This window comes from Fluviicola chungangensis, assembly GCF_007558725.1.
GTDB classification, from domain to species: domain Bacteria; phylum Bacteroidota; class Bacteroidia; order Flavobacteriales_D; family Crocinitomicaceae; genus Fluviicola; species Fluviicola chungangensis.
The window spans coordinates 230,686-651,605 of sequence record NZ_VLPL01000002.1; the positions used below are offsets into that span (position 1 = coordinate 230,686).

Annotated in this window: 346 protein-coding genes and 3 tRNA genes (1 of these 349 running past the window's edge); 175 read left to right on the plus strand and 174 right to left on the minus strand. The window is 42.3% G+C overall.

Features of this window, described 5'->3' with window-relative positions:
• The 8 genes in view from FO442_RS04635 to FO442_RS04670 are tightly spaced (at most 5 nt apart) and all read right to left on the minus strand, a layout consistent with a single transcriptional unit that may run on beyond the window.
• Nucleotides 1-406, minus strand: partial view of a beta-ketoacyl-[acyl-carrier-protein] synthase family protein gene (locus FO442_RS04635; protein ID WP_144331987.1) — the start only. Its footprint begins 794 nt before the window's first position; only the first 406 of its 1,200 coding nucleotides appear in the window; it begins with the start codon at nt 404-406; the stop codon falls past the left edge of the window.
• 5 nt (nt 407-411) lie between these two features.
• Entirely contained in the window at nt 412-681 is a 270-nt protein-coding gene (locus FO442_RS04640; RefSeq protein ID WP_144331988.1) for a phosphopantetheine-binding protein, read from the minus strand.
• Between the two features lie 3 nt (nt 682-684).
• On the minus strand, nt 685-1,962 hold the full coding sequence (locus FO442_RS04645; RefSeq protein WP_144331989.1) for an ABC transporter permease: 1,278 nt from the start codon (nt 1,960-1,962) through the stop codon (nt 685-687).
• Nucleotides 1,962-2,705, minus strand: coding sequence for an ABC transporter ATP-binding protein (locus tag FO442_RS04650; RefSeq protein WP_144331990.1), 744 nt, complete (start codon nt 2,703-2,705; stop codon nt 1,962-1,964). Before FO442_RS04650 ends, FO442_RS04645 begins: the two co-directional genes overlap by 1 nt.
• 5 nt (nt 2,706-2,710) lie before the next feature.
• Nucleotides 2,711-3,718 carry a BtrH-related acyltransferase DarH gene (darH, locus tag FO442_RS04655; RefSeq protein WP_144331991.1) on the minus strand — a complete coding sequence of 336 codons (1,008 nt, stop codon included), beginning with the start codon at nt 3,716-3,718 and terminating at the stop codon, nt 2,711-2,713.
• Complete coding sequence (DarG, locus tag FO442_RS04660) at nt 3,718-4,116, minus strand: flexirubin biosynthesis protein DarG (RefSeq protein ID WP_144331992.1); 399 nt, start codon at nt 4,114-4,116, stop codon at nt 3,718-3,720. Before DarG ends, darH begins: the two co-directional genes overlap by 1 nt.
• Nucleotides 4,117-5,265 (minus strand): dialkylresorcinol biosynthesis protein DarB, encoded by a 1,149-nt coding sequence (darB, locus tag FO442_RS04665; RefSeq protein ID WP_186279902.1) that lies wholly within the window; start codon nt 5,263-5,265, stop codon nt 4,117-4,119.
• Nucleotides 5,266-5,268: 3 nt separating this feature from the next.
• The gene (locus FO442_RS04670; protein WP_144331993.1) at nt 5,269-6,180 is read right to left on the minus strand and encodes a hypothetical protein; all 912 of its coding nucleotides are present in this window, start codon (nt 6,178-6,180) and stop codon (nt 5,269-5,271) included.
• 154 nt (nt 6,181-6,334) lie between these two features.
• On the opposite strand from FO442_RS04670, the gene FO442_RS04675 reads away from it, so the two are divergent.
• On the plus strand, nt 6,335-7,504 hold the full coding sequence (locus FO442_RS04675; protein ID WP_144331994.1) for a DUF2062 domain-containing protein: 1,170 nt from the start codon (nt 6,335-6,337) through the stop codon (nt 7,502-7,504).
• Between the two features lie 44 nt (nt 7,505-7,548).
• On the opposite strand, the gene FO442_RS04680 is transcribed toward FO442_RS04675, so the two are convergent.
• From FO442_RS04680 to FO442_RS04755, 16 genes are read right to left on the minus strand one after another with little or no spacing between them, the layout of a single operon-like run.
• On the minus strand, nt 7,549-7,914 hold the full coding sequence (locus tag FO442_RS04680; RefSeq protein ID WP_144331995.1) for an ApeI family dehydratase: 366 nt from the start codon (nt 7,912-7,914) through the stop codon (nt 7,549-7,551).
• Nucleotides 7,914-8,540: a flexirubin biosynthesis/transport protein LolA2 gene (lolA2, locus tag FO442_RS04685; RefSeq protein ID WP_144331996.1), complete on the minus strand. Its 627-nt coding sequence runs from the start codon at nt 8,538-8,540 to the stop codon at nt 7,914-7,916. The genes FO442_RS04680 and lolA2 overlap by 1 nt, the downstream gene beginning before the upstream one ends.
• Nucleotides 8,524-9,294, minus strand: a complete 771-nt coding sequence (locus FO442_RS04690; RefSeq protein WP_144331997.1) for a polysaccharide deacetylase family protein — start codon at nt 9,292-9,294, stop codon at nt 8,524-8,526. The genes lolA2 and FO442_RS04690 overlap by 17 nt, the downstream gene beginning before the upstream one ends.
• On the minus strand, nt 9,278-10,204 hold the full coding sequence (locus FO442_RS04695; protein WP_144331998.1) for a beta-ketoacyl synthase chain length factor: 927 nt from the start codon (nt 10,202-10,204) through the stop codon (nt 9,278-9,280). The genes FO442_RS04690 and FO442_RS04695 overlap by 17 nt, the downstream gene beginning before the upstream one ends.
• A gap of 1 nt (nt 10,205) precedes the next feature.
• On the minus strand, nt 10,206-11,381 hold the full coding sequence (locus FO442_RS04700; protein ID WP_144331999.1) for a beta-ketoacyl-[acyl-carrier-protein] synthase family protein: 1,176 nt from the start codon (nt 11,379-11,381) through the stop codon (nt 10,206-10,208).
• Entirely contained in the window at nt 11,382-11,636 is a 255-nt protein-coding gene (locus tag FO442_RS04705) for a phosphopantetheine-binding protein (RefSeq protein ID WP_144332000.1), read from the minus strand.
• On the minus strand, nt 11,629-12,237 hold the full coding sequence (locus FO442_RS04710; RefSeq protein WP_144332001.1) for a hypothetical protein: 609 nt from the start codon (nt 12,235-12,237) through the stop codon (nt 11,629-11,631). Before FO442_RS04710 ends, FO442_RS04705 begins: the two co-directional genes overlap by 8 nt.
• On the minus strand, nt 12,234-13,304 hold the full coding sequence (locus FO442_RS04715; RefSeq protein WP_144332002.1) for a beta-ketoacyl synthase N-terminal-like domain-containing protein: 1,071 nt from the start codon (nt 13,302-13,304) through the stop codon (nt 12,234-12,236). The genes FO442_RS04710 and FO442_RS04715 overlap by 4 nt, the downstream gene beginning before the upstream one ends.
• Nucleotides 13,297-13,725: an acyl-CoA thioesterase gene (locus FO442_RS04720; RefSeq protein ID WP_144332003.1), complete on the minus strand. Its 429-nt coding sequence runs from the start codon at nt 13,723-13,725 to the stop codon at nt 13,297-13,299. Before FO442_RS04720 ends, FO442_RS04715 begins: the two co-directional genes overlap by 8 nt.
• Nucleotides 13,722-14,141 (minus strand): hotdog family protein, encoded by a 420-nt coding sequence (locus FO442_RS04725; RefSeq protein WP_144332004.1) that lies wholly within the window; start codon nt 14,139-14,141, stop codon nt 13,722-13,724. Before FO442_RS04725 ends, FO442_RS04720 begins: the two co-directional genes overlap by 4 nt.
• Nucleotides 14,131-15,003 carry a lysophospholipid acyltransferase family protein gene (locus FO442_RS04730; RefSeq protein ID WP_144332005.1) on the minus strand — a complete coding sequence of 291 codons (873 nt, stop codon included), beginning with the start codon at nt 15,001-15,003 and terminating at the stop codon, nt 14,131-14,133. Before FO442_RS04730 ends, FO442_RS04725 begins: the two co-directional genes overlap by 11 nt.
• Before the next feature lie 6 nt (nt 15,004-15,009).
• The gene (locus FO442_RS04735) at nt 15,010-15,255 is read right to left on the minus strand and encodes a phosphopantetheine-binding protein (RefSeq protein ID WP_144332006.1); all 246 of its coding nucleotides are present in this window, start codon (nt 15,253-15,255) and stop codon (nt 15,010-15,012) included.
• A 16-nt stretch (nt 15,256-15,271) separates the two neighbouring features.
• On the minus strand, nt 15,272-16,495 hold the full coding sequence (locus FO442_RS04740; protein ID WP_144332007.1) for a beta-ketoacyl-[acyl-carrier-protein] synthase family protein: 1,224 nt from the start codon (nt 16,493-16,495) through the stop codon (nt 15,272-15,274).
• Nucleotides 16,496-16,497: 2 nt separating this feature from the next.
• Nucleotides 16,498-17,229, minus strand: a complete 732-nt coding sequence (gene flxB / locus FO442_RS04745; protein ID WP_144332008.1) for a flexirubin biosynthesis SDR family reductase FlxB — start codon at nt 17,227-17,229, stop codon at nt 16,498-16,500.
• The gene (gene flxA, locus FO442_RS04750) at nt 17,226-18,755 is read right to left on the minus strand and encodes a flexirubin biosynthesis tyrosine ammonia-lyase FlxA (RefSeq protein ID WP_144332009.1); all 1,530 of its coding nucleotides are present in this window, start codon (nt 18,753-18,755) and stop codon (nt 17,226-17,228) included. Before flxA ends, flxB begins: the two co-directional genes overlap by 4 nt.
• A 21-nt stretch (nt 18,756-18,776) precedes the next feature.
• Nucleotides 18,777-19,826 carry a methyltransferase gene (locus tag FO442_RS04755; RefSeq protein WP_144332010.1) on the minus strand — a complete coding sequence of 350 codons (1,050 nt, stop codon included), beginning with the start codon at nt 19,824-19,826 and terminating at the stop codon, nt 18,777-18,779.
• Nucleotides 19,827-20,013: 187 nt separating this feature from the next.
• Between FO442_RS04755 and FO442_RS04760 the strand changes: the two genes are divergently transcribed.
• The 4 genes from FO442_RS04760 (at nt 20,014) to FO442_RS04775 (ending at nt 28,206) form a co-directional block, all read left to right on the plus strand.
• On the plus strand, nt 20,014-21,609 hold the full coding sequence (locus tag FO442_RS04760) for a phytoene desaturase family protein (RefSeq protein WP_144332011.1): 1,596 nt from the start codon (nt 20,014-20,016) through the stop codon (nt 21,607-21,609).
• Nucleotides 21,610-21,742: 133 nt separating this feature from the next.
• Nucleotides 21,743-25,468, plus strand: a complete 3,726-nt coding sequence (locus FO442_RS04765) for a trifunctional MMPL family transporter/lysophospholipid acyltransferase/class I SAM-dependent methyltransferase (RefSeq protein WP_186279905.1) — start codon at nt 21,743-21,745, stop codon at nt 25,466-25,468.
• A gap of 1 nt (nt 25,469) precedes the next feature.
• On the plus strand, nt 25,470-26,993 hold the full coding sequence (locus FO442_RS04770) for a phytoene desaturase family protein (RefSeq protein ID WP_144332013.1): 1,524 nt from the start codon (nt 25,470-25,472) through the stop codon (nt 26,991-26,993).
• The gene (locus FO442_RS04775) at nt 26,986-28,206 is read left to right on the plus strand and encodes an NAD(P)/FAD-dependent oxidoreductase (RefSeq protein WP_144332014.1); all 1,221 of its coding nucleotides are present in this window, start codon (nt 26,986-26,988) and stop codon (nt 28,204-28,206) included. The genes FO442_RS04770 and FO442_RS04775 overlap by 8 nt, the downstream gene beginning before the upstream one ends.
• Nucleotides 28,207-28,269: 63 nt before the next feature.
• On the opposite strand, the gene flxY is transcribed toward FO442_RS04775, so the two are convergent.
• Complete coding sequence (gene flxY / locus FO442_RS04780) at nt 28,270-29,511, minus strand: flexirubin biosynthesis putative acyl-CoA ligase FlxY (protein ID WP_144332015.1); 1,242 nt, start codon at nt 29,509-29,511, stop codon at nt 28,270-28,272.
• The gene (locus FO442_RS04785) at nt 29,501-31,192 is read right to left on the minus strand and encodes a C45 family autoproteolytic acyltransferase/hydrolase (protein ID WP_246073814.1); all 1,692 of its coding nucleotides are present in this window, start codon (nt 31,190-31,192) and stop codon (nt 29,501-29,503) included. The genes flxY and FO442_RS04785 overlap by 11 nt, the downstream gene beginning before the upstream one ends.
• 67 nt (nt 31,193-31,259) lie before the next feature.
• Here FO442_RS04785 and FO442_RS04790 point away from each other — a divergent pair, with 67 nt between their 5' ends.
• From FO442_RS04790 to FO442_RS04800, 3 genes are all read left to right on the plus strand, one after another.
• Nucleotides 31,260-31,805, plus strand: a complete 546-nt coding sequence (locus FO442_RS04790) for a 4'-phosphopantetheinyl transferase family protein (RefSeq protein ID WP_144332016.1) — start codon at nt 31,260-31,262, stop codon at nt 31,803-31,805.
• Nucleotides 31,806-31,884: 79 nt separating this feature from the next.
• A complete protein-coding gene (locus tag FO442_RS04795) occupies nt 31,885-32,118 on the plus strand; it encodes a hypothetical protein (RefSeq protein ID WP_144332017.1) in 234 nt (77 codons plus the stop codon).
• A 60-nt stretch (nt 32,119-32,178) separates the two neighbouring features.
• Nucleotides 32,179-32,841 (plus strand): hypothetical protein, encoded by a 663-nt coding sequence (locus FO442_RS04800; RefSeq protein ID WP_144332018.1) that lies wholly within the window; start codon nt 32,179-32,181, stop codon nt 32,839-32,841.
• Between the two features lie 9 nt (nt 32,842-32,850).
• Here the strand turns inward: FO442_RS04800 and FO442_RS04805 are convergent, their stop codons facing one another.
• The 5 genes from FO442_RS04805 to FO442_RS04825 all read right to left on the minus strand — a co-directional run bounded on the left by FO442_RS04805 (nt 32,851) and on the right by FO442_RS04825 (nt 35,303).
• On the minus strand, nt 32,851-33,795 hold the full coding sequence (locus FO442_RS04805; protein ID WP_144332019.1) for an NAD(P)-dependent oxidoreductase: 945 nt from the start codon (nt 33,793-33,795) through the stop codon (nt 32,851-32,853).
• Nucleotides 33,796-33,825: 30 nt separating this feature from the next.
• Nucleotides 33,826-34,071 (minus strand): DUF6327 family protein, encoded by a 246-nt coding sequence (locus FO442_RS04810; RefSeq protein ID WP_144332020.1) that lies wholly within the window; start codon nt 34,069-34,071, stop codon nt 33,826-33,828.
• Entirely contained in the window at nt 34,071-34,421 is a 351-nt protein-coding gene (locus FO442_RS04815; RefSeq protein ID WP_144332021.1) for a competence protein, read from the minus strand. Before FO442_RS04815 ends, FO442_RS04810 begins: the two co-directional genes overlap by 1 nt.
• 1 nt (nt 34,422) lies before the next feature.
• Nucleotides 34,423-34,743, minus strand: a complete 321-nt coding sequence (locus FO442_RS04820) for a YtxH domain-containing protein (RefSeq protein ID WP_144332022.1) — start codon at nt 34,741-34,743, stop codon at nt 34,423-34,425.
• A gap of 122 nt (nt 34,744-34,865) precedes the next feature.
• A complete protein-coding gene (locus tag FO442_RS04825; protein WP_246073815.1) occupies nt 34,866-35,303 on the minus strand; it encodes an Lrp/AsnC family transcriptional regulator in 438 nt (145 codons plus the stop codon).
• A gap of 166 nt (nt 35,304-35,469) precedes the next feature.
• Here FO442_RS04825 and FO442_RS04830 point away from each other — a divergent pair, with 166 nt between their 5' ends.
• Entirely contained in the window at nt 35,470-36,714 is a 1,245-nt protein-coding gene (locus FO442_RS04830) for a cystathionine gamma-synthase family protein (RefSeq protein ID WP_144332024.1), read from the plus strand.
• A 198-nt stretch (nt 36,715-36,912) separates the two neighbouring features.
• Here the strand turns inward: FO442_RS04830 and FO442_RS04835 are convergent, their stop codons facing one another.
• The gene (locus FO442_RS04835) at nt 36,913-38,103 is read right to left on the minus strand and encodes an acyltransferase family protein (RefSeq protein ID WP_144332025.1); all 1,191 of its coding nucleotides are present in this window, start codon (nt 38,101-38,103) and stop codon (nt 36,913-36,915) included.
• Between the two features lie 94 nt (nt 38,104-38,197).
• On the opposite strand from FO442_RS04835, the gene cysS reads away from it, so the two are divergent.
• From cysS to FO442_RS04865, 6 genes are all read left to right on the plus strand, one after another.
• Nucleotides 38,198-39,667 carry a cysteine--tRNA ligase gene (cysS, locus tag FO442_RS04840; RefSeq protein WP_144332026.1) on the plus strand — a complete coding sequence of 490 codons (1,470 nt, stop codon included), beginning with the start codon at nt 38,198-38,200 and terminating at the stop codon, nt 39,665-39,667.
• Between the two features lie 46 nt (nt 39,668-39,713).
• Complete coding sequence (gene rnpA, locus FO442_RS04845) at nt 39,714-40,100, plus strand: ribonuclease P protein component (protein WP_144332027.1); 387 nt, start codon at nt 39,714-39,716, stop codon at nt 40,098-40,100.
• A gap of 237 nt (nt 40,101-40,337) precedes the next feature.
• Nucleotides 40,338-41,978, plus strand: coding sequence for a S41 family peptidase (locus FO442_RS04850; RefSeq protein WP_144332028.1), 1,641 nt, complete (start codon nt 40,338-40,340; stop codon nt 41,976-41,978).
• Nucleotides 41,979-42,007: 29 nt separating this feature from the next.
• Nucleotides 42,008-43,633 carry an O-antigen ligase family protein gene (locus tag FO442_RS04855; protein ID WP_144332029.1) on the plus strand — a complete coding sequence of 542 codons (1,626 nt, stop codon included), beginning with the start codon at nt 42,008-42,010 and terminating at the stop codon, nt 43,631-43,633.
• Nucleotides 43,634-43,703: 70 nt separating this feature from the next.
• Entirely contained in the window at nt 43,704-45,053 is a 1,350-nt protein-coding gene (mgtE, locus tag FO442_RS04860) for a magnesium transporter (RefSeq protein ID WP_144332030.1), read from the plus strand.
• Nucleotides 45,054-45,179: 126 nt separating this feature from the next.
• Nucleotides 45,180-45,734 (plus strand): fasciclin domain-containing protein, encoded by a 555-nt coding sequence (locus tag FO442_RS04865; RefSeq protein ID WP_144332031.1) that lies wholly within the window; start codon nt 45,180-45,182, stop codon nt 45,732-45,734.
• A gap of 138 nt (nt 45,735-45,872) precedes the next feature.
• Here FO442_RS04865 and FO442_RS04870 read toward each other — a convergent pair whose 3' ends face one another.
• Nucleotides 45,873-48,110, minus strand: coding sequence for a T9SS type A sorting domain-containing protein (locus FO442_RS04870; RefSeq protein WP_144332032.1), 2,238 nt, complete (start codon nt 48,108-48,110; stop codon nt 45,873-45,875).
• A 212-nt stretch (nt 48,111-48,322) separates the two neighbouring features.
• Between FO442_RS04870 and FO442_RS04875 the strand changes: the two genes are divergently transcribed.
• From FO442_RS04875 to FO442_RS04895, 5 genes are all read left to right on the plus strand, one after another.
• Nucleotides 48,323-49,654: a DEAD/DEAH box helicase gene (locus FO442_RS04875; protein ID WP_144332033.1), complete on the plus strand. Its 1,332-nt coding sequence runs from the start codon at nt 48,323-48,325 to the stop codon at nt 49,652-49,654.
• Between the two features lie 211 nt (nt 49,655-49,865).
• Nucleotides 49,866-51,482 (plus strand): sensor histidine kinase, encoded by a 1,617-nt coding sequence (locus FO442_RS04880; protein WP_144332034.1) that lies wholly within the window; start codon nt 49,866-49,868, stop codon nt 51,480-51,482.
• A 2-nt stretch (nt 51,483-51,484) separates the two neighbouring features.
• Complete coding sequence (locus tag FO442_RS04885; protein ID WP_144332035.1) at nt 51,485-52,177, plus strand: response regulator transcription factor; 693 nt, start codon at nt 51,485-51,487, stop codon at nt 52,175-52,177.
• Nucleotides 52,178-52,228: 51 nt separating this feature from the next.
• Nucleotides 52,229-53,866 (plus strand): OmpA family protein, encoded by a 1,638-nt coding sequence (locus FO442_RS04890; RefSeq protein WP_144332036.1) that lies wholly within the window; start codon nt 52,229-52,231, stop codon nt 53,864-53,866.
• Nucleotides 53,867-53,952: 86 nt separating this feature from the next.
• Nucleotides 53,953-55,395 carry an aldehyde dehydrogenase gene (locus FO442_RS04895; protein ID WP_144332037.1) on the plus strand — a complete coding sequence of 481 codons (1,443 nt, stop codon included), beginning with the start codon at nt 53,953-53,955 and terminating at the stop codon, nt 55,393-55,395.
• 48 nt (nt 55,396-55,443) lie between these two features.
• Here FO442_RS04895 and FO442_RS04900 read toward each other — a convergent pair whose 3' ends face one another.
• From FO442_RS04900 to FO442_RS04925, 6 genes are all read right to left on the minus strand, one after another.
• Nucleotides 55,444-56,790, minus strand: a complete 1,347-nt coding sequence (locus tag FO442_RS04900; RefSeq protein ID WP_144332038.1) for a hypothetical protein — start codon at nt 56,788-56,790, stop codon at nt 55,444-55,446.
• Between the two features lies 1 nt (nt 56,791).
• The gene (locus FO442_RS04905; RefSeq protein ID WP_144332039.1) at nt 56,792-58,687 is read right to left on the minus strand and encodes a hypothetical protein; all 1,896 of its coding nucleotides are present in this window, start codon (nt 58,685-58,687) and stop codon (nt 56,792-56,794) included.
• A 133-nt stretch (nt 58,688-58,820) separates the two neighbouring features.
• Complete coding sequence (locus tag FO442_RS04910) at nt 58,821-59,480, minus strand: hypothetical protein (RefSeq protein ID WP_144332040.1); 660 nt, start codon at nt 59,478-59,480, stop codon at nt 58,821-58,823.
• A 69-nt stretch (nt 59,481-59,549) separates the two neighbouring features.
• Nucleotides 59,550-60,443, minus strand: a complete 894-nt coding sequence (locus tag FO442_RS04915; RefSeq protein WP_144332041.1) for a S66 peptidase family protein — start codon at nt 60,441-60,443, stop codon at nt 59,550-59,552.
• 99 nt (nt 60,444-60,542) lie between these two features.
• Entirely contained in the window at nt 60,543-61,406 is an 864-nt protein-coding gene (locus FO442_RS04920; RefSeq protein WP_144332042.1) for an anti-sigma factor, read from the minus strand.
• Complete coding sequence (locus tag FO442_RS04925) at nt 61,376-61,930, minus strand: RNA polymerase sigma factor (protein WP_222101972.1); 555 nt, start codon at nt 61,928-61,930, stop codon at nt 61,376-61,378. Before FO442_RS04925 ends, FO442_RS04920 begins: the two co-directional genes overlap by 31 nt.
• A 174-nt stretch (nt 61,931-62,104) precedes the next feature.
• On the opposite strand from FO442_RS04925, the gene ileS reads away from it, so the two are divergent.
• From ileS to FO442_RS04945, 4 genes are all read left to right on the plus strand, one after another.
• On the plus strand, nt 62,105-65,632 hold the full coding sequence (gene ileS, locus FO442_RS04930; RefSeq protein WP_144332044.1) for an isoleucine--tRNA ligase: 3,528 nt from the start codon (nt 62,105-62,107) through the stop codon (nt 65,630-65,632).
• A gap of 156 nt (nt 65,633-65,788) precedes the next feature.
• Nucleotides 65,789-67,819, plus strand: coding sequence for a site-specific recombinase (locus FO442_RS04935; protein WP_144332045.1), 2,031 nt, complete (start codon nt 65,789-65,791; stop codon nt 67,817-67,819).
• Nucleotides 67,820-67,943: 124 nt separating this feature from the next.
• Nucleotides 67,944-70,619 carry a T9SS type A sorting domain-containing protein gene (locus tag FO442_RS04940; RefSeq protein WP_144332046.1) on the plus strand — a complete coding sequence of 892 codons (2,676 nt, stop codon included), beginning with the start codon at nt 67,944-67,946 and terminating at the stop codon, nt 70,617-70,619.
• Nucleotides 70,620-70,721: 102 nt separating this feature from the next.
• Nucleotides 70,722-71,600 (plus strand): Ppx/GppA phosphatase family protein, encoded by an 879-nt coding sequence (locus FO442_RS04945; RefSeq protein ID WP_144332047.1) that lies wholly within the window; start codon nt 70,722-70,724, stop codon nt 71,598-71,600.
• A gap of 48 nt (nt 71,601-71,648) precedes the next feature.
• Here FO442_RS04945 and FO442_RS04950 read toward each other — a convergent pair whose 3' ends face one another.
• The gene (locus FO442_RS04950) at nt 71,649-72,239 is read right to left on the minus strand and encodes a hypothetical protein (protein WP_144332048.1); all 591 of its coding nucleotides are present in this window, start codon (nt 72,237-72,239) and stop codon (nt 71,649-71,651) included.
• A gap of 152 nt (nt 72,240-72,391) precedes the next feature.
• On the minus strand, nt 72,392-74,179 hold the full coding sequence (locus FO442_RS04955; RefSeq protein ID WP_246073824.1) for a YfiR/HmsC family protein: 1,788 nt from the start codon (nt 74,177-74,179) through the stop codon (nt 72,392-72,394).
• 386 nt (nt 74,180-74,565) lie between these two features.
• Here FO442_RS04955 and FO442_RS04960 point away from each other — a divergent pair, with 386 nt between their 5' ends.
• The 13 genes from FO442_RS04960 (at nt 74,566) to FO442_RS05020 (ending at nt 90,034) form a co-directional block, all read left to right on the plus strand.
• Entirely contained in the window at nt 74,566-75,927 is a 1,362-nt protein-coding gene (locus FO442_RS04960) for a serine hydrolase domain-containing protein (protein WP_144332050.1), read from the plus strand.
• A 338-nt stretch (nt 75,928-76,265) separates the two neighbouring features.
• Nucleotides 76,266-76,814, plus strand: a complete 549-nt coding sequence (locus tag FO442_RS04965; RefSeq protein ID WP_144332051.1) for a hypothetical protein — start codon at nt 76,266-76,268, stop codon at nt 76,812-76,814.
• A 341-nt stretch (nt 76,815-77,155) separates the two neighbouring features.
• A complete protein-coding gene (locus FO442_RS04970; protein ID WP_144332052.1) occupies nt 77,156-78,448 on the plus strand; it encodes a short-chain dehydrogenase in 1,293 nt (430 codons plus the stop codon).
• A gap of 10 nt (nt 78,449-78,458) precedes the next feature.
• Nucleotides 78,459-78,818: a VOC family protein gene (locus FO442_RS04975; RefSeq protein ID WP_246073816.1), complete on the plus strand. Its 360-nt coding sequence runs from the start codon at nt 78,459-78,461 to the stop codon at nt 78,816-78,818.
• Nucleotides 78,819-79,192: 374 nt separating this feature from the next.
• Nucleotides 79,193-80,239, plus strand: coding sequence for a squalene synthase (locus tag FO442_RS04980; protein WP_186279907.1), 1,047 nt, complete (start codon nt 79,193-79,195; stop codon nt 80,237-80,239).
• A complete protein-coding gene (locus FO442_RS04985; RefSeq protein WP_144332055.1) occupies nt 80,236-81,552 on the plus strand; it encodes an FAD-dependent monooxygenase in 1,317 nt (438 codons plus the stop codon). The genes FO442_RS04980 and FO442_RS04985 overlap by 4 nt, the downstream gene beginning before the upstream one ends.
• The gene (locus tag FO442_RS04990) at nt 81,552-82,571 is read left to right on the plus strand and encodes a beta/alpha barrel domain-containing protein (protein ID WP_144332056.1); all 1,020 of its coding nucleotides are present in this window, start codon (nt 81,552-81,554) and stop codon (nt 82,569-82,571) included. The genes FO442_RS04985 and FO442_RS04990 overlap by 1 nt, the downstream gene beginning before the upstream one ends.
• Nucleotides 82,571-83,881 (plus strand): hydroxymethylglutaryl-CoA reductase, degradative, encoded by a 1,311-nt coding sequence (locus FO442_RS04995; RefSeq protein ID WP_246073817.1) that lies wholly within the window; start codon nt 82,571-82,573, stop codon nt 83,879-83,881. The genes FO442_RS04990 and FO442_RS04995 overlap by 1 nt, the downstream gene beginning before the upstream one ends.
• Complete coding sequence (locus tag FO442_RS05000; protein ID WP_144332058.1) at nt 83,882-84,781, plus strand: GYDIA family GHMP kinase; 900 nt, start codon at nt 83,882-83,884, stop codon at nt 84,779-84,781.
• Entirely contained in the window at nt 84,782-85,837 is a 1,056-nt protein-coding gene (mvaD, locus tag FO442_RS05005) for a diphosphomevalonate decarboxylase (protein ID WP_144332059.1), read from the plus strand.
• A 3-nt stretch (nt 85,838-85,840) separates the two neighbouring features.
• A complete protein-coding gene (locus FO442_RS05010; RefSeq protein ID WP_144332060.1) occupies nt 85,841-86,782 on the plus strand; it encodes a GHMP family kinase ATP-binding protein in 942 nt (313 codons plus the stop codon).
• 3 nt (nt 86,783-86,785) lie between these two features.
• On the plus strand, nt 86,786-87,772 hold the full coding sequence (locus FO442_RS05015; RefSeq protein ID WP_144332061.1) for a polyprenyl synthetase family protein: 987 nt from the start codon (nt 86,786-86,788) through the stop codon (nt 87,770-87,772).
• Between the two features lie 6 nt (nt 87,773-87,778).
• Nucleotides 87,779-90,034, plus strand: a complete 2,256-nt coding sequence (locus FO442_RS05020; protein WP_144332062.1) for a terpene cyclase/mutase family protein — start codon at nt 87,779-87,781, stop codon at nt 90,032-90,034.
• 197 nt (nt 90,035-90,231) lie between these two features.
• Here FO442_RS05020 and FO442_RS05025 read toward each other — a convergent pair whose 3' ends face one another.
• The 3 genes from FO442_RS05025 to FO442_RS05040 form a co-directional block, all read right to left on the minus strand.
• Entirely contained in the window at nt 90,232-90,729 is a 498-nt protein-coding gene (locus FO442_RS05025) for a hypothetical protein (protein ID WP_144332063.1), read from the minus strand.
• Between the two features lie 184 nt (nt 90,730-90,913).
• Complete coding sequence (locus tag FO442_RS05035) at nt 90,914-91,768, minus strand: hypothetical protein (protein ID WP_144332064.1); 855 nt, start codon at nt 91,766-91,768, stop codon at nt 90,914-90,916.
• A 579-nt stretch (nt 91,769-92,347) separates the two neighbouring features.
• Nucleotides 92,348-92,421: transfer RNA gene (locus tag FO442_RS05040), tRNA-Arg, on the minus strand.
• Between the two features lie 112 nt (nt 92,422-92,533).
• Here FO442_RS05040 and porZ point away from each other — a divergent pair.
• Both porZ and recO read left to right on the plus strand, forming a co-directional pair.
• Nucleotides 92,534-94,849, plus strand: coding sequence for a type IX secretion system anionic LPS delivery protein PorZ (porZ, locus tag FO442_RS05045; protein ID WP_186279909.1), 2,316 nt, complete (start codon nt 92,534-92,536; stop codon nt 94,847-94,849).
• Nucleotides 94,846-95,553 (plus strand): DNA repair protein RecO, encoded by a 708-nt coding sequence (gene recO / locus FO442_RS05050; protein ID WP_144332066.1) that lies wholly within the window; start codon nt 94,846-94,848, stop codon nt 95,551-95,553. The genes porZ and recO overlap by 4 nt, the downstream gene beginning before the upstream one ends.
• 74 nt (nt 95,554-95,627) lie before the next feature.
• Here recO and FO442_RS05055 read toward each other — a convergent pair whose 3' ends face one another.
• Complete coding sequence (locus FO442_RS05055; protein ID WP_144332067.1) at nt 95,628-97,268, minus strand: ABC-F family ATP-binding cassette domain-containing protein; 1,641 nt, start codon at nt 97,266-97,268, stop codon at nt 95,628-95,630.
• Nucleotides 97,269-97,383: 115 nt separating this feature from the next.
• Nucleotides 97,384-97,665 (minus strand): hypothetical protein, encoded by a 282-nt coding sequence (locus tag FO442_RS05060; protein WP_144332068.1) that lies wholly within the window; start codon nt 97,663-97,665, stop codon nt 97,384-97,386.
• A gap of 141 nt (nt 97,666-97,806) precedes the next feature.
• On the opposite strand from FO442_RS05060, the gene FO442_RS05065 reads away from it, so the two are divergent.
• Nucleotides 97,807-98,439 carry a hypothetical protein gene (locus FO442_RS05065; protein ID WP_144332069.1) on the plus strand — a complete coding sequence of 211 codons (633 nt, stop codon included), beginning with the start codon at nt 97,807-97,809 and terminating at the stop codon, nt 98,437-98,439.
• Between the two features lie 88 nt (nt 98,440-98,527).
• Here FO442_RS05065 and FO442_RS05070 read toward each other — a convergent pair whose 3' ends face one another.
• The 8 genes from FO442_RS05070 to FO442_RS05105 form a co-directional block, all read right to left on the minus strand.
• Complete coding sequence (locus tag FO442_RS05070) at nt 98,528-100,546, minus strand: FG-GAP-like repeat-containing protein (RefSeq protein WP_144332070.1); 2,019 nt, start codon at nt 100,544-100,546, stop codon at nt 98,528-98,530.
• A 30-nt stretch (nt 100,547-100,576) separates the two neighbouring features.
• Nucleotides 100,577-101,701 (minus strand): hypothetical protein, encoded by a 1,125-nt coding sequence (locus FO442_RS05075; RefSeq protein WP_144332071.1) that lies wholly within the window; start codon nt 101,699-101,701, stop codon nt 100,577-100,579.
• Nucleotides 101,702-101,996: 295 nt separating this feature from the next.
• Complete coding sequence (lysS, locus tag FO442_RS05080) at nt 101,997-103,700, minus strand: lysine--tRNA ligase (RefSeq protein WP_144332072.1); 1,704 nt, start codon at nt 103,698-103,700, stop codon at nt 101,997-101,999.
• A 197-nt stretch (nt 103,701-103,897) separates the two neighbouring features.
• Nucleotides 103,898-104,773: a hypothetical protein gene (locus FO442_RS05085; RefSeq protein WP_144332073.1), complete on the minus strand. Its 876-nt coding sequence runs from the start codon at nt 104,771-104,773 to the stop codon at nt 103,898-103,900.
• A gap of 6 nt (nt 104,774-104,779) precedes the next feature.
• Nucleotides 104,780-105,745, minus strand: a complete 966-nt coding sequence (locus tag FO442_RS05090; RefSeq protein WP_144332074.1) for a pseudouridine synthase — start codon at nt 105,743-105,745, stop codon at nt 104,780-104,782.
• A 207-nt stretch (nt 105,746-105,952) separates the two neighbouring features.
• A complete protein-coding gene (locus FO442_RS05095) occupies nt 105,953-106,342 on the minus strand; it encodes a YraN family protein (RefSeq protein ID WP_246073818.1) in 390 nt (129 codons plus the stop codon).
• Between the two features lie 105 nt (nt 106,343-106,447).
• Nucleotides 106,448-108,154, minus strand: a complete 1,707-nt coding sequence (locus tag FO442_RS05100; protein ID WP_144332075.1) for a toxin-antitoxin system YwqK family antitoxin — start codon at nt 108,152-108,154, stop codon at nt 106,448-106,450.
• 58 nt (nt 108,155-108,212) lie between these two features.
• Entirely contained in the window at nt 108,213-108,860 is a 648-nt protein-coding gene (locus tag FO442_RS05105; RefSeq protein ID WP_186279911.1) for a LysE family translocator, read from the minus strand.
• A 207-nt stretch (nt 108,861-109,067) separates the two neighbouring features.
• On the opposite strand from FO442_RS05105, the gene FO442_RS05110 reads away from it, so the two are divergent.
• Together FO442_RS05110 and FO442_RS05115 are read left to right on the plus strand one after the other, a co-directional pair.
• Nucleotides 109,068-109,427 (plus strand): hypothetical protein, encoded by a 360-nt coding sequence (locus FO442_RS05110; RefSeq protein WP_144332077.1) that lies wholly within the window; start codon nt 109,068-109,070, stop codon nt 109,425-109,427.
• A 95-nt stretch (nt 109,428-109,522) separates the two neighbouring features.
• Entirely contained in the window at nt 109,523-110,488 is a 966-nt protein-coding gene (locus tag FO442_RS05115) for an acyltransferase family protein (protein ID WP_186279913.1), read from the plus strand.
• A gap of 54 nt (nt 110,489-110,542) precedes the next feature.
• Here the strand turns inward: FO442_RS05115 and FO442_RS05120 are convergent, their stop codons facing one another.
• The 8 genes from FO442_RS05120 to FO442_RS05155 all read right to left on the minus strand — a co-directional run bounded on the left by FO442_RS05120 (nt 110,543) and on the right by FO442_RS05155 (nt 120,499).
• Entirely contained in the window at nt 110,543-111,259 is a 717-nt protein-coding gene (locus tag FO442_RS05120) for a glycosyltransferase family 2 protein (protein ID WP_144332079.1), read from the minus strand.
• A gap of 29 nt (nt 111,260-111,288) precedes the next feature.
• A complete protein-coding gene (locus FO442_RS05125; RefSeq protein ID WP_144332080.1) occupies nt 111,289-111,945 on the minus strand; it encodes a CoA transferase subunit B in 657 nt (218 codons plus the stop codon).
• 5 nt (nt 111,946-111,950) lie between these two features.
• A complete protein-coding gene (locus tag FO442_RS05130) occupies nt 111,951-113,744 on the minus strand; it encodes a hypothetical protein (protein WP_144332081.1) in 1,794 nt (597 codons plus the stop codon).
• A 34-nt stretch (nt 113,745-113,778) separates the two neighbouring features.
• On the minus strand, nt 113,779-115,554 hold the full coding sequence (locus tag FO442_RS05135) for a hypothetical protein (RefSeq protein WP_144332082.1): 1,776 nt from the start codon (nt 115,552-115,554) through the stop codon (nt 113,779-113,781).
• Complete coding sequence (locus tag FO442_RS05140) at nt 115,555-116,250, minus strand: CoA transferase subunit A (protein ID WP_144332083.1); 696 nt, start codon at nt 116,248-116,250, stop codon at nt 115,555-115,557. It lies immediately after the preceding gene.
• 10 nt (nt 116,251-116,260) lie between these two features.
• Entirely contained in the window at nt 116,261-118,783 is a 2,523-nt protein-coding gene (locus FO442_RS05145; RefSeq protein WP_186279915.1) for a transglycosylase domain-containing protein, read from the minus strand.
• Between the two features lie 215 nt (nt 118,784-118,998).
• On the minus strand, nt 118,999-119,748 hold the full coding sequence (locus FO442_RS05150) for a uroporphyrinogen-III synthase (RefSeq protein WP_144332085.1): 750 nt from the start codon (nt 119,746-119,748) through the stop codon (nt 118,999-119,001).
• 31 nt (nt 119,749-119,779) lie between these two features.
• Nucleotides 119,780-120,499: a DUF4271 domain-containing protein gene (locus FO442_RS05155; RefSeq protein WP_246073825.1), complete on the minus strand. Its 720-nt coding sequence runs from the start codon at nt 120,497-120,499 to the stop codon at nt 119,780-119,782.
• A gap of 257 nt (nt 120,500-120,756) precedes the next feature.
• On the opposite strand from FO442_RS05155, the gene FO442_RS05160 reads away from it, so the two are divergent.
• Together FO442_RS05160 and FO442_RS05165 are read left to right on the plus strand one after the other, a co-directional pair.
• Nucleotides 120,757-121,947 carry an acyl-CoA dehydrogenase family protein gene (locus tag FO442_RS05160; protein ID WP_144332087.1) on the plus strand — a complete coding sequence of 397 codons (1,191 nt, stop codon included), beginning with the start codon at nt 120,757-120,759 and terminating at the stop codon, nt 121,945-121,947.
• Nucleotides 121,948-122,110: 163 nt separating this feature from the next.
• Nucleotides 122,111-122,419: a hypothetical protein gene (locus FO442_RS05165; protein ID WP_144332088.1), complete on the plus strand. Its 309-nt coding sequence runs from the start codon at nt 122,111-122,113 to the stop codon at nt 122,417-122,419.
• 127 nt (nt 122,420-122,546) lie between these two features.
• Here FO442_RS05165 and FO442_RS05170 read toward each other — a convergent pair whose 3' ends face one another.
• Nucleotides 122,547-122,897: a hypothetical protein gene (locus FO442_RS05170; RefSeq protein WP_144332089.1), complete on the minus strand. Its 351-nt coding sequence runs from the start codon at nt 122,895-122,897 to the stop codon at nt 122,547-122,549.
• A gap of 118 nt (nt 122,898-123,015) precedes the next feature.
• Here FO442_RS05170 and hemW point away from each other — a divergent pair, with 118 nt between their 5' ends.
• Nucleotides 123,016-124,143, plus strand: a complete 1,128-nt coding sequence (hemW, locus tag FO442_RS05175) for a radical SAM family heme chaperone HemW (RefSeq protein WP_144332090.1) — start codon at nt 123,016-123,018, stop codon at nt 124,141-124,143.
• 80 nt (nt 124,144-124,223) lie between these two features.
• On the opposite strand, the gene FO442_RS05180 is transcribed toward hemW, so the two are convergent.
• Nucleotides 124,224-125,003 (minus strand): glycosyltransferase, encoded by a 780-nt coding sequence (locus FO442_RS05180; RefSeq protein WP_186279917.1) that lies wholly within the window; start codon nt 125,001-125,003, stop codon nt 124,224-124,226.
• A gap of 88 nt (nt 125,004-125,091) precedes the next feature.
• On the opposite strand from FO442_RS05180, the gene FO442_RS05185 reads away from it, so the two are divergent.
• The 3 genes from FO442_RS05185 to FO442_RS05195 all read left to right on the plus strand — a co-directional run bounded on the left by FO442_RS05185 (nt 125,092) and on the right by FO442_RS05195 (nt 126,758).
• Nucleotides 125,092-126,003, plus strand: a complete 912-nt coding sequence (locus FO442_RS05185) for an N-acetylmuramoyl-L-alanine amidase (RefSeq protein WP_144332092.1) — start codon at nt 125,092-125,094, stop codon at nt 126,001-126,003.
• 68 nt (nt 126,004-126,071) lie between these two features.
• Complete coding sequence (locus FO442_RS05190; protein ID WP_144332093.1) at nt 126,072-126,524, plus strand: single-stranded DNA-binding protein; 453 nt, start codon at nt 126,072-126,074, stop codon at nt 126,522-126,524.
• A 160-nt stretch (nt 126,525-126,684) separates the two neighbouring features.
• Nucleotides 126,685-126,758: transfer RNA gene (locus tag FO442_RS05195), tRNA-Asn, on the plus strand.
• 165 nt (nt 126,759-126,923) lie between these two features.
• On the opposite strand, the gene FO442_RS05200 is transcribed toward FO442_RS05195, so the two are convergent.
• Nucleotides 126,924-127,385, minus strand: a complete 462-nt coding sequence (locus tag FO442_RS05200) for a hypothetical protein (protein WP_144332094.1) — start codon at nt 127,383-127,385, stop codon at nt 126,924-126,926.
• Between the two features lie 423 nt (nt 127,386-127,808).
• Between FO442_RS05200 and FO442_RS05205 the strand changes: the two genes are divergently transcribed.
• The 13 genes from FO442_RS05205 to FO442_RS05270 all read left to right on the plus strand — a co-directional run bounded on the left by FO442_RS05205 (nt 127,809) and on the right by FO442_RS05270 (nt 157,229).
• Nucleotides 127,809-129,797, plus strand: coding sequence for a hypothetical protein (locus FO442_RS05205; protein ID WP_144332095.1), 1,989 nt, complete (start codon nt 127,809-127,811; stop codon nt 129,795-129,797).
• Nucleotides 129,794-130,540, plus strand: coding sequence for a hypothetical protein (locus FO442_RS05210; protein ID WP_144332096.1), 747 nt, complete (start codon nt 129,794-129,796; stop codon nt 130,538-130,540). The genes FO442_RS05205 and FO442_RS05210 overlap by 4 nt, the downstream gene beginning before the upstream one ends.
• Nucleotides 130,541-130,722: 182 nt before the next feature.
• A complete protein-coding gene (locus tag FO442_RS05215) occupies nt 130,723-131,166 on the plus strand; it encodes a hypothetical protein (RefSeq protein WP_186279919.1) in 444 nt (147 codons plus the stop codon).
• Nucleotides 131,159-136,873, plus strand: a complete 5,715-nt coding sequence (locus FO442_RS05220; RefSeq protein ID WP_144332098.1) for a hypothetical protein — start codon at nt 131,159-131,161, stop codon at nt 136,871-136,873. The genes FO442_RS05215 and FO442_RS05220 overlap by 8 nt, the downstream gene beginning before the upstream one ends.
• A gap of 10 nt (nt 136,874-136,883) precedes the next feature.
• The gene (locus tag FO442_RS05225) at nt 136,884-137,909 is read left to right on the plus strand and encodes a hypothetical protein (protein ID WP_144332099.1); all 1,026 of its coding nucleotides are present in this window, start codon (nt 136,884-136,886) and stop codon (nt 137,907-137,909) included.
• A gap of 1 nt (nt 137,910) precedes the next feature.
• On the plus strand, nt 137,911-138,669 hold the full coding sequence (locus tag FO442_RS05230; RefSeq protein ID WP_144332100.1) for a hypothetical protein: 759 nt from the start codon (nt 137,911-137,913) through the stop codon (nt 138,667-138,669).
• Between the two features lie 5 nt (nt 138,670-138,674).
• Nucleotides 138,675-151,622, plus strand: coding sequence for a LamG-like jellyroll fold domain-containing protein (locus FO442_RS05235; protein WP_144332101.1), 12,948 nt, complete (start codon nt 138,675-138,677; stop codon nt 151,620-151,622).
• A gap of 4 nt (nt 151,623-151,626) precedes the next feature.
• Nucleotides 151,627-152,052, plus strand: a complete 426-nt coding sequence (locus tag FO442_RS05240) for a DUF5958 family protein (protein ID WP_144332102.1) — start codon at nt 151,627-151,629, stop codon at nt 152,050-152,052.
• Nucleotides 152,053-152,289: 237 nt separating this feature from the next.
• Nucleotides 152,290-153,006 carry an IS1 family transposase gene (locus FO442_RS05245; protein ID WP_144332103.1) on the plus strand — a complete coding sequence of 239 codons (717 nt, stop codon included), beginning with the start codon at nt 152,290-152,292 and terminating at the stop codon, nt 153,004-153,006.
• A gap of 12 nt (nt 153,007-153,018) precedes the next feature.
• Nucleotides 153,019-154,212: an RHS repeat-associated core domain-containing protein gene (locus FO442_RS05250; protein ID WP_186279922.1), complete on the plus strand. Its 1,194-nt coding sequence runs from the start codon at nt 153,019-153,021 to the stop codon at nt 154,210-154,212.
• Complete coding sequence (locus tag FO442_RS05255; RefSeq protein ID WP_144332105.1) at nt 154,212-154,871, plus strand: hypothetical protein; 660 nt, start codon at nt 154,212-154,214, stop codon at nt 154,869-154,871. Before FO442_RS05250 ends, FO442_RS05255 begins: the two co-directional genes overlap by 1 nt.
• A 719-nt stretch (nt 154,872-155,590) precedes the next feature.
• Nucleotides 155,591-156,184, plus strand: coding sequence for a hypothetical protein (locus FO442_RS05265; RefSeq protein ID WP_144332106.1), 594 nt, complete (start codon nt 155,591-155,593; stop codon nt 156,182-156,184).
• 127 nt (nt 156,185-156,311) lie between these two features.
• The gene (locus FO442_RS05270; protein ID WP_144332107.1) at nt 156,312-157,229 is read left to right on the plus strand and encodes a YihY/virulence factor BrkB family protein; all 918 of its coding nucleotides are present in this window, start codon (nt 156,312-156,314) and stop codon (nt 157,227-157,229) included.
• A gap of 50 nt (nt 157,230-157,279) precedes the next feature.
• On the opposite strand, the gene FO442_RS05275 is transcribed toward FO442_RS05270, so the two are convergent.
• The 7 genes from FO442_RS05275 to FO442_RS05305 form a co-directional block, all read right to left on the minus strand.
• Complete coding sequence (locus tag FO442_RS05275; RefSeq protein WP_144332108.1) at nt 157,280-158,797, minus strand: M61 family metallopeptidase; 1,518 nt, start codon at nt 158,795-158,797, stop codon at nt 157,280-157,282.
• A gap of 1,027 nt (nt 158,798-159,824) precedes the next feature.
• Nucleotides 159,825-161,183, minus strand: coding sequence for a sigma-54-dependent transcriptional regulator (locus tag FO442_RS05280; protein ID WP_144332109.1), 1,359 nt, complete (start codon nt 161,181-161,183; stop codon nt 159,825-159,827).
• A gap of 9 nt (nt 161,184-161,192) precedes the next feature.
• Nucleotides 161,193-163,676, minus strand: coding sequence for an ATP-binding protein (locus tag FO442_RS05285; protein WP_144332110.1), 2,484 nt, complete (start codon nt 163,674-163,676; stop codon nt 161,193-161,195).
• Nucleotides 163,677-164,102: 426 nt separating this feature from the next.
• Nucleotides 164,103-165,068, minus strand: a complete 966-nt coding sequence (locus FO442_RS05290) for a hypothetical protein (protein ID WP_144332111.1) — start codon at nt 165,066-165,068, stop codon at nt 164,103-164,105.
• 22 nt (nt 165,069-165,090) lie between these two features.
• Nucleotides 165,091-165,420, minus strand: coding sequence for a hypothetical protein (locus tag FO442_RS05295; RefSeq protein ID WP_144332112.1), 330 nt, complete (start codon nt 165,418-165,420; stop codon nt 165,091-165,093).
• A 172-nt stretch (nt 165,421-165,592) separates the two neighbouring features.
• Nucleotides 165,593-165,677: transfer RNA gene (locus FO442_RS05300), tRNA-Leu, on the minus strand.
• Nucleotides 165,678-165,778: 101 nt separating this feature from the next.
• Entirely contained in the window at nt 165,779-167,848 is a 2,070-nt protein-coding gene (locus FO442_RS05305; protein ID WP_144332113.1) for a CotH kinase family protein, read from the minus strand.
• A gap of 166 nt (nt 167,849-168,014) precedes the next feature.
• On the opposite strand from FO442_RS05305, the gene hutI reads away from it, so the two are divergent.
• The 6 genes from hutI (at nt 168,015) to FO442_RS05335 (ending at nt 179,001) form a co-directional block, all read left to right on the plus strand.
• Nucleotides 168,015-169,247, plus strand: coding sequence for an imidazolonepropionase (hutI, locus tag FO442_RS05310; protein WP_144332114.1), 1,233 nt, complete (start codon nt 168,015-168,017; stop codon nt 169,245-169,247).
• Nucleotides 169,248-169,329: 82 nt separating this feature from the next.
• Nucleotides 169,330-170,526 (plus strand): TraB/GumN family protein, encoded by a 1,197-nt coding sequence (locus tag FO442_RS05315; protein WP_186279924.1) that lies wholly within the window; start codon nt 169,330-169,332, stop codon nt 170,524-170,526.
• An 85-nt stretch (nt 170,527-170,611) separates the two neighbouring features.
• Nucleotides 170,612-171,733 (plus strand): ATP-binding protein, encoded by a 1,122-nt coding sequence (locus tag FO442_RS05320; RefSeq protein WP_144332116.1) that lies wholly within the window; start codon nt 170,612-170,614, stop codon nt 171,731-171,733.
• Nucleotides 171,734-171,984: 251 nt separating this feature from the next.
• On the plus strand, nt 171,985-172,755 hold the full coding sequence (locus tag FO442_RS05325; protein ID WP_144332117.1) for an AMP nucleosidase: 771 nt from the start codon (nt 171,985-171,987) through the stop codon (nt 172,753-172,755).
• Between the two features lie 143 nt (nt 172,756-172,898).
• Nucleotides 172,899-175,193 (plus strand): GH92 family glycosyl hydrolase, encoded by a 2,295-nt coding sequence (locus tag FO442_RS05330; RefSeq protein ID WP_144332118.1) that lies wholly within the window; start codon nt 172,899-172,901, stop codon nt 175,191-175,193.
• Nucleotides 175,194-175,269: 76 nt separating this feature from the next.
• A complete protein-coding gene (locus FO442_RS05335) occupies nt 175,270-179,001 on the plus strand; it encodes a reprolysin-like metallopeptidase (protein WP_144332119.1) in 3,732 nt (1,243 codons plus the stop codon).
• 113 nt (nt 179,002-179,114) lie between these two features.
• Here FO442_RS05335 and FO442_RS05340 read toward each other — a convergent pair whose 3' ends face one another.
• From FO442_RS05340 to FO442_RS05350, 3 genes are read right to left on the minus strand one after another with little or no spacing between them, the layout of a single operon-like run.
• Nucleotides 179,115-179,813, minus strand: a complete 699-nt coding sequence (locus FO442_RS05340) for a copper homeostasis protein CutC (protein WP_144332120.1) — start codon at nt 179,811-179,813, stop codon at nt 179,115-179,117.
• Nucleotides 179,810-182,017, minus strand: coding sequence for a glycoside hydrolase family 20 protein (locus FO442_RS05345; protein WP_144332121.1), 2,208 nt, complete (start codon nt 182,015-182,017; stop codon nt 179,810-179,812). Before FO442_RS05345 ends, FO442_RS05340 begins: the two co-directional genes overlap by 4 nt.
• A 4-nt stretch (nt 182,018-182,021) precedes the next feature.
• A complete protein-coding gene (locus FO442_RS05350; RefSeq protein ID WP_144332122.1) occupies nt 182,022-184,109 on the minus strand; it encodes a SpoIIE family protein phosphatase in 2,088 nt (695 codons plus the stop codon).
• A 70-nt stretch (nt 184,110-184,179) separates the two neighbouring features.
• Here FO442_RS05350 and FO442_RS05355 point away from each other — a divergent pair, with 70 nt between their 5' ends.
• On the plus strand, nt 184,180-186,987 hold the full coding sequence (locus FO442_RS05355; RefSeq protein ID WP_144332123.1) for an alpha/beta hydrolase family protein: 2,808 nt from the start codon (nt 184,180-184,182) through the stop codon (nt 186,985-186,987).
• 76 nt (nt 186,988-187,063) lie between these two features.
• Here FO442_RS05355 and FO442_RS05360 read toward each other — a convergent pair whose 3' ends face one another.
• The 3 genes from FO442_RS05360 to FO442_RS05370 form a co-directional block, all read right to left on the minus strand.
• Complete coding sequence (locus FO442_RS05360; protein WP_144332124.1) at nt 187,064-187,420, minus strand: Ig-like domain-containing protein; 357 nt, start codon at nt 187,418-187,420, stop codon at nt 187,064-187,066.
• Nucleotides 187,421-187,584: 164 nt separating this feature from the next.
• Nucleotides 187,585-187,968 carry a hypothetical protein gene (locus tag FO442_RS05365; RefSeq protein WP_144332125.1) on the minus strand — a complete coding sequence of 128 codons (384 nt, stop codon included), beginning with the start codon at nt 187,966-187,968 and terminating at the stop codon, nt 187,585-187,587.
• A gap of 21 nt (nt 187,969-187,989) precedes the next feature.
• A complete protein-coding gene (locus tag FO442_RS05370; protein ID WP_144332126.1) occupies nt 187,990-188,367 on the minus strand; it encodes a hypothetical protein in 378 nt (125 codons plus the stop codon).
• A 183-nt stretch (nt 188,368-188,550) separates the two neighbouring features.
• On the opposite strand from FO442_RS05370, the gene pheS reads away from it, so the two are divergent.
• The 9 genes from pheS (at nt 188,551) to FO442_RS05415 (ending at nt 199,704) form a co-directional block, all read left to right on the plus strand.
• On the plus strand, nt 188,551-189,576 hold the full coding sequence (gene pheS, locus FO442_RS05375; protein ID WP_144332127.1) for a phenylalanine--tRNA ligase subunit alpha: 1,026 nt from the start codon (nt 188,551-188,553) through the stop codon (nt 189,574-189,576).
• A 1-nt stretch (nt 189,577) separates the two neighbouring features.
• Complete coding sequence (gene ytxJ / locus FO442_RS05380; protein ID WP_144332128.1) at nt 189,578-189,937, plus strand: bacillithiol system redox-active protein YtxJ; 360 nt, start codon at nt 189,578-189,580, stop codon at nt 189,935-189,937.
• Nucleotides 189,938-189,939: 2 nt separating this feature from the next.
• A complete protein-coding gene (locus FO442_RS05385; RefSeq protein WP_144332129.1) occupies nt 189,940-191,016 on the plus strand; it encodes a glutaminyl-peptide cyclotransferase in 1,077 nt (358 codons plus the stop codon).
• 3 nt (nt 191,017-191,019) lie between these two features.
• Nucleotides 191,020-191,466, plus strand: coding sequence for a nucleoside deaminase (locus tag FO442_RS05390; protein WP_144332130.1), 447 nt, complete (start codon nt 191,020-191,022; stop codon nt 191,464-191,466).
• 127 nt (nt 191,467-191,593) lie between these two features.
• Nucleotides 191,594-192,484: an ABC transporter ATP-binding protein gene (locus FO442_RS05395; RefSeq protein WP_144332131.1), complete on the plus strand. Its 891-nt coding sequence runs from the start codon at nt 191,594-191,596 to the stop codon at nt 192,482-192,484.
• Complete coding sequence (locus FO442_RS05400; RefSeq protein WP_144332132.1) at nt 192,481-193,278, plus strand: ABC transporter permease; 798 nt, start codon at nt 192,481-192,483, stop codon at nt 193,276-193,278. The genes FO442_RS05395 and FO442_RS05400 overlap by 4 nt, the downstream gene beginning before the upstream one ends.
• A gap of 76 nt (nt 193,279-193,354) precedes the next feature.
• Nucleotides 193,355-194,848, plus strand: coding sequence for a T9SS type A sorting domain-containing protein (locus FO442_RS05405; RefSeq protein ID WP_144332133.1), 1,494 nt, complete (start codon nt 193,355-193,357; stop codon nt 194,846-194,848).
• A 327-nt stretch (nt 194,849-195,175) separates the two neighbouring features.
• Entirely contained in the window at nt 195,176-196,582 is a 1,407-nt protein-coding gene (mnmE, locus tag FO442_RS05410) for a tRNA uridine-5-carboxymethylaminomethyl(34) synthesis GTPase MnmE (RefSeq protein WP_144332134.1), read from the plus strand.
• 215 nt (nt 196,583-196,797) lie between these two features.
• Complete coding sequence (locus tag FO442_RS05415) at nt 196,798-199,704, plus strand: PKD domain-containing protein (RefSeq protein ID WP_144332135.1); 2,907 nt, start codon at nt 196,798-196,800, stop codon at nt 199,702-199,704.
• A 2-nt stretch (nt 199,705-199,706) separates the two neighbouring features.
• Here the strand turns inward: FO442_RS05415 and FO442_RS05420 are convergent, their stop codons facing one another.
• Nucleotides 199,707-200,042, minus strand: coding sequence for a hypothetical protein (locus tag FO442_RS05420; protein ID WP_144332136.1), 336 nt, complete (start codon nt 200,040-200,042; stop codon nt 199,707-199,709).
• Nucleotides 200,043-200,201: 159 nt separating this feature from the next.
• Between FO442_RS05420 and FO442_RS05425 the strand changes: the two genes are divergently transcribed.
• The 6 genes from FO442_RS05425 (at nt 200,202) to FO442_RS05450 (ending at nt 207,136) form a co-directional block, all read left to right on the plus strand.
• Complete coding sequence (locus FO442_RS05425; protein WP_144332137.1) at nt 200,202-201,425, plus strand: OmpP1/FadL family transporter; 1,224 nt, start codon at nt 200,202-200,204, stop codon at nt 201,423-201,425.
• A gap of 4 nt (nt 201,426-201,429) precedes the next feature.
• Nucleotides 201,430-202,749, plus strand: a complete 1,320-nt coding sequence (locus FO442_RS05430) for a hypothetical protein (RefSeq protein WP_144332138.1) — start codon at nt 201,430-201,432, stop codon at nt 202,747-202,749.
• 16 nt (nt 202,750-202,765) lie between these two features.
• On the plus strand, nt 202,766-204,079 hold the full coding sequence (locus tag FO442_RS05435; RefSeq protein WP_144332139.1) for a T9SS type A sorting domain-containing protein: 1,314 nt from the start codon (nt 202,766-202,768) through the stop codon (nt 204,077-204,079).
• A 120-nt stretch (nt 204,080-204,199) separates the two neighbouring features.
• Nucleotides 204,200-205,261 carry an META domain-containing protein gene (locus FO442_RS05440; protein ID WP_144332140.1) on the plus strand — a complete coding sequence of 354 codons (1,062 nt, stop codon included), beginning with the start codon at nt 204,200-204,202 and terminating at the stop codon, nt 205,259-205,261.
• A gap of 58 nt (nt 205,262-205,319) precedes the next feature.
• Nucleotides 205,320-205,649, plus strand: a complete 330-nt coding sequence (locus FO442_RS05445; RefSeq protein WP_144332141.1) for a hypothetical protein — start codon at nt 205,320-205,322, stop codon at nt 205,647-205,649.
• 149 nt (nt 205,650-205,798) lie between these two features.
• Nucleotides 205,799-207,136, plus strand: a complete 1,338-nt coding sequence (locus FO442_RS05450; RefSeq protein ID WP_144332142.1) for a saccharopine dehydrogenase family protein — start codon at nt 205,799-205,801, stop codon at nt 207,134-207,136.
• Between the two features lie 21 nt (nt 207,137-207,157).
• On the opposite strand, the gene FO442_RS05455 is transcribed toward FO442_RS05450, so the two are convergent.
• Both FO442_RS05455 and FO442_RS05460 read right to left on the minus strand, forming a co-directional pair.
• Nucleotides 207,158-207,766 (minus strand): hypothetical protein, encoded by a 609-nt coding sequence (locus FO442_RS05455; protein WP_144332143.1) that lies wholly within the window; start codon nt 207,764-207,766, stop codon nt 207,158-207,160.
• Nucleotides 207,763-208,758, minus strand: a complete 996-nt coding sequence (locus FO442_RS05460) for a tetratricopeptide repeat protein (protein ID WP_144332144.1) — start codon at nt 208,756-208,758, stop codon at nt 207,763-207,765. The genes FO442_RS05455 and FO442_RS05460 overlap by 4 nt, the downstream gene beginning before the upstream one ends.
• Nucleotides 208,759-208,995: 237 nt before the next feature.
• Here FO442_RS05460 and FO442_RS05465 point away from each other — a divergent pair, with 237 nt between their 5' ends.
• A complete protein-coding gene (locus FO442_RS05465) occupies nt 208,996-209,337 on the plus strand; it encodes a hypothetical protein (RefSeq protein ID WP_144332145.1) in 342 nt (113 codons plus the stop codon).
• Nucleotides 209,334-210,260, plus strand: a complete 927-nt coding sequence (locus tag FO442_RS05470; protein ID WP_144332146.1) for a hypothetical protein — start codon at nt 209,334-209,336, stop codon at nt 210,258-210,260. The genes FO442_RS05465 and FO442_RS05470 overlap by 4 nt, the downstream gene beginning before the upstream one ends.
• A gap of 75 nt (nt 210,261-210,335) precedes the next feature.
• Here the strand turns inward: FO442_RS05470 and odhB are convergent, their stop codons facing one another.
• The 3 genes from odhB to FO442_RS05485 form a co-directional block, all read right to left on the minus strand.
• Nucleotides 210,336-211,625: a 2-oxoglutarate dehydrogenase complex dihydrolipoyllysine-residue succinyltransferase gene (gene odhB, locus FO442_RS05475; RefSeq protein WP_144332147.1), complete on the minus strand. Its 1,290-nt coding sequence runs from the start codon at nt 211,623-211,625 to the stop codon at nt 210,336-210,338.
• Nucleotides 211,626-211,654: 29 nt separating this feature from the next.
• Nucleotides 211,655-214,378: a 2-oxoglutarate dehydrogenase E1 component gene (locus tag FO442_RS05480; RefSeq protein WP_144332148.1), complete on the minus strand. Its 2,724-nt coding sequence runs from the start codon at nt 214,376-214,378 to the stop codon at nt 211,655-211,657.
• A 219-nt stretch (nt 214,379-214,597) separates the two neighbouring features.
• Nucleotides 214,598-214,945, minus strand: coding sequence for a hypothetical protein (locus FO442_RS05485; RefSeq protein WP_144332149.1), 348 nt, complete (start codon nt 214,943-214,945; stop codon nt 214,598-214,600).
• Nucleotides 214,946-214,979: 34 nt separating this feature from the next.
• Between FO442_RS05485 and FO442_RS05490 the strand changes: the two genes are divergently transcribed.
• The gene (locus tag FO442_RS05490) at nt 214,980-215,609 is read left to right on the plus strand and encodes an HAD family hydrolase (protein WP_144332150.1); all 630 of its coding nucleotides are present in this window, start codon (nt 214,980-214,982) and stop codon (nt 215,607-215,609) included.
• Here the strand turns inward: FO442_RS05490 and mce are convergent.
• Nucleotides 215,589-215,990, minus strand: a complete 402-nt coding sequence (gene mce, locus FO442_RS05495) for a methylmalonyl-CoA epimerase (RefSeq protein ID WP_144332151.1) — start codon at nt 215,988-215,990, stop codon at nt 215,589-215,591. The genes FO442_RS05490 and mce overlap by 21 nt on opposite strands.
• Nucleotides 215,991-216,111: 121 nt before the next feature.
• Entirely contained in the window at nt 216,112-216,918 is an 807-nt protein-coding gene (locus tag FO442_RS05500) for a hypothetical protein (RefSeq protein ID WP_144332152.1), read from the minus strand.
• 253 nt (nt 216,919-217,171) lie between these two features.
• Here FO442_RS05500 and FO442_RS05505 point away from each other — a divergent pair, with 253 nt between their 5' ends.
• The 3 genes from FO442_RS05505 to FO442_RS05515 all read left to right on the plus strand — a co-directional run bounded on the left by FO442_RS05505 (nt 217,172) and on the right by FO442_RS05515 (nt 222,199).
• The gene (locus FO442_RS05505; protein WP_186279926.1) at nt 217,172-218,890 is read left to right on the plus strand and encodes an ABC transporter substrate-binding protein; all 1,719 of its coding nucleotides are present in this window, start codon (nt 217,172-217,174) and stop codon (nt 218,888-218,890) included.
• 31 nt (nt 218,891-218,921) lie between these two features.
• Entirely contained in the window at nt 218,922-221,366 is a 2,445-nt protein-coding gene (locus FO442_RS05510; protein ID WP_144332154.1) for a TonB-dependent receptor, read from the plus strand.
• Between the two features lie 92 nt (nt 221,367-221,458).
• Nucleotides 221,459-222,199 carry a hypothetical protein gene (locus tag FO442_RS05515; RefSeq protein ID WP_144332155.1) on the plus strand — a complete coding sequence of 247 codons (741 nt, stop codon included), beginning with the start codon at nt 221,459-221,461 and terminating at the stop codon, nt 222,197-222,199.
• Nucleotides 222,200-222,334: 135 nt separating this feature from the next.
• Here the strand turns inward: FO442_RS05515 and FO442_RS05520 are convergent, their stop codons facing one another.
• Genes FO442_RS05520 through FO442_RS05535 form a run of 4 tightly spaced genes read right to left on the minus strand, consistent with a single transcriptional unit; the run spans nt 222,335 to nt 225,644 of the window.
• The gene (locus FO442_RS05520; RefSeq protein WP_144332156.1) at nt 222,335-222,931 is read right to left on the minus strand and encodes a CHAP domain-containing protein; all 597 of its coding nucleotides are present in this window, start codon (nt 222,929-222,931) and stop codon (nt 222,335-222,337) included.
• Nucleotides 222,928-223,509, minus strand: a complete 582-nt coding sequence (locus tag FO442_RS05525) for a DUF1990 family protein (protein ID WP_222101973.1) — start codon at nt 223,507-223,509, stop codon at nt 222,928-222,930. Before FO442_RS05525 ends, FO442_RS05520 begins: the two co-directional genes overlap by 4 nt.
• Nucleotides 223,510-223,535: 26 nt before the next feature.
• A complete protein-coding gene (locus FO442_RS05530; protein ID WP_144332157.1) occupies nt 223,536-224,885 on the minus strand; it encodes a PP2C family protein-serine/threonine phosphatase in 1,350 nt (449 codons plus the stop codon).
• Between the two features lie 18 nt (nt 224,886-224,903).
• Entirely contained in the window at nt 224,904-225,644 is a 741-nt protein-coding gene (locus FO442_RS05535; protein ID WP_144332158.1) for a YqjF family protein, read from the minus strand.
• An 80-nt stretch (nt 225,645-225,724) separates the two neighbouring features.
• On the opposite strand from FO442_RS05535, the gene FO442_RS05540 reads away from it, so the two are divergent.
• Nucleotides 225,725-225,928 (plus strand): YwbE family protein, encoded by a 204-nt coding sequence (locus tag FO442_RS05540; RefSeq protein WP_144332159.1) that lies wholly within the window; start codon nt 225,725-225,727, stop codon nt 225,926-225,928.
• Between the two features lie 196 nt (nt 225,929-226,124).
• Here FO442_RS05540 and amaB read toward each other — a convergent pair whose 3' ends face one another.
• The 9 genes from amaB to FO442_RS05585 form a co-directional block, all read right to left on the minus strand.
• Nucleotides 226,125-227,681, minus strand: a complete 1,557-nt coding sequence (gene amaB, locus FO442_RS05545; RefSeq protein ID WP_144332160.1) for an L-piperidine-6-carboxylate dehydrogenase — start codon at nt 227,679-227,681, stop codon at nt 226,125-226,127.
• Between the two features lie 82 nt (nt 227,682-227,763).
• Nucleotides 227,764-232,131 (minus strand): T9SS type A sorting domain-containing protein, encoded by a 4,368-nt coding sequence (locus tag FO442_RS05550; protein WP_144332161.1) that lies wholly within the window; start codon nt 232,129-232,131, stop codon nt 227,764-227,766.
• Between the two features lie 79 nt (nt 232,132-232,210).
• Entirely contained in the window at nt 232,211-233,137 is a 927-nt protein-coding gene (locus tag FO442_RS05555; RefSeq protein WP_144332162.1) for a helix-turn-helix domain-containing protein, read from the minus strand.
• 11 nt (nt 233,138-233,148) lie between these two features.
• On the minus strand, nt 233,149-234,081 hold the full coding sequence (locus FO442_RS05560) for an SDR family oxidoreductase (RefSeq protein ID WP_144332163.1): 933 nt from the start codon (nt 234,079-234,081) through the stop codon (nt 233,149-233,151).
• An 87-nt stretch (nt 234,082-234,168) separates the two neighbouring features.
• Nucleotides 234,169-235,644, minus strand: coding sequence for a hypothetical protein (locus FO442_RS05565; protein WP_144332164.1), 1,476 nt, complete (start codon nt 235,642-235,644; stop codon nt 234,169-234,171).
• 185 nt (nt 235,645-235,829) lie between these two features.
• A complete protein-coding gene (locus FO442_RS05570; protein ID WP_144332165.1) occupies nt 235,830-236,567 on the minus strand; it encodes a hypothetical protein in 738 nt (245 codons plus the stop codon).
• Nucleotides 236,568-236,644: 77 nt separating this feature from the next.
• A complete protein-coding gene (locus tag FO442_RS05575; protein ID WP_144332166.1) occupies nt 236,645-237,601 on the minus strand; it encodes an NAD(P)-dependent alcohol dehydrogenase in 957 nt (318 codons plus the stop codon).
• A 217-nt stretch (nt 237,602-237,818) separates the two neighbouring features.
• Nucleotides 237,819-238,070 carry a HepT-like ribonuclease domain-containing protein gene (locus tag FO442_RS19030; RefSeq protein WP_222101974.1) on the minus strand — a complete coding sequence of 84 codons (252 nt, stop codon included), beginning with the start codon at nt 238,068-238,070 and terminating at the stop codon, nt 237,819-237,821.
• Nucleotides 238,060-238,368: a nucleotidyltransferase family protein gene (locus FO442_RS05585; RefSeq protein ID WP_144332167.1), complete on the minus strand. Its 309-nt coding sequence runs from the start codon at nt 238,366-238,368 to the stop codon at nt 238,060-238,062. The genes FO442_RS19030 and FO442_RS05585 overlap by 11 nt, the downstream gene beginning before the upstream one ends.
• A gap of 234 nt (nt 238,369-238,602) precedes the next feature.
• Between FO442_RS05585 and FO442_RS05590 the strand changes: the two genes are divergently transcribed.
• Nucleotides 238,603-238,890 (plus strand): hypothetical protein, encoded by a 288-nt coding sequence (locus FO442_RS05590; RefSeq protein WP_144332168.1) that lies wholly within the window; start codon nt 238,603-238,605, stop codon nt 238,888-238,890.
• Nucleotides 238,891-239,075: 185 nt separating this feature from the next.
• Here the strand turns inward: FO442_RS05590 and FO442_RS05595 are convergent, their stop codons facing one another.
• The 6 genes from FO442_RS05595 to FO442_RS05620 all read right to left on the minus strand — a co-directional run bounded on the left by FO442_RS05595 (nt 239,076) and on the right by FO442_RS05620 (nt 244,600).
• Nucleotides 239,076-239,606, minus strand: coding sequence for a hypothetical protein (locus FO442_RS05595; protein WP_144332169.1), 531 nt, complete (start codon nt 239,604-239,606; stop codon nt 239,076-239,078).
• An 8-nt stretch (nt 239,607-239,614) separates the two neighbouring features.
• Nucleotides 239,615-240,337, minus strand: coding sequence for a phytanoyl-CoA dioxygenase family protein (locus tag FO442_RS05600; protein WP_144332170.1), 723 nt, complete (start codon nt 240,335-240,337; stop codon nt 239,615-239,617).
• Between the two features lie 48 nt (nt 240,338-240,385).
• A complete protein-coding gene (locus tag FO442_RS05605) occupies nt 240,386-240,808 on the minus strand; it encodes a hypothetical protein (RefSeq protein WP_144332171.1) in 423 nt (140 codons plus the stop codon).
• A 4-nt stretch (nt 240,809-240,812) separates the two neighbouring features.
• Nucleotides 240,813-241,349 (minus strand): hypothetical protein, encoded by a 537-nt coding sequence (locus FO442_RS05610; RefSeq protein ID WP_144332172.1) that lies wholly within the window; start codon nt 241,347-241,349, stop codon nt 240,813-240,815.
• Between the two features lie 44 nt (nt 241,350-241,393).
• A complete protein-coding gene (locus tag FO442_RS05615; RefSeq protein ID WP_144332173.1) occupies nt 241,394-242,614 on the minus strand; it encodes a hypothetical protein in 1,221 nt (406 codons plus the stop codon).
• A 369-nt stretch (nt 242,615-242,983) separates the two neighbouring features.
• Nucleotides 242,984-244,600, minus strand: coding sequence for a T9SS type A sorting domain-containing protein (locus FO442_RS05620; RefSeq protein ID WP_144332174.1), 1,617 nt, complete (start codon nt 244,598-244,600; stop codon nt 242,984-242,986).
• A gap of 54 nt (nt 244,601-244,654) precedes the next feature.
• Between FO442_RS05620 and FO442_RS05625 the strand changes: the two genes are divergently transcribed.
• The 4 genes from FO442_RS05625 (at nt 244,655) to FO442_RS05635 (ending at nt 247,087) form a co-directional block, all read left to right on the plus strand.
• Entirely contained in the window at nt 244,655-244,903 is a 249-nt protein-coding gene (locus FO442_RS05625; protein ID WP_144332175.1) for a hypothetical protein, read from the plus strand.
• A gap of 42 nt (nt 244,904-244,945) precedes the next feature.
• The gene (locus FO442_RS05630; RefSeq protein ID WP_144332176.1) at nt 244,946-245,146 is read left to right on the plus strand and encodes a hypothetical protein; all 201 of its coding nucleotides are present in this window, start codon (nt 244,946-244,948) and stop codon (nt 245,144-245,146) included.
• 816 nt (nt 245,147-245,962) lie between these two features.
• Nucleotides 245,963-246,121 (plus strand): hypothetical protein, encoded by a 159-nt coding sequence (locus FO442_RS18685; protein WP_186279928.1) that lies wholly within the window; start codon nt 245,963-245,965, stop codon nt 246,119-246,121.
• A gap of 549 nt (nt 246,122-246,670) precedes the next feature.
• Nucleotides 246,671-247,087, plus strand: coding sequence for a hypothetical protein (locus FO442_RS05635; RefSeq protein WP_144332177.1), 417 nt, complete (start codon nt 246,671-246,673; stop codon nt 247,085-247,087).
• Between the two features lie 512 nt (nt 247,088-247,599).
• Here FO442_RS05635 and FO442_RS05640 read toward each other — a convergent pair.
• The 4 genes from FO442_RS05640 to FO442_RS05655 form a co-directional block, all read right to left on the minus strand.
• Complete coding sequence (locus FO442_RS05640) at nt 247,600-248,028, minus strand: immunity 22 family protein (RefSeq protein ID WP_144332178.1); 429 nt, start codon at nt 248,026-248,028, stop codon at nt 247,600-247,602.
• A gap of 218 nt (nt 248,029-248,246) precedes the next feature.
• The gene (locus tag FO442_RS05645) at nt 248,247-249,128 is read right to left on the minus strand and encodes a hypothetical protein (RefSeq protein ID WP_144332179.1); all 882 of its coding nucleotides are present in this window, start codon (nt 249,126-249,128) and stop codon (nt 248,247-248,249) included.
• A 94-nt stretch (nt 249,129-249,222) separates the two neighbouring features.
• Nucleotides 249,223-249,675, minus strand: a complete 453-nt coding sequence (locus FO442_RS05650) for a PDDEXK-like family protein (RefSeq protein WP_144332180.1) — start codon at nt 249,673-249,675, stop codon at nt 249,223-249,225.
• A gap of 76 nt (nt 249,676-249,751) precedes the next feature.
• Nucleotides 249,752-249,964, minus strand: coding sequence for a helix-turn-helix domain-containing protein (locus FO442_RS05655; protein ID WP_144332181.1), 213 nt, complete (start codon nt 249,962-249,964; stop codon nt 249,752-249,754).
• An 80-nt stretch (nt 249,965-250,044) separates the two neighbouring features.
• Between FO442_RS05655 and FO442_RS05660 the strand changes: the two genes are divergently transcribed.
• Entirely contained in the window at nt 250,045-250,314 is a 270-nt protein-coding gene (locus FO442_RS05660; RefSeq protein WP_144332182.1) for a hypothetical protein, read from the plus strand.
• A 3-nt stretch (nt 250,315-250,317) separates the two neighbouring features.
• On the opposite strand, the gene FO442_RS05665 is transcribed toward FO442_RS05660, so the two are convergent.
• The 9 genes from FO442_RS05665 to FO442_RS05705 all read right to left on the minus strand — a co-directional run bounded on the left by FO442_RS05665 (nt 250,318) and on the right by FO442_RS05705 (nt 260,649).
• Nucleotides 250,318-250,905 carry a hypothetical protein gene (locus FO442_RS05665; protein ID WP_144332183.1) on the minus strand — a complete coding sequence of 196 codons (588 nt, stop codon included), beginning with the start codon at nt 250,903-250,905 and terminating at the stop codon, nt 250,318-250,320.
• 149 nt (nt 250,906-251,054) lie between these two features.
• The gene (locus FO442_RS05670) at nt 251,055-251,915 is read right to left on the minus strand and encodes a hypothetical protein (protein WP_144332184.1); all 861 of its coding nucleotides are present in this window, start codon (nt 251,913-251,915) and stop codon (nt 251,055-251,057) included.
• Between the two features lie 78 nt (nt 251,916-251,993).
• The gene (locus FO442_RS05675; protein ID WP_144332185.1) at nt 251,994-253,325 is read right to left on the minus strand and encodes a DUF58 domain-containing protein; all 1,332 of its coding nucleotides are present in this window, start codon (nt 253,323-253,325) and stop codon (nt 251,994-251,996) included.
• Nucleotides 253,325-254,434 carry an AAA family ATPase gene (locus FO442_RS05680; protein WP_144332186.1) on the minus strand — a complete coding sequence of 370 codons (1,110 nt, stop codon included), beginning with the start codon at nt 254,432-254,434 and terminating at the stop codon, nt 253,325-253,327. Before FO442_RS05680 ends, FO442_RS05675 begins: the two co-directional genes overlap by 1 nt.
• Nucleotides 254,431-256,119 (minus strand): hypothetical protein, encoded by a 1,689-nt coding sequence (locus tag FO442_RS05685; protein WP_144332187.1) that lies wholly within the window; start codon nt 256,117-256,119, stop codon nt 254,431-254,433. The genes FO442_RS05680 and FO442_RS05685 overlap by 4 nt, the downstream gene beginning before the upstream one ends.
• Entirely contained in the window at nt 256,119-257,009 is an 891-nt protein-coding gene (locus FO442_RS05690; protein WP_144332188.1) for a hypothetical protein, read from the minus strand. The genes FO442_RS05685 and FO442_RS05690 overlap by 1 nt, the downstream gene beginning before the upstream one ends.
• Nucleotides 257,002-258,924 (minus strand): stage II sporulation protein M, encoded by a 1,923-nt coding sequence (locus tag FO442_RS05695; protein WP_144332189.1) that lies wholly within the window; start codon nt 258,922-258,924, stop codon nt 257,002-257,004. The genes FO442_RS05690 and FO442_RS05695 overlap by 8 nt, the downstream gene beginning before the upstream one ends.
• Nucleotides 258,925-259,105: 181 nt before the next feature.
• Nucleotides 259,106-260,167, minus strand: coding sequence for a hypothetical protein (locus FO442_RS05700; RefSeq protein ID WP_144332190.1), 1,062 nt, complete (start codon nt 260,165-260,167; stop codon nt 259,106-259,108).
• Complete coding sequence (locus tag FO442_RS05705) at nt 260,164-260,649, minus strand: RNA polymerase sigma factor (RefSeq protein WP_144332191.1); 486 nt, start codon at nt 260,647-260,649, stop codon at nt 260,164-260,166. Before FO442_RS05705 ends, FO442_RS05700 begins: the two co-directional genes overlap by 4 nt.
• A gap of 139 nt (nt 260,650-260,788) precedes the next feature.
• Between FO442_RS05705 and FO442_RS05710 the strand changes: the two genes are divergently transcribed.
• The 3 genes from FO442_RS05710 to FO442_RS05720 all read left to right on the plus strand — a co-directional run bounded on the left by FO442_RS05710 (nt 260,789) and on the right by FO442_RS05720 (nt 262,261).
• Nucleotides 260,789-261,235 carry a hypothetical protein gene (locus tag FO442_RS05710; RefSeq protein WP_144332192.1) on the plus strand — a complete coding sequence of 149 codons (447 nt, stop codon included), beginning with the start codon at nt 260,789-260,791 and terminating at the stop codon, nt 261,233-261,235.
• Nucleotides 261,236-261,360: 125 nt separating this feature from the next.
• Nucleotides 261,361-261,789, plus strand: coding sequence for an energy transducer TonB (locus FO442_RS05715; RefSeq protein WP_144332193.1), 429 nt, complete (start codon nt 261,361-261,363; stop codon nt 261,787-261,789).
• A 16-nt stretch (nt 261,790-261,805) separates the two neighbouring features.
• A complete protein-coding gene (locus FO442_RS05720) occupies nt 261,806-262,261 on the plus strand; it encodes an energy transducer TonB (protein WP_144332194.1) in 456 nt (151 codons plus the stop codon).
• Here FO442_RS05720 and FO442_RS05725 read toward each other — a convergent pair.
• Complete coding sequence (locus tag FO442_RS05725) at nt 262,253-264,199, minus strand: PP2C family protein-serine/threonine phosphatase (RefSeq protein WP_144332195.1); 1,947 nt, start codon at nt 264,197-264,199, stop codon at nt 262,253-262,255. The genes FO442_RS05720 and FO442_RS05725 overlap by 9 nt on opposite strands.
• 232 nt (nt 264,200-264,431) lie before the next feature.
• On the opposite strand from FO442_RS05725, the gene FO442_RS05730 reads away from it, so the two are divergent.
• On the plus strand, nt 264,432-265,208 hold the full coding sequence (locus FO442_RS05730) for a hypothetical protein (RefSeq protein WP_144332196.1): 777 nt from the start codon (nt 264,432-264,434) through the stop codon (nt 265,206-265,208).
• A 55-nt stretch (nt 265,209-265,263) separates the two neighbouring features.
• On the opposite strand, the gene accC is transcribed toward FO442_RS05730, so the two are convergent.
• The 12 genes from accC to FO442_RS05790 all read right to left on the minus strand — a co-directional run bounded on the left by accC (nt 265,264) and on the right by FO442_RS05790 (nt 279,273).
• Entirely contained in the window at nt 265,264-266,598 is a 1,335-nt protein-coding gene (gene accC, locus FO442_RS05735) for an acetyl-CoA carboxylase biotin carboxylase subunit (protein WP_144332197.1), read from the minus strand.
• A gap of 53 nt (nt 266,599-266,651) precedes the next feature.
• Entirely contained in the window at nt 266,652-267,143 is a 492-nt protein-coding gene (accB, locus tag FO442_RS05740) for an acetyl-CoA carboxylase biotin carboxyl carrier protein (RefSeq protein ID WP_144332198.1), read from the minus strand.
• Nucleotides 267,144-267,178: 35 nt separating this feature from the next.
• A complete protein-coding gene (locus FO442_RS05745) occupies nt 267,179-268,168 on the minus strand; it encodes a beta-ketoacyl-ACP synthase III (protein ID WP_144332199.1) in 990 nt (329 codons plus the stop codon).
• Nucleotide 268,169: 1 nt separating this feature from the next.
• On the minus strand, nt 268,170-269,111 hold the full coding sequence (gene plsX / locus FO442_RS05750; protein ID WP_144332200.1) for a phosphate acyltransferase PlsX: 942 nt from the start codon (nt 269,109-269,111) through the stop codon (nt 268,170-268,172).
• Between the two features lie 32 nt (nt 269,112-269,143).
• Nucleotides 269,144-269,335, minus strand: coding sequence for a 50S ribosomal protein L32 (rpmF, locus tag FO442_RS05755; RefSeq protein WP_144332201.1), 192 nt, complete (start codon nt 269,333-269,335; stop codon nt 269,144-269,146).
• Nucleotides 269,336-269,356: 21 nt separating this feature from the next.
• Nucleotides 269,357-269,998, minus strand: coding sequence for a YceD family protein (locus FO442_RS05760; RefSeq protein ID WP_144332202.1), 642 nt, complete (start codon nt 269,996-269,998; stop codon nt 269,357-269,359).
• A gap of 190 nt (nt 269,999-270,188) precedes the next feature.
• Entirely contained in the window at nt 270,189-271,307 is a 1,119-nt protein-coding gene (gene pdxA / locus FO442_RS05765) for a 4-hydroxythreonine-4-phosphate dehydrogenase PdxA (RefSeq protein ID WP_144332203.1), read from the minus strand.
• 1 nt (nt 271,308) lies between these two features.
• On the minus strand, nt 271,309-272,706 hold the full coding sequence (locus FO442_RS05770) for a leucyl aminopeptidase family protein (protein ID WP_144332204.1): 1,398 nt from the start codon (nt 272,704-272,706) through the stop codon (nt 271,309-271,311).
• A 110-nt stretch (nt 272,707-272,816) separates the two neighbouring features.
• On the minus strand, nt 272,817-273,689 hold the full coding sequence (locus tag FO442_RS05775) for a DUF4349 domain-containing protein (RefSeq protein WP_144332205.1): 873 nt from the start codon (nt 273,687-273,689) through the stop codon (nt 272,817-272,819).
• Nucleotides 273,690-273,757: 68 nt separating this feature from the next.
• Complete coding sequence (locus FO442_RS05780) at nt 273,758-274,216, minus strand: MarR family winged helix-turn-helix transcriptional regulator (protein ID WP_144332206.1); 459 nt, start codon at nt 274,214-274,216, stop codon at nt 273,758-273,760.
• Nucleotides 274,217-274,372: 156 nt separating this feature from the next.
• A complete protein-coding gene (locus FO442_RS05785) occupies nt 274,373-278,275 on the minus strand; it encodes a toxin-antitoxin system YwqK family antitoxin (RefSeq protein WP_144332207.1) in 3,903 nt (1,300 codons plus the stop codon).
• Nucleotides 278,276-278,319: 44 nt separating this feature from the next.
• Nucleotides 278,320-279,273, minus strand: a complete 954-nt coding sequence (locus FO442_RS05790; protein WP_144332208.1) for a hypothetical protein — start codon at nt 279,271-279,273, stop codon at nt 278,320-278,322.
• 219 nt (nt 279,274-279,492) lie between these two features.
• On the opposite strand from FO442_RS05790, the gene FO442_RS05795 reads away from it, so the two are divergent.
• Nucleotides 279,493-281,430, plus strand: coding sequence for a YgiQ family radical SAM protein (locus tag FO442_RS05795; RefSeq protein ID WP_144332209.1), 1,938 nt, complete (start codon nt 279,493-279,495; stop codon nt 281,428-281,430).
• Nucleotides 281,431-281,510: 80 nt separating this feature from the next.
• Here the strand turns inward: FO442_RS05795 and FO442_RS05800 are convergent, their stop codons facing one another.
• Nucleotides 281,511-281,717: a DUF3606 domain-containing protein gene (locus FO442_RS05800; RefSeq protein WP_144332210.1), complete on the minus strand. Its 207-nt coding sequence runs from the start codon at nt 281,715-281,717 to the stop codon at nt 281,511-281,513.
• 230 nt (nt 281,718-281,947) lie between these two features.
• Here FO442_RS05800 and FO442_RS05805 point away from each other — a divergent pair, with 230 nt between their 5' ends.
• The 4 genes from FO442_RS05805 to FO442_RS05820 are packed head-to-tail and all read left to right on the plus strand — an operon-like array spanning nt 281,948 to nt 284,348.
• A complete protein-coding gene (locus tag FO442_RS05805; RefSeq protein WP_144332211.1) occupies nt 281,948-282,274 on the plus strand; it encodes a hypothetical protein in 327 nt (108 codons plus the stop codon).
• Nucleotides 282,275-282,277: 3 nt separating this feature from the next.
• Entirely contained in the window at nt 282,278-282,925 is a 648-nt protein-coding gene (locus FO442_RS05810; RefSeq protein ID WP_144332212.1) for a hypothetical protein, read from the plus strand.
• Nucleotides 282,898-283,692: a sensor histidine kinase gene (locus FO442_RS05815; protein WP_144332213.1), complete on the plus strand. Its 795-nt coding sequence runs from the start codon at nt 282,898-282,900 to the stop codon at nt 283,690-283,692. The genes FO442_RS05810 and FO442_RS05815 overlap by 28 nt, the downstream gene beginning before the upstream one ends.
• Complete coding sequence (locus FO442_RS05820; protein WP_144332214.1) at nt 283,668-284,348, plus strand: response regulator transcription factor; 681 nt, start codon at nt 283,668-283,670, stop codon at nt 284,346-284,348. Before FO442_RS05815 ends, FO442_RS05820 begins: the two co-directional genes overlap by 25 nt.
• Nucleotides 284,349-284,395: 47 nt before the next feature.
• Here FO442_RS05820 and FO442_RS05825 read toward each other — a convergent pair whose 3' ends face one another.
• Genes FO442_RS05825 through FO442_RS05835 form a run of 3 tightly spaced genes read right to left on the minus strand, consistent with a single transcriptional unit; the run spans nt 284,396 to nt 286,286 of the window.
• Complete coding sequence (locus tag FO442_RS05825; RefSeq protein WP_144332215.1) at nt 284,396-285,250, minus strand: class I SAM-dependent methyltransferase; 855 nt, start codon at nt 285,248-285,250, stop codon at nt 284,396-284,398.
• Nucleotides 285,251-285,258: 8 nt separating this feature from the next.
• Complete coding sequence (locus FO442_RS05830) at nt 285,259-285,843, minus strand: tetratricopeptide repeat protein (RefSeq protein WP_144332216.1); 585 nt, start codon at nt 285,841-285,843, stop codon at nt 285,259-285,261.
• 8 nt (nt 285,844-285,851) lie between these two features.
• Nucleotides 285,852-286,286: a RidA family protein gene (locus FO442_RS05835; protein ID WP_144332217.1), complete on the minus strand. Its 435-nt coding sequence runs from the start codon at nt 286,284-286,286 to the stop codon at nt 285,852-285,854.
• A 115-nt stretch (nt 286,287-286,401) separates the two neighbouring features.
• On the opposite strand from FO442_RS05835, the gene FO442_RS05840 reads away from it, so the two are divergent.
• A complete protein-coding gene (locus tag FO442_RS05840) occupies nt 286,402-287,403 on the plus strand; it encodes an NAD(P)H-dependent glycerol-3-phosphate dehydrogenase (protein WP_246073819.1) in 1,002 nt (333 codons plus the stop codon).
• A gap of 124 nt (nt 287,404-287,527) precedes the next feature.
• Here FO442_RS05840 and FO442_RS05845 read toward each other — a convergent pair whose 3' ends face one another.
• Entirely contained in the window at nt 287,528-288,400 is an 873-nt protein-coding gene (locus FO442_RS05845) for an AraC family transcriptional regulator (RefSeq protein ID WP_144332218.1), read from the minus strand.
• Between the two features lie 96 nt (nt 288,401-288,496).
• Between FO442_RS05845 and FO442_RS05850 the strand changes: the two genes are divergently transcribed.
• The 3 genes from FO442_RS05850 to FO442_RS05855 all read left to right on the plus strand — a co-directional run bounded on the left by FO442_RS05850 (nt 288,497) and on the right by FO442_RS05855 (nt 292,610).
• Nucleotides 288,497-288,838: a DUF983 domain-containing protein gene (locus FO442_RS05850; protein ID WP_144332219.1), complete on the plus strand. Its 342-nt coding sequence runs from the start codon at nt 288,497-288,499 to the stop codon at nt 288,836-288,838.
• 39 nt (nt 288,839-288,877) lie between these two features.
• Nucleotides 288,878-289,006, plus strand: coding sequence for a hypothetical protein (locus FO442_RS18945; RefSeq protein ID WP_281281557.1), 129 nt, complete (start codon nt 288,878-288,880; stop codon nt 289,004-289,006).
• Between the two features lie 109 nt (nt 289,007-289,115).
• Nucleotides 289,116-292,610 (plus strand): N-acetylmuramoyl-L-alanine amidase, encoded by a 3,495-nt coding sequence (locus FO442_RS05855; RefSeq protein WP_144332220.1) that lies wholly within the window; start codon nt 289,116-289,118, stop codon nt 292,608-292,610.
• Nucleotides 292,611-292,885: 275 nt separating this feature from the next.
• Here FO442_RS05855 and FO442_RS05860 read toward each other — a convergent pair whose 3' ends face one another.
• The 5 genes from FO442_RS05860 to FO442_RS05880 form a co-directional block, all read right to left on the minus strand.
• Nucleotides 292,886-293,470 carry a 50S ribosomal protein L25/general stress protein Ctc gene (locus FO442_RS05860; RefSeq protein WP_144332221.1) on the minus strand — a complete coding sequence of 195 codons (585 nt, stop codon included), beginning with the start codon at nt 293,468-293,470 and terminating at the stop codon, nt 292,886-292,888.
• 66 nt (nt 293,471-293,536) lie between these two features.
• Complete coding sequence (locus FO442_RS05865) at nt 293,537-294,472, minus strand: ribose-phosphate pyrophosphokinase (protein ID WP_144332222.1); 936 nt, start codon at nt 294,470-294,472, stop codon at nt 293,537-293,539.
• A 79-nt stretch (nt 294,473-294,551) separates the two neighbouring features.
• The gene (locus FO442_RS05870) at nt 294,552-295,721 is read right to left on the minus strand and encodes a lysylphosphatidylglycerol synthase transmembrane domain-containing protein (protein ID WP_186279930.1); all 1,170 of its coding nucleotides are present in this window, start codon (nt 295,719-295,721) and stop codon (nt 294,552-294,554) included.
• Entirely contained in the window at nt 295,714-297,249 is a 1,536-nt protein-coding gene (locus FO442_RS05875) for an Ig-like domain-containing domain (protein ID WP_144332224.1), read from the minus strand. Before FO442_RS05875 ends, FO442_RS05870 begins: the two co-directional genes overlap by 8 nt.
• Nucleotides 297,225-297,707, minus strand: coding sequence for a GAF domain-containing protein (locus FO442_RS05880; RefSeq protein WP_144332225.1), 483 nt, complete (start codon nt 297,705-297,707; stop codon nt 297,225-297,227). The genes FO442_RS05875 and FO442_RS05880 overlap by 25 nt, the downstream gene beginning before the upstream one ends.
• A 126-nt stretch (nt 297,708-297,833) precedes the next feature.
• Between FO442_RS05880 and FO442_RS05885 the strand changes: the two genes are divergently transcribed.
• Nucleotides 297,834-298,553 carry a 3'-5' exonuclease gene (locus tag FO442_RS05885; RefSeq protein WP_144332226.1) on the plus strand — a complete coding sequence of 240 codons (720 nt, stop codon included), beginning with the start codon at nt 297,834-297,836 and terminating at the stop codon, nt 298,551-298,553.
• 73 nt (nt 298,554-298,626) lie between these two features.
• Nucleotides 298,627-299,100: a hypothetical protein gene (locus tag FO442_RS05890; protein ID WP_144332227.1), complete on the plus strand. Its 474-nt coding sequence runs from the start codon at nt 298,627-298,629 to the stop codon at nt 299,098-299,100.
• Nucleotides 299,101-299,174: 74 nt separating this feature from the next.
• On the opposite strand, the gene FO442_RS05895 is transcribed toward FO442_RS05890, so the two are convergent.
• The 4 genes from FO442_RS05895 to FO442_RS05910 all read right to left on the minus strand — a co-directional run bounded on the left by FO442_RS05895 (nt 299,175) and on the right by FO442_RS05910 (nt 305,849).
• Nucleotides 299,175-301,358 (minus strand): M43 family zinc metalloprotease, encoded by a 2,184-nt coding sequence (locus tag FO442_RS05895; protein WP_144332228.1) that lies wholly within the window; start codon nt 301,356-301,358, stop codon nt 299,175-299,177.
• A 195-nt stretch (nt 301,359-301,553) separates the two neighbouring features.
• A complete protein-coding gene (locus FO442_RS05900; RefSeq protein ID WP_144332229.1) occupies nt 301,554-303,719 on the minus strand; it encodes a M43 family zinc metalloprotease in 2,166 nt (721 codons plus the stop codon).
• Nucleotides 303,720-303,849: 130 nt separating this feature from the next.
• A complete protein-coding gene (locus FO442_RS05905) occupies nt 303,850-304,557 on the minus strand; it encodes an SDR family NAD(P)-dependent oxidoreductase (protein ID WP_186279932.1) in 708 nt (235 codons plus the stop codon).
• A 137-nt stretch (nt 304,558-304,694) separates the two neighbouring features.
• Nucleotides 304,695-305,849 carry a cystathionine gamma-synthase gene (locus FO442_RS05910; protein WP_246073820.1) on the minus strand — a complete coding sequence of 385 codons (1,155 nt, stop codon included), beginning with the start codon at nt 305,847-305,849 and terminating at the stop codon, nt 304,695-304,697.
• A gap of 166 nt (nt 305,850-306,015) precedes the next feature.
• On the opposite strand from FO442_RS05910, the gene FO442_RS05915 reads away from it, so the two are divergent.
• The 3 genes from FO442_RS05915 (at nt 306,016) to FO442_RS05925 (ending at nt 312,807) form a co-directional block, all read left to right on the plus strand.
• The gene (locus FO442_RS05915; RefSeq protein ID WP_144332231.1) at nt 306,016-309,390 is read left to right on the plus strand and encodes a DEAD/DEAH box helicase; all 3,375 of its coding nucleotides are present in this window, start codon (nt 306,016-306,018) and stop codon (nt 309,388-309,390) included.
• Nucleotides 309,391-309,484: 94 nt separating this feature from the next.
• A complete protein-coding gene (locus FO442_RS05920) occupies nt 309,485-312,028 on the plus strand; it encodes a T9SS-dependent M36 family metallopeptidase (RefSeq protein ID WP_144332232.1) in 2,544 nt (847 codons plus the stop codon).
• A gap of 44 nt (nt 312,029-312,072) precedes the next feature.
• A complete protein-coding gene (locus FO442_RS05925) occupies nt 312,073-312,807 on the plus strand; it encodes a hypothetical protein (protein WP_144332233.1) in 735 nt (244 codons plus the stop codon).
• A 56-nt stretch (nt 312,808-312,863) separates the two neighbouring features.
• On the opposite strand, the gene FO442_RS05930 is transcribed toward FO442_RS05925, so the two are convergent.
• Both FO442_RS05930 and polA read right to left on the minus strand, forming a co-directional pair.
• The gene (locus FO442_RS05930; RefSeq protein ID WP_144332234.1) at nt 312,864-313,067 is read right to left on the minus strand and encodes a hypothetical protein; all 204 of its coding nucleotides are present in this window, start codon (nt 313,065-313,067) and stop codon (nt 312,864-312,866) included.
• A complete protein-coding gene (gene polA / locus FO442_RS05935; protein ID WP_144332235.1) occupies nt 313,057-315,861 on the minus strand; it encodes a DNA polymerase I in 2,805 nt (934 codons plus the stop codon). The genes FO442_RS05930 and polA overlap by 11 nt, the downstream gene beginning before the upstream one ends.
• Nucleotides 315,862-316,074: 213 nt before the next feature.
• Here polA and FO442_RS05940 point away from each other — a divergent pair, with 213 nt between their 5' ends.
• From FO442_RS05940 to FO442_RS05960, 5 genes are all read left to right on the plus strand, one after another.
• Nucleotides 316,075-317,691, plus strand: a complete 1,617-nt coding sequence (locus tag FO442_RS05940) for a PQQ-binding-like beta-propeller repeat protein (RefSeq protein ID WP_144332236.1) — start codon at nt 316,075-316,077, stop codon at nt 317,689-317,691.
• A 159-nt stretch (nt 317,692-317,850) separates the two neighbouring features.
• Entirely contained in the window at nt 317,851-318,624 is a 774-nt protein-coding gene (gene surE / locus FO442_RS05945) for a 5'/3'-nucleotidase SurE (protein WP_144332237.1), read from the plus strand.
• The gene (locus tag FO442_RS05950; protein ID WP_144332238.1) at nt 318,621-318,932 is read left to right on the plus strand and encodes a hypothetical protein; all 312 of its coding nucleotides are present in this window, start codon (nt 318,621-318,623) and stop codon (nt 318,930-318,932) included. Before surE ends, FO442_RS05950 begins: the two co-directional genes overlap by 4 nt.
• Nucleotides 318,933-320,042 carry a lipid-A-disaccharide synthase gene (gene lpxB / locus FO442_RS05955; protein ID WP_144332239.1) on the plus strand — a complete coding sequence of 370 codons (1,110 nt, stop codon included), beginning with the start codon at nt 318,933-318,935 and terminating at the stop codon, nt 320,040-320,042. It begins immediately after the preceding gene.
• A gap of 42 nt (nt 320,043-320,084) precedes the next feature.
• Entirely contained in the window at nt 320,085-321,266 is a 1,182-nt protein-coding gene (locus FO442_RS05960) for a SpoIID/LytB domain-containing protein (protein ID WP_144332240.1), read from the plus strand.
• A gap of 89 nt (nt 321,267-321,355) precedes the next feature.
• Here FO442_RS05960 and FO442_RS05965 read toward each other — a convergent pair whose 3' ends face one another.
• The 5 genes from FO442_RS05965 to FO442_RS05985 all read right to left on the minus strand — a co-directional run bounded on the left by FO442_RS05965 (nt 321,356) and on the right by FO442_RS05985 (nt 326,896).
• Nucleotides 321,356-321,640, minus strand: coding sequence for an FtsB family cell division protein (locus FO442_RS05965; protein WP_144332241.1), 285 nt, complete (start codon nt 321,638-321,640; stop codon nt 321,356-321,358).
• A gap of 146 nt (nt 321,641-321,786) precedes the next feature.
• Nucleotides 321,787-322,509 carry a hypothetical protein gene (locus FO442_RS05970; RefSeq protein WP_144332242.1) on the minus strand — a complete coding sequence of 241 codons (723 nt, stop codon included), beginning with the start codon at nt 322,507-322,509 and terminating at the stop codon, nt 321,787-321,789.
• 153 nt (nt 322,510-322,662) lie between these two features.
• Nucleotides 322,663-324,795, minus strand: a complete 2,133-nt coding sequence (scpA, locus tag FO442_RS05975) for a methylmalonyl-CoA mutase (RefSeq protein WP_144332243.1) — start codon at nt 324,793-324,795, stop codon at nt 322,663-322,665.
• Nucleotides 324,792-326,120 (minus strand): methylmalonyl-CoA mutase family protein, encoded by a 1,329-nt coding sequence (locus FO442_RS05980; RefSeq protein WP_144332244.1) that lies wholly within the window; start codon nt 326,118-326,120, stop codon nt 324,792-324,794. The genes scpA and FO442_RS05980 overlap by 4 nt, the downstream gene beginning before the upstream one ends.
• Before the next feature lie 11 nt (nt 326,121-326,131).
• Complete coding sequence (locus FO442_RS05985) at nt 326,132-326,896, minus strand: hypothetical protein (protein ID WP_144332245.1); 765 nt, start codon at nt 326,894-326,896, stop codon at nt 326,132-326,134.
• A gap of 158 nt (nt 326,897-327,054) precedes the next feature.
• On the opposite strand from FO442_RS05985, the gene FO442_RS18690 reads away from it, so the two are divergent.
• Entirely contained in the window at nt 327,055-327,228 is a 174-nt protein-coding gene (locus FO442_RS18690) for a hypothetical protein (protein WP_186279934.1), read from the plus strand.
• Nucleotides 327,229-327,266: 38 nt separating this feature from the next.
• Here the strand turns inward: FO442_RS18690 and FO442_RS05990 are convergent, their stop codons facing one another.
• From FO442_RS05990 to FO442_RS06000, 3 genes are read right to left on the minus strand one after another with little or no spacing between them, the layout of a single operon-like run.
• Complete coding sequence (locus FO442_RS05990; RefSeq protein ID WP_144332246.1) at nt 327,267-327,716, minus strand: DUF1569 domain-containing protein; 450 nt, start codon at nt 327,714-327,716, stop codon at nt 327,267-327,269.
• Nucleotides 327,706-328,632: a diacylglycerol/lipid kinase family protein gene (locus FO442_RS05995; protein ID WP_144332247.1), complete on the minus strand. Its 927-nt coding sequence runs from the start codon at nt 328,630-328,632 to the stop codon at nt 327,706-327,708. The genes FO442_RS05990 and FO442_RS05995 overlap by 11 nt, the downstream gene beginning before the upstream one ends.
• The gene (locus tag FO442_RS06000; protein ID WP_144332248.1) at nt 328,629-330,527 is read right to left on the minus strand and encodes an LTA synthase family protein; all 1,899 of its coding nucleotides are present in this window, start codon (nt 330,525-330,527) and stop codon (nt 328,629-328,631) included. The genes FO442_RS05995 and FO442_RS06000 overlap by 4 nt, the downstream gene beginning before the upstream one ends.
• 350 nt (nt 330,528-330,877) lie before the next feature.
• Here FO442_RS06000 and FO442_RS06005 point away from each other — a divergent pair, with 350 nt between their 5' ends.
• Nucleotides 330,878-331,735 (plus strand): ChaN family lipoprotein, encoded by an 858-nt coding sequence (locus tag FO442_RS06005; RefSeq protein WP_144332249.1) that lies wholly within the window; start codon nt 330,878-330,880, stop codon nt 331,733-331,735.
• A 52-nt stretch (nt 331,736-331,787) separates the two neighbouring features.
• Here FO442_RS06005 and FO442_RS06010 read toward each other — a convergent pair whose 3' ends face one another.
• The 3 genes from FO442_RS06010 to FO442_RS06020 all read right to left on the minus strand — a co-directional run bounded on the left by FO442_RS06010 (nt 331,788) and on the right by FO442_RS06020 (nt 333,161).
• On the minus strand, nt 331,788-332,114 hold the full coding sequence (locus FO442_RS06010) for a CRISPR-associated protein Cas4 (protein WP_144332250.1): 327 nt from the start codon (nt 332,112-332,114) through the stop codon (nt 331,788-331,790).
• A gap of 167 nt (nt 332,115-332,281) precedes the next feature.
• Nucleotides 332,282-332,611: a hypothetical protein gene (locus FO442_RS06015; protein ID WP_144332251.1), complete on the minus strand. Its 330-nt coding sequence runs from the start codon at nt 332,609-332,611 to the stop codon at nt 332,282-332,284.
• A 286-nt stretch (nt 332,612-332,897) separates the two neighbouring features.
• Nucleotides 332,898-333,161: a helix-turn-helix domain-containing protein gene (locus FO442_RS06020; RefSeq protein WP_144332252.1), complete on the minus strand. Its 264-nt coding sequence runs from the start codon at nt 333,159-333,161 to the stop codon at nt 332,898-332,900.
• Nucleotides 333,162-333,522: 361 nt separating this feature from the next.
• On the opposite strand from FO442_RS06020, the gene FO442_RS06025 reads away from it, so the two are divergent.
• From FO442_RS06025 to FO442_RS06075, 11 genes are all read left to right on the plus strand, one after another.
• Entirely contained in the window at nt 333,523-333,732 is a 210-nt protein-coding gene (locus FO442_RS06025) for a hypothetical protein (protein WP_144332253.1), read from the plus strand.
• A gap of 67 nt (nt 333,733-333,799) precedes the next feature.
• Nucleotides 333,800-334,699, plus strand: coding sequence for a hypothetical protein (locus FO442_RS06030; RefSeq protein WP_144332254.1), 900 nt, complete (start codon nt 333,800-333,802; stop codon nt 334,697-334,699).
• The gene (locus FO442_RS06035) at nt 334,696-335,679 is read left to right on the plus strand and encodes an ATP-grasp domain-containing protein (RefSeq protein WP_144332255.1); all 984 of its coding nucleotides are present in this window, start codon (nt 334,696-334,698) and stop codon (nt 335,677-335,679) included. The genes FO442_RS06030 and FO442_RS06035 overlap by 4 nt, the downstream gene beginning before the upstream one ends.
• A 3-nt stretch (nt 335,680-335,682) precedes the next feature.
• The gene (locus FO442_RS06040; RefSeq protein ID WP_144332256.1) at nt 335,683-335,874 is read left to right on the plus strand and encodes a hypothetical protein; all 192 of its coding nucleotides are present in this window, start codon (nt 335,683-335,685) and stop codon (nt 335,872-335,874) included.
• Nucleotides 335,871-336,956, plus strand: coding sequence for a grasp-with-spasm system SPASM domain peptide maturase (gene gwsS, locus FO442_RS06045; protein WP_144332257.1), 1,086 nt, complete (start codon nt 335,871-335,873; stop codon nt 336,954-336,956). The genes FO442_RS06040 and gwsS overlap by 4 nt, the downstream gene beginning before the upstream one ends.
• A complete protein-coding gene (locus FO442_RS06050; RefSeq protein ID WP_144332258.1) occupies nt 336,947-337,705 on the plus strand; it encodes an OmpA family protein in 759 nt (252 codons plus the stop codon). The genes gwsS and FO442_RS06050 overlap by 10 nt, the downstream gene beginning before the upstream one ends.
• Nucleotides 337,702-339,918, plus strand: a complete 2,217-nt coding sequence (locus FO442_RS06055) for a peptidase domain-containing ABC transporter (protein WP_144332259.1) — start codon at nt 337,702-337,704, stop codon at nt 339,916-339,918. Before FO442_RS06050 ends, FO442_RS06055 begins: the two co-directional genes overlap by 4 nt.
• Before the next feature lie 2 nt (nt 339,919-339,920).
• Nucleotides 339,921-341,210: a putative HlyD family type I secretion protein gene (locus FO442_RS06060; protein ID WP_144332260.1), complete on the plus strand. Its 1,290-nt coding sequence runs from the start codon at nt 339,921-339,923 to the stop codon at nt 341,208-341,210.
• A complete protein-coding gene (locus FO442_RS06065) occupies nt 341,207-342,484 on the plus strand; it encodes a TolC family protein (protein ID WP_144332261.1) in 1,278 nt (425 codons plus the stop codon). The genes FO442_RS06060 and FO442_RS06065 overlap by 4 nt, the downstream gene beginning before the upstream one ends.
• Complete coding sequence (locus tag FO442_RS06070; protein ID WP_144332262.1) at nt 342,474-342,824, plus strand: hypothetical protein; 351 nt, start codon at nt 342,474-342,476, stop codon at nt 342,822-342,824. The genes FO442_RS06065 and FO442_RS06070 overlap by 11 nt, the downstream gene beginning before the upstream one ends.
• Before the next feature lie 376 nt (nt 342,825-343,200).
• The gene (locus FO442_RS06075) at nt 343,201-344,268 is read left to right on the plus strand and encodes a T9SS type B sorting domain-containing protein (RefSeq protein WP_144332263.1); all 1,068 of its coding nucleotides are present in this window, start codon (nt 343,201-343,203) and stop codon (nt 344,266-344,268) included.
• A gap of 30 nt (nt 344,269-344,298) precedes the next feature.
• On the opposite strand, the gene FO442_RS06080 is transcribed toward FO442_RS06075, so the two are convergent.
• Nucleotides 344,299-344,547: a helix-turn-helix domain-containing protein gene (locus FO442_RS06080; RefSeq protein ID WP_186279936.1), complete on the minus strand. Its 249-nt coding sequence runs from the start codon at nt 344,545-344,547 to the stop codon at nt 344,299-344,301.
• Nucleotides 344,548-344,933: 386 nt separating this feature from the next.
• On the opposite strand from FO442_RS06080, the gene FO442_RS06085 reads away from it, so the two are divergent.
• Both FO442_RS06085 and FO442_RS06090 read left to right on the plus strand, forming a co-directional pair.
• A complete protein-coding gene (locus tag FO442_RS06085) occupies nt 344,934-345,902 on the plus strand; it encodes a T9SS type B sorting domain-containing protein (RefSeq protein ID WP_144332265.1) in 969 nt (322 codons plus the stop codon).
• A 12-nt stretch (nt 345,903-345,914) separates the two neighbouring features.
• Nucleotides 345,915-349,676, plus strand: a complete 3,762-nt coding sequence (locus FO442_RS06090) for a tail fiber domain-containing protein (protein WP_144332266.1) — start codon at nt 345,915-345,917, stop codon at nt 349,674-349,676.
• 154 nt (nt 349,677-349,830) lie between these two features.
• On the opposite strand, the gene FO442_RS06095 is transcribed toward FO442_RS06090, so the two are convergent.
• Nucleotides 349,831-350,676, minus strand: a complete 846-nt coding sequence (locus FO442_RS06095; protein ID WP_144332267.1) for an outer membrane beta-barrel protein — start codon at nt 350,674-350,676, stop codon at nt 349,831-349,833.
• 77 nt (nt 350,677-350,753) lie between these two features.
• Between FO442_RS06095 and FO442_RS06100 the strand changes: the two genes are divergently transcribed.
• A complete protein-coding gene (locus FO442_RS06100) occupies nt 350,754-353,663 on the plus strand; it encodes an AsmA-like C-terminal region-containing protein (RefSeq protein ID WP_144332268.1) in 2,910 nt (969 codons plus the stop codon).
• Nucleotides 353,664-353,895: 232 nt separating this feature from the next.
• Here the strand turns inward: FO442_RS06100 and FO442_RS06105 are convergent, their stop codons facing one another.
• Nucleotides 353,896-354,561, minus strand: coding sequence for a DUF4956 domain-containing protein (locus FO442_RS06105; protein ID WP_144332269.1), 666 nt, complete (start codon nt 354,559-354,561; stop codon nt 353,896-353,898).
• On the minus strand, nt 354,533-355,333 hold the full coding sequence (locus FO442_RS06110; RefSeq protein ID WP_144332270.1) for a polyphosphate polymerase domain-containing protein: 801 nt from the start codon (nt 355,331-355,333) through the stop codon (nt 354,533-354,535). The genes FO442_RS06105 and FO442_RS06110 overlap by 29 nt, the downstream gene beginning before the upstream one ends.
• Before the next feature lie 158 nt (nt 355,334-355,491).
• On the opposite strand from FO442_RS06110, the gene purT reads away from it, so the two are divergent.
• Both purT and FO442_RS06120 read left to right on the plus strand, forming a co-directional pair.
• Nucleotides 355,492-356,658 (plus strand): formate-dependent phosphoribosylglycinamide formyltransferase, encoded by a 1,167-nt coding sequence (gene purT, locus FO442_RS06115; RefSeq protein WP_144332271.1) that lies wholly within the window; start codon nt 355,492-355,494, stop codon nt 356,656-356,658.
• 1 nt (nt 356,659) lies between these two features.
• The gene (locus FO442_RS06120) at nt 356,660-357,826 is read left to right on the plus strand and encodes a BaiN/RdsA family NAD(P)/FAD-dependent oxidoreductase (protein ID WP_144332272.1); all 1,167 of its coding nucleotides are present in this window, start codon (nt 356,660-356,662) and stop codon (nt 357,824-357,826) included.
• Nucleotides 357,827-357,877: 51 nt separating this feature from the next.
• Here FO442_RS06120 and FO442_RS06125 read toward each other — a convergent pair whose 3' ends face one another.
• The gene (locus tag FO442_RS06125) at nt 357,878-358,258 is read right to left on the minus strand and encodes an SPOR domain-containing protein (RefSeq protein WP_144332273.1); all 381 of its coding nucleotides are present in this window, start codon (nt 358,256-358,258) and stop codon (nt 357,878-357,880) included.
• A 322-nt stretch (nt 358,259-358,580) separates the two neighbouring features.
• On the opposite strand from FO442_RS06125, the gene FO442_RS06130 reads away from it, so the two are divergent.
• Genes FO442_RS06130 through FO442_RS06165 form a run of 8 tightly spaced genes read left to right on the plus strand, consistent with a single transcriptional unit; the run spans nt 358,581 to nt 370,465 of the window.
• Entirely contained in the window at nt 358,581-359,921 is a 1,341-nt protein-coding gene (locus tag FO442_RS06130) for a cytochrome c3 family protein (RefSeq protein WP_144332274.1), read from the plus strand.
• A 33-nt stretch (nt 359,922-359,954) separates the two neighbouring features.
• Entirely contained in the window at nt 359,955-363,260 is a 3,306-nt protein-coding gene (locus FO442_RS06135; RefSeq protein ID WP_222101975.1) for a TAT-variant-translocated molybdopterin oxidoreductase, read from the plus strand.
• 20 nt (nt 363,261-363,280) lie between these two features.
• Nucleotides 363,281-364,726, plus strand: coding sequence for an NrfD/PsrC family molybdoenzyme membrane anchor subunit (nrfD, locus tag FO442_RS06140; RefSeq protein WP_144332276.1), 1,446 nt, complete (start codon nt 363,281-363,283; stop codon nt 364,724-364,726).
• A 9-nt stretch (nt 364,727-364,735) separates the two neighbouring features.
• Nucleotides 364,736-365,272: a DUF3341 domain-containing protein gene (locus tag FO442_RS06145; protein ID WP_144332277.1), complete on the plus strand. Its 537-nt coding sequence runs from the start codon at nt 364,736-364,738 to the stop codon at nt 365,270-365,272.
• A 45-nt stretch (nt 365,273-365,317) separates the two neighbouring features.
• Entirely contained in the window at nt 365,318-366,064 is a 747-nt protein-coding gene (locus FO442_RS06150; RefSeq protein ID WP_144332278.1) for a c-type cytochrome, read from the plus strand.
• A gap of 34 nt (nt 366,065-366,098) precedes the next feature.
• Nucleotides 366,099-367,301 carry a quinol:cytochrome C oxidoreductase gene (locus tag FO442_RS06155; RefSeq protein WP_246073821.1) on the plus strand — a complete coding sequence of 401 codons (1,203 nt, stop codon included), beginning with the start codon at nt 366,099-366,101 and terminating at the stop codon, nt 367,299-367,301.
• 33 nt (nt 367,302-367,334) lie between these two features.
• Nucleotides 367,335-368,609, plus strand: a complete 1,275-nt coding sequence (locus tag FO442_RS06160) for a cytochrome c oxidase subunit II transmembrane domain-containing protein (RefSeq protein ID WP_144332279.1) — start codon at nt 367,335-367,337, stop codon at nt 368,607-368,609.
• Between the two features lie 47 nt (nt 368,610-368,656).
• Complete coding sequence (locus FO442_RS06165; protein WP_144332280.1) at nt 368,657-370,465, plus strand: cytochrome c oxidase subunit I; 1,809 nt, start codon at nt 368,657-368,659, stop codon at nt 370,463-370,465.
• A 61-nt stretch (nt 370,466-370,526) separates the two neighbouring features.
• Here FO442_RS06165 and FO442_RS06170 read toward each other — a convergent pair whose 3' ends face one another.
• From FO442_RS06170 to FO442_RS06180, 3 genes are all read right to left on the minus strand, one after another.
• Nucleotides 370,527-370,790, minus strand: coding sequence for a hypothetical protein (locus tag FO442_RS06170; RefSeq protein WP_144332281.1), 264 nt, complete (start codon nt 370,788-370,790; stop codon nt 370,527-370,529).
• A 143-nt stretch (nt 370,791-370,933) separates the two neighbouring features.
• On the minus strand, nt 370,934-371,500 hold the full coding sequence (locus FO442_RS06175; protein ID WP_144332282.1) for a hypothetical protein: 567 nt from the start codon (nt 371,498-371,500) through the stop codon (nt 370,934-370,936).
• 31 nt (nt 371,501-371,531) lie between these two features.
• Complete coding sequence (locus tag FO442_RS06180) at nt 371,532-373,880, minus strand: TonB-dependent receptor (RefSeq protein WP_144332283.1); 2,349 nt, start codon at nt 373,878-373,880, stop codon at nt 371,532-371,534.
• 207 nt (nt 373,881-374,087) lie between these two features.
• Between FO442_RS06180 and FO442_RS06185 the strand changes: the two genes are divergently transcribed.
• From FO442_RS06185 to FO442_RS06210, 6 genes are all read left to right on the plus strand, one after another.
• On the plus strand, nt 374,088-374,444 hold the full coding sequence (locus FO442_RS06185; RefSeq protein WP_144332284.1) for a hypothetical protein: 357 nt from the start codon (nt 374,088-374,090) through the stop codon (nt 374,442-374,444).
• Nucleotides 374,445-374,758: 314 nt separating this feature from the next.
• Nucleotides 374,759-375,778, plus strand: a complete 1,020-nt coding sequence (ruvB, locus tag FO442_RS06190; RefSeq protein WP_144332285.1) for a Holliday junction branch migration DNA helicase RuvB — start codon at nt 374,759-374,761, stop codon at nt 375,776-375,778.
• Between the two features lie 9 nt (nt 375,779-375,787).
• Entirely contained in the window at nt 375,788-376,729 is a 942-nt protein-coding gene (gene queG, locus FO442_RS06195) for a tRNA epoxyqueuosine(34) reductase QueG (protein ID WP_144332286.1), read from the plus strand.
• A gap of 65 nt (nt 376,730-376,794) precedes the next feature.
• Complete coding sequence (locus FO442_RS06200) at nt 376,795-379,065, plus strand: CotH kinase family protein (protein ID WP_144332287.1); 2,271 nt, start codon at nt 376,795-376,797, stop codon at nt 379,063-379,065.
• A gap of 135 nt (nt 379,066-379,200) precedes the next feature.
• Nucleotides 379,201-380,811 (plus strand): DUF1800 domain-containing protein, encoded by a 1,611-nt coding sequence (locus FO442_RS06205; protein ID WP_144332288.1) that lies wholly within the window; start codon nt 379,201-379,203, stop codon nt 380,809-380,811.
• 21 nt (nt 380,812-380,832) lie between these two features.
• Nucleotides 380,833-382,386, plus strand: a complete 1,554-nt coding sequence (locus FO442_RS06210; protein WP_144332289.1) for a DUF1501 domain-containing protein — start codon at nt 380,833-380,835, stop codon at nt 382,384-382,386.
• A 54-nt stretch (nt 382,387-382,440) separates the two neighbouring features.
• Here FO442_RS06210 and FO442_RS06215 read toward each other — a convergent pair whose 3' ends face one another.
• The 4 genes from FO442_RS06215 to FO442_RS06230 all read right to left on the minus strand — a co-directional run bounded on the left by FO442_RS06215 (nt 382,441) and on the right by FO442_RS06230 (nt 386,762).
• Entirely contained in the window at nt 382,441-383,100 is a 660-nt protein-coding gene (locus tag FO442_RS06215; RefSeq protein WP_144332290.1) for a hypothetical protein, read from the minus strand.
• Nucleotides 383,101-383,258: 158 nt separating this feature from the next.
• The gene (gene rseP / locus FO442_RS06220; protein WP_144332291.1) at nt 383,259-384,596 is read right to left on the minus strand and encodes an RIP metalloprotease RseP; all 1,338 of its coding nucleotides are present in this window, start codon (nt 384,594-384,596) and stop codon (nt 383,259-383,261) included.
• Between the two features lie 278 nt (nt 384,597-384,874).
• Complete coding sequence (locus tag FO442_RS06225; protein WP_144332292.1) at nt 384,875-385,234, minus strand: hypothetical protein; 360 nt, start codon at nt 385,232-385,234, stop codon at nt 384,875-384,877.
• Nucleotides 385,235-385,346: 112 nt separating this feature from the next.
• Nucleotides 385,347-386,762, minus strand: a complete 1,416-nt coding sequence (locus FO442_RS06230; protein WP_144332293.1) for a hypothetical protein — start codon at nt 386,760-386,762, stop codon at nt 385,347-385,349.
• Nucleotides 386,763-386,915: 153 nt separating this feature from the next.
• On the opposite strand from FO442_RS06230, the gene FO442_RS06235 reads away from it, so the two are divergent.
• The 13 genes from FO442_RS06235 to FO442_RS06295 all read left to right on the plus strand — a co-directional run bounded on the left by FO442_RS06235 (nt 386,916) and on the right by FO442_RS06295 (nt 401,147).
• On the plus strand, nt 386,916-387,626 hold the full coding sequence (locus FO442_RS06235) for a YebC/PmpR family DNA-binding transcriptional regulator (RefSeq protein ID WP_144332294.1): 711 nt from the start codon (nt 386,916-386,918) through the stop codon (nt 387,624-387,626).
• A 636-nt stretch (nt 387,627-388,262) separates the two neighbouring features.
• Nucleotides 388,263-388,916 (plus strand): CvpA family protein, encoded by a 654-nt coding sequence (locus FO442_RS06240; protein WP_144332295.1) that lies wholly within the window; start codon nt 388,263-388,265, stop codon nt 388,914-388,916.
• A gap of 96 nt (nt 388,917-389,012) precedes the next feature.
• Nucleotides 389,013-391,679, plus strand: coding sequence for a type IX secretion system periplasmic lipoprotein PorW/SprE (gene porW, locus FO442_RS06245; protein WP_144332296.1), 2,667 nt, complete (start codon nt 389,013-389,015; stop codon nt 391,677-391,679).
• Nucleotides 391,680-391,695: 16 nt separating this feature from the next.
• The gene (locus FO442_RS06250; protein WP_186279938.1) at nt 391,696-391,947 is read left to right on the plus strand and encodes an AtpZ/AtpI family protein; all 252 of its coding nucleotides are present in this window, start codon (nt 391,696-391,698) and stop codon (nt 391,945-391,947) included.
• On the plus strand, nt 391,940-392,308 hold the full coding sequence (locus FO442_RS06255) for a hypothetical protein (protein WP_144332298.1): 369 nt from the start codon (nt 391,940-391,942) through the stop codon (nt 392,306-392,308). The genes FO442_RS06250 and FO442_RS06255 overlap by 8 nt, the downstream gene beginning before the upstream one ends.
• A 276-nt stretch (nt 392,309-392,584) precedes the next feature.
• Nucleotides 392,585-393,736: a F0F1 ATP synthase subunit A gene (gene atpB / locus FO442_RS06260; RefSeq protein ID WP_144332330.1), complete on the plus strand. Its 1,152-nt coding sequence runs from the start codon at nt 392,585-392,587 to the stop codon at nt 393,734-393,736.
• 26 nt (nt 393,737-393,762) lie between these two features.
• Entirely contained in the window at nt 393,763-393,975 is a 213-nt protein-coding gene (gene atpE, locus FO442_RS06265) for an ATP synthase F0 subunit C (RefSeq protein WP_144332299.1), read from the plus strand.
• Nucleotides 393,976-394,048: 73 nt separating this feature from the next.
• Nucleotides 394,049-394,543: a F0F1 ATP synthase subunit B gene (locus tag FO442_RS06270; protein WP_144332300.1), complete on the plus strand. Its 495-nt coding sequence runs from the start codon at nt 394,049-394,051 to the stop codon at nt 394,541-394,543.
• 9 nt (nt 394,544-394,552) lie between these two features.
• Nucleotides 394,553-395,086: an ATP synthase F1 subunit delta gene (gene atpH, locus FO442_RS06275; protein ID WP_144332301.1), complete on the plus strand. Its 534-nt coding sequence runs from the start codon at nt 394,553-394,555 to the stop codon at nt 395,084-395,086.
• A 31-nt stretch (nt 395,087-395,117) separates the two neighbouring features.
• Nucleotides 395,118-396,692, plus strand: coding sequence for a F0F1 ATP synthase subunit alpha (gene atpA / locus FO442_RS06280; protein WP_144332302.1), 1,575 nt, complete (start codon nt 395,118-395,120; stop codon nt 396,690-396,692).
• Between the two features lie 103 nt (nt 396,693-396,795).
• The gene (atpG, locus tag FO442_RS06285) at nt 396,796-397,671 is read left to right on the plus strand and encodes an ATP synthase F1 subunit gamma (RefSeq protein WP_144332303.1); all 876 of its coding nucleotides are present in this window, start codon (nt 396,796-396,798) and stop codon (nt 397,669-397,671) included.
• 319 nt (nt 397,672-397,990) lie between these two features.
• Nucleotides 397,991-398,749: a T9SS type A sorting domain-containing protein gene (locus FO442_RS06290; protein WP_144332304.1), complete on the plus strand. Its 759-nt coding sequence runs from the start codon at nt 397,991-397,993 to the stop codon at nt 398,747-398,749.
• Between the two features lie 424 nt (nt 398,750-399,173).
• On the plus strand, nt 399,174-401,147 hold the full coding sequence (locus FO442_RS06295; RefSeq protein ID WP_246073822.1) for an SPFH domain-containing protein: 1,974 nt from the start codon (nt 399,174-399,176) through the stop codon (nt 401,145-401,147).
• Nucleotides 401,148-401,194: 47 nt separating this feature from the next.
• Here the strand turns inward: FO442_RS06295 and FO442_RS06300 are convergent, their stop codons facing one another.
• Nucleotides 401,195-402,154, minus strand: a complete 960-nt coding sequence (locus tag FO442_RS06300; protein ID WP_144332305.1) for a T9SS type A sorting domain-containing protein — start codon at nt 402,152-402,154, stop codon at nt 401,195-401,197.
• Between the two features lie 184 nt (nt 402,155-402,338).
• Here FO442_RS06300 and FO442_RS06305 point away from each other — a divergent pair, with 184 nt between their 5' ends.
• From FO442_RS06305 to FO442_RS06340, 8 genes are all read left to right on the plus strand, one after another.
• On the plus strand, nt 402,339-403,907 hold the full coding sequence (locus FO442_RS06305) for a cytochrome-c peroxidase (protein ID WP_144332306.1): 1,569 nt from the start codon (nt 402,339-402,341) through the stop codon (nt 403,905-403,907).
• A 17-nt stretch (nt 403,908-403,924) separates the two neighbouring features.
• Nucleotides 403,925-404,239, plus strand: coding sequence for a hypothetical protein (locus FO442_RS06310; protein WP_144332307.1), 315 nt, complete (start codon nt 403,925-403,927; stop codon nt 404,237-404,239).
• A gap of 128 nt (nt 404,240-404,367) precedes the next feature.
• Nucleotides 404,368-406,692, plus strand: a complete 2,325-nt coding sequence (locus tag FO442_RS06315; protein ID WP_144332308.1) for a purple acid phosphatase family protein — start codon at nt 404,368-404,370, stop codon at nt 406,690-406,692.
• 12 nt (nt 406,693-406,704) lie between these two features.
• On the plus strand, nt 406,705-408,276 hold the full coding sequence (locus FO442_RS06320; protein ID WP_144332309.1) for a T9SS type A sorting domain-containing protein: 1,572 nt from the start codon (nt 406,705-406,707) through the stop codon (nt 408,274-408,276).
• On the plus strand, nt 408,276-410,135 hold the full coding sequence (locus FO442_RS06325) for a T9SS type A sorting domain-containing protein (protein ID WP_144332310.1): 1,860 nt from the start codon (nt 408,276-408,278) through the stop codon (nt 410,133-410,135). Before FO442_RS06320 ends, FO442_RS06325 begins: the two co-directional genes overlap by 1 nt.
• A 25-nt stretch (nt 410,136-410,160) precedes the next feature.
• Nucleotides 410,161-411,039 carry a methylated-DNA--[protein]-cysteine S-methyltransferase gene (locus FO442_RS06330; protein ID WP_144332311.1) on the plus strand — a complete coding sequence of 293 codons (879 nt, stop codon included), beginning with the start codon at nt 410,161-410,163 and terminating at the stop codon, nt 411,037-411,039.
• A 4-nt stretch (nt 411,040-411,043) separates the two neighbouring features.
• A complete protein-coding gene (locus FO442_RS06335) occupies nt 411,044-411,451 on the plus strand; it encodes a DUF7793 family protein (RefSeq protein WP_144332312.1) in 408 nt (135 codons plus the stop codon).
• Nucleotides 411,452-411,480: 29 nt separating this feature from the next.
• Nucleotides 411,481-412,239: an OmpA family protein gene (locus FO442_RS06340; RefSeq protein ID WP_144332313.1), complete on the plus strand. Its 759-nt coding sequence runs from the start codon at nt 411,481-411,483 to the stop codon at nt 412,237-412,239.
• A gap of 15 nt (nt 412,240-412,254) precedes the next feature.
• Here FO442_RS06340 and FO442_RS06345 read toward each other — a convergent pair whose 3' ends face one another.
• The 3 genes from FO442_RS06345 to FO442_RS06355 are packed head-to-tail and all read right to left on the minus strand — an operon-like array spanning nt 412,255 to nt 415,488.
• Entirely contained in the window at nt 412,255-412,605 is a 351-nt protein-coding gene (locus FO442_RS06345; RefSeq protein WP_144332314.1) for a hypothetical protein, read from the minus strand.
• 28 nt (nt 412,606-412,633) lie between these two features.
• A complete protein-coding gene (gene alr, locus FO442_RS06350) occupies nt 412,634-414,916 on the minus strand; it encodes an alanine racemase (RefSeq protein ID WP_144332315.1) in 2,283 nt (760 codons plus the stop codon).
• Complete coding sequence (locus FO442_RS06355; RefSeq protein ID WP_144332331.1) at nt 414,913-415,488, minus strand: thymidine kinase; 576 nt, start codon at nt 415,486-415,488, stop codon at nt 414,913-414,915. The genes alr and FO442_RS06355 overlap by 4 nt, the downstream gene beginning before the upstream one ends.
• Nucleotides 415,489-415,659: 171 nt before the next feature.
• Here FO442_RS06355 and FO442_RS06360 point away from each other — a divergent pair, with 171 nt between their 5' ends.
• The 3 genes from FO442_RS06360 to FO442_RS06370 all read left to right on the plus strand — a co-directional run.
• Nucleotides 415,660-416,439, plus strand: a complete 780-nt coding sequence (locus FO442_RS06360) for a hypothetical protein (RefSeq protein WP_144332316.1) — start codon at nt 415,660-415,662, stop codon at nt 416,437-416,439.
• Nucleotides 416,432-417,715, plus strand: coding sequence for a M28 family metallopeptidase (locus FO442_RS06365; protein WP_144332317.1), 1,284 nt, complete (start codon nt 416,432-416,434; stop codon nt 417,713-417,715). The genes FO442_RS06360 and FO442_RS06365 overlap by 8 nt, the downstream gene beginning before the upstream one ends.
• A 463-nt stretch (nt 417,716-418,178) precedes the next feature.
• A partial coding sequence (locus FO442_RS06370; RefSeq protein ID WP_186279940.1) for a T9SS C-terminal target domain-containing protein occupies nt 418,179-420,920 on the plus strand: 2,742 nt, incomplete at its 3' end.

Genomic DNA, 420,920 nt, shown 5'->3' on the forward strand with positions numbered 1-420,920 from the left:
CGTAATTCTTTACGTACTCGGATGGTGAACCCTGCATGTTTGCGTCGTGATACAGATCATCCGTATAGCACATGCCACCAACGGTGCTTGAGCTGATAAATGCAGTTCTGGTTGAAGCAATATCCTCCGGACTTAATTGCGCGTGAGATACTGCTTCACGAAATGCCTTCATCGCGATCAGTGTCGTTCGGGTAAAACCATGTCCTTTCTTGAGGGCCAATTCTTCCAGAAGAGACTCGTCACTTTGATCAATCTCACCGAATACAAGTGAACCGGCATAGTGAGATTTGAAATGTTTGGCTTTTTTGATCCCCGAAATTTCATGCTTCAGAGAATAAAGATTTTCAGCAATTGTCAATCCAATTGAACTGATTGCACCCATTCCTGTTACAACAATTTCAGTCATAGATCTTATTTTGTTCTATTCGCAATAATATAATCTACGATTGTATTGACGTCAACCAAAATTTGTCTACCCTCAGTTGGATTTTTGATCTTAATCCCGTACTCACGGTCCAATAAAACGATCAATTCCACAGAATCAATAGAATCTAAACCTAGTTCTTCCCCGAATAACGGAACATCATTCTGAATATCTGCCGGAGCTAAATCCAACAGGTTCAAATACTTGATTAAATGCTCTTTGAACTCAACGATTAATTCTTCTCTGTTTGTAGTCATATTTTAAATATAATTTTGAATTCTCAACTTGATGAATATCAATAGCTGACAAATTACCGTGAACAAAAATAAGAAAGTTATAGTACCAATTAATTCACTCCACGCACCATTTTTCAAGAAAAGCGTATAATAACCTTCCAGACACCACTTCAGGGGTGAAATATTTCCGATGGCTTGCATGTAATCGGGCATCACAAAATTAGGGACCCAAATTCCTCCGATTGCCGCAAAAATGATGATTGAAATGGCCCCGAAACCATTCGCCTGTTCTTGTGTTTTGGCGTAGGTCCCAACTAAAACGGCATAAGAAATGGCGGAAACTGCCGAAAGCAACGTAACCACCAAAAAGGGCAGGAATGCATTCGGCATGGCCAGCTGCGGTAAACCGATGTGTGGGAAAATGTAAATTCCCATCAGGAAAAGCAATAGCAATTGGGATAAAGCAACGAAAAGATACACCAGGAATTTGGAGATCAATGTCAATGCAAAACCCCGTGGAATGGTTTGAAGTCTTAGAAAACTTCCCGATAAGCGTTCCTTTACAATATTTCCTCCCAGGGAAATAACCATGAAGAACATCGCGAAGATTGACCAGGCAGGCACATTGTGCTGGCTGGAATTCGGGATCAATTCTGCGACTTCGTTTAGGCTTGCATTCGCAATTTTCAGTTTGGTTTCGCGGTTAATGATTGCCTGGCGGATATTTTGTGGAATGGAATCATACCCCATTTCCTGGAATAGTTTTCCCACCATTTCTTCGTTCTCAATTCCGTTTGTAATGGCCTGAATTCCATTAATAACAGAGATGCGAAAATTTTCCTGCACAATCGGGTCAAAATAAATCGCAATTTCCTGTTTCTCCGGGGTCACTTTGGGGGCTTTTTCGATCACACCCATTTGTTCCAGCATGAGTTTGGAAATATTGTCTGCATTGCTGGCAAGCCGCTCACTAAAGTTAGACGGAATATAAATCCCGAGCATTGCATCTTCGTCAATAGTTATCCGTTTTACGGCACTTTCGGAAAGATGGTCGTTTTTCCTGATCTCAAAACTTCCGGAATGAACCAATGCTTTTACAAGGGAATCACCCAAAGATCCTCTATCCTGATTGGAGATGAGAACGGTGAGTTTGTTTTCGTTTACGATTTGAAAGGCGCTGTTTTGTACGATGGTAATGATAAAAACCAGCAAGAGCGGCATCAGGTACATCAACAGCAAACCCACTTTATCGTGAAGTACCAGCAACAGTTCTTTCCATATGGAGGCCTTTAATTTTCTCATCAATCGCGTAATAAGGTTCCGGTCAGTTTCAGAATCAGTTCTTCCAGGTTATTTACAGCATGTTTTTTTAACAAATTTGTCAGCGTTTCACTTGCAATGATCTTTCCATGATCGATCAACACGATCTGATTACAAAATTCTTCCGCTTCTTTTAAATGATGGGAAGTATAAATAATCGTCGTTCCCTGGTGATTCAACTCCTGAAGCAGGTTCATGATCGCGATCTTACTCTGAACATCCACTCCGACAGTCGGTTCATCCAGGAATAGAATGGAAGGATTGTGGAGCAAGGAAATGATGAGGTTCAACCGACGTTTCATTCCACCCGAAAAAGTGGATACTTTTTGGTTTTTTACGTGAAAAAGTCCGACTTTTTGCAGCAAATCATCTATTTTTTGTTCTAATTCTGCTTTCTGGAGATTATACAGGCTTCCGAAATAAGACAAATTTTGCTTGGCTGTCAATTCCGGGAAAAAGGAAAAATCCTGGGGAACAAACCCCAGTTTGCTTCTAATTTCGCGTGGGGTTTTCTCTCCGTCCAAATAATACTTTACCGAACCGAGCGTGGGGTTCAAAATACTGCAAAGAATGGAGATCAAAGTTGTTTTTCCGGCACCGTTCGGACCGAAAATCCCTACAATTTCTCCTTTTTCAACGGTAAAATCAATTCCGTCCAAACTTGGAACAGCACTTTTACCGTAGGTTTTATAAACGTTTGAAACATGCAAAAGAGTCTCCTGCATCTCGTTTAGAATTTGATTTTCGCCAATTCTTTAAATGCTTCTTTTTCTACTGCACTGATCTCTACCAATAAGTCAGCACAAGCATCAAAATCTTTTTGTTCGGTTAAACGCCCTTTGTAAATCCCGGACATTTGGAGTGCGCTGTCTCTCCACAAGTCACCTGCTTTGGTCATCGTTTCTGAGATACTGGCCAATTGGTCATTCTGCATAATGACAGCTGCTTCTTCCAGGAATGCGGCGTATAGGAAACGGAATCCACCTCCTCCGGTACCGATTTCTTCCTGCATACGGACAATCTGTCCTAAGTGAAGACCTGCTTGGCGAGGGCCTAATTTTTCTCTCCAGCCGCGAATTTTCTTCGAAGTATAAACGATTCCTTTTACTCCTGCAATGGAACCCGGAATCTTCAGCATATCTCTGCAATTGCGTTTAATTCCCTTTGCAATTCCTCTCCTGATTTGTTCTTGGGTGATCTCACCGACCTGGACAGGATAATAAATATGTCCTTTGGGTGCCAGTGCACCTTTTGCAAAGCGCACGCGCTCCAGTTCTTCTGTGCTTAAAGAAGTGGTTACTTCCATCACCGGATCACTTACCAGGTAACGATCACCTTCCTTTCCATAAACGATCAGGTTGTGTGCATTGAAATGGAAACGGTATTCTTTCGGGAAGTAAGGTAAGTGAAAAACACCCACCTGGCAGCCAACCTGGATTCCTTGAGAGATCTTCTCATCCAGAAAACGGGTTGCTTCCTTCGGGTCTTTGAATTTTTTTCGTTCCACTTTTACATCCAGTGCTTTACACGTGCGTTTAAAGATGGCTCCCGGCATTGTTCTGAATGAAATAGCTGGACCATTGTTTACGGTCATAAACGGAATATGGATGTAAAATAAACCTGAACCCATTCCAAAAGCAAGCGGCTCAGTAATGAAGTCCACCCCGTGATGCTGCAGTAAACTCACAGTAACCCCATTTTCGCAATGGGCAGTTTGGTGATGCGTAAATTCTGACACTAAGCTTTAAAATTTTTGAGTTCGTTAATGGAGATTTCAAATGCATCCGCGTAGCGTTTCAGCACGTTATCGCTCAGTTTTTTGAATGCATTCGGTTTCAAATGTCTTTTGATACGGAACTTCCAAATGCCGGTGTATCCGGATAGTACGGTAAAATCCATCAGTTTTTCCTCCATGAAGTAAAGAATCGGACTAGCCTCTCCTTTTTTGATTTGTTCCCGTGCCTCGGCAGTTCTTCGTTCGATTTCTTTCCAGGCTTCGTCCAAAGCTACTTTTTTTGCTTCCCAGCCCGTACTTAATTCCGTATCGTATTGTCCGTCTTCGTTCTTCACATAACAAACCTCTCTTGTAAAATTTTCAAGAGCACTTTTATCTTGCGGAACTTCGGATTTTTTCATTTAGCACACAGTTAAGTAAGCAAACACGTATGAGAATCTGGAGCTTTCGGGAACTGCAAGTAAAATGGTGTCACCTGCTTTTAATTTCCCGCTGTTGAACAATTCATCAACCATCAAGTAAATGGAGCCCGCCCCCACGTTGCCGTGTGTAGCAAGGTTCGAGAACCAGCGTTCCTTGGGAATTTCCATCCCGTTTTCAGCCAGTTGCTTATAAATCTTGTCTTCAAAGAAATAACTGGACATGTGTGGCAGGAACCAAGTCACATCTTCGTTGGTCAGATTACTCTCTTCAAATTTGGTTTTCAGTTTATGGAATCCCAATTTCACAATGTATTCGTCCAAAAGCTTCACGTCCTGTTTGATACTGAGGATGGATTTTTCAATCATGTCCTGCGGATCGTAATCCATGTAGCTTTTCAACGTGCCATCTTCCATTTTATCGGCGGCCATATACATACATGCTTCGATCTCGTTGGCAAAAGAAACCCCCTCTACCCAATCAATCCGCAACGAAAGGCCATTGGTGCTTTTTTTGTCTTCCAACATGAAAACAGCAGCGCCATCAGATAACATCCAGCGAAGGAAATCTTTATCGAAAGACAAGTACGGGTTTTCTTCCAATTCCGTCAGCTTTTGAATTTCCAATTCAAATTTATCGGAGCTCAATACGCGGGATAAGCGCTCTGAACCGGAAGAAATCGCTTTTTTACTCATTCCCGATTTGATAGCCATGTAGGCATATTTCATTGCATGCATTCCGGAACAGCAAACTCCGGAAGGAGAAACTACTTCAATATTTCCGGATTCCGGTAACCATCCATGAACCATCACACCGTGCGATGGCATCATTTGGTCCGGCGAGGATGTTCCGCAGCTGAGCAAATCGATTTCCTTGATTTCCTCTGGATTATCCTGAAACAAATTGCGAATAGCCAATGAAACCATTTCTGAATTGGTATGAGTGGCCGTCCCATCTTTACGAATTGCATAATACCGGTTTTTGATTCCGTTGTTACGCAAAACAATTCTTCTCGATTTAGAAGCACGGTCGTTAATTAATCCTAAATATTCTTCCATTTCATCATTTGAAATGGGAGTATTAGGTAAAAAAGATGCCGTACGTGTTATATATACTTCCTTCAAGCTCATTCCTTATCTCAATTGAGTGCCTCTGTAATATGCTAATTCGCGTTTTATATGTTGTCCTTTAAACGGGCGTACAAAGATATGATATATCATTAAAACAATTGGCGAAACGATAAATAAAGCGAAAATCAAATAATATTTAAAGAAGTTAATCCAGAATTTTCGATTTCCTCCTTTCGCCGTTTTCTTTGTAATCAAATTTGCCCAAATCCTGAAAAGCATTTTTGCACGGGATTCTATAAATAGAATAGAAACCGGAATAATTACCCCGCCTTTCGCAACAAGTGCATCCTGGAATTCATCCGTTTGATTGGCACTTAATTTCTCCTTTAATAAGGCTCCAAACTGGCTGACATCCCGAATGTCTTCGTCCGAAACACCCGGTATTGGAAAAACACCCCATTTCTTCGTCTTTTGTCCGGTCAACATCCAATGCAAGATGGTGACTACGCTGATCAAGTTACTGGTTTTGTCGATTAAGGGAACATTCCCAATTAATTTCCCTCCGGCAGAAGCAATTTGTTGTTTAACTGCTTCCTGGGCATTGATCCACATATTTCTGCATCCGAGCACACTTACAATGTTTGTACCATTCATGATTTTGCGGAATTCCTCATCCTGCAAAATAGCTGATGCTGGAAGGGAAGGGGATAGGAACCAGGGCTGATATCCGAAAATAATCAGATCGTATTGCGAGCGTTCAAAATGAAGCGGTTTGATCGGAACGGGTTTTTCAAGAACTGTTTCAGGCATGGCGTCAAAAAATGAAGCACTTGTCCAGGGAAATGGAAATGGTGTTGACGGTTCAACTTTTATCCATTCTATCGTGCTGTCAGCAAATGGTTTACAAAAATTTTGCAGAATTTCCGTGAGTTGTCCGGATTGAGAATAATGAATAACTAAGATGTTCTGTGCCATACTTAACTGGGTTCTGAATAAAAGTGTTTAAGCTTTTACCTGTACAAATTTAACAAGGTTTTGTTTCTAAACTACTTTTTTGCGCTCTTTTGAAAAGCTCATCCGTTGATTTTAGGAATGAATTCTTGAAAAGTTATGATTAATTTTGTGCGACATGGAATCAAGTCTGGCATCAATTACAAGTATAAACGGTTGCGTAATTATTCCCACCTACAATAACGAACGTACTTTGGAGCGTGTTATTCGCGAGGTGCTGATTTATGTTCCGTCTCATTGCATAATCATTGTCAATGACGGGGCAACGGATTCCACTCCCGAGATTTTGAAATCTTTTGAAGAAGAAGTTACTATTCTGACCAATGAAGTGAACAAAGGGAAAGGTTATTCTTTGCGAAGGGCTTTTAAGTTTGCCCGGGAAAAAGGGTATTCGAATGCGTTGACGATCGATTCGGACGGCCAGCATTATCCCAACGATATTCCGGTATTGATCGAACATGCTCTGGAACATCCCGGGGCGGTCATTATGGGTTCCAGGAATATGAGCCAGGAAGGAGTTCCGCAAAAAAGTTCTTTCGGGAATAAATTCTCCAATTTCTGGTTCAAAGTGGAAACCTGGATTACCTTACCGGACACACAGACCGGTTTTCGGATTTATCCATTGAACCCGCTGAAGAAGATCTGGTTGTTCACCAATAAATTTGAATTGGAGATCGAGGTTATTGTAAAGTTAGCCTGGCGTTTTGTTCCTTTTGTGGCAGTTCCCATCCAAGTGAAATACGATCCTTCCGAACGCGTTTCTCATTTTCGGCCGGCGAGGGATTTTACGCGAATCAGTATTTTGAATACGGTTTTGGTACTTACTGCCCTGATTTGGTATTATCCGAGAAAACTGTTTTCCATTCAAACCTGGAATGTGATCAAACACGAGGCAATCAAACCGGAAGAGCCGAATTTCCGGAAGGCACTTTCTATCGGATTTGGATTTTTTATGGGGATTGTTCCGCTTTGGGGATTTCAATTATTAATCGGGATACCACTGGCAGTTCTGTTCCGGATGAATAAGGTGCTGTTCATTGCTGCTGCAAACATTTCCATTCCACCGATGATCCCGTTTATTATTTATGGCAGTTTTCTTTGCGGACAATTGTTCTTAACGGGTGAAACGAATTCAGCACAATTGACTGACATGAGCCTGGAAGCGATTCAAAACAATGTATATCAATACGCAATCGGAGCCTTCATCTTTGCAACGATTGCTTTCGTGTTGTCTTTTTTGGTGAGCTTTACCCTGTTGAAGCTATTCCGCAAGGAACCAAAATTATAAATCTGTAGGCACACAATTATTCGCGTACCTAAAGGATATTGATTTTAATAATAAATTCCGCTGAATTTCAAACAAACTCCTTCCGATGTGCTCAATTGCCCTGAAACTTTCAGATTTTGACCTTCCTGTTCTGTCACGGTCATTTTGAAAGTCGCTTCAGGAGTGTTCACCGGATTTAAAACAGCCAAAAATTTGCTGGTAGCCAGGGTTTTTAATTGGATAACTCTGTTGAACTGTGTCCCGAGGATTTCCTTTACCAATTCCAACTGCACCACTCCGGGTGTTACCGGATTGCCCGGGAAGTGTCCTTTGTAAATGGGATGTTTTGCATCAATGGTAAACGTTGCTTCCAGAATATTATCTTTAAATGTCAACGCATTGATCGTATAAAAAGTATCTTTTAAAATCATCAGAAAGAGGTGAATTTAGAATCGTTAATAGTACCGTTCACTTCCATATTGGAAAAGCTGTAAACCAATTTGTTGTCACTGTCGGTTAGCATGGTCAGTTCTTTAATGGTTCCTTCTTTTTTGCTGAAAACCAGGTTAATTTCGGAAACATAGCGTTTCATCTTGTCGCTTTTGGGAGTAAGAATCAGTTTGTAATTGGATTTGTTTTCAAAATAGCTGATCTTGAATTCCTTTTCATTCAGAAACTCTCCGGTCATCATTTGCACCATTAAACCCTGGATCTTTTTCACCACCATTTTGGAAGAAGCACTGCTTACTTCCTTCCCTTTTTCCTGAAGCCTCACTGCTTTTCCATTGATCAGGATAATCTGGCTTTCCGGTTTTGATTTTTCCCAGCGAATTTTGTTTTCCCGCTTATACCACATTTTCCCAGCTCCCTTTTGAGCGGCAGTTAACAACGAAGAAGTAACGGTTTCGGTAAAATCTGCCTGGATGGATTTCGTCTCTTTGTGCTGTTTTTCCAGAGTTGCTTTACATCCTTTCGGATCTGCAATCTTGGTATACTCCTGTGCTGACAGGTTGCTTGCAAACAGCAGAAAGAGCAGGATACTACTTATTAATTTCATGAATGAATTTTTTCAGATTTTCTTGGTTTGCAAAGATAATACCATTTGTTTTGGCCTGGTGAATGTATTCCTCCAGGATATCTGCTGTTTGTTCCAGATTATCATGCAGTAAAACGATACTTCCCGGTCTTGTTTTCATCAAGCGGTTCAACAAGGCTTCCCTGTTTTTAAAAGAATCATAGGAACGTACACTCCACGCAATGATTTTCATTTTTCTTCTGCGTAATGCACGGGCAATCTTCGGGTTGGTATAACCGATGGGTGGCCTGAAAATAGTAATCTTCTCCGATACCAGCGGTTCAATGTTTTGCGTAAACTGATCAATTTCCGTTGCTATTTTCTCGCTGTGGAGCATGGCAAAGAAAAGCGAGTGGTTTTGTGTATGGTTTCCAACGGAATGTCCTTCTGAAATGATCCGGTGTAAAATTTCCGGATGTTCCTGGGCTTTATGACCGATTACAAAAAAGATTGCCTTGATACCGTGTTTTTGAAGTGTATCCAAAATGCGCGGTGTCTGGATGGGGTCCGGACCGTCATCAAAAGTGAGAATGACTTCAGGACCGGTGTTTCGAAAGATGGAAGGGTAGAAATATTGAAAACGCAGAAATACGATTCCAAAAACAAGAAAAACGCAGAAATTGGAAACCACAAAGAAGATCCAGAGCCACAAATAAGGGCTGTTACGGAAAATCAGAATGACAATTAACAATGTACTTAGTGCAACTGCGATGTTGAGTCTATGCTTCCACCTCATTTCTGGATATGAGCGTTAAGCCCAATTTATTTAGTTCTAAATTATTTACGATCAAAATTCGTGAATCATTTACATGATTGATCAGCCAATCATTTGCCATGTGAACAGCAAAAGCAGAAGCACTCTGATAAAAACCGGTATATTCCGGGAAGGAAATGTGATTTTTTGCTTTCGATTTAAAATCAAAACCAGCCTCCAAAATCAAATCTACATCCTGTAAACTGCAATGATTTGCTTCCAGGAACTGTTCTACTTGGGTTTCGGTATGCTTATCAGAGAAAGAAACATTACACGCCCGGATCGAAGCAATCGAATTGCCTTTTTCACCGGATAATACCATAAATGTAGCACCGGAAGTAAAGGGATAAGTGGTCTCAATCAGGCTGCCGCGTAATCGTTCCAAAAATGGGATTGCTTCATCTGCAGCGCCTACCAAAACCGAATGTTTTCCTTCATCAATGCACAAAAGACCATCTTTCAGCGCCACTTCAAACGAAAGGGCGTTTTGCGTATGGGTCATGTTGTATGCATGGTTTTTCAGATCCAGCGAAATCTGACCGGCAATGGTATTGTGTGTGCTTTGAATAAAGGCGGTCGGTGACAGCACATCACCGCTTACGGTATTGATCGTCACCAGGAATTTTTCAGTATCCGTTAAACAACCAAGTGCTGTTCCGACAGAGATCGCATCGAATTCAGCAGGAACTTTTTCCTGGCACGCTTTCGCAGCTGTAATTCCCATGCGTAAGATCGTACTCAATCTTCTGAGTGCTGCAACGGGAATGTAATTTTTGTAATCCGGAGAAATCAATTCATTTTCACCAGCCAAAGGTTTCAGCTCATTCCAGATATTTTCTTTCTGGAAGGAGTCCTGATGTGTAATTGATTCGATATGTTGAATGAAATACATATTAAACCTTGCTTAAAATGATGGTTGAATTATTTCCCCCGAACCCAAATGAGTTGGATAAAATATGTTTGATATCGTTTCCTTCCGAATAACTTTTCACGGGAACCAGGCCAGTTTCTTCAATCGCTTGTTTGAAATTCAGGTTTGGAAGCAACAACCCTTTGTTCAGTGCCAGGATTGCAAACACCGCTTCAATTCCTCCTGAAGCTGCCAGTGTATGGCCCGTATAGGATTTGGTAGAACTGAAAGGAGGTATGGATGAGCCGAAGACCGTTTTGATCCCGTGTGATTCGGAAAGATCGTTGTTTGGAGTTGCTGTCCCGTGCGCATTGATGTAATCAATATCGTCCGGTTTCAGTCCGGCAACGCTCAATGCACTTTTCATTGCAAGTGTGGCTCCGTATCCTTCAGGTGAAGAAGCTGTTTGGTGGTAAGCATCGGAAGCATTTCCCCAGCCGGCAAGAATTGCCAAAGGTTTTTTCCCGGTTTTTTTGATTGTTTCTTCTGTTTCCAATACCAAAAATCCGGCACCTTCTCCCAGGTTTATTCCTTTTCGTGTTTCATCGAAAGGCCTGCACCATTCTTCGTCGAAGATCATCAATGAACGAAATCCTGCGATGGTAAATTGAGAGAGCCCGTCTGTTCCACCAACCACTGCGCGATCCAGTTGACCGCTTAGCAACATGCGTGCACCGAGCATAATGGAATTTGCTGCGGAGGAACATGCTGTTGAAATGGTATTGACATACCCGTCGATTCCAAGTTCTTTTGCAATTTGTTCACTGGTGGTTCCGCTGGGGTGATTTTTATATACGTTCAGATCGTCGCTTTCCCCGGATAGAAAATCCTTGTAAGCAATTTCACTCACGTCCATTCCACCAACGGAAGTTCCCGAAATCAAACCTGTTTTGATTTCCGGATCCAATAGATGTCCGTTGAATGCTTCTTTTGCAGCAATCATACCAAGGATGGCTGTTCTGGAAGCATGTTGCGTTAAGTTGAAGCGTTGAACCAATTCGTCGTTCGACCAATGAATCTCGCCAACTTTGAAACGTTCTGTATAGGTCTTTTTGCCTTGCTTGATTCCTGTTTTTTCGGAACGCAGTGCAAGCAAATTTTCTTCCGAATTTTCACCTACAGAAGAAATAACGCCGTATCCAGTAACGTAGATGCGCATTTATTGATGTTTAGAAATGTAATCCGCCAGGGTATTTACCGAATGAAAGATTTCTTTTCCTTCGCTCGGATCCGCGATTTTGATCCCGTAGTTAGAATCCAGTAAAACAATGAATTCCAGGGCATCAATCGAGTCCAATCCAAGTCCCTGATCTCCGAATAGAGGAGCGTCGTCTTGTATATCTGCGGGTGTTAAATCTTCCAGGTTCAGTTGCTCAATAATTTGAGCCTTTAGGTTTTCTTTTAAGTCACTCATTTCTGTATTGTTTAATTAGCGTTGAAAGTTCACGTTCGATTGAATTCCCCCCATCTTCAGAATTAGTTAGCAAAAATAGGAAACATTCTTGTTCGCCATTCGTTTTTGCCTCTACCCAGGCGCATAAACAGCTGTTATTTCCTTTATTTAACGCTATTTGTGACCATTCTGAGAAATGAAGCGGATTGAAAGTCTCTTCTACGAAAAAGCAGTTTTCGCCGTACCATTTGTGCCGGATGCACAATTCACCGGTAACGATGTTGGGCAAGGTATAGACAAACAGCGAAGGACTGGGAGTCTTTAACTGTTCGTAGCTTTCTACAAAGAGGTTATCTGTATTCAGACTGGCTGAACTATTTGCAAAGATTAATTGAAGGTCGTTTTCCAGGTCGGCATCTTTTGGGAAGAATGGCAGCAGAATTTCCGTCCCGATAAAGGCCATTTTCGAGAGTACATCCATTTTATAGAATTTCGGGTATTCCACTCCAAGTTGCTGGTATGCCGATTTAAGCGGATTCTCTTCTTCCGCAGTGTCGTATACCAACTTTCCGTTCAGGAATGTCCCTTTCGGACAAACATAACTATGTGCTAAGATCTTCACGGCTGTTTTTGTAAGATTAGACTGGCATTCCCTCCTCCGAATCCGGAAGCGGTTTTTAACAAGGTATGCAATTCTTTGGATTCCAAACGTTGGATGATATTTAAGGGAATTGAAGTTCCGGTCTCTTTAAATCCGAGGTTTGGGAAAAGGATGCTTTTTTCCATTGAAACAATGCTCATAATGGTCTCGAGAATACCGGCTGCACCTAAAGTATGACCGAAATAACCTTTCATGCTGTTCAGAGGAACCCGGTCTAAATTGGTCCGGCCGAAAGCAATGCTTTCCATTTCGTCGTTGAATATGGTTGCAGTTCCATGAGCAGAAATGAAATCAATATCGCGAACGCTTACCTGGCTTCGCTTGAATGTTTTCTCAATGGACCGGACCAATCCTTCACCTGTTCGGGACGGACCGGAAATGTGGTTGGCGTCATTGGAGGAGGAGCCACCTTTGTACAAAACCGCAAAACCATCCGGTTTTTGGGTTGAAACCAAAACAATTCCACAACCTTCACCCAATACAGTTCCGTTCCTGGATTTGTCAAATGGTTTGCATGTCTCGTTACTCAAGGCGAACAAACTTTGGAAACCGTAAGAAACAAACTCGGATACCGCATCGATTCCAATGACGATTACCTGGTCGTAATTTCCCGCAAGCAAATAATCTGCAGCGGTGTTAATAGCTATTACCCCAGAAATACAGGCGTTTGAAATGATAAATATTTCCGTTTTCGGGAAGAATTCATGTATGATAGGCTGCGTGCCCGCAAAAGTATCGCCCGGGAGCAAATCGATGTTTCCCTTCGTGGAACTGACAATGACTGCCGTTCTGCCCGACGTGGAAAGATTTGCTTGTGCCTTTTTGAGGGCTTCTCTTAAAAGGGTGTTGTAGCGATCAGAAGTGAGTTCACTTTTAATGGCCAATGGAATGGTTGTATCCTGAAAACCGGCCTTTTCCACCAATTTGATTCCTGAAACACCGTTCTTAAAGGCATCCAAATGTTGGTCCACCGAATTTCCAAGCGGAGTTACCAAAGAAAGTGTTTGTATGTAAATGGGTTTATCCATCGATCCAATTTTGGTTTTCTTCCCAAATGCGGTAGAACTCGGGTTTGATTAATTCCAGTGTCCGATCGGAAGTAAACATGAAGACCTGCATGGTCATGCCGGTTGCCGCAACTTGTTTTGTCTTATTATTGATCACTTCATACCGGAACACGATTTTTGCGGAGTCGTGTTGTTCCAGGATAATATTGATCAGCGCACCTTCGCCGTAAAAGATGGAAGCTTTGTGAGAAATTTCGGATTTTACGATCGGGATGAAGTAACCGTGTGCATGTACATCCAGGTATTCAATTCCATAATCTCTTCCGAATTGCTCGCGGGCATCTTCAAAAAATTTCAGGTAGTTTCCATGCCATACAACGCCCATAGCATCGGTTTCACTGAAACGAACAGGTACAAGGATCGATGATTTCAATATTTTCATGCCAAAACAATTTTCATTTGGCAGGTTAAAAGTACTTTTCCATTAGACCTTGCTGTTCCTTCTACCAAATGAATGGTATCAAAGGTGCTCAAAACCTGAACGGATGTTTCGATCAGGTCGTTTTCTTTTGCCGCTTGTTCAACCTGAACCTGGGTAACAGCTCCGATGAATCCCAATTTGGGTTCGCCGCCTTCTTCCAGGCTGTTCAAATAACCGAAACCGGCAGCACAGGTTTGTGCAATGTTTTCGATCAATGCTGATTCGGATAAAACGGTATTCTCCAAGAATAAGTTATCCGATGCGATCTTAAATTCGGTTCTGAAACCCGTTTCGTCTGCTGCCAACAGATGATCTATCATCACAAACGGAGCTCTTTGCGGAATGATGGATGTGATATTTTCTTTGTTAATCAACATAATATTCAAAAAAGTTAAACCATTGGGTCGGGCTTGCCTTCACCTGTTCTTCCAGGCGTTTTACATAAATTTCTGCAATTTTTTCAGGAGATTCAAACATTGTGAGCGGATCTGTAGCGCTCAATTCGTAATGGGTACTTCCTGATTTAACGGCATATACAAAGGTAAGCGGAACTTTGAATTTATGGGCCATGATAAAAGGTCCGGCGGGAAATTCTGCAAAACCGTTCAAAAAGGGTAATCTGAAGTTCTTTTGACCCGGTGTTGTGCGATCTGCGTGCAGTGCTATCAATTCATTGCGTTTGAGTGCCTGGTGGATCAAAATGAGGTGAGACAGGTCGTCTTTGATCGGGATGAGCTGGTATTGTGATTTTCCGGTTGAGTCTTCAAGATACGCTTTGATTTTCTGAACTTCAGCATCCAGCATCAAAATGCTGATTTTTAACGTAATCCGTTCACCTAGCAGATTTCCTGCATTTTCCCAATTTCCTACATGAGCTGAAAAAAGAAATCCACCTTTACCGGCCTCATTCATTTGGATTAGAGCTTCTTCGTTATTGAAACGAAACGAAAAGATTTTTTTTCGCGGGGTTTTTAAGGCAATTCTGTCGATAAGGGTCTGACCGAACAAATACAGGTTCCTGGCAGTTGCTTTGGTTGCCTGCCATTTTGTATATCCCAGTCCTTTTTGATAAAAAGAAATTAAGGCTCTGCGCGGTTTACGGGAAAAAAGCAGAAAGTAACCGGAAACTCCGATACAAAAAAAGTAGGCAAACCGAACCCCTAAAAATCGAATAGCGTAAATAAAGAATTTATACCCCCAAAGTGAGCCTTTGGTCTTACCATCCCATTTTTGTTCCATTCACTCTCAGGCGTTCAAACGTTGTTCAACTAGATCGTAGAAATCGTTAAAAGTCTCAATTGTTTTGAAATCTTCAGCCGTTGGTTTAATTCCCAGGTTTTCTTCAATAACAACAACCAGGTCCACGTAATCCAAGCTATCCAGATCCAAGGTTTGTTGCAAATTATTACCGGGCTGGATCAATGTTGCGTCAACTTCAAATTCGTCAGATAAAAATTGTTTTGTAGTAAGAATGATGTCTTCTCTTTTCATGATGTTTAGGTAAACTCTATTTTTTAAACTTTTTGATAATCAGTGAGGAATTGGTTCCTCCGAATCCAAATGAATTGGACAGGAAACAATCAATATTCTGCTCCCTGTAGCTCGGAATGATATTGATTTTTTCCGATTGTTCATCCGGATTTTCAAAATTAATATTCGGAGCAATAAAATCATTGTTCATCATTAATAATGAATAAACAACCTCGCTTGCTCCTGCCATCCAACATTCGTGCCCGGTCATACTTTTGGTAGAACTTACAGGAACTTTGGAGCCCAGTACGCTGAAAATGGCTTCTGCTTCGGTTGAATCCCCGATCGGAGTTGAAGTAGCATGCGCATTGACGTAGTCAATATCTTTTGGTGTCAGGTTTGCTTGTTTCAAAGCCATGTTCAAGGATCTGAACTGACCGTCGAAATTAGGATTCGAAATGTGATCTCCATTGGAAGAAAACCCGAATCCAACAATTTCCCCGTAAATCGGTGCATTCCGCTTCAAAGCAGATTCCAATGATTCGATGATCACGGTGGCTGCACCTCCAGAGGGAACAAGGCCGTCACGGTCTCTGTCAAACGGGCGGCTTGCCATTGACGGAGCGGCATCTCTTACGGAAAATGCTCCCAGTCCGTCAAAACTTGCCATGGCATATACGTTGATTTCTTGCGCGCCTCCGCAAACTACGCGTTCCTGCAATCCTTGTTTGATCAGTAGATAACCCATTCCAATAGAATGTGATCCTGAAGCACAGGCAGCTGAGATCGTGAAGTTCATTCCTTTCAATTTGTAGATTGTCGAAAGGTTCATGTTCACAGTCGAGTTCATATTCTGGAAGATATCTCCGCTTCCAATCAGTGTGGTGTTCTTTTTTGCACGTACTTTGTCTACGGTTTCAACCACCGCACCGGCAGTTGAATCGTTTCCGAAGATGATCCCGGTTTCTGTCTTGTCTAAAAAGTCGGCATCCAAACCAGAGCCTTCCATGGCTTCTTTGGTTGACATAAAAGCATAACGCGCCGGTTGATGCATCCCAATGCGCTGCCGGCGTGACAGGAACGGGTTCAAATCCGGTTCGGCAACCATTCCGGTAAAGCAGGAACGATAACCAAAGTCTTTACGCTGTTCATCATAAATAACACCACTTCGGCCAAGGCGTAAGGATTCCAGAACTGTGTCCAGGTTTTCTCCTAAACACGAGTAGGCACCAATTCCGGTAATTACTACACGATGTTCCATAGTTAAGCGTAAATTCCTCCGTTAATATTAATTACTTCCCCGGTAATGTATGCAGCTTTATCTGATGCCAAAAAACTCGCAAGATACGCTACTTCTTCCACTTTTCCAAAGCGGTTTGCAGGGACCATTCGTTTTAATTCATTCATATCCAGCTCACTGGTCATATCCGATTCAATGAAACCCGGTGCGATCGCATTTACGGTAATGTTTCGTTTTGCGATTTCCTGGGAAAGTGCTTTTGTAGCAGCAATCATGCCACCTTTTGCGGCAGAGTAATTTGTTTGTCCCGGAACACCCTTTAATCCGCTCAGAGAAGCAATGTTGATGATGCGTCCGCTTCGTTGTCTTAACATACGCTGTATAATTGCTTGTGTGCAGTTATACATTCCTTTCAGCGAAGTGTTCAATACAGCATCCCAATCTTCTTCGGTAACCCATGGAAATAAGTTGTCTTTTGTAATACCGGCGTTGTTTACCAACACATGAATAATGCCTTCCGGATTATTGGTATACCAGTTTTCAACGGCAGCTTTTACGGCAGCACCATCTTTTACATCAAAATGCATTAACTCACCGGTTCCTCCTGCTTGCTGAATTAAACTTAAAGTTTCTTCTGCGGCAGCTTTATTGGAAGCGTAGTTGATTAAGATATGCAGGTTTAAGTCCTGGGATAGTTGTTGCGCGATCGCACGTCCAATTCCTCGGGATGCACCTGTGACTAGAGCACATTTCATAGGGCAAGTGTTGTTTTCTTAAGGGTGTTTGTTACGTTTCGGATAGCTTCAAATTGTGGAATATCTTCGTTGATTGTCGGAGATACCGCACGAATTTGATTATAAATTTCTTTCGTTTTGGAAGAAAGCTTGTTTTTCTTGGTTTCATCGAGTAAATCGATGGCCTGACATACAGACATCATGTGGATCGCCATTACCTGGAAAGCATTTTCAATGACTTTTTTCGTAATGACTGCACTGTTGGTTCCCATACTTACAATGTCCTGATTGTCATTATTATTGGAAATACTGTGAACATACATGGAGTTGGAAAGCATTTGGTTTTCGGCTGTGGTTGAAGTTGCTGTAAACTGCATTCCCTGGATCCCGAAGTTTAGTCCCAAAGTCTGGGTGTTCAAAAACGGAGGAAAAATGCCGTTGATCTTGCTGTTTAGAAGGAAATTCAATTGTCTTTCCGCGAGCATGGTCAGTTTGGTAATAACCAATTTGATCTTATCCATTTCCAATGAGATATAATCTCCGTGGAAGTTTCCTCCGTGGAATACATTTTCACGGTCCAGGCTCACCACCGGATTATCGTTTGTGGAGTTGATCTCGTTTTCAATGATCATTTTCGCAAAATCCAGTGTGTCTTTCACCGGTCCGAGGATTTGTGGAATGCAACGGATGGAATAATATTCCTGGATTTTTTTCTTGAATTCGGTCGTTTCTGCTACTTTATCGTCTGTGAAAAGCTCTTCACGTTTTTTGATCAATGTGCTGTCTTTCAGGAAATCACGCATGGATTTTGCAATTGCCTGTTGTCCTGAATGTAATTTCACTTCATTTAAACCGACAGAGAAGGAATCATCATACGCTTCCACAATCTCGTTGATCATGGTTGAAGCTGCGATCGCCCAGTCCAATAAACGGTAGGAATAGATCAGGTTCACAGAACCGATCCCTGACATGCAGGATGTTCCGTTCATCAATCCCAGTCCGTCGCGCAATTTGACTTTTAGCGGGGTGATGTTCTTTTCAGCCAGTACTTCCGAAGTTTTTCTGCGCGTACCGTCGATGTACACATATCCTTCGCCGATCAGGTTTAAAGCCAAATGAGCCAGTTGAACCAAATCACCGCTGGCGCCAACTCCTCCGTGTTCGTAAATTTCCGGAATAATGTCGTGGTTCAGGAACTGAACTAATTTTTCAATAACCCCGTAACTTACTCCCGAATTTCCCTGCATGAAGTTGGTTAAACGGGAAAGCACAACCGCTCTTGCGGATTCTGCATCCAATACGTTTCCTGTTCCGGATGAATGACTTCTGATCAGGTTGTATTGAAGTTGATTTAGTTTATCCTCATCAATTTTGAACTGAGCCATCGGTCCAAAACCGGTATTGATTCCATAAATGATCTTATCACTTGAAAATTCCTGAAGAAATGAAAACGATCTTTCCAATTCCTTGCGAACATCGTCGGAAATGATGTATTCCTTTTTTTCAAGACTAAAGGATTCTATTTGTTTTAAATCAAGTTTGTTCATGTAGCTTTAAGTGGGAGTAACTTATTTCGGTAATTTAACTTCAAGAATAGTATGGAAGCGGTCCATATGGAGACGATGCTCCTGAACGGTTTCGAAACCTGCTTTTTCAACAATGTATTTCATGGCAGTGGAAGAATACATTTTACTGTTTCCGTTTGCCAATGCGGTAAAGTAGAGGGAGGTAGCAATTAAACTAAATTCCGCAGCAGGAAAACGCTGATCATCAATAAATGTTTCCATGATGAATATCGTTGCATCCGGTTTCATGTTCTTCTTGATCTTCAACAGAATGGCTTCGATTTCTTTTTCACTGAAACAATCCAAAAACTGGCTCATCCAGTAAACATCTGCTCCCGCAGGAATTTCCGAATTCGGATCCAGCATGTCACGCTCATTGTAATCTACGCGGTCCCTGATTTCAGGAATTGCTTCAATATTTGCCTTGGCCACTTTTAATTGAACACCTAAATCAAAAATACTCACACGAACATCCGGGTCGTGTTGCGTACTTGCAATTGCCCATTTCCCGGTATTCCCGCCAATATCGTAAATGTGTTTCGGATGATGACTGAAGATGATCTTCAATGCTTCTCCGAATGAATTATCCGAATAATGATGATCGAATTCAAACCAGGATTTTTTCAATTGTTCCGGCAGGATGGATAATCCTTCATAAATCGTCTTCCAGGGACCAATTTCTTTCAATCCTTCCGGTTTTCCATTCAAAATAGACTCTTTTAAGTGAAAAAGCCCTTTGTAGCAGATGTCCTGGGTAAACATCATGTTCACCTTGGTCATTTCGTCCCGTGTCAGAAAATACCCGATTTTCGAAAGCGTATATTTATCATCGATCAGTTCCAGGACGTCTGCTGCCTTCGCCATTTCAACCAAGACCCGGACCCCATATTCGCTGATGTTTTTGCGTTTTGCAATTTCTTCGATTGTTAAACCATCTCTTTCTTCATACAATTCGTCCATAATTCCAAGACTGGACATAGTGTAGACAGTTTGGAATACAAACGGGCTGAAGGCAATTTTTTGTGCCTCGTATAAAGAGTTTAATGCTTTCATGGGTTCAATCTATATCGAATTTGAGTTTAGTTACTTGCCGTTCGATCAGGGTTAATTTAAACGTGGCGCCAAAGTTAGGAAAAAAAAATAGTTTCTAACCTGTATGCGAATTCTTAGTAGCAGGCAAATTACTAAAATCGGAAAGTTGGAAGCACTGAAAGCGGTATTTCATTAATTTTGAAGCCGAATGAACGAAGAATTTGACGTCACCATCATCGGTTCGGGAGTAAGTGGTTTACTTTCCGCAGCATTGCTGTCCAGATCGGGAATGAAAGTCCTTGTATTGGAAAAACACTACCTGATAGGCGGATACCTGCAAGGATTCGAGCGGAAGGATTTTGTGTTTGACACAGCGATACACTGGCTGAATCAATACAATGAAAAAGGAACGGTAACGCGTGTTTTTAAAATGCTGGGGGAGGATTACCCGAAACCGCAGCTGATGGAGCGTATTCAGCGGCATATTTCTTCCAATCACGACTACCTGCTCACCAACAACCCCGATGAACTGAGAGACCGGTTGATTTTGGACTTTCCACATGAAAAAGCGGGAATTGAACGTTTTTTTAAAGTTGCCAGACGTATTGCGAAGGTTTCACTCCGGTTTCCGGAATTCTTCCAATCCATAGAAACCAAATCTCCGCTGGAAATCCCTTTTTTTCGTATGAAACAACTTGGGATCATTTATCCCTTGATTCCTTATGCTATCGGTGGTGATGATGTGAAAAAAGGATTGAGTAAATTTTTTAAGGATCCGGAACTGCAAGAGTTGTTTTGTACGGAACGCGACCTGTTGTCTTGTATCTTTCCCATTGCCTGGGCGTATAATTCCGATTACCAAAATCCACCGATCGGTGGAAGTCAGGTGATTCCGGCATGGTTGGAAAAACAGGTTCATCCGGATAACTGCGAGATTCGCTTAAGCTCGGAAGTGGTTGGTTTCGATTTTGAGAAGGAAGAAATCACGGCTGTTCGCTATAAAAACAGGGCGAAAGACTATACTGTAAAGACAAAATATGTGATTGCAGCATGTGATGTAGATTTTCTGTACCGGAAATTGGTCCCGCCGAATCTGGTCCCACCTAAATTTTTTGAAACACTCAATGATTCTGAAATGTACAGTTCTTCGGTGACGATATCCGTTGCCTTGGATTGCACGGCAGAAAGTTTGGGTTTCGGGCATGAACTGACATTGGTTTGTGAAGGATCCAGTACGCGTGATGAGCACAGTTCGGGGGATCCTCATAAATCGGCTATTTCGGTTTTGGCCCCGACGGTTCGGGATAAAACCCTCGCACCGGAAGGAATGGGAACGGTTACCTTGTATGTTCCTGCCTGGATGGATTACATGAACAATTGGCAGACTGAAACGAACGCAAAGGGAGATTTTGTTCGCACGGAAGCTTATAAGAAGCTGAAGGATGATTTTGCTCAAGTCATTTTTGAACGGGTAGAGGCCAAAATGTGTCCGGACTTGAGAAAACATATTTTGTTTTATGAAGTTGCCACACCGGTAACCTATCAGCGTTATACCGGAAATAAGAACGGCTCGATGATGGGAACAAGACCAGGAAGAAAGAATATGCAAAGCAAAATTGCACATTATCGGACTCCGGTGGAGAACCTGATTATCGGCGGTCAGTGGGCGGAATTGGGCGGCGGTGTACCCATTGCTGTAAAAACGGCATTCAATGCGTCCCTGATTATTTTGAAGAAATGGGACAAACCAAGATTCAAAAAATTACTTCATGCATACAAAACCGGTGCAAAACTCACTGCATGAGATATTTTTGTAGTTTTGCCACCTGATATTACTCCTCTTCCTGAAACCAACACGAATGATCGGTCAAATTTGCGCGCGAATAGTTGAATTTTTTCTTAAAAAAAGACTTGTTTTTTGGGGAAGCTTCACGCTTGTGCTGGGTTTTTTACTATACGGAGTCTCCAAGTTAAAGATAAACGAGGATTTATACGCCATTTTCCCACAGGGCAAAGAATTTAAAAAATTTAATGACATTGTTCAGAAGAACAAACTGAATAAGCAGGTCGTCTTCTCTATAAAAGCCCAGGAGGATGAAGAACTAACGCTGGAGAAATTAGAACAACTGAAAGCGGATCTTGAGAAACGATTTCCAAAAGAGTTAAAGGATATTGAAGTTGTCAAGCCCGTCGATGAAGGTGCTTTGATTGCTTTTCTGCAAAAAAGTTCAGTTCGGAACCTGACCGACCAGGATTATGAGCTGCTTCAGGAGAAACTGCAACCGGATTCCATTGCAACCGGATTGAAAAGAACAGCAAGCCTGTTAACCGGATCCAATGCCTTTTTTATCAGCAAATTAGCAGCAAACGATCCGTTGGGGTTGTTGTATGGTCAATTGAAGCAATTGAATCCGAATACCGATTCCGGTAATTATGTGGTGAAGGTAGGAGTGGTTTATTCTCGGGATGAACAGTATGCCTTTTTCTTCGGGACAATTGACCTGAATCAGAAAGACACCAAGAAACTGGGAGCATTTGCCGATCGGTTGGAACATTTCAAAAAAGCAAAGGCAAAGGAAAAGGGATTGAATTTTGATTATTTCGGAACCTTCCAAATTGCTGTTGAAAACGCGAAACAAGTAAAGTACGATACGTTTTTAACTTCTGTGATCAGCATTTCAGCCATTTTGCTCTTACTCGTGTTTTATTACAGGAGCATCCTGGCCCCGTTTTATTTCCTGCTTCCCGGGTTTTTCGGAATTTTAAGCGGTGCCGGACTGGTCGGTTACCTGCATCCGGAAATTTCCGCTATTTCATTGGCTACTTCATCTGTTTTGCTTGGAATTGTATTAGACTATTCCTTCCATTTCTTTACACATCTGAAACATTTGGGAAGTGTGGTAAAGACGGTAAAGGAGATCAGTTCGCCGATGATGTTGGGAAGTTTCACAACCATTGCGGCGCTTTCTGCATTGCTTTTTACCAATTCGGTGGTACTTCAGAATTTTGGATTAATTGCACTGTGTACCTTATCCGGATCGGTACTTTTTACCTTATTATTTCTTCCTGTACTGATCGAAAGTCTGCACATTCAAATCAAGGACAACAGAAACTATAAAAATAATTATAAACTAAATAAAACGTTTATTCGAGTTTCTTTTTTGTTGATATCCCTGGTTTCCCTGGTGTTTTTATACAAGTCAACCGATGTAAATTTTGACTCGGATATGAACAATCTTTCTTTTCATACTCCGGAATTAAAACAAAAAGAGAAATTTTATACGGGGATCAACCCGAACACGGACAAGAAATTGTTTGTTTTTTCCTCCGCTCCGACGATGGAAAAAGCACGTTCTCAAAACGATGCGGTTTACAAGACTTTTATCGCGACCAAAGAGCAAAACGGGATCTCTGAATTTGTTTCCTTGGCTCCTTACCTTCCTTCCGGTCAGACATTGAAGGAATCTGAAAAGCGTTGGTCTGATTTCTGGAATGAAAATCGGGAGGCGATACAAGAAATCAAAGAACTTTCTCCTTCATACGGATTGAATCCGGCAGGTTTTCAACCCTTCTTTAATTCCACGGAATCCCTTTCTTTCAATCAGCAGGAAGGGGAACAACTGGTAAAGGAAATCGGTCTCAGTAAGTTCGTTTCGGAAGATCATGGACTGCATACGTATGTCACTTCAATTACGGTTAAGAAAGACAAGCAAGAGCTGGTAAAAGAGCAGTTGAAAAAGATCGACGGAATTTTTGTACTGGATATTTCAGAAATGGCAAAATCGATGCTGAATGTGGTCAAACAGGATTTTGATTACCTGTTCCTGTTTTCATCCTTATTAGTTTTCTTTTCTTTGCTTGTTATTTACGGAAGGATCGAACTGACGCTGTTTGCCTTTTTCCCGATGGTTTTGGGCTGGATTTGGATCCTGGGAATTGCAAGTATCTTTGATATTCCGTTCAATTTTATCAACATCATTGTTGCAACCTTCATTTTCGGATTGGGAGACGACTTCAGTATTTTCACTACCGACGGATTAATCCAGCAAGCCAGAACAGGTATCAATTCATTGAAATCTACCCAATCGGGGATTATTCTTTCCGGTATTGCTACGATAATCGGAACGGGCGTGCTTATTTTTGCAAAGCACCCGGCCATTCATTCCATCGGAGCAATCAGTGTGATCGGAATCGGGTCCATTATGCTCATTACGTTATATGTGCAACCGCGCGTTTACAACTTTTTTGTCCTGAACAGAAAGAAAAAAGGCCGAGGACCGATTACTTTTTTCTACTTCATTTATAGTTTATTGCTGTTCTTCTACTTCTTTGTTGGAAGTTTGATCCTGAATATCTTGCTGATTTTCATTTTGATTCCAACGCCGATGAAACGGATTCACAAACGGAACATTTTAAATTTTTGCATTTCAAAACTGGCTAAATCAACCCTGTATGCAGGCGTTCATGTAAAGAAAAAAGTAGTTGACCAGCACAAGCTGGACTATAAAAATCCGAGTGTTATTATTCCAAATCACACCTCTTTTTTGGATATCCTGGTGGTATTGATGCTTCATCCGAAGACGATCATCATGGTGAAGAAATGGGTATACAACTCTCCGATTTTCGCACCGTTTATCCGCTATGGCGGTTATTTGTTTGCGGAAGAAGGAGCGGAAGGGAACCTGGATGAGGTGAAGAACCGCATTGATCAGGGTTATTCGATTGTCATTTTCCCGGAAGGAACGAGAAGCAGCGACGGAGAAATCAAACGTTTTCATAAAGGAGCGTTTTACATTTCCAAAGAACTCAATATCCCGATCCAACCCTTGCTTATATTGGGTAATCACGAGGTCAACCCGAAGAACGATTTAATGATTAATCAGGGCCAGATCCTGGTAAAACCATTGGACAGGCTGAATGCATTGGAAGGGGAATCGTACAGTGAATTTTCGAAACGCGCCGTGAAGATTATGCGCGCTGAAATGCTGCAATTCAGAAGGGAATACGCAACGACTTCGTTTTATACACGAAAAGTAATCGAAAATTACCTGCTAAAAGGTCCGGTTTTGGAGTGGTATGTCCGGGTAAAATGGGCAATGGAACGAAAAAACTTTGATTTTTATAATGGGTTGATCGATTCCAGGAAACACATTGTTGATGTGGGCTGTGGTTATGGTTACCTTTCTGTTTTCCTTCATTATTTCGACCCTTCCAGGACCATTGTTGGAATGGATTACGATGAAGACAAAATTGCAGTTGCGGATAACTGTATCAAGAAATCGGACCGTTTAAGTTTCCAGACAGCAGACATTCGCTCATGGGACCTGCCGGAAGCGGATGTTTATTTCTTTAATGACGTGATTCATTACCTGCGCCCGGGAGAACAGCTGGATTTATTGAAAAGAGTGCAGGCGCAATTGGGACCGGATGGAATTATTGTGATCCGTGATGGAATTGTTGAGTTCCAGGACAGGCTGAAAAACACCAAATTAACGGAAATCCTTTCCACCAAATGGTTTAAATTTAATAAAACGACCAATGACTTGTCGTTCCTGTCTGCTAAAGAAATTGAGCGCTTTGCAAAGGAAAACGGATTTGGTTTCGAATTGATTGAACATTCATCAAAGACATCGAATGTATTGATGATTCTTAAAAGACTTTAAGTTGAACTCAGGACAGAAAATAATAGTAATCGGTAGTGGTATCGGCGGTTTGGTAAGCGGTCTGATACTGGCTAAACACGGTTATCATGTCCGGGTCCTGGAGAAAAATCACCAGATAGGCGGATCCTTACAAGTTTTCAGCCGGGACAAAAAGGTTTTTGATACGGGCGTTCATTATGTTGGCGGACTGGATAAAGGAGAGAATCTCTACCGTATTTTCAAGTATCTGGAGATCTACGATGACCTGGAAATGAAGCGACTGGATGAAAAAGCATTCGATATTGTCCGTTTGGCAAATGGGGTTACTGCGAGTCATGGAATCGGATACGGGAACTTTGCAAACCAGCTTAAAGCTGCTTTTCCTGATAACTCCGTGGACATTGATAAGATTGTAGAGCAGCTTCAACTGTATTGTACCTATTTTCCACTCTACAACATCGAACTGGAATCGGAAATAAATTACGTGGAGCACACAGAATTGCTGGAAGTTGGAGCCTGGGAGCATTTGGCGAGTTTGACGGATAATGAAGACTTGATCAAGGTCATTTTAGGTTCCGGGCCACTATACGCCGGATTGAAAGGAGTAACGCCGTTTTATGTCGTTGCGCTGATCCTGAATAGTTTTATAAAAGGGAGTTACCGGTTTGTAAACGGAGGTTCTCAGATCGCCAAGTTGCTAATGAAAAAAATTGCCGAGAACGGTGGTGAAGTCTTGAGGAGAAAAGAAGTTGTCGGTGCAAGTTTCGATGAATCGGGTAAAATCCGATCGCTTAGTTGTTCGGACGGATCAGTGTTTGAGTGTGATTTCGTGATTTCCAACCTGCATCCCAAAGAAACAATCAAGCTGTTGGGAAGACACCATTTTAAGGCAGCCTACGCGAACCGTGTTAACGCACTTCCCAATACGATTGCATCGTTCATGATCTATTTATCCCTTCACGAAAACACCGTTCCTTATTTCAATTCGAATTACTACGATTATTATACGGATAATATTTGGGAAGAAGAATTCCGTTTTTCGGATGCATGGCCGCAGATGACGTTTACTTCGGCGCAGGTTTCTAAAAACACGAAGGAATATGCCGAATCCATTTCAGTGATGTGTTACCTGGATTTTAACGAATTCAGAGCATGGGAGACATCCGTACGCACTGTTGTGAAAGAAGGAACACGTGAAGAAGCCTATGAAGCATTTAAGAAAATGTGTGAGGAGCGAATTCTGAACCGGATCGAAGAACGTTTTCCCGGGATCAGGTCTAAAATCAGAAGCAGCTATTCTTCCACTCCCATTACTTACAGAGATTATGTATCTACACCGGATGGCTCTATGTATGGGATACAAAAGGATTTCAAACATACCCACAAGACACAAATCAATACCAAAACACACATTCCGAATTTGTTTTTGACCGGTCAGAATATCATTTTTCACGGAATTTTAGGTGCTACCATTGGTGCTCTTGTAACATCTTTTAATTTTGTAAACAATAAGCAAATAATAGAAAAAATCAAAATGTATGACTAAAGAAGTTGATGTTGTTGTAATTGGTGCAGGTCCGGCGGGGTCTGTAGCTTCCTCTAAATTAATCAAGGAGGGTTTAAAGGTTTTGGTTTTGGAAAAGATGCAATTCCCCCGGTTTGTTATTGGTGAAAGCTTATTGCCACACAGCATGGATTATCTGGATGAATTGAACCTTCTTCCGGCGGTGGAAGCTTTGAAGTTCCAGGTCAAAACAGGAGCGTGTTTTTTCCACGACGGAGAACGCTGTGACTTCCTGTTTGAAAACCAGTTTTCAGATGGGTGGTCTTACACATTCCAGGTGAAACGTGCGGATTTTGATCATGCATTGATTAAAGAAGTTGAAAAACAAGGTGCGGAAGTGGAATTCCAGGCGGAGGTAACGGATGTAAAAACCTCTGCTGCCACACAAGTGGTAACTTACCGTGATGCAAACGGAGATATTCATGAAGTTCATTGCCGTTTTGTAATGGATGCAAGCGGATACGGACGGGTACTTCCGCAAATGTTTAATCTGGAAGTCCCGGTTGCAACGCCTCCGCGTGGAGCTGTATTCGCACATTTGGATGATACCAGGAGAACTCCTGAAGACGGAAGAAATATTTTCGTGCATGCCTTCAATGACAATACCGCGTGGATCTGGTCTATTCCTTTTTCGGATGGAACGGCGTCTGTTGGAATTGTAGGAGACAAGGATTTTGTAGAGGAATGTTATGCAGACGGAGGAAAGCTCTTCAAACAAAAAGTGGCTGAATTCCCCGGGTTGAACGGACGTTACGACGGGGTTGAATTTATGTTCGAACCGCGTTTGATCGTTAATTATGCCGTGTCAGTGAAGCAGGTTTACGGAGAAGGATATGTTTTATGCGGAAACAGTACCGAATTCCTGGATCCAATCTTCAGTTCGGGAGTAACATTGGCGATTTCTTCCGGGTATAAAGCCGCAGCGCTGGTTGCAAAGCAATTGAATGGCGAACAGGTTGATTGGGAGAAGGATTACAGTGTAGTTTTGAAAAAGGGAATTGATGTATTCAGAACATACGTACTTGCATGGTATGAAGGAACATTGGGAGATATTTTCTTCAGTGAAAAGATCGATGAAACGATCAGACAGCAAATTTGTTCTGTATTGGCAGGGTATGTTTGGGATGAAACGAACCCGTTCGTAAAAAAACACAGCACATTGGTAAATGCGGTGGCACACATTGTGAAGATGTAATTGAAACGAAATCGTTTTGAAAGATACAGGTAGGGGTCGGAAAATTTTCCGGCCCTACTCATTTTATTTGAAAACGATCTTTTCCGGTTTCCGCATGTGGTTCTTAAATACCTGACTTCTCAGGTAATCTGTTTCCAGGAAAACAAAATGTGGTACCACGCGCAATTTGGCTTTGCAGTCTTCAATAATCTGATTCATCACCGGGGAATGTTCGATCCGGTTTTCCAATAAGATCGTAATGGTATCGTGGCCCAAATAATCCTTCGCCACTTCGATTTTATAACAACTGATTTCGGACCTGCTGTCAAAGATTTCGTAGATCGAAGGAGGGAAAATGGTCGTTCCTTTAAACTTGATCATTTGATTTTTGCGACCTAAAATTGGTCCGATACGCGGAGATGTTCTGCCGCAACTGCATGGTTCACTATAAATCCGTGCCACATCGCCGGTTTTATAACGGATAAGTGGAGTTCCTTCCGTTTCCAAAGTGGTGATCACAATTTCACCTTTTTCGCCGTGAGATACAGCATTTCCGTCATCGTCCAGCACTTCCAGGTAAATAAGGTCTTCGTTCAGATGACCGCCCTGATGAGCGGTACATTCCGTAAAAGCGGCTCCCATTTCCGTTGAAGCGTAAGTAGAGAACAATTCTATGTTCCAATCGGCATGAATGCGTCTGGCAAGTACATTTTCGGAAAGATCCTCCTCCCGGATAGGTTCGCCGATGCAAATCGCAGCGCGGACAGAAGTCTGGTTGACGTCAATGCCGTTTTGTTTTGCATAGTCAATGAGGTTCACTAAAAAGCTCGGCACTGCTATCAAAATAGTCGGTTTGTTCTCCAGGATCGAATTCCATTGTAAGGCCGGTACTCCGGGACCAATGCGGATCATTCCTGCATTTAATTCCTGAACGCCCAGGTAATAAGCCAAACCAGCCATGAATTGCTTGTCGATGGTAGTCATCAGCTGGAATAAATCTCCCGCTTTTGCTCCTGTCAGTTCAAATGATTCCTTTTCGTTTTTTGCCAAACGGCGCAAATCGTTCTTGGTAAGATAAATGGTCACCGGTTTGCCCGAAGTGCCCGAAGTGGTTACATATTCTGCAATTTGATCGGAAGGGACACATAAAAAATCGCGGTTGTTTTGCGACAAATCTTCTTTAGTGGTAAAGGGAAGCGCTCGAAAACTTTTTGTGGTTAACTCCTCAAACGGACGTGTTGAGAAATGCTTTTGATAAAATGGAGCATGTTTTGCTGCGTAATGAATCGCATTCACAACTTGCTCTGGTATCGGGCTATTTTCCATTTTTTCGACATGCTTTAATCAGATTTCGCAATTCTTCTTCGATTTGAGGCGAAGCGACCCGTTTGGTGAGTGCCACCTGATAAAAATGGACGGCTCTGTTGAATTGTTTTTTCTTTTGGAAGTATTTTCCTAATTGTTCATAAGTGACATAAGACTCCGAATTGTTTGCAACAAATTCAGCGACCTCTTTTGGAGAGAGAGCCAGGTTCTGATCGAACATCAAATAAGCTGAGATTTGCTGTTTCACCGTTTTGAATGCTTTGAATTTTCGGTATGCGTCAGAGGTGAGGAAAGCGTCTTGCGGAATGGTGTCAACCAGTTGGATGTGTTTCGTTTGGAATGTTTTCGTCAGATCATACCCCAGGAAGGTTCCCAGTTGGTAATCCGAACTGGAAACAAAGTACATCCTGCTTTCAGGTTGCATGACAACACTGTGATGGGCTTGTAATTGATTGATTGCTCTCGGATTTCCCATTCCAAGCGTATCTGCGAACTTCCCGTCTAATGAGCCATACTGATCTCTCAGGATAGAAGCAGCATCGTATTTATTCAATGTCCGTGATCCTCCCAATAAATGGTTCATACGGTCGAAACGGTATTTGGAATCACTTTGAGCAATATTCTTTTCGTTTACTTTGTCTTTTTTGAAAACAGCTGACTGATAATGATTTGCGCAAACCAGCACATCTGTTTTGCTCTCATACACGCCCATTTTCTTAGGCGATTTTTCAATCAACACGGCTTTTCCGTCGGCTGCTGAAGAGACCATCAAGGTTTCGGAGACAAAGGTGTGCCGTTTTTTGGCAATGGTTATTGCTTCATCGATGTTCTTTGCATATTGAAGAATTTCACGTGCAAGCAGGGAAATAGGCATTTTGGAACTCGTCGGTAAATCCGATTTGGATGCATTGATGGTCACTGTAAGACCTTTTTCATTCATTCCCGATGCCACACCGGTGAATCCTGCCCAGGAATACGACGTGAATTTGTATCCTTTGCTCGGATTGACAAAAATGATCAGTTTATTCTTCGCAAAATCGTCGCCTACATAGAAATCAAAGTTTCTTCCGACTAATAATTCCTCGTTTTCACTTTTTTGCCCTTTTACGACAAAAGAGGTACAACCCACCACGCTGTAGTCATTCAAAGCATGACCGATATCGTGTGCAGCGTGATAATTTAGAATGCGGGTGTATTTTGAAGCGATGTAATCGTAACGATCAGAGAATGCCAATGAGATCCCGTAAATCTCCTGCTGGTTTTCAAGTGGAATATTTTCCGGCAGATCGCTGTTGAAGAATCCGACCATCAGTTTAATGACATGTCTCCACAATTTATTCGGCAGAAAATGATTGATTTGCCCGACAAATATATCCTCTTGTTCCTGGACCAGTTCTTTGGCGAGTTTTCCATAGATAACACCTCTTTCATAAGGTTCGCCCTCCAGGTACATTTCCCATACACCGTATTGGTTCTTTTTTAGGTACGAGTTCCCCAATACATAATGGTCTTTCCCAACCTGTTTTCGTTCTCCTATGTGAATATCAGGAACCTCCGGAGTATCGATTTGGGCATTGAACAAAACGATTGTGAACAACACAAAAACAAAGGCGAAAAGAATTTCCGTCGGGATCCAAATAAGACGGAATAGGTATTTTAAAACGGTTTTGATCACGCGCATTGAATAATTGAGTACAAATATACGCTATTTTTGAGGGGAAATCTCTGTGATTTCAACCCGACAGACGATGATAAGCATTATTAACAATCCGAATTCTACGGTTGCTTATTTCAAGCAGGAAGATTACGATCAGCGTATAGCAGACGGAATAAATAAGCGTGCTGTTGAAAAAGGTGGTGTCCAGACCTTGCTGCAGGAATTGGGTTACGATGACTTTGAAATCGGTTATAAAGCGACTGGTCAGCCATATTTTTTACAAAAACCGGAATTGTTCTTATCCGTATCACATGCCAAAGGATGGTTTGCCCTAAGTGTCGGCTTCGAACCTGTTGGAATCGATATTCAGACCTTTTCATCCAGGTTGAAACAGGGCCAGGATTATTTTCGGAATGAACGTGAACTTCCGTTTTCCGAAGATGAGCATGCACTTCATTTGATTTGGGGAGCGAAAGAAGCGTTTTATAAATTGAAAGAAGGTCAGATCCCGGATTTGAAAGAAGAAGTCACGCTTATCAGTATTTCAGCAGATGAATTGGTGATTGATTTTGAATCGGAAAAGGTTCAATTGAGTTACCGGCTTCTTGAAAATGCATTTCTTGTTTTCACCTGTTGAAAAAATCCGGTACACCGGATTCCCCTTTTTCTGTTAATTGATTAATAATGATAAATTTGCTGCATTAATAATACTACCTATGAAAAAATTATCTGTTGGAATCCTGTTTGTTGTGATCCTGGCTTCTTGCAAGAAAGATCACGAATGTTATTGCGAGTACTATACAAATGGTTCAATGCAAACAACGAATACCTTTACTTTCAATGAAACGAAAGCCAAAGCCAAGAAGAAGTGTGATGACTTGAATTCCGAAGGAAGTTTCGCGTATGGGGGAATGTCGGTTTATAATGAAACAAAATGTAGTTTGAAATAGTTTTTTGAATACTTTTGAGTAAGCTGTTCGCTACGGCGAATGGCTTTTTTTGTTTTGATTATGAAGAATTTGATTCTATCTCTTGGCCTTGTTTCGTCTCTTGGTTCCTGGGCACAGGTGTTCCATGTGTCCGATACTTCGGCTTTGTTGGTGAAAACAACGACTCAATCTCCTGCCCATTGGTATATTGAGGTGTTTTCGGATTGCCCCGTAGACACAACTCTCCGATGGAAAGCAACTCATTTTGACAATATTCCCGCGGAATGGGAAATTTTAATGGATGATCAAACGGTTTTCCATCCCAATGTGCAGGTAGGTGATAGTGCTGATTTTGCATTGTTGGCGAATCAGTCGTTTGCAACGAAGCTTATTATCGGAGCGATGCTGAATGGAACGCCCGGACATGGAATTTGTTACTTTGATGTTTATGATCCATACAATCCGGCTATTGTTCAGACGATCAGCTACGAATTTATTGTTACCCCTTCAACAAATGGACTTACGGATCTGAAAGACGATTCTTTTCTGGAATGGAAAGAAGGAGTTTTGAAAGTAAGGGATGGGAGGGAAGCAGATTTTGAGGTTTTGGATCTGTCCGGAAAGTGGCTGATAAAAAACGAACGAATAAATCAGTTGAAGGTGTCTGATCTGCCAAAAAATCAACAGTTAATTATTAAAGTAACACTTGAAAATAAACAAGCAATCATTAAGATTTACAATTGATTGAGTTGGTTAATCTTCAATATCCAATATTTTGTCGGCTAAAACAGAACTAAGTTTATAGTAGCTTTCTGTTGTCCAGCCTCCAACATGCGGGGTCAGCAAAATTCTGTCGGATTCCAGTAAGAATTTCAAGGATTCATGTTGCTCCTCATCAAAGAACTGTTCAAACGAATTTTTTTCAAATTCATTCACATCAAGACCGGCTGCTATTGTTGTTCCCTTGAGAATAGATTCAATTAATGATTTAGTTTCAACTATTTTTCCACGTGAAAGATTCAACAGGTAAATAGGTTTCCCCAAAGCGTCAAAGAACTCCTGGTTGGCGAAAAAGAGCGTTTCCTCATTTTGAGGAATGTGAAAAGAGATGACATCCGATTTTCTGAGCAATGCTTCCAGTGTTGCTTCGATCACAAAGTCATCTCCAAAACCTGTTTTGTATTTGTCATAAGCAAGTAAGGTGATGTCGAAACCCCGTAATTTTTTTGCAAAAGCTTTTCCGTTGTTCCCAAATCCAATAATTCCGACGGTTTTTCCATCCAATTCGACTCCTCTGTTTCCTTCGCGGTCCCAAATTCCGTTTTTCACATCTCTGTTCGCCGTATGGATTTTGTTCATCATAGATAAAAGCATCCCTAAGGCATGTTCTGCAACAGCGTTTCGATTCCCTTCCGGCGCGTTGTAAAGCTGAATTCCACGTTCGGCACAGTAGTTTTCGTCAATGTTTTCCATTCCTGCACCCGAACGGGCTATGAATTGAAGGTTGGGAATATGCTGTAAGAAAGATTCGTCCATGGTGAATCGCGAACGGATCACTAAACCATGAGCATTTGTCAGTAAGCTTTCACACTGTTCTCTTGTCCAGTCATGAGCTTCTATACATTCATATTCACCGCTTTGAATAAGTCGTTCGGAAAGAACCGGATGCACGGTATCAAGAAAGAATACTTTTTTCATGGAATGAATTTAGTACTCCGAAAGTACCGTTTATTCTTTAAACGGTTTGATCACAAACTGTAAAATCAGCTTGATTACCTGTTCGATCAGCGAGAAAGTGTTGCGATTGGATTCCCCGATATAGTCCTGAAGCAGATTGATAGGTTGGAGGTTCTCACCCGTTTTTTCGAGGTTCAGTTTGATTTTCTGTGCATGGATTTCACGTTGTACCTTCAGGATTTGAAGGTCCAGCTCGATTTCTTCAAAAGAAGAGTATATTTTCTGCTTTCTTTCCATCAATCGTTAAAAAATAGTTTAGAAAATGTCCTTAGAATAGGGCGTTCAATGAATTTAAGCCGCAGGAAGAGAATTAAAATAACTATGACAAAATAAGCACCTGCAATGATCAAAAAGCCCAGGGCCATGCTGTTCAAAGCGTCTCCAATGGCCATAGCAGCAGCAATGGAGCCGAAAAGAAAAGCAATCATCAGGAAGAAACCAATCACAAACAGCTTGACAATCGTTCGGGTTGATTTCATAACAAACTGAAATCCCCAAAGTTTATAGTATTGAACCGTGCTTTCTACGTAAGCTTTGGTTTCTTCCTGAATCTTTTGAGTGCTTTCTTTTAGTTCTTCGAATGCCATCTTATTTAGCTGTTGCTTTTTTTGCCGATCCTTTCAAAAGTTCTAATTTTTCTTCTAAAAGTGAAATTAATTCATCTTTTTCATGGAGTCCGCTTGAAATGGCCTGATCCAGAAACTCTCCCACATCTTCTCCTTTACGATGAAGCAAGTGAGCTAATTCATGGTATTTGTCCAATAGGTTATCCGTTCCCTTGCCTAAATTATCTTTCAATTTTTGGCGTGTTACAGATCCTTTATCAGGTGCAAGTAAAATTCCGATACCTGCACCAACCACAGCACCTGCAAGAAGCGCGACGATAATATTTCCTGTGTTACTTGACATGATACATTGTTTTTATGTGTTCCTAATAAATGTAACCAAAAAATCCTGCTATTTGAAAAGAAGCGCGATCTTTTAACGTTAATTTTCATAATCATGCAAATAACATCCAACCGGCTTTGCATTTATTTCAGTTCCGACATCACGAAGCTGCTGTTTACCTGTCCGATATGTGGAATACGTGCCAATTGGTTCTTCAGGAAATCCTGGTAAACTTCCATATTCGCTACTTCAATTGTGAGCATATAATCTGTTGCACCGGCTACGTGATAGGCATGGCTGACTTCCGGAAGTTCCCGAATGGCGCTTTCAAAAACATCGATCCCCTCTTTTTCATGACTTTTCAGGCTTACCTGGCAAATCACTTTCAGGTCTCTGCCTATAGCCTTCCGGTTGATTAATGCCGTGTAACCCTGGATAACGCCTATGCGCTCCAAACGCTTAATTCGTTCAAAAGTTGGCGTAACTGAAAGCCCGATTTTTCCTGCGACCTCTTTGTTGTTCATCTTGCCATTTTCCCGGAGCAAGTTGATAATTTGCTTGTCTATAGCGTCTAATACCATGATACCGTGTTCGATTGAGAAAATATTTCTGTCTTTTGTCCTTAATTTGTTAAATAAAGGAATAGAATAAATAGTTTTTTTAAAAATACAGAATAATATTCTTCGAATAGGAAATGAGGCAAAAATTTGATTTACTTAGAGGAGATATTAACGTATAAAATTCTTAATGAAACCGGAAAGTTTAATGATGAGCTACGGGTACAAACCCGCTCTTTCGGAGGGGGCTATCAAGTGTCCGATTTTCCAGACTTCAACCTTTGTATTCAATACAGCTGAAGAAGGAAAGGCATTTTTCGAAGTAGCTTATGGGATTCGTGAAAAAGGAGAGAATGAGGAGTTGGGATTGATTTATTCACGCCTGAATAACCCGGATTTGGAGATTCTCGAAAATCGCTTGTGTTTATGGGATGAAGCAGAAGACTGTGCCGTTTTTGAAAGCGGAATGTCTGCAATTTCAACCGCATTAATGGAGTTTTTGTCTCCGGGCGATTTGTTGCTTTATTCGCGCCCGGTGTATGGTGGTACAGACCATTTTATCAATCACTTCCTGAAGAAAATGAATATTGACTCAGTCGGGTTTCGCGCCGATGAGGATTTTGATACGATTATTGCCCGGATTGAAGCTACCGGGAAGGCAGATCGCTTGCGGATGATTCATATTGAAACACCGGCCAATCCAACCAATGCACTCATCGACATCCAAATGTGCGTGGCGATTAAAAATCGGTATACTACTTCGGAAACATCCGTTGTATTATCTGTGGATAATACCTACATGGGGCCATTGTGGCAACACCCGTTAAAACACGGGGCCGATTTGGTCTTGTATTCTGCCACCAAATACATTGGCGGACATTCGGATGTAATTGCCGGAGCTTGTTTGGGATCTAAGGAACTGATGGCACGGATTAAAGGGTTGCGCACATTCCTTGGTAACATGGCAGGACCGTGGACCGGTTGGCTATTAATGCGCAGCCTGGAAACCTTGAAAGTTCGGATGGAAGAACAGGCCAGAAATGCAGTGGAAGTCGCTAATTTCCTGCGATCTCATCCAAAAGTAAGCCGGGTATACTACCTTGGATTTATTCCCGAGCAAGGAAATGAAAATGAAAAGCGTATTTATGCCGAACAGTACACATCCAGCGGGGCTATGATCGCCTTTGATGTTGTTGGTGGAGAAAAAGAAGCATTTAATTTCCTGAATAATCTGAAACTGATTAAATTAGCGGTGAGTTTGGGAAGTACGGAAAGTTTGGCAGAGCATCCTGCTACGATGACACATGCTGATGTACCGCAAGATGTGAAGGAAGCAATGAAAATATCTGCATCTCTTGTCCGTTTATCGGTCGGTGTAGAACATTATGAAGATATTATTTCAGATATTTCACAAGCGTTAAACAACGCTTCATGATTTTTCTCCGTCATAGATAGAGAAAGTGGGAGTTTAAAATTGATTTAATTGCAAGAACAAGAACCCCAACGCTTACGCTGACCTTGTTCCACCAAAGCGGTTACGCAAAGGGGAAGAGCTACAGCGAAGGCAATAGACACCACACAGTCTAAATTACTACTGCGTAAACCCGGTTGATGAAAATTCGACCGGGATTTTTTATTCTGATCGATCTCCTTTCGTGATCCATTTTCCTATTTTTTCTGAGAAGCGAATGCTGCTTTTATCAATCCATTGGTAATAGAAATGCGAAATCAGGAATGACACCGCCATGCAACTGCCAAATGCAACCAGGAATGGAATAAAATAACTTCCGGGTTTCCATAACTCGAGGAAAATGTAGCATCCTAATGAACACAGGATGGTTAAATGAACCAAATAAAAAGAGAAGGAGATTTTCCCCAGATAGAGAAACGGTCTCAATGAAAAGAAACGAATGAAATTTTTGTCAAAGCAAATAACGAACAAGATGCAGAAAGCTCCCAGTACATGGAAAAGATCATAGCTGCTCGTCCAGCTCCAGTCTATGTACTTCCACATGCTTTGCTGGGTGAAGAAACCTTGTGGGAAAGAACTGAAATAGATACCTGCCAGCAAAAGCAACCATTTGATACAACTGCCTTTTATTCCTTTCGGGAAAGAGAATGCATAGACAAAAAGGCGACTGATCAATGATCCGAGTATAAAGGCAGCATAAAACTTTTTGTCTGTGAAGAGAATGAGAGTTGCAACAAGAATGTGAAGCAGGATCGTTTTTTTATGATCACCGGTTAATGCCAAAAAGGAAAACAGCAGCAAGGATCCCAGGAATTCAATAGTCATGGTCCACAGAACCGCATTGTACCGGTTGTCATTATTGAGAAATACATCGATGAATACATTCCTGATCATATCACCGGGACCTTTCATTCCGGCAAAAAGGTTCGTGAGCCAATCCTCTGATTTTGTAATACCTCCTGTGTGCTGGGAAGGAAAAAGTCCGCATAAGTTCATCACGTAACTGATGATAATTATTACAGCGACAGGGAGAAATAACCGGAAGTAACGCTTGGCTGCGTAAGTCCTTAAAAGCTTCTGACTTCCCGAAAAGTGAAACTTATAGCTGAGCACAAACCCACTCAAAACAAAGAAAATGGAAACGGCAAACCCACCATTAAAGAATATATTCAAGGGAGTTTTTGCGATGAGTAATTCAGTTGTCCCGTTCCCCAAATGGATTTTCTCCGGGTTCAAATAGTTAATAGCAGGAAAGAAGGCCAGCCCGAAATGATGCAGAACCACAATCAGCATAGCCACTCCGCGCACGCCGTCCAGGAAACCCAGTTTACTTTTTTGAGATTCAGTATTCATGCCCGGCTAAAGTATAAATAAAATGTTTGGGAAGCTGAAGTCAACGATTCTCATTATCTTCGCACAACGAATTTTTTTTAAACAGATAACAGCAATGAGCTCACATTCCAAACTTCAGATTTACAACAGCCTTTCGGGTGAAAAAGAAGTCTTTAAACCCATTATCGATGGAAAAGTTGGATTGTACGTTTGTGGGCCGACACTCTATAGCGAACCGCACATGGGTAACATGCGCACATTCATCAATTTCGATTTGATCTACCGCTATTTGATGTTTGTGGGTTACCAGGTAAAGTATGTCCGAAATATTACAGATGCCGGACACATCACAAATTCAGCCGGTGAAGCTGTTGATTCTATTGGGAAAGCTGCACGTATGGAACAGGTTCAGTCCCTGGAAATTGTATACAAATACAATGTGAAATTCCAGGATTTGCAGCGCATATACAACCTGCTTCCTCCATCCATTGAGCCGACAGCTACAGCACATATCCAGGAACAAATCGAGGTGATCGAGAAAATCATTGAGAACGGATTCGCATACGTGGTGAACGGGTCAGTGTATTTTGATGTGCGCGCTTACGGAGAAAAGTTTGAATACGGAATCTTGAGTGGTCGCAAAGTGGATGAATTGGCAGAAGAAACACGGGAGTTGAACGCACAGGAAGAAAAACGGTTTTTTGCGGATTTTGCTTTGTGGAAAAAGGCAAATCCGGATGATATGCAGATCTGGCGTTCTCCCTGGGGCGACGGAAATCCGGGATGGCACATTGAATGTACTGCTATGAGCACCAAGTATTTGGGTGATCGGTTTGATATTCACGGTGGTGGAATGGATTTAAAATTTCCGCATCACGAAGATGAAATTGCCCAGAGCTGTGGTTCAGTGGGAATAAGTCCAGCGAATTACTGGATGCACGCCAATATGTTGAATGTGAACGGGCAGAAAATGTCCAAGTCACTGGGAAATTATTTCCTGCCGAAGGAAATAGTGGATGGAACAACTGATGTTTTCGACAAACCGTATTCTCCGCAGGTGATCCGTTTTTGCATGATGCAGGCGCACTACCGCAGTACCCTGGACTTCACTCCGGATTCGTTGAATGCCGCTGAAAAAGGGTTCGTTCGATTGTCTGAAGCCTATGAAAAATTGGGGTCGCTGGAAGCAAAAGAAAGTTCCTCTCAGGATGTGCAAGGGTTGGTGGATTCATTGTATAGGGCAATGAACGATGATTTCAATGCACCCATGCTCGTGGCAGGTTTATTTGAAGCCGTGAAATACATCAATACGATTTCAGAAGGAAAAGCAACGATAACGAAAAGTGATTTGGAATTGTTGACGAAGGAATTTACCGGATTTGTGTTTGACGTACTTGGTTTGACAATCGAAAAGGCTTCTTCGGATAGTGCATTAACAACCGTTATGGACCTGGTTTTGGATATGCGTAAAGATGCCCGTGAAAACAAGGATTGGAGTACATCAGATAAAATTAGAGATCGTTTGGCTGAAGCCGGAATTGTTGTGAAGGATGGCAAAGATGGTGTGACGTGGACGGTAAAATAGACTTTAAAGACGGAATTTAAGTCTTGTGTCTTTAAGTCTTTAAAAAGTGGAAAACTTCGGAAAAGCATACAAGCTCTGCAGTCGAAAAACAATCGACCGTCTCTTCAAGGAGGGAAAGCAATTGCGTGCATTTCCGCTGACTGTTTATTACCTCGAAACAGAATTCGTTGAGAAAGTTCCTTTCCAGGTGGTACTTTCTGCGCCCAAACGCCTGTATAAACATGCTCATGATCGCAATTATGTAAAACGGTTGATGAAAGAAGTTTTGCGCAGGGAAAAACAACCTTTGGAAGATCTGCTGAATGAATCCGGGAAGCAATTGGCGCTTTTTATTATCTATGCAAATAAAGAGATCCTGACTTACCCCGAACTGGAGAAATGTGTCCGCAAATTAGTGGTAAAGCTCCTGACGGAATTAAAAAACGAAGGGTAAAATAAAAATGGTCTTGAAGCAATCAATTCTCCGTTCGTCAAAAAACCTAAAAAATCAAGTCCGATTCCCAATCTTTCGGTATTTTTACCTTCTCAGATTCCATTTTGCGGAATGGTTTTTGAAAGTCGTCAAATAAGAGCCGGTTGTTGCTGGTGATACAACAAACAAGCGTTGCGCCTTCGCTGAAGCTACTGCGTAAGCGATAGCGCAGATAAAAAGAATATATAGTTAAGCAATATGAAACAATTCCTTCATGTTTTCGCCTTGATAACCGTCCTCATTGGTTTCAGTACTACGGTAAAGGCTCAATCCAACGGATTCGAAGAAATAAAGTCCATGGAGTTAATGGACCTCATTTTTCAGCAGCTGGAAACCAATTACGTCGATGAGATCAAGCCGGGAGAAATGAGCAAAACAGCTATCGATGCCATGCTGAAACAATTGGATCCGTACACCGTTTATTACCACGAGTCCAATATGGAAGATTACCGCATGATGACTACCGGACAATATGGTGGAATCGGCGCATTGATCCGCAAAATGGGAGATTACACGTACATTGCTGAACCGTACGAAGGAAAACCTGCTCAACTTTCGGGAGCAATGGCTGGAGATAAAATCCTGTCCATTGACGGAAAAGACATGAAAGGAAAACCGAGCGATGAGGTTTCCGACGGATTGCGTGGCCCGAAAGGATCCACCATTCAATTGCGTATTGAGCGCGCCGGTCAGGAAAAAACAATTTCCATCACACGCGACGAGATCAAATTGGCAGATGTTCCGTATTTCGGAATGCTGAACAACAGTACAACGGGTTACATTAAATTAAATAGCTTCACACAAACCGCTTCCGCAGAAGTCATTGCGGCATACGGGAAATTGAAACAGCAGGGAATGACGAACCTAATCCTGGATTTACGTGGAAATGGTGGTGGTTTATTGATTGAGGCGGTGAAGATCGTAAACATTTTTGTAAAAAAAGGTCAAACGGTTGTTACGACAAAAGGTCGCATTCCGGAAGAAAACAGGACCTACGCAACCTCAGCAGATCCACTCGATTTAACCATTCCGTTAGTTGTCCTGGTAGATGGTGGCTCTGCGTCTGCTTCTGAAATTGTTTCAGGAAGTTTACAGGATTTGGACCGGGCTGTAATTATCGGAGAGAACTCTTACGGAAAAGGATTGGTGCAACGGACCTTTGACTTAAAGTACGGGTCCAAGATCAAATTGACGATCTCAAAGTATTATACACCTTCCGGTCGCTGCGTACAACGCCTGGAATATTACGACAAAGAATTGGGGGATAAGCCAAAGGCAATTGCGGATTCCCTGTTGAAAACCTTTACAACGGCAAATGGCAGAAAAGTCATCGACGGACGTGGAATCGAACCAGACATTGTCGTTGAAAAGGACGATTATTCCCGCTTGCTTTTGATGCTGGTAAGTAACAATGTCATTTTTAATTTTGCAACCGATTACAAGCGATCTCATGAAACGATTGCACCGGCAAAAACATTCCAATTGACTCCGGAAGACTATGAAGCCTTCAAAGCATACGCGCTGAAACAGGATTTCACGTATTCGACGGCTTCTGAAGAACAACTGGAACGCATGAAGAAGACCGCTGAAGATGAAGGTTATTTCGAAGATATCAAGACGGATTACGAACAGTTATTATCCAAAGTAACACCTTCAAAGGAACGAGACCTGGATAAATTCAAAGATGAAATAACAGAGATTTTATCCAGTGAGATCGTATCACGCTACTATTATCAAAATGGTCGTGCGGAATTGGCCTTCCAATACGATAAGGATGTCCAAAAAGCAGTGGAGGTTCTTTCAGATTCTAAAAGAGTAAATACTATTCTCGGAAAATAAGCGTTATCGATTTTATATAGCGATTACTTATGCTGGATAAACTGACCGGGAAACCCGTTCATTATTATATTCAATTGGTTGCAATGATGGGAATTGCGGCGGGATTACCGTTTAGCAAAATTCCGCTTTCCATTGGAACAGTACTTTTAGGATTGAATGTCATTTTGCTTTGGGATTGGCGCATGGTTTGGAAAAGTTGGAGTTCCAATCGCTGGTTATGGCTTCTTTTCGCATATTTTGCAATGGAACTTCTTTCCGTTTTCTGGACATCAGATAAACATGAAGCATGGAATATGATCCGAAGGGAATTAACCCTTTATGCAATTCCGCTCACGCTGATCGCAATTCCATTAACCGCATTTAAACATTACAAATGGGTAGTGTTGAGTTTTTTATCTGCCGTTTTTATTACCAGTTTTATTAACGTAGGAACTTATTTTCACTGGTGGGGTTCCAAAGTCTACGACGATATCCGAAGTCTTTCCCTGTTTGTGTCACATTTGCGTTATGCCATGATGATCGTTTTGGCCTTGGTTTTTTGTGCCGCGTGGTGGATCCGCAGATTTCCGTACCGTTGGATCGCTGTGGCACTTGCAGCCTGGTTTATCTATTATACCATTCTTTCTCAGATCTGGATGGGCGTATTTACGCTTTCGGGAATCGTTTTAATGATGTTCTGGTTTAAAGTGAAGTCGATTCGCAGGCTTTGGATCAAACGGTCATTTATTTTGGCATTCAGCGCCTGTATTTTGTTTGTAGGTATTTTCCTGTACATCAAGCTGCAGCCCGTACCGCACAAAGTAGAGTTGAGCAGCTCCGATTATGTCAGAAAAACAATCAATGGAAATCCGTACACTTTTGATGTACTTTCGAAGATGAATTGGGAAAATGGATACCCGGTACAGGCTTTTATTGCGGACGAGGAACTGGAAAAGGAATGGTCCAAATCTTCCCGGGTGAATTATCGGACGGGTGTGGATTTAAAAGGAAACCCCATCCGGAATATTTTATGGAGGTACATGACCTCCAAGGGGCTGAGAAAAGATTCGCTTGATTTTCAGAAAATGAGCAAACAGGATATCCGGAATGTGGAAATGGGGTTTGCTTCCATTGAAATGGCAAAAGGCGGAATCTCAGCGCAACTCTATCGCATGCGCAGCCAACTGAAAGATGCTGAAGACCCCAATGGAAAATCACTCCTGGAGAAAATAGAATCCTTAAAAGCCGGGATCACAATTATCAAAGCTCATCCGATTTGTGGTGTCGGTGTCGGTGACATGCGAAAGTCTTTTGCACATGCGTATAGAACCAATGGATCGAAATTAAAAATGGATGAACATATTTTGTTGACACACAATCAATTTCTTACCACCTGGATTGCTGGCGGAATAATCTGCTTCCTTGCTTTCATTGGCTTCTGGTTTATCCAGCTAGCCACCGCTTTGAGGATCAATGCATTTGAATGGACGGGTTTTTTGGTGATTACCATGCTTTCTTTCCTCATCGAAGATACCTTACAGACCCAAACCGGAGTTTCGTTTGTAGCGTTCTTTTTTGCATTTTTCATTACCGGGAGAACCATTTTATATCCGGGAAGAGCTGTTGAACGAACAGAACGATCGATGAAAGCAAAATCAACTTCCCGGCAGATTTAATGTTCGGGTAATCCGAAAGGGTTGCTTCTTCGCATTGAAAGGCTTACTTTTGCACCTAAATTGAGGATCCATGCGTTTCGAACTAACGAAAGAATTTCTAGAGCGCATCCGGCAAGCTATCGCGTCGGAGGATGATCAATGGATCAAACAACACATCACCGACCTTCACTTTGCCGATATTGCGGAAATCATGGATGAATTGTCCATGGAACAATCCCGGTACTTGTATTACCAATTGGACGAAGAGCTGCAGGCCGACGTTTTGATGGAATTGGAAGAAGAAGTACGGGACCGGTTCCTTGCTTCTTTGTCCAGCAAAGAGATGGCAGAGCAATTGGAAAACCTGGATTCCGATGATGCTGCCGACATCCTGGGAGAACTCCCGGACGAAAAAATCCAGGAGGTCATCTCTCAAATGGAAGATGATGATGCCGCGGATGATATTGTCGACCTGTTAAATTACGATGAGGATACAGCCGGAGGGCTTATGCAGAAAGAATTCATCCAGGCACGATTGGACTGGCCGGTAAACCGGGCCCTGGTAGAACTTCGCAGACAGGCTGAAGACGTGGAACAAGTGTACACGATCTATGTCATTGATGACCTGAACAAATTGGTCGGCGTGCTCTCTTTGAAAAGGTTGCTTTTCGCCAGTCCTAAGACCCCGATTCGTGATTTGTACGAAGGGAAGAACCTGATCTTTGTTACCACCAGCGATTCTTCGGAAAAGGTGGCAAAGGTCATGGAAAAATACGACTTGGTTTCAGTTCCGGTGGTAGACTTGCAAGGCAAATTGGTGGGGCGCATTACAATCGATGACGTGGTGGATGTGATCAAGGAAGAAGCGGATAAAGACTTCCAGCTGGCATCGGGGATCTCTGAAAAAGTAGAATCCAATTCAAGTGTTTTCCGCATCTCAAGAGCACGGTTACCCTGGCTTTTGATTGGAATGTTGGGAGGAATTTTAAGTGCACAGGTCATTTCACGATTTGAAACAAACATTACACATCTTCCGGCACTGGCTTTTTTCATTCCGCTGATTACAGCAATGGGAGGAAATGTGGGGGTACAATCTTCAGCAATTGTTGTACAGTCATTGGCTCGTGGAAACGATCCTTTTGACAGTATTTTTTCGAAAGTTGGAAAGGAGGCTATTGTAGGTTTGGTAAACGGCTTGCTTTGTTCTTCCCTGATTTTTGGAATATCCTATTTCTTCAATGATTACCTGCTGGCATTGGTGGTCAGTATTTCTTTATTGACCGTAACGATTTTCGCTGCTATTTTCGGAACAATGATCCCGTTGATCCTGAACCGGTACAAAATAGATCCTGCATTGGCAACAGGACCCTTTGTGACTACTACCAATGACGTATTGGGTCTGTTTATTTATTTCACGATAGGTCTTTTATTGTTGAATTAATGCGCTGTTTTTCAGTTGTTTGTGATTTTATTTTAAAATAATTTCATTTTTTTCTACTCTTTTAAAATCCAAAACTTTTTACCGGTCGTAACTGAGTCAAATTAGTTAAATTCAAAACTTACGATTATGAAAAAGGGATTATTATCAATTGCATTCATTGCTTCAACAGCTTTATTTTCAAATTCATTTGCTCAAACTGTAATGGTTGGCGGCGAATCTATGTACCCGGCTAAGAACATTGTGGAGAATGCAGTAAACTCCAAAGACCACACAACATTAGTTGCGGCTGTTAAAGCGGCAGGTTTAGTTGAGACATTGCAGGGAAAAGGTCCCTTCACAGTATTTGCGCCGGTAAACGACGCATTCGAGAATCTTCCGTCAGGAACAGTAGAGACCCTGCTGAAACCGGAAAACAAAGCGACGTTGACGAAAGTCTTAACTTATCACGTAGTTGCTGGAAAAATGGACTTCAATACGATTGCGGCAGCCATCAAAAAAGGAGGCGGCAAAGCTGAAATGATGACCGTTTCAGGAGGAAAATTGTGGGCGATGATGAATGGCGACCACAACATTTCCATCAAAGATGAAGCAGGAAATGTTGCCAATATTTCTACTTACGATGTATACCAGTCAAACGGTGTTATTCACGTGGTAGACAAGGTATTGATGCCTAAAATGTGATTTCCACGGTAAAGGTCTTGAATTAATTACTGACAGAGTTACAGCAACAAACAAATTCAAGACAAAGTACTGCTAACAACTCGTAGCGGAGTGACCCCGGTTTTCGACATTGAATGTCAGGAACCGGGGTTTTTAATTTTATTCCACGACCAATTTCTCTTCCAGGGAGAAATTTCCCTTCTGAACCCGTACGATGTAAGTCCCTTTCTGAAGGGCTAACTTATTAAATGGAACTGAATGATTGCCTTTTTCCAAAGAATGCACCTGCATAGATTCCATTTTTCCTTCAACGGATAAGAGTGAGAGCACATAATCTCCGCTTTCCGGAACAGTGAAACGAAGTGTAAAGCTCCCTTTCGATGGATTCGGTGAAATAGCGATTACTTTGGAAGAGGTCTTTTTCTCAATAGACCGGATATCCGATAACTTCATTTGTGCATTGATATCCACTGTCGCCAATTGGTAATAGTTAATTCCTTCCAGTGGTTCTCTGTCAAAAAACGAATAAGCTTGTGCATGTTCAGAATCTCCCTGGCTTGAAACCTGGCCGATCTCCTCAAATTTCAGATCGTTTCCTGCTCGCAGGATTACAAAATGATCGTTCTCTTTCTCAAAGCTTGTTGACCAGTTAATGGCTACATCATCCCCCGAATTGGCTACTTCGAATGAACTTAAATTGATTGCCAAAGGGCAGGTTATCGTAAACGTTGCAGTTCTCACGGTTCCGCATGCATCAGTTACCTGACACGTATAAGTAGTGGGGCCGTTCGGAACAGTCAGCGTGCTTGATGTTGCACCGGTACTCCAGGAATAGGTATATCCCGGAACTCCGTATTGTGCCGCCGGATTTAAAAGCGTAGTTCCGGATGCGCAAGTCGGAGCCGCATACGTTGCGGAACCATTTCCGGTTGCGGTATTTGCCAGTGTTTCTGCGTTTCTTCCCTGAACGGTGATACTCCATTGACGCAAAGAATTGCAATAGGAATTTGCGTAAAGACACAAGTCGTATCCATAAAAGTTGGTACAGTATGTCCGTCTGCTGTTAATGGTGAATGACAGGTTTTGATTGCTGCATGAAGGAGTGTAGCATTGAGCGAGGGTTTGTGTCCCGGAGGAAGCAAAAGGAAGCGTCGGATTCCAGGTTCCGTAACTGTTACATCCTGCACAGGTCCAGATCGTGGAAGGTGCACCTGCGGGTGAAATTCCTCCGCAGGAAGAAGTGATCCAGACTTCTGCTTCTGACCGGTAGCAATCAATGTAGAAGCCGTAATCCAGCAAATCATCTGCGCAGAAATCCGTATAAATGTTCCAGAATGCGGAAACGTCCCAGGGGGTTGTTCCTCCCGGAAAAGTCACATTGAGCGTATTGGCGCAGGAAAGAGGTGTAAGACGTGATCCATGTACATTCAAAGCAGAAGCAATTGGTCCGACAGCTGTTACCAGCGGGTCAACCGTAATCGGATAGATTTTTGCCGGATCGTTTAATTGAGCGGAATCGCATAAAATTTCCAAATTGTTTCCGTTTAACGTATACGGATTGATCCAGGAATGTTTGTTTTCAGAAGCATCGTGACAGCGTGCGCGGTCGAATTTGATTTCAGCTTCTCCGGTATAAATATTTTCAAAAATGACCGGTCCGTTCTGAACGGTTTCATTCGTGTATATAAAACCGTTTAAGTGAGCCGGAATTGTTAATTGATCTACAAAAATTAACTTTTTTACATGTAAATTCTCCCGGATGATGAAATCCGATTCGATGCTTCCCTGGGCAAATTGGATTTTAAAATCGATTCCGGGAAAAATATCCGTGATGTAAGCACCTTCATTTCCAATTGCGACCTGTGACCAATTCGCCTGATGAACCGTCATGGAATTATCCTGGTGAACGACTTTCAGGGAATAATGATTGAATTGGAATTCAGTTCCTCCCAGTTGAATTGCCGTCCGTTTGTTCCCCACATCCAATTTTGTTGGACAGGGTTGAACACCTGATTGGTAAACCTGGGAAGAAACAGGATGAAGTGTGGGATCTATTGCACGCCAAATCCCGTTTTGAAAGAGATTAATTGCATTGCTTGATTTTTGTATGTAGAAAAATGTCGGATCATTCAGATCCACATAATACCTGGAATCATAGGTCCTTTTACTGATGTCCTCCACTACCTGTTTTCCAAAGGGAGCATCGAAAGTCAACTGGCCGAAATCCGGATGGGAATAGACGGATTCCGGGTTGTATTTCTTCCCGATTTCCTGGGAATAAGCACGTGGATTGATAAAATCAATATCCGGAGACATGGGATCAAAAACATGAATTTGTGCGTGGGATGACAGAAATAAAATCCCACTAAAAATTACGCAAAGAGTATTTTTAGCCATTGTAGTAGTGTTTCTTGTAATCTAGTTCAAAGATTTACAAGGAGTTAGCCAGACAAATTTATTTATTTTTTTTAATTGAATTTGTTAAATTGTTGAGTTAAATACAATTGATATGTCATTGAATTTCAATTGAAATGACATACTTTTTAGAAAGTGTCAGGCTTTTCCGGTGCACAAAATTGGATTGATTACCTTTGTAAAAAATTTCCCGCATGACATTCCATGACCTGAATATCAAGAAACCGATTTTAACGGCTCTGGATGAGCTTGAATATACTACTCCGACTACGATTCAGTCGTCCGGATTTTCAGTGATGATGTCCGGTAAGGATGTGATCGGGCTGGCGCAAACCGGAACAGGAAAAACATTGGCTTATTTGCTTCCTTTGCTCTCTTTATGGAAATTTTCAAAAGAACCGCATCCACAAATTTTGATCATTGTTCCTACCAGGGAACTGGTTGTTCAGGTAGTCCGTGAAATTGAAAAACTGACTCCGTATATGAACGTGGTTACCGGAGGGGTTTACGGAGGTGCGAATATCAATACCCAGGCAGCAATGGTTTTGCAGGGACTGGATGTATTGGTTGGAACTCCGGGCCGGATCTTTGACCTGACAGCAAACGGCTCATTGCAATTAAAACATGCCAAAAAGGTAGTGATTGATGAAGTAGACGAAACATTGAATTTGGGGTTCAGACCGCAATTGATGCGTATTTTCGACCTTCTTCCTGAAAAAAGACAGAATTTATTGTTTTCCGCTACTCTTTCAGAGGAAGTGGAGACTTTCCTGGAGACCTATTTTGATAACCCGGTTAAGATAGAAGCTGCACGGGCGGGCACTCCGCTTGAGAAGATCAAACAAGAGGCTATTGCTGTTCCGAATTTTACTTCAAAAGTGAATCTGTTGAAACACCTGCTTCAGGAAAATGCGGATATGACGAAAGTACTTGTTTTTGTATCGTCACGGGTCTTGGCTGAAAAGCTGTTTGATGAACTGGAACCGATTTTCAATGTAGAATTGGGAATTATTCATTCACAGAAGGCCCAGAATTTCCGGTTCAATGCGGTAAACCATTTTCAGAACGGAATTTATAAAGTGCTGATTGCAACAGATTTGATCGCGCGTGGTATTGACGTAACAGATGTAACGCATGTTTTCAACTTTGATATTCCGGATAACCAGGAGAATTATATTCACCGGATCGGTAGAACGGGCCGTCAGGACAAAGAGGGTCATGCCATTAGTTTTGTGACGGAAAGAGATAGGGATTTCTTTGCTCAGATCGAAGAATTTATGAATAAGAAAGTACCTGTTCAAGACTTTCCGGACCAGGTGGAACTTTCAGAATTGGTCCTGGATTTTGAGAAACCCCAGGTGGCGATGAAAAACACTCTGGTCAAATTGCCTCCAAAAGATCAGGCAGGCCCTGCATTTCACGAAAAGAAAGCTAAGAACAAAAAGGTAAACGTTCGCTACAATCATAAGAAAGCCATGCAGGAAAAGTATGGAAAACCTAAAAAGAAGGGAAATAAGAAAAAGTGAAAGGTTTGATAATCAATCAAACCGTTGAGGAGCTCGGCAAAGGGAATATAATTTTTCAAATACAAGTGTTAGTTAGCGCGGTTCAGCAAAGAGAAATCAGACTGCTGACTCTAGCGAACCGTTGCTTTTCAACCTTCATACCCGATTTTAATCTGCCAAAAAACGTTAAGCGAATCGTTAATTTTAACATTTCACCTACATTCGTTATTCTATGATTAAGATTCGGATCAATCTCGTTATTACAGCCGTGTGGATTGCCATGCTGGCACTTCTATTGATTCAAATCTTCCAGACACTCCAGTTGTATGATCGAAAATCGGATGATTTTAAAAGCAAGATCAACACCGCGCTTGAACGGATTGCGATCCGTTACGAAAAAGCTGAGGATGTGCGCAGGTATTCAAACCTGATGAACAAAGACGTTTCGGGACAGTACAAAGATGTGCTGAAGGAGGAGTTTCAGAATTTATTTGAAGTAAAAGAATCCATTTCGATCCGTGATACGGTCCTTTCCGTGAAGGGGAAACTGGAGAATTACCTGATTGTAACCGGAAATAGTTACGATTCAATCTCGGGATTGTACTCAAAGCAGGAAGTACTTGCCAGGGATGTCAGACAGATCCACGAATTATTTGATGGCGGTGCGATGAGCTTATTGCATAAAGATTCGGTGCGAGCTGCCTATCACCTGGATCAGAGAGTCATGCACAAGATTGTCAAAAAAGCGAAGTATATCAATGAATTGATGGTGGAAACGTTCCGCGACAATATGTACCTCGATCCGGAAAGAAGAATCAATTTGAAAATCCTTGATTCCATTATTCGGAAAGAGTTGGTTGCGGATAAATTGCCGGATGATTTCAAATTTGTGATTGTAGAAGAAAACAATGAACCGGTAAAGTTCAAACAAAGTGTAATCAGCTACGACACCAAACTGGATACGGTAAAAACGCAGGTTACAACCTTATTCCCGAATAAAATTTTGGAGGATAAGCTTCTGTTGTATCTGAATTTTCCGAACAGTAAGTTCTTCGTATTGCAATCGATGGGAAGTTTGCTGATTGTGAGCTTGGTGCTTGCAGTTTTGATTATTATTACGATTTCGTATATGTTCCGTACCATCTTGACCCAGAAGAAGTTGTTTGAAATAAAGAATGACTTCATATCCAATATGACGCACGAGTTTAAAACGCCCATTTCTACCATTTCATTGGCTTGTGAAGCCATGCACGATCCTGCAATGATGGGCGGGCAAACGGAAAATGCAGCGCCATTCGTTAAAATGATCCAGGAGGAAAACAAACGGTTGGGAGTTCTGGTGGAATCCATTTTGCAAAGCGCGGTAATTGACCGGGGAGAATTGAAGGTTAAAATGGAGCAGGTGCCCGTTGTTGAAGTGATTCAATCTGTTGCCAAAACCGCGTCTTTCCGAATTGCAGGTCTGGACGGGGAATTAATCCTTCAAATGCCTAAAGAAGAGGTCTTCATTGAAGCTGACAGGATGCATTTCACCAACATGGTAAATAACTTAGTTGATAATGCAATTAAATACAGTAAGGACAAGATCCACGTCACGGTAAAACTGGAAGTTTTCGCGGATCGCCTGGAATTGTCAGTGATTGATAAAGGAATTGGAATAAAACGTGAACATATCTCGAAAATATTTGATAAATTGTACCGTGTTCCGACCGGAAACGTTCATAATGTAAAAGGTTTTGGTTTGGGGTTAAGTTACGTGAAGGCTCTTTCCGACATGTTCGGGTGGAGTGTAAACGTGACGAGTCAGGTTGGAGAAGGTTCAGAATTTCGTGTAACAATAAAAAGGTAATTATGGCTAAGCAAAAATCAATTTTATTAGCAGAGGATGACGACAATTTAGGTCAATTGTTGCAGACGTTTCTAAAAGCGAAGGGTTATCAGGTAGAACTTGCCCGAAATGGAAAGCATGCATATGAAAAATACACAGACGGACATTTCGATTTCTGTATTTTTGATGTGATGATGCCTGAAATGGATGGTTTTACGCTTGCGAAAGAAGTGCGCCTGATCGATCCTAAAATTCCCATTCTTTTTCTCACTGCGAAGGCAATGAAAGAAGATAAGCTGGAAGGTTTTGAAAGTGGCGCGGATGATTATATGACAAAACCCTTCACTATGGAGGAGTTATTGGCTCGGATTGAGGCGATTTTGAGACGAACAGGCGGTTCCGACAACGAAGAAAGTGAAATGCAGCAAATAGGAACAATCCAGTATGAACCTGTTTCACGAATCCTTCATTTAAAAGAGGAAGATAAAAAACTTACCACCAAAGAAGGGCAATTGCTTCATTTATTATGCAAAAACCGAAACGAAGTTCTGGACAGACAGGCAGCTTTGCGGGCAATTTGGGGAGATGATAATTATTTCAACGGTCGTTCTATGGACGTATACATTGCAAAATTGCGAAAACTGCTGAAAGAAGATGAACGCATTGAGATTTTGAACATCCATGGAAAAGGATTTAAATTAATCGTACACGAATAATCCGGGAATTAAGCGATTGCTTAATTCGGGATAAAAACTATATTCGCTCCTGTGATACGGAAAAGAAATCAGAAGACTCGTCTGCCATGGTGGATGGGTCTCTTTTCATTTAGCTTAAAAACCAGCCTGTTATGCATAATTTTTGTATGTAGTAAACAGTTCGTATCGGCTCAGGAAATCTTTTCCATTTATTATCCGAGCGGCGATTCCAAATTACTGGATGACAATAAACAGGAGATCAATAAATATATTTTCTCGCATGATCTCAGGAAAATTGACAGTTTGCAGGTTATAGGATATGCAGATTCTACCGGGAAGAAAAAATTGAATTTAAAACTTTCCAGGAAACGTGCCGAAAAGGTGAAGAACTACCTGATTGGGATTCTTCCTGCGAAAACGCCCGTAACCAGTTTGGCGCGGGGGGAAGAAAATGCCTTGCGAAACCCTAACGAAAATCACCGGAGGGTGGAGATCCATCTGTTTTATGGTGGAAAAAGACTCGCAGAAGACACCACGGAGCTTTATGAGTATTTCGGAAACACCAAAACCTGTTTTGTTCTTTCGGATTCCGTAATGAAGAATTGTAACATTATCCGTTTCAATGACGGAAGGACCAATCAGGTAATCCTGGAAATGGAACCCCATTTGTTTTCCAATAAACAGGTTTATTATACGCTTACCAAAGGCTCGCAATACGCCAAGATCATCAAATGGAAGCTGGAAATGAGTGGAGAAGGTTGGTGGCGTCATGAACGATACCGGGCACGCATAAAAGCAGCCGATTTTGAATCGTATGGGGTTTTGACCAAAAAAGAGGTCCGGGCAGATAACAATGAGTGCATGGTGTGTGATAAAGATATGAGCACCCCACTGAAACTGAAGTCGGAACTCTTGCCGGAAGTATACATTATGCAGCATGTGCAGTTGAGAAAGAAAATACCGGAAGGCGAATACCTGCTTATTGTACCGCAGGATTATGTTTCTCCGGCAAGATCTTATTATTTCGATAAAAATTACGATCAACCGGTCGAGTGGCATACGAAGATCGGTATGAGGAACAGGCCTTATTATTTTGCCGTTGTTCCGTCTGCCTATTTGAAGAATAAAGAATGGAGTATTTATTCCAACCGTTCTATTTGTCTGCCGGCAGGAGATTCACTTCAAATCGCTTATCCGTTGGATACGTTGAATCCACACCAGTGTTTACCCGAATCGAGAGGCGGATTGAATGCGCTGGAGTATGGTTTGGAGGCAACTTTCTGGAATTATGACTTTCGGGCAGCAGCCATTTCAGCATATGCGCAATATACAGGTACACGCTTTGAGTATAGCTTGAACGCAGGTGTAGACCTCAAGGCACGAATTCAGGTGATGGTAAAAACGGATTATTTGATTTTCTCGTTCGATCCCTACAAGCAGCCGTTCATTGGGAATGCGAACCGTTCCATGATTCACGATTTTCACCCCACATTGGCAGCATATGCAGGCAGTAACCTGACTTTCCTCAATGACCGTTTACAGGCAGGATTGGTCCATGCCCTGTATATCGGTGCAGCTTATAAAAACAATCCGTTCTCATTTGCATTGGATCGTTTCTATACCAATGTGGGAATTTCTACGAATTACCTGAATGCGGGGGGGCTGAATTTCTCCTTGTACCTGCAAGTCGGCGTGAAATTTAAAATCTAGTAGGGCGAAAATTTTTCACCCCACCAGATGGACCAATTCGGAATTCGTAAATACTGTCGTATCTTTGTCAGTGAAAAAATAAAACTATGATACGTATTCAGAACTTTATCAACGGAGAATTGCTGGCACCTGTTAAAGGTCAATACCTGGACAATTACGAACCGGCAACCGGTAAAGTTTACGGTGAGATTCCGAATTCGACAGAAGAAGATGTGGAATTGGCCGTTGCAGCTGCTGAAAAAGCATTCCCGATCTGGTCAAATATGACCAATGAAGAACGTGGAGCGATTATGATGCGGATCAGTTTGGGGATCGAAAAACGCATGGATGAATTCGTGGCTGCAGAATCCCGCGATAACGGGAAACCGCTTTCGCTCGCTGCACATGTAGATATTCCACGCGCTGTTTCAAACTTTCATTTTTTCGCCACGGCAGTGGAACATTTTGCTTCCGAATCGCATTACATGGAAGGAATGGGAATCAACTACACTACCCGCAAACCCATTGGTGTGGTAGGGTGTATTTCTCCGTGGAACCTTCCTTTGTACTTGTTTTCCTGGAAAATTGCTCCGGCTCTGGCTTCCGGGAATTGCGTCGTTGCAAAACCGTCTGAAATTACCCCTCATACCGCTTATTTATTGAGTGAAGTGGTGAAAGAAAGCGGAATGCCTGCAGGTGTACTGAATATTGTACACGGTTTGGGGCAGTTTGCTGGAGATGCGATAGTCAAGCACCCGAAAATTAAGGCCATTTCATTTACCGGCGGGACAAAAACGGGCGAATACATCGCACGAACCGCAGGACCGATGTTCAAAAAATTATCGTTGGAATTGGGAGGTAAAAATCCCAATATCATTTTCGCAGATTGTGATTTTGATGAGATGATCAAAACAACGGTTCGTTCTTCCTTTGCAAACCAGGGTCAGATTTGTCTGTGTGGCTCTCGTATTTTCATAGAACGAAGCATTTACGACAAATTCAAAGCGGCTTTTATTGCCCGTGTGGAGCAATTAACCGTTTCTTTTCCGTCCGATCCGAATGCGAAAATGGGGGCTGTTGTTTCCAAACCGCATATGGAGAAAGTGCTTTCTTATATCGAATTGGCAAAAGAAGAAGGCGGAACCATTCTGACTGGTGGTCATCGCGTGATATTGGACGTTCCTTATGACGAGGGCTATTACATTGCTCCGACTGTGATTGAAGGACTTTCATACGATTGCCGAACGAACCAGGAAGAAATTTTTGGTCCGGTTGTCACCTTAACGCCATTCGATACCGAAGAAGAAGTGCTTATGATGGCCAACAGCACGCAGTATGGACTCAGTGCAACTATTTGGACATCCGACTTGAAAAGAGCGCACAGGACGGCAGATAAGGTACAGGCCGGGATCGTTTGGATCAATTCCTGGCTGGTTCGCGATTTAAGAACACCATTCGGAGGAGTGAAAGCATCCGGAGTGGGAAGAGAAGGCGGATGGGAAGCATTGCGGTTCTTTACCGAAGCGAAAAATGTATTTATTCCGTATTAATGCAAAATATAGGTTGTTTTAAATAATTGATTACAACGGAATTGCTGATTATCTCCTAAGTTTACCTCTTTTCAATAAACTTGCTACCTCGAATTCCAAAGATCCGTAAACCTCCTTTTTCTTAAGAGAATCGATGCGAAACAGCATGTCTGTTCCCCGGTAATTCCACAAGCCGTTGCATGAGGAAGCAGTCATTAGTTTTGGTGATTTTCCCGCGGTATAAGCACTAATGCTCTTTGGAAGGATATTGAGGGTAAGGGGAGGAGAAAATAAAAAGTAATAATGTTTTCCCTGTTTGGTCACTATTCCTTTTGTGAAAAGGGCAGAAACTAATTTTTGACTATGTTCATTCACGGAGAATACCAATGAATAACCCGGAACGGCTACCTTGTTTATTTTCCGGACCGGGACCGGGTTGAATTCTTCGTCGTAACCTATTTCGACCACTTCTTCATTGATAAATTGTGTTCCCCCCTCCTGGAAAGACAAATCACCCTCCCATGCATCAAAAAATGCTGTTGTCGGGAAGCTTACTTTTTTACCTAATCCGACAATCCATTTGTACAAAGGACTATTCGGATCTTTTTTAAATTCGGAGATATCCAAATGGATATCCAATGCTTTGGTGGAATGTTTGCTTCGTTCAAAACTCACCCCTGCTCCCTTCTCTTTTATTTTGATCGGTTTGTTTGAATGCAGGTATGTCTTTAATTTAATATTTAGTGAATCGCTGTCGTGTGCACAAAGCATGTAATCGATACCGAATTTTTTCAACCTTGGAGAGCGTGAGTAAATAACAATATCTTCTTCCTTAAAGATCGGGGTTTTGAGGAATTTCTCCCACGAATTTTCTATATCGCCCTCATGAGCAAAAATAGCCTTTCCCAACCTTCGTTTCATTTTTGACCCCTTATAAACCAGCAGGTAATTTTTATCATAGAAGATATAGAGTCCCAAATCGTTGATTTTCTTTACTTTCCGATTGTATATGATCGTGTCGGAAACATGAATGTATTGTTCCAACCGGTTCAGTCCGTTCTGAATTTTCGAGCTGTCGATTACCGTAACAAATGTTCCCCATTCATCTTTTCCGTCAGAGAAAAAATAACCGGTACTTTGAATGTCGATTCCGATGCCTTTTGCCTGCCCCAATAGGAAATCATATGTCATGTATTCCCGGAAAGGGATTTTGTTCTTAAACATCAGGGAATTCGTTTCCCGGGCAATGTTGAGCAGGTTGTACCTTCCGATAATTTCGCTTTCAGGTAAACGGTCCAGAAGACTCGGGGGCGGATCAGGGGCAAACAAACGCGGACGGATATAAAGAAATAAAGCCAATGCTGCGCATAGCAATGCGATTAACATAACCTTATTTCCGACTCCTTCTGCTTTCATCTTAACGTTTCGTTGAGACCAGGTAAGCGGTATTCACTAAATCCAATAAGTATTTCCCTGAATTGTCAAATGTGCCGTCGAAACTGTAAGTTAAATTATAGGTTGTTTTTTGACGGGTTGTTTTCGAAGAAATTACTTCAATTTCTCCGTTTTTGCCTTTCATTGATGCCAATACATTAAAACGGTGATCGTTTAAGATTGATTCCGGTAAACGATTGATCATATCTCCCAAATTCATATAGGCATAAATCGATCCGCTTTTGGCTGCATTTTTCGCTTGTTTTCCGGTAATCGCATCGACTCCATACCCGTTGGAATGGTTCTTTGCCAAATCTTCGTCATTGGTAAAAATGAATAAGCCGTTTTTGTTGATCATGTACAACGGAACGGAGTTCAGGATAGCTTCTTCGTATACCCAATAATCTCCCATGTTCTTGAATTGAGAGGTGATGCGGGCCATGTGTTTCAGGATTTTATTCGGAATGTCCGGCCGGCCGGTCGTAAATCCTAAGGTGAAGATCGGCATGTCTTCTTCCGCCTCAATTTCTTTTTCGCCGTATTCAAATGTTTCTTCATCGTAGAAGAATTCGATCCGCTTTGTTTTCACGCGCTTGATCCCGTTGAAGGTACCGAACATGCTTCCTTTGTATGTATTGAAAACCTCGTCCGTATTGATGAAATCATTCAATAATTCAATGGTCAGTACATTTGCCGAGATGCGAGGGTTTTTCTCTTCACTCAGGATCGGCATGATCACTTCGTATGCTTTTTCATATCCCTTTTTCAGATCGATTTTATACGTGAAAAAACCGGTATTGTTCTTTGGAATGTACTTCAATACATTTTTATCGAATTTGGCACTGTTCAGTTCTTCGTAAATGCTTCCAAGACCATCACCATAAGATGCCTCCACTTTCAAATCAATCGATTTCTGGTTCAAAACGATATCACCCAACATGACATTTCCGGTGTATAGTTCATTCAAATCGTGATACAATTCCGGGAACATGGCCTGCAAGTAGAACAAGCTGTTTGTGTTTTTAAAATTGCGGCTGTTGTCCAGATAAAAAATACCGTCGGAAGGATGTGTCAATTGCGCTGCCAAACGTGCATCCTTTGCTCTCAGGTTGATCTTTTGCGAGAAAAGTTCTTCTGTTATCAGGAGCAGGCGTTTACGAGAATACTCCGATTCGATACTGTCTCGCAATTCGTAATAATTTTTGAACAGATCACTTGTTTCGTCCACTGCAACCGGTGTTTCATCCACTTCTTCTTCGATGATTTCCACTTCATCCCCGTCTTCATTTAAGGTCGGATCATCGTCGGTCAATTCTTCTTCATCGTACGTGTCCATTCCTTCCTCATCGTAGTACTCGTCTTCTGCCCATGGAAGTTCAAACCCTCTGGAAACCCAGATCGAATCGGTAATTTCAGTCAGTTTGTCCTGGTCTGTGTCTACTCGAATCAGTAACCCGACATTTCCCTGGATCATCAAATGATTAAAGTAGTTGTTGTAGTATTCCGTTCCTTCAACCAGGCTTTCTTTGCGGTCAAAATCGTCAAAAACGTTAAACAGTTTTTCTTTATCCGAGATTCCGAATGTGAACCCCGAAATTTCAAATTCGGGATTTTTACCGTAGAAAATATTCATCTTCTGATTGAAATCAATCCCTGCATCCTTGAGCGTTTTCCCCTGGGTGGAACCGTCAAAAAGTTCGGACTGTAGTTCGGTCATAAAATCATAGGAAACCAATTCATCCATAGATACTTTCTGAAGAATGGAAATATTATTCAGGCTAAAGACAGTAACAGCATCTTTAGGGATAATATCTTCTGATTTTTGTCCCCATGAGATTGCTCCCAAAAGGGTGATTGGAATTAAGATTTTAATTTTCATAAATGAATGAATGAACGGATTCTACACGAAAGTAAAATCATTTTTTGAATTGAAAGAGCTATTTGGATTATCAACCGCTATTTGGTTGATAACTTGTGTTAAAATAAGGGCTTTTTTATACAATCTGCCGAAACTAGTTTGAAACGACGAAGCTGCTTTTCAGAATGGAAGGATTTGTTCCTACGGAATAGGTATTCGATTCTATCAAACCGGCAACTTTGGTAGGAGAGATCTTTGCCTGGGCATTGTCACATTTCACAATCGGCTTGTCGAAACGGGAAACACAGGTGTACTTTCCTTTCTTCAGTTTTTCCTGGTCTTCCGCCTTCATTTTCTGGATCATCGTTTGGAAATTCGGAACCACACGGGTCAGGGTTTTTCCGTCCCAACTCAACCAGTTTTCATCGAGTGCCGGGTCATCTTTTTCCTTGATCTCTTCCCTGATGATTTCACGAATACCGTTTTGAAGTGCTGCAACAGATTCGAAATCGAGGGTGATCTTAAAAATAAAATCGGTGTAATCGGATTCGACCTTTACATTTGAAATTCCTTCTTTTTCTTCCAGTTTATTGCGGTAATATTCAATTTTCTCCTTGATTTCGGAAATTTTCGGAATTCGTTTTCCGTCTACACTGTCCAACGCGAGGATTGAATTGATCTTCACCTTGCTCGCACTCATGTTTACGGTATATTTATAAGTACCCGTCCCATTCGTGTGAAGCGTAATATCATCCCAGATATCTACACAGGAAGAAAGGGTAAGAATTAGAAAACCAATTAGAAAAAAACGCATAAGTCAACTTTCAGGTACAAAAATACGGAACAGGACGAAGCAAAAACAGTACCAACTAAGAAATATTTCCTATTGGACGAAAGAAATGTGGTTTTCCGTAACGGTCAATGTGGCTTTCCTCCCGCAGATAAATGCCCTGTTATCAGCAATGTGGCCCACCGGTGCATCAAAAGCAACAGGGAATGAGCAGTATTTCGTATGTTCACGGATCAGTTCTTCTACGGTCCATTCGGTTGGGGTTGCAGTATCTTTCAGGTCAGTCATTCCACCGACAATTAATCCCGAAATGCGGTCAAATACGCCTGCAAACCGGAAGGCGCAGAGCATCCGGTCCAAATGGTAGAATTGTTCACCGACATCTTCAATGAACAAGATGGCATGTTCATAATTCGGAGAGTAAGGTGTTCCGAGCAGGGAATACAGGATGGATAAATTCCCGCCGACAACCATTCCGTTTGCGATACCTGGTTTATTCGCTGCATCAGTTGACCAGGTGTATTCATTTGCTTTTCCTTGCAGAATGTTTAGCATGGATTCCAGGGATTCGGGAGTATTTTCCTGAAAATTTAAGGGCATACTGGTGTGAGCGCTTTCAATACCCAGTTTCAAAGCTAGGCAATGAAAATTGGTGATGTCGGAAAAGCCGAGGATCCATTTAGGCTCACGCAGTAAGTTGGCCCAATTTACGAGGTCGAACAGGCGAATCGCGCCATAGCCGCCCCGGTTGCAAATAATGGCTTTCACTTCCGGATGATCAATTGCCCATTGGAGATCGCTTGCACGTTCCATATCTGTTCCCGAAAAATAACGGTATTCGTTTGCCGAATGCGGACCAATAAGTACGTGGAATCCTTGTTTTTCAAGGTAATCCTTAGCAAATTCAATGTGTGAAGATTCTATTGCTTTAGCAGGAGAAACCAATGCAACCGTATCGCCGGGAACCAATTTTGGAGGACAAATCATGGAATAAAAGTAATTCAAAAATTATGACCCCGAAAACTATCTGAAAAGAGTAGGGGCGAAAATTTTTCGCCCCTACTGTTTTTTTATGTACTAAATCAATTAGCTATTGATTGGCCCCATTACCACCATTTTCTCCATGGTAGGTGTCGGACTTCCTCCCATTTTTTCCAAGGTAATTGCAAAAGCAGTAATGTTTTGTGCATTTACATCAAACGGATCGGTCATCTGCTCTACTTCATCGTAATTGAAAAGACCGACCGAAACGGGTTTTCCATCTGCGATAACCCATAGCTGGTATTGCATATTCGCAGGTGGCGGAGTGATTTTTTCGGCATGCATCACCGCTTTTTTCATGTCTTTGCTCCACATCACTTTTACGGCAGCTTCAGGTTCCATTGGGGTTCCTTTTAGCATAACCGTGCGCATGCTTTGTTCGGCTAAGACTTCCTGTACGGTTTGCAAATGATCTTTTTCAATAATCATGGCCTGGAGGATCTGATCGTTTTTCAATTGGTCCTTTTCCATGGACGCCATCATCGTGTCCAGTCGTTTTACTTCGCGATTGGAAATAAACCAAAGTGCCCCGATTCCGATGGTAAGTAACAAAGAGGCAGCTGCCATCATTTTCCACATCGGATTGACTCCTTTAATTTCAGGAGAGGTATTTAAAGTAACAATTTTTGCTTCCTGTTTTTTCTCAGGGGCTTTTTCCTGTGGAGTTTCCGCAATGGTTTTTAACAGGGATGAACGGATGGAAGGGTCCGGCGCCTGTGCATTTTCAAGCATCATTTCTTCACAGCGCTTTTGCACGCGGATAAACTCAGCCTGAATCTCCGGGTAAATTTTAGACAAACACGCTACTTCCTGCTCTTCCTGTGGGGAGGCAAGACCGAGCGTTACCGACTCTAAAATTCCTGATGCTATGTATTCATTTATATCCACAATATCAATAATGTAAACCATTTACGCAACTCCATTACGGCCATGCGCGAACGGGTTTTCACAGTACCGAGGGGAAGGTCCAACTCATCTGCTACTTCTTGTTGCGTATACCCTTTGAAGTATAAGTATTCTATCATTGTCTGTTGTTCAGCAGGCAGGCGTTCTACCAATTGTCTTAACCCAATGGCACTTACATTCTGTTGAACTGTTACAGAACTATTTACGACAGTCTCCAGGGTTTGGATTTCAGACTTTGCTTCTTTTTTTAATTTCCTCAATGCATCAATTGATGTATTTCGGGCAATATTGAGCATCCATGTGAAAAAACTGCCTTTGGTATCATCGTATAACAGGATATTTTTCCAGACTTTGATAAAGGTGTCCTGAAGCACATCCTGTGCAATCGCTTCGTCTGTAATAAAGCGATTGATCACACCGTTTATTGCTCCGCAATAACGATCATAGACTTCTCCGAAAGCAGATTGGTCTCCCGCTTTGACTTTCTGAACCAAGTCATTAATCTCTATACTATTCAATGAATCCAACAGAGCGAATTTAATGAATTAAATGAATTCAAAATCGAAAATGTGAAATTATGAAAGGAACGGGGTTTTGAATTTTGGATTTTTCATTTTGAATAATGCCTTTAGGCTGTCGATCCTTTTTATTAAATTTGTAGTCTTTTTTCAGGGAACCAAAATTATTTAATACACAGACGAATGAGTCGTAAATACGAAGAATATCAGGGATTGAATTTGCCGAACGTTGCACAATCTGTTCTTGAAAAGTGGAAAAATGAACGCGTTTTTGAAGCTTCTGTCTCAACACGGGAAGGAGCAGAGCCGTTTGTTTTTTTTGAAGGGCCTCCATCAGCAAATGGATTGCCGGGGATTCACCACGTTATGGCTCGTTCGATTAAAGATATTTTTTGTCGTTACCAAACGCTGAAAGGAAAGCAGGTAAAGCGTAAAGCCGGATGGGATACGCATGGTTTACCCGTAGAACTGGGTGTAGAAAAGGAATTGGGGATTACCAAAGAAGATATTGGTAAAAAAATCTCCGTGGATGATTACAATAAAGCGTGTCGGGAAGCAGTCATGCGTTATACCGATATCTGGAATAAATTAACGGAAGAAATGGGGTATTGGGTGGATATGGAAAATCCCTATATCACGTACGACCCGAAATACATGGAATCTGTCTGGTGGTTGCTGGGACAGTTGTATGAAAAGAATTTACTGTATAAGGGATATACTATTCAACCGTATTCTCCGATGGCCGGGACCGGACTTTCATCTCATGAACTGAACCAGCCTGGTTGTTACCGCGATGTGAAGGACACAACGGTTGTTGCGCAGTTTAAGGTGAAAGAAGATCAGATATTGCCTGCCACCCTCCTCAATCCTCCCTCAAGGGAGGAGGCAATTTCCAATTCTCCCCTTGAGGGGAGACAGAGAGGGGTGGAAACGTTTTTCCTTGCCTGGACCACCACACCATGGACCTTGTCTTCCAATACCGCATTATGCGTCGGGCCGAATATTGAATATGTATTGGTCTCAACATTTAATCCGTATACCTACGAAGCGATTCAGGTTATTTTAGCGAAGGATTTGCTTTCCACTCATTTCGGAAAAGGATTTACGGCTGTTGAAAAAGCTAGCGAGTTGAGTGAGTATGAACCGGGAGCAAAACAAATTCCGTTTGCTGTTCTTGGTTCCTGCAAAGGTTCCGACTTGGTCGGAATGCGTTACGAGCAACTCTTACCGGGAGGATTGCCTTATGAACATGCAGATCAGGCGTTTCGTGTAATTTCGGGAGATTTTGTAACGACTTCGGATGGTACGGGAATCGTGCATATTGCGCCTACTTTTGGTGCGGATGATGCGCGAGTAGCTGCCGAATCGGGTGTTCCTGCTATGTTGGTTTTGGATGAGAAAGGGGTTCCTGTTCCATTGGTGGATTTGCGCGGTCGTTTCCGTCCGGAAGTGACGGATCCGCTTTTCGGATTGGGAGGCGAATATGTGAAAGCGGATTACCTGACGGATGAAGAAACAGAAACGGAATTCCATAAGCAACGGGAAGGATTGAAATCGGTGATTCCGGATTTGAAGGCATACATGTCCGTGGATGAACGCATCGCTTTGAAACTGAAAATTGAGAATAAAGCATTCAAAATCGAAAAATACGAACACAGTTACCCGCATTGCTGGAGAACCGATAAATCCGTATTGTATTACCCGTTGGATTCCTGGTTCATCAAAGTAACCAATGTGAAAGAGCGTATGATCGAACTGAATAATACGATCAACTGGAAACCCGCTTCAACGGGAAGCGGGCGTTTCGGGGAATGGCTGAAGAATGCAAACGACTGGAATTTATCGCGCTCCCGTTATTGGGGAATTCCGATTCCGATTTGGTCTACTGAAGATGGGGATGAGCGCTTGTGTATTTCCTCGGTCGAACAACTGAAAGCGGAATGCGACAAAGCTGTTTCGGCCGGTTTGATGAGCAAGAATCCTTTGGAAAGATTTGAACCGAATAACTTCTCGAAAGAAAACTATTCCCAGGTCGATTTGCATAAGAATTACGTAGATGAGATTGTGTTGGTTTCTCCTTTGGGTAAGCCGATGAAACGCGAAAGCGATTTGATCGATGTTTGGTTTGATTCGGGCGCTATGCCGTATGCTCAATGGCATTATCCGTTCGAGAACAAAGAATTAATCGACAACCACCGTTCGTACCCTGCAGATTTCATTGCGGAAGGAGTGGACCAGACACGCGGTTGGTTTTACACGCTTCATGCCATTGCAACGATGTGTTTTGATTCGGTTGCGTATAAAAATGTGGTGTCGAATGGATTGGTCTTGGATAAAAACGGTCAAAAAATGTCCAAACGGTTGGGCAATGCAGTTGATCCGTTTGAAACACTGGCAAAATACGGTCCGGATGCGACGCGCTGGTACATGATCACGAATGCACAGCCATGGGATAACCTGAAGTTTGATACGGACGGGATTACAGAAGTGCAGCGCAAGTTTTTCGGAACACTTTACAATACCTATTCGTTCTTTGCGCTTTATGCAAATATTGACGGGTTTAATTATTCGGAAGCGGAAATTGCGTTGAATGAACGACCGGAAATCGATCGCTGGATCTTATCCAAATTGAATTCCCTGATCGCTCAGGTCGATGAAGCTTATGCTACTTTCGAACCCACAAAAGCAGGACGGCTGATTCAGGACTTTGTGACGGACCAGTTATCTAACTGGTATGTACGTTTGTGTCGCAGACGTTTCTGGAAAGGAGATTACGAGGCAGATAAAATTTCTGCTTACCAAACCTTATATACCTGTTTAGAGTCCGTTGCGATCATGGGATCACCGATTGCGCCGTTTTACCTGGACCAGTTATTTTCTGATCTGAATGCAATTTCAGGACGTCATCCGGTAAATTCCGTTCATTTGGCATTCTTCCCGAAATCAAATCCGGATCTGATTGATTCGGAACTGGAGGACCAAATGGAAATCGCTCAGAATGTTTCTTCTTTGGTACTTGCTTTGCGTGCAAAAGAGAAAATCCGCGTGCGCCAACCGCTTCAAAAGATCATGGTACCGGTTTTAGATAACCATTTCGCTGCGAATATTGAGCATGTCAAGGAATTGATCTTGTCGGAAGTGAATGTAAAAGAATTGGAATTGCTGGACCATGAGAATAATGTATTTGTAAAATCGATCAAACCGAATTTCAAGACAATCGGTCCGAAATACGGAAAACAAATGAAAGCAATTGCCGCAATGACCGCACAAATGGATCAGCATGCGATTGCAGAAGTAGAAACAAACAAAGGCTGGACAGGAGTTATTGACGGAGATGAGGTTGTGCTTGACATGAACGATTTCGAGATCCGGGCAGAAGATATTCCCGGATGGTTGGTTGCATCTGAAAACGGGCTGACAGTTGCTTTGGATTCGACCATCACAGAATCCCTGCGAATGGAAGGTGTGGCCAGAGAATTGGTCAATCGTATTCAGAACCTGCGTAAAGATTCAGGCTTGGAAGTAACGGACAAGATCCGATTGACCTTGAAATCTTCCGAGTTCATCCAATTGGCTGCCGAGGCAAATAAACAGTTTATCTGCGATGAGGTATTGGCGACCGATTTGAAGATTACAACTGAACATTTCGAAGGCCTTTCAACAGACATTGAAGACGATGCGGATACCTTGATCCGTGTAGATAAGATATAAAAAGTACCAATACGAATGTGGCGGAATTTGCTGTTTCAGAAAGCCTGAAAAGTGCCGGAGAAGTCCGGCATTTTTTATTTTACCGTTTATTTTCCGCTTATTCGATCTTTTCTAGGTTACTCTTCTTAATTTTATGGAAAAGTGAGACCAGACAAGATGCAATTATTCAGGCGCAGCAGGAAAAAAGAATTGGATGAGTTGTTTGATGAATTTTACAATCAGGCAGACTACACCTCAAACAACCTGGAATTCTTGGTTGAACTCGTGGCATATTTCCGTCCTGAAAAAATAGAAAAGGACAAACCTGTAAGCATCCGGCCGCTTTTGGATTACCTGAATGAACATGCCGTAAGGCGTTATGCTATGGCGGTGTATCTGCGGAATGTTTTTCAAAATCGCAAATTTACATCCATTTTAACGGATTCAGGAATTATCCGTGATGCTTATTTTCTGCGTGAAGTGAGAGAAAGGATTGCATCAAAGATCTTACCGGAACAGCCGGAACCAGATACTCTGCAGTTTTTATTAAACCAGGTTTTTTATAGACAAAAGGACTTTGAATGGGTGCAGGAAATTGCATTGACCGAAATTAACGAATTAATTGTTTTACTTGATTTAGGTACAATCTACGATGTGGAAGAGCAAACAAAGAGTTCTGCCGTTACGGAGATTATCAGCGGAATCAGTTTACTTATTCAGCGGATCAGCGGGAGAGCTTTGGAACAGGATGTGTTAATCATGATCCCGGAATACGAGGATGTGCAAAGTCCTTTCGAATCATTTGAAAAGAAGCTAGATCTCATTATTTCGAAAATTGCACGTCAGCCTCATTTTTCCGTTTCGGCGGCAGATCCTGATTTCCAGGATTTGGTTCAATTGCTCCGGGCTTGCCATCAGATCATTAATACGGCCTTTGACAACAGCGCTAAGTTTGGTATTTCCATTCGTGTAAATCAAAGTTTATTGCGGATTCGCCAGCAATTATTCCGCATAGAAGCACTTTTACCTTTACTGGCAACTGATTCGGAAGAAGATGAGCGGGATAATTCCATTTATTTGGTTATTAAGCTGATCAAGTACAATTGCAGGAAGAATAACATTCGCCGTCTAATGCAGGACAGCACACAAACAATTGCTTACGAAGTAACACAGCATACGGCAAAGACGGGTGAGCATTACATTACCGAATCGAAAAAGGAGTATGTGCAAATGCTCTTGACTGCAATGGGAGGAGGATTGATCGTAGGATTTTTATGTTTGTTCAAAGTGGTTTTGAGTCAGGCCCACGTAAGTGATTTCGGCCACGCGCTTTTATACAGCTTGAATTATTCCTTTGGATTTATTCTGATTTACTTGTGGGGATTTACACTGGCAACCAAGCAACCGGCTATGACAGCTGCAACGATAGTGAAATCGATAGAGAATGGGTTGTCCAATTCTGTGAAGGATGCGGACAGGTACCGCTCTTTTGCGGTGTTATTTTCGCATTTGTTCCGTTCCCAATTTATTGCCTTCGCAGGAAATGTGTTCGTTGCATTTCCGGTCGCATTGTTGCTTATCTGGTCTTTACAGGGACTCGCGGGGTTTCATATTGTTGATGAACATAAAAGTGAGGTGTTGATGAAAGATTTGAATCCTCTTGCATCCTGGGCGATTCTGCATGCGGCCATTGCAGGAGTTTTCCTGTTTTTGTCCGGAATTATTTCGGGATCAATTTCCAATAAGATCAAACATAAAAAGGTCTATAACCGAATCAAAGAACATCCTGTTTTGAAGATTTCTCTGGGTAAAGAAAATGCTAAACGGTTTGCAGAATGGATTGAAGCGAAGTGGGCTGGTGTCGCATCGAATTTTTGGTTTGGAGTATTCTTGGGTTCTACGGCATCCATCGGGATTTTTCTTGGCCTGAACCTGGATATCCGTCACATTACGTTTGCAGCGGGAAATATGGCCCTGGGATTATTTGGCGGTCAGTTTGAAACCGGATGGTATTCAATCGTTATGGCAATCCTGGGAATCGGGATCATCGGATTTGTCAATTTCATCGTCAGTTTTGCACTTTCACTTTGGTTGGCCCTTCGTTCACGGGATATTCCGATTTCCGAACTGAAGTATTTATTTCAATCCGTCTGGTTGTATTTTAAGTATAAACCATTGGCATTTTTCTTTCCCTTAAAGGATTCCTGACAACATCATTTATTGTGGTATCAATTGTTGAAAATCAACTCAAAGTTTGGGTTGAAATGTTAAATAATTCAGAAATGAAGGTCTGATTTCCTATCTTTGGGCCACATTAATTTATTAACTTACTATGAAAAAATCATTACTGGTGCTTTCGCTGTTAGCGGGAAGTACATTTGGTTTCGCCCAAAATGGCAGTAGTAGATTCCACCAATTAGCTAATGGAATACTACTACCCGAGAAACCTGCAAGAACAAATGACCATACAAAGACGATATTGTGTAATGACACTTTACGTTATCCGCAAGCAAAAGAACAAATTTTAGGGACCAGTTTATTTACTGGTTATGTGGATGTTTGGGGAGTGGATAATGAGTCAATATCACAAACATTTTTAAATACTGGGAACCTTCCTATCAGCGGGATTGAGTTTTATGGTGCTAATAATGATGTAGATGGTGATGTTTCTGTGACCGTGCTGGCATCTGTTTATAACGTGGATGCTTCTTTTTCTCCTACAACCCTAATTACCAGTGGAACGGTTACTTTTTCATCAACAGTTGATGATTATCATTATGCGATGTTCCCAAGTCCTGTTACAGTTACAGGTAATTATGCTGTGGTGTTAAAAGCCGTAAATCCGGGAGAAGTTTTGACCGTTATACTAAATGATTTGACGCCTGGACAAAGTTACGATGAATTATTTGCAAAATTTTATTCATCGTACGCAAGTTACCCGAATCCGAATAATTGGAATACTATTCCTGTTTTTACCGCAGGTAACTATAATTGTGAGCCGTTGGTTGCACCGATTGTAAGCTATAACTTAAATAGTCAATTTACAGCTTCTGCAACCAACGTTTGTTTAGGGTCACCAGTAACGTTTACGAAAGCAGTAACACCGGCAGGTGCTTTAAGTAGTAGAATGTCAAACATTAATTTATTTGCTACTTATTTCGGATTATTCCCTTCCGATTCAACGTATGCTTATGATTTGGATAATGGGTCACCGATTGTTTGGAATGGTTCAACGACGTATACATATCCGGCTGCAGGGGCTTATGATGTTCAAATGGGAACAAATGGCGGTTTCTTCTCAACTTGTTTTGATTTTTCTACTCAGACAATTACGGTGAATCCACTTCCTGCTGCTCCAACGATTACACCAGGTGGTTCAACCACATTTTGTTCAGGTGGCAACGTAGTTTTAACTTCGTCAGCTGCAACTGGAAATAACTGGTCTAATGGTGCTACAACACAGTCCATTACAGTAAATACTGCTGGAACTTATACCGTAACGGCAACTGCTTCAGGATGTACTTCTCCTGCTTCCGCAGGACAAACGATCACTGTCAATCCTTTGGATAACGCAACGTATACTTATCCTACAAATGCTATTTGTGATGCTTCTCCGAACCAAACCCCAACAACATCCGTTGCGGGAACATTCTCTGCTACACCGGCGGGATTGACTTTCGTAAGCACTTCAACAGGAGAAATTGATGTAGCAAACAGTACTTCCGGAACGTATTCAATTACTTACAGTACTTCCGGATCTTGTCCGAATACGAGTACACAAACCATCGTGATCTCAGGAGCTCCGGATGCATCATTTACTTATGCTCAGAGCAGTTATTGTTCGAATGGAACAGATCCAAATCCGGTTTACGGAGCAGGAGCAAGCGCCGGGGCATTCAGTTCCACTACTGGATTGGTAATCAATTCGTCAACGGGTGTAATCAATTTGGCTTCCAGTAATGCAGGAACATATACTGTTACGAATACAATTGCAGCAAACGGATCCTGTCCGGCAGATGCTCAAACATTTAGTGTTACCATTGCTGCAGCACCGACAGCTGCTGTTTCGGGTGGTGGAACACAATGTGGTTCGGGAACAATTCCTGTGAGCGTTGCTTTAACCGGCTCCGGGCCTTGGGATATTACGTATTCTGACGGAACGACTACAAGCAATGCAACAGGAGTAATGACTTCTCCGTTTGTGATCAATGCAACTGCAAACGGAACATACACTGTTACGACTGTTGGAACAGGAGCTTGTTCTGCAGCTGGAACGGGTGCGGCAACGGTCGTGTTCAACCCGAATCCAACAGTTTCATTTACACCGGTTGTGGATATCTGTGACAATGCTGTACCAGTCACTTTGGCTGCTTCTCCGGCAGGAGGCGTATTCTCCGGTTCAACAGGAGTTTCCGGATCCACATTTGATCCGAACGGATTGACTCCGGGTTCCATCACCTTGACTTACAACTATACAGATGCAAATAACTGTTCAGGGTCCGCCACTTCTACCTTCACATTGAATGCTGCACCTACAGCGACACTTGCAGCATTCCAGGACGTTTGTTTACAAGCAGCTTCATTCGGTTTAACCGGTGGTTTACCTGCAGGTGGAACGTATAGCGGAACAGGTGTTTCGGGAGGGAATTTTGACCCGGCAACAGCTGGTGTAGGTTCTCAGGTAATTACATATACTGCGACTTCGAACGGATGTTCGGATGCAATTTCTCAAACGATTAATGTAGAAGACTGTGCAGGAATCATAGAAATGGCAGATTTCGGATTGGAAGTTTACCCGAATCCTGCGAGTTCAGTAGTAACGATTAAAACCGGAAAAGACGTAAGCTTCTCGATGATCTCTGAGGATGGTAAGATCGTTTACCCGGTAACTTCTTTATCTATGAACACAGAAACACAATTGGAGGTTTCTCACTTAGCGAAAGGAATTTACTTCCTTCACTTTAATAATACACAAGGAAACCTGGTAGAAAAAGTGATCGTTAAATAAAATTGGTCGATTTAGTTCAGATGCCGTTCGTCAATTGACGAACGGCATTTTTTATTTTAAAGTATAAAGGGATTTGAATCCTTTTCGCTAATTTCGGAATTCATGCCGAAGAAGTACGCAGCCATAGATATCGGATCGAATGCAGCTCGATTGCTGATTGGTGAAATCGCCAAGGAAAACGGGCATCCGTACGTGAAGAAAATCTCCTATACACGCCTTCCTTTGCGTTTAGGAGGAGAAGTCTTTGATTCCGGCGAGATCAGTGTTCAAAAGGCCGAAGATTTCATAAAGACCATGAAAGCGTTTAGCCTGATTGCGGATATTTTTGATGTTGCTGCGATCCGTGCATGTGCAACCAGCGCCATGCGGGATGCCAAAAACGGCAGAGAAGTCATTCAGCAAATCAAGCGAAATACCGGGATTGAGATAGAGATTATCTCGGGCGATGAAGAAGCACGCTTAATTTTCGGGACTTTCGCCTTGCTGGATATTGAACGCGCAAAACCGTATTTGGTGATTGATGTGGGAGGTGGTTCCACGGAAATCAATGTATTCGAACACGGAAAACGGGTAGCGGCAAAAAGTTTCGATATCGGGACGGTCCGGATGCTGAAAAACAAGGTCGATAAGAAGGACTGGCGCGAACTGAAGCTCTGGATCAAAGAACATGTGGAAGACAATCCGCATTTGGTATATGCCACCGGTGGGAATATCAATAAAATTCACAAGATTTTGGGTTTCAAAGAGAAGTCTCCCGTTACCCTGAGAGCGATGAATAAGTTATACAAAGAATTGGAACCTTTGAGCGTAGGTCAGCGCATGGACCTGTTCCAGTTAAAACCTGATAGGGCAGATGTCATCGTTCCTGCTTTGGAAATCTTTCGTGTGTGTATGGACTCACTTAACTGCAAGGAAATGTACGTTCCCAAGATCGGATTATCGGACGGAATTGTTTACGATCTGCACAAGAAGAAAGCGTGAAATCAGTATGGAGTGTGAGTTTTGAGTGTGGAATTCTTGTGGCGGGCATTAATTTATTTCAGAATTTTTAATCTTGGCCATCAATTCTGCAGTTGAGTTTTTCTCTTCTTTTCCATATCTGAGATTTAGTTTCTCCAATTCTTTAATGGCATGTTCGATTTTCAGCATTTTATCACGTAAATGTTGCTCTTTGTAATGCCACTTGATAAATCCGAAAGCCATCAGAACGCAACCAATAATGGCAAAACCGATGTAACCGTTTTTTTTCAGGGATAAATTATCCAAAGCGACGCTAATCTTACTGATGTTTCCCGATAATTTAATTTCCTCGTCCGGATCAAGTTTGCAGGATTCGATGAAACGTTCTATCTGAAGTAAATCCTGTTCCATTTGACGAATTCTTCCCGGTCGGAAATGATTGCTTACCTTATCTGCTCGCAGACTGTCATTCGTTTGCCTGGATTTCTTGTACAGTGCCTGCTGCACATCTACTTTTACGTCTTCAATGCTCATCTTGGTTTTGGCAGATGCATCAAACGTAATCCCGAAATTGTAAACGGAAAACAACAGGATCGTCAACCCAAAGAGGGAAATGAATTTATATAAATTGTCGGTTGGGGGTGTAATAGAAGGAATCATCGTTTGGTTTTCATTGCAGTCCGGTAAAACTAAATGCTTCCCTGCCGAATATCAACCGTATTTACCACATATTTTCTCATGTGGTTTTCCGCACTTCATTGCTGTTTCTTTTCTATCTGTTCCAGCAGTTCCTCCGCGTTTACCTTGTTTTTCTAACCAATCTGAATTCCCAATACCGTAATATCGTCTACCTGCTCTAAACCTGCACCGTATGCAGACTTCCATTCCTCAATCGTTGTATCCAGAATCTCGCCTTGTTCGCTCATCGGTTTGTGGGCATTCTCAGCAAGCAGGTTCTTGAAGTTGCGGCTCATGAATTTCTTGCCTCTTTCGCCGCCAAACTGGTCGGAATAACCGTCTGTGAACAAGTAGAAAATATCTCCCTTGTTTGCAACCAGTTCATGGTTGGTGAATTCTTTCATGTCCGGGTAGATGGCAATCGGACGTTTATCCGGCTTCAACTCTTCCAGTTTCTTGCTCTTCGAAGAAACAATGTAGAGTGGATTATTTGCTCCGGACCAATGACATTTATAAGTCTTGTTATTGATCAGTAGCAGGGAAATGTCCATTCCGTCCATTTGTTCACCCTGAATTCCTTTTTGCTGCAAGGAATGGATTACTTTGTCCCTCAATTCATTCAAAATAATATCTGCACGAGTGATTTCCTGCTGTTTTACAATCTCATTCAGCAAACTGATGCACAACATGCTCACAAAAGCTCCGGGAACACCATGGCCGGTGCAATCGGCTACGGCAACAAGTGTCCAGTCGCCTCTTCGGTCTACGAAAAAGAAATCCCCGCTGACAATGTCTTTCGGTTTATACATCACAAAGAAATCTCCGGGAATTGTTCCGCGAATCGTTTGTTCATTCGGCAGGACGGCATTTTGTATCCGTAAAGCATAGCGAATACTGTCTGTCAGTTCGAACAGGATCTTTTCGATTTGGTTCTTTTGGGCACTCACAATACCGTGCTGCTCCGAAAGTTCCTGAATGGATTTTTTGCGGTGTACGGAACTGCGGTATAGAATATAGGCAATTCCAAGGATCAGGATCAGGACAACCAATGCCATAATGAGGATAATCCGCTGCATCCCCAATTTTTGCAATTGTTCGTTGATCTGTCCTTTTTGAGCTTCGATGCTTCGTTTTTGTTCGAACAAGATGTCTTCCTGATCCGAAATGGCTTGCGACTGGTCTTCGAGTTTTTCGGCCTGCTCTTCCAAAATTGTTCCTTGCTGATCCAGCATTTTCACCTTTTCTTTCAGAGACATTTTCTGGTAATTGATCTTTGCCTTTTGGTCTTTAATGGTTTCTTCTTTGGCAGCTACTTTTTCCCGTTCTTTCTCCAGTTTTTCGGTCGACTCACTGAGTAATTCTTCCCACTGTACCGTTCCTTCCATGTATTGTTCAAACTGGTTTGTCAGCTTCAATCCGGCTTTTTCCATGTTTTCCTGGTTCACGGTAAAGTCATCTTTTTTCAGTCTGCCGTTGAAGTTCACCATCGCATAATCGTCGTCTTTGCAGCCATTGGTGACCAAAAGAGTATTATTTCCTGCAATGGCATGGGAGATCTTTTCGATCTTTTTGTTGAATTTTTTATCTACACACAAAACCTGTGTCGGACTGATGGTCTCTGGGTTCTTAAAGTGGACAACACTGACTTTCTTTCCCTTGAATGAAATTCCTTCGTATTTCTTTCTCAAAACACTGTAAAAGGAAGTATCACTATCGAGTACACCGATCTGGAATACCTGGAATGCCGATTGATTTTCCCAGGAAGTATTCAGCATGATGGGATAAATACTGGTAGCAACCGATTCGTCGGATCGTGAAAATTGCGCAGAAGCATTCGATACGAAGGCAGAGCTGAGAAATAAAAACACAAAAAGACGCTTCAATCGGTCAGCGAATGAGCCGGTAATGGATATAAAGTTCATGTCCACGATCAAAATAATTTGTTCGAAACGGTTTGTTTAAGAGTTTAATTGCGACAAAGGTATGAAAAACAAAAGTTATGATCGGGAGGTGCTATGATAAGAAAGGGTTAAATCAACCAGGCAGTTTTGAAAAGGAAAGCGATCAGATTAGCAGGAATAGGGGCTTGAGGACTAAGTGGTTTGGATTGGAGTATTTGAAAATGTGTCTTTAGTAAAGCTCAATGAGCAGATGAGCGTTAAAATTCACAACTTCGTTCCATATGACCAAAAAAATAAAGTTTAAACGTGTTGAATTTCAAAAGATAAATTCTTACTCCGCATGCTTTAGTTTGTCACCGGTTGATTATTTTTACCCACTTATCATGGATTAATAAACCAATTTTAAAATGAGACATAAACTCCTTGCAGGCTTAATTCTTTTATCGACTCAGACATTTGCTCAGCTCAGTTCTCAAAAAATACGTTTACTGGATTCACTTTTCAGTCAATTGGAGGTCAATAAAATGTCGATGGGAAGTATCAGTATTTTCAAAGACGGTGAAGAAGTATATGCAAAATGTTACGGTATCTCAAATAAGAAAAATGGGGCTGATATACCTGCTTCCAAGGAAAAAACATATTACCGGATTGGATCGATCAGCAAGGTATTTACGGCATTTCTGATTATGAAATCCGTGGAATCAGGTAAACTTTCTCTCAAGCAGCCTGTTTTGGAGTTTTTCCCTGATTTAAACGGAGCTTCCACATTGACCGTTGAGCAATTACTGTTGCATAAAAGTAAACTTCCGATATTTCACCGGATTGATGACTTGGAAGAATTGAGAAAAGCGAAAACGGAAAGTGAGCTGATCGGAATGGTGAATAAAAGAACACCAAATCCGGATACGCTGAAAACGACCTATAATAATTTGAATTATATCCTTTTAGGACTGATCGTTGAAAAGGTAAACGGAGCAGGTTATAACGAAGTATTGAAAAACAGTTTGAGTTCACTGGAACGAAAGGAAGTGTACGGGACCTTTAAATTATTGGATTACCAAAAGAATGAAGCAAATTCGTTCCATATCTCAAATGAGAATTGGGTGGAGGATTATGAGATCCGTGAATGCCCGATTGCTGATGGTTCCGGGTTTTTGTTATCCAACGCACAGACACTGAACACATTTATGTACGCTTTGTTCAATGGAAAATTGATCTCTGAAGAAAGCCTGAAACAAATGCTTCCGTCCGGTTCTATGTTCGGCTTCGGAATAATGAAAGCGAATTTCGATGAGCACAAGGGATTCGGGCATACGGGACGGATTGAAGGTTTTACTTCCGCAGCAACTTATTTTACGGAAGATAAGATCAATGTTACCTTGCTTCAGAACGGAACTGTTTATCCGATGAACGACATTTTGATCCTCGTAGGAGATATTCTATTCGACAAACCAGTTGAAATTCCGAATTTCAAAAAGGTGACATTAAATGCTGCGGAAACGGCGATTTTTCTTGGTACTTATGAAAACGCAAATGAAGGGTACAAAGTCATAGCGGACCTTTCGAAAGGAGAATTACGGATCCGGGTGGCCAAAGGGAACGGTTTGATGAACAAAATGATCCTGGAAACATATCCTTTAAGTCAAAGCCGGATTTTCAATCCTTCCCAGGGAATTATATTTGATTTCCTCAATCCGGATAACGGAATGTATACCGAATGCGAAATGCGCGTAAATGGCTCCAAATTACCTTTGAAGAGAATTCCTTAATGAAGTGTTACGGATTTAAAGAAATGGTCTTGGTTTCCCTCTGATCAGTCATCGGATAATTACCGTTACGATGCGATTGGTCAGTTGATCAGGGATATTGGGTCTGATTTGGGGACGTCTGTCTCCCCTGAGAAATCTTATGGACATTCCAATAAAGTGAGTTTTGTACAGAATACCAGTAATGGGGATCTGATCGACTTTGAATAATGTCGCTCCGGAAGATTTTGATGACGATGTGGTTAATGAAGCAAAAAAACAAGGTGTCACCATTACAATAAAAGGGGCTAAACAAGGAAGGAAACTGAGGAAACAGGGGAATAAGAAATTAAACACTTTGTATGAAAAGTTATTTATTGAGCATACTGCTTTTTTCGAATTTGGCATTCGCGCAAAATGATTCCATCCTTTATGAGAATACCGGCTTTTTAAATGATGGTAAAATTGGCGAATCAAAACGGGACTTAAAAACCAGGGGTTTGGCTCCGGAAAAATTTGTTTATACCAAAGTCAAATACCGATTATTTAAAAGTAAAACAGGCGAAAGAATAGAAAAGAAGTACATTACCAAAAAAGGAATGACTAAACACTGTTGGAAAACCAAAAAAGAAGGAGTCTATTTTTATTTTCAAAAGGGACTGGTATCAGCCGTATTGATAAACTCAACAAAGTATAAAACAGACAAAGGAATAAGAGTGGGAGACAATATTGAAGAAATGTTTGCTGTGTATGGTAAAACGGTTGAAATACACAATACGGCTTATTACTATTCTCACGGGATTATGTTTTGTTTGAATTCAAGTAAAAACATTGAAAAAATAATTTTGACGAAGACAAACCAACCCTGGCACAGAAGCACTATTATCATTGATAACATTAGTTATTTCTAATCCATGAAACAGCAGATTTATTTGTTTCTCTTAACTATAGTGATTACTTCAGTTATAAATGCTCAGAATATCAAAGTTATATGCTGACTCGTGCCAATAGAAATTAAAAATCAAAAAACCATTGCGAAGGATGGCCTGTTCCAACTTTTCGGAATCCGCATCCTTCGCTTTTCTTAAACCACCTTCCCAATTAACCCTACCTTTAAACCATGAAAATCGGGCTTTCCTGGTTCGTAACCCTCGGTTACGCCTTGTAAAGGCATCTTTCTCGTTTCTTGTCACTCCCGATTTATTTTTTCATTTTTGGAAAACTAAATTGGACATCATTTTCGATCAAATCAATGAAAAAGCTACTTTATCTGTCATTACTGCTTCTTTTTGCAGCCTGTTCTTCTGAAAAAACAGACGAGGAATTGTTGGAACAGGACCGCGTGACTTTAAATGAGAACCTCATTTCAGGAAAAGTGGTTCCCTACAAATATGTGAAACTCATGTTCCGCGGATACGCTTCAGATGACACCACTTCTGTCGAATTCAAGGCGTTTAAGCACGATTCCGATCAATTGGTCCGAAAGATGATGAAACTGAACCGGACGGATGAACTGTCGGTAAAGGACTATTGGGCAATGTACCAGCTTTATGATAAAATGGATGAGTTCGTAAAGCAAACGGATGAAGATGCATTTCCGGTGATCGCGGACGCATTCAGAAGATACTGGGACGGAACAAAAAGCGCGCATTATTTCAAAGGAAAAGCAAAAGCCGAACAGGAGGCACGCGAACATGCTTTCCTCACCGTGTTGGCAATGGCCAGCCAAAGTTTGGGAACTGAAATTGCACTGTACGAATGTGCTGAAACCGATATTGAATTGCTTCCGGATTCGGAACTGAAAGGCAACCTGCGTTTCCTGAGAGGGTTCGTATTCATGCAGAAAGGATTGTATTATTTGTCTGAAAACGAATACAGCGAGAACCTGGAGTGGCTCAAAAAGAACAAAGACCGCGACTTGACTTATACCATGAACGCGATGCAGCTCGGAAAGTTTGATCAAAAACAATCGGTTATGGCCTATCGTGCAATGAATCATTTGTACCGGGGCGTGGATCGCCTGATGATGGAACGGGAAATTGATTACGAACGCGCTTTGGAGGATTTCGATCAGGTACTCAAGGATTGCCGCAGATTGGAGATCGATAACGAAGCAGTTTGGGCAATTGAAGTCTATGTAACCCTGGAAAAAGGGAATACCGATAAAGCAATTGCTTCCCTGGAAAAATTGAAGAAAAGCAAGTTGCTGACAAGTGACGACAAGGAATTGATCGATGAATCCATCGGGTATTTGGAAAAGGACGATTCGGAAACGGTTTTGAAAGAGGTATACGATAAAGTCTTCATGTTGAAGATTGCGAGTGCCTTTACTTTCAGCCGGTTAAAAGATCTGAATACGAACAGATTACTGAAAAAAAGTAAGGTTCCGAACGCATCCAAAATAGCGAAGAAGACCAAGGTATTGGAGGACTCAGTTGAGCAGATTAACAACTTCAGCAATGGAGAAACGCTGAAAGACGCGACCAAAAAAGTTGGCGAAGAAGGAGAGAATTTATTGGAAGAAGTAAAAGGAATATTTAATTAAAAGAATGAATATGAGCGAAAAAGAACCTAAAGTAACAGGAATAGGAGGTGTTTTCTTTTATACGGATAACCTGGATGATACAAAGAAATGGTATACAGAAAACTTAGGAATTCAGTTCAACGACTGGGGGTCTGCAAGCCTGGAATCATTGCAATGGAAACCGTTCAAAAAAGAAAGCGGTCACTTTGATCCGTCGAAAAAAGAATTCATGGTGAACTACAAGGTGCAGAACCTGGAAGGGCTTTTGGAAAAGTTCAAGGCAAATGGCGTAACGATCTTAGACGATGTTGCGGTTTATGACTTTGGAAAATTCGTCCACATCCTGGATGCGGAAGGAAACAAAATTGAATTGTGGGAACCGGCAGAGTAATGCGTTCTCCTTTTTTAACAGGAAAATTCGGCTCTAACAGAGATGCCTTGAAATGACGCGCTGGTTCCGGATTATCGGGACCGGTAATCAAAACATATTGGAGAAAACACCGTCGTCAGCCAATGTGACACTTTCCACCTAAAACCAATGCCCTTCTTCGAACAAAAAGTTCAAAATTAAACACTTTATATGCAGAACTACTCTAAAAAAACGAAAGTGTGAGGGATATGATCTATTAAATTAGTTTTTAAAGTTAAAATTAGGATACATCTATAAAAATGTGCGTACTTTTGTGGCTTAAAAGCCGGAAAATAATGATTAGAAGGGTAGCATATTATTCCTTTCATGTATCTGAGTTAGTTTATCTTATACAGATGAAGAAAGAATTTAAACAATTCAAACCTTCGGAGTATCGCTTGAAAGATTTATCTCAATCCACAGACGACTTAAGTTATTGCTATGAGGCGCTTAAGAAAGTTTCGCGTTCTTTTGCGGTTGTAATTCAGCAATTGCCGGAAGAACTGAAAAATCCGGTTTGTTTGTTTTACCTTATTTTAAGAGGACTTGATACCATTGAAGATGATATGAACATCGACAACGCTGTCAAGAAGGAAATGCTCCTTAGCTTTGCTGACCGCATAAATGAAGAAGAATTTAATCTTGAAAATGTCGGAGATACCCAGGATTACCGGGATCTGATGCTTCATTTCGATAAAGTCATCCGCGAATACCAAAAACTTGGACCGCAATACAAAGATGTGATTACCGAGATCACCCGCGAAATGGCAATCGGGATGAACAAGTATGCGCATGAAACCGTTGAAAGTTACGAAGATTGGGACGATTACTGTTATTACGTTGCCGGATTGGTGGGAATCGGTTTGAGCAGGTTGTTTTTGGCCTCTGAATTAGAGACCAGCGTGAAGCTCTCCGATAAAAATCTCAGTAACGAAATGGGATTGTTTCTTCAAAAGACAAATATCATTCGTGATTTTGCAGAGGATCTGGAACAGGGACGTATTTTCTGGCCGGAGGAATCCTGGAAAAATAAAGCAAGAACATTAGAAGAATTGCAGGCAGATGAAAAAAGCGGGCTTGCCGCATTGAATGAGGTTGTACTCAATGCATTCGAACATGTGCCTGCCTGTCTTGAATTCCTGGAGTGCTTAACCAATCAGCAAGTTTTTCGTTTTTGTGCCATCCCGCAACTGATGGCTGTTGCAACATTGAAAGAACTGTATAATAATCCGCTGGTCCTGCATCAGAATGTGAAGATCAGAAAAGGAAAAACGGCTAAATACTTTATTGCCATCCAGGATTATAACAGTACAAAGAAAGAATTTATCTCTGTTTTGGAGAGTTTAGAGAAAATAGATCGTACAGGTAAAATCAAGTCAATATTAGCCAAAATTAAGAAATGAGCACAGGTGAATTTGATATTATAGTAATTGGTGCCGGAGTTGCAGGAGGAGTGTTTGCTGCCTCTCAACCCGCAGGCACACGTATCCTGGTCGTGGAGCGAGATCTTTCTGAACCGGACAGGATTATTGGAGAATTAATGCAGCCCAGAGGAATTCAGGCGTTGAATGAGCTGGAACTCGGTCACTTACTGGAAGGGATTGATGCACAGGAAGTCAATGGTTATAACCTCATTAAAGGGAACGAACGTTTCATCATCAAATACGACGAAGTTCAAAAAGGAATCAAGGGAGTTGGTTTGAGAAACGGAAAATTCCTGACGAATATCCGGAAAGAACTTGAAAAAAGAGAGAACATCACCGTTGTTCAGGGGAACGTTACTCAAATCCTGCAGGAAAATAACGCCATCGTGGGTGTAAGTTATACGCAGGAAGACGGAACAAATGTGTCGCAATATGCAAAACTGACGATCGTTTGTGACGGGCCCATGTCCTTACTGCGTGACAAGTTGAGCAAGGTAAACAAAAAAGTTACTTCCTATTTCATGGGATTGGTCCTGAAAGACCTGGAATTGGAGTTCCCGTCTTACGGTCATATGATTGTTACCGGTGATTTTCCGATCCTGGTTTACCCGATCCATACCAATGCCTATCGGATCTTAATTGATTATCCGGGTGGAAAAGCTCCTAAAATGGGGAAAGAGTCTATCGAACGATTGAAAGAAAGTGTCGTAAAAGTACTGCCTCAAGAGATGATCGGTTCATTTTTAAAGGCAATGGATGAGGATGAGCTAAAAGTTATGCCGAACCATTCCATGAAGAACCAGGCATTTCGAATGAAAGGTGCAGTTCTTTTGGGCGATTCATTAAATATGAGACATCCGTTAACGGGTGGTGGAATGACAGCAACCTTTTCAGACATCCTTTGTCTGAACGGTGAATTGGCTGGAATTGATTTCCGGGATGAAACCAAATTGGAATCTGCCGTTAATGAGTATTATAAGAACAGAGGGAAAGATGTTGAAACAATCAACATTTTGGCAAACGCTTTGTATGAGGTGTTTACAGATGGTGAATTAAAAGAAGCATGTTTTGAATATTTACAGAAGGGCGGAGAACAGGCTACAGGCCCGCTTTCCATTCTTTCGGGGATAAACAGGGACAAGCAATTTTTGCTGAAACACTTTTTTAAAGTGGCGATGCAGCATCCGGTCCGTTTTATTACGAAACCGGCAAAACAAATACGTTTATATAAAAATGCAACCAGAATTATTCGTCCGATTTTAAAGGATGAAGGAGTTTCGGCAATGATATAATGGAGAAAATAGAACACGAATCGCTTGAAGCAGCAGACTTAAGAAAACAGAATCATCTGGATTTGGCTTTTGCTTCGCAAAGTGCTTTATCGGATGGTCGTTTTTATTACGAGCCCATGTTGGAGGGGCATCCCGAACAGTCAGACCTGTCTATTCAGCTGGGAAAGAAAACCATGCGGTACCCGGTTTGGATTTCAAGTATGACGGGCGGTACATCCGCTGCGGGACCAATCAACAAAATGTTGGCAAAAACGGCCGGTAAATACGGTTTTGGTATGGGGCTGGGCTCTTGCCGGATTATTTTGGAAGACAATACGTATTTCGATGACTTTAACCTGCGCCCGATCCTGGGGGATGCGTCTCCGCTATACGCCAATGTGGGAATTGCTCAAATTGAACGGTTAATTGACAAAGGTCAGGCTTCCAAATTAAAATCATTGGTAGAAAAGCTTGATGCGGATGGGTTGATCGTGCACGTGAATCCCCTGCAGGAATGGCTTCAGCCGGAAGGTGATTTGATTCAACGCTCTCCGCTTGTTACCATCAAGCAGTTGCTGAATGAAATCGACACAAACATCATTGTGAAGGAAGTCGGTCAGGGATTTGGTCCTGAAAGCATGAAAGAATTATTGAAATTGCCGATTTTGGCAATCGACTTTGCTGCAAACGGCGGAACAAACTTCTCCAAATTGGAATTGCTCCGTAACGAACCGTTGAAAGCTCATTATGAAGACGTGATTGCGTTGGGACATTCTGCTTATGAAATGGTCGATTTTTTAAATCAGTCAATCCAAGAACTGGGGTCTGAACGTAAATGTAATCAGGTAATTATAAGTGGCGGAATAAAAAACTTTTTGGATGGTTATTATTTAACCTCCAAGGCAACTATCCCCGCGATTTATGGTCAGGCAGCGCCGTTTTTAAAGCACGCAAATGAATCACAGGAAGCCTTGGATACCTTTGCTGAAATACAAATAAAAGGTTTACTAATGGCTCAAAAATTTCTAAAAATAAGATAATGGAATTAATAGAAGGGTTCTCGAAAAAGAACAAGCAGGAGAAGTTGGAGGCGATCACTAAATTTTGTAAGTCTCCGGAAGAAACAATGGAGCTTTTTAAAAGTTTTGATCACCCGAATGCTGCTGTTCAGGAAGTGATTAATGAGTTTAGTGAAAACACGATTTCAAATTTCCACTTACCTTACAGTATTGCTCCGAACTTTTTGATCAATGGAAAGACGTTTGCTGTTCCGATGGTAATTGAAGAAAGTTCGGTGGTTGCAGCTGCTTCAAAAAGTGCCAAGTTCTGGTATTCTTTGGGAGGGTTCCACACGGAAATCGTGGATACGGAAAAAGTGGGCCAGGTCCATTTCTTGTGGCACGATGATGTGGAAAAACTCATCAGCCGTTTTGATGAACTAAAACAGCTTTTCATCCAGGGTTCGGAAGATATCACCGTGAATATGCGTAATCGTGGAGGCGGGATCAAGGATATTGTTCTCAAAGACCTTTCCGACAGAGAACCGGGATTGATGCAGTTGTTTGTTACTTTTGAAACGATCGATTCCATGGGCGCAAACTTCGTGAACTCCTGCCTGGAAAGATTCGCGGAAATTTTCAGAAACTGGCACCAAAATCAGGCAGACCTGAAAAAAGACGGCCTGGAGATCATCATGTCCATCCTTTCGAACCTCACACCCAATTGCGTGGTGAAATGCTGGGTGGAAACAGATGTCAAAAACCTGGATGGAATTGTACCGGGTGTTTCGGGGAAAGAGTTTGCAAAAAAATTCCATACGGCCGTGAGAATTGCACAAGTGGATCCTTATCGTGCAACGACACACAACAAAGGGATTTACAACGGTGTTGATGCAGTAGTGTTGGCAACCGGAAATGACTTTAGAGCAGTTGAAGCCTGCGGTCATGCATATGCGAGTATCAGTGGACGGTATACTTCTTTAACGAACTGTACGATTGACAACGATATCTTCCGTTTTGAGCTCACGTTGCCTATTGCAATGGGAGTAGTTGGCGGATTAACCAACTTACATCCGCTGGTGAAGTTATCGCATCAGATATTGGATTTCCCGAATGCAAGAGAATTGATGGGAATAGCCGCCGCCGCCGGATTGGCAAATAATTTTGGAGCGGTTAAGTCTTTGACAACCACCGGGATTCAGCAGGGACATATGAAAATGCACTTGTTCAATATCATGAACCAATTGGAAGTGAAAAAAGAAGACCGCGATAAAATAGTTGCTTACTTCAAAGACAAAAATGTCTCTGTATCTGCAGTTCGTACGTATGTTGAATCTCTTCAATTAGTTTGATTGACAGTCACGGAAAATAAAATATGTACCTATGAGGCATCAGGAAAACTGATGCTTTTTGGTGAATACCTGGTCCTGAACGGATCGGACTGCCTGGCTTTTCCCTTAAAGTTCGGCCAGACACTTTCTGTAACGAAATCTGGCGCGCTCACCTGGGAAAGCTATTCCAAGCATGGAAGGTGGTTTTTTGTTTCCATGGACAGCGATTTCACGATTCTGGATACCAATAACGAGGAAGCAGCGGAAATTTTGAGAAAGTTGTTCGTTGTGATCCGGGCAGAAAAACCCGATCTGGATTTCCGTCAGCAATTCAGGGCAGAGGCAAATTTTGAATTAAATTGGGGACTTGGTTCCAGTTCAACCCTCATCAGCTTATTGAGCCAATGGTCGGGTGTGGAAAGCAGGAAACTGCTTGATGTATCTTTCGGTGGTTCGGGTTACGATGTTGCTTGCGCAACGGCTGCAGGTCCGATCATCTATGCCAGTGGAAAAGTTAAAAAGGAAGTGAGCCTCCCCGAATCAATAACTGATAAGCTGTTGTTTGTCTATTTGGGAAATAAACAAAACTCGCGCGAAGAAATCAAACGGTTCAAAGACCGGAAAGTGGATCAGTACCACATCGACACCATGAATGGGTTGATCTCAAATGCATTACAAACGAATGATATAGCGGTTTTTGAGAAGCAATTGGACCTTTCCGAAGAATTGATTTCACCAATTATAGGGACTACTAAATTAAAAGAGCGTTTATTTGCAGATTATCCGCATAGTATTAAATCACTGGGAGCCTGGGGAGGAGATTTCTTTATGGCAACTTACAGGGATCTGAGAACGGCAAAAAGCTATTTCGAAGCAAAAGGATATGATGTATTATTTACCTATCAGGAATTCATAAAATAAATGGAAACAGACAAGGAATTGATGAATAAAGTAAAAGTAACGTGGCGTTGCCCGTCTAATATTGCAATTGTTAAATACTGGGGGAAAAAGGGAAATCAAATCCCTTGTAATTCTTCATTAAGTTTGACTTTGTCAAATTCATTTACGGAAGTTGAAGCAGAATTATCCGAAAAAACAACGGATGAAGTGGTCCAGTTGGCCTACTACTTTGAAGGAAAAATAAATGAACAATTCGGTCAGCGTGTTGCTAAATTTTTGGTGGATAACCGGGAATTTTTCCCCTTTATAGCTGAAAAAGCAATTACCATTCATTCCTCTAACAGCTTTCCTCATTCAGCCGGGATTGCTTCTTCTGCATCTGCATTCGGTGCAATTTCGCTGGCGCTTTTAGACATAACTTATAGTCTGGAGGGGAAAGAGAAAAATGCAACTTTCTACGAAGAAGCCAGCAACCTGGCCCGATTGGGAAGCGGAAGCGCATCACGCAGCATGTTCCCGGGATTTGCTTTGTGGGGAGAAAACCAACAGATCCGAAATTCTTCGAATCAGCATGCAATTGCCATCAAAGAAGTGCATCCGGTATTTCAGAATATGAAAGATGCCATCCTGATCATCGAAGATGAACCCAAGAAAGTATCCAGCTCTGTGGGACACTCACTGATGAACAATCATCCGTATGCGGAAAACCGCTTCAAACAGGCAAACGAACGCACCGCTGAATTGGTTGAGATCCTGAAAACCGGAAACATGGAAGCATTTATCCAGCTCTGTGAATCGGAAGCATTGACTTTACATGCGATGATGATGACCTCTATGGATTATTATTTATTGGTAAAGCCGGGGACAATTACAGCCATTGAAAAATTGATGGAATTCCGCAAAGAAAGTAAGGTTCCTGTTTGTTTCACTTTGGATGCAGGTCCGAATGTGCACGTTCTTTATCCGAAAGCCTATGAAGCGGAGGTAGAAGAATTTATTGGTAACGGTCTGCGTGACACGTATAAAAAAGTCATTTTCGATGAAGAAGGAGTTGGCCCTACAAAAATGAATAGTTAACAGATGGAAAGAGTTAATTCAAAAATTCTGGTGTTTGGAGAATACAGTGTGTTGCACAACGGTATGGCCCTGACAATTCCATTCAGTAAGTTTTCCGGAAAATTGTGTTACCCGAAAAATGGAGAAGAAAGTGCTATTGCGGTATTATCCAACAAAGGGATCCGGGAATTCTTCAAGCATATTTTAGAAAATCACACGGATGAAACATTCAAATTGAATGTGAACGAGCTGTCACAGGAACTGGACAAGGGATTGTTCTTTAGAAGTGATATTCCACAGGGATTTGGTTTGGGAAGTTCCGGTGCACTGGTAGCTGCAATATTCTTGCGCTACCTGGAAAAAGCCGGCGATTTCAAAGACGAATTGAAACATTTAACGATGGATCGCATTCAAAGCTTAAAAAGCTGCCTGGGTACTTTGGAAGGACACTTCCATGGAAAAAGTTCGGGAATTGATCCGCTCAGCATTATTATCAATGAACCATTGTTGCTCAAAGCCAACAAAGAAATTGTAAAAGTGGATATTCCCGTTTACGATGAAGCCGGAAAACACGTCCTGTTCTTGTTGAATACCGGAATGGCCAGAAATTCCGAGAAACTGATCAAACAGTTTAATACGGCATGCAAACAGGAGGACTTTCAGAAAAAACTGGAGACGAAATTAATCGAATATGCAAATGCGGGGATTAATGATTTCCTGAAAGGAGATACCGAAAATTTTTATCGGAACCTGGAGAAATTAGTCCGCTTCCAATTGGATGAAATGCATTACCTGATTCCGGAAAAGTACCAAAGTATTGTGAAACAAGGGTTGGACACGAAGGAATATTATTTAAAAATTTGTGGATCCGGCGGTGGCGGATACATGATCGGGTTTACCCAAAATTGGGAAGAAACCCAGCAATTACTGAAAGAAGAAGAATTAGAAGTTTTCTATAGATTTTAAATTATGACAACAGCAACTACAATAAAACAGGATTTGGAAATCCAGCGCAAAGCAATTATTCAATATTTGGAAACAGATGCATTGGAAGGATTTCCATCCAACTTATCTGATTCCACATACCACATCATGACACTGGAAGGAAAGCGTTTGCGCCCGATTATGGTGTTAATGGCTGCCCAGGGATTTGGAGTAAGTACGGAAGATGCCATGTCTGCCGCAATTGCGATTGAAGTATTCCATAATTTCACATTGGTACACGATGATATTATGGATAAAGCTTTGGTGCGCCGCGGTACCATTACCGTTCACGAGAAATACGGTGTAGACAAGGCCATTGTAACAGGTGATGCCATGTTGCCGCATTCCGTTGGTTTATTGATCAAAGGAAATGAAGAAAAATCGACGGAGTTGTTAAAAAGTTTCCTGAAAATGGCTCAGGAAGTAATGGAAGGACAGCAATACGATATGGAATTCGAAACACAGGAAACAGTCACTGTGGAAGAATACATGAATATGATCCGCCTGAAAACATCCGTTCTGTTCGGCTGTGCTTGTGAGATCGGTGCTATTTTGGGAAATGCTTCAGTTGAAGATCAGCAAAAGCTATACGATTTCGGACTGTATACCGGCTTGGCATTCCAGATTATGGATGACTACCTGGATACGTTCGGTGATGATACATTTGGAAAACGCATCGGAGGGGATATCCTGTTGAATAAAAAGACCTTCTTGTTAATCAATGCGATGCAAAACGCCGACGCAGAACAGCAGGCGCGTATAGCAGCTTTATTCAATGAAAAGGACGAAGAAGCTAAAATCAGCGGGTTCCAGGCAATTTTTAAAGAAATCGGAGTAGCTAAGATCGCTTTGGACAAAATGGAAGAATTGCACGATAAATCGGTCGAAGCAATTATGTCTTCCGGTCTGTCTGAAGACGACAAACGGAAAATGATCGAGTTGGGTGAAATTATGCTCAGCAGAACAACTTGATACCCGATGAATTTCGATCAAAAAGATCCCGCCTATTTTTGGGATACCTGGAAGTTTTCTTCAAAGAACGGACAACAATATTGGCAATTTGAAATTCCGGAGGAACTAAAACCAATCATTCAATCCGACTCTGATTGGGAGAAACCGGAAGGTGTGGCTTTCTTAAAGGCGCTCGATCGGGCATTTCTTTTTGATAAGAAAATCAATCCGAATTCGGCCGACAGGTTGTTGCGCTATGCTCATCGGAAACAAGCCGGAGAACCGAGCATTATCCCGTCAGACGATTCTTTTTCACTCAAGGAAAAAGCGCGAATAGCCCTGCTAAATGGCTTTTCATTTTACGAAACGCTCCAGGAACCCGACGGAAACTGGTCCGGTGACTATGGTGGTCCGCTTTTCCTGATTCCAGGCCTGGTCATCGCATCGTACATTACCGGATCACCGTTTGAAAAACCGATGCAGGTTTTGATGAAGCGCAATATCTGGAATCACCAAAACGAAGACGGCGGCTGGGGCTTACATATCGAAGGGCATTCGACTATGTTCGGAACGGTCATGCAATATGTGACTTTGCGTATTTTGGGAGAAAATCTTTCGAACCCGGACATGAAACGGGCGCAGGATTGGATTTTAAGCCATGGTGGAGCAACGAAAGCTCCTCAATGGGGCAAGTTCTACTTATCCGTTCTGAACGTTTATGAATGGAAGGGAAATGATGCACTTTTACCTGAAATGTGGAAATTCCCGAAATGGGTACCTTTTCATCCCGGGAAATACTGGTGCCATAACCGAATGATCTTCCTGCCGATGTCCTATTGCTTTGGCAAAAAAGTGAAAGCAGAATTGACACCGCTGGTAAAAGAATTAAGAAAAGAACTGTATACAAGCGATTACGACTCCATTAATTGGAAAAAAGCGCGTCGGGAGGCTTGCCAAACCGATATTTATCACCCGGTTAGCAAATGGTATTTGCGCTTGAGTACGATTATCAACGGGTATGAACGGATCCATTCGAAACGCTTTCGAAAAAAAGCACTCAACTATGTGGAAGACTACATTGATTTCGAAGATACCTATACACGATATATCAATATTGGTCCGGTAAACCAGGCCATCAATTCTATTTATGCCTGGCACCATCACGGAAAGGATTCCGAACAGTTTAAAAATCACTTGAAGCGCTGGAAAGATTACCTGTGGATTGCCGAAGACGGAGCTAAAATGGCAGGTTACAACGGATCCCAATTATGGGATACCGCCTTTGCAGGCCAGGCTTTGATAGAAGCAGACATGGAAAACCATTTTCCCGTAATGGCGGAGAAAATTTACCGCTACATCGACAGTTCACAAATTGAGCGGAATGCGAAAGAATATGATAAGTTCTGGGGAGATGTAACACTCGGTTGCTGGCCTTTTTCAACCATTGATCATGGCTGGGCAATTACGGACTGTACTTCGGAAGGAATGAAAACTGCTATTTTGTACAATCGCAAAGAACACATTCAAAAGCAGCATCACATAGACCTGGAACGGTTAAAACCCGCTGTGGACTGGTTACTGTCCATGCAAAACAAAGACGGTGGCTGGGCTTCTTATGAAAAACAAAGAGCTCCGAAATGGATTGAAGTATTGAATCCGGCGCTCTTATTCGAGAACATCATGACAGAAGCAACCTATACGGAATGCTCTTCTGCCAGCATACAGGGCTTGAATGAATTCACAAAACACCACGATTACCGCAAAGAAGACATCCAAAGAGCGCTTGATCGCGGCGGAAGATTTTTGAAATCCAAACAGGATCCGGATGGTTCCTGGTATGGCTGTTGGGCAGTATGTTACACCTATGGAACCTGGTTCGGAATGGAAGGATTGCTGACAGCCGGATACAAAGGCTACGAAGACGGAACACCGGCACCGGAAATCCAAAAAGCCTGTGAGTTCCTGTTGAGTAAGCAACGTGCGGATGGCAGCTGGGGAGAATCTTTCGAATCCTGCGTGCAGCATCGGTACGTGGAACACGAAGACGGGCAGATTGTCAATACGGCGTGGGCGCTTTTGGCGTTAATGAAAGCAAAACATCCGGACAGGACGGCTATTGAAAAAGGAATTGCCTTTATTCTTTCACGCCAGGAAGCGAGTGGAGATTTCCCCCAGGAAGGAGTTTCAGGGATCTTCAACGGGAATTGTGCGATCACTTATACGGCATATCGAAATGTGTTTCCATTGTGGGCAATAGGACGGTACTATCGCTGGTATTCCTGAAAATTTGAATTCTTTACTCTAATTTCTCTCATTCTCGATTCTCGCTCTGAAAGAAAAAAGTCGAACACCCTTAATCAAGAGTAAGTGATAGCATAATTACAACGTTTTGCAAATAGGCAAAGGCGACTAACAAGTATAGTGAATTTTGTGCTTTTGCTTATTTGGTGTTATAGCCGTTTTTTAATTTAATTATTTATCTATTGAAAATTATCAATTAAATCTGATCTCTCAATTTTTGTTTTATGCAACCGTTTGAGCTCAGCATAAGCAAAATAAAACAAAGCCAACTCTAATACTCTTAAGGCGTAGAAACCAATTTTCAACTTATCAGATTCGTTCAAAAATGTCGGTGCTATTACTATGTCCAAAAGCGATAATAAAAGCGTTATCATCATGAGGATAAAAAGAAATAATAATACTTTTCTCGACAATCTTCCATTGAGTAGCATTATTGTGATAAAAAAGGAAACCACGGTGTTCAAAATTGCGCTTGTAGATCCGAATCCATTAAAGGTTGTATAATAGCCTCCGCCAAAAAATCCTCCTGATTGGTCTGGGTTGGGATATTCACTCATGAAGCTAAATGAATCATCCATCATCCCATCTGTTAAGGTTTCGTATTGAGGTAAAAATAAAGAGCAACATATAAATATGAAAATTGTTATACTAAGAATTTTAATAAAGGATTTTTTCATGAAACATTATTACTTTTTCAATTGACGTTGTCTTAGGGTATTGGCTATAACGTTTTGCCGCTTTGTGAAGGCGGGGATTTTCAGCACTAAACTTCATTGTATGCACAAAGCTTGAATTTATCACTTCACTGTCATAGAAGCACGAACCCCCGCTTTTGCAAAACGGCTGTTAGCTGTAGTGTTTTTATGCAACTCCAAGGCTGTCTTTTAGTTTGTTTAAAATTTTCTCTGACATTTCAACGTCTGTTGTCGAAACGTAAAGATTTGTTCCGTGAATCAGACTGTTCCTAAATGAAATCAGTTCAATTAAATTATTTTTCAAGTCGGTGTCAATTTTTTCCTCTTTGAAAAGTATATAAACCAATTTGGTTTTTGCAATTCTTTTTCTTTTCACACTTTCGTAGTCGTTCAAGTCTGAATATAAAAAACTTGAACCATACTTATCCAAAATGTATTCTATTTGATTGTAATGTTTCAGGAACTCTTCTAGGCTTCCGCTTTCATTGGTTTTGTCTTGAGCAGTTAAGTCTCTAAGTTTGTTACTTGCTATTTCAAGACTGTTTGGATTAAGGATTGTGATTACAAATTTTACAACTACAATCAACTCGGTCAAAATAGTTGCAACTGATATGTTAATCAAATAGGCCAACAGATTTCCGTTTGAATGTGTCTCGTCTGCAATTACTAGAAAGCAAAGAACAATTGACAATAATGTTGTTAAACTAATTCCGATTATGGAACCAAAATATTCTGTCTTTAAGAGTAAAATTATTTCTTCAAGTGACTCATCTTTGTCTGCTTTTCTGTCAAGTTCGTTTCTAAGGAAAATGTATCCAGTGATAATAAGTCCATATATGGCAGCTATGACCTGCGAAGCTGAAGAAAATAGATATAAAATTTGATTTTCATTAAGGTGAAAAACAGGTTTGATTTTATAAACAAAAACGCTAAAAACACAAATTACCAACCAAATAATAAAGTTTGGAAGGGAACTTCGCTTAATAATCAGTTTTCTATACTCTTTTAGTTTGTCTATCATTTTTGTTCGTTGTCTTGTACAACATTACAGCTAACTTATTTATACGCGCAACTTCAACTACTTACAACCAATTAAAATCGGATTTTACACTAAATTTCAGAAATTTTCGCGAATAGTCTTCGTTACGTTATGGCTCAATACTACACAATAATTCCGAAAATCAACTCGCTGTTGAAAAATTCCAAGCAAGAAAGAAATCAAGCCTGAAAGCCAATAGGATTCGAACGATTTTAATTCGATCGGAAAATACACTAAAAAGGTTTTCAGCAGATTTTTGTTTCACCACCCTCCTTGATCCTCCTCACAACTTTCGCACTGACGCTTGTCGTTGTTCGTCTTCACATACTGCGTATGCTCTTCTCAAGGGAGGAGACAGAATCTCAGCTTCGAACACGGATCCCACACTCAGCCCTCACACTCACACTGAAAGAAGAGCAAGCACGGCTTGTGAAGACTGAGGCTCTGTCTCACAAGACAGAAAAGCCGAAGGATAGCTCTGAAAAACAGAGCGAGTGTGAGAGTGAGTATTGAGGGAAAAAGAAAAAGCATCTTACTACCGTAAAATGCTTTTTCTTTTTGTGACCCCGGAGGGATTCTAACCCCCAACCCTCAGAGCCGAAATCTGATGCGCTATACAGTTGCGCCACGGAGCCATTTTGATTGAGTTCTTCAATCTAACCCCAAAATTAGTTCCTTTTTTGACTTCTCTTGCGATTTTTTCCAATAATTTTGAAGAGTATGCGTTTATACAACAAAACAAATTTCATGCGAGGTCTTCTTTTAGCGGGTTTAATGGGGTTATCTACTGCTGCATTTTCACAACTTGGAACGGGTCAGTGGCGTATGCATGTGGCTGCTTCACAGGCAGTTGATGTGGCTTTTGGCGATGGCCTTGCAATGGCAGCTTTAAAGACCGGAGTCATTGAATACGACGAAGCGGCGGGCGAAACAAAAATTTACAATGATCAGAATGGACTCTCGGATATCCTGATATCCTGTATCTCCTACGACGCGGGAACCAAGTCTTTTTTCATCGGATACGATAACGGGAACATTGACCAGCTTTATTCAGATGGAAGTATTGTAAATATTCCCGCTGTGAAATTGGCTTCTATTCCCGGGAACAAACGAATCAATAGTTTTACATCCAAAAATGGAAAAATGTTTGCCGCAACCGGGTTTGCAATTATTGTGCTGGACCCGGCAAAACATGAAGTTAAAGATACCTACAATCCTTTCAGTGTTCCGAAAAACTACCAGTCTGTTGTTTTTCTAGACGATTCGATCTATGCACTGCACAATGATGGAATGGTGAAAGCATTTGCAAATAATCCCTTGCTGGGAAATCCGAATAACTGGTCTGTGGATACGCGGGTTGACGTGCCTGCACTGGATGTATCTTATCAAAAAGCCGGCGTTTGCAACAACAACTTGTATGTTTGGGCGAAGAAAGAAACATACGGGGCTGATTCGATCATGAAAGTTACATCAGGCGGATTGCAGGAGGTTATCGGCCATCAGTTTAATATGGAAATCGTGAATTTTCAAGTCGTCAATAATAAACTGGGAGTGAGTTTTTCAGATTCCTATTTGCTGTTTAATGAGGACAGTTCCATTTATTTTGGGATTCCCAGTTATTCCAATCCGGCACCGGAAATGCGCGCAGTAGCTTACGACGGAACCAATTATTGGGTCGCTGATCATAAGAACGGATTAGTCAAATACGATACCTTCGGAACATCCAAAATTATTTCCACGGAAGGACCACCGAAGAATGACTTTTTCAGTATCAACGGGCATGATGGCAAGATTGTCGTAACTGCCGGAACGATTGATCGGGTCTCACTGAGTTTTAGTCTTCCTGGAGCGTATACGATGAAGGATGAAGATTGGACCTTATACGATAAATCCACACAATCTTTGTGGTCGAGTGGAGTTTGGGATATCGGTACGGCAGCAATCAACCCGAAAAACCCGGAAGAAGTAGCACTCGGAGGATATTGCCTGAACGGACTGAGTATTGTCAATGGTTCGGAAATCACCCAGTTATACGGAGCTTCCAATTCCATTTTGGAAAATACGGCGCTTGGAAACAACATGACATGCATCACTGGTTTGGATTATGATGATGACGGGAATTTATGGATCGTGAATGCCTATTCTTCAAAAATATTGAAAGTTCGCACAGCAGATGGCAATTGGTATGCCATGTCCAATAATCCGTTAATCTCAAACGCATATGCTTCCGAACTGGCGATCGATTATAACGGCAATAAATGGGTTGGTGTTTATGGAAAGGGATTAATGGGTTATAAGGATAACAATACCATTTCAAACACGTCGGATGACATTATCAGGGTCATGCAGACCGGCAGCGGTTCCGGAAATATGCCTTCAGATAATGTAACGGCTTTGGCTGTGGATTTTGATAATGAGATCTGGATCGGAACTGATAACGGATTGGCAGTTTTGTACAACAGTGACGGAATTTTTTCAACTGCCGGAACAACCGATGTTTCCCGGATTTTAGTAACCTACGACGGGAATGTGGAAATGCTTCTGGGAAATTCGTATATCTCGGATATTGAAGTGGATGGAGGCAACAGAAAGTGGATCGGTACTGCTGAATCGGGAGTTTTCCTGGTGTCTGCTGACGGACAGGAGGTGATTTCAAACTTTAATAAGGATAATTCACCCATGATTTCCAATGCGGTGCTGGACATGGAATTCAATCACCAGACAGGGGAATTGTTCATCATTACGGATAACGGGATGGTATCTTACCGTTCGGATGCAACGTACGAAGATCCCGATTATGCTTCAACAACGGTTTTCCCGAATCCGGTGAAGCCTGATTTTTCCGGTCCGATTACGATCCAGGGAATCAAATATGGAAGTGAGGTGAAAATCACGGATGCTGCGGGGAATCTCGTTTATAAAACCACTTCCAATGGCGGGACTGCAACCTGGAACGGGAAAAGAATAACAGGAGAAGAGGTTAGTTCGGGAGTTTATTTTATCTGGACAGCTCCAACCGAAGGAAAAGGGAAGAAAGTCGGAAAGGTAGTTGTTATCCGATGAAACTAACGGATAAAGCCATTGTTTTATCGCGTTTGCCTTATTCTGAAACCAGTTTAATTGTCACTCTGTTTACACTCGAATCAGGACTTCAAACTTTTCTTTTCCAGGGAGCCAAAAAGAAAAAGGGATTGATTTTATTTCCCCTGGAATTGGCAGAGATTATCTATTACAAGCGAAACGACAGCAGTTTATTGAAATTGACCGAGATGCAGAGTTTGGAACCTTTGCACCATTTGCTGGATAATCCGCTGAAATCGAGCATTGCTTTTTTTGTCTCGGAATTAATGATGATTTGCTTGCGGGACAACCACCAGGACAAGAAACTATTCCAATTTTTGAGTGAAGAAATCCATTGGCTGAATGCCAGTGGGGAGTTGAGCAATTACCTGGTTTGGTTTTTGGCCCAGGTTGCTAAATTGGAAGGGTTCCAGCCGGAAGTGCAAACCAATAATCCGAAGTATTTTGAGTTGCAGGAAGGGAAATTCACGAACACATTACCTTTTTTGCCTTCGTATCTCGAAGAGCCATGGCTTCATTGGCTGACAGATAGTTTGAAATACAATAAACTGGATTTCCTTGCGCTTTCAATTCCGAAAGAAGAGCGGATAAAGTTATTGGATGCCTGGTTGGAGTATTACCAGTTCCATGTAAGCGGCATGCGAAAAATGAAGTCTTTGGAGGTGATCCGGACCGTTTTTAGTTAATTGGCAATTGAAAATGCAAATTGGTAAGGGAGAAAGCCTGGGGTGATAGAAACAAGTGGTAACGCCGTTCCTTTTCAATTCAATTTGCGTTCAATCTCCTTCAGATTTTCCATTTTCTTGGCTGCAAGAAACCCGTTGATATCATCAAAATGCGTTCTTACTTGCTTATTCCCGAACTCGTAAACCTTTGTAACAAGTCCGTCCAGGAAATCACGGTCATGGGAAACCAGGATGAGTGTGCCGTCAAAAGCGTTCAATGCATCCTTGATAATATCCTTCGTTTTCATGTCCAGGTGGTTTGTCGGCTCATCGAGAATCAACAAATTAACAGGCTCAAGTAATAATTTGATGAGTGCCAGGCGTGTTTTTTCTCCTCCTGAGAGGACTTTTACCTTTTTGGTAGAAGAATCCCCGCCGAACATAAATGCACCCAGCAGGTCCTTGATTTTGGTGCGGATTTCCCCTTCAGCGATGCGATCGATGGTTTCAAAGATGGTTAATTCTTCGTCCAATAAGGAAGCCTGGTTTTGTGCAAAGTACCCGATTTGGACATTGTGACCCAGTTCGAGGTTTCCTTCGAACCCGATTTCTTTCATGATCGCCTTAACCAGGGTAGATTTTCCTTCTCCGTTCCTGCCTACAAAAGCAACTTTTTCTCCGCGTTCGATCGTCACGTTGACATCGTTGAAAACCACATGGTCATCATACTGCTTCTTCAGGTCCGTGATCACGACCGGGTAAGATCCGGAACGTGGAGCCGGGGGGAATTTTAAGCGCAAAGCAGAATTATCCACTTCGTCTACTTCAATGATGTCCAGCTTTTCAAGCATTTTAACCCGGGACTGCACTTGCAGTGTTTTGGAATAAGTTCCCTTGAAGCGCTCAATAAATTCGGTAGTTTCGGCAATGAACTTTTGCTGTTCCTCGTACTGCTTTTGCTGCTGCATTCTACGCTCCTTGCGCAATTCCAGGTAATGGGAGTACTTGGCTTTATAATCATAAATTCGGCCCATGGTAACTTCAATCGTGCGATTGGTAATGGCATCTACAAAGGCGCGGTCGTGGGAAATGACTACAACAGCTTTCGCACTGTTCACCAGGAAATCTTCAAGCCACTGGATGGATTCAATGTCCATGTGATTGGTGGGCTCATCCAATAAAATCAAATCGGGTTTCTGAAGCAGGATTTTAGCGAGTTCGATGCGCATTCTCCATCCACCGCTGAATTCAGAAGTAGGCCGCGAAAAATCTTCCCGCTCGAATCCCATTCCTTTCAACACCTTTTCTACTTCTCCGTCGTAATTGATCTCTTCAATGGAATAAAACTTTTCGCTTAGTTCAGAAACACGTTCGATCAGCTTCATGTAGTCATCCGAATCATAATCTGTTCGAACAGTCAATTCCTGGTTCAAAGCTTCAATTTCATCGCGCATGGCAAAAATTCCCGCGAAAGCCTTACTCGTTTCTTCAAAAACAGTACAGTTGTCTTCCGTCAGTAAGTGTTGCGGGAGATAAGCGATGACAGCATCTTTAGGCGCGGAAACTCCTCCCTTGGTTGCTTTATTCACTCCGGCAAGGATTTTCAACAAAGTGGATTTTCCGGCACCGTTCTTACCCATCAGCGCGATTTTATCCGTGTCATTAATGACAAAAGAAATATCACTGAACAAAACTTTTCCGCTGAATTCTACCGTTACACTGTCTACTGAAATCATATTTTTCCGATTTGGGAGGTGCAAAGGTACTGACAACTTTGGAATTCAGGGAATTTGAATGCACAAAAAAAGGTTACTTAAAAAAAGTAACCTTTCGTTGTTTAATAGTAGGTTATTATACCATAAATATAACCACAGTATCAACTAACACAGTGACAATGAATGCATTCATAATCCATCTCATTGGAGCTACTGCTAAAAGTAAACTAAGGGTTGTCATTGTTGGAATAACTACCGCGATCAGTGACCACATATGGAGTGCGGCGCCATAATTCATAGTAACACCACCTAAACATCCTATAATTAATAGGGTGATCGCGATAACTCCAAATCGATATTCAGTTGCCAGCTTCTCGAGTTTCGTCCAAGTGCTTTGCTTTATTTGTTGCGTTTCCATAACCTGTTCATTTTTGTGTTTCAAAGATCGAAAGAGATAAAATGAATGACTATGAGCCAAATCACAAAAAAACTTGATTTATCTCATCTTTTGATCCGACTTGATTATATTTGATTTAACAATAAGAGTAAAAATTAGGTTATGAAGAAGGTTAGATTTATGTTATTGTTGGCAACCGTTGGGTTGTTTGCAAGTAATTCCCGGGCTCAGGGTTTTGGGGGAAGTGGAAGTAAGTATTTGCAGTTAGGGTTGGGCTATAATCAGCATTATTCGCTTTACTCCGATTACGATCGGTCCTACAACACGTCTTATGGTGCATTTAATCTCCAAATGGAGTTCGGGATCCACAAGTACATTGGATTGGGATTTATTGTAGGGGCAGAAGTTTCTGCAAGAACTGCCGGTTATTATTACGGAGGGGTATACGCACCTGGTTATATTAAACCGTCCAATTCTCCCTATTGGAGTGTTGGTGTTCCGATCGGGTTCATCGCGAATTTTCACTTTTTGCAATTGATTGCGGATAAAGCAGGAAAGGACTTTGCCAACAAAATCGACGTATACGGTGGTTTGAACATTGGTAGCGGACCGGTTTTCAGAAATGTTCGTAAGAATTACGATAATGATCCGTATTATACATCGGAAGTAGGAGCCCTATTCTTTATCGGGCCGCATGCCGGTTTCCGTTATTTTCCAAGTGATAAGGTAGGACTGTATGCGGAAGCGGGTTATGGAAAATCTTTGATTACCGGTGGGGTAATCTTTAAAATGTAGTGAATTGAATTTGGCATAGAAAAGGCGGGATGTTTCATCCCGCCTTTTTTGTTGTTTTTATAGGGAGTGAAAACTCCCCTTGCCTTGATTACATCTTGATAAATGATTCGGAATATTTTTCTCCTTTCTTCGTATGAATCACTAAGAAATACCGGCCGCTTACCAATTCTTTCAAAGAGATTTTAGCATCTTTCTTTTCAGTGTTCATAACCTGTTCACCCGCTTGAGAGTAAATCTGAATGCTGGCAGCATCCAGCAGATCAAAGTTTTCAATGGTTAAATAATCTGTTGCCGGGTTCGGATACAAGGCAATTTTCTTCCCGTCGATTTCCAGTAAGCTCAATGGATGTGAACCTTCCACCACCGTAATCGGTTGATTGATGGTCGGATTATTGACCTGGTCGATATGTCCTGAAGGCCATTTGATGATCATAGAATCGATAACGGTTGCCGTTCCGATGCCGAAATGTGCATTCAGGGTATTCATGTATCTGAATCCGTCTCCACTTCGGATATCGCGGATTTGTTTCCCCCAGGAACCATAAATTTCTACACGTGCTCCGATCGCATTGTAATTACTTTGAATTCCCTGCAGGTTAATCGTGATCCAGTTGTTATTGTTTTTGTCACTCATGTAGATCGTATTCCCGTTTCTGATATCCAGGAAACCGTCGTTATTCATGTCACCTACCGAACCGCTTGTAAATGCATAGGTAATCGGATAGAAGGTCATGTCTCCATTTCCGAACATGATCTTATTTCCCCCACCCATTACGTCGGTGAAACCATCGTTATCGAAATCAAAAGAAACGTGCTCGATACTTAGGCTTGGATTTACATCCCAACCCGAACCAACTGTAACATCCGTGAAGGTCCCGTCTCCGTTGTTTCTCATTAAGGAATGTCCGCCGTCATCTGTTGAACTCGCACCAACCAGGGCGTCCATCCATCCGTCGTTATCGTAGTCATTCCATGCTGATGACCATGATTGACTTGGGTTTGCCATTCCCGCCGCAACGGAAACATCTGTAAATGTACCGCCACCGTCATTTCGGTGCAATTCGTCAATTTTAGCGGTTGAAGCTCCACCGCGGCATTTCGCGATATACAGATCCTGGTCTCCGTCGTTATCATAATCCATCCAGATCGAACCGTAGTTTCCTCCTTCCGGATGATCACCCAACCCGCCGGTATGGAACGTTAAATTCCCGCTTCCGTCATTCAGATAGTATACGTTCGGGTCGATATCGTGACAGGAAAATGCATCCAGGTTCCCATCATTGTTAATGTCCACAAAGTTGGTTCGCTGACAGAATACATATTCCGGACCGGAAATTTCCGTATAAGCCGTTCCGGTTGCGTTTGCTTTCATAAATGTCACACCGGAACCACTTCCGTATAGCATGTCGTTAAATCCGTTCTTATCGATATCTCCGATCGCCATACTCCAGGACGGCTGAAACATGGTGGTCGATGTCGGGATGTTGGCTGTGATATACGCTCCGCTGATTTGCTGATATAAAATTTGTACGCTGGAAGCGGAGACGGTCACAATGTCATCCAGAAAATCCCCGTTCATATCTGTACAAGCTAACCCGTAGCTGCCGCTAATGGACGGGAAGGTATTTGCGGTAAATGTAATCGGAGGCGTTGGCTGAACGACAATCGGGCTTTCGGTTAATTTGAAGCTAAACCCGCTTGAAGACCAACGATTGTCGAATGCAATGGTATATGTTGTTCCGTTTGTCACGTTGAAGGTAGCCATGGATGTTAATCCGCTTCCACCATCATCGTCCCCGGCAACACACACCAAAGATCCGCACGTACCCGAATAAACATGGAATCGGGTATCCACTCCTGCTGTTGCAGGCAAATCTGTGGTCAATGTTACAGTGTAATCAGCATTCGGAGTATAAGTGTACCACTCTGCGGCGGTTTGTCCGGTTCCGTTGGTGGCGCAGATTACTGTCGGAACATCGGTTCCGTCAACTGCCGTAACTGCATAGGTTGTTCCGGGTGTAATGGACAATGCAGTGGCACAGGTGTTTTGAGCCTGGGAAAGTACGGGTATTCCCAGCAAAAGGAAAAAGGTAAAATTAATTTTCATAATTCTTGGTTTTAGTTCATAAATAGGGTGTCAGTTGCAGGTTTGTTTCCAGGTAATCCATTCTTCTAGAAGCTGCAATCCTTCATCGTGAACGATAGTTCTGCCGAGTAAAGGCATGCGTTCGCTTGGCAGGGTAGAACCTAGGCGATAGTACATCATCGACCGGTTCTTATCATTTGGTTTAATGATATATGCCAAAGAGGAATTAATAAACTCTTCGGGCTCCACACACAAACCTAAATTGATCGGATCGGAAGTTTCAGAAAAAGCCAGTCGCATCGGACGGTAGGAGCAATGCTTTCCTTCACTGTGACAATGAGCACAGTTGATGTCTACGTAAGACCTGAAACGTTGGTCGACCGTTTTTGTCTGGTCCATATAGTTCACGGTAGATACAATGTTTCCCGGAAGCGAGTTTTGCAAATATCCGACAGCAATTAGTTTTTGCAATTGATTTTGCGTGCCATCTGAATAAGCATAATCAATATTCAGGTTCTGCGGTTTAATTCCAATCGGAATAGGTTCGTCATTTAACTTGTGACACGTATGACATTCTGTTTGATTGGGAATGCGGTAAGCTGTACTTTTTTGCACGCCATTCTGAAGCCAGCTGATATTGGTATAACTTCCGTTCATATCCAGGTAAGCTTCGGTTTGTTCGGTATTCCAAACATAGTCGGCAAAGATCCAGCCGGAAGATTTACGGATCATAATGCGCGTTTCGATAATGCGTGTATTTCCTGCAGGCTGAACATCATCGTAATAAAAAGTCTTGATCAATGCGGCTCCAACCGGAAGTTCCAATACATTGTGGTCGCCGTTGTATGTCGCCATCGTTCCGTTTGGCATCCAAATGAATCGTTTTTTGTGTGCGTAATCCGTAAAAAGTGCCGAAGCGGGTTCGTAAGGAATCACCTTTTCAGCCGGAATCTGATTTTTCATTTCACCCTGGAAAAACCGGTAATCGGAGAGCTTGGTATAGGGAACAGTCGTTAAATCAACGGAAACACCGGTTGGTTCTTCAACAGGGGGATCAATCGGTTCTGCTTTTGGTTTCTTTTTACATGCAGGAATGACAAAAAGCATCAATGCAAATGCGGTAGCGGCAAAAGCTGAGATAATCAGTCGGTTCAAATCAGTTCTTTTTCGGTTCATAAATAGTACAGTAGCTTTTACTATTCGGTAAATTGGGAACAAGATAGTATTTATTTTGAATAGTCCTTCATTCCCCTTAATAATTGTTTCACAAGAGGATAGATCGAAGTTTGATAAAAATAGTTGCTTGCTTCGGTGAGTTTGTGAGAATTTTGTTGATTTATCAATTCGGGAATAAATTCTTAACAATTAAATACCCTGGTAACTGGTGGGTAATCTTACACTTATCCCCAAAAACGAAAAATCCCTGGGCCGCCGAAGCAAGCCAGGGATCTTAATCTATATCGGTAATGGTTTATCCTACCAGGTCCACGCTCAGAATATCATCTGTTTTCGTCACTTTCAACAATCCATGTTTCGTCAACCCTTTGATACTTGTATCCCAAGCCTTATTGCTCAAATTCACGGATTCCTTCAATGTGAGTAAGTTCATACTTTTTTCGCGTTGCATGATATCGAAGATCAACTGTTCATTTTCATTCAGAACAACTTTCACCACTTTTTCCGGTCGCATCTGAGGGAAGAACAATACCTCCTGTATGGAAGGATTATTAGTCAGGTACATAATCAAACGGTCCATTCCAATTCCCAACCCGGAAGTAGGGGGCATCCCATATTCCAATGCACGCAGGAAATCCTGATCGATCAATCCGTTTGCTTCATCGTCTCCTTTTTCTGAAAGGCGCACCTGGTCCTCAAAACGTTCACGTTGATCAATCGGATCATTTAATTCCGAATAGGCATTCGCAATTTCTTTTCCGCAAACCATCAATTCAAATCGCTCGGTCAATTCAGGATTATCGCGGTGTGTTTTACACAATGGAGACATTTCCTTCGGGTAATCCGTAATGAATGTCGGCTGGATGTAATTTCCTTCACATTTTTCACCGAAGATCTCATCAATCAATTTTCCTTTACCCATGGTGTCGTCTACCTGTATCCCCATTCCTTTCGCGGCAGTTCTCAATTCATCTTCCGATTTTCCGGCAATATCGAAACCGGTGAAATCAATGATAGATTGACGCATGGTTACGCGTTTGTAAGGAGCTTTGAAGCTGATTTGGTGCTCACCGAAAGTGCATTCTGCAGTTCCGTTTACGGCTATTGCGCAATGTTCCAGCAAACGCTCTGTAAAATCCATCATCCAGTTGTAATCTTTGTACGAAACATAGATTTCCATAGCTGTAAACTCGGGATTGTGTGTTCTGTCCATTCCTTCGTTGCGGAAATTCTTGGAAAACTCGTAAACTCCATCAAATCCGCCAACGATCAGTCTTTTCAGGTACAGTTCATTTGCGATTCGCATGTATAATGGAATATCCAACGCGTTGTGATGCGTCACGAATGGCCGTGCAGAAGCTCCGCCCGGGATTGCCTGCAAAATTGGTGTTTCAACCTCCATGTAGCCGGCATCGTTGAAGAAGTTACGCATCGCTGAAAACAGCTTGGTACGTTTTACAAACACCTCTTTCACCTGCGGATTCACCACTAAATCAACGTATCGCTGACGGTATCGCATTTCCGGATCTGTAAAGGCATCGTGTACCTGTCCTTCCGCATCTGTTTTTGGGAGCGGGAGCGGTTTTAAGGATTTGCTCAACAACTGGAATTCTTTCACGTTTACGGAAACTTCTCCTACCTGCGTTTTGAACACTTCTCCTTTGATTCCGATGAAATCACCCAGGTCCAGCCACTTTTTGAACAAGTCATTGTAAAGCATTTTGTCTTCTCCCCGACAAATTTCATCGCGGTTAAAGTACACTTGGATTCTTCCTTCGGAATCCTGTAATTCAGCAAAAGAAGCTTTTCCCATAACGCGCTGACTCATCATTCTACCTGCCATGCAAACGGTTTTTCCTTCTTCAAAGTTGTTTTTGATGGACGTGGAATAATCGGTTACCGGGTAAAGTGCTGCAGGATAAGGATCGATTCCCGCATCGCGTAAATGTTGCAACGTTTGTCGTCGCTGGATTTCTTGTTCTGATAATTCTTGTGACATTTTTTTGTGATGTTAAGACCTCAGGATTTTAAGATTTTAGGACTTTAATCCGAGGTTATATTTTAATAGTTAGTATATAATTAATAATGTTCAAATGTTCAAATGTTCAAATGTTCAAATGTTCAAATGTTCAAATGTTCAAATTGAACCCTTTAAACTTTTGCATCCCGATAGCTTTCGGGGCTTTGAATCTTGTATCACCAATGCGGACAGCTGTCGCACCCATTCTTGGTTTTGATGTAAAATAACAGCCCCAAAGATACATTATAGGAAGCTAATCCGAAAGCTTGTTTTGCACGTTGGTTCCGGTCATTCGGCCGGGTTTTCACTCCAGGAAGATGCGCAAATGCCAATCCTCCTTCTGCCTGAATGAATACGTGCTTGAAAAATTCCAATCGTGCACTGGCATTTGCTCCGATTCCATAACCGGAAAGTGCCGTCGAACGATTCGTTTGCTCATTTGAAAACAAAAAATTGGTCGTAGTTAGCATCGGACCTAAGTTCAAACCCACGTTTCCCGTAATGGCAAATTGTCTCCTGTCTCCCAGTTCAACCAGGTCGAATGAACGCATCAGCTCGATTCTCAAATAATTCAGTGCTCCGGAATGCTCGTAATGGAAATGGTTCGGATCTACCAAAACCGATTCTTGGTTGTAATTCCCATCCCAAATGGAATCTGCAGTCATGTCAAAATGCCCGTCTAAAGTCACTTCTTTATCGTGGCGCATAACATAGTTGTAATGATCTACCCCGACAGACAATGCCCACTTTTCGGTAAAATAGTAACCAATCCGGAAGTTGTATTGCGGAATCGTTATATTCACCGGATTCAGATACAGGTTTGCCCCGAATTTCGGTTGTCTGTCTGTCGCCCTTACACCTTTCAATGTGAAATCGTAATCCGATCCGATGAAATGGATTGTGGAGGGAGTATAAGCAGTGCGGTTATAACCCCAATAAAGGAAAAGGGTACCGGCATTGGTACTTCTCTTGCGCTGATGCTTCCTGATCTGGGCATCGGCCGGGGTTGCAATAACTGCTAGAAAAAATAAGAATAACAGCTTTCTGTGCATGTTGAATTATTTAGTCATTTTTAGAAAATGAACTTCTTTCTCTGTTAAATGGCGATAATAACCTCTTGGCAGATCTTTTTTTGTCAGGCTGGCAAATTGAACACGATCCAGCTTCACAACTTCGTATCCTAATTTTTCAAACATACGGCGCACGATCCGGTTTTTTCCCGAGTGAATTTCGATTCCGACCTCACGCGCAGATTTTCCGTCTGTGACATATTCTGCTTTATCGGCCTGGATACGTCCGTCTTCCAATTCGATCCCGCGCATCAGCAATTCCAAATGTTCTTTCTGTACCGGTTTGTCCGTTTCCACGTGATAGATCTTTGTTGCTTCATAACGTGGGTGAGTCAACTTTTTTGCCATATCCCCATCGTTTGTAAATAACAACAACCCGGTGGTATCGCGGTCCAATCGACCAACAGGATAAATGCGCTCCTTACAGGCATTGATCACCAGCCCCATAACGGTTTTTCTTCCCAAAGGATCATCCATGGTCGTGATGAATCCTTTCGGTTTATTCAAAAGTACATAACGTTTGGTTTCCGCATTAATTGTTTCCCCGTCGTATTGTACTTTGTCTCCTTTTTTGATCTTGTATCCCAATTCGGTAATGATCTCCCCATTCACGGAAACAACTCCTGTCTGGATCAACACATCTGCTTCCCTACGGGAACAAACCCCGGCATTCGACAAATATTTGTTCAAACGGACATCGTCTTCATTGAAAGTAGGCAAGGGATCACCTTTGCGAACTTTTGGTTTGAAATGCGATTTTGAAGATCCTTCGGCACCTTCCGGTTTTGGTCTGGAAGAGTTGCTTTTCGGAGCTGCCGATCTTGATTTGGCAGCATCGGGTTTTCCAGCATTTGCGGTTGGTTTCCCGGTTCTGGAAGTTGGTTTTGAACTAGACTTTGTTCCTCTTCCTGTTGTTGTACGGCCTTTCCCTGTACCTGTTTTTCTTGTGTTCATCACGAGCAGAATTTAATGTTTACTATCGCAGTAGACGCTGCAAAGATAAGACGTTTCAGTCAATTTTGTTACATAACTGAAAATCAACTCATTTAATTGAGAATTGAAAATGCAGAATTGAAAAGTAAATGACATTCATTTGCTTATGCAGATTTTATCAAAGGCAGGGTTTTCTCTCCTTTTCAATCGTCAATTCTCCATTTTAAATCACGTCGAAAATGCATCTTCAATATGCTCCAGTTTGGTGCGGAACTGGTTGTGAACGATTGAAATAATATCGAAGCGGACTTCATTCGGAAGATCACGGGATTGAATGTATTCATTGGCACAAAAGATAATTTGCCGCTGTTTCTTTCGGGTAACTGCCATCCAGGGCTCTCCAATCTCTGCAGTTTGCCGCGTTTTGACTTCCACAACGACAATTTTTTCGTCCTTTTCGGCAATGATATCAATCTCAAATTTTAAATACCGGTAATTGACTTTGCGGATGAGGTATCCGTTCTTTAAAAGAAACTTTTGAGCCATCTGCTCCCCGAAAATTCCTAATTCCTGGTCTGTCATGCGCCTTTTCTTATATAAGTTAAGAAAAAAGGTCATTTAATGCAAGATTTTGCGAAGTTCAAATCCCGATAGAAATCGGGGTCAAAAGTTCAAAGAAGATTCGTTTAAACACTTTAAACTTTTTGAACCTTTTTAACAGGCTTAACGCGTTTTGAACTCAATATTGCTTCCGCCGGCTCCCTTGATGACTTGTTGCCCGAATTCAAATTCCAGTTCTTTGGCTACTTTTCCGCGCTTGTCGTAGATCTTCATTTTCCCGTGTTTCAAACCGTCTTTGTATTCGGTCTCTGAAACCAGGTTTCCTCTTCGGTCCAATTCTGTAGATTTTCCTTCCAATAACCCGTTTTTGTAAGTTGTTGTGTTACTTGGAATATGTCCTCCGGGCCAATAAGTGTACCAAACGCCGTCTTTTTCGCCGTTCTTGTAATCTCCCTCTTCGGTTTTTTTATAGTCTTTTTGAGAGTAGGAAACTGCGTGTCCGTCTTTGATGCTTTCTTTCACGTCAAAGTCCTTGAGCGGGCCGTTTTGAATTTTCGATTTCTTGATAATGACCTTGTAATTGAACACATCTTTTGGTTTTCCATTTTCGAAAAAGCTCGTCCATTCACCGGTCTTTTCTCCCTCTTTGTAGTTCCCGAAGATGTTTGGTTTTCCTGTGGGGAAATACGATTCCCACTTGCCATGCAATAAACCGTTTTTAAAAGTGGCAATGTTCTTTTCTTTTCCGTCTTCCCAGTAGTTCACCCAGGTACCTTCTTCCTTCCCTTTTACATATCTTCCGGACATCAGCAGTTGCCCGTTTTCATACCAGGTATCCCATTGGCCATGCTTTTCATCGTTTTCGTATGGGCAGCTTTTAAACTTGCTTCCGTCTTTGTAAAAGTACTCCCAGGTACCCGTTTTTTTATCGTGATCGTATTCCGCGTAATTGCGCAATTCTCCCGTCGGATACCAATAGGTCCATTTTCCGTTTTGCTGGCCTTTATCAAAAGAACCTTCCATGTCCTTGGTTCCTTTTTTCGTGTACCAGGTCCACAAGCCGGATTTTTCCCCTTTGGAATACGTACCTTCAACGTTTACCTGTTCATTGTCATAGAAGTATTTGTACTCGCCGTCAAGTTTCCCGTTTACATAGTTGCTGATCTTCTCTTTTTTACCGGTATAGTAGAAAAAGTTCCAGGTACTGTCCTTTTCTCCGTTTTTGAACTTTCCATTGATCAGCAGGTATCCGTAGATAGAGTATTCTTCAAAAGGACCGTCTTTTAATCCGTCTTTATAGTTGTACCATTCCTTTTCCATTCCCGTATCGAAGAATGTCAGGTATTCACCGGTGCCGTTCTTTACCATTTGGGTGTGAAGACTGTCCGGCATCCAAAATTCGCGCAAATAGGTCGTAGAATCGATGATTTCTTCTACTTGTTTCTTTTGACCCGTGAGGTAGTAATATTCCCAGATCCCATTGGGAACCCCGAACTTGTAATTTCCCTGGACACTTAATTTCCCGGTTTCGTTCCATTCACGGAAAATGCTGTCCTGTTCTCCCATTTTGAAATATCCTTCCTGCTTGTTTTTGCCATTGGGATGAAACGAAACGACTCTTCCGTGTAATTTTCCGCGATAATAGTTGCGTTCCTCGATTACCGTTCCGAACCGGTCATAATACAACCATTTTCCGTGTTTATCCCGTGATTCACCCAATAAATCTTTATAATAACTTCCAATTGATTCCAATTTGGTTTGTTGAAAGTCATAGTAGTTTCTTTCCTTGGTCGTCAGGTTTTCTTTGTTTATAACCTGGGCCGAAAGAGTAAAAGAGAATAAAGAAATGAGGATGCAAACGAACTTCATGGAATTTGAATGAGTTTTTCTACTTAATAATCATGAATCAAAGGAAATGTTACAGGAACTACTTTGCAAGGAAGCCTTTGATTACCAATAATACTCCGGTTCCGATAATAATCAGTCCGATTAACCGGTTCAGACCAACCAATACTTTTTCCGTAATGAAGGGTCGCAGTTTTTTTGCACCGAAGATCTTCAAAAGGTCCACAGAAAAGAAGGTCATCATAATAATGAGGATATACCAGTAAGTACTTTCATCGATTGCATTAGTGGTGCTTTTTTTCCCGTCCGCACCCAACGCAATGACCGTGATCCAGTAAAAAATGACTCCCGGATTGGCAAAATTCAACAAAAACCCTTTGAGCCCCAGCAAGATTAAATCCTTCGTTTGGTTGTTCAGCTGTTCGGCTTCTTTTTTATCCTCCTTGGGTTTTTTCAATAAGGTAACTAGCCCAAAGATGACCAAAACAATTCCTCCAACGATGGAAATGATATGTCCGTATTCCCCGGAAGTTATTTTGCTCACTTCCGAATAGAAAATAAGCGCAATAATGATGTAAATGAGATCCGATAGCAACACGCCGACGTCAAATGCAATGGCGGCACGAATTCCTTTACGGATACTTGTTTCCAGAAGAAGAAAGAATACCGGTCCGATCATTATACTGAGTATAAATCCGGTGATAATCCCTTTGAGTATAATATCTAGCAAAAGTTTGGTTTTTCTGTTTTTTACAAATATAGTCATTCGTTTTCTACGTGTAAGCTCTCATTCCAAAAGAAGCAGGGTATTGATGCGAAATTCAGTTGATTTTGTAAAAAAACACCGCAGATGTTATTTTTACTGCCAATAAGTCATTACATTTGCATGTCTTGAAAGTTGTCACAAAGTAGTTACAACCTTGAAAATAAGTGAAGTATGAAAACGGCCATTGCCAATAAAAAATTAGAAACGATTATTTCCAAAGTGGAAAAAGAGGGAATTGCGTACAAAGGTCTTGTGGATGATTTGAAAGAATTGCGTGAACAAGCTTTAAAAGAGCAGGATCCGTTGGTGGTGAAGGTTTTACGTTTATCATACGAATATTTGCTGGATAGAAATGGGTTTGACGTACAAGCACAGTATGAAGAGGACGAAGAAGGAAATGAATATCCTTTGGAAATTGAAGATCAGGAAAACTTTTTATACTTGTTGAATTTGTTGAAAAACGCCGAACACAAGATCAATAGAGAAGAAATCAAAGATTACCGTACAGCCCTAAAACAGGAATTGTACTAAAATCACCGGAAGATACGTTTGAACCCCGATGCTGTTTGTCAGTTTCGGGGTTTTTTGTTTGGTTTTGGGAATTTCCAAGTATTTTTAGCAGCACATTGGGAAAGGAAAAGAAATATTTGGGCCATATTGAATCGCTGCGTGCGTTGGCAGCATTGATGGTACTTGTTTTTCATTTCCTGTCTTTCGAAGGCGTTCATGGCTTTTTGATCACTAATGAGACCATTCGTACCTGTTCCAAATTTGGAGCTCAGGGAGTGGAGCTGTTCTATATCATTTCGGGTTTTGTGATTTATTATTCACTGACCAACGCGTCTTTTGGGATTCAAAACTACCCGAAATACCTGTTGAAGCGTTTTGCGCGGATTTTTCCTCCTTTTCTTGGAACAATTCTACTGATTTGCCTCGTAGCTCTGTTATGGAAAGGAAATTACCCCTACACAGCAAAACAAGTTCTGGAAAATGCGACGCTTAGTGTGGATGTTTTTAACGATTCGGAATGGATGAATCCGATTTTCGTTACCTTGAAAGTGGAATTCCTGTTTTACCTGATTATCGGTTTCTTGATAATTGTTTTGCGCAGACATGTGCTGATCTATTCATCGGTACTTGTTGCCGCGCTGGGAAGTGTTTTCTTTTTCCATTCCACGGACCTGGTGCACAACATTCCGTTTTTTGTGGCCGGTATATGTTGTTCGGAAATCTATAAATCGAGGAACCAGCCGGTCAACTATGTCCTTCTCGGATGTTCACTGCTTGTATTGTATGTTGTATTCCCTGCGGAAGACCTGGTAGTATGTATTATCGGGATTGTGCTGATCCTGTGGCTAAAGATCCGCAGCCGCGCACTGGAATGGACCGGAGCATTTTCCTACTCACTTTACCTCACACACGGGCTTTCGGGAGGTTTATTCCTTTATTTGACAAAAAATGAGAAATACCTGGACCTGAACAGTTGGCTGGCTCTTGTATTGGCGATAGGTGTTGCGCTAACGTTTGCTTACGGTTATTACCGAATCATTGAAAAGCACGCGATACGCTGGTCGAAGCATATTAAGTATTAGAATGATCAATTGAATTATCAAGAAGTAATCTCTTGATAATTAGCCAATTCATAATTAGTTGGTGAAGCGGTACTTAATAATACAGTAAATCGCTCTGAACCCGTCTCTCCATCCAATTTTTTTACCCTCTTCGTAAGTTCTTCCGTAATAGGAAATACCCACTTCATAAATACGTATTCCTTTACGTTTTGCTAGTTTTGCGGTTATTTCCGGCTCAATTCCAAAACGGTTTTCCTTGATTTTAAGGTCCTTTGCAATAGTAGCACGAATCAATTTATAACAGGTTTCCATGTCTGTCAGGTTTAAATTCGTCATCATGTTGGATAAACCTGTCAGGAATTTATTCCCTTTGGAGTGCCAGTAGAAAAGGATCCGGTGCGGCTGGTGTCCCATAAAACGGGATCCGTAGACAACATCGGCATTATCCATATAAACCGGTTTCAACAAAAGATTGTATTCTTCAGGGTCGTATTCCAGGTCGGCATCCTGGATAATGATATATTCACCGGTAGATTCCTGGATTGCACGGTTAATTGCAGCTCCTTTTCCCTGGTTATGAGGTTGGGAGAACAAACGAATATCCATTTCGGGATTTGCTGCCATATATGCTTCAATTCGCTCCACGGTATTGTCCTTGGAGCAGTCATTCACAATTACCAGTTCTTTGTGAACATTGTTTTCCAATTGTACCTTTTTGATCTTGTCCAGGATCAGGTGAATGGTTGGGCCCTCGTTGTATGCCGGAATAAGAATGGATAATTTTTGAATCATGTTGGAATAACGTAAAAAAAGGAATTTTATTAGATGTTCATTTCAGGCACAAAATCCGGAACAACCAGATCCCCTTCCGTTTTGGAAACGATTTCTTCTACACTCACTCCCGGTGCACGTTCGATGAGATGGAATTTGTTGTCCCTGATTTCCAATACGGCCAATTCGGTCACCACCTTCTTCACGCAACCAACTCCTGTTAACGGTAAAGTACACGCTTTCAGTATTTTTGATTCTCCTGCTTTATTCGAATGCATCATGGCTACAATGATATTCTCTGCTGATGCGACCAAATCCATCGCACCGCCCATTCCTTTGACCATTTTCCCGGGGATCTTCCAATTGGCAATGTCTCCGTTCTGGGAAACTTCCATTGCTCCGAGCACGGTTAATTGCACATGTTGTCCGCGAATCATGGCGAACGATGTGGCCGAATCAAAAATGGAAGCTCCCGGTCGTAAAGTAACCGTCTGTTTTCCGGCATTGATCAAATCCGGATCTTCTTCTCCTTCGAACGGAAAAGGTCCCATTCCAAGAATCCCGTTTTCAGATTGGAATTCAACTTCGATCCCTTCAGGAATGTAGTTTGCAACCAAGGTTGGGATGCCAATTCCCAAATTCACATACCAGCCGTCTTGCAGTTCCTGTGCAATGCGTTTTGCTATTCCGTTTTTATCTAGTGCCATGTGCTTTATTTTAACTCTATAATCTGAATGCTCGGATGTGTAAGCTTGAAATGCTTTCTTTCCGGATTCCAAATATAAATAATCAATCGGGATTCTTCGTTGAGAAAATGCTTTGCAGCATAAGGGTAATCCAATTTGAACTGTTGCACGTGCTCTCCGTAATACCAGCGAAGATTTTGGTAATCGTATCTCAGGTTCACATCCAGAGAATCATTCGTTGAAACGACGACATTGAAATCATTCAATCCCTTGTCGGTTTTCAGGTCGCCTTTCAGATGGATCTGAATGAGTTTGTTGCGCCATTCCGGACGGATCGGCCCGTCGTAGAATAAGATAAACTCTTCATCGGATTGCTTCATCTTCCCGATCGAATCGAATAGATGGACCTGTGTAAACGATTTTTTTCTTCTCAAAGCAATGTAGTCACTTGCAGGATCCCGTGCCACTACCCGATAGGCACTGGTATCGTCTTTCGAAAATAGCCACGTGGTTTTGGTGAGTATCAGATCACTTCCCGGAATAAAATCCTTTTGTAGAGTCCCGATGTGTTTTACTCTGCGTTTTGGGTTCGTTCGTTCGAAGTAGGCATAGGTCAGCTGCTGGATCGGGTAAATGCTTACCGTTTCATGCGGTTTTAAGTCTTTTGTAGCGTTTTTGTAGAATGCGCTGCTCATACGGTCATCCGGAGAGAAAACCGATGTGTTTAAATTCAATTTTGCGATAAAGCTTGCTGGGAAGAACAGCAGTACGACTAAAACATATTTGGAGATTCTATTTTGGGCAAACAAGGCAGTCAAGGCCAAAATGCTCAAGGGGATCAGGTACATGGCAGCTCGGTCTTCCGGGTAATTGACCTTCATGACTTTTGCCAGGAACAGGATTGCAAAAATGTTTCCTGCAATCAGCAGGCACAGCCAGAAAGAAGTACTTGTAAGGAACTGCATCCAGGATTCCTTTTTCCATTGCAGGAAGAGAAGAACCGCTCCCGTCAGCCCAGTTAAAAGGTAAACGATCCGAAGCCAGTTTGCATCGTAAAACAGGACGTAGCGTGAAAGTGTTTTCCCGGTAACCCACCAAAGACCGTCCAGGCTTCCGTAATATAAGGCTCCGGCCTGTTTCAGCTCGAAACTGAACTCGATCAGCGGAATGAGTGAAAAGCAAAAAACAAGGACAAAAAAGACGTGAAAAACCAAGGCTTTGATCCCAATTTTTTTGGAATGAAGCAGTGTAATGAAAACGATATATGCTACGATAATCAAACCGGTAATGAGGTAAATCAAATTGGAAAGGATGGCCAAATGAAGAAATAACAGCAGTAAAAGGAGGTGACCGGTGTGTTGTTCTTTCAGCCACAAAGACAGTTGCAGTAAAGCTGCCATGAAGAACCCGATAGCCAGTCCGTAGCCTCTCGTATAACTGAAATAATCAAAGATCCATGGAATGGTATTCAATGCAACGAAGCAGAACTCTCCCCAAATACCCAGGTTCAGGTTGCGGGTCAGTTTCCTGGCCGACCAGAAATACAGGCAAAAACAAGCGATGGCCGGAAGTCTGAACAGGAAGAAGGATTCACCGAACAAACGATACGACAGGTTTCCCAGCCAGCTGTTCAATAAATGATTGTTGGCATCCATTAAAGACCGGCCGCCCCTGATTTCTCCCGTTTCGATGTAATGGAAATACGTAGCAACTTCGTCGTGAATCGGTTCAACGATCCAGGCTCTCAAAATGGCATAAACCAGTAAACCCAAAAAAAAGGCCCAGGTAAGAAGTTGCGTCTTGGAGTTTCTTTGAATCAAAGCATTGGAATTTAATTCGGGTTACTAAGTTATCTCACTTTTTGGTTACAACAAGTATTTTAACGTGAATCCCCGAAAGATTTACAGAATTGTGATCATCATTGTGAAAACGGATGTGTAATACCCGATCTTCGGGTAGCACAAGGAACGAATGATTGGGATAGTGGAATTGATAAGTTGTTTTTCTTCCGAAATACCAGTTAAAACGCGTGTTATCTGTTCTTCTGAGTTCTCCTTCCTGTGATTCTGTTTCATGCCGCAGATTCAGGTCCAGGCAGTATTTGTCTAATTGAACCTTGCTGTTTATGGTTGTTTGTACCAGTTTACCGGTGAAAGAGCTCAAATCAATATCCAGAACCGGAATCACGGCATTCCCGCTTTTTATGATTGGAATAACCGTATCAAGAATCAGCTGTTTTTCAAGGGGAACAGTTCTCTTATACAAACGGGTTCCGCTTACCGGATCTCGAAGAATGCAGGAATAGCCCGGCCAATCCAACTTTTCGATCCAGGAAATGTGGTAATCTCCTCTGCTCATCGAATCTTCTGCCAGGTAGTCAGTGGCAATGTGCGGAATTTTCTCACACCGGCTCAAATAGGCAAAACTTGCTTGTGAGACATAATCGGCAGAAACGGTTGCGTCTGAAGGGATTTTTCGGAGCATTTTATGATAAAAACTTCGGTGAATGCGGTCTTCCGGTGAGAAAACAGAGGTGTCCAAATTCATTTTGAGGACGAAAGATAGCGGGAACCAAAGCAATGCAAGTAACCCCCAACGAAAAATTTGGGTATTTTGAATGCTGAATCCCATCGAAAGAATGAAGAGCGGAACCAGGTACATTCCCACTCGGTCCATTGGGTAATTCACATCCAGGAGCTTCGTGCTGATCACGATGCTGAGAAGTACGGCAATAAAAAGGAACGGGATCCACCAGCTTACATCAGTGAGTATATTCCTGAAACCGGTCTTTTTTAAACGGATTATGAGTGCAGCGGAAACAAAAATGAGGAAAAAAATAATCAGATATTTTATCGTGATGCTTTCGGTAAAAAATACGTTTCTGCTGATTGATTTCCCGGTCACTTCCCAGAATCCATCTTTGCTTCCCCACCAAAGCGCCCCGGCTTTTTTCAGCTTGTTGATGTAGATATAAACCGGTACTAAAAAGGTCATGAAGCATAGTGTGGTAATCCAGAATCCTGCAAGTTGACGCATTGTGAATTGTTTTGCACGAATGATGGAGACCAGGACGAGGTAGAACAAAAGAATTATCAAGGGGATCAACAAACTCAGGTTGCAGAGCAATGCTGCAGCGAAGGAGAAGATGACTGCCAGGTAAAACCGGTTTTTTTTCGTCTCAAACCACTTTTGAATAAAACAAAAAGACAGCATCAAAAAGGCCAGGGAAGGACCATACCCGCGCGAAAAGGAAAAATAATCGAAGATCCAGTGCACAGAAATAAGTGCCAGGAAGATTAGGATTGAAAAAGGACTCGCAACGTTCAAAAGAAGCTTTCGGCCCGAAAAAAAGTAGATGGGGAAGGTGAGCAGTGCAAACAGGCGGTAGACGAAGAAATGATCACCGAATAGCTGGAAAAACTGATGCGAGATCAATGAATTCAGGATGTGGTTATTTGCATCCATCGTTGCTCCGCGCCCCGGAAGATAACCGGTTTGAATATACCAATATAAGGTTGCCAATTCATCAAAAAGGGGTTCAACGAACCATGCTCTCAAAATGGCGTAAGCCATGAGAAAAAGAAAAAGTGGCCAAATCAGCCACTTATTATCCAGTCGAAAGAAGGTCATTTATCTTTTTCGAACGGTGCGTTGTTCGATACGTTTTTCGAATTTTTCTCCCTGGAAGATCCGTTGAACAAAAATTCCCGGTGTGTGAATGAAATTCGGGTCCAGATCTCCCGCGGGAACCAGTTCTTCTACTTCAGCAATTGTAATCTTCCCGGCCATGGCCATCATCGGATTGAAGTTTCTCGCTGTGGCCTTGTAGATGAGGTTTCCTTCTGTGTCGCCTTTCCATGCTTTGACGATGGCAAAATCTGCCGTGAGAGCACTTTCCAGGATATGTGGTTTCCCGTTGAAAACCCGCACTTCTTTTCCTTCGGCAACTTCGGTTCCGTATCCGGCAGGTGTAAAAAACATCGGGATTCCGGCTCCACCGGCTCTGCAACGTTCAGCCAGGGAACCCTGCGGGATCAGGTCCACTTCCAGTTCACCGGATAACATTTGACGCTCAAATTCTTCGTTTTCGCCCACGTAGGAAGAGATCATTTTTTTGACTTGTTTCTTCTGCAAGAGCAAACCCAATCCAAAATCATCCACACCGGCATTGTTTGAGATACACGTCAGTCCTTTTGTACCCATTTTTACCAACTGTGCAATGGAGTTTTCAGGAATTCCGCATAAACCGAACCCGCCTACCATTAAGGTCATGTTATCTTCAATACCGGCCAGGGCTTCTTCAACGTTTTTTACAACTTTATTCATGGTTTTCTTATCACATTTGTATTTGATCGACAATAGTGGTCGTGGAGTCAGCCACTTCGGGATCGATTTCTGCCCCGGTCAAATTAAAGACCGAACTATCAAAATTTCGTGGTGCCTCAAAGTCAGTCGTCGAAATGGCTATTTTCGGATCTTTATACACTTTGTTCATGTAATATCCGTAAATAGGAAGTGCCGTTCGTGCTCCCTGTCCCTGGTCTGTGCTTCGGAAGCGAACACCGCGGTCTTCAGCACCAACCCAAACACCCGTCGCCAAATCCGGGGTCAAACCGACAAACCAACCGTCGGAGTTATTTTGCGTTGTTCCGGTTTTTCCTGCCGTTGGATAAGGAATCCCTCCATATTCGGATCCACCGCGCAACCTGCTTGCAGTACCGCCCTGGACAACACCTTTCATCATTTTCAGGATCGTATAGGCTACATTTTCGTTCATCGCTTCTTTCGAAACGGTTTTCGCGCTGTAGATGACATGTCCCGAACGGTCTTCAATGCGCAGAATGCTCGTTGGTTTATTGAAGATTCCCTTGTTTACGAATGTTGCCTGCGCGCCTACCAATTCGTAAAGGGAAAGGTCCATAGAACCCAAACACATGGCCGGAACAATATCTCTGTCCTGCAATTCAATGTCCATATCACGCATGAGTTTTGCGACAGTTTTGGGTCCTGCCAAAGCACCCATTTGCTTCATGGTATAAACGACCACATTGTTCATGGACATAGCCAATCCTTTTTGAATAGATACCGTTCCGCCTTTTCCGCTTCCGTCGGAATTCCGAGGACACCATTGTCCGTCCGGGTTCCCGTTCGGATCATATAAATCCACGCAGTAATTGATGTTCGGAATTACCAATCCGGGTTTCACCACGTTCATCGTGACTCCTGCAGCGTATACAAATGGTTTGATCGTCGAACCGACTTGCCGTTTTCCCAGCTTGACGTGATCGTATGCAAAATGGTCGATGTTCGCACCGCCAACCCATGCTTTTATAAAACCGGTACTTGGTTCTATGGAGATCAGTCCGGCTTGCAGGAAGGATTTGTAGTACCTCATGGAATCCATCGGGCTCATGATGGTGTCACGTTCACCACGCCAGCTGAATACCCGCATTTCGACCGGTTCATTGAAGTTGCGTCTGATTTCTTCCTCAGACATTCCTGCTTCGGAAAGAATGCGGTAACGATCTGAACGGCGCATGGAGGAAGTCATGATGCTGTTCACTTGTTCATCAGATAATTTATTGGAGAACGGCCAGTTTTTTGCCGATTTGTTGTTTTTGTCAAATTGTGGCTGCAACGTTTCGCTTAAGTGTCTTTCCAATGCATATTCTGCGTGTGCCTGCATATCTGCATTCAATGTTGTATAAATACGCAATCCGTCTCTGTAAATATCGTATGGAAGACCGTCTTCACGTTTGTAAACCAATGAACCGTCCGCATTTTTTGTTTGCAATAGTTCTGTCACTTCATTGCGCAGGGATTCTCTGAAATAAGGAGCAATTCCTCTCTTGTGATCTACGATCTGGTAGTTCGTAATCAATGGTTTTTTGCTTAATCGGTCGTATTCTGCCTGAGTCAGCTTCTGACGCAGTGATTCATTTCCTTCATCCGAGTTTTTCAGCCACTGCATCAGCACCTGGTTGCGTCTGGTTAATGCGCGCAAACTGTCGGCTGACCGTGCATCTGCAATCTCAGCAGTACTGATGGCTGATGGATCAACTCCTTTGTTTCGTGCCAGTGAAAGCCGGTAATTCTTGATTTTGAAGGTGTAGGGGTTATACAGGGCCGGGTTTTTACACATCCCGACCAGCATTGCAGCTTCTTCCTTGGACAATTCACCCGGTTTTTTGTTGAAGTAGACTTTGGATGCATTGGAAATCCCCACTGCGTTGTATAAGAAATCAAACTGATTTAAGTACATGGTGATGATTTCCTCTTTGGTAAACCGGGCCTCCAAACGGGTTGCAATGATGTTTTCGCGCGCTTTTTCATTCAAACGTGTCCACATTCTGCCGATTCTTCCCGAAGATCCGGATTCTACATTTTCTCCGTTTGCACGGGCAAATTCCTCGCGCTCGCGCAACTGAAGGGTATACAATTGTTTGGCAAGCTGCTGTGTAATGGTAGATGCTCCTCCGGCACCACCCACATTGATAACCGCACGTCCGATTGCGCGGAAATCCACCCCTGAATGCTGATGAAAACGTTCATCTTCGGTAGCAATGAGGGCATCGGTTACGTTCGGACTGATCTTGCGGTATTCTACGGATGTCCGGTTAATCTTCCAGTAACGGCCCAATTCCGTTTCGCCGTCATCTGCAATAATAACAGATGCCAATAATTCCGGCGGATTGTCGAGCATCGCAACTGGAGGAAGATTGTCCTCCGATTGGAACATCAATAATGCTCCAATGAAATAAAGCGGAAAAGTAGCGATTAACCAAAAGGCGATAGTTGCTCTTTTATGCTGCTTTGGTGAAAAAGACGCTGTTGCAGGTCCTTTACTTTTTTGTGCCATACGACTCATTTGAATGGTAAAAATAACGAAATTCAATTCGCAACAGCAAATATCGAAATTCGGATGCAATAGTTACGTGGTTTAGAAGATACTTTCTAACAAAAAAATGCTAAAAAGAATGGATGATTATGGATTAAATACGTAGGGGTGCGATTAATCGCACCCCTACGTATATTTGTATGTGCAGGGGCGAAAATTTTTCGCCCCTGCCGTTTTTATTTTTTCTTGTTGCTTTCTTTAATAAAATTCTCAATCGCAGCTGTCATGCTCGGGGCATTCGGCATCGGTGCATGTACATCCAGTCTCAAATTATTCTTTACCACAGCGTTTGCTGTTGTTGGGCCGAATGCAGCGATCAAGGTTTTATTCTGCTTGAAATCCGGGAAATTCTTGAACAAACTTTCAATCCCGCCCGGGCTAAAGAAAACGAGCATGTCGTAATACACATCTTCCAAATCGCTCAGGTCCGAAGCAACGGTTCTGTAAAGCATGGCTTTCGTAAACGGGATTTTAGCTTCTTCGAGTGTCAATGGAATTTTGTCTTGTAAAATATCAGTACACGGAAGTAAAAACTTTTCTCCTTTGTGTTTTTTGATCGGGTCTACCAAATCTTCAATGGTTTGTTTACCAAAGAAAATTTTGCGTTTGCGGTATGTTACATATTTCTGCAAGTACAAAGCAACTGCTTCTGAAATACAGAAGTACTTCATGGTGTCCGGAACTTCAAAACGAATTTCTTCTGCAATCCGGAAAAAGTGATCAACAGCCGTTTTGGATGTCAGGATCACCGCGGTGTGATCTTTAAGATCTATTTTCTGAGAGCGAAATTCCTGAACAGAAACACCTTCCACGTGAATAAACGGCCTGAAGTCAATTTTCAACTTATATTTTTCGGCCAAATCAAAATACGGAGACTTCTCGCCTTCTGGTTTCGGTTGTGAAACCAATATTGTCTTAATACTCAAGGTTTATTTTGTTTTAGCGTTCAACATTTACTTAACCTAACCAACTTGAAATCTCACTTGGGAATACCAGTTTTATGGCAATCAAAAGAGGTAAAATTTCGAGCGTCCAAAGGTACAAAATTATATAATACCACGATACACCCAATTGGATGGCATGATAAAAAGCCCGAATTATGCGTAAAACAATGAAAAACAAAAAGGTTCCACCGATAATTAATTTGGATTCCGAGATTAATTCCGGCTGAAAATAGATGAAAAAGAACTCGATTAACAGGATAATTCCGGCAGTTTGGGCCATCGTTAAAGTCAATTGATTGATTTCCTGAATAATTTGATTGAACCCGGTGATGCTGCCGGTCAGAGCGATCATAATCAGGTGATAAACCAAAAGTATTGCCGGGAATGCTGTGAGTATAACGGTTTGGTATGTACTGAAATCTGCCAGGGAGAAATGGTTGTACCAATAAATGTAGATCCCGCTGATAATAATGTATTGAAAGACCAAAAAGATAGATGAAAGCGGGTTTTCCCGGATCCCGTTTTTATATTGTTCCGAAAAACTCTGGAAGAAAAAAGTATTCTGACCGAGAATCAGGAATATTTCACGCTGTCTCAAGCGTGCTGCGGAGATCAATAGGAGACATAAACCCAGGGCTGCAATGATCAAATACGAATAATGGGTGCTCCTTTCCGTGAGAACCATTACCTCGCCGGCCGCTGAAGTAGTAAAGAATTGTCCGCTTAATTGCATCAACTGAAATAATTTTCAAATACAAAAGTACTATTTTGAAATTACTCCATCTGCGGAAATTAAAACTTGGTTAAAAGTTCAAAAGTTCAAAAGTTCAAAAGTTCAAAAGTTCAAAAGTTCAAAAGTTCAAAAGAAATTTACTTAAACACCTTTGAACCCTTTGAACCCTTTGAACCCTTTGAACCATGTTTGAACTTGGGTTTTATTCATTCGTTTGATTTCATTACATTTGCACCGATAATTGAAAACAAATTCAAATGAAATCTGATTTATATTCTCATCCGGACTATTTATTAATGGATGAATTGCTTACAGATGAGCAAAAGTTGGTACGCGACGCTGCTCGTGCGTGGGTAAAAAAAGAGGTTTCTCCAATCATTGACGAGCACTACGAAAAGGCGACTTTTCCAATGCATTTGTTGAAAGGATTAGGTGAAATCGGTGCTTTTGGACCTTACATTCCCGAAGAATACGGTGGTCCCGGATTGGATCAGATTTCCTATGGTTTGATCATGCAGGAATTGGAACGTTGTGATTCGGGATTGCGCTCTACGGCTTCCGTTCAAAGTTCGTTGGTGATGTACCCGATCTGGAAGTACGGAACGGAGGAGCAAAAAATGAAATACTTGCCGAAACTCGCTACAGGAGAAATGATGGGGTGTTTCGGGTTGACCGAGCCGGACCATGGATCTGACCCGGGAAGTATGATCACCAATTTCAAGGATATGGGTGATCATTATTTGTTGAACGGAGCGAAAATGTGGATTTCAAATGCACCATTTGCAGATATCGCGGTGGTTTGGGCGAAAGACGAAAGCGGACGTATCCACGGATTGATAGTAGAGCGTGGAATGGAAGGGTTTACAACTCCTGAAATGCATGGTAAATTGTCACTTCGCGCTTCTGCAACAGGGGAATTGATCTTTGTGAATGTAAAAGTTCCGAAAGAAAACCTGCTTCCGGGACGTTCCGGATTAGGAGCTCCGTTAAGCTGTTTGGATTCTGCCCGTTTCGGAATTGCATGGGGTGCTTTGGGTGCTGCCATGGATTGCTACGATCAGGCATTGAGATACTCGAAAGAACGTACACAGTTTGGTGTTCCGATCGGTGCATTCCAGTTGACACAAAAGAAACTGGCTGAAATGATCACTGAGATCACGAAAGCACAATTTATGACGTTGCGTGTCGGGCAATTGAGAAATGAAGGAAGAGCTACCTCTGCCATGATCTCCATGATTAAAAGAAACAATGTGGAAATCGCCCTGGATATTGCGCGCGAAGCTCGTCAGATCCACGGTGGAATGGGAATCACAAGCGAATATTCGATGATGCGTCACATGGCGAACCTGGAATCAGTGGTTACTTATGAAGGAACACACGATATCCACTTGTTGATTACCGGAATGGATGTAACAGGCATTCCTGCTTTCACCAGAGAGAAACCGTAACTAATTCAAAATGTAAAATGCAATCCTGACTTTCGGGATCAAAAGCTGGCTGTATCCCGAAGTTTCGGAAAAGTCAAAACCTTTGAATCAGAATACTAAAACCTTCGGATGTAAATTCGGAGGTTTTTTTATTTTAGTGCCACAAAATCTAAAAGAAACTACCATGGAAAACGAAACATTAGACTCGGTTGCAATGACCAACGGACCGGTAAAAGATCTGGAAGGAGCAGGAGGGATCTTAACAATGGGAATTATTTCGATTCCGTTTTGTCTGGGGATTGTGGGGATCATCCTGGCATCCATTACGCTCACAAGATCCGGGAAAGCACTTTCATTGTACAGAGATTATCCGCATCAATATACCGAAGCATCTTACAAAAAAGTAAAAGCTGGCAGAATATGTGCGATTGTGAGTTTATGCCTGTTAGGTACTTCCCTTCTATTGATTTTAGCAGTTGGTGGATTAAGGTAAAGAGCATCAGATGCTGCCGGTTTTTGAATCTGCAGCGGAATCACCGGTTTGAACTAATTTTACAGACACGAAAAAACCGTTGAAGCGATTCAGCGGTTTTTTTATTGGAGAATGTGTTGAATGATACCTAGTTCCAATGGATTACCTGGCCCGATATCATGGAGTCATTGAACGAATCGCGTAAACGACTTAGTTTTTTGGCTGCGTGTTCGTCTCCTAAATTTGCCTTAGCTTTTAGTTTGTAGTACAAGTCCAAAGAATGTCCGTAAACATCTTGTTCAAGCACCTGTTTGATTTCGGAAATGCGACCGGTTACGCCAATTAAGAAGTGTTCGATTTCGCCTAATTCGTGTAATTCGTCTTCCGTTAAATTTTTGCGCTTCAGTAATTTAGAATAACGCGGCAATAAAACTCCCAATAAGTCGATAAATCGATCTAATTCTCGTTGAATGGCTGCCTGTTGTTCTTTAAATCCCATATTTGAAAAGTATATCTTTTTGTGGAATGGTAAAAATTAAAAGCTTTTTTTAACATTTAAGTTGGACAGGGCTTTTTTGTCAGCATCATAACCGCCGATTAATACCTAATTTTGTAACATGTCAGGCTGTTATATCCACATCCCGTTTTGCGCCCAAAAATGTAGTTACTGCGACTTTCATTTTTCTACCAATCATGCGTATCAGGATGAAATGGTGGATGCGTTGTGTGCTGAACTTGCTATCAGATCGACAACCTGGACAAACGAAAATTTTCAAACTATTTATTTCGGTGGTGGGACGCCAAGTATTTTGACTTCAGTCCAATTGCAAAAACTGATTGACTGCGTAAAATCCAATTATCAGGTCAGTGATTCGGTTGAAATCACCCTGGAATGCAACCCGGATGATTGTTCTCCTGCGCATTTGATCGCGTGGAAGGAATTGGGTGTGAACCGCTTGAGTATCGGGATCCAATCCTTCCATGATCATCAGTTGGAATGGATGAACAGATCGCACAAAGCAGCGGACGGTTTGAATGCGGTTCTTCATGCCAAGGAGGTCGGGTTTGATGAGTTGAGCCTGGATATCATGTATGGCTTGCCCGGAATGACTTTGGAAGAATGGAAAGAACAGCTGTTCGGGATCATTGCTTTGGCCCCGGAACACATTTCCGCGTATTGTTTGACCGTAGAACAGAAAACCGCCTTGTCCAAATGGGTCAAAGAAGGAAAACTGACTGTCTCTTCCAATGAACAACAGTCGGAGCAATTTGAAGCATTGGTAACAACCCTGAAATCTGCCGGATACGAACAGTACGAGATTTCGAATTTTGCGCGGGAAGGAAAGTACTCAAGGCACAATACCTCCTACTGGAAAGGAGCAAAGTACCTCGGAATAGGCCCGTCTGCCCACGGATTCGATCAAACAAAGCGCTATTGGAACCAGGCAAACAATAAGGTATATTTGAATGAAATCAAACAGGGACGTTTACCGGAGACGGTTGAGATTCTTTCACCTTTCGACCGGTTCAATGAAGCGATTATGATTGGGCTCCGCACAAAATGGGGAGTTTCCACAACCCAATTGTTTAAATTGGTTTCACCGGACCCGGAATGGTTTCAGATCGTAAAAGATTACGAGGATAAACATCTGCTGATTCAAACTGAAGAAAACATCGTGTTGACGGAAGCTGGAAGGTTATTGGCGGATGCGATCGCCTCAGATCTTTTTATACTTGAAAATTGAGAATGTAAAATTGAAAAGGTTTTTATTCGTCGCTAAGGAATTTAAGTCGATCTTCTAATAAAGATTCAACTTTTCAATGGTCAATTCTCTAAGGTTTCCAACCCAAACTGGCATCGGTAATCTGCCCGTTTCTGGCGTTCGGCAAACAGATCTTTGCTGATCTTAACCAGGTTTTCGCGATTTGGCCGCTCATGGAACAAATGGTACTGGATGGTTTTGTACCGGGTAGAAAAGGGAACAATTCCCGCTTTGCGTGCTCTGAATTCAATATCCGTATCTTCACCGAACCCTGGAGTAACATAGGTCTCGTCAAATCCGTTGATCTTTACCAGGTCTGCTTTGAACCAGCCCATATTGGATCCCAAAAGCGGAACTAGTTTCCGTTGCAGCAAACTCCACAAAGGAAAACTTTCCTCTACACTCGTGCTTTTATTCCGGATCATTTCCAGGTAACCTGGAACCGTTTGTTCACCGCTGCGGATCTTACGCGAAGTTTCAGCATCCAGGTTTACCCTGCGTGAAATACAGAATCTGCCTTCCTGGATGTAACGCACATATTGCTGAATAAAGCGCGGATGGAGTACACAATCCCCGTCAATGAAAATTAAGCGGTCGCTTTCTGATGCGCGGATGGCTTTGTTGAGCATCCTGGTTTTGAGGAAACCCTGGTCCGGTTGCTGTAAATGTTTAATCGGAAAGGAAGCACGGAAAGTTTCAATCAGCTCATCGAAGCACGGATCGTCACAATCCTGGGAAATGATCACCTCAAAATCGGTCTCTTTTTGTAAAGCAACACTCCTGAGAACAGCATGCAATGCGCTGACATCTTTATAAACGGAAATAATAAGAGTTGCTTTCACGGCGCAAAGATAGAAAATTAACATTTAGTATTTAGTAACCTTTTGGAATAGTTGCAGACCGGGTGTGATTGCTCCCTAAATTTGCCCTATGCAGTTCGTTTTTACTATTTTGGTTTCGCTCCTTCTTTCCCTGGATTCGTTTGGTCAGGGAATTACGATTTTGATTGATCCCGGGCATGGTGGCTCGGATCCAGGTCACGAGGCTGCCAATAAAAATTTGTTGCCGGAAAAGGACCTGACATTAAAAATTGCCCTGAAATTCGGCGCTTACCTTTCCGAACGGCTGGAAAATGTGACAGTGCTGTATACCCGGACAGATGATCGTTATCCGACCCTGGACGAACGGGTGAATATGGCCAATTCAAAAAAGGTGGATTATTTTATCTCCGTACACATCAATGGCAGTCCCAATACCAATATCAAAGGAACGGAATCACATGTACATTCCATGAGTTCCAAAGCATCCGTGAAACTGGCAAAAGCATTTGAGAATGAATTCAAAACCAGAGCCGGGCGAAAATCAAGAGGTGTGAAAGATTCGGATGACCGCGAGCATTCACTTCAGGTGTTAAAATTCACGGAAATGACCAGCGTTTTGGTCGAATGTGGTTTCATGACCAATGTTTCGGAGGCAAATTATCTGAATACGACCGATGGGCAGGACGTGATCGCATCCGCTTTGTTCCGGGCGATGAGAAGCTATTTGCAGGCAACACATAAAAACATTTCATTCACCAAAAAAGCAGGCAACGCAACAACGGCTTCCGCCGATAAAACCTTCAGTGTACAGATCATGAGTTCGAAGGAATGGCTGGATACCGAAAAGGGCAGCTTCAAAAACTTAAAACATGCGGTAAGTCGTGCACAGGTTTCACAAACAGGATATCGCTATAAGTATTTTTCCGGAAGTTTTTCCTCCAAATCGGAAGCGGAAGAATATTGTAATGAGGTGAAAAAGAAAGGTTTCCCCGATTCAATTATAGTAGAAAGGAAGAATTAGCCTGAAATGTATTACTTTTGTGGAGTAACACACTTGAAAACACATTTAAGTTTACCAGCGATAAAATTATGGCAACTGTTTTTGAAACACGCTTAATTGGAAATATTGGAAAGGACGCCGTTGTGAAGCAAATGGAGCGCGGTGTCATTGCAGTAAATTTTCCGGTTGCGCACAATAAGAATTGGCGCGATAAGCGTACAGGAGAAGCAAGGACCAAAACGACTTGGGTAAATTGCACCATTTGGAAGAAAGAAGGCGCGAATATGCGCATCCTCGATTTTTTAAAAAAAGGAGCTTTGGTTGAATTAGTCGGAACACCGTTTGCGAAATCTTTTTCCCAGGAAGACGGTTCCTCCAGGTCCGAAATCCGCTTAAATGTATCCCGAACGAACATTTTAAGACCTGCAAAATGCGAAGATGATCTTCCGTTTGACCTGATCGATGACAACGAATCGCCGTGTGAAGAAGAAGGTTGCGATGCTGGTTTGGATGATTTCACACTAAGCGAAGACGATTTTTAGTCTTGAAAGTCAGACTAGTACTGGATTTTATTGAAAATAATTTCATTTTTTTTCGCGGAGTTTGTATTAAAAACAATTCTTTAGCTATATTTGCAACCGCGAAAGCAAAATTCTTTCTTATCTCTCCTGATAGCTATCGGGATGATTTGAACGAAAAAATTCCTTCTTAGCTCAGTTGGTTAGAGCATCTGACTGTTAATCAGAGGGTCGCTGGTTCGAGCCCAGCAGAGGGAGCAGAAAAAGAAAAAAGCATTTGACGTAAGTTAAATGCTTTTTTCTTTTTTCCTCAATTCTCTCACACTCATCTTTTCGGAGCGAGCGCGGAGAAAGAGTTATATTAATACTATTGATTAGTTGTAAAATCTAACACGAACAGAACACTCACGCTCGATTTTAGTCTTATTCCGGAGCTTGCATCCCCACGATCAAATCCTCATGAATCGTGAACGAATACGTTCCGGTGCGTTCCCACATGGTGACCCAATTGGATGACGGTCCGCCACTGCATGCGCCAAAACGCACATCGGTGTTCCAGATCGTCATACTCATGTTGGTAAACGTGGTAGTGTTGTAAGTTGCCGTTGCATTGACAACTGCAATCTCATAACCCGGTGCCGGACTCACCGGCCAGGTTTGTGAATAGAACGCCGTGTTTCCCGGTGAAACACTGTGACAAACCCATTCGGAGCTGGAGATAACCTGCGTGGAAATGTTGCGAAGGGCAATCTGCAGACAAACGGTGTAATTGCAGGTTCCGAAAGAACCATTGTTGGTTACCGACCAGGTCGGGGTTCCTTTTTGGCTTATCCCTTGGAAAATAACCAATAGGAAAACAAATGAAAGTAAAAATTGTTTTTTCATGTGTGAATAAATGAATAGTGCCTTACTCTGTTTCTACGATTTTCAGGATCCTCGTTGTGTCTAATGTAAAAATAAATGGGCAGCTTTTTAAAACTAAAACCAATTTTTGTGGAATCAATGATCTTAAAATAAGGGTTGTAAATCTTAATTCAATGCTTCGAAGCAATCCTAAATTGTTAAAAAATTGGTTTGCAGATCTTTTTTTGAGTCATGTTTTTTCAGGTTAAAATACTAATAAACAAAACACTTATAGAGTCAAATTTTCTCTCTGAAATTTCTTCCGACCAGGTCGAAACGTAGAATTTAACATTTAGCAATGTTAAAAATTGTTAGATTTGTTCACGTTATTTATAATCGCCTAAGTTGAAAATAATAACCTGGATATTATTCATTGGAATCAGTTCTGTATTGCTAAGTCAGGAAATGGACTCAGTAAGATCTCCTGTTTTTTCTATAGGAAGGACAGATATTGATATAGGTGCAAATGCAGGCGTTCAATCCAATTTTTCAGACAAAAGAGGAAGAATGAACCACTTTATGGAGGTTTCATCTTCATTCATATTTAAAGGTATTCCATTGACTTTCCAGGGAAGACTTTCGGATGAGAAATACATTTCAGGAAAACCTACTTATTTCAGATTGAGTTACGACGCGCTTGCAAAGTACCGGATGCGAAAAGCGGAGTTGGAAGGCGAGATTGGGGAGTTAAATACCGGGATCGGGGACATTAACCAGGATATTTATGCCATGGAGGGAAAGATCAGCTACCTGGCCTTCCTGATCGAACAATACCAATTGCTGAAGCAACAAAACAAACTGAAGATCCCGAATGGGTTGAAAAACCCCGAATTGCCGGATGGCAAGATTCCTGACATCACCGGTAAAATACCGGATACCAAGCTTCCTGATTTAAATGTCCCGGAGAGAAATAAAATTGATTTTGAACATTTAAACCTCGATTCGATCAATCTGAAAATTTCAGCCTATAAAGGAACAATTGATAAATGGACTGCGAAAAAAGACAGCCTGCAGGAACTCAAAGATCTGAAACTAAACGATCTGAACGCGCTCAACTTAAAAAGACCCAATGGTTTTTTGGATGGGATCAAACGTTTTGATGTGGGGCTCACTTCGCTTTCAGGTGGAAAAATGTCCAATAGCAGTGTACCGATTCAGGGAGTCCGTGTAAAAGGCACTTATCGGAACTATTTTTACGATGTGGCTGCCGGACTCACAGTTCCCAATAAGTTGTTCTCCAATTCGGTGGTTGACCAATACCTGAACAATTCGCAGAACGTATTTAATATGAACCAGTTCTTTACAGTTAATACCGCTCGTTTTGTTAGTTCTGCAATAATCGGGTACGGGAACGAAGAGCGAAATTCCGTTTCAATAGAGAATTACTACAACGGTAGAGATTTACAAAGTATCCTGAAAAAGGTAAAACAGGTAACAAACAACACAACGAATGTCAGCTTTACGCTTTCACCTTTAGCATCCGGAAGGTTGTTGATTTCGGGAAGTGTTGGTCAGACCATCCCGCTCGGAGATTCCGTTTCACGCAATTATTCCAGTCGCCTGGCTGCAACCACGAAAGTAAAATACCGCTTCAGACGGGGAAATACACAAATCTACGGACAAGTAAAACGCATTGGAGTGAACTACGACGGTTTCTCTCAGGGAATGTACAATTCCGGGTTTTTGCATCATGAATATGGGTTCCAAACCAAATTGTTCAAGCACCTGACCATTTCGGGGAAATATACCGGTGATTGCTTCGATGCAAATTCAAAAGGGAGAGGATTGATTACAAACGGCATCCATATCGATGTACAGGAAAGTATCATTAAAAACCTCTTGCTTTTCGCAGGTTATTCATTGATCAATGCACGAGGGAATGATTCCATTACCTATGGGAACAATACCTTGTATCGGGGTGGATTCGTCTATCAGAGGAAGTTCAAAAAAAGCAAATTTACCCTTTCAGGCAATAGTACTTATTCACACGTAAACGGTGTGGATTCTGCCATCAGTATGACAAATGTGATCCTGAAATCTGAAATAGCACACCGGTACCTGTTCTATGGAGTGACTGCCAATTACCAGAATTTTCAAGGGATGAAGTTGATTTACGGTTCCAACATTATTATTTCACCGGAGTTGGGTGCCAGTTATAAAGGCATTAAGTTTTCATCCGCATTCAATTACCTGACAAGTGAGCAATTCTCCCGGCAATACGGTTTTTCATTCACCTTAAGTGCCTCTCCGGGCAAACATCTTACCTGGTATCTGACCGGAAGAAGATGGCTGCCGACAGATGCATTAAATTTTATAACCCCTGATGTCGACTACCCGATTCGTCCGTGGTTCTGGGAGTTACGATTAAAAATTCACTTAAATGTTCTAAAATGAAATTAACGCGCTATTTACTGATTATAACCCTGTTTGGATTCACAGCTGCATTTGCTCAGCAAAGTGTTTTCCCTGTTACGCTTTCCAATCCGATGGATTACGATACCATTATAGAGACTGAACCGAATTTCATTTGGCAGACCAATATTACAGCTCTTCAAACGGATCCGCGTTATTCGCAACGTTATGTTTTATGCGAATTGGAAGAAAATCAGTTAAAAGGAGAAGCAATAGCACTGAATACCCCCATCCTGGTTTTGGATGATTACCAAAACACCATGCATTCCTACTCATCAAGCGCAACACCGCTGGAAGAAGGGCATACCTATGTTTGGCAGGTTTCCATTTTGTTCAATAGCCTGATTGTGGATCAGTCGGAACCTTATCAGTTCACGATCTTCAAGCCGAAGGAGCCACTACCTGTTTTTTATCCGGTTCATCATCAAAATGACGGACAGGTTTACCAGGTAGTAGACAATAAAATCGGATTGGTAACAGATGAATTGGGTAATCTGAAATTGAATATTCAGATTAATTCCGGGGGACGAAAATTTAAAACGGTTTTACTCAAGGAAGTCATTTCCGGAAAAGTTCAGGATGATAAAGAAATAAGTGAAAACGCGAATGGTAAACGATTTTTTATTTTGGATCTAAAAGACTTGGATTTAGAGGCCGGTTTTTATACTGTTCAATGGCAACCGATTGGACGGGAATCATTTACTTTTAATTTCAAAATACAATGACACGAGCTTTTAGAATCGTTTTTGCATTATTGGTGATGATATTATTTCTTGGAATGAGTTGTTCATCCATGAAAAGGATGCCTTCAATGACACCTGGAGAGTACTTAAAATGGTATGTTTCGACAGACAATAAATCCTTTTCCCAGGACACGATAAATGACTTGGTTTTTAAAATCAAATTCTTGCCAAGAGAAATAAATATTGCAAGATGTGCACTGGATCATTGTGAACCGAAAGAAATCCTTTTGGAAGAATTGAAGAGGGATGTGGCGGTTACAAGCTTTATGTTCGAAGTAAAAGCATTAAGGGGTGGAAAAGAAGATCTTTTCTTTCCTCAATCGGGGATGAATAGTACTGATAAAGCACTGTATTTGTCCGGTGGAATCAAAAAGGAGCTTTTTGCCTTTTCCTCGGGTCAGGACACTATTTTTTGTAATTCAGTCATATACGAACCCTCTATTCCCGGGTATATCAGGATTTTAGTTGATTTTGATAACCCGGCCCATCAACCGATTAAACGTATTGTATTTAATGACCATTCACTTAGTATGGTTCCGGTAGAATTTCAATTTTTACCGGCGGCCAACTCAAATTTTCCCACTCTGAATCTCAAAAATTATGAATAAGAACAAATTCTCAACAGGACAAGGATCATTAACATGGCTACTTTTGGCTATTTTCCTTTGGAGTACCTTTCAACCTGCTATGGTTTATGCCGGAGGACCTACCCAGCCTGAAGTCAATTCATTTACACCGGTCGGGGTCTCCGACATGGTAGATCCGTTTACGGGTGATTTTTCCTACAATATTCCATTGATGGACGTTGAAGGATATCCGATTAATATCGCTTATAATTCGGGAGTTACAATGGACCAGGAAGCGTCTTGGGTTGGTTTGGGATGGAACCTCAATGTAGGTGCTGTAACAAGAAATCTGCGTGGTGTTCCGGATGATTTTAATGGGGACCAGGTAAAAACGGAATACAGTGTGAAGCCTATGATCAACATGGGTCTGGATGCTGGTTTGACTGTCGAAATTGCAGGTTTCAAAATTCCGAAAGTGAATGCAAAGGATTCCAAAGGAGGCTTGAAAGTAGGAGTAGGTTTGACTTACAATAACTACAATGGTTTTGGGACAAGTATCAGCGTTGGTCCTTCATTTGACTTGGGTAAGTTTATGGGAGCACGTGCTACTGCAGGATTTTCTTTGTCAGGAAGCGATGAGAACGGAGCCTCTGTTGCGCCAAGTGCAAGTTTGAGTTATAAATCTTCAAATATTGATAGAGATGTTTCACGCAGTGCAACTATTGGAACGGCATTTAATTCACGTGCAGGACTACAGTCATTATCTTATGGATTTAGTGCAACGAAACAGAATTATTCTGTTACAAGAAAGAAAAATCTTGAAGGGAAAACGGTGGTAACGGGACAATATAAAGATGATGAAGGAAGTTATGGATCAAAAGGAGGGGGAAGCTTTGATCTTGGATTGAATCAATACATGCCAAGGTCACGACACCCTATGTGGGGTGCCGGGGTTTCCTTCAATGTAAATCTTGCGGGTAGTTTTTTCTTTACGGATGCCCAAGGAAATATTGGGGTACGTTTCTCCAAGAATTGGATCCCGGATGAATCAAAAACATTAAACACGAGATCTTACGGTTATTTGTACCAGGAAAACGGTCAGAATAATGAATCCGCACAATTAGACTTCAACCGGGATAATGATATTCCTTTCTCACAGTATACGCCATTTTTAGCTTCTACTTATCAGACCTATGATATTTTCTCCGTAAGTGCCCAGGGAACAGGCGGAAGTTTCAGACCTATGCGTAATGACGTAGGATTTGTTCATGATCCTTCCACTTTTTCATTGGATATCAGTGGGAATGGAGGATTGGAATTAGGATTCGGTAATCTTACGGATATTGGAATTGATATTCAGATTCCTGTTACCACAACCAGGAGCGGTACGTGGGAAGATGGGAACCAGGCGATTTCACAATTGAAATATGCCTATAATTCTCCCAATAAGATTGCCAATAATTTCTACTTCATTGAAGCAAATGAAAAAGCGGTAGTTCAGGATGAACTAATGACTACCCAATTTTCCGGTGATGCAGCAGAGCGCATTGAATTAGGAGGTTCTGCCATCTCTCCGAAATTAAGAGGTTCCCTGGTTCAGTCAAGTGGAGCTAATGGGATTCAGAGAAACGTTAAAAGCAAAAGGGAATTGACGAATAATCAATTCTATTTCCTGACTCGCAAAGAAGTGGAAGATGACATGGGATTACTTCCTATTAATTCATCGATCTATAATCCGAGCAGTAAATCACATATTGCAGAAGTCACTCAATTAGGAACAGACGGAAGACGCTATGTCTTTGCGCTCCCTGCTTACAGCAAACTTCAAAAAGAAGCAACTTTTGCAGTTGGTACCGGAATGTATGGGTCGGGCGGTCTTACGTATGCAAATGACTATTCGGGGATCATAGATTGTGGAAGCAATTTTTCAACCCTGGCGAGTATGAGTAATAAAGAAGGGATTGACAATTATTACAGTGCCACAGAAACTCCGGCTTATGCTCACTCTTTCATGCTTTCTGCAGTTTTGAGTGATGATTACATCGATTCTGATGGTGATAAAGGCCCTACTCCAAATGATTTGGGTTCTTATGTGAGTTTTGAATATTCAGAACCAAAAACAAACAAATGGAGAAGTCCTATTCAAGCAAATACTGCTTTCTATAACGAGGGATTGCGCAGTGATCCTACGGATGACAAGGCAAGTTACTCTTATGGAGAAAAAGACCTCTATTATATCAAGAAAATTACGACTAAAAACTTTGTAGCTGTTTTTGAAACGGAACCTCGGAAAGACGGGCGCGGTGCAGCAGGACCAGCCGGAGGACTTGCAGCGGATGATGCCAATGCTATGATGGCTCTGAAAAGCATTACACTGTATGTTCGCAAAGAATTTGAGGATCATCCGTCTACGGCTGTACCCGTACAAAAGGTGGAATTTGATTATTCGTATGAGTTATGTCCAAATTATCCCGGGAATCATGAAACATCCGGGCCAAAAGGAAAACTTACCCTAACAAAAATTAAGTTTTCATACCAGAACTCTAAAAAAATGAATTACCGCAGTTATCGTTTTAAATACGGTGAAAATGAGAGAAATCCGCCGTATGCCATCAAGGGTTCTGACAGATGGGGAACTTATAAACCATCTCCTATCGGATCTGATGAGGCGACAAGCGGAGCTTTGAGTAATGGCGATTTCCCATATGCAGAGCAGGATGCGGCTGCGGCAGATTTGAATGCTGCTGCATGGGGCCTAACAAAAATTTATCTGCCCTCGGGAGGAGAGATCGAAGTGGATTACGAATCCGATGATTATGCGTATGTACAGCACCTTAAAGCCGCTAAAATGTTCAAGATAGTTGGTGTGGTGCGTGGAAGTACTGCTTTTCCTGGAACTGCGAATGAAGCATTTGAAATGCAAAGTATCTCATCTTCAGCAGATGAAAATGCAGGACTAATATTTAAGTTGGAGAATCCAACCGATGATGTGTACAAATACGCCAAGCCTGGTGATCAACTCTATTACCGGGCGCTTGTAGAATTGAATCCGGACGGATCGAATGTAAAGGAAAAGACAGAGTATATTTCCGGTTATGGAAAAGTTGAATCTATCACGCCTTTTCCTATAGGAAACACCTATTATGGCTATGCTCAGATAAGATTTTCTGCTGAGAAACTGAAAACAACAGATCTGGTCGCTTCCTATAATACGATCACTAAACAGGCGATCCTTTTCGGAAGAACACAATTATCCCGTACAATCAGTAATAAACCCGGGTTTATGCCACCGAACGATGCTCCTGCAGGAGAACAGGCAATTACAGACCTGGCAAATTCCATGATCAATGCAATCAGCAGTTTTAAGGAATTGGTGACCGGACCGAATAAAGCCATTTATGATCTGGATAAAGGGACGAATATCATTACCAATAAATCCTGGGTTCGCATGAATTGCCCGTCAGGGAGAAAGTTTGGAGGTGGAAGCCGTGTGAGCGAAATCCGTATCAAAGATAATTGGGACAATATGGGTGGAGCTTATGGAAGTATGTATGGCCAGCACTTTGAGTATACACTGGCAGATGGTGTAACCTCTTCAGGAGTGGCATCTTATGAGCCGCAGTTGGGTGGTGATGAAAATCCATGGCATCGTGTGATCCAGGATTATGTAAGCCAAAAGAGACGTCTGGCAATGGATGATAAAACATACTACGAAGCTCCGTTGATGGAATCACAATTCCCTAGTCCGTCTATTGGTTATTCACGCGTAACGATTTCAGATCTGCCTCATGCTGGTGTAACCCGCACTGCAACAGGAAAAGTGGTAAAGGAATTTTACACAGCTAAGGATTTTCCAACGATTGTGAATTCCACACACATCGATGTGCTGCCTAAAAACAGCATATTTCCAATCATTCCGAAATACCAGTATTTAACGGCTAACCAGGGATTCAGTATTGAGTTGAATGACATGCATGGAAAACCATCTAAAGAAAGTGTGTATGCACAAGGTCAAAGTGAACCACTTTCTACCGTGGAATACATTTATCAGAAGAAAAGCCTTGGTTTGGACGGAAAGGAAAATTTCCAATTATCCAATGAGGTGAAGGTGATTAATCCGGATGGGACTTTGTCTAACAAGACACTTGGAGTAAGATACGACGCCGTTGCGGATTTCAACGAGAGTAAAACCGTTTCCAACGTTGGAAAGATCAATATCAATACCAATAGTTTGGTTTTAAGTTTGTTTTTTGCTGTAATTCCTCCTGTTTACCCGGGATATGATCGTACAACGAATCGTTTCAGAAGTGCGACTTTCAATAAAACGATCCAGAAGTTTGGTATTTTGGAGAAAACTATTGCAAACCAGGATGGAAGTATTGTTGAGACCAATAACCTGGCTTATGATTCCAAAACAGGTGAGGTATTGGTTACTCAAACGACTACCAATTTTAATGATAAAGTTTATTCACTGAACTATCCTGCATACTGGAAGTATTCATCCTTCGGACAAGCATCTACGAATATTCTCTACAGTTATTCGGCGGGTTCTATCAGTTCGAACGGATTTGTGACGATTCCGATGTCGTTGAATCATTTCACTGAAGGAGATGAAGTTTACGTCAAATTTGGTTCTTCTGCCGAAAGAGGCTGGGTATTGTCAAAAACTGACGCCGGAATCAAATTGATTGATGAAGCAGGAGACCCAATAACAGGTGGTGCTGCTACTATTAAAGTGGTTCGTTCCGGTTACCGGAATAAACAAAGTACGTCGATGGCCAGTATGACTAGTTTGGATAATCCCTTAGCGGGAATCGGTTCAAACCAATTCTCAAATGTGCTCAATGCCGGAGCTGTGGAATTTGGTGAAAACTGGAGGACTTATTGTAATTGTTTCGCGGAAGGTTCTGCAGCTTCTTCAAATCCATATATCCTTGGACGAAAAGGAAATTGGAGACCACAGCGTTCTTACACGCACTTGACAGGAAGAACCCAGTCAAATTACGATGGGAACACGAATATACGTAAAGACGGTGTTTTCACAAGTTATGCTCCGTTTTATAAATTAAACCAGGGGAAATGGGATAAGAACCAACTCAACTGGACCTTTGTTTCCGAGGTGACGGAGTTCTCTCCAAACGGGCAAATCCTGGAGACGCGTGATGCTCTTGGACGTTCATCGTCTACTTTGTTTGGTTTCAATGGTAACCTGACAACTGCGGTTGCGGCCAATTCAAGAGGTCAGCAGATCGCTACCGGAAGCTTTGAAGACTACAATTACACGAATTGTATGGAAGAGGGGTATTTCAGCAAAGTGAAGGTTGGAGGAACCATGCAAAATATCGGATCAGGTTCAATTTCTACGGATTATTCACATACGGGAAAAAATAGTATCAAAGTTACTCAGTCTACACCGGTAACTTTTGAGAATTCGATCCCTGAATGTTTTGCGGCAACAGGTTGTTTTCTTACTCTTGAAACTCCGTCAAATAATAAATTTACTATTTCTCAACTATTAACTAATCCTCCTTATCAGGTTGAATTTGAACTATTGGGAGGAACAGGGGATGCTTATTTATCCGGTCCAAATGAGGTTACATTTGCGTTGAGCAAGACTTCTTTGTCAAATGCAATGATTATTACCGTAACTGACTCCAAAGGTTGTAAAGCTGCAATGAAAATTACCGTTGTTCCAGGAGTGGGCCGCGAGAATCAATATGCTTACGAAAATATCCAATTCCAATATTAAGAAGTATGCTATGAAAACAATCAGATTAATACTAATTATCAGTTTGCTTTTGTCCGTTTTTACGACAAATTCGCAAACATATTTCCATAATTATTCGGTGAATGAACCCTTATCGATTTGTGGAAAAACCAGTGTTTTTGAAGGACTTTTTGATAATGCCAATGATTTTGAGTGTGTAGGAGGACAATCGAAAATGTATTGTTCTTTTTCCCCTGCTCAAAATCATATGTTAGGAACTTCGTTGACTTTAAAGTATTCGATTGAAGACCCTTCAAGTGGCTTGGCGAATATTAATTCCTCGTATAAAATTTATGGTCCTTTCGGTTTTTATGGAGCACCTGCCGAAGATTTTGCTGTGCTAATCTCAAATGGAACCGCACCAATTTTGGAAACAGGAGTTTCTACAACGGGTATTCGAACATTTAATGGGCTAATCCTGGCAGATCACTTTTATGTGGTAGAAATTGTTGCAAATACCTGCTATGGAAGATTAGTTGTTGAAACTCAAACAGCGGATTTCCCTTGTTCGAGTAAGAAAGTAGTTTGTACAGACTGTATTCCAAAATTCCAACCGGTGGAAGATCAATATGTGGTTTCTGCCTGGGTTCGTGAGGTGAAAAACAGCGGAAACTCCAATGCAGCAATCAATTATACCAGCCAGTTGAAACTGACTTCGGGAGCTTTAACTCCGGTCATACTTACTCCATCCGGGCAAATCATAGACGGATGGCAGCGCATTGAAGGGGTGATTACAACCAATAATGTCGGAAACCTGAAAATGGAGTTGATTGTGACTGATAATACGATTACCGTCTATTACGATGATATTCGGGTTTTCCCTTACGACGGTTCCATGATTACTTACGTCTACGATCCGGTAACTCTCAGGCTGGCAGCCGAACTGGATGAACGGAACTATGCAAAGATCTATGAATACGATGAAGAAGGAAAACTGATTCGTGTAAAGAAAGAAACTGAAAAGGGAATTATGACTATTCAGGAAAATCGTGAAAACTCTTCTAAAGAACAAGAATAATATGAGAACAACAACCATCTTATTGCTCTTAATACCGTTTCTGGCCCTTTTTGAGGGAACGTCTGCTGCTCAGACCAGTATAGTTTTGTCTTCTTCTGAATTCAGTAAGGAAATTGAACCGATGCGAACCATGATGAACAAGGAAATGACAGTCGTCCGTTTCAAACGAGATGTTTTCCAGGATCTTGCTTCCAACAAAATACTTGAATCAGGTTCAGGAACCTTGTATAAGGGAAAAGGCCTCAACTATAAAATGATCAACGGTGGTATGACTATCGTTCAAACCGAAAAGATGAGTTTGGTAATAGATTCCGCAAACAATGTGGTACAAATCAATAGTGTGGATTCTTCCCTCAAGATTTCTAATTTCCTGGCAGAACTTCCGGCAAACATATTGGATAATTATGAGTTTGAAAAAATCTCGTACCCGGCATTTTTTGTGCTAAAAGCAACCGCTGTTAAAACCAATGATGGAATCATGGAGTTTTATTTCCATACAAAAACGAAAATGCTTTACAAGTTTGTTCTGACCTTTCCTCCGGCAAACTATTTCTCCGAGGAACTGGAGGATGAATCTGTAGAAACACCTTCCGTTGTAATGGTATATGAACCGATGCAAGCACTAAAAACGGGTGATGTGTCTTTTGATCTTTCGCCGTATGTAAAAATGAATGAAAATGGAAAGTTTGTACTGACGGAGAAAATGGCCGGCTACGAACTGATCGATACCAGATACCAACCCACATCACTTAAAAACTAACAACTATGTCACAAAGAATCCTATTCGTCTTTTTATGTATGATACTAACAGCGGGCAAACTACACGCTGTTGTTCAGCCATATTCGCAAGGGGTATTGATGACCCCAACTATCAGCTCACCCCCAATTGTGAAGAACGATCCGAGCAGTTTTATAACCAGTTATTTAACTCCGACCGGGATATCGTTAACACCATACGATCTTTCGAGAAAAGCGATGCTTACTTTTGGTGTGAATCATCATTATGAAACGTATTTCGACGAAGCAACGATTGAAATCACACTGGACATTGATCTCTATCTGAATGGTTCATTGGTTACACCCTTGTCAGGAGTCATCATGGAGATCAAGAACCAGTCGACAGGAACGCTTACTTTTGGAGATAAGCAGATTCTGACTTATGATGGTTACGATAAAATTGAAGCAAGCATCACAGAGATCAAAGTCAACGGGGTCGCACAAAACAATTTACCGGCCAATTTATTTTTACAGGCCGATGTATTTGTGGATCGAATATATGAGTTTGCTTCCCAGACATCTATTGTACCTGTTTTTCCGGGTGATGCCTTAGCAGAAGATTTGGATTGTGACGAAATCCCAGACCAATTGCTGATTTCCTGGGATGAAATAGAAGGAGCGGAAGAATACCAATTGGAATGGTTCCACATCAATGACATTGACATAGCTTCCACTACAGATTTGGATATTAATTTTAAGACGAATTCCACACGGATTACCACTAAATACACTTATTATGATTTGTCACTGATATTTGATCAGGGATATATTTGTTACCGGGTGCGGGGAGTTGGCCGTTCGGCTGATCCATTAACTGCGGATCGACTTTTATTCACCAATTGGAGTACACCTGACGGAGAAATGACGGTTGATGATTTGCCTGCATATAGTAGTTTTTATGTGGATGATGAGCTTGCGTTTGATATTCACAAGAACTGGCAATACAGCTCTACTTATGCGGAAGAAGGCAAAAGGAAGGAAGTCATTTCATTTTTTGACGGATCTTTGAGAAACCGGCAGATGGTGACCAAGATCAATTCAAAATACAACCATAACAACAACGCCATTGTAGGAGAAACGATCTATGATTACCAGGGAAGACCGGCAATCCAGGTTTTACCTGTTCCGGTAAAATCTCCGGAAGAATGTGAAATCCCGAATGTACAATCTACCCTGAGATATTACCCGGATTTCAATTTGAATGATGAGGGGACTCCGGCAGCATACAGCAAAGACGATTTTGACAAAGATAATACGGCTCCGGAATCAGCATGCAGTACCATTTTACGTGGAATGAGCGATATTGACGGAGCTTCCAGGTATTATTCTACCGCAAATAATGATTTGGCGGGCAGCCAGGCATTTATTCCGGATGCTCAGAATTTTCCTTTCAGCCAAGTGGAATATACACCCGACAATACCGGTCGAATCAGAAGACAAGGCGGTGTAGGAGAGGAGTTCCAATTGGGAAGTGATCACGAAACCAAGTATTTCTACGGGCATCCTTTGCAAGATCAATTGGATCGGTTGTTCGGCTCCGAAGTGGGTGATGCCGCACATTACCAGAAGAACATGGTGGTGGATCCGAATGGACAAGTGAGTGTATCTTATTTAGACCAGGAAGGAAGAGTGATTGCAACTTCGCTTGCAGGAGAAGTTCCTACAACAATGATGGATCTTCCTTCAGCTTCTGGAGGAACAACAGCGCTTTCATCTGATTTGTTTGCAACTGATGAAAATGGAAATACCACATCCACAGCAAACAAATTAAGTATTAACGGCCGCTCAAAATTGTTTAACCAGGTCGTCACGATTTCATCCGAAACGGATCTAACCATTCACTATGGATTGGAGATTGATGCATTTGAAGATGAATGTTTGGCCGAGAACATTTGTTTCAGCTGTGTATACGACCTGGAAATAGAAGTGCGAAACCAGTGTGGAGAACTCCTTAGTCCATCGGAATACTCCAATAAGAAAACAGGACGTTTCGAGTTAGTTGGAAGCACTGTTGTTTTCAAAACGGATTGTGAAGATTTTGAGGCTGATGAAATTAGTTTTACAATTTCGCACGATCTTATTCCGGTTGGAACTTACCAGATTACTAAGAAGTTAACCGTAAACGAAGAAGCGATCCAGGCATATCTGGATATGTACCTGAATCCGACAGTTAATACTTGTAGAACAACACTTGATGAGTTCGTAGAGATCGAGGAAGAGAATTCAGATATTGATGATTGCAGCGATGATTTCAGTTGTGATGAATGTGTTACAAACTTGGGAACTCTTCTTGCTTATATCGAAGCAGGAGGAACAGAAGACGAGTATTATGCAGAATTGGAAGTATGTAAAGCACCTTGCAAATCCGATTCCTATTACGAAATTATGCGTGAAGTATTGAAGGCTGACGTGATGCCGGGAGGTCAATACGGGGAATACACCAACAACCAGGGAGTAGTTTCACCGGGAAGTTACCAGTTGTCTGTTTTTAATACGGGGAATCAATTACCAATTGCAAATGCCGACTGGAAACATCCGAAATACGATGTGGAAGCAAGCATTCAGGATTTCTATTTTGATGAAGATGGTACAACCAGATCACGCATTTACCTGGAAGACGTGGTGATCAACGGTAGTAATCAGATCACCAGTTCAGATCCTCTGATGGATGATGCAACTGCAGATATCGGAACTCAGGCATTTTATGACGCAGCTACCAACAACTATTATACATATCCACAGAATTTATTGAAACTTGAGGATTTCATCACTTATTACGGGCAAAATCCCTATTGGGCAAATTCATTGGTAGTTTACCATCCGGAATACCCGATCCTGAAAATTTACAGAACCTATTATGAGCCGGTCAATCCCGGAGATGCCTATACTTCGGAATCCTACGATGCAAAATTGATGAGTGTCAATACTTGGGAAGGTGCTATGACAGCAGGATTAATTAATTCCGGGTATACGGGACTTCCGGTAAATGACCGATTCAATTATCCTTTGGCGGTAAGTATGACAAATCCATGGGATCCATATGGTACTTATGTAGATCATGTGAGGTTGCAAAATAAAGTGTATGCATACATGACAATCGGATCCACGACCTATTCCATGATGGAAATAGCCGCTATGATGACGCGTTGTCAAACGGCAACAGTTGGAAATGCACCGGAACCTGAGTGTACACTTTGGGGAGCTGATATTCCGGGATATACGACTATTCAAAACGAACAGACAAGAGATGCGGAATGGTTGATTTTCCGTGGAATGTATATTGCCGCAAAACAAGAATTGCAGCACGAAAGAGCAATTTACTTAAGTATTAATGATGCCAACTATTATGGATATAATGGTTGCATCGGGAATGATAATTTCCATCCTTTTGATAACGGATTTTTGCATCCGTACCCGTCACCTCCATGGATCAACGGAGAATTTTTCAACACTGATCAGCCATGTTACATATTAACAATGGCGCTTTATCAAAATAAAGATGTGCGTTTCGGAAGTGCTTATGATTATGTTAATAATGATCCGGCAAATGTGGCTTATCAACAATACCTGATGACCGGTAAATGCCCGATTGCATCTTCGTTCGAACAGTTATTGGCACAAGTTGCCGATATGGATTTACTGGACTCTCCGGGTTTCGCAATGGATGTACTTCCTTCCCTAAGCGGACTGGTAATGACCATGAATAACTTTGCTGCACCGATTTCGCCGATTCCTTCGTTTATGTGGGTGCCAACTACCATCGGTCCATACATGTTGGAAATTGCATGGGAAGAGGGTGGACTTCCTGTTGAAACATTTAGTTTGCAAAAAGCGACTACTTCTTTTGACTGGGGGGATATTATTTCATTCAATAACATCTTATATACCAGTCATGTAGGGTCCTTATATGAATTTACCATTAAGGCCTTGGTGAATGTTGGCGGAGTCGTTGAAGTACACAATCTAACGGGGAGCACTACATTACAGGTTGGTGGATGCAGCTTTGTAGAAACTTGTGAATTGAACGAATTGGGTAAAGATTTGGAATTGATGATGCAAGTTTTAACTACTGCAAATGAATTCGCAAGTACATCTCCGGTAAGCCTTACGTCAGCGCCTTATGATGATTTCCTCACGACAGCGATATCTTACACGGTTTCACCAACACCTTCAGTACCTAAGTGGACTCATTCGCTGGCTATTCCCGGGTTCGAGATCGCAGATGGGTCTGATGTATTGAAAATAACAATTAATGACTTCACACCTTCTACCTTCTCTCTTGCGGCATTGAATACGGTTGCCTCTATTTCAGAGGTCAGAGCGGGCTATAATAATACCTTTGAAATTGTATGTTTGGATGGATCCGGAAATCACCTGGTAACTTTGCAGTGTGATTTGATTCGAAACAACGTAACACCTATTTCTATGGGAGAATGCGACCTTCCTACTCCGATACAATGTGAGGGGCCTGAATTTGCTAATTTCCGGGACTTGGAAGAAGTGCTTAAATCTGTGTTAACCACCCAAGATGCTCCGTTTAATTTGGTAACTACCGGTTTGTGGACTTCAAACTTGAACAGTTCAGTACCTGCCGGTACTACAAGCATTTCAGGAACAATTACATCAAACCTGGACGGAGATCAGTTCCTGACCTTTGATATGCCGAACGGCTGCGACCTTGTCTTGACTTACGATCACTCCCAGGGAACTGGTTTTGATTTCGATGCAATTACTTCTGTGGATGCTATGGATTTGGTGGATCCTGTCAATAATTATAATTCTTATTATGACTTTGAATTACAAGTGAGTTACTTGGATGGTGGAGTTACTGAAACCGCTATTTTGACCGGAACTTCCTGCTTCAAGCTGATGAAGTGTACAGATTGTAATGATTACGTAAGCAGTGATCCAAGTGTAACACCAATCACTTTTGGAAGTAACTTCCCTTCAGACAATGGGCCAATTCCAACTTTGGACGAGGAACCGGAAAATACGGAAATCCTTTGCCAGGATTTATACGAAGATTATGTAACGGCATATCAAAATTTTATAGCTGTACAGATAGTTACTCCTACGTGCCCTAATTATGACGCAAACTACCCAATGTTAACCTACCAGGAATTTTTGGATCACAATTATTGCTGTTTACCGGGAAGTAATAACATGTTAAACTTTGTAGTTGCAATTCGAAATTTTGTAGGTTCAGGATATACTACTTGTCCACCGAATACGGTTTATGGTGAAGGTACATCATGTAATACCAGGTATAATTGCCCGGATATTTGGGCGCAATATGAACTTACGGTTACGGCATTTAATGAATCCCATTGGGCAGGAAATAATCATGTGGATTTCGGAGATTCGGTTATGTTGAAAGAAGATTCGGAAAACTCTGAGTTGTATTGTGATTGCGTGGCGGAATATTCATTGTATTTACTCGAATATATTACCGCTGCACTAGATGAACAGCTTCCTGCCCCGATGTCGTCGGTTGAGTTCTGTGCTTCGCAGCCGATCAGAGAACCGAAATCTGATTGTGAAGCCAGGTACCTGGAATACGTAGATTTCATGACATCCTATAACGAAGTGATGAGCAATACGCACGGTGATGAATTAGGTATCGTTGAGTCTGATACATATACGGAAAATAATCTGTGTTACTGCCTTGATGAATATCTTTCCCTACTAAATATGAACCTGGATGGGCTGATTGCAGATCCAAATTTCTCCGACCTGGGTAAATTCTGTTCAGGAAGAACAGTAAGTACTCCATGTTTACTGGATACTGCAACCACGAATTTTGAAACGTTCGAATTCACTTACGATGATCCTTGCCAGGAGTTCTATCAAAGTAATATTGATATCAATGCACAAATGGCTTACGAACAACACACACAGCAGCTTCAGAGCGAGTTTATTGACCGCTATATCAAGCATTGTATGAGCGCTGTGGAGTATATGAATATGGGATACGAGGAATTGGAACATCACTTTACACTTTACTATTACGATCAGGCTGGAAACCTGGTAAAGACCGTTCCTCCTGAAGGAGTTTCCTTCATAGATCTTTCTGTTTCAGGAGTAAAAACAGCCATTGCGAATGATCGTAAGTTTGGAACCCATAAAATAACTACAGATCACCATTTGGAGACGACTTATCTCTATAATTCACTAAACCAATTGGTCTCGCAACGCATGCCTGACCAGGATGCCATGCAAATTCTTGAACCGGTCATGCCAAATGGTTTACCGGTTGGATTCATTACGACCGGAATTCAGATGATAAGCAGCAACCAGGGATATGCTACCGGATATATGACTGTAAGCGGCATTCCGACGGGAACCAGGGGTTACTTGTTTAAAACCATGAATGGCGGACAAAACTGGACCCGGGTAAATAACACACTTGCAGCGAATTTCAAGGAAGTGAAAATGGTGAGTGCAACCCAAGGATTTGCCATTGGGCAGCAAGGGTTGTTCTTTGTAACCAATGATGGTGCAGTATCCTGGGATTTGGTAAGTACGTATGGCTTGACCACTCCGATTACTGCTGATTTTGTAGCGATGGATGTAAAATCCGGTTATCTTTACCTATTGACCAAAACCGGAGATCTTTACAAATATCAAATTGGTGCCGGGTATTCCACAGTAATTGCTCTACAAGTGGCTGCACCAACCAACCCAAGCGGGTACACCGTAGTAGAATTCAAGGACTTTATTCTTCCTACAACCATACTGGCCAATAATTCAGGAATTATCTACGTTGCAACAGTAACAAACGGCGAAACCTACGATGCGATATTACTCAGAAATACTACCGCGTCTTACACTGTAGAAAATGTCCGGGTTGCACACCTGGAAACGGCTTCGTTTTACAATGGAACAGATGGAGTTGTTGCAGGGGTTGATGGGAACATCTCGAAACTAAACGGCCCCGCGGGAAATTATGTACAGTCTTTACACACTTCGGATGCAGCAGGAACGATTGCACAGTTAGTGATGCTGGATGCAAACCGTGGTGTGGCACGAATTATTGAAAATGGTGTGGGAATCATTCGCACCACCACTGATGGCGGAACCACTTGGGAACAACTGGAAACCGGGTTCCCGGATGCAAACCTGAGCCTAAATAAACGGACTTCTACTACCATTGAAGTATTGATCCAGGGATTTGAACTGGTGGGAAGTGTTACAAATGCGTATTCGAAAACGGTTCTGATGAATACTGCGAATGTAATTTCGGTATTGGATCAAACACCGAATCTGCAACAAGATCTGGAACTGAAGGTCATAACGACTTATGTGGATGGAAGTAATACCTATTACTTCGGGATTAGTTCTGACAATAAACTATACCGATCCAACGGATTTACAACCATTGGATCAACAGTAAATTATGTCGAAATAACCAATGCGGCAACACTTCCGGTCGGTATTGTTCCGAAACAAATTGTTTGCGTAAAGAACGGAAGCGGAATTTCAGTCTATATTTTGTCCACAACCGGGACGGTTTACCGGACCGCTTCCACAGCTGTTACAAATGATGCCGGGTATACTACTTTATTCACAGGAGCTAATATGTCGACAGCTACTTCTGTCAGAGCAATCGATCAATTGGTAATTGGCGGATCCAATTACCTGATCGCCTACAATTTAAGTGACAATTCACTGTATCATGCTTTATCATCCGGAAGCTCATTTACTGTATTTACCACGAGTTTGTCTTTAGGAACTTCAGCTATCAGCAATCTGGCAGTTCATGGAAACCAGGTGACGTTGATCGGGACAAATGGAGGAATTTTTACTTGCGGTGCTATTTCATCTACCGGAACGAGCCTCACGTTTACAGCACGTGAGAGTCATCGGTTACCAAAATTAACAGGAGCTAAGCTATTGACAGCTGAAATGGCTCTTTATGGAGAGAATGGCTTGGTGCTGACTCGTGCTATTTCTTCGTCGGCAACGACCTGCGTGGTGAAACCACTTGGAACGGTCAACCAGATTAATAGTATTTCCGAATTTACCGAAAGTAGTGTCACGTATTATGTATTTGCCGGAGGGAATGGATACCTGAAGGGATTCAATTCCTCCTCCTGGGCGGCACAACCGGAGTATTATACTTCTACGGGGGCCTTGATCTCGGATCACAGCAATAATATTGCACTGACAGACATTGCCATGTCTGGAACTGCCGCTTACGTAGTTGGTGAGCAGGGAAGAGTGTATTACACCCCGAATATCACCACGGATCATTTTATGCCTGCAGCTGCAACCATTACTGCAACCAACCTGCGTTCGGTTTCGATCAACAATGCGGCTAACAGGTGTGTGGTAGCAGGAGAGAATACCTACATGGCTCGCTTTGTATCCAATTTGGGAACAACCCAAAACCAGATCTTTGGCCCGGCATACCGCGACGTACATTTTGCCGATGCACAAACTGGAACCATTATCGGAGATCATTACCTGGTGCGATCAACAACTACCTCAGATGCTTCCTGGAAAGTTTGCCTGCCTGCTTCTATAGCGCCAGCAGACATGAATAACCTACGAAAGGTCTGGACGATTAAAACAACAGGGGCCAATCCATATATGCTCATCGGTGGTGTCAATTACTTTGCCCAAGTCAGTGATCAGGTTATTACAGTGGAATCTTCTTTCTCTGGAACAGTTACGGATATCCAGTTCGAAGCATCCAGCCCATATGCAGGATATTATTCAGTGGGTACCGGTCTTCACCATCTTTCTGTAACCATGGGAACTTATCCGTATAGCTACAGTTCATTAACAACGGCATTTGCGAATGCACCGCTTGCTATCAATGCAATCCATGTGTTTGATAACGATGGGATTGCCATAGCTGCGATCAACGGAATTTCTTATTACTATCGCCCGAGTACGAATGCGATCACGTCTTTATATACTACAGGCGGATCTCCGGCAAATACGTGCAGGGATATTTACTTCCACGATCATGTTTCAGGAGTAATTGTTGGAAATAACGGGGCGCTTTCAATCATTACGGCTTCTATTGATCCGTTGTCCAAGGAGATCGTTTCATCCACAGGGCAGGGCGGAATATTAACAGATCCAACAGGAACTGCAAATACCAATTACGATATTACCTGCATTGCTTTCGGAAGCAGGAATACGGCTGTTTATGGAGGATCTTATACTTCCGGAAGTGGTTTAATTACTACCGCTCCGGCCATGGTGCGTTACCTGAAGGTCGAATCCGGGTTGTATTCTTCCCGTTTCTTCTACGACCGACTTGGCCGGATAGTGGTGAGCCAGAATTCCCGCCAGTTGGGAGATCCGTCAATTATGGATGACAACGAGTATTCGTATACCCTCTACGATCCTTTGGGGCGGGTAAACGAAGCGGGTGGAAAGTTTGAGAACTTTACATCCAATAACTTCCAGAATATCTTCGGGGCCTATGTAGGAGGAAGTTTTGTTCCCACTGTGGTGAATGATCAAAAAATGGCCGATTGGCTGGCAGAAGATACTTACAAGCGCTTCGAGGTAACCAAAAGCTATTACGACAATACCAATGTGGATATCAGCATGGAAGTAACTGAGCTGGCTTCTTTGAATACGGCCACCCAACGCAAACGAATTGTACACGTAACCTATTCGGATACTTACTCGGAAGATGCGAACGAATATGATCATGCCACGCATTACGACTACGACATTCACGGTAATGTGAAAACGCTTTACCAGGATAACCGCAGGATCAAGGATATTGTTGGTGTGAGCCAGCACCGCTTAAAAAAGATGGATTACGTCTACGACCTGATCTCCGGGAACGTGCACCGGGTGGATTACCAGACCGGGATGATCGACCAGTGGCATCATGCTTACGAGTATGATGCGGACAATCGCATTGTAAATGCATACACAACAAAATCCACTCCTTTAACAAGTACGCTGTCTTCTTCTGCTTCCCTGCAGAACGAACCCGGTATAAATCCGCAGTGGGAAAAGGAAGTGGAATACAACTACTACCAGCATGGTCCGCTTGCCCGCACTGTATTAGGCGAACAACAGGTACAGGGATTGGATTATGTATATACCCTCCAGGGCTGGATCAAAGCAGTAAACTCGAATACCCTGGATGCAACACGTGATCCGGGGGAAGACGGTGGTTTTGCAAATCACGTTGTGCCAAAGGATGCGTACGGGTACAGCTTGCATTATTTTGAAGGTGATTATACAGGTGCCGGTGGAAACAATGCCTTTGCGGCTGATCAAAGCAGTAGTGATCTCGTGGCCGGTTCGGAGGACTTGTATAACGGGAACATTGGCCGCATGGTCACCACGATCACGCATCCGGACACGCGCGTGGTATTGCCGCTAGGAAATGCTTACCGCTACGACCAGTTGAACCGTTTGCGCGAAGCCACCAGTTTCAATAACCTGGACTTGGGAACCAATAGCTGGTCTTCGGGTGGATTCGTTATGTACCGGAATTCCTTTGAATACGATGCGAACGGGAACATTACTTACCAGCGCCGGCAGGATGAAGCTGGGAATGACATTGATATGCTGACATACAATTACCACAAAGACGGTCTGAATCAGGTGCTTAGTAACCGCTTGTACAGTGTTACCGAAGACGGATCTATTTCATCCGGAACTTATTCCGATGATATTGATGACATGTTGCCGTTTGATGCCAGTGATGCCGGGATTAATGTGAACAACAATTACCAGTATGACAAGGAAGGGCGTTTGATCGTGGACATTCAGGAAGAGCTCTACATTACCTGGCGTTTGAGCGGTAAACCATGGATTATTTACAATACTACCGGTTCACCGACAAAAAAATCCGTATCTTTCGATTACGATGCCATGGGGCACCGCATTGCTAAACACATTTACGCATCGGATTTGGGATACCAGTTAATAAAATCGATCTATTATATATTGGACGCACAGGGTAATGTGATGTCTGTGTATGAGCATGAGATTTCGGATGCGCAAGAAACAGTGAGCTACAACCAAACCGAGAAACACATCTACGGTTCTTCCCGGTTAGGCATGCATTCGGAAGAAGTTCCCGTATTGGCATCCCAGTATACTACCTACGACATGGGTGATGTGACGCACCGGATCGGTTACCGCAATTACGAACTCACCAACCATTTGGGGAATGTATTGAGCGTGGTCAGTGACCGGATTGTTTTGGAAGAAGACCCTGGAGCACCGGCACCTGAAAACTCGGTCTATTTTGATGGAGTAAATGACTACGGGGTGACATCCGGCTTTGCTGCGGGTCTTAGTACGGCGCTAAGTATGGAATGCTGGGTGAAGACTACAACCTCGGGGAGTACCCAGATTTTGGGCGCTTATTATAACGGTGGAGCAGGAATAGATAAGGGGGCGGTATTGATTTTGACAAGTGCAGGTAAAGTTTCCATTGACGGACGAAACGGAACGGGTGTATACCGTAGTTCCGGTGTAAGTTCCGCTTCTGTGAACGACGGCAACTGGCATCACGTTGCAGGAACGATTTCAGGAGGGAACTGGAAAATCTATGTAGACGGGGTATTGGAAAACAGTGCTACTGTTACATCGGGAACCTTCTCCGGGATGAATGAACCGTTCTATTTGGGACGCAGTATGTATGGGTCATATTTCCAAGGGAACCTGCGGGAAATGAGTTTGTGGAACTACGAGAAAACAAGTACCCAGGTCGCTTCCGATATGAGCACCATTTTTACAGGCAGTGAAACGGGCTTGGTAGGTTACTGGCCAATGACCAATGCTTCTGTACCCGGGAATGATGTGAGTACAGCGAATCACGACGCGACTATGAGTGGAGGAGCAACTCCGGCAACAGACCCCGTTCCGGTAATCTTCCTGGCAGACATCCGCCAAAGCACAGACTACTCACCGTTTGGGGTGCAACTGCATAACCGGGATTTGGAATTGACACCCGCCTCAGGCTCGATTACCCCATATCGTTACGGGTTCCAAAACCAGGAAATGGATGATGAGATTAAAGGGGCTGGAAACTCACTGAATTACGAGTTCCGTATGCACGATCCGCGAATTGGAAGATTCTTTGCAATTGATCCGTTGGCAAGTAAATATCCGCATAATTCGGTTTATGCATTTAGTGAAAACGTAGTTATTGACCACGTAGAATTAGAAGGTTTGGAGAAAGCAAAACCATTTAATCCGGCAACTGGCAAAGGAGGGGAAGCAGATTTAAACCCACCTTCACAAGGTACAACAATGACCGGAAGCAATCAAGGAACTGTTATGTTGGCTAATCATAAAAAGATTGCAAAATCTACTATCCAACCTGCAAGTAAGCTGCCACCTACTCAACCTTCTGATAATTTGGTAAAGAAACCAGCTCCGGGACTTCCGCCGAAACAGGATGTAATTCCATATGGAGAACCTGTTCCTCTTCCTTTGGGAAAAGCCGAAGGAATGAAAAGATTAGAAGGCTGGGATAGATTAGAAGGAGCTTTGATGGGTAGTGATGGTTATAGGCAGAAAACAATTTTTTATGAAAATTCTGATGGAAGTGTTAGTGATGTAACCTATCCAGTAGATATAGATGGAAATTATGCTATTCCTCCTGTAACAGGGACACCACCAAACATTGGCATGGGGGCTATCGGTGCGATTGGAAAAGCAAAGGGTATTTTAACTGCGGACGAATTACTTAGAATAGAAAATGCGGCAACTAGAATCAATCAACCGATTACAGTAGTGGGAAGTCGAGCGAGTGGAACAGCTGGTGCTTATTCTGATTGGGATTATGTTATCCCTGGTCTTAATAGTAGAAATTGGAGTAAAATTAAAAACTCGTTACCTGGATCCAGTTCTGTATTGAATAATACTCCAAGAAATATTGATGTTTTTAAAGGGACAGTTAACACGAACTTACCACATATAACTATTCATCCCAGATAAAAACATGAATTTAGAAGAAGAAATATTAATTAATAAGTATGGACAAGGATTACTTAACAGTACTGAACTGTTAAGTAATTTTAATACACTCGATTTAAAAAAAAAACGTTTGTTTTTATCTGATATGACGTTTTTGATAATGCAATCAAAACCTAATTATGATGATATTGAAACTATAATTTCAGAATCTAAACTTAAGCCAACATACACCCCATGTATTCTCTTAAAGAAAGGAATTGAATATCACAATTTAAACAAGATTATTGAATTACCAGAAAATGAATTAGATAAGGTTTTTTTATTGTTTTTAAGTGCTTTTAAGATTCCATATCAAAGGAAATTCAATGAAGAGAAAGAAGACAGTAACAAATGGTGGTATTGGGATTTATCTGATGAGAAAAAAGTAACTGAAATAAGAAAAAAACATTAAACACTTTAGTTTAGAAGCCCTTCGAAAAATTCGGAGGGCTTTCTTTTTGGTTCAAAACCGTTGTTCCTATCCGTTAAATCCAAAAAAGTTATTAACAATCAATTAATTCGCTACAAGCCTTTATTGGTAATGTTTCAGGTGTGTTGGTGAACTAGTTTGATGCTGAAAATGAGCTGAATAACTTTTTAATCAGCAATACGTTTAGGGGATGGTTAAACATCCCCTAACTATTTTCAGATGCTTAGAAACGAAAAAAGAGCCATTATTTCAACCACGTGTTTCAGAGGTGTTGGTGAATTGATGTCTTGTACTGATTGCTCCAATAAATTGATCAAATACGGTAAAACCAAAAATGGAAAACAGCGATATTATTGTTGTCATTGCTTAAAATCTCAGGTTCTCAAACCTTGTAAACCAGGATATGGAAATAAATTCAATAAACAAATTGTTCAATTCACCAAGGAAGGTCTCGGAATCAGAAGTACAGCAAGGATTTTAGAAATTGCTCCTTCCACCGTTATCCGGAAAATTTTGGCGATTGCGGATGGAATTGTACCATCCCGCATTTTAAATGGATTGCGGATTCAAGTTGATGAAATGCATACATTTATTCAGAATAAGAAAAGAGAAATTTACATCATTTATTCCTGGGACCAGGAATTGAAAAGAGCATTGAGTTTAGCGGTTGGAACAAGATCTAAAGCGAATTTGAGAAGAGTCATTAATCCGTTGTTGAATTCGGAGATTGAGTCGATAAATACAGATCGGTATTCCGGATATCGAGGAGTTGTTCCGAAGAAATTTCATACAACGTTTAAACGTAGAAACAACGGAATAGAACGGCAAAACCTAAATTTGAGAACTCACCTCAAAAGACTCAGTCGACGGACCATATGCTTCTCGAAATCCAAAGAAATGTTGGAAGCGGTTTTAAAGATTTATTTTTGGGTTTGAATGCTCATTTATGTGAAACAGGATGTTTTTTTGATAATTTTAGAAATAGAACAAAGCCCGAACGGGACCAGCAGCTGGAGTACGATGATCAATATTTTGAGTACGAACGGAACAAATACGCAAACCTTTACACCCACACAGCCTTATGTGCGGGTGAAGTTCCTGAGCGGTAATGCATACTCCCTGGCAGATTTGAGCCTGGTGAGTGTGGATGTGGATACGAGTTATTCGTTGATTGCGCGTAGCGGTTATCGCTATGGGTTCAACTCAATGGAAAAGGACGACGAACTGAAAGGTGAAGGAAATAGCTATGATTTTGGGGCTAGATTGTATGATCCAAGAGTTGGAAGGTGGTTGAGTATAGATCCGCAAACCTCTAAACAACCTTCGTTTAGCCCTTATAAAGCATTTTTGAATAGTCCAATCATCTTTAAAGATCCCGATGGTGAAGATGAATATTTAGTTATTATTATCAAGAATGAAAAGACGGGTGCACAACTGAGACTGGCTGTACCTGAACCAATTTCAAATAAACTTAGAGCCGGTAATATACGTGAAGCAGGAAACTCGACCAGTATATATGAAACGCAAAATTATTATGACTATAAAACCGTATTTACGATAACAATTGGGGCAGATGGAAAAACTTCTGAGGATATTAAGCAATATACGCTGACAAATTCTAAACGATATACAAAAACCATGTTTTCATCAATAGTAAGTGGTGTAAGAACCGGAGCTATAGTCGATCCAGACGGATGGGATTTAGAACAGGCTGGCGGGTTTTATATGACAGGTGAGAATGGACAGGGAACAAAGTATCATTCAAAAAATGCCGATTATGTTGGCAATATAGATCAGTTACTCTCTATTTTGTCGAATTATAAAAAATCACCTGAATTTAAAATCAGCGGAACATTAACTAAAGATGACCCTAATGGACTTTGGCTAATGATTGGACAATTGACTAAATCAATGACAAAACAAGGCGAGATAATAGATAAAGGTATGGAGATTGTTGATGAAGTTAAAGGAAATGGAGGGGGTGATGATTCATCTTCTGGAGATTCAACAGAAGTTCATGTATCTAAGACTGGAGCTGTCAAAAAACCAGGAATTTACACCTACAAACAAAGTAATTCATCCATAAAAGCGGGAGAAACTCCAAACAAAAGTAATTCACGATTAATTAAAAGTCCTCAATAATGAAAGTAATTAAGATTTTTCTATTATTGTTTATACCTCTTCAATACATTTCTTGTAGTGATGGCAGGGGTGTGAGTAAGCTTAAATCTAAATTTGAACACAATGGTATAAAGATAAACGTTGATTCCCTCTATTACAGAAGCGAGTCGATATTAGATTATCAATTTGAATTGAATTATAAGTCCAACGAGATTTCTTATAAACGTTATTTTAAAATGAAAGAAGATGGTCCTTTACTTGACGAATGGATCGATTTCGATAGCTTGAACCGATTAATAAATATTCATACTGCGATGATCAATTGTTCTTCGCTTTGTTACGATTCAATTAACATTAATGGTAATTTGTTTTCAACCCTGCAATTTGACGATGCTTATTGTTTGATAGCATTTAATGAAGAAGTAGTCGATATTTTTAAGTTGGATAGTAAACTTAGGTTCAATAAAACCTATAATAAGAATATATGGAAAGGAAGTAATGGTCTTGATATCGAAATTTTCACAATTAGAAATAACGAAAAAGATTCCAGTTTTTCTTCATTATCAATTTTTAAATCATACAAAAAGGTTAATTGTAAACTCCGTGAGACCAAGTTAAATAAACGCAATATGTTTGATGATGAAAAATTCAATTACATGAAAACTCAATACAAATATTAGTAGAATTATAATTCAACAAATTGGTAATGTTCCAGACTTGTTGATGGCGTGTTGTTTGGTAGTGTTCCAGTTTGTCACCTATTGCAAAATGAAATTTCTAATAGCTTGATTTTTTAGGGGTAGATATTAAAATGTTGATCATTTTTTGGACGAAAGGTTACCTGACAAGGTAACTTTTCGTCTTTTATAACAACCTTAAATGCAGCAACTACGTTATAGCTATATCAAAATGTCACCTAAATATGCTTTGCCGTTTTTGCAATAACTCCTGTATCAGGAAAGGATGGAGTAAGAATACTCAAAAATATCGTTGTAAGACCTGTCTCAAATATCAGCGAAAACAATATGTGTATCAATCCTGTCTGATTACACCTCAACAAATTTTGAAACTAACAAAAGAAAGTTGCGGAATTCGAAGTATAGGAAGAATTCTAAATATCTCACCAACAACCGTAATCAGTCGGATTTTAAAAATTGCAGCAGAAGTTCAACGACCTTCTCCTATTTTATTCGGACAAGCCTACCAGGTAGATGAACTGTTCACTTATATTGGCAACAAGCATAATCGGGTTTGCGTGCTAATTCCACATCCGGTGCTTACCCGTAGCCTTTGAGAACCGCACTCAAAACTAAAAAACTTACATCTTTCCCACGTATGCAACCCATTATTTGGTACTTACAACTAAATGGCCTAACTTATTAGTAGAAAACCAAATGATATGAACTTACGAGTGATCAGTTGGGTACTTTGCCTGGTGACAATGGATTCCTTTTCACAAGGATATTCGGGAAATTTCGAAGTTCCCCATCAAAACAGGACCTATCATTTCACCCTGCAGGACGGTGAACTGAAAAACCCGGTGTATACTATTCTCGACGACACCGAGTATATCTACAGCATGTACCTGGCTGATTCGATTGTGCTTTCCGGGATCGATTCCCTCACAGCCGTTCAGCAAAAAGACAGTTTGCTGAAAGAATTCCTCAGCCATTTTATAGGGACCTATGCAGAATACAACAAGAAAGGCAGGATGATAGCAGCAAGCTATTACCCAGTGTTGACCGATTTGGATGATGCCTCCTATCAGTCGTCGGTGGACCAACGCATGAACTTTTACCCGAATGGACAACCTTATGCTCAGTTTTACCAGAAAAACGGCAGGCCCGCCCGCAGCATTGTGTATTTTACCAGGGACGGGGAAATAGAAGAGATCACCGACCTCTCACAATACAAGGCAGGTGAAGAAGTGGTGATCCGGAATCCCTATGATTTCCGGAAACGAAAAGAAACCATCAAAATAGTGATCGAATGACCCGGCCGGCGCGACCTTTTGAAATCATTTCCGGGCTGAAAAACTTACATTTTTCCCACATCCGGCCCCGGATTTTTGGATTTCCCCCGCGATTGCCTTAAATTATTGATGATTAAAACACGATGGAATGACGGGAAAGAAAAGAACACTTCTCAAAAATCTGTATGCCATTACCAAAGCAACTGTTAAAAACTGGTGGAAAGCAGATCCCTTTCGTCAAAGTGCCGTTGTAGCGTATTATGCGGTCTTTTCTATCCCTGCCTTACTGGTCATTGTGATCGCTGTAGCCGGATTGGTTTTCGGGGAAGATGCCGTTCGCGGAGAAGTATCCGAGCAGATCAAAGGTGCGCTTGGAAACGAGACCGCCAAATCCATTGAAAACATCATTGCCAACGTTTCAGCACAAAAAAGCTCCGTTATAGCCACCATTATCGGTATTGCAACCCTCATAATCGGTTCTACCGGTGTTTTTACCGAATTACAGATCTCCCTGAACCAGATTTGGGGTGTACAGGTCGTTGTCAAAAAGAAATGGCTTAAAACCATCAAAAGCCGCTTATTTTCCTTCGGGTTGGTTTTATCGCTTGGGTTTTTAATGCTCGTTTCCCTGTTGCTCACCACGGGCCTGGAAGCCTTAAGCGAAATGATCAGGGACCGTTTTCCCGATTTTGTACCCTTTTTGCTGAAGGTTGCAGGTTTTGTACTTTCATTTGGGGTAATCACCGTGCTTTTTGCCTTGATGTTCAAAGTATTGCCTGACGCAAAGATCAAATTACGGGATGTTTGGATCGGTGCAATGGTCACAACTTTGCTTTTTATCCTGGGGAAATTTGGTTTGGGAATTTATTTCGCAAAAGCAAGCCCGGGTTCCGCTTACGGTGCCGCAGGATCGATTATTTTGGTTATGCTGTGGGTTTCGTATTCCTGTATGATCCTGTTCCTGGGGGCGGAGTTTACCAAGCAGTATGCCACCTTCCACGGTCACGAAATCCAGCCCACATCCGAATCGCGGATAATGGAGCAGCCCAACCCGAAACGACTCTAACAGGTCCGGTTTCAGGTTTACCCCCGAAAGCACCGGTGGATTGATTTCGGTCAATGCAGCCAGACCGCCCGCAATTTCTGCTGCTCTGCCGTTGGGTTTTCCACTTCAGAGATTTTTCCCTTGTCCAATTTGACTCCTGCTTTGAGCAACAATTCTTTCAATGGAAGCGTTTCCGTTCCCTGGATGTAATCCCGGATAAATGCCTCCAGTTCGGGATATCCGCTCACGATAACCAAGTCGGAAAAAAACTTCCCGTCTTCAAACGGTTTTCCCCGGTAATGAGCCATTAAGTCGAGTACCAGGTCTTTGGTGCCGTACTCACCACCCGATAATTCACGCAGCCTGATGTCCAGGCATAAATTGACCAGCGCACCTTTCAGGTAGACGTTGTAATACTGGTCCTGCATTTCCATTGGGTGAAGACTCAGGTCTGTCAATGCCAGGTTCGGATCGAATTGGTTCATAAATGCGATTTTCTCCTCCACCATTTTGAAAAACTCCTTTTCTGTTTGCAATCCTGTTTTTACGGGCATATGCATGGTAAAATATTCCGTCATTCCTTCATACAACCACAAATGTTTTGAGAATTTCGGTTCGTTGTAATCGTAGTTTTCAATTTCCTGTGAATGCAAACCCAGTGGCATCAGGGTGTGAAAAAACTCGTGGCTGGCAATTCCGTAAATGTTTTGACGAATCGTTTCGATATCCAATGGCATGTATAGCAGGATCAATGTTGAGTTGGAGTGCTCCAACCCATCACCGATGAGGTGATGGCGATTCGGTGCAAGGCTGTGATAGATCAAAAAGGTGTAATGATCTACCGGCAGCTTATCGTTCAGGTATTTCGACTGATTGATCAATAGCGGTCGAATGTATTCGGCAATGTCTTTTGAGATCGATTTCCCTGAAGTGGAATAACAGGCAACTTCAACCGAAATTCCCGGCAGCTTGATCATTGTCGTATCCGGAAGCGCATACAAGATCGGGTTGTCGACCAGTTGATGGTAGTCTTTTGCAAAAAACACATCCTGGTTCAGCTTCAGTGTCTTTTTCAAACTGGTCGCAGGATAAAGTTCCATTCCTTTTCGGATACTGATTTCGATCGGGTGGTGAAGGTGTCCGCGAAAATAACCGAACAGACTATTGGGAGTAATTACAAACGCACTGTCACTGAATGAGCTCGCAGCAGAGCGAAAGAATCCTTCCTTCAGGATGGTGTCAAAAGTTTCCCAGGCATCGTCTGCGAGATAAGAAACACGTGCTATATTTTTCGCATCGTATATCATCCAGGAATTCATATCCGTTTGTGCTGTTTTCAATTTCTTCCCTTTCTTGTCGAATACTTCCAGGGTGCTGATATACTGTCCGAAATTCATTGCACCGTAAATTCCCGGAATGATCTTCGGGAAACAAAAAGTCAGTGTGTCCTCTGAAAAACCACTGATCTTTAAATGAACCGCCAGCTTATCCTGAGAAAGGTCTTTCAGATTGGTTTCATAGTGGTAAGTGATCTGGGCATGAGTTGCTGCATAAATCGCCAAAAAGAAAATAAGAATAGCTCGTTTCATAGGATTTTTGAATCTAAGACTATTTTAACGCACCAAAAGTTACAAAATTGTTATAGGAAAACGGTAGGCACGCGATTAATCGCGTGCCTACCTAATACTACCGCAGAAAAATACTTATTAAAATACAAACCCCCGATGAATATTCTCCATCGGGGGCGTAGCTACCACACGTACTTCACTATCAACCTGTACATGTATTACCTCTAAATTAAACCTAAACTGAAACCTAAACTAACCTAATTGTTACCTAACTTATAGCGTTATGATTGATAGTACGCTCTTAATTTTCCTTCATAATCTTCAATGTCGCAACAGCTGCCTTAGGGATTTTGTAATTCAAACCCACTATACCATAATTCCTAAGTCTACACTATTGCAAGATCTTTATCTTTCGAATTATTCGTATTTTCGTGGTAGAGGCCCCCAGGGGGACCTTGCTGCCACTTCGAACGGAAATAATCCTTATAACTCAATTTCTGTATGTCAACTTTTTTGTCACTTATGCTGAAATCGATTTTTCAAAAGTGATTTTCTTGCAAATACTATTATAAAGAACGTGCCAAAGAGAAACAAAACAAAAAAACCGCTGTAAATCAACGGTTTTAGCGTGGGTGCCTTTTCAAAATATTTTCAAAATGAAAAAAATATTTTCAAAATGAAAAAAATGAAAGAAAAAAGCGGCCTTTGCTTGTGGGGTTATGTACTTAAAACAGGGAGTACTAAATACACCCCGCTGATTCATAATTTTCAGTAGCTGCAGGTGGGCACTCGTTATCTTTTCCACATATGTGCAGATTAACTACTCGGCTAATGCTTACGCTGACCTTGCTCTGCCGAAGTGGCACGCAAGGCAAGAGCTTCAACGCACTCGCTTAAGTGGCGACTGTGGTAAGCGCCACAGATAATCAGTGCATCTGTGGAAAAATGGTCTCTTAAATTATTGGACAATATTTTTCAAAAATAATCGGTTTCAAAGGTTACCTGTGTTAAGCACAAAATTCCCTTTGCGTGTTGCTTTTTATTGGAATCAATCTTCTTCCTCTTCTTTTAACATCCGGTAAATGGTCGTCTGACCGATATCCAATTTATCCGCAACTATTTTCGTGTTGTTATTGTATTTGTCCAGGAACAATTGGACAATTCTTCGGTTATAGGCCCGTAAGCTCATTTCTTCGGCAATGATTCCCGAAAGAATGTCTGCGCTTGCAACCACAATGTCGTCTGCATCAATCACATCGTTCATAGACATCACGGCAGCCAGTTCGATCACGGATTTCAATTCGCGTACATTTCCAGGCCAGGGATAAGCCAACAATTTGTTTTGGGCCGCAGGGCTCAATTTCTTAACGGTCATCCCATTTTCTTTGCAAAAGCGTTCCACGAAGCTTTTACTCATCAGTAAGGCATCTTTTTCACGTTCCCGGAGTGGTGGCAGTTCAATCGGAAGACCGAACAGACGGTAATAGAGATCTTCCCGGAAAGCACCGGATTTCACTTCCTGGAGTAAGTTTTTATGGGTGGCGACAATGATCCGGCAATTGAATTTGTATACCTTATTTCCTCCTACCCGTGTAATTTCACGTTCCTGGAGCGCACGCAAAAGTTTTGCCTGGAAAACCGGGTCCAATTCCGCAATTTCATCCAGGAACAGGGTACCGCCGTCTGCCTCTTCAAACTTCCCGATCCGTGTTTGGTTGGCGCCGGTAAAGGACCCTTTTTCATGTCCGAATAATTCACTTTCAAATAATTCCTTGGGAATGGCTGCCACGTTAATCGCTACAAATGGTTTGTCCTTATAGATCGAATTGTAATGAATGGCTTTTGCGATGACTTCTTTTCCTGTTCCCGTTTCTCCGGTAATGGAGACAGTGATGTTATTGGAAACGGCTTTTTGAAGTAGCATAAAAATGTGCTGCATCTTACTGCTTTGCCCGATAATCGTATCGCTGAAATTGTATTTCGTTTGGACCTCTTTCTCTAACTTTTCGATCTTCTTTAAGAGCTTCGTTTGGTTCTGTGCATTTGCCAAGGTATTCAGCAAGCGGTTGCGCAGATCATTTCCCTTTACGATGTAGTCGTATGCACCCAGTTTTAAAAGGCTCACGGCTGTTTCTATTTCTTCTTGTTCGGAAATAACGATCACTTGCGTACCCGGGCACATGGCCTTTATTTTTTCCAATAGCTCTTCCCCGGAAATATCCGGTAAGCGGTAATCCATGGTTATCAGGTCCGGAACTTCATCGTTCAGACGGTTCAGGAGTTCTTTCCCAGTTGAAAAGGCTTCCGTTTCATAATCGGGATTCAACGAAACTGTGTGTACCAATAGTTTCTGGTACCAATCGTTGTCCTCGACGATAAAGATGCGCTGTGTAACTCCGGTTTCCATAAAATATACTTAGTTTAATTTTTCTTTTACTTGAGTAATAATGTGTCTTGCCTGCTCCTCGAAAACTTCCATCAGCTCTTTGATCGAAGGATCAATGCTGGATTCTTTCCCCATACGTTCAATTTCCTTCAGGGTCGTATAACAGTTATTCGCCCCGAAATGTTTGAATGGTGCCGCCAGTTGATGGGCTAATTCAGATGCATCATTCCAATGCTCTTCAGCTACGTGTTCTTTCATCTTGATCAATCCGTTTTCGGTGGAGTTCACGAATGTTTGCAATAATTCCCTGTAGAAGCTCTCGTTGTTGTCGGTCAGTTTTTGAAGGCTTTTGAAATCAGCTTCGTCTAATTGTGTTCCCATACTGTTGTCTTTATAAATTTGATACAATATTCTTCTTATTTCTTCCGGATTAACGGGTTTGGTCAGCACTTCCGTCCAACCGGAATCCAGCATTTGTTGCCTTTTTTCGTGATTTAACGTAGCAGTCAGTCCCACAACCGGAATTTGATCGAGGGTTTCCATTTCCGCCATCTTTTTCCGCAGTTCATGCCCGTTCATTTCCGGCATTCGAACATCCAAAAGTACGATGTCTACATCGTTGTTTTTAAGCTGTTCGAGTGCTTCCAGCCCGTTGGTTGCTTCCAGCAAGGTGATATTTACTCCGTGGAACATGCTGCGCAGCAGGGTACGGTTAAAGGGTTCATCGTCTACAATCAGTAAACTTTTGTCTTTTAAAAAGGAGAAATCGGTGCGTGACGGTTCGCGCGGTGCATCTACTTTATCTTCAGTTTTTTCAAAAGGGATTTCAATGTAAAAGGTTGTTCCGACTCCTTCTTCGCTGTTCACGCGAATACTTCCTCCCTGCTTGTCGATGATTTGCTTGGTGATGCTCAATCCCAGTCCTGTTCCGCCGTATTTGCGTGTAACCGCCAGGTCGGCTTGTTCAAAAGGTTCAAAAATGCGTTCTCTCTGACTGGCCGACATCCCGATTCCCTGATCCTGGACTTCTATTAAGCAGCGGATTTGGCGTTTTTCCAGTTCTTCGTAACGCAAATGAATGGTAATCAGGCTGTCTTTCGAGAATTTATTGGCATTGCTGATCAGGTTGATGATAATTTGCCGGAAACGCAAAGGGTCTCCCAATACATTCGGAAAGGGTTTTTGGTCCAATTCCACTACCAGGTTGTTGTTCCGTTCTTTCACCTGGAGTTCGTACTGCTCGTGGAGCATCATGATCTCATTTGCCGGATTGAATGCGATCTTTTCCAGTTGAATGTGGTCCTTTTCCAATTTGGACAGGTCCAGGATTTCGTTGGTGATCTGCGACAGGTGTTTTACCGAATTGCGAATGATCTTTACTTTTTTGGCGGCACTTTGATTCAGGGGTTCAAAGAATAATTGTTCGGTAAATCCGGAAATGGCATTCAACGGCGTGCGGATCTCGTGACTCATGGTCGCCAGGAAACGGGATTTGGCTTCTGTCAATTGGTCGCTTTTATCCTTTGCCAGTTTCAGCTGGGCGTTGGTTTCTTTTGATTTGTTGAACAGGGTAATGATCAGTAAGACGATCATCAAGATCAATAAACTGGAAATGATACTGAAAAGAAGAATGATTTCGTTGGTTTCTGCCGCTACCACTTTTGCATGCTGGGTTTCTTTGAGCAGTTCTCTTTTATCGGCCAGCTCAATGGCCTGGAATATCTGACCGATGTGCGTACTCAATTGGTTGTTTTCCTGCTCCAGGTCCAGTTTGTACATATTCAACAAGGATTCCTTTGAGACAGCTTTGTTTTTAACAGACTGGATCTTTCTGGCAATTTCACTGGTACTTGCCTCTGCAATATCGGAAGCTTTCAGTTTAACCTGTGGTTGAACTGCAGGAGTAGTTGTTGTCGCTGTCTGATTTTGCTTCTTGTTTTTTCGCTGGAACCATTTCTTTTTGGTTTCTTCTTCCTGGACCTGTGTTTGAGTTTGCGGTGTTTGTAAGTCATTTACCCGATCCCGGATTTCCATTTTTATCCGGGCCATTTCACTGGCATTTTGAACTTCGTTCTCCACGATGGACATTGTTTCATTGACCCGGTTTTCATTTTTGATACTCATCAGGGTATCCAGGTTATAGAAACGTGCTTTAACCAAAGCGCTTAAGTTCCTAATTTGCTTTTGATAGGTCGTATCATCGGTTTTGTAGGATTTCAACAACTCTATTTTGCGGTTTGTCTGTGACTCCAGGATTTCGAAATCCAGCAGAGCATCGGGATTGTTTTGGTAGAGATAGGAATAGGTTAAGTTATCCGATTTCAGGATATTGCTGTTCAAATCGCGGACAATAAATCGGCGGTTTTCTTTCAGGTTGGTTGGAAGCGGACTTTCCGAAACCTGTGAGAGCCGGTCGTAAACCCAGTATCCGGTAGTACATACGAAAATGAGCAGCAAACCAATGATTGCAAAAAGAATGCGCTCAAAAAGCGTATTTCGCCAACTATTTTTCATATTGGTGTGGATTTTCAAATTGAAAAATTACGACTTTTTTTCGAAATATTTTTTCAAAATGAATTTTTAACGGATTTTAATAGCAAGGTTTTAGAGCTTAGTTCAGAGGATTGACCAATGTTGGATTCTTTTGTTTTGAAAACTACAATTGAACTCTCATTCTCATTTTGTTTTTCTCCCGATAACAATCGGGACTGAAAAATAACGGCTGAGACAAAATTTCTCATTCCCAAAAATAACAGCTCAATGATCTTCACACTCAATTCTCGCTCTCACACTGTAAAAAAGCTGATTAAAATGAACGATCAGAGCGAGGAAGAGTGTGAGAGAAGAGGGCAATAAAAAAGCCGATGAAAAATCATCAGCTTTTTTATTGGTACCTCGAAGCGGAAACTTATCGAACTTTTTGAAGGATATACTAAGTATCTAATTAATATAAGCCTCTATTTTGTTTATTAAATCTTTCGTTAATTGTTCAGGAGATTCATAAATAATGTGTTGCAAAGGTTTGATATCGAAATGCGCTTTTCCAAATTCCTCTTTACTACAGGTGTAAATTACTTTCTTTCCTTGTCCTAATGCAAATCCACTCTCAAAGTAAACCCCATTGCTGTGAAATGAAAAGTCAGCAATACAGAATTTACATCTTTTGAGGGAAGCGATGATTTCATCATTAATTGTTTTGTCACTATCTATGGTTTGTTCATCAATAATTATAGCTTCATAACCAGTATCTTTTAAGGCTTTCCTGATTGCTTCTCGAGTATCTTTTGTAGCTGGATTAAATGACATAGCAATAAAGCACTTGTTTGATTTATCACCTTCTTCCATTAATTCAATTGCTTTATTAAGGCCTGAATGTGTAATTTCAATATTCATGGCTCTGTTAGGATACACAAGGTTTTTTCGATTGCTAGTAATAAGTTCTTTTTCTTCCAAACCTCTAATATAAAAATCCGCTTCTTGGACATTTTGAAAGTAGTTTTTTAGTAGAAAGTTTGATAACGATGTATCAATACGGAATACCTCACCATCATAAGTTTGATGCTTAAATAAGTAAAAAAAGAGATTTTCTATTTTGTCCTTAGGGGTTTTGGGATAGTCTGCAGTTTGTAGATAGCTAGGAAGAACGATTGTCTCACCATTTGGTAGCTTGCTAGGTAAGTTACAGGATTCAGAAACTATTTCGCAACGTTCTGGCCATTTATTGTTAGCTATTAAACCTTCAATGATATGATGGTATTTTTCATCTATAGAGATTTTTTTCTTGCATTTGCGACAGATAAAAATGTCTACTTCATTATCGGCAATATTCAGCGAATAGGAAACATAATTTTCGTGATCCTGATAATCAACCTCTTTTCCTGTTAAAAGACATGTCATCGTGTTCATAGGAATAGTTATTAGAAAAAGATTATAATTTTTTTAAAAACCAAGTTCTGGTGAAAATACTTTTGCTATCTATCATATCTCCATGAGCATTTGGAGCAGAATCCATGAGTTCGTACCCTTTTAAAATTACTTCGTTCAGTATTTTGTTAAACTCACTATCATGCTTAGCAACATCTTTTAGAAAGTGTGTTATGTCGTAAGTGGTTGTTAAACCAGAAGGATCCGTAACAATTATTCTGTCAATTGAAGTATTGCCCATTGCTGAATATTGTTCAGTTATAGTATAAATCTTGCTTTGAGAAAATGTATTTACAGAAAGGAAGAGTAAGCTGATAGCTAGTAGTGTTTTCATGATTAGTTTTTGCTCAATAATACTAAAAATATTGATTAGAAGTTTCTTATTCCGCTCTCAATTCTCGCTCTCACACTGCAAAAAAGCTGATTAAAATGAACGATCAGAGCGAGGAAGAGTGTGAGAGAAGAGGGCAATAAAAAAGCCGATGAAAAATCATCAGCTTTTTTATTGGTACCTCGGGCCGGAATCGAACCGGCACACCCGAAAGTACAGGATTTTGAATCCAGCGCGTCTACCAGTTCCGCCACCGAGGCATTTTATTTGCTGTCCGACTGACAGCCACACTTACCGTTGCAAGCGGGTGCAAAAATAAAGAATTATTTTAAATCAACAAGCACATCTGAAAAAATCCCGCTTATTTAATAATTTTCAGCATCGCCCGCTCGTCTCCTTTTACGATTTGAATAAAATAAACACCGCTTGCCAATTCATGTAAATCGGTTAGGGTTAAAGACTTGTCATAAGCGGACTCGCTGGAGATCTCCTGTGTTTTGATGATTCTCCCCGAACCGTCACGAACAGCCAATTGCGCACCAACTAAATCTCCTTGGGTCCATTCCACGGTAATGATCGAGGAAAACGGGTTCGGATAAGCCGTGATCTTATGGGTGTTAACCAAATCCTGGATCCCCAGCATGCTGCATCCATTCAATGTTCCCGGCATGTTTGCATCCAGCCAGGTCAATCTTCTGTGGAACCAGTCTTTCAGTCGCTGCACTTCTTCTGCATATGTTTGACTCGGAGCCTCTACTTCAGGAGTTCCGGTTGCACTTCCCAAATGTCCCCATGTTTGATAATGCCACACTTGGCTTTCATTCACTGCCGAAGCAACCGAATCTATTTTCGCATCAATGTAAGATTCCTTCAGAATACTTCTGCGCAAGTCATCGTAGCGGCAACGCAATTCATTGGCAAATAAGGTGTCTTCCAGTAAACGGATGTACCATCCGGGGGCGTTGACATCCTGGTCGCATGCTCCGTAGATAAACTGGGAACCGTCCTCAGAACCGCCCCACATGTCTTTTTCCGCCCAATCGAAATCCCAAACCGGACCGGCTTTGAGTTTTTTCACTGTTCCGTCTGGTTTGTCCTTGTCTTTTGAGAAGTAGCGGCTTTTCTTGAATCCGTCGCCATTCCTGCAAACTTCGTTTACAATGAAATAATCGATAAAGGAGGGAACATCAATGAATGCACGGTAACCCAGTGCAGGATCCGTGAAATTGGACCCGTATAACGCATTTTCGTAATTGTCAATGTAGGTTTGAATGTAGGTCTGCTGCTGCGGCATGATCACGTCCGGTTTCGGATAAACATACACCATGTGAATATCCAGTCCGGGGAAACCGATAGGACTGTGGTTCAGCTGCCAGGAATTGGTATTGTCCCAATAATCGATCTTCAAAATGTAACCGCCTGTCAGGTCGTTTCCACTAATCTCGACGGGATCGAGCCTGTTGACATCTACCCGGTTATTGTCGCGCTTGATCTTTTCTCCCAATAAGTAAATTCCCTGGTATTCGCCGTTCATGACAACGTCTACGAGGCGTGTCCGGGTTGCATAATGACCCATAGAATCAAACAAATGGAACGGAACAATGTTTCGTGCAAAGGATTTGTCGTTGTAATTGGCAAGCAGCACCCAGTCGCTTTCGGAGGGCATTCCCAGCAAAGAAGAATCGATTGTGTTTCCATTCACATCCCAGGTTTCGAAAGCATACGGTTTCTGCGGAAGTGACAGCGAATAATTCCCGCGGTACTCAATTCCGATTTTTCCGTTGTAATCCGATGGGGTATCTGTCATGTAATTCCGCACACCTTGCCCGTTGAAGCGAATGCTCATATCTGCCATTACCTTCGGGTCGTTCTGGATCACATTTCCGTTCGTGTTGATCTCAACAATCGGCAAAAGAGAGGAGGTAAACGAAAAATATCCTGCCGGGTTATTCCCGAAAGTAATCGAAAAGGAAATCACATTTCCCTCATCTGCCCCGTAATTATCATTCACACGAAGTTTCCAGGTCCCGTTCGGATTTTGCCCGTTATTGACCAATCCCATTTGCCCCGACGGTTTGAATGTTCCTGTAAATGGTGCTGTTCCCGCAGACAAACTGGTAGTGGCATCCATGTTGAAGCACGTATTGGTAAAGTTGTCACCGCCACCGCCTGTATTTGAAAACAGCATGCCAACCGTTCCATCCGGCGCGACGATCCAAACAGTCAGATCGGCATCGTACGTATGGACAAGATCAATACAAACCGTTTCCAATCCGAAGTTCGTTGTATCGATCGTTGCCGGAAGGCCGCTAACAGAAACGGGAATATCAATGGTTGTGTTGTCATTGATCGGTCCGCCACCACCGGTAAATGTTTGGCAAAATACAGAATAAGAGATGCTTAGGCATAAGCACAAGAGAGCGTTTTTCATAGTTTTTCGTAGTTCTGAAACGAATGTAATTAAAATTGAATTAATGATTTGGTAATATAGGGTTTTAACAATGCAAATTTTTACGGAATCAACGAAGAATATCGCGCAGAAGCTTTGCTGTTAAAACGTTAAGATGCTTACCTTTGATAACTGAAACACGAGAAACATGGCAAAAATCCTCATCAAAAATATCCATACGCTTTACCAGGTCGGAGAAGATTTTCCGGAAATGATCTGCGGGGAAGCAATGAAACACGTCCCGACGATCAAAAATGCATTCCTTGCATTGGAAGACGGTGTCATTATGGCTTACGGTTCCATGGAAGACTGGGAAGGAATCACGGACTGGCGTGGTGTGGAAGTAATCGATGCGGAAGGTCAGAGTGTATTGCCTGCTTTTTGCGACCCACATACCCATACGGTATTTGCACGCACCCGCGAGGAAGAATTCGTAGATCGCATCAATGGATTAACGTACGAAGAAATTGCATTGAAAGGCGGAGGAATTCTGAATTCTGCACGCAGGTTGGGCGAACTTTCTGAAGAAGCATTGTTCCGGGAAGCCCTGAAGCGCATCAACAGGATGAAAGCAAACGGGACCGGTGCAGTTGAGATCAAATCCGGATACGGACTTTCTGTTGAGGCAGAACTGAAGATTTTGCGCGTCATCAAACGCCTAAAGCAAGAAGCAGGAATCGCCGTCAAGGCTACTTTTTTGGGGGCACATGCTTTTCCGAAGGAATTCAAGGAAAATCACAAAGCGTACATTGATCTGATCGTGAACGAAATGCTTCCATTGATCGCAAAAGAAGGTTTGGCTGATTACATCGATGTGTTTTGTGAACGCAACTATTTCTCGGTAGAGGAAATGCAATACATTCTTTCGGAAGGTAAAAAAGTGGGATTGATCCCCAAAGTACACGTTAATCAGTTCTCCATCATGGGTGGAGTAAAAGCAGCGGTTGAATTGGGCGCGCTTTCCGTTGATCACCTGGAAGAATCGAACGACGAGGATATCGCAGTACTCAAAGGAAGCGGATGTATGCCGACTTTCCTTCCGGGTTGTTCCCATTTTATCAATATTCCCTTTGGAAACGCACGGAAATTTATCGCAGAAGGACTGCCGGTTGCACTGGCTACGGATTACAATCCGGGAACAACTCCATGCGATAATATGCAGCAAATCTTTTCGCTGGCATGCGTGAAGATGCGCCTGACACCGGAAGAAGCGTTGAATGCTTTAACCATTAATGCCGCCTATGCAATGGGATTGTCTCAAACTCACGGAACTATTTCACTGGGGAAATCCACACCGGTCATTTTAACAAAACCAATTGATTCCCTGGCATATATTCCATATGCTTTTGGAGAAAATCATGTGGACAGACTCATTTTTTAGTAATTTTGGGATAGTTTAACTTACTGAAACCAAACAGTTAATCGTTTTTTAGCACTTTAGCGCTATGTACAAAATCGGATGCATGCTTTTTTTGTTTCATTGCTTTCAGGCATTTGGCCAGGAAGTGGAGAAAGAGTACCAATTACTCTGGGAAGTCAAAGCACCCCGTACAAAGAAGATCAGCTACATTTTCGGGAGTATGCATTCCAACGATCCCCGTTTGTTTAATTTCCCGGATTCCCTCTATTCTGCTTTCGTAAGTGTAGATGCAGTAGTGTTGGAAACGGACGTAACGCAGATATACGACCAATACGATGTGCGCCTGAATCTCTTCAATTTTGACCTGTTCGATAAAGAACGATCCTTTGCAAGTTCCAAAAAAGCGACTCAAACCGTTTACGGTTCCGAAGACGGAAGGCCACAATTCCTGGATGCTTATTTTCAGCAGGCCGGTTATTGCGGAGGAAAAGGATTTTACCAGTTGGAAACCGTGCAGGATCAGTTGAAACTGGCAGAGAATCCGGAATTGTTTAATACCCGCAGAGCAATCAATGGTTTGTTTTTTACCAAAGAAGCGTTTATCCAGACATACATCAACGGAGACATCGCTTCCCTGACGAATATGTTGAAATCGCAATTCAAAAGTGCTCCGGATGCATACGATGAACTGATCACCAAACGAAATCAGATCATGGCGAAAGGATTGGATACCCTGATGCGTAAACGAACCGTTTTTTGTGCGATCGGTTCCGGTCATTTGCATGGGACAGACGGGGTTTTGCAGCTACTGCGACAAAAAGGATTCCAGGTACGTGCAGTAAAAGCAACTTACGATAATACCACCGTAACCGAAAAGAAACTGGTTCAGTCGTGGCGAACGTTTGCCGTTTCGGATGAAGAGAATAGCTTTCGGATGACTTTTGGTGGAAAACCGACACTCTTGGAAGAAACCGATAAAAAACACTACATCTACCAGGAATTGGGACAGGGAAATACTTATGAGCTGGTTATTCATGCCTCACCTGATTATCTGGATGATAACCGGTACCATTTCCTGGAAAACGACATGGCTCAAACCAAGGAATTCTTTTTAGATGACGGAGCGAAGGGAATGGAAGGGTTGATACTCGACCCGATCAAAGGTTATCAATGGAAACGCTTCATTCAATTCGGGGATGTGTGTTACGAATTGATTTGTTACGGAGGAAACAAATTCATGCATTCTGATCGTCCGGTCAAATTCTTCCAAAAGTTTGAAATTCTGACAGAAAAGGAATAACCAACATCCGGTTGTTTATTGATTTTTCGCAATCTTTAAATGATTTTATCGGATAATGGTAATTTCGGTTCACTAATTGCGAATCATGATTGAAAGAATACTCGAACCGGTGCTGCGTCAAAAATGCGAAGAAAGTAAAATTGTCGTTCTGAAAGGTGCCCGGCGAACAGGCAGGTTAACGCTCGTTTCTCAAATTTTCCGGTTGGACGACCCTCAAATCGGGATGATTGATTGTTCCGATAAGAAAGAACGAAAGGCAATAGATTCATTGCACGAACTGAAGCGCTTCAGCCAGGATAAAAAGGTGGTAATCATCCGAGATGCACAATTGTTGGAGAACCTCCAGGAATACATCGATTTTGCTATTGAACTGGATTTTCTTGAAAACGTCCTGCTCATTTGTTCTTTTGAACCGGAGCTCCATGAAGATTTGTGGGAAGCATTGCGTGAGCAAGGATTGGAGTTGAATTTGTTTCCACTTTCTTATCCGGAAAGCGCGAAATTTTATGGCTTGGTACAGGAAGATAAAGACCTGGAACAACGTTTGATCTATGGGTATTACCCGGAAGTGGTGACGCAGGAAGATCAGGCTGAGAAAATGATTTCTGAAATTATTGAATCAAGCATTTTTACGCAACTGGGCGCTTCCGAACGGATCAACAAAAAGGAGAAGCTGGTCAAACTACTCAGACACCTGGCATTTAATATCGGGAAAGTTATCAGCTTCAACGATTTGGGTAAGAAATGTGGGCTGGATAATGAAACAGTGGAACGCTATGTGAAATTGTTCGCCAAGGCGAATTTGCTGATCCTGATTCCTTCTTATAATAATGGTCACCGCTATGAATTGAAGAAGAGTCACGTCGTTTATTTCCTGGATAATGGGATCCGAAATGCTCTGATACGTGCGTTTCAACCCCTGGAATTTCGGAATGACGTGGAGGAATTGTGGAAAAATTTCGTGATTAGTGAACGGTATAAAGCCAATCAATATGCAGGAAAAACTCCCGAAATATGCTTTTGGCTGACCCATACCAAGCAGGAAGTTGATTATTTGGAAATCATGGAAGACGAAGCATTCGGGGCCAAAATGAATTGGGACGATTCGAAGAAGATCAAAGTTCCGGCATCATTCAGTGAATTGTATCCGCAAATCAGGGTGAGCGGTGTTTCCAAAAAAACGTTCTGGACTTTTCTGAGAAAGTGATCGTGAGCTGTTGGGAGGATGAAGTGCATTCCTGAATTGTCAGTGGGACAATTGATCGGGGGAATTGGTTCAAATCGGTACAAAGAAGTGATGTTGCGATTTCATTATTTCGTGATATAACGAAGAGATGGCCTTTATTCTTGGAATCCTACATATTGCTCGGGGCAATATCGTTTTAGCCCGATTTTCACCAAAAAATAACACAACGGTCTCAAATATCTTCGCTATTTTCACAAAACTCAGATCGCACCATGAAGACAAAAACAGAAATAGTAGAAAACTGGTTGCCCCGCTACACAGGAGAAGAATTGACAAATTTCGGCGAATACATCCTGCTGTGCAATTTCCATAATTATGTTGAAAAATTCGCCCAAATGTACGAGGTGGAAGTCATTGGCCGAACCAAACCCATGCAGTGTGCAACAGCAAATGGTATTACGATCATCAATTTCGGAATGGGAAGTGCTTCAGCAGCTACTTGCATGGACTTGTTGTCCGCGATCAAGCCAAAAGCGGTGCTATTTCTCGGAAAGTGCGGCGGATTGAAAAGCAAAAGTGAAGTAGGTGATCTGATTTTACCGATCGCAGCTATTCGCGGAGAAGGAACAAGTAACGATTATTTTCCGTCGGAGGTTCCGGCATTACCGGCCTTCGCGCTTCAAAAGGCAATTTCTACAACCATTCGCGACGCCGGCTTTGACTACTGGACAGGAACCTGTTATACGACCAACCGCAGGGTTTGGGAACACGACGAGAAATTCAAAGAATATTTGAGCCGTATCCGCGCGATGGCTATTGATATGGAAACAGCTACGATCTTCATGGTTGGTTTCGCCAATAAAATTCCTACGGGGGCTCTGCTGCTGGTAAGCGACCAGCCGATGACACCGGAAGGTGTGAAAACCAGTGAAAGCGATTCAAAAGTCACTGCCGGGTACGTGGATAAGCATTTGATGATAGGAATCGACTCCCTGAAGCAGCTTATTTATAACGGACATACTGTGAAACACCTGCGTTTCTAAAGAAACAGGATTTCGTTCAGCGGTAATTATTGCGCTTCCCTGCTTTTATTCAATTAATCCTGGTATGTTTTGTTCATCGTGCGGTTAACGCATATGCGTGCCTTTGTGGTCCGGATTAATTATATTCGTGAAAATCGAAGTTCATGCGTCTCTCTCTTCTAACTCTTGGAATCATACTTTTTGCAGGGTTTGTTTCAGCTCAAAGCAAGCTAAAATATGTCAATCCATTGATCGGAACGTCCAAAATGGGACATACTTTCCCCGGTGCAACAGTCCCTTTCGGATCGGTGCAATTGAGTCCGGATACGGATACGCTTTCTTACGCAGTTGATGGAAAATACAATCCGGATGTCTATAAATACTGTGCGGGTTATCAATACGAAGATCCGACGATCGTCGGATTCAGTCATACGCATTTCAGTGGTACAGGCCATTCGGATTTGGGAGATATTTCGATCATGCCAACAAGTGGAAAGCTGCAATTGAATCCAGGCATTGCTTCAAAACCGGAAAGTGGTTTTCGTTCTGCTTACAATCATGAAAATGAAATGGCGAGACCCAATTACTATTCAGTGGTGTTGGATGATCATCAGATAAAAGCCGAATTAACCACTACCACACGAGTTGGTATTCACCGTTACACCTTTGAGAAAGAAGATTCTGCACACATTATCCTCGATTTGATTGCCGGTATTTACAATTATGACGGGAAGAACGTAAATACTTACGTTCGTGTAGTTGATGAATATCATGTGGTGGGTTTTAGACAAACTACCGGTTGGGCAAAGAACCGAACAGTTTATTTTGCTATCGAATTTTCAAAGCCAATTAAATCTTATGGTTACAATGATTTCCAGTCAAAAAAAGTGTACCAGGGATTTTGGAGAAAATTTAATTTGAAAGACAATTTCCCGGAAATGTCAGCTGCACAATTCAGAGCCTTTTTCGATTTTGATCTGGGTCCTTCAAGACAACTCCTTCTGAAGGTTGCCTTATCGCCCGTGAGCATGGAAGGTGCTGTGGAGAATATGGAACACGAAACACCCGATTGGAATTTTGACGGATACTTGAGAGCGGGGGGAATGCTCTGGGAAAAGGAACTGGATAAATTTGATGTACAGATGCTTGACGAAGCAGATTTGACGAATTTCTACACTGCAGTTTATCATACTTGTTTGGGTCCAACAATTTATCAGGATTGGAGCGGTCAATACCGCGGACTGGATTTTTCCAATGAGAACAATAAAAACGGGGACGTCAATTATACCACTTTTTCTCTTTGGGATACTTACAGGGCCTTGCATCCGTTGTTCAACCTGGTGCAGCGGAAACGAAATGCAGACATGGTCAATTCCATGATTGCCCACCAAAAACAAAGTGCAGAAAAAATGTTGCCCATGTGGTCGCATTATGCGAATGAAAACTGGTGCATGATCGGATATCATTCTGTTTCTGTCATTTCGGATGCTTACAACAAAGGGTTGCAGGGAATTGATTACGACAAAGCACTGGATGCGTGCGTGCAAACTGCCCGTACCCGCTATTTTGAAGGAATCGGTTCGTACATGGACCTGGGATATGTGGCCGAAGACAAAAGCGGGAGTTCGGTTTCCAAAACATTGGAGTATGCTTATGACGATTGGTGCATTGCACAGTTGGCGCTTGGCCTGAAACGTATGGATATCTACGAAGAATTTTCGAAACGAAGTGCAAATTACCGGCACGTTTTTGATCCGGCTTCCGGGTTTATGCGTGCACGTCTGAGTTCCGGGAAATTCATCGAAAAATTTGATGCATTGGAAACACACCAGGCAGGTTATATCGAAGGGAATGCCTGGAATTACAGTTTGTATGTTCCGCACCAGGTAGATTCGATGATCGCATTGATGGGAGGAAAAAAACGTTTTGCTTCACACCTTGATTCGCTGTTCACGATGCAATTGGCTGATAAATACTTCGAGCATACCGAAGACATTACCCGCGAAGGGATCATGGGCTCGTATGTTCATGGAAACGAACCGTCTCATCACGTCATTTATTTGTTTGATTGGGTTGGAAGACCGGATTTGGCCCAGAAATACATCCGCCAGGTATTGAGAACAAAATACGTTGCTAAAATTGACGGTTTAAGCGGGAACGATGATTGCGGACAAATGAGTGCCTGGTACATTTTCAGTTCGCTTGGATTTTATCCTGTTTGCCCGGGTTCCGACGACTATATTTTGGGTAGTCCGCTGGTGCAAAATGCAAAAATCCATTTGGAGAACGGTGGAGTGATAGAAATAAGCGCGAAAAATCAAAGCGAGAAGAATCCGTATGTCAAAGCTGTTTATTTCAACGGGATCAAATTGAAAGATTTTAAACTGAGTTACCAACGCTTAAAGAACGGGGGGAAATTGGTGTTTGAAATGACCAATAAACCGGCAAAAACATTTTAAGAATACAATCTTAAACGTTAATTGTTAGTTGAAATACCGATTTAAATAGTAAATTCAGAGCTCAAATTACTCTCTTATGAAAAGAAGAATACTACTCTCCGGCGTATTTTTCCTAAGTGTATCTCTATGTTCTGTAAGTTTCTCACAAACTACAAAACCGCAAAAGGGTACGTGGAAAATGATTGCGGAAAGCGAGATCCCCGAAAGTGGGACCCGTTACATTAAACCAACAAAATTCTTAACCTTCAAACTGGATATCTCCAGGATGCACCAGCTTTTGGCGCAGGCTAAGCGCATTGATGATCCGAATTACATTCCGGTTTTTATGGAACTTCCCAAACCGGATGGTACCGTTGGAACTTATCAGGTGCATGAGAATGAAACCATGTCTTTGGGATTAGCTGCTCAATTCCCGGAAATTCGTTCCTTCGACGGAATCGCAATGGATAATTCCGGTGAGGTGGTTAAGTTTGATTTGACTCCGCAGGGCTTTCATGCAATGACGCTTATCCCGGGACAATCAACTGTGTTTATCGATCCTTATTCGTTTGGAGGTGGGGACATTGAACATTATGTGGTTTATTCCAGGGCAGATTATACATCCGATAAGACATTCCAATGTCATTTAGAAGAAGCAATGGGGACCGAGATCAAAGGCGCAAATGACAATATTGTGAAAAGCTTCGGGAACTGTACCAAACGAACCTATCGGTTGGCATTGTCTGCTACCGGAGAATACACGGCCTTCCACGGCGGAACAGTTGCACTGGCTCAGGCAGCTCAGGTGACAACCATGAACCGCGTAAACGGAGTGTACATGCGTGATTTTGCTGTAACTATGACAATCATCGCAAATAACAATTTATTGATTTACACCAATTCCGGAACAGATCCGTTTACGAACGGAAATCCGGGAACGATGATCAATCAGAATCAAACAAATACAACTACCGTCATTGGTTCTGCCAATTACGATATCGGTCACGTTTTCGGAACGAACTCCGGTGGATTGGCAGGATTAGGTGTTGTTTGCAGTTCTTCGAATAAAGCCAGAGGTGTTACCGGTTCAGGTGCTCCTGTCGGTGATGCGTTTGATATTGATTATGTCGCACACGAAATGGGGCATGAATTTTCCGGAAACCATAGTTTCAGGGGAAATACAGGGTCCTGTTCCGGAAATGCAAATGGTTCCACAGCAATGGAACCAGGATCCGGAAGTTCGATCATGGCTTACGCAGGAATTTGCTCTCCACAAGATGTTCAGCCGCATTCGGATGATAATTTCCATGGGGTGAACATGAATGAAATGCATATTTTCATTAACGCTGGCGGAAATACCTGTGCAGTTTCAACTGCTATTCCTGCTCAATCGGCTCCAACAATCAGCGGAACTGTAGGAAGTGTTACGATCCCGGCAAATACTCCTTTCGCGCTAACAGCAACTGCTACAGACCCGGACGGAGATGTACTGACCTATTGCTGGGAACAAATGGACAACGGGCAGACCGGAACGGCAACCCAACCGCCGGTTGGAACGAACACCAGCGGACCGAATTTCCGTGCGAAATCTCCGACCACCAGCGGAACCCGTTATTTTCCTTCGATCTCGAGCTTAATGACTGGCGGACCGTTTACATGGGAAGTACTTCCTACTGTAAATAGAACAATGAATTTCCGGTGCACCGTTCGGGATAATGAAGCGAACGGAGGATGCAATGATCATGCAGATATCACAGTCACAACAACAACTTCAGCAGGACCGTTTATTGTGAATTACCCAAGTGCTACAGGGATTTCATGGCCCGGGAATTCGACTCAGACCGTAACCTGGTCTGTTGCAAACACAGATGTGGCCCCGGTTGCTTGTGCAAATGTAGACGTATGGATTTCGACAGACGGTGGAGCTACATTTACTGTAATCGCGAACGATGTTCCAAACGACGGATCCCAGGTGATCACTGTACCGAATACGGCTACAACAACGGCAATTATTATGGTCATGTGTGAAAACGGGACATTCTTCGATGTGTCGAACAACGTTTTCGCAATCACTGCAGCAACAAACGATTATACCCTGAATTTCCAAAACTCAACGGTTTCTGCTTGCCAGGGAACGGATGCAGTGTTTACAGTAGTTGTCGGTCAAATTGGTTCATACGTTGATCCGGTGACTTTATCTGCAACGGGTAACCCTGCAGGAACGACCGTTTCATTTACTCCGAATCCAGCAACTCCGGGTACAAATGCTACAATGACCATTACGAATACGGCAGGTGCAACTCCGGGAACTTACAGCATTACTGTTGACGGAGCTTCCACATCTGGCGCGCATTTTACCAATGGAACCGTGTTGATTTCAACATCCGGTGTAGTTGCTTCTGCACTGACCAGTCCGGCAAACGCTGCAACAAGTGTTCCGGTAAGCCCGAATATGACATGGACAAATCCGGGTGTAGGAGTTCAGTATAACATTACAATTGCTACGGATGCTACCTTTACAACAGTAATTGAAAGTGCAACAGGATTGACTTCCCCAACATATACGGCTACCCTGTTGAGCCCGGCTACGACTTATTACTGGAAAATTGAAACCTTGAATTCGTGCTCTGCTCCGGTAGCGTCTGCAACCTTCTCATTTACTACAGCTTCTTGTATGACTTTCAATGCAACGAATGTACCGGTTACAATTTCCGCGTCCGGAACACCGACTGTTACTTCTACGATGAATATTGCAACAGGAGGAACGATCAACGATATCAATGTGGTAAACCTGGCAGGAACACACTCATACATCAGTGATTTAACGATTAAATTAACCAGTCCGACAGGAACGATTGTTAATTTGATGGTGAATCCATGTAACGACGAAGCGGATTTCAATTTGAATTTTGACGATGAGGCTTCTACGGCTACGCTTCCTTGTCCGCCGGTTGGTGGAGGATACTACATTCCTGCAGCTGCCTTGTCGGCATTTGACGGACAAAACATGAGCGGAACCTGGACATTAACGATTTCGGATGCATTCAACCAGGACGGTGGAGCATTGAATTCTTGGGGACTGGAGATTTGTTACACACCGGCAACACCTTGTACACCGCCAACCGCGGCAACAATTGGTGGTACAACTACCATTTGCCCGGGTGGATCAACAACCTTGTCTGTAACTGCGGGAACCTTGAATGACGCCACCGATTGGCAATGGTATTCGGGATCTTGCGGAGGAACTTCAGTCGGTTCGGGAACTTCACTGAATGTTTCTGCTGCCGGAACATACTTTGTAAGAGGAGAAGGTGGATGCGTGACAGCCGGAACATGTGCTTCAGTAACGGTTACTCAAACTACACTGAACCTGAACACCACTGTTGCAGGTACAACGATTTCTTCCGCTCAGGGAACGGCAACTTACCAATGGATCAATTGTGCAACAAACACACCGATCTCAGGAGCTACGAGCCAATCCTTCATTGCACCTGCAAACGGTTCATACGCGGTGATCGTAACCAGAAACGGTTGTACAGATACGAGTGCTTGTGTAACGATTTCCAATTTGGGAATTGATGACCTGAATTTCGAAGATGTGTCGGTATATCCGAACCCGACAAATGGAAAGATCACTGTTTCTTTCAATAAAGAAGTGAACCTGAAATCATTTGTTATCCGCGATGTAACGGGAAGATTGATCCGTGAAGAGAAACCACAAACAACCAGTGGAATAACCTTCGATATCTCTACGGAAGCTCAGGGAGTTTACTTCCTGAATATTGAAGTAGGCGGAGCAACTCAATCATTCAAGTTGATCAAAAATTAATAATTGGCTGAATAACGAAAAGCCCCGATGCCGTTGTAGTATCGGGGCTTTTTAATATCCTGAAATTAAGATATCCTATTTTCATTATATAACGAATTACCTTCTAAAACCACTTATCCCTGGATCGCGGCTAAAATTTCTGTGAGTTTATTTTCATCCGGAAGTAACAGGGCCTCTTCAAATGCAGTTCCCGATTCTACTGTTACCCTCGAAGTTCCGGAAAAATGAATGGCATCAACTCCCGTTGCTTTCAGTTCCGGGATCAATTCTTCCTTTACGCCACCGCCTGCCATGATCTCAATCCGCCCGTTTGCATACGAAACAAACTCTTTTAAGCGATTTATTCCATGTGCAACACTCAGATCCGATCCGCTCGTTAAAATGCGTTTAAAACCCAGTTTGACAAGTTGGTCTATCGCCGTTCTCCAATCATCTGTATGATCGAAAGCGCGGTGAAAAGTAAAATCGATATTGGGAGCTGTTCGTTTCCAGGTTTCCAGTGCTTCCAGGTTCAATTTAAAGTCTTTGGTAAGAGCGCCGACTACCAGCCCTTTTATCCCTGAATCCTTCAATTCCAGGATTTGATCCCGCATGACCACGATTTCATCGTAGTTGTAAACGAAACCGCCTGCACGAACGCGGATCAATGCGTGTTGTTCCAGGTGAAAGGTATTGTGGATCCAGGAAACCATCGCCCTGGAAGGAGTTAACCCGCCTTGTTCCAAAGCAATGCAGGTTTCGATACGATCGATCGGTTGTTTGCTGACAATACGTGCAGCCTCCAGCGTGCCGACACAAATTTCTATGTTCATTTGGTGAGAATCAGTTCGTTGATAAATGTCCAGGGAGTAAAACCTGCTCCGGTCTGTCCCTGAGGGATGAATTCGTTATTGTAGATTGTTACTTTGACATAACGGGCTTTCATTTTTTTAGTTACCCGGATGACGTCGCCGGTTAATTTCGATTTGGCTACCGTTTTGAATTTTTTCCCGTCGGAGCTTACCTGGATTACGTATTTTTCCGGTCGGTAAATCCAGGATCCGGGGTCATTCAACGTTTCGATGCGTATGGTACGAAATGAAGTAAGCTCTTCCAGGTCGAGGGTAAACCGCACCGTATCCTCGTTGAACCCCAACCATTCGTTCCCTTTCCATGGTTTTTTACCAACTACGCCATCGGTAAGTCCAAGATTTCCGTTGTGGTTATATTTTTCGTGCGGTTGAGTATCGAAACGGACTGTTTTACCCAAAGCCAAATGAGAAGTAAAGGTATAATCACATACACGCAATTCCTGGTCCCCGATATTGGAATGGATTAAGTAACGGTGTTCCCCGACCTGATCGGTTCTTTCAATATCAATCCCGTTTACGATTTCGTTGTTTACGGAAAAAACAACATCGTTTACCGGTTTAATCAGATCATAGCCAGCGCCGGATTTGGAAAGTCTTATTTGCAAAGTCGGATCCAAAAAGGAAGTGGAGAAACGAACACCGTCATTACGCAATTGAGGCAAATAGGTCGAAGACAACGCTTCAACAAAATCAGAATAGGGAACACTGCTTTTATTCCATAAGACCTCAGCCATTGCTACCAAGCGCGGGAAAGCATTGTATTCGACAGACTGGATGGTCGGTAAATATTCCGTCCAGAGATTTGCCTGTCCACCCAGAATATATTGTTTGTACTCATCTTCCACTCCTTTGATCGGATCAAAACGGTATACTTTTTCCAAAGGAAGGTAACCACCGATTGCGAGTGGTTCGGAAGGATGTCCGCTTTGGTAGTAATCGAAGTAACAATAGGAAGTCGGGGTCATAACTACGCGGTGTTTCTGTTTTGCCGCCGCAATCCCGCCTTCCATTCCCTGCCAGGACATCACCTGGGCATTCGGAGCTAAACCACCTTCCAGGATCTCATCCCAACCGATAATGGTCCTTCCTTTTGCATTGACGTGCTTTTCGATATCCTGGATAAAGAAACTTTGGAGCTCGTGAGTGGTGTTTAAGTGATTTTGGGTCATCACTGCTTTGCACTTGGGGCATTTTTCCCAATTGATCTTCGGGCATTCATCTCCTCCGATATGGATTACTTGGGAAGGGAAGAGCTCAATGATCTCATCGAGCACATCTTTCAGGAATGTGCGGGTTTTTTCCTGGCTGCAAAAGACGTCATCAAATACGCCCCATGTACCAGCAACCGGGAGTTGTTTTTCCGTACAGCTTAGTTCCGGGTATGCTGCCAATGCGGCTCTGGCATGTCCTGGCATTTCGATTTCGGGAATGATCTCTATTCCGCGGATCCGGGCATATTCTACCAATTGTCTGGCTTCTTCCTGGGTATAGAAACCACCGTATTTCGTGTGGTCCCATTCTGCCGGTTGTTTGCTGAAGTGACCGATCAGCGTGCTGTCTCTCCAGGCCCCGACGCTTGTAAGTTTCGGGTATTTTTTAATCTCTATCCTCCAACCTTGGTCGTCTGTCAAATGCCAGTGAAACCGATTGAACTTCAATTTGGCCAGTTGATCAATGAATTTTCGCAATTCTCCTATGCTGAAAAAGTGGCGGCTGCAGTCCAGGTGAACTCCCCGGTACGCAAATGCAGGTTGATCGGAAATACGGATTCCTGCGAGTTCTTTCGGATTTTGTATCAGTTGGTTCAGAGTTTGAAAGGCATTGCATAAACTGGCGTAGCTGCTATATTGGATCTCAATTCCGGTATGTGTGACTGACAGCTGGTAACCTTCCGTATAAGCGAAAGTCTGGACCTGTTTTAAACGGATGGTAGCGTCATCTTTGGCAGAAGCCGGTTCGAGGTGGATGAATTGGCGTCCGAATAATTCCCGGAGGTAGGAGAATAAATCGGACGGAATCCGGGTATTATCGACCGTCAGCAGACCGTTAAAAACAAAGTTGTCTGTTGTTTGTTCCACATTAACAGGCTCTGGAAATACCAGACTGTGTTGAGCTGATAATTGAGTTGTAAAAAAGAACAACAAAATAACAAGCGTAATTTTCATACTGTTAAAGTTTAATTCCAACGAGGATAATATCGTCAATTTGAGGAAGACCCCCTTTCCAATTCTGGAGTTTTTTCAGTAAAACCCGTTCCTGTTCCCTTGCAGACAGATGGGTTATTTCCAGGAGCAGCTGCTTGAGGTTTTTAGTCATAAATTTCTTATTCCGCTCACCGCCAAACTGATCGGGATACCCGTCGGAGAATAAATAAACGGCATCTCCTTTTTGAAGCGGAATGGTAATTTCATTGAATTGATAATCGGAATAATTGTTCCCGCCGATGGACATCTTATCAGGTAGAAATTGTATCAGTTCGTTATCGCGTATCAGCCAAAGCGGCCTGTTTGCTCCGGCATATTTAACACTGCTCAGGTCCTTTTCGAAAATACAGATTGCTGTATCCATCCCGTCTTTGTTTTTCACCGTGTCCAGATCCTGTTTCAGGGATTCGATAATGAACTTATTGACGTGATCCAGGATCTGAGAAGAGCTTTCAATGCGCTTTTCAAGGATTGCATAGTTCAACCCGTCAATTCCCATCATGCTCATAAAAGCTCCTGGAATTCCGTGTCCGGTGCAATCGGAAACGGCAAAGACCTTTTTTCCGTTTTCTGTTTCGGTAAACCAATAGAAATCACCGCTCACTGTATCCCTTGGAAGGTACAGGACAAAAAATTCGGGAAAGGATTGTTGTATGGTCTCGACATGAGGTAACCGGGCTTGCTGAATCTGCAAGGCGTATTCAATGCTGTCCGAAATGTCCTTGTTTTTGATTTCGATTTCCTGGTAAGCTTTTGCAATCAGTTCATTGTCTTTCTTTTTACGCAAAAATGAACGGTAAATAAAGAATCCCAGCAGGAAAAGGAAAAAAATGATGATGATCAGGAAGATCTTAAAATTGCGCTCGCGATCCAGGCGGACATCCGATAATTTCCGCTCTTGTTCCAGGGATTTAATCTGAAGCTTATTCTGTTCGTACTCTAATTTGGCACCCATTTCCTGGATGTAGTCGCGGTTGTTACGTGCGTTCACCGAATCGTTGGTTTGCGCATACAGTTCCATATAGTCGTAGGCTTTGCTCAAATTATCCCGGGCATGGTAGATCTTCGAAGCCAAAAGATATCCTTCAGCCAGTTCGGGAGGAAAATTGTTTGCCCTGGCAAGCGCAATTGCCTTTTCGAACAAAGGCAATGCATCGCTTAATATTCCGCGATCATTCTTGACTTTCCCCAAACCTAAATAACCAAGGCACAAATTATAGGATTCGTTGGGAACTTTTTCCAGGATACCGATTCCCGTTTTGTATTCTTTTTCTGCTTCGCTGAGCCGGTTTAATTTATAATTGAGCTGACCTGTTGTAACATGTATCGTTCCGATTGCATCCGGGAATTGATATTTTTTGGCCAATGCGAGTGATTTTTCACACGACTCCAATCCTTTTTCGTATTGCCTGGATGTCAGGTATAAATTGGCCAGATCATCGTAATTGATGATGATCCGTTTCTTATTGTCGAGTTTGATGTTCAAATTCAGGGACTTCAACAAATATTCTTCGGACAATTCGTATTTCTCCTGTCCCAGGTAGATCCACCCGATATTCCGGTAACATTCGGCAATTTGAGCCTGGTTTTTGGTCTTTTGAAAATTTTTGAGCGCATCGATGTAATACTGGGAGGCGTGTGTGTAGTCCCCGGAAAACCAATAGAGGTTTCCCATCGTGTTTTGTGCCCTTCCGATGAGTTCTTTGTCTTTGGTCGCTTCGGCAATCTGTATTGCTTCGGTAGTGAGCTTGAATGCTTTTTTATAATCCGAATGCGCAATCGGAGCAGCGGCGTTGAGTAATTTTAATACGGCGATACTGTCTCCCGGGGTCGACTTCTTATCCGTGCCCACAGTCTTTTTCCCGACTGGTTCATCCGTGGTTTCTGTCTTTTCTGGGGGATCGATCAGGTTGAACAATTCGATAACGGACGCCGGTCTTGGGGCGTTTGTGCGAACATCTGCCCCTGATTTTGGAACTTCATAAGAAAACGCAGAGAATTCGAATACCCAAAGGATAGTGATCACAAGTAATATTCCTTTTCGTCGGATCATGCGTTTTATTATTTCGTGTCACAAATTAAGTATTTATATTTAACCATTCGTTTAAAATAAGTTAGATTTCATGAAAGCAGCGGTTGGGTTTAGTGTTTTAGCCTCGGTATTTTTAGGGTTGCACGCTTTTGGTCAAAAGAAAATTTTGGGACCGGAAGTCTACGATTCCTGGAATAGAGTGGGCGATGTACAACTTTCACAGGATGGAAAGTTTAGTGTGTATTCGGTGAAACCGTATCGCGGAGATGGCTTCTTGTATCTCGTGAACCTGGAAACAGGAAAGAAAGATTCCGTTGCACGCGGCTATGAACCGAAATTCGATGAAAACGGAAGTTTTGTTGTTTTTAAGATCCATCCGGGTTTTGACACCTTACGGAAGGTGGAGCTTGCAAAAGTAAACAAGGAAAAATGGCCGAAAGATTCTCTGGCGATCTGGTTCACTGCGGATGCATCTGTACGGAAGTATGGTCAGGTGAAAGAGTTCAAACTTGCCGAAAAGGGCGACGCACTGGGTTTTTTGGCTCCTAAGAATGAATGGCCAAAAGGATATCTGAGCAAAAGCGAAGCAAAAAAAGAAGCGAAACACGAAAAGAAAAAGGGAAAGATCAAAACCGATGGAAAATTGCTGACCTTGATCGACCCGGTTTCCAAAGAAAAGAAATGCTTTAAAAATGTCACCCAATTTGAAATGAGTAAGGACGGAAAGTATGCCGTTTTTATTCAACAGGAAAAATTCAAAAAAGACTCCGTTCGTTTGGGGATTTACGACTTTACCAAGAAAGAGGTTTGGAACGATCACAAAAGAGTAAACGAGTATGCAGGGATTAATTTCTCGGGGAAGGACCCGATGCTGCTTGGAATGGCAACCATAGATACTGCTTCCGATAAACGCTGGTCTTTATTTATGATCCACCCGGAAACAAAGGTGTTTAGGCCATTGATCGATACCTCAGCCGAATTCGTGAATGAGGAAGTTTTGTCATCGAATTTCAAACCATACCTGAATAACAACGATACGGATGTGTTTTTCGGAGTGGCCGACCGGCCTGAAAAGCCTTTTAAGGATACCTTATTGGAAACAGAAAAATCCAAGGTGGACATATGGCATTGGAAAGATAAGCGTTTGCAGCCACAGCAATTGGTGGAACTGAAAAGAGACCAGACGCGAACCAACCTGGCAGTATATCATCTGAATTCAGGTGAAATGGCTGTGCTTGGAAACGACAGTTTACATCTCCATTCATCAGAACGTCACGCTCAACAGGTCATGCTAGCGAGTTGCGACGAATTATACCGTTATGAAACCTGGAATACGATGAATCCCACCAATTATTATTTGGTCCGGGTTTCGGACGGGAAAATTTCCACCCTGAGAGAAAAAGTCTATACGAGGGGATACTTGTCGCCGGGCGGAAAACAATTTGTCTTCTGGAATCATCTGACAAAGCAATACTACCTAATGGATACAGACTCACAAGTAGAGGAGTGCATCACCTGCGGCTGGAAAGGAAATTTCTTCGAGGATAAGAACGGAATGATCGAAGAGGATGAGCCCCGCGGAATTATTGGCTGGGGACCCGATGACAGCAACCTGTTTGTCCAGGCAGAAAAAGACATTCTATCCTATGAAACCGCATCAAAACGCTTGCATTCGCTCACCGATCCCCTGCGGATTTCGGACCAGGACACGAATTACCAGTATACCCTTTTCAACCTGAACTCGGATTCCCTGCGGTTTTATCCGGAAAATACGATACTGACACGTTTTAATAAAACAAGTAAAATGATGGAGGTGTACCGCATCAAGGGACCTTTCGGGAACGGGTCTTTCGAACTTATATCCGGATCGGGGCATGAGTACTTTAATTTCGTGAAAGCAAAGAAAGCGGAGCGGATTATTTTCAATCGTTCCTCCAACAGCGATTTCCCGGATTTGTTCGCAACAACCCAACCGGGAGCGGAAATTTCCCGTATTTCATTTGCCAATCCTCAACAATGTCAATACAACTGGTCGACAGTGGAGCTCATCAAATGGAATAGTTATTCCGGGATTCCTTTGGAAGGACTGATCTATAAGCCTGAGAATTTTGATGCGAACCAGGAATACCCTTTATTGGTTTATTACTACGAAATGTATTCGGATGAAATCCACAATCACTATGCACCGAAACCAACGGCGTCCATTATTTATCCGACAGAATATGCTTCAGCCGGTTATGTGGTTTTTATTCCGAATATCCGTTATACGGCCGGGCATCCGGCAAACAGTGCCTACGATTGTATCCTGAGCGGTACGGATGCGGTTTTGAAAAAGTATTCCAACATCGATCCCAAGCGAATGGGATTGCAGGGCCAAAGCTGGGGAGGATACCAAACGGCGCAGTTGATTACTATGACCGACCGCTTTGCGGCTGCAATGGCCGGAGCTCCGGTGGGAAATATGTTCTCTGCTTATGGCGGGATCCGTTGGGGATCCGGATACAGCAGGCAATTCCAGTACGAACATTCCCAAAGCCGGATTGGAAAAACCATTTGGGATTCACCGGAATTGTATGTGGAAAACAGCCCGATCTTTGGTTTACCTAAGGTGAAGACTCCTTTACTGATCATGCACAACGATGAGGACGGTGCAGTTCCGTGGTACCAGGGAATTGAATTGTATACCGGTTTGCGTCGTTTGCAAAAACCGGTTTGGTTGCTGAATTACAACGGGGATGATCACAACCTGATGAAACCTGCAAACCGGATGGATTTGAGTATCCGGATGCGCCAGTTCTTTGATTATTACCTGTTGAATAAACCGGAGCCTTTGTGGTTAAAGGAAGGAATTCCTGCAATTCAGAAAGGGAAGAATTACAAATACGAATTGACTGAGTAAGAACAAGCACAGCTTGCTATAAAAAACGGAGGGGCGCAATTAATTGCGCCCCCACCAATATATTTTAACGGATGAATTAAATAAACACCGTTTCTTCTGTTGTCTCTTCCTGTTCAACTTTGATGATGCCGTTTGCAACGGCACCACCCAAGCTTGCTTTTATTTTAAATATGGCAACACCACATTGCCCCAACTGATAGATATCGTTGTAATTGAATGTGGCCTCACCTTGCTCATTAGTCGTTGCTGTTTTCGGATCACGGACCGTTCCGTTGGTTCCTTCACCGATTAGTTCCACCGTTGCACCTGCTACACGGTTGTTGTTTTGGTCCAGGACATAAATCTTCGCAATCGTATCCTCTTTCTTTCTGCAAGAACCGATACCGATCATTACTGCTCCGATAGCCAAAACCAACATTGAACGTGAAATCATAACGCACTAGTTTACTTTATTGCCTGTAATTTCGGACATTAAAAGAGATTCCTTCTTTTCAAATGAATAAAAGCGCGTTGCGGATGTTCCTTTTTGAAGTTTGTATGAATAAAAAACCCCGGCATTCATTGGAAGCCGGGGTTTGAATATCTGAGATTCAGTAGTTACTGGATAAATACAGTCTCTTCGTTTTCTTCTTCTTGTTCGATTTTGATAATTGCTTCACCGGAAAGCGCATCTTTTCTTGCTTCGATGTTCAAAACCGCTACACCGGCCTGGCCTAGCTGATAAACATCGTTGAAGTTGAAAGAAGCAACACCTGAACCATCGCTCAAAGTGGTGTCGAAAAGGACAACCGGTGGGGAATTCGGAACTGTTGATTCGCCTTTCAGTACAACTTGTGCACCCGCTACGCGCTGATTGTTGGCATCCAAAACATAAATTAAAGCCGTTGTGTCTTTTTTCTTTCTACAACCCGTAGACGAAAAAATCACCCCCATACCGATGATAAGTGCTCCGAAAAATGCCGTTTTAATAAGTGTATTCATGTTATTGTAATATTATTCTGATTAAGGTTCAAAATAGACGGTCAATACATTCGTGATATGTGCACGGCAGCGAATATACCCGCTTCCTTGATCCGTATCTTTCTTAGCCAATACATCGAAGTATCCCGTAGTTTCTTTTTTTCCAAGCTTGCTGAAGAATTCTTCCATATCGAAATAGGCAAAACCGGATGTATTCGTTTGAACGGTATCTACGTATTCAGGAGTTGCAGGATCAGAATTTACATCCCCGATAATCACAACTTTCGCATTACTAACCAATTCGTTATTTGTTGAACGTACAAAAACCTTTAATATAGAAGGATCTTTCTTACAGGAAGACAATACAAGAAGTATTGAAATCAAGGAGAAATACCCCATGTTACGTACCATTTTGTTCATAGTGTTGTTTTTATTTCGTTGTAAATATAATCTTTTTGCGATTATAATCTGATTCTCTACAATTTCGTAACTTCGTTGTTTGAAAAAGTATGTTTTTAAACATCAAATTAAAAGAAAAAGTTACATTTCCGAGATTATTTTTTTTTATAGACGTTTAGAAAGTAAAAAGGTTGGATTAAAAGAATGAAAGAGCAAATCGCTGCAGCTAAGGAAGCTATTGAAAATTATGCCGTGACAGACCTGAATTCTGTGGAAGCATTTCGGATTCACTTTTTGGGTTCCAAAGGAGAGTTGAAAAATCTTTTCGGGGAATTGAAAAACGTTCCGAACGAAGAGAAGAAAGAGGTGGGACAGCTTTTAAACGGTTTGAGGATCCTGGCTGAAGAAAAATGGCTGCTTTCAAAAGAAAGCCTGGAAAATGTGCAGGGTGCTGATTCGGATATTGATGTCACCCGTCCTGCAGAACCTGTTCCGCTGGGTGCAAGGCATCCGCTTTCAATTGTACGCAGTGAAATCATTGCCATTTTTGAGCGTATTGGTTATTCCGTTTCAGAAGGACCGGAAATTGAAGACGATTGGCACAATTTCTCTGCCTTGAATTTCCCGCCTGAACATCCGGCAAGAGATATGCAGGATACGTTTTTCATTGAAAAAGGTGAACGCGAAATGGCGTTGAGAACACATACTTCCTCCGTACAGGTACGTGTAATGGAATCTTCCACACCTCCGATCAGGACCATTTCTCCGGGAAGAGTGTACCGCAATGAAGCCATTTCTGCCCGTGCACACTGTTTTTTTCACCAGGTTGAAGGCTTGTATATTGATAAAAACGTTTCTTTCGCAGATTTGAAACAAACGCTGGATTATTTCGCGAAATCCTTATTCGGGGATAAAGCCAAGATCCGTCTTCGTCCTTCCTATTTCCCGTTTACAGAACCCAGTGCTGAAGTAGACGTTTCCTGTACGATCTGTAATTCGAAAGGATGCAACGTGTGTAAATACACCGGCTGGCTTGAGATTTTGGGATGCGGAATGGTAGACCCGCACGTATTGGAAGCTTCCGGAATTGATTCGGAAACCTATACCGGGTTTGCTTTCGGAATGGGAATTGAACGCATTGCCCAGTTGAAATTCAGGGTGAACGACCTGAGATTATACTCGGAAAATGACGTGCGCTTTTTGAAACAATTTAAAGGCGCAAATTTCTGATATGGGACTCTTTTCAAACAAGCAAAAAACTGCATTTCCCTGGGTGAAATTGACCAGCTCCGAACAATTACAGGAATTGCTGCAATCTTCAGAAACGAAACCGGTATTGTTATTTAAACACAGCACCCGCTGCAGTATCTCTTCCATGGCATTGAATCGTTTTGAGAATCAGATGGACCCGGAGAAGGCAACTTGTGTTTACCTGGATCTGCTGGTATACCGTTCCCTTTCCAATGAGATAGAAGCATTGACCGGTGTGCAGCATCAATCTCCCCAGGCGATCTTAATCAGTAATCACAAAGTCATTTATACCGAAACACACAACGGAATAAGTGCATCAGACATTTTGAAACTCATTTAATCATGAAAAGAAGATACGGAATCATTGTTCTGCTCATTTTGGTATTGGCTGCCTTTATCCTTGTTCCCCTGATGAAATCCGGAGGTGGGATGGAAGAACTTGAAATGGCCAAATTTGACCTTCCTGGAGACCCCCAGGCAAAGTACGGTGATGACATTCCGATTAAGTTTGTTATTCCCGAAGGGTTGACTAAAGTTGAGTTGCTTTACAACGATTCGGTCTTCCAAACCTGGAACCATCCGAAAGCTCAAACCAGAACCGTGGCCCTGCAAACCAATTATTACGGTGTAGGTTCCCGTTCACTGGTCCTGCGTTCCACTTTCAAGGACGGGACGGTTTTGGAAAACTCAGCAATCGTGCGCATTACTTCGGATATTGCCCCGGAATTGCTGTTCGTTAAAATTGTGAAAGAATATCCGCACAACCCTGAAAACTATACGCAGGGTTATGAATTTGATGGAAACCAGCTGTATGAAGGAACAGGTGATCCGGGTCAGCAAGGTAAAACGGTAGTTGGACCGGTTTCTCTGGAAACAGGTGCCTACATTGAACCGAAGAACGGGTTGGATGCGACCTATTTCGGTGAAGGGATCACCATTTTAGGAGATCTGCTGTACCAGATTACCTGGCAGAACAGCAAGTGTTTTGTTTACGACAAGAAGACCATGATGCTGAAAAATGAATTCACTTATGTCGGTGACGGTTGGGGATTGTGTAACGATGGAAAATCCATAATCATGTCGGATGGTTCCGAACGCATTACTTTCCGTGATCCAGAATCCTTCCAGGCTACGAAAGTAATCGAAGTGTATGACAATGTGGGGCCGAGAACGTACCTGAACGAATTGGAATACATTGACGGGAAAATCTATGCAAATGTTTATCAAACCGGAACCGTGCTGGTGATTGAGCCTGCAACCGGAAGGGTTTTGCAGGAAATCGATGCGAATGAGCTGGTGATCCGCGGAAAAGGTTCCGGAGATGTTTTGAATGGAATTGCCTATAACAAGCTGTCAAACAAGATCTTTATGACCGGGAAATACTGGACGAAAACATTTGAAGTTCAATTCCATAAATAACCCATGATCTCCCCTTACAACGACGAATATTTCATGCGCCAGGCATACCTGGAAGCTCAAAAAGCTTTCGAACTGGGAGAAATTCCCGTTGGAGCAGTTGTCGTTGTAAATAACCAGATCATCGCACGCGCGCACAATCTTACGGAACGCCTGCATGATGTTACTGCCCATGCGGAAATGCAGGCAATCACAGCTGCTTCGGAATACCTGGGAGCAAAATACCTGAAAGACTGTACGCTTTATGTGACGCTGGAACCCTGCGTGATGTGTGCAGGAGCACTTTACTGGTCACAGCTGGATAAGATCATCTTTGCGGCTCGTGATGAAAAACGCGGGGCAGGACGTTTCCAGAATGAATTGTACCACCCGAAAACAGTTGTCAGCAAAGGACCTTTGGAAAACGAATGTTCGCAGTTGATGGTTGACTTCTTCAAAAACAAACGATCTTGATAAAAATGACTTTGACTAATTAATTTCTTCCCGTATCTTATCCGTTTCTACCCTCAAATGAACCTCCCGTACCAAACCGGATTTTGCCGAACCGACTTTTCAATTAGCTTTACAAAAAACAATCGCTATGTCTGAAATCATTCTGGAAGTAACAGATCTCGACAAGAAATACAAAAAAGTCCATGCCCTGGGAGGAATTTCATTCCAGGTTGAGCGTGGCCAGATCTTCGGAATCCTTGGACCGAACGGGAGTGGGAAAACAACCACGCTTGCCATCTTACTGGGAATCCTGAAGGCGAACAAGGGAGCTTTTTCCTGGTTCAGGAACGGAACGGAATCTGTCAACCGCAAACGGATTGGGGCATTATTGGAGACACCGAATTTCTATCCTTATCTGAACGCCATTGACAACCTCAAAATCGTTGCTAAGATCAAGGAAATTTCCGATCCGATGCCTGCTATTGAAAGTGCTTTAGCAAAAGTAGGGCTGTCTGACCGGGCAAAATCGAAGTTTAGGACTTATTCCCTTGGAATGAAGCAACGACTAGCTATTGGTGCTGCTTTGCTTTCTGATCCTGAAGTATTGGTTTTGGATGAACCCACAAATGGTCTTGATCCGATGGGTATTGTAGATGTACGCCGCATCATTCTTGGACTGAAAGAGGAAGGAAAAACGATCGTGATAGCATCGCACATTTTGGATGAAATGGAGAAGATTTGTACCGATGTGATTATTATGCGCAAAGGGAAAGTGATTCGTGAAGGAAAATTGAAGGATATCATTCAGGATAAGGAGCATGTTTTTATCAGAAGCTCGGAGCTTGCAAAGATCAGGGAACTATTGGGAACAGATCTTTTGCGCGTGGTAAATGAGCAGGATTCACTCATGGAATTCACCAGTAACCTGAGCAGCCATGAGATTAACAAAAAACTTGCTTCCGCACATATTTACTGTGAAGAAATCTTTGTCAAGAAACAATCATTGGAACAATCATTCTTAAGTCATATTGAAGCATGAAAAAGTTAATTCAGATCGAGTGGATCAAAATCAAGAAGCTCAACTCCGTTAAAATCATTCTGGCTATTTACATGGCATTGATACCGCTTGCAATGCTAGGCATGAATGCGTTTTTTGAGCGTCTAAATACCAAGCTGAAGCTATTTCCTACTTCAGAAACCATGTTCTCTTTTCCGAATATTTGGAATTTGGTTACATATTCGGCCAGCTTCTTTAATTTGCTGCTAGCAGTAGTTGTTATAATATTAGCTACTAACGAGTTTTCGAATCGAACGTTACGTCAGCATGTCATTGACGGCTTAACCAAAAGACAGGTCATTGCATCCAAGTTCATCGTCATCCTTTTTTTCTCTATGGTTGCAACCGCTTACGTCTTTATCATAGGAACAATTTTCGGACTGTCACAAGGCAAAGGACTTGATTGGTACACCAATGTCCATTATATCGGCTTGTTCTTTGTTCAAACACTTTGTTATTTCGGATTGGCCTTTTTACTGTCAGTACTTTTGACCAGGCCCGCAGTAACCATTGTATTATTTTATGGGGTGTTGTTTGTAGAAGCAGTGGTTGGAATTTTCCTTCCGGAATCAGTTTATGCATTTATGCCGATGAACAACATTTCAAAACTGACCCCACTACCGTTTTTCAGGGAGATTTTGATGAGTAATCCCGGTCCGAAGGACCCGCATAAGTTTTACATTCTTGATATGTGGCAGGTTGCTGTATTGTCTCTGCTATACATGGGTGTGTTTTATGCCATTGCCTTGTTTCGTTTGAATCGTAAAGATTTGTAGTTGAATGTGTTAACAAACTAACAAGTTTGGATTTTAGAAGTCTGTATCTTAAATTGCGGTGCATTAAACTTCTACTATGAATAAACTATTACTATGCGGAGCCCTTCTTACGGGTTTATCCGTTCATTCCCAAACGACTCTTTTCCAGGACGATTTTGAATCCGGATCAGGAAACTGGACTTTAAATTCCAATGATATGAGCGGAGCATCAACCTCCAATCATTGGGTGGTCAATAATTCCTATACAGGAGGATCGGGATCCATGGTGTGTTTCGGGGTTCCGATTAACTTCACAATCGTTACAACACCTGCACAACCTGGTGGAATTTCCAATGCAAATGGTAAATACATGCACATTTCCAGTTTGGCAGGAGAAGGGAGTGGTGTAACCAATGCCAACTTCATCGCATCAGATGGCTTCTGCAACTTTGATGAAAGTAATTTTGTAAAAATGACGAATGCACTTTCCACGATCGGATATTCGAATGTGACCTTGTCTTTTTGGGAATTAATCGGAGGTGAATCAGGATCTGTTACGGGTGAAATTTATTATTCCCTTGACAACGGTTCTTCCTGGATTCTAAAAACCGGAGGCATCAATAACGTGACTACCTGGACGAGCACTTCTCTGGCAGATGCTGCTTGGGACAATGTTTCGTCATTGAAAATCGCATTCCGTTTTTTGAATACAGCGGGAAGTTCACCAGTCGATCCTGCATTCGCAATTGATGAACTGAAAATTACCGGTACTGCTGCGGCGAGTGCTGCAGTTGCAACGGGTGCAATTACTTCAACAAACTATTGCTCCAATACCAGTGCGAATATTTCGGTTCCGTTTACGGCTACCGGAACAGTGAATGCCGGGAATGTCTATACAGCTCAATTGTCCAGCAGTACCGGTTCCTTCGCTGCACCAACTGCAATTGGGACCCTGACTTCAAGTGCTACAGGTACACTGAGTATTCCGGCGACAATACCAAGTGGATTGCCGGTTGGAACGGGATACCGCATTCGTGTGGATGCATCTGACCCTGCAACTGTAGGAACGGATAATGGAACCGACCTCACCATTGCGGCACCGCCAACCGTTACCATCGGCTCAGTTCCTGCAAACGGAACTATTTGCAGCGGGAGTTCAGCATCATTAACCGCTTCGGGTGCTACGGTATTCGGGTGGAGCCCTGCAGGGTCACTGAGCAGTGCAACCGGTCCGAATGTAACGGCAACTCCAACTGCAACCCAGGTTTACACTGTTATCGGGACAAATGCAAACGGATGTTCGAATAGTGCCACATTCACGGTTACTGTTCAAAGTTGTGCGGGATTGGAGGAAGCAACATCCGGAGAGTTTGAAATCTATCCAAATCCTGCAACTCAAAGCTTAAACGTGCATGTTGGTGAATTGAAGGGGCTTCAGTCCGTATCTGTTTTGGATCTTTCAGGAAGAACAGTGCTCTCATTCCAATCAGTTTTGAATGCCATTGACATAAGTTCTTTGGAAAGCGGGAAATATTTCCTGGTAATTATGCATGAGTCTGGAGCTTCTGCCAAAGCATTTGTGAAGGAATAAGGAAAGATATGAAGAATGTTAAACCGGGTAGTATTTCTATCCGGTTTTTCTGTTGTTAGCAAGTTTACTAACATGCTAATAAAAATCACGGAGTGTCATTGCGAGTACTAAATTCCCCTCGTATCAGCTCTTATTTTATGTTAGATTGATCATTGGCCTTACTCGTAGAGGGAATCTATCCGACTTTTTGGTGTAAGTAAGTTTACTAACATGCTTACATCACGCTTCGATTTTAAACCATCTCTGTACCTCGTTTCACGCGATCATCCCATTCGGGAAGTAAAGTACCCGAAATTCGTTCGGAGTTTTTATTTGTAATTTTGCAGTATGAGTATTTCTCCAAAAACCATTTGTGCGTTATCAACAGCACCGGGAATGGGTGCTATTGCATTGATTCGTTTATCTGGTCCGGACGCCATTTCAATTTTGTCGCAAGTTGCAGGGAGGTCGTTTGATCAGGCCACTTCTCACAGTGCGCATTTTGTTCGTTTAAAGAACGATGATGGCTCGGTACTGGATGAGGTAGTGGTCACTATTTTTCACGAAGGGCACAGTTTTACGGGAGAAAACACGGTTGAAATCGCATGTCATGGTTCGGTATTTATCCAGCAGGAAATCATTCGTCTGTTATTGGCGAATGGGTGCGAACTGGCAAAACCGGGAGAATTTACCATGCGAGCATTCCTGAACGGGAGAATGGATTTGAGTCAGGCAGAGGCAGTTTCCGACCTCATCGCATCTGAGTCGGCGCGTTCACATGAAGTGGCCATGAACCAGATGCGGGGTTCGTTTTCTAATGAATTGCGCGATTTACGTGAAAAACTAATCCATTTTGCTTCTTTGGTGGAGCTGGAACTGGATTTTGCGGAAGAAGACGTGGAATTTGCGGATCGAACTGAATTACTGGCTCTGGTAACGGAAGTTTTGGCTTATGTTCAAAGATTGATCCGATCATTTGAACTGGGTAATGTGCTGAAGAACGGCGTTCCGGTTGCCATTGTCGGGGCGCCGAATACAGGAAAAAGTACCTTGCTGAACCAATTGTTGGGCGAAGACCGAGCGATCGTGAGCAACATTGCCGGTACCACACGGGATGTGATCGAAGAAACATTGAATATTGACGGAATCCTGTTCCGTTTGATCGACACTGCCGGAATCCGGGAAGAAGCTGCCGAAGAAATAGAAGCCCTGGGAATTCAACGTTCGCTGGATAAGATCAAACAGGCCAAAATCGTATTGATGCTGAGTGACTTCAGTGGGAACAATGCTTCTGAGGAAGGACATTTATCCATGAGTCCTGAAGAAACCGGACAGTGGGCAGATGAACAGGCGAAGAAACATCCGGGAGCACATTTTTTGGTAATCGGAAACAAATACGATCTACGTTCGGATCAAGTAAATCCGCCTTGGAAATTTGAAACACCTTTCCTGCCGGTCAGTGCGAAAAACGGAAGTGGAATGGATGAGCTGAAATCGTGGTTGTCTCAGCAGATCCTGGGTTCGTTCAATACCCAATCCGATACGATTGTGACCAATGCCCGCCACCTGGACGCATTGGAAAAAACACAGGATTCGCTGGAAAAAGCAAAATGGGGACTGGAAACCAACGTCACCGGAGATTTTGTAGCCATGGATATCCGCCAGGCCATGTTCTGGTTGGGAAGTATCACGGGCCAGATCTCAGAAGATGATTTACTGGCGAATATCTTCAGCAAGTTTTGTATTGGGAAGTAATCTTGTTGTCCTTTTTGACCATAGCCTCAAAAAGGACAAAAAAACGCATTTGGCTTCATTCAAAGCCTTGTGCTAAGCGAAACCAATTTTTCATCAGAAGCCAAACTAATTATTCGTTCTTACCTGCTGATAGCTAACTCATAAAAGCAACTTATTCATTGTCTTTACGTTAATACAACAGAAGAAGCTAATCTTCTGGATTATTACTAAGGTCGATGAAAAATACACCCCCATTTTTGTCGAATGAGACCTGTTACAAAAGAACCCGTTTACTGATTCTTTCACGAGGTCTGTTATTCGTTTCGCTGCTGTTTTTTTCATTGGGCACAATGGCCCAGGGAGATGATTGTGCAACAGCATTGCCATTGACAAACGTCACCAATTATTGTTCATCTGCAACGCAATATACCAGTACAGGAGCTACTGCAAGTGCATTCACAGCGGCAAGCTGCTGGACAGCCTCCGCCACTTCGGATGTGTGGTTTTCTTTTGTAGCTATCGGAACAAATGTGCTGATCTCCATTAACGGGGCAACGATGCAGCAACCACGAATTGCCATTTACTCAGGGACTTGTGCAGGAGGACTCACACAACCTCCGGGAGGGTGTACAAACGGAACGGGCGGATCTCCCGATTCGCAGTTGTTTAACTCGGGATTAGTACAGGGGACAACCTATTTTATCCGTATCAGTACTACGTCGGCTCAACGAGGAACTTTCCAGTTATGTATTAATAATTACACTCCACCTCCAAGTGCATCAGCTGATTGCAACGGTGCCGGAAGATTGTGTAATAAAAATTCGATCAGCGTCACCAATCTGACAAGTGGTGGAGTGAATAACAACGAGAATGCCGGTACCTGTTTGTCCGGTTTCGGAATTTTTGAAACCAATTCGGTATGGTATACCTGGACTTGCCAGACTGCGGGAACACTGACTATGGACATTATTCCTGCTAACCAGATGGATGACATCGATTTTATTGTGTTCCAGTTAAGCACCTCCGATCCGTGTGGGCCCAGAACGCCAATCCGTTGTTCAGCTACTTCCTTCCTTCAACCGAATGCGAGTACAGGAATGAATGCCACTTCTACCGATCAAAATGAAGCGGTCGGGTGGTCCGGGATTGAAGATGCATACGTGCAGCAGCTTACCATGACTGCCGGAACCAGTTATGCAATCCTAATTAACAATACCAACGCCACGAATGGATTTTCCTTGAATTGGGGAGGAACGGGAACATTTGTTGGTCCCGATGCGAACATTACCGGAGGTCCTTTTACTGTGTGTGCCGGAAATTCCATCTCATTCGATGGAAACACATCAACAAATTACAGTACACTGAACTGGAACTTTTTAAATGGCGGCGGAACGCCGACCAACCCGGCAGGACCGGGCCCTCATTCGATTACATACACCACTCCCGGAACGTATGTTGCGATCTTGAATGCAACTTCTGCAACAGGATGTACTTCGGTAGAAACGGCAACAGTTACAGTCAGTTCAGGAGTAACACCCACTTTTGCAGCTGTTCCTGCTTTTTGTTCGGGCCAGCCGGCTCCTGCATTTCCGGTTCAAACCAATGCGCCGCTTGTTGCAGGAACGTGGTCTCCCAATGTGATCAGCAATACTGTTTCCGGAACATATACCTTTACCCCGAATGCAGGACAATGTACTTCAACACCTGTCGATATAACTGTTACTGTTAATAATTCCATTACCCCGACTTTTCCGGCACATCCGCAATATTGCCTGAATGCCATCCCTCAAGCTCTGCCGACCACTTCGGATAACGGTGTTGTAGGGACATGGTCACCGGCAACAGTATCTACGGCGACAGCCGGAACAACGAATTATACCTTTACTCCGACAGGAAATCCATGTGCAGCTCCGGTTACAGTGGCTATTGTGGTAGGTGCACCCCCAACCCCTGCGTTTAATCAAATTCCGGCACTTTGTTCCGGTGATCCGGCGCCTGTTTTACCTGCCAATTCAACGAATTCAATCAGCGGAACATGGTCTCCTGCAACTGTAAGCAATACCTCTTCCGGAACGTATACATTTACACCGGATGCCGGACAATGTGCTACGACAACTACTATGTCCATAACTGTAAATAACCCGGTTGCACCCAATCTGACACCTGCAGGACCCTTCTGTGAAAATACTGCGGCGCCAGTCAGTTTAACGGCAGATATTCCGGGAGGAACCTGGTCCGGAACGGGGATTACGGATCCGACAGGACTTTTTGATCCGGTAATTGCCGGTGCGGGAACGCATACAGTAACTTATGTCCACACACAAGGCTGCGGTGGAACAAACTCCATGACCATCACGGTCAATACATTACCGGATTCTGATTTTTCGGCAGATGTGCTGAGCGGATGTAACCCGGTTACGGTTCATTTCACTTCCGATGCTTCCGTTGATGCCTCTTCCTGGGATTTTGGAGACAACACCACTGCAAATACGATTGGAAATGCAGATCATACGTTTCTGAGCGCCGGGACCTATACCATTACTTTAACCAATACCCTGAACGGTTGTTCTTCAAGTACTGTGAAAATCGGTTATATTGCGGTTTTCCCGATTCCGGATGCTAGTTTCAATGCCAGTCCGCAGGTGCTTCCGCAAACGGAAACCACTGCACATTTCAACAATCATTCGGTGAATGGAGACAGTTATTTTTGGACATTCGGGGACGGAGAGAATAGCAGTCTGGAAAATCCGAGCCATTCTTTCCCGCAAGTTCCGGGGAATTACACGGTGACACTTACCGTTACCAGTTTGAACGGTTGTACGGATGCTACCAGTTTGATTATTACGGTGAAGGACAATAAGATTATTTATGTTCCGAATACTTTTACCCCGGATGGTGATGAGTTTAACAATGTGTTTGCACCCGTAATTACTGCAGGTTACGATACCCAAAACTATTCATTTACCATCTTTGACCGGTGGGGCGAAACGGTATTTGAATCACACGATGTGAACAGAGGCTGGGACGGGACCTACATGGGAAAATTAGTGCCCGCGGGAATATATACCTGGACCATCCGCATCAAAAGCCTGGATGACGACCGATACGAGGTTTTCACGGGTCATTTGAATATGATCCGATAAGATCACTTGCAATTACATAAGGTGTAAAAAGCGAAGCTCTTCCGGGTTTTGATACACATACCTTCCCGGATTACCGTATAGCGTCTGTTTAACCGCGTTTTGGAAGTTGGCTCCAAAATCACCTCATCGTTTTTTAATGACCAGGTGCCTTCACCGACAACCGGTTTGGAAGGCTTGGTTAAATCCGTATACACAAACGTGTGATTGTCGTTCAATTGCAAATGGGGGGCATCCTTCCCGTCGCCTCCAAAACTTCCTGTTGGTTCGCTGACGAGATTTTGTGCTTGGGAGACAAAGCTCAACAGGCTTCCGGCAAAAAAGAGATAAGTTGCTTTCATAAGTATTTCATTGATAATGCAATATAGGGAATTCATTTCGGATATGAACTTTGTTTTAAAGAATCGCTTTACAAAAATGAACCGATTGTTAAATTTATTGTGCGCTCATAGATTTTTTATATCTTAATGCCCGTAAACGCATTTTTCGTTCTATCAACTATGCATAAATTAATACTACTTTTTTCCAGCTTTTTGGCTGTGTTATCCATTCATTCACAAGGGTTTCAGGTGAATTTCCAGGGTCAAAAGCAACAGGGGATGGGGCTCGCAGGAACCGCGCTTTCCGAAGATGCCTCCGCGTTATTTTACAATCCCGGCGGAGTGGCATTTGTCAAGAAGAGTGAGATCAATGTCGGGTTTTCTCCCATTTTCGCCAATACCTTGTTTGTAGATTCTGCGTCAGGCGAAGGATACCGTACCAAATCCCCGATGGGAACACCCTTTTCCGCTTATGCCCTTGCCAGCTTTAAAAAACTGGAATCTTTAAAAGTAGGATTGGCAGTATATACTCCTTTCGGTAGCACTATCCAATACGAAGATGCCTGGATCGGAAGGTTTGCCCTGACCAAATTATCCTTAAAAGCTATTTATTTCCAGCCGACAGTTTCTTATAAGATCAACGAGCATTTCGGATTCGGAGCAGGTTTCATTGTTTCTGCCGGAACAGTTGATCTGCAGAAAGATATTCCGGTCCAATTTGCTGACGGAACTTACGGACATGCTGAATTGACTGGAAAAGCACTGGGTTTTGGATATAATCTGGGTTTAAACGCGAAGGTAAACGAGCATTTTTCATTGGGGTTGACTTATCGCTCACAGGTTGCCATGAAAGTGAAAGAAGGAGATGCCAAATTCACGGTTCCGGAATCCTTAAGTGCGAATTTTCCCAGCGGACGATTTACTTCTTCTCTTCCTTTACCGAGTGTGTTGACACTTGGAGCTTCCTACGATACGGGGAAGAAGTGGCAATTCGTTTTGGACATCAATTATGTGGGTTGGAAAGCTTACGATACCCTGGCATTTGATTATGAATCCAATACCGCAAGCCTGGTAGATACCAAATCCGCGCGAAAGTACAAAAGCATTATTGCTTTCCGGGGCGGAGCCAATTTCAAAGCCACTGAAATGATCGCTGTTCGGTTGGGTGCAGGATACGGATTTACTCCGGTTCAATCCGGGTACGTGACTCCGGAATCTCCCGACGGGAACCGGATTTACGGAACAGCAGGCCTGGGCTTCAAGTTCAATGAGCATTTCAATGTAGATCTGTCTTTTTATTACACCTACATCAACCGAACGGACCGCAATCTGGAATCAAACCTAAGCGGAACATTCACTACAATCGCTATTTCTCCGGGAATAGGCTTAAGTTATAAATGGTAAGAAAATGAAACAAATTTTACACATATTCATTCCTTTCGTTGTTGGAATCGGGACACTTGCCCTGAGTTCCTGCAAACCGAAATACAAAACCCCGGAAACTTCGGCAGGTGAAATGAATACCTCTCGTTTTGTCATGATCGGAGGTTCACACACTGCCGGTTATATGGACGACGCACTGTATTACGACGGTCAGCAGTATTCGATTGCGAACATGCTCAGCATGCAATTGCAAAAAGTAGGTGCGGGAGCATTTTATCAGCCCTATATGCCGGTAAACTCTGTTGGTGTAAGTGCTTCGGGAATGTCCCGGTTTAAACTGGGTTACAAAACAGATTGCCTGGGAGTTACTTCCCTGTCTCCGGTCCGTTTGGCACCAAGTGGTGACGTATCCGCTTTGGGGACGAATGTCTATGCTTCCGGTCAGCCTTTCGGGAACTTTGGAATTCCGGGAATGACCGTAACAGCTGTCAATGTTGCTTCCTATGGATCGGCGAATCCCTTTTTCGGTCGTATGAGTTCATCTTCGGGCACAAGTGTTTTGGCGGATGCTACCGCTTCCGATCCGACCTGCTTCGCCCTGTTTTTGGGAATCGAGGATATGCTTCCATACGTGCAAAGTGGTGCAAAGAACGGTTCGATGACCAGTACGGCAACTTTCAGTGCGGCTTACGAACAAATTGTTCTTTCCCTGACTTCAAACGGGGCGAAAGGAGTTGTATCCTTAATTCCGGATATTACCGAAATGCCTTATTTTACGACTATTCCATACAACGGATTGAATTTAACTCCTGACAAGGTTACGGCATTGAATAACATTTACAACCCGATCGGGATTTCTTTCCAGGAAGGACCGAATGGATTTATGATCGAGGATCCGGGAGCGGGTGCATTCAATGTGAGGCATATGGTAGCCGGAGAATTGGTATTGTTGAGTACACCCCTGGATTCTGTAAAATGCAATTCCATGGGTTCCGTTTTTCCTTTTCGAAATGAGTTTGTTTTGACATTGGATGAATTAACGGTGATCAGAAACCAGATTGCGGAATACAATGCGGTGATTACAACAATTGCTCAGAATTATAACCTGGCCCTTGCGAAACCGAACGAATTGGTTGATAAACTGCAAACCGGGATCGTTTATAACGGAGTAACACTAAGTGCTAAATTTGTTTCCGGAGGAGCATTCTCCCTGGATGGGATCCATTTTAATCCGAGGGGAAATGCCATTATTGCCAATGAATTTATCCGGGCTTTAAATACCAAATACAACGCCAAAATACCGGCTGTTAATGCCATAAATTATCCATCAATTACATTTCCATAATCTAAAAAAATAACACATGAAAATTCCTACTTTACTAGTATCAGCTGTTTTATCTGCTGCTGCCTTTGCGCAAACACCTTGTCAGAGCGGAAGATATGCCAGCGATGTGTATTCCAACGTAAACGTTACAAGCGATATCGTTTACGGATCAAATCTTTCTTTTTCGGGAGCAACGACTTCCTTAACGTTGGATTTTTATGAACCGGCAGCTGATACGGCAACAGCGCGGCCTTTAATCATCTGGGTGCATGGCGGAAGTTTCCAGTTCGGCTCAAAAACAGATGTAGACGTACAGGAACTGTCCAATCGGTTTGCCAAAAAAGGATACGCCTGTGCATCGATTAACTACCGTTTAGGCTTCTTCCCGGTCGATTCTGTGAATGCCATTAAAGCGGTGTTGCGTGCAACCCAGGATTTGAAGGCTTCTATTCGTTACTTCTATCAGGACCGGGCAACCACCAATATGTATAAGATCGATACCACGCGCATTTTTATCGGAGGGAGTTCTGCAGGGGCCATTGCGGCATTGCACGTAGGATATCTGGATAAAGATTGTGAAATTGCCGATTACATCAACGCAGCAAACCTGGCCGCACTTGGCGGAATGGAAGGAACGAGCGGCAATCCGGGCTATTCGACAAAAGTGGCCGGTGTGATCAATTTATGTGGTGCACTGGGCCGTTACAGCTGGCTCGAAGCCGGAGATATTCCATTGGTATCGGTTCACGGAACTGCCGACGGAACAGTAAAATATAACCGTGGGGTTGTAAATCCGGGAGTTCCGATCATGTACCTGGATGGAAGCCGGATGTTGCTGGAACGCAGCTGTGCATTGAACCATCCGCATAAATTATATACTTTTCCGGGTGCAGACCACGTTCCATACGCAACAGGAACAGGAGCGGCTGCTTATATGGATACCACGGTGAATTTCGTAAGGGATTTCCTGGTGCATCAATTGGGTTGTACCGATATGGACCTGCAGCCGGCAAATCCACCTGCTGAAATGGCATATCTTTACCCGATCAATTACTGTAACGGAGATCCGGTAAATGAAACATGTGTATTAGGCTTGATTGAAAACACTAAGGAGAACGAATTAAGTTTATACCCAAATCCTGCTTCGAGCCAGGTAACTGTGAATTGTGATTCCGAGGGATCCAAGATAATTTCTGTAATCGACGTTTCGGGCAGAACGGTTATGAGTCAGGAAATGAATGAGCACCTTTATGTATTGTCCGTTCGCGATTTAAAGAAAGGAACTTATTTTGTTCGTGTACTTGATCAGGATACTCAGAAATCAATGGTGAAACAGTTGATCATTGATTAAGAACAGGTGATTATAAAACTTCCATAAATAAAAGGCTTCCTTCGGGGAGCTTTTTTTATATTCGCAAGCATGCCGAAAAGTTTGGCAACAAATTTGTAACTTGAGATCAAAATAAATTCTATGAAAAGCATTGGACTGTTAATGATGGTGTTGCTTACCCAAACTGCGCTTCTGGGGCAAAAAACCATTCGAATGACCATCAAGGAAGAATGCGTTCCGTGCCGCAGAATGATGGCTCAAACTTGTTTCCTGGTAAAAAAAGAAGGATCAAAAACATGGGAATTGTTTTATGAACGTATCAAAGGATTCGAATATGTTCCCGGAAACAGATACGTCATTGATGTTATTGAAACGGAACGGCCGGAGCCTGTACCACAAGATTTATCCAAATACCTGTACAAATTGGATCAGGTGATTTCCGTTACGCCAATGGTTAGCGGAAGTGAGGGAATGATTTACAAAGTCATCCGGATGAATGGAAAAGAGGTGGCAAATGCAGAGGTCGCGTTTAGTTTCGACAGCAGCTTTCACCGGATTTCCGGAAAAAGCGGGTGCAACCAATTCAGTGCTCCAATCAAAATGAATAAGAAGCAATCAAAGATCTGCGTAAAAACGGGAGTTTCTACCAAAATGGCCTGTCCGGATATGCAAACCGCGGTAGAGGATGAGTTTTTGAAATCCATTTCCGATCAATCGTTTAAGATCTCTCACAGCGGGAATTTAATGATCTGGAAGGCAAAGAAAAAAGAAGTATTTGTCCTGGAAGCCAGTCCCAAACCTTTTCCGGAAGATCCGGCAGCGACAAGTGGAGGAAAGCCTGAAAGAACACCCTGGAATTACTTTAATCAGCAAAATCTGAAACTGATTCAAATGGATGGGGTTTCAGTAAAGAAATCGGATGCGGCCTTAAAAATGGACATGTCCACTAATTCGTTTACCGGAAGCAATGGGTGCAACCGCATTTCGGGGAGTATGAAAACGACCAGGAATACAGTGTCTTTTTTTGATATCATTTCTACGAAAATGATGTGTACGGATGAATTGGTTGCCAATACCGAGCGTCGTTTCATGGAGATTTTGAGAAGCGAGGGGTTAACGGTTGATTTTGCAGAACAGGTATTTAACATTTACGATGTTTCGGGAAAATTGGTCTTAATGTTTGCGGTTGACGCAACCAAATAAATTTATTCGAGTTTTAATTTCAGTTTTCATATATTTATACACCAAAAATTTTTTTACTATGAAAAAACTAATCAAAATTTCTGCGTTTGCAACATTAGTATTTGTTGGAGCATTAGGAATTCAGTCGTTTACTTCTACGAAGGCAGTGTCTTCAGAGAAGGTATTAAGCAATATCGAATTTAAAGTGATCAATGACACCTCTTCTGAATACAAGTATTGTGTGAATGGAGGTCACAACTACATTAGTGCGGGTGCATCCAAAGGATTCAGCTATAGTGAAGGAACAGAGATTAAGCATTTGGATGGAAGCAACTGCGGAGGAGTTTGGTTTAAAGTAACGAGCTCCATGCATGGAAAATCATTCAAAATTTCTGAATTACCGAAATAAATCATTTCTTGAAATATTGAACAGGAAGCCTCTTTTTTTAAGGGGCTTTTTTGTTTTTCACTCTTTCCCGCAGTTTTTCAATGTAATTCAGGTGAAATCTCTATTCGAATTCATTGAATTCCGTTAATTTCGTATCAGAGTTAATTGATATGAAACGAATTTTGCTTTTGGGTGCCGGCCTCTCTGCTTCTACTTTGATTAAATATTTACTTGATCACGCTGATTATGGGAATTGGCAGCTGCGTGTTGTTGACCAATCATTGGATCTGGTAAAGCATAAACTGGACGGTCATCCGCGAGGAGTAGCTCTTTCCTTTAATGCCTTGGATCAAAAAGAGCGCTGGTCGGAACTGGAACAGGCAGATTTGGTTATTTCAATGCTTCCGGCACGCTTTCATGTCGAGATCGCAAAAGATTGCCTGGAATTAAAAAAACACCTGATTACGCCTTCCTATGTTTCTGCCGAAATGAATGCATTGCATGAAGATGCGCGCAAGGCGGGATTGATTTTTATGAACGAAATAGGAGTGGATCCGGGATTGGATCATATGAGTGCCATGCGCATCATCGATTCAATTAAAAACCAGGGAGGGGAAATCAGTGGCTTCAAATCCTATTGCGGAGGCTTGGTGGCACCGGAAAGTGATACCAATCCGTGGAACTATAAATTTACCTGGAACCCAAGAAACGTTGTGCTGGCTGCACAAGGCGGAATGGCCGGTTACATAGACAGACATCAGTATAAATACATTCCGTATACGCAGGTTTTTACGCGATTGGATAAAATTTCGGTAGAGGGATACGGTGATTTTGAAGGATACGCAAACCGCGATTCCTTGTCTTATCGTCACATCTATGGTTTGGAAGATATCCCGACAATGTACCGGGGAACCTTGCGCAAACCCGGGTTTTGTAAATCCTGGAATATTTTCGTTCAATTGGGATTGACGGATGATCATTTGGTACTCCAGGATTCGGAGAACCTAACACCAAGAACGTTTGTCAATGCGTTTCTTCCCTATGATGAAACGATGCCGGTAGAAGAGAAGTGGATGAATGCCTGCAGACCGTTGGGGATTACAGATATTTCTAAATTTGAATGGCTGGGATTGTTTGACAACTCTGCAAAACTGGGGTTGAAGCATGCGACTGCAGCACAGATTTTGGAGAAAATTTTGCTGGATAAATGGATTCTGGAGCCGCACGACAAAGATATGCTGGTGATGGTCCACCAATTTACATATATGCTAAACGGCGAGAAGCGTTTCATTGAATCTTCGATGGTGAACCTGGGCGATGATCAGGAACATACGGCTATGTCCAAAACGGTAGGATATCCCGTTGGAATTTGCGCAAAACTCATTCTGAATAACCGGATTTCGGAAAGAGGTGTTTTATTGCCCACAAAACCGGAGATTTATAATCCGATCCTGGATGAGTTGGAAGATTTGGGAATTGTTTTCCAGGAATTGGAAAAAGTGGTGTAAGGAATTCCGAATCCCTGTGCTTTAAGAAATGAAGCTGTTGCGCGCGATTAAGCGATAAGTAATCACTCCCAATACTGTTCCGAAAAGAAGCACTTCATCCGGGAACCCCACGAAATAGGAAACCAACAAAACAAGTCCGAAAACAAGGGAAAGAATGATTCCTTGTTTGATACCTTCCCGTGTGAAATAGTGCACAGGATACTTGCGATACAATTGCGGAAGAAGGAACTGTTGCTTGTAAGTCAGGTAACCACTCAATACCATTAAGGGAATCAAAATAAATCCCTGTTGAATTCCCATATCGCTATAGCTTAAAAAAGCCCATATACGTTCAGACCAACTGAAATTGGGATGAAGATTCGGAAGCAGGTAAAAAACGGCCAGAGACGTGCTTAAAATGCACAATAGGGAAATTCCCAGCTGTTTGACAGCTAACTCCTTTTCGGAATTATTTCCGCTGAATTGAATTCGTTTCCGGGCTTTGAATAAACTCAAGACCCAAAATAAGCTCCAGTCGATCAAAAAGAAGAGCAGAATGAAACTCGCATCCCAGTTCCAGTAAAAATATCCCAGAACCGGTATCAGTCCTTCGATAAGTGTTTGGAAGAGGATGGCTCTTTTTGGTGTCATTTGGTTTTGGATAAGCGCTTGATGGCATCTCCCGAGATCGTGAAATCGGGATTGTATTTGAGTGCTTTCCGATAGTACTGGATTGCCTGGTATTTTTCGCCTTTTGTTTCGTAGATCAATCCCAGATTATGCCAGGCCTCCACATAGCGAGGTTCCTTTTGTAAGGTTTCGTTGTAAAAATAGACCGCACTATCCATATCATTTTGTTTAAATTGCTTGATCCAGCCCATTTGGAATAAAGGAGGCGTGAAATTTGGGTCTTTCTTCAGCATTTCCCGGTAAGTCTGCTGTGCTTCCGGTAATTTATCAAAATCCTGGTAGGCATATGCAAGATTGTAGTAGGCTTCAATGTTATTTGGCCTGATTTGGGTAGCCGTAATGAAATACTGGATGCACAATGGATTTCGTTCTTCCTCGTAGATCAGCCCCAATTTGATGTAGGCTGCAAAGAAATCCGGATCCTGGTCGATTGCTGTCTGATAAGATGACTTGGCAAGTTCGCGGTTACCTAAACTCAGGTAAATACTTCCTTTCAGGATATAGGCGTCCCGGTATTTTTTGTTGACTCTCAGAGCCTCATTCGTATAGTAAAAAGCCTTTTCGTTATCACCTTGTTGTGCGTAAGTTGTTGCCAGTGCAACCAAAGCGGCCGTGTTTTTCGGGTCCTTTTTTACTACAAACTTGAAGTGGGATTGAGCGGCCATCACGTCACTTGGAGTACGATCAGCTCTGTTGTTTAATGCATTCGCATACAGGAATCGCGCTTCCGTATTCCATTGCTGCATCCGGTATGCTTTCGCGCCGTCTTGCAATGCTTTATCATAATCGTACCGTTCCAGCATCAAATTACCGTGTTTGATAAGGATCGGAACACTGTCCGGGTACTTTTTGAATAACTGATCTATGGAAAGTTCTTTTTGAGGTTTTTTTGCACCGTTTCCGCCACATGAACTCAAAACTACAAGAAAACCAATAAAAAATAGAATGCGCATATTTTAACTGAATCTGACAACAAAAATAAGGAAATGTATTTAGCTATGAGTAGGAAACGCATTCTTCTTCCGAAACGTTGGAATTTGATCTTTTTGTGAAAATAATTACCATGGAAACTGTTGGCATGGAAAATGTTAACCGGAATGACAAAAATACTCATCTTTAATAACCTTCCGTTCATCTGTAATTAAAGACCCTGAGTGAATGAATAGTTTTGTTTCACTAAACGAAACCGAATGAACAATTTATTACTGATTGTTCTTCTAACTCTTGCGTCTTTTTCCTTTGGTCAGGGTAATTCCTCATACGACCAGAGGCTACTGATCCATTTTACAGAAGAACAACTTGCGGAAATGCCGCAGCCGAAGCTTGAAGCAATTACTTATTATTACTGTGAAAGCTATTCTATTGATGATTCTCATGTGATTGGGTTTGACCCCTATTCGTTTGATGTATCACTGTATGAGGACATGCGAAGAGAATCTGTGGACTTCTCATTCACGAATGATCAGGGTTTGATCATCACCTTGCGGGCGAAAGAGAACTATTTACCGAAAGCAACACTTAAGAAATCATGAGAGGGCTCTTAACAGGTTTGATCGTGGCATCGGGTTTTGCCGCTTTCTCACAATTGCCTTATTCCTGGACTCCGGGTACCGATCCGGGTTGGACCTCTTCGGGCCCGCTGCAATGGAGATCGGGATGCTCGGTGGTGACAACCAACTGCACGGGTACCTACAATAATAACATGAATACGACGTACACTTCTCCTTCAATTGATGCTTCCTGTGCAAATGCATCTACTGTCTCGGTAACATTTACTGCATATGGAAATGCGGAGTATACGTATGATTTTATGTTTATTTATTATTCTACCGATAACGGTGCTACCTGGATCAATCCCTATGGAGCGGGAATCGGTTGGACCGGTAATTTCGGTTCCTCTCCCGGTTCTACTATTCCGGCGATTGTGATACCAACAAGCAATAATATCCGTTTCCGTTTCAATTTCCAGTCTGATAATTCCTTTACGTATCCGGGCTATAAACTGACGGATTTCGATGTTGTCTGTAATGTGGTACTTCCGGTGGAGATTTATTCCTTTACTGGCAAAAGGACCGGCAGTGAAAACCAACTGAACTGGATCACACAATCGGAAAAAGACAATGATTATTTCGACGTTGAATGGTCCGTAAATCCGGAAGCTGATATCTGGTCCCGTATCGGGACCGTTCAATCGCAGGGAAACAGTTCCGAAAAGCAGACTTACGGATTTGTGCATACGAATCCATCTGGCGGGAAGAACTATTACCGGATTACACAGGTCGATCTGGATGGTACAAGAAGAACGTATGAGGAGTTGGTCGTGGTGGATAATACCATGAAAGAAATCCCGGTGAAAGAAGTGGTTAATTTATTGGGACAACCGGCAGATGAAAATACTCCCGGAATAGTGATTTATGTTTATGAGGACGGTACGAAAGTGAAAAAGTACCAGTAGTGCTGCTCAAATGAACATTCAATAAAAAACCCCGTTAGATTCAACTGACGGGGTTTTTCAATGTGTTTGATGTATTTACAGACCTAAAAGAACTGCGTGCGGATCTTTTCCTCCAAAAATAATTCGTTCCGGGTTTTCGATCATCTCTTTCACTTTTACCAGGAAGCTAACGGATTCTTTCCCATCAATGATGCGGTGATCATAAGACAGGGCCAAATACATCATCGGGCGAATTTCAACCTTTCCGTCAATTGCCACCGGACGCTCAATGATATTGTGCATTCCCAGGATAGCGGATTGCGGTGGATTGATAATCGGTGTAGACATCATGGAACCGAATACACCACCGTTGGTAATGGTAAACGTTCCACCGGTCATATCTTCCGGGGCGATTTTTCCGTCGCGTGCCTTAACTGCCAAACGCTTGATTTCTTTTTCAATTTCCGCCAGGCTCATTTGCTCTGCATTGCGAACCACTGGCACCATCAGTCCTTTTGGAGATGAAACGGCGATACCGACATCTGCATAATTGTGGAAAACCATTTCATTTCCGTCAATCTGTGCGTTTACGGCAGGGAATAAGTTCAGGGCTTCTGTTACTGCTTTCGTAAAGAAAGACATGAATCCCAAATTCACATCGTGGAATTTCGCAAACTGATCCTTGTATTTTGCACGCAAGTCCATGATCGGCTTCATGTCAACTTCATTGAAAGTCGTCAACATCGCTGTTTCGTTCTTCACCGATACCAAACGCTCTGCGATCTTACGACGAAGCATAGACATCTTTTCACGGTTCTGATCGCGTGTTCCTCCCCATCCCTGGGCGGCATCTGCAGGAATTCCGGCAGCCATTGCACTTACAACATCTTGTTTGGTAATACGGCCATCTTTTCCGGTCCCATTTATTTTTGCTCCCGAAACCCCGTTTTCGGCCATTATTTTTGCCGCAGCAGGGGATGGAGTTCCTTTTGCATAACTGTCACTTACTGGTCCCGGGTTTGGAGCAGGTGCTTCTTTCTGCTTTTCATCTTTGCCAGATGAAGCCTCCGTCTTCGGAAGCTTTGCTACCTCTTCTTCCACTTTCGGAGTTTCTGCTGCCGGAGCAGCCGAACCAGCCGGTCTTTCAGCAGAAGTATCGATCAGGCAAACCACTTGCCCTACTTTAACTACATCACCTTCAGCAGCTTTTAACGTGATAATACCGGATTGTTCTGCCGGTAATTCCAATGTTGCTTTATCAGAATCCACTTCTGCAATAGCTTGGTCTTTTTCTACATAGTCACCGTCAGAAACCAGCCAGGTTGCAATTTCCACTTCAGAAATCGATTCTCCCGGACTAGGTACTTTCATTTCAAGGATAGACATATTGAATTGGTTTTAATTTTTTAATAATCTTATTTAGCTGCTACCGATGCGTATTGAAATACATCTGCAAACAATTGTTTCAAACGGCGTTCGTGTAATTTTTTGGATCCTTCAGCTGCTGCTGCAGATGCCGGTCTTGTGATTCCAACAAACGGAATGTGTCTCAGGCTCATTGCAATGTAGCTCCATGCCCCCATATTTGCAGGTTCTTCCTGGGCCCAAAGAATATTTTTTGCATTGTATTTGGCAACAATTGCCTCTATTTGTTTTTGCGGCAACGGGTACAATTGCTCTACGCGAACAAATGCCAAATTGTCCACACCCATTTCTGCAGCCTTTTCTTTCAATTCATAATAGAACTTCCCGGAACAGAAAACAAGTGTATCTACCATTCCTGCTTTTGCATTCGGATCATCAATTACTTCCTGGAAACTTCCGCTGGCCATTTCTTCCAGCGTAGAAGTTGCTGCGGGTAAACGCAGGATCATTTTCGGTGAGAAAACAACCAACGGTTTACGGAACGGACGAACCAATTGTCTGCGAAGCAAATGGAAATGGTTTGCTGGAGTGGAAGTATTTACCACCTGGATGTTTTCGTCGGCACATTGTTGCAACCAGCGTTCCATACGGCCGCTTGAGTGTTCTGCTCCCTGGCCCTCATACCCGTGAGGAAGAAGCATCACCAAACCGCTTTGAGTAGACCATTTGTCTTCACCGGCAGTAATGAATTGATCAATCATGATCTGTGCACCGTTGAAGAAATCTCCGAATTGTGCCTCCCAAATTGTCAATCCTTTCGGTGTTGCCAGGGAATACCCGTACTCGAAACCAAGAACGGCGTATTCAGACAAAAGAGAATTATAAATCGTAAATGCTGCCTGTTTGTCGGAAAGCATATTCAATGTCTCGATCTCCTCTTCGTTGTCTTCTGTTTTCACAACAGCGTGACGGTGAGAGAATGTTCCGCGTTCCACATCCTGACCTGAAATGCGCACCGGAATGCCCTCGTCCAAAAGCGTTGCGTATGCCAACATTTCGGCTGTTCCCCAATCCAGATTATTGGTTTCAATTGCAGCCAAACGATCATCGAAGATCTTTTGGATCTTACGGAAATATTTTTTGCCTTCCGGTAAAGTAGCCAGTTTTCGCCCAAGTTCTACCAATTTCTCCTTTTTGATCCCGGTTTCAGGACTGGATTCAAAATCAGATGGTTTGCTGTGACGGAAACCTTCCCAGGTTTTGCTTAAGAAATCCCAAACAACTGCTTTTTCATTCTTGCGTGCAGTTTCGAACTCATTTTCCAGGTAATTGTTGTATTCGTCTTCAATGCTTTTTGCTTCCGCCTCAGATAAGGAACCTTCCGCTGTCAATTGCTTCTGATAAATCACCTTCGGATTCGGGTGTTTGGCAATGATATCGTACAAATTCGGTTGTGTGAATTTAGGTTCGTCACCTTCGTTGTGTCCGTATTTACGGTAACACAATAAATCGATGAACACATCCCGGTGGAATTTCTGACGGTATTCCATTGCAATTTCGATGGTTTGAATGACCGCTTCAATATCGTCTCCATTTACATGAAAAACGGGTGTCAATGTTGTTTTTGCAACGTCTGTACAATAGGTCGATGAGCGTGCATCGTGGAAGTTCGTTGTAAAACCAACCTGGTTGTTTACAACAATGTGGATTGTTCCGCCGGCTCTGTATCCGTCAAGCAAAGCCATCTGGATTACCTCGTAAACAATTCCCTGGCCCGCAACAGCTGCGTCTCCATGGATCATTACCGGACATACCTTGTTCTCATCGTTGAAATGGGCATCCAGTTTTGCACGTGCAATTCCCTGAACTACCGGATCAACTGCTTCCAGGTGAGATGGGTTGGGAGCCAGTGTTAATCCGATCTCTTTTCCTTCTCTGGTTGTCGTTGAACTCGTATATCCCTGATGGTATTTGACGTCACCGTCAAACGCGCCGTCCGCATCGAATTCTTTTCCTTCAAATTCAGAGAAAATATCCTGCGGGCGCTTCTGGAAAATATTAGTAAGCGTATTTAAACGGCCACGGTGTGCCATTCCCATGACAAAGTATTCTACTCCCAAAGCAGATCCTTTTTCAACCAGCGCATCCAAAGCCGGGATCAGTGCTTCACCACCTTCAATGGAGAAGCGTTTCTGTCCGACATATTTTTTGCCTAAAAAGGCTTCAAAATTGGATGTCTGAACCAGTCTTTTATAGATGTGTTTTTTGCGTTCAATGTCAAATTTCGGACGGTTTTTTACTTCGATGCTGTTTCTGAACCACTCCAAACGTTCCGGTTCACGCATGTACATGTACTCAATACCGATGGATTGGCAGTAGCATTGTTCGAGGTCCAGGATGATATCGCGCAAAGTTGCAGCACCAATACCAATTTGTTCCCCGGCCTGGAAAACGGTGTCCAGATCAGAAGCGTCCAGTCCGAAGTTTTCGATGGCCAAAGTAGGCTCATACTTCCGGCGTTCGCGAACCGGATTGGTTTTCGTAAATAAATGACCGCGGGTTCTGTACCCGTTGATCAGGTTAATTACTTTAAATTCTTTCTGAAAATTTTCAGGAATGTCGCCACCTTCCTCGAAGTTCGTGCGGGCAAAATCGAATCCTTCAAAGAATTTTTGCCAGCTAAGATCTACGCTTTCAGGGTCTTTAATATATGATTGATATAAATGATCTATCGCATTTACATCTGCATTTCCGACGTACGTCACTTTATCCATGTTGGTGCACTATAATGGAGGGTAAAGTTAAAACTTTTAGTCCAAGCATGAATAGGAAATGACGATAAAAAAATGCAAAATTGCGAACTATTATTTGAGGGCAAAGGGATTTATCCGTTATGCATGGATTAATTGGCGGAATGAGTTTGTTTTTCCCTCGGATAATTGGTCCCGGTGTCTGCATTTTTTGTTTCAAAACCACCTGAAAGTGGGATGGGATTACTTATATTGGATTTGATAAAAGACTTTCAGCAGTTCGCGATGTAAAATGGCATTTGAAAGGTAAAATAACCGGTTTTCATGGGCGCTTGTTTCCCTGATAATCAGTTCGGGAATATCGATCAGGTACAGCAAGTGCTGCAGTTCGTTTTCCGACAATTGTTTGAGCATGTGCCGGATTTCTTCATTCCACCGGGCCGGATCTGAACTCCTGAGTTCGAATTCCCCGATTCCTGAGCGCTGAAAATCTTTGTGAATTTGTGCCTGCAACTTTTCAAGTAGCTTGCGCTGGCTCAATCGCAATTGCAATTTATGAACGAGCGCGTGTAAATCTTTTTCCTCCATCATTCAGTCATTGAAGTGAACTTCGTACTTTTGCAGCATGATTAATAACTCAAAAGAAGCAATCATTTTTGATTTGGGAGGTGTTTTGTTGAATTTGGATTACGATTTAACAGAAAAGGCTTTTATTTCTTTGGGGATGACCAATTTCGGCGAATCCTATTCTCAACTGCAACAGACTGATTTATTTGACCGCTATGAACGGGGTGAAATTTCTTCTTTTCATTTTATTAATCAGTTATTGGATCGTTTGCCTTTGGGAACGACCGCAAACCAGGTGGTCCATGCATGGGATTCCATGATCCTGGATTTCCCTGTGAAACGTTTGCAGGAATTAGAAGCACTCTCCAAAAAGTACCGTCTTTTTTTACTGAGCAATACCAATGATCTGCACATTGATGCAGTGCGGAGATCTCTTGAAAAGGCAGTTGGACACAGAAGCTTGGAGGATTATTTCGAAAGAACATATTTTTCTTCCGCTATCGGAATGCGCAAGCCGGAGACTAAAATCTTTGAGTTTGTTTGCTCGGAAAACAACCTGGATCCTATGAAGACTGTTTTCATTGACGACAGCCCGCAACACGTAGCGGGAGCCAAATCAATTGGACTGGATGCCTTCTTGCTGGAGAAAAATCAGGAAGTATTTGATTTACCTTTTTTCCTGGCATAATTCCACCAAAACTCCGTTCGAAGATTTCGGGTGAAGAAAAGCTACTAGTTTGTTGTCTGCACCGTTTTTGGGTTGGTCGTTCAGTAACTGGAATCCCTTTGCTGCAAGATCCGACATGGACTGTTTGATATCCGTTACATCAAAAGCAATGTGGTGGATTCCTTCGCCCTTCTTTTCAATGAATTTAGCAATCGGACTGGTTTCATTACTTGCTTCCAACAATTCAATCTTGGATTCTCCCACCCGGAAAAAAGCGGTTTTGACACCCTCACTCTCCACCGCCTCTGTTTTATAGCATTCGGTCCCGAGTAATTCCGTGTAGGTGCGAATTGCTTCATCCAGATTTTTGACAGCAATTCCGATGTGTTCGATTTTATTCATGATTCGAAGATAATAATATGATTCATATGGGCAGGCGATTAATCGCTCGCCCACTGATTTATTTATGAAATAAAAAACCCCGGCATTTATTGTCGGGGTTTCACTATTTTTTCAGAATTTGTTATCCTTTAAAGAATTTTTCGGTTTTATTGTCGAAATTAATGTAGTAAGCACCTTTCAACAAGTTAGAGCAGGGGACCGAGGAACCGATTCCCTTTTTGACAATATTTCCGTAGGCGTCGTAAATCTCGTATTTGGTTTCGATCGGTTTTCCGGATGCGGTAAAGTTGATCTGGTCTTTGACCTTAACCGGGTTCTTGACGACCGGAGGAACCGAAGAAGTGAATTTCACATCTTTCGAATTTCTTTTTGCACCCGAATGATCGATCTGTACTACACGAACGGTGTTTTCACCTGAATGCGGTGCTACCAGGAATTCATAAGAATTTGTTCCCGGAGTTCCTTTTCCTTGTACTTCACCGATTTTCACCCATTTGTTCCAACGGTACTGTTCAATAATAAAAGGAAGTTTTCCCTGTTCGTTGGTTGTTTTCCAGGTAAGCATTCCGCTGTTTTGGATTTGAATATCAACCGTGTTGAAAGTACTTCTTGGAAGCAGCACTTCCGGATTTAAAATTTTTGGTTTGCACCCGTCATTGTGCTCGATTACGATGAAAACAGGTTCACCGATTTCTATGTTAAAAAGAGAAAAGTCAATTTCAAAGGCAGAAATGGCTGTTCCGCCTGGTAAGATGTCGCCGTTTACGGTTACTTTTGTTGCGCAAAAACCAAAGCCATCTCCGTCTTCCGGATTTTGAACATATAAATTTTTACCCTGATAGCTTCCTTCAATAGAAAGAACTGCTGAGCTTGAAAAGCTTAACAGTAACGCGAAAGAGCAAAGTAAGAATAATTTTATTTGTTTCATTTCTATCTAGTAGCTACACTAAAAACTGTGGCAAGTATAATAGCTATTTTTTACATTACCAACATTTTAGGACACGAAATTACAAATTTTTTTCCATTTCAACCACCCAATAAGTTAATTTATCATGAAATAATAGCCGTTCGTCGATTATTTCGCCAGAAAACGTCATATTTGGGGTGCGTATATCTTGATTTTTTAAGTTATTTTAGTAAAAGATTTTTCCTATTGTTGTATGATAAATGCTTACGCTACTATGAAATTAGTTCCTATAATTTTCCTTATTCTCCTCCTCACTTCCTGCGGTTCAGATAAAAAGCAGTTTGAATATGCCGGAGGCAGTTTTAAAATGGCCCTGGATAATACACCGTCTACCTTTATCGCCAGAGAAGTAAATGATGTCTATTCATTTGAATTGCTTTCCCAGGTGATGGAAGGCTTGGTAAGCTTTAATGCGGAAGATCTTTCCCTGCAACCGCAAATTGCCGAAAAATGGAGTATTAGCGGCGATGGAACGGTTTTTACATTTACGATAAGAGATGATGTGTACTTCCACAACAACCCGGTATTCGAATCTCTGGAAGACCGCAAATTGACGGTGGATGACGTGCTCTTTACATTTGAAAAAGCATGCAAGCCGAATGCAGATGGAAATCCGACAGCAGCTTATATGTTCCTGCTTTCCAACCAGGTGAAGGGGGCGAAGGAATACTATGAAGGAAAAGCAAAATCCATTAGTGGAATGAAGGTGAAAAAGAATCAGTTCGAAATTACCTTACTGAATCCGGACCAAACCTACATCAATAAATTGGCCAACCTGAGTGCGAGTATCGTATCAAAGAAAATTGTTGAAGCCAATAAAGAAACGGATGTAGTCGGAACGGGTCCGTTTTGCTTCACTCCACCGACGGAAGATGAAACCTATATCCTGCTGAAGAACCCGGATTATTACATGGTCGACAATAAAGGAAATGCATTGCCTTATCTGGATTCGGTAGTATTTTACGTTCAAACCAGGAAGCTGGAGCAATTGGAAATGTTTGAACAGGGGAAAACCTTATTGATTTCCGGTTTGCCCACTTCGCGCATTACCGAAATGCTGGAAGGAAGGATTTCCGATTTCAATGCACAGCCTCCTCTGAAAGAATTGTACAATAATCCGTTGCTGACAACCCAGTATTATTTCTTTAACATGAATGATCCGCGGTTCAAGGATGTTCGGGTAAGGAAAGCATTTAATTACGCCATTGACCGAAAACGGCTGGCCGACAATGTGCTCCGGAACCAATACTACGAATATGGAATTTACGGGATCACTCCGCCGATCGGATCGGTGTTTAAAGGATATAATTTCTCAGAGATCAAGAAATACGGATATGATTTCAATCCGGAATTGGCCAAACAATTGCTGGCCGAAGCAGGTTATCCGGACGGAAAAGGATTTGGAAGTGTGGACCTGAGAGTCGATATCAGCGACCTGAATACAGCCGTTGCCGAAGAATTGGCCGATCAGATTTACCAAACTCTCGGAATCAATGTCAATATCGACGGCTCCAATTTCGAACAACGGAACGAGGACGGAAATATGGGAAGAGGGGATTTGTTCCGCACGGCTTGGGTGGCTGACTATTCGAGCCCTGAAACATTCCTGGGGAATTTTTATGGAAAACTGGTGCCGAAGGAAAAAGACGTGCCATCAAGCGGGAACCAGTCCAGGTATGTCAATCCGCTATTCGATCAGTATTTCGAGGAAGGTCGTTCGGCAGATCAAAAGAGACGATTGGAATTGTTTTCCAAAGCAGAGATCGAGTTAATGAAAGATCCGCCGATCATCCCGCTTTGGTATGCAAATGATTTTACACTGAGCTATTCGCGGGTCCGGAACCTGAAGAACAATCCAATGGAATTTTTGGATTTGCGCAGAGTATACATCAAAGAGTGGACAAAAGAAGAATATTTGAAGTCTATTCAATAAGTGTATATTTACGGGTTGATATCATCAAAGAATGAAAACTATCCTTACCTTATTGGTATGTGCATTTAGCTCTATTTTAATCGCACAGCCTACTCAAACTGTTCGTGGCACCGTGCTGGATTCCGAATCGGATTTCCCGGTTTTCGGTGCACAGGTGATCCTCACCCTCTCCGATAGTTCCAAATTGAAAACAATGACCAACAATGAGGGCGTTTTCGAATTTTTGAATGTTCCGGTCGGGAAACATCCACTTACGGTTAAATCATCGGTTTATGAGAACTACTCGCTTTCTGTGGATGTTAATTCTGGTAAGCAAACGGTGCTGGAGATCAAGGTGAAAGAACGGATAAGTGAGGTAGAAGAAGTGGTGGTTGTTGCCCAGAAACAGGGAGAAGTCAAAAATGAAATGGCGACCGTTTCTGCCCAGCAATTTTCGGTGGAAGAAACAGAACGCTATGCCGGATCGCGGGGAGATCCTGCCCGGATGGCAAGCAATTTTGCCGGAGTTCAGGGAGCGGATGATTCCCGTAACGATATTGTTGTGCGCGGAAATTCACCGCTCGGGATCGTTTACAAAGTAGAAGGGATTGATATCCCCAATCCTTCACATTTTTCCATTTCGGGGAGTTCGGGCGGACCGGTTTCGATCATCAATAACAAAAGTCTGGCAAATTCGGATTTCTTTATGTCGGCATTTCCTGCGGAATACGGAAACTCGGTTTCTGGGATCTTCGATTTGAAACTCCGCAACGGAAATTCGAAGCAACATGAGTTTACCGGCCAGTTTGGTTTCCTTGGAACAGAAGTCATGGCTGAGGGGCCGCTGAGCAAAAAAAACAATGCCAGTTACCTGATAATGGGTCGCTATTCTACTCTGAGTTTGTTCCAGTTTATGGGAATCCGTATTGGAACAGACGCTGTCCCGGTTTATGGAGACGGAGCGTTTAAGTTCAATTTCCCGCTGAAGAAAGGCGGACAGCTTTCCCTTTGGGGAATAGGAGGAAAGAGCGATATCAAGATCTTAATATCCGAACAGACAGAGTATACAACGGATCTTTATGGAGAAGGTGATCGCGACCAGTATTTCGGAACGGGAATGGGAGTTGCAGGTTTAACGTATAAAAAGTCGCTTTCCGAACGAACTTTTTTGACGACAACTTTCTCCGGAAGTATCGAAGACCAGCATTCGCATCACGATTTGCTGAACCGGTCTTTGGACACGACATACAATGGAAGTGAGCCGGAAGTAAAAATCCGGGTAGACAGTATTTACCGGATTATGGGATACGATTTCAAGATCGCAAAGTATTCCGGAATGTTTAGTATCAATCACAAGATCGGGAAACAGCACATTATCAAAACCGGATTGAATACAGATTTCTTTACGTTCAATATGATCGATAGCGTGTTGAATACGGCGGGAACACAATTTGTCAATCGCTGGGATTACAAAGGCCAGGGAGGAGTTTTGGTCCAACCTTTTTTCCAGTGGAAATACCGCATTACCGAAACGATGGATTTCACTGCCGGATTGCATGCTCAGTATTATTCGTTCAGCAATTCCCTGAGTCCGGTTGAACCGCGCCTGGGATGGAAATGGTCTATGAAAGGCAACCAGAAATTATTTGCCGGAGCAGGTTTGCACAGCCAGACACAACCGTATTATACCTATACCTACCATTTGGAAGATGCTGCCGGAAACCAGATCTACCACAACAAAAAAATGGGGTTCACCAAATCGATGCATTCAGCTATCGGTTATGAAAAGAATTTCAAGAAGGGATTTCAGTTCAAAACAGAAATCTATTACCAGTACTTGTTTGAGGTTCCGGTAACGGTTCAGCCTTCTTCGTTCTCCATGATCAACCAAGGAAGCGGTTTTGCCCGTTTCTTCCCGGACACCTTAAAGAATAGCGGAACCGGGGTGAACTACGGGTTGGAATTGACCCTGCAAAAGTTCTTCGACAAGAGTTTTTACATCCTGACGACAGTTTCAATTTATGACAGTAAGTACAAAGGGAGTGATGGCATTGAACGAAATACCAGTTACAACGGATTGTATACAGCAAATATCTTATTCGGAAAGGAATTCAAACTGGGAAAAAAACACACGCTCGGTTTGGGAGGGAAAGTAACCGTTGCAGGCGGAAAGCGTTACGGGTATATCAATTTGCCGGCTACAAGCGCACAAAAAGAATTGATCTTCAGCGACTCCTTATTCAATACGCGTCAGTTCAAGGATTACTTCCGGGCTGATTTAAAGATCAGCTGGAAAATGAATGCGAAGAAAGCGACGCATGAAATCGGGTTGGATTTGGTGAATATCCTGAATACGCGAAATATCCTGGGCTTGGCTTATGCACCTGATTTGGCAGATCCGAGCAAAGAGCCGTTGGCAGAGAAAACACAGCTGGGCTTTCTTCCGATCTTCTATTACCGGATCAGCTTTAAGTTGGCGAGCGGGAAGAAAGAATAACTCAGGGACTTGATTGTTGGTTTTTTTTTCCGAAATTAGGAGGTAAGTGAATTTGACGTAATAACGTAATATTATGTCACGATCCTACTAAAATGAGCACAAGAAATAACTGGATTTACGTATCAACCATTCTCATACTGATCGTTTCCTGCAACAGTCCTAAACAGCAGAAGAAAATCAACGACGGAAAACTTTTTGAAAAACTCAAGGCAGAAAAGGGTTCTCTGAATGCCGATGAACTGTTAAGGCTGGAACGCGATTTCTCACTCAAACTGTTGGACAAGTACGACTTGTCGGGTTACGATGAGGAAGATACACTGGCTTCCTTCCTAAGGGTTGGTAAAGATGTTTGGATAGCAAGCTGTTATTTGGAGAATGCTGCGGAAACACATTACCCGTTCTTGCGCTTAACCGAAACAAGGGAAAGAGGATTCAAAATGATCAGTCATGGAACAATTCCGATAGCGTATGGGGAATGTGCCTATGAATTGAACAAATTGCTGGTGAGGTCGGGAGAGTATATTTTTCTTTCCCAAAGAAGCAATGGAAGTACGTATTGTGATGATTCACCCCTGGTATTTCATTTGAATGGAAAGAAAGTTCAAAAAAGCGCTGATTTTGCAGTGGCTGTATGGAATAGTTCCGACCGGGAAAATAACCCTGCTCAAAGCGATTTCACGATAGAATCCAATACCCCGGAAAGTATCGTGATTCATGTGCATGAAACGACAATTAACACGGAAATTGATGAAGAAGTTGGTTCGCGGGACTATGATCTTCGTTTCGGGATCCGGGACAACACCATTTATTTCCGCGATACAGTTTATAATTAGTAAGCTCTAAATCTCTGCATTTGGCACGCAGATTTTAACCTGTCTATATCTGTTTAAATCCACGTGCTTTATAAAAATGGTGAGGCTCTTTCGCAGAGAAAGGGGAGCAAATGTGTTTTTGCCGGTATTAAAAGCTTAGCTTTTTCTCATGCGCAACCATCCTAAAATCCGGGAGTGGTCAATTTCCCATAATCCATCATTAAGTTCCAGGTCAAACACATCTCTCGGATGGTCCGGGTTTCCTGCATTCTGCTGGATGATTTCCACTTCATCATCCGTCACTTTTGAGACAATCACCACGTGTCCGTATTCATTGGAGAGTGTAGCATCCATGATAATTAAATCTCCTACTTCGGGTTTACTCTTACTGGGATTGGAATGTTGGATCAAATCCCGGTCTGAATTCAGCTCTCCGTCTTTTAATGTTTTATTGAAGAAATCGATGGCATTTCCGTAAGCATTGGGCATTTTGTGTTTGTAATACTCATAATAGTAGCGTTTCACAAATTCCACGCATTGATACTTTAGCCCGATATTGTAGCCATCAGGAGAAGTGTTCCTTCCGCTGACATTTCCCATTCCGCCATTATAGTAAACAACCACATGGTTTAAACTGTCCAGGCGATCACCGATCTGGTAATTCCGGTCAGGAAATTCATTTCTTCTGTAAAGAAAGAATACGCATGCACTTATTGCACTAATCGTGACGAGAAAAATGAGCGTTTTTTTCATGGGGCAGAAAGATTTGTTTCTAGGATGCGTTTGACGTTCCTCAATGCTTTTTTGGTGCAATAGGTTTGATAAGGAGCGGAAAATACGGGACCCAATAAGGCGGTCAGAAAATTTCCGGGTTTGGAGAAGGTCCGGATTTTAAAAATTATTTTTCCCTTTCCTTCTTCCAGTATAAAATAGGAAATCCCGCATTCTACATGTCCTTGTAGTGTCTCGTAGCTAAAACCGCAACGATTTTCTTCCCGGATAAGGTCTTTGATTCGCACTCCGAAAAGCGCTTTTGGGGAAAATTTCGGGAAGGGTGGAAGATAAACTTGCTGTAAAATAGTGTCGTTTGCTTTCATCGTTCTCCCTTCATCTCTCCATTGCGGATATCCGGTAAGGATGTGATCAGGAAAGATCCGGTAATCGAAAAAAGGATCCAGGTTGATCTCTTCCAACGTTCGTTCGGTCGGAATTTCAATGGAAGAAATTTTTTCGACTAACCGGTCCTTTTCATAATGCATGACAGGAACTTTTTTGAGTTCTTCCAGATACTTTTTGAATTTCTTTTTTTGGTTGGTGAAGGCGATCTTCATGAGTTGGGATTTGCATTAAAATTAACTTATAATCGAATACCCAATACACATACATCATCGATCTGCTCCAGGCTTCCTTTCCAGGCTTCGAAGCGGGCAGAAAGAATGGTTTCCATGTTTTTCTCCGTGTTTTCCAACAGCAATTCCTTGAATGGTTTGTAACGGAATTTTTTATTCTTCGGGCCGCCGAACTGGTCGGCAAAGCCATCGGTGAAAAGAACCAGTAAATCTCCGCTCTGGCAGGAAAACTCCTGTTGGGTAAACGGTTTCAGATCGTGTGAATAACCCACAGGTTGCCGGTTTGCAGCACGTTCTTCCAACACATGTCCGGAGATATGGTAAACAGAATTATTCGCGGCGGCGAAAACGTATTTGGTAGCCTTTCTGTCGATTCGCAGGATGGAAATATCCATTCCGTCCTTGTATTCGCTGCTTTTTCCTTCTTTATCGAAGGCAGCGATAATTCCCGAACGCAATTCATTAAGAATTTCAGCCGGACTGAAAACGCGTTTGTTCTCTACAATTTCATGAAGGAGGTTGATTCCGAGTACGCTCATCAAAGCCCCAGGGACGCCATGTCCCGTGCAATCGCCAACTGCAACGAAACGGTAATCCTCGTTTTGAAAGATCCAGTAAAAATCACCGCTAACAATATCCTTTGGCTGAAAATAGAGAAACGAACTCGGGAAGAGCAATTGCATGTTATTTTTGCTGGGCAGCAGTGCCGATTGGATGCGTTGTGCATAATGCATACTGTCGAGGATGTCCTTGTTCTTTTCTTCTATGAGATTTTTTTGTTCGGTGATGCGCTTTTGAGATTTGAGCATTTCCTCTTTGAAAAACAGGATGATCAGGGATGCAATGATGAATAAAAGGAAGAGATTAACATTTCCGATAATGGCTTGAACGGTTTCGGATTGCTCCAGCACGGTAATGAACGGCTTGTGAAAATGCAGCCAGGTAGTGAGTCCGAAGAAAGAAACAACGGCAAAGGCAATAAATCCCTGGATCGTTTTCCGCTTGTCAAACATCACCGCACTGATCATGCACATGATAAAGAGATAGAAATGGAGGTTGGTTTGCAGTCCATACGTTAGTGTTCCCTCAATAAAGTAGATAAAACCGCAGCAAATGTGAAAGAAGAAAGCCTGTTCATATTTTTTCCAGCGGATCAGGAAGAAGGTAATCAAACTGGCAACAAAGAAAAAGCTGTTATTGAAAATTCCTGCCGGCTCGTGATAGTAGAAATAGACCGGGGTGTAGCAGAACATGACTACAGCGGTCAGCAAGGCGATCAGGTTACCGATACGGATCTTCCGGTTCAGGGAATCCGGGTTCTCAGTAGTAATTCCGTTGTCGAGTATTGGTGCAATCATTGCTTCAAATATACCATTCTAAAGTAGTTTTTCCTTCTTCCAGGCAAGAACCTTTACCCCGGGGGAATAATGCACCCGATCAGGCTTATTCTTCAGGTCTATTTCTCCAAACCGATAGGTTGTTTGAATTTCATTCATTTCGACTTCCAGTAATTCCCATGGAAGGTGATGGATTTCATACATGTAGGTTTTGAGTCCGCGATCCAGGTAAAGACAGTAACGTTCGGTAAGCCACAGGTCCAGTTCTGTTTTTGGCACCGGCTTATTCGAAACAGTGTATTTGGCAGAGAACCGGAACCCTTTTTTCTTTAGGTTGGAAGTATATTCCTGGAATATGTTTTTCTGAATCCGGATCATCTTTGCTTTTTCATAAGGTAATCCCGAAAGCAGTTTGGAAAGTTTCGCCGAAACCAGCTTCTGTGCTTCGATATTCAAAAAGTAAACACCCGGCTTGTTGTTGTGAGTAACATACGTTCGGATATTGATCTCGTGAAAGTTGGAAACAGGTGAAAAAGCGGGCAGATTTTTCGGCCGGATCTTTTCCATGGTGAATGCTACGAGCGAGATCCATGCTTCGCCTTCATATGTATCCAATTCAAGTCCCTTTGGAATGAAGGGTTCCAATAACCCCGGTTCCACTTTCCAATGAAGAAACAAGGCATGATTCCACTCCTGGTAATAGCTCCAGCTTTTGGTTGGGATTGGCCAGGGTCTGTGGGAGACAGATTGGAACAGGCGCTCTTTGGCGGTTTTGTTCATGGATTTAATTCTTACATTGCTTACAGTCAAAAATAGGAAATAGTGCTGATGATTGACCGGATTCTGCGTAATTTTAAACCATGAAACCATTGCGAAAAGATATTAAACCTGGAATGCTTGTTCTCTTTGTTCAAAAGAAACACCAGGCAAGCGGAGAATTAACCGAAGGAATTGTAAAATCGATTCTTACGAGTGCGCCTTCCCATCCGCACGGGATTAAGATCATGACGGTTGATAAATTGGTTGGAAGGGTTACGGAAATTCTGGACAGTGAAGTGGATTAAGTATGATCCGCTAGATAGCATATGATGCCCATTCCCATTTTTACCACTGATGCATTGATATTTGGAAGCGCCTACCGGTCGCTTCTTTTTCATTTTTAGTGTAGAACTTGGCGAGTCCGGTAGGCTCGCATGAATCTGTGGTAAAGAAAAAAGGGTGCGATTAATCGCACCCCTCGTATTTTGAATGAAAATGATTTTACAAATCAAACTTGATTCCCTGTGCCAATGGCAACGAATCGGTGTAATTGATTGTGTTTGTCTGGCGGCGCATGTATACTTTCCATGCATCCGATCCTGACTCACGTCCGCCACCGGTTTCTTTTTCACCACCGAAAGCTCCGCCGATCTCAGCACCTGAAGTACCGATATTCACGTTTGCAATTCCACAGTCGGAACCAGCCTGGGACAAGAACGCTTCCGCTTCTTTCAGGTTGTTGGTCATAATTGCAGAAGACAATCCCTGAGGAACTCCGTTTTGGAGTGCAATTGCATTCTCTACACCACCGGAATATTTCATCAGGTACAATACCGGTGCAAACGTTTCGTGCTGAACAATTTTAAAGCTGTTTTGAGCCTCTGCAATTGCCGGTTTCACGTAGCATCCGCTTTCATATCCTTCTCCGGAAAGAACTCCGCCTTCAACCAGGATTTTTCCACCTTCTTCCACCACCTGAACCAATGCATTCTGGTAAGCTTTTACCGCATCTTTATCGATTAGCGGACCTACGTGGTTATTCTGATCCAAAGGATTTCCGATACGCAATTGTCCGTAAGCATTTACCAAGGCATCTCTTACTTTATCGTAAACAGATTCGTGAATGATCAAACGACGAGTAGAAGTACAACGTTGACCGGCTGTTCCTACTGCACCGAATACAGCTCCCGGAACAACAATTTTCAAATCTGCACTTTCAGTAATGATCACCGCGTTGTTTCCTCCTAATTCCAATAAGTGACGGCCCAAACGTTTTCCAACTGCTTCACCAACCAATTTACCCATGCGAGTAGATCCTGTTGCAGAAATCAATGGAACACGTGTATCGTTTGACATTAATTTTCCTATTTCAGCGTCTCCGATCAACAAACAAGAAACTCCTTCAGGAACTCCGTTTGCTTCGAAAACTTCTTGTGTCAATTTTTGACAAGCGATAGCAGTCAACGGTGTTTTTTCGGATGGTTTCCAAATACAAACGTCTCCACAAACCCAAGCTAAAGCAGTGTTCCAATTCCAAACTGCAACCGGGAAGTTGAACGCAGAAATAATTCCTACAATTCCCAGCGGGTGGTACTGTTCGTACATTCTATGTCCTGCGCGCTCAGAGTGCATGGTCAAACCGTATAGCTGACGGGAAAGTCCAACTGCGAAATCACAGATGTCGATCATCTCCTGAACTTCACCCAAACCTTCTTGAAGTGATTTCCCCATTTCATAAGAAACCAATTCACCTAAAGCTTGTTTTTTCTCACGGATTTTCTCTGCTAACTGACGAATAACTTCTCCACGTTTCGGTGCAGGAACCATTCTCCAATATTTAAATGCTTCTTGCGCTTTCAATACGATTGCTTCGTACTCTGCCTCCGTTGCCGAAGCAACAGATGCGATCACTTTTCCGTCAACCGGCGAAACTGAATCGATTTGAGTTCCACGCGTGTTAAACCAATATCCTCCTGTGGAAGCTCCACGGTTTACCGCTTCAATCCCCAATGTTTTTAATGTTTCTTGTATTCCAAGATCTGTTGCTGTTGCTGACATTCCTATTCGATTAGTTTGTGCAAAATTACACAATTTTACCGACTAATAGTTCGTAACTTATGTTAAGCTTTTCACTTACAGATCAATCTTTCAGGATGGAGATCGGCGTAATAGAAACACCCGAACTAAGTTTTCCGGTAAGTATGTAATATCCGCGGGCAAGACTTTCGGTTGAAACATTCACGGAATGGGTGTTTTCAGCATGTTGTACCAAAAGCACTTTTCCATTGAGATCGCATAATTGAAGGTCAATTTCTGCATAATTATTTGCCAGGTCAACCACGAAATAATCGTTGGCCGGATTCGGATAAATACTGATTTCAAGAACATTTTCGGATAGTGACAAGTCTGAGCAGGCATCCACCAGGATCTGGTCTGTGAACGGACAGCCTTGCATATCCTCTCCGCTGATGTATACGTTAAACATCCCGTTTGTAGTAATCGTATTAGCAGGAACAAACAACGGGTTGCTGGTGTAATCTGTTCCCAAAAGATTCCAAGTTATATTCTGGAATTGATTCGAATCAGCATACAATTGTAGCGGATAACCGCACAAAAGGTCCATTGAAGCAGGGAAGTTAGGAACAAATGGCTCTTCTGTCAATTTGATGACCTCAAATTCCTGTGTAGCGAAGCATCCCTGGGAATCACGCGTAGTCAGATAACCGGTTACCGTATCGTTCACCGTCAAACTAGCTGTTGCTACATACAATGATTGATTGACGGCGGTTACACCATTGAAATTCCATTCGTAGTTGGTAATGTTCGGATCTGAAAAATAAAGATTTGTACCCGGCTGACATTCAAGTAAAAACAACGAATCAATATCGGGATAATAAGTTTGGTAAACCACGTAATTAAAGGAATCGAGTAATTGATACTGCGGATCAAACAATTCGAGGGTGAATCCGTTGTTTGGATTTGGTGCAGTAACCACGATGAAGTTGTCCTCTATCGGGAAGTATCCCATGTTGGAAATTCCGTTCGTGTGCATAGTATAAGCTAAAGAATCCTCTTGGCTGACATAGTTCAAATAAAATATGCTATCCGAAGAGCAAATCCCGAAGATATCCTGGCTGGTCAAACAATGATTGGTCGACAGCTTCAATACAAAACAGCTGTCATAAGAAATGACCTCACCATTGAAAGGCAGAACAATCGTGTCGGGAATGTTCCAGTCAAAATTCCTGTTGGAAACGTAAATAGTATTGTTATTCGCATTCACTGTAGGGTTCAAATTATCGAACCGCAGCCCGAAGTTAATACCATTCACAAGTGAACAATCGGTGTTAACAACAGCAATACCCAAACCGGATTTGCCGGAAGAAACGGAATTCCTTAAGCTTTGATAATTATTCGGACGCTTCAGCTTTAAACCGTCATGACTGATTCCTGATAACAGGAATTGATTATTCTTCCAGTATGCGATCTTTCCTTTTCGCAAGTTGGTTTCTGTTAAAGACAACAGGTTAAACTGGTCGTCTGTTTTTACCAGGAAGCTATTAAAAGGGTTACTTCCCAACGTGATTGGAGTACTCAGGATTTGATATTCATGGTATTGATACCAGAATTCATTTAGCAAAAAGTAGCGGTTGTTTGCCGTATCCACTGCAAAATCGTGGATTAAAGACACACTGCTTAAGGAGGTATAAGCCAGTTGGGTTTGATTGGAAAAACCGGAGCTCAATGAAAGGTTTGCTCCGAATAAATACGTTCCGGTGGCATTAGTTGGCATGGTCACAGTTCCAATCATTGTGGGCATATTGTTCGTAGTTACATTGGCCATATAAGCAAAAGAGTCCGGACCGGTTTGCTTTAGAAAAGAACGGTTACCTGGAGCATCCGGAAGAATAGCTTGAAAACTTTGCACAAAAGAAAACCCGGGATTCGGAGAATATGTGATATTATAAACATAAACTCCTAAACGGGTACTGTAAATTAATTTGGAATTGTCAATGATTATTTCATCGACTGCTACATTGTTAATAGTTGGAGGGCTGCCAACAGGGTTGCCGTTCGAGTCAAAGACATATATTCCTGCAAAGACATCTGTTACTCGTGCAAAATAACCATTTCCTAAACTGTCCATTGCTCCTGCTGTAAATCGGTTAATAGCATTAGACGTAGTATATGGATAGACTTTCTGCCACAGTAGTGTTCCGTTTGAACTGATTTTGCGAACAACTGCTGTGGAGTATATTCCAAAGACAATCTCTTCATAACCATATTCGTACAAGTTGTCGTCTTTATCCACCAGGGAACCAACAACAATCATTCGTTTGAATTCATCGTCTAAGCAATGAACAATGGAAGTATTGCTGGCAACAGGGTCCAGGAAAGTATGTGTTTGAGTAATCGTATCTGCGCACCCATAGCTGCTTTGGTTGATCAGGGTAATTTCTTCTTCACCAGATTGGTAAGAACCTAAAATCGGAGCTGTTGCTGTGAGCTGGCTGGAAAAACCATTGCCTATGGTGCTTGACCAGGTTTGGGCCGCATTGATCTGGTCATTGACGATTTCTACGGTGTCGTTGATCTGAGTTCCGAAAGAAGTGTGGAACATGGCATGAGGATTTTGTACTGTAAAACTCACCAGTTCATACGTTTGAGACGGGCAACCGTTGTAGGCTACTTCTACTGCAATTTTATTGATATATTCCGGATGTGTGTACTGGAAATTGATACCATACGAATAATTGTAGACTTCCGCTCCGTAATCGGGGTAAAACACCGTGTTGTTTGGTAGCTGAAAAGTGGAAGTACCAACCGTGGAAACAGTTGAAGGACTGATTGTAGTAGTTGTTGGGAAAGCTGATCCCGGAATGTAATTGTTGTTTTTGATGCTATAGGTAATACCCGGCTCGCTGGTTGTCAATTGGAATTGAATGCTGTCGGTCGGGAAACAGTAGGTTGGCTGTGAAGTAATGACACTGAATGCATTCGCCATTTGTGCCTGTACCGCTACAGGGTAAGTAAAAACAGCAACTTGCGTATCGCAGGCATTGTGTTGTTTGTATTCAATGAACACCGTATCAGCGGCCGTTAAGTTGGGCAGGGAGATATAGTAAACATCGTTTTGCTGGACCTGGGTTATCAGGTTATGAAGAACGGTGGTGGTGGTTCTGATCGTTATCGTATCAACCGTGAATGGAGTTGTATTGTGGAAATATCCGCTTGCATCTGTTCCGTAACAAACAGAAGCTGGAAGGTTGAAATTGAAAAGAGGAGTAAGGAATGTATTGTAATTCGTGAAGGAAGATTTGGTGATACTGTCCCGGATTCCCTGGTAACTCGTGACCAAACTAATGGTGTGAGAACCGGGTATAGATGAAAAAGCATAATTCAAAGTGTCATCCGTTCCAATCAGGGTTGAATCATAGTACCATTTGTAGGAGTCCGAATTGGAATTGATTGCAATGGCTGTGAATGGTTCGCCCTCGCATCCGGTGGATTGAGAAAGTTGGAACGTTGCCGGCACATAATAATTGGATGTAAAGGGCAAACTGCGGTAACCCAATGCACCGTCAGGTCCTACGGCATAACCAACTGAATTCAGGAATACCATTTCATTCACAGTTTCAGGAGAAACGTCACTTAAATTGTGAATGGAATCTTTCGAAACCAGGATGTTATTGGATGAAGCAGAAAGAACAGCAAATTTAGTACCTGCGGTAATCAGGTTTCCATCTGGCAGAAAATCAGTAGTAGTCACTGCAAAAGGAACGATGTAACTGTTCAGAGTTGTACCGGTACCGGTTTTTTTATCGATTTTGCAGTGATAACCCAGTGCACCCATGGATCCCATGTTTGTTGTTTCGATCAGGAATCCGTTTTCGTAATTAATATCGAAAATTTCTCCGGTTACAGTAGCTGAAGTGTAAGTCAGTCCGTTATCGAATGAAGTCAGTTTTTTATTCAAACCACCGATAGTCCATTGGTTTAATGCTGGGTTGTAGCATACCGTATGAAGGTCTGTAGTTGTTCCTGAGGGAATATTGGCCCAACTCACACCGTCATTGGTCGACCGGTAAATCTTTCCCCAGGTTCCCACTGCAACCAATGTGCTCCCGTTCCGGGCAACGTCCGTTAATTCAAATCCAATGACTCCCAGGTCAACAGTCGTCCAGTTTGCTCCGCCGTCATAGGTGTACATGATGCCTCCGTTCGAAGGATTGTATAACCGGCCCACTGAAAGAATGTGGTTATTATCATAGACAATTACCGAATTGTGACTGAAGTAGGAATTTGTATTGTTGGTAATCTGTGTCCAGGAAGTGGGGTTTCCCGTGTTTTTGAAAAGATTGAAAGCTCCTGCTACACAAAAAGTATTGGTGGGATCTTTGGCAATGCAATTGATGTTTAAGTGTTGAGTGAAAAGCGTGTGATGATTCCACTGGGAATAACTATTTCCTATTAAAAATACGACAAGAACAACGCTAAGAAACTTCATGAACTTTTGACTTTGGTGATTGAGACTTCAAAGATAGCACTTAATTTATAAATCAAAGCATTTGATTTCCTGGTAAAATCTAGTTAAACGATTGCCTGAATTCCAAAGGAGAAAGTTTGGTCTTGGTCTTAAAGAGTTTGCTGAATGACTGCGAATGCTCAAAACCCAGTTCGTAAGCAATTTCACTGATGGAAAGATTCGTTGTGGAGAGTTTTTCTTTTGCTTTTTCGATCAGTTTTTCGTGGATGTGCTGCTGGGTGTTTTGCCCGGTGTGAACACGAAGCAAACTCCCAAGGTAACTTGGTGAAAGATTTAGTTTTTGAGCAATGTATTGTACGGTCGGTAAACCGGTAGATGCCAGATCGGGGTCATTGAAATAACCGGTCAGCAGTTTCTCGAGTTGTTCCAATACCTGGTGATTCGCTTTTTCGCGTGTAATGAACTGGCGATTGTAATAACGCTCGCAATAGCTCAACAAATTTTCCAGGTGTGTGATGATAATTTGTTTGCTGAACTTGTCGATGTTGGAATGGTATTCCTGTTGGATGTGTTGAATGATCCCATTTAAAGTACCTTCTTCTCTTTCCGAAAGGAATAAAGCTTCGCGGACCGAGTAACCGAAGAATTCGTAGTTTTTAATGGATTTGGACAGGGAAGTGTTCCAAATAAAATCAGGGTGGATGAGCAGGATCCAGCCCGAGGCTTGTTCGGGAACTTCGTTTTCGGGAATCTCCAGTTTCAGCACCTGGTTGGGAGCCATAAAGAAGAGTATGCCTTCATCTTCGAAATCATAATGCAGTTGTCCGTATTTGTACTTCACTCCTTTTATCCGTTTCATTGCAATGAAATAGAAATCAAAAACGGCATACATGGGATTAAGCTCGGGCATTTCCGTGAAATCGTCCATACTGATGACACTGATCAGTGGATGCTCGGGTTTGGGCAAGCCCCTGTGCCGGTGAAACTCACTGATTGATCTGATCCGTTGGGGGGTTGAATTCGCCATATCCAATAATACTATTTTTGATTGTAAACTGCCGCAAATTCTTTGGCGAAATCAGCCAATTTTACCTTTCCCATTTTGGGATTGTTCCGGTGAAAGTTTTGAAGCGGTTTCCCGCTGTGCATCACGGATTGCATTTCCACCATCGTTTCTGCCAGTTCCTGTGGCATTTTGGCCATTTTCAATCCCTGCAGCATTTGTTTGTCTGAAATGCGTACCCATCTCAACCAGGGTTTCCCAATCGCCGTACCAATTATTTTGGCGGCTTCGTTGCAGGTCAGTTCTTCACTCCCCACATAACGTATTTTCAACTGTTCGACAGGCAGTTCGATCAATTCTTCCGCCACTGCAGTCGCAATGTCTTTCGGTGAAACGAATACAATTTTATCTTCTCCACCGTAATTCCCCATCAATAAACCAGTTCTGCCTTTAAACAACGCCATCAACCCTGAATAGCGGAGTGTCAAATACTTTCCGATGAATCCTTTTCCTTTGATCAGGTCCATGGAAAAATAGAAATTGGTGTAAAACGCTCCCGGGCGCATAATGGTGATGGACGCGTCGAGTTGCTCTATAAATAGGTGCTCGATATTTTCACCCTTGATCAGGTCGGCAGACCAGCCACTTAGTATTACCACCCGTTTGATGCCTGCCTGTTTGATCGCTTGCACATAGTTGTTCGCTGTGTTGTGCATGTAGTTTTGAAAGTTGGTTTCAGATAGATTCATCGGGATCATGCAATAAACGGCTTCTGCGCCGGTAAAGGTTTTTGTAAGAAAAGAACGATCCTCCAGCTTCCCGATAGCAGCGGTTGCTCCGAGTGCATGGATGTCTTTTTCTTTTTGAGAGTTACTGCTGATCACAGTTACCGAATGTCCTTTTGCAATCAATTCCTGTGCAAGAGGTTTGCTGATATTGCCCAATGAGCCTGTTAGAACAATGTTCATACTGAAAGTTTTTGATAGTGCAAAAGTGCAATGCCATCAAAAAACGGATGTAGCCGAAATGGCGGTTGTTGTAGTTGAAATGAAGGATTATTTAACCTCTTCCAACTGCTTCAAATGCTGTTCCACCTGGAATTTATTGAAATTATCCCACCTTGGAACCGTATTCGGTTTGTCACCCAGCATGTTGTCGATGCAGGTATTGTTGTCCTTGTATTTCTCGTGCAATACTTCAATGATCCGGAAGAAAAATTCGTCCAGCTTCGTAATTGAATCAAATGCTGTTTGCTGTGCCGAAAGATTTAATACTTCCAAGACTTCCTGCTTTTCCTCCGAAGTGATTTCTGTTTGATAACCGTATTTGAGGGATTTGAACACCAGGTTGTTCCAGACCACGCTGTCGTGGCACCACGGCACATCCGGAACGTTCAGGGAATGCTCGCAGATGGTAATAATGGCATGAAGCAGTTCGGGTAAATAGCTGGCCGGGAATTCGTCGAAACTTCGAAACTCGAAACCGCTTTGGTACATTTTTTCCTGGTTGAAATCCAAACCGATGTCTGTGAGTAATTCATAGCCAAAGTCTGATTCAACCCGATCGCGCCACCAAATGTTTTCTTCTTTCTGAAATTTTAGGAGTTTCCGGAATTCTTCTACCTGGTAAGTCAGGATTTTTCCTTTGGCCATTGTTTTGTTGAAGGTTCCTACACCGGTGTAGCGCGACATGGCATTGCGCATGGAACCACCGGCGAATTGGTGGTTTAACCCGTGTTTCTTGCTGATGACCTGCATGATGTCCGGACTGCCCAGCGTTGCTATAAAAAGCGGTTCGAACCACTGAAGCAGGTAAATCGCATTGGCGTGTTTCGCTTCGAAATCAATGTAATCTATAATACGGCTGTTTTCTGTGAGGGTGGGTAAAGTAATGTGGAAATGGTAAGTCCCGTTATTGAACAGGACGATGTTTTCCTGGTTTGACATGAACATGTTGAGCCCGATGTTGTAATCCGGGAAACTTAATGTTCCGTTCAGGACACCTGATTCGTTCAACTTATCAATAAACAGTTTTTTGGTTGCCGCCAGCTCATCGCAAGCATCGGAAATAGTCCTGTTCTCAAAGTATTTGGTGACAAATTCGATCGAATCGCCGTCAAAATTCACCGATCCCATCGGATTGGTCTTCTGCGTAAACATGCTCCAAATATTGTAAGGCTGTGTTTCCAGGAAATTCTCCAAAATAGACTTTCCAAGATATTCCGGATTATCCGCCGCCGGATTGGTCGAAGCGATCGTTTTATGCTGGTAGTTTAAATCAATTTTATCCAGCGAATGGCTATTGATCATTCGGCTTACCCGGTAATTGTGGTCTTTGGTCAATCCGTTTTCCAGCACTGATGCCAGTATTCCTGATTTATAGCATTTTCTATAATCGATGCTGTAGCGCTCACAACCAATTTTTTCTTGTATGAATCCACCGGAAACAATCATTGATTCTTCGAATTGCAGGTAGGTTTCGTTTTCTAATCCAATTCCCCAATAGTATTTTTGTTTCCGATTTGTGTTCATTTAGTTTTTGTCTTTTATGAGAGTCAGGTGGTTTTCTCTACCTCTGATTCGCAGTTTTAATGGCATCTGCGGGATTAACATTCTTATGCATCAAACAAGACCGCCCGTTCCGAAACTTCGGGGAGTAGGCTCGCTTTTATCTGTGCAACTTGTCCCGGCCATTCGGGATCAGCGTACTTAATAATCTAATCGTGGTAAAAGAACACATGGGAAGAGTACCGCTCATGGTTCCACCAGTCTTTTCGTGCTTTCGAGAAATAGTTGTAATTCAATTTTCCAGCTTGCGACTGCAAAGGATAGATCACTACTCCGTCTTCCCGGTATGCTTTTTTAGCAGCAGTTTCCGGAACAATGGGAGCGATGTGCCCCGAAAGTCCTTTGATTTTCCGCTTGGCGCAAATGATCCCAACTCCGCCTTCTTCGTTTACTTTCCGTTGGATCTCATCCAGGTCCGTCATTTGTTTCCAGCCGAAACTTGGTCCCCATTCCGACAGCCAGTCGTGGATGGCGCTGGAGTAGATGCGTGCAACCGTTTGATCGAAAACCGGGATGACCTCTTCTCCGGCCAGTACTTTTTCGAGCGATTCGGCCGTCCACCAGACGGTAGGCAAATACACCTGTGCGAAATAGCAAAAATCATAGGCGTACACGTTGCAATAAGTGTCATCAACAGTACGCTGATAGCGCAGGTTGTGTTTCACATCCAGTTTTTCGATCAGTTTTTCGATGCTTGTCCGCTTGGTTTCCGCGTTGGTCAGATCGCGGTATGGAATATCCTGATCGCTGAGCGGATGCGGTTTTTCCTCCATAGAATCCAGCCGCGATTTCGGGCTCGGCAATAAATGGGCAGGTTTTATTCGCATATCCGGAGTTGGATTGTCGACCGGCGTTTTCACAGTTGTTGCTATCGTTTCTTCTTTCATTTCGGCCGTTTTGTGATGAAGGGCAATGAAAGGTAAAGGTAATTAATTCTGGTTCGGAATGACAAAAAGTGGTGTTTCTAAAGCTGCTTTTCCCAACTCACAGCTACTTTTCCTTGTGTACGCATGGCTTCGATGTAAGCGATTGCCTGCGGAAGTTCCCGGTAGGGAAACACTTTTTCTATTCGGGAGCTAATCTTTTTATCCTGCACCAGGGCGGCAAGGATTTCCAGGTCTTTTGAATGCGCTTCGGCAGTGAACTGGATCAGGGGGAATTTGCTGAACATTTTTTTCAGAAGCACTGACATCATGTGCCCCATGGTGGTGAAACCAACCATGACCCCGCGCCGGCCCATGCGTTTGTAATCGGCGAAGGATAAGTTTCCGTTGGTGTCTACTACCAAATCGTATTTTTCGGAATGCTTGTGAATATTTTCCTGATCGTAGGCAATGACCTGATCGGCGCCCAATGATTTGGCAAAGTCACTATTTTTAGCCGAGCACACAGCAGTTACATGTGCACCGTACGCTTTGGCGATCTGAACGGCAAAATGTCCCACACCTCCGGATGCGCCATTAATCAGTACGGTTTCTCCCTTTCTCAATTTTCCGTGAGTGGTAAGGGCCTGCAAGGCGGTCAGCCCTGCAATTGGAATGCATGCCATTTCCCGGAAAGTTGTTCCCTCCGGCATTTTGGCACAAATGGTTTCATCCGCGCTGACATATTCGGCAAATGCGCCGCCCGACAGGGATTCTCCGAATACGTTATCGCCGACCTTAAACTGGGTTACCCGGCTTCCGGTTTTTTCTACGATCCCGGCAAAATCCGTTCCTGGGATGAGGTCTTTGGGTTTGAACAATCCGAAGGATAAGCGTGCAAAGTAGGGTTTTCCCCGTAAAATATGCCAGTCGGCCGGATTGGCTGAATTAGCCATGACCCGCACCAATACCTGATTTTCCTTTAGAGCAGGCAGTTCGACCTCTTTCAATTGAAGAACCTCCGGTCCTCCGTATTTGGTTTTTGTATACCCTTTCATAGTCATTTCTGATTCGTTAATCGTGATACGGTTTCTGCAATCGCGAAACCCGGAAACGAAATTAGTGGATTGCGTCCGTGGATGCTTTTGGGTTGTGATGAAAGAATGGATACGGGTGCCGGGTGGTTGTTAGATGGTTTTAAGAGTATTTATTTCATCTGCCAATAAAGGAATATTGTTCTGAATAATTCCCCATATCATTTCCGGTTCAATAGAATCATAAGCATGTGAAAATAATATTTCGCAGTCCGATAATGTTCTTCGCAGATGTAATTTTAATCGTCGGATCAATCTCAAGGATCTTTCGGATTGCTTCCCCGATAATTTCTAAATCCCGCTCAATAGCTCTCTGTAGGATAATATCAGATTTAAAAGAATTGAAATTATTATTGGTTTTGGTTTTTATCGTTTCAATTTCCTGAATGACACTTTGAATATCGAGGATATATTTTAAAACTTTAGGCTGCATATAAGTCTACCTTAGAGCGATCAATTTCTTCAATCAAGACAGGATTTTTGAGTGATTTTTTGGAAACAAGATCCACTTTTTTGCCTATCAAATTTTCCAGTTTTTCTAAAAAGGAAAAGTAATTGTCAGCATAATCAAGTACATCAATTTCATCAGAGAATTGCACTAAGAAGTCAATGTCGCTGTTTTCATGCATAGAATCTTTCGCAGCCGAACCAAATAAAGCAATAGACTTTACCCGGTGCACTTTGCAAAGAGAAATTATTTCATTCAGTCTGTCTTCTATCAACTTGATCATCGCAATTCAAAGATAGTTCTTTTTTTGATAGCCTTTTTCGGTGAAGATTAAGGAATTGGCTGAAAGGATTTTTATGCTGTTGATCGTGATTTGGGAATGGTTTTCTTAAGTTTGTCTCTCATGTTAGTGAACAGCACAACCATTCTCTTTTCGATACTTATCCTTTTGGGGACCATAATGGCAATCTTGATTTACAGAAGGAAAAATAAGTCGCGAGCGCTTTCGATACAATTTGTGCAAATAAACAAAACGGAAGAATACCTGATTTTGGGCGGAAAAGAGCATGTGCTTTTTAGCGACATCTTAAATTTGCGGCCAACTTCCCAATTTTATACTTCATGGAATGAATATGGGTTAGATCATCAGAAATATGGTTTGGTGTATTCCAAAGATAGCATGAAGCAGGTCGTTAGCCTGATCGTCTATGATAATGAACCTGAATCTGTGGCAAAGCTTGACGAATTGAAGGCAATAGTAGCGGGGTTGAGATACGCCCGGATTTCGAAGGTAAAGGCTAAATAACGGTTTGCCATGTATACCTGATCTAAATCGGATAACCATTCGTTTATATCAAAAAGGATTCTATTTACTTAGAATAGTGAATCGGTTCCACAAACTACCAGGTTTCTTTCAGCCACTCATTGTATCTGGTTTGAAATGCCTCCGGTTTCTTTTGAATGCTCCACAGGAAACTTTCTATATCTGTACTAATCGGAGGAATGCATTGTTGCACCCCGACAACCCGGGCAATGGGAATTGGTTTTATTTCGATAAAACTCTGTCCACAATGATTTGATTTCCCCATCATCAATTCCATTGGTCAAATATTCCATTTCTACTCCAGGCTTAATTCCCTTTTTATAGCATTCAATTCCATAGTTTTTGGTTGAATCAATTAAGGCTTGCAGATTCTCATGAAGTTCTGATTTATAGGCGTCAGTTAATTCAATGAATTTTGACATCATTTCGAACCGTTCTTCCTTTGACAATCTGGGAATGAATAGATGCGTGTCGTAGTTTTTTTCATGGGCAATAATGGCCTGCTTGATATCTCTTTCTTCCTCGTCAGTTAAACCGGATTCATATTCCGATTTGCATTCCGAAACCAGGGAGTAATCGAAAATATGAACACCAATGACCTTTAAATCCTCTTTCCTTAAATAAAAAGTTTCATTCATTGAAGCGAAAGGATAAGCAAACGCAGAAATTAAGAATTCGATGTCTGTGTTGTATTCCATTTACAAGATCAGGTTAGGTTCATTCTTTCTGCCCATTTAAGCTCTTGTGGCAATTCCATCGTTGAAAATTCAATATGTATTACCCGCCTTTTTTGGTTATTGGTCGTTCTGCCGGAGCTATGAAGTATTAGTGGTTTCATCAACATCACTCCGCCTTGTTCAACACAACAGGTTGTTTCTGTTTCCTTGCTCCAATCAATTGTTTCGGGTCTGTAAATTTGCTTTAAATGGGATTTCGGAACAACTCTCAACGCGCCGTTATGTTCGTCCGTATTATCCAGATGGATCCGGATGGTTGTAATGTTTTCCAAAAATGCTATCGGAGGTTGAACGGCAAATTGGTTTTGTTTCGTTGTCCAGGGACCAAAGTTTTTGAGCTCAAGTTTTTGGTCCACGGAAATGGTCAAATCCTGGTGGTAGGCAACATACCAGTTGGAAGTTTCCGGTTTGTCGAAATAGATACTCTTAACAACAAAGCAGTTATCACCCATAACCTCTTTGATCAGGGTTCTCAACTTGTCTGTAAAAACCAGGTCAATTACAGATGGAATTTCCTTTAGAAATTGCCGAATGGCAAACAGGTCGTTTGTTTTTCTGAAAGTATCCCTGGAGGTGTCAGCCTGATCGATGGCAGTCAGAATACGTTTTATTTCGTTGGTAGAATAGATGTTGTTCACAATGGAGAAACCATTTTCGAGAAGTTCTTGTTTGTTTGTTGTAATCTTTTGCATAGGGGATGCTATTAAAACACTGTTATTGTTCTGTAAATCAACATAAGCTTAAAACACCATTTCCGACAAACGTTGATAGTCCTTCCCAAAAAACGCCTCAAAAATTTCCAGGTTCTCAAAAGACCTGAAACCGGCAAGGCCCGTGCCGTGAGGACTAACGGATTCTTCCGTAAACAACAGTCCGCAGTGCAATTCGATATACGGTTGCGATTCGGAATGATTCAATTCGATCAGATCCTTTATCCGCCAATCGGCATTCGGATTTTGGTTCTCACTGAGAATATTGTTTGATCCGCTTATTTCGGTTTCTAGGATAATAGAGATTTCGCTTTTCAGTCCAAGCGGGAATTCGATCGTTTCTCCTGTTTCAAGCTGAATGAATAATTCGCCCCGGTCCAGGCCACCAAACTCCTGGGTGATTCGTTCGAAGAGATGGGTGATGCGGTTATCGATGAGATGATGGGGTGTCATTGTCTTAACTATTGTATTTATCGTGAATACCAATAGCATAAAATACGGATTCTATGTGCTTTTCAGTTAGTCGATCCAGATTCACCTTCGACAAGTTATCCAAAATGAAATGGATATTCGTTGCAGTAAAAAGTTCCGTATTTGTTTCCGAATAGATTTCCTGAATATCCAAAATGATCTCTACATCGGACAAACTCATTTCGTTTGAGCTTGCTCTATCCAGGTTGTTGTAGATATAAACCGTGTATTTATCGAAATTAGACTCCAGGTCCAATTTGGTGATGTCCTCCCCTCCGGAAAGGTTGATCCCGATTGCCTGGAAGGTATTTCTTAATCCCCGGAATTTTCGGAGAATTCCTAAGAATCCCCAAAACAAGCCGGTCAGCAAATTCAGTAGGGCATATAAAACACCTACTAAATACGGCGATATCTTTTTTTGAAAACGGAAAGTCTTTGAATTGTAATAGTAATAAAACAACCCAAAGTTTATAGAAATTTTGTAGTACCTGCTGACGTGTTTGTTGGTTTCGATTTGATTCATGAGGTCCTTATTTAGCTCCATAGCCTTATACAAAAGATTCTTATCTATAATTCGATAGTTTCTTCCTGAAAGGTTTCTATTAATTGAAGGTTTTCACCTTTTACACGGTTTAAATTCATTTCGTACAAAATGTTCTTCAAGATCGAACTAAGTTTAAACCTTTCTTTCCTTCTTATGGAATAATCATTTTGAATTGTCCTGAGAACATTGTTTTCAATTAGTCCAAAAGTATACATATCGTTTACATAAACAACCCAACTCGTAAATTCGCTTTTTTTGCAATCGAATACAAAAGCATCTTCAACGATTCCGTTTTTCAGATATTGTCCCACACCGGGACCTCGAGTCATGTAATTTTTAAAAAGCCCTTTCATATTTTGAACGATCTGTTTGGAAAGAATCCTTTTACCAGGAATATTTTGATACGAATAGACAATTCCATTTCTCTCATTCTTAACATTTCGAATGAAAATCGCTTGGGTACTTTCACCGTTATTCTGAATAGTCGCGATAGTCTTTATAAGATCAAACAAGCTTGTTTGAATACCTGAAAACCGTCCGGGACGATAATGGGAGAAATCAAGATCAATATCCAGTTTTTTCTCTAGGGATCTCCAATCGGAAAGCGGATAATAATCATAAGGATGAGACATAATATTCCCACCGGGAATCCATGTGAACGAGCGTGAAACTGTAATCCATCCTGGTATTTGAAAAATTGCAGGAGCTTTGGGATTTACTTTAAATGTATCATTTAGGTTTTTTCCTTTGTCAAAGGTCATAATATACCCATATAGATCAGTAGCTCTGAATTCTTGATTGCGATCAAAAAAAACTTTTTCTGAACCATGATTGAAGCTACAATTTTCAATTTCTCCGGTTTTATTATTCAATACAATGATAGATATATTGCTCAACCGCCCCAGTTGATATAACGAATCAATAAAGGACCGGTAGTCAGGATAATCTCTTTTGAGTCTATCAAATAGGTTTTGTTTATACTCATCTGAAATTTGAAAAAAGTCCTCGGATTGCTTTTGTGAAAGGGTTGTCACGATCTTTAAATTCGTTGCAAGTTCTTTCTTTGGTACGAGTTTGCGTAATTCCCGATTTAAAATAGTTAATTGCATAGTATCTTTTATTTCGGTTCCTTCCCGGTAATAAAAAATATGAATACCTTCTTGTTTAACCAGGTTACTCCAGAGAATGAATTCGAATAAAATAACTCCCAGTACTAAAATGATTATTTTATTTAAGGGTCTCATATGGGGCAATTAATGAGGAAAAGAAGTAAGAAATGGTTTTAGTGATTTCAATAGATGAGTTGTGATTTTGCTAAAATAGCAATATTTCGACATTCGAAAATCTCAACATTGCAATATCGCAATGTTCAAATGTTGCGATGTTGGAACTTTGTCAGGTTGTTGCTTTTCCTGGCCAGGTTCCTGAATTTGAAAATGACCAGGGTAAGAATTCCCCGGTGTGTTATCAAAAACCCCACGTAGTTGACCTATCCTTGTCGGCAAAATGGGCTGTGAATGCAATATTGATAGTGGAGTGAAAACTGCGCAGATCAGGATACTCCCCCAAAAACCAGTAGTTATCCAACGCCTTACAGGTTCTGGCATCCATGTCTACGGTTCTATAACGATTCTTTGTGTCGCTTTTTCATAAGGCGTTTCAATGATCAAAATATAGGTCCCACCCTTATCCAGGTTTCTAATTTTTCGTTGAAATGTGTTTTCGCCGGGAACTAAATCGGTTAAAACCCTTTCTTCTATTTTTTTGCCGTCAATGCGATAGAGGGAAATTTTTGTTTCTGCAACTTCAGTCAACTGGAATTTCACAACAAAGTTTCCACTATTAGGATTTGGAAACACCTGAACTTTTAGTGTTCCGGTACTTTGTTCGTTTAAGTCATGAATTCCTGCTATTGAATTTTTAATAACAGACACTTTAAATAATTGGTTGCTAGCACTACTTTCAGATCCGGTATTCGTAAAAAATAGATTAGCTGCCGTACTGCTTATACCACCATAGATAAAACCAACCAGCGTTGTGTCAGCCGTAAAATCATCCAGTTTAAATACATCGTTGTTATAATGCGGCACTGTTTCTATGGGAATAAATTCAGAACCTGCACCTAGTAAGGCAGGCATTTCAAGGGGTAATTTATATTCAGCCATGGTACCGTTTGCATTTCTTGTAACTCGTGCAATGGTTTTTACAAAGGGTACATTATTGTCCTGGACCAATATTCCTAAACTATCGTGATATTGAGCGATACCGCCAAAAAACACCGTGTGCATTTCGTTAGCAGAAGCACTGTATAAAGGAATATGCGCGCAATGGTAATGATTGTAATATTGAGAAAAAGCATTGTTCACTGTATACCCTGTGCTATCTATGTTTACACAGTTTAGAAAAGGCAAATCTACATCCGGTTGAAATACTCCCGAAAATGCGGTTAATCCTTCTTGTCCTGTAGGCATTATTTGCGGAACTACATTATAATCTCTTCGGTGAAGATTGGTAGCATCATTGATAGCAGCTAAATGAGTGACAGAAAGAGTTAAACCATTATCAGAGATTGTAAATTTCCTGCTGGCGTTTGTATATTCCTGAATAAAACCGGGCCCATGTGTTGGTCCCATAGGATTGTACCTGCCTATAAATTTCTGACCTCCGGTAAGATAGAACGTATTGTTTATTTTATTGAGATAGCCGCCGGTAACGGCAAACAGTGTATCTGTAATCTGCCTGAAATGCGATGTAAGCGATGTTTCATTGATAATTGCATCTATAACATCAGGAACTTTAACCGCACTAAGATTTGGGTACGTAATATGGTCGGCAGAGGTGTTGCTGTAACCATAGCCACCAACCAGGTATAAATAATCTCCCTCTTGATAAAATTCCATATTGGTTGAACTTAATTGTTCCTGCAAACCAATTGGAAGAGATGATACTGGAGCCGACCATTTTTGTTGAGCAACAGGATCAACAACGATTAACTGATTGTTGTGTCCCGCTGCATCAAAAGCAGCAAAAGGTTGTCTGCGATGCAAACCATCCAGTCTGCCACCGATGATTAACCATTTACCATTGTGTTGCCCCCAGGCAAATGATTGTAATCCACCCAGCCCACTAATATTCATCGGTTCCATATAAACATTGAAAGGTGTAGTTTGTGAAAAAGCTGAAAGACTGAAAATGAGTAGTCCTAAAATGAGTGTCGCTTTCTTTGTCATTATAATCTGATATGCCTGCAAGTTACATTTTTGTTGCGAATCAATTTGTGACCTTTGTTACATAGGTCGTACCTGGTCTGTTTACTCTACCGAAAACTGCTGCGCCCACAGGCTGCCAACCCCTCTTTCACCGGCTTTGTTGTTCAGTCTTCCGGAACGAAACGCAAACCTTCAGGAAAGTATGTGAAACTCTCCGGAATCAATCCCGAAGTGTCGGGACAAGTTATTCAATCATCCGGAACGAGGCGCAAACCTTCCGGAAAGCATTTGAAACTCTCCGGAATGAAACGCAAATCGTCCTGAAAGAGTCGCAAACCTTCCGGAAAGCATGTGAAACTCTCCGGAATGAAACGCAAATTGTCCGGAAAGCATGTGAAACCATCCGGATTGAATCTGCAATCGTCCGGAACGAAACGCAAACCTTCCGAAATCAATCCCGAAGTGTCGGGACAAGTTATTCAATCATCCGGAACAGGACGCAAATCGTCGGGATTCAATCTGCAATCAAATCTATTGGGTGTTCAACCGGAGAAATTCAATCTGTAATCATCCGGAACGTGACGCAAATCGTCGGGATTCAATCGTCAATCAAATCTATTGAGTCTTCACCCGAAATAATTCAATCGTCAATTGAATCATTGGTGTCTGAAACCGGCGTGTGCTTCTGGTAACAAAATCCTGCAGGGATGCAATTAATCGCGTACCTACGTGGTTCGATAACGGATCAGGTATGAAATTTTGATTCGTTCTGTAAACTCCTTGAACAAGGAGCAGATTTGGAACATGAAAAGATGTAGGAATTAGCAGAAGGGATTTTTAGGGAGTTGATGGTGGTTTGAACGAGTAAAGATTCCTTATAAATTGTCTTTTTCTCTGGTTTGGAACCAAACTTGGAATTTAAGTTTAATAAGAACTGTTTGGAATCTTCTGAGTAAACAATTTCCACCTTTTTTTCATTGCCAAAAAAAGGTGGAGCCAAAAAACGCTAGGCCTGTACTAAAGAATCTGCAAGCTACAGGTCATTACGCGAAAGCATTTAAAACTCGCCCGCCACTCCGTTCCGGACTCAAACACCAAATGCTTTTATTCGCTTCATTCCTTTGCTTGCTAAGCTTCTTAGCGTAAGGGCCGATTTGGAATCCTCTATTCTGGATCGTTTTGAGCTCCGAAGAAAGAACCGTTTCAATAGAAGGCGGATCTCTTTGGTCGCCTTAGCGAACAAGAATGGGGACCCATGCAGGAGTGAGCGTTCATTTTTCGCTTGTCTGAGACGCAGTTGAGTTTAAGAAAAATGAGGGAACGATCTGCTAATGGGTCATTCGGTTTGCGAGCGACTAGCCTTTTTTGGTTCTTTTTTGCGCAATGGGAAAAAAGAACTGTAAAAATGTTGCTAACCAGTATAACTTGCGCAACTCCAAAGTCATTTTCTCGCTCATGGGAATCCCCGATGAAGAAACAAACCAGGAAATCTATTGCAAACTCATTGAACAAGGAGCAGATTTGGAACATGAAAAGATGTAGGAATTAGCAGAAGGGATTTTTAGGGAGTTGATGGTGGTTTGAACGAGTAAAGATTCCTTATAAATTGTCTTTTTCTCTGGTTTGGAACCAAACTTGGAATTTAAGTTTAATAAGAACTGTTTGGAATCTTCTGAGTAAACAATTTCCACCTTTTTTTCATTGCCAAAAAACGCTAGGCCTGTACTAAAGAATCTGCAAGCTACAGGTCATTACGCGAAAGCATTTAAAACTCGCCCGCCACTCCGTTCCGGACTCAAACACCAAATGCTTTTATTCGCTTCATTCCTTTGCTTGCTAAGCTTCTTAGCGTAAGGGCCGATTTGGAATCCTCTATTCTGGATCGTTTTGAGCTCCGAAGAAAGAACCGTTTCAATAGAAGGCGGATCTCTTTGGTCGCCTTAGCGAACAAGAATGGGGACCCATGCAGGAGTGAGCGTTCATTTTTCGCTTGTCTGAGACGCAGTCGAGTTTAAGAAAAATGAGGGAACGATCTGCTAATGGGTCATTCGGTTTGCGAGCGACTAGCCTTTTTTGGTTCTTTTTTGTGCAATGGGAAAAAAGAACTGTAAAAATGTTGCTAACCAGTATAACTTAGGCAACTCCAAGGTCATTTTCTCGCTTATGGGAATCCCCGATGAAGAATCCAACCTGGAAACCTATTACAAACTCATTGAACAGGGAGCAGATTTGAAACAATACGATTCGACTGAGTCAATCTCAAGGAAACTTTTGCCAATCTCCAGCGAACCAACGTCTGTATTCAATCAACCAAAGTCAATAGTTCATCAACGGAAGTCAATCTCCAACGAATTGATGCTCGTGGAAAGCGAACCTACATCAATCTCACGCCAACGGATGCTCGTAGAAAGTCAACCCAACTCAATCTCCAACAAACTTATGCTCGTGGAAAGCGAACCGAAGTTCTTATTCAATCGACCTTTGTCAATCTCCAGCGGACGGAAGTGAATAGATAGTGAACGGAAATCGATTTTTAATAATCCGGCAAAGTCGTTAATGATATCCTGTAGGGGCGCGATTAATCGGGATATATGTATTATTCGCACCCAAGCCATTTTTGAATAGTATACTTTCTATTTTTACCACAGATGCACAGATTAAGAGCGAGCCTAATGCTTACGCTGAAGCTTTAGCATAGGCGCACCGGTCTCGCTTTTTTGAATATCAATAATTTACAGGGTTTGTAAAGATAGAGGCGACTGGTAAGCGCCTCCAATTATCAGTGTATCTGTGGGAGAAGAAAATGCACTCCATTTGATGCGGCGGGTGCGCATTTTGATTAATCGCGTACCTACGTGGTTCGATAACGGATCCGGTATGAAATTTTGATTAGTTCTGCAAACTCATTGAACAAGGAGCAGATTTGGATCAGGAAAAGATCGACGAATTGGCGGAAGGGATTTTTAGGGAGTTGATGGGGGTTTGAATTCGTTAGAAGAAGTGCCGGCACTTTCTCAAGGTCAAATTTTCTCTGAGTTCTGGTCGTAATCGAAGGATCCGATGTAGTCAACATTTTTGTTTTTCCTAACGTAATCCGTATCAGGAATAAAGTCATAGTCAAAAACGCATATCACGGAATTGTATTTATTGATATCAAGAGTTAAGCTACTTTTTTTAATATTTTCTACAATAGTTTTTGAGTATGATACCTGCGCAAAAAGCTCCTCAAGCGATGATGGTTGGTCTTCATGAATAATGAAGTCAATTAAATCGTAATCGAGAAAACCCATTCTAAATTCAAGGTAGAAGTCTGAATAAATATCATCATCCCTTGTTTGTTTTTCCTTCATGTAAGCTTTCAGCGCTTTTTCTGAATCAAATTTGCAAGCCCAGATTGAAACCTTTCCGGAAGCTTCAAAGTCTTTTTCGTAGTCTTCTTGATAAAACATAAAAAGTAAAATATTCCAATAAATAGCCTTTTCGACCTACCCGGAGGCATTATTAATAATTTATTAGCCTAAAAATACAATTTCTACGAAAAGATCGCCGAATTGGCAGAAGGGATTTTAGGGTGTTGATGGGTTATGTGAAAGTAAGTGTTTGAAGCTTACTCCAACAGGAGAGAAACTCTTGAATACATAATGCATGAAGATAAAAATGGTTCTATTTATTTTCCATTTGTATTTAAAAACAGCAATTTAATGTCGTACTCTGTTTTTAAGAAATTGGCAAAATCATATATTGTTTGTTCATAGGGTTGATCTTTATTGAATTCTTTAAAATTCTCTTTTATGAACATCGAGTATTTTTCCATGTTAAATCCATCCCCGAATTCATAAGATTCATAAAAGATTTTTTCCAGTTGAGAAGACAATCGAAAATCTCCCTTCAGAGATTCGCCACTATGCCAAGCTAAGTCACTTCCTGACTTGGAATATGAATAGTAATGATTAGAAGTCGTAATGACTTCGTGTGGAGGTATTGAAATGTGACCTCTCAAGAATGGGTTTAAACCTAAATATCTTTTCCTAATACTACTCGTAATTCCAATTGGTCTGTAATCAAAAGGATCTATGATAAACAATCTCTCAAGGAAAGATTGTTTTAAAGATTTATTATATTCTTCAATTGTCAATGAAAGGGGAGCAACATATAGAGCATATTGTATAGGCGGATTATGTAAACTTAAAAGAATATTATGTTGAAAATCATTTGCAGTTTTAGCCTTGTTTCTTAGTCTAAAATACAGTGTTGGGTTACGTGATAATTCTTCTCTCCTTCTGAATACTCTAATGCTTTGAAGATCTCGATTTGGTGAGAGTAATTGAAAACCTCTGGGTAAGTTTTTTAATCCCTCCGAGACCTTAAATTGCAAGTAAATTGGTTTGAAATTCTTGAACAACTTATCGGCACCTGTCAATTGCTCATCAACAGCATTTAATTGAAAACGCCTACTCCAAAAAGGAGTGATATAACCTAAATATGAAGCTACGTCAGCTTCAATTTGATCTTCTGATAGCTCGCTTTGTATTCTATAGCTGATGTTCATTTCGATGATTTTATTTTAGTTAGGCATTATTCGTCGCGTCCATAACCCTCTTCACAATTTGGGCAGAACCATATATTCTGTATAGTACGAGTTTCTATCTGAACATTTCAAAATCCTCTTTTAAGTATTTATCGAATCTTGGGTGTGGATGTTCAGTTTGAGTTTTTTTACTTTTTCCATTAAACCAGATTGAACGTTTACCTGCATTTTTCCCGGTTTTATTTTGGACGGCTTCTGCAATAAACTCTTCAGAAGATAGTATCCAGGTTTTATCTAATCGATGTGAATAAAACACAAAGTAATAATTGCTGCGGTGTTCATGCGTAATTGCTGCAAAAAGTGCAGCATCACCAAATAAAACATCTTTGGAGCGTGCTTTAATTTGAACCTCAACAAAGGTTCCGTCATGTTTCCTGATAACTGCGTCGATTGCATTATCATCTATTAGTGGAATATAAACATCCAGGCCTTGCTCAAGCATTCTGCTGATGACAAAGTATTCCATGCGTTTTCCGAAGCCGGCATTGTGGCGAAAGGTTTTGCTCATTCTTTTTTGTTTTCAGTGATTGATATAGTAGTTTTAAGAAAACTCTTAGCGAGTTCAACGTAATTATTCAGTGATTTTAATAATCTAGCAAGGTGGTTACGCTAACTTCCAACCCGTTAGCTAATTCTTTCAAATATAAAAATGATGGATTCACTCGTCCTGTTTCAAGCCTTCCAATTGAACTTGCATTTTTTCCAATTCTTGCACCAAGCTCAAACTGAGTTAAATTCTTCTCTATTCGAAGTTCCTTAACTCGTTTACCCAATGCTATTAAGTCTTGATTTTCCATCAAACAATTTTAGATAATTTCTATCTAGAACTTGATAACGGATTCGTTATTTAAACTATATTTGTAACAAATCCGTTATTATGAAAACGAATGTCCTAACGCTCATCAAAGACGATATCAAAATCTCCCGCTTGACAAATGCCCTGGATCGGTTGAATGTTCCCGTGAATCACTATCCGTTAGGCAATGCAAAAGTGATTTTCTCCTTGATGGAAATTCCAGAAGCCGAACAGAATTTTGAAATGTACTATAAACTCATTGAACAAGCAGCGGATATGGAACAATTCGATTCGACTGAAAAGATCTCCGAATCGGCGGAAGGGATATTTAGGGAGTTGATGGGGGTTTGAGATTTATAAATCTTCAATAATGTTGTTACTTGGTAATATAATAGCTTCTGTTTCAGGATGCCAGAATTCAAAGTTGGCAAACTTTATAAATCTCATCGCAATTAAGAATTCATTATTAAGTGGAAAGTTAAGATGATGAATCTTATCTTGATCCATTTTTAATGTGAAGTGTGGTAACACAATATTACCATCCGAAGGTATTTTTGTTAGAAAAAACTCAGCAAATAATCTATTTTTTGATGCTTCACCTTCTAGTAAAATTGCTCTTCCAAAAGCATTGTCACGAGTCAAGTTTTTCTTATCGATAGGATAGTTTTGAAATGGTAGCGTTAATAAACGAAAGACTAATTTTGTATGATCTTTCTTATCCCAATTTTCAACTGCATATTTTCCTGAATATAAATTGTTGTTTAATTGTCTTATATGAAATTGTCCGCTTTCATGGTATGAAAACTTGCTTGTCTTTTTTAAAGGGGATTTAAATATTTTAGGTGTTGAAAGATTGAAACCAGTGTTTGTAATTTTGTCAATTGAACAAAAAGAATGATTCCGGGGTGATGAATTTCCCCAATAAAAATCATTTTCTTTCATTTCGAACCAATAAAATTTTCTGTGCTCAGTTTCCGAAGTTGAAAGGTAGATTCTTAATTTATTCTTATTTGTATGTAATTTGATAAAATCGATAATCTAAATATTTTATATGTAATTCAGTTGCTATCCTTTCTACTCATTTCAGAGAACTATTCTTCTATTAGTTCCATTTCTTCTTCGTTTTTGCAAGATTCGCAAATTGCTATGAACTTATTTGGAATTGTTTCAATAATACTAATTTTTTTACTCCCACATATAGCACAAACAGGTTCATTATCAAATCCAATATATTTTAAAAACAAATTCTCTAGCAAGCTAACAGCCATTGAAGTAAAGAGCAAAGCAATTTTAACATCAGGATAAGTTTTATTAGGTGAGTGGACAATAGTAGAACAATAGCTCCAAGCAATTTCTGTTATTTTTCTTGAATAATTCCTTAGCTCAGCATTATTCGAGCCTGTTATATATAAATCTATAAATTCAGAAGAAACATTTTTAAAATCAGAAGTCTTAAATCCCTTTTCATTAATTAGTTGTTCATTTCTTTTACAAAGTTCTTTAGATAAATCAACTAAACTTTCTCTACAAATTAATCCAATTGATTGAAATTCTTCGGGCTCTAAATCAATGGATAATTTTTTGGATGCTGAATTTAATTTTCTACTTATTGACTTAACTCTTTCTATATCCAAAGGCATCTCATCAATAATATCTTTAAAATTATCTTGGTGTCTTTTGGTTAATCTTTGAGTTATACCCATATGAAAAGAATAAGCTTCATCTACTGAAAAGTAATGTGCATTTTGAGTATATAAATTCATAGGTGCGTTTTCCCCCTCAACGACCCAATAAGCTTCATTTACTGTCTTAACATTCCAAACATTGATTTCATAACCTAAATCTGAAAAGGTTTCTTCGCATTTAATATTTACGATGTCCCCAATTTCCTTAAATGATTTTAAATAATTTTTTATTCTTTTTTCGATTTCAATTCTATATTCTGGGGTCATTTTTATTGGTGGATTTCATAATTAGCTTACAAATTCTTGGAATTTGTTAATTGTATAAAAAGGTATATTGAAAATTATTTATATCACCCCCTTCGCCTTCAATTCCAAATACTTATTAATCGAATTAATCGACAAATCTTCCGGCTTGGAAAGGATGGTTTGGATGCCGTTCTGGCGCAGCTCGCGGGCAATGTTCCACTTCACGTTCGACATTTTATCCGCTACCGTGGCTTCGATCAGTTCTTTGTGGGTGTGGACCGGCTGCTGAGCCAGTTCCTGTAGTTCGTTGTTCTGGAAGAAGATCACGACCAGTACGTGGCGCTTATTGAGGCGTTGGAGCATCGGTAGCGCACGGCGCATGGCGAATTCACTTTCAAAATTGGTGTAAAGCAGTAGGAGGGAGCGCGTTTTGACCTGTTTGCGGATCGTTTGGTACAGCAATTCGAAGTTTCCTTCTTTGAACAGGGTTTTCTGGTTGTACAAACTTTCCAGGATGCGCCGCAGCTGTCCCTGGTTGCGTTCTGCCGGAACAATCGCTCCCATTTTGTCGGAGAAAGTGATCAAACCGGCACGATCGCCTTTTCTCAAGGCAATATTGGTAAATACCAGCGCGGAATTGATCGCGTAATCCAGCATGGTCATTTTGTGGAAGGCCAGCTGCATCGGGCGGCTTTTGTCTATGACGCAATAAACCGGCTGCGAACGCTCTTCCTGGTATTGGTTCACCATCAGTTCGTTCTTGCGGCTGGTTGCTTTCCAGTTCACGGTGCGCAGGTCGTCGCCCTGCACGTAGTTGCGGATCTGTTCAAACTCGCTGGTGTTACCAATGCGGCGCACTTTTTTAATCCCTTGTGAAAGTGTTTGCTGATTGAATACTTTCAATTCGTACTGCTTCATCTGCAAGACGGACGGATACACTTCGATGCGTTCCACCAACGGGATCACCATGCGGCGCTGGGCAAGGAAAAGAGTAGAGCGAACAAAGATCACCACGTCCCGGAATTCGTATTCCCCGCGTTCGGTGGGCGTGAAGGAATAATGGAAATCCTTCGTTTTTTTCGGCAGCAGGATAGCATTCCAAACAGTGGCCCGTTTCTGCATAAACAGCGGATATCCTTCGTAGATCCCAACCTGCAATGGCTGCGCGGTTTGGTTCAGAATGGAAACCGTGACTTTGTTTTCGTCGCCCAGGTTCATGCGTTCCTGGTACTTGCGCTGCACGCGGATCGGTTCTTTATACAGGTTTACAAGCAATACATCCAGGATCAGGGCAAAGAGCAGCACAAACAAAACCGTTTTGCCTATAATGCCCAGGAAAGGAACAAAAAATGCTCCTCCTACCAATGCAACCCCGATTCCTGCCACGAGGAAGAAAAAACGGGTGAGATGGATGCTTGCGAGTAACTTCATTAACGCGGAACTTCGATGGTTTGAACGATTTCACGGATCACTTCTTCCATGTGTGTTCCTTCCATTTCCGCTTCCGGTGTCAGGATCAAACGGTGGTTCAGTACGTGGATCGTCACGAACTGGATATCATCCGGTGTCACGAAGTCGCGCCCACGGATCGCTGCGAATGCTTTTGCGGCTTTCAAAATGGAAAGCGAAGCACGCGGTGAACCTCCCAAATACAACTTGGAATGGTTCCGTGTTTTATTCACGATCTGTGCAATGTATTGAATCAAACGGTCTTCAATGATCACTTTTTCTACGACTTTCTGAACTTTGTGCAATTCATCGGCTGTAAACACCGCAGTGATGTTTGCCAAATCCGGAGCCTGGATCTGCTCTTTGTAGCGGGTCAGGATCAGTGTTTCTTCGTCCAATGTCGGGTAATCCAACTTGATCTTGAACAGGAAACGGTCCAATTGTGCTTCCGGAAGGTTGTATGTTCCTTCCTGTTCCACCGGGTTTTGCGTGGCAATGACCAGGAACGGGAACGACATTTGGTACTGTGTTCCGTCATACGTAATCTGGCGTTCTTCCATCACCTCGAACAAAGCGGCTTGTGTTTTCGCCGGTGCGCGGTTGATCTCATCGATCAGTACGATGTTGGAGAAGATCGGTCCTTTCTTGAAGTTGAATTCGCTGTCTTTCATGCTGAATACCGAAGTACCGATCACGTCCGAAGGCATCAAATCCGGTGTGAACTGGATACGCGAGAAATCCACGTGCAATACGCGCGATAATGCTTTGGAAGACAACGTCTTTGCAACTCCGGGAACACCTTCCAATAAGATGTGCCCGTTGGAGAAAATTCCCGCCAGCAGCAACTCGATCATTTCGGATTGCCCGATCACGTATTTGCGCATTTCTTCGCGCACGCGGTTTACTTTTTCGGCTACCCAAAGCAGTTCGGTCTGATCGCGTTGAACAAAGCCCGGGGAAACGGTTTCGTTCGGCTGCGACAAGGCACTTGTCTGCTCTTCCGGTGTGGGATTAGTTGAAGCCGAATCATGTGATTGGCTTTCGTCGTTGGGCATATATGCCGCTAAATCGTCATTTCCTTCCTGGATCATGAGTTATGAAGTTTAATGAATTCTACAAATTGGTACAGTGCCGACTGAGCTCTTCGTGAAAGCAATGCCTGGCGTATTATAAAGGTATTTCCATCTTCGCATTCGAAAGTAACACGGGTTTTATCTACTGTACAATGAATGGTTTGGTTCAGAGAAATAACGCGTTTTCCGGCAACAAATCCGTAAATAATGAGTTGATCCGATTGAATGGTTGCCAACGGCAGGCGAATGAAGCGCGAAGCCAGGTAAATAAGCACCATTGCCGGAATAACCAGGAACATCCCGATACTTCCGCCGGCAGCCAGCAGCATCAGTCCCTTCATCAACAGCAGGATCGATTTGAGGAGCACCAAAGCTCCCGGCCAAAGGCGTTTGTTCAGGTCTACCACTTTATCGGAAACCACGAAACTTTCACTTGGGCGCACGATACCGGTTTCAATGTAGAATGCCCGGATCTTCGCATAAGTTGTTCCCAAATACCGGTTGTCTACGTTGTTTTTACGTGAATCGAGGCTGTTGACAATGTCGACCAGTTTCTCGGAATCGTAAGGTACTTTGGCGATGAGCTTTTCCAAATTCTGTTCACGGGTTTCTTTTCGGGAAAGATCCACGTAAAAATGCCTGTTCATCGCCGAATAGAAGTTCTTGCGCATGACCTGCAGCACACCGATCGGGGAATTGCGGGAAATATAAATGGAACTCAGGGTTTCTACGAACGCCAGGGACATGTTTCGTTTCTGAGAGTATCCCGGAAGAATTTCTTCCTTCCGCTTTGCCCGGAAGAATACGTAGAGCAGTAACAAAACGATCATCAGCAGGAACGCAAGCCGCAAAATCGGGTTCTTAAGAATGAATTGGATCAGGGAAGTATCTTCTTTCTCCGCGCCATCCGAGTCGGCATCTTCGTCTTCATAAATGGAAACCGGCTCACTGGAATCATTGATTCCGCAGGTCAGGAAAATCACCGGTTTGTCTTTCGGGATTTTGTTCAGTACGATGCGGGCATGTGCATAACCGTTCGGCTGAATGACCTGGTAGTTCTCAAACAGATCGGGGATGCTGTGAAAATGTACCTTTCCTTTGTGGTGTTTCTCATAGAATGCAAACGGATGCTTCATTGCGAACAGGTACGAACGGTAATTCGTGTCGATGATCTCCGTTTCGGAGAAGGCATACCAATCTTCATTAATCGTATCGTTTTCATACACGTGGTAGAAGGGAACCGTTGTGTCACCGATCCAGGCAAAGAGCACCTTGCTGTAGTCCCAATAGAAAGCACCTTCTTCGAAGTGGCGGTCATACAGGTTGCTGGTCAGGTGATTGAAACTCAGGTAAACCGTTGCTCCGCTGTCGGCGTAATGCATAATGGAGTCGTAATAATCATCCGGTGCGCCGAGTTCATTCCCGATAAACAGGTAGGTTGCTTCTTCGTGACGGGGAATTGAGTCCAGATCCGACCAGTATTTCAGGTTGTAAACAGAATCTTTGACATGCACATCCAGCAATTCCATGAAGAAGGAAATGTTTCGTGGATTCTCGTCGTTTAATTCATAGGTTTTTTTCCAATCGGAGCTGTATTTCTTCTGAATGTGGGCTTCCCCGCCTCCGGAATTGTCGAGTAACCAGATTACAAGCCCGATAAACAGCGCAAAGCCCAAAAATGATAGGATGACTTTTTTGTTCATTACGCTTTTTCAATTTTTTGGAAAGCTGTTTTCAGCTGTGGTTCGATCACCTGGTAGCTTTTGGAATCAATGGAATAATCCCCGTACCAAACCAGGTCGTAGATCGATACCACCTGTTCGAACTCCCGGGAAATGGGTTTGCCCTGCACCTCGATGATGTAATGCATGTTCGTTTTTTCCTTTTTCCAGAAGATCCATTTGCGCTGGATCAATTCTTTCATGGCAAAAAGGAAATAGATGCGCACACATTCTTTATAGTTACCTGCCGCGGTGGCTTCGTCCAAACGCAATTCCAGTTCGGTTTTGCTAATTTCCGCAGGATTTAAATCTTCCACCAATGCTTCAAACGGAATGGTTTTGATGCGCGGACTCCTGTTTTTGATCATGTAAAAGATCAAAATGGCCAGTGCAACAACAAGCAAAATAATTCCAAGCCATTTCCAGAAGTTCACGGAAATATCCGGAGCATCAATATTCGGGCCTTGGGGAGCATCAAAATCGGGGATGTCAACGGATTCAGCCGGTTCAATATTCGGATCTTCTTCAATACTTCCGGTTCCGCCGTCTCCGTCTTTGCCGTTTTTCCCCTTCTCCAGGTCTTTGGGAGAATAAGGTGTTCCCTGGTAGGGTTTGGTTGTTCCGTTTGGACTTCCGGAACCCGTTGTGTATGATTCGTTAATGGAGCTTGGACTTTGGTAATAATCCGATTCCGGGCCTTTGTACTTATCGGATTGCTTGTAGCCGTGTTCCTGGCGGATCTGGTTCCACTTTTCGCGGGTGCTTACTTCTTTTTCTTGTTCCTTTTTGGCTCCATCCACGGAGCCGGGACCTTGTGCCGATAGGAACAGGGGAAAACAAAGGGAAACGATATGGAACAGGAATTTATTCAAAATCAAGTGAAGTTTCCTGGTAACGTTTCCGTTTACCGAAGTTGGCAAATTGTTTTTTCAAACCGGTGGATTGATTTTGCTCCTGGAAGGTGAAGAACATGAATCCCATCATAATCACAAAGAACGGAAGGGAGAAGAGCATGAAGAACACGTACACGATTTGCCGGGCAATGTTTGCCGGGACCAGGAAGTCTGAAGTATAGTAACGCGCTACGTTTTTAACGAAATCGGCAAATTTATCCAGGAAATCTTCCAATACCGGTTCTCTCATAAAATTCACTTCCTGGTAACTCAGTACACAGGCGATCGGTTGTGCAAAAATGAACAATACCAATCCCATGAGCGAAATTCCAAGCAATACGTTCCCGTAATTGCGTGCTCCATACCTGAATCCGTTCCCGAAGCGTCTCCCGAAACGTTCTTCTCCCAAAATAACGGAAGCTCCCTGCAGCCAGAAAAACGGTGCAATGAAAACGACCAGGAACATCCAGTACCACGGAACATAGAACAGGATCAGGAACAGGAAACTCAAACCAAGCCACGTACCCGGAAGTTTCTGAAGCATGAAGGGAAGAAAGCGTTTTAAACTCGCTTTTTGCTCCTGGTTCTTAAAATGATACAAAATGGAAAGGGTAAAAATCGATAGGATAATTGTCCAAAGTAAAGTCACCACGAAATCACTGAATGACCGGATATCAAATCCCATAATAATGCTTAACTGGGAAGCCCAGTCGTATTCATACTGATGGGTGAGGTCTTCGTAACGCATGAGGTCCTGGAAAACCACAACCGCAATAATGATCGGGATTGTCAATACCAGGTTGTAACGCATGATCTTGCCGATATGGACACGGTAAAACGAAAAAGTATCCGAGAAAATCTGTCCGAAAGTCCGGATTTTATGCAGATCAAATACATTGACATACGTTTTGATCGGTGGATCACTCTCGTGAACCAGTTCCGGGTGACGTCTCGCAATGACGATCGGGAAGATGATATAGTAGAAAATAATAATCGAGAAGGAAACCGTAATAATGGTCCATTTCGACCAGTCTGCCAATTCCTGGTAATTGTGGGTTACAAAACTTTCCAAAAAGCCGGCTGCAATCAGGAACGGGATCAGTGACATCATGATTTTCAGGCCTCTTTTGGCTGAAAGCTGTAAACTTTGTAAGCGCGTATAAGATCCCGGGAAGAGCAAACCGTTTCCGAGTGTAATTCCCGCTCCGCCTGCAATGGCGATCGAACTGATCTCAAATGCCCCGTGGATCCAGATTCCCAGGAACGAAACGATCAGTAATCCTTTCAGGTGAAAGAAATATTGAAATGCACCCAGCATGATCGAGTTGTTAAAAATCATGATGTGCGTTCCGATCGTAAAGAAGATCCCCAAAATAAAGGTGTAGAAAGACACCGTGATGTTGTTGAGTGTAATTTCCAAAAACATACTGACCTGCGATCCGCTGTGGTAAACACCCAAAGGGTCACCTTTCTCAATATTCTTCAAGGTCATTTCTACATAGCCATCGCCCAGGATCATGCGCGGAAAATCCGGGTTGAAATGCGTAGAGATTGCACCGACGATGGTCCAGAAAAGGAATACGAACAGGGCGAATAATAAATTTTTGCGCGACCTGTAAATTTCCAATGGAATGGAAACCCGCCAAACAGTGAACAACTTCCGGAAGGAATCCTTGCGTTGTTTGTGCACCAGGTTGTGAATACCCTGGGCGATCTGGTTCAGGTAAACCCGGACCGTCCGTTTGTTATAGAACGTTTGCGCATAACTCAGATCATCTGTAATGTCAGAATATAAATCTGCAATTTCTTCAGGATCACTGGTTTGATTTGAAGTCAACGTCTGGAATTTCTTCCATTTTTCTTTGTTCTGTTCTATGAAGGAGGTTTCTTTCATGCGGTTCGATAAAAATAGTTGTTTTATTGAATCAGAACCTTATTCCCCTTTAAAAATTTAAAATGGATAATTGATCATTGAATAAGGAGTCAGGACATTCAGAACCAAAAGTTACGGCTGCTTAATCCATCGTACCTCAATTTTACATTTTCATCCAGATAACTATCGGGACTCAATTCAATCACTTTTTCTTAGATGACTTATGTGAAATCTCGAACTTCCCGATTTTGACAAAAAATCCTCCTTTTTGTGTTTCTGTCGCTTTTCCGGTCTGGAAATCTACCGGAGTTTTGGTTTTTTCAGAAAGTGTATTCGTAATCAGCGGAATCGGGTTTTTCATGTTTGAACCACCTGTGTTGGATGCCAAATCTTTGCTTGGAGCTTTGTTCACGTCCTCGTTCAGGGTAGGAGCAACCGGCTGCTTGTCGTCTTTTACCTGGGGCAAAATCGTGGGGTGGTGCGGCTGGGGTTTATTGTCGGCAACATTGTTTTTATCTTCCTGCGGTTGATTCGGGATCAATTGAACCGGATCTTTTTTCTCTTTTTGATTCAAATCCGGGCGCTTATCCGTTTTCGAAGTTGCGTTTGCTTTCGGCGTATTTTTTTGGGCAACGTAAGTATTGTTTTCTCCGATAGACTCAATGGAAGGGACCACTTTCGCTGGTTTTTTGCTGTCAGGTTTGGTATGGTGCTTTGTTTTGTCGTTGGAAGCTACCGTATTATTCTGATTGTGAGAGGCTTCTTTGCCATTGTTGAATCCTAATTGGAAGAATAAAAGTAATATGGCAGCAACTGCGACAGCTCTGGCGATAAATTTCCAGGAAACCAAAGCAACTTCTTTTTCTTTCAGGTCTTCTTTATTCGGATAAACAACCGGTGTAGCCTGCAAACGCGTTTCGCGGTATGCCGCAAGAACCTGTTGAGCTTCCGGATTGGCAATTAAATAGGTATCAAACAATTTTTCTTCATGAGCAGAAAGAACCTGTTCCACTTTTCCAATCGCGAAATAATCCAGGTTTTCAGGGGTAACGATCGAAAGGTCTTCCTTTTTCAGTAAGCATTTTTGCAGTGGGTCCATTGTTTCAGGAACGTCATCCAGGAATAATAATTCCTCATCTACCTGCAATTCAGGATTGGCAGCCAGGAATTCTTCAAACGCAATACGCTCTTCTTCCGAAAGAGTTCCTTCCAGGTAATCCAGGTAAAAGGATTCGTAATTGTCGATATGGATGCGTTTTTTCATGCTACTAATTCTGTTGATTTGAGGTAGTTCTTTAAGGTCTGACGAGCTCTAAAGATATACACTTTTACCTGAGATTCGTTCAGGGCCGTAATTTCTGCTATTTCATTGTAATTGTATCCTTCATAATCTCTCAGCAAAATGACGGTTTTTTGAATTTCCGGCAATCGGTTGACAGCCTCCTGCAGTGTTTTCTGAACATCGAACAAATGACTTAAAGCATCGTCCTGTTTGACATCCTGGCCATCAAAACCGGTCGTGCGTTTTTCTTTTTTAAGCACATCCACCATTTGATGGTAAGCAGTGGTGAATAAGTACGACTTCGCTTTTGAAGCTTCAATGCTTTCGTGTTTCTCCCAAACTTTCGCGAATGTTTCCTGGATAACGTCTTCAGACAACATGCGGTTTTGGGTGTGCTTGACTACAAACCGATAGAGATTATCCGCGTACAATTCAACTGCCTCATTGTATTCTTTCCTGGTCATGTAGTCGTTTAACAGTGGTAAGACTGGTTCGCATCTATAAAGTTACAGCAGAAAATGTTTTTTTTGAAAAAAAATTGAAAAGCACCTGTTTTATAGTGAGTTGGAAAGCGTATAATTGTAGTGATTTAACAAATAGCTTATGAAATTATTAGCACTACTTTTTTTCGCGTTCTTTGGGCTTTCAACTGTAAAAGCGCAATGTGACACAGAGGTTCGCGAAGCTTTCGGTGGAGTTTCCTCCATAACCATTTACAATACATACATTACCATCGGTGCTATTGCAGATGCGCATGTGAATGAGGTATACGATGCTGCCCGTGTAAAGGAATTAATGGGTGAACAAACTTCGATGCTTCAGGCCGTAATCGATATGCTTGACAAATGCAAGGTGGTAAAAAGCAACGGGCTTTCGGCAGATGATGTGGAATATGTGAAGGACTTGATCGTTTGTCTTCAATCCTTAAAAGCAGAAGCACAGGGATTGAGTGATTATGCAGCAACTCAAAGCGAAGATGCTCAAAACAGATACAATACCAACCGCGATAAGGCCTGGAGTGAAATAAAGACACTGATGGGATTGGAGTGATCGGAATAGGCAGTTCTGCCTTTCTTCGAAGAGAACATTTTAGTAAATGATTGGTACCAGTGGTGTTTTTATTTGAGCAGAATTCCCGTAAATACTTAAATTAGTGGACATCCTTGAATCAGCAGATGAAGAAAATTCTTTTAATTTTTACGGTTCAAATTCTTTGCGGTGCTGTGTTTTCACAAACGCCACCTCCGAATCCTCCTCCGGAACCGCTTCCCGAGGAGCCAAAAGAAAAAATTTACGAATTTGTGGATGAGCCGGCTGAATACCCGGGAGGGTTTAAAGTTTTACTGAAGTACCTTTCAGATCAGATTGTTTATCCGAAAGAAGCCGTGAAGAATGGGCTCGAAGGGAAATGTTTCTTTCAATTCGTGATTACAGATTCGGGAAAGATTAAGAACATTACGTTGAAAAGAGGTGTCCCGAATTGTCCGGAATGCGACCAAGAAGCTTTAAGAGTGCTTGAGAAGATGCCGGATTGGATACCCGGAAAAGTGGATGGCAAAAATGTGAGCAGTTATTTTTCGCTTCCGATCATGTTTAAATTGTAATTCAAAATAGATGCATATGAAATCCGGATTGCAACAACTTATTTTAATCTGTGCACTGCAACTTGTGTGCAAAACCGTTTTTTCACAAGTCATTGAGCCGAGCCGCGAACCTGATACCGTCAAATATATTCCTGCTATTGAAGAACAAGAACCGATTTACGATGTAGTGGACGAACCGGCTGAATTTCCGGGCGGGTTTACAGCGCTCCAAAAATACCAGGCAGAAAACCTGAATTACCCGCAAGTGGCTTTGGAAAATGGACTTCAGGGAAGATGTTACCTTCAGTTTATTGTGACAAATAAGGGAGTGATTACAAATATCGAAGTCAAAAGGGGTGTTCCCGATTGTCCGGAATGTAATAAGGAAGCAATTCGTATGGTTAAATCGATGCCTCAATGGATGCCTGGAAAGATTAACGGAAAGCCTGTAAGAAGTCGTTTTATTCTTCCTGTTACGTTCAAATTAAACTAGCTTTATCCCCATCACGCACACATCATCCGTCTGCTCGTGGTTTCCTTTCCAGGTTTCAAATTCTTCTTTTAATGAGGCTTTCAGTTCCGAACCGCTCTTATCTTTATGAGCCTGGATGAATTCTTTGAAAGTGGCATACTTATATTTCTTGTTTTTCGGTCCGCCGAATTGATCTGCATAACCGTCGGAAAACAAGATGATCCAATCGTTTGCTTCCAGTTGGATTTCATGTGTTGTAAACGGTTTTGCTCCGTCAAACTGACCAACCGGTTGTTTATCCGGACTAGTAATCAAAATTTCTTCCCCGCGGAAAATCCACAAAGGATTGTTGGCACCCGTCCATTGAAGGATTTTAGTGTCGTGATTGAAACAAGCCAGTGAAATATCCATCCCGTCTTTTACGGAGCGGGCCTCTTTTGTAAGTGTTTGAACGACCAATTCACGCACGTGATCCAATAATTCCCCGGTAGTTTGGTTCGGATTTACAGCCAGGGATTGGTACAACGCATTGATACATAAAACACTGACCATAGCCCCCGGAACACCGTGACCCGTACAATCTGCAACTGCAAACCAACTCAGATGATCACGCTTTTCAAACCAAAAGAAATCTCCGGCAATGATGTCTTTCGGAGCGTAATAGACGAATGCATTCTCATCGAAACTGGCCTGGATCTCGCTTTCCAATGGCAATAATGCTTGTTGGATGAAGCGGGCGTATTGAATACTTTCTACGATCTCGTGGTTTTTGTGCTCGACAATTAATTTTTGTTCGTTGAGTTCCTGCGTTCGCTCTACCACTTTTTCTTCCAGGTTTTCATAGGAATGCCGCAATTTCTGCATCATCGAATTAAAATTCTTCGAAAGCAAATCCAATTCCAGGCTTCCAGTGATCTCGATCGTTTGGTCCAGATTATCCGTCGAGATAGTTTCCGTCTTTAATGCCAGTTCCTGGATGGGTTTGGTGAGTTTTCGCGAACGGAAATAAACGATAACGGTTAGAATGACCAAAGTAACTCCGAAAATAATGCCAAAACGAAGCAACAGGCCGTTGATCAGGTTTTGATAAGGCAGATCGTTCGTTCCCAATTCCAATACATAACCCGAATACAGTTTGGATTCCAGAACGGGAAGAAAAACATATTCTGTGAACTCTTTGCCTTTGGAATCCGGATCATCGTTCTCAATGGTCACATTCTTTCCGCGATCCAAACACTGGAGATAGGCTTTTTGCAGTTCGGGATTGGTAATGCTGACATCGGGAATTCCTTTGACGCCTAGGTACAATTCTACCCGGTTGATCGCTTCAAAACGTTTGTCTAAACCGCGGATCTTGGAAAGCAGCAGTTGTTTGAACTCATCTGCGGATTTGGAATAGAAACCCAGTTCGATGATGTGTTTCCTGTCGAATGAAGTCTGGTAGCTGTATTTCTTGATCTTCCCGGTCTTGATCTCCAGCCCGAATCGGTCCTCCTTAAATTTTTTGGATTGGAAGATCTGGTTGAAGAAAGGGATGAACGTTTTATTGAGTTTTTTGAAATCCAGTCCCAGGTCCGGTTTGAATGTCGTGTTGACAATCTTCAGGTTCCGGTCGATGAGGTAAATATCTTCCCGCTTGGGATCCATTCCGAGAGAAGATCGTAAAGCATTCAGATCAATAGATTGTGCGTTTTGTTTTGCCAGGACGAATTGAATTTCGGTGGAAATATGTTCCATCCGCTCAATCAATGACTGCTCATGTGCGCGCATGGAGAAATCGTAGTATTCGATCAAATTCCGCGTTTCTTCCACAATATTCTTCTTCTGCTGTTGAATATCGCTTTCAACCTTATCAAGGTTGTATTGATAGGTGAGGTAGAAAACAATGGAAAAGATCAATAGCACGGGAACCAAAATGTTCACCAGCAGCTGTCGTAGGATACTTTTTTTCGTTTTCACGGTGTGAATGTATGGAAATTGTGGGAGAGAAGGTCAATAGAAGGATTTTAGATGGAAGAAATAGGGCAAATGCGGTATAGGTTCGATATTATTCATTGGATTTAATGAATTGTTCATTTTGGAATTCTGTTGTGTTTTCAAATAGTATTATTGCAAGAAAAAAATGAGAACCCTTCTAACCCTGGCATTAATTACACTATTTCAATTCAGTTCCTGGAGTCAGAATTTATATGTGACTGCTTCAACAGGGTATAATTTTTCTGCTGAAAAATCCAATTTTGATAATTTTTATTATAACAAATTAGTTGGTGCTTTCTATACTCAAAATAAAGATCGATTTGAATATTCTGTGGGGAAAGGAGTGAATTTTAATCTTGGAATAGGATATACAACCAAACAGGATATTGGATTTGAATTGGAAGGATCTTATTTAATGGGAATGAAAACGATTGGGAAAACCGATTATTTCGTTTCTGATGTTTTTAAAAAGGAGATTTGGGGCTGTTTTTACAGAATCAATCCAAGCATTTATTTGCTACGGCCCTTGAAAAAGTTATCACTTAAATTGTCAATTGGTGGTTTAATGGGCTTTGGAAAAATGTATTTGAATCAAAGCGTAACATATAACGAAGGGATGCCTGGTTTTCAATATGAAAATGAGTTTTCCGGAGGCTATTATTTGGGCTTTGAAGCAGGAATAAGTGTTTTATATCCAATCAATAATCAGTTGAATTTATTTGTAGACGTAAATTGGATCAATGCTTATTTTTCCCCGATGCGTGGCAGGGTTACCAAATTTGTGTCCGGAGAACATGATTATACAGATATCCTGGATGTATGGGATCGTGAGTTCACCTATTCTAATTCGGTTGATAAAATGTTTAATACTCCTGAAGAACCTGCTAATATGTTAAGAGAAAACTTCGCTGCAAGCAGTATTGGTTTACAAGTTGGGATTCAATGGAGCCTGTGGCACAAGGAAAAAAATAAAGAAGAGAAGGTAGATTAAACAAGTAGGGGGGGCGATTAATCGCGCCCCCTACGTTTCTATTATTTTCTATTTCCTAAAACTCAAACGTTTCCATGAACTTCGTAGTGAAGTTTCCTTCGTTGAACTGTGGATCTTCCATCAGTTTTTGGTGGAAAGGAATCGTTGTTTTGATACCTTCGATGATGTATTCATCCAAAGCACGTTTCATTTTAAGAATTGCTTCTTCGCGTGTTTGAGCAACTACGATCAATTTTCCGATCATGGAGTCGTAGTTCGGCGGGATCGTGTAACCTGCGTAAGCATGAGTATCGATTCGCACACCGTGCCCTCCCGGAGAATGGTAGCTCGTAATTTTTCCCGGAGACGGACGGAAATCAGCATACGGGTCCTCTGCATTGATACGGCACTGGATCGCGTGCATTTGCGGATAGTAGTTCTTTCCGGAAATCTTTTCTCCGAAAGCAATTTTAATTTGCTCCTTGATCAAGTCGTAATTGATTACTTCTTCGGTAATCGTGTGCTCAACCTGGATACGTGTGTTCATTTCCATGAAGTAGAAATCGCGGTTTTTGTCAACCAGGAATTCTACTGTTCCAACACCTTCGTAATTTACAGCCTTCGCAGCTTTAATTGCCGCCTGACCCATTCTTTCACGCAGTTCGTCAGTCATGAACGGAGAAGGAGTTTCTTCTACCAATTTCTGGTGACGGCGTTGGATGGAACAATCGCGCTCAGATAAGTGACACGCATTTCCGTATTGATCACCTGCAATCTGGATCTCAATGTGGCGTGGTTCTTCAATGTATTTCTCCATGTAGATCCCGTCGTTCCCGAAAGCAGCACCTGCTTCCTGGCGCGCTGAATCCCAGGCAGCTTCCAATTCTTCTTCTTTCCAAACGATACGCATTCCTTTACCACCACCACCGGCAGTTGCTTTCAGAATGATCGGGTAAACCACTTTTTTAGCAGTCTCGCGTGCATCGTCCAAATCTTTCAGCAATCCTGTTGATCCCGGAATACAAGGAACTCCGGCAGCGATCATGGTTGCTTTTGCAGTTGCTTTATCACCCATTCCGGCAATTTGTTCCGGCAATGCACCAATGAATTTGATGTTGTGTTCCTGGCAAACGCGTGAGAATTTTTCGTTCTCGGAAAGGAAACCGTATCCCGGGTGAATGGCATCTGCGTTGGTAATTTCTGCAGCTGCAATGATGTTTGCTATGGACAAGTAAGATTTATTACTTGGGGCAGGTCCGATACAAACTGCTTCATCTGCAAAACGGACAGGTAAACTTTCTTTATCAGCAGTAGAATATACTGCAACCGTTTTGATGCCCATTTCTTTACAAGTACGAATAATACGTAAAGCAATCTCACCACGGTTGGCAATTAATATTTTTTTGAACATAAAATCATGTTTAATGAATCACTAAGTTGTTGCGTTGCAAGACAACCCGTCTATTAAGCAGGATCTACCAGGAATAACGGTTGATCGTATTCTACCGGAGAAGCATCATCAACTAATACTTTCACGATTTTACCGGTAAATTCAGCTTCAATTTCATTGAATAATTTCATCGCTTCGATGATACATACGGTTTCTCCTTTGTTTATGGATTGTCCAACGCTAACGAAAGGTTCTTTATCCGGACCTGAAGAACGGTAGAATGTTCCGATCATCGGAGACTTAACCGTAATGTATTTTGAATCATCAGATGCAGCAGGTGCCGGTGCAGATTCTGCTGCCGGTGCACTTGCCGGAGCCGGTGCTGCAGCTGGAGCTGCCACCATTTGAGGAACAACCGGAGCCGCTGCTTGTACGATAATCGGAGAATCAGATTTTTGCTTTTCTGATTTGATCGTTATTTTAAAGTCTTTTTGCTCAATTTCTACTTCCGTAACACCTGATTTTGCTACAAACTTAATTAAGTCTTGGATTTCGTTCAGATTCATATCAGTATAATTTAATAGTTGTTTTTTCGATTATATTAAGAATTATAAGCCCATTTTAAATAAACGGCACCCCATGTAAATCCACCACCAAAAGCAGATAGGATTAAGTTGTCGCCTTTTTTCAATTGCTTTTCCCAGTCCCATAAACAAAGTGGTAAAGTCCCTGCTGTTGTATTTCCGTAGCGTTGGATGTTGATCATTACTTTCTCTTTCGGAACACCCATTCTGTCGGCAGTTGCATCGATGATGCGCAGGTTTGCCTGGTGAGGAACCAGCCAATCTACATCAGCAGGAGTAAGGTTATTGCGTTCCATGATTTCAGCCGAAACCTCTGCCATGTTTGTTACCGCAAACTTGAAAACCTGTTTTCCTTCTTGTTTTACAAAATGTAACCGCTGATCCACTGTTTCGTGTGTAGGAGGGTTCGCTGATCCGCCTGCAGGTTGGTAAAGGTATTGCCTTCCTGATCCGTCTGACTTCAGGATTGCGTCTTGAATTCCCAGTCCTTCCGTATTTGGTTCCAATAAAACGGCTCCACCCCCATCACCAAAAATAACACAAGTCGTTCGATCTTCGTAATCCAGGATGGCACTCATTTTGTCCACGCCAATGACGATTACTTTTTTATGCTTTCCGGATTCGATGAAACTGGCCCCTGTTTGCAATCCATAAATGAATCCCGAACACGCAGCAATCAAATCATAACCCCATGCATTCTTGAGTCCCAGTTTATCACAAACCACATTTGCCGTTGATGGAAAAGGATAATCCGGAGTGACCGTTGCCAGAATCACCAGCTCGATGTCCAACGGATCCGTATTTGTCTTTTCCAATAGTCCTTTTACAGCTGCAGCAGCGATATCTGAGCAAGCGCCTTCGCGAAGAATGCGTCGTTCTTTGATCCCGGTCCTTGTTGTAATCCATTCATCGGAAGTATCAACAATTTTAGCTAAGTCGTCATTTGTAACCACTTCCTCCGGAAGATAGCCACAAATGCCTGTTATTGCTGCGGTGATTTTACTCATTTTATTGATTAAAAGCTTCGTTAATGTTTTTTGTAAGATCTGATTTTGCCACCTCATAGGAGTGCAGTAGCATACTTCTTACGGCCTTATCGTTTGAGATACCGTGACCGATTATGACGTTCCCCTTCACGCCAAGGATTGGCGTTCCGCCGTAATTCTCATAATTGAAACGATCGAAGTATTCATCACGCAGCCCTCTTTTACGCATGAGTGTGTAGATTCCTTCGGCTTGCTTCAATGCAATATTACCGGTGAATCCATCACAAACAATAATGTCTGCCACACCGGTAAACAGATCGCGACCTTCAACGTTACCAATGAAATTTATTTCATCGGATTCCGCCATCAGCTTGTGAGCAGCGATCGTCAATAAATTTCCTTTGGTTTCTTCTTCACCAATATTCAATAAACCGACTCGTGGGTTTTCTACGCCATAAACACATTTGGCGTAAAGACTTCCCAGAATGGCAAATTGGTAAAGTACATCGGGTTTGCAATCGGCATTGGCACCAACATCCAATAAAATGGAGTTTTTACCATCTACTGTTGGCAAGACGGAGGTAATACACGGACGGATGATCCCGGCAATGGTATTGATCTTATAGATCGCACCAACCAGCATTGCACCCGTATTTCCCGTACTGGCAAAGATGTCGATTTCCTTCCTGGCGAGCAGATCAAAACCGACCGCGATACTACTGTGCGGTTTGTTTGGAATTGCCCGGGTAGGATGGTCGTGCATAGTAATGACATCAGGGGCATGAACAATGTCATATCCAGCTGAATCTTCATTCAACGCGTTTAGGCCACTCAAGATCTGATCCTGGTCGCCAATCAACACGAGACGCACGTCCTGAGGAAGTTCTTTTCTAGCAAGTACAGCACCGGCTATATTGGCCTCTGGTGCGAAATCACCGCCCAAAATATCTATTCCTATCTTCATCAGGAGGAATGTTTATTACTAAACAGCGCGAATTAAATCGCTACTTCTTTCTCAGCTACTACTCTTCCTTTGTAGTACAACTTGCCTTCATGCCAGTGAGCATGGTGGAACAAATGTGGTTGTCCTGTTGTAGGACAAGTTGCAATGTTCTTCGCAATTGCTTTGTCGTGAGTTCTTCTCTTGTCACGACGTGTTGTGGACGTTCTGCGCTTTGGATGTGCCATTTTACTTATTTATTTCAATCGTTAATTCAAATTTTTTAATGCAGACCATCTGGGGTCTATCGGTTTGTCGTCATCCGGGTCGTCCGAATCATCGTCGTCTCCGTCTTCTTCATCCCAATCCTCGTCGGAGTCTTCATTGTCGTCCCAATCCCGATAGCTATCGGGATCATCGTCTTCATCCCACTCGTCGTCTTCACCCGGCTGACTTGCATTCACAATGTATTTGTTATACAAATCCATTACCTCTTCGTTACATCCTCCTTCCGGATGGATTCTTCGGGCGGGTAATGAGATTACCAACAACTCATAGATCGGTGCTGAAACATCCAGTTCATAGGATTCCGGGGGAAGAATAACTAAATTCTCATCTTCAGAAACTTCTGTCCCAAATTTGTAAACAATGCGGTAATCACCGTGAATGGCTACTTCCATCGGATCGTTGCAACGATCACATGGAGTGGCAACAGTTCCTGAAAGCGAAAATTCCGCGATCATCATTGTTTCCTTCTTTTCAAATGCCAGTTCTACCAGAACATGAGCATCTTCAATCAGCGTGTTTTCAACACCTTCAAAGAACGATTTGTCTATGTTGAACTCATAGCGATGCGTCCCTGTTTTTAATCCGACAAACTGGATTATGAACTCATTCGTAGATTTCTTCACTACACAAAAATTGGAGGGCAAAGGTAGAAAAAATAAACGAATAGATTCTTATAATCCAGTTAAATTTATTTTTCATGCTACACTTTGGACCTGGTTTCAGGTTTTGACACCATCAAAAGAGCTGCTGTTTTTACGCTTGTACTCGCTCTTCGCAAGCCGTACTGACTCTTCTCACAAGCTGCACGTTCCATTACTCAATTTCATGCTGTCGGTCACCTCTTTTCCGGTGGTGGGCAGATTCTTGAATTTGAAGCGGATTTGCTGCGATTTCTTTTAGGAACTTCCGGGTATTGAAAATGTCAATTGCCAGGTAAATTGCGCTGCGCATCGATTGGGCATTGGCTTCATTTTTCCCTGCAATATCGAATGCTGTTCCGTGATCCGGGGAAGTTCTTACGATAGGTAATCCTGCCGTATAATTCACTCCGTCTTCAAAAGCAAGTGCTTTAAAAGCTGCCAATCCCTGATCGTGATACATGGCTAAAACGGCATCGTACTGACTGCGGTTCGGACTGCCAAAAAATCCATCAGCGGGAAAGGGGCCGAATGCAAAAATGTCTTCGTTCCGTGCCATGTTGATTGCCGGAGTAATGGTTTCTGCTTCTTCTGTTCCCATTTTTCCATTCTCGCTGGCATGCGGATTCAAACCGAAGACGGCAATTTTCGGACGTTGAATTCCAAAATCCTTTTTCAAACTGCTGTCCAGAGCTTTGATTTTTGCCAGGATTTTTTCGCGCGTTAAGGTACCCGAAACTTCCTTCAGGGGAACATGTGTAGTAACCAATGCCACACGAAGTGAACCGCTTACCATCATCATCAGGGCCTCATCCATTCCTGCCAGGTGCGCCAGGTATTCCGTATGGCCCGGAAATTGAAACCCTGCTTTCCCGATTGCTTCTTTGGAAATAGGGGCGGTTACCAGCACATCGATTTTCCCCGAAGCCAGGTCTTCTGTAGCCTTTTCCAGGGAAAGGAATGCGTATTTACCACTGGCTTCAGTTCCTTTTCCCAATTCGAACTGGACCTCTTCATTCCAGACATTGATGATATTGACCTTGCGATTGACTGCTTCGTTCGCCGTTTTGCATGTTTGGTAATTAAACTCCGGCTCATTCATTGCTTTCTTATGAAAGGAAATGGTTTTGGACGAAGCGTAAATGATGGGTGTGCAATCCAGTAACAAGCGGTTATCCGCCAAAGCTTTGATCACCACTTCCGGCCCGATACCATTGATATCACCAATTGAAATTCCTACACGAATCGGAACTGCACGGCCTTCTTCTTTGATTTTTTCTTTCTCTTTTTCCATCTTATGAAAGGCGTTTTAAGAAGTTGATCATTAAGCGAATTCCGGTTCCGGTTCCTCCAAATCCCCTGTAGTCCTGAGGTTTGTCAAGGAAGGCCGGTCCGGCAATGTCCATATGGATATACGGTGCTTTTACGAAATGCTCAAGGAATTTTCCTGCTGTAATCATTCCTGCATAGCCGTTTCCGACATTATTCAAATCCGCAATTTTGGATTTCATATCGTCGTAGTAGTCGTCCCAAAATGGAAACTCAACCAGGCGTTCATATGTTTCCATACCTGCTTCGTTCAGCATATTGAAATATTTTCTATCGGCATTTCCCATCATAATGGATGCACGTGTACCGATTGCCCTGGCAGCAGCTCCTGTTAAGGTGGCAGCATCGATAACCAGTTCGGGTTTGTATTTATCTGAATAAGCCAAAGCGTCTGCCAGGATCATTCTTCCTTCCGCGTCGGTGTTAAGTACCTCCACGGTGGTACCGTCGTACATCGTAATGATGTCACCCGGCGTATATGCATTCAATCCCGGTCGGTTGTCCGTAGCAGGAATCAATCCGATCAAGTGAATAGGAAGTTCCATCATCGCGGCAGCATAAATGGTTCCTGCCATCATCGCTGCTCCTGCCATATCGGATTTCATGGCATCCATTGATCCGGCTGTTGGTTTCAAACTCAAACCTCCCGTATCGTAAACAACTCCTTTTCCAACCAGGACGATGGGATTTTTGTTGCTCGCTTTTTTGGGTTTGTATTCCATGATGGTGAATGTAGGAGGATCAACAGAGCCTTTGTTTACAGCTAATAATCCACCCATTTTCAGTGCTTCAATCTTCGATTTTTCGAGGATGGTTACTGAGAACTTTGCTTCTTTTCCTTTGGCTTCAATTGCTTCGGCAAGTTGCGTGGCATTTAACCCTGAAACCGGTTCATTAACCAGGTCACGGGCCCAGAAAACAGCTTTTAGGCTAGCAGCGAGCTCTTCAATTGCCGAGGTCGTGATTTTTGCTGAAAAATCAATAGTTTCCAGGGCGAATTTTTCCTTGTCTGCTTCTTTTCTGTATTTCAGGTACTGGTAACAGGAGAGTGCAAATCCTTCTGCAAGAAGCAGGCTGTTTGATTTTCCTCCATCGATGAAAACGCTTTTGACTTCTTTGGGTAAAACTCCGCGGAGTTTGTGTCCCATGATGCGCATTTTTTCATCGGTTGCCTGGTCTTTGATAAAGACGAAGTGTTTTCCTTTCAGGGGTACGTGTAAAAATTGGAGATCAGCATTTTTGTGAAAGATTTCCAGTTCTTCTGCCACCACCTTAGGAAGCTTGGTTTGCGTTTCCATTTTTTTCCCAACAAGGACAACGAGGCCTTCTTGTTGGTCGAACGCAGCGGATGTATTCAAATTCATAACAATCAAATTATGTGAATTGTAAAGATAGGATTAATTGAAAATGTAAAATTGAGAATTGAAAAGTCTTTTCAATTTAGTTGACTCTTAGTATCACTTTTCGACCGGATTTAGTTTTTTGGATTTTTTAGTTTTCTATAGCCATAGATTCCTGCCGGAACAAGAATAACAAGTAACGGCCAAATGGAAAGCAATCCCAGAAAAAGAACAACGATGCCGGTCCACCCTTTTGCAAGCGCGTTTTTTGCTTTTTCCCAAAATCCGGGTTCTTCTGATGGAGTAACGTGGTGACTGAGGGGTTTGTATAATTCAATGTCGAGGGTACTGTAGCCAACTTGATCATCCAAAAAACTGAGTCTTGCTTCCTGGCTTTCAATTTCCTCGATCAGTTCCCGGATCTGCTCCTGGATCTGCAATAGTTCTTCCATATTTTTAGCCTTTGTCAGGAATGCTTCATATCTTGCCAAATAGGCTCTCTTGCTTTTTAGTCTTGTTTCAAGGTCGATATATTCTCCACTGACGTCATCGGTTTGGATGTTTTTGGATACGATTTCATCATTGCCATTATGAATAGCCTGAAGCATTCGGTCGAAATTTTTTGCAGGAACGCGGACTGTCAATGAGTAACGGTATTCATAACCTGATTTGCTGAATTGTTCGTTGTCGTAATATCCGTCCAACGATTGGATTGCCCTGTCCAGATGGGCTTTACTTTTTTCAATGTGTCCGGACTCTAAAACCAGGTTTCCGGTTTTAATTAGTTTCTTTTTTGCGCGCGAATCGGTCGTTTTCTCTTTGTCCTTTTCATTGAGAGAAGCTGTAGATTTGAAGCCGGAACTCTGATCTTCGGATTCAATGTTGGCAGAAACACTTCCCGGTTCGGGTGAATTTTTCAATTCCGGGTTCTGAGAACAGGAAAAAACAGTCAGTGTAATAGCGAATAATCCTGTAATGGATAGATATGGATTGATTGACTTTTTCATTTTCAGGTTTTTAGTAATGTATTATACAAACGATTACTAATAAGGTTCAGGTTGGGTAGAAAAGAGATCTAGTGCAACTTCGAAACCTGCCTGCCAATGTTTTTCAGCATGGTGATGGTCTTGTTCAGGTTTTGAATATCTACTTCCTTCAAAAAGTTCGCGTAAAATTCCTCAAACATTTTGTTGTAGGAACGACACAGACTTTTTCCTTTATCAGTTAAAGAAATAATGTTATTTCTTCTGTCGGAAGGATCTTCCTGTCTTAATAATAGCCCTTTTATGGACAGTTTGTGGATAATGGGTGTCAGGTTAGCTTTGTTTTTGCGGACCCGGTCTGCAATTTCTTTTTGGTTGATCTGAGCACTTCGGGAAAGAAGCATCAATACTTCCAGCATCTCAACTGTAATTCCCAGCTCATTGTTTTTCAATTGCTTTTTAAAATAGGCCTGGATGATAAACCGCATGTCCTTGATGGAATCAATTAATTCCACCAGTTTAGCCATGTTTGTATTTTCAATTTCGATCATTACTTTTAGTTAAGTCAAAAGCAAGTTACAAACAAATACAGTTATCCAAAGTAACTAATACCTGGGGAATTACTGAAGTGTATAACTTATTTAGCGATCGGTTATCAAAGGGTAAGTAATTCACCTCTTGACACTTAGTTAATATTGGAAATTACCTTATTCTTCGTAATTCATGTAGATCTCTTCTTCCCCGTAATAACCTTCCGGGGCTTCACTATTGTTCATGTTGATGCCGTAGTACTTTCGTTTCAGCTCTTTCCCGATCTGATAGGTGATCACGCTGACATCCAACAATTTCTCCTGGTAACTCAAAATAGCATCGAGATTTTCCAGGTTCGGATTCAGGCAGATTTCGCTCATGTTCTTTACACTTCCCAAATCACCTTTTAACCAGCGGCCGTTGCGTTTGCCCATTACATACTCACCAACCTGGTTTAGGTTACCGTTGACGTCGTACAGTTTCCAGATCCCGGTCGGTAACCCGTCTTTTACCCAGCCTTCATTTTGAATGGACCCATTGTCGTAATAGTTTTTGACATACCCGTTTTTCCGGTGTTGTGAGCTGTCTTTTTCCCAGAAACAATACAGCATCCGTTCTTCATTGTGGTCCGTATGCGCACAGTCGTATTTTTCAAATTTCTCGATGATCCAGTTTTTACTCAAAGGATTGTCGTTTTCATCCAGGTAATAAAGAATTCCCTTCGATTTGAATTTGATGCTGTCATTTACCGTAATAATGCTGTCAAAGTATTCTACTTCCATTAGTTTCTTCCCGAAGTAATTGAAGTATTTCCAGCAGCCTGTTTTTATTCCTTTGGAAATGGTCCCGATACGAGCAATGGTGTCGTTCGGGTAATACTTGGTGATGTGATAATCAATACCGGTTTTATTGACCAGGCTTGGTCTTCCGTAATACGGTTCGTTTAAACTGTAATCGGAGTAACCGACCTGGTAGATCAATTGGTCGATGCTGGAACTGGTTGTAATGTCTGCAAAATTGAATGCAATAGAATCCCTCCAATCAAATTCGTAACGCACGCTGAGTTCGTTTTCTTCCCAGATCTTTTCCTCGACCGGCTGATTGTATTGGAACTTCACATATTGGTATTTGAAACCGAGTGTATCGTAAGCTTCATAATCATCAATTGGCTGACCGCTTAGGAAAAAGCCTTTTTTTGCCAGTTTGCCGTTTGAATGATAGGCTACGGATTCGCCCTGCAAGGCCCCGTTTTTGAAACTTAAGTCAAAGATCAATATGGAATCTTTTTCAGGGCCGGTGAAATAGGTCTTTACATTCCCGTCGATGTATCCGTTTTTATAATACGATTGACTGAAGAATAATTTGTTGCGTTTGAATTCAAGGCCTTCCTTGGCTCCATCCACAAAGTTCACATACGTCAGTGTGTCGCCTATCCAGTTCATGGTAGTATACGGACCGTTCAGAGCACCATTTTTATAAGTACACTTTGATTCCAGATAATACGTCTTTTTTAAGGGATATTCTTCGTATTTGGAAAGCGGATCTTCGTAGCCTATTAGTTCGTCTTCGTTTTTTGGCTTCGGTTTGGGAAGCACTAAATTGTAATCTAAATTGTCTCCATGAGCTTCCCCGTTTTTAAAGCCGATGGTTGATCGCACTTTTCCGAATTGATCTTTGTAAGTCCAGAGACCTTCGGGTTTTCCGTTCAGGTATTTTCCTTCTGCAAAAGTAAATACGGATCCGGTTTCTCCTTTTAAGCGGGCAGATCGGCTTGAAAAGCTTTCCCCGTCATATTCGCGTTGCCCGTCAATTTCGTAAAGCGGACGGTCATACATTGCGGTGAAAACTCCGTAAAGGGTGGTAAATAATCCGGTAACTGAGTGGGAAACCTGTCCTGAACCACCGAATTCGGATAGGTATCCTAACAGGAAGTCAGTTCTCTTCCCGGATTTTAAATACGCTTTGACTGCTGCTTTGTACAGTTTTAGATCCGTTTTTCCGTCAGGAAGGGAGAGCTGAATCAGCTGATCGGAAGCGCTCACATGAAAACTTCCCTGTTTGTCTTTCAGTTTGAATGTTCCGGTAAAAGGTTTGCCGTTCACCAGGAGCTCATCGTCTTTTTCGACCGTGTACTTGTATTCCCAATAGAAAGCCAGCTTTTCAAGTGGAACGGTATCGGATAAACTTGATTTCCAATAATCGTCCAGGGTCCCGTTTTGAATGGTTTTTAACGTCAGGTTTTTGAATTTCCAGGTTTTTACGGCATTCATATTGAGGTAATCTTCCGAAAAAATGACTTCCTGAGTGGATACCGTATCACCCATGAGGTTCAGTTGAAACGCATTCAAAGTCCTGCTCTTCGGGTAGAAATAAACGATTTTTGCCAGGGAAGAATCCAGTTTGAAACGTTCCTCGATCAATAATATTTTTTCCGGCATCGCTCCGGGTTTGATTTCCTTGTCTTCCGAATAAATGAATGTCGGGTTTCCGTAGTTCCGGTCGTATTCTTTGTCTCCAATGGTTACGAAATCTGGATTTTTCCGGGAAGGACTGCTTAAAATATTTCCTATGGAATCGTGGTAAGTTTCATAGTATTTGACACCGTTATAATCGTAAAAACGCTGCACATACTGATTTGAATCTACCAAGAAAACCACTTCGTTTGCGATGGTCCCGTTGTCCCAGTAAACAGGTTCTTCTTTTACCAGTTTTCCGTCTTTTACTTCAAAGCGGTACTGCAATTGCCCGTTCTGATAGTAATGCTCTACGATTCCTTCATATGCATACAAATAACCCATTGAGTCGATCAGATCGTTGAGCTTGTACCGTTTTTTGTTCACGAATTCGTAAAATTCATTTGGATTGTAATCCGGTCCGGGGGTAAAATCAAACTCTGAGCCGTAATCATAATATTCTCCTTCGTACAGTTCTTCTTCACCTTCGTAACTCGTCAAATTTTCTTCCGGTAATTCGATGTTGTCGTTTTGAACTTCCTGGACGGTGAGGAAGGTGCTGAAATCCGGGAAATCTGTTGCATAACCCAAATCATATTTATTTTCGTCATTGGGGGAGCTGTTTACCAGCACTAAGGAATCTTCCCGACTGTAGCCCATAAATTCATAGGGAATGATGCTGTGTCGAATGATGGGAGATTTCCCTCTTTTTTTGTCGCTTCGAATGGTATACCGGTCGATCAGGATCTTTTCTGGTCCTTTTGTAATGATCAGTTTCCCTTTTTTGTCAACTGTTACCGTGGTTTTATAGCCATAAATTTCCCACGATCCGGAAGTTTGGTCTGCCAGGAAATTTCCGGAAGTCAGCAATTCCTGGTTTTGGTAAACGGTAAACGGTCCGTTTTTCAATCCGTCTGAAAAAGTAAAGGTTGTTTTTGTTGTATCGTAAATCATCTTTTGCAGGCGGCTTTCTATCGATTCCTTGGGATCGTAGGTGTAAGACTCATCGATCTTCTGCATGTATTCGTATAAGCGCCAGGTACCTGTTTTTTCACTGTTCCTGTAATTTCCGGTTTTCACTGTTTTTCCATCCGGAGCATACCAGGTGCTGCTTCCTTCAATGAGGTTGTTTTTAATTGAAAAAAAAGCAGCAACGACATCATTTTTGTAGCGCAAAACGCGTCCGGAGATAAATGGGATATCCCGGTAGTACATCACATAATCTCCGTCCGGAAGAGATACCAATGCGGGAGTCGGGTCAACCGTAATACCATTGTCGGTTGTGACCATAAAAAATGGATGTTTCTCCAGCATTTCCTCAAAATCCTTCAGGTATTTTTTATATGATTTCGGAAATTTGAAAGCGGTTTTTTTCTCCAGTTCCGAAATGGGTTCTTCGCTGACCGAAACGATTTTTTCATTGCGCTCGTCCCTTTTGATGACTTCTTTCCGGTCGGCAAAATTCAGGTAATATTCCTGCATTCCTGCAACAGCCTGCTGGTGTGGATAAACATAATAGTTTTTACCATCAATAGTAACCTTTTCTGTTTGAGCAAAAACAACAAAAGAAGTAAGAGAAAGAACGATTGCGAGGATGAATTTTCTTTCTGAGGTATTGTTGATCATGGAATAACGGGATTTTTTAATATCGTGTAAAAATTAAAGCGTTGTTAGGGGTAATAAGTATAGGTGAATAATTCATGTGTCTGGTAATTGTTTACTCCTTCTGCATGTTCTTTTTTATGGATAATTTTTGTTGGCAAATGGTTGTTGTCATAATAAATGAGAGACTTTACAGAGGTTACAAATGTTTTGTCAATAAAAGTGGAATCAATGTAGCCGTTAAAATGCCCGTCATTGTAGTTGAAGTAACGTTTCTTAAAGAAAGGATAATCTTCATTGGTAATCAGTTTCGGAAAGTTGCCGGTGTAATATTGGTAATTTGAAATAAATGTTTCTTTGACTTTGTTTCTCACTTTGTAGCGTTTCACAGGTCTGTCCGGAGATCCCAGGATGATCCAGTCATTTGGCAAAGGATTTGCAAGCGAATCGACCGAAAGAGGGCCAAAGTATTTTTTGTTCAGAATAAAATGAATCAGGTCCATTTCATTGGAAGCGACAAAAGAAGCATAGCTCGGGGATAACTTGTTCGGATCGTAGGTGAAAGTAGTATTCTCCACACCGTAAAAATTGTCTTTTTGGACTGCTTCGGAATAATTCAGTTGACCGGGCTCACTGATCCTGAAAGACTGATTCGAAATCACAATTCCTTCTGAAAAGTCTGTTATTTGAAGCTGAATTAATCTCCCGGACTGATTAAAGGTGTAAATCAGTGTTCTTTTTGGAAACGTTTCATCTTCCGATTCGGGATTGTAGACACTGGTATCTGAAATGACCCCTTTAAACGAAGTGACGGTTAACTGCTGGATTTTTTTACTGGCTACGATACTGTCGTTAAACCAAAATGGGAAATTGATCAGGGATGCGATTTCTTCCTGAAAATAAAGCGGGTGAATCAGATCCGGCATAATTTGGACCTCTCGGACCTGAACTTTCTTTTTTTGTGCGCAATCTGAAAGTAAAAATCCGGCTAAAATCAACAGGTAAACAAGGGTTCGTTTCATCCAATTAAAGGTAATATATTTTGTTTTGTTCTAAACCTTATTGGTTTTGAAGTTTTTAGTTCCGAAATGTTCAAATGTTCGAATTTGAAGTTTAAATACTTGAACTTCTTGAACCCTTTCCACCTTTTGAACTTTTTTTAACTTCCTTCTAAGCTGTTAATGTAATACAAAACCTTCAGTTATAAGGCTTAAACGGCTCTTTTTTGGTAACTTTGCCCCATGGATATGGAAAGGCCGATAACAGACTGGTTGCCGCTGACAAAAAAAGAGGTTGAAAAAAGAGGTTGGGACGAACTGGATGTGGTCCTGATTTCCGGTGATGCCTATGTGGATCATCCGGCTTTCGGTACTGCAGTTATTGGAAGGATCATTGAAAGTGAGGGGTTTAAGATCGGGGTAATTGCCCAGCCGAACTGGAGAGATGATTTGCGGGATTTTAAGAAATTGGGAAAACCCAAATATTTCTTCGGAGTAACTGCCGGATGCATGGATTCCATGGTTAATCATTACACTGCTGGAAAGCGTTTGCGCTCTACGGATGCTTATACGCCCGGTGGAGTTTCCGGGTTCAGACCCGATTATGCAACAACTGTTTATACCCGGATTTTAAAAGAATTGTATCCTGATGTACCCGTATTGATCGGGGGAATTGAGGCTTCTCTCAGAAGGGTGACTCATTACGATTATTGGAAGGATGAATTGATGCCTTCTATTTTGGTTGATTCACAAGCCGATTTATTGGTTTACGGAATGGGCGAACAACCTTTACGGGATTTGCTTCGCTTGTTGAAAAAGGGAGTTCCTTTTAGTTCCCTGACGACCATTAACCAGGTTGCATTTATCCAGGATTCTTCCAAAGAACTTCCCAAAAACAAACAGTGGGAAACCGTTGAACTGGCCAGCCACGAGTTGTGTCAGAAGGATAAATTGGCTTACGCTGCGAACTTCAAAATCGTAGAAGTTGAGTCCAATAAACTAAAAGCGAATCGTATTATTCAGCAGGTTGGTTCCAAAACCTTGATTATTAATCCCCCATATCGTACCATGACCGAAAAGGAAATGGACCAGTCATTCGATATGCCTTATACACGCCTGCCACACCCGAAGTACAAGAAACGGGGCACCATTCCGGCGTATGAAATGATCAAATTTTCGATCAATATGCACCGGGGATGTTTCGGGGGCTGCAGCTTTTGTACGATTTCCGCTCACCAGGGAAAATTCATTTCTTCCCGTTCTGAAAAAAGTATCCTGAATGAGATCGATGAGGTGGTAAAACATCCGGAGTTCAAGGGATATTTATCCGATATCGGTGGACCTTCTGCGAACATGTACCGTATGAAAGGAAAGGTGGAAGCAATCTGTGAACGCTGCTCCAGTCCCAGTTGTATTCATCCGGTCATTTGTAATAACCTGGATACATCTCACAAAGCAATGACAGAATTGTATCGTAAGATCGATGCGCATCCGAAGATCAAAAAAGCCTTTGTGGGTTCGGGGATCCGTTACGATTTATTGGTAGATGATTTCAATAAGAACAACGAAGACGGTAATCACGATGAGTATATTGAACAGCTGATCACGCGCCATGTGAGCGGCCGGCTGAAAGTTGCCCCGGAGCACACTTCCGATGCTACTTTGCGGGTGATGCGCAAACCGTCGTTTAAGTATTTTCATAAGTTTAAAGAGAAGTACGACCGTATTTCGGAGAAAAACAAGTTGAATCAGCCTTTGATCCCGTACTTTATATCTTCTCATCCGGGCTGCGAGGAAGCAGATATGGCTAACCTCGCTGCGGAAACAAAAGATATGGGCTTCCAATTGGAGCAGGTCCAGGATTTTACACCAACTCCAATGACGGTTTCGGAAGTAATTTACTACACGGGAGTGCATCCATATACGCTGAAACCGATTTACACAGCAAAAGGTGTGGACGAAAAGAAAAATCAGAATCGTTTTTTCTTCTGGTATAAAAGGGAGAACCGGGATTGGATCAAGGACCGGTTAACAAAGGCTAAAAGACCGGAGCTAATCTCCCAATTACTGGGAGATCAACGCGGCCCATCTATGAATAGTGGTAAAACAAATAGCGGTAATTCTTCCAAATCGAGCGCGAACGTACCAAACTGGTTGAGCGAGCGCAGGAAAAAAAAATAAGCAACAGGCCGTGAAAAACTCAGTGAAAGTGGAAACGGTAATTTCGTTACGACCTGTTGCTGTAATCTTATTTTAGTTCTTTAGATTGCGATATTACGTGTAGACCAAACTTGCAGCAGTGATTTGTTCATGTGCAGATAGCTTTCTATTGCAATCACTGAAGAACCAACCTTCGATATACAGTAAAGCAACTCTTCTTCGGAACACTTCAACTCGCTGCTCCAATAGGAGATATTCGTTTTGCTGTGAATATCTACTCTTGGTTTGTTTATTTGATCATGTATCATCTCAAACAGTGAATTAATTTTGTTATGTTGAAACAAATGTAGGTCCCGGATTTGATCCAAACAACCGTATTTTTACTGAAAATGCATTGCGGAAAACCACATTTTTTTGATTTTGTGAAAATTTTAAACCCATTAAAATCAGGGATATGGCAGATTTCGCTGTTTTAGCGGTTTGGAAGTTCAATTTATTCCAGTTATAATTGATCCCGTATAACTTAAACTATATTATTATGTCATTTACAGGAAACGAAGGGGGACAAATTACCCTAGCAGAAGGGGCAGCTTTGACAAAGGCATATCGTGATAAAAATCCGAATGCTATAAAAGCAAGATTTTTTGGAAGAGCCGGGATTGAACAAATTTTAGCTCAACCCGATTGTAAAGGTTTGCGTTTGTATTTTGGTCATGGCGTCGATGGAACCCCTGAATTGGTAATGGTTGGCGCGGACTCCAATGAAAATGACATGCTGGACATAATTTATGATTTTTCAAAACCATGTCCTGCTAGTTGTAGCAGTGTCAATTTATTGAACAGTGATCAAGGGAGTTTGAGGTAATCGATGAGTGGCTTGGAGTATCTTGTTATTTCATCCTACTTTTTTCCAATAGGGATTGGTTTGGCGCTTCTGGTTTGGAAGCGCCTTATTTTTGTTGGAAAGATGTTGTGGTTTTACTTATTATTCACTGTTTGTGTAGAAATAGTTAGCGCTACTCTTGCAACTAATGGGATTAACAACCTATGGCTTTATAGGATCTATCTCTATGTTGAATTAGTCTTTCCTAGTCTTTTTTTCTTCAAACAGTTGTCGAATAGAAATAGCAAGAATATTTTACTATTTGCTTTCTCAACAGCCATTGTATTAACTACTCTTACGAATTTTTTTGACGATTGGCAAAGCCATGCTTCTGTTCAAACTGGAATTACTTTTGGTTGTATCGCACTTATTATCATCAGTTATTTCATCGAAATGTTTCGTACGGAAAATGTATTTAATCCGTTTAAAGATATTTATTTTCTTGTTGGCGCAACGTTGCTTTTGGCGCATTCTTGTACTTTGATATATAATTTACTTTATGATTACTTGGTAATAGGATATTTTGGGGATGAGATGCTCAAAATTCTGAATAAGGGGAATCTAGGGTTGGTTTTACTTTATAATATTTTATATTCATACGCACTATGGATCAGCAGGAAACCTCAAATTTAGGACTCTTACTAATTATTGGTACCCTGGCAATGTTCATCATGGCTTTGAGTATCATTGTTTTTGCCGTGCTGTACCAACAGAAAATGCGCCGCAAAAAGCAGGAAATGATTCAAATGGAGCTGAACTACAAGAATGAAATGGTGCAGGCTACGTTGGATGCCAAGGAACTGGAACAGCGCCGGATCGCCATCGAACTGCACGATGATATCGGGTCCTCGCTTACCGCCTTGAAATTGTCATTTGCCCTGCTGCCTATTGATGAAGACGAGCGAAAATTATTGAACGCGGGCATCCAGGATACAATCAACAAGGTGCGTAGCCTTTCCAATCGCTTACTTCCTACCATTTTGGAAGAATTAGGACTTGTTCCGGCGGTAAAAAGCCTGGTAAATACCCTCGCACAGCAAATCCCTCACGTTCAATTTTCTATAATTGCAGTGAATGACCCGAAACATCCAGCTCAGACAAGAGAAGTGAGCCTGGCGGTTTATCGGATCTTGCAGGAATTAATAAACAACATTCTGAAATATGCCGAAGCAACAGCGATCGAAATAGTGCTGGAACAAAATGAAGAAGGTATCCGTATGAGTGTGAGTGACAACGGGAAGGGATTTATCCCCACCCAGGATGACAAACGAAAATCCCAAAGTTTGGGACTAAAAAATATTGAAAGCAGGAGCCAGCAAATTGATGCAAAAATCGAATATCAATTAATGGAACCGGGAACTAAAGTTGTTTTAATATGGCAGGTGAAGGAGGAAATATAAGAATTGCGATTGCAGAGGATCAGTCGATTTTCAGAAATGGATTAACAAAACTTCTGAACGATATTGATGGATTTGAAGTAGTCCTGGCAGTGGAGAATGGTCAACTGCTTATTGACGGGTTGCAAACGACACCCATCGATCTGGCATTAATCGATTTTAGAATGCCTGTGAAGAACGGCATTGAAGCCACAAAAGAAATCAGGCAAACATTTCCCAAATTGAAAGTTTTGCTCTTATCCATGTACGATGATGTGGAATTTGTGGAGCTGGCGATTGAAAATGGGGCAAACGGATATTTATCCAAAGACGATGAAGCGGAAGAGATCCAGTTGGCGATCCGGTCAGCGGTGGAAACCGGGTATTATCTGAATGACCGTACTTCCAAAATGTTTATTGCCAAAATGGTCCACTCCGGAAGAATTCAACCGGTATTCGAAGCAAGCTCAGCCAGTATTTTTAACGAAAATGAATTGGTCATCCTGGAATTGATTTGCAGTGAAATGACTACCCAGGAAATTGCCGATAAATTATTTAAGAGCAGGCGTACGATAGAAAGTGCACGGACCCTGATGATGAATAAAGTAGGAGCAAGAAATGTGGTCGGATTGGTTATGTATGCTATTCAGAACGGAATTGTGAGTCAGAAGACAAAGTAAGCGATACAATTATCAAGGATTGAATTTTCCCTTGATAATTAAATCATTTATAATTGATTAATTCTTGTTACAATCCCATAATACAACTCCTTGCCGCTGGTTGTTTTGAACCACAATTCGGCGTTTGTCAGTTGTTTATTCGAAATACCCAGTTCCTTTGCAATCTGTTGGATAAATGGAATATCGACTTTGGGTGAGTACGTATTTAAGATCAATATTCCCGATTTTGAAACGAGCTGAAGGGCTTCTCCGATCAGTGTTCCCAGCAACTCTTCCAGTTTCCATTTTTCACCTTTCGCGCCCAAGCCCCAGGCAGGCGGGTCCAGTTGCACCATGTCATATTTGTTTCCCCGCTTTACTTCCCGCCGGATAAACTTCAGTGCATCTTCATGAACCCATTTGATTCCGTCCAAACCGGATGCCGACTGATTTTGCCGTCCCCAATCCAACATGGTTTTTACACTGTCGCAATGGACTACTTCCGCTTCGGTTTTTCTCCCGAAAAGAGAGGCTGCGCCTGTGTATGCAAATGCATTCAGGAACCGTTTGGAAGCGTTTAAATTTTCGGAAAGGAATTCCCAGTTGATTTGCTGTTCGGGAAAAAGTCCCAGGTGCTTGTTGTTGGTAATCTTTAAATTGAAAACAAGTCCGGCGCTTTGAAAAAGCCATTCTTCGGATGCCAGCGGATTGAGTTTCTTCCAGTTTCCCTGCAAGGAGCCTTCCTTTTTTGGAATAAATTCCCAATCGGCAAGTTGGGTCCATTGCTTTTTGGAAAGCACCGCTCCAAAATAAGCCTGGTGTTCCGGACGAATGGTTGTGACTGTTCCCCAACGCTCCAATTTCCTTCCACCACCGGCATCAATGAGCTCGTAGTTCTCCGGAAAATCAGCAAATAATTTCATTCGTCGTATTAACGCATTTTAGGCATCTTCTTGCGCCCACCCATCATTTGCGCCATACGCATTTGGTTTTTGGATGGAGCATTTTGCAATTGTCCCTGCATCATTTTGATTTGGTCCTTGAGCATTCCGCTGTCGTCCATTTTCTTTGCTTCTGCCAAGAGCGTGATTGCTTCTTGTCTGCGGCCGGTCTGAACACAAATTCCGGCCAGGTGCATGCGTGCCATGGCTTTATCGTGACCTCTTTTCAGTCCCATTTGAATAGCCTGACGAAGCATTGCTTCTACTTTCGCATGTGGAAGTGATTGGGCGTTCAGAAGTGCCTGCATGTAAATAACATATGCTCTTTGGCGTTTTGAAAGAATGTACTGCGGTGCTGTAATGCGGTTAATTGCACGTTGTGCCTTATCCTGGTTTCCGCTGCGCATGTGGTTGAGCGTAAATGCCAGGTTTTCATTGTAGATAAAAGAAAGAATTACCAATGCCAGCGGAATGATCAGGGAGATTCCCCAACCCCAGTAGCCGGTATAAAAAGAATAAACTGTTAAGAATAACATCCCTGCAGCGATGAAACTGCGAATAGCAAATCCGATCATAATTTTATTTAGTCAATTGTTGCAATACACTTTAATTCGATGGCAATAGGGGTAGGAAGCGAATTGATCTCAACGGTTGTTCTGCACGGTAAATTATCCTTGAAATACTCGGCGTAAACACGATTATAAACATGGAAATCACGTTTCATATTCACCAGGAAAACCGTTACGTCAACCAATTGGTCCCAACTTGATCCTGATTCTTCCAGGATAATACGCACGTTATCAAAGACACTGCGGCATTGTGCTTCAAAATCAAATTCAATGAAATTTCCGTTCTTATCCAACTGAAGTCCGGGTACAGCAGAGTCAATATCATCAGATCCCGCTACCCTTGGTCCAACTCCCGATAAAAAAAGAAGGTTGCCAACTTTGCGTGCGTGAGGATACAATCCGACTGGTTTCGGTGCCTTATTTGTTGAAATACGTGAAACTTCTGCCATACATTTTTTTAGCAAAGATAGTGCTTTCTGTTGGATTGCATAACGAATTATTTTCCCGGTTTGAAAGAGTTGGTTTGAATGCACGAAGAGAATTATATGTACATTTGTCAGGACTATGAATAAGCGCATGAAAACCGTTGGGGTCATTGGAGGAGGAAGCTGGGCTACCGCTTTGGTGAAGATATTGTGTAATAATTTTGCGCAGGTAAACTGGTTTGTCCGCAGAGAAGATCAGGTTGCTCACATCTTGAGATATAAGCACAATCCTACTTATTTACAGTCGGTTGAGTTTGACCTGAACCAGATACATGTTTCGAATAATCTTGAAACTATAATCAGCAGATCCGATGTGTTGATCGTTGCAACTCCATCTGCTTTCTTAGTTGAACTTTTTAAGGATACGACCCCGGAACTTTTCAAGGGTAAAATTGTTTTTTCGGCTGTAAAGGGAATTGTTCCGGAATACAATGCGATCCCTGCACGTTTTTTTCATAAAACATTTGGAACTCCATACAAGGATATTGGAATCATTTGCGGACCTTGTCATGCGGAAGAGGTTGCCCTGGAGCGTTTGTCCTATTTGACGGTTGCTTGTCAGCACGAGACCATTGCCAATGAAATGGCGCGTATGTTAGCATGTCGTTATATCAAAACTACTACTTCGGACGATTTATTCGGAACCGAACTTTCGGCGGTATTGAAAAATGTGTATGCCTTGGCTTCAGGCATTTGTTCCGGTTTGGGTTATGGAGATAACTTCCAGGCAGTGTTGATCGCAAATGCTATCCAGGAAATAGAAAATTTCATTGATGAAGTCAGTCCGATTCACCGGGATGTAAAATCATCTGCCTATTTAGGGGATTTGCTGGTAACTGCTTATTCCAAATTCTCCCGGAACCGCACGTTTGGATATATGATCGGGAAAGGATATTCGGTGAAAACGGCGCAGCTGGAAATGGACATGATCGCGGAAGGATATTATGCGACGAAATGTGTTAAGGAGATCAATAAGAAGTTCCAGGTGGAGATGCCTATTTTGGAAGCCGTTTACAATATTTTGTATGAAAAAATCTCTCCGGTGATCGAAATGAAGATTTTGTGTGACAAATTGACTTAGATCCAAGAGACAAGAGAGGAGATTTCGCGTGCGCGGGTCAATAATATAACTAGTTTTTTTGACACCACCCTTCTAGGGTTATAAACCCTAGAACAGATTGGAAGCTAAAGTTGTCGGTTTGTTTTTAACTGTTCTTCTCCCGGAATTGTTTTGGCGTTTCTCCTGCATGTTTTTTGAAGAACAAATGAAAATAGGGATAGTTCTCAAATCCCAGTTCATCCGCAATTTCCTGGATACTTTTCGATTCGCTCACCAACTTGCGTTTGGCTTCCAGGAGCAACCGCTCGGCGATTAGTTGAGAAGTACTTTTCCCCGCACAGGATAAACAGATGCGGTGCAGATGCTTCGTCGTCATCGCTAATTCCGAAGCATAAAAGGATGCATTCTTTTGGGAACTGAAGTGTTTATCCAGTAATTGGGTGAACCGATGGAAATGGTCCTGGTATAAATGGTTCTTTTGACCCGGAATGGCTGTTTGTGTGACATAAACCCGGGCAAGATCTGCATAAATTAACTGGCTCAGGTTCGCGATTTTAAGAAAGGCATGTTTTGCATTTTCCTGGTATTCGGTTAGAATCTCTTCAAAACGTTGGTGTAAAATATCTGCCACTTCTTCCGGAATATCCAGTTTCGGATTTGAATCCCTGGATTGAAAAAACGGCCATTGAGTCAACTCGAAATGGGTTACGTACAATTTATAAAAATCTTCTGAATGAAAGAAGATCCAGCCCTCGGCTTCCTGGTCAAACTCCCAATGGTGGATTTGTTCGGGCTGAAGAAAGAATACTCTGTTTGGCTGGATGGTGTAAGTGTGGAAATCAATATCGTGTCTTCCTTCTCCTTTTTCAAAAAAGACCGTCAGATAGAAATCGTGTTTATGTGGATGGTTAATGTCCGAATGGTATTTTTTCAGATGTTCGGAAAAACGATTGATGTAAAAAGCTTGCAACAAGCCATTTTCATCAAACTTTTCAATGGGAAGTCGTGGAAAATTCATGTTTAAAATTACAAAAATGTCCGAATAATAGAATTATTTGAGATAAAGGATAATGGATTGGACACCTCGTCCACAGTAACTTTGTAAAAAAAAGAGATGTCAAATTTTAAACCGATACTCAGTGGAACTTGTCCGATATGCGGAAAGGGTAAAATATTTGAAACAAAAGGATCTTTGCTTCATTTGAAAGCTCCCAAAATGTATGAACGCTGTTCGGAGTGTAACTACAGGTTTGATAAGGAGCCCGGATATTTCTTCGGGGCGATGTATATCAGCTATGGCCTGGCGGTTGCGGAATTACTCCCCGTGTTTCTTTTATTCTCCTGGTTTCTCCCTTTGGGATGGATGTTTGCCCTCATGTTGGTAGTGCTGATTTTAACTATGTTCTTTAATTTTCGGGCTTCCCGAGTACTTTGGATCCACATTTTTCATGAGTAACCATTGAATTGTAATAACTGAAAATAGGAAGTGTTTTTCGTGAAATGGTCAGAAATGAAAGGGCGCTTGGTTGCGGCAATTGTAAAAGGTATTTTTGCCTTGGAAAAAGTAGGAGCAGAGAAATTGAGAATGATGACTGGTGATTTTAACCAATTGACAGCCAAATAATTTTTGGAACTGTTAAAAGTAACGCTACTAAATCCATTTTCTTTTCCATTGATTTTCAGAGCTGTATAGAATTGAATATCTTAGTCCTTTACTACTGATTGAAAACACTATGAAGAAACTTCTGCTATTCGCAAGTTTGCTGGGATTCCACTCATTCGCACAAACCAATACGGATTTTGAGAATCTGTGTCAACAGGCTTATGCTGCTTATCCGGCTATACCGAAAGGAGTCATCGAAGCAGTTTCATTTACCCAAACGCGTATGTCCTATCTGGCGGATTCGGAATTAGAGTCCTGTTCAGGTCTGCCGAAATCCCGTGGATTCTTAGGAATGGTTGCTAGAGGGAAAGGCTACTTTAAAGAGAACATGAAGCTTGTTTCCCAACTGTCAGGGATTCCAGTTTCGCAAATCAGGCAAGATCCGGCGGCAGAAATCAATGCTTTTGCAAAAGTAATCAACGGATACGTGACGGAATTGAAAGGAATGTCGCTTCAGAACACGTTGAAAGAGGTTTTTAGCAGACTTTCTTACTTGCCGGATTCCGGAAGGGTGAATATATATGCCCGTGATGCGGAATTGTATGAACTGTTCCGGTTTCTAAATAACGATGAATACGCTGTTTCTTACCATTTTCCGAATTACAATTTTGATTTGGTTAGCTTATTCGGTGCAGAGAATTTGGCAGTTCTAAGTGCTCAGCGCGTTATTTTCTCAGAAGAGGGAATCCGGTCAGATTCAGGACACAGTTACCTTCCGGTTAAAAAGGAAAGTATATTGAAATCTACGGAATACGCACCGGCGATATGGAACCCTGCACCTTCCTGTAATTTCAGCTCCCGCAACGGTACTGCTATCTCGGCAATTACAATTCATACCATTCAGGGAACCTATGCCGGGGCAATTTCCTGGTCTCAGAATTGCTCTTCCAGCGTTTCGTACCATTACGTCGTTCGTTCTTCTGACGGACAAGTCACGCAAATGGTCCTGGAGGCGAGTAAAGCATGGCATGTCGGATCAGAAAATCCGTATACGATCGGGTACGAGCACGAAGGATATGTGAGTCAGTCACAGTGGTACACAACAGCGTTGTATAACGCATCAGCGGGAATTACACGCGATATTTGTCAGAGCGGTTATGGGATCAATCCGCTCAGAACCTTTTCCGGAGCGGCAACCAGCGGAACAAATGTATTGGGTGGCTGCATCAAAATAAAAGGACATCAGCACTATCCGAACCAAACACATACGGATCCCGGAATTTATTGGAATTGGGCATTGTATTACCAATTGGTGAATAACAACCCCGTTCAAAGTAACCTGACGACTGTGAGCGGTACATTTACAGATTCCGGGGGAAGTTCGGCGGATTACAGCAACGATCAGCGTTATTTTACATTGATCCAGCCTGCAAACGCGAGTTCGATTACCCTGAATTTTTCAAGCTTTTCCCTAGAGACCAATTGGGACTATCTGTACATCTATGATGGCGCAACAACCAGTTCACCGCTGATCGGAACGTATACCGGTACCAATTCACCGGGAACAATCAGTTCTACAGGCGGAGCTTTGCTGATTGAATTCCGGAGTGATTGTGCTACCACAGCTTCCGGTTGGGTGGCTAGCTGGTCGAGTACCATTTCAAATCCGGGCCCGGGAGATCTGATCGCTCCGACAACAGTCATTGCGGCACAACCTGCCTGGATTACCCAGGATTTCACAGCAACTTTTACCGATGCGGACAACGCGTGCGGAAGCGGAATTGAGAAAGCGTATTATCAGGTGATTGATTTTGATGGAACGGATTGGAGGGCAAATAGCAGTAAGGGGTTCTTTAGCGATAATTTTGATCAAAATGCCATTCATTCGGATTGGACAGTTCAAACAGGAACGTGGGCGTTAGGAAGCAGCCACCTGATCCAAAATGACGAAAGTAACGGCAATACCAATATTTGGACCCCGGTCTCAAGCACGCTGAGTAATCGCTATCTGTACCATTGGACAGGCGCTATGTCAGGGAGCGGAACAAACAGAAGGGCGGGACTTCATTATTTCTGCAGCGATCCGACTTTACCAAACAGGGGAAATTCCTATTTTGTCTTTTTCCGACTGGACAACGACAAAGTCCAGTTATATGAAGTAACAAATGATACCTATGCCCTTGTGGATGAGGTTTCCTATGATTTCAATGCGGGTCAATGGTATGATTACAAAATTATTTACGACCGTATTTCCGGAAAACACCAGGTTTACGTAGATAACGTGTTAGTCCAAACCTGGACAGATACGACTCCTTTGGCCAGCGGCGAATCCATTTCATTCAGAAGTGGCAATTGTGTCTATGAAGTGAACGATCTGAAAGTCTATCGTTCCAGGGCGCTTACTGTGCCGGTTTCGGTGGGAACAGGTAATGATATTCGTTACCAAAGTATCTCGCCGTCTTCACCATCCGGCCGCATTAAGTCAATTGTCCAGGATCAGGCGGGGAATTTATCTGCTATTCAGTCACTGGATTTAAAAGTGGATTGGACGGTTCCAGCAACTATAGCAAGTGTTTTTGACGGACTGTCAGCTGATATAACAACGACGACCAATAATTCCATGCTGGAAGCGAATTGGACGGTCTCTTCGGATCCACATTCGGATGTTGCAAATTACTGGGTGGCTATCGGTACCGCGCCGGGAGGGACAGATGTAGTATCCTGGACGAACAATTATTGGAACACAACGATCAGTATCGGAGGTCTGAATCTAAGTGTCGGAACCACGTATTACGTTTCGGTAAAAGCGGAAAACGGTGCGGGCTTGTTTTCAGCGATAAGCACGTCGGATGGACAAACAGTCGTTTTGCCGACCAATCCGCCCAATGCGTCATTCATCCTCCAGAATACCTATGTCTGTTCAACCGATTCCCTGGTTTTTCAAAATACCTCTGTGGATGGAGTTAGTTATTTGTGGTCATTCCAGGGAGGATCTCCGGCTGCAAGCAGCGAGGTAAATCCGAAAGTACAATTTCCTGCTTCAGGATCATACCAGGTCCAACTGATTGCTTACGGACCCAACACTTCAGATACCATTCAGCAGTTGATTGACGTAGTGGTAAGTTTGCCGGTCACGGCGCAATTTAGTTTAAATGATGACACGCTCTATTTACCGAATGCGGTGCTTTACTGCACAAACCTGTCATCCAATGCAAACGGTTACAATTGGAACTTCGGAGAAGGCACCCAAAGCCAGGACGAAAATCCCTGGCACACATATTCGGCTGCAGGTAATTATGAGCTGACGTTGATCGCTGTAAATGATGCTTGTCCGGGAGATACGATGAACCGGTTGATTCGTGTGATAGACTTTGCCGGTATAGACGATCCGGAAAATCAGGTATTCCATGTTTATCCGAATCCCGCTGCTGACTTTGTGACCATTGAGTTGACCGAATCGGGCGGAACACTCCTGGTTATGGATGGTTTGGGAAGGATCGTACGGGAAAAGAAGTTAGACACGGCAACAACTGATTTGAAAATAAGTGATTTGGCTGGTGGAATGTATCAGTTGGTTTATGTCATTGACGGGAAACGGGTGCAGAAATCGATCGTAAAACGGTAAATGCGGGAAAACCTAAAATCGATTTTGTTGAAAATTGACGGTTAAAAAACTGAAAGCAGCGTTAGAGAAAAAGGGGACGAGGAAAACCAAAGTTGCTCTGTAAATTTGGTTTAGCCTAAGTAGGTGGAGGTATTAGAGCCTACTCCTAAATCTAATAGTTAGTTTTGCCATCTTCGCGTAAAAGTTGAGATGGCTTTTTTACAGCGTAGAAATTGAGAAATAAAAAACCCCGACGATCAATGAGATGTCGGGGTTTTTGTTAGATATTAGAAATCTTATTCTTCATCCTCATCATCAGCCTCTGCAGCTTTAGAAGCTCCACGAGCCATTTTCACTGCAACAACTACTGCATTTTTCGCTTCGGAAATAGTTAAACCATCATTTTCCAAATCTTTCACGCGAATAGATTGTCCGATACGCAATTTAGTAATATCGATTACGATTGCCTCCGGTAAATCTGTTGGAAGACCAACTACACGTAAACGACGGAAAACCTGCATCAAACGACCTCCTGCTAATACACCGCGAGAAGCACCTGTCAAACGAACCGGCAATGCTACTTTAACTGCTTTTTTAGGATCTAACTCCAGGAAGTCAATGTGCATTACTCTATCCGTAATAGGATTTTGTTGAATCTCCTGGATAATTGCATTTGTTTTTTTACCGTCGATATCCAATTCGATTTTGAAAACGTCAGGGTTAAAAACCAATTTTTCAACTTTAATGTCTGGAAGTGAAAAATGTGTTTGAGTTCCTTGTCCGTAAAGAACACATGGAACCTGCCCTGAGTCTCTCAAAGCTTTAGCATCTTTCTTCCCTACGTTCGCGCGCAGCGAACCGCTCAATTGTGCTACTTTCATGTTTGTTATTTATTTAATTGTTTTATCCGCCCGGGCGGATGGTTATCGGAAGCAGTGCCTCCTCTTTTATGAAATTATAAAATGCGTACTAATGGATTCGTTTTTAATCAGGCGATCAATTACATCTGCAAACAGATCAGCTACGGTAATGACACGAATCTTGTCACTCTTTTGTTTCAACGGAATGGTATCTGTAACGATTAGTTCCGTTAGTTTGGAATTATTGATGCGTTCGTAAGCAGGTCCTGATAACACAGCGTGTGTACAGAATGCACGAACACTTTTTGCTCCTTTTTCAATAAATAATTCGGCTGCTTTGGTCAGCGTTCCGGCAGTGTCACACATATCATCTATCAAAATAACATCTTTTCCCGCTACGTCTCCGATAACAGTCATTTCAGCAACTTCATTTGCTTTCTTGCGGTGTTTGTGGCAAATGGCCAGCCCGGTATCTAATTTTTTGGCGTAGGCATTGGCACGTTTTGCACCTCCTGCATCCGGAGCTGCCATGATCAGATTACCGTTGTCCAGTGCTTTCATTTCGTTGAAGAATAAGGTAGATGCAAACAGGTGATCAACCGGAACTTCAAAGAATCCCTGGATTTGATCTGCATGCAGATCCATGGTCATGACGCGGTCAACGCCGGCAGCCATCAACATGTTTGCAATCAGTTTTGCACCGATAGCAACTCTTGGCTTGTCTTTGCGATCCTGGCGTGCAAATCCGAAATAGGGAATTACAGCAACGATTTTGCGTGCTGAAGCACGCTTTGCTGCGTCAACCATCAACAACATCTCGAACAAATTTTCTGTTGGAGGCATGGTAGACTGAACGATAAATACATCCTGACCACGCACTGTTTCTTCAAACGACGGTTGAAATTCACCATCACTGAATTCAGTAACTTTTACATCACCCAAACTAGCACCAAACTTGGTAGCTATTTGTTCTGCAAGCGATTTGGACGCTCTTCCTGCAAAAATTTTTACGCCGTAAGACATGATCTTTACCGTTTTAAGAGCGCAAAGATAGGAATAATATCCGAAATGACATCATTTTTTTGAACCGCTTCAAAACGATTTAGTCTTTGTTTTTCCGTTGTTTCGATAACCAGCGTGGTAGAATGACCGATCCGATAATCAAATAGGGGAAATAAGAGATCAGTCGCCACAATACGGCCATCGTTCCCAAAAGAATAACACTTGTACTGAATTCAGACAATAATTCACCAAATGCCCACTCTGCAACACCACTTCCGCCAGGAGTAGGGGAAATTCTCAGGAACATCCACAGAACAAATTGTTTGGTGAAAATTTGTGCCTGCTGGAAGAAGCCCAGGTTTAAGAAAGCCTGCATAATGAAATTAATTACCAGAAAGCGGGACGACCAGGAGAAAACAGTAGTCCCAAATGCCTTCAACCAGAAGGAAAACGGTTCTTTTTTCAATTCAGCGGCTGTATTCTTTACATCATTACCTGTTTTTTCTGCACCCGGACGGAAGCGCTTCAGGAATGGAATACGCGTAATAAATGTGAGCAGGTGGTAAACCAGTTTCGGATAAAGGACAATACTTGAAAAAAGGACAATACACAACAGCGCAAAAACCGAAAAACCGGTCCAGAAAACAACGGTCATCGACTCATTTCCTGCACTTGGAAATAATTTTCCAGCGGGCATGAGAAGAAACAAAAGCGGAATAATGACTACGTAAAATAAATTATCCAGGAATGCAGTCAGGATCACGATAGCTGTTGCACGACCAAGTGCAATTTTTTCCCTGTTTAGGATGAACATGGCGACAGTTGCACCACTCATAACTCCAGGCGCAAGTGCTGAAGCAAATTCCCAAAGCATAATCACTTGGAAAGATTGCCGCCAGCTCAATTGCTTCTTTGTCAGGATCCGGATGCGAAGCATATAGCCCAAATCACGTCCAACCATTCCTAAAAGTGCAAGAAACAGCCAAAAAAAAGTAGTACTGTTCCATGAAACTTCCGATAACACTTCATAAGCAGATTTTTTCTCGAAATCCCCATTGGGAACTAAGGCGAAATCTCCCGGATCGGTATAATCTATCCGTTTGTTTTGATTGAAATCTTCCCAGGCATAACTCCCTGTTCCTTTTTCTACTTTGTGAAATTCAGTCCGCGTAAAGCTGTAAACGAGGATCCCGCCCGAAATTGAAACACCAATCAGCAAAGCGAGATAAATTCTCCATTTACTAAAGGTTTTTTCAATGGGTTCACTCATCGGTCTTGAGTTCGAGGGTTTCTTCAATATCCCAGTTTGGTCTGAGCTTGGATTTGAGATCAAAACGGACCACCTCTTCCGGTTGTGTTTTCTTCTCCCAATTCCCGGCGTCCCATTTGCCGTTCCCATTTACATCCCGGATACAAAGAACCTGGTAAACTGCAGGAATCAAATTCAGCCAGTTGATAACGGAATCCGAGTCGGTTTTCAAAAAGGTGCGTATGGGATTGGTACCGTCCATTAATTGAATCACCCAGCGACCCTTCAGACTTCCGATATTCAGTTGGAGGTTTGACAAATCGGATGTCCGGACTGTTTTCAACTCTAATTTGATGGAATCGTTTTGATTGGCTGATCCTTTTAAGGCGCCCATTTTGAAATTGACAACCAGTTCAAAGGCTGTAGCGGATTTTGGAATGATCCGGACCTGATTTCCAGAAAAAGAATAATCATAGGCAATCTTCACTTTTGTTTTGTCCTCCATTACAATCAGGGAAGTGTCTACTTGCGTGATTTGCTCGTTGGTTTCGAAAAGAAGTGTATCCCCCAATAACCACGTATTTTTATAGACTTTATTTGAAATGGAAAAGTTCTTACTCCGGTCCTTCAGCGGAATGATCTTCGTGATTGTGTCCGGACCATCGATAAAAGTATACACCTCATTTGAAGCAATTGGGAGTACAGCTAAAAGAGAGTCCGGAGCATACCGTTTAAGGATCCGGACCGGTTGGGAGTTAATGCTGAGGTCCGCTTCATTCAATTCCTTCCCAAATGCATAGAATGTACCCGGATTCAATAGTTTTACCTGGAGTTGTTTTAACGGACTTTTGGGTTTTGAGGCCAGGATGTGAATGAATATGCTGTCTCCGCTAGCAATCAGTTTGGAAGTGTAAGCCATGTTTTCCCCGATGGAGGGAAGCCGGTCTTTATTAGAATCCAGGAAGGCAAACAATTGATACCGGCCTTCCTTCAAATACGCGAATTCGAATTCACCTTTGGCATTGCTTTTACAAATATAAGTGGGCGCTTTTTGGTACGGATCTGTTAAAGAGTCATATAGACCGATCGTAAATGCAGCTGAAGGTTTATTGGAAAACGCATCTGTAACAACTCCATTGATCTTCAATGAATCGATCCGGTCTCCTGTTGAGAAAACGAACTGGTGGATCGTGTCATTTTTTTCATTCAAATCCTTGATAGTCCCGTTCAACTGAATAATATACGTGGTATTTGCCTGAAGTGTGCTATCCCATTTAATACTTAGTTCCCGTTTGTTCGATGTGATGTCGAGTTTACCTGCTGCCGGGTTCATAACGGCCGTATTTGCAGGATCATTCAGCGTGAAGTATTCATTGAATTTTACGGTCAATTCATTTTGATTCACGTGTAATGCTCCCTGTTCCGGATTTTGAGTTCCCTGTACAGGAACCGCAGCGCGTTCATCAGCAGGCCCTCCAGTTAACGGAACGATTTCGGCGCACCCGAACAATAAAAGTAAAAGCCCTAGAAACAGTGAGTACCTACCCATTCGCAAAGTTCATTTAAAAAGTGTGCATCCATCTCGTCAAAATTGTTCAATACATTACTGTCGACGTCCAGAACAGCAATAACCTGACCATTTTTCCTGATAGGAACCACGATTTCACTTTTGCTTTCACCGGAACAGGCAATGTGTCCCGGAAATGCATCTACGTCAGGAACCAGCAAAGTTTCATTTTGTTTCCAAGAAGATCCGCACACTCCTTTTCCGTAAGCAATTCGCGTACAGGCAATCGGACCCTGGAAGGGCCCAAGTACCAACTCCCCGTTTTCAACCAGGTAGAAGCCTGCCCAAAAGAAATCGAAGGTCATTTTTAAAGCGGAAGTGATATTTGCCAGGTTGGCAACCAAATTCGGTTCACCTGCGCACAACGCATGTACCTGGGGGAGCAGGGTCTTGTATTTTTCCTCTTTGGAAGTTTGAGCTATGATTAATTCTTCGGCCATAATGCACAAAAGTAAAGAATCCTATTCTTTAAGTCTAAAAAATGGATTTATTTGGGAAAAAAATCGAAAAAATGCATTCCGGTAAATGATATTTTTACATAACTTAAATGGAAAACAAAAATTAGTATGCTTGATTTGAGCCAATTAGACAAAATTCTTTTCTTAGACATTGAGACAGTACCTGAAGTTTATCACTACGCAGATCTGGATTTAGAAACCACGAAATTATTTGACGCAAAAAATGCGCGCTACCTGACAGAAGACAAAACCAAAGCAGACGTTTACAACGAGAAAGCCGGGATTTATGCTGAATTTGGAAAAATAGTCTGTATTTCCGTTGGATTTGTACATCAATCCGTGACTGGTAAATCGATTCGCATGACCTCTTTTGCACACGAGGACGAAGAAACGTTATTAAAACAATTCGTGCGCTTGCTGGAAAACAATTACAATACCCCGAAACATGTTTTGTGCGGACACAATTCGAAGGAATTTGATATTCCGTTTATCTGCCGAAGATTGCTGATCCATGGGATAGGTTTGCCGAATGTGCTGAACCTGGCCGGAAAGAAACCATGGGAAATTCAGCATTTGGATACCATGGAGTTGTGGAAGTTCGGGGATTATAAAGCATACACCAGTTTGGCATTATTGTGTCATATTTTTAAAATTCCAACCCCGAAGGATGATATTTCGGGAGCAGACGTAGCACGGGTTTATTATGAAGAAGGCGACTTAAACCGCATTCGTATTTATTGCGAAAAGGATGTGGTTGCATTAATTCAGTTATTTTTGAGGATGAATGGAGAACCTTTGGTTGACGAAGGTGAAATTTATATTAAATAGGAGTTCGCAGCGGCGGGCAATAAACGATTCCCGTAAGGGGATAAAATAAATTACTACAAAACAACTACAATTTATGATTTTGACAAAACAAAAAGTGATGCTTTTTGGCATCTTCCTAATGAGCCTGAATTGCCTGAATGCACAGGAAGTGATTAAGTATAACGACAAGTCCATTACTATTTACGGACCGAAGTGTTTTCTGATGGAAATTAATGGAACAATCCTGGAATACCACCAAAAAATTGTAGGGGATGATTTGTATGCGACTGTTTTAACCAAACGTGGAGACGGAACTGTTCGTGAGTTGACGGTTCGGAAGGTTTCCGTAAAAGTGATTACGGATAATGTTTTTAAAATTGAACATTTCGATAAGTACGGTGAGATGTATTCCTGCAACATTTTGACCGATCTGGATAAGGTGAATGCCAGTGTGTATGAAAAATCCGGATCAAAGATTTTTATGGAAACCAATGTGACAGTTTACTTCGCAGATAAAAAACAAATGACTGATTTCATTGATGAAATCAAAAAGAAAAGAGGATTCTGACGGAATTCGAATGGAAAAGAAAACCCCCTGATGATTGCTCGTCAGGGGGTTTTTATTTGGTTTCAGTTATTAATTTACTTTTTAACGAAGGTCAAGGTTCTTTGACCTGTTATATCAATCATTTGGATCAAATAAGTTCCTGCAGACAGATTTTCCGTTGCAATGGTAACGAGGTTGTTTCCTTCGTTTGCATTGATGGTATGGTGTTGAAGTTGTTTTCCTGTCAAATCTGTTACATAGAACTGGATTCCATTGTTTCCTGCCTGTGAGCTGAATGAAATTTGAACTTCATTGTCAGCAGGGTTCGGGAATAGATTGATGTTGGCCACCGTTTCCAGGTCAGCCAGTCCGGCGGTAACCGGGTTATCAGATGGCGCTCCGGAATAGATGTTGATATCATCGATGTAGAAGTTATTACCACCTCCTGAACTTGCTTGGAATTTGCATCGGAAGTTGTCATTCCAATAGGTAGATGTAACGTTTGTTACGTGCACGGTTACCCAATCAGCTGCACTTGGGGTCCAGGCAGAAGTTGCTGTGTTTGTTCCAGACATAGTTGCAGCCGTCAGAGTTTTGCGTACATCCCAGGTTTCGCCACAATCAGATGTTACGAATACCTTTAATAAATCCGTGTTAGTGGAAGTTTTCTTTCTGTAAGCATATCTGAAGGATAAAGTAACACCCGTTCCGGACGTAATGCTGGACAAGTCAATCGGTCCGGAAATTAATTCGTCGATTTGTCCGGTGCTCGACTGGCTGAAATTATCCAGTTTTGCTGAATTGGTTCCGGTTTTGGCAGCAGTATTTGTAACTGTCCAGGCGCTTCCGCCTCCATTGTAAACAAACCAGTTCGGACTGTTCAGGTTCATGGATCCCTCGAAACTTTCATAGAAAGGAAGGTTTCCTCCCGCAGGCAATACAGTGATGTAACCCGCAATGGTTGCTGTATTTGAATTCGATCCGTCAGTAGCTTGTAACTGAACGGCATACGTTCCAGGCGTATTGTAAGTAACCGTTGGGTTTTGAACAGTCGAAGAAGCCGGTGAACCACCAGTGAAACTCCATGTCCATCCTGTTGCAATATTGTAAGATTCGTCTGTGAATGTAATGGATTCTCCCGCACAGATTACTGTTCTTGGAGTGCTGAATTTAGCCGTACAAAGTGCCAATGGTGTATTTGCTCCAACAGCGGTAAGATTGGCAGCAGAAATCACATTTGCACGACCGGTACTACTTACTGTTATTGCAGTTCGCATACGGGTAACCTGTCCGGCTGTAAACATTTTTGAACAATAAGAATAATCCATGTAGTTCTCAACATTGTCAATTTGATCAAATCCCCAGTAAGCATTATCTGTTGAACAGGTATTTGCTGCAGGATTACACGTTGTTGAACCCTGAGTTGCTGGTGTATCCTGGACGTTATCCGTTCCGCCGCAGCCAGCAGATCCCGGGTTGTTGTTCCCTCCCCAAACGTGATCCAAATTCAGCCAGTGACCAACTTCATGCGTTAGGGCACGGCTGGAGAATTCAGCAGAGGTCCCGATGTTCCCGATGTAATTATGCAGGATGAAAATACCGTTTTGCATGCTGCTTGCCGACCAGCTTGCGGGAAGCATAGTGTATCCTGCTGCTCCGCCGATGTCTTTACAAACATATACGTTCATGTATTTATTTCCCGGCCATTGTCCGTTATACACATCATTTCCTGCAACAATTGCATTGATCTGAGCGGTTCCGTTAGACCCGTCATTGGTGATGGCGTTTTGTGTTCTTGTGATTCCTGAAAAACAAGCTCCGTTCGGTGCTTTGGTAGCAAGTACAAACTTAATGTCAACCTTGCTTCTAAGTGATTGGAAAGGTGCCTGAACGGTTGCTGTATCAGGATTTAACATCGCGTAATCTCGGTTCAAAATAGCCAGGGCAGACATGATCTGGTCTTTTGATATATTTTCACTGCCGTTGTCGTGTAAAATATGAAAAACTACCGGTACCGTATAAACGACAGCTTTTGTAGTACTGTTGTCTCCTTTTTTAGCCAACATCAGATTTTCAAATTCCGCTTGCTCTTTTGCATATTGTTTGGCAAATTCCGGATTTGATTTAAGCTCGTTCATTTTTTTATGGGTGATGCAGTATTCTACATCTTCGCCCTGACGCATATTGCTTTTATCTAAGATGCGCCCTTGCTGTTGAGCAAAACTCCATGTGGCAGAAAGAAGAGAGATACCTAGGAGCGAGTAAAATTGTTTTTTCATTTTTCTAGCTAGTTTATTACTATAATGATTTAAATGATGTGGGAAAGTTGGAAATAGAGTACAGTTCGATTTGCGAAATTTACACACTTTTTCAATGGTGTGTAGAAACTTTTGCCTTAAGTGTCTGAATTGTTGATTAAACAGAAATAAATAAGGTTGGAAATTATTTTCCAACCTTATTCCATAAACCTAAAATTATCTTTTTACAAACGAGAATGTCCTTTGAACAGAACCTTTTATCTGAATTAAATAAGTTCCTGCAGACAAATCGGAAGTCTCAACGAATACGATATTTGATCCTTCATGCGCATTCACAGGCATGGATCGGATCATTTTTCCTGAAAGATCGGTTATAATGAACTCCAACGGATTATTTCCTGTTTGAGAACTAAAGCTGATCTGAAGTTCATTTTCCGCCGGATTCGGGAATAAACGGATATCCTCAAGGAACTCGGCATCATTTAATCCTAAAACAATATCATCGGATGGTGCTCCGGCATAAAGATTAATATCGTCCAGATAGATATTGTTTCCACCTCCGGCAGTAAACTGGAATTTGAAGCGGAAATTTTCGTTCCAGTACACACTTGTTATATTGGTCACGTGAACAGTTACCCAGTCAGCAGGAGTCGGTGTCCATTGCGTTGCTGCCAGATTCGATCCGGACATAGTTGAAGCGGTTAATGTTTTACGTACATCCCATGTTTCTCCACAATCTTTTGTAGCGAATACTTTCAATAAATCCGTATTGGTAGAAGTTCTTTTGCGATAAGCATATCTGAACGAAAGTGTTGCATTGGTAGCGGAAGTGATTCCGGATAAATCAATGGAGTGTGATTCCAATTCATCCGTTTGAGTGGCAGTTTCGCCGAAATTTTCCAGTTTTGCGGAATTTGTCCCGGTACGTCCAACAGCAGTAGTTACGGTCCACGCATTCCCGCCGCCATTCGTTACAAACCAGTTGGGGCTTGTAAAATTGGTGAATGTCTCAAAACTCTCATAATACGGAATGCCGGTTGCGGCAGGAAGAACCGTAATATAACCTGCGATAGCCGCCGTGTTTGAATTCGATCCGTCCGTAGCTTCCAGCTGAACAGCATAAGTTCCGGGTGTATTATACAAGACAGTCGGGTTTTGAACCGTTGAAGTTGCAGGTGATCCACCGGTAAATGACCAGTTCCATCCGGATGCTGTATTGAAAGATTCGTCTGAGAACTGGATGGATTCTCCTGCACAAATGATTCTTCTCGGTGCACTGAATCTTGCCGAACAAAGAACAGGTGCGGTGGTTGCGCCGACTGCTGCCAGGTTGGCTGCAGATACTACATTGGCCCTTCCGGTTGAACTTACGGTAAGTGCGGTTCGCATACGGTTCACCTGACCGGCTGTAAACATTCTGGAACAGTAAGAATAATCCATGTAATTTTCTACGTTGTCTATCTGGTCAAATCCCCAATATGCATTGTCGCTGCTGCAGGTATTGGCACTGAGGGAACAGGAAGTTGATCCGATGCAAGCCGGTGTGTCCGCAACCGCATCATTTCCGCAGCTCACGCCCGGATTATTTGTTCCTCCCCATACATGAGACAAGTTTAACCAGTGACCGACTTCATGTGTCAATGTACGACTTGTGTATGGAGTTGAAGTACCGATATCGCCGACATAATCGCTCAAAACCCAAATTCCGTTTGTCATTGCGGATGCCGACCAGCTTCCTGGATTCGTTGTGTAACCTGCGGCACCACCGATATCCTGGCAAATGAAAATGTTTAAATACTTGTTTCCGGGCCATTGACCATTGTAAACATCATTTCCGGCAACAATGGCATTCACCTGTGCACCACCATCATCACCATTGAATGTTAGCGGACTTTGGGTTCTTGTAATCCCGGAAAAACAAGCTCCGTTCGGTGCTTTGGTTGCAAGTGCAAATTTGACATCTACTTTGCTTCGAATGCTTTGGAAAGGGGCCTGTACAAAAAGGGTATCCGAATTTAACATCGCATAATCTCTGTTCAGAATGTCCAGTGCAGAAAGGATCTGATCCCTGGAAATATTTTCTTCTCCGCCGTTGTGAAGTACATGGAATACAACCGGAATGGTGTAAACAAGTGCTTTGGTTGAATGGTCTCCTTTTTTTGCAAGAAGTAATTCCTCGAATGCCTGTTGTTCCTTGGCAAATTGTGTGGCACGGGCAGGATCAGCTAAAAGCTGATTCATTTTTTTGTGGGTAGTACAATATTCGACGTGCTCTCCCTGACGCATGTTTTCCCTGTCCAATTTCCGTTCGGGAATTTGTGAGAAGACAACATTAGAAACGCATAGTGTGAAGGTTAAAAGAGTAGAAAGCTGCTTTTTCATTATCTAAAGTTCTAGCTAGTTTTACTAAGTAAGCATAATTTGAGTGCAACAAGTTACAACATTTGTTTAAAAAATGAAGCCTTCTTTAAAAAGTTTAACCGATCTGGGTAACAATAATTTAAATTTTAATTCACAAATGGATATCGCGGAGTGAATAGAGTACTTGCTCCAGAGGCGTTTCATGGACCAGTTTGAATAATTTTTTCGCAACAAGTTCCGGGGAGAAAAGCTGGTTTGAATTTTTGTATTCTTTAAAACGGGCCACTTCCCTGAAAGCTTGTTCATCGGTGTTTCTGATGAACGTCTGCATGTCCGTATCAACAACCCCGGGGGCCACGGAAAGGCAATGAAAGTTTTTTCTGCCGAGTTGCTGTTCCTCCTCCTGGATAGTCTGGCAAAACAGATCAACCGCGGCTTTGGATGCACAATAAGATGCCCAGGACGCAATGGGGGTTTTTCCTGCCCCCGAACTAATGAAAATTGATTTGAAGGACTGCGATTTGGGAATTTGACGAAGTAATTTTTGCAAAATAACGGCTCCTGCAAACAAATTAACTTGCATTACACGGGAAATTTCAGTGGAATCCAGTTTTTCGAAGTAATCTACAGTTCCCAGAATACCGGCGTTGTGAATAAAGACCACCGCTTCAAGACTCAGGTCCGGGAAAGAAATTTGTTCAACCGATTCAGGAATGCTTAAGTCGCAGTGGATTGATGAATACTGTGGATGGGAAATCGGGTGGTTTCTCCCTATACCGATTACCTTTTCGTTCAAGGACAAATAATTTTCTGCGATTGCTTTTCCAATTCCCCTGGAGGTGCCTGTTATGATTACCATGTTATTAAATTCAAAAAGATGCATGCAAAATGCAAAAACTAATCGAGAATGGGAATTGAAAAGAGTTTTATATCCTAAATAAAAAAAGCGTTCCATCCTATTTAGGAGAAACGCTTTTTCATATGACATCTATTGATTTATGCCAAAGCCTGTTTTAAATCTGCGATCAGGTCATCCACATGTTCCACCCCGACACTCAGACGAAGTAGGTTGTCTACAACACCTGCCTTTTCTCTTTCTTCCTTCGGAATAGACGCATGTGTCATGGTTGCCGGGTGATTGATCAGTGATTCAACCCCTCCCAAAGATTCTGCCAATGAGAAAACGTGGAATGAGGAAGCAACACGATAAGTGTTTTCAATGCTTTTGTCTTTTAAAACGATGGAAATCATTCCGCCGAAATCACGCATTTGCTTTTTTGCAATTTCATGGTTCGGGTGTTCCGGGAAGCCCGGCCAGTATACTTTTTCAATTGCAGGATGATCTTTCAGGAAATGTGCAATTTGCTTTCCATTCTCACAATGACGCTGCATCCGCAGGTGCAGTGTTTTAATTCCTCTCAATACCAGGAAAGAATCCATTGGGCCCGGATTTGCTCCGGAACTGTTCAATATAAAGTACAATTGTTCATGGATTGCCGTGTCGTTGGTGATCAGAGCTCCCATTACCACATCCGAGTGTCCGCCCAAATATTTCGTAACGGAATGCATGACAATCGTTGCGCCCAAATCCAGCGGATTTTGTAAGTAGGGAGATGCGAAGGTATTGTCGGCAACCAAAATAAGATCGTTGGCTTTCGCAATTTTAGCAACTGCTTCAATATCGATGATCTGCATGGTCGGGTTAGTGGGTGTTTCCGCCCAAATCAGTTTGGTGTTTGCATTGATATAATTGGTTACATTTTCCGCATTGGTCAAGTCGATGAAATGGAATTTGATCCCGAATTTTTCATAGATTTTTGTAAACAAACGGTAGGTTCCGCCGTACAAATCATCTCCGGTAATCACCTCATCGCCCGGTTGTAATAATTTCAATACAGCATCTGTTGCCGCAACACCGCTACTAAAACATACACAGTGTTTTCCATTTTCCAGCGCAGCGATATTTGCCTGCAATGCCTCCCGGGTTGGATTTTTTCCTCTTGCATACCCGTAGCCTTTATTTACTCCGGGAGATTCCTGAACATAGGTGGAAGTTTGAAAAATCGGAGTCATGATCGCCCCGGTAGTTTCATCAGGATGTACGCCCGCATGAATCGCTTTGGTACCGAATTTCATATCTTGTTCTTTCATAGAAAATGGATTCATTTTAATCGAATAACAAAAGTAACAATCTTCGGATTATTTCTCATTTTCATGTTAAACTTTGCGTCTTTGTATCTTAGCAGGGAAAAATGGACGGTTTGAACGGCGAAGATTTCCAGTTCCTTCCTTTTCATTATTTTCGTCAGGTGGTTCCATGAGTTATCCTTCAACAAATATCGGCGATTTTATCCATGCTTTGTCAGACATGCCCCGGACAGACATGCTGGTAAATCTGACAGAGTCAGCTCATTCGCTGGTCCGTCTGAATGAGTTGCCACAGGATAAATTTCAGGTTCAAGTGGATGGAAACTGGAAAACGATCTGGCAAACAGCCAATAAATTCCGGCTGGAATCTGATGTGAATTCCTTGTGTTTGGTATTTGGAACGGTTTCGTCCACTATTCAGACCGGAGCCATTCGCTCTCCTTTGCTCATTGTTCCTTTGAACTGGGAATATACACGCATAAATAATACCCTTCAACTGGAATTGCAGGAAGAATTTATGGAGATAAATCCATACATTCGGTTTCTGTATTCCGAATGGAATAAAGAATCATTGAGAGATTTCCCGGATGATTTGGACCTGGAAGAAAAATTGGACTGGGTCGGCGATCAGTTTAAAAAGCTGAATCCTCAGGCTGAATTATCGCATGAACTGTATATTGGAAATTTTCATTACCACCGTTTTCACCTGTTGCGGGAATTGGAAGGCATTGAACGGTCGGAAATCAAGAGCTCACTGGTTCAGCAGTTATTGGGAAATGATTTTGAAGATCCTGAAGAACTGGATTTCCCTCCTGATCTAATAGAACCTGCCGACACGGACCAAAAACAGGTTTTGAATACGCTGAAATCAAAAAATGTGTTGTTACAAGGTCCTCCCGGAACCGGTAAATCGCAGGTTTTAATTAATATTATCGGGAAAACCTTAAACAATCAATTAAAGACATTGGTTGTTTCCGAAAAGAAAGTTGCATTGGATGTATTGGTCAAAAAACTTTCAGAATTGGAACTGGACCCTTTTGCATTTGTCGTGCATAGTCAAACCAAGTCAAAGGATTTATTGACTCAGTTGAAAACGACCTGGAACAAGATAGAAAGTTCTGTCACAGAGCCGGCTGTCAACCTGCGACTGTCGGAACAGTTGTATGCAAACCTGCAATTGCTGCTCGATCGGTTAAATACTTCCGATTATTTTGCAGGAGTTTCATACAAAGTGCTTCGGGAGCTGCTCCGCGAAACACCTATTCAAGAGGAAAAATTTTCCAGTTTGATTCCGGACCTGGACGAATGGTTGAAATACAAACCGACCATCCAAAAAGTGGATTTGCAGCTGAAGGGATTTTCTAAATTGAACGGTTTAAAACCGGCTTTCTTTGAGCAATGGAATGGAGATCAGTTGATCAAAAACAGTTTGAACAGTCTGAATTCGCTGCAAGCCAGGATGAAAGACCTGATTACGTTCAGTGACCTGGAAAGGACCATTGCTGTATTGGGTCGCTGCCAACTGGTTGAAAACGAACAATACAAAGCATACAGCCGGTTAATTTCCAAGCCCAAAGAATGGAAGAAATTCCGCAAACACGTGCTTCTTTTGGAAGAATTAAAGGATAAGCTTGCAAGTGCTCATAACGAAAATCAAATCTGGAAACAGATCCCTTCGAAAAGCCAGTTGGAATCCTGGGAAAAATCCACCACCTGGCTCCAGCTTCACAGACGGAAAAAAACCATTGCAAAATTGCTGAATGATCCGTCGGTCCTGCCGGAAATTGCACTTGCAAACTGGAAAGATTACCTAGCTGAAACAGAAAAAATAAAAGAGTTGGAAGGATACTTCCGTGAATTGGGGCTGGATGCGAACCGGCACGCCCTGGAAATGGGAATAAGATACGCAAGCAGCCTGGAAAAGGAAAGCGGTTCGGTATTAAGTGAAATTGCTTCGTGGCCGAAAGAGCGACGACAGACAATCATTGAATCGGGGCCAGAGCTTAACGAATTGCGGTCGAACCTGGTGCGTTATTTCGACTGGAAAGAATCGGAGATGTTATCTGATTTTTTACTTCGGAAACAAGCTGAATTTGTAGAATTGAGTGGACTTTACGAAGACCTCAAACAACTTCCGCGTTTTTTCTTTCTGTTACTTGACCGGGCAAATTCATGGGAAGAGATGCAAGCGTTGATCCTGTTCAGTTCGTTAAAGAAAATAGAATCACTGAATCCGGAGCTGGTCAAATTTTCCGGCGATTCCTTAAAGGAACGGCTGGATGCCTTGATCGAAACGGAAAATACCGAATTTGCTGATTTTGCGCGTTCCCTTCGCTTCCGGATCCAAAAGCAATTTTCGGACTTCGAAGAACTCCTGCGGACACCTGCTCAAAAACTTTCTCCTGCTCAAAAAGAGCTCAAAACACGATTAAAAAAGGGGAAATCACTGTTAGTGAAAGAATTTGCGAAATCGCGCAATACGATCACGATCCGGAACCTGATCGCGAGTGATGCAAAAGAATGGGTCCAGTTACTGGTCCCGATTTGGCTGGCAACGCCCAACCAGGTGGCAGATCATTTCCCCTTGGAAGTGAACCTATTTGATTTGGTGCTTTTTGATGAAGCCAGCCAGCTTCCATTGCCAAGTTCCCTGGGTTCCTTGTTCCGTTCCAAAAGAGCATTGGTTGCAGGAGATGAACAGCAAATGGCGCCATCTGCTTATTTCGGAAAGAATTTCGGATTCCATGATCTGCTGCACCAGGCTTCGTATTATTTTGAACGCGTTCCGCTGAGACATCATTACCGCTCCGAATACCCGGAACTGATCCGCTTTTCAAATAAACACTTTTACAAGGATGAATTGATTGTTTACCCGTCTCCGAAAAGCAAGCAAGTGCTTTTTCATCACTATACCGGGAACGGGGTTTTTGAAGAAAGGAAAAATCCGGCAGAGGCACAAGCAGTTGCAGATTACCTGGAATCATTTAAGAACTGGGACAAACAAACACTTGGGATCGTTGCTTTTTCCGAAGAACAGTTAAAAACGATTTGGAAAGCCTGTTCGCTGCGTGTACAGGAACTAATCACCCTCAAGCAGGAAGAAAACACCTTGTTTTTTAAAGCATTGGAAAATGTACAGGGAGATGAAGCGGATTGTCTGATTATCAGTTTGGGTTACGGAAGAAACCCGGAGGGATCATTCCAAATGCGTTTCGGACCTTTAAATCAGGTTAATGGGCACAAGCGCCTGAATGTGTTATTGACCAGAGCGAAACAGGAAATGCACTTTTTTACCTCGGTAAAGGCCGCTGATTTCGAGTTGTCCGAAAACGAATCGGTGAACTTGCTGCGGAGATTTTTGCAGGAATTGGAGACAAGTCAGGTTCCGGATCGGACATTTTTTTTCCCTTATGGACTGGAGATTGAAGCAATTGAAGGTGATGAGGTCCGATTCAAAAACAGTTATGCCCAAATCCCCAACGGAGAGGATTTGGTAACTTTTCATCGCGTGATGAATCAACGAGGCTGGCATTTAAATTACTAGGGGGCCCCTTTAACAAGTTTACTCAAGGTCTTTTTTTCAAAGCTTTTACTTTTCTTGTCTTTTTTTGTACATTGGACAACTTAAAAAACTGAAAATGAAAAAGCTACTCTCCTCTTTTTTGTTCCTGACACTCATACAAGTTTGTTTCGGACAAAGCGAATTGGTTTCAATTCAGCGTTATTTGCAGGAACATGCAAGTGTATGGAACCTGAAAGCTGCTGACTTCGCTAACCTGGAATTGGTTTCCAGTGCATCCTCGAAAGCTTCCGATGCAAAACATGTAAAAGTACGTCAAACCAAAAACGGCATTTCAATTGTCGATGGATTCGGAATAGTTACGCTGCGCGATAAGGAAGTAATCCATGTGACGACGAATTTTGTTTCCGTATCTGAACCAACTAATCATCCAACATTGAGTGCTGCGGGAGCGGTAAATGCTTCGTTGAAACACCTGGATTTGACTGCGGCCGATTTGAGACAGATTCAGAATAAAAACAACAGTTTTCTATTTTCAAAGGAAGGAATTTCGAAAGAAGACATCCCCGTAAAATTAGTTCTTGGTCAGCACAACGGGCAATTGATGTACCTGTGGGACTTGAGCATTTATCCGTTGAATTCGGAACATTGGTGGTCGATGAGGCTGAACGCGGAAACAGGAGAAGTAATCTTTCAAAATGACTGGATCAGCCATTGTTCTGCAGAACATTGCTCCGGTGAAAATCACCGTGCTGCTCAGGCAATGATGGTTCCGCCACCGCCTCCGGGAACAGATCAATACAAAGTATATGCACTGCCGAATATCAGCCCGGCTCACGGAGATCGCGTGATGGTAGTGAATCCTTCAGATGCAACTTTTTCTCCCTTTGGATGGCACGATACAGACGGAATTGCCGGTGACGAATATACCATTACACGAGGAAACAATGTCTATGCATCAGATGATATCGATAACGACGATGTTCCGGGTTATTCACCGGACGGGGGCGTGGCTCTGAATTTTGATTTTGCCTACGATTCATTAGTCGGAGTTCAGGGAAATCTGGATGCGGTGATTACCAACCTGTTCTACATGAATAACATGATGCATGACATTTGGGCGCACTATGGTTTTGATGAGGAGAGTGGAAATTTCCAGGAAATGAATTATTCCGGTTCGGCATTCGGACAAGACCAGGTTATGGCTGATGCGCAGGATGGAAGCGGAACAAACAATGCAAATTTTGGAACACCGCCGGATGGAATGAATCCGCGGATGCAAATGTATTTATGGACGGAAAGCAATGTTCCGGACTTACTCACGATCAACTCACCGGCAATCATTTCGGGTTCTTATTCCTGTTCTACAGCTGGATTCGGGCCTCCGGTCCCAAATATTCCGATTACGGAAGACATGGTTTTGGTAATTGATGACGGAACGGATACAACAGATGCTTGTGGATTGATTACAAACGGTGCTGCCCTGGCGGGGAAAATCGCCCTGGTTCGAAGAGGTTCTTGTACCTTCTCTGAAAAAGTCATTGCCTGTCAAAATTTTGGGGCTTTGGCAGTAATCGTTATGAATAATACAGGAACAAGTACCCAGGCGATGGGTGGTGGTACGGGAGCGGAAACAATTCCGGCTATTATGGTTTCAAAACCAAACGGAGATGCGTTCGTGAATCAGCTGAATCAGGGAATTGCAGTAAACGGAACCATTGTAAATCCGGGAGATTTAACGGCAACTGATTCCGATTTTGATAATATGATTATTGCCCACGAATACGGACATGGAATTTCAAACCGTTTGATTGGTGGCGGTGATGACACCGATTGCTTATGGAATGCCGAGCAAATGGGGGAAGGTTGGTCCGACTGGTTCGGATTGATGATCACACAAGTTGCATCAGATCAGGGAACAGATGGAAGAGGAGTTGGAACTTATGTTACAAATGAACCGAATAACGGGGGAGGAATCCGCCCGGCACCCTATTCCACGGATTTTGCGATCAACGATTATACGTATGGAAATACGAATAGTAATGCGTTGAGTCAACCGCACGGAATCGGATTTGTTTGGGCAACGATCCTGTGGGATTTGAACTGGGCGTTGATTGACGAATACGGATTTGATCCGAATGTCAAAACCGGAACAGGAGGAAATAATAAGGCAATGAACCTGGTGATTGAAGGTTTGAAATTAACTGCTTGCGGCCCCGGATTTGTAGACGGGCGTGATGGAATTCTTGCGGCGGACCAAATCCTTTATGGAGGCGCAAACAAATGCCTGATCTGGAAAGTATTTGCTAAAAGAGGTGTTGGCTTTTCAGCCGATCAGGGAGACTCGGACGACCGCAACGACCAGGTAGAAGCATTTGACTTGCCGGTTGAATGTACGCTGGGATTATCCGAAAATAAAGCGGCTGTCCACGTTCAGGTATACCCGAATCCAAGCAACGGAAAAATGACCGTTAAAAACACTGTTTCGGGAATAGAAAGAGTTGAATTGGTTGATTTAAGCGGAAAAACCGTTTATGCTAAAACAATTGAAAACAGCAGTAAGGAAGTTGTTTTAGATATCAGCAACCTGAATAAAGGATTGTATTTAATGAAAATTCAAACATCAAACGGATTGGAAACAATCCGGATGGAAAAATTCTAATCGTAGCACGATTGTTGTAAAAAGGAGCTGACAGACTGATTCCTATGAAATACCTATTTGTCAGCTCCTTTTTTGGTTTTATGCTCTTGTTTTTAGCGACTTCAGATTTTGCAAAGGAGTTTTTTACTTCTGATAAAGAAGCTTTTGAAAATCCTTTGGATGCTATTTTAGGAGAAAAAAAGCTGGATAGCGGAAATCTGCGACGAAACAATTTCGATTCGATCCTTAAACTCAATGCATCAACTTTAAAGGATTCATCGGCATTATACCAGATCAGGAAATTAAGGAAAAACCTGTTTTTATTGACCCGGAAAAAGTTCTTTTACAATAACAAAAAGTATTCATTGTTTGTAAAGACTCTGGGAGATCAGATTGTTTCTTATCATGCCGTAAATGACTTTGCTATCAGAGGTGCTGTGTCTTTGGAAAACAGAATTTATTTCATGGGGGATGATTTTACAGGAATATCCAATGATTGGCAGTCATCTTATATCGTGAAAATCACCTGTTTGAATTTGGATTTTAAGGAACAATGGAGCACTGTTTCTATGCTGAACAAAAGTTATTTCTTTTATGGAAGCGGTTTGAAATACAAAGATAATATGTTGATTGCAGGGATCATTATTCGGAATGCAGGAGGTTCCAGCATGTGTGTTGACTATTATGATCTCTTTCTATCTAAAAAAGGAGAACCTATTCGTTCTGTATTTCTTGGAACAGATGCGTGTACCGGTAAAAACGTTCGGGAACTCCATGACATAACAGCACTATTTGAATAATCAGATCAACGCATATCCGGCCGGAGATGGCTTATATTTCTAATTCCGAAACGGTGTTATTCCCTTTTGAATAAAATAGTTTGTAAAAATCCGACCTGGTAAGATTGAACTTCTGCGTCGGATTTCCTTAAAATTCCCTGGCTGTAAACAAGCATCGTTCCTTTCCATTTGCCTACGCACCGCAAGCCGAAGTGTTGTTGTGAAAAAGTACTCCCTGAAATCAGGATCATCCAAAGAAACGAAATGATTTTAATGTGCATCCAGCCAGTTTTGGGCCAATTCCATTTCGACCTCCATTGGTACGGCCAATGAAACAGCGGTTTCCATGGCTTCCTTCACCAATGCCTTCATGAGTTCCTGTTCGTCTTTGTGGACATCGAAAACCAATTCATCGTGTACCTGCAGGATCATTTTGGATTGAACGTTTGCTTTTGTCATCGCTTTGTCTACCGCAACCATGGCCAGTTTCACGATATCAGCAGCCGAACCCTGGATCGGGGCGTTGACCGCATTTCGTTCGGCAAAGCCTCTTACTACCGCGTTGGCAGAATTGATATCCGGCAAATAACGGCGACGTTGCATGATCGTTTCCACGTAACCGTTTTCACGTGCGTCTTTCACCGCTTTGTCCATGTAGGTTTTGATGGTGGAATATTGTGCAAAATACGAATCGATGATCTGTTTCGCTTCCGTTCTGCTGATCCCCAGGTTTTGTGAAAGCCCGAATGCCGACTGTCCGTAAATGATTCCGAAGTTCACCGCTTTCGCAGCACTGCGCTGATCTTTGGTTACGTCATCCAGTTCCACATGGAATACTTTTGCTGCTGTCGCACGGTGAATATCCACTTTGTCTTTAAACGCCTGGATCATATTCGTATCATTTGCCAAAGCAGCAATAATCCGCAATTCGATCTGGGAATAATCGGCCGACATCAATTGGTAATCTTCCGAACGGGCAATGAATGCTTTCCGGATCTCTTTTCCGCGTTCACTGCGGATCGGAATGTTTTGTAAGTTCGGATTGTTGGAACTCAAACGCCCGGTTGCCGTAACGGTTTGCATGTAACTCGTATGGACTCTTCCGTCAACCGGATCTTTCATCGTCGGAAGCGGATCTACATAAGTCGATTTCAACTTCTTCATTTGACGGTAATCCAGGATGCACGGAATAATCTCGTGATCGTTCTTATGCTGTTGTAAAATATCTTCAGAGGTAGCGTATTGACCCGTCTTGGTTTTCTTCGCTTTCGAAGAGATCTTCATGTGTTCGAACAATACATCCCCTAATTGCTTGGGAGAATCCACATTGAAGTCTATTCCAGCCAGTTCTTTGATCTTAATTTCAAGAGCTGCTGTTTCATCCGCCAATTGTCTGGAATACGCTTCCAGATGCGGAATGTCAATTGCTACCCCTTCTTCTTCCATCTTTGCCAGGACGGAAACCAAGGGCATTTCCATTTCATAGAACAATTTTTTCAAATGATCCTTCTCAATCTGCGGGGCAAACAATTGTTTTAGCTGGAAGGTAATATCGGCATCCTCACACGCATAATCACTGACAGCTTCCGGAGGTAAATCTCCCATATTTCCCTGGCTTTTTCCTTTCTTACCGATCAATGCCTCGATACTGATCGGAGTATAATTCAGGTAATATTCCGCCAGGAAATCCATTCCCTGCTTGGATTCGGGCTGGATGAGGTAGTGAGCGATCATGGTGTCGAACAGGGGGCCGGCGAACTCAACTCCGTAACGATGCAACACCTGGATGTCGTACTTCATATTGTGTGCGATCTTCTCGATCGTTTCACTTTCAAAGAAAGGTTTAAACTCATTTACGATAGACTGAGCTTCGTGTGGATCTTTCGGAACAGCGACATAATATGCTTCACGTGCTTTAAATGAAAAGGACATTCCGACCAGGTTGGCATGCAGGGCATTGATGTCAGTTGTTTCCGTGTCAAAACACACTGATTTTTCCTTGAGTAATTTTGTTAGTAAAGCTTTACGTTCTTCCGGTAATGTCACTAAATGATAGGAAGGTTTTTCGGTTGCAATTGTTTTGACTCCGCTTGTCGGTTGTGCTTGCTGTACGTCCACGAGGCTTTGTGTTCCGAAAAGGTCCAGTTGTCCGTTTTCGTCTACTCCGGCGGAAGTAACGACGATCTCTTCACCAGTAATCCGTTTGGCCAGGTTCCTGAATTCAAGTTCGGTGAAAATATCCAGGATTAAGTTTTTATCCGGCTCCTGCAATTTCAATTCATCCGGATTGAATTCAACCGGTGAATCAAGTATAATTGTTGCAAGGATTTTGGAAATAATTCCCTGTTCCCTGAAATTAATCATGTTTTCTTTCATTTTTCCCTTGAGATTCTCTACGTTCTCAAAAACTCCTTCCATGGACCCGTAGTCTGTGATCAATTTCTTCGCTGTTTTTTCTCCAACTCCCGGAATTCCAGGAATATTATCGGCAGCATCTCCCCATAATCCTAAAATATCAATGACCTGGAGCGGATTTTGAACTTCGAATTTTTCACACACTTCTTTCACACCCATAATCGTAGCCGGATCTCCGCCACGCCCCGGTTTGTAAATGAAAATATTCTCACTTACCAATTGACCGAAATCTTTATCGGGAGTCATCATATAAGTCAGGAATCCTTCTTTTTCAGCTTTTTTTGCCAATGTTCCAATCAAGTCGTCAGCTTCGTATCCTTCTACTACGTACATCGGAATGCGAAATGCTTCAATGATGCGTTTGATCGGTTCGATCATATTGCGGATATCTTCCGGCATCTCTTCCCTGTGAGCCTTGTAGGCTTCAAAATCTACATTCCGGTTGGTTGCACCTCCGGGGGGATCAAAAACGACTGCGATATGAGTTGGTTTTTCTTTATTGAGAATATCGATCAATACATTGGTAAAACCAAAGGCTGCGGAAGTGTTTTGCCCTTTTGAATTGACTCTTGGATTTTTTGCGAAAGCGAAATACGCTCTGTAAATCAATGCAAATGCATCTAAGAGGAACAATTTTTTATCTGACTCCGGAGTAAGCATACTATTTTAGAATTGTGAGCTACAAGTTTAAGGCAAATTCGGGAAATTCTTAAAGGTTTTCCGATGAAATAACCGCAGAGTAGGAAAGAACACAAGGAATAGTTCTGAACTTAGCGTTCTCCAGGTCTTTGGGGTCAACTATTAACAGTCTGAGTTGCATAACTCTTCTTCCTCTTATGCTTTTCAGGGTTCCAATTCCACGAACTTTACAAGGTGGTCAGAGCGTTTAAATTATTCGTTGTTTACGGGATTGTCTTTTTGGCCGGTTACCTGGGAACCGGGATTACCTTGCATTATGTCAAACCGGAAGTGCGGATATTGCCCGAATTTGTGGAGAATATCCTGGATGGAGGCGCAATCTGGAAGGTTCAGTATCCCGAGCAATCGGATATTTCCATGTTTGACCAGCGGAGCTACAATTCGGAAGCACATGATCCGGAAGAAGCAATTTTGTTTACAGACGATTATAATTCGAAGAATGGAATTTTTTGTTTCCGGGGAAATGCTCAACGCAATGCACCCACACGGGGTTTGCTGAAAGGAAGACCAAAAAATGTGCGTTTGGACTGGGAATTTATCACCGGTTACGATGGAAGAACCACCGAATACGGTTCTTGGGGTGGAGGTTCGGGCTGGACAGGTCAACCGCTGGTTATTAAATGGCCGGGCAATATTGCAAAACGACTTCATGGAATGGAGGCTGTTTACCCGGATCAGGCCGATTTTCGCGAAGTGATTGTGGGGAGTTTGTGTGGTGATATTTACTTCATCGACTGGAAAACCGGTAAGGCAACTCGTCCTCATGTGACGATCGAAAACCCGATCAAGGGAACGGTTTCCGTTGACCCCCGGATGAATGGCCTGTTGTATGTGGGGCAGGGAATTAAAAATGGGGAACGTTTCGGGGCGTATATTTTCAATATGTTTACTGGTGAAGAGATTTTCTTCCGGAATGGGTTGGATCCCAAAGCGCGAAGAGCTTGGGGGGCGTTTGACAGCAATTCCCTGGTTGATGCCAAAACGGGATATTGGATCCATCCTGCGGAGAACGGTCAGATCTACAAAACCAAAATCACAAACGGGAAAACGATCCCAAAACCTTTCATTTTCAATTACCAGGTTCAAAAGCATCCCGATCTGGGAATTGAGTCGAGTTTTGGAGCCTGGAACAACCTGGGCTGGTTCGGTGATAACGGAGGAAATGTATTTTGCCTGAACCTGATGACCATGAAGCCGGTTTGGTACCTGGATAATTACGACGACACAGATGCATCGATGGTAGTCGATCTGCAGGAAGACAATCATCCGTTTTTATTTATTGGAAATGAAGTCGATAAGCAAGGAGAGACGGGAACAGCCCATATTCGAAAAATTGACGGGCTTACAGGGAAGGAAGTTTGGGATGTATCGCGGAAATCGACCAATACAAAATTAAACGGACGCGTAAATTCCGGAGGTGTTTTGGCTTCTGTTTTACCGGGAAAGAAAAAGGCAAACCACTTGGTTTACGGGATTTTCTCACGTGTAAACGGAACCCTGGCAGGAGAATTTGTGGCGATTGATAAAGTCACCGGTAAGGAAAAGTTCACGATCCCGATGGACTATTACAGTTGGGCTTCCCCGATTGATTTGTATGATAAGAAAGGCAACTGTTATATTTTCTTCACGGATGTTTATGGAACGATTTACCTGGTTGACGGGTTGAGCGGTGAGATTATCGTTAAGCGGAAAACAGATTGCGTTTGGGAATCCTCGCCGGTTGCCTGGGGAAACCGAATTGTGGTCGGAAGCAGGGGAAAGAAGATCGTGAGCTTTGTAATTGAAAATTGAACAGGTAAACTTGAAAAGTTAGAAGAGAGGGTTTAATTTGTAAGTCGGAACCAATCTTTTCAATTCTCAATTATCCATTTTCAATTCCGGTGTTACTTTCCAAAACTTTCACATTTCCGGTTAAGCCAGTGAGAAACTAAAAATGTATCTTTGTTTTTAATGAAAAATTCGAATCGCCCACTCATTTTCGTAACCAATGATGACAGTCTTCACGCAAAAGGAATTGCTTCCTTAGTAGCTGTTGCACAGGAGTTTGGAAATGTTGTGGTTATCGCTCCCGACAAACCGCAATCCGGAATGGGGCATGCAATTACCATTTCACATCCTTTGAGACTGTTTCGTTCTGAAATTTTTGATGGGATTGAGTCTTATTCATGCAGTGGAACACCTGTAGATTGTGTAAAGCTGGCAGTATATGAAGTATTGCACCGGAAACCGGACCTGATCTTGTCAGGAATCAATCACGGGTTGAATTCTTCCACTAATGTGCTGTATTCGGGTACGATGTCTGCCGCGGTGGAAGGGGCAATGGAACACATTCCTAGTATCGGGTTTTCGTACGGGGATTTTGATCCGGATGCGGATTTTTCGGCTTCCATGCATGTAGCAAAACAATTGATTCCCCAGATATTAACTCACGGGCTGCCACAGGGCGTTTGTCTGAACGTAAATATTCCGAAAGGACCGTTGGAAGCGCTGAAAGGAATGGAGGTATGCAGACAGGCGTATGCTTTTTGGGAGGATCGGTTTGACAAGCGGATCGATCAATTCGGAAGGCCGTACTATTGGTTAACCGGAACATTTGATTCGCGCGAAGACGCTACAGATACGGATTTATATTTTTTAGATCAAGGATTTGCCACGATTGTACCAACCCAATTTGATCTGACAGCTCACCAAACCATTACAGGTTTAAAAAAGATATTCAAATGAAAAGAAGATTTAACTGGAACTCACGCGTAACCGTTGGAATGATTATCGGTTTATTATCTCCGTTCTTGTGCATTCCATTGACAATCCTGATTATTTCCTGGGCGCAGCATTACTCCTTTTCTTTGTTTTGGGATCGGTTTTTAATGGATTTGAATGTCATGAGCAAGTTTTTATCTCTTTCTATTATCCCGAACCTGATTTGGTTTTACGTGTTTCTGAACAAGGAGCGGTATGATCTGGCACGTGGAATTATTGTAGGATCTGCATTGTTCCTCCCGTTTATTATTTACGTCAACCTGATTCGATAAATGAGCAAAAAACTGTATATTATTTCGGGTGAGGCGTCCGGGGATTTGCATGGAGCGAATGTGATGAAGGAACTGTTTGCGGAACAACCTGATCTGAATATCCGTTTTTGGGGAGGAGACAAAATGCAGGCTGTTGGCGGAACAATGGCAAAACATATTCGTGATCTGGCATTTATGGGCTTTGTCGAAGTGCTGATGAACCTTCCGACGATTTTGCGGAATATTCGGTTTTGCAAAGAAGATATCCTGAAATTTAAGCCGGATGCAATCCTGCTGATCGACTATCCGGGGTTCAATATGCGTATCGCCGAGTGGGCGAAGAAAAACAACATCAAGGTGTATTATTATATTTCTCCTACGGTTTGGGCCTGGAAAGAAAACCGTGTTCACAAAATCAAAAGAGATGTTTTCAAGTTGTTTTGCATTCTTCCCTTTGAAGCGGATTTTTATAAAAAATACCATTACGAGGTCGAATATGTAGGACACCCATTGCTGGACGAAATAGAACAATACCGGGAGCTTCCGAAACAGGAACTGGAGATCGCACCGACGAATAAACCCATCATTGCCATGCTTCCGGGATCCAGAAAGCAGGAGTTACGCACCAAATTACCGGTCATGCTTCCACTGGTAGATCTGTTTCCACACTATCATTTTGTAATTGCGGGAGCTCCCAATATGGACCTTGCGATTTACAGGGAATTGATCGGAGATAAGGATGTTGACGTGGTTTACGGCCAGACCTATCCTTTGTTGCAGCAAGCGGAAGCGGCAGTGGTTACTTCCGGAACGGCCACGCTCGAAACAGGGTTGTTTGAAATCCCGCAGGTGGTGTGTTATATCGGGAATGCGGTCTCGTACCAAATTGCAAAGAGATTGGTCAACGTGAAATACATTTCACTGGTCAACCTGATTCTGGACAAAGAATCCGTTACCGAGTTGATTCAAAATGACTGTACAACTGAACGTTTGGCAAAAGAATTATCCCTGGTTATCAAAGGTGGAAGCAAGCGTGATCAGGTATTGGAGGATTATTCCCGGTTAAAAGCGATGCTGGGAAAAGGAGGTGCATCCAGGAAAGTTGCACAAGCGGTGTTGAAAACTATTTGAGTTCGAGCCGATTTCAGTTTGGTACAGAACTAATTTTGTAGGATGTTGCGCTTATTCGTGCTCATAGGGTTCATTTTTCCGGTTTTCGTATTTTCTCAACAAATGCGGATAGGTGTTTTGCGCGATTATTCCGTTCAACGGATCGTCTTTGCCTATTCGGAAGGAAGTTATAATGTATTTGGGGATACCACGAATTTCGCAACTTTGCTGCCAAGCGAATTTGTTGACCTTTCTGTAACTGCGAACAATCAAATAGAATTGAAGGTTGGGGTGAAACAGGTTGCAGTGGTTTCAAAAGTGTTGCTGGTTGCTACGAAACTGAATAATTCCCTGGTATATTCTACCAAAGTTCCAACGGTTAAAGAACGCAAGTATAAAGACGATGTAGAGATCACTGCTCAAAATGGGTCTTTGACCATCGTTAATCTCGTGGATATCAATAATTACCTGAGCGGAGTTGTAGAATCAGAAGGCGGTGGCGGAAAGGAAATCGAATACTATAAGGTGCAGGCTTTGATGAGCCGGACTTATGCGTTGAAATACAAAAACAGGCATCAGAAAGAAGGATTTGATTTATGCGACAGGACCCATTGTCAGGCATATCATAACCAGTTACGGTTAAATCCGATGATTGATTCTGCCGTGTTAAAAACAGAAGGAATGGTAATGGTCGATCAGCACAATCACCTGGTTGATGCCTACTTTCATGCGAATTGCGGCGGACAAACTTCGGAACCAGATTATGTCTGGAACAACAAAATTCCGTATTTAAGCACGTTTAAAGATACTTTTTGTATTTACACCAAGCAGGCTACCTGGGAAAAACGCATTTCGCAGAATGACTGGCTGGAATATCTGGTGGGGACGTTTCATTACCCGGTAAACGACTCGGTTTTGGGGCCTATGATCTTTACCTTCAACCAGGCAGACCGGTGTGCCTTTTATCAATATCCGTGGTTGGGAATTCCTTTGAGGGACATTCGGGAACATTTTAAGCTGAAATCTACGTTCTTCAATTGTTATCCGGAGGGTACGGAAGTGGTATTAAGAGGTCGCGGATACGGACATGGAGTCGGTTTGTGCCAGGAAGGAGCTATGAAAATGGCGAAATTCGGATTTAGTTATGTCCAGATAGCCCTGTATTATTTCCCCGGAGTGAAAGTTGTCAATTACCAGGAACAGCAGTACTTTAATCAACAGCCTAAGATCGTAGAACTGGATTAAAAATGTTCAAATTGTTTTAACACTTTTCAATTCTCCATTTTCAATTGAACGTCTTTGAACCTTTTTGAACGTTGTAACTCCTTTGAACTTCACTTATAAGTAATCACAAAAATGTCTTCGTCGTCCTTCTTGAATAATTTGTCTTCTCTGGCCAGTTTTTCCAGGTAAGAAGGGTCTTTGATCTGGGAAAGAATGTATTTCGTGTCTTTCAGTTTCAGGTTCATTGCGGATTGCGCGGAACGCAGTTCGGAAAGCTTTTTGTTTTGGTTGATGATGGTAAAGATATCGACTTCATCCAAAAATAAATTATACACCAAAAAAAGGCACAGTGCAAGGATGTATTTATTTTTGAAAGGTATAAGATACTTCTTCATAGTTCAAAGGTAGGACTTATCGGTTCGCGTTCTTCAAAAGGAAGAAAGGAGATATCCTCCGAGGGATGTTAATAGCAAAACAGAAGTTCAATAAACAAGCAGGGGCGCAATTCATCGCGCCCCTACGTTTATGTATTCTATTGAAATCAATTGACTATTTCGTCATATTTTGCTTTGAAATCTTCATTTCCTTCATACCATTGAGCAACCTTGCCCATGACAGCTTTTGCTTTTTCGGTTTGTTTACTCGACAGATAACATTCTGCCGTTTGAATGACTCCCATCATCAGCATGTCCTTTTCCGCTTTTGACCAATCGTTAATATCAGATACTGTCTTCAGCATGTTATCAGCTTCTTTCCAGGCAGTATTGGCACCTCCTTTATCTGAATTCCTGTATTTACAAACTCCGTCCAGGTATTTTGCACCAACACTTTTCAGATTGATTTTGTAATATTTTAATATCCAGGTGTTTGCTTTTTTATAATCCTTGACATCAATTTCATTTCGGATTGTTTCTACCAGGCTATTTGTGAATTCTTCAAAGAACTCAGCGTATTCAGCTTGAACACTGCCGTCTTTATCGTATTTGATACTTTTCCCTACTTCACCGATTGCCTCCTTGTAAGCATTCTTATATTTTTCATCATCAGTACCACTCAGGGAAACTTTATAAAGACCTCTACCCATCCACATGTGTGGTAAGGGATCACTCTTTGTTTTGTCATTCATGGTATATTTTTCAGATGCACGGACCAGTTTCTCGTAATCACCATCTGCGTAAAGAATGCGCAAATCATCATACTCCGGTGCTTGTGCAACCAGTAATTTGGTAGTAAGCAGAGCACCAATTAGAACAAGCTTTTTCATAATATTTAATTTCGTTGAATGGATAAAACCAATAACTATGCCGAATGTACGAAAACTTTAAATAAAAGTTTCAAAGTGCTTTTTACAAATCGGTTTAATTGTTACCGATTTCATTTAAAAAGTTCCAAAATCAACAACATTCTCCAAGTTCAATTATTCTGCACTGCGGATCAATAATTCCAGGATTTTTTGAGCAGCCTTCGAAATCTTTGTTCCCGGCCCGAAAACTCCGAAAACTCCTGCATCGTATAAAAAATCATAATCCTGTGCCGGAATAACACCTCCGGCAACTACCATGATATCGGGACGTCCCAATTTTTTCAATTCTTCAATGACTTGCGGAACCAGGGTTTTATGTCCGGCGGCAAGCGAGGAAACTCCCAGTACGTGAACATCGTTTTCAATGGCTTGTTTTGCAGCTTCTTCCGGTGTTTGGAAAAGTGGTCCTATATCGACGTCAAACCCGATATCTGCAAAGGAAGTAGCAATGACTTTTGCTCCCCGGTCGTGTCCGTCCTGGCCCATTTTAGCGATCATAATCCGCGGTCTTCGTCCTTCCAGTTTTGCAAAGGACTCTACCATCTCTTTTGCTTTTTCAAAATCTTTATCACTCATACTTTCCGCTGAATAAACTCCGCTTATGGAGCGGATTGTTGCCTGATGTCTCCCGAAAGTGCTTTCCATTGCCAGTGAAATTTCACCCAATGAGGCGCGTTCCCGGGCACATTCGACAGCAATTTCCAACAGGTTGCCTGTTCCTGTTCGGGCGGCTTCAGCCAATTTTTCCAATGCAGCTTTTACACGCTCCGGATTTCTTGTTTCGCGCAATATTCTCAATCGCTCCAGCTGGGATTCACGCACCCTGGTATTGTCTACTTCCAGGATATCGATTGCCTCTTCTTTTTCCAGTTGGTAGCGGTTCACCCCTACAATAATATCTTTACCCGCATCGATTCTGGCTTGCTTGCGTGCAGCAGCTTCTTCGATGCGCATTTTTGGAATTCCCGTTTCAATGGCTTTGGCCATCCCGCCAAGTTCTTCCACTTCCCGGATCAGTTTCCAGGCTTCGTCCACCAATTCCTGTGTGAGTTTTTCTACGTAGTAACTTCCTCCCCACGGATCGATGAGGTCAGTCATCCCGGTTTCCTGTTGCAGGTAAATTTGCGTGTTTCGTGCAATTCGCGCAGAAAAGTCGGTTGGCAATGCAATGGCTTCGTCCAATGCGTTGGTATGGAGGGATTGGGTTCCTCCAAAACCAGCTGCCATAGCCTCAATACAGGTTCGCGCAACATTGTTGAAGGGATCCTGCTCGGTTAAACTCCATCCGGATGTTTGACAATGGGTTCTGAGTGCAAGGGATTTTTCACTTTTCGGGTTGAACTGGGAGACAAGTTTCGACCACAACAACCTTCCTGCCCGCATTTTTGCAATTTCCATAAAATGGTTCATCCCGATTGCCCAAAAGAAACTCAGGCGCGGTGCAAAGCTGTCAACATCCATTCCCGCATTGATCCCGGCTCTTAAATATTCCAATCCGTCGGCTAAGGTGTATGCCAGTTCGATACTTGCTGTTGCACCTGCTTCCTGCATGTGGTAGCCTGAAATAGAAATGGAATTGAAACGCGGCATTTTTTCTGCCGTGTAAGCAAAAATATCTGCAATAATGCGCATGGATGGGGCCGGAGGATAAATATACGTGTTCCGGACCATGAATTCCTTCAGAATATCATTTTGAATGGTACCCGAAAGTTCTTCTTGTTTCACTCCCTGTTCTTCCGCAGCAACAATGTAAAATGCCATGATGGGGATGACCGCACCGTTCATGGTCATGGAAACCGACATTTCATTCAGCGGGATCTGGTCGAACAAAATTTTCATGTCCAAAATGGAATCGATTGCTACTCCTGCTTTCCCAACATCACCGACTACCCGTTCGTGGTCCGAATCGTATCCACGGTGGGTTGCCAGGTCAAATGCAACGGAAAGCCCTTTTTGTCCTGCAGCCAGGTTCCTGCGGTAAAAGGCGTTCGATTCTTCAGCTGTTGAAAATCCGGCGTACTGGCGGATAGTCCATGGCCGGATTGCATACATAGAACCATACGGACCTCTTAAGAATGGTGCTATACCACTGACAAATCCCAAGTGGTTGACTTCTTTCAGGTCGTTTTTATTGTAATAGCTTGCCAGTTCAATTTTTTCAGGTGTCGAAAAAACACCTTTCTCGGCTGTCCCTGACAGTGTATCCGTTGTTAAGGATACGTGTTCAAATGATTGACGGATACTCATAGGGTTTGTTCTAGAATTAATGGTTTCAGGTTGTTCCAGCAAAGAGGAAGCTCTGTCCAGCTGTTTTCAACCTGTTCCGGGTTCGGGAAGATGTTGATCCCGATTCGTTTTTCCGTTTTGTCTTTGATCTCAGTTACGCGTATAGCAGCTTTCTCCTCGATTTCAGAAGCGAGCGTTTGACGCACTTCCTGATTGGAAATGCTTCCGTTCCGTTCAATCCACTGAAAGGAACTCCATGCACGTTCGGCAATGGTTTCTGTCAATGCATCCAACGCATACGAGCCACCTGCCGGATCAATTACGACCTGCAGATAGGATTCTTCTTTCAACAAAAGGGAAATATTCGTTGCCATTCTGCGTGTGAAGGCGGTATTTGAATTCGCCGAGTACCAATCATAAGGCTGAATGTTCAGGTGCTGAATTCCAGCCAGGACAACGGACATTGCTTCAGTAGTCTGACGCAATAAATTGGTGTAGGGATCTTTCAATGTGGTATTTAGAAATCCGGTACGTGCCGTGATGGTGGCTGCCAATGAGCACGAATGTTTGGGTGAATAAGCCGAAACAATTTGTGCCCAGCATGTTCTGAACGCCCGGATTTTGGCTAATTCGAAAAAGTATTTGCTTCCGATCCCGAATGTAAAATGAATTGCCGCTGCTGCTGCATCACAATCCATACCACGCTCTAATTGCTTCACCAGTAATTCGTGGCCTTCTGCCAGCGCGATACTCAATTCCTGCCAGGTTGTTCCACCTGCCTGTTGCACGGAAGAGGCATCTACATGATACAGTTTGAGGGTTGGATTTTTATCCAGATAAGCTTTCAAATCGGTCTTTAACAGTGCATCGTTGTCGGCATATTCGATCAGGGCCGGAGCTTCTTTTACAAAAACCAGGAATTGATTTACCTGTTCGATACTTTTTGCCCGGAATGTGGTGTGAATAAAAGAAAGCCCGACTTCCTTCAACAGGATGTGAAAATCAATCGGGTCTGCATTCGTTGCTTCCAATACCAAATGATCTGTTCCCGACATTAAAGCCGCTATGATCTCCCGGTTACTTTCCTCGGGATCCTTAATCCGAAAACCCGTGGCGATTGTCCAATCGTTGCTTTTGGGTTGAATTCCCCGTGTATAGGGAACCAAACCCGGATCGGAGAACGTACTTTTTTGGTCTTCCCTATGGAAATAAGCTGGAAAAGCGATTTCCTCTACGCGATTGATCTTGTTTAATGTATCGATCGATTCACCCTTCAATTCCTTTTTCAGGATGGCGATCCATTCTTCTTTAGAACTTGCCTGGAAGGATGAGAATAAGTCATTCATGTGATATTCTTTTATGTATCTAATAGATCTTGATCCCGGACTACCGGTGTCGGTTGTACCTGTGATTTCTTATTCATCAGGATGTATACGGCAGTTGAGAGCATGGCTGTTAAAACAGGTGCTACAATGATCCCGATTACCGGAATTTTGATCATCAAAGTAAAAATCCCGCCGGTGATGAGCATGTAACTCATTTTGGAGAAGCCCATTCCCCAGCTTTTAAAGAAATTCAACCCATAACGCTCCATGCTGTAATCGTAAAAAGAAAATCCTACGAAGAATGAAGCAATTAGAAAGAAGATGGTTTCGCCGATAAAATCCGGTATGACTAAAGAAAAGAGCCACCAGATTCCCAGGAAGACATACTCCATAAATAAAGCGCTAATGACAATCAGGATCATTCTCAGGAAATCATTGAGCAGGCGGATGAAATCGAATTTGTATTCGTTCCCGGTGAGGTAACTGTCGAATTTTTCCGAGAGAATGCAATTGACCGGTGAAAGGACAACCAAAATGACAAATTTGTAGAATTCGGAAGCAATGAGATCAAAGATGCTGAAAATACCGTCCGCCAACCAGCCAATGGCAGTTCCAACCAAGGGAACGTCGTCTGCTGCATGGGCAATTGCAAGCACTTTTTCCGCCTGCCATTTGTAGTAGACATAAATCGACCCGACGATGAGTCCGGGAACAAAGAACCACAAAAACTTTCCTTTCAGCAGTGCTTTTGTTACCTGTTCTATTCCTGTCCAATGATTTTTAAAGGCTTGAACCATGTCTTTGTTGTTTCGCTTTCAAATATAATGAAAGTTCAAAGGTTTAAGGAGTTCGAATGCTCAATTCTTTGACGGAAGAAACTTTTAAATGCCCGAACTTGTCTGAACTTTCTTATATTGGCATGTAAATTGTTAAACTCCAAGGAAAAAAGAAAGCTATGAAAAAGGTATCGTTAATAGTTATTGCATTATTGGGACTTTCATTGGGTACTTATGCGCAGGATGGAACAAAGAAACAAGATCCGAACAAAGTAGTGGCTAAGAAGCCGGTCAAAAAGGTAAGACCTGTGGTTGCCAAGAAGAAAGAAGTTCCCGCAGAAAAGACGAAGTAAAGAAAATGCCCTGACACTGATGCCAGGGCATTTTTATTTTATAGAATCCCGAATTGGGTAAAATGATGCGTCAGATGCTTCTTGTTCAGTAAGTTCCACTGTTCGTAATCCAAAGGTCCGTAATAGGCATGAACCGTTTTCAGTTCGGGGTTCTGAGCGAATAATTCCTGGAATTCCAGGTAAACATCCACGAATTCATCAATAGCCAACTCCAGTTCTTCGTTGCGCAACGGGGTACCTTCTTTTGCAAAAGGGACCTCCATATTTTGCGCCATGGGTTTATCCGAATACAAAAAGGCAACCATGCGTTCTACCTTTTCTTCCGGGATGATTAATTCCTGCGGGTTTTCTCCCGTTGCAATTCGAAGGGTGTCTGTCAGGTGTTCCACCATCCGTTGCGCAGACATTTTTCCCCATGCCGGTTGCTTTTCCGGGGTTAATTTATTCAAATGCGACAGCACTGATTCCAAATCCGTTTCAATAAACATGTTCGTCTGTTTTAAGTTTCAAATGGGTAAATTCCAGGTATCCTTTTCCGCAAAGTACCGAAAGGCTGCATGGAACGATCTCTAAGTTAATTTCTTTTCGCACTTCAAAAGGTTCTCCGTCGTAATGTGCCAGGGGAACTTCCAAAATAATGCGCGCTTTTTGGAAAGGAACGATGCGTATGTACCGGGATCCTTCGATCTTTTTGAAGAAAAACCTGCTGATGACTCCCATGGTTCTCCACCAGGAGAATTTGCTCAATAGTACGAGTTCCATTTGTCCGTCAACGACATTGGATTTGGGAGAAATGCAGAACCCGTTTCCAAACTCGGAAGAGTTGGCAATGGAGCAGAGAAGAAAGTTTCCTTTGATTTCCTGATCGGGCAGGGAAATCTTCATTCTTGGAGGTTTATATGAGAAGTATTCTTCATAGACCAATTGGGTATATCCCCAAAAACCGCGAATGTGGTACTCATCAAATCGTTTGGCAATAAAGGCATCAAAGCCATAACCGCCCACTCCCAGGAAAGGTTTGTCGTTCGCAAGGCCAGTATCCATCCGGATGCTGTTCAGTTCATTGATGTTTTGGATGGCCTGTGCTGTTTTCAGCGGAATTTTCAAATGCCGGGCTAAACCATTTCCGGAACCGGTTGGAATAATGGCCAGGTGACATTTTGTTCCGATGAGTGCAGTTCCTACTTCGTGGACGGACCCGTCGCCACCTACTGCGCAAACAATGTCGATTCCTTCTTGTGCGGATTCTTCCGCGATGGATTTTGCGTGTTGTTTGTATTGTGTAATTGCGATGTCATATTCAAACAGGTCGTGGTCCAAGTGCTCCTCGATCATTTGAGGAACCCTGGCTTTCTTGACCCCACCCGAAATGGGATTGATTATGAATCGAATTCTCTTTTTCATCGGACAATCGTCTGATTATGGATTAGATCGTGATTATATCGTTGAATAATGGCCTTCAAACGCTTTGCCATCTTTTCCGCTTCGGCATTTTTGGCAGGCAGGAGGTTTTTCGGGTTTTTCGTACGAATGGTGAAATCGAAGAGGCTTTTGATCTCGTCGTTCGAATAAACCAGCAGTTTGTTGTTTTGGAAATAGTAATACGACCCTTCCAGGTAAGTAACCGCTTCCCGCGGATCTTTGGAAAAGTAACTGTTCCCGAAACTGTAATAATCGGTTTGGATATTGACCAGATCCAATACGGTCGGCATGATATCAATTTGCTGGAAGATCACTTTCTCGCGCCTGCGGGGTAATTTTCCGCTCGGATCGTAGAATGCAATCGGGATGCGGTACATTTCGGTGCGCTGGTTGTAAAGTTCGCTGTTGCTTGAAGGAGTATGATCTGCCACGAGTACAAAAAGCGTCTTTTTAAACCACGGTTCTTTCTTTGCCTGTTCAAAGAATTTCCCCAAGCTGATATCGCCGTAATGAATGCTTTTACAGATCGGATGTGGTCCTTTTTTAACTTTGGAGCGCCATTCCTTCGGAACGAAATAAGGGTGATGCGAAGAGAGGGTAAACAGGTTTGCCATGAATGGAGCCTTCATTTTGGTAATTTGTTTTGCTGTCCACGGATTGAAGTATTCATCCAGGATTCCCCAGGTTTTGTCAAAGTGCTTGTCGTTGTTGTATTCAAACCGGCCGATGTATTCCTGGTAGCCCAATTGGGAGGCGAAGCTGTTGAACCGCATGGAACCGTTTGTTGCACCATGGTAGAAGGCCGTACTGTATCCGTGTTTTATGAGGATATTCGGCAGACTTTGAACCTGGTTGTTGCAATAGGCGGATGAAATGTACGGATTATCCATCAGGGTGGGAATGGATGCCGAAATGGTCGGAACGGCCTCAATGGATTTCTTCCCGTTGGAAATCCCGTATTCAAAATACCAGCTCTTATCCAGCAGGGAATCCAAAAACGGGGTGTAAGAAACACTGTTGTTGAATTGTCCGACCCATTCGTTCCCGAAACTTTCCAACATGATGATCATCACATTGGTCCCGTCGGGAAGGATGTGCTGCGGATGGCTTGTCCGTTTCGGATTGAAGAGTTTGTCCAGTACATTCTCCGGGTAATAATGATGTTCGACCAAATCGTCTTTCCCGATGGATTTCAATAAGGTAAAGGCCGAGTTGAGCACCAATGCCGAATTTTCAGGTTGTGTATAAAGCGTTGCGTCGATGGAAGAGATCGGCCGAAGACCGAATCCGCCTCTTCCAACCAGAAGAAAGAGCGGTACGATAACCAGGAAAACGATCAGTTCCTTGCGCGGACTGCTATTTCCGGGATTTTTTAATTTGCGGATACTTGTCCGGTTGTAATAGCGAACCAATAGCCAGGCGCCGACCAGGAAAATGAGGATCAGCATCCAGTAATCGGAAATGAAGCTTCCAAGCAACTGGCCGATGTCATTTCCGGCGGATACGATAGCAAATAAATCTGCGGTGGAGCGTTTCAGGGTGAAATTGTAATAAGCCGTGTCCATGAGGTTCAGGGCAACGATCAGCAATACCGGGATGAAAAAAGTGAGTGCCTGCAGGCTGCGGATGATCCAGTTGCGTTGCCATTTTTCAGGCAACAGGCTGAACACGATGAAGGGCATGAGCAGCAACCCGATGGTCGATAAATCAAACCAAATTCCGGCCAACCAATCTGTGAACTGCACGTGGGCAAAGGAATCCAGGTTGAAAAAATAGAACACGATGCGGGTAATGGTCATTAACAACAGCAGGATCGCAATCCGAAGGAACAAGCTTCTTAGTGTTACCGGAAGAGCATGACGCAATTTTTTCAACATGGTACAAAAATAAGGAACCTTTTTGAGGTAGGTATTGTGTTTTTGTTACTTAAAAATAGATAGAATTTCGAAATGTGACAGGAATGAAAATTCTATTTTCCCACAGACTTCAATGTGAGTGGCTTCGCGCAGGCGAAGAGCTATTGACGACATGCGATCAGTATAGGTGCACCAATGCGTATATGAACTTCAATCGGCGAACCTTTAGGTTAAAAGAATAAAAGCTGATCACTTACTGCAGAACCATTCCATTGTAAGAAGTTGAATCCACCCTTCGGAAGGTGGTTTTCGGATTTGCCTTACATAAAAACGGTTAGGAAAGGAATTTTGAAAGTTCCTATCTTTGGTGGATGAAATACTTTTTAATCTGTCTACTTCTTTGTTCCGGTGCTTATGCACAGGAGTTGGAAGCATTCCGCATTTTTGATTCCAGGGGGAAGGAAGTTTCCTTCGGGAAAATGATGGCCCGGGTTTCACAGAACCAGGTGGTTTTGTTCGGGGAGTTTCACGATAACCCCATTTCGCATTGGCTGGAGTGGAATGTGTTGATGGAACTGAACAAAAAGGTGCAGGGTCCCAAGCTGGCTGTTGGGTTTGAAATGTTTGAATTGCACCAGGAAAAAGCGCTGAATGACTACATTGTCAATAAATCGTATCGCGTTTTGAAGGATTCGACCGAATTGTGGACCAATTTCAAAACAGATTACAAACCGGTGCTGGACTCGGCCATTTCCCGGGGAAATATTCCTTTTGCAGCGAACGTGACCCGTAAGTATGCGAGCCTGGTCTTTAAAAAGGGCCTGAGCGCGTTGGATTCCCTCCCGGAAGACGAGAAAAAATGGATGGCGCCCCTGCCTTTTCCATTTGATTCCACGCTGACGCAGTATGTGGAACTGATCCGGATGGGAAAAGAAATGCATGCTTCGGGGATCAACTTTGCGTATGCGCAGGCGATCAAGGATGCAACGATGGGCTATTCCATTATGCAACATCTGAAAAAAGGGGAGATGGTCTATTTCCTGAATGGTGCGTTCCATTCCGATTTTCACCAGGGAATCATGTGGTACATCGGGCAGTATGCCCCGGGGACGAAGGTCGGAACCATTACGACGGTATCTCAGAAAGATGTGCGCAAGCTGCAAAAAGAGCACCTGAACCGGGCGGATTTCATCGTGGTGGTGAATGAGACGATGCTTTCGACGCACTGAATTTCATTCCAGCGGTTGTTTTTTAACGTGGTGAAGTCACTTACCGGGTTTATTACCCGTTGACCTTCTTGAGCAATTCGTTGTAATCTTCCAGTAACTTCAAGTACTTGTTTTTCCAGTATTCCTTTGTCTGATTGTTGTATGCATTTTCAGGATCTGCCACTGTGTTGACATTGATCGAACTCAGTTCTTTGATCTCATCCGAGAAGTCGTGGTGAATGATGTTGCCGATTGCCATGACTGTTTCCAGGTCAATTTGCGTATTGTCAAACATCAAGTACATCCATCTCCTGCTCCTGCCCAGTTTTTTGGCAATGGTACTGATGGGGTATCCGCTTTGACGGATTGCTCGTTCTACTATTTCACCACGGTGTTGCATAGTGACAAAAATCTTCACTTGACCGAGTAAAATGTTAAACACAAAATGCTCGTTTACGGGAATTGCTAGTCATATGTGGGAAATGTCAGCAAAAATAGTCTAATTGCGCAGATGTGAGCTATAAGTGAGCACGAATTTTTCTGTTTTTCTTGAGCTTTTGGACGGGATTATTCCGGATTGGTTTTTTTAAGCAACGTGTTATAGCTTTCCAGCAGTTTCAGATATTTGTTTTTCCAATAATCTTTGTTTTGCTTCGTGTATTTGGATTCCGGTTCGGAAAAGGACTCGGGATTTATGGCATTGAGTTCCTTAATCTGCTCAGAAAAATCATGGTGTATGATCCTTCCGATCAAAATGATGGATTCGAGGTCTACTTGGGAATTATCAAACATAAGATACATCCATCTCCTGCTTTTCCCCAATTTTCTTGCAATCTGGCTGATGGGATACCCACTTTTCCGGATCGCTCGTTCTACAATTTCGCCACGGTGCTGCATAATGACAAAATTGTTTACTTATTTGAGTAAATTAATTACCAAAATGTATACAATAATGAGAAATATTTTATAGATTTGTTTCACGCCAATTAACAGAGTGATGAAAAATGCTTCTCAAAACAGGAAAATTTAAGCTCTTGGAAATATATACCGGCGGAAAATAATAGATGCAACTATTTGATTTTAAAATAGTTAAACTGTGATAATTGAAAAGACATATGATCATGGTCGGTTAGATAGAATCAGCCGATTGGGGTGGGGATCGATATCCCTGTGTCATTCTTTTTTAGTTGATCGGAAAACGAAAAAGTTCACTCAAAGAAATGTCCAAAGCCTTGGAAATCTGATAGATCATGCAGGTAGTTACATTGTTTTCTCCCCGTTCAATTCGACCGATCTGCTTACCGGAATTTCCGACCAGGAATCCCAGGTCTTCCTGGGTCATTTTTTTGGCCAATCTCAGTTCGCGCACCCTGTTTCCAAGGGCATTCAGAAAATCTTTATCTACCACATTTTGCACATACAAGAGTGGAGGTTTAAAAAAAACCATAAAAGCCCATGTATGGGTTATTTTTCTGTTTTTGATTACTTTTGGTCAAAGGGGAAAGGATTTAAAAAAGTAGAACTAACCGATGTTTTTGTCCACTGATAGCTACTCAATATTCTAAATAATAACCTATTAAATATGAAAAAGCACTATTCCGAAAATGACATACGTGTCACTATCTGATACACAGCGAAACAAATAACTTGAAAATAGTTGAAAAAATGGAGGTGCGGTAACACCTCCTTGCATTTCGGCAGTTTACCGGCTCCCGGCAATGCAAACACTTTGCCTTAGCAGTTGGGCCGAAAATGCTAAGGTAAAGGTAAGGAAATAGAGTAGGCGAAATAAAATAATACATTCAATTATGAATAAAACACTTGAATCTTTACAATCGAAGAAATTTGATTCAAAAAGCCTGATTGGAATATCAGGAGGTGAAACTACCTACGGGCCGGCACGTGAAACACGTTATGACGGATTTGGAGGACAGGACGGAGATACTGCAGCTACGACTTACAATCCGCCAAATTATCCGGCAGGAACACAAGGAACTGATTATTTGCCTAAGAGATAATCGGATTTGATCATAATCCCCTGCTTTAGACGAAAGCAGGGGATTCCAAAAAATAAACCAATAGAAAATGAAAAAGGTACTTTTCCTGTTTGGCATGCTTGTTAGTGCCTGTTCCTACGGACAATTTAATCACATTCAATACAAAACGGATTGCGATGTGGCATACCGCTTTGCAATTGACAGTTTGAATTATTCGAAATGTTTGGGCCAATTGTCAAAAGTGAGTAAGAAATATGGAAAGCTGTATTGCGAGGAATACATTCTCATGGCCCATTGCTACAAGAAACAGGGAAAAGGAACCAAAAGTGCCAAATGTTTGAGAAAGGCGTGGTCGAATTACGGATTTGATATGGCTTGTCTCACTCAGATAAAACAGATCGACCTTGGAGAAATAAACAAGGGCTACACCGCTAAACAGCAAAAATTCGTGCAGCAGGGTTTTGACAATTTTGCGAAACTGAAAAGAAGCAATACGGATTCCCTGATGCTTGTTTTGCAGACCATGCTGGAAGCAGACCAGGTACCGAGAATGAAATTTTATTCGGATACGCCTATTGATACCGTTGCTGTTAACCGGGAAATAGCACAAACCGATTCCGTCAACATGATCGCATTTAAGGAGATTATTTACAAACTGGGTTATCCCGGTGAATGGATTTTGCCGGGCAACTCTTCCCAGGCATTCGTGCTGCTAGTTCATTCTTCCTATAATCAGGCCTTTTTTGACGAAATGCAACCTGTTTTGCTGCATGAAGTAATACAAGGCAGGATGCCTCCGAGTTACTATGCTTTGTGGCTGGACAGGCATAATTCTGTAAGGGATTTGCCTCAGGATTATGGAATGCTGGCGGTTCCGGCGAATTTAAATCTTACGGAAAAACAGAAGCAAGCTATTGCAGCGAACCGTTTAAAAATCGGTTTGATTAAGAATTGCCCGATTCCTACACAATTACTGATGTTCAGATGATACTGGTTTTTACGGAACGGGCTGATTTGAACTCGCGGATCGTTCTTTCTTATTTGAATAACTATGAGGAACCATTTGAAGTGTTTTTGGAAGATGACGCGATTGAATTGGAATACCTTATTAATATTAATCGGAATCAGTTTGATTACCGGATCTACAAAAACCATCGGTTCGTATGCGATTCCAGTGATTTAAAATCTGTTTGGTACAGGAGAACGGACATCCAGGTTTATCGTTTCGGGACAGGTGAATTTTCCCAGGAAGGATTGAAAACGTATTCCCGGGAGCACATGAATACCCGGTACGAACAAATCCAAAGGTGTTTTCATGCTAAAAGATGTTTGGGAAAATTTGGATTTGGTAATTACAATAAAATTGAATTCCTGGAACAATGCATTTCTCTGAATATTGAAATCCCCGGAACACTGATTACAGGCTCCAAACAACACTTGCTGGAATTTTGGAAAAACTGCAGGGGAGGAATTATTACAAAATCACTCGCATTTCCATTTGAATGCGTCAATTATAGTCAATCGGGAGAAGCGGACAGTTACCGGATGGGATATACTATTTCAGTGGGCGAAGCCGAATTGGAATCGCTGCCAGATTTTTTTGATCTGAGCCTTTTCCAGGAGAAGCTGGATAAACTGTTTGAAATACGGGCCATTTATTTGAATGGTAGCGTTTATTCGGAGGCAATTTTTTCCCAAAGCCGGGAAGTTGCGGCATTGGATTACCGGTTGGGATACGACTCAGGGATGAGAATGTGCAATTATACTTTGCCGGATACCATTGAGGAACAGGTTCAAAGACTCATGGAAAAACTGGATCTGAATTTCGGGTCGCTTGACATCGTGGTTACAACGGATAAAAGATATGTGTTCCTGGAAGTCAATCCAAACGGGCAATATGGTGCAGTTTCTCAAACAACCAACTCGAACGTCGACTACCAGGTCGCAAAATTTTTAATGAACAAATGAGTAATGGAAGGAATTAACACAGCGGATGCGCTTTTATCAAAAAATTTCCCGGTTGCAGATCTTGATCAGAAAATGAAAAAAAAGGAAGAACGGGCCAGGATTGCTATCCAAAAACTAAAAATGGACCGGTTGGAGTGTTTGAACGAACCGCTGTCACCCATTTCACTGATAATTGATTATTCCAAAAAAATATGAACGCAATTAAAAACGGGCAGGTATTGAAGTTATATCCGAATGTGATTCCGGTGAAGGGATATAATCGTTCGATGCTTGTTGATTTGCAAAAAGCAGCAGCTCATCTGGTTCCGAATGACCTGGTTGATTATTTGGAGTATCCTGCTGTTTCGGCGGTTGAAGAATATACGAATTTTATTATTGAAAACGAACTGGGTTTGTTTGTTGACCGGGAGATTGCCGCCTGTTTAACACCACTTCCAACAGATTATTATCCTGCCTCCAAAATTAATAATGCAATAATTGAACTGGACAAGAATTCTTCATGGAGCCTTCCGGCTGTTTTAGACCAATTGGATGAACTGGGGACACAGTTCCTGGAAGTCAGATTTCTGGACTTTTATTCAGTGGTGAATAACCTCAGATTGCTGCAAGTATTTAGCAATGAAACCACCATTGAGTCCATTCAGCTGTTGGTTCCTTTTCATAAGGACCTGAAAGCTTTGTTGGATTCATCCTTGAATGAGCGCTTTTTTCGATTGAGTACGATCCTTGTTTACAACGCTTCGGAAGGGTTTGAGCTGGAGGTGGATTTTTACAAGCTGGTTTTTACCGGACAGGAAGCGGTTTCGCAGGAACATTGCGGGAATATCTCTAGGAACTATTTTAGACCGAATACCCAGTCATATATACGCAGCAGGAATTACAACAGTTGTTTGGCTCACAAGATCAGTGTTGATAAAAACGGATTGATTGCGAATTGCCCTTCCATGAACGTGACATTTGGTCATGTCGATCATACTTCTTTTTCAGAAGTGCTTGCAGGAAACGATTTTCAAAAAAAGTGGGGATTGACAAAAGATAAAATCAGTATTTGTTCCGTCTGCGAGTTCCGGGCAATTTGTACCGATTGCAGAGCCTTTACAATGGATAATGCAGAAAATGGCAAGCCTTCCAAATGTGGTTATAATCCATTCATCAGTCTTTGGAAAGGGGAAGAAAACTATTTATCAGAACAGGATTGCGGTATACGCATCGAAAATGACGGGATATTTATTCCGGAAGAAAAAATCAATGAAATAAATACAAGAATATGGGGATGAAATTATATGCATTCATACTTGTTTTGAGCCTGTTTTCTTATTCGGGCTTGCAGGCGCAGGAATTCGCTGAAATCAAATTAGCCGATTCCGTTTCCATCTCCTTTGATGTCGGAAGTTCCGTAGTGCGAAACTCAACTGCATTTTTGAATAAGGTCAATCACCGCAAACTGGCATACGGGAAAATCAAACTTGTTGCTTACACAGATACGATCGGAAGCGTTTCATACAATAAAGCCCTCGCGTCAAAAAGATTGGGTTCCGTTTTGAAACTTGTGGAGTCATCAAATATGAAAGATTTCATCATAGACACACTGAATAAGAACGAGGAAAGAAGAACGAGCCGGAATGACGAAGAGGCATTTCGCAGAGTGGATGTGTTTGTATACGAAATAAAGCCAACCATTAAGTACAATGTTCCGATAAACCTTCGGATCAATTTCCATTCCGGAAGCAGTAATATCGTGAAGGGTTCCATGGAGAACATGAGAATTCTTGAAATGCTGATGAAAAGTGATACGACAATTCGCATCAAACTAAACGGGCATGTTTGTTGTGAACCGGATATGAAGCTTTCTGTGGACCGGGCGGAAAAGGTAAAAAGTTACCTGGTTGAGCAAGGAATTCAAGCAAACAGGATCAGTTGTAAGGGATATTCGAACGAAGCGAAACTTTTTCCGGAATCCAATGAAATCAATAAAAGCAGGAACATGCGAGTGGATGTTGTTTTTATTAAATCCGAACGCAAGTGAGAGCTTTTCCAATATACATGCAGCCGGATTCTATGGATTGCGGGCCAACCTGCCTTCGGATGATTGCCAGGCATTACGGTCGTTCCATTACGCTGGATAAATTGCGGAACCTTTCCGAAACCACCCGTTTGGGAAGCAGTCTTCAGGGAATCAGCAGCGCAGCTGAAAGGATCGGATTCCGGACACTGGCGGTAAAAATCGATTTACAGGATCTCATTCAAAATGCCCCGATGCCTTGTATGTGTTTTTGGAATCAAAGGCATTACATTGTTTTGTACCGGATTAAAAGAAACCGATTTTACGTTGCTGATCCGGCAAGGGGGAAATTGATTTATTCAAAAAGTGAATTCCTGAAGAATTGGATCGGGGCACATGCCGATGAACGTACTGAAGAAGGCGTTTGTTTACTGCTTGAAACTACTCCTTCATTCGGGGAAAAAGAGGCCGAAGAAGTAAGAGACGGAAATGGCTTCCGATTTTTATTCAGCTACCTCAAAAAGTACCGAAGATTATTGTTTCAACTTAGTTTCGGATTACTGGCATCGAGTCTTTTACAGCTAATCATTCCCTTCTTAACACAAAGTGTGGTAGACATCGGAATTCAAAATAAAGACATTCACTTCCTGTATTTGATTCTTTTCGGGCAATTAGCTGTATTCCTGGGCAGGATGAGCGCCGACATTGCCAGGAGTTGGATTTTACTGCATTTAAGCGCACGGATCAATATTTCATTGGTATCGGACTTCCTGGTAAAATTGATGAAACTGCCGATCTCTTTCTTTGATGGGAAGAAAATGGGGGATCTGATGCTGCGGATCGATGATCATTCCCGGATAGAAGTACTCCTTACAAATCAAACTCTGAATATTTTATTTTCGTTTTTCAATTTTTTGATTTTCAGCCTGGTATTGATTATTTATAGTTTACCGGTTTTTTTTATGTTCCTGGCAGGAAGCGGGATTTATTTCCTGTGGGTCCGATTTTTTCTCAGGAAACGAAAAGACCTGGACTATGAACGTTTTTCACAAGGGGGAGAAGACCGGTCAAAAATAGTAGAACTGATACAAGGAATACAGGAAATCAAATTACACAATGCAGAAAGACAAAAGCGCTGGGCTTGGGAACGAATACAAGTAAAATTATTCAAACTCCGGATAAAAAGTCTCCGCCTGGAACAATTCCAAAGCAACGGAGCAACTTGTATTCATGAACTAAAGAACATTCTTGTAAGCTTTTATACTGCCAAATTGGTTATAGACGGAGATCTGACTTTAGGGATGATGTTATCCATTTCCTATATCATCGGACAATTAAATACCCCGATTTCCCAGTTCCTCGGATTCATTTATTCCGTTCAGGATGCTAAAATTTCGCTTGAGCGCTTGAATGAAATTCATACCAAAGAGGACGAAGAACCGGAAGATTCCCAACGATTAAACAGGCTTCCGGAGAAAAAGGATCTGACGCTGAAAGAAATCAGTTTTCGATACACAGGAACAGAAAAGAATGTGCTGGAAGGAATAAATCTCACCATTGAATCCGGTTGTTTGACTGCAATTGTGGGTGCCAGCGGAAGTGGAAAAACGACCCTGATGAAATTGCTTTTGCGGTTTTACGAACCCACGAGTGGAAAAATCAGCATAGATTCGATGGACTTGGAAAATTTTACGCAGCAAGTCTGGAGAGCAAATTGTGGTTCGGTCATGCAGGATGGATACATTTTTAATGATACCATAGCACATAATATTGCATTGGGAGAAGAAATGGTTGATTGGAAAAAATTAAAGCACGCCGTTGAAGTCGCTAATATCCGGGAATTCATTGAGTCACTCCCGCAGAATTACAACACTAAAATCGGGAATGAGGGAATAGGGATCAGTGGCGGTCAGAAACAACGCATCTTGATAGCAAGGGCTGTTTATAAGAATCCAAGCTTTCTTTTTTTTGATGAAGCGACCAGTTCACTGGATTCAAGAAACGAGAAAATAATCATGGAAAACCTGGATCGGTTTTTCCGGGGAAGAACAGCGGTAGTGATTGCGCACCGGTTAAGTACGGTAAAAAATGCCGACCAAATTGTTGTATTGGATCAGGGCAGATTGGTGGAAAGGGGTACCCACAAAGAATTGATTGCGATAGGAGGTACATACTATGCACTGGTCCAAAGCCAACTTGATCTGGAAAAAAGCGGAAGCGCTGAAATCCATTCCTGATTATGGAAGAGAAAAGAGACATCGATATGGAATTGAAAAGCGAGCAGATGAATGAAATGCTTTCAAATCCGCCTTCCTGGATCGTCAGATCCGGTAACGGAGTTCTTCTCATCGCTTTATTGGTTTTAATTGTCCTTGCCTGGTTCATTCGTTATCCCGATGAAATAAGTGGTGAAGTGTCGATAACATCGTCGCAAGCACCCATTGAATTATCGAACCAAAGTTATATTCAGTTAAAAACATTGAATGTTACGGAAAATCAGGAAGTAAAAGCTGGTGATCTGATCGCTCAGTTTGATGTTCAGGCTAAACAGACAGACATTTTGACAGCAACGCATTACCTGGATGTGCTTGAAAGAATGAAGGGACATTTTCCAGCGTTTATTCCTGAATTTAAAGAACAAATTTATTTGGGAGCTTTCCAGGAACAGTGGGCCGCGCTCCTTTTCAATATTCGATTGTGGAATAATGAATACAAGCAAAATACAAGTGCCAGGGAATTGGCTTTCATCCGGAAAGAAATCTCCTACCGCGAACAATTGCAACTGATATCAGGAAAGAAAATCCGGCTTTCGGAAGATGAATACGAAATGATTGCAGAGCAACGGGCAGGAAGTGAACGGCTTGCGGAGCAACAAGCAATTTCGAAACAAACCCTGAACCAGGATATGCGCTTGCAGATGCAGGCAATGCAAACTGTCCAGGCTCAAAGAGAACAACAGGTTCAAAATTTGATTGCCTTGAATGCGCTGAGAAAAGACGAGTTGCGTTTGGAACATGAGGCCAGATTGCAAAAACTGCAAAATGCGGTTGAAATTCAAAAGAACCTGGCGGCCCTTCGGAACAGTTTTCAAAATTGGGAGAAGCATGCAGTCTGGATTGCGCCGTGTTCCGGAAGGATACTTTTTAATAAGCTTTTGCAGGTGAACCGGTTTTACAAGGCAGGCGAAGCATCCCTGGTGATTGTTCCGGAAGGAAAAGGCTACCGGGCTGTTGCGCGTATTTCCAGTTCGGGAGCAGGGAAGTTGAAAACCGGTCAGAAAGCATTTATTGAGCTCATTGATTACCCGAAAACGGAATTTGGAATGCTCGAAGGGAAAGTAAACAGTTTAACTCAAATGGATAAAGAAGGAAAATACGAAGTTCAAATAATCCTGCAACATCCATTAAAAACCACTTACAACAAAGAAATTCCGCCGAAAGTACAATTGAAAGGAAAAGTCAAGATCCTTACAAAGGACAAACGCTTGCTGGCGCGTTTCTTTGAACAATTAACCGATTTGATCAAATGAAGTGGAATGTTTTCATCGGATTTATAGTGGCCGGTTCTATTGCGTATGGACAGGGGGTACTTTCATTACAATCCTGCCTGGACAAGGTCGAAGAAAATTCCTTGCAAACGCTCACGGAAGTGAACCTGGTCAGCAGTGCGAAAGTCACGCTGCAATTCCATTGGTGGACCTTACTTCCCATGTTAAATGCAACGTCCGGAGTCAATACCTCTTTTGGTCGAAGATTGGATCCGTTCACAAATACATTCGCCACAAGTTCCGTAAATTCCCAATCGTTTGGATTGAATTCAAGCGTTCCAATAGTGAATGGGTTTTCTTATTTCCATAAACGAAACTTCTTAAAGGCAAGCATCGAAAGGGATGAAACGGGGTTGAAAAGGAAGTTGAATGAATTAAAGATCCGTGCGGTCGAAACCTACCTGACTTTGTGTGATCTTTCAGTACGAACAGAGTTGGCGGAATTGCGTATTGAAAAATACAAGCAGATCCAGGATATTCAAAAATTGCTGATCAATGAAGGACGAATAAATGCAATAGATACCTTAAAGAGTCACTATTCGCTGCTGAACGAACAGGATGTATTGGTGAATCTTCTGCACGAAGCGAAACTAATGGAAATCGATCTGAACTTCCAAATGGGGTTGCCACTTAATACTGAACATACAGTCGATATTTCTTCTTTGTTTGTTAGCGAAGAAAAGGTGCAATTCGAAGAGGTTTACCTGGCGGAATTGGTTGAAGCGGAATTGGAATTAACGGAAAATCAATGGAAGATCGAACGGTCTAAACTGTTCCCGGTTATTTCACTGAATGGATTGGTAGGTACCGGTTTTTCAACCAATAATAAGAACTATTTGCTGGATGGGACTCCAACAAAACCGTATCTTGGTCAGATCCGGGAGAATTTGTATGAAGGAATCGGGTTTTACCTGAATATTCCCCTGTTCAATCGTGGCGAATGGCTTAAAACCAGGCAACTAAGCAGGATTAAGCAGACTGAATTAACCGGTAAGGTGGAATTGACCAATCAGCTTTTGGAAAAGAGGCAGTTAGAGCACAGGCAGGCGCGTTTAAACCTGAAAGCAAAACTGGAACAAAACAAACAACAGATTAACAATCTGGAAATGATTTACACCAAAAGCATCCTGCTCTACCGGGAAGGCCGATTAACGTATCCCGAATTGGAAGCGGCTCTGATGGAATGGCAGGTGAAGCTCGCGGAATGCGAACGGTTGAAATTGGATAACCAACTATTAGAACACTATGAATACTGACAATTCACTGAACATTTCTTTTGAGGACCTGTTTAGATTACTGATGGGTCTCATTGCGGACGATTTAAAGGTGCAGCGGCATTTGTATCACCTGAGCCTGAGCGGGTTGGACACGACTCCCTTGCAATTGGACCTGCACCGCAGCATTTTTATCCTGGCCGGATTTAAGGAAGCCACTATTTCCGAAGAACTGGAGGAATGGTATTTTGAACAAACGCTGCGCGTGAATGACGCAGAGCTGGTACCGGACGAACAAGCACTAACTCATTTGTCTGCAGAGATCCTGGAAGGATTGCTGAAGCGGCGGAATGAGGTATACGGCAGGAAAATGGCCAATTAAAGTGCGCGATACAGCGGGAATTAATCACAATTCACACCCATTCTTATTTTTTACCACAGATACGCAGATAATGGGAGGCGCTTACCAGTCGCCTCTTTTTTGGAAATCTTTTTAAATTCTTTCTATACTTGAAAAAGCGAGTGCGGTAGCCGAGCAAAAAAATCTGTGCATCTGCGGTAAAATAGAAAATATTGTGCTTCAATAATGGCTTGGGTGGGAATAATACATATACCCTGATACAGCGCGCCTACGGGTGAATAATGAATAAAAACATACCGCTCATTATTTGAGCGGTTTAAAAATATTTATCTAACTTAGAAATGTTAAACCAAACTAGAATTACTGCAACTCAGACAATCCAACTATTCACCTTCTTTTGTATCTACTCAAAGAAGCCTTGCCATTGGCTTGGTTAGTGGGAATTCATTCATTTTATCACTGTTCTTATCAATTGATAAAACCTGTTTTTTATATCACTATTTTCCTTCTCTTGCTTGTGAAACCATTACAAGCGCAGCTAAACTTGGTTCCAAACGGGAGCTTTGAGGAATACACCGTTTGCCCAACGAGTAATGAACTTAACAATGGTCAATTCGAACGCGTAGAAAATTGGTGGAGACCAACTGAATCCACTCCAGACTATTATAATCGCTGTAATAATGGAATCGTAGATATACCTTCAAACTTTTGGGGATATCAAGAAGCTTTCCAGGGGGACGGGTACGTTGGTTTCGGAGCAATATCCTGGAACATTACCGGTGAAAATTTAGGTAATGAATATTTCAGAACTCAATTAGTTGAACCATTAAAACCTTGTGTAAGATATAGATTTTCTATGTATGTATCGTTAGCAGAAGCCAGTAGTTATGGTGTCGGAGATATCGGAGCTTTTTTTTCCACTGATGATAATTACTTATCTACTATGCTTTCAATAATTGAAGAGCCTCAAATAATATATGACGGGGTTCCAATCATTGATACATCCAATTGGACTAAAATCGAAGGAACCTTTATTGCAAATGGATTTGAGAGGTATCTTACAATTGGTTATTTTAGAGATAATGTCACATTGGATACTTTGTTTTTACAAGATTTTGGACCGTCGATTCAAGTTAAAGAGGCACTATATTATGTGGATAGCATCTCGCTTGTAGAATTAAATTATGTATCTACGGAATTATGCGATGCCAAGAATATTGTTTTTCCAAATATTATTACACCAAATGATGATCATATTAATGATGAATTGGATATTTCTAATTACCTAGGGATTATCAATGAAATTATAATATCTAATAGATGGGGAGATATTGTTACAATTCTCAATGGTGAAAATCCAATATGGAACGGAGAGGGATTATCGGATGGGTTATATTTTTACCGTTTCACATTAGAATTAGATAACAAAATTCAAAAGACAGGTTTTATTCAGTTAATGAGATGATGAAAGAAGCGGATATTTTGGAATACCTGATTATAAAAGAATAGAATCGTCTTCCAGATATTTTTTAAGAAAATCAATATCTAGTTTTAAAACAAAGCAGATTTTTAGCAATGTTACAATTGGAAGAGTAGATTCATAATTTTCAATGCGTCGGATTTGTTTTTCATCCAAACCGGTTTCTGATGCTAATAAAGATCGTGATATAGCTAATTCTTCCCTGCGAAGCCGAATCTTTTCACTGATCTGTTTGATTACGATTCTCTCTTTTTCATTACTCACATTCAAAGGTGCTGTATGAAAAAAACAATAGCTCGGACAAAGTGTCCGAATTAATTATATATTTGAGTATTAATGATGAGCGTAAATAGCTTACGTTCCCGAAAACTAATTTTGCAACGATTCACAACTGAAAACATTAAACCTTTATTTAAAACTATTCACCGGCGGAGCCATCTAACTTTAAGTTGGCCTGTCTGCGGGATGCAGGCACTTTGAAAATTCATTACCCGAATGGGCAAAGTAATCACTATTTATTAACCCTATAAACTGAAAGTCAATGAGAAAATAATCCAACCTTTGATATATTAAGTCGTCTACCGGGTGTGGACGATTGAATCTTGAAATGATAGAGATTCTTTACTAATTTTATAATCAATTCTTATCAATTGATAAAACCTGTTTTTTATAGTATTCTTTTTTTAACCCTATTCGCATTCCCTTTTGGTTTTGCACAGACCAACTTGGTCTATAATGGAGGGTTTGAGGAATATTATTCCTGTCCTGTTTCAAATGATTTAAATAATGGGCAGTTGGAACTCTGTAAAGGCTGGTGGAAGCCAACCATGGGAACAAGCGATTACTTTAATCGTTGTAATAATACCGGAGTAGGTGTACCGAACAATTTTTGGGGGTATCAGGAAACGTTTGAAGGAAATAGTTATGTAGGGTTGTTCCCAATAGATTGGTATATTAATTCTGGTGAATATTTTGGTTCCGAATATATACAAACACAACTTTTGGATCTCTTAACCCCATGCGTTGAATATCATTTTGAAATGCAGGTGAATTTTGCCAATTATTCCCGTTATGGATTTTCGAGATTGGGAGCTTTATTTACTCAGAACCCTATTCATTCGACCACCTGGGATGCAATCACTTTAAACCCTCAAATTCTGAATAATCAAGGAATCTTGGTAGATACGCTTAATTGGGTGAAAGTTGAAGGTAATTTTATTGCCTCCGGAAATGAACAATACCTATGTATTGGTTATTTTTTTGACAATGTACAGAATGATACAGTTAATTTTCAGCCTCCTGTTGGATTTCCCGAGGAGGGGGGGGGGTATTATTATATTGATAATGTCTCGTTAACTGAAATCGGGGTTGTTCCGAACTGTGATTATTCGCTTCCGAATATCATAACACCAAATAATGATGGGATAAATGACATTTGGGAATACAACTCTCCATCAGAAGGAGAACTAACCATTGTCAACAGATGGGGGAATACCGTATACCACGAAAAAGGAATTTCCTTTAGCTGGAACGGAGGAGAATGTACCGACGGGGTTTATTATTACAGGTACAACTCTGAACTATTTTCGAAAACGGGTTTTATTCAGTTGATAAGGTAACACTTATTAAATATGAAACGAATCATACTCTTGGGGTTAACAACCCTGAGTATTTTAACAACACAGGCACAGGTTGTGCCCACAATCAGCACTCCGCCCAATGGCGGGCAAACAAACGGGGATTATTGGAGCCGGGCAGGTAACACCACAACCGGGAACAATATTTTCGGTACGATGTGGAATTCACCCATTTACACCGTTACCGGGAATACCTTCAGTTCCGGTAACAATTACAGAACCAAATTAAACGGAATTTTTTCTGGGCCAAATCAATATAATATCAATGGTTTTGGCTGGAATCAGGGGATCAACACCACCGGCTACATGCTTTTGGGCAATAACCTGAATAATTTCTACACTAACATGGGTGCCTTTTCCCTGTTGCATTTGAACACGCAAAGCACCGGGAGCATCCAGGAGTTCGGTTTCCGCCCGTGGATGAAAACCGGGATTACTTTAACGGGGAACTCGGATCTGTCCTATATGGGGTTGCGGCAATTGGGGACCGGGGAAGATGTTACGGAAACCACCATTGCCTGGTCAGATAATGCCGGGTCGATTTCCGGGCCGGATGAACTCACTTTCCGGTATACAGAAGGAAGCGGGAGTACCTACAATACCAATTTTGCCAATGCGGATGATATGGACGGCAGACACATCGCCCGTTTCACAGGCGAAGGAGCTATGGGGTTGGGAAATACTTTTGGTATCAATATCGGCAGCAGCGTAAATTATGCGCGGCCAATGTCTTTGTTGCACCAGAGTTTCCAGTTCGTTGCAGGAAACGGAGCTGAAGGAAACGGGTTTCACCAGATCACTTACCGCAGGGCCAATGGTGCTTCCTCTGATATCGTAGGACAAGGTGAAGCCGCTACGGATGGGCTTCGATTCGGAATTGACAACGATGTATTCAATACCGGCGGAGTTAGTTACTTAAACAGTTACCTGCGCTGGCAGGAAGCATCCAGTTTTATTGTCCAGACTGAAGACGATGCAACACCGAATATTCAGTCAAACGAACGCCTTCGGGTTACTTCTATCGGGGCACTCAGCACCAATTACAACACGATACTTTATGATGGCTTAACAGCTTCTTCCAATGCTACCCGAATTTCAATCAGCGAATCAGGGGCCGCTCCACTTCTTCGTCCTAAAAGTTTGTTACACTTGGGATACGATTATGGAGGTCTATTTAATATCCAAGGCTACCGCAAATGGATGGATTTGGGAATGTTGACAAGTAATCAACGCGACCATGTTTGGATCGGATTGAAACCACGTGATTCTATTGTATCAACAGTATCTCAAACCAATGATAAATTAGATGCAGTTGTTGCATGGGGAACCGACAGAGAAGCCACCTCCCCAACTCAGGTAGACAACATGCGCTTTATTTTTACAGGCCATGTATTTGATGTGAATCCGGAAGGAGCACCTTCAACCAGTTATAATGGTTTGGAAATGATGCGAATGTATCCTGCAACGGTATATACCCATCCCATCTATGATGCTTCCGGTACATTGATCGGAAACGAGAAAAGCTACGGGCGTGTTGGGATCGGAGACTTTACCGCATCTGGTGTTAGCGGGGAGCCTACACAAAAATTAGACGTGGTAGGAAATGCACGTTTGCGCTATTTACCTGATCCTGCTTTTGCTAGAGACAGCACGGTGGATAAATTTGTCATGGTTGATAGCACTGGAGTTTTAAGATGGGGGTATGCCCCAAAGGGTCTGTCTTGCTGGGATTTGAATGGGAATGGTATCCCGGAAAGCAATGAAGATATTAATAATGATGGTCAATGGGATGCACTTGACTGCCAGGGTGATGACGGCCCGATGGGATCTTTCGGGGCACATAATGGTACATCCCTTTCAACAATCGACACAACCAAAGTTTCACTTGGACAGGATTTGAATCAGGTCGGTTCACCAGGTAGGCTTTTAAGTAACCGTGAAATACCAATGAATAACTTTAATACAATATTCACGAATGCTCCAGGCTACGATGGAAACGCCAACCGTTTAGGATTGGGGACATCCGCACCCTCCGCTAAGCTGGATATCACAATGACTCCAACAACACCGTATTCTGTTCCAATTGCCTTAAATATTTCTATGAATCAGGCTGCATCCAATGGACAGATTATTGGGCAGCGCATGGAACTATTCGGTAATAACACTGTTAATAGTGGTGCAAAGTGGAGTGTTCAAGCTGGACAAACACAATCAGAAGGTCATTTAGTCATGGTCCATGGGAATAGTACAAGTAATTCAAGTCATCAAGGAATAGTCGGTACTTGTGATGTTGGAGGACTGCCCATACTCAATGTTGGTGTAGCTGGTGCCGCTAGAGGAGGAAAATCTACTTATGGTGGTAATTTTAATGCAACTGGAGTTGCTGGATCAAATATTACTGCAGGAGTTCATATACATGCACAAGGTACTGGTAATAATAAGGTTTATGGCTTACATGCTCAAATTGGTGGCTCCGGAACAGGAACTGCGTATGGGGTATTCAGTGATGTTCTGTCAACTACAGCTAATTATACCATTGGTGTTTATTCTAATATATATGGTAACACCAATAATCCTATAAATAGAGCAGGATATTTTACAGGTCCTGTTGAAGCAACTAGCTTTATTACCACACCTTCTGATCAACAGTTTAAAACGAATGTTAATCCATTGGTTGGAAGTTTGAAATCGATTCAGGGACTTAAGCCAGTTTCTTATTATATGGATAATGTAAATTATTCGCAGTTTGGTTTTGACTCCAATTTGCAATTTGGATTTATTGCACAGGAAGTTGAAACTGTATTCCCGAATTTAGTTCATGAAAGTTTACATCCTGCGCAATACGATTCTTTAGGTGTTGAGACTTTCCCGGCAGTACCCTATAAGTCACTTAACTACAATGCAATGATTCCAGTAAATACAATGGCAATCATTGAATTAAACGAGAAGGTTGATCGGGCAACACTTTCAGATCAAACCATGAAAACAAACGTGCAGGATCTAACAGGTTCATTGGACAAGGTGTTAGATATGCGTGGTGTGTCTTACGATTGGAATCATGCAGTAAATCCTGAAATGAATCTGGACAGTTTAAATCACGTTGGCTTCATCGCACAGGAAATTGCACAGATCGATCCAAGATTAACTTACTTGGCGGATGACAGCTTATTGCATGTTGAATATGATAAGGTTGTTCCTATCCTTGCTGAAGCAATTCAGGAAATGAATGATTCAATCGAAGTAAGAGATTCTATTTTCAATATATTAATAACTGAAAACTCGACTCAGCAAACAATTATTAATACATTATCAGCAGAAAATGCGTCTCAGCAATCTACTATTGATGATTTGAATAACCGATTAACTCAATTGGAAAACTGTTTGTCCGGAATCTTGCCTTACTTGTGTCAATTGAGCCACAGTGCAATCCAGGCAAATACACCTGAAACACAGGAAGAAGTTCGTAAGAACCTAAATGTGACATTGAGTAATCGCAATGCAATTGTATTGGATCAGAACGTACCGAACCCGTTTGCAGAACAAACCATTATCAACTTCTCTATTCCTGAAACGGTGAAGAAGGCGCAAATTCATTTCTACGATGGAAATGGTCGCTTTATGAATTCAGTTGATGTTATAGAAAGAGGCCTTGGCAGTGTGACTGTATTCGGATCTGATTTGAGTACCGGTGTTTACACTTACACTTTGGTTGCAGATGGTCAAGTTGTCGCAACGAAGAAAATGATGAAACAATAGATTTGATAAAATAGGAGGAAATTCCCTGCATTCATTCTATAAAACCCATCTTTGTGAATTACACCACAAGGATGGTTTATCAAACCAGGGCGGTAATAGCTGGGGGCGTCACCACATGAGCGGGCGCCTCTGCTGTTTTATAAACAGATTGATTTTACCACTGAAATACTTTCTTTGCCTTCGGGTCTTTTTCTTTTTTCGTCCGGGTTTTTTCGGATTCCGGGAAATGGACAGCCATTCCGAAGCGAATATTGAGGGCATTCAGCCACTCTTTGTGCGGTTCCTGTTTCCCGTAAATATTGGTTAAGCCCAGGGAATAGCAGGGAATGAGGTAAGCCGAAAAGTATCTTGAAAAACGGTACTGGATCCCTGCGGAGAACAGGAGGTTGATCCCTGCACTGTTCAATCCTTCGATGGTTTTTGCATCCTCCGGGCTCACGTCGCTCCCCAGTGAATCGAGGATGGTTGTTTTCGTTTTCATACTTAGCGGAATATAGGGCTGAATGCCGGCACCTGCCAGGAACTGCACACGTTTTCCGTAGGTGAAGTACATTTGGATCGGGAGTGCAAGCATGTTGTATGCACGGTCGTAGGAATAGGCACTGTCTGAGGTCGTGGATTCGTATTTGTATGATTCCCCGTAGCGGTCGATTGCCAGTCCGGCCTCAAACGTCCAGAAGCGGTGAATGCGGTTGCGGACACCGACCTGGTAGGTCCAGCGGTTGATCATGTTTTCGTCGGCTCTTTTTCCTACCGGCCTGCCAAACAAGCCTTCGTTTGTTTCAATTTTGTGAGATCCGATACTGTAACCCGCTCCGATGAACGCAGTGAAATCCATCAATCCGGCATCCGGATCGTATTTTTGAGAAGGATCTTTGTCTGCTTTACCCGATTCGGTTGCGTTTTTCTTTTTAGCGTCTTCTACCTTCCCGGTAGAGATTTGCGCATGATTCGCAAAGGGGCTAAAAATTAATAAGGCCAGGACTGCTAATTGTTTCATGAAAAGCTTATTTTTGGTAGAATTGTAAAGATACAATCTTTGGTTAAAAAAAATGGTTACACTTAAAATACCTATCAATGTCTAGAAAAGAAAAATTGCCTAAAAAGAAGAAAAGTTTCATTCGCAGACTTTTCAAATGGACAGGATTTACCCTGTTATTCTTATTGATCGCAATCATCCTGATCCCTATCATTTTCAAGGATGAGATTAAGGAAATGGTCTTGAAAGAAGTGAGTAAGTCCCTGAAGGCTGATGTAACTATCAAAGACTTTGATCTGACCTTTCTGTCCACGTTCCCCAATGTCACTATCCAATTGTATGACACGAAGGTAACAGGTAGAACGGAATTTAAGGGCGTAGAGTTGGCAAGTGTCAAAACTATTGAGGCACATGTAGGTTTATGGGATGTAATCGGTGGCGATGAGATCGAAATTGACGAGGTGCATATCTCGGATGCGAAGTTCGATGTGCGCGTGGACCCGGACGGAAAAGCGAACTACGATATCGTTATTCCAACAGAAGACCGGCCGGTTGAAGACCAGGAGCCGTCCAAGTTCAAACTATCTTTGCAGGAATACTCGCTGAAAAATATTGAGATCGTTTACGACGACCAGGCTTCCGATATGTATGCCAATATCCAAAACCTGAATCATACGGGATCCGGTGATCTGACAGCTGATATCATAGATTTTGAAACCAGTACGCAGATGGATGAGCTGACCTTCGAAATGGAAGGCCTGAGCTATTTGTCGAAAGTAAAAACAGACGCAGACGTGAATTTATTGATGGAATTCAAGGAGGATGATTCCAAGTTCACTTTAAAAGAGAACAGTTTCAAACTGAATCATTTCAATATGTCACTCGACGGGTTCTACCAAATGCTGAAAGATCACGACCAAATGGACCTGAAATTGAATACGAAAGAAATCAGCTTCAAAGATTTATTGTCGCTGGTGCCGAGCTTCTACCAAAGCGGGTATGAGAGCATGGTGGCAAAGGGAGATCTGAAGATGAACGGGGAAGTCAAAGGCCGTTTGGACGAGAAAAACCTTCCGGGCTGGGATTTCGGTCTGAATGTGAAAAAGGCGATGATCCAATACGCGGGACTGGGCTCTATCAGCAACATTACGGTGGATGCCGGCTCCAAATTTGCCGGAGGTTCGAACCTGGACAAAATGACACTGGATGTAACGAAATTCCACTCCGAGTTTGTTGGAAACCTGATTGACGCGAACCTGAAATTGAGAAATCCGATGACAGACCCGCTGATTGATTCCAAACTGAAAGCCAAGGTCAATCTGGCAACTATCGGTAAAGTCATGCCACTGGCAGAAGGAGAGTCTTACAAAGGGAAACTGAATGCCGATGTGGCATTGAACGGCCGCATGAGCTCCATTGAAAAAGAGCAGTATGAGAAATTCAATGCGAAGGGACTGATCGAGTTGTTCGACTTCCTGTACAAATCCAAGGATCTGAATGAAGATGTGAATGTGAAAGACCTGACTTTCCGTTTCAGTCCGCAAAACCTGTCATTGGAAAAAATGCATGCGAGTATGGGGAAATCCGATTTTGCCATGGATGGAACCATTGACAATTACCTGGGCTACCTGTTCGGAACAAAAAAAGAAGACCAGTTGCTGAAAGGAGCATTCAACTTCAACAGCAACAACCTGGATCTGGATCAGATCATGGGAGTTTCTTCAAGCAGCACTGCAGCTGCAGATCCGGCATCCGCAGAACCTGCCCCGGTTGACCCGAATGCGGAACCCCTGTTAATTCCCGAGAACGTGGATTTCAACCTGAATACGAATGTTCAGAAACTGCACTACAATGGAATCGACATCCATAACATGAAGGGAAATGTGAACGTAAAAGAAGAGGTGGCTTCCCTGAATGGGTTGACCATGAATACAATGGGTGGAACAGTTGGCCTTCACGGAAGCTATAGCTCCAAGGACCACAACAAGCCTGCAATTGATTTGGGTTACAAATTGAAAGAGATCGATATCCAGGAAATTACTTCCCACTTCTTAACGATCGGGAAATTGGCGCCGGTTGCCAAATATGCAAAAGGGAAATTCAGTTCCGACCTGAATATGAAGGGGGACCTGACAAAAGCCCTGGAACCGATATACAATTCCCTGAGCGGAGACGGAGATTTCTTTACGAATATGGTCACCGTAAGCGGGTTTGAACCTCTGAAGAAACTGGGAGATGCATTGAGCATGGATAAGATTTCCAACCAGACATTCAAAGATGTGAAGGCATTCTTCAGCTTTAAGGATGGAAAGATGAGCCTGAAAAAGCCGCTGAAGATCAAACTGAGCGGCATTGATACCGAAGTGACGGGATCTACTGCATTTACCCAGGAAATCGATTACAAAATGGTGATGCAGGTGCCGAAAACTATGATCCCGGGAGGAATTATCAAAGCGGCTGAGTCGGGAATCGCAAAAGTGAATGGTATTTCTCCGAAATTGAATATCGGATCTATTCCGGACATCATTCCGGTCAATGCATTGGTTGGCGGAACGGTGACCAAGCCGGTGATCAAAACCGATTTCAAAGAAGCCTTATTGAAAGCAACCGGGAACCTGAAAGACAACCTGAAGGAGAAAGGAAAGGAGCTGGTCGATAAAGCGAAGGACTCTGTGAAAACCCTGGTAAAAGACAAGGTGGATGAGGTGAAAAAAGACCTGGTCGCAGAGAAGAACAAGATCCTGGCCGATGCGCAGAAAGAAGCGGACAAAGTGAAAGCGGAAGCGAAGAAAGCGGGTGACCAGATCCGTGCGGAAGCAGACAAGCAATGTACTGCGGCAATGGATGAAGCGGGAGGAAACATTGTGAAAAAGAAACTCGCGGAAGGTACGTGTAAAGAGCTTAAAAAGAAAGCTGATAACAGCGCAAACAAATTGGACCAGGAAGCACAGACCAAGGCTGATAACATCATGAAAAAGGCCCAGGAAAAAGCGGATGCTTTGAAATAATAATAAGTAGTGTCCCAGAATATAGGTGATAAACAATTTTTCACGCAGATGTCGCGGATTACGCAGATAATATATAATCAAAATCTGCGCTCCGACCATGTCGGAGTCCATATAATCTGCGTGCTCTAAAAAAATCACCTAAACTTTAGGACAATGCATAATAATAATATTAAATTCAAAAATAGTATGGGCGCGATTAATCGCGCCCATACTATTTAAAATGGTTTCGTAATTACTCCGAATCAATTGGTCCGGATCCGGTACCGAATGATTGAATGTCTCCATCGTAGAAGATCATCAATTGCGCCACATCGCGTAAGAAATCAATTTTACCGATTTCAATGCGGTTAATCTTTAAACCGGTTCTTTGCTGAACGTCCGCCATCATTTCGTGGTATTTTTCCGGTTGGATCAGATCAATGCGATCATATAATATGATCTTCCGGGTTTCGTGTTTTAAGAGCCACAAGTATTCCAAACCGGCTGTTAATAAAATCAGGCAGCCATTCATCAAAGCCATTTCGGACATGGAGATTTTATTGGAGGCCAAGGCATTGATCACCGAGAGCCCGATTACCAGGAACAGGTAAGTCATTTCCTTGATCTCAATTCCTTCCGTGCGGTACCTCAGGATTCCGAAGATGGCAAAAAGTCCGAGTCCCATTCCGGTGTCGATATCGAGTTTTTTCAATCCGAAACACAGGAAGAAAGTAATCATCCCGATCAAAAAATAGGTGAACAGGTAGTCTTTTCGGCGTGCCTTGGTGTAATACATGAACCTGATCAGGATGAGCAGAACCACCAAATTGACGGTCATTCTGAATAGAAGCGCATACAGGTCTTCATTGAAAAAGGAAATGCCGAATAGTTTATAGTCCGGCTGATGGGAGAGCAACATGTGATGAATTGTTTATTAGTTTTTGTATCAGTAGCTTTTTTGCTTTGAACCTGTTTGCCTTTAACCGGTCTTCTTCGTAGAGGTCAATCATGCCGAAGCAAAATTTAGATATGCGAAAGGGTCGGATCAATTCGCGTTTCATTAATTGATAGAAAGGAGAAGTCCGATCAAGTTTGGGTTGTTTTAATTCTGCGATAACAACATCCGAAAGTGTCTGATTCTTGCATTCGGGTGCCTCGAGTGTGCCATTCACAATGTCAAAATCAATGGTTAAACGCTCTTCGGCCAGTTTATTCACCAGGGTGATCCGTCGATAACTGTTAACCATGACGGGTTTCAAATCCATCTTCCTTCGCAGCCTGTCCATTAAGAACGAACGGTGGTGTTCTGAGAAATCAGAAGTGAAACCATCAATATTGATGCGGTTCTTGTCCGTTCTTCCTTTGATTTTTTCTTTGACTTCCAGATAGGATTTGTTGCTGTCCAGGTATGTACGGATGCGCACTTTGAAGCGATTGGGAATGGATTTGTGATGATCCTGGAAAAAGGAATAGCTGGAATTGTCGAAATACTGGCTGGTATAATCAAAGATTACTTTTCCGTCTATATTCAAAACATCGTAATAAGGACGCATTTCATCCAGGAAAGCCTCCAGTTTACTGATCGGGAAAGCAAACTTTTCGTCCACACGGTTCATTAAGGGAGCACGAGACAATTCTTCCAATGAAATGCCATGGTAAGTATGTAATAAATCAGTTAATTTTCCCTTCATGCTAATTTCAAATATAGTTAATATTACATATGACGTGATTTTCCGCCAAAAGTTTATTCAATTTACTTCAATAGTTCAATATAGATTTCCTTAAAACACCTTTGAACTTTAGTTTAACCCCTTTCCAATTTTTAAACTCTTTACACTACTTTTGTGTCATGCAAAAGAAAATTTTACTCCTGGGTTCGGGTGAACTTGGAAAGGAACTGGTAATAGCCTTACAACGTTTGGGTCAGACAGTTATTGCTGTTGACAGTTATGAAAATGCTCCGGCCATGCAGGTTGCAGATTCGTTTGAAGTCATCAATATGCTGGATGCGGTTTCACTGGATGCCATTGTTGCAAAACACCGTCCTGACTTGATCGTTCCGGAAATCGAAGCAATCCGTACGGAGCGTTTCTACGAATACGAGAAAATGGGAATCCAGGTCATTCCTTCTGCAAAAGCAGCTAATTTCACTATGAATCGCAAGGCAATCCGTGACCTGGCGGCTAAGGATCTGGGAGTAAAAACAGCTAATTACCTGTACGCAAAAACAGGAGCGGAATTTGAACAGGCAGTCCTGAAAATTGGTATTCCATGTGTGGTAAAACCGCTGATGTCGAGCTCCGGAAAAGGCCAGTCCGTAATCCGTTCGAAAGAAGAGATTTCCAACGCATGGACTTATGCTATTGAAGGTTCACGTGGTGATTTAAAAGAAGTAATCGTAGAAGAATTCATTCCGTTCGATTACGAGATTACACTTTTAACCGTAACACAGCATAACGGTCAGACCTTGTTTTGCGCTCCAATTGGTCACCGGCAGGAACGCGGAGATTACCAGGAAAGCTGGCAGCCTATGCCGATGAATGAGGAACATTTGAAGGAAGCCCAGGAAATGGCAGCTAAAGTGACGAAAGCACTTGGTGGGTCAGGTTTGTGGGGAGTAGAATTCTTTATCACAAAAGATGGGGCTTATTTCTCCGAATTATCGCCACGTCCGCACGATACGGGTATGGTAACACTTGCCGGGACACAAAATTTCAGTGAATTTGAATTACATGCACGGGCCATTCTCGGATTACCGATCCCTTCTATCGTTTCTTTAAAGAACGGTGCAAGTGCTGTTGTTTTGGCCGATAAAGAATCCAATCATGCACCTACTTTTTCCGGTTTGGAAGAGGTATTGCAGGAGGAAGGTTCGGATGTACGGATTTTCGGAAAGCCTACTACGCGACCGTACAGAAGAATGGCTGTTGTATTGTATTCGGGTGATCAGGAAGTGGATCTGGTTACTGATAAAGCGAAAGAATTGGCGAAGAAGATCACGATTAATTATCGCTGATTTGAAACGTGTACTAATTATTGGCGGCGGACCTGCGGGTCTAATGGCTGCAACCCAATTGCTGAAAAGCGATTGTGAAATTCTTTTGCTGGACCACAAAGCAAGCGTGGGACGCAAATTCCTGGTGGCCGGTGATGGCGGATTTAATTTAACACATTCGGAAACTCCGAGTGAATTCCGTGACAAATACGATTCCGAATGGATCAGGCAAACAATCAGGCAGTTTTCGAACAAGGACTGGATCAAATTCCTCAAACAGATTGGTGTTGAGACCAAAATCGGGTCATCGGGCAAAATTTTTCCGGCGGATGACATCAAACCGATCCAGGTCCTGAATGCCTGGAAATCGTTCCTGGAACCGAAGGTGCAGTTTTTACTGAATACCCGGTTTGTGAACTTCGATCACAAACAAGCAGTGATTGAGCGAGAGGGAAAATCCGAAAAAATGGATTTTGACTACCTGGTTTTGGCTCTTGGCGGTAAATCCTGGCCGGTTACGGGTTCGGATGGGGCATGGACAGCTGTTTTCGAACAGAAAATGATTGAATTAACTCCGTTCCAGGCGAGTAACTCCGGTTTGGTGTTGTATGAAAACTGGTTGGGGGACCTGGAAGGGAAGATCCTGAAAAATATCCGGGTTACCTGCGGGAACCAGAGTTGCTCCGGCGATTTGGTCTGCACAAGTTACGGTCTGGAAGGGAAACCGGTCTATGCGGTCAACGGAGCTTTGCGGAAAATGGAAAAACCGGTATTTAAAGTCGACCTCAAACCTCAAATGAGCCTTGAGAAAGTCTTCGAAGTGCTGAAAAAGGCCAAGAATCCGTCGCAAGGACTGAAAGAATTGAAATTGGGAGAAGTAGCCATTTTCTGGATCCGGAATTTTGTTTCCAAGGAGCGTTTCTTAAACCCGAAAGAATTGGCGAAAGCAATCAAGGAATTTCCGATTGGCATTCGCGGTTTCCGTCCGATCGAAGAAGTGATTTCCTGTGCCGGCGGAGTTTCGGTCTCCGAAATTTCAGCGTCCGGAGAATTGAACCGCTTTCCGAACGTATTTGTGGCAGGTGAAATGATCGATTGGGATGCGCCTACCGGTGGCTACCTGATACAGGGATGTGTTTCGAGTGGATACGTTTCTGGCAAAGCCATAAAATTATCAATTATGAATTAGATAATTATCAAGAAGAACAAGCTTGATAATTGATCAGTCAAAAATTGATAATTACTGGTCGATCCGCGGCAAATTAATTTTCTCTTTTACGATAAATCCGGTGGGGAATTGCGAAGCAGTGGCTGCTTTTACTTTTTCAGCTTCCAATTGTGTCCGGAAATCACCAACCTTCAGGAAGTAATGTGGAGCAACAAATTCGACGTAGGTATCGACCTTTGGAAATTGCGCTGAGAAACGTGAGCGTGCATCATCGATAAACGATCTATTCGAATCGAATGCCAGTTGTAAGCGGTATCCGTTGATTTCCTGCATTGCTCCCTGCCCTTGGGCGTTTACCAATTCGTCAATTCTACTGTCTTTTACAATCGTAACCTGTGCATTTCCGGAATACGAAAAAATGCATAACGCAGAGATCAAAATCACCTTTTTCATACAAATAGCTTTTGACAAAGTTAATTGATTTTTTGCATGTGCCTTATTCAATCGGTATTTGCTGAATTCATTGAAAAAAATCGTGCCAAAAAACGGAGGCTAAAGTGTCCGAAACAGATGTAAGTTGTAGCAAATTAGGGGATTGTTAAGAAATGTGAAAGAAGGGAGTTATTTAGAATCATTTTAAATTAAAAAATCGGGTGCAGAAATTGTCATAAAACTGTCACAGAAACCCCTTATTCTTCTAAATTTGCCATCGTTAATTGCTGTATTAACATGGCATTGACAACTTATTGTAGAAACAAAAATATCTAATAATCAGATGTTTAGAAGTATAAAACAATGGTGTATCGGTGCGCTTTCGACAGTTTTTGTTGTTGGTGCATTTGATAGTTTCGCTGCGACTCCGGATGGTGGAGCGCTTTTCAAGGCAAAGTGTGCTACTTGTCACTCTCCGCACAAAGATGGTACCGGACCAAAATTATTCCACGTTCGTGAGAAATGGGCGGCTGAAGGAGCAAAGGAAGGATCGATTTACCAATGGGTAGCGAACTGGAATGCGGCTGCGGCGGCTGATCCGTATGCGAAAAAGATCTCGGGTTTGAAGTCGACGGCAATGAATACATTCCCGGATCTGGCTGGAAAAACCGAAGAAATCGACGCAATCTTTAATTGGGTGGATGAGCAGCCTGATCCATCCGCTGGTCCGGCTAATGGTCAAAGTGTTGCTGCGGGTGCTGCTGCCGAAGAAGTGGAAGAAGACAGTCTTTCCTGGGTCTGGATACTGATGGGAGTTGTGTTCGTTGTAATCATTATGGCTGTTGGTGGTGTTCGCCGTCAATTGAGAAATGCAACGAGAGAGCACGATGGACAGTCTGTTGACGATGATCTTTCATTCGGACAGGAGTTCAAGGCATGGGCTTGGAAATACAAGAGTTATGTAGGTCTTGGAGGATTGGTGATCACGTTCTCTTTAATTGTATCCTTATTTCTTTCGTTGTATTCAATCGGGGTGTTGGAAGATTACCAACCGTCTCAGCCGATCGAATTCCCGCATGACATTCACGCCGGTAAGAACGGAATTGATTGTAAGTATTGTCACAATTCGGCAATCGATGGAAAAACTGCAGGGATTCCAACGGTAAACGTATGTATGAACTGTCACAAGCAGATCAACGGAAATACTCCTGAACAACAAGAGAAAATCGCTAAGATTTACGCTGCTGCAGGTTATGATCCTGCAACTCAGAAGTACTCCGGGAAAACAAAAGAGATTATCTGGAACAAAGTTCATGTTTTACCTGATCACGTTTATTTCAATCACAAACAGCACGTAGTTGCAGGTCAGGTGGATTGTAAGCAGTGTCACGGTGATATGACCAAAATGAATGAAACTGCGAAAGTTCAACCGGTTTCCGAATTGAACAAAGTAGAAGGAAACGTTCCGTTGACAAAAGCAACGTTGACAATGGGATGGTGTATCGAATGTCACGCTGAGAAAGAAATTTCTTCCGGGTCATTGGATTCAAAAGGAAGCAACTATTACAATGAAATGCATAACCGTTTGTTAAAAGACAGAAAATTATACAACAAGTTCCTTGAGGACAAGAAAATAACGGTTAAAGAATTAGGTGGTTGGGAATGTGCTAAATGTCACTATTAATCAATCTCGAACAGTAGAACAAAGATTATGGCTATGTCAAAAAAATATTGGAAAGGTCTTGATGAATTGCATGAAACACCTGCATTTGTTGAGTCAAGAGATCGTGAGTTTTCTCCGTCTGTTTCTGTTGACGAATTCTTGAGTGATGATCAACTTGCTGAAACATCTACGGCACGTCGTGACTTCTTGAAATTCTTAGGATTCAGTGTTGCAGCTGCTACAGTTGCGGCATGTGAGGCTCCGGTTACAAAAGCTATTCCTTACGTTGTGAAACCGGAAAACGTGACACCTGGTGTTGCTACTTGGTATGCGTCCACTTATTATGATGGGAATGCGTATGCAAGTATTGTTGTTAAAACGCGTGAGGGTCGACCTATTTATATCAAAGGAAACCGCGATTTCGGATTTACACAGGGAGCTTTAACTCCTCAGATCGTATCGTCTGTTCTTTCTCTTTACGATAATGCGCGTTTGAAAACGGCACAAGCGAAAGGTGGAAAAGATATTTCATGGGATAAATTAGATGATGCTGTAAAAGCAGCATTGGCTAAGATCAAGAAATCAAACGGGAAGGTTGCTTTCGTTGCAAATTCGGTTATTTCTCCTTCCATGCAAGGTGCCATTGCAGATTTGTCTACAAGCATCTACGGAGAAGTGAAAGATGCAAACGGAATGCCGACAGTTCACCCGAACTTTAACTTTATTCAATACGATGCGATTTCGTATGCAGGAATGCGTGAGGCGAATATGGAATCATTCGGAATGCGTGCGATTCCTGATTACGATTTCACACAAGCTAAGACCATTGTGAGTATCGGTGCAGACTTCTTAAGTACCTGGTTGCTTGGAAATGCATTCTCTGCTGATTACGGAAAACGCCGTAACCCGGACGGAGAATGGATGAGCAAACACTTCCAGTTTGAGTCGACCATGTCTATTACCGGTTCGAACGCAGATTACCGCGGAATGATCAAGCCTAGTGAGCAGGCAAATGTATTGGCTTATATCTTGGGCAAATTCGGAGTAAATGCCGGAGTTTCCGCTACTTTACCGAAAGAAGCAATGGCTGTTGCTGATAAAGCAGTAAAGGCCCTGAAAGCTTCCAAAGGTATGTCAGTGGTTGTTTCCGGGTCTAACAATAAAGCGATCCAGATTCTTACGAACAAACTGAACAGCGTGTTGGGGGCTTACGGAAAGACTATTCTTTTTGATAAGCAACTTCAAATGTTCCAATCGGAAGATGCGAAAATGCAGCAGTTGGTTTCTGATGTGATCGCAGGAAAAGGACCGGATGCTGTATTCTTCTTAGGAACAAACCCTGTTTACAACTTGCCGAACGGGAAGGCGTTTGCAGAGGCTCTTGATAAAGTAAAATTGAGTGTTTCACTATCCGGTTACGGAGACGAAACAGCCAGCAAGTGTGCATACATTGCTCCTGATCACCATGCATTGGAGTCTTGGATGGATTACAATCCGAAAGCAGGACATTATGCGATCGCACAACCGACTATTCGTCCTTTATTCGATACGGCTTCTGCTATGGAGTCCTTATTGGTTTGGGCAGGAAAAAGTCATCGTGGGGGGAAAGACTCACGTGTAGCTTACGAATACATTCAAAAGAATTGGGAGATCTACGGATTCCCGATGCAAACAAAATACACGGATTTTAATACATACTGGGAAATGGCTATTCACAATAGCTGTAACGAAGATTTCGTAATGCCTGGTGCTCCTGTAGCGTTTAACGATGCTGCGATGGGTAAAGTAGCAGGTAAATTACCGAAAGGCGGTGCTCTTGAAGTTGTATTGTACCAAAAAGCAGGGATCGGAAACGGAGATATGGCAGGTAACCCATGGTTACAGGAGATGCCGGACCCGATTTCCAAAGTGACTTGGGATAACTACATTACCATGTCTCCTGAAGAAATGAAAAAAGGTGGTTATACCACTTATTACGATCAGGAGAACGGATTGAACATGGCAACTGTAAAAGTTGGTGGTGAATCGATCACACTTCCGGTTTATCCTTCACCGGGACAAGCTCCGGGTACCATCGGTATCGCTCTGGGTTACGGACGTGGAGAAGGAAATGAAAACATCGGTAACGCAGCATTCGTAACCAAACAATACGGAGGTTTCGAAACAGATGCTAACGGGAACCGCGTTTCAGTTGGTAAAAATGCTTACCGCTTCCTGACTTGGGAGAACGGAACTTACCAAAACAATGTAAGCGGATCTATTTCAAAAACAGGAACTGATCTGTATCCGATCGCAGCAACACAAATTCATCATACAGTAATGTCCCGTAACTCTATCGTTAGAGAAACGACATTGGATATTTACCAGAATGAAGAGCCCGGAACATACAATCACAAGCACGTGTTACATACACACGAAGGTGAAGTTCCGATCTCGGAATTCGACTTGTGGGATGCTCACCCGGTAGAAAATATCGGTCACCGTTGGGGAATGACAATCGACTTAAACCAGTGTTTTGGTTGTGGTGTTTGTATCATTGCCTGTCAGTCTGAAAATAACATCCCGGTAGTTGGTAAAGACGAAGTACGCAGAGGTCGTGAAATGCACTGGTTGCGTATCGACCGTTACTTTGCTTCCAGCGAAGAGGCTGCTGTAGGTACACGTAAGGATCCTGTTTTAGGACATTTGGATTATGTTGAATCTGAAATCCCTACTGCAAATCCTGCTGTAGTTCACATGCCGATGATGTGCCAGCAATGTAACCACGCTCCGTGTGAAACGGTTTGTCCGGTTGCAGCGACAACGCACTCCAATGAAGGATTAAACCAAATGACTTATAACCGTTGTATCGGTACTCGCTACTGTGCGAACAACTGTCCTTACAAGGTTCGTCGTTTCAACTGGTTTAACTACCCATCTTATAAGAAATTTACAGAAATCAACCCGGCACAGGACGATTTAGGACGTATGGTATTAAATCCTGACGTTACCGTTCGTACACGTGGTGTGATGGAGAAATGTTCATTCTGTGTTCAGAAAATCCAATCTGTGAAGCTGGATGCGAAAACTCAAAACAGAACCGTTCAGGATAATGAACTGGAGTCTGCTTGTTCGGAGGCTTGTCCTGCGGGAGCAATTGTATTCGGTGACTGGAATGATGTGAATTCTAAGATTCGTAAGGTTTCAGCTGACAAACGTTCTTACCAGGCACTGGAAGAAGTAGGTGTGAAACCAAATGTTTGGTACCAGGTTAAGATCCGTAACAACGAAAACGCTGATCTGGATAAACTGGTAGCAGAAGCGCATCATGGAGGCCATGAAGCACATGCTGAAAAACAGGAAAGTAAGTCAAATCATTAATTGCTTAAAATTAAAGTCTAATGCATAAGGAAGCTGCAATTCGTGAACCCCTCATATTAGGTCACAAAACGTATCACGAGATTACCGAGGACGTCTGTAAACCGATTGAGGATAAAGCACCGCGCATGTGGTACATTTTATTCGGTATCGCTTTAGTTATCGGATTATACGGAGTAGGATGTATCTTTTACTTGTTAGGAACAGGTATCGGAGTTTGGGGTCTTAACAAAACCATTGGTTGGGCTTGGGATATCACCAACTTCGTATGGTGGGTAGGTATCGGTCACGCCGGAACCCTGATCTCAGCCGTGTTGTTATTGTTCCGTCAAAAATGGAGAATGGCGATTAACCGTTCTGCTGAAGCGATGACCATCTTCGCGGTATTCATGGCAGGTTTGTTCCCGTTAATTCACATGGGTCGTTTATGGGTAGGTTACTGGACACTTCCATTGCCAAACCACTTCGGTTCATTATGGGTTAACTTCAACTCGCCGTTGTTATGGGACGTATTTGCGATCTCAACGTATCTTTCGGTATCCCTTGTTTTCTGGTATATCGGTTTGATTCCCGATTTCGCAACTATCCGTGACCGCGTGAAAAAACCGATTCCAAAGAAGATGTATTCCATTCTTTCTTTCGGATGGTCCGGGCGTGCGAAGCACTGGAACCGTTTTGAATTGGTTTCTTTGGTATTGGCGGGTGTTGCGACACCGTTGGTATTCTCGGTTCACTCGATCGTATCCTTTGACTTTGCCACATCGGTAATTCCGGGATGGCATACAACTATCTTCCCTCCGTATTTCGTTGCGGGAGCCGTATTCTCCGGGTTCGCGATGGTACAAACGCTCCTTCTTGTTATGCGTAAGGCAATGAAGCTGGAAGCTTACATCCACACAAGACACGTAGAATACATGAACATCGTAATCATGGTTACAGGTTCGATCGTAGGTACTGCATATATTACCGAGTTATTCATTTCCTGGTATTCAGGTGTGGAATACGAAGCATACGCATTCTTCAACAGAGCAACAGGACCATACTGGTGGGCTTACTGGTCAATGATGACTTGTAACGTGGTTTCACCTCAGTTGATGTGGTTCAAGAAATTGCGCAGAAGCTTATTGTTTACATTCGTCATTTCGATTGTTGTAAACATCGGTATGTGGTTCGAGCGTTATGTAATTATCGTGACATCTATCCACCGCGATTACCTGCCATCTTCCTGGTCTATGCATTACCCGAGTCACATCGACTTAGGTGTCTATATCGGAACGATCGGTCTGTTCTTCGTATTCTTCTTATTGTTTGCCCGTTTCTTCCCGGTATTGGCGTTGAACGAATTGAAAACAATCTTGAAATCATCCGGTGAATCATATAAGAACGATACCGCTCCGGTTCACCCTTATTTTGCAAAAAACGGTCATGGCAGTCATGGACACGATGACCACGATACTCATAATCATTAATAGAGAAACATGGCAGAGAAAGTAATTTATGCAATGTATGACGACGACGATGTGCTAAAAGATGGTGCAAAGAAGTTAGTCGCTAAAGGAGTTAAAGTAGCTGACGTGTTTTCTCCGTTCCCGATTCACGGTATTGATCCGATTATCGGTGTAAAGCAGACACGTTTGGGAATTATGGCATTCTTATATGGTTTGACCGGTACCACATTGGCAACTTTGGGAATGAATTATTTCATGATTCACGACTGGCCGATGAACATTGGGGGTAAACCAAGTATGACCTATTTAGATAACGTATTGGCGTTCATTCCGATTACGTTCGAGTTCACGGTATTGTGTGCTGCTCACGGAATGGCGATCACTTATTTATTATTGAATAGGACTTTGCCGGGAATGCCAGCAACAAATCCGGATCCTCGTACAACAGATGACAAATTCGTAATGGAGTTACGTTTGTCAGACAACGGTCAGTTTTCCGAAGGAGAATTAATGGCCATGTTGAATGAGACAGGAGTGATAGAAGTAGATCAAAAAGATATTCATTAATTAACTGTAGATCTTAAGTCTTACAGAGTTTAAAGACCAATACAGATGAAAGTAAAATTCAAGGCATTTGCACAGTTTTCTTTGGTAGCGTTGCTGGCGGCAGCGTGTACTTCTGATCCGGATAGTGCAGGTTTGGAATACATGCCTGATATGTATCGTTCTCCTGCGGTTGAACCATATGTTGATTATGGTGAAGTTCGCGGTCAGATCAATGACGAAATGAAAATGCGTCGCTCCGCAATGGTTCCGCCGCGTTACGCAATTCCTTATTGGGGTACTGATTCGGCAACTGTTCATACCTTACTTCCATACCACCGTATGCCGGGTAGATTGTTTGCAGAAACGCACGGTTTGTACCAATATGATTTGTCTTCCAATGAAGATGCGGATTATGAATACAAAATGGCAGCTTCCGATGTGAATCCATTGAAGTTAACTTCGAAAGAAGTGGCGGATAAGATATTCGCAGACGGGAAAGCATTGTACCAGGTAAACTGTAATCACTGTCATGGTGAGAAAGGTGACGGAGAAGGACCGATGGTGAAGTCCGGAGCGTATACCGGTGCAGCTGTATTGAGTGGTTTGGCGATCCAGGAAGGACAAATGTTCTATTCCATTTACTACGGTAAGGGAATGATGGGGTCTCATGCATCTTTATTGAACAAGAAGGAAATCTGGACTTTGGTGCACTATGTAAGAAAGTTCCAGGATCCGAAGTACGGTACATTTGATGCAAACGGCGCTCCTGCTTGGGGTGCACTTGCAGCACCGGTTGCTGATTCAATAAAATGAATGTAATATTTACTAAGAAAGAAAACGAATAAAAATGGAATTCAAAGTTTCATCAAAAGCAAAATCCCTTACGGTAATCCTGATGTTGTTAGGAGTGATCGGCATCTGTTTAGGTGTTTGGGTGGAGTTTACAGAGTCTCATCATCACGGAGCGCATTTTCAAACACGTTTCTTAGGAAACTTGTTGGTGGATAGTTTCTTCTTCTTCGCGATCGGTTTGGGAGCATTGTACTTCTTAGCGCTGCAATATGCAACGGAAACAGGATGGTACGCATCTGTAAAGCGCATCATTGAAGGAGTAGCAGGTTACCTGCCTTATGGTATCGCATTGATGTTGATTACTCTTTTGACTCTTTCGTTAACAAAGGGTGGAGGAATTTACATTTGGATGGATAACGAGCATGTTCAACATGATCCGATCTTAGTAAAGAAAAGTGCGTATCTGAACCAAATTTTCTTCTGGATCAGAACATTGGCTTACATGGGAGTTTACTTCATCTTCTGGAGAGGTTTCAAAATGCGTTCCTTGGAAGAGGATCGTGTAGGTGGAACAGCCATTCACTTTACGAACTATAAAAAAGGAGCATTGTTCCTGGTTTTCTTTGCGGTATTTTCCTCTACGTCTGCTTGGGACTGGATCATGTCAATTGATGCACATTGGTTCTCTACGTTATTCGGATGGTATGTATTCGCCGGAATGTGGTGTTCAACGATGGTTGTTTTGGTAACCTTGACATTGTATTTGAAAAAGCAGGGGTACTTGAGTAAGGTAAATGAAAACCACATCCACGATTTAGGAAAATGGACATTTGCAACTTCTTTCTTATGGTCCTACTTGTGGTTCTCTCAATTCATGTTGATTTGGTACGCAAATATCCCGGAAGAGGTAACATACCATTTGACTCGTATTGAAGATTTCAAAATGCTTTACTTCGGAATGTTCTTCATCAACTTCGCATTCCCGATGTTGTTGTTAATGTCCCGTGATGCAAAAAGACACGCTGGTGTATTGACCGGAGTAGGGGTAATCATTTTCGCAGGTCACTGGGTTGATGCCTACCTGATGGTAATGGGAGGTTCTATGGGGAAACATGCTTACATCGGAGCGATGGAAATCGGAATGGCGTTATTGTTCTTGGGATTCTTTATCCGAATTATTTTGATGAACCTGACGAAAGCTCCATTGATGCCGGTAAATCACCCATTCCTGGACGAAAGTATTCATCACGAAATTTAATAAGGCACTTGTTGTTACGATAAAATAAAAAACATGACAAAGCTAATCGTATTAATAGTTATCATTTTAGGAGTTATTGCCGTAGCACAGTTAGTGCGTATGTATGAGCTTTCTTCTAAATTAAGAAACCGTCGTGAGGAAGATATTCCGAATCGCGATAACCGTTTAAACGCAACCTTATTACTGGTGTTTATGTTGGCGTTTTTCGCGTCAGTATTGTACCTATTTGTTGAGTATGGGTTCACTGGTCGTGGAGAAGCTGCTTCGGTTCACGGAAAAGGAACAGACTGGTTGATGGATTTGAACCTGTGGATCATTATTGCAGTATTCTTCTTAACGAATGCTTTATTGTTCGGATTCGCATTTAAGTATGTTCGCAAGCCGGGAGTAAAAGCATATTGGTTCCCGCATGACAACCGTTTGGAGTTGGTTTGGACAGTAGTTCCGGCAATCGTTTTGGCAGTGATTATCATCTTAGGTTTGAGATCATGGAACGAGCAAACGGATAATGCTTCCAAAGAAGCGATCAGAATTGAATTGTTCTCCAAGCAATTCGACTGGACAGTTCGTATGTCTGGAGACGATAACACATTGGGGTATTTCGATTACAAATTGACGAACGAGAACAACCCGATGGCTTTGTTGACTACCAAGACTATCCAGGATGCGATCGACAGTATGGAAAACAGTTCAACCGGAATTCGTGCATTGGAGGCTAAACTGAACAATCCAAAATTGATCTTTGTTCCTGAGGACCACGATTTGATGGTGAAAGATCTGGCTAGAAAAGAGCGTATGGTGCGTATGTTGTACCAAATGAAAGCGCGCCATAACAGTGCAATGGATGCACGCGCAATGGATGATATCGTGTTCAATGCCAATGATACTTTATTCTTGTGTAAGGACCAGGATTACGAATTCAACTTCCGTTCAAAGGATGTGATCCACTCTGCTTACTTCCCTCATTTCCGTGCACAGATGAACACGGTACCGGGACAAACGACACGCTTTAAGTTTACACCTTCCATCACTACATCGGAAATGCGCGAGAAAATGCACAATCCGAAGTTCAACTATGTATTGATGTGTAACAAGATCTGTGGTTCTTCCCACTACAAAATGAAGTTGATGGTTGTCGTATTGGACAAGCCGGCTTACAAGAAGTGGTATAAGAAAGTTTCTAAGTTGGACCCGAAAGCAGCAGCTGACTGTAAAACGTTCAGAAACATTTACCCGGTTGGTAAACCAAAAGCTGCTCCGGCTGATTCAACTGCTGTAGCACAAGATACTGTTCCTGCGGTAATGTAATCATGCAATAATTAATTAAGTAAACAATAAAGTAAAAAAATAAAATCATGGCAGCTCACGAAGCACACGCACATCACGACGCTCATGGACATCACCACCATGAAGAAGGTTTTATTTCTAAATATATTTTTAGTCAAGACCATAAAATGATTGGAAAGCAGTTTTTGATGACTGCTGTATTTATGGGGGTAGTAGCAATGTTATTATCTATCTTGTTCCGTATCCAGTTGGCTTGGCCGGGTGAGGAATCGGATTTCTTATCATTTTTCCTTGGTGAAACATGGGCTCCGGGAGGAGTTATGAAAGAGAGTATGTACCTGGGATTGGTTACGATCCACGGTACGATCATGGTATTCTTCCTGCTGACAGGTGGATTGTCCGGGACTTTCTCCAACTTACTTATTCCGTTGCAGATTGGTGCGCGTGATATGGCTTCCGGTTTCCTGAATATGTTGTCATACTGGATGTTCCTGATCTCTTCATTGATCATGTTGGCTTCTTTGTTCATCGAAACAGGACCTGCATCTTCAGGTTGGACGATTTATCCTCCTTTATCCGCATTGCCTCAGGCAATTGAAGGTTCAGGTTTGGGTATGACCATGTGGTTGGTTTCAATGACGATTTTCATTGCTTCTTCCTTATTGGGTTCATTGAACTATATCGTAACGATCTTCAACTTACGTACAAAAGGAATGAAAATGACTCGTTTGCCGTTGACAATCTGGGCATTCTTCATTACTGCGATCCTAGGGGTATTGTCTTTCCCGGTTTTATTATCTGCTGCATTGCTATTGATGATGGACCGTTTGGCAGGAACTTCTTTCTACCTTTCTGATATCATTGTTGGTTCGGAAATGTTGGAAAACCACGGCGGATCTCCATTGTTGTATCAACACTTATTCTGGTTCTTAGGTCACCCGGAGGTATACATTGTATTATTGCCTGCATTGGGTCTGACATCTGAAATTATCTCTACGAATTCACGTAAGCCGATCTTCGGTTACCGTGCAATGATCGGTTCCATCCTGGCAATTGGATTCTTATCCTTTATCGTATGGGGTCACCACATGTTCATTACAGGTATGAACCCGTTCATCGGATCGGTATTCGTATTTACTACTTTGTTGATTGCAATTCCTTCTGCCGTGAAAGTGTTTAACTACATTACAACGATCTGGAGAGGATCCAACATCTACACTCCTGCGATGTTATTCTCGGTAGGCTTGGTTTCTACGTTCATCACCGGTGGTGTAACAGGTATCATCCTGGCGGATTCTGCATTGGATATTGCGGTTCACGATACGTATTTCGTTGTGGCTCACTTCCACATTGTAATGGGGATGTCCGCTGTATTCGGAATGTTTGCCGGTGTTTACCACTGGTTCCCTAAAATGTACGGACGTATGTTGAACACCCGTTTGGGATACGCTCATTTCTGGGTTACGATCGTTGGAGCATACGGAGTATTCTTCCCAATGCACTTCGTAGGATTGGCCGGAGCTCCTCGCCGTTATTACGATTACTCCGTATACGGTGATTTCGACAAGCCGACACAAGACATGATTATGGATTTGAATGTGATCATTACCGTTTTTGCGATCATCGCAGCATTCGGTCAGTTGATTTTCTTGTTCAACTTCTTCTATAGTATTTACAGAGGTCCAAAAGCGGTTCAAAACCCTTGGAGATCCAATACATTGGAGTGGACAACCCCGGTTGTACATATACATGGAAACTGGCCGGGAGCTATTCCGGAAGTTCACCGTTGGCCATATGATTACTCCAAGCCGGGAGCTGAAGAAGATTTCATTTCTCAGGTTGTTCCTTTGGCTGAAGGAGAAGAAGGAGATCATTAGAAATTTTGACGGATATTTAGAAGGCGGTTCGAAAGAGTCGCCTTTTTTTGGTGCGATACTTTTAAGTTAATAAGGTATTTACAAGTATATACCAATTATTAGTAAGTGCAGGAGTCTGGTGATGCAGCATGCCTTTTGGCGAACGTTTGGAATATCCCTCATTTGCCCATAAGAGGAAATACATCAAAACCAAATGGAGTTCCAAATAGAATTCCAAATAGAATACCTGCCCTATTCGTTGAGTTGCCAGGGCCGTAGGTAATAATGTTCCGTCCGAAAAGGAGTTCGGAATCCTAAAAAAAGCCTTATCCGCAATGATGGACAAGGCTCAAGAGTTTCGGAATTATTTCCACAATTCCAGGATATATTCTTCTTTTTCTGCGTTTTATACTAAATGATTACTCAGTCATTTCCGGCAGAATTGCTGAAGCACGTATAAACGGATGTTTTTTCATAATATTTTTAAAATTATTGAATTTTGGTCGGGAAAACGACACTTATATCTGTCTCTCCCGAAGTACATGTTCCATCCTTTGTTCCAGGTTGGTGACGTAACTCTACCTGCATTGTACCTGATCCGGTACCGGATGTTCTCCACTTTGACTGAAGTCCGACCGGAAGACCATTGCCATCTAGATCTGTAATTTGAACAGTAGCGCTCACTCCAGCAGGTGTAAAGCAGAATTTATGATCGTTGGCTTCCTCTAAAACGTCATTGGAAACGGTATCAATTGGTGAAACGGTTTCATTTAGCAATAAAATACTTGTATACCAAGTCTTATTAGGCTGTAGGATGATCGTATCGAAGATGTCGAAGCTTGTGCCCCCATCGCCATCAGGATCACGGAAAGTAGCGTAATAAACATTCGAAGCGTTGGAAGAATCCACAAACATTAACTTCATAGTTGTAATTACTTCGGGTTCATTTTCCACCGGTTGTGGGACCGGAACCAGGTCTTTGTCCTTTTTACATGCGGTTATAACAGAAGCTGCAACTAGCCCGATAACCAGCAATCTATTTAGTTTTTTGTTCATTGCGTTTGTTTTTAAATTATTGATATCATGATTATTTGAATCCAAAATGGAAAGGTATTTTAATCCGGCCCAGGACATTTATTCCGGGCTGATCTGCGAAATATCGGAATCGATCCAGGTAATCGCGGTAAGATTGGTTCAATGCATTCTGTACACTCAAACCAAACTCAATATCTTGTTGAGCGATTTTGACGGTAATTGAAGCATTTGCGCCTAAAAGAAAATACGCAGGTGGTGGTGGTGCAAAATCTACATTTTGGGGGACGCGCCATTGCTTATTTACATAGAGTGCCGATACAGACAAATAAGCTTTCTGAATTTTTCCGTGCGATTTAAACCGGTAAATGGCCTCTAATTCTCCGCGATCCGCAGGCATCATGATCAGCCAATTATCCTGTGTCTTGTTCCAAGCTCTTAAAATTGATGCTTTTCCTGTTAATTCAAAGCGTTTAAAGATTTTGTAATTTGCGTAGAAATCACAACCTTTCAGAATGGCATCTGTCTGAACATAATTAAATCCGGGAAATGCTCCACGAATAGTTAAAACAGGTTCTTCCGTTGGCTGACGGTAGATGAAATTGTGGATGAAATTATAATACGGAGAAACTTCTATAAACAATTGGTCTGATGGTTGGTACCGAATTGCAAGAATTGCATTGTATGCTATTTCTGATCCCAATGCCGGGTTCCCGTATTCAATAGCCGCGGCACCATGGTGAAGACCTGAGCTGTATAACTCGCTTACTGAAGGTGCACGCCAAGCCGAACTGACGTTGAGTGATACATTGAAACTGGAATCCTTTTTGTAAATAGCTCCGAGATTCCCGGTTACATTTTCGAAATGATGGATCGGTGAAATGAGTTCATAAGTTGCATTACCGATATATTCATATTTGTAAATACGCAACCATTTATAGTCGTAGCGTGCGCCCGCTTCCAGCTCAAAGTGCTTTTTCTTCCAACGCTCAATCCAGAAGATCCCACCGCTATAATTACGAAAATTGGGAATAAGCGCACGCCCCTCGTAAGTGTTGCCTTGAGTGATCCCGTTTATACCGATACTTCCTGCAATATGCCTTGCAGTTCGGTGTTCCCAGATAACATCTGTTGTATGCGTAGTTATTTCAAATTGCAGATCGGGCTTATTTAAAGCTGCCAGCGAATCGTTAAGCGGAGGATGCTTATCGTATTCGTAGCGAAGATTATACTGACGGGAATAGATAATCGTTAGTTTCCCTCTTTTTCCCGTATCGAAATAGCACTTTGCTTTTAGGAGTTCGTGCTCAATATGTTGATACGGACGTCCGATTTTATAAGTAAATTTGCCGGTTTCAAGAGGGACAGAACTGTGAAATGCTTTGTCAAGGTCCGTTAGATTTCCAATGTGTGAAGCACCAAAAATGCCTAATGTAGTATTGAATTGACTATAGTAAACCTCAGCTCCGTAATGTTGTTTTTTCCAGCCCAAGGCATAAGAAAAATTATATTCTTTCAATCCGGTATTTATGAGATTGTATTTTGGGGTGGATAATGTTCCATTCTGTTTCAGTGTTCCTTGTACGCGCCACGAAAACGCGGGTAGCTTGCGGAAATTCCCATCAAAGAAGGCAGAGGCTGTTCCTCCGCGTCCATTAGTTGCGCCAATCAAATTTACTTCACCATTTATTCCTGCGGAATCCCGCAGGGGTCTTGGATCAACAAGTACAACTCCTCCCATTGCGTCAGAACCATACCGAACGCTGTTCGCACCTTTAATAACAGACAGTTTGCCTGCAATGAACGGATCTATTTCGGGGGCATGTTCTATTCCCCATTGCTGTCCTTCCTGACGAATTTCGTTATTGAGGATCAAGATTCTGTTGCTGTGTAGTCCGTGAATAATGGGTTTGGAGATAGAGTTCCCCGTATTCAGCGTATTCACACCGGGAACGGTCTTCAGTGCGTCACCCAGCGAAAGTCCTTTTGTCTGGTCCAGCTTTTCCGGTGATACTTGATCTTTCGGCTGGGTGGACTGTGATGTTAATCTTTGGGCTTGTATCGTCACTGATTCAAGGTCCATAATACGCTGTTCCGGGTAAAACGAAACGATGGTTTCTCCCTTAACGGTTACTTTTTGTCGCAGAGGATCACACTCTTTATGACGGACGAGAAGGATATAGTCTCCGTTGCAGATACTATCCAAACGATAATTCCCGTTTTCATCGGATTGAACCGTTTTTTTTAATCCCTGGATAGAGATTACAGCAAGTCCTAGTGGCGAACCATCGTGTTCGTCAATGACTTTTCCGGAAATTGATCCATTACAATTTTGAGCATGCAATTGATGCGAAATCAAAAGGAAAGGCACTGACAAAATAAACCAATTTAGTCGTAAGATCATATAGTTCTTAAATGAGAGCAATTGAAGTATCACTATTCTGATACAGCCTTAAGCTCCGTAATAAAAAAAGAGAAATTGTTATTTTAAGACCGGCAAATAACTCCGTAGCTGGCATATCCGCCCGAATAGGAGAATTCACTTCGGCAATTATAAGAGCTGCAGAAAAAGGTCGTTGAGTCGTTAAACCCAATACCAAACGTGTTTTTAATGCAGTTTAAGCAACTACAGGAGGAGCCCTTAGGGAAAAATAAAATGCGGAGTGGGTGTTTGGAGGAAATTGCAAGAGTGTACAAACACGATCATTCACCACTACTTCCCCGGTTAGTTGAAATTGGCGATTTTCAGTTGGTAAAGAAGGTGAAAAAACAAATGAGCAAATACTACAGTTCTCATGTTTTCCACAAAAGTGAAGCACATTATCATCGCAATGCGAAACCTCATGATGCTCAGTCAATTCATGCACAGCTTGCATGGTGGTTGGAAAAAGAACCAACCCTACAAACAGTATTGCAAGATAACCGACCAATTTTTGCATCGGCTAAAAGTATACTTTTTTTTTTATAAACAGGAAAATTATTGCAACATTGTTGTATTAATGTTTCTGTCGGTCTTAGATTTGTGAACTCCTAGATTGCTTTTAAAAACAGAAATTAGAGATAAATTCAGAATAGGTAATAGGATAATTACGGATCAATCGAAACAATTTTTGACAGGCAGTTCCTGCTTATCCAAAGAGTAGGTATGATTTTTTTCTTAAATCCAAAGGACTTGTGAGATTTAACTATATTCTTTTGAATAGGGACGAAAGGTCGAAGAATAACACATAGCTATTATGTGACTCGAAGATCATTGCATATTTTGTATTTTTGTACTTGTACATGGAAGAATCATTCGACTATAGATCCGAAGCATCGAATCCCGAAAAGGAATACGATAAAGTATTGCGCCCGAAGTTATTGAATGATTTCGCGGGACAGCCACAGGTTGTGGAGAACCTGGAGATCTTCGTTCAAGCTGCTGTACAACGAAATGAACCCCTGGATCATGTGTTGTTACACGGTCCTCCCGGACTTGGAAAAACCACATTGGCGAACATTATTGCAAATGAACTGAATGTCGGATTTAAAGTCACCAGTGGTCCTGTTTTGGATAAACCGGGAGATCTGGCGGGGCTTTTAACAAACCTGAGCAAAGGGGATGTACTTTTTATTGATGAAATCCATCGTTTGAGTCCGGTTGTGGAAGAATACCTGTATTCCGCCATGGAAGATTACTGCATCGATATTTTAATTGATTCAGGAGCCAATGCGCGGACAGTTCAGATCAGTTTGAATCCATTTACATTGATTGGGGCCACAACACGTTCAGGATTGCTTACAGCGCCATTAAGAGCCCGTTTCGGGATCAACTCCCGCCTGGAATACTATAACGTGGAAACCCTGGCTTCGATCATTGAACGCTCGGCAGAATTATTGGATATTCCTATCCAGGATGAAGCTGCATACGAAATTTCAAGACGCAGCAGGGGTACTCCCAGAATTGCGAATTCCATTTTGCGAAGAGTGCGTGATTTTGCACAGGTAAAAGGTGATGGGACAATTACATTGGCAATTACTCAGCATGCTTTAGATGCGCTGAATGTGGACAAATACGGGTTGGACGAAATGGATAACCGTATTCTGAAAGCGATCATCGATAAATTCAAAGGCGGACCGGTTGGTTTGACCACCATTGCTACTGCCATAGGAGAGAATGCAGGAACCCTGGAAGAAGTGTATGAACCGTTCTTAATCCAGGAAGGATTTTTAATGAGAACACCCAGAGGAAGAAAAGCGACCGAAAAGGCATTTAAACATTTGGGATTTGAATTGGGGTGGCAGCAAGGAGGATTGTTCTAAACCCAAACCATGCAGCAGGACCACGTTAAGAAACTGATTCGAAGAAAAGCGGAAGAAATAGGCTTTTTGCATGTAGGTTTTTCCAAAGCAGATTTCCTTGCCTCCGAAGAACCCCGGCTGATCAATTGGCTGAAGGCCGAAAAGCACGGGAAAATGGGATACATGGAAAACCACTTCGATATGCGATTGGACCCGCGTATTTTAGTGCCTGGGGCAAAGACGGTCATTTCATTAGCCTACAATTACTTTCCGAAAGAAACACAGCGCTCCGATACCTTTCATATTTCCAAGTATGCTTATGGAAAAGACTACCACGATGTGGTCCGATCCAAATTGAAGCAATTGGTTTCCGAATTGCAACAGGAAATCGGGGAAATAGAAGGACGGGTATTTGTTGACAGTGCACCGATACTGGAAAAAGCCTGGGCAGAGAAAAGCGGGGTTGGCTGGGTAGGAAAGAACGGAAATTTAATTCAGCCGAAAACCGGTTCCTTTTTCTTTCTCGCTGAAATTATCTGTGACCTGGAATTGGAACCCGATGGCCCGATACGCGATTATTGCGGTTCCTGTACGAAATGCATCGATGCCTGCCCCACGGATGCTATTGAAGCACCTTACGTAGTGAATGGGTCCAAATGTATTTCCTATGCAACCATTGAATTGAAAGAGGCAAATTTACCGGAGCTGTTTCGCGGCAATATGCATAACTGGATATACGGCTGTGATATCTGCCAGGATGTGTGTCCATGGAATCGGTTCTCAAAACCACATTCCGAATCCGAATTTGAACCGAAAGCACCCATTTTATCCTTTTCAAAGCAAGAGTGGCTGGAACTGGATGAATTGGCTTTCCAAACCATTTTCAAAGGAAGTGCAGTAAAAAGAACCAAGTTTTCGGGTTTGAAACGGAACATCCTTTTTGTACAGTCTGAGGACAAAGAATCGAATTGATTCATTTTATTTTAATAATGAATTAAACTTTTGATAATAAACAGTATCAAAAGGAAAACTACAACATGAAGCAAACTATCTTATTGGTTGCACTCGCGTGCAGCTTTTTCGCCGGATCATCTCGTGCTCAGGGATTTTATGACCGCTCTACTGTCCAAAAAATTGAAATATTCTTCGGCTTTTCGAATTGGGATGCTCAGCTGGATGCACTTGCTTCCACAACGGAAGATTATTTGCTCGCAGATTCTGTCCGGATCAACGGAACCACATTCGACAGTGTCGGGGTAAAATACAAGGGAAATAGTTCCTATAATGCAAACAACAACAAAAACCCGATCCATATCGAATTGGATTATGTACATGGAAGTTATGATTACCAGGGTTATACGGATATCAAACTCCAGAATGGCTACCAGGATCCTTCCATGATCCGGGAAGTGCTTTCCTATGCTGTTTTGGAGCAATACATGGATTGTCCGCAGGCAAATTTTGCCAATGTGTACATCAACGGAACATTTCGGGGAGTTTACTCCAATGCTGAATCCATCAATGCGAAATTCAATGGAGATCATTATTATACTTCAGATGGTTCATTCTTTAAATGCAATCCGGTTGGAGGAGCAGGTCCGGGTGCTGGAGTCAGCCCGGATTTAAAGTACCTGGGTTCCGATAGTTCGCTTTATAGCAACGGATACGAACTAAAGTCGGACTATGGATGGAACGACTTGGTGGATTTGACCAATACGCTAAACAATAACTTTTCAGCGATTGATTCCAAACTGGATGTTGATCGTGCTTTATGGATGCTTGCATTTAACAATGTGCTTGTTAACCTGGATTCTTATTCAGGAGCATTCAGACAAAACTACTACCTGTACAAGGATTTGAACGACCGGTTTATTCCGACAGTATGGGATTTGAACATGAGTTTTGCAGGTTTTCCCGGAGGTCCGGCTCAAGGTCAGTCGTACACAGCTACTACACTTGATCCGTTTTCAAACAGTACTTCCGCAAACCATCCCCTGATCCAGAAAATGATTGCAGATCCGATGTACAAGCGGATGTATATGGCGCACCTAAGAACAATTGTCCAGGAAGTTTTTGCTTCGGCAGATTATGTAACTACTGCAAATGCATTGCGGACGACAATTGATGCTTCTGTTCAGGCTGACCCGTACAAGTTTTATACGTATGCCCAATTCCAGAATGGACTGACGACTTCGGTAACGGGAGGCGGAGGGCCGGGTGGAGGAAGTTCCATTCCCGGAATTCAGCAGCTGATGGATGCACGTGTAAGTTATTTTCAGTCGAATGCCGATTACACCCTTTCTGCCCCGTCGGTTACTGCGTATGCAGCAAGCAACAATTCTCCGGTATATGGAGAAACAGTAACTATTACTGCGACGTGTAGCAATGAGACTGCGGTATTTCTCGGCTATCGATTAGAACATCCGTTGCGCTTTAACCGCGTTCAGATGTTTGATGACGGGATGCACAATGACGGTGCAGCGGGCGACCACCTATATGGAGTGGATGTGGTGTTGAACGGAATTACCCTGGAATATTACATTTATGCAGAAAACGCCAGTGCAGGTATTTTTAGCCCTGCTCGTGCGGAACACGAATTTCATACACTGAATATCACCCTTGTTTTACCTGCAATAGGAGACATCCTGATCAATGAACTGATGGCGGATAATGGTTCCACCGCATATGATTCAAACGGTGAAAACGACGATTGGGTTGAATTATACAATCATACCTCTGTAGCAAAAGACCTTTCCGGGCTGTACCTTTCCGATGATGTAACCAATTTAACCAAGTGGCAGATTCCATTGGGAACGGCAATCAATGCAAATGATGTGTTGATCATCTGGACGGATAACGATTCGGAACAAAGCGGGTTACATGCCAATTTCAAACTAAGTGCTGCCGGTGAATCCGTAATTCTTTCAGACGGAAGTACGATTTATGACCAGGTCGATTTTGGCCAGCAGACACAGGACGTTTCCTATGAACGTTGTCCGGACGGAGGAACATTTACTTTTGCTGACCCGACATTCGATGCTTTGAACAATTGTGCTTTAGGACTGGACGAATTCACCGGCAGTTCAATACTGATTTATCCCAATCCAAGTAACGGTAATTTCACTATTCAAAGTGATGTGAACGCTGTTTATACGGTGTACGATTTATCGGGGAGATCTGTAACAAACGGTACCTTGGAAAATAAGGCGACGGTATTGGATGCACAGCAATGGCAGGCAGGAAATTACCTGGTACAGATTCGTGACGAAAAAGGAAATACCAAAACTGTTCAGCTGATCAGGTATTAGTATTAGGTTCGGGCAACTTTAATTGTTGAGATCTGTATCAATCCGGAATAAACTGGTTGAAAATTGAAAGATGCAAGATTCGGTTTGTCTGTTCCGGCTTTTTATATTACATTTCCTTCGCTAAAACGTACTATTATGATTCCTGAAGAAAACGTACAGGAGCCCATTTCATTAAGTTTAACGCCTTATACAGGTACCTGGACAAAAGCAGAAGCTGCTCATTTGTTAAGAAGGACTATGTTTGGTGCAACACTAACCCAGATTACACAGGCTGTAACAGACGGGATGAATGCAACTGTAGCTCAATTATTGACACTTCCAAGTGTTTCACCACCATTAGCTTTTCACCCGGACGAAGCTGTTACTGCCATTGGGTCCACCTGGATCAACGATGTGTATCCTGCAAGTCCCGGACCAACGAATAATGCACGCCTGTATTCACTGGGAGCCTGGTTCATGCAACGGATCAATCAACCGACAGTAAGTATCCAGGAAAAAATGTGCCTGTTCTGGGATAACCATTTCGGTGTAGACGGAACAAACGAAGCGAAAGCAGTTTATGGAATGCATGAAAAATACCGCTTGAATTGCCTTGGGAACTTCAAGCAACTGGTAAAAGACATGACAGTCGATCCCATGATGCTTTTGTTCTTAAACGGGGCAACGAATAACTTGTTCTCACCGAATGAGAATTATGCCCGTGAGTTGCTGGAACTATTTACGGTTGGAAAAGGTCCGCAAGTGGGGACCGGTGACTATTCCAATTATACGGAAGCGGATGTTGCTGCCGGAGCTAAGATTTTAACGGGGTGGACTGTAACCGATTTATACAGTACTTCTGCAAGCCAGCCATCCAGTGTGTTTTATCCGGTATTACACGATACATCCAGCAAGACATTGAGCTCATATTTTGGTTCGGCTGTCGTTCCGGATGCCGGGAATATGGAATATGCAAACTATGTCGACATCATTTTCAGTCAGCCGGACATGGCGAAGTATTTGTGCCGTAAGATCTATCGCTGGTTTGTCAATTATGATTTAACACCGAGCGTAGAAAGTACGGTAATTGCAGATATGGCTTCGACACTGACTTCCAATAATTTCGAAGTGCTGCCTGTTATAGAACAACTCCTGAAAAGTGAACATTTTTATGATATTTCCGTTCGTGGGGCTATCATCAAGAATCCGCTGGAGCTATTGTTTACCATGCTGAATGCATCCGGTTCGGTCCCGGGGTATTCGGTTCCGGTTAATTATGAAATTTACCTGAATCTCTACTATATGGCCCAGGTAATGGGAATGGAATACTTGCGGGCTCCAAGTGTAGGAGGCTGGACCGCATATTATCAGACTCCGGCTTTCACCCGATTATGGGCCAATTCCAGCTTGTTGAAGCTCCGCTTTGATTTGGGAGCAATGATGACTGTTACCAACGGAATCGTGGTGAATGGAAACGCATTTAAGCTCAATGCTCTGAACTTCCTCGATAATTTGAGTTTGCCATCGAGCGCACCGCAGGTAATTGATGATATTTTGACGGTCTTTACCTGTAAAGGAGTTTCTGTTACTGAAAAAGTCGTTTTGAAATCCATTTTGACAAATGGCCAGCCTGATTTTGAGTGGACGATGCAATACAATGATTATATAGCCGATCCGGGAAATTCTACTTTGAGCGGACCAGTTCGTCAACGGGTTGAACTGGTACTTTATCGATTGTTCCAGTTGCCTGAATCACAAGTAATGTAAGTGTAACCAAAATCAGAAACTATGAAAAGAAGAAATTTTGTCCAGTCGGTTGCACTTTCATCTATTGGAGCGCCACTGGTTTTAAAGAACTTTAAGTTTGGAGCTGTCACGGAGGACCTGTTCAAGACATCCAGATCCGCTGAAGACCGGGTTCTGGTCATTATTCGTTTGAATGGTGGAAATGACGGTTTAGGGACGCTTGTGCCTTTGGACCAATATGCCAATTTGGCCATTCAGCGACCGAATATCCTGATCCCGCAGAATCAGTTGCTTACGATCACGCCGACCATTGCTTTGCACCCGGCTATGTCTGGGATGAGAGACATGTTCAATAATGAGCGTTTGTCCATAATCCAAAATGTGGGATATCCGGAGCAGAACCGTTCACATTTCAGATCCATGGATATCTGGACTTCCGGTATGCTGGACCCGAATGCAACGCGTGGCTGGTTGGGCAGATACCTGGACCAGGAGTTTCCAAACTTTCCGGATGATTATCCGAACACGGCAAATCCGGACCCGTTTGCGATCAGCATGGGATATGAAGTCTCTGCAACTTGCCAGGGACTGGCTGCAAATTTTTCTGTTGCCATCAATAACCCGTTTGACAGTTACAACCTGGTGGAAACGGGACAAGTAAACGATGGTACGTATTACGGTTCCCATATGGAATACTTATCGACCCTGATAGTTCAGGCAAATGCATACGGAGCCCAGGTGAATGCTGCTGCAAATGCCGGGAACTCGCTTTCCACCATGTACGATCCGAACGATGAGATCTCGAAAAATTTAAAATACATTGCCCAGATGATTTCTGGCGGATTAAAGACGAAAATTTACATTGTCAATGTGAATGGGTTCGATACACACAATGCCCAGGTTGTTGACGGGGCTCCTGCAACGGGAGAACATGCCAATTTACTTTCGCGCGTATCAACAGCGATTGCGGCTTTTCAAAACGATTTGAGCCTATTGGGCCTTGAAAACCGGGTAGCGGGAATGACTTTTTCCGAATTTGGAAGGCAAATTGCTTCCAACGCCAGTGATGGAACGGATCACGGGGATGCTGCGCCATTGTTCCTGTTCGGTTCCTGCATCAGCAGTGGGATAATCGGGCCGAACCCGGTTATTTCCGATACGATTGTTGATCAGGCGGGTGTCCCGATGCAAATTGACTTCAGAGACGTATACGCGTCCATTTTGAGGGATTGGTTTGAGGCAGATACGACCGAGATCCAGGGAATGTTCGAACAGACGATCAATTTTATCTCTGTTTTGGATTCCTGTAACCTTGGATTAGACGAAAACTCATTGGAAAACGATGTGTTGGTATTCCCGAATCCATGCGTGGACCAAACCACCCTGAAATTTAAATGTTCCGGTGAAAAAGTAACCATTCGAATTTACGATACAGCGGGAACGCTGATTCGTGAAGTGTGCTCGAAAGAGTTCCAGCCGGGCGAACATTTGGTTCCGATTGAGCTGGAGGGAACACCTTCAGGAAACTACCTGGTGATGGTTCACAAGAATTCAGGAACGTTTACCAAGAAGTTCATCAAGCTGAAAAATATCTGATAATAAAAAACCCCGGTAGTGAATACCGGGGTTTTTTATTTGATGTTGGGAATATTACATTCCTCCACCCATATTTTTCAAGTCTTCTTCCGTTACCACTGTATATTCTTCAGGGACTTTTAAACTGAAAATCTTTTTGTCTACTTTCTTCGTGAACTTGGTAGCAATAAAATGAATGGTCATCCCATTGTTTACAGTAGTGAATTCCAAAGGAACGCCATTGATATTAGCTCCTCCGAATTGTTGTTGACCAGCTAAAGAAGCTTTCAAATCCGTTGCAACCCACATGATCATTTCGTTTCCGTCCGCATCGCGTGTAATGGTTTTCGTACATTTATAACCAACGATCTCCTTCGTTTCAGAGGTTACTTCAACCTTAGGTGCATCGGCTGTTTCTTCTTTTTTCGCTTTTGATAATGAGGTCAATTCAGTAGCAGTCTTGTTTCCCATAATTTCCATCAACATCAAGCCTTTATCAGCTTTAACATCAGCCACGGTATTCATTTTCATAAAAGTACCCATTGTCATATCGATTTTGGATTTGTTAGGTATGAAATACAATTCCATTGTTGATCCCTGCATCATCGGAAGTGCCATAGCCATGTCAGGATTGTCACTGGAGAAATCCAATGAATAAGAGATTTGCCCTGTCGTTTGAGCTATAGAAGTTCCAACTACAGCCAAAAATAAAATTGATAATAGTAAATGTTTCATGTGTTTCTTTTTACAAAAATGGCATAAATCTTTCAACTTATATCACTATTCGTGTATTTCGTGAAATTTAATTTCCTATGGTTCAATGGTTCAAAATAGATGCTGTTTGAACTCTGCGCCGATGCTAAAGCTTTAGCGCAAGCATTTTGAACATTTTTCTATCCCGTAATTGCTCCGATCAGATCTTTTCCGTTTGCATAAAGGATAAGCCCGAGTAATAAGAAGAACCCGACGTATTGCGCATATTCCATGAACTTTTGTCCAGGAGCACGACCGGTAATCATCTCATATAATAAGAACATCACATGGCCACCATCCAGTGCAGGAATAGGAAGCAAGTTCATAATAGCAAGCATCATGGAAAGGAAAGCCGTTAATGTCCAGAATGCTTGCCAATTCCAGGTTGCGGGGAACAATTTCCCGATAGATCCTACACCACCGACAGATTTCGCTCCTTTTGCCGTGGCAACATATTTGAATTGAGCCACATTCATGTACATGGTTCGAAGGCCTTTTCCGAATCCGGAGGTAAATGCTTCACCGAAAGAATAGTTCTGTGTATAAAAAGCACTGGTGTCGGTACTGATTTTTGGCTTTTGGAAATGAACACCCAATATTCCGTCTTGTCCGATGAATGCCTCTTTCTCCATTTCTTTTCCATCTCTCAAAATAGTAAGGTGTGCCTTTTTCCCTTTGCTATGGTATAATTGAGAGGTGAGCTGATCGCGAAATTCCAGATCCTGATCATTTATTTTTAGAAACCGGTCGTCTTTTTTCAAGCCAATCCGTTCTGCTGCGGATTTTGGATCAACACTATCAACTGCCGACATGAAGTACCTGAAATCGAAGGTGTTTTTTTCAGCGCCGTTTTCCCACATTTTATTTCCAATGTCTTCAGGGAGCACAATCGTTTCCATTTTCCCGTTTTGGTGTTTTACCTTGAAATGACGCATATTGAAGATCAGGATTTCTCCACCCAATTGCTGTAATTCATCCAGTTTCTTCCCATCAACGGCTAATACTTTATCTCCCTGCTGAAAACCGAATTGTTCCATATACGGATGAACGGCCATCCCATTAACCATTTTGGTTTGGTCGATTTTTTCTTCGCCCCAAACGGCCAATACCATGATGTAAAGCGCAAAACAAACGATCACGTTTACAATGATCCCACCCAACATGATAATCAAGCGCTGCCATGCCGGTTTTGAACGGAATTCCCACGGTTGTGGTGGTTGGGCCAGTTGTTCTTTGTCCATGGATTCATCTACCATCCCTGCGATTTTCACATAACCACCCAGCGGAATCCAGCCCAATCCCCATTCCGTTTCACCGATCTTTTTCTTGAACACGGAAAAATAAGGGTTAAAGAACAAGTAGAATTTCTCCACCTTGGTATTGAACCATTTTGCAGGTAGATAATGCCCGAATTCATGTAATACGATTAAAAGTGAGAGTGATAAAATCAGCTGAGCTGCGCGAACCCAAAAATCCATAGTTTTTATTTAAAGTGGAACAAATATAAGAAAAAGCGAAGCTTTTGAAGACTAAATTACGACAAACGTCAGAGCGGAAGTAATTTGGGAGAAGCGAAGCTTTTGAAGACTAAATTACGACAAACGTCAGAGCGGAAGTAATTTGGGAGAAGCGAAGCTTTTGAAGACTAAATTACGACAAACGTCAGAGCGGAAGTAATCCGGGGAAAGGCAATAGCAAAGAGGCAAGGACCATTAGTCCGTTGACCTCACTAATCACTATTGCCTGATGCCTGAAATCAGGGTTGTACATGTTTGGTAGAATAACCATGATGTTCAAAGTATTCCAAAATGGCTTCCTTCATAAAAGCCTGTTGTTCTTCTTCGCTTAAAGGAGGAAGTTCTTTCAGGAATTCGAAATGCGGCCAATTGTCCGCATCTCTTCCTTTGAAGGCATAATATCCGTAAGGTTCTAACAAGGTACAGATTGCAACGTGCATTAAATCTGTCTTCTCGTGTTTTTTAAATAATTTATATCCAATGCCCAATTCCTCTACTCCAATCAAAAAAAGCATCGCCTGAAGGTCGATACCCGGCCCGAAAGTAGGCTCTAATTGTTTGGTGAGGTTTTGGTAACGTAATTCCAATGCGTAATCCATAACTGTAAAATTACTGATTTAAGACGAATTGTCCTTTTGGGATTTTGGGATATTAAGACATTAAGATTTTAGGAAGGGGATTAAAATCTTAAAATCCCGGAGTCTTAATGTCCTAATGAATGTATCCGGGTTGTCCTTTTTGGATTCTGTCAAAGATCCAGTCGTAGCTATAGACCATGTGGGAATGAACAAAGTGCTTGTTAGGCCAGTTGTACGGAGAACAAACTCTTCCCACGTGATTGGATTGCTGTTTATTTATTCCCCAAACTGTGGCCTGAGGTGCAACACCGTCCTGGAAGCACAGCGGATCGGCATCTTTTTGTCCCAGGTTGGAACCGTATTGCCAAACTTGTTCAAATTGGTTCCAATCCATTCCCTTGTAGCCTGCATTTTCAGGGGCAAGTAGATACAGTTTGCCGAAAACTACCTGGCCTTTTAATGTTTCCAGTAATCCGAGCGTATAAGCATAACCCATACTATGGCACACAATGTCAATGGTATCTTTTACCAGGTAACTGTTCGGAGTATTGCGGATTTCATTCAAAAAAGCTTTTCCAACCAATACACCACGGGAATAGCGATAGTCGAAACCTTCCGGGTTGGAGACCAGGTTCAGGCGCTGGTATTTTTTATTGGAAATGCGTGAATGCACCGAACGCAGGTAACTCCATCCGAAACCGAGTTTTGAATGGTGGTTAGAGGTCTTTACCGGGAAACTGCCGTCCAGGTAGAAGCTGGTATCGGGATGCAAACGTTTGATGAAGCGATCGTCTATTTTGAACCAATAATTGGTGCGGTCATTCATGTAAACTTCATTCCTGCTTTCCTGCTTATCGTATCTCGGGCCCCGGTAACCGTTGACAAAGACCAGGTATCGTTGTGCTTCCGGTTGGTGTTTTTGAATGATCTCGTTGCTTAATTCCTCTCCCGAATAGGCAAAAACATGCTGGAAAGCCGGAGACTGTCTTGGTCCGCCTGCGTTGTCGCGCAGAAAATACGAAACCATGCGGTAGGTGCTGTTTTTAATAAGCACGTTATCCTGGTGATTCAGATGCAGATTGATTCCCGAAGACACAAAAGACAATTTATCCTCAAAGGAAACAAAGTTCAGGACCAGTCCTCCGTTGTAACTGCGCCATTTACCATTGCGTTTGATATAAATAACCGTTTGAGGTTCAGTAGGATACACGCATCGGAAGACCGATTTGTTGCCATGAAGTTTTTTTGTGAATTTGTCTTTCAGCTTGTAACTTCTGCCGATTACCAAAACCTGCTTCATAAAAGAAGTGTCGCTTAATGTACACTTTTTGGAGGATTTCAGGGTGTCGATCAAAACCACCCGGTTCAAACTGAATGGGGCGTAGGTCCGTGATTTGACAATAGCTCCATCTTCATTTTCTTCCCAGAAATAGTAATAAACCAAACTGATTTTTGTCTGAAACTTTGGTCTGTGAATCGCTTTATCCTGTCCAAACGCGGAAAGCACGGTCAAGCTGAAAATTGCAAAAAGTACCACTGCGAGCTTCATTTTGTAAATATATTAACTTTTGAAATTGAAAGGAGAGAATGTAAAAGTGAAAAAATGAGAAAGTTTAGAACTTTTCATTCCGATAATTATCGGAACACAATTTTACATTTTCAATTAAAGAATTATTTTTGCGATCATAATAAATCAACAGAAATGGGAAGAGCATTTGAATATCGTAGAGCAGCAAAAGAAAAGCGTTGGGGCAAAATGTCCAAATTGTTTCCAAAACTAGGTAAAGCGATTACTATGGCAGCAAAGGAAGGCGGACAAGATCCTGCTACCAATGCCAAGTTGCGTACGGCAATTCAAAATGCGAAGGCAGAGAATATGCCGAAAGACAATATCGAAGCTGCAATCAAACGGGCCTCTCAAAAGGATATTGCCGCATTCACCCAGGTGGATTACGAAGGAAAAGGACCGCACGGAGTATTGGTATATGTGGAATGTGCTACGGATAATCCGACGCGTACTGTGGCGAATGTGAAATCCTATTTTAATAAAGCCGGAGGAAGTGTTGTTCCCAATGGACAATTGGAATTCATGTTCAACAGAAAATCGGTGTTCGAACTAGAAAACACGGGATCAATTGATCCGGAAGAACTGGAATTGGAGCTGATCGATGCCGGGTGTGAGGAAATTGAAGTAACAGACGACCGGATTTTTATTTACGGAGACTACACGGCTTTCGGAACCATCGGATCGGCTTTGGAAGAGCGGGGAATAGCCGTGCTTAAATCGAACTTGGAACGTTTCCCGACAACCCCGGTTGAATTTACAGAAGAGCAATTGGCAGACATCGAGAAAATGATGGATAAATTCGACGACGACGACGACGTACAGCAGATTTTTACCAATATGGGGTAACGATTAAAAAAAATAGAACAGTGGGTACACGATTAATCGCGAATTAATCACAATTGACACCCAGACTTAATTTTTACCGCAAATGCGCAAATTTTAGCTCGGCTACCGCACTCGCTTTTGAATTGTGTAAACACATAGTTTTATGAGTCATTGCAAGACGAAGAGGCGACTGGTAAGGGGAATTATGTACTTTAAACAGGTAGTGCCAAAATATCTCTGGGTGCTTCAGCATTTCAGTGCCTGCTGGCAGGCACTCTTTATCTTTCCCACAGATGCACAGATTAACTGCTCGGCTACCGCACTCGCCTAAGTGGCGACTGGTAAGCGCCACAAATAATCAGCGCATCTGTGAGAAATTATCACTTAGATTCTTGGAGAAGATTTTTCAAAAAGAACCTATTTCATAAGTTACCTGTGTTAAGTACATAACTCCCACTGGTAAGCGCCTCCAATATTTGTGCATTTGTGGTAAAATATAACACAGTTTGTATTATAAAATAGTTTGGGTGCGAATAATACGTATACCCCGATTAATCGCGCCCCCACTTTGTTTTCCACCAGGTGTTTAACAATGCCCCGTTTGTATCTTTCCCGACCTTCAAAATTTCTCCCATCGATATTTCCCAATTTTGGGACATGAATTTTCTGGACATACTTATCCTGATACCAATAGTTTATGGCGCTTATAAAGGGTTTAAGCATGGTTTTGTAATCGAGCTGTTTACCTTATTGGCCATTTTAGTGGGAATTTATGTGGGAATCCATTTCTCGGATTACACTGCCAACTGGATGAAGAAAACCTTTGAGTGGGATTCCGAATATTTGCCGGTTATTGCATTCACGCTGACTTTTCTGGCAGTCGGAGCAATGATTTTTTTCGGGGGTAAAATGATCGAAAAGATGATCAAGGTGGTTCAGTTATCCCCCCTGAATAAATTTTTGGGAGTCTTGTTCGCAACCATCAAATCCTTGTATATCGTGAGCGTTTTGTTGGTACTGATTGAATCCTACGATGAAAAGAGCAACTTTTTCCCGGAAAAAACAAAAAATAGTTCGCTGCTGTACAAACCGGTGAAAGCTGTTTCAACAGAAACTGTTCCTGCACTTGGAGAAAGTACCATCTTCCTGAAGAATGCCCTGCACAGTGAGACGGACAGCACCGGACTCACAGTCGACCAGGTCCTGCGTGCAAAAGAGATTGCGGATAGTTTGGGGATAGACGCCAATGACGCAAAGCAAATTTTGGAGATCCACCAAAAATATGGTGATAAGGAACCGGCTGTCAAATGATAAGCGCGCTCTTTTAGATGATTTTGATAAACAAAACAATATATTTGCCATTTGTTAGTTAATCTTTAATCACATCGGCGCAGATTTTTCATTCGAATGAAGAAAATACATTTTTTAATTTACTTAGGAATTCTTTCCTTGATATGGGCATGTTCTACTGAGAAGAATACGATGCTTAGCAGAGCATATCACGGCACTACAGCACATTATAACGGATACTTTAACGCGAATGACTTGCTGGAAGAAGCAATGAAAACATTTCGTGAAAATCAAAAAGAAGATTACTACAATGTCCTTCCGATCCTTCAGTTGCCCAATGAAGAAGAAGTGAAGAATATGTATTCACCGATCGATACAGCGATTTCAAAATGTACCAAGGTTATTCAGCGACATGCCATGCCATCGATGGAAAAACCGGCTTCCAAAAAAGAAGAGCACAACCGCTGGATCGACGAAAACTGGATCACGATCGGGATTGCGAATTTCTACAGACGCGATTACGACCTGGCATTTAAGAATTTTGAATATACGAAGAAGTTTTTCTCTACGGATAAGTCTTCCTATATCGCAGAAATGTGGATGGCAAGAACCTACATGGAGCAAGGTAAATTTACCGAAGCGAACTATGCGATCACCAACCTGGAGAAAGCCCAGAAAGCAATGGAAGATGGTGATTCAAAAGGATCCAAAGGAGGTAAAAATTCCAAATCATCGAAATCAAAAAAGAAAAAAAACAAGAAGAAACAAAAGGAAATTCCTCCCTTTCCTAAAAAATTGCGCTATGACCTGGCAATAACCAGAGCCTTGTTTGCTGAAAAGAAAAAGGATTCGGAAAGTGAGATCAAGGCACTGACAAAAGCTTTGGAATATGCAAAAAAGTCAAAAGACAAAGCACGAATTAATTATATTTTGGGGCAGTTGTATGAAAATGCGGGAGACAGGGGAAAAGCCGCTTACCATTACGATCGCGTAAAGAAATACAATGCCGGTTACGAAATGAGCTTCAATGCCAATTTGAAGAACGCCTTGAATGCCGGTGGAGAAAAAGTGCGCAAGAACCTGAAAAAGATGCTTCGGGATACCAAGAACGCGGAGTTCAAAGATCAGATCTATTATACACTTGGTAAAATGGACCAGATTGAATCAAATGAAGACGGTGCAAAAGCGAATTATACGCGCTCGGCATTTTATTCCACGTCAAATAACCGTCAAAAGGGAATGGCATACGAGAAGCTCGGAGACATGAGTTTTGCGAAAAAAGATTATTTGAGTGCGCAAAAGTATTACGACAGTTGTGCGAAAGTGATTCCCGAAACTTACCCGAATTACGAAGGAATCCAAAATAAAGCATCCAAGTTGCAAAGCCTGGTCAATGCATTGGAGGTTGCGCAATACGAAGACAGCGTGCAGCGTATTGCAAAACTTTCGCCTTCCGATCAATTGGCTTTCGCGGATGGAGTGATCGAAAAGATGAAGAAGGACGAGGAGGAGCGCAAAAGACAGGACGCCATTCGTTTAGCAGCCCTGCAGGAAATTCAAAACAAGAAAACTTCCGGAGGGAATGGGAATAAATTCTATTGGAATAACGAAAAAGCGAAAAACGAGGGATTCGAAGAATTTAAAAAACAATGGGGACAACGTGCCAACGAAGACGATTGGAGGCGGTCTGACAAAGTAGTCTTCGCAAGCTTTACGGATCCTTCGGATTCTACGGCATCTTCCGATAAACCGGATCCCTCTTCGGAAACCACAGCCTTGGATTCGTTAACACCCGAAATGCTGGTTGCCAAACTTCCGCTTTCCGATTCCGCTTTACAGGTATCGCGAGACAGGATGATGAACGCCTATTTTGATGCGGGAGGGATTTACGACGAACAATTAAGCGAAACAGCGCTTGCTGAAAAACAATACCGTACGATGCTGGGGCAGGATTTTGAACACAACATGAAATTGCTGGCGGCTTACCAGATTTATAGTTTGCATAACCCGGAAGATCCGGCTGCAGTGGAGCAAAAAGAGTATATCCTGATCAATTATCCGACGTCGGATTATGCCGGATACCTGCGTGACCCGGATTATTTCCTGAAGAAAAAAGAACGGGAGAAATTGACCCAGGAAGCATACCTGACGGATTTGGACCGCTATGAGAGAGGCCTGTACTATCCGGTCATCATGAAGGCAAACGGAGTCATTGCGAACGAAAAGGACAATCCATACAGAAGCAAGTATATCTTGTTAAAAGCCATGGCACAGGCCAAAATGACAGAAGATAAAAAGCTGATTTTGCCGACTTTGGACACCTTGATTGCGCTGTACCCGAAAACGCCGGAAGCTGAAAAGGCACTTGAAATGAAAAAGATTATCCTGAACGGGTATTCTGCGAATGAAGCAATTGATTTTGCCAAGAAAAGCATTTACGAATACAAAGAAGGAGAGCCGATGTTTGTGCTGATTTTCCTGACGGAGAAAATTAATAACGTGGTGGCTAAAACGCGTGTGGTTGATTTTAACAAGGAATATTATGGGAAACAGCGCTTAAGTGTCACTTCAAAAGTGTTCCGGGAGGACAACGTCATTTTGGTAAAACAATTCAAAGATGAGATTGAGGCTGCATCGTATGTTTCATTTTATAAGCGCACACGCAACCACTTGCTGGATATGCAAAAAATGAAAATTTTATTCATTTCGGAGAAAAATTTGCTTACCTTATTTGATACAAACAAACTGGATGAATACCAGTTGTTCTTTGACGAGAACTATTGATTCAAATAAGAAGATGATGGAAGATAAGCCTGAGCAAAAGAAGAATCCGAAAAAGCAAATAAAACCTTACGTTCGGTTTACCGGTGCAGCCTTTCAAATGGCCGGTACAATCGTGGCAACCGCTTTCCTTGGAGTGTGGCTGGACAAAAAATTTAACCCGGGAGGAAATATGTGGACCCTGATCTGCACTCTGACCGGAGTAGTCGTTTCCATGTATATAATAATCAAGGAAGTAATCGATATTTCTAAAGAAAAAGAAGATGAGTAAACGCCTGGGAGCCTTTTTAAGTTTAATTGCCATTGCTGCAGCTTATTTTGTATTGATCGGGGTAAAATCCGGTTGGAAAATTCCCGAGAACCACCTTGCGGGAATAAGCGCGCTTTTGCTGATCTTTTTTTCAAGTACCGCAATTATGATGTCAGGGGCTAATGCTACTGCCGAATCAAGAGCACAGCGATTTATACTTGGCACAGCGATTCAGATGATTCTTGTTCTGTTTTTTGTGTTGATCGTGAAGTATGCCTGGAAAGATTCCTTTAAAGATTTTGTGTGGTATTTCATGAGTTTCTTTGTGGTCATGCTCTTCACCCAGGCACTTTGGATGCTACTGAAGGTTCGTAAGAGCTAATCTGTCCAAACAAGAACATTGCGTCTTCACGAATCAGCGTAATGCGCCAACGCTGAAGCTGTAGCGTAAGAGTTCTGCGAGATCTGCATGAGACATCCTGAAACACAAATTACCGGCTGAACAAGCCCTTGAAAATCATTTTTTTTTGGCAAGGCAAATTTCTTTGCCATGAATCTGGTAAATAACAGATTTGTTTGCAATTTTTTCTTGGTCATTCTGAAAGATTCACTACCTTTGCGCCAAAATTTAGGGTTATTATCTAAATATTAATAAGTGATGTCATTAATTTTCAGTGCAAAACGATTTTTTACATTAATTGCTGCAATGGTCATCTTGACCCCAACATATGCCTTTCATCCGGGGGAACCGATCCCGGAAGAGGAGTTTGAGGTGGGAGAAATGATTATGCACCACATTTCGGATGCGCACGAATGGCATTTATGGGGCGGTCACCACAATTCTGTTTCGGTTTACTTACCGATTATTTTGGTGGATGGTGGATTGAAAACGTTTTCTTCCAAACATTTTTACCACGGAACGCCGAAAAAAGCTGTTGTAGATTCTTTGGGAAAGACGGTTGAATATATTGTTGGTTCAGGCCCTGCAGCAGGTTATGCCATGTTTGAAGAAGAGATTTATAAGCTGAAAGACGGAGAATTGCAGTTTTCAAAAATGGAAAAAAAGGACGGGAACGAAAAATTGGTTTACACGGAGTTTCCGGTAAATGCTTCTGCTCTTGATTTCTCTATTACGAAGAATGTACTTTCCTTGTTTATGGGAGCGGTCTTGGTCTTGTTGATTATGGGCAGTGTTGCTCGTTTTTACAAGAAAAATGGTCCGGTAGCTCCGAAAGGATTGGCTAAATACTTAGAGGTGTTGATTGTGATGGTGCGTGACGATATTGCAAAAGCAAATATCCATCACCACAAATACCAAAAATACGTTCCGTATTTATTAACGATCTTCTTCTTTATCTTTATTAATAACTTACTTGGGTTGGTTCCATTCCTTCCGGGAGGGGCAAATCTGACAGGAAATATTACCGTGACTTTGTTCCTGGCAGTTGCAACCTTGTTAGTTACCCTGTTCTCAGGAAACAGAAACTACTGGGGCCACATCTTCGCTATGCCTGGAGTTCCATGGCCTGTATTGATTATTTTGATTCCGATTGAGATCGTTGGGATCTTTACAAAGCCTTTCGCCTTGATGGTGCGTTTGTTTGCAAACATGACTGCGGGTCACATCATCGTGTTGGCATTGATCTCAATTATTTTTATCAATCAGAGTGAAGCTTGGGGAATGTTGTCTGTTCCGATGGCATTGTTTATCTCGGTGTTGGAGTTGTTGGTAGCATTCTTACAGGCGTTCCTGTTCTGTATGTTGTCAGCATTGTTTATCGGTGCGGCTGTTGAAGAAGCACATCATTAATTAGTAATTTTTTAAATACATATAGTATGTACGGAAGTATCGCAGCAATCGGAGCAGGTCTTGCAGTTTTAGGTGCAGGATTAGGAATTGGTAAAATCGGTGGTTCAGCAATGGACGCAATCGCTCGCCAACCTGAAGCTTCTGGAAAAATTCAAACAGCTATGATTATCGCAGCAGCGTTAATCGAAGGTGTTGCACTTTTCGGTGTAGTAGTTGGTCTACTAGGAAACGCGAGGTAATTGAAAAAGCTTGTTGCAACGGTTGGTTGCAGCAAGCCTTTTTTACAAATTGAAAAATTAAAACAGAGATAAGATGGGGTTGATTACACCAGATTTAGGATTACTTTTTTGGACGGGCTTAGTGTTCGTTTTATTATTGGTTATTTTAACCAAGTTCATTTGGAAGCCGATTTTAGCTTCTGTTAATGCACGTGAGCAAAAAATTTCCGATGCATTGGAACTGGCTGAGAAAACGAAAGCTGAAATGCATGCATTGCAGGCTGCGAATGAGAACTTGTTGAAAGAGGCTCGTGCTGAACGCGATGCAATCGTGAAGGATGCAAAAGAAACCGCTGTGAAAATGGTTGAGGATGCTAAGAATACTGCCAAGGCAGAAGCAAACAAAATTGTTGAGTCGGCTCGTGCAACAATCAACACGGAGAAGACAGCTGCAATTGCAGAATTGAAAACTCAGGTTGCTGCAATCTCTTTGGAAATCGCTGAGAAAATCATTCGTGGAGAATTGTCTTCCGATGAGAAACAAAAAGCGTTGGCAGAGAAAATGGCGGGTGATATTAACTTGAACTAATCGATAGAAATGAAGAGTTCGAAATCAGCTTCCCGTTACGCACAAGCTTTGTTGGATTTGGCGATCGAGCAAAACAAAGTGGATGCAGTTGCGGCAGACATGAAATACATGGCAACCGTATGTGCTGAGAATCCGGATCTGGAAAATATGCTCCAAAGTCCGGTTGTGAAAGCAGATAAGAAGATTGCTGTTTTGAATGCAATTTTTGACCAATTTGACCAGTTGACCAACTTGTTTGTTGAGTTAATTGTGAAAAATGGTCGAGAAGCGTATTTGTCGCAAATTGCGGCTTCCTTTGATGTTATTTTGAAAGAATACCAGGGAATTGTACCGGTGACATTGATCAGTGCACATAAATTGGATGAACAAGTAAAGAAAGAGATCGTTTCGAAAGTTCAGGCTTCTATTACAGGTACTGTAGAGCTGACCGAGAAAATCGATGCGGATCTGATCGGAGGATTTGTCGTTCGTATGGGCGATACGCAAATTGATGCATCTGTTGCATCGCAAATTAATAAGTTGAAACAACGTTTAACCAGATAGGCGTAATTATTCGTCGTTTAAAAGAAAAGACATGGCAGATGTTAAACCAGCAGAAGTTTCTGCGATTTTAAGAGAGCAATTATCAGGATTCCGTTCGGAAGCTGAATTGCAAGAAGTAGGTACAGTTTTACAGATCGGTGATGGTATCGCTCGCGTTTACGGATTGAAAGGAGTTCAATACGGAGAATTGGTAGAGTTTGATGGTGGTTTGCAAGGAATCGCATTGAACCTGGAAGAAGATAACGTAGGGGTAGTATTATTGGGTCGTTCTTCTGCAGTAAAAGAAGGTGATACTGTAAAACGCTTAAACCGCATTGCTTCTGTAAATGTTGGTGATGGAATGGTTGGTCGTGTGGTGGATACTATCGGTAATCCAATCGACGGAAAAGGTCCTATCACTGGTCAATTGTATGAAATGCCAATCGAGCGTAAAGCACCGGGAGTTATCTTCCGTCAGCCGGTAACCGAGCCGCTTCAAACAGGGATTAAGGCTGTTGATGCAATGATTCCGATCGGACGCGGACAACGTGAGTTGATCATTGGTGACCGTCAAACAGGAAAAACAACTGTTGCAATTGATGCGATCATCAACCAAAAAGAATTTTATGACCGCGGTGAACCGGTTTTCTGTATCTATGTAGCAATCGGACAGAAAGGTTCAACTGTAGCGGGAATCTATAAAAAATTAGAAGATGCAGGTGCAATGGCTTACACGGTAATCGTTGCTGCAAATGCTTCTGACCCGGCTCCAATGCAGTTCTATGCCCCTATGACGGGTGCTGCAATCGGCGAGTTCTTCCGTGATTCGGGACGCCCTGCTTTGATCGTATTTGATGACCTTTCCAAGCAAGCGGTTGCTTACCGTGAGGTATCCTTGTTACTACGTCGTCCTCCGGGCCGCGAAGCTTACCCTGGTGACGTATTCTACCTTCACTCCCGTTTGTTGGAGCGTGCTGCGAAAATCATCGCTGATGATAAGATCGCTGCTCAAATGAACGACCTTCCTGAATCGTTGAAAGGAATCGTAAAAGGTGGAGGTTCATTGACTGCATTGCCGATTATCGAAACACAAGCGGGTGACGTTTCTGCATACATTCCGACAAACGTGATTTCGATTACGGATGGTCAGATCTTCCTGGAAGGTGACTTGTTCAATGCGGGTATCCGTCCTGCAATTAACGTAGGTATCTCTGTATCTCGTGTAGGAGGTAACGCACAGATTAAGTCCATGAAGAAAGTAGCCGGTACGTTGAAGCTGGATCAGGCACAATACCGTGAATTGGAAGCGTTCGCTAAGTTCGGTTCTGACCTGGATGCGGCTACGAAATCTGTTTTGGATAAAGGTGCCCGTAACTTAGAGATCCTGAAACAAAAAGAAGGAGATCCTTACCCGGTAGAAAAGCAAATTGCAATTATCTATGTTGGGACAAAAGGATTGATGCAAAACGTTCCTGTGAATAAGGTAAAAGAGTTCGAAAAAGAATATTTGGACTTCCTGGAAGCAAAACATTCAGATGTATTGGTTCGCTTGAAAGCAGGAAAATACGAAGATACTGATACTGATGTATTAGGAAGGGTTGCGAAAGAGATCGCTGCGAAATATTAATTGAAAATTGAAAATTGAGAATGTAAAAGTTGAAAAGGCATTCTCGTCCACAGCGGACTAATGACCTTTTCAATTTTAAAATTTTCAATTCTAAATTAAAGATATGCCAAGTTTAAAGGAAATACGAAATCGAATTACTTCTGTAGGATCTACCATGCAGATTACTTCTGCAATGAAGATGGTTTCTGCTGCAAAGTTGAAGCGTGCACAAGATGCCATTACACAAATGCGTCCTTATGCTGAAAAATTGCAGGAGATCCTGGGTAATTTGACCGCTTCGTTGGATATTTCGGAAAATGCACTGGCTGCTTCACGTCCGGTTAACAACGTATTGATTATTGCAATTACTTCCAATCGCGGATTGTGTGGTGGATTTAACAACAATATTATCAAACGCGTGAACCTGGCAATTTCCGAAGAATACGCAAATGCAAATATGAGCCTTCTTTGTTTGGGAAAGAAAGCAAAAGATGCATTCAAGCGTTCAGACATGTATTTTGATATTGCCGGAACAGGAATCTCCGAAGATATTTTTGCTGACCTGTCTTTTGGAAACGTATCTTTCATTGCAGATTTCGCAATGAAAGCATTCCTTGAAAAGAAGTTCGATAAAGTAGTCGTGATTTACAACAGCTTTATCAATGCGGCTTCCCAGGAGGTGAAAGAAGAACAATTATTGCCGATCGTTCCAACGGAACAGAATGACGATAAACAAGCGGGAGATTACATCTTCGAACCTTCGAAAGAAGAGATCGTAGAAGAATTGATCCCCAAAACGTTAAAAATCCAGTTGTTCAAAGCATTGTTAGACTCAAACGCATCCGAACACGGTGCGCGTATGACGGCGATGCATAAAGCAACGGATAATGCCAAGGAGTTACAGCGTAGTTTAAAATTAAGCTACAACAAAGCCCGTCAGGCTGCTATTACGAACGAGATCCTGGAGATCGTTGGTGGAGCGGAAGCACTGAACGGATAAGAATAAGAACAAGAGAAGGCTTTCAGGAAACTGAAAGCCTTTTTTGATTGTATGTGTTTCAGCCAATCAAAGACTTCATTCGTTCATTCCAAAGAAGACAGATATGAATGGGAAATAAATACGTGCTGCCGGGGAAAAATCGAAATTCAACTGTATGATCTTTGTGGGTGCAATATCATCCCCCGGCTATGACACAGAAGCAGTCAATAGCGTTGTTAAAATGTCCTCAAATTCAGGTGAAACATGAGGTTGCACTAATACCGCAAATGTTCAATAATAGGATATTATACGAAAGCACCATTTTCTGCGTTATGTCTTTATGAAACAACTGCTTTATATCACTTGCATCATTAGCTCACTGACCGGATTTTCACAGGATCAGGAAAAAAAAGGAATTTGTTCTTCAGGAATCAGTTTATTCCATTCAAATGGAGATGACTTTTATGCGAGCGATCGCTTCTTTGTTGACGGATTCAATACCGATCATGTTTATGAAATAGTCAATTTCACCATTGATTCAACAACCTGGACAGATTCATTGATTTATGAACTGAGATTGCCTTTTGGAGATTCCCTCACTTACTCTGCTTCCTGGCATGCAGATGGTATGTGCTACTATTTGGATAGTGCCGATGTCAATTCGTTGGTGACAATCCTGAAGGGAATCCCGTTTCCAATTGCGCATAAAGGAGATTATGACATGTCCTATTATTACAATCTCTCCCAAATAGGATATATAAAGGATCCCTGCCTTTTCAAAATTCAAAGAAGAAACAGTCCGTATAAGTATTTTTTCCGGATCAAATTCTACGACCCCGAAGCTACATTGGAAGGGCCTTATCCTCAAATCAGCGATTACATATCGGTTTGGCAGAGCAGCGAAAACACATTGACAGTCCAGGTGAAAGAAGACACATCCTGGGACATCGATTTGTATTCCTTGTCAGGTCAAACGATTCAAAACAAAAAAATGGAAGGTTCACAGGACCTGGATATATCCCAACTTTCAAAAGGCTGCTACATCGCCCGTATTTCCTCGGAAAAAGGACTTGAAAAGCAGTTTAGATTCATCAAATAAATAACAGATTTTTAGTAAAAATTTCCTAAAAATCTTCCAAAATAGTGCAGGTTATATACATTTACTTCGTGAATGTCACATTCGCGATACAGCCCACCGGAATCCGGCCACTTCCCTCAAGCTTCCTATCGGAATAGAAACGTTTCGTCCGCAACGGCGGACGGTACAATACTGAAGTGAATCAACAGATAGTAGAAAAATAAGTCAAAGCAGTTTGACCAAACGGATCAGTAAACGAGTCGTTCTGTCAACCTGCCGCCAACGGCGCTCCCAAGTCGGAATTCATCGTTTTGATGCATGAACTTCTGACGGAGATTGCGTGCTCGAATAAATTGAGTCCGACTGGGAGTTTTGAACGTAGATTCTTCTAAATTTGAAAACCGCAAGTAGCGTGCCACACGTATTAATTAAACAATAGAAATCAATGAAAGAAATGTTACTCACTTATTGGTGGATCGGATTAATCGTAATCTGTTTGATCCTCTACAAATTTATTTTAAGATTCCTGTTCGGAATGGTTATCGTTCCGGAAGACAGGATCGGCTTAGTTACGAAAAAATTCGTTTTGTTCGGTGCGAATAAAGAACTTCCGGATGGACGCATCGTAGCAACAAACGGAGAAGCCGGTTTCCAGGCAAAAACACTGGCCCCGGGATTGTATTTCGGCATGTGGGTTTGGCAGTATGAGATTACGATGGAGCAATTTACAGTTATTCCGGAAGGAAAGATCGGGTTGGTCCTCTCAAAGGACGGTGCCGAAATTCCAACCGGAAACATTTTGGGCCGCAAAGTGGAATGTGATAATTTCCAGGATGCAAGTATGTTCCTGATGAACAATGGTCAGCGTGGCCGCCAGACAAATTACATTACAGCCGGTTCATACCGTATCAACACCATGCTGTTCCAGGTTTCGATTACCGAAATGGTTCGAATTCGGGAAAGTATGGTCGGGATCGTCACAACCCTGGATGGCCGGCCGATCGATTCGGGCGAAATTGCAGGTAAGGCAGTAGAAGGACACAACAACTTCCAGGATTTTGATGCCTTTTTGGAGAATGGAGGAAATCGCGGACTTCAGCCTTCTGTGATCTTAGCCGGATCATATAACCTGAATCCATGGGCATTGCAAGTAGAAGAAACGCCAATGACGGAAATTCCGATCGGGTATGTGGGAGTAGTTATCTCTTATATTGGACACGATGGGAAAGACCTGACGGGAGTTGACTTCAAACATGGAAATATTGTGGAGAAAGGAAGTAAAGGGGTTTGGTCAGAACCGTTTGGTCCGGGGAAATATCCGGTAAATAAATACACGATGAAAGTGGAATTGGTTCCAACAACGAACCTGGTTTTGAACTGGGCACAGGCGCGAAGCGAATCACACAACCTGGATAAGAATTTGTCCACGATTACAGTTCGTTCGAAAGATGGTTTCCCATTCAACCTGGATGTTTCTCAGATCATTCACGTTCCTACCAATGAAGCCCCGAAAGTGATTGCCCGTTTCGGGAACATGGTGAACCTGGTAACACAGGTTTTGGAACCTACAATCGGGAACTACTTCCGCAACTCGGCACAGGACAGTGATGTGATTGCCTTCTTGTCTACACGTAAAGAAAGACAGGAATCAGCGAAGGAGCACATCAAGAAAGTACTGGATGAGTACAATGTCAATGCAGTAGATACCCTGATCGGAGATATCGTTCCACCGGAATCTTTGATGAAGACCCTGACAGATCGTAAGATCGCAGAAGAACAAAAGGTGACTTATGAGACGCAAAAGCAAGCGCAGGAAACGCGCCAGGGAATGGAAAAGGAAACTGCCATTGCCGATATGCAGAAAGATATCGTAAAAGCACAGCAAAGTGTTGAGATTGCGGAGCGTACTGCGAATGCAACAGTGAAGAAAGCAGAAGGAGATGCGTCCGGAGTGAAACTCGCTGTTGGAGCGGAAGCGGAAGCAACCAAAATGCGTGCATTGGCAGAAGCAGAGGCAACCAGAGCTCGTGCAAAAGCGGATTCCGAAGCGGTGAAATTGAAAGCGGATGCAGAAGCGGAACGCATTTCAAAAACCGGTATTGCAGAAGCAAGCAAGATCCAGGCTGTCGGTAAATCTACAGCTGAGGCTTATGAATTGGCAGTGAAAGCTTTGGGTGGTGAAAACTTCACCCGATACAAAATCACCGAGGAGCTGTCCAAAGGAAACATCAAACTGATTCCGGATGTATTAATCGGTGGAAATGGCCAACAAGGAGGATCCGCAATGGACGGCCTCTTAGGACTGAAATTGATGGAAATGATGGATCCTGAAAAGAAACAGGTTCCCCGGGAAACAACGAAGTCCGTCAAGGTAGAGAAGCCGAAACCCACTTCAGGTGGAGAAGAACCGAAAAAATAGAATAAACAACAGCAATGACTGCAGTAGGAAAGTGATTGATCGCTTTCCTACTGCATCAACTGAATAGATTGTGTTATAGTATCTCCATTTGACATAACGACTTTTAGCAGGTAGATACCTTGTTCCAGGTTATTCAGATCAAGATTCAAGGTGTTGCTATTGTTTAAGTTTTCCAGACTAAATAATGACTGACCATTCAGGTTGTAAATTTCCAGGTATTCAATGGCTTCCGTTGATTGAACGGAAACAAATGTGCTTCCCGGATTTGGAAAAACTACAAGACTTAGTGCTGTTTGCGGTTCAAGGGAGAGTGTTTTGGAACAATCTTCAGAATATTCCGGAGGAATGATGGAAGTTTGCCAATCTTCGTAGATGTGTTGTGTTCCAACCTTATGACATAGTAAATGAGATTCCTGTTCGAAGACTGGATGAATTGGCGTGTTGAATCCACTGGTGCCACCAACCCCCTCAATGACCGAAACATAGGCGGAATCTGATGAATCTGTACCAAGACCCCAGCGTTTGTAATAATTCCCATCAATTAATTGTACGGAATCTTGTGCAAGTACCATGAGGTTCGGATAATTTAAGTTTGTAGTAGTTTCAGGATAAGGCTGACCGATTACCAAGCTCCCGAAATCATATAGCAGTTCATCTGATTGGCTTGTATTGTTCCACAGATATACTTTTTTCTGTATGGTATCTTGTCTGAAACAGCCTGTCTCATATGGAATAGGACCACCACCTGAAGTTTGGTTTTGTGAACCGTATCCATCGATCCAATCACGCGTACCGTGACTTCCGAATCGAATGTAAGCCTGCCCGTTTATTAGGGTATCTCCCAAGGTATAAACCGCCGAAGTAACTGTTTCATGTTCATGAAAACCACCGTAAAGAAATTCTGCCTGGATCCAGGTTGCATCTGTTTCGGGGATAGGACGATAGGCAATTTGAGCCCAACTGCCATTAAGGAAAATAAGTGCTAATAACAGGGGTAAGACCTTCATAACAATGAACTTGAATTTATTGAATTGATACAGAAATTTAAGAATGGTTGTATTTTAATTGAACTGTTAAACAAAAGCAAAAATTTGAAGAGGGAGAATACTCGGCTCCTTTTGGTTGATTCGCTAGTAATAATTTAATTTTGCTTTAATCTGCTGGTCATTTCGCCGGATTTATTTTGTTTGCATGAAATGGCCTCATTGTTTTTTTGGAATCCTCATCCTGGGTATTGGATTGTTGTTGAGTTTCAACGAAGAATCCCCTGCAAAAGTACAAAAGCTGGATAATCCTGGAAAGTACATTCATGTTCAATTGGATTTGCTGATCAATGAATTGAAAGATTTCAGAAACGATTTGTCTGATTCCGTCTTATGCTCTGCACATTATTTTAATGCGCGAAAATATTACAAACACATCGAGTTCTTTGTTGAGCATGTTTCACCGGTACAGGCTAAATATCAGATCAATGGTGCTCTGGTTCCCAAATTTTCCGAATATGTTCCCGGATCAATAGTAAATCCCTGTGGATTCCAACGTGTAGAGGAAATCTTGTTTTCCGGAGACGAAATAGATTCAACGGTCCTGGAAAATGAATTGCTCGATTTGATCAGTGTTTTCCAGGAACTGAAAAATGCCTATCAAACGATTTCGTTAAGCGATCACCTTTACCTGGAAATGCTGCAGCTTCAGTTGGTCCGGATAGCGGCAATGAACCTGAACGGTTACGATGCGACGTTTACCAAAACCAATCTGGAAGAAGTGAATGAAAACCTGGAATCAATGTTACAGATGATCGGGTACTTCCGATTGAAGTTTGGAACGAAAGGCATTCTCAAAAAAAGATTCCGGGATATCCGTGTTGATATTCAGGAGGCGCAAAAGTTTCTTCGGGAAAATCCCGGTTTTGACGGGTTCAATCGGCTTGAATTCATCAGAACGGATATAAAAAGGATCAACCTGGATCTGGTACTTCTTCACCGGGACTTGGGACTTCCGTGGTCCGATCATAAACAGGCACTCCGTTTGAATACCGAACATTTGTTTTCAAAGGGATCATTTAATCCGCAATTTTTCTCCATCTATTATTCCGATGAATCTGACTTGGTCAAGCAAGCTGCTTTGGGGAAACTACTCTTTTACGATCCGATACTTTCTGCAAATAATGAACGTGCATGCAGCAGCTGTCATCAACCGGATAAGGCATTTACAGACGGATTGAAGACCAGTCTGGCATTCAATAAATCCGGGAATGTAGAAAGAAATGCCCCGACTTTGATAGATGCCTTGTATCAAAAGGCTTTTTTCTATGATGGAAAAGCTTACCAGTTGGAACAACAGGTTCGCGATGTGGTACACAATGAGCACGAAATGGGAGGAAAACTTTCGGATGCCGTTTTAAAATTAAGAGGAAGTGAAGAATATAAAAAGCTTTTTCGCGAGGCATTTGCACGAAAGAAAGACGCCGACATTTCCGAGTATGCAATCCAAAAGGCCATCGCCGAATATGAAAAAACACTGATCTCTATGAATAGTCGTTTTGACAGGTACCTGACCGGAGAAAAAGGAACGCTGAACCAACGGGAAATCAATGGATACAATTTGTTTGCTGGAAAAGCATTGTGCGGATCATGCCATTTCTTCCCGCTTTTCAACGGAACCGTACCACCTTATTTTATGGATTCGGAATACGAAATTTTGGGAACTCCCGGAACCAAAGAAAATAAATCACTGGACAAAGACAACGCTTTGAAGTAACAAAAGTTTCCAAACAAATGTATGCGTTTAAAACACCTACTGTCAGAAACAGCGAATTGACAGCTCCCTACATGCATCATGGAATTTATTCCGACTTAAAAGAAGTGCTTCAATTCTATCAGAAAGGCGGTGGTGAAGGATTTAAATATTCCGTTCCCAATCAAACACTTCCCTTTGATTCATTGCAGCTTAGTAATTCTGAACAAGAAGACATCATCCTTTTCTTAAAATCATTGACCGATACTGCAGGACTTGTCCAGCGCCCTTTCAAACTTCCTTCATTCGAATTATCTCCGGATTTAAATTCCAGGACCTGGGGTGGAAAATACTAAGCTTAACTCAATCGTAAAAGGTGTTAACATGGACTTCAAGTGTCGGCAAATGATCTAATGGTTTTTTAATGAGTACACAATGATCTGTTTAAATCCTAACAGTTCCTTTGCAATGTAAAAAAGCACTTATGAAAAAACTACTACTACTTACCATACTTCAGTTGAATTTATTTCTCATTGAAGGGCAAACCTTATTGCCGGCAGGAAGCACCTGGAAGTACAATGATTCCGGATTGGATCTGGGCTCATCCTGGAAAGATCCTTCTTACAATGATAATTCTTGGGCCTCCGGATTAGCAGAATTGGGATATGGTGATGGAGACGAACAAACGGTTGTTTCTTATGGACCCAATTCCAATAATAAATACATTACAACGTACTTTCGAAAAGTTTTTTACATTTCAAATCCCTCCCAATACCAAGAGATATTGGGCAGTATTCGCAGGGATGACGGAGCAATTGTATATGTGAACGGAACAGAAGTTTTTCGTACCAACATGCCGGGTGGAGCGATCACCTATCAAACTGCCGCAGCTTCAACGGTTGCATTTACTTCAGAAGATACGTACTACAATTTTGCATTTAGTCCGGGGCTTTTAATCAGTGGAAACAATGTGATTGCTGTTGAAATTCACCAGGATGAAGGAAGCAGTTCGGATATCAGTTTCAATCTTTCGTTGAACGGATCTCAAAATCCGCAGGTGATCCAGGTTACAAGAGAGCCCTATCTGAATACCGGGACATCACATTCGATGATTGTTCGTTGGCAAACAGATATTCCGTGTGATTCGAAAGTGCGTTATGGTACCAATCCCAATAACCTGAATTTATCTGCTTCTGTTTTTCCATACACAACTGAACACGCCGTTCAAATTACGGGCTTACTTCCAAAAACAAGGTATTATTATTCCATTGGAACCACTTCACATGAATTAATTCCTTCAGGAAATAACCAATACTTCAAGACCAGCCCGATAGAAGGAAGCAGAGAGAAATACCGGTTTTGGGCAATCGGTGATGCGGGTATGTCGGACGGAAATCAACGGGCAGTTCGTGACGGTTATCTCATTTACAATGAAAACCGACATGTGGACGGTTGGATCATGCTGGGAGACAATGCTTATGGAAGTGGAATCAGTGATGGAACTCAAAGTTGTTACCAAACAGCTGTGTTTAGCCAGATGTATGCAGATTTGATTTCGAAAACCGTTTGTTGGCCGGCATTGGGAAATCACGATTACAACAACCACATTCCCTTTTCACCGGCTCCGGCATATTTCGATATTTTCAATCTTCCGACGAATGGAGAAGCCGGTGGTGTTGCTTCCGGAACGGAAAAATACTATTCCTACAATTACGGGAATATTCATTTCATAGTTCTTGACAGTTATGATGAAGACCGTTCGGTGACCGCTCCTATGGCAAGCTGGCTGGTTTCCGATCTGCAACAAACTACTGCTGAATGGATTGTGGCTTACTGGCATCATCCACCCTATACAAAAGGAAGTCACGATTCCGACAACCCGATGTTCCTGGACGGGGAATGTGAAGATATGCGCGAAAATATTCTCCCGATTTTGGAACAATATGGAGTAGATCTGGTTTTGAACGGGCACAGCCACTCATATGAACGCAGTTATTTGGTCGACTCCCATTATGGAACTTCCGGAACTTTGACACAACAGATGTTGAAGGACGATGGTTCCGGTGGTCGCCTGGACGATTGTCCCTACGAAAAGGAGACTTTGTATTCAAAAGCACACCAGGGAACAGTTTATGCAGTCGTGGGATGTTCCGGGAAATTGAGTTCAGTTGCTTCGGGTTGGCCGCATCCGGTTTGCAGTTATGCAGATCACGACAACATGGGGAGCTTGAGCTTGACGATTCAGGAAAATCGCCTGGATGCTCAATTTGTTTCAACTACTGGTTCTGTCCTGGATCAGTTCTCCATTATCAAAAATGCGGGGATTTCCCATCATTTAACGGCTTGTCAAAATGAACTGGTGAACCTGAAACCTTCTTTTCCGGGTAAAGTGCTCTGGCAACCAAATCAGGTGCTGGCGGATTCACTTTCTGTTTTGGTAACCCACACTACCATGTATCTGGCAAGTGACACGAATGGGTGTATCGTAGATACTTTTTACGTGGAATTGGTCAATACACCTGCTTGCAACGGAACAGCAGGAATTACTGATTTAACCGTTGCTTCACCGAAAGTATGGACAAATGCCTGGCTGGATGAGCAATACATCCCGATTCAATGGTCGGGATTTAATGGAAATGAATTGGATATCGAGATTTGGTCTGTTCAGGGACAGCTCATTTATTCTAAAACCGTTCCTAATGATTCGAATAAATTACTGCTAGTTGAAGCAGCAAAATTCCTTTCCGGAACTTACCTCTTGCGGGCAAGTGATTTGGAAAACACTCTTTTTCTCAAGTTTTTACATTAAAAGTTAATAGAAATGATCAAGAATAAAATGCTTTTAGGGCTGTGTATTGTGTTTGCACAAACAACGATGGCTCAATGTGATACCACAGACGTTTCAGGGAATATGATCGTCAGTAGTTCTACTTTTATGTCGGGAGTATACCGGATTACGGGTAAATTCCAGGTAACAACCGGAACAACCGTTTTTGTACAGCCATATGCAACCAATTCATGTGGTTCGTTGGAAATCATTGCTTCTGAAATTGTGATCGATGGTGCAATTAATGGCGATTATGCCGGATATCCCGGAGGAACAGGTGGTGCACCCGGTCAAACAGTTACCAGTTTAACAGGGGATCAAACAGCAATTAATTCCTGTTCGAATAAGGACAATAACGGATTGGTGCAATTGAGCGGTGGAGCATCCGGTTTACCTGGAAGTGGTCCGGGAGCAGCTGCAGCTTCGCTTAATGGTGGAACCGGTTCTGGTCCTAAACAAATCTGTTTAAATAGTGACGACGAAGCAGGGATGATTGCCGGATCGGGAGGTGCCGGTGGCGGATCGGGTGCCGGTTATGGTGGAACCGGAAGTATCGGCGGAAACGGCGGAGCAGGAACATCTGATTACGTTGCAACCGGACTCAGTGTTTCTTCTGCTTATCCTGTACAGGGTGGAGCAGGTGGAACCGGCGGAACGAGCGGAGTGGTATACGGAACCTTATCAGGAATGGACATCCAATTAGGTTCCGGTGGATCAGGAGCCGGTGGAGGTGGAAGATCCTTTGATATCGGATTGGCAGGCGGTAACGGAGGAGCCGGCGGAGGAGCCGTGATTCTTCCCGCTTCAACAAACTTGAATGTAACCGGAACAATTTCTGTCAATGGTGAAAATGGCCAGGCAGACGGTGACGGCGGTAACGGTGGAGCGACACCTAAATGTTGTTCGGATGGTTGTGATGATTGTGGCGAAGCAACACTTTCTACAGGTTCCGGTGGTGCAGGAGGAGCCGGTGGTGGCTCAGGCGGTGGAATTCTTCTTTTTGCCGATGCCGATGCATCCATTACGGGAACCCTTTCTGTAAAAGGCGGAAACGGTGGTGATGGCGGAGCACGCGGAACTGGTGTTTCCTGCAATTATTCAGCAACTTTTTGCGGTTCGCAGTCTTTGACTTCAAATAACGGAAATCCAGGACAATCAGGTGGGGCTGGCGGCGGAGGCCGGATCAAAGTATTTGTCCCGATCTGTTCAGCAGCAGTAATAAATCCAACAACAACCTTAACGGCAGGTTCGGGTAATGCTTCTGCAGGAAACGGAACTTACTTCTTGGGATGCAGCGAATTATCCGTAATGGAATTGGCTTCTGATATCAAACTGGATATTTTCCCGAACCCAACAACACATGAAATTCAATTGACAACCGATTCCCCGGTTGAAAATGCAGAAATAAGTCTGATTGATCTTTCCGGAAGAGTTGTTTATGTGAACAGACATTCGTTGTCGGCTGAACCAACTGTCATTTCATTGGAAAACCTGTCTTCGGGAACCTATCAGCTGTTTTTGAATCGGGGAGAAAATTCGGTAGTGAAAAAAGTAATTAAAAACTGATGAAACAGGTAGCATCCCATTGTCTTATTTTATTGCTTCTTCCTTTTTATGGAATGAGTCAGCATACTCCAAAATCGGTAAATGCGTGTTTGAAACCATTTTATCATGGAGTCGCTTCGGGGGATCCTTTATCCGATCGGGTAATTTTATGGACACGCATTACGCCGGAGAATGGAAGTAATTTACCCCAAATTGTGGAATGGAAAATTGCAAAGGATACGTTATTTACCCTTGGATTACAAAGCGGAGTGGTACTGACTGATCAGACAAAAGATTATACCGTGAAAGTGGACCCGACAGGATTGGAACCAAATACGACCTACTATTACCAGTTTAAATCGGACACCTTAAAAAGTGTCATCGGACGAACACGTACGGCACCGGTTGGTGATTGTGACAGTTTGCGTTTTGCTGTGGTTTCCTGCGCTAATTTTGAAGCAGGTTATTTCAATGTGTTTTCAGCATTGAAGGAACGGAATGATTTTGATGCGGTGATTTGTTTAGGGGATTACATCTACGAATATGAATCCGGAGGATATTCCCCCAATCCAACTGTAAACAGACAATGGGAGCCATCCAATGAGATCCTTTCACTCTCTGATTATCGGGCACGTTATTCAACTTATCGCCTGGATGATGATTTGCGTGATTTGCACCAACAATTCCCGATGATCGTAGTTTGGGATGACCACGAGACAGCCAATGATGCATGGATGAATGGTGCGGAGAATCACCAGGTAAACGAAGGAAGTTTTGCAGCTCGCAAAGCCTCGGCAAAGCAGGCGTTTTTTGAATGGCTTCCGATCCGCGTTACGGGAACTACGGATCCGTACCAGATTTTCAGGGAAATTAAATACGGTGATTTAGCAGATCTGATCATGTTGGATACCCGCTTGCATGGACGGGACCAACAGGCAGGAACCAGCGGAAGTACAGTAACTTCAACTACGAGACAATTGCTTGGTACAGATCAGTTTTCCTGGTTGGGAACACGTCTTTCTCAAAGTACGGAACAATGGAAAGTATTGGCACAGCAAGTCATGATTGCCCCGCTTACTTTGTTTGGAGCGGCGCTAAACGGAGACCAATGGGATGGTTATCCTGCCGAAAGAAACCGGGTAATTAACCACATTTTGACATATGATATCAAAGATGTGGTAGTCATTACCGGAGATATTCATTCGTCCTGGGCAAATGACATTCCGGCATCCGGTTACAACGGCTCTACCGGAAGTGGTTCGGCAGGAGTGGAGTTTGTAGCGCCGAGTGTTACTTCTCCCGGGATGAATATTCCTGGTGGAGCGTCTGCATTGATGCTGGCAAACTCACACATCAAGTTTGCAGAATTGTCGGCTCATGGATTTGTGATATTGGATATCAATAAAGCCCGAACGCAGGCGGATTGGTACTATGTCAATACAATTGACAGCAGGAATTCCGGGTTTTCGTATGCTGCTTCGTTTAAGACAACTCATTTGTCGCGAAATCTTACAGCTGTGAATGCGGCAAGTATTCCCCGAAACGGAATCCAGGGATTTCAACTTCCGACTTGCCCATACTATCCATATGTTCCACCGAGTACTGCAGGGTTGAATGAAGATGCACCGGTTATTCTGAGTCTTTTTCCAAATCCCGCTTCCGAAAACCTGTTCCTGAATCTCAGCTTGCCTTTCCAGGAGATCAGTGAGATTTATTTGGTGGACCATGCTGGGAAAAAGATTTCTTTGAAAGAGCAATGGAAAGCACAGGCGGGTTCTTCGCAATGGATGTTTGATATTCATGAGTTACCGGCGGGAATGTATAGTTTATATATCCAGAACGGAACGAGTTACGTTCTGTCAAAAGTGATAAAAGAGTAGTAGTGGATTCGTAAATCCGGTTAGAGTGAAAGGAGTCCATGTCAATCGGCAGACTCCTTTTGTTTTTTTCGTAACTTTCGTTCATCAAATGGAAGCCGATTTTTCATACCAGTCTCCCCGCATGGAGTTGCTTTTCAAGACCCTGAAATGGATGCTTGATTCCCAGCAAATTGGGGTGACCATCGAAGAACTGTCAAAGCATTTGGGACTGGGAGAATGGGAGACGCAACATTTGTTCCAGGAGTACCTGGAAAAAGACCCGATCCGGTTCGTGCAGGATGCCTTTTCCCCATCCTTGACGCAAGTCGGCAGACAACAGGCACAACTTTCTATTTTTGATTCATTGGATGAAATGCACGACGTTCCGCCAACTCACCTTGATTTGGATATCCGGATCATTGAGGAATCCCCGGAAGAAGTGTATTATTCCATCTACCCTTATTTTTTGGGAAATGTCTTTATCGCGAGTCATGAATCCGGACTTTGCCAGGTGACTTTTGAAGATTCTGAAGTCGGATCCATCCGTTTGAAAAAGACTTTCCCCAAGAGTATGATCCGTGAAGAGCGCACAGAATTACACGAATTGGCTTACCAGGCGTTGATGTCTTACTTTACAGGTACGGGAGCCATTCCGGTTATTCCAATCGCAGTAAAAGCGACTTCATTCCAGGTTCGGGTTTGGAATGAATTGCAGCTGTTGGGTAAATCGGAGTTGACAACTTACGGAGCATTGGCTCAAAAACTGGGTGATCCGAATTTATCCCGGGCGGTTGGATCAGCTGTTGGCTCAAATCCGGTTGCACTATTAATCCCGTGTCACCGGGTGCTGCATCACAGTGGTAAAATAGGTTCTTTTCGCTGGGGGAGCTGGCGTAAGCAATGGTTATTGGCAATTGAAAAATAAACACATGAAACTGGAAGAATTACTACAAAATCCAATTATCGGAGAATCAGAACTGGCTAAGTATTGGCGTGTAGATGAGCAAACCATTTATGCGGAATCCAAGCCTAGTAACCGCACTGTTGAAACCATTGCTTCGAATGTCGCTTTGGTCAAATCACTCAACGGGTATCAACCGGTTAAGCTGATCATCTCAATTGCAAAATCACCGGTTCCGGACAAAGCAACCCGTGAATTGGCAGCGAAAGAACTTCCCTTGACTTATTCGGCAATGGCTATGATCGCTCCGAATAAACTGACGGGTTTTATCATTAACCTGATTTACGGAATGAAAAAACCGCCAATTCCTATGAAAACCTTTTCTAATTTTGAAGATGCACATCGTTGGATTTCAAAAGCAGATGTAACGAAATAGCGGTTTTTCGTTTTATCTAAAACCAGCTTATGAAATCAATCATACTTTTACCCATCCTCCTTTTTTTACCGGCTTTTTGCCAGGGACAAGCTGAAGTCTTAAAGGATTCAATCAGTGCTTTTTTTGGATATAATCAATCAGAGATCCTGGATGGGGATTACATACTTTCCCAATTGGAGAAGATAGAGGCATCCTCTGTTTCTCTTGTTAAATTGGTCGGGTATACGGATTCAACCGGATCTTTGAAACGAAATATGGAGTTGGCTGCCGATCGGATGCAATCCGTGGAGTTCTTATTAAAAAGCGCGTCAATGAATCACGTGAAAATAGAAACGGTCAATGCAAATGAAACTTCGGGTTATCGGATTGCTCCGGATGAATTGAACCGGAGAGTGGATGTGCTGGTTTATATTAAAGCTCCGGTTGCAGGTTCAGCAATACGTTTCGAACTCAATAAGCCGGTCAATTTGAATATCAATTTCGTAGGGGGAAAAGCAGACTTTTTAACCAGTTCATTTCCGAATCTCGAGAAATTGAAAACGATCATGCTGGAAGACACAACACTTTTAGTGAAATTGCACGGTCATGTTTGCTGCGATAATGATATGCCGCTCTCAGTAAAACGTGCCGAAGCAGTGATGGAGTATTTGATTAGCAATGGAGTAAACAAAAATCGGATGAGAGCCGAAGGATTTAGTAATAGTATGGAATTGGTTCCGGATGATTCCGAAGTACACATGTCTATGAACCGCCGGGTAGAAGCGATTTTTTACCGGAAAACAGAATAGTTTTCTCTGATGGTATTAGTGACTTTCCAATTCATAAATGGCAAATCCTGCTTGCACTAAAAGTACTGCAATTAGAATTATTGAGGCTATAAAACCAGAATAATACCACCAAGGAGTTTTTACGGGATGTTCTAATTCTATGTGATCTTTAATATTTTCCGGTACGCGATATATATGACCATCCTTTTGAAATGCGTAAATTTTTTCGTCTGCCCAAAAAGGTACGTAACGATGCAATAAAGGATAGTAAGTTTGAAATACGATAAATTTTTCAGGAACACCTTCCGGTTCAATAGATGCTTCAGGTAGATTTAAATCTTCGTGAGTAAATTCTTTTAGTTTTTTAGTTTCTTTGAAAGCTGCCATAGGAAACCTGTTGATTCGTTAATATGGTTTATTCCTCCACGTATACCCGGTGCATCCGTCTGGACAATCCGGTCATGACTTCATACGGAATGGTATCCATTGCTTTTGCAAACACATCCATCGGCTGGTTTTGTCCTATGATTTCTACAATATCGTTGATCTTTGCACTCACCGAAGTGATATCAACCATGATCATATCCATACAAACCCGTCCCACTACCGGACATTGGATACCATGAATATAAACGCACCCTTTTCCATTGCTTAAACTGCGTCTGAATCCGTCCGCATATCCAACCGGAATAATCGCAATCGTCATGTCTTCCATAGCCTCATAGGAAATTCCGTACCCGATAAAATCACCCTTTGGAACCAATTTGATCTGGGAGATGGAACTGTACCAGGAAACACTTGCTTGCAGGGAGGTTTTCAATGCGTTGTTTTCAGTATAACCATACATGGAAATCCCCAACCGGATCATATCGTAGCAATGTTCCGGATAGCGTAAAGAACCTTCTGAATTGAGAATGTGTGCCAAAAAAGAATCCGAACTGTGCGCTCTGAAATAAGAAACAATTGCATCAAAGGAAGCCAGTTGTTTTTGAGTAAATGAACTGTGGTTCGGGTTATCGGCATCGGCCAGGTGGGAGTAAATTCCCTTGATTTGCACTTCAGGTTGCGAATGGATCACCGCCAACACACGTTCCTTATCCGATGGGGAAAACCCCAAGCGGTGCATCCCGGTGTCGAACTTCAAATGGATCGGGTAAGCGGATATATTGCGATGAATGAGAGCAGTAATAAATTCATCCAATTGCTCGAAGGAATACATTGCAGGCTCCAATTGGTGCTCAATGATCAAATCACTGTGTTCCGGGTCCGGGTTCATTACGACAATCGATGAGGTAATACCCGATTTTCGCAATTCAACTCCTTCATCGGCGAAAGCGACTCCAAAATTGCTGATCCCGGCACGTTGCAAATAAGGAGCTACTTTTTCTGCGCCCGAACCGTAAGAGGAAGCTTTTACCATCGCCAGGATTTTCACCTCTTTCGGCAGGCGTGATTGATAAAAGGAAACATTGTGTTTGATTGCGCTTAAGTTGATTTCAACAATCGTTCGATGCTTGAGTGCTTTTCCCCTGGCAACTTCGTATTCAAAAGCGCGGTCCCTGTGAGCTTTTACCAAAACAACCGCGTGGTGGAAATCTTCCCACGGAATGGATTTTCCTTCCGGGATAAAATGGAATTCATCGGGATTAAAGGATTCGACCAATCGCTCGATTTCCAATCGCTCGTGCGGGTGTTTTTCGGATAGCCCGATCACGACAATCCGTCTCTTTCCGGGAGCGAGTTGCCGCTGATAGATCAATGCTTCACTCAAAGCATCCAGGTCCAGGTTGTAGGTGTCGTTAATAATGGTATTTCCGTTGATTCCTTCAAAAACCTCCATGCGCAGAGCAAGTGTCGGAAGTGAATCGATGCGTTCCGCAATTTCTTTCGCATCGAATTGCAAATAAGCCAGGAATGTATTGAGCACACCCAGCATTCCGCTATAACCTGAAGGAAAACGATGGTTTTCGTATGTCGGGCAAACCTGGAAATTTCCCGGTAAGCGGTTCTCCAGGTCCGCAAATGCATGCGGGATAAATGCGAGACGACATTCCCTGAAAAGAGTCCATTTTTCCAGTAAGTGTTCCTCATTGTTGGCAAAATTTTCCCGGTGCGCTTTCCCGAAGGCAGTGAAAATACCGTAATCGGGTTGGATCATGTCTTGCAGGACCTTCATTTCACCTGGTTTGGAAATACCGGCTTCGATAAAGGCAATGGAAGCACTTTCATGCATTTCCAGCAGAGAGAGGGCAACACCCAATTGTGAATTGAAACTTTTCGGGCTTCTGACAACCTTGAACTTGTCGGAAATACAATGAAAGATCCATTCTTTAAAAGTCGTTTTCCCTACACTTCCGGTGATTGCAACAACCGGGTAGGAAAATTGTTTTCGATGGTATTTTGCCAGTTTTTGAAGAGCAGCCAGGACATCATTGACTTTGAAATAAACGGCATCCGGTTCGAATGTTATGGAAGCATTTTTCGCAATTACAAAAAAACGGACTCCTTGCCGGTAAGCATCTGCAACAAATTCATTTCCTGATCGGGAATGACCGGAAAGGGCAAAAAAAAGTGCTCCTTTCGGTTGTTGAATTTTGCGGGAATCGAAATAAACGTGAAGAATGGAATCCGGGCTGGAACCAAGGACTTCTGCTTCAAAAATTTCCGCACACGCTTCAATGGAATAATGTAATCTCAATGCTCAATTTTATTGTAACAACTGCGACAAAGCGGTTCGTATGTTTCAACGGCCCCGACCAATACTTGTCCTTCGTCTTTCGTTGTCCGATGCGAGTATTGTGCTAAGTTACCACATGAAACGCAAATCGCATGTACTTTTGTGACATATTCTGCAATACAAAGTAAGTCCGGCATGGGCCCGAACGGTAAACCCAGGTAGTCCATATCAAGACCGGCGATAATGACCCGGACACCATGCTTCGCCAAATCGGTACAAACGGCCACCAAACCGGAGTCAAAGAACTGCGCTTCGTCAATGGCAACAACTCGTTCCTTTTTCCAGTGTTTGAGAATTTCCTCCGAACTGTTTACCGGGATTGCTTCAAGGGAAGACCCCACATGACTGACAACCTGTTCTTCGTGGTAGCGATTATCGATAGCAGGTTTGAAAAGCAACAATTTTTGTTGTGCAAATTCCACGCGTTTCAAGCGGCGGATAAGTTCTTCGGTTTTTCCTGAAAACATCGATCCGCAGATCACTTCAATCCATCCGTTTTGTCTTGCTTCAGAAGGAATTTGCTCTAAAAACATCATTTTTCAAGGTTATCAACAATCCAATATAAACAACTATTCACTTTTAAGTCAAAAAGGGTTTTCCTGAATTGTAATTTTATACTGCAAAAATTGTGATTTCTCGTGTTTAAATGAAAACGAGGTTTACAAGTTGTCACAAATGTTGAAAAATTTCGAAATACAGGGAATATGGAAATGCACGCATTGATCGAAGAAATGACCGCTTTATTGGCAAAGATAAAGTCGGGAGAAGCGACTCTTGGTGAATTGGAGGCTTTTGCGGCTGCTGCCGGTCAATTGAATGAGCGCGCAATCATTTTGCGTTACAAAGCAGTTGAAGCAAAAGTTTATGGAACTGCGGTTTCTGAAAAACCTGTTTCAGAAACACCTGTTTCAAAAATGCCAGGAAAAGAGGAGATCGCTCCGATCGTTGAGGCGCAGGAACCTCACAGGGAAACGCATGAAGAACCATCCTTTGATCTCTTCGGAATGGATTCGGATGAAGAAGAAGCCATTCCTTTTGAGTTGATCGAAGATGTTGTGGAGGAAGTAATGGACGAAGAACCGGTGGATGAAATTCGACCTGCGCATGAAGAGCCGGTTGAAGAAGAAAAAGCACCGGTAATTCCGGAACCCGCATTTGCAGCTCCGATTGAAAACACTCAGGATTTGCATCCGATCTACGGCAAGTTGAATTCGAATGACGGAACACTCGCTGCACGCCTGATGTCTGTTCGCCTGGAAACGTTGAAAGGCGCTTTCGGATTTAACGAACGCTTACAGATTATTCAAGAATTGTTTAACGGCTCGAACGAAGAGTTCAACCAGTTGATTGAACAAATAGAAAATATTCCTTCGAAAGAACAGGCAAGGTCTTTGGTAAGCAGTTATGCAAATAAGTACCATTGGGACGTTGAGAGCCAATTGGCAATTGAGTTGATTCAAAAAGTAGAACGCAAGTATGCATAAGATCCTTTCTTTTCTGGTTTTCATTCCCTTGCTCGGTTTCGGGCAGGTTGAACAAGGCCGGTTGACGGTAGAAAAATTGTGTTCGCCGGCTTTTCATGGCCGGGGTTATGTCAACGGAGGAGATTCTCTTGCGGCGAGTTTCATAGCAGATGAATTCGGGAAAATGGGATGTAAATTCTTCCGGGATTCCCCTTTTCAGACCTTCCGGTTCCCGGTGAACACTTTTCCGGGTAAAATGGCTTGTTCCGTAAATGGAAAAACATTGGTTCCCGGGAAAGAATTTGTTGTTGATCCGTCTTGTCCTGCCTATTTTGCCGATAGTTTGAAAATTTACCGCATTTCGGTCGATGAACTGTTCAACGGAAAGAAACTGAAGAACAAAATCAGCGAAGCAGCGATGAGCGGTTCAAAAGGAGGGATTGGTTTTGCTTTTCATTTCAGCTTATGGAAAGGAGATACCTTAAAAAAAGCACAGGAATTGGCAAAAACATTAGGCCAATCTATGCCGGTCATTGAATTGGTTGATACGAAATTCACCTGGAGTGTAAGTCAGGAACAAAATCGTTTTGCGCTATTGCAGGTTCAGTCAAGTGCCTTGGACGCGTCGTTGGACGAATGGATTTTCCGGGTCCGGGTGGAAGCAAAAATGATAAATCATACCGCCAAGAACGTAATCGCTTATGTTCCTGCGAAAAAGAAATCGAAGAAGTATTTTGTATTCAGTGCGCATTACGATCATTTGGGCCGGATGGGCCAGGAAACGTATTTTCCCGGTGGAAATGACAATGCTTCCGGAACGGCACTCTTGCTGGAAATGGCGCGGTATTACGCAAGTAATCCGGCGGAAGTGAATGTGGTGTTCATGGCATTTGCAGGAGAAGAGGTTGGACTGCTGGGAAGCCATTATTACACGGAAAACCCGATCTTCCCGCTGAAAGAGATCCAGTTTTTATTCAACCTGGATATTATGGGAAGCGGTGAAGAAGGTGTAACGGTGGTGAATGCGACCTTGTTCCCCGAACAATTTGAAACCTTAAAGTCGATCAACGAGAAGCAACAGTTTTTGCCGAAAGTAGCTTCCCGTGGAGCAGCGGCAAATTCGGACCATTATTTCTTCACCCAGAAAGGAGTTCCGGCTTTCTTCATGTATACCATGGGACCAAACAAGCATTACCACGATGTATATGACACCTACGAAGAATTGAGCTTCAATAAGTTTAACGGAATTTATCAGTTGTTAGTCGATTTCGAAAAGGTTGTTTGCTGGAAACGTTAATTTTTGATTAATCGCATCTCTTCGTAAATAATTTTTAAGGGACATCAATTCACTTCCATCAAGTAGTTAAAAACAACCTTTTCAGGTATTTGTTTGAATTTCTTCTGAAATTACTTTTGTTCTTGACAGAACAAAAGTAACCTTTCGGGAAGGAGTTGTTTCATAATAAGTTAGTTTTCGTTTCTTTCCGAAGGAACTGCTGCTGCACAAATATTAACCGCAATCGGTTAGACAAGCACAGGATAAGGAATGTATATCCGTGTCCTGTGCTTTTTTATTGCTCTGGATTTTTGAGTATATTCACTCGCAACTATTTATGAAGGAAATGCGATTATTATTGGTCATCGGTTTTTTAATTTGCTCAAAAGCACTCTATTCTCAGTCATATCAAGGGATAGACAAAATAAAGCCCCCGGTTCAGACAAAAGCTGCCAGTTGTGCGCCGGCAAATAAAACCACTTATATGGAGTACAACAATGTCCGTGCAATGATACATACTGCCGGAAATTTGTGGCAGGTTCCGGGTCAAAATTTCTCCCAATATGAAATTCCTAAAAATTCGAAAATCATGTGCTTTTTCACCTCGGCACTTTGGTTGGGTGGAACAGATGTCAACGGTCAGCTGAAATTAGCTGCATTGCGTTACCGGCAAGGACAAGATTACTGGACAGGACCGCTTTCAAACACAACCGCAGAAATTGATCCGAGTGAATGCCTGAAATACGATAACCATTTTACTTCAAGTAAAGATTTGGTAAGACAATTCGATGCCTGGTATAATGCAGGGGTATTGGACCAGCAAAATGGGACCAGTTTGCAATCAGCGAATTTTCCAAATTATAAGGTTCCTGATTTTATTAAAAACTGGCCGGCTCACGGAGATGTCAGTAAAGGACAGGATTACAATTTGGCCCCGTTCTTTGACCGTGACAACGATGGGAACTATGAGTGGGAAGAAGGAGATTACCCGTGGTACGATATCACTGGAACGAAAGATTGTAAAACCGACCGGAGAGTCTCTCTTTACGGCGATTTCAATATGTGGTGGGTGATGAATGACAAGGGAAATATTCATACGGAATCCGGCGGCGAACCTATTGGAATGGAAATTCGTGCACAGGCTTTTGCTTTTGCGACAAATGACGAGATCAACAATATGACTTTTTACAATTACGAGTTGATCAACCGGGGAACTCAAACTTTGTATGATACGTATTTCGGGGTATTTACCGATGGAGCATTGGGAGATCCTTATGATGATTATGTGGGTTGTGATGTCACTCGCGGTTTGGGATATTTTTATAACGGAGATGCTGTTGACGGCGATAATCAGGGTTTTTACGGTTATGGAACGAATCCGCCCGCAGCAGGTGTAGACTTTTTTGAAGGACCGTATCAGGATAATGATTCTATTGACAATGCTTATGGAATCGGTGTTGGTGAGGCTCTGAACGGAATCGGTTACGGAGATGGAATTGTGGACAATGAACGGTATGGGATGAGACGATTCCTCTATTATATCAATTCCGGAGGTGGTGCCAATCCGAATCAAACCGATCCGACCAATGCGGCAGATTATTATAATTTCCTCAGAGGAAGATGGAAAGACAACACCCCGTTTTACTATGGTGGTAACGGCCATATTTCAGATCCGACAGTGAATCCGAATGTGACGTGCGATTTTATGTTCCCGGATGACACGGACCCTTTGGGCTGGGGAACGGATGGAATTCCACAACCGGTCTGGACAGAACAAACAGCCAATAATTTACCCTACGACCGTCGTTTTCTTCAGTCCGCAGGCCCTTTTATTTTAAAACCGGGTGCTGTCAATAATATTACGGTCGGAATGGTGTGGGCAAGATCTGCCGGTGGAGACCCGTTCGAGTCCGTTAAATCATTGCGTTTGGCAGATGATAAGGCACAGGCATTATTTGAAAACTGCTTTCGTGTTTTGGAGGGGCCTCACGCTCCGGAACTAACAGGGCAGGAATTGAAGAATGAATTAATTCTCTATTTGTCCAATAGCTCGGCATCAAACAACAAACACGAAGATTATGTAGAGTTCGATCCGTTCATTGTGACATCTCTTCCCAACGCAGATAAGTATTATCGTTTCCAGGGATACATGATCTACCAGCTAAACAAATCAAATGTCAGCGTTTCTGACCTGGAAGATCCGACCAAGGCGCGTTTAGTTGCTCAGGTGGATATTAAGGACGGGGTCAAACGCCTGGTAAATTTTGAATTTGATGAAAACCTGCAGGCGTCTTTTCCGGTAGAAAAGGTGAAAGGCGCGGATTTAGGTATCCAGCATACATTTCGTGTTACGGAAGATTTATTCTCTTCCGGAGACAGGCGATTGATCAATTTTAAACGCTACTATTTCATGGCAATTTCGTACGCGTACAATAATTTCAAAACCTACGATCCAGCTGATCCGATTGCATTGGACGGACAGAAGAAGCCGTTTCTCGGAAGCAGAAAAGCAGCTATCGGGGAAGTGAAAGTACTGGAGTTGATCCCGCATGATCCCGCACCTGAAGCAATGGGGACGATGCATTTGGCTTCTTATGGCATCACCCCACGTATCACACGTTTGGATGGAATCGGTAACGGAGGAAGAGAATTGCAGCTGACAACGGCATCAGAGAATGCGATTGTAGCGAACGGATTCAAAGGAGAATTGGAATACGATTACAACGGAGGTCCGATCAACGTGAAAGTGGTAGATCCATTGAACGTGGTAGGCGGTTACTTTGAATGTAAATTCCGGGATTATGTGGGTGTATCGGGAACTGGAACAGCCGCATCAGAATACAAGGGAATCGATACTGCCAGCTGGGTTGTTTACCGCTACGATTCCAAAGGCGGAAACTTACTGGATTCGGTTACATCGGATGTGACTATCCAGCAGGGTAATGAGCAGGTGGTTCCCAAATGGGGAGTTTCGATTGAGATTACCCAGGAGAAATACTACTTCCCATCCGCGGTAGCATCTTCGGTTTATTTGTACACGGACCCGTTATCTTCGAGTATTTCGTACACGGATTCCACCAAACAATGGCTAGATTTCGTGGAGGACGATGGTTCGTTATCACCGAAGAACTGGCTTCGAACGGGCACCTACAATCCGGACCAGGCAACAGAATGTGATACCTGGAGTGGAGCCGATTATTTGAACCCATGTTGTTTTAAAGATGAG

Coding starts and splice junctions, on each gene's coding strand:
- FO442_RS04640 (WP_144331988.1), bottom strand. CDS start 681: ATGACTACAAACAGAGAAGAATTAATCGTTGAGTTCAAAGAGCATTTA.
- FO442_RS04645 (WP_144331989.1), bottom strand. CDS start 1,962: ATGAGAAAATTAAAGGCCTCCATATGGAAAGAACTGTTGCTGGTACTT.
- FO442_RS04650 (WP_144331990.1), bottom strand. CDS start 2,705: ATGCAGGAGACTCTTTTGCATGTTTCAAACGTTTATAAAACCTACGGT.
- DarG (WP_144331992.1), bottom strand. CDS start 4,116: ATGAAAAAATCCGAAGTTCCGCAAGATAAAAGTGCTCTTGAAAATTTT.
- darB (WP_186279902.1), bottom strand. CDS start 5,265: ATGAGCTTGAAGGAAGTATATATAACACGTACGGCATCTTTTTTACCT.
- FO442_RS04670 (WP_144331993.1), bottom strand. CDS start 6,180: ATGGCACAGAACATCTTAGTTATTCATTATTCTCAATCCGGACAACTC.
- FO442_RS04675 (WP_144331994.1), top strand. CDS start 6,335: ATGGAATCAAGTCTGGCATCAATTACAAGTATAAACGGTTGCGTAATT.
- FO442_RS04680 (WP_144331995.1), bottom strand. CDS start 7,914: ATGATTTTAAAAGATACTTTTTATACGATCAATGCGTTGACATTTAAA.
- lolA2 (WP_144331996.1), bottom strand. CDS start 8,540: ATGAAATTAATAAGTAGTATCCTGCTCTTTCTGCTGTTTGCAAGCAAC.
- FO442_RS04690 (WP_144331997.1), bottom strand. CDS start 9,294: ATGAGGTGGAAGCATAGACTCAACATCGCAGTTGCACTAAGTACATTG.
- FO442_RS04695 (WP_144331998.1), bottom strand. CDS start 10,204: ATGTATTTCATTCAACATATCGAATCAATTACACATCAGGACTCCTTC.
- FO442_RS04700 (WP_144331999.1), bottom strand. CDS start 11,381: ATGCGCATCTACGTTACTGGATACGGCGTTATTTCTTCTGTAGGTGAA.
- FO442_RS04705 (WP_144332000.1), bottom strand. CDS start 11,636: ATGAGTGACTTAAAAGAAAACCTAAAGGCTCAAATTATTGAGCAACTG.
- FO442_RS04715 (WP_144332002.1), bottom strand. CDS start 13,304: ATGGATAAACCCATTTACATACAAACACTTTCTTTGGTAACTCCGCTT.
- FO442_RS04720 (WP_144332003.1), bottom strand. CDS start 13,725: ATGAAAATATTGAAATCATCGATCCTTGTACCTGTTCGTTTCAGTGAA.
- FO442_RS04725 (WP_144332004.1), bottom strand. CDS start 14,141: ATGTTGATTAACAAAGAAAATATCACATCCATCATTCCGCAAAGAGCT.
- FO442_RS04730 (WP_144332005.1), bottom strand. CDS start 15,003: ATGGAACAAAAATGGGATGGTAAGACCAAAGGCTCACTTTGGGGGTAT.
- FO442_RS04735 (WP_144332006.1), bottom strand. CDS start 15,255: ATGAAAAGAGAAGACATCATTCTTACTACAAAACAATTTTTATCTGAC.
- FO442_RS04740 (WP_144332007.1), bottom strand. CDS start 16,495: ATGGAACATCGTGTAGTAATTACCGGAATTGGTGCCTACTCGTGTTTA.
- flxB (WP_144332008.1), bottom strand. CDS start 17,229: ATGAAATGTGCTCTAGTCACAGGTGCATCCCGAGGAATTGGACGTGCG.
- flxA (WP_144332009.1), bottom strand. CDS start 18,755: ATGAACAAACTTGATTTAAAACAAATAGAATCCTTTAGTCTTGAAAAA.
- FO442_RS04755 (WP_144332010.1), bottom strand. CDS start 19,826: ATGAAAGCATTAAACTCTTTATACGAGGCACAAAAAATTGCCTTCAGC.
- FO442_RS04760 (WP_144332011.1), top strand. CDS start 20,014: ATGAACGAAGAATTTGACGTCACCATCATCGGTTCGGGAGTAAGTGGT.
- FO442_RS04775 (WP_144332014.1), top strand. CDS start 26,986: ATGACTAAAGAAGTTGATGTTGTTGTAATTGGTGCAGGTCCGGCGGGG.
- flxY (WP_144332015.1), bottom strand. CDS start 29,511: ATGGAAAATAGCCCGATACCAGAGCAAGTTGTGAATGCGATTCATTAC.
- FO442_RS04785 (WP_246073814.1), bottom strand. CDS start 31,192: ATGCGCGTGATCAAAACCGTTTTAAAATACCTATTCCGTCTTATTTGG.
- FO442_RS04790 (WP_144332016.1), top strand. CDS start 31,260: ATGATAAGCATTATTAACAATCCGAATTCTACGGTTGCTTATTTCAAG.
- FO442_RS04795 (WP_144332017.1), top strand. CDS start 31,885: ATGAAAAAATTATCTGTTGGAATCCTGTTTGTTGTGATCCTGGCTTCT.
- FO442_RS04800 (WP_144332018.1), top strand. CDS start 32,179: ATGAAGAATTTGATTCTATCTCTTGGCCTTGTTTCGTCTCTTGGTTCC.
- FO442_RS04805 (WP_144332019.1), bottom strand. CDS start 33,795: ATGAAAAAAGTATTCTTTCTTGATACCGTGCATCCGGTTCTTTCCGAA.
- FO442_RS04810 (WP_144332020.1), bottom strand. CDS start 34,071: ATGGAAAGAAAGCAGAAAATATACTCTTCTTTTGAAGAAATCGAGCTG.
- FO442_RS04815 (WP_144332021.1), bottom strand. CDS start 34,421: ATGGCATTCGAAGAACTAAAAGAAAGCACTCAAAAGATTCAGGAAGAA.
- FO442_RS04820 (WP_144332022.1), bottom strand. CDS start 34,743: ATGTCAAGTAACACAGGAAATATTATCGTCGCGCTTCTTGCAGGTGCT.
- FO442_RS04825 (WP_246073815.1), bottom strand. CDS start 35,303: ATGGTATTAGACGCTATAGACAAGCAAATTATCAACTTGCTCCGGGAA.
- FO442_RS04830 (WP_144332024.1), top strand. CDS start 35,470: ATGAAACCGGAAAGTTTAATGATGAGCTACGGGTACAAACCCGCTCTT.
- FO442_RS04835 (WP_144332025.1), bottom strand. CDS start 38,103: ATGAATACTGAATCTCAAAAAAGTAAACTGGGTTTCCTGGACGGCGTG.
- cysS (WP_144332026.1), top strand. CDS start 38,198: ATGAGCTCACATTCCAAACTTCAGATTTACAACAGCCTTTCGGGTGAA.
- FO442_RS04850 (WP_144332028.1), top strand. CDS start 40,338: ATGAAACAATTCCTTCATGTTTTCGCCTTGATAACCGTCCTCATTGGT.
- FO442_RS04855 (WP_144332029.1), top strand. CDS start 42,008: ATGCTGGATAAACTGACCGGGAAACCCGTTCATTATTATATTCAATTG.
- mgtE (WP_144332030.1), top strand. CDS start 43,704: ATGCGTTTCGAACTAACGAAAGAATTTCTAGAGCGCATCCGGCAAGCT.
- FO442_RS04865 (WP_144332031.1), top strand. CDS start 45,180: ATGAAAAAGGGATTATTATCAATTGCATTCATTGCTTCAACAGCTTTA.
- FO442_RS04870 (WP_144332032.1), bottom strand. CDS start 48,110: ATGGCTAAAAATACTCTTTGCGTAATTTTTAGTGGGATTTTATTTCTG.
- FO442_RS04875 (WP_144332033.1), top strand. CDS start 48,323: ATGACATTCCATGACCTGAATATCAAGAAACCGATTTTAACGGCTCTG.
- FO442_RS04880 (WP_144332034.1), top strand. CDS start 49,866: ATGATTAAGATTCGGATCAATCTCGTTATTACAGCCGTGTGGATTGCC.
- FO442_RS04885 (WP_144332035.1), top strand. CDS start 51,485: ATGGCTAAGCAAAAATCAATTTTATTAGCAGAGGATGACGACAATTTA.
- FO442_RS04895 (WP_144332037.1), top strand. CDS start 53,953: ATGATACGTATTCAGAACTTTATCAACGGAGAATTGCTGGCACCTGTT.
- FO442_RS04900 (WP_144332038.1), bottom strand. CDS start 56,790: ATGAAAGCAGAAGGAGTCGGAAATAAGGTTATGTTAATCGCATTGCTA.
- FO442_RS04905 (WP_144332039.1), bottom strand. CDS start 58,687: ATGAAAATTAAAATCTTAATTCCAATCACCCTTTTGGGAGCAATCTCA.
- FO442_RS04910 (WP_144332040.1), bottom strand. CDS start 59,480: ATGCGTTTTTTTCTAATTGGTTTTCTAATTCTTACCCTTTCTTCCTGT.
- FO442_RS04915 (WP_144332041.1), bottom strand. CDS start 60,443: ATGATTTGTCCTCCAAAATTGGTTCCCGGCGATACGGTTGCATTGGTT.
- FO442_RS04920 (WP_144332042.1), bottom strand. CDS start 61,406: ATGGTTTACATTATTGATATTGTGGATATAAATGAATACATAGCATCA.
- ileS (WP_144332044.1), top strand. CDS start 62,105: ATGAGTCGTAAATACGAAGAATATCAGGGATTGAATTTGCCGAACGTT.
- FO442_RS04935 (WP_144332045.1), top strand. CDS start 65,789: ATGCAATTATTCAGGCGCAGCAGGAAAAAAGAATTGGATGAGTTGTTT.
- FO442_RS04940 (WP_144332046.1), top strand. CDS start 67,944: ATGAAAAAATCATTACTGGTGCTTTCGCTGTTAGCGGGAAGTACATTT.
- FO442_RS04945 (WP_144332047.1), top strand. CDS start 70,722: ATGCCGAAGAAGTACGCAGCCATAGATATCGGATCGAATGCAGCTCGA.
- FO442_RS04950 (WP_144332048.1), bottom strand. CDS start 72,239: ATGATTCCTTCTATTACACCCCCAACCGACAATTTATATAAATTCATT.
- FO442_RS04955 (WP_246073824.1), bottom strand. CDS start 74,179: ATGAACTTTATATCCATTACCGGCTCATTCGCTGACCGATTGAAGCGT.
- FO442_RS04960 (WP_144332050.1), top strand. CDS start 74,566: ATGAGACATAAACTCCTTGCAGGCTTAATTCTTTTATCGACTCAGACA.
- FO442_RS04965 (WP_144332051.1), top strand. CDS start 76,266: ATGAAAAGTTATTTATTGAGCATACTGCTTTTTTCGAATTTGGCATTC.
- FO442_RS04970 (WP_144332052.1), top strand. CDS start 77,156: ATGAAAAAGCTACTTTATCTGTCATTACTGCTTCTTTTTGCAGCCTGT.
- FO442_RS04975 (WP_246073816.1), top strand. CDS start 78,459: ATGAGCGAAAAAGAACCTAAAGTAACAGGAATAGGAGGTGTTTTCTTT.
- FO442_RS04980 (WP_186279907.1), top strand. CDS start 79,193: ATGAAGAAAGAATTTAAACAATTCAAACCTTCGGAGTATCGCTTGAAA.
- FO442_RS04985 (WP_144332055.1), top strand. CDS start 80,236: ATGAGCACAGGTGAATTTGATATTATAGTAATTGGTGCCGGAGTTGCA.
- FO442_RS04990 (WP_144332056.1), top strand. CDS start 81,552: ATGGAGAAAATAGAACACGAATCGCTTGAAGCAGCAGACTTAAGAAAA.
- FO442_RS04995 (WP_246073817.1), top strand. CDS start 82,571: ATGGAATTAATAGAAGGGTTCTCGAAAAAGAACAAGCAGGAGAAGTTG.
- mvaD (WP_144332059.1), top strand. CDS start 84,782: ATGGAAACAGACAAGGAATTGATGAATAAAGTAAAAGTAACGTGGCGT.
- FO442_RS05010 (WP_144332060.1), top strand. CDS start 85,841: ATGGAAAGAGTTAATTCAAAAATTCTGGTGTTTGGAGAATACAGTGTG.
- FO442_RS05015 (WP_144332061.1), top strand. CDS start 86,786: ATGACAACAGCAACTACAATAAAACAGGATTTGGAAATCCAGCGCAAA.
- FO442_RS05020 (WP_144332062.1), top strand. CDS start 87,779: ATGAATTTCGATCAAAAAGATCCCGCCTATTTTTGGGATACCTGGAAG.
- FO442_RS05025 (WP_144332063.1), bottom strand. CDS start 90,729: ATGAAAAAATCCTTTATTAAAATTCTTAGTATAACAATTTTCATATTT.
- FO442_RS05035 (WP_144332064.1), bottom strand. CDS start 91,768: ATGATAGACAAACTAAAAGAGTATAGAAAACTGATTATTAAGCGAAGT.
- porZ (WP_186279909.1), top strand. CDS start 92,534: ATGCGAGGTCTTCTTTTAGCGGGTTTAATGGGGTTATCTACTGCTGCA.
- recO (WP_144332066.1), top strand. CDS start 94,846: ATGAAACTAACGGATAAAGCCATTGTTTTATCGCGTTTGCCTTATTCT.
- FO442_RS05055 (WP_144332067.1), bottom strand. CDS start 97,268: ATGATTTCAGTAGACAGTGTAACGGTAGAATTCAGCGGAAAAGTTTTG.
- FO442_RS05060 (WP_144332068.1), bottom strand. CDS start 97,665: ATGGAAACGCAACAAATAAAGCAAAGCACTTGGACGAAACTCGAGAAG.
- FO442_RS05065 (WP_144332069.1), top strand. CDS start 97,807: ATGAAGAAGGTTAGATTTATGTTATTGTTGGCAACCGTTGGGTTGTTT.
- FO442_RS05070 (WP_144332070.1), bottom strand. CDS start 100,546: ATGAAAATTAATTTTACCTTTTTCCTTTTGCTGGGAATACCCGTACTT.
- FO442_RS05075 (WP_144332071.1), bottom strand. CDS start 101,701: ATGAACCGAAAAAGAACTGATTTGAACCGACTGATTATCTCAGCTTTT.
- lysS (WP_144332072.1), bottom strand. CDS start 103,700: ATGTCACAAGAATTATCAGAACAAGAAATCCAGCGACGACAAACGTTG.
- FO442_RS05085 (WP_144332073.1), bottom strand. CDS start 104,773: ATGCACAGAAAGCTGTTATTCTTATTTTTTCTAGCAGTTATTGCAACC.
- FO442_RS05090 (WP_144332074.1), bottom strand. CDS start 105,745: ATGAACACAAGAAAAACAGGTACAGGGAAAGGCCGTACAACAACAGGA.
- FO442_RS05095 (WP_246073818.1), bottom strand. CDS start 106,342: ATGACCTTTTTTCTTAACTTATATAAGAAAAGGCGCATGACAGACCAG.
- FO442_RS05100 (WP_144332075.1), bottom strand. CDS start 108,154: ATGAAGTTCGTTTGCATCCTCATTTCTTTATTCTCTTTTACTCTTTCG.
- FO442_RS05110 (WP_144332077.1), top strand. CDS start 109,068: ATGAAAACGGCCATTGCCAATAAAAAATTAGAAACGATTATTTCCAAA.
- FO442_RS05120 (WP_144332079.1), bottom strand. CDS start 111,259: ATGATTCAAAAATTATCCATTCTTATTCCGGCATACAACGAGGGCCCA.
- FO442_RS05125 (WP_144332080.1), bottom strand. CDS start 111,945: ATGGCACTAGATAAAAACGGAATAGCAAAACGCATTGCACAGGAACTG.
- FO442_RS05135 (WP_144332082.1), bottom strand. CDS start 115,554: ATGACCTTCTTTCGACTGGATAATAAGTGGCTGATTTGGCCACTTTTT.
- FO442_RS05140 (WP_144332083.1), bottom strand. CDS start 116,250: ATGAATAAAGTTGTAAAAAACGTTGAAGAAGCCCTGGCCGGTATTGAA.
- FO442_RS05145 (WP_186279915.1), bottom strand. CDS start 118,783: ATGGCACAAAAAAGTAAAGGACCTGCAACAGCGTCTTTTTCACCAAAG.
- FO442_RS05155 (WP_246073825.1), bottom strand. CDS start 120,499: ATGCAATTAAGCGGACAATTCTTTACTACTTCAGCGGCCGGCGAGGTA.
- FO442_RS05160 (WP_144332087.1), top strand. CDS start 120,757: ATGAAATCTGATTTATATTCTCATCCGGACTATTTATTAATGGATGAA.
- FO442_RS05165 (WP_144332088.1), top strand. CDS start 122,111: ATGGAAAACGAAACATTAGACTCGGTTGCAATGACCAACGGACCGGTA.
- FO442_RS05170 (WP_144332089.1), bottom strand. CDS start 122,897: ATGGGATTTAAAGAACAACAGGCAGCCATTCAACGAGAATTAGATCGA.
- hemW (WP_144332090.1), top strand. CDS start 123,016: ATGTCAGGCTGTTATATCCACATCCCGTTTTGCGCCCAAAAATGTAGT.
- FO442_RS05185 (WP_144332092.1), top strand. CDS start 125,092: ATGCAGTTCGTTTTTACTATTTTGGTTTCGCTCCTTCTTTCCCTGGAT.
- FO442_RS05190 (WP_144332093.1), top strand. CDS start 126,072: ATGGCAACTGTTTTTGAAACACGCTTAATTGGAAATATTGGAAAGGAC.
- FO442_RS05200 (WP_144332094.1), bottom strand. CDS start 127,385: ATGAAAAAACAATTTTTACTTTCATTTGTTTTCCTATTGGTTATTTTC.
- FO442_RS05205 (WP_144332095.1), top strand. CDS start 127,809: ATGGACTCAGTAAGATCTCCTGTTTTTTCTATAGGAAGGACAGATATT.
- FO442_RS05210 (WP_144332096.1), top strand. CDS start 129,794: ATGAAATTAACGCGCTATTTACTGATTATAACCCTGTTTGGATTCACA.
- FO442_RS05220 (WP_144332098.1), top strand. CDS start 131,159: ATGAATAAGAACAAATTCTCAACAGGACAAGGATCATTAACATGGCTA.
- FO442_RS05225 (WP_144332099.1), top strand. CDS start 136,884: ATGAAAACAATCAGATTAATACTAATTATCAGTTTGCTTTTGTCCGTT.
- FO442_RS05230 (WP_144332100.1), top strand. CDS start 137,911: ATGAGAACAACAACCATCTTATTGCTCTTAATACCGTTTCTGGCCCTT.
- FO442_RS05235 (WP_144332101.1), top strand. CDS start 138,675: ATGTCACAAAGAATCCTATTCGTCTTTTTATGTATGATACTAACAGCG.
- FO442_RS05240 (WP_144332102.1), top strand. CDS start 151,627: ATGAATTTAGAAGAAGAAATATTAATTAATAAGTATGGACAAGGATTA.
- FO442_RS05245 (WP_144332103.1), top strand. CDS start 152,290: ATGCTTAGAAACGAAAAAAGAGCCATTATTTCAACCACGTGTTTCAGA.
- FO442_RS05255 (WP_144332105.1), top strand. CDS start 154,212: ATGAAAGTAATTAAGATTTTTCTATTATTGTTTATACCTCTTCAATAC.
- FO442_RS05265 (WP_144332106.1), top strand. CDS start 155,591: ATGAACTTACGAGTGATCAGTTGGGTACTTTGCCTGGTGACAATGGAT.
- FO442_RS05270 (WP_144332107.1), top strand. CDS start 156,312: ATGACGGGAAAGAAAAGAACACTTCTCAAAAATCTGTATGCCATTACC.
- FO442_RS05275 (WP_144332108.1), bottom strand. CDS start 158,797: ATGAAACGAGCTATTCTTATTTTCTTTTTGGCGATTTATGCAGCAACT.
- FO442_RS05280 (WP_144332109.1), bottom strand. CDS start 161,183: ATGGAAACCGGAGTTACACAGCGCATCTTTATCGTCGAGGACAACGAT.
- FO442_RS05285 (WP_144332110.1), bottom strand. CDS start 163,676: ATGAAAAATAGTTGGCGAAATACGCTTTTTGAGCGCATTCTTTTTGCA.
- FO442_RS05290 (WP_144332111.1), bottom strand. CDS start 165,068: ATGAACACGATGACATGTCTTTTAACAGGAAAAGAGGTTGATTATCAG.
- FO442_RS05295 (WP_144332112.1), bottom strand. CDS start 165,420: ATGAAAACACTACTAGCTATCAGCTTACTCTTCCTTTCTGTAAATACA.
- FO442_RS05305 (WP_144332113.1), bottom strand. CDS start 167,848: ATGAAAAACGCTCTCTTGTGCTTATGCCTAAGCATCTCTTATTCTGTA.
- hutI (WP_144332114.1), top strand. CDS start 168,015: ATGGCAAAAATCCTCATCAAAAATATCCATACGCTTTACCAGGTCGGA.
- FO442_RS05315 (WP_186279924.1), top strand. CDS start 169,330: ATGCTTTTTTTGTTTCATTGCTTTCAGGCATTTGGCCAGGAAGTGGAG.
- FO442_RS05320 (WP_144332116.1), top strand. CDS start 170,612: ATGATTGAAAGAATACTCGAACCGGTGCTGCGTCAAAAATGCGAAGAA.
- FO442_RS05325 (WP_144332117.1), top strand. CDS start 171,985: ATGAAGACAAAAACAGAAATAGTAGAAAACTGGTTGCCCCGCTACACA.
- FO442_RS05330 (WP_144332118.1), top strand. CDS start 172,899: ATGCGTCTCTCTCTTCTAACTCTTGGAATCATACTTTTTGCAGGGTTT.
- FO442_RS05335 (WP_144332119.1), top strand. CDS start 175,270: ATGAAAAGAAGAATACTACTCTCCGGCGTATTTTTCCTAAGTGTATCT.
- FO442_RS05340 (WP_144332120.1), bottom strand. CDS start 179,813: ATGAACATAGAAATTTGTGTCGGCACGCTGGAGGCTGCACGTATTGTC.
- FO442_RS05345 (WP_144332121.1), bottom strand. CDS start 182,017: ATGAAAATTACGCTTGTTATTTTGTTGTTCTTTTTTACAACTCAATTA.
- FO442_RS05350 (WP_144332122.1), bottom strand. CDS start 184,109: ATGATCCGACGAAAAGGAATATTACTTGTGATCACTATCCTTTGGGTA.
- FO442_RS05355 (WP_144332123.1), top strand. CDS start 184,180: ATGAAAGCAGCGGTTGGGTTTAGTGTTTTAGCCTCGGTATTTTTAGGG.
- FO442_RS05360 (WP_144332124.1), bottom strand. CDS start 187,420: ATGATTTCACGTTCAATGTTGGTTTTGGCTATCGGAGCAGTAATGATC.
- FO442_RS05365 (WP_144332125.1), bottom strand. CDS start 187,968: ATGAATACACTTATTAAAACGGCATTTTTCGGAGCACTTATCATCGGT.
- FO442_RS05370 (WP_144332126.1), bottom strand. CDS start 188,367: ATGAACAAAATGGTACGTAACATGGGGTATTTCTCCTTGATTTCAATA.
- pheS (WP_144332127.1), top strand. CDS start 188,551: ATGAAAGAGCAAATCGCTGCAGCTAAGGAAGCTATTGAAAATTATGCC.
- ytxJ (WP_144332128.1), top strand. CDS start 189,578: ATGGGACTCTTTTCAAACAAGCAAAAAACTGCATTTCCCTGGGTGAAA.
- FO442_RS05385 (WP_144332129.1), top strand. CDS start 189,940: ATGAAAAGAAGATACGGAATCATTGTTCTGCTCATTTTGGTATTGGCT.
- FO442_RS05390 (WP_144332130.1), top strand. CDS start 191,020: ATGATCTCCCCTTACAACGACGAATATTTCATGCGCCAGGCATACCTG.
- FO442_RS05395 (WP_144332131.1), top strand. CDS start 191,594: ATGTCTGAAATCATTCTGGAAGTAACAGATCTCGACAAGAAATACAAA.
- FO442_RS05400 (WP_144332132.1), top strand. CDS start 192,481: ATGAAAAAGTTAATTCAGATCGAGTGGATCAAAATCAAGAAGCTCAAC.
- FO442_RS05405 (WP_144332133.1), top strand. CDS start 193,355: ATGAATAAACTATTACTATGCGGAGCCCTTCTTACGGGTTTATCCGTT.
- mnmE (WP_144332134.1), top strand. CDS start 195,176: ATGAGTATTTCTCCAAAAACCATTTGTGCGTTATCAACAGCACCGGGA.
- FO442_RS05415 (WP_144332135.1), top strand. CDS start 196,798: ATGAAAAATACACCCCCATTTTTGTCGAATGAGACCTGTTACAAAAGA.
- FO442_RS05420 (WP_144332136.1), bottom strand. CDS start 200,042: ATGAAAGCAACTTATCTCTTTTTTGCCGGAAGCCTGTTGAGCTTTGTC.
- FO442_RS05425 (WP_144332137.1), top strand. CDS start 200,202: ATGCATAAATTAATACTACTTTTTTCCAGCTTTTTGGCTGTGTTATCC.
- FO442_RS05430 (WP_144332138.1), top strand. CDS start 201,430: ATGAAACAAATTTTACACATATTCATTCCTTTCGTTGTTGGAATCGGG.
- FO442_RS05435 (WP_144332139.1), top strand. CDS start 202,766: ATGAAAATTCCTACTTTACTAGTATCAGCTGTTTTATCTGCTGCTGCC.
- FO442_RS05440 (WP_144332140.1), top strand. CDS start 204,200: ATGAAAAGCATTGGACTGTTAATGATGGTGTTGCTTACCCAAACTGCG.
- FO442_RS05445 (WP_144332141.1), top strand. CDS start 205,320: ATGAAAAAACTAATCAAAATTTCTGCGTTTGCAACATTAGTATTTGTT.
- FO442_RS05450 (WP_144332142.1), top strand. CDS start 205,799: ATGAAACGAATTTTGCTTTTGGGTGCCGGCCTCTCTGCTTCTACTTTG.
- FO442_RS05455 (WP_144332143.1), bottom strand. CDS start 207,766: ATGACACCAAAAAGAGCCATCCTCTTCCAAACACTTATCGAAGGACTG.
- FO442_RS05460 (WP_144332144.1), bottom strand. CDS start 208,758: ATGCGCATTCTATTTTTTATTGGTTTTCTTGTAGTTTTGAGTTCATGT.
- FO442_RS05465 (WP_144332145.1), top strand. CDS start 208,996: ATGAACAATTTATTACTGATTGTTCTTCTAACTCTTGCGTCTTTTTCC.
- FO442_RS05470 (WP_144332146.1), top strand. CDS start 209,334: ATGAGAGGGCTCTTAACAGGTTTGATCGTGGCATCGGGTTTTGCCGCT.
- odhB (WP_144332147.1), bottom strand. CDS start 211,625: ATGTCTATCCTTGAAATGAAAGTACCTAGTCCGGGAGAATCGATTTCT.
- FO442_RS05480 (WP_144332148.1), bottom strand. CDS start 214,378: ATGGATAAAGTGACGTACGTCGGAAATGCAGATGTAAATGCGATAGAT.
- FO442_RS05485 (WP_144332149.1), bottom strand. CDS start 214,945: ATGATGGAGGAAAAAGATTTACACGCGCTCGTTCATAAATTGCAATTG.
- FO442_RS05490 (WP_144332150.1), top strand. CDS start 214,980: ATGATTAATAACTCAAAAGAAGCAATCATTTTTGATTTGGGAGGTGTT.
- mce (WP_144332151.1), bottom strand. CDS start 215,990: ATGAATAAAATCGAACACATCGGAATTGCTGTCAAAAATCTGGATGAA.
- FO442_RS05500 (WP_144332152.1), bottom strand. CDS start 216,918: ATGAAACAAATAAAATTATTCTTACTTTGCTCTTTCGCGTTACTGTTA.
- FO442_RS05505 (WP_186279926.1), top strand. CDS start 217,172: ATGAAATTAGTTCCTATAATTTTCCTTATTCTCCTCCTCACTTCCTGC.
- FO442_RS05510 (WP_144332154.1), top strand. CDS start 218,922: ATGAAAACTATCCTTACCTTATTGGTATGTGCATTTAGCTCTATTTTA.
- FO442_RS05515 (WP_144332155.1), top strand. CDS start 221,459: ATGAGCACAAGAAATAACTGGATTTACGTATCAACCATTCTCATACTG.
- FO442_RS05520 (WP_144332156.1), bottom strand. CDS start 222,931: ATGAAAAAAACGCTCATTTTTCTCGTCACGATTAGTGCAATAAGTGCA.
- FO442_RS05525 (WP_222101973.1), bottom strand. CDS start 223,509: ATGAAGATCGCCTTCACCAACCAAAAAAAGAAATTCAAAAAGTATCTG.
- FO442_RS05530 (WP_144332157.1), bottom strand. CDS start 224,885: ATGATTGCACCAATACTCGACAACGGAATTACTACTGAGAACCCGGAT.
- FO442_RS05535 (WP_144332158.1), bottom strand. CDS start 225,644: ATGAACAAAACCGCCAAAGAGCGCCTGTTCCAATCTGTCTCCCACAGA.
- FO442_RS05540 (WP_144332159.1), top strand. CDS start 225,725: ATGAAACCATTGCGAAAAGATATTAAACCTGGAATGCTTGTTCTCTTT.
- amaB (WP_144332160.1), bottom strand. CDS start 227,681: ATGTCAGCAACAGCAACAGATCTTGGAATACAAGAAACATTAAAAACA.
- FO442_RS05550 (WP_144332161.1), bottom strand. CDS start 232,131: ATGAAGTTTCTTAGCGTTGTTCTTGTCGTATTTTTAATAGGAAATAGT.
- FO442_RS05555 (WP_144332162.1), bottom strand. CDS start 233,137: ATGGCGAATTCAACCCCCCAACGGATCAGATCAATCAGTGAGTTTCAC.
- FO442_RS05560 (WP_144332163.1), bottom strand. CDS start 234,081: ATGAACATTGTTCTAACAGGCTCATTGGGCAATATCAGCAAACCTCTT.
- FO442_RS05565 (WP_144332164.1), bottom strand. CDS start 235,644: ATGAACACAAATCGGAAACAAAAATACTATTGGGGAATTGGATTAGAA.
- FO442_RS05570 (WP_144332165.1), bottom strand. CDS start 236,567: ATGAAAGAAGAAACGATAGCAACAACTGTGAAAACGCCGGTCGACAAT.
- FO442_RS05575 (WP_144332166.1), bottom strand. CDS start 237,601: ATGAAAGGGTATACAAAAACCAAATACGGAGGACCGGAGGTTCTTCAA.
- FO442_RS19030 (WP_222101974.1), bottom strand. CDS start 238,070: ATGCAGCCTAAAGTTTTAAAATATATCCTCGATATTCAAAGTGTCATT.
- FO442_RS05585 (WP_144332167.1), bottom strand. CDS start 238,368: ATGATCAAGTTGATAGAAGACAGACTGAATGAAATAATTTCTCTTTGC.
- FO442_RS05595 (WP_144332169.1), bottom strand. CDS start 239,606: ATGGAATACAACACAGACATCGAATTCTTAATTTCTGCGTTTGCTTAT.
- FO442_RS05600 (WP_144332170.1), bottom strand. CDS start 240,337: ATGCAAAAGATTACAACAAACAAACAAGAACTTCTCGAAAATGGTTTC.
- FO442_RS05605 (WP_144332171.1), bottom strand. CDS start 240,808: ATGACACCCCATCATCTCATCGATAACCGCATCACCCATCTCTTCGAA.
- FO442_RS05610 (WP_144332172.1), bottom strand. CDS start 241,349: ATGAATCAAATCGAAACCAACAAACACGTCAGCAGGTACTACAAAATT.
- FO442_RS05615 (WP_144332173.1), bottom strand. CDS start 242,614: ATGAGACCCTTAAATAAAATAATCATTTTAGTACTGGGAGTTATTTTA.
- FO442_RS05620 (WP_144332174.1), bottom strand. CDS start 244,600: ATGACAAAGAAAGCGACACTCATTTTAGGACTACTCATTTTCAGTCTT.
- FO442_RS05630 (WP_144332176.1), top strand. CDS start 244,946: ATGAAACGCAAATTGTCCGGAAAGCATGTGAAACCATCCGGATTGAAT.
- FO442_RS18685 (WP_186279928.1), top strand. CDS start 245,963: ATGGGAAAAAAGAACTGTAAAAATGTTGCTAACCAGTATAACTTGCGC.
- FO442_RS05635 (WP_144332177.1), top strand. CDS start 246,671: ATGGGAAAAAAGAACTGTAAAAATGTTGCTAACCAGTATAACTTAGGC.
- FO442_RS05640 (WP_144332178.1), bottom strand. CDS start 248,028: ATGTTTTATCAAGAAGACTACGAAAAAGACTTTGAAGCTTCCGGAAAG.
- FO442_RS05645 (WP_144332179.1), bottom strand. CDS start 249,128: ATGAACATCAGCTATAGAATACAAAGCGAGCTATCAGAAGATCAAATT.
- FO442_RS05650 (WP_144332180.1), bottom strand. CDS start 249,675: ATGAGCAAAACCTTTCGCCACAATGCCGGCTTCGGAAAACGCATGGAA.
- FO442_RS05655 (WP_144332181.1), bottom strand. CDS start 249,964: ATGGAAAATCAAGACTTAATAGCATTGGGTAAACGAGTTAAGGAACTT.
- FO442_RS05660 (WP_144332182.1), top strand. CDS start 250,045: ATGAAAACGAATGTCCTAACGCTCATCAAAGACGATATCAAAATCTCC.
- FO442_RS05665 (WP_144332183.1), bottom strand. CDS start 250,905: ATGAAAGAAAATGATTTTTATTGGGGAAATTCATCACCCCGGAATCAT.
- FO442_RS05670 (WP_144332184.1), bottom strand. CDS start 251,915: ATGACCCCAGAATATAGAATTGAAATCGAAAAAAGAATAAAAAATTAT.
- FO442_RS05675 (WP_144332185.1), bottom strand. CDS start 253,325: ATGAAGTTACTCGCAAGCATCCATCTCACCCGTTTTTTCTTCCTCGTG.
- FO442_RS05680 (WP_144332186.1), bottom strand. CDS start 254,434: ATGATCCAGGAAGGAAATGACGATTTAGCGGCATATATGCCCAACGAC.
- FO442_RS05685 (WP_144332187.1), bottom strand. CDS start 256,119: ATGAACAAAAAAGTCATCCTATCATTTTTGGGCTTTGCGCTGTTTATC.
- FO442_RS05695 (WP_144332189.1), bottom strand. CDS start 258,924: ATGAAAGAAACCTCCTTCATAGAACAGAACAAAGAAAAATGGAAGAAA.
- FO442_RS05700 (WP_144332190.1), bottom strand. CDS start 260,167: ATGAAAAAACGCATCCATATCGACAATTACGAATCCTTTTACCTGGAT.
- FO442_RS05705 (WP_144332191.1), bottom strand. CDS start 260,649: ATGACCAGGAAAGAATACAATGAGGCAGTTGAATTGTACGCGGATAAT.
- FO442_RS05710 (WP_144332192.1), top strand. CDS start 260,789: ATGAAATTATTAGCACTACTTTTTTTCGCGTTCTTTGGGCTTTCAACT.
- FO442_RS05715 (WP_144332193.1), top strand. CDS start 261,361: ATGAAGAAAATTCTTTTAATTTTTACGGTTCAAATTCTTTGCGGTGCT.
- FO442_RS05720 (WP_144332194.1), top strand. CDS start 261,806: ATGAAATCCGGATTGCAACAACTTATTTTAATCTGTGCACTGCAACTT.
- accC (WP_144332197.1), bottom strand. CDS start 266,598: ATGTTCAAAAAAATATTAATTGCCAACCGTGGTGAGATTGCTTTACGT.
- accB (WP_144332198.1), bottom strand. CDS start 267,143: ATGAATCTGAACGAAATCCAAGACTTAATTAAGTTTGTAGCAAAATCA.
- FO442_RS05745 (WP_144332199.1), bottom strand. CDS start 268,168: ATGAGTAAAATCACCGCAGCAATAACAGGCATTTGTGGCTATCTTCCG.
- plsX (WP_144332200.1), bottom strand. CDS start 269,111: ATGAAGATAGGAATAGATATTTTGGGCGGTGATTTCGCACCAGAGGCC.
- rpmF (WP_144332201.1), bottom strand. CDS start 269,335: ATGGCACATCCAAAGCGCAGAACGTCCACAACACGTCGTGACAAGAGA.
- pdxA (WP_144332203.1), bottom strand. CDS start 271,307: ATGGAAAAAGAGAAAGAAAAAATCAAAGAAGAAGGCCGTGCAGTTCCG.
- FO442_RS05770 (WP_144332204.1), bottom strand. CDS start 272,706: ATGAATTTGAATACATCCGCTGCGTTCGACCAACAAGAAGGCCTCGTT.
- FO442_RS05775 (WP_144332205.1), bottom strand. CDS start 273,689: ATGAAAAAGTCAATCAATCCATATCTATCCATTACAGGATTATTCGCT.
- FO442_RS05780 (WP_144332206.1), bottom strand. CDS start 274,216: ATGATCGAAATTGAAAATACAAACATGGCTAAACTGGTGGAATTAATT.
- FO442_RS05785 (WP_144332207.1), bottom strand. CDS start 278,275: ATGATCAACAATACCTCAGAAAGAAAATTCATCCTCGCAATCGTTCTT.
- FO442_RS05790 (WP_144332208.1), bottom strand. CDS start 279,273: ATGAAACGAACCCTTGTTTACCTGTTGATTTTAGCCGGATTTTTACTT.
- FO442_RS05795 (WP_144332209.1), top strand. CDS start 279,493: ATGGATATGGAAAGGCCGATAACAGACTGGTTGCCGCTGACAAAAAAA.
- FO442_RS05800 (WP_144332210.1), bottom strand. CDS start 281,717: ATGATACATGATCAAATAAACAAACCAAGAGTAGATATTCACAGCAAA.
- FO442_RS05805 (WP_144332211.1), top strand. CDS start 281,948: ATGTCATTTACAGGAAACGAAGGGGGACAAATTACCCTAGCAGAAGGG.
- FO442_RS05810 (WP_144332212.1), top strand. CDS start 282,278: ATGAGTGGCTTGGAGTATCTTGTTATTTCATCCTACTTTTTTCCAATA.
- FO442_RS05815 (WP_144332213.1), top strand. CDS start 282,898: ATGGATCAGCAGGAAACCTCAAATTTAGGACTCTTACTAATTATTGGT.
- FO442_RS05820 (WP_144332214.1), top strand. CDS start 283,668: ATGGCAGGTGAAGGAGGAAATATAAGAATTGCGATTGCAGAGGATCAG.
- FO442_RS05825 (WP_144332215.1), bottom strand. CDS start 285,250: ATGAAATTATTTGCTGATTTTCCGGAGAACTACGAGCTCATTGATGCC.
- FO442_RS05830 (WP_144332216.1), bottom strand. CDS start 285,843: ATGATCGGATTTGCTATTCGCAGTTTCATCGCTGCAGGGATGTTATTC.
- FO442_RS05835 (WP_144332217.1), bottom strand. CDS start 286,286: ATGGCAGAAGTTTCACGTATTTCAACAAATAAGGCACCGAAACCAGTC.
- FO442_RS05840 (WP_246073819.1), top strand. CDS start 286,402: ATGAATAAGCGCATGAAAACCGTTGGGGTCATTGGAGGAGGAAGCTGG.
- FO442_RS05845 (WP_144332218.1), bottom strand. CDS start 288,400: ATGAATTTTCCACGACTTCCCATTGAAAAGTTTGATGAAAATGGCTTG.
- FO442_RS05850 (WP_144332219.1), top strand. CDS start 288,497: ATGTCAAATTTTAAACCGATACTCAGTGGAACTTGTCCGATATGCGGA.
- FO442_RS05855 (WP_144332220.1), top strand. CDS start 289,116: ATGAAGAAACTTCTGCTATTCGCAAGTTTGCTGGGATTCCACTCATTC.
- FO442_RS05860 (WP_144332221.1), bottom strand. CDS start 293,470: ATGAAAGTAGCACAATTGAGCGGTTCGCTGCGCGCGAACGTAGGGAAG.
- FO442_RS05865 (WP_144332222.1), bottom strand. CDS start 294,472: ATGTCTTACGGCGTAAAAATTTTTGCAGGAAGAGCGTCCAAATCGCTT.
- FO442_RS05870 (WP_186279930.1), bottom strand. CDS start 295,721: ATGAGTGAACCCATTGAAAAAACCTTTAGTAAATGGAGAATTTATCTC.
- FO442_RS05875 (WP_144332224.1), bottom strand. CDS start 297,249: ATGGGTAGGTACTCACTGTTTCTAGGGCTTTTACTTTTATTGTTCGGG.
- FO442_RS05880 (WP_144332225.1), bottom strand. CDS start 297,707: ATGGCCGAAGAATTAATCATAGCTCAAACTTCCAAAGAGGAAAAATAC.
- FO442_RS05885 (WP_144332226.1), top strand. CDS start 297,834: ATGCTTGATTTGAGCCAATTAGACAAAATTCTTTTCTTAGACATTGAG.
- FO442_RS05890 (WP_144332227.1), top strand. CDS start 298,627: ATGATTTTGACAAAACAAAAAGTGATGCTTTTTGGCATCTTCCTAATG.
- FO442_RS05895 (WP_144332228.1), bottom strand. CDS start 301,358: ATGAAAAAACAATTTTACTCGCTCCTAGGTATCTCTCTTCTTTCTGCC.
- FO442_RS05900 (WP_144332229.1), bottom strand. CDS start 303,719: ATGAAAAAGCAGCTTTCTACTCTTTTAACCTTCACACTATGCGTTTCT.
- FO442_RS05905 (WP_186279932.1), bottom strand. CDS start 304,557: ATGGTAATCATAACAGGCACCTCCAGGGGAATTGGAAAAGCAATCGCA.
- FO442_RS05910 (WP_246073820.1), bottom strand. CDS start 305,849: ATGAAAGAACAAGATATGAAATTCGGTACCAAAGCGATTCATGCGGGC.
- FO442_RS05915 (WP_144332231.1), top strand. CDS start 306,016: ATGAGTTATCCTTCAACAAATATCGGCGATTTTATCCATGCTTTGTCA.
- FO442_RS05920 (WP_144332232.1), top strand. CDS start 309,485: ATGAAAAAGCTACTCTCCTCTTTTTTGTTCCTGACACTCATACAAGTT.
- FO442_RS05925 (WP_144332233.1), top strand. CDS start 312,073: ATGAAATACCTATTTGTCAGCTCCTTTTTTGGTTTTATGCTCTTGTTT.
- FO442_RS05930 (WP_144332234.1), bottom strand. CDS start 313,067: ATGCACATTAAAATCATTTCGTTTCTTTGGATGATCCTGATTTCAGGG.
- polA (WP_144332235.1), bottom strand. CDS start 315,861: ATGCTTACTCCGGAGTCAGATAAAAAATTGTTCCTCTTAGATGCATTT.
- surE (WP_144332237.1), top strand. CDS start 317,851: ATGAAAAATTCGAATCGCCCACTCATTTTCGTAACCAATGATGACAGT.
- FO442_RS05950 (WP_144332238.1), top strand. CDS start 318,621: ATGAAAAGAAGATTTAACTGGAACTCACGCGTAACCGTTGGAATGATT.
- lpxB (WP_144332239.1), top strand. CDS start 318,933: ATGAGCAAAAAACTGTATATTATTTCGGGTGAGGCGTCCGGGGATTTG.
- FO442_RS05960 (WP_144332240.1), top strand. CDS start 320,085: ATGTTGCGCTTATTCGTGCTCATAGGGTTCATTTTTCCGGTTTTCGTA.
- FO442_RS05965 (WP_144332241.1), bottom strand. CDS start 321,640: ATGAAGAAGTATCTTATACCTTTCAAAAATAAATACATCCTTGCACTG.
- FO442_RS05970 (WP_144332242.1), bottom strand. CDS start 322,509: ATGAAAAAGCTTGTTCTAATTGGTGCTCTGCTTACTACCAAATTACTG.
- scpA (WP_144332243.1), bottom strand. CDS start 324,795: ATGAGTATCCGTCAATCATTTGAACACGTATCCTTAACAACGGATACA.
- FO442_RS05980 (WP_144332244.1), bottom strand. CDS start 326,120: ATGAATGACTTATTCTCATCCTTCCAGGCAAGTTCTAAAGAAGAATGG.
- FO442_RS05985 (WP_144332245.1), bottom strand. CDS start 326,896: ATGGTTCAAGCCTTTAAAAATCATTGGACAGGAATAGAACAGGTAACA.
- FO442_RS18690 (WP_186279934.1), top strand. CDS start 327,055: ATGAAAAAGGTATCGTTAATAGTTATTGCATTATTGGGACTTTCATTG.
- FO442_RS05990 (WP_144332246.1), bottom strand. CDS start 327,716: ATGTTTATTGAAACGGATTTGGAATCAGTGCTGTCGCATTTGAATAAA.
- FO442_RS05995 (WP_144332247.1), bottom strand. CDS start 328,632: ATGAAAAAGAGAATTCGATTCATAATCAATCCCATTTCGGGTGGGGTC.
- FO442_RS06000 (WP_144332248.1), bottom strand. CDS start 330,527: ATGTTGAAAAAATTGCGTCATGCTCTTCCGGTAACACTAAGAAGCTTG.
- FO442_RS06005 (WP_144332249.1), top strand. CDS start 330,878: ATGAAATACTTTTTAATCTGTCTACTTCTTTGTTCCGGTGCTTATGCA.
- FO442_RS06010 (WP_144332250.1), bottom strand. CDS start 332,114: ATGCAACACCGTGGTGAAATAGTAGAACGAGCAATCCGTCAAAGCGGA.
- FO442_RS06015 (WP_144332251.1), bottom strand. CDS start 332,611: ATGCAGCACCGTGGCGAAATTGTAGAACGAGCGATCCGGAAAAGTGGG.
- FO442_RS06020 (WP_144332252.1), bottom strand. CDS start 333,161: ATGGTTTTTTTTAAACCTCCACTCTTGTATGTGCAAAATGTGGTAGAT.
- FO442_RS06025 (WP_144332253.1), top strand. CDS start 333,523: ATGAATAAAACACTTGAATCTTTACAATCGAAGAAATTTGATTCAAAA.
- FO442_RS06030 (WP_144332254.1), top strand. CDS start 333,800: ATGAAAAAGGTACTTTTCCTGTTTGGCATGCTTGTTAGTGCCTGTTCC.
- FO442_RS06035 (WP_144332255.1), top strand. CDS start 334,696: ATGATACTGGTTTTTACGGAACGGGCTGATTTGAACTCGCGGATCGTT.
- FO442_RS06040 (WP_144332256.1), top strand. CDS start 335,683: ATGGAAGGAATTAACACAGCGGATGCGCTTTTATCAAAAAATTTCCCG.
- gwsS (WP_144332257.1), top strand. CDS start 335,871: ATGAACGCAATTAAAAACGGGCAGGTATTGAAGTTATATCCGAATGTG.
- FO442_RS06050 (WP_144332258.1), top strand. CDS start 336,947: ATGGGGATGAAATTATATGCATTCATACTTGTTTTGAGCCTGTTTTCT.
- FO442_RS06060 (WP_144332260.1), top strand. CDS start 339,921: ATGGAAGAGAAAAGAGACATCGATATGGAATTGAAAAGCGAGCAGATG.
- FO442_RS06065 (WP_144332261.1), top strand. CDS start 341,207: ATGAAGTGGAATGTTTTCATCGGATTTATAGTGGCCGGTTCTATTGCG.
- FO442_RS06070 (WP_144332262.1), top strand. CDS start 342,474: ATGAATACTGACAATTCACTGAACATTTCTTTTGAGGACCTGTTTAGA.
- FO442_RS06090 (WP_144332266.1), top strand. CDS start 345,915: ATGAAACGAATCATACTCTTGGGGTTAACAACCCTGAGTATTTTAACA.
- FO442_RS06095 (WP_144332267.1), bottom strand. CDS start 350,676: ATGAAACAATTAGCAGTCCTGGCCTTATTAATTTTTAGCCCCTTTGCG.
- FO442_RS06100 (WP_144332268.1), top strand. CDS start 350,754: ATGTCTAGAAAAGAAAAATTGCCTAAAAAGAAGAAAAGTTTCATTCGC.
- FO442_RS06105 (WP_144332269.1), bottom strand. CDS start 354,561: ATGTTGCTCTCCCATCAGCCGGACTATAAACTATTCGGCATTTCCTTT.
- FO442_RS06110 (WP_144332270.1), bottom strand. CDS start 355,333: ATGAAGGGAAAATTAACTGATTTATTACATACTTACCATGGCATTTCA.
- purT (WP_144332271.1), top strand. CDS start 355,492: ATGCAAAAGAAAATTTTACTCCTGGGTTCGGGTGAACTTGGAAAGGAA.
- FO442_RS06125 (WP_144332273.1), bottom strand. CDS start 358,258: ATGAAAAAGGTGATTTTGATCTCTGCGTTATGCATTTTTTCGTATTCC.
- FO442_RS06130 (WP_144332274.1), top strand. CDS start 358,581: ATGTTTAGAAGTATAAAACAATGGTGTATCGGTGCGCTTTCGACAGTT.
- FO442_RS06135 (WP_222101975.1), top strand. CDS start 359,955: ATGTCAAAAAAATATTGGAAAGGTCTTGATGAATTGCATGAAACACCT.
- nrfD (WP_144332276.1), top strand. CDS start 363,281: ATGCATAAGGAAGCTGCAATTCGTGAACCCCTCATATTAGGTCACAAA.
- FO442_RS06145 (WP_144332277.1), top strand. CDS start 364,736: ATGGCAGAGAAAGTAATTTATGCAATGTATGACGACGACGATGTGCTA.
- FO442_RS06150 (WP_144332278.1), top strand. CDS start 365,318: ATGAAAGTAAAATTCAAGGCATTTGCACAGTTTTCTTTGGTAGCGTTG.
- FO442_RS06155 (WP_246073821.1), top strand. CDS start 366,099: ATGGAATTCAAAGTTTCATCAAAAGCAAAATCCCTTACGGTAATCCTG.
- FO442_RS06160 (WP_144332279.1), top strand. CDS start 367,335: ATGACAAAGCTAATCGTATTAATAGTTATCATTTTAGGAGTTATTGCC.
- FO442_RS06165 (WP_144332280.1), top strand. CDS start 368,657: ATGGCAGCTCACGAAGCACACGCACATCACGACGCTCATGGACATCAC.
- FO442_RS06175 (WP_144332282.1), bottom strand. CDS start 371,500: ATGAACAAAAAACTAAATAGATTGCTGGTTATCGGGCTAGTTGCAGCT.
- FO442_RS06180 (WP_144332283.1), bottom strand. CDS start 373,880: ATGATCTTACGACTAAATTGGTTTATTTTGTCAGTGCCTTTCCTTTTG.
- FO442_RS06185 (WP_144332284.1), top strand. CDS start 374,088: ATGCAGTTTAAGCAACTACAGGAGGAGCCCTTAGGGAAAAATAAAATG.
- ruvB (WP_144332285.1), top strand. CDS start 374,759: ATGGAAGAATCATTCGACTATAGATCCGAAGCATCGAATCCCGAAAAG.
- queG (WP_144332286.1), top strand. CDS start 375,788: ATGCAGCAGGACCACGTTAAGAAACTGATTCGAAGAAAAGCGGAAGAA.
- FO442_RS06200 (WP_144332287.1), top strand. CDS start 376,795: ATGAAGCAAACTATCTTATTGGTTGCACTCGCGTGCAGCTTTTTCGCC.
- FO442_RS06205 (WP_144332288.1), top strand. CDS start 379,201: ATGATTCCTGAAGAAAACGTACAGGAGCCCATTTCATTAAGTTTAACG.
- FO442_RS06210 (WP_144332289.1), top strand. CDS start 380,833: ATGAAAAGAAGAAATTTTGTCCAGTCGGTTGCACTTTCATCTATTGGA.
- FO442_RS06215 (WP_144332290.1), bottom strand. CDS start 383,100: ATGAAACATTTACTATTATCAATTTTATTTTTGGCTGTAGTTGGAACT.
- rseP (WP_144332291.1), bottom strand. CDS start 384,596: ATGGATTTTTGGGTTCGCGCAGCTCAGCTGATTTTATCACTCTCACTT.
- FO442_RS06225 (WP_144332292.1), bottom strand. CDS start 385,234: ATGGATTACGCATTGGAATTACGTTACCAAAACCTCACCAAACAATTA.
- FO442_RS06230 (WP_144332293.1), bottom strand. CDS start 386,762: ATGAAGCTCGCAGTGGTACTTTTTGCAATTTTCAGCTTGACCGTGCTT.
- FO442_RS06235 (WP_144332294.1), top strand. CDS start 386,916: ATGGGAAGAGCATTTGAATATCGTAGAGCAGCAAAAGAAAAGCGTTGG.
- FO442_RS06240 (WP_144332295.1), top strand. CDS start 388,263: ATGAATTTTCTGGACATACTTATCCTGATACCAATAGTTTATGGCGCT.
- porW (WP_144332296.1), top strand. CDS start 389,013: ATGAAGAAAATACATTTTTTAATTTACTTAGGAATTCTTTCCTTGATA.
- FO442_RS06250 (WP_186279938.1), top strand. CDS start 391,696: ATGGAAGATAAGCCTGAGCAAAAGAAGAATCCGAAAAAGCAAATAAAA.
- FO442_RS06255 (WP_144332298.1), top strand. CDS start 391,940: ATGAGTAAACGCCTGGGAGCCTTTTTAAGTTTAATTGCCATTGCTGCA.
- atpB (WP_144332330.1), top strand. CDS start 392,585: ATGTCATTAATTTTCAGTGCAAAACGATTTTTTACATTAATTGCTGCA.
- atpE (WP_144332299.1), top strand. CDS start 393,763: ATGTACGGAAGTATCGCAGCAATCGGAGCAGGTCTTGCAGTTTTAGGT.
- FO442_RS06270 (WP_144332300.1), top strand. CDS start 394,049: ATGGGGTTGATTACACCAGATTTAGGATTACTTTTTTGGACGGGCTTA.
- atpH (WP_144332301.1), top strand. CDS start 394,553: ATGAAGAGTTCGAAATCAGCTTCCCGTTACGCACAAGCTTTGTTGGAT.
- atpA (WP_144332302.1), top strand. CDS start 395,118: ATGGCAGATGTTAAACCAGCAGAAGTTTCTGCGATTTTAAGAGAGCAA.
- atpG (WP_144332303.1), top strand. CDS start 396,796: ATGCCAAGTTTAAAGGAAATACGAAATCGAATTACTTCTGTAGGATCT.
- FO442_RS06290 (WP_144332304.1), top strand. CDS start 397,991: ATGAAACAACTGCTTTATATCACTTGCATCATTAGCTCACTGACCGGA.
- FO442_RS06295 (WP_246073822.1), top strand. CDS start 399,174: ATGAAAGAAATGTTACTCACTTATTGGTGGATCGGATTAATCGTAATC.
- FO442_RS06300 (WP_144332305.1), bottom strand. CDS start 402,154: ATGAAGGTCTTACCCCTGTTATTAGCACTTATTTTCCTTAATGGCAGT.
- FO442_RS06305 (WP_144332306.1), top strand. CDS start 402,339: ATGAAATGGCCTCATTGTTTTTTTGGAATCCTCATCCTGGGTATTGGA.
- FO442_RS06310 (WP_144332307.1), top strand. CDS start 403,925: ATGTATGCGTTTAAAACACCTACTGTCAGAAACAGCGAATTGACAGCT.
- FO442_RS06315 (WP_144332308.1), top strand. CDS start 404,368: ATGAAAAAACTACTACTACTTACCATACTTCAGTTGAATTTATTTCTC.
- FO442_RS06320 (WP_144332309.1), top strand. CDS start 406,705: ATGATCAAGAATAAAATGCTTTTAGGGCTGTGTATTGTGTTTGCACAA.
- FO442_RS06325 (WP_144332310.1), top strand. CDS start 408,276: ATGAAACAGGTAGCATCCCATTGTCTTATTTTATTGCTTCTTCCTTTT.
- FO442_RS06335 (WP_144332312.1), top strand. CDS start 411,044: ATGAAACTGGAAGAATTACTACAAAATCCAATTATCGGAGAATCAGAA.
- FO442_RS06340 (WP_144332313.1), top strand. CDS start 411,481: ATGAAATCAATCATACTTTTACCCATCCTCCTTTTTTTACCGGCTTTT.
- FO442_RS06345 (WP_144332314.1), bottom strand. CDS start 412,605: ATGGCAGCTTTCAAAGAAACTAAAAAACTAAAAGAATTTACTCACGAA.
- FO442_RS06355 (WP_144332331.1), bottom strand. CDS start 415,488: ATGTTTTTAGAGCAAATTCCTTCTGAAGCAAGACAAAACGGATGGATT.
- FO442_RS06360 (WP_144332316.1), top strand. CDS start 415,660: ATGGAAATGCACGCATTGATCGAAGAAATGACCGCTTTATTGGCAAAG.
- FO442_RS06365 (WP_144332317.1), top strand. CDS start 416,432: ATGCATAAGATCCTTTCTTTTCTGGTTTTCATTCCCTTGCTCGGTTTC.